This is a genomic window from Sphingobacterium mizutaii (assembly GCF_900187125.1).
GTDB classification, from domain to species: Bacteria; Bacteroidota; Bacteroidia; order Sphingobacteriales; family Sphingobacteriaceae; genus Sphingobacterium; species Sphingobacterium mizutaii.
The window spans coordinates 1,153,429-1,614,801 of the sequence record NZ_LT906468.1 but is presented as its reverse complement, the minus strand read 5'-3'; the positions used below and the strand labels follow the sequence as shown (position 1 = coordinate 1,614,801).

Below are 461,373 nucleotides of genomic sequence, written 5' to 3'. Positions count from 1 at the left end.
CATTGACATTGATCCCAAAAGGTGAAAGCTCCAAGACCAAATGCTTAGCTAATAGTTCAACCGCAGCTTTGGTCATTCCATAGGCTGCAAGTTCCTTATGCGCTTGGTGCCCTGTCACTGAAGAGGTGAACAGAATAGAACCTCTCTTCTTTTGTTCTATAAAATATTTTCCTGCCGCTTGCGCCAAAAAGAAAGTGCCACCAATATTTACCTGTAGCACTTTATATAAATCTTCTGCTTTATATTCCAGGAAACTCCCGAATAAAGTGATTCCCGCATTGGCCATCACTATATCTAAGGTTCCCGTCTTTGAAACGGCAAAGTCAACGATTTCCTGATTAAAACTGGCTGTTGATACATCGCCGGCAAAGGAATAACAGTTTCCAATCTCTTTTAATTGAGCTGTGGCCTCATCACATAATCCCGGATCCACATCATTTAAGACAACTGTTGCTCCTTCCAAAACCAAACTCTTGGCAATCTCAAACCCTATCCCTTTCCCAGCACCCGTCACTATGGCCGTTTTATTTACAAATCTTTTTTGTTCCATACTTTATCTTTTAATAACTGTTAATGCGAATCACGAAGCACCTCGCTTCCGGAACCTCCCTTAAGAAAATCAAGGTCTGCTCCTAAATGCGCCTGTTCCACATGGTCCACATATAACTTACAATACCCGCGGGTATATGGATTTCCTTCAACTTTTAAATTTTGCCTTCTACTCTCCAACTCCGCATCGTCAAGCAATAGATTCAATTTCCGCGCTTCCACATCCAATTCGATCAGGTCACCATTTTGGACTAATGCTAAGGTCCCGCCTACAGCTGACTCTGGCGACACATGCAATACCACCGTTCCAAAACCAGTTCCACTCATCCGCCCATCTGAAATCCTGACCATATCCGTTACGCCCATATCCAGCAATTTCTTAGGGATACCCATATTGCCGACCTCAGGCATACCCGGATAGCCTTTAGGCCCAACATTTTTTAAGACCAAAACCGAATTGGCATCAACATCCAGATCATCCGAATCTATCCTGTTTTTATAATCTTCAATATTCTCAAATACGACCGCCTTCCCTGTATGCTTCATCAATTCTGGCGTAGCCGCCGAAGGTTTCAGTACTGCCCCATTCTCACAGAGATTCCCCTTGAGCACCACAATCCCTGATATAGGGTTGAATGGATTATCCTTGGTTGAGATCACATCATCGTTCAGACTCTCTTGATCTTGTATATTCTCGGCAACGGTCTTGCCACTTACTGTCAAAATATCGGCATTCAGGGATCCTTTGATACTGTTCATCACGGCCGGTATGCCACCTGCATAGTACAGGTCTTCCATGAAATACTGCCCCGAAGGTTGCAGATTGGCTACTAAAGGTATATCCTTTGAATAATGATCGAAATCTTCTAGGTTAAGATCCACACCAATCCTACCTGCAATGGCCATCAAGTGAATTGCAAAATTGGTTGAACCTCCGATAGCGGCATTCACCTTAATGGCGTTCTCAAAAGCTTCGCGTTTCAATACATCGGATAATTTCAGGTTTTCCTTGATCATCTCCACGATCCTGCGACCTGACATCCTTGCCAATACCTTTCTTCTGGAATCAGCCGCAGGAATAGCTGCATTGCCAGGTAAGGTAATCCCTAAGGACTCCACCATACCTGCCATGGTCGATGCTGTTCCCATTACCGCACAATGTCCAATGCTACGACACATCCCTGCTTCAGCCATATTCATCTCCTCTTCAGAAATAAGTCCTTTTTTGGAATCATCCGCAAATCGCCAAACATCACTGGTACCAATATCCTTCCCTCTAAATTTACCTGTTAACATGGCGCCCCCTGAAACTACGATACTTGGAAGATCCACACTACAAGCACCCATTACCAAAGATGGTGTGGTCTTATCACAACCCACCAATAACACGACTCCATCCATGGGGTTCGCCCGGATGGACTCTTCAACGTCCATGCTCGCGAGGTTCCTAAACAACATTGCTGTTGGCTTCATTAGGGTTTCCCCTAAGGACATTACTGGAAACTCCAATGGAAAACCACCTGCTTCCAATACGCCTTTTTTTACAGCCTCCGCTAGATCACGAAGATGGGCGTTACATGGTGTCAATTCTGACCATGTATTACAGATGCCTATCACCGGCTTTCCTTCAAACATATCTGCTGGAATTCCCTGGTTCTTCATCCATGCGCGATAGATGAAGCCATCCTTGCCTTTTCTAGCAAACCATTCTTTGCTTCTTAGTTTCATATGTCGTAGCTTATTTTTATCAAAAGGTTTATTTGGCTTTTTGCCTGATATAATTTACGGATTCTTTTACTTCCTCAAAATTATTATCCCAATTATGCTCGCATTCTATAAAGATATCACCTGAGAAATGCTGACGCTTCAATTCAGCAAATACCTTGTCATAATCAATCACTCCTGCTCCAATCGCAACATCTTTTGCTTCCATATTTCCACTCGCATCCAGATCCTAGACATGTAAGCTCAGCAATTTGCCTTCTACTTTTTGTAAACATTCCACCGGATCCAGACCACTTCTTACCCAATGTCCAATATCAGCACATACCTTCAGATGATCCCGCCCTTCTACAGCTGCCATGGCGCTGTCAGGATGCCAATAACGACTCAATCCTTTTGCATGCTCATGGATGGCTAATGGAAGTTTATACTGTCCGGCCAATTCATTGATTTTATCCAGCAACTGCGGATCAGGTTCGCCGACCAAAAAATGTAAGCCTAGTTTTTGACCTTGGTTAAAGAGCTGCTCCCATTCTTCTATCGTTTTTCCATCAGCGTACATGGAAACCATCTGAACTTGGTTGCTATCCAATATTCCCTTCATTTTCGCAATCTCTTCATCCGTCAATGAAGCAATTACCTTCCCTCCGAACCGCTCTCCTAAATTATGAAAGGAGAAGCCTTCCACTTTTTGGGAATTGGCAGCTTTTGCCATTTCCACCGATTTATCGAAAGGAAAACGATTGAATGAATACAGTCCTACTCCAACCTCCATATTTTCAACTTCCAGGGTTTGGTCCTTTGCGGGTTTAGTCTGACCCGTACAAGAAAAAAATAGCATGGAAAGAACTACCATAACGGCGAGCATTTCGGTTCTCCGGAAAAATGTTTTCATAAAGCTATGATTTAGGTTTATTCAAGCATTTATTTGTCAATCAGCAAATGCCTTGGAATTAAGTTACTCTAAATTTAACGAATAAAAAACACCTCCAAGATATTTGGAGGTGTTTTTTCTGAAATAATTATGTTACTTCTTTTACTGTTCTTTAATATAATCTTAAGAAGTTGTATCTGCCGTATTTTTTATCTTATCAATAGAGTCAAATGCGCCACTTTTCTTCAGCAACCACATCCCCAATTTTTCCTCGGCTACCCCCTCTTTGATCTTATAGGTAAAAATTGGTAAGCCTTCGGGATCGCTCTCAATGTTCATTTTAAAGAATCCGACGGAAGGAATATGTTCTAGTTCCTTAGAAAGTTCGGTTATATGGGATGAAACGATCACATACGGTCCATCAACTTCGGCTAAATTCTGTAATACCTTTAATATGGCATTGGAAGCATCACTATGATTGGTCCCCTTAAATAATTCATCCAAGATAATCACCGCATTGGAATCCTTAGGCAATTGGTCCACGATCGTTTTCAATCGCATGGCCTCCACATAAAAATGGCTATAGCCCATTTCTAGGTTATCCTGCAGGTTGATACTGGTAAATACACCATTGATCAAATCGGTCTTGATAGAATCTGCTGGAACTGGAAAGCCGATATGGGTCAGATAAAGTGCTGATGAAATCGTCTTGATGATCGAAGACTTCCCAGCCATATTGGCCCCTGTCAAAAACCAGATCTTTTTGTCCCTCGCCATCCTGACATCGTTCTTTACAGGATTCTTATGGAAGATATGGTAAACCCCTTTCATCTCGATCACTCCGGTCTGATTTTTCGGATAGACCTCCGGATAGCAAAAACCATGCGCTTTGGAGACCTTTGCCACCGACAAGAAAGCATCGATCTCATAAAAGAAAGTAATGATCTTTTTGATCTTTGGCGCCAAGGTATAGCGTACCATTTTATCAAAATTCTCGATATTAAAGATATTGATGCGCAGCTTATCCGCATCATATTTCTTCTTTTTGAAAATCATAGATAGGCAATCCTCGATTAATTGAAGGATTTCTTCCACGTCGGGATATTTCACATCCTTGTTGATCTGCAAATAATAATCGCGGCATTTGATCATAAAGTCACAGGCCTCTTGAATGGACCTTTTCTTATAATAATAAACCGGACTCCGAACCCCAATAAAATCCATCAAGGTTAATGACGCTGCACGACCGGAATGCGAGGATTTGACATATTTCTCCAAATCCTTCACAATCACCCTATAGAATAAAAAATCTTGATCGGCGACAGGCTCTAGACGGCGGATCTTGGTCTGCCGATCCTTAATAACATCCACATCCAAGACTGGATTATAGAACACATCCATTAAATAGTACATTCCCCCATCGGTAATGGTATGGTCAAAGAATTCTAAAATAGTACGGTTATGCCTATCCCTAAGTTGGATATCTTGTAAGGTCTGTTCATCAATTAAGAATTTTTCACTCATAACGATTGGATTAGATCGAATGTTGGTTATTTAAATTGCTTTACACGCCAAGGATACTCTACTAAAAATACAATTTTCAAACCACTTACATAGCTAAAAATCATATATATTTCGAGATGGAAACAATCCCTTGTACTGTTTTCCTTTTAAATAGGATGCTTTCGGCAGTATAATTCCATATTCTTTTTCAATAAATCTTTCATTTTTTCAGTAAACAATTTAAAATGAAATGGTTTCAGAAATCCGAGAATGCTTCGACCCTTGTTTTACCCATATTCGGGACAGCTTGCGAAAATTCGGAATGAGTCTCGAATAAGGTCAATAAGAAGCAGGAATAATTAGGTAATATTTTATAAAAAGAAGGATTACTTCCCAAATTTCTTGATGAAATCTCCAGGGGTACAGTTATGGAAGGCTTTAAACTGTTTTACAAAGTAACTCAATGAACTGAAGCCGGTTTTATAGGCTACTTCAGAAACATTGGAATCTGCCTGTAATAGCAGGTTCCTAGCATTGAGCATCCTTTCCTGTAAGATATAGGCACCAGGAGTCTTTCCACAGTACGCTTCAAACATACGATGCAAAGTACTCTTGCTACAGTTACCGATCTTCATCAGGAGTTCTGTATTTAGGGTTTGTCCAAGGTTTTCGCGGATATAGTTTTTGATGACGTGCAATTGGCTCTTTGCAGTCAGGCTATTTTGTTCTTTCGCATGTTCCTTTTGCGACTCTTTGATCCTGATCAACAAAGATTTCAGTAAGAGGTCGCTCAATGGAATGTTCGGATCGGTTTGCGTGGCCACCTGTAGCAGCTCATTGAATGCGCGAACCAAGCCAGGATTATTATTAAAGTGGAAATTGGAGAAATCCAGATTCCATTGCTCCTTTTCAGGGTAGTTTTGATTCAGGAACTTGAATTGATTTTCCAAGGAATCCCTAGAAATAAGAATGGTTGCGCATTGTACAGGGTTCTTCAAGTCCGCTTCGGGAAAGTCCGCATAGATGGTCTCACCTTCTGGAAGAATCAAGGAAGTTCCGGGAAGGAATTTAAAGCTCTCCCCTTTTTTAGTATAGACTGTTTTATAACCACGGATCATACTGGAAATGGAAAGCCCCTCATAGGTAATCTTCACTTTAGTGGAAGACTGAAAAGTCTCAAAAATATTGACTTCAAACTCGCCACAATCAAATCGCGTCTGATGTTCCTGTCCACTTCGCAAATGTTCAGGCGTCTGTAAAGACAATAAATCAATGGTATTGTTCATTCGGATTTGAGGTTTTTATAGCCTAAAGTTAAATTTATTTTTTGGAACTATCGTAATACTTAATGAAACTATACTTACACCAATCCAAGGCATTATGGAATAACTTTATGTTTATAAACTTAAAAAAACATAAGCTATGAGTAACATCACATTAGAACAAGCACGAAAAGTTGTAGATGCAGCCCTTAAAAAATCTGAGGAATTAGGAGTAAAAATGAATATTGCCGTTGTGGATGCAGGGACAAATCTAGTTGCTTTCAACAAGATGGACGATGCCTGGTTAGGATCTATTGATATATCACAGAAGAAAGCGAGAACTGCTCGATACTTTAATATGGACACTGGAGAAATCGGCAAGTTATCACAACCAGGAGGATCTCTTTACAACATTGAACATTCCAATAATGGCTTGATTACGTTCCCAGGTGGAGTAGTGATCAAAGACGGTAGTGGCAAGATCATCGGTGCAGTTGGCGTGAGTGGCAGTACGGTGGAAGATGACCATGCGGTTGCAGCAGCTGGAGCATCGGCAGTATAGTCCAGAATTATTAAATCTCAATGTTTAATTAAAGCTATTTATTATGTGTCAAAATCACGGTGTTGTATATATGGGCCCCGGTGAGGTTCAGGTACAAGAAATAGATTACCCAAAACTGGCTTTAGGAGATCGCAAATGTGAGCATGGGGTTATCCTAAAGATCGTTTCAACTAATATTTGTGGATCAGATCAACACATGGTTCGAGGTCGGACAACGGCTTCGGCAGGTTTGGTCTTAGGCCATGAAATCACAGGACAGGTAGTCGAAAAAGGAAGGGACGTAGAATTCATCGATGTAGGTGATATCGTATCTGTTCCATTTAACATTGCCTGTGGAAGGTGCAGAAACTGTAAAGAAGGAAAGACGGGCATCTGTCTGAATGTAAATCCGTCTCGACCCGGAGCTGCCTATGGTTATGTAGACATGGGCGGTTGGGTTGGTGGCCAAGCTGAATATGTCATGGTGCCTTATGCAGATTTCAACCTCTTGAAATTTCCAGACAATGAACAGGCCATGGAATATATCCGCGACCTGACGATGTTGTCAGACATCTTCCCTACGGGCTTTCATGGTGCTGTATCGGCGGGTGTAGGTCCGGGATCGGTAGTGTATGTAGCGGGTGCGGGTCCGGTAGGATTGGCCTGTGCAGCAAGCTGCCATCTTTTGGGCGCAGCAGTGGTAATCGTAGGTGACTTAAATGAAGAACGATTGGCCCAGGCCAAGAGTTTTGGCTGTGAAACGGTCAACTTAAATACAGGTGAGGAACTTTCCGAACAGATTGCTGCCATCGTTGGTGTTCCCGAGGTGGACTGCTTTGTGGACTGTGTAGGATTTGAAGCAAGGGCCCATTCACATGGGGGCAGTTCGGAGGAACAACCAGCGGTGGTATTAAATCAAGCGATGGAAATCACCCGTGCTGGTGGCGCAATTGGTATTCCGGGGCTATACGTTACGGAAGATCCCGGGGCGGTAGATGGAGCTGCAAAACAAGGAAACCTGAAGATCAGGTTTGGATTGGGTTGGGCAAAATCACATTGCTTCCACACCGGACAGTGTCCGGTCATGAAGTACCATCGCCAGTTGATGAACGCTATTTTGTATGATAAAATCAAAATTGCCGATGCTGTAAATGTTCAGGTTATCAGCTTGAATGAAGCACCGCAAGGCTATGCAGATTTCGACAAAGGAGCCGCCAGAAAATATGTGATCGATCCGCATGGTATGATCCCAGCTTAAATTTCACACAGTATATTAATAAAACCCATTTGATATTTATTAGAAAAAATTAAGTTCACATCTATCTATCAAATGAAAGTAGAGCCTCAACAAAAGTTGGGGCTTTCGTTTTTAAGCTAAATTATTTATTCCAAATCGCTAAATAATGTTAAATCCTAGCTATGGGAATTATTAGTCAAAAAAAATAAACTAATTTAGGACAACTAACCATTATTAACCCATATGCAGAAAATCTACCTCATCACTTTTCTTGTATTGACCTTCAGTTTTGCGCACGCTCAAAATAATGCTGGTATTAAAGGAAAAGTCTTTGATTCCGAACTTAACCCACTCGAAAAAGCAACCGTATCCCTCGTTTCCGAACAAGACTCTTTGGTTGTTACCTATGCCTTGACCAATGAAAAGGGCGAGTTTGAATTGGTCAGAATTCCAACCAATAAAGAATTGACCTTCTATATTTCCCATGTCAACAGTTCGGCTTTTCAAAAGAAAATCAACTTAAAGCCCAATGAAAAGCTAAAAATGGACAGCATAATCTTGAAAGGGAATGCCATCGAAGCGATTGAGATTACGGCTGTGCCACCGATCCGATTGAATGGAGATACCTTAGAATATAAAGCCAGCTATTTCAAGACTAGACCTAATGCTAATGTGGAGGAATTGATCAGTTTATTACCAGGCTTACAGGTTAACTCGGATGGAACAATCTACTATCAAGGTCGGCAGGTACAAAGTGTCCGGGTGAACAACAAAGATTTTTTTGCACAGGATCTGAAAATAGCAACCCGAAATTTAGATGCTTCTTTAATTGATGTGGTCCAGGTCATCAAGGACAAAGGTGAATCTAAAAGGGAGATTTTAGACGATAGCCAATTACCGATTGTCCTAAACCTAAAGATGAAGAAAGAGTTTTTAAAAGCCAATTTCGGCAAGCTTTATGGAGGGGCGGCCACGCGAGACCGATATGAAGCTGGGGCTTTGATCAATACCTTTAGGGATACCCTACAGGTCAGTTTTATTGGTTTCGCCAATAATATTAACCGACAAGGATTTGACTATTCTGAACTCAATGAACATGGAGGGATGAATAGATCGGAAAATCGAAGCTTTACCAACTATGGGACAAGTGGCTTAATGAACCAAATCTCTGCAGGTGTAAACATCAACTATGACATTGAGAAAAAACTGAAGGTCAATCTGATGTACAACTATGGCCAACACGATTTTTATTATGATTCCCGAAGCGAATCCAATTCCTTTTATAATGAGATCGCAGAACAGAACAGTAACAATAATACGTCCAATGACTCGAGGTATACGCACGAGTTAAGAGGCTTCATGAGGTATCGACTCGACACGACCTCCCAAGTGACCTTCTCCCCTTCTCTTTCAGGCAATCGAGGGAAATCAACGGCTAGCGGTTATGGTGAAAGATGGCGAGAAAATTTGCAAAAGGTTACTCAAGGCGAATTTCAGAATGATGATTCCAATAAGGGCTTAAATTATGGTCATAACCTGTATGCTGAAAAGAAATTTAAGAACAAATGGTTGCTTTCCCTAAATCAGGGGATTTCGAACCAAAATGGATCCTCTACAGATAATAATACCTCTAATACTCAATTTTTCCTATTGGATGACAGCGCTTTTCATCAGATTAACCGACAAAGAACAAATACTAGCACATTCAATCTTAGCCATCAACTCAATTTACAGATTCCATTGGGTAAGAAGGTAAATTTTGATGTTTTTGGACATCAGAACCTAAATGAGCAGACCTCCACAGAAGATATTCTAAACAGCATAAATTCCGATATCCTTCAGAACCGAAATGATGTTGCCAATGACAAGGGCTTGCTGAATAAAAATTTTATTATTGGAACGAAATGGAATGTTCAATTCATAAAAAACCTACCCATTTCCCTTGGTCTCAAATGGGGTTCATTTTCCAATCATTTTGACTATTACCAAAAATTGGAAAACAGAAAAATAGAGGAATCCCATTGGCTCCCGGACATGAACATCTCTTATAAGGGATTAAACTTCAATTATCATAAAGACCTAGAAGCTCCGGGCTATTATTCCATAGTAACGGTAAAATCAGATTTGTCACCCAATTATCTTCGAATTGCAAGTCCATTTTTCGAAAACAACCTGAAAGAAAATTATAGGATTTCTTACAATAAATTCTTTTCAAAATCTAAAATCAATCTCAATGTATCTGCTGGATGGACCAAGAACTCCAATAGCATTGCCCATTCCAGGACCTATGATGTACAGACTAGCTTTAGCACGGGGCAATATTACCAGGCCGGACCTACTGAGGTAAAAAACTACTATTTATCCTTTTCAAAAACTATAATCCAAAACAAAGTCTGGAATTTGAATTATAACGGATATGGCTACGGAGTACTTCAGGATACCTACAGTAAGGTCAATGGAGAGGAAAACATTGGATCTGTTTTTTTCAGTAATTTCAATAATACATTGACCCTGACCTATAAAAATGTGTTCACCTTTACGCCCATGTTTGAATTCAATACCAATAACACTAAGTTTAAGTTCGACTCTGAAAACTTCAGGGACATGAACAACAATACAAAGCGGTATGGCGCTACTTTATTATTGAATAATATCAAAAAATTCAGATTGGAAAGCTCTTATAACATTAAGAACCAAGTGGTCGGCATCAATAACCAACGACAAAACCTACATATCGTCAATGCATCTGTCTATTATCCCATATTGGGCAAAGGCGAGTTGAAATTGTCCGCATTCGATATTTTAAACCAAAACGTATCCAATTATTTTGGATCTTCTTCCAATAGCACCTATTTCAATTCGACTACGACCTTGAGGCAGTATTTTCTACTTGGAATGGTCTACAAATTTTTAAAAACGGGAGATAAATAAAAAAATAGAACAAAATTAAACTTAATAAAACCTCGAAATACTAAAATAATATTTTGTCAAAAAAATTTGACTCCATATCATATTTCAAAAACCGATTGGAATTATTATTTTTGCGCTGTAATAAATTAATTCAATTATAAAATATTGGTTGCAGCTTTATTTTCGAGGTTATTATCATTTTTAAAGACGGAATCAAGTCTAGATGCACTTCGAAACATCCTGGTCGTTTTAGTTCCCAGTTTTTTCATCTTTTTCTTTATTGATGGTGCCATTGCGGTCGCTTTTGCCGTCGGTGCCCTCCTAGCGGCATTGACCGATGTACCTGGAAACAAAACCGACAAATTAAGTACTGCGGCCTATTGTCTACCCATTTTCTTTATTACAGCACTTAGCATTTCCACTGCCCTTTCCCATCAGTCCTGGATTATCGTCCCGCTATTGGGACTCTTCGGCTTTATCTATACGATCATCGCCTTATTAGGTTTCAGGGTAAATGTGGTCGGAAACTTGGGGTTAATCGTTGCCAGTTTCACCATTGGATTGAGACCTGCGGACCCTATTAGTTTTAGTCTTTCCGTTACCGCAGGAGCAATGTTCTTTTTTGTGGTCTGTATCATCCAGGTCTACCTACATCCTCATCGTTCCTTGCGATATGCTGTTGATGGCGGTTTGAAGACCATGGCCCAACTGATCCGCTTAAAAATAGCTTGCTACGATGAACTGGCTTCACTTCCTAAAGCTTACAAGGAATTGAGTGCTTTGCACACAAAATTAAGTGATCAATTGGAGGCTATCCGCTCCATTCTCCTTCGCGATAAAAAACTGCATTCGGAAGCTGACCAAGAGAGCAAAATATGGCTTGCCAAGCTTTATCAATTAGTCGACCTCTATGAATTGTTGATGGCCATTGACAATGACTATGAACATATCCGAGAAACCTTAAAAGGTGGAAACACGCTGAAATTGATCCGTCAATCCTTATCCCTATTATCTAAGGAAACCAAAAGGTTGACTATTTCCAATAAAAAGATCCGGCTAAACAAATTCACCAAAAGATATAAATTGGAGGAACTTCTTTTGCAATTGGAAACTGAGGAGGCTGATGCTTCTCCAGAAAAATGGGCCTTGATTTGTTCCATTAGCACCCAGTTAAGGCATGTTGCCGATATCTTGCAAAAGATTCAAGCCAAAGAGATCTATCAAGACATTACCTTGGTGGAAAGCAAGAATTACGCTGATTTCGTGGCTCCTAAAAGCAATATCAAAACGATCTTGCAGAACTTAAGCTTTAAGTCGCCTATATTCTCTTATGCGGTTAGAATGTCGGCGCTTTTAATGGCTGGAGGACTGATAGGTAATTTCCTTCCCGAATATCGCTATGCTTCCTGGATCCTGCTAACCATTATCTTGGTTGCAAGACCTAGTTATACCAATACCCAAAAAAGAAATTACGAACGTATTGTAGGTTCGGTTATCGGCATTGCAATCAGTTTATTATTGTTGGTTTATATTAAAAATGCTTGGGTACTGATTGCCATAGCTGCGTTTTGCCTATATCTATTCCTGCTCTTCAATAAACCTAATTATTTGGTCTGTGTGATTTTTATCACCATTACCATTTTGTTAGGTCAGCATATCCATGAAGGCAATATCCAAGACCTATTAGGCAGTCGTTTTGCTTTCACCTTATTGGGATCGATTTTCGCAGTTCTAGGTTGTTTAGCAATTCCTATCAACCATTATCGCAGCGTCGAACAAAGTACCAATGCCATGCTCCAACATTTCAAATCTTATCTGCATAAAATTGAAGAGAGCTACCAAACCGGCAATTTGAATTATTATGATTTGAGGCTCCTTAGGAAGTCTACCCAGGCTTCATTAGCGCAATCCTATGATTCCCTTGATCAATTTGCAAAAGAACCCCTAAAAGGAAAATACCTTAAAGCGGATATAGCACATTTCCAGACCCTGGCTTACCGCATCAATGCCCTATTGGTTGGTTTGTCCGTAAATATGACAAAATTAGGTTTCACTTTGGAACCCGAGGTCATGGAAGAGAAAGTGCATTATATCAATAACATTATTTCAGAGGCTGAGGATCTTTCCAAGAAACTGGCAAAAGGCAAGAAGGAGAAAAACGGTAAAACAATTCAGCTGGAGGCTAGTAAGTAGGAGGTTGTTACTTTTGGAGCCCAAAAGTAAACAAAAAGCTTTTTATTCGCTGTGTCACCCTGATGGGTTTCCCGAAGGGTCTCGGAATCATCCCGCCTTTTTTTGAAAAATGGTTTTCTTTTATGATTACTTATCTCCACATATTAATAAACCCCTAGCGGGGGTGGAATCTTTATAGAAGGCTGAGTCGTCAACCGAATAACCCCTAGCGGGGGTGAAATCTTTTTCTACGAATCCCCATTACGAGTATAAAACAATAAAAAATGGTTCTCTCATCTTACGATTCGAGATGACAACGATTCCTTAAAAAAATAAAAACAATAGATTCTTCGCTGTGCTCTGAATCCCTCCCAGGAAACTTCCAATTCTGAACGATGAGTGAAGAATCTGTACGGTTTTCATTCAACAGTTCCTGTCATTCTGTACCGCAGGTACAGGACCTGTACGCCAATACAATAATGCTTTGCATAGTTCCGAGATCCTTCCTGCGTCAGGATGACCCCAACGTGGTTGAAGGCTGTACGCCAATAGAATAATAGTTTGTATAGATCCGAGATCCTTCCTGCGTCAGGATGACGATGAAAATATAGCTTTTTTATGTCCTATTGCCCTAGAAGGGCAGAATTATTATTGCACCTTTTTCATCCCTTCCTTTTCGGCATAGGAGCCTTATTTTTTTCTAGGGTAGCCTTGAGCTCAGCCTTTAATTCTTCAGCGATCTTAGTCATTCTGGTTTGCTGGATAATATTATGCTGTTCGCCTAAGTCCTGCTCAAGGTCAAACAATTCATAGGTATCATTCCTTAGAGACCAAACCAACTTATACTTCCCCTTACTGATTGCGGAGCGATAATTGAAACCATCGCCGTCTGATTTCGCCCATTTATTGGGAATATGAAAGATCAGGGCACGATCTGCTCTGCTTGTTTGTGGATTTTTAAGAAGGGCTAAATTACTGACACCATCGACTTGCTGAACGGTCTGTACTTTCTTGAGCTGAGCCATATCTAAAACGGTTGAAAAGATATCCTCTACTATTACAGGAACTCCAGAACGCTTATTTTTTACATCTTTATTTATGCCCTTTATGATTAAAGGAACTCGTATTCCGCCTTCGTAAATAGATCCCTTACCCGAGCGTAATGGCTTATTATGGGTATGTGCAATTCCATCGCGAGGAGGTACGGTACTTAATCCGCCATTGTCTGAGATAAAGATAATATAGGTATTCTCCTTGATTTTATGTTGCTCTAAGAAGTCCATGACATCGCCAAGGCTTTTGTCCATGCTCTCAATCATGGAAGCGTATTTGGCTTCGTTCTGGGATAAGCCTTGATCTAAGTATTTCTGGAAAAAACGACGGTCTTCCATTAAGGGGTCATGCAGGGCATAATGACAGAGGTTGAGAAAAAAGGGCGTTTTATGTTGGATTGGATAATCCAAACTCTTCAGGGCCTCACGGGTTAAGGCTTCAGTCAGGTTGATATCTTCACCAAAATACTCTTGCAAGTTCTCGATTCCATGGTAATCCTTGCCGGTGCGACCAAAATTTTCTTCACCCCAATAACTTGCAGGTCTACCGGTGGAAGTTCCTGCGATATTCACTGTAAAACCTAAGGAATATGGGTTAGAACCAGGCGTTCCAGCAGATCCCCAATGGGCCTTTCCCGCTTGGATAGTGAAATAACCGTTGTCTTTTAAGATCTGTGGCAATGCATCCGCATAGATCGTGTGGGCAATATTTGGAATGGGGCTCATTCCATTATGGTTCCATTCAGGCTCTTCCATTTGTTCATCTTGGTTTCCTGTAGGATTGTCCTTAAAAGGAGCCGTCCAATTGGTCACATGATGTCGACTGGCATTCATTCCGGTAATCAGGCTAACACGAGTTGGTGTGCAGACTGGTGTACTGTAAGCATCAGTGAATGACATTCCTTCTTGGGCTAGCCTTTCCATATTTGGCGTATGGTACTTCTTGTTAAAATCTGTTGCCTGATCGGCAAAGGGATATGATGTATCCTGCCAACCCATATCATCAACCATAAAGATGATAATATTAGGTTTTTTCTGTGCATGTGCTGAGCCAAAAGCAATTAATAAAAATAGAATGGTCAGTGTCTTTTTACTAAACATGTTTTCGGTAGATCGATTATTTATTTGTTATTCAAGTTAGATTATGGAGAAGATAAGGATTATTAAAAGATTTTGCCCAAAATATTATGCAATTGACCTCCGTTATGCATCATTTATATATGAAAGCAATAACCTTTATTATCTTAAATTTCCTGACCTGTGTATGCTTTTCGCAAAGCCGATCTTTTATGGAAAATCTGGAGCATGAATTGAATCCAATTGTCCATCAAGTTCTTGAAAAAGATAGGAAGCTTAAGCTGATTTTTAGGCTGGACAGTTTAAATGAAGTTCAATTCTACCAAAATAATGATAGAAATAAAGTAGACAGCCAACAGGTAAAATTGATTATGCAATCCAAAAAAGATTCATTAGCCAAAAACAAATTATATGAATTTTATTTCTTTAGGGATTCTATCAGTGATACAACATTTTCAAATTCTGAGATCAGTGCGGTAGGTACTTTTGAACTCTATGGTGTTCCAGCCAGCTATCCAAGAGGCATCAACGCCTTACTAAATGTTTTGCATACAGAAATATCGGCTAATATGGACAAGGATCGAATTGATTATTACGATTGGGGTAAAGCTATTTCTTTCATGGTTGACAAAAATGGCAAGTTGAAATTTATCAAGGACAATAATCTCATTAGCCTAGTAGATAGCACTAAAGTCAAGAAATGGCAACCTGCTATTAAATACGGGCGTCCTGTACCGCAATATTATACAACTGAGCCGATAAATAAAGAGAAGTTTCTTTTTGAGAATCAATATAGAATTGAGCTATATAGTAGTTATGATCTTTTGTCTCCTTCCTTTAAAGGTTATCCCATAATAATAAGTGATGATTTGATAGCAGAAGGAAATTTTCAAACCATTGTTTCCTTTGTAAATGCAAAGGGATTATTTGAACCTCACTTAATTAAAGGAACTACAAAAAATGCTACCGAACTAATAGATTTCATAAAATCTAATGGGATGGAACTTTCCAGTATTTTCTCCCACTTTCCTGGTCGCGTTTATGTTTATTACAAATAATATTGCTTTATGAGGATACAAATTTTAATGATTGTCTTTATGCTTGGCATGAGCCAGGTTTTTTCGCAGGATCAGCAAGCAGCTGAAAGATTACAAGCAAAGTTCGAAAAATTAATATCAAAAGGCATAAAACCTGACAGTACGGCTTCTATTGTAATTCTAACGGATTCCAATAAATCATATGAAGTCTCCGTTTCTTCAAATATTCACAGCTATCAGCTGGGGATTATTACAGGTATTGATTCTATAAAATCTGACCTTGAAAAAAACTATTTATACTCCTATCATTTACTCAAGGATTCAATAAGAAATAAGGTTTATGTCAAATATGGTACTGAACAATTATATGTGTTTGGAGAATATAACGCTCTAGCCAGTTATCCAGGTGGAATTAATGAATTTAAAAAAATAATTTTTGCTATGATGGAGGAAAACATGGATAGCAGCAAATTAGACCAGTACGACTGGGGGCAAAAAATCCAGTTCAAGATAAAATCATCGGGAGAAATGATTTTTATGAACAAGAATAATCTTGCCGATTTGATAGACCTTAAAAAATTAAGAAAATGGCATCCCTCTATAGAATTGGGTTATCTTGTAACTGAATATTTTGAAACCGATACATTATTTAAAGAAGATTTCTTAAAAACAAAAGCCTTTGATTTTGAGGTTAACAGAATCGATTATTTTTCCATTGACTCCCAAAATCAAGAGGTCAAGGCTAGCAAGGAAAAACCTGATTTGTCTGAACAGAAAATTGTTCTTTCCTACATTTTCTTATACGATGAATTTTTGGATCCCATCATACTAAAAGGAGAACCCAAGGCAAGCCAAGAATTAATAGATTTTTTGGCGCTGAAAGATTATAATTTTGATAATAAGCTTTATAGTGAATATCCGGTTACAGTTTATATTTATCAAGAATAAAGAGTTTATTGAGTCTGAGAGACTAATAGCAGCCTAGCTAAAGATTGTTATTATTCTTTTTGCTATGCCCCTTTATTTCAGCTTAGGGCGCAGGACTTTTCCTGTTATCTGCATCACCGGTAACTTATCCTTACTAAAATCAACTGTTGCGATGTACATCGCTCGTGGATGAATCTTTTCTTTGGAATGATGGGCATGGAACACAATCCGTAATTTCCCTTCTTTATCCCGAAACATCGCACTATGCCCTACCCCTACTAAGTCTTCAGGCATCTGGAAGATGGGATTTTTATCATACTTTGTCCATGGTCCTTCGACAGATTTGGAAGTTGCAAAACCGATACCGTAATGTTGACTTTCATAACTATTGGCAGAATAAGTCATGTAATAAAGTCCTTTATGTTGAATTACAAATGAGCCTTCATTTACCCTTGGCCAAACGGTCTCCCAGTCTTGGGAAACATGGATACAGGGTTTCATGCTATTGGTATCAATGGTAATCAGATCATCTTGGAGCTTGGCCACCCAAATGTTCAGGCCATCATTGAAGCGATCGAAATATAAATAGGGTTTGCCATCGGAATCGATAAAAAGGGAATTGTCAATTGCTTTTTCATTGGGCAGCATGGGAGCCTTTTTTTCTTGGACAAAGGGTCCCAAAGGGGAATCGGAACTTGCGACGCAGATATGCTCATTGGCAGAATAATACATAAAGAATTGCTTCTTTTCCTTGATGTAATATACCTCTGGTGCCCAAAACCATTTACCGCCCCAGGAATCCTCTGATTTGAGGGCGAGATTAGACTCTTGGGACCATTCCTTGAGATCATTTGAGGTATAGACTTGAATGCCATTCGCAGCATTGGTGCCGTAGGCATAATAAGTCCCTTGATAAAGCATAATGAATGGGTCTCCCAAAGGCACTAACTTTTCTTGGGCTTGGGAACCAATAGCCATAAGAAGAATAAAAACTAGGAGGTAAATTCTTTTCATATTGGTAGGTATAGGTGTTTTTGCAAGTTTAAGTTACAAAATAAAATCTAATACAATCTAACAGGCCATATAATCATAATTTAATCGAAAATCAACAATAGAAAGAAAAACCGGTATCCATAATCGGTAATAAATGTAAAATTGATATGTATTTACGGGAAACCGTAATGTAAAATTCAATTTAATATCTACATTCGCCCTATCACACTAACATCATGGAAACCACAGACTTTAACGTTTGGCTAAACCAAAATGTTAAACTATCTAACATTAACCAGGTTTGGACCTTGTATCATGCTGTAAGAACTGAAAGCAATGAGTTTTATTCCTTCTCTATAATGCGGGATGAGGAAAGATTATTAGTTAAATGCTCGAAGAGCCAAAATACGCTGATAATTGAAAATGACGAATTGAAACACAGGTTCTTGCATACGCTAGAGTATCCTTTTTTGTATCAAGGGGGAATCGATACAGCTAAGGAACTGAGCAGAGATTTAGCCTAATTATTAGGCTAACAGGGTATTATTTATATAAAAAGGCAGTCGTAATGTCTAAGCAAAACGACTGCCTTAAAGATCTTTTTTTTCCAATCAACCCTTAATCAAAGTCAAAAAAATCAGATAAGAAGGATTTCTTCTTCCGCGGATATTTCTGGTTTTGGCCACGATAATCCCGATGGTCTCGATGGTCTCTGTCATATCTATCGTCACGGTATTCTTCGCGCTGGTCCTGCTGATAGGAATTTTGACGATCATAGTCTCTCGGATCCCTTGCTTGCGTTTGGTTGGAGGCATATTCCATTAGCTTATCCAACTCGCCTTTATCCAACCACACGCCCCGACAATTAGGACAATAATCTATCTCCACTTGATGGCGTTCTGTCATCAATAATATTTCATTACAATTTGGACATTTCATAGTTTTTATTTTCGATGTTCTCATAAAATAGAAAATAATGGTGGTTTTTAAGGGCAAAGGACCGGTTTTTTGACATTTTTTAACAGGAAATGAATTCGTGCTAAGGAAATGGATAAACAGATGACCAGAATCAATAAAAAACCCATCTCAATGGAATGAGATGGGCCGAACTTATATTTAACTTTAACTAATAACCAGGATTTTGCTTAAGATTTGGGTTCTTGGTAATCTCTGCATTTGGAATTGGGAAAAGGGTTCTTGACTGTGCATTCGTATGTGGTTTATGGTTAAACCATGATTTAGACTGAAACACCCCGAAGCGGATAATATCTTGTCTCCTTCTTGCCTCAGCAGCGAATTCCCAGCCCAGCTCATCTAGAAATCTTCCATACTTTACATCTGCTCCCCCATTTGCTCCAGAAACCGTATTGTTCTTTTCTTGCCAGCCATAATTGTAATTACTGCCCAATAACAATTGGGCACCGGTAACTTGGGCTTTAGCAGGATTATCCTTAAAGGATCTGGCTCGAACTTGGCTCACTAAAACTGCGGCTTCGTTAGCTTTATTGGTCCTAAGCAAAGCTTCTGCCTTCATCATCAAGACATCGGCATAGCGAAACATCGGATAATCATTATCCAAATTATTGGTAGCACCCTGTTTAATCGCATATTTCCCGATCCTAAACCCTGCATTTGAAGCCGCCACAGTTCCATCTCCTCCAATTCCAGGTACTTGTTTCACATAGTTGATTACTTCAGCTCCGGTGCTGGCATTCAATTGAGGTCCTTGGATCCAAGTGTCATATAAACGAGTATCATCCTTGTCATAAGAATCGATAAACTGTGGCACAGCACAGTTACCGCCCCATGGCCCTGCAGCCATGCCATAAACTAGCCTGCTCAATGGATCTAAGGTTTTCATGTGGATTTGATTCCCGAATCCATAGACTTCATCATAAGGCACAGAAAAGATTATTTCAGGTGAGTTTTGGTTAGTATGGGAGAATACATTCTTGTAATCATCGTCCAGCCTATATTCATTGCTCGCGATAATATCATTGGTTTCCTTGATGACTTTATCCCATTGCGCTACACCAATGTAAACCTCTGCATTCAGATAGACTTTGGCCAACAAGGTTTTTGCAGCCCAAATATTGATCCGTCCATACATTGAGCTGACCTCTTCAGAAAGCATAGGGATGACTTCTTCCAGTTCCTTGATCACGAAATCATACAATTCCTTTCTGGTCTTTTGTTGGGGCAAGCTATCATCTCGGTAGTCGGTCACAATAGGAACATTGCCATGGTTGTCCAGCAAAAGGTAATAAGCAAGCGCACGAGTGGCTCGCAATTCTGCAATAGCATCTTTTCCGGTCTCTTCAGGCAAGGCTAATAGGCCATCTTCAATCTGCATGATTACCATATTGACCTTGGTAATGGTTGCGTAGGCTTGATTCCAAGTATTATATGGTTGCCATTGTTCGGTGGTCCACATGTGCTGGTGCATCCTTCTATAGGTCCCGCCATCATCCCAGCCGTTTGGACGGACTGGCGTGATGATATGGTCGGCACTTTCTTCTTGCAGGTCAAAATAGCCCTGCCAACCAAACATCAACGACCTGAACGAGCTATAGGTTGGAGCCACGATAAAGGGAAGATCCCTTTCTTTAGGGTCCACGGTGCTGCCTAAAACTTCTGAATATACTTCCTCATTTAAATCGGTACAAGCATTGAATGTCATGATCGAACCGAATAAACCACTGAGGAGTAATATGTTTTTTAATTTTAAATTCTTCATTTTGATTTAGTTTAATTGATACAAACTCTGAATGTGATTCATGGTAATCTTAGAATTTAACATTCAATCCGATGGTATAGGTCCGAGTAGTTGGATATCGGTCCCTGTGCTCAATTCCTGGTGCAAACTGAAATTCTCCTTCATAACTTGTTGCCTCAGGATCTAAACCCTTGTATTTAGTAAAAGTGACTAAGTTCAAGCCAGAAACATATATCCGAAGGTTACTGATTCCCTTGATCAACTGAGGGTTGAAGGTATAGCCCAAGGTTAAATTATCAAGTTTGAAATAATCTGCATCTTCGATGTAATGCGAAACATATACTAAATCATTGTTCAATAATTTGCCATCGATTGGGTCGTATGCGGTTTTCAGGACATTGTATGCTTTGTTGACAGGGTTTTCATAATACATCCTTGGCATATTAAGGATTTGGTGTCCGAAGGCGCCTCTCCAGTTGATGGTCAGATCAATATTTTTGTATTGGAAATTGTTGTTCCATCCTAAATTGAAGTCAGGTATCCCGTTGCCATAATATTGCCTATCCTCTACACTGGCATCCTGGATTGGAATAATCTCTCCATTTTGAGATTCCACCAACCATTTTCCATCTTCATCCAAACCCACAGTTTTCCATACATAGAAATCACCGATGCTGCGGCCAACCTCCACACGATGGGTAAAGGTTTGGATAGGCTCACCAGTATAACCGGCATCAAAAAACTCTTGCGTTACACCAAATCTATCGTTGGATAGGTTGATCAATTTATTTTTATTGGTAGAGAAAACAACTCCCGTTTTCCATTGCACTCCGCCTGCTTTGTTCAACACATCTGCATTAACCAAGGCTTCGAAACCGCTATTGCTCATTTCGCCGGCATTGATAAACATGGTCGAGGTCAAATACGGAGGTACAGGTACTTCGAACCAGTACAATAGGTCTTTTACCCTTCTGTTGTAATAATCCAAGGAACCGTAGATTCGGTTGTTCGCCAAACTATAATCGACTCCGACATTAAATTCATTCTTTCTTTCCCATCTTAGGTCTGGATTGAAGTTTCTGGCAGGAACGAATCCTGGCACCCATTTGCCATTGATATAAGCCCCTTGATCGAAGGTATAATTATAGCTGATTTGCGAGTTGTATGGAGAACCAGCAATGGTACCTGTTACCCCATAACCTGCTCTCAGTTTAAGTTGGTTAATAGCCGTTTGATCCATTAAGAAATCTTCTTTGGCCATATCCCAACCTACGGAAACCGCTGGGAAATTACCCCATTTGTTATTTTCTCCGAAGGTACTGGACCCTTCTCTTCTCAAGCTCAACATGGCCATGTATTTCTCTTTATAGTTATAGGTCAATCTCCCGAAAAAGCCCACTAAAGTAGATTCTTGTTTATAACTATCCATGGTTGCCAGACCTTCTTTTAATGCCATACCAGATTCCAATGAGTTATAGCTGTATTGGTCGGTGGGGAAATTGAAATTGTAGGCACTGAAGTTTTCGAAAGTATTGCGTTGCCAGCTATATCCACCTAGAACTGCGAAATTATGGTCTCCAAAAGATTTATTGAAGTTTCCAGTCAGTTCCATAAGATTTTCGACCCCCGCTTGGGTAAATCGGCTAGCTGTCCCATTTAGGTTGTTTTTGGTTGTATTGACATGATTGAAAGAGGTCGATGTACCTGTTAGGTCATTATCCTGCACCCTCGAAAACATGGCCTTGAAACTCAAGGACTCGATGGGTCTATAGTCTAAGGAACCGTTCATTCTGGTTTCTCTAAATATCCTATCATTCACAGTTTCATTGATCATCCCCAAGGGATTATCATACATATAAGCATTGTTTTCTTGCCATTTTCCTTCATCATTATAGATCCTATCCGTAGGATTTCTGATCAAGGCTTGCCTCCACATATAATTAGAGCTTCCCCCTTGCAATGCCTTGATGCTATTGCTGATAATCTGGATCCTGCTTCTCAGTTTTCCATCAAACATTTCATGGTTTAAATCGGCTCTGGCATTTAATCGCTGTTGACCACTTTTTAATAAGACTCCATTCCAATCACGGAAATTAACTGTTCCAGTGAAGTTGGTTCTGGCATTGCCACCGAACAAGGAAAGATTATGGTTATGTGAGAATGGATTTTGTGTCACTTCATCTACCCAATTGGTGCTATGGCCTAAATCGGTATAATTTTGACCTTCAGCGATCAACCTTCTATAATCCTCTGCATTCATCAATTCAGGCACCCTAAATAAGGTCTGAAGCGATGCGTAATTGTTATACTCTATCGTTGTCCTTCCATCAGTAGAACGGTTCTGTTTGGTAGTGATAAAAATAACCCCTCCCGTAGCACGCGTACCGTAAATCGCGGCTGCAGATCCATCTTTCATGACATCGACCGATTCGATATCTTCTGGAGCAACCGAATTAAAGTCACCGGGTACACCATCAATAATAACAAGTGGATTTACCGCACCTTGAATGGAGTTCAGCCCTCTTAAATTGATTTGCGTAGAACCATTTGGATCACCGCTCGGCGTCGTGATTCGCAAGCCAGCTACTTTCCCTTGGATTAATTGACCGGCATCCTTTACAGCTCCTTGGTTAAAGCTTTCGGATTTGACACTAGCCACCGATCCGGTAGTTTCGCCTTTTCTTTGCGTACCATAACCTACCACTACAATCTGTTCAAGATTTTCTTCCGATTCAATCAATACGACCTTCAAAGAAGTTTGATTCGTCAAGGTGATTTGCTGGGTTGCAAACCCTAAGGAATTAATAGTCAAATTAGTTCCTGGAACATATTCGAATGAAAATGAGCCATTTTCATCGGTCATATATTTTTGGTTAGAGTTGCTTAGAGAAATTGTCACTCCCGATAATTTCTCTCCTGTCGTATTTACTACTTCCCCGTTTAATTGGATTTTATTTTGGGCAAATAAAACCTGAATACAAGAAAATAGGATGACGAGCATAATATTTGGTTTCTTCATAATGGTTAAATGTATTTTAGACAATTAATCCGAAGATAGTAAGGAAAGGTCTTCCACATGAGGCATATTTTACCTAGTGTTTATCAATTTTTAACCGTAATACCAATAATTCTGAATATTAGAATAAGTGGAATAGATTTTTCACATTATTCTACCAATCAATTAATTAGAGAATAAGCTTATAATATAAAAATGAAAGTTTTCATTTGAAAAGAAAAAATGGAGAGATCTGGGCAATATTATTAAGTTAAGCAACTCAATTAGATTCAACGTTACTTTTGGAGCCCAAAAGTAACCAAAAACCTTCGGCCCATTTAAGGTGGCTTTTCGCACTGCTCTTCGCACATGAAAAGAATGCCTTGTTGTCGGGAATATCTTTCAAAAGATCATCCCTTTTGATGGGATGACCTTTTGAAAGCATTCCAAGGCCAATCCCATCGCACAGGCATCGGCATTCTTTCCATTTTTCCGCCACTGGAAATGTGCCTCGGGCTAAAGAACTTCCTACGGAAGGATTGATGTTTGTTGAGCTAACCCCTACAAGATTGTGGCCTCGACCTAGAAAAATGAATTGATTAAGGAGAAAACCTCAACATAAAAAACTCTAACTTATTGGAATTGGGTTCTAGGTATAATGAAGAAACAAAAAGGTCGCTAATAAAATAGCGACCCTTTCAGCTTAATTTATTTTAACTTTTATGTGTATTTTCTATTCAGCAACAGCTTCATAAACCATTAATGCGGCAGCTAAATCTTCGATTGCTAATCCGGCTGATTTAAACAAGGTAATTTCCTCCTCGTTCTTCCTTGCCAATTTATTTGCTTTGCACAGTTCTACAAGATCGGCTTGGACGTCTTTAGGATCCAATAAGCCCGAAGCAATTGGGATGGCAAGTTCACCGGTTTCATGAAGGGCCCCTTCCCTAGAATCTGCATAGATGGTACTTCTGCGGATCACTTCATCATCTGCTTCTCTAGTTTTTGGTGTATGTGATCCAATTAAATCTAGATGGACGCCTGGTTTTAACCATTCACCTTTGATGATAGGCTCCTTAGAAAGCGTTGCGCTGGAGATTACATCTGCTTTTTGGATGGCTTCCTGTAGATCATTTGCTAAAGATACATTGGTAAATCCTTGTTCCTTTAAACTTTCCAGCAATGCCTGTGCTTTATCGCTATTTCTTGCCCAAACTTCTATATGCTTATAGTTCCTGACCGACGAATGCGCTTGCGCTAAATGATAGGCTACACTCCCACTTCCGATTACCAGTAGATTCTCTGCATTTTCTCTTGCTAGATACTTAGCTGCCAAAGCTGAGGCACAGGCCGTCCTCACAGAAGTTAGCTTAGTAGCATCCATCTGCGCCAATGGCACACCTGTTTCAGCATTGAACAAGGTATATAAGGCATGAATGGCTGGCAGATGTTGCTCAGCGTTTTTCGGTGCCACAATCACTTGCTTGCAGCCTAAATATTTGTCAGTCCATGCAGGCATCAGGATTAATGCGTTTTCTGCAGAATCAGGGGTATTATAAAAATGATGATGTCGAACCGGCATAGTAAATTTGGAAATAAAGATCTTATATAATGCCTCCAACATCTTATCATAATTCAATACTTGATCTATTGTTTCATTGTCAATCGTTCTCATCATTTCTTTCTGTTTTTATAAATTATTTGAGATTAAATATTATCAATATAAGTTCCAAGCAGGGGGTTCCACTCCGAGTAGATTCTTCACGAAGAAGTCTCTCCTTTTCTTTTCGCCATAATCACCACCCGAAGAATGCCCCATTCCCGGTACCATGATCAATTCATGTTCCTTGCCATTTTTGATCAACTGGTTGACCAACTGATAGGTGGAAGCAGGATCTACATTGTCATCGAGTTCTCCAACAATCAACATCAACTTGCCTTCAAGGCGATGTGCATTTTCGATATTCGAACATTCGGCATATTGTGGTCCAATAGGCCAGCCCATCCATTGTTCATTCCACCAAATCTTGTCCATTCGATTATCATGACAGCCGCAAGAGGAAACCGCAACCTTATAAAATTCAGGATGGAACAACACTGCGCCAGTTGAGGACTGCCCTCCCGCTGAGGTACCATAGATACCCACCTTATCGATATCCATGTATGGATATTTCTGGGCAGCAGCTTTCATCCAAGCAATCCGATCTGGAAAACCAGCGTCTTTCAGATTCTTCCAAGCTACGTCATGAAATGCTTTGGAGCGGTTAGAAGTTCCCATTCCGTCGATCTGCACGACAATAAAGCCTAATTCTGCCAGTTCATACATGCCAGATAAGCCTGATGTGAAAGATTTCGGAACAAATGAGCTATGTGGACCTGCATAGATGTATTCTACAATAGGGTATTTTTTATTGGGGTCAAAATTATTCGGCCTGATAATGACACCCCAGATATCGGTCTTACCATCTCTACCTGCTGTTGAAAACACTTCAGGTGCTTTCCAGCCGCTAGCATTCAAGTCGGATAGATCAGCGGATTCTAGGTCAAGTTCAACCTTGCCTGTTTTTGCATCTCGCAATACTGCTTTGGGAGCTTGATCTACCAAGGAATAGACATCAATGAACTTAGAGAAATCTTTGTTAAAATATCCTTGATGATTAGCGACCTCAGGACTCAACTCTTTTAATCCATTACCATCCAAACCAATTGAATAGTATCTAACTAAATAAGGATCTTCATTCTTATTTCTACCACTGCCCTCAAATATGATCTTGCGGTCAGTTTCATTGACATTGATCACTTTCCGAACGACCCAATTCCCTTTGGTAATCTGGTTCTTCACTTTGCCAGTTTTGGCATCAATTAAATATAGATGGTTCCATCCATCCCGCTCGGAAGTCCAAACGATTTCATTGCTCTTTTCGAGATCCTTTCTGTATTTCTTGCCACTATAATCAATAAAAGTTTTGCTTGTTTCTGAAATTATTGGCTTGGTTTGACCAGTTACAGCATCCAATTCCAAGACATCATAGCGTTGGTGACCGCGTTGGTTGTATTCAAAAGTGATAGCGTTATTATCTGGTCTCCAGCGTATATTATACAGCGAAAACTGGTTTTCAACTTGCTTAGGATCAACTTCCACAACTTGACCAGATTCTACATTTACGATGACTGGATAATATTGCGAAAGTGCATCACCAGGTTTTGCATAATCTCTGTATTGCAATTTTGGTTGCAATTGATCAGTTGGTGATGATTCTAGCAAGGTTAATTGACGAACCTCAGCCTTTCTGACTTTGCTGCTGCTCAGTTTTTTGGAATCAGCAGACCAATCAAGTCTAGCAGAATAATACAAGCCAGGGCTCCCATCAAAGGTCATTTGCTTTTCACTTTTCAGATCAGCTTTCTTTCTGACATAGATATTGTTATTTTTGATATAAGCTAGATAGACCTTGTCCGGCGACTCAATAGGCTCCCCTTTGCTATCGTCCCATTTTTGTCCCCAATATCCAGATCCTCTTTCATTATCATTCAATTCCTTTTGGATTGAAAGTTTATTCTCTGATACATTCCAGCGCCAAACTTTCTTCTTCTCCGTAAACTCGATTTCATTGTTGTTGATCGGTTTTAAACCCACAAACCAACTGTTGTTTAAGGGTACAGTTTCAGAAAGGAGCTTAGACATCTGTTCAGACATGGCCTCAAGATCAATGATCTTTTTGCTCTTTGTTTGCGCATCAACTAAAACCAGGATGCTCTTGTTGTCCTTCTGTTTCAGTTTGTAGACGAAAGACCCACCATCCTCAGCCCAAGTGATCTGCTGAGGGATATTATAGATCTTTCCAAAATTGTTTCGAACCTCCTTTGCTCGTTTATAATCATCCAAGGTTCCTTGTGCATAGCTGGAAACTTGAAGAATAAACAGCAAAAAAGCAGTAATTCTCAATTTCATAGTGACGATTTTTTAGACTTTACAATAAAATAAATCGGTATGCCCAATAATGTAATAATTATTCCCGGCCAAGTAAACTGTGGTTTGTAAAAGACAAGTAACAATATAAAGGATATTCCCAGCAGGATATAAATTGCCGGAATAATAGGATATCCCAAGGCTTTATAGGGCCTTGGTAAATCCGGTCTGTTTTTTCTTAAAATAAATATCCCAATAATGCAGAGCACGTAGAAAATCACGACGACACAGGTTATCATATCCAAAAGGTCGCCATACTTCCCAGTTAGACACCAGACACAAGCTATAATTCCCTGAAGCCATAGCGCGTAACTCGGTACTGCATGTTTGTTTAGCTCTTTGGTTTTTTTGAAGAACAGGCCATCTTTTGCCATGGAATAATAGATTCTAGCACCTGCCATGATCAGTCCATTGTTGCAACCGAATGTACTCACCATGATCATAATGGCAAGAACAGTGATTCCGATTGGTCCAAATATTTCCTGCGCGGCAACCATCGCTACCCTATCCTTAGGGGCGCTAGCCATTTCCTCCATTTGGAGGACTCCGGTATACATTAAATTGGTCAGCAGGTAGATTACCGTTACGATGATGGTCCCTAATGCCAAACTTAAGCCGATATTGCGTTGAGGATTTTTGATCTCACCAGCCACAGCAGATGAGGAATGCCAAGAGTCACTGCTGAACAATGCACCCACCAAACCAGCTGAAATAGCCCCTAAACCAGCTAAAAAGGTATAGTCGCTTTTGCCTCCATCCACAGCCAAACGGCTGAGGTTCCAAGTATCGGCGCTGTTCCAATTGTGATTCCAAACTTCAAGGTCGAAGGCTGCAAAGCCAAACAATACTGCCAATACCAAACTCAATATCTTGATCAGGGTCAATGTTGTCTGCACTACTTTCCCATTCTGTACCCCTAAGGTATTGATAAAGGTAAGCAGCAAAATAACGGCAATTGCCAGCACCTGTGCCGATGATATATGATAGGTCCCAATGGTCAGCAAATAGACATCCTCGTCCAAACTTGGAAACAAATAGGCGGTAAACTTTGCAAATGCCACGCCTACAGCAGCAATGGTAGCCGTTTGGATAACAGCGAAAAAAGTCCATCCAAAGGTAAAGCTGACCACAGGTCCATAAGCTTCTTTTAGATAAACATATTGACCGCCGGCTTTCGGAAACATCGAGCTTAACTCCCCATAGCTCAATGCTGCTGCTAAAGTCATAAATCCGGATATCGCCCAGACGATCATCAACCATCCCGCTGAACCCGTATTTCTAGCGATGTCTGAGGAAACAATGAAAATACCGGATCCAATCATACTGCCAGCCACCAACATGGTCGCATCCAACAGGCCCAATGACTTCTTAAATTCTTGTTTATTTTCTTCCATAATTTAGGCTGCTGGATTAAAATTTATAGAATTTCCAAGAAGACTGATGATCAGGGTTGAGGTTTTGATTGGTCAAAATCGCCCTCAGCATCTCCATTGGCATATAGTTCTCCTTGATCACTCGGTCATGGAATTCCTTATAGGTCATTTTACCAGACCCTACCATTTCATCGCTGATGCTCAACAACTGTAATCCACCGATCATATAGGCCAATTGGTACAGAGGATCATAAGAACCTTCAAAGGATCTTTTAACTTCCCCATGTGCATTCGCAGGTTCATGCCCAACCTGGTCCACCAAATAATCTATACATTGCTGTGGAGTCCATTCACCGATATGGAATTTGATGCTGAAGGTAATCCTTGCACAACGGTGCATTCTCCAAAATAGCATCCCAATCCTTTCTTCCGGCGTTTTTGGGAATCCCATTCTATACAATAACAGCTCCCAATATAAGGTCCAGCCTTCCGTCCAAAATGGTGTATTGAAATTCTGTTCTCTATAGGGTTTATGGCGTCGATTCATAAAGTACTGCAAATGATGGCCAGGAATCAACTCATGCTGAACCGTTCCTAATGAGAAATGAGGGTTATTTCCGCGCATGCTCATCATTTTCTGGTCGTAAGTCATGGTATTGGTCGGATAAGAAATACTGATTTCACGACCACCGGTGAAGAATGGATTGACCAATTGACGTTCTGGCGTCATCATGATCATACCCCAAGTTTCATCCGCCAATGGCGGAATATCGATCAATTGCTTTTCATTGATAAAGTTCATCGCCTTATCGTATAGCTCATTGATCAATTCGGGTTGCTTTCCTTCAGGGACATAAGAATTTTTTACCTTTTCCTGTGCTTTCTTCCAATCTTCGCCAAAGCCCATTTCTTTCGACGCCTTTAAAAGCTCGGCAACACACCATTGCCATTCCTTATCAGCAATTTTCAAGAGCTCATCCGCATTGTAGGAAATCATTTCATCCTTCAGCATTTTATTCAATACATCTTTTCCTACGCGTTTGCCAGCGATATTGCTGCCATCATCAAATGGCTTCAAATCTGTTTTTGCAGCAATCAGTTCCTTGTACTCTTTCAGCTTTTCTTGCAATCTATCATGCGATTTAGGAACCCACCAGGTAAACATAGGTTCATAGCCATTGTAGAAATCAAAAGAGCTTTCCAATCTTAATTTTAAAGAGGCTATGATGTTCTCTAGGTACTCCACATCGGCAGAAGGAATGGATTTGACCCCTTCCAGTTTTTTAATCTCTTGATCTACTTGAGCCGATGCCTTTTCAAAAGTTGTTGCCACTTCTTTGGCATCCACAGCTCCACCGCGTCGCCTCTTTTTCTCAAATTCAAGGATACTGTCTGCAAAGGGCAGATAGTTCTTCACACGGTTATAAGCGGATTGATTGGATTTTAGGTCCTCAATATTCTTTTTGATTTTTCTGTTCAGTAAGATATAATCAACCTGACCATTGGTATTGAGTTTTTTATAGTCAAATTGTTTCATTTTCTTTTCATACTCCTGATCAAGGAGAAGCAATCGGTCCATTTGTTCCGGAGAGGCTGCTGCATACTGAAATCCCCAACCCTTTGGCATCGGACCATAAAAATAGTTGATGGCCTGCAGGTCATTTCGGTATTGTATGATATAAGGTTCGATGGGTGTGGTATGATCGTATAAGCCACTTTCTTGAGCATTTGATGTCGCACTGGTCATAGCGATAATTCCAATTCCAATAAATGATTTAAGGTTAATTTTTTTCTGGTTTTTCATAATCATAATTTAGGTAGGATTAATTCCTAGTGGAATCGATCTGGGTTAAAACCCGATATGTTCGACGCTGTCTTTTCATTGGACAGGATCTTTGCAATGCTTTGTCCAAAGGCTGGCCCTAAACTCAAGCCCATCATGCCCCCTCCTCCGGCTACACTGACATTGCTATATTTTTTGGTTCTTCCTAAATAAGGGAGCCCATCTGGCGAACATGGTCTATAGCCAAACCAAATATCTTGAGGATAGTCAATTTGGATATCTGGATAATATTTTGGGATAGATTCCACAATTCCTTTGACCCTGTTTGCATAGATCTTATCATTGGCCGGCCCTAATTCCATCGTGCCACTAAATCGTATCTGATTGTTCATCGGAGTCACCGCAACGCGAGCCTCCAATAAAAGCGAAGCATGATTCATGGAGGTTCCTTCCTCAGGGTTATACATAAAGGAATACCCTTTCCCTGGCATCAACGGTAATTTCAGGTTTAGTTTCGAGCCAATCTTTCCTAATGCTGCACCTCCTGTAACGACAAACTCATCGCCTTGAAAATTACCCTTGTTGGTTACCGCTGATTTGATCTTATTTCCTGTCGTTTCAAAACCATTTACTTCCGTATCATAATGGAATTCTACTCCATTATTCAGCAGGAAAGTAGTCAATTCCTGCATTAATTTAGGCGGATACATAATGCCATCGCATTTGTACAACACAGCTCCCAAGGTATCAATCTTCAGGTTGGGTTCTAATTCCTGCACAGCATTTCGATCTAATACTTGAGTATCCAATCCTAGGCGATTGGCCTTTTCCGATAATTCTATTTCCTCATGTTCAACCTCTTTCGACTTGTACAGCATTAAAATACCGTTCTGCCTCAATTCGAAATCAAAACCTTCTTCTGCAGCCAGCTGATCATAAAGCTTGCTACTCGCCAAGTTCAGATCTCGGATAGCTTCTGCATTCCTTTCCACATGCTTTTCGTTGGCATGTTTAAGGAACTTCAGTCCCCAATCGATCAAACCGAGGTTCAAGGATGGCCTAACATAAAAAGGGCTTTTACTGTTCAGCATCCATTTTACTCCTTGGGCGACTATTCCTGGCGCTGCCAGAGGTGTAAAATGACTGGGAACAATCATGCCCGCATTTCCATAGGAACAATTGTTCTTTCCATTGTCCTTCTCCAGGACAGTGATCTGCCAACCATCTTTTAATAAATAATATGCTGAGGATAGACCTGCAATCCCAGCTCCAATAATAATTACATTTCCTTTATGGTTTTTTGACACCTTATTCTATTGTTATTGTGAACTACATAACTTGAAATCCTTCTTTATACGGGTCAATATCATCTATGATGATTTGACTATATCCCGTAATGATTGCCCATCCTTCTACCGATGGAACGATTGCCGCCTGTCCTGCCAATTGGGTTTCTTCCTCAATGCGGCCAATAAACTGCGAGCCTATATAACTTTCATGCACAAACTCATCACCCTGCTTTAATTTGCCTTTTGCATACCATTGCGCCATCCGAGCAGAGGTACCTGTTCCGCAAGGCGAGCGGTCAAGGGCATTCTCGCCTACCAATACGGCATTTCTTCCCGTAGAATTCTCTTTGGTCGGCTTGCCTGTCCACTGAATATGGCTCAAGCCATAGATATTTTCATTCTCTGGGTGGATAAATTCATATTTTTCGTTCAATAGGGAACGAATCAACTTTCCGTAATGGATCAATTGGCTTGCAGAGAAATCACTGATATCCCTGAAGTTCTTCTGTGGATCTACAATAGCATAGAAATTACCTCCATAGGCAACATCCGCGACGATTTCACCCAAATCAGGGCAGTCTACGGTCAACTCTGATTTATATAAAAAGGATTTCACATTGGTCAACTTTACGGTCTTGACCTTCGGTCCTTCCTGAACATAATCGATCAAAATCAAACCTGCTGGTGTTTCTAGCCTAAGTTTTCCCGGCACTTTAGGAATTACCAATCCTTCTTCGATGGCAATAGTCACCGTTCCGATGGTACCATGTCCACACATTGGCAAACAACCACTGGTTTCAATATAGAGAACCCCAGTGTCATTATTAGGATCAATAGGCGGATACAGAATGCTGCCACTCATCATATCATGGCCTCGAGGTTCAAACATCAACCCTTTTCTGATCCAATCATATTCCTCCATAAAGTGGAGTCTGCGTTCCATCATGGAATTCCCCCTTAAATACGGACCACCTCCAGCGACCAATCGCACCGGGCATCCGCAGGTATGGGAATCAATACAAAAAAATGTTTTCTTCATCTATTTATTGGTTTGGATTAATGGAATCCTTAGTACTCGTTCCGTCTACCAGTCGACTGATCGCAAGGGGATTGCCGTTTTTCAATTCAGCTGGCAGAAACTGATCTGGCCAATTCTGAAATGCCAATGGACGTAAAAACCGCTTGATGGAATCAGGTCCAACGGATGTAAACCTCGGATCGGTACTTGAAGGGAAAGGTCCGCCATGCTGCATCGCATAAACCACCTCAACCCCAGTAGGCATACCATTGAACAAGAGCCTTCCGGCCTTATCTTTTATGATATTAAATATCGTCTTATTTTCTTCTGCATCTTTCTCCGTTCCTGCAAAAGTGATTGTCAATTGTCCTTTTAGGTTCTGGGCAATCTTCTCTACCTCAGCTATAGAATCTGCTTCAATCAAAAGTCCAAAAGGTCCAAAGACCTCCTCAGCCAAAACCTCATTTGTAAGGAAATTTGCAGCTGAAGTCAAAGCTACCCTCGGTCTCCCTTGGCCAGACTCTGCAATAGATTTAGACTCTGAAAGCACGGCAACATCAGATTGGTTGCTCAACAGGTCCTTATTTTTCTCATAATGTGAATAGATTCCTTGATTCAACATATTGGCCGAGTTGATCTCAGCAATCGCCTCCTGTAAGCTAACTTTAAATCGTTCTAAAGCTTCTCCCTTCACCGCAATGAATAAACCTGGATTGGTACAAAACTGACCTACTCCCAAGGTTAAAGAAGATGCATATTCCTTTGCCAATGCTTCAGCTTTTTCTTCCAAAATATGCCCAAAAGCAAATACCGGATTGATGCTTCCCATTTCAGCAAAAACAGGAATAGGTTCTTCCCTTTGATTTGCGATATCGAAAAGGGCTTTCCCTCCCCAATATGAACCAGTAAAACCTACAGCTTTTATACCCGATTGAGCCACTAAATAAGCACCAATCTTTTCCTTAGTCCCTTCTACCTCACTACCCAGCACATGATTGAATACACCCTCTGGCCAACCAAATTCCTGAACTACTTCGCTGATTGCCTTTGCCATCAGGGTTGAGGTTTGCTCATGACCCGAATGACCTTTTACAATCACCGGACAACCCGCAGCGATGGCACTCGCTGTATCACCGCCTGCAGTGGAAAAAGCAAAAGGAAAGTTGCTAGCCCCAAATACAACCACCGGCCCAATGCCTAAATTGTATTTGCGAATATCATTCTTTCCTTTCTCTGGATTGGCTAGATCGATCCTAGCCTCACTGTAAAGACCATTGGAAATCGCATTGCCATAACTCCGCCATTGCCAGATTGTCCTTGCCTTCTCGCCCTCCAAACGAGGAAAAGGCAATGAGGTCTCCCGATTGGCCGTCTCAATCAATTCCGCCCCTATGCCTTCAATCCGATCAGCAACAGCATGCATGAACTTAGCCCGATCGCGAACTGTCGTCGTTTTTAAAAATTGATATGCCTCAGCAGCCTGTTCAACACATTTATCTAAGTATTCTTTTTTTTGGTTCATATTCAATTGGATTTTCAATTAAAGGAACATAAAGTCGGCCTATCCGACTTTATGTTCCAAAGACTTTGCTTCTTCCAGTTTTAATTTAAAACCGGTCGACTTGCAATTCCATCAGCAATTATTTTGTTTACTCTTGTCGCTTCTTCTCCTACCAAAGGCAATCTTGGCGCACGCACATGCGGCGTACATATCCCTTCGGCAGTCGCAGCTAATTTTATGTATTGGATTAGCTTTGGATGAATATCCAGTTCCAACAATGGCATAAACCATCTATAGATCTCAATCGCTTTTTCCACTTCACCGTTCAATGCATAATTGTACATTGCCATCGTTTCTCTTGGAAAAGCATCAACTAATCCAGCAACCAATCCATCTGCACCTAATAAAACCGTTTCCAAAGAAATGGTATCTACACCGCCCAATACCTTGAAACGATCACCAAACTTATTCTTCATTCGGGTAATATTGGATAGGTCTCGGGTTGATTCTTTCACTGCTTGGATGGTTGGATAGTCCTTAAGCTCATCAAACATACTCAATGAAACATAAGTAGCGTAATCTACAGGATTGTTATAGATTAAGATCGGAAGATCAGTGGCAACTGCTACAGCCTTAAAGTATTCTACAACCTCACGGTCATCGGCTTTATAGCGCATTGGAGGTAATAACATCAGTCCATCAGCGCCTAGTTCCTTTGCTTTTTTAGCAAACTCGACAGCATTTTTGGTGGTGTTTTCTGCAATGTTCAGAATCAAAGGGATTCTTCCAGCAACAATCTTTTTTGCATAAGACAGCAATTCGAATTTCTCGTCATTATCCAATACAGCAGCATCTCCCAGAGTTCCCGCAATAATGATCCCATGTACACCCGCTGAAATCTGTGCCTCAGTGTTTTTGGCAAACATTTCAAAATCAATTTCTCCATTCTCTTTAAATGGAGTCAAAACCGCAGGATAAATTCCCTTCCAATTTAATTGAGCCATAGTAAGTTTTCTTGTTTTAAATTATAATTGTATAACCAAAACTAGCCACTTAAAAGCTCCTCGCCTAACCGCCTTTTAATATTTGTTTACTGAATTTTAACCTTTTCTGTCTACTGGTATAAAAAGTTCTTATAATTTAACGCATACTCCTTTGGTGAAGTACCGATTACACTCCGGAACACCCGATTGAAATTCGTGATGCTGTTAAAACCACTGCTATAGGCGATAATTGAAACACAATCATACTTATCATTCCCCAATAAACGACAAGCTTCTCGTACACGAACTTCATTTAAATAAGATACAAAAGTCTTTCCTGTACATTTTTTGAAATATCTGCAAAATGCCTGTGGCGTTAAATTCGCTTTCTCGGCAACATCGCATAGTGAAATGTTCTCTTTAAAATTCTCTTCTATATACCTGCATAAGGTATTGATCTTAAAACCTCCAAATGCATCAGACTCATAATGGGAAACGCCTGAAAGTGGTGTCAAATCTGAAGAAACCATATTCAATGACTTCAATAGGTAGAAAAAGTTAACCAATTGGTCCATCCTATCCGATCGCTTCAAAACCTCAATCCTTCTTCGAATCGGAGCTAAATGTTGTTTTGGAACTTGAAATCCTCTGCAGTTATTACTGATGAATTCCATTAATACACTCAGCTCTGGCAAATTCAACAAATTAAGCAATGCGCCTTCTAGATTGAAAAACACCGATACGGATCTGATGCCCTCCGAGTTTTGATCATTCTTGAAAACATGTGCTTGATTGGAACCAACTAAAAAGATATCGCCCTGTTGGAAATTATGGAGATTGTCATCAACCAGAAGTTGACCGCTACCAGCTACAATCATAATAATCTGATACTCCACATGACGATGCATATAAGGATAAAACTTATCTAATATGTCTTCCTGCACAAATACCGTCCTATCCTTAGGAACTGGTACATTATATTGTATTGGTTTCATAATTTAAAAAGTTTATTAAATGTCAGTTTAACACTAAATGTACTTATAAAGTGGTTACTAAGCAAAAAAATTACTACGAATGGCTAATAAATGGCCATAGAAAGCTAAAATCCGGCAACCTTTAAAGAATTTTTAAAACCATATTTGTAACAAACAAACAGGAAAAAACTTAATAGTCAGTAATTAAGTAGACTTTGGATCAATGCTTATAATCTCGGTTATATAGAGTAAATGGAAAGCAGCCCATTCAATCCCTTCAAAACTGAGATTTCTCTACCACTAATCTAATAGTTTTTCTTAATACAATTATATTTTTCCTTCCATTCATTTTAACAAATTAGAATAGCAGTCATTTTATTAAGAATTTAAGACCTGAGCAGAAATGAAGAAACTTAAAAATATTTGTTATCTCCTTTTAATTGTCTTGCCAACAAGTCTGTCCTTACCGGCACTTGCCCAGCAAGATGAACACCCCGTTTGGAAAAGAGTGGCCACTGAAACGCCAACCCTCGGAATAGACCAGGGAAATAAATCCTTTCCATTGAAAGAACTCAACCTTCAGCTGTTAAATTCCTCACAAACGGCATCTTCGATCAAGCTGTTAAATGGCGATAGCAATTTTGACTATACAGTCACCGAACTCTTAAACAAAAGAGATCGGAACGGCTTCTTTCATATCGGCGATATCAATCTCAAAATCCGGAATGTCGGCACGAATGATTGGCAGTCTTTTTCTTCGGCAAAAGACCGCAAGAATGTAACTGAATTAAAGCCTGAGGGCATTGCTTTGGCTGTGGCCGATTTAAGTCCAACCCTGCAAAACATACCGCTGAAGGTAATCAGGAAGTGGGAAAATAACAATGGCAACCTGCAACTGACCTTTGAGATCATCAATAACTCGAATAATGCCATCGAAATTGGCGGACTGGGCATCCCGCTTCCATTTAACAACAACATGGATTGGAAAAGCCTAGATGAAGCCCATGCTAAAAATGTATTCTTCGATCCTTATATTGGTAAGGATGCTGGTTATATGCAGGTAAACCGACTACATGGTAATGGCCCAAGTCTATTGGTTTTACCAAGTGAAAATGCAGGATTTGAAGCATACAACCCATTAAATACAGATCCCACCCCTAGAAGCATCACTTTCGAAGGTTTTCACGAGTGGTTGATCCATAGTAAAGCTTATGCCGAAATGGAATGGAAAAACGTAAATCCTTGGAATACGCCCAGCTCATCGACCTTAAAGCCTGGTGAATCCAAAAACTTTTCCTTGAAGTTTGTCCTGGCTCCGAGCATTAAAGAGATTGAAAACACTTTACTGGCGAATAACAGACCTGTAGCCACTGCAGCTCCTGGCTATGTAGTCCCAATGGACAACCCCAGCAAATTATTCCTGAAGCACAATAAGAAAATCAAGAATATAGCAGTCTTCCCAAAAGATGCGCTTACAGTAAAGACCTTGAAAAAAACCAAAGACAACTGGAATCAATTCGAAATTTCCGGTAACACATGGGGAAGGGCTAGACTGCAAATCACTTACCAAGACGGTATTGAACAAACTATTCAATATAAAGTCATCAAACCTGAACAACAAGTTGTCAATGATTTAGGAAATTTCCTGACCAATGAACAATGGTTTGAAGAACCAAATGACCCTTTCAAAAGGTCTCCTTCGGTTATCACCTACGATATCGAAGAAAGAAAACCTGTAACCCAAGAACAAAGAGCTTGGTATGCAGGTCTGAGTGATGAGGCTGGTGCTGCTAGCTGGCTAGCGGCGATGATGAAACAGGTTTTAGTCCCTAATAAAGTGGAAATCGAAAAACTGAAGCGTTTTGTCAATGAAACCATGTATGGACGCATCCAACACAAGGATGGCAAAAATAAATATGGCGTAGTCAAAAGTCTATTCTATTATGAACCAGACTCCCTGCCAAAAGGTACCTACAGCGAAGATATCAACTGGAAAACCTGGTCAGCGTGGCCTAAGAAAGAAGCTGATAATTTGGGCCGTTCCTACAATTACCCTCATGTTGCTGCAGCTCATTGGGTAATGTATCGTCTAGCCCGAAATTACAATAATCTGGTCTCCGAAGAGCCATGGGAAGAATATTTAGATCGCGCTTTCCATACGGCAATTGCCATGGTGGAAAAAGCACCTCATTATGCTCAATTCGGACAGATGGAAGGCAGCATATTCCTATTGATTCTAAACGACTTAAGAAGAGAAGGCTTAATGGATTCTGCAAATAAATTGGAGGCCGAAATGAGGAAGCGTGCAGAGCATTGGAAAACCTTAAATTACCCCTTTGGCAGCGAAATGCCTTGGGACTCTACAGGACAAGAAGAGGTCTACTTATGGTCTAAGTTCTTTGGCTTTGACGAAAAAGCACAGGTAACCCTGAACGCCATATTAGCTTATATGCCGACCGTTCCACACTGGGGCTACAATGGTAGTGCCCGTCGCTATTGGGACTTTGTATACGGCGGAAAACTATCCAGAATCGAAAGACAATTGCACCATTATGGCTCTGCACTCAACTCTATTCCGGTATTAACAGAATATAGGGACCATCCCGAAGATTTCTACTTATTGCGCGTAGGTCATGCTGGAATGATGGGAGCACTGGCCAATGTGACCCAAGAAGGTTTCGGTCCAGGGGCTTTTCACTCTTACCCTTCAACCCTGGAAATCGATGGTATCACCGGAGATTATGGTTCAGGTTTCTATGGCTACGCGGTCAATTCCGGAACCTATATCATCAAACATCCCGAATTTGATTGGCTAGCTTTCTCGGGAAACCTGAGCAAAAAGAAAGACAACATCGAGGTTGAAGTCAAAACAGCGGCAAGAAACAGGATCTTCCTGGCTCCAGAGAAACTCTGGATCCAACTCGATGCCGGTGAAGTCGAACAACTTGCTTACAATGAGAAAAACAAGGAAATCACCTTGACCCTTGTTCCTAATGCTGAAATTCTATCCAATAATCTGATCCGGTTCAATACGGATAGCGGTTATAGCTTAAAAGGATTTGAAAAGGATGCATTGGGTAGATACCTCATCCCAAATAATGTTACAAAAATTACGCTTAGCAAAGATTAACAAGCTAGTTAGATCGGTAACAACTTATTCCTATAAAAACTGTGGTTCCGAAAGGCGGTTCCACAGTTTTTGTTTAATTTCGTAATAAAATTTAAGAACCATGTTTTCGTCAAGCACCTATCAGAATAGAAGAACCCAATTAAAGCATGAGATTACCCATGGAGTTATCGTTTTATTGGGAAATATTGAAAATCCAATCAATTTCGAGCATAACACATACCCTTTCCGCCAAGACAGTAGTTTTTTATACTATTTCGGGATCCAGGCACCCTATATTGCCGGGCTCATCGACATCGATGAAAACCGTGAAATTATTTTTGGCGATGAATTGGACATGGACGCGCTGGTATGGACCGGTCGACAAGAAACCTTAAAAGATAAAAGTCTAAAAGCAGGTGTTTCAGAAACCTTGCCTTTTAAAGAATTGGAGAACTATCTGCAAAAAGCAAAATTCAATAACCGTCCGATCCATTTTCTCCCTCCATATCAATCTTACAACAAGATTCTTTTGAGCAGACTATTGGACAGACATTTAGATGAATTGCTACCATCTGAAAAACTGATCAAAGCCGTTGTTAAACAAAGGTCCATCAAAGAACCACAGGAAATTGAACAGATCGAAGAAGCCCTTCGAGTTTCTACTGAAATGCATCTCTTAGCCATGAAAATTGCTAAACCGGGCATGAAGGAATACGAATTGGTCAATGCAATCCAAAAATATGCTGCCGACCAAAATTTCACCTTTGCCTATCCTCCTATCGTGACGGTACATGGCGAAATCTTGCACAACCAATTCCGCGAAAACAGCTTTAAAAACGGTGACTTGGTATTGAATGACTCTGGAGCTGAAACGCCAATGGGCTATGCAGGGGATTTGACCAGAACATTTCCTGTATCCGCAACTTTTACAGATAGACAGAAAGACCTTTACAATGTGGTCTTAAAATCATTCACAGATGCTAGGGACATGATGAAATCGGGCGTAAACTTCAAAGATATCCATCTTAAAGCCGCTAAAACGCTGGTAGAAGGCTTGACGGCAGTGGGATTGATGAAAGGGAATGCAGAAGATGCTGTGGCCAACCATGCACATACCATGTTCTTCCAATGTGGACTGGGGCATATGATGGGCTTGGATGTTCATGACATGGAAGATTTAGGTGAACAATATGTTGGATATACTGAAGCTGAACCAAAGGACAAAAACACCTTTGGCCTAAAATCATTGCGATTAGGCAAAGAATTGGAAGCCGGCTTTGTATTGACCGTAGAACCTGGTATATACATTATTCCTGATTTGATCGATATGTGGAAAGCAGAGAAAAAAAACCAAGAATTCATCAATTATGACCTCTTGGAAGATTACCGCAATTTTTCTGGAATCCGGATCGAAGATAATTTCTTGATCGAAGAAAATGGCTTTAGATTATTAGGACCAGAATTGGTAAAGACGGTAGATGAAATCGAAGAAATCAGGAAGCAGAGTTTGAGTTAATGGCTTGTAAAAATTAGAGTTTTTTAACTTAAGTAAAATAATCTTTTGCCAATTTAATTGTAAGTTTGCACAAATAAAACATGGTTGTCGAACTAGTGCGACAAATTGTTTCGGGTAATAATAATATGAAATCAACCATAAAGTTTAACAACTTAAACAGCTTATTCTCAAAGTCCTTAAAAAACAATATCAACGAATATTTTAATAATACCATCCAAAAAAAGACCGGAAACAGCAAGCTGTACACGAAGGCAATTATTTTGATGGCCTCCTTTGTTTTAATATACAGCATATTAGTCTTTGTACAACCGCACTGGGCTATTAGCATCATATTGTGTCTTATTTTTGGGGTTAACCTTGCAGCCATTGGATTTAATATCATGCATGATGCGGGGCACAATTCTTTTTCGGAAAATAAGCATGTCAATAATATCCTTTCCTATTCCCTAAACTTATTGGGTGGAAACATATTCTTCTGGAAACAAAAACACAATATTGCGCACCATACTTACACGAATATCGATGGCGAGGATCCAGATATCGAGGTAAAATTCATGCGCATCCACCAAGACCAGCAGCTAAAGAAACATCATCGTTTCCAACCCATATATTTTATTTTTCTATATGGCATTTCCTATTTTGCTTGGATTTTTTACCAAGACTATGAGAAATATTTCAAACAAAAGATGATTGGTTCTGAAAGGACATTTCAATTCCCAGTAAAGGAAAAAGTGATCTTTTGGATTAGTAAACTAGTCCATGCATTGATTTTTATTGTAATCCCAGTCATTTTCGTAGGCTGGCTACAAACCCTTATCGGGCTACTGATCGCTGGGGCAGTCTGTGGAATTTGCCTAGCGACCGTATTTCAATTGGCGCATGTGGTTTCAGAAACTGAATTTAAATCTGGCGATCAACCTAAAATTGAAGAAGAATGGATGATCCACCAGATTCAGTCCACTGCAAACTTCTCCACGAAAAACAGGATGCTAACTTGGTTATTGGGCGGTTTGAACTTTCAGGTCGAACATCATCTATTCCCTAAGATCAGCCATATCCATTATCCAGCGTTAAACAAAATTGTCAGACAGGCATGTAAGGAGTATGAAATCAAATACAACGAGTATAACTCCTTTTGGTCCGCATTCAAATCGCACGTCAAAGTCATCAAACACATGTCCGTTTAGGCCCATTTAAACAGCCCATTAATAAAAAAGAAAAATATTATCGAAATATTTTAGTAATTTTGAAATAATATTGGAATTTATTCTATAATATCATTGACTTTGTAAACCCTCCTTAATAAACTTTGTCACTGCTTCTTCAGACTTCATTTTAATATTAATAGGCATATTTTATGTAAGAAAGCAGTTTGTTCAGGCGAAAAGCAATTCGTACAACAAATTTTTAGTAGACAAATTTTAAAAACATCAATGAATTTTAACAATATGGAGTTAATCGCTCCAATCATAAAAGCACTCGACAGTCTTGGCTACAAGAGCCCTACGGATATACAATCACAAGCAATACCATTTATTTTAAAGGGAAAAGACATCATCGGATGTGCACAGACAGGAACAGGAAAAACTGCAGCTTTTAGCATTCCTATCCTACAAAAATGTGCGGGCCAAAGATCTAATTCCAAAGCTCCAAAAGCCTTGATCTTAGCGCCTACTCGCGAATTAGCGATCCAGATTGAAAAAACCTTTAGCGATTTAAACAAATATCTTGGACTAAGGCCTTTGGTCGTATTCGGCGGTGTCCCTATCAACAGAAATATTAAAGCACTGCAACATCCAGTGGATATTTTGATTGCAACGCCCGGTAGGTTATTGGACTTAATCAATCAAAAGTATATTTCCTTAAGCAACATTAGTACCCTTGTATTAGACGAGGCAGATACCATGTTGGATATGGGTTTTATCCATGACATTAAGAGGATCCTGAAATTTGTTCCGGAGAAAAGACAGACATTGTTCTTTTCAGCAACCATGCCTACTGAAATCAGGAAGTTTGCCAATACGATCCTAAATAACCCAGCAGAAATAAACATCAACCCTGTTGTGAAAGCTTCGGAAAATGTCAACCAATCCGTATTCTTTATCGAAAAGAAACAGAAGACAGATTTATTGGTTGATCTATTGAACCGTGACAAGAATCTACAAACCTTGGTCTTTATCCGTACCAAGCATGCTGCGGATAGATTGGCAAAGCAATTGAATAAAAGAGGCTTCAAGGCAGATGCCATCCATGGGAATAAATCCCAGAATGCAAGACAAAATGCATTGGAATCTTTTAAGACTGGAAAATCCAAGATCTTGATCGCAACGGATATTGCTGCTCGTGGCATTGATATCCATAAATTACCGCAGGTCATCAATTATGATCTCCCCTCTGAGTCTGAAACCTATGTGCATAGGATCGGTAGAACAGGAAGGGCAGGAAATGCGGGACATGCTTATTCTTTCTGTAGTGAAGATGAGAAAAAAGCATTAAACGGAATCCAAAAACTGATTGGCTTCCAACTAGCAACGAATTAAATAATTAAGTAAGTAAATAATAACACAATGCAAGAAGGAAAAGTAAAATTCTTTAACGTAACTAAAGGATTCGGTTTTATCACTCCAAACGAAGGAGGAAAAGATGTATTCGTACATTCAACAGGTTTAGTACACGAAATCAGAGAAAATGACAATGTTACTTTCGATACTGAAAGTGGTCCTAAAGGAATTAACGCAATTAATGTACGTGTAGTTAGATAATCTAACTATACCCGCATTTTTGCACAAAAAAAAAGCAGCCAATGGCTGCTTTTTTTTTGTGCAAAACTAATTTCATTTCATTAGTTTCTTCTATATCTTTCTATACGGATTGATTATACCAATTCCACTTCTGAAATCTGGTTTCCTTGTCTAGTCCTAGTATATTTATACCTCACATTTTGGTGCAAAGAAAGAATCTTGCCTGCAAGGGTATCATTGAAATAAACAGTTTCTCTAGTCTCATTATCACGGATAAACCCGTAATGACCTGTTTCATTGTAATAAGACACACGACCCAATAGGAATTCATCTTCAGGATCTTTCGGTCTCTCTAAATCTTCAGGTTTAAACTTATAGGTTTCAGTTGGAGGTGTATCAACGATGTTTCCAAATTCATCAACATAAGCATACATCTCTTCCAATGACTTCCCTTTGTTGTTCTGAGCTTTGTTCTGTTCTCTACGCTCTTGCTTTTCTTGAAGTTTTTGCTGTTTTCTTTTTGCTAGTTCTTTTTTCTTGAATGTGAGTTGGTTTCTTGACATTAAAAATAATTAAGTTAAAAAATGAAAGGGGTATCTCTTTAAATAACCTGGATTGGCTGAGGATTAAGATAGGGGCCTTTTTGAATGTACACAAAGGTACAAAAAATTAGCGAGAATAGCTAATCTTTGGATAGACCTCAATCTAACCCATTAGACCTCGCCCCTTCTACTTTCAACTTTATAGGTGAAGCTCTCAGCCCGATAATAGCCTAAGTTGTATTCAATCGGTTTGCCCGATTGATCATATACAAATCGCTTCCTCGAAAGGATTGGCTCACCAATAGCTATTTCCAACTTCTCCGAAATAAACTTATTAGCCGCCTTTGCATCAATCTCTTCTTGGGAAAGGTCCGCAATAATATTACATTGCTGTTGCAATATATCATATAACGGCAATTTGAAATCTTCTTCACCAGTCAAACCAACCCTCGGATGAAAATAGGATATGAAATAGACAAATGGATCACCTGGCTTGCCCCGCAACCTTTCTAACTTCAATACCTTTTGATCTTCTGGGATTTCGAAAAACTTAGCAACTGCAGGCTCAGGTACAACCCAACGCACATGGAGCTCAAAATTCTTCACTTCCAATCCCCTATTTTTCATCTCCTGCGAAAAACTCAACCAATTCTTTGACTTTGAACTGAATTTCTGCTGGGTAACCTTCGTACCAACTCCTTTTTTCCTAACCAATAATTCCTCATAGACCAACTTATTGATCACCAAACGCAAGGTAGACCTTGAAATCGATAATTTCTTCGCTAGATCGATCTCATTGGGTAGATACTTCCCGTCCTGATATTCAGGCTGTTTGATCAAATCTCGAAGCAAAGCTTCCACCTGTACATGCAATGGAATGGGGCTATTATGGTCTATCTTCAGATTCATACTTTTTTTATTGTAACTTAAAGTAAGATAATTCTTTTTTAAATAGCAAATTATGTATGTTTGTATATACATATCAACTCTTCGAAATTCCCTAGGATTTCGGTGTTAAAACCAATGTAAACAATGAAAAGTTATCTATTTTATCTCGCAATTGGCCTGTCTCTAACGGCTTGCAATAACCATACAAGCAACAGTAACAATCAAAATTCTTTCAGTCCTGATTCGACCGTTACTGATAGCTCTTATGCCCTTGTCCAAGAAATGGCAAAGAATGTAGTAAAGTCTGGATTCAATGCTGGCGATGGTTACCAAGAAGTATGGATCCGTGATTATAATACCTTCATTCGATTGGCATACGAAGTACAACCCACCGATCAGATCAAGAAAAACTTACTGGCATTCTTCGGACTTCAAGTTCAGGACGGAAATATTCCAGATGGATTTGTAACAAAGGAAAGCCTGAAAGGAAAACCCAGTGATTACTATACCATAACCTCGGATTTAGAACCTTTATTGGCGGCCCACAAAAATACCGTGGAGACCGACCAAGAAGCTTCGCTCATTCAAGCGGTATATAAATACATCCAAGTTTCCAACGACCGTGATTTCCTAAAGACCATGGTTGGCAAATCCAGCGTAGAACAACGAATGGAGCAAGCGCTACAGTTTTTAATGGAAAAGCGATTTGATAAAGAGCATGGCTTATTATGGGGAGCCACAACTTCGGATTGGGGGGATGTCCAACCGGAACATGATTGGGGAGTACATTTGGATGAAAACTCACATCTCGCCATTGACATCTATGACAATGCGATGTTCCTGATCGCAATCGACAATTTCATGGAATTAGCGCCAGATAGCAAGTCAAAATGGGAACCCATCAGAAAAGATATCGCAAGCAATACCATGAAACATCTTTGGGATGAAAAGAATCAAAAATTCATTCCGCATATCTATCTCAAAGGATCTCCATTTCCTCCAGATTTCGATGAGAATAAAATCTATTATCACGGCGGAACCGCCATTGCCATTGAAGCAAACTTGCTGAATAAAGAGCAGATCAAAACCTCATTGGATAAAATGATAGCAAATGTCAAAGAATCGGGTGCTGCTACCATTGGGCTTACCGTTTATCCAACCTATCCAGAGGGATTCTTCAAAAATAAAGGAATGTATCCTTATGGCTATCAAAATGGTGGGGACTGGACCTGGTTTGGAGGTAGGATGATCCAACAATTAATTAGAAATGGATTTATTGATGAAGCAAAGGAACAGATGAAACCTATGCTAGACCGAGTAATCAAAAATAAGGGTTTTTATGAATGGTATACCAAGGATAATAAACCCGAAGGATCGGGAACCTTCAGAGGGGAAGCCGGTGTATTATACGATGCTATTCAAATGCTAGAAAAATCAGGGTCATAAACCCTGATTTTTTTATGTCTTATGTTTTAATACTTATCCCTTGGACTTTGATCTGTTTTCAATTCCAGCAGACCACCTGCCGTTATCGCTTTTAAGGGAATAAATGGTTCATGGACAGACTTTCCATTCAATTTAATCTGTTCGATATAAATTCCTCCATTTGCAGGATTTACCTTTTTGATCACAAAGTCCTTCCCACTGTAATATTTGGGATTCAATTGAATCTTGATCTCATCAAAGAGCGGAGTTGAAAGACCCATCTTGGCGTCAGCATCGGTCAGTCCAGCTACATCAAATAATCCCATGGCTGCCATCACATACCAAGCGCCCAATTGGCCTTGATCCTCATCTTGACCATATCCGTATCCATGTATGCCCTCATTGCCGTAAAACTTATTACAGATCTCCTGCACCCATTTCTGCGTCAGCGAAGGCTTGCCCGAGAAGTTAAACAACCAAGAAACATGAAGATTCGGTTGATTCCCTTGATTGTACAGTCCTTCCAATCCAGAGAATGCATCGATATTCTTGCCTCCGGAAAAGCCTAATTCCTCCGATTGAATAAAAATACTGTCCAATCTATTATTAAATGCGGTTTTCCCTATCGCTTTAATCAGGCCTTTAGGATCATGCGGCACATAAAAAGTATATTGATAGGCATTCCCTTCTTGAAACCCCCGCCAGGCTTGGCTAGGTTTGAAATCCTCAATAAAATCGCCGTTGGCAAGTTTTGGTCGTATCAACTTCAATTTGGGGTCAAAGAGATGCTTCCATCCTTGCGACAAGCTATTTAACTGTGCATAATCTTTTTGCTTGCCTAATGCTTTGGCAAATTGGGCTACCGCATAAGAACTGAAAGAATACTCCAAAGTATGGGATGCTGAAAACATCCAAGATTCATGGATTTCATTATCCGATTTATCAATATGCGGTACATAACCCTGTGCTACAAATTGATCTACATCCAATTTTCCAGCTCCCCTGGGTCTATCTTTGCCATCTATTTCGTTCTTTAAAGCCGCCTCATAGCCCAATTCAACATTAAAATCCCGAATCCCTTGGATATAAGCACTCGCAATAACCAGACTCACGAAATTGGTCCCAACCCCAGAAACATATCTACTGTTGGCGATTCCATCAGCCAACCATCCTGAGTCCTTATAGACCAATAATTGGGAATTCACAAAGTCAGATAAATATTCGGGATAAGCTATGGTCCACAGTTGGGTCAAGTTCCAAAAGGCACCCCAAACCGCATCGGTATTATAATGCTGGTATTTTGGTTTTCCAGCTGAATCTTTTTCAATATAGCCCACCGAACCATCATTTTTTGGATAGGCTCCTGAAACATCACTAGCCAATCCCCTCCCCAATAAGGCATGGTACAATCCAGTATAAAATTTCTTACGATCATTATCTTTACCGCCCTTCACTTGAATCCTCCCCAACATAGCATTCCACTTCGCTTGGTTCTGTTCTTTCGCAGCATCGAAATCCAAATTTCTGGCCTCCGCCAGAAAATTTGCTTTTGCCTCTTCAATTGAGGTATAGGATAGGCCTAGTTTGACCTCTATTCCCTCTTGATTTGCTGTAGCATAGGTAAAATAAGCTCCAGTGGAAATTCCTGAAATCTTATCCAATCCCTCGAACTGCTTTTCGCCTTGGAAAACCCCGTGTTTCGTCGCTTTCTTATTGCTTTCCGCATAGAAATACATTCTGATATCTGAACCTGCCTGATATTTCTCTACGTAGAATGGCGCCGTAATGGCATAGCCTTCAACAGAGCCATCCGGATTTATTCTCACTTCTGCTCCTTTCACTTTTCCACTCTCCCCCATTACATTGCCGATATCAAAAAGGATATGTGACTCTTGGCTTTTAGGAAAGGTATACCGATGGAAAGCCACCCTTTCTGTCGCTGTCAATTCAGCTGTAATGCCATAATCTTTCAGCAATACCTTATAATATCCCGGTTCTGCCAATTCATCCTTCCTGTCAAAACTAGAGCGATAGCCTGATTGGGGATCTTCCAATTTTCCAGGAATGGTCTTCAATTCGCCTTTGCTCGCCATTAAAGAAATCCCACCGATCTGGAACTCATGGAAATTGGGAAAGCTTTCGATGCTATGGTCTCGAAAATCATAGCCGGTCGCTTCCCATCCACTCTTATTGCCCAAGCTTCCATTGGTCGATGGACCTGGCTTAGCCATTCCAAAAGGCATTGCCCCTGGGGCAAAATGGAACCATCGGGCATGGGCAGTCCCAATAAAAAGATCTACCGATTGAATGGGTTGTTGGGCCAAAGCCATTTGACCAAGGCTTATGAATACTAAGGACAATAAGCTGAACAATCTTTTCATCTTAATTTTGATTTAATAGTTGTTGGATTTCTTCACTGCTCTTTCCTTTAGTTTCAGGAAGATATTTAAGGACAAATACAAATCCTATCAGGCAAACCAATCCCAAGAGGATAAATGTCCCTGCCACGCCAATATCGTCCAATAGGAATGGCGTGATCTGTCCCATCAGAAAATCGGATACCCACATCGCCAGAATACTTAAACCCATAGCCTTGGCGCGTATATGCGCTGGAAAGATCTCGGATGCCACCACAAATTTCAATGGACCGATGGAGAATGCAAAGAATGCCAAGAAGCAGATAACAGAAATTACCAATAGCCAACTGTCTGCTAGATCTAAATAGAACAACACACTGGTCAGAAATAGGGATATTGCTCCACCCATGGTCCCGATCAGGTACAAAGGTCTTCTCCCCAAACTATCCACCTTCCAAATGGCAATCAGCGTAAACAACATATTGGCTACCCCAATGATAATCTGCCCATAAAGGGAATTATCCAAGCTGAAACCTAAGGTCTTCAGTATGGTAGGACCATAATAGATAATTACATTGATTCCGCAGAACTGCGAAAAAATGGGCAAAAACAAACCAATGATCAGGGCTTTTCTATAGATCGGTTTCCAAACTTCGGAATATCCTGAATTGGCCATCCCATCCATATTTTTCGACCAGCTCGGACTTTCTGGCACAAACATCAAACCGATAAAAAAAGCCAAGGATGGAATCAAGGACATTCCGATCATTGCTCGCCATTCCTCTTCTACAAACACATATTGGAAGAAGGAGTGATTGGAGAATTGCGCCAATACATCCTGATCCTTGATGATCAGAGCATTGGATACATAAGCCAGCACGATACCAAAGGTCAATGCCAATTGGTAAAAGGTAACCAACTTTCCACGATCTTTGATCGGAGCTATTTCCGAAAGGTAAAGAGGCACCACATTGGAAGCAATACCGATCCCAATGCCGGTAAAGATCCTGGTCAAAATAATCAAGGAAAAGGATTCTAAAAAAATACAGGCAAATGTGGCAATGACAAAGATGATTGCGGCAAATTGCATACTGCTTTTACGGCCATATTTATCCGAAAGATGACCGGATATCATAACACCGATGATACAGCCTAAAAGTGCTGATGACACAAACCAGCCTTCCAAAAAACTGTCTAAGCTAAACTGCATTTTTACCAAGGGCAACACCCCAGATACCACAGCCATATCAAATCCGAAAATAAAACCTCCTAATGAGGCTATTATGGCCACAAAGGCCAATTGCTTGCTGGAAATATTCACATGTCGGAGTTTAGTTTATAATTGTTATTTCGATACTCCCCAATTTTTATTCGGTTCTGCTCCCATTTCTAAAATCAATTCGCCTCCCTTCAACAACTCCTCAGCATTGAAATAAAAGGTTTCTAATTTTTTTCCGTTTAGGGTAGCATTTTGAATGTATACATTCTTTTTACTGTTGTTTTTAGCCTTGATTACAAATCGTTTGCCCCTGCCAAACTGTTCGGCAAGGTCTATCTGCACCTCCTCAAACATCGGGCTTCCAATTTCATAGACCGGTTGGCTTCTGGTCCCTCCATCCATCTGGAACAATCCTATGGCTGTCATCACATACCATGCACTCATTTGCCCTTGGTCTTCATCACCCAAATAAGCATTCGATATTCCACGTCCATAATATCGTTCCGCTATCGAACGGCTCCATTTCTGCGTCAACCAAGGTTTGTCCAAATAATTGAATAAATATGCAAAATGCATCGATTGCTGATTTCCTTGAACAACGGGGTAATCCCAATATTGATCATTAGGTCCATTATATCGCCATTTTACGCTTTCATCAAATCCCCATTCCAAACGTTTTGAAAACACATCCGACCCAATCCAATGGGCTAGTCCCGGGATATCCTGCGGAACAAAAAATGTCAATTGCCAAGCATTCCCTTCTACATAATGATGGTTTGCTCCCGACTTGAATGGGTCGAAATCCTTTAGCCATTCCCCTTTTGAATCTTTCATCCGGGCATAGCCACTTTCCACATCAATGGCATTTTTCCACCAATTCCCACGATCATTGAAATAATTATAATCCTTTTCTTGGCCTAATGATTTGGCAAACTGACCAACGGTCCAATCATCAAAACTATATTCCAAGGTATTAGAGAACCTTCCCAAATCTGAAGGCACATATTTATATTTTAGATAAACCTCAAGGTCTCTGTTTCCAGCAAATCCACCTGCAAATTTCGAAGGTAGCGTAGTCTGCATTTTCTTGACCGCTTCAAATGCTTTATCTACATCATAATCGCGGATCCCCATTTGATAAGCTGAAACAATTAATGGAATCTCATGCTCAGCAACCATCACGGGTATATATTCCATACCTGCCGGTCCTTTAGCCAACCAACCATCAGCATCATACATAGCCAGTTGCGATTTAACCCATTTGTTGCTCCATTCTGGCGTTACCAGATTCCAAAACTGATTCAGATTCCAGAAGGTATTCCAAAAAGCATCACATCCCAAAGCCAAATCCTGCGGATCGCTGAATTGACGTACCCGTTCCTGAGAATCGCGCCATTCTCCATTGATATCACTAAAGGTATTTCGGCTTAAGGATCTATACATATTGCTATAGAACTTTTCCTTTTCAAAGTAATCATCCGATTTCACCTTGAGCCTCTCCAGTAAAGTATTCCAGGTTTTTAATTGATTTTCCCTAACCTGTTCAAAAGACCATCCAAAGGGTGCTGAGATTTCCTTATCCAGATTTTCTTGGGCATTTTCAATACTCACATAAGATATCCCAGTCCTTACTTGCACCGTCTTTTCTTGGCGGACATCAAACTCTACATACATCCCAGCTTCTTGGACCTCTTTTCCAGCGGCATTCTGCCCTTTTTGGATGCGATCGGATTCCCAAGTTCCAAAATCCACAATGGGCTGATCAAACTCGATGACAAAATGGACCTTATAATCCTGTTTCGCATCCGTAGACCAGACATTCTCAGACAATTGATCCGAATAGCCTATAATTTTATAGTCTGAAACCTTCTTTAATTGATAATCCTTAATGGTATAAGGATATTCTCCATTGACCTTCAAGTCAATCATGACTCGCCCTTTATCCGTTTGGTTAAAGGTATATCGTTGGAAGCTGGCTCTGGTTGTCTGCGTAAGATCTACGTCGATATTGTGGTCTGTCAATTTCACATGATAAGATCCCAAGGGAGCTTTTTCCTTTGTTTTATCAATCCTTGATCGATAACCTGAATCAGGGTTATATTGATCCCCAACCTGGATCTGTAATGGTCCGGCGGTCGGAAAGGTACCTAAGCCTGCCATGGTCCATTCATGGATATGGCTGAACATCCCTATCGATTCAACGGAAGGTTCATAACCTGCCTGCCAACCTACATTCTGGTTATCAGGACTTAATTTCACCATACTGAAAGGCATCCAAGGACCCGGTGCAATCATCCATCGGGAATGGGAGGCACCAATCATGGTATTGACATAATTTGAAACCGAACCTAATGGTTTCGGACTCCTTACGATCTTTTCCTTGCTGAGCAGTTTATCGTTGACAAATACTTCAACACTACTCGCCTTATCTTTTTTTACTGCCGCCAATGGGATTTCCAACTTGGACAATCCTTGGTCCATGGACTTCTGATAGGCAGTTTTGCCATCAACCACAACCTTAACTGTTTGATTGTCCTTTAACCGTAGAACCTCTACCAATAAGTTTTGGACCCTCTCTTTCTTATTTTCAAATTCAAAATCAGAGACTTGGATATCTTTGATTACGGTACTGTAATCAGACAGCAGTTTGGTCTTCGAAGGCCCTAATAACCTAAAAGAATCAAATTCAACCCAACCGCCCTTTAAACTGGTTATGCTCACTTGGTTGAAGCCATTTTTCAAGATCTCAGGCTTTATATCGATCCTGATTTTTTCGGCTCCCAATTGTCCAGCAACAGGATTGCTTTCTCCAGTTCCATTCTTGAGTTCATAATTGAATAGAACCCCGTTAACAGCCACTTGCACAGTGGGTTTTGCTTTGCTTTCTGAATTAACGAAATCCAATTCCAAGACATACTTTTCCTGCAAATCAATGGCATTCAATTGATAAAAGATGTTCAAAAAATGGGTCCGGATTCCGGAAGTCCCTCCTGTTCCACCCCATCCATTAGCTGGACCTGGCAAGACATAAGGGAAATCTTGGTTGAGCACACTTTGTCCAACCACGAAAAAATTATCTTCATAGCCAAAATCATGCCCTAAAAAGTCCTTGAATCCTTGCGGACTTAAAGCAAATTCCTGACTCGATTGATCTGCTTTTCCTAATTCCCAAATCGCTGCCTCTTGGGCTAACAAACCCGTTGCTGAGGCTAGTAACAGAGCAGTAGAAAAAAACATCTTTCGATAAAATTGCATATCCATGATTTTGGTATTGGTTATTGATTTGACTATTTCAGGAAAGATAGAATCACCTTTGCTTCTTCATTTCCTAAATTCTTGATCTTATAGCTTTCTGCGGAGGCCGGTACAATGAAGGTTTCAGCATAATGGAAAATTTGCTTATTTCCCTGTCTATCTTCCAGCTCGATGGAACTTCCTTCAACCAGCATCAATACATGCACCTTATTTTCCGTCTTTACTTGGATTTGATCCTGAAAATCTAATCTTTGGATCTCATAATAGTGCACAGGATGCGTAGGATATTGAATGATCTTTGCGCCATCTCTTTCCTCCGAAACATAAGGTTTGGAGATATGATCCTGCTCCACCTTTTCGCCTTGCCTTGAAAAATCAAGGTTTTTGAAGCCATGTTCTATATTGATAGGCCTAGGTTTACCTTCTTTATCGCGTTGGAGCCAATCATACATCTTAAAGGTATAGATATAGGGTGTAGCTGATATTTCAAGAACCAGATTGTTCTTACCAGCGCTATGCACGGTTTGATTTGGAATAAGATATAGCTTATGTTTCTCTGAATCAAACTCTTGAACATATTGCGGGACGTCCAACTCCTTTTCTTCGGCTACACTTTGCTCCAAGGCTTTCCGAAAACTATTGGGCTCAATCCCTTCTTGAAATCCTAAGTACACCTTTGCATTATCTTTGCAATCCATGATATAATAGGTCTCATCTTGGGTAAACTGCTCGCCAAAATTTTCTTGTATATAATCCAATGCGGGATGGCATTGAACAGAAAGGTTACCGCCATCAAAAGTATCCAGAAAGTCAAAGCGGATCGGGAAATAATCGCCAAATTGCTGATGACCCGATCCTAATATATTCTTGGACTCTTGGAACATGAGGGTATCGAAACTGATTTCCAACAACTTGCCCGAACTTTCCAGTACCAAACCATTTTCAGGAGCAATAATCTCAAATGACCATGCATAATTTACCTCATCTTGTGCCAATTCATGAAAACGTTCTTTCATCCATTGTCCACCCCAAACACCAGGATCAAACCATGGTCTTGGTCTAAATACCGTTTTGCTCATAGCTGTTAAGGAATTTCTCAAATCCTCAGCTTTGATCCAATTTAAGGTATCCAACCACTGGGTATCCGCAAAAAGATCAATCCTGGGCAGGATTTCTTTTTTATAAGCATTCAGCACGATCCAATCTACAAAGTACAGACGCTTGTAGGTATTTTTCATATTGAACCTCGTGTTTGAGCCGATATTAAAGGCAGACTTGCCCCTTACTCGAAACAGAAGTTCATTCTTTGGAATATCAAAATATGCGATGGAATCAAAGGAAGAAACAAAACTGGCACCTATGCCCCAAACAATATTGAGATCAAATTCCGTATTGGCTTCTAGGTTTTTTAGATCACCCAACAAAAAGAAATCTCCTAGACTAAGGTCACAGACCTTTCCCCACACCGAGTCATCGGTTCCCATAAACGGTTCGACCATTTTATCAAGCTCAGCTTCAGGCTTCAAGAAATCCTTCGTATAGATCCAATTGACACGAATGGATCGCTCGGCAAATTCCTTTTCTAGGGAAGCCTTGATGCCATCCCAATCCACCGCCACATAACCATCTACACAAACTGTCTTTATAGATACCATCCAATCTGCTAATGATGAATAACCAGAAGAAATCAATCCCTCTGCAATGGAAAAAGAAGGATAAATGCTATATCCAGCCTTTAAATCACCTGAAAGAATTGCAGGCATCTCAGGTTGTTTGGTCCCACGTATTATTTTAGTGCTTTCCATGGTTGACAAATCTTCCAACATATTTTATTGCGATCTAAAAATTTTTTATTTTCAATTGGTTTACAACACAATATTAATACATTGTACCTACATATCAAAGAAAAATATCAATATGTTTATACATATTAAGGAATTTACAATTCGTTAACAGTAAAAACATAAGTTTAAACCTGTCCCTGTCCTAGATCATTTTTCAGTATTAGTGGAGATTTGCTTTGATCTTATTCGAGACACATTCCGAATTTTCCGAATATGTCTCTAATAAGGTCAAAGTGAAACCCGAATAAAACTTCCAGAAAAATCTATCTCAGGATTTCGGAAATAATAGTCTTTGAAGCTTCTTGTATTATTCCTACATCAACAGAATATGAAATATAATCTATGCCCAATTCCCTCCATCTTCTGGCATCGGCCAGATTATCCGTGAAGATTCCAGTTTTCTTGGAGTTAGCTTTGCAAAGATTGACGATATATTCAATTTTTTCAATCACAGCAGGATGGTTGATTTGACCGGGTACACCTAAGGCTTGAGAAAGGTCATAAGGACCAAGGAAAATGATATTGACATGCGCCACTGCAATGATCGCCTCTATGTTATTGATGGCCTCCTCTCCTTCCAGCTGCAAAATCAAGTAATTCTGATTGGCTTCAGCAAAATATTCAAACCTATCCTTATTGGAAAACTCAGCTGCACGGACAAATCGGCACACCCCACGCATCCCTATAGGGCCAAACTTGGCGTATTCAACAGCTAGCTTGGCCTGTTCTGCATTACTGATCTGAGGCACCTGAACACCCAAAGCTCCAATATCCAATGCTTTGCCTATAGCCGAAGCTGAATTTTCCGGAACACGGATGATGGGAAAGGTCCCGGTGATCTGTGCTGCCCTTACCAAGTTTTGGGCATTCAATATGCTATTAGGACCATGCTCCAGATCGATGATGATAAAGTCAAAGCCGGCATATCCCATGGCTTCAATCATGGAGGGATCCGAAGTCTTTGAAAATGGACCCACCACCGTCTGTCCTGCTTCCAGTTTCTCTAAAAATCTCATGTAGGTTTAAATTAAACCTAAAAATAACTTATATTGCTGATAATGACCAAGGAATCAAAACAGAAAATTAAAGAATTCCATGATTTTGAGCCTTTAACCCAAACCTATACGCATGGCACTAAAGAGAATTTATAAAGAAGGATTAAAGCTCGGTGAAGGCCCTCTTTGGGATTACCGAACCCAACAACTTTTCTTTGTAGATATACTGGATAAAAAACTGTACATCTATGATTACCAGGATCAAAGTTTTGAGCAACATATTTTCAACGAGTATATCAGCTGCGTTGCATTGACTGCTGATCTGGATAAAATCTTGATTTCCCTTGAGAGTGGCCTGTATGAATTTGAATTGAGCACAGCGAGCAAAACGTTGATCTGCCAACCGGAGCATAGGAATAATTACAGATACAATGATGGGGCAGTCAGTCCTTGGGGAACATGGTTAATCGGAAGCATGAATAACCTCAACAATGGGGATAATGGTCCTTTATTACCTGATGCTTCTTTATATGAACTCAAAGATGGGGATGCAAAGACCTTATTGGATGGGGTCATCATTTCAAATGGGATCGCCTTTGAAGGTACTTTAATCTATTTCATCGATTCGGAATTAAATTCTGTAAGGCAATTCGAATATCGCGATGGAAAATTGGAAGATGAAACCTTAATCTTTCAGTTTGAAGGAATTGGGTCCTTAGATGGAATGTGCCTATCAAAAAGCAGGAAACTGTATATTGCAAATTGGGGCGGAAATCAAATCATCATATTTGATCTAAACCGCAAAGAGATTATCGATTATATCAATTTACCTTCCAAAAACCCAACTTCTTGTACTTTTGGCGGGCCGGAAATGAATGAATTATTCATTAGCAGCTCGGCGCATCAGGATGACCTGGAAGGTGCTGCTGGGCTATATTGCTTAAAAATAGATGACGAAGGAAGCGAAGAATTTATATGGAACGCCTAAAGAGTAATGTCATTAAGGTAATAAAAAAACAAAATTTAGACTCTTCGTTACATTTGGAGCCCAAAAGTAACCAAAACCGACGAAGGAGCTCACGGATACCAAAAACAACTCGAATCCGTAACGGCTTCGGCCCATTTAAGGTGGCTTTTCGCACGGCCTCCCACACATGGATAGAATGCCTTTTTGTCGGGAATATCTTTCCATAGATCATCCCCTTTAATGGAATAATCTATTGAAAGCATTCCAAGGCCAATCCCATCGCACAGGCATCGGCATTCTATCCATTTTTCCGCCACTGGAAATGAGCCGGGTGCTAACGGGCTTCCTTCGGAAGGATGGTTGTTTGTATAAATTGGGAACCCCTGGAAGGGGTGAAATCTTTGTAGAAAATCGGATCGTTAATCGGATAACCCACAGTGTGGGTGAAATGTTTTTCTGAAAATCCCTACTGAATTCATTTCCAATTCTGAACGATTAGTGAAGAATCTGTACGTTTTCCCACCCTGATCGTGTCATTCTCTATCGAAGATAGAGGACCTGTACGCCAATACCTATCTCCATTGTTTAGTTCTGAGAAACTTCGTGCCTACCAATGAACAAGTTTGTTAAATCTGTGTTTCTAGGTATTTAGAGCCATATTCATTTTCCATAAAAATTTCTTTTTTGCGACATACTGCCCTGGAAGGGCAGAATTATTTTAGCAATGGTATTGAACAATATAGGGTTAATGCAAAAACGCTGTTCGATTGATCGAACAGCGTTTTTGCGCGACCGCCAGGCCAACGTGCCATAATAGCTAAAATAATGGAACCCCAAAAGGGGTTCTATAATTAAAAAATAAAAGAGCTAATTTATTTTCATTGTCAATATGCTGTCATCAGCTTCAGATAAATTTTATCCCAATTTTTTATTCTCAGTATGATCCAAAAAACCTTAACCTAATGACAATGGCCTAATGGAGCATTAATAATCGTCCTGGTAAGGATCTTGTTCCTGATCATAGAAATCGGTCAGTTGTCGGATTAAGAAAAACATGATATCTTTATCGGATCCTAATCTTTTGGTCATTTTACCCCAAGCTGTTGGGTTGAACTCCATCCTATTTTTTTGGGAATCCTCATACACCCATTGGTTTCTAAAGTCCTTGCCCAAGCTGGCGGAAAAGTTATTTCGAGTATATTCCAGTACACCACGCAAATTCCGTTTGATGCTAACCGTACCATATTTCCCTGTTTCCTCATAATATTCATGGCCAAAAGTATCCGTTCCCGACTCAGAAGAATAGCCACGGTTATCCTCGATCTCCTCCCCGCCAAATACATTAATCCTATGGGATAGTTTGTAATTGCTCTCTTGGGAATATTTGCGCACTAAATCTCGCAGGAAACTTGTTTTCCATTCATTATCGCTCAATATCCCTGGAAAATGCTTGGCTAGATATTTTTGATCATAGGACACTTTATTTTTTGAATTATCATAAAATTCAAGTCCATTGAAAACATTTTTTTCAAGGGTAGCTTTATATCGTCCATCGAGAGAATTGAATTCGAGATGTCCAAAAAAATTATTGCTGATCTTGCCTCTTTGCGCCCATGCGCCAAGGCTACTGAAAATAATAAGGAGAAGGATAGTTAGATTTTTCATGATGCTACTTTACCGTTGGAATCAATTTTTGTAAAAAAGATTAAACTGTTACGAAAATAAATATTACCTCGTGGTTAGGCAAAAATGTGTTAAGTTTTTTATTATTTCAAAATAAAAAACAACCTTTTGAAGGCTCCCTCAACTAACAATCGTATTTTATTGATTACCAACAAATTAACTTCAATAAATATTTGGTAAAAAAATAATTAAATAGGTACTTCAACGATTTTTCAAAAAAATTATTGAAAATCAAACCAAAGATTTCAAAAATTAATTTTAGTGTTTAAACATTGTTCACTATTTTAGGATAAGCGATAATTAATTTCCAAACCATTTATTAATTATTATGATTAGCCTTGACACCCAATTATTTGAAATCTCACATGGTCTTCATCTGGGGAAATTTACCATATCTGACTTAGGCGATATCTTACCGGCAAGTCTCATGATCCATGACTTGAACGGAAATTCACCTAATGGATGCAGTTATATGAACCATTGGGGAACCAGTTATTTGGGTGTTTATCCTGAAGAAATCCCTACAATGGGGATGAATTACTATGACCATTTCTTTGTAAAGGAGGAAATCTTCAGCTTTTTTGTTGGTTTACAGCAGTATATCATCAATGGAGAGTCTGATAAAACCTACAATTTCTTCCAAAGGGTAAGAAGGTATTCTGATCAGCAGTATCAATGGTGTTTTACCAACTGTAAGCTAGCTGAAATTCAATCCGAGTCTAAGTTGATCTTGATTTCTGCCCCTATTGATGGTTTGGACCATATCATTCAACGGGTCAATAAGACCTTGGACCAAAACGAATATGTGCATGCCCATTATAAAAAGTATGCACAACTGACCAAAAGGGAAAAGGAGATTATTCGCATGTTGGCAAATGGTTTCACTACGTCAGAAATCTCGGACCAGCTCTTTTTGTCTTCCCATACCGTATCAACACATAGAAAAAACATCTGTAAAAAACTGGATAATAAATCCTTTGCTGAATTATTGAAGTTTGCCGTAAATTTTGACTTGACCTAGCAATGGCAAAATCAATCAAAGGCAAATAATTTGGACTTGCTACAATTCACATAAATAAAAAACCTGAGCCGGGGAAGCTCAGGTTTTTTTTACTAACCAATTATTAACCTAAATTATGAAATTATTTACTCTTTTACTTTTTTACTCTGTTTGCTATTATTAACGCAAAGCCAATGCCTAACTGTATAAAACCAGCATTGGATTAACATTTTTTAACAAGAAACAGCAATAAATGCCTAAAAAAGAATGGCCTCTACATCCGTAGAAGCCATTAATATTTATTTTGGTTAATAAGGGTTGGTCAAATCAATACACAAAGATACTTTCCTTGCATGGGAATCCCATACGGTTTCCCGTAAAGCATTAATTAAATTTATATTAATCCTTTGTCCTTACAGTATAATACCAATTGTTCATTCTTGGTGAAGCCCAATACTTCTTTCATCAGGTTCAATCTTTTTTCAATACTACTCAAGCCAGAAGGTTTGATGTTCTTTTCCTGCAGGATTTGCGGAATGTTTTTTTGGAGGACACCTTGCGATAGCGAAGAAATGATCTGAATGTCCATATTGGTAAATTCATGTGAATTCTTTGATCTCAGGGCTAAGCGGATATCAGGTGATTGATAGATCTTGTTGCTTGCCACGGCCTTCATTGCTTCCCTGAAATATTGACCATCGTGCCTTGCTTTTCTGACATAGGCATCGATCTGGTAATTTCTAAAGAGGTCTTCGATCAGACTGATCCGATCAATGGAAGAAAAGACGATAACCTTGAGGTCTGGTTGCAGTTCCTTGGCTGCCTTGATCAAATCCTTCCCATGAGAGATCTTCTGTGGAACGATATCATCTTCGAAAACTAAATCAGTAATCAGCAGGTCATAGGGCTCTCCCTCAGATACAGCTTTTCTGATCCGATTGAGTGCATCATCGCAGTAATAGACATATTTGGCATCAGTGACTCCCATCTCCTGCACCGTTTTATGGACAGAAAGGTTTGCCACCTCATGATCTTCAGCAATCAATACTTTTTTAAACATAACAACCTATTTTTGAATAGGGATGGAAATGTGAATTCCTAAACCGCTATTATTATTTTTCTCAAAAGTAAGGGTCCCCTTCAATAGATTTATACGGTTTTCCGTATTCATAAAACCATTACCATATTTTGGAGATTCTGATAGTCCTATACCATCATCTTTATAATATATATGAAGGATATTTCCTTCATAATCAAACCTGACTATGACTTCCTGGGCTTTACTATGCTTCTGCATATTGACCATCAATTCCTGTAGGACCTGTTCAAGGTTGTCTTTTTGGACAGCATTCAACCTATCCCAAGTAGCTTCTTCGTTCCCCGCGATGAGGACTGTACGATCTTCATTCGCAAAGGATTTCAACAATTCGGAAATGGCCAGATGGAATGGAATATCGCCCATCCCGAGGTCCTCCACCTCGTAAGAAATATCCCTAGATTTATCATAGAGGATTTCTAATCGATCTAAAAGTTCTTCCCGATTGACATCATCTCGATTTTCCAATTCCGCCATGACCCTGTATATGCCGTTTGCCACTACATCGTGCACTTTTCTGGAAGTTTTCAGTTGGCTTTCCTTAACTCGATTTTCTGCCTCCAGTTCCATCCTTTGTTTCCTTCTTTTATGCCAATTCAGGAAATAGAAGGAAGAAAGTGCCGCCACGATGATCAAGCCAACCAATAGCACACGCATCAGGTTCAATCTATACTGCTTTTCAGCGATTTCATTGCTGAGCTTGAGGTTATTGGTTTTACTCTTCTCCACCTCATATCGGATTAACGCGAACTGATTTTTTGCTGTTAACCGTGCAATTTCAACACTATCTTGAATCTGATGGTATTTTTCCAGAAAAGGGCGGTTCTCCTCCAATACGGATAGCTCCAATACCCTTTGCAAAGCATCCATTTGCGCATCTGGATTTTTAATGGTCTTTGCGATGTCAAATTGCTGCATGGAATAGAAAAGCGCCGAATCCTTGTTCCTTTCTTTATAGTAATTCGCAATATGGGAATAGCTAGAATTGAGTCCCCAAGGGTCTTTGTTCTTTCTACGGATCTGCATGGCCTTTTTTAATACCGGCAATAGCTTATATGCGGTATCGAGATGACTCTTTGCTCTAGCATAATTGGTCAAGAAGCGTGCATAATCAATAGAATTTGAATCTGCATGGCTAACCAGTTCTTTTAAGATTTCGCTCGCTTTCTCATATTCTTGATTAGCGATATAGGTAGAGGCTAGGTTATTTTCATAAACCTTTCTATTGGTTGGACTGCTGGTATATTGGATAGCCAATTGATTGGATTCAATTGCCTTTTCGGTATCTTTTAAAGAGGTATATACATTGCTCAGGTTATTGTAGACCATTCCAAGCAGGGCATGTTGGCTGCTATCGTTGAGGTTCAGATACTCAATTGCCTGAGTGGAGGTTTCTTGGGATCCATAATAATCTCCAAAATCGGCTTGGGTGATCGCCATATTGATGAGACTTTCGGCCACACCGACACTATCATTCCTTTCTAAGAACAAAGACTTTGCTTTCTCGAAATAAACAAATGCACTATCAAACTCATTTTTGTCCAAGAACTCGTATGCCTGTTCGTAATACGGATTCTTTTCTGGTTCTTGAGTGGATTTAATTCGGTTTTCGCAGGATACTAAAAAGAGTATCCCAATTAAGAGTAATAATGGTTTCACAGGTAAAAATAATAATGATCAAAAGTAGCCAATAAAACAATTACTTTTCAGAAGAATAGACTAATAATCACAAGAATGAAAGAATATATTCTTGAGCGAAACCCATGTTTAGACAAATAAACTTGTAACAATTTACACGAAAAAGCAATAACAAATTGTTACACAACTATTTAACAACTAGAAATTTGTAAAAATTTTACAAATACTTTAGTTGGGTGATCAATTAAGATGTTTAGGAATTTAAGCAAATATGTAGTTAAGCGACTTTTTGAAATGCATATTAAAATAAAACATCATTTTAATTGAGGGATAATTAATAATAAGCGATTTGAGCAGAGAAGTATTTTCCCCTACAAACAGTAGATATTACACTACGAAAATTGAATTTCCTTTACCAATAGACCATACTGATTATGGAATTCACCTTGCCTTTGCTAACTTAAAACATCAAAATAAACTAACTCAGTAAAGACATACAATATGGGATTTTTAAATAGGTTATTTGGAAAACCTGCACCTAAAAAAGAAAATGAAATTAAAGAACAACCGACCGTCAATGAATCCCCAATCATTGAACCGATAAAAACAGAAAAAGAATTATTTGAAAGTTACGCAGCTTATGGTTTTGAAAAGCAGCTAGACTTTACAGAATTGATAGAAGATAAGAGTTGGGATGCAGATTTAACCCGTGGGACGATTTCTTTTGGCGAAGGATTTGAATTTCCTTTGCAGATAATCGGCAGCTTTTCTTATTCGGTTAATACTTGGCTATGGTCTTGGGCCAATAGTCAATCCAATTTGCCAGAAAGCCTTCTTGAAGATGCGAAAATATTAAAAGAGTATGGAGTAAAGAATAAGATAGATCAGCTGAGAACGCCTGAATTCCCAATAAAACAGGATGAATTGCACCGATTAGGTTTGATCGCAGTGGGCATGTTTGATGCTGATGCCTATTACCTAGCAGACTATGGTAGTGGAATCATGCTGATGACCGTCAAATCTGATACAATCCAAAATAACAGAAAGGATAATCATCATCGGATATTCACCACCTTCCCTCAAGTTATCTCTAACTTCGAGGTGGACCATAAGAATACCTTGACCCATTATCTAAAAAGCAAAGGATACGAAATTGATGAGAGCGAAAATCAAATTGTTGGCACGAAAGGGAATGATAAATGCAGGGCGACCTTGGATTCGCTAAATCGCATAGTCCATCTGGGCGGATAAAAAGAGGACAATTAATGCCCTCTGATTTCTTTGATGAGTTGGTCTTTGTTCATGCTGTGTCGGTTTTTTATCCCGATTTCTTTAGCTTCTGCTAGCAAATCTGCTTTAGACCTGTCTTCTAGTTTTTTAGAGTTTTGATCGATGGTTCCAGCGGCTTGCGCATTGGAAATCCGAGCAGCTTTTTCTTTACTCATCCCCTTGTCTACCAAAGCGTCGTAAGTTTTTGGCTTTTTTATCTGTGGTGTTTTTGTTCTGGGCATAATATTGAAAATTTGTTTATACCCATTGAACATATCATGGCACGATTGGTTGGATTTTTTTAATTATAGTTCGAGATTTTCCTTTTTCCGAGAAAAAACGGTGGTTCCAATACTTGCCAGCACCACGCACAAGACCGAGATCCATTGATTGATACTAAGGTATTCTTGCAGGAATATCAACCCTGAAAGTGCCCCAAAAGCTGGCTGAAGACTGGTGAGGATGCTGAAGGTCTTGGCTGGCAACCTTCCCAAGGCCATCATGTCTAGTGAAAACGGTAATGCCGAGGACAATATGGCTACGAGAAGTCCTATAGAAAACTGACCCATATTGATATGCAATATCGCGCCATCCATCAAGGCAAATGGCAGGATAAAAACCGTTGCGATCATCATGCCGGTGGTAACGGCCTGTTTGCCTTCCATCACTTTGGAAAGTTTGGCTCCCATCAGGATATATACCGCCCAAAATACGCCGGCTAATAAGGCTAAGCCTAATCCTAATGGATCTATTCCATTGCTTTTCCAAGGAACGATCAATAAAATCCCAGTCAATGCCAGTAAGGCCCAAATGACATCGGTCCATTTTTTAGATAAAGCGAAGGCAAGGAACAATGGCCCTACGAATTCAATGGTAACCCCTAAACCCAAAGGAATCCTTTGGATGGCCATATAGAAAATGAGGTTCATGACCGCGATCCCTACTCCGTATAAGCCACAGTAAAACCATTGTTGTTTATTGAAGGTATGTAGTTTTGGCCTATTGATGGCATAAAGGAGGATGGCAGATAAACCTATCCTCAAGGTCGTAGTAGCGATTGGACCAATGGCTGGAAACAACTGTTTTGCAAATGATGCTCCTCCTTGCACACAAATCATGGAAAATATCGCTGCAGCAACAGCAACATTGGTATTTCGAATTTTGGCTGACATGGTCAATCGATACTTTTAAATTGACTCCAAAAATAGCCTTTCATTTTATAAAAAGCAGGCGATTGTTGACAATTAATTAGCTAAAGAGTTTCCATATTTAATAATCTTAATCAAAATGTTAAATATAGTTATCGCTACGACACAAAGCTTTTAGATTTAGTAAATTAGACTGGATGATTTATTTTCATCTAAAGAAAATGAACGCTTAATTACAAAGCAATGGCATTAAAACCGATTATTATCTCCTTTCTTTTGTTTCTATATAGTTTGGTCGCCTTTTCGCAAGCCCAAAAGAGATATACCGGAACTATCTATTCGAGCGACAGTACTTTGCTGATCAAGAATGTGGATGTCATGAATCAAAGAACCAAACAGATGCTACGATCGGATTTTGATGGTTCTTTTGGAATTGATGCTCGCCCTTCTGATAGCATTACCTTTGTACATCCTCACTGGAACCGGTTCAGCATCTTGGCGGAAGAGCTTGTAGAAAATGTTTTTCTGCAGAAAAAAGCTATTGTGATTGATGAAGTCGTGGTTATGGGGAACACAAAGGCAGCAAAGCTGAAAGAGCTGCAAAGCATGAAAAATGATCTCAATGTAAAAGGTGGTTTATACTATTCAGGGAACCCTCCTTGGCAGCTGCTCTTGCCATTTGGTATGCCTACCATTACTTATTTCTATGAAAAATTCAGCAAAGCAGGCCGGAATGCCAGAAGATTTGAGGAGTTTATGCAGCAGGAGATCCATAATATGGAGGTTGACCAGATCTTCAATAAAGCAACCATCAGCGATATCATTCCCATGGAAGATGAAGAGCTAGAGCTCTTTATGGTCGCATACCGTCCCGATTTTGAGGTCGCCCAATATTGGACCACGTATGACCTGCATGTGTATGTCAAAAAATATTACAAAGAATTTAAGGAAAAGAATGATGCTGAAAGATTGATTCTAAAGTAGTTTAGGGCTTTAGACGGAGTTTCTTTTCGGTAAAGATTCAAATACATATTTATATAAAAATCACAAATAATTTCTTTTAGTTAACTCGTTTAGCTAACTTGCCAATGCTTTAGGGGTGTCTGCGTTAAATGCAGGCTGAGATTTTACCCTTACAACCTGATCTAGATCATACTAGCGTAGGGAAAAGTAAAATATCATTCATGGGTGCGTCCTGCACTTAGAGTAGATATTCCTAAAGCATTAATGCTTAAATAATAATTCAGGAATGCTACTTATTATCAATAATCAGACGAAACAGTACAAGAAGTCTCCTTTGAGCTTGGAGGAATTAATGGAATTGGAGCTGAAAGGCAAGACCAAAGGTGTTGCCATTGCGCTAAACTACCAAGTCATCCCAAGGAACAATTGGGCTGATACCTTATTGACTGATAACGATTCTATCCTAATCATAACCGCAACTCAAGGCGGATAACCCTTAAATTTTTGAAGACATGACAGAGCAAAAGATTACGACCCATCCTTTTCCTAATTCCAAAAAGGTATTTATTCCAGGAAACCTTCATCCCATCCAAGTTGCGATGCGGGAGATTTCCCTAAGCCCAACCAAATTGAGCAATAGTGGTTTGGAAATAAATCCAGCAGTTACGATCTATGATACTTCGGGTCCTTATACGGATGTGAACTGTGAAATCGATATCCGAAAAGGATTGGAAAGGATCAGGGATCAGTGGATTCTAGATAGAAATGATGTCGAAATTTTAGAGGGCATCAGTTCAGCGTATGGACAGAAAAGATTACATGACTCGAGTTTAGATGAATTGCGATTCGCTTACAACCATAGACCCAAAAGGGCTGCTGAAGGACAAAATGTAACCCAGTTACACTATGCAAAAAAAGGGATCATAACAGCTGAAATGGAATATGTTGCCATTCGCGAGAATCAAAGAATAGAACAATTGCAGGCCGCTACAAAAGGAATGGCTGATCAACATAAAGGCGAAAGTTTTGGTGCCAATACGCCGAAATTAATTACGCCAGAGTTTGTACGGGATGAAATAGCCGCAGGAAGGGCCATTATCCCCAATAACATCAACCATCCTGAAAGTGAGCCAATGATCATTGGGCGAAACTTCTTAGTGAAGATCAATGCTAACATCGGCAATAGTGCTGTCAGTTCAAGTATTGAGGAGGAGGTTGAAAAAGCTGTATGGGCTTGCAGATGGGGTGCTGACACCATCATGGACCTTTCGACTGGTAAGAACATACATGAAACCCGCGAGTGGATAATTAGAAATTCCCCAGTTCCAATCGGAACGGTGCCAATATACCAGGCTTTGGAAAAGGTAAAGGGAGTTCCTGAGGATTTGACTTGGGAGATTTTTAAAGACACCTTGATTGAACAGGCTGAACAAGGGGTATCTTACTTTACCATCCATGCAGGTGTTTTGTTGAGATATATCCATTTAACGGCAAAAAGGGTGACAGGGATAGTTTCTAGAGGTGGTTCTATCATGGCAAAATGGTGTTTGTACCATCATAAGGAAAACTTCTTGTATACGCATTTTGAGGAAATCTGCGAAATCATGAAACAATACGATGTTGCCTTTTCCTTAGGTGATGGGCTAAGACCGGGTTCTATTGCGGACGCCAATGATGAGGCTCAATTTGCAGAGCTGGAAACCCTTGGCGAACTCACCAAAATAGCTTGGAAGCATGATGTCCAGGTCATGATCGAAGGGCCAGGACACGTTCCTATGCACATGATCAAAGAGAACATGGAAAAGCAATTGGAAGAGTGTGATGAGGCCCCATTCTATACTTTAGGACCTCTCACAACAGATATTGCACCAGGATATGACCATATCACTTCTGCCATCGGCGCTGCTATGATAGGATGGTACGGCTGCGCAATGCTGTGCTATGTGACTCCGAAAGAGCATTTAGGACTGCCTAACAAAAAAGACGTTAAGGATGGTGTAATCACCTATAAACTTGCTGCCCACGCTGCTGACTTAGCGAAAGGACATCCGGGTGCACAATACAGGGATAATGCGTTGAGCAAAGCAAGGTTTGAATTCAGATGGGAAGATCAATTTAATCTTTCCTTGGACCCTGATACTGCTAGGGAGTTTCATGATGAGACTTTACCTGCTGATGCTGCAAAGGTGGCTCATTTCTGTTCGATGTGTGGTCCTAAATTCTGTTCAATGAAAATTACCCAAGAGATCAGGGAAGCGACCGAGGAAGGGATGTTGGAAAAATCGAAGGAATTTATTGAAAGCGGAAAAGAAATATACTTATGATCATAGTAGTCTCTCCAAACATCAATTATCCGAATGAGCCTCTTCATGTCAACAATATGTTGGACAATGGTCTAGAGCTCTTCCATTTTCGTAAATACGGATCTTCGGATGAACTTGCATTGGAGTATTTGGACAATATTGATGTTTGTCAACGAAGAAAAATTGTGCTCCACTCCCATCATCATCTTGCCAGCGAGTTTACTGATATTGAACGCTTGCACTTCAATAGTTATGACCGCATGCGGGAAAAGCAAATGGAGTTTAATGGAAATTTCAGGCTTTCAACTTCTACGCATTCCATCCAAGAGTTCAATGAGTTGAAAAAGACCTGGTCTTATGCATTTTTAAGTCCCATATTCCAGAGTATCTCAAAGCCTGGACATGGTGTGGAGAATAGTGTATTTGAGGATATTGAACTTAAGGACAATGCGAACGTAGACTTAATTGGCTTGGGTGGCATTGAGTATCAAAATATGGAACGTGTATTAGCAAAAGGATCTAATGGAATTGCCTTGCTCGGTTCTATTTGGAATCAGATCGATCCGACTGATTATTTGATCACTTGTAATAAAAAACTAGCATTATGGAGGGCGGAACAGCAATGAAAGTAAACTTAAGTCGAATACAATACATTTCTGATGGGATGACTTTCTCCGAACAGGAGCGAAACATCAGTAATGCCTTGGACTCAGGCATAAATTGGATACAGCTCAGGTGGAAACATGGTTCTGAGAAGGAGCTATATCAGCTAGCTGAATCAACTCGAAAACGCAGTGAAAGCTATGATACAACCTTTATCATCAATGATCATTTGCAACTGGCAAAAGACCTCGATGCAGATGGAATACACCTTGGTCTGGACGATGAGTCCATTCAAACAGCTCGCGCAATGCTAGGTAATGAAAAGATCATTGGTGGGACGGCTAACACTTTTCAGGATGTCCTGCAAAGGATCCAAGAAGGAGGTGATTACATCGGGCTAGGGCCATTAAGATTTACTTCTACAAAACAGAAGCTCAGTCCGGTCTTAGGTTTCTCAGGGTATAGTGAAATCATCAATAGACTAAATGGTGAAAATAACCCTTACCCTCCAATCTATGCTATTGGAGGAATAATAGAGCAAGATTTACAGGAATTACTGATTGCAGGAGTTTATGGCGTGGCTGTATCCAGCCTCATTCAGAACGATCCTTCTGCAGCCTCAAGAATGAATCAATTTTATATTCAAGATTATGTTGAAAATAGCAGATAAAACATTTCAATCCAGACTTTTCTTAGGGTCTGGAAAGTTTGGTGACCTCTCTCAAATGGAGGAAGCTATTTTAGTTTCACAAACTGAATTGGTGACCTTGGCTTTAAAAAGGGTGGATCACCAATCCGAAGAGGACACTTTACTGAACTCTTTGTCATTACCACAAGTTGATCTGCTCCCAAATACCTCAGGAGCAAGAAATGCAAAAGAAGCGATCTTTGCAGCCCAACTAGCGAGAGAGGCATTTGAAACCAATTGGATCAAGTTGGAAATCCATCCTGACCCACGATATCTGATGCCGGATCCGATAGAAACGTTGATAGCCACGGAAGCATTGGCAAAGCAAGGCTTTATCATCATGCCTTATATACATGCGGACCCTGTTTTATGTAAAAAACTGGAAGATGCCGGCAGCTCTGTGGTCATGCCTTTGGGCTCTCCTATTGGCAGCAACAAGGGATTAAAAACCATTGACTTTTTAGAGATCATCATCGAGCAGAGCCGAGTACCTGTTGTCGTTGATGCTGGAATAGGCACACCATCTGATGCCGCACAGGCTATGGAAATCGGTGCAGATGCCGTATTGGTGAATACGGCTATTGCTACAGCTTCTAATCCTATTAAGATGGCAGAAGCGTTTAGATTGGCTGTTATTGCGGGTAGAATGGCTTATGAGTCCGGATTGGCGAGTAAAAGCTACAATGCGAATCCATCTTCTCCACTAACTAGCTTCTTAATGGATAAATAACAAAATGGACATCAAAGAAACCTTAAACCAATACGATTGGAAAGAGATCAAAAAGCTACTTGAAAACTGCAAAACCTCGGATGTTGAAGCATCACTAAATAGACCTAAAAGGTCGGTCATGGACTTTCTCAATTTGATTTCACCTGCTGCAGAACCTTTCTTGGAACAGATGGCACAGCTGAGCAATCAGCTCACGCAGCAGCGATTTGGCAAGACCATCCAACTCTATGCACCACTATACCTCAGCAATGAATGCCAGAATATTTGTACTTACTGTGGATTCAGTATGGATAACAAAATAAAGCGAAGGACCTTAAGCAATTCTGAAATTATCTTAGAAGCAATGGCTTTAAAGGATATGGGCATAAACCATGTCTTATTAGTATCTGGAGAAGCAAATAAGACCGTGGAAATCCAATATTTCTTGAATGCCATCAGCTTATTGAAACCATTCTTTTCTAATATTTCCATTGAGGTCCAACCCTTATCCGAAGAAGAGTACCTGATGCTCCATCAAGCAGGCGTGCATTCCGTGTTGGTTTATCAAGAAACTTATCATAAAGAGGTTTATAAAGTATATCATCCAAAAGGTAAAAAGTCCAATTTCAACTTCCGGTTAGAAACACCGGACCGCATTGGTTCAGCGGGAATCCATAAAATCGGATTAGGGGTTTTATTAGGTTTGGAAGACTGGAGAATAGACAGCTTCTTCAATGCAGTTCATTTGGATTACCTACAGCAACGCTATTGGAAAACGAAATACTCCGTTTCATTTCCTCGCTTGCGACCAGCTGAAGGCATCATTGAACCTAACTTTGTTATGGAGGATCGCCATTTATTACAATTGATCTGCGCCTATCGAATCTGGAATCCAGACCTAGAGATATCAATCTCTACTCGCGAAAGCGAAAACTTCAGGGACCATGTCATCGCTCTGGGAGCAACAACCATGAGTGCTGCTTCAAAGACTAATCCAGGTGGATATGCTGTTGATCCACAATCACTGGAACAATTTGAGATTTCTGATGAGCGAAGTATGGAAGAAATTAAAAACAGGATAAAAGCCAAAGGATATGACCCAGTCATGAAAGATTGGGATTCTTGTTTTTCTGAGAATTTCAGTCCTTCAAATGTCAGCCATGGATAAAGAATTCAGCCGCTATAGTAGACAAATATTTATGGAGGAAGTTTCCATTGAAGGCCAACGTAAAATCGGAAATTCAAGGGTTCTCGTCATTGGTGCAGGTGGATTGGGCTCGCCAGTTCTTCAATACTTGGCGGCTGCAGGTGTAGGAAATTTGGCAGTAATTGACTTTGATTTACTTGAAATCCATAATTTAAACCGACAAATCATCCACCAAGAGGCTTTCATAGGGCAACCAAAGGTCGAAAGTGCAGCCTCTTTTGTCCAACAACTCAATTCGGGAATTTCTTTCACCCCAATAAACGAAAAACTCACAACCGATAACATCGAAAACATCCTTTCTGAATATGACATCATCGTGGATGGTTCAGACAATTTCGAAACTCGGTATTTAGTAAATGACCACTGTATCAAAATGGGTAAAACCCTCGTATATGGAAGCATATTCTCCTTCGAAGGACAGGTAGCTGTTTTCAATTATGAGGGCAGCAAAAACTTAAGGGATATATTCCCAAGTCCTCCCAATCCGGAGGATGTGCAGAACTGCGACCAATTTGGAGTATTGGGTGCATTAGCTGGTATCATGGGGACCATGATGGCGATGCTAACTCTGAAAGTTATTTTAGGGATCAATGTACCTATCAATCAACTGACCATTATCGATAGCAAAAATTGGAACTTTAACCAACTCAGATATTAAAGACAGTAATTAGTGTGACAATTAATTAAGAACAGGTAGGCAGGTAAAACCCTGCCTAACCTTGTCCTAAACTAATATAACCTAACTTAAACTCAACTACTTCTTTAAAACCACGGTCTGCCCCAAGGAAAATACATTCCTCGAATAATTGGGATCTTGCAACTTGGTTTGTCCATTTAATCGTACCACAACATGGTATTCGCCTGCTTCCTCTGGAATATCAAAAACAAAAGATGTGGCTTCTTCCTCAATCGTATGGTTGAAAACCGTGATGTGCTTGGTAGGTCCGATCACCTTATTCACTTCCAAAGCCACTTTAAGGGGCCTTTCAATTTCAGCAGGAATCTGTTGCGGAATTTGCCATGTCAATCGGACCTGATTGGTTCCTGCCGCTTCAGACTTTAAATTCTGTACCGTCGGGAGGCTTGGACCTTCCTTCAATTCATAATCATTTTTTCGGCATGCGCAGATGCTCAATACGAGCAGGATGCCTAAGATGTATCTTTTCATAACGTAATTCTTAATAACCAGGATTCTGTTTATAGGAACCTTTGGACCAGTTCATCTGCTGTTGCGGAATCGGCAAATACTCATCCCTTCCAGCAACAAAACGACCTTGATTGTACCAATCAAATCTTCCCTTCTCCTTATTGATAAAAGTATTCATGGTTTCAGAAAGTAAACCCCAACGGAGCAAATCAAAAAACCTCCTTCCCTCATTGGCTAGCTCTAACCTGTTTTCCCAAATAATAGCCTTTTTCAGGTTCTCCTTGTTTAGGGTAAAGTTTACCCCAGGTTTATACTCCTCAATTTTATAGTCCATCCATAAGGTTCCATCAGCTTTTTTTAGTCGATTGAGACTTGTGGCAGCCCTAGCCCTAATCCTGTTCACCAGGTTCAAGGATTCCTGCAGCTGTCCCTGCTCCATCAGTATTTCGGCCTTCCAGAGCAAAACCTCAGCATACCTGATCTCTTTTTTGTTCATCGAATTATAGATATAGAATGGCTTGAACAGACAGTTACAATTTGGATCGACCTGCTCTTTCATCGAATTGAAAAAGCCATATTGAAATGGTGCTCTAGAGCCTGATTCTTGATATAGAATCGCATTGTTATACTTCCAAGGGTAGCCAGGTATTGCTGCCGTATGACCTAAGCGTGGATCAAAAGAATGCTGTTTAAAGTAATCCTTGTACTTATCCCCTTTGAATTCCGTCTGATTGTAATTATCAAAATCAGGAACCCCAGTTTTATCTGTCTTAAAGGCATTGATCATGGTATAAGAAACCTTATGGAAATCACAGCAACTGAAATATGGCGACCACCAAGGCGCATTCAACTCATCCCCTCTGTTCACACGACCATCTGTAGTCCCATCATCAATGGAATATTGGATTTCCCATAGCGATTCCTTGGTGGCATTATCAAACTCCGGCAAGAAATTATTGGCAAAATCAGGCTCTAGATCAAACTGACTTTTATCCTTAGTCATAATCGTATTGATATGATCAATAGAACGCTGAAGGGTCTGTTTATTGATATTGACAACCTTATGCTGATCATTCTGCTCATAGGCTCTAAATAGCAAAGCTTTAGCTGCAAAGGCATGCGCCGCATAACGGGTAGGTCTTCCTTTATCAGTTTGGGTTTCTGGAAGCACTTTCGCCGCATCCTCAAAATCCTTTATGATCCTATCCCATAAACCCAGGTCATTCTTCATCGAATCAGGTCGGTTAGAGATACCTTCAACGACCACCGCATCATTAGGCACCGTTTCGTCAATAAAAGGGATATATTTCCAGCGCAACTTCATCCCCAAATAGATCCAACTCCTTAAAAATTTCATCTCCGCAATCCTGGAATCCCTTTGCTCATAAGCTGCAGGATCGATTTCATTCAAGAGACGAATTGCTGTATTACACCGGCTGATGCCCACATAACCCAAGTACCAAGGACCATCATTATTCCCGATATTGGAAGTTACTGCCGTAAAAATTTCCATTTCGTACCATGGAGCTTGGTCACCCAATCCTCCTCCACCTTTGTAAGCATCATCAGAACGAACACTTTGGATCCATGGGGCATGCGTCGTCCCATATCCCAAGCCCGGCATGGAAGCATAGGCTGCTACCACAAAATTATCGATAAGCTCAGGTTTTGAAACCTGCTCTTCAGATAAGACCCCTTTAGGCTTCACTTCCAAAAAATCTGAACAGGAAGAAAACAAAAAGAGCGTCATTAAAACAGATATTATAGATTTTATTTTTTTCATGACAAGAAGTTTAGAATGAAACATTTAATCCGAAATACAAAGAGAGTGGCATAGGATAACCCGTTCCTGGGTTTTCAGGATCCATACCCGTGAATTTATCCTCACCCCATGTTTTCTTGATGGCAAATAAGTTCTGCGCAGTGACATAGAACCTCAGGTTACTCAATTTGATTTTCTCCACTACCGAGGTCGGAATCGTATAGCCAATGTTCAGATTTCTCAGCTTGACATAGGAACCATCCTCAACAAAATAACTCGAGAAGCGCCTTTCCCCATTGGCATCCCGCCTTGACAAGGCTGGAATATCTGAATCCGGATTAGTCGGCGACCAAGCATCCAAAATCCTACTTGGGTGATTGCGGTCATTTTGGACACCAATATTCCAGAAATCGCTCAGCTCCTTCCAGGAATTCCGAACCGAATTCCCAAATACCCCCTGCAAGAAAAAGCTAAAGTCAAAATTCTTATAAGCAGCTTCAAAGTTCAATCCTGCCGCCAATTTCGGATCACTCACCCCAATCCAGGTCCTGTCAAAAACCTCATTGATCACCCCATCACCATCCAAATCCTTATAACGGATCCTTCCCACACCTTTACCCGGCTGAATCGGCCCATTATCCACTTCCTCCTGCGTTTTATAGATGCCATCTGCCACCAATCCATACATCGAATTCAAAGGCCTCCCCACAATATTATCCAGCAATCCATTTCCACCAAAGGCATACTTCACATTCTCCGGCAAGGAATTCACCTGATGTTTATAGGTCGACACATTTCCAGATACCGCATACCTGAAATCGTCCTTGCTCACCGCCCAAGTCAATTGGGCTTCAATTCCTTTATTGGTCATGTTTGCGGAATTGATCCAGCGATATCCACCTTCTCCTAATGCCGCTATATATGGCGGTTCAAACAGCATCCCCGTGGTTTTCTTGTTGAACCAATCCAAAGAGCCATACAACCTATTCTGTAAAAAAGTGAAATCTACTCCGACATTGGTTTGTGTCGTAGTCTCCCATTTCAAGTCAGGATTACCGAGGCTAGCCCTACGGAATCCAGAAGGGATATTACCGGTCTCATTTCCGCCAATGGCATAGGAAGTACCGTTGATGTCGGTCACATAAATATTCACCAGCTTGCCCGAGTTCAAGGGTTCCGAGTTACCATTTTGACCCCAACTCGCTCTAAACTTCAAATCGTCTATCCAAGCCACATCTTTCATGAATTCCTCGTTCTTCATCCTCCAACCGACTGAAAAGGAAGGGAAATTACCGAAGCGATAATTCTTACCAAAGACCGAAGAACCATCCCGACGGAAAGTAACCGAAGCCAGATATTTATCTGCAAAAACATAGTTAGCTTTTGAAAAATAAGAAAGCATGGTCCTTTCATTTCCACCCCCATTAAATGTCCTTTGCTCGCCAGTGGCCGTAGATAAATAGGCATAATCGCGGTCCTCCAAAAGCAGTCCGGAACGATATCCACTGATACTTTCATTCAAGAATTTAAAGGCCTCAATACCCACCAACACATCCAAGTGATGCTCTCCAGTAGCGATATTGTACAACAAGGTATTGGTCCAGGTCTGCCCCAAGTCATGCCAGTTATTCTGGCTTACCCCATTGATAGTGCCAGCTTTACCCCCTGCCTCTTGCCATTTCTTGTCAATTTTCCGATCATACCACATGCTATAATCCACTCCAAACTGAGACCTAAAGGTCAGGTTATGGATAATTTCTGCCGATAGGTAGGCAGACCCTAGCACTTTCAGAAAATTACCGGTATTATCCTTGTTCAACTCCATATCCCTTATAGGGTTGGCAAAATCATCCATTCCCAAAGGCATTGCTACACCGCCCCAAGCGCCATCATTCGCATAAACAGGGATATTTGGCGGCATGACCAAAAGACCATAGGTACTGTTGACATCCCGCATCCTCAGATTGGTCAGCGTGAGGTTCTCACCTATTTTCACTCTTCCATCAAAAAGTTCATATTCATTGTTCATCCGTGCAGCCAATCTCCTGAAGAAGGATGTGATCTGCGTACCTTCATTATTGTAATAGTTCACCGAGAAAAAACTAGTGGAGTTCTCGGTCCCCGAAGTAATGGATACCTGATGATTCTGTTGGAAACCGGTCCGCATCCCTTCGTTGAACCAATTGGTATTTGCCGAAGGCATCGTCTTGGCATCATTCAGCCACTCAATTGGTTTTACGGAATTCAATACCGGAATCCCTTGCGCATTTACGGTCCAATCATAATTGTAATACCTGACAGCCGCCGTTGGATCATCGCCATCATTGACGGTTGCTTGCCACAGCGCCCTGCCATATTCTTCTGCATTCAACATCTGCGGAACATTCCCAGGGTTATTCACCGCAGCATAAGCTTCGTAAGTAACCTTGGCTTTGCCCTTGATCCCTTTTCGGGTCGTTACCAAAATAACACCACCAGCAGCTCTAGAACCATAAATGGAAGCTGAAGAGGCATCTTTCAAAAATTGTATGCTTTCAATATCATTTGGATTGATGTCTCTTAGGTTGATGGATACCGGTTGCCCATCCAAAACGATCAATGGAGGTGAAGAATTAAAGGAGGTAATCCCTCTAAACTGGATCCCTACATTTTCTGCTGGGTTACCATCAGTAGTCACCCTTACCCCTGGTACCTTGCCTTGCAAAGAGCGCATCACATTGGCACTGGGGTTGTTGACAAAATCTTCCCGCTTCACGACCGATACCGCACCGGTCAAATCAGCCTTCCGTTGGGTCATATAACCCGTTACTAATACTTCCTCTACCCCTAATTCATCTTTCTCTAAAATAATTTTACCCGCCTGAGAGATGGGTACATCTTGGCGTTTAAAACCAATAGCAGTGACCCTGATCTGGGTACTGCTCCCGATTTCTAGCGAAAACTCCCCGTTCTCTCCAGTCGCTGTTTTCTTCCCTGTAGGAAGTGCCGCCACTGTCGCCGCAACGATAGGCACGCCTTCCTTGTCGATTACTTGGCCAGTTAGCATTCCTGCCTGAGCATGTACTTCTCCCATGCTCAACAGTTGGAACCAAAAATAGAGGACAAAGAGCCCCGATATTCGGTGTTTTTTCCATGAAAAATAAGTCATAACAATAAGTTTAATCGATTAAGCAACTAAGCAACAACAAGACTATTGGCACTTAGTAAAAAAAATATTAATTAGAAATTCAGTTTATAATGAATACAAGTTTAGTGCTTAACCGATTAAGTTCCAAATTAATTTAAAATATTTTAGTTCTTAATTAATTTGGAACACTCTTCCGTAACAAAATCTCAGAAAATATCGAACTAATCCTCTCGGGACCCATCGTCCGCCATTCGGACGACCTTCGGATGGAATGAAGCAACAACATCAACCAATTCTTTTTGGGCATCCATGACCTCATGGATGTTCTTATAAGCCATTGGCGCTTCATCCAAATCAGCTCCAATCAAGCTGATCCCTAAATCCTCCAATCGCTTGTTCAAATCCTTTCGGGACAAGGTCTTTATCGCTTGGGTACGGCTCATCAATCGTCCAGCCCCATGTGAAGCCGAATTGATAGCCTCTTCCTCCCCTCTACCGCGGACCAAGAATCCAGGTGCAGCCATCGATCCCGGGATAATCCCCATCACACCCTTTGCCGCTGGTGTAGCACCTTTTCGGTGGACGATCAGCTCCTCGCCTTTCCACATCTCCTTCCATGCAAAGTTATGGTGGTTTTCCACCTTCGTCAATCGTACGGCGCCCAATTCCGAAAGCACCTTTTCATGGATCACTCCATGACAGGCCGATGCATAATCTCCCGCTAAGTTCATGGCCAACCAATACTCTTGCCCTTCAGCAGAATCCAAGTCGAAATACGCCAAATGCTTCGCCTCATGAGGAAGTTTACAGACCTGCATCGCCAATTTGGTATAGTGATTGGCAATCATTGCTCCCAAACCTCGAGAACCAGAATGCGTCAACAAAGCCAGATATTCCCCTTTTGGAATCCCCAATTCCTGATCCGTCTCCTTAAACTCCATGATCCCAAATTCCACAAAGTGATTTCCACCACCAGAAGATCCCAACTGAGTCCAAGCCTTGTCCTTTAATTGCTTCACAAAAGGGTTGTCCTCAAACTGCTCGTTTTCAAAGACCTCATGATCTAGGCGCTCATGTTTCAAAAAACCGTTACCAGCACCAAATCGAGTGGTTTTCAGCAAGATCTTTTTCAGCTCATCACGATGGGTATCCACATAGCTAGCCGGAAGATCAAAAATAGAAAGGGCCATACGGCAACCGATATCCACACCGACACCATAAGGAATGACCGCATTTTTCGTTCCCATAACGCCACCAATAGGCAATCCATAGCCTTGGTGAGCATCAGGCATCAGCGCACCAGCAACTGTTACAGGCAATTTCATCGCCGTTTTCATTTGTTTCATAGCGCCATCCTCAATATGCTCCGCGCCATATACTTCATACGGCAGCTCTTCCGTTTTCAAGGGAACATTGAATTTCTCCAATTCTTCTATATTCAACAGGGCAAAGGATAGCGGTGAAAATATGGCGTCTTCAGCAAAAGCCTTTGGATCATCCAATACGGCTTTGAACTTCTCCAACATTTCCTCCTTGCTAAAACCCAATCGCTTCTTATTGATCTTCAGCGCCACGCCAATGGCTAAATTCTCTTTATATCCTAAGGCAACTAAATCATTACCATTTATTCTTTTATTTTCCATCTTTCTTTAATTTAACAAATAATGAGCATTTAATAAATCTGCAGGGCATTGTTGCCCTGCAGGGCTTCCTATTTATTCAAGAACAATTGTTTCAATTGATCCACGATCTGACCGTTTCCAGAAACAGAGATCGTATTGATCTTGTCCGCAATCTTCTCCACATACTCCATTTCCTTCAATCGGAACAACATCGCATTCTCTTCCAAAAGCTTCGCGGTATTCAACAAGCTCCTTGTCGAGGCCGTTTCTTCCCTTCTGGTAATGATGTTCGCTTGAGCTTTCTTCTCAGCAACCAACACTTGGTTCATAATATCCTTGATTTCACCCGGAAGGATAATATCCTTGATACCCATGGAAATCAATTCAATTCCCAATCGCTGAACCGACCTCTTCGCTTCCTCCAAGATCACCTTAGCGATCGCATCCTTATTCTCCAACAATCCATCAAATGTTTGGTCAGATACATAAGTTCTCACGATCATCTGCATCAAAACATATAAATGACTTTCAAAAGATTGGTTTTCCAACAAGGCCATCTTGATATCTTTAACTTGATATTGGAAACCGATATTCAATCGGATCTGCACCTTGTCCTTAGTCAAGATCTCTTGACCTGGAATCTCCATATACAAGGCTCTTTTATCCACGATGGAAACCTGAACCACATCCGAATTTTTCCAGAAGAAGTATTCGCCAGCCATCAATTCTCGCTCAAACTTACCATTCACAAAAAGCAAAGCTCCTTGAAACTCTTCAATCTGATATCTGCTCACATAAGCTTTGAACAAGTCTTTCCTTAAATAAACTTTGTTGATGCTCGCTGGCACCTCCAAGGTTTCCATATTCTCGATTTGGAATTCCAAATCGTCCAATCCTTTCCAGAACACATGCCTTCCAGCATTCAATAAGCCTACGAAGTTCTTGTTCTTGAACATCAAAGCGATCTCATTGTCTAAAACCTCAACGATTTCCACCAATTCTTCAAATCCAGGCATAGTCAACAAAACATCTAGATGATGAGCAACCTTGAATGGATCCGCCATATCATAGCGCTCTAGGGACTCCCCAAAGCCTAACCAGTATTTCCCTTCAGTCACAACCCTTTTCACAGCATTGTTTTTGATGATCAATCCTACTTCGTTTCTGTTAATTAATACCTTTTTCATTTTTTTATTTATTTAATTTCTACACTCATTCATTTAATCCTAAAAAGCTATCGCCAATCGTTCATTGGTCCAGACCGGAACTTTAGGGTAGTCCTAGGCCATCCAGCGATCTTGTCTTTCCGCCCAAGAAGAACAGGTCTTCCAGACTTTCAAGTACAATTCTCTTTTGGTCTAGGTCTAGCAAAAAGTTGCAAAGATCTTTTCCAACTGTTTTTGGCATTATATGCCTCCAACCGAACCATTGGCAATAAGCTTTTGATCTTTTTAGAGAAGACCTAAACTCGTCCAGCGTGTTTTACCACGGAATGCATCGTGTGAGGATGTTATTGGTCCTATTTCAACCAGTGGTTTGTTATTCTAGCCATTTGAATTATCCTGGAAACCAGGAGCAGGATTCGAACCTGCACTGCAAACAATTAACCCATAGACCCATCTCATAATCAGTATACTCCATCCTACCGGATAAGCACTAGCCTGCCATACAGAAACAGGACACCAGGATTACGATTTGATCTCTACAGATTATATATCCTTTCGGACATATATCGTATAAAAAGCTTATCGCTTGTTTAATCAAAGAACATTTGTCATACCCGACAATACAAAGGTGCGCATGGTACTACGCAGTCGTTATGCGCAATAAAAAATAATTACATATTTTTAAATATTACATATATAACAACCTGATTTACAAATCAATAATTTTACATTTTTAAAATAATATTTTTACGGATTCGTATTACTACGCAAATACTTTGCGCAGTTAACTTTTATTAACTATCTTTATTTTAACCAAAAGGGAAAGGAAATCCATGTCTACAAACAAACTTGCACTCATTCGATACAAAATCATTGACCAATGCCTTCAACAAACCCATCGGAAATGGACGTTGGAAGACTTGATAGAAAAGGTTTCAGAAGCACTTTATGAGTTGGAAGGAATCAATAGTGGGGTCAGCAAAAGGACCATACAGGGTGACATCCAATTGATGCGGAGCAATAAACTAGGTTATAACGCTCCCATCGTGGTCAAAGACCGTCGATATTATAGCTATGAAGATCCGAACTACAGCATCAGCAATTCCCCTATTTCTTCCATGGACATGGAAAAAATGAAAGAAGCCGTCGATGTCTTGAAACATTTGAATGGCTTTACCTTTTTCGAAGAAATGAGCGATATGATCGTCCGTTTGGAGAGCCATTTATATGCCTCTAAGGGTGAAGGGAAATCCATCGTACAACTGGAAGCCAACCCCTTATTAAAAGGATTGAAATGGATCACCCCACTTTATCAAGCCATAAAGGATGAAAACCCCGTGTTGATCAAGTACAAATCATTCAAGTCCAAACAGCCCACTGTGGAGGTATACAGTCCCTATCTTTTAAAGGAATATAGAAACCGCTGGTTCCTTATTTGTTGCAAAAAGAACCAATCCAGCCTGATCACTTTGGCGCTAGACCGGATTGCAGAAATTGATATGATGGCCAAAAATGGTTTCCAACCTTATGAAGGGGTCGACTTCGAACGATACTTTGCCGACACTATTGGGGTCACCAAATCTGCAAAAGACCGTGGACAGAAGGTTATTCTACTGATAAATGCTGCCAATGCGCCTTATGTCGAGACCAAACCATTACACAGTTCACAACAGATCCTAAAAAAACATGAGGATGGTTCCATCACTATCCTGATTGATGTGACACTGAATCTTGAATTAGAACGCGAGATATTGGGCTTCGGTGAATGCATCAAGGTATTGACACCAAAAAGCTTAGAAAAACGGATACTTTACCGACACTATAAGGCGTTAAATCAATACGCCAAGGTCCAGATCATAAGAGAAGATAAGGAACAGCAGAAACAGGATGATAAATAATGATATAACTCACTTTATTCTCCATGCTGTGAATAATGCTTAAATTTAGCCTACTATTTTAGACAGATATGAAAAAAGCTCCGAATACTGAGCAAAAGTCCAGAAAGGTCACTTCTGGACCCCTACGCGAAAAGGCAAGAACGATGAATAAAATCGTCAATGCCGTCGGAAAAGTATTAAAAAAACATGGCTATCCTGGATTGACCATTGCAAATATTGCTGCAGAAGCAAAAGTAGACCGTAAATTGATCTACACCTATTTCGATAATCTGGACAACTTGGTGGAGCTGTATATCGAGAAAAGGGATTATTGGAAAACCAAGGCCAAATCCACTATTTCCAAATTGTTGGGCCAGGAAATCATTCAGGATGACGAGATGTTCGCCCTCTTGCAAGGACAATTTAATGCTGTTCTTAACGACGAAATCCTACAGCGCATCCTACAATGGGAACTTTCTGAAAACAAGGAGATCCTCCGTAAATTGGCAGATAGCCGCGAGGAAATTGGAGCCGAGCTCATCCGTAAATACGAAAAGAGCCGTCCCAATAACAAAGTCGATACCTGTGCCATCCTTGCACTACAGACAGCAGGTTTATATTACCTTGCCCTTCATGCAAAAACGAACGGAAGTACCTTCTGCGGTCTTGACCTCAATACCGAGCAAGACCAAGAACGTGTTTCAGCAGCACTTAGAGAAATACTGACAAAGACGCAAACATGAAAAGAATCATCGAAATAGATCAAAATTTAAGCCTGAAAGCGATCGTAGAGAGTGATGCCATCCGGATGTTCAATATCATCAACAGCCAAAGGGAATATCTTGGCGAATGGCTCCCTTTCGTACAGTTCACCAACAAAGTGGAAGACAGCAAAGGTTTTGTTGAAATGGCGATGCTCAGCCGAAAGCTTAAAAAAGATTATGTCTATAAGATCTGTTTCGATGACCGTATGATTGGCTTGATCGGCACCAAGGAGACCGATCTACTGAACAAAAACACAGAAATTGGCTATTGGCTCTCCCAAGAATTCCAAAACCAGGGTATCATGACCCGCTCGGTGGAAGCCCTGATCCAAGAGCTTTTTGAAGAACTCAAATTAGAACGCATCCAGATCTGTTGTGCAATCGGCAACGAAAAAAGCATCAATATCCCCAAAAGACTGGGCTTTAAACTCGAAGGGACAAAGAGAAATGGCGAATGGATGGGCAACTTCCAGTTTAGGGACCTCTTGGTCTTCAGCAGGCTGAAGTCAGATAAACCATAAGTTTAGGAAAACTAAAAGCTATTCCTGCACCTCCAAAAATATTTCGGGTCAATTCTTCATGCAGGACGAGCGCTTACCCAAGCTTTACCCTTGTTCGAGGCATATTCGGAAAATTCAAAATGTGTCTCGAATAAAACCCAATTAAAATCAACATTTTTTTACCAAAAAAAGGTCGTATAAAAAAACAAGGGCAGCTCAATAATTGAGCTGCCCTTTTAAATTTTGGTTTAGTATTACCTATCTATTGTTTTGCTTTTTCGCTTCCTTCATCGGGTTGCTCTCTGCCGATTGACCACGAGCTGTGCGCCCATTCTGTTGGTACAATTCAAACCTTGATGGTTGCGATGTTCTTGGCCATGCATTATTGGACTCATCTATATCCGCAGTTTCACGGTATGGGTCCAATTGGATAGAAGCAACTTGCTTGCTCTTGGCAAAGACTTTCGTGGCTTCATTTTCGTCCATTCTCCAGATATAAGCAGGAACCTGATCGATTTCCTTGCTTCCATCGGTGAAAGTCCATTCTATGATCAATGGCATAACCAATCCACCATTGTTCTTGAAGTTCAACTCATAAAAAGTTGTCTTACCATTAAAGATGTCTTTTTCCTTATCGTTCAGCTTATTATAGAATTCTTGGTAGCTTGCCTCATCCGCTGGCTTAACTGCAAAACGGTCCCATTTATTATAGAAATCCAAAAGAGAGGTATCCTTATCCACCAAGAAAGCCATATTATCTTCCATGTTTCTTTGGCGTGTAATGCTGTTTAGGTCTTTTTCAAAAGCATCTTTTTTCTCTTGTTGCGTTTTCTTAGGGTCAGCTCCACTCATTCTATATTGAGTCACATTATCCAATGAAATTTCAACCGGGTCCGTTCCAAAGAACCAACCTCTCCAGAACCAGTCAAGGTCTACCGCTGAAGCATCTTCCATGGTGCGGAAAAAGTCTGCTGGAGTAGGATGTTTAAATTCCCATCTCCTTGCATATTCCTTAAAGGCATAGTCAAAGAGCTCACGGCCCATCACGGTCTCTCTCAAGATGTTCAATGCAGTTGCTGGTTTAGCATAAGCGTTTGGTCCAAATTGGACAATGTTTTCAGAGTTGGTCATGATAGGCTCCAATTGGTCTTTTGGCAGCTTCATGTAATCCACGATCTTATAGGCAGGACCACGACGGGAAGGAAAATCCTTATCCCATTCCTGTTCTGTCAAATACTGAAGGAAGGTATTCAAGCCTTCATCCATCCAAGTCCATTGGCGCTCGTCTGAATTGACGATCATCGGGAAGAAGTTATGGCCTACTTCGTGGATAATCACACCGATCATGCCGTATTTCACGGCCTCTGTATAAGTACCGTCTTCATCTGCACGACCATAGTTGAAACAGATCATCGGATATTCCATACCATTTGCAGCTTCTACAGAGATAGCTACCGGATAAGGATAAGGGATAGAGAATTTAGAATAAGTTTTTAAGGTATGTGCGACCACCTTAGTAGAATATTTACGGTATAGCGGATAGGCTTCAGGACCATAATAAGACATGGCCATAGGCTGGTTTCCTGGAATACCTTCATTGACACGCAAAGCATCCCAAATCAAGCGACGAGAAGTTACAAAGGCAAAATCACGTACGTTCTTAGCTTCATATACCCAAGTTTTCTTTGCAGTCGATTTCTGTTGGATCGCTTTGTTTGCTTCCTCTAGGGTCACGATCTCAACCGGTTCTTTCGATTGCTGTGCCTGTTTCCACCTGCCTAATTGAGCAGGGCTCAATACCTGTGCATAGTTTTGGCATTCACCGGTAGCACCGACCACATGGTCTGCCGGAACGGTGATATTCACTTTATAATCGCCGAAAACTAGAGCAAATTCCCCTCTTCCAGTAAACTGTTTGTTTTGCCAGCCTTGGAAATCGGAATAGACTGCCATTCTTGGAAACCACTGGGCTATGGTGTACAGGTTATTGTCATCTTTTGCAAAATGCTCAAATCCACCACGTCCACCTTCTACCATACGATCAGAGATCTTATAATCCCAATCAATTTTCAGGACGAATTTTGCTCCCGGTTTCAATGCTGTAGGAAGATCTATACGCATCATGGTATAATTGATGGTATATTTCAAAGCCTTGTTGGCACCATCGGTAACCTTATGGATATTGACCCCAAATCCTTTTTTCTCTGGAACCAATGACTTCAGCTCACCGATAGACATTTTCTCCCTTAAGCTGCTTTGGTCGAAACGTTTATTTTCAGCATTATCTGCATGCTCATTCTCATCCAACTGAATCCATAAATAGGTCAATGGATCAGGAGAATTGTTGGTATAGGTGATGGTTTCAGATCCTTTCAATACCCGATTGACATCATCCACCTCCACATCAATCACATAATCTGCCTTCTGTTGCCAATACATGGAACCTGGCGCACCAGATGCCGTTCGGAAGATATTTGGATCCGTCAAAAGGTTTCCCAATTGCTCGAACTTATTCCCATGGTTGGACCCTGGGTTATGCTGCATCTGCGCATGGGCAGAATATATGCTTGCCGAGCCTAACAGGGCAAGGCAAATGGTTTTGATTAATTTTGAATATAATTTCATAATGGAATACGTTCAAGTGCCATAATAAAGGAGATCCCAATCACTGCGGATGAAAGGAAGAAGCTCCAATCTCGGTTGCTAACCGCAAAAATCTTCAGCATCAGTTCCGACAACAGAATAACAAAAAATACGATGATCAGTTGTCCAAACTCCAGACCTATATTAAAGGACAACAATGGAAGGACAATATTCGCTTCCTGGCCCAGTAAAGATTGTAAGTAATTTGAAAATCCAAGACCATGGATCAACCCAAAGAACAAGGTCATGGCATAGAGGACATAAGGACTGCGCTGTTTTCTTCTTTTTGGGAGATTATAGAATGCAGTAGCCAGTATTGTCACTGGAATCAAGAATTCTACCCAAGCGGTATCCACCCTTACTATTTTGAAAGCGGCCAAGGTCAAGGTAATAGAGTGGCCAACGGTAAAAGCAGTTACCAGCCAAAGGATTTTCTTCCAATCTTTAAGCGTATAACTACAACATAAAACGAGAACAAACAAGATGTGGTCGTAACCGGTCAAGTCTAAGATATGCTGCCAACCAAGTTGAAAATAGATAGAAAAATCGCTCATTAATTAGGTCTTGTAATAATAACATAGCAAAATTAATATTATTTTAACATAGACAAACGGATTTACTAATTTTAAACAATTTTGCACATAATTGTTGCAAAAAGTCTAGAGCATGGATTGGAAGAAATTAAAATTAGGATTGTTGTTCATTGGGGTTTTTAGTGCTTTAATTGCCTTTGCACATCCTTTTTATGTCAGCATTACCTCTGTCGACTACAACCCGACCAAAAAACGGGTAGAGGTTTCCTGTCGATTGTTTTATGATGACCTGGAAGTAGCCTTGAAAAACCAATTGGGTCAACACATTGATGTGATCCACCCAAAAAACAAGGCAGCGGCAGATTCTGCTATATCGAAATATATCCGTCAAAACTTCAAGATCAATATCAACAATCAACCGCGTAACCTCCGTTATGTTGGCTATGAAATCGAGGAGGATGTAGCTTGGTGTTATTTGGAAGTCAGCGATGTTCCTGCCATCAATAAGTTGGACATCGTAAACCAGCTGCTGTTTAAGGACTTCAAGAACCAATCGAACATCATGCACATCAAAGTCAACAACACTAAAAAAAGCACCAAACTCGACAATCCTAAACGGACAGCCAGTTTCACATTCTAATCGTACTTGGTTTTTGGGATTTAGGGTCAGGAGAATACGAACCCTCTAGAAACACAAAATGCTTTTTTCTCAAAAAGCACGTCTAATTTAATTTGTTTTGGTTTTGTAGAAGGGTTAACTTTTCTTGTTAACACTTCTAGTTTGTGGGCTTGGTTGGTTTCCGATAAACCCTACATTCGTCACATAGAATGAAAATGGGTTCTGGATCATTTTTTCTTTTTTACTTCTTTCTTTTTTAATCATATTATAACCTTTCTTTTATTGTTTGCTAGTAATATAACAAATTTTGAACCAAATTCCAAATTTTTGGAGACATAAGACAAGAGACCTGCGTGGAGGATTGTTTTTAGACAGGAAAGGAAATTGTATTTCTATTTTTTTGGACCGTCGGCATTTGAACCAGGAATGGAAGGGATTGGAGGATAGACCAAGATTTGGGCATGAACCAGGATGGGGTTCGACTCCGCTCACCCAACGAGGATTGGAGGATGGACCAAGATTATGGTCAATTTGTCGCTGGAAAGACCCCAATACTGTAGGGGCGTATCGCATACGCCCGCAGCATGCATACCTAAATTATTATCATCTTCTGATTAATGAAATTCATAGATTTTCAAATTCTTGGTCGAACAATTTCTACAAACCAATCCCATCGCACGGGGCATCGACCTTCTATCCATTTTTCTGCCAAGGAAATGAGCCGGAGGCTAAAGGGCTTCCTGAGGAAGATTTGATGTTTGTAGTAAACCCACAGAGTGGGTGAAATCTTTTTCTGAAAAACCTTTTAAAAACAGTGCGTTCGCGGTGCCCACGATGACAGACATCTCAAAAAAACAAAAAAAATAGATTCTTCGCTTCGCTCAGAATCCCTCTCAGGAGGCTTCCAATTCTGAACGATTAGTGAAGAATCTGTACGTAAATGCCCCAACATGTGCTTGTCATCCTTGATCGAAGATCAAGGACCTGTTCGCCAATGCAACCTTTGTTTGCATACTACCGAGATGCTTCGTTTCTACCAATGACAAATTTATTCGATTGTTTTTCTAGGTATTTAGACCTATTTCTATTTTCCAGAAGAATATTTTTATGCGTCATATATCCCCAGAGGGGATGAATTATTTTAGCATGGATGGTAAACAATATAGGGTTAATGCAAAAACGACGTTCGATTAATCGAACATCGTTTTTGCGCGACTTCCAGGCTAACGTGCCATGCCTGCTAAAATAATGGAACCTCGATAGGGTTCAACTGAATAGTTGAACAATTGCGCATTTCCAATTCTGAACGATGAGTGAAGAATCTGTACGGTTCTCTACTAATAATGCGTGTCATGCTGTAACGAAGGTACAGGACCTGTACGCCAATACAATCTTTTTTCGCAATACTCCGAGATGCTTCGTTCCTCAGCATGACAAAAAAAATAACACTTTCAGAAAGTTCTATTGTCTTATGTCTATTGTCTTATGTCTTCCCCTAATTCGCCATATTCACTGCATGCCTATGGATAAACTCAGACGGTGAACTATGCAAGATATGTTTGAATACCCGATTAAAATGGACAACGGTATTGAAGCCACATTGGTAGGCGACTTCGGAAATGTTTTCGGTGGATTTGTTGATGAGCAATTGGCAGGCTTTTTCGATTCGGATTTCATTTAAAAAGGTCACGTAGGTTTTCATGGTGTGCTTTTTAAAATACTTACAGAATGCAGATGGCGTCATGTGGATGAGTTTGGCGACTGCGTCGATACTGATTTCCCGGTTGTAGTTTTCTAGGGAATAGCGAAGGACCTCATTGATCCTTACTCCGACCTTATCGTTGAAGTTTGACTCTGGCAGACCGGAATACAAGGAGATCATCTCCTTTTCGTTGGCGATCAGGTAATCAAAAATCTCCAAGACGCGCATGAGTTTAGGGAGCCCTTCTTCCCGCAATAGGGATTGGAAGATGGTCCTAACTGGGAGGCTGTATCGCTGGATGAGCTTTTTACTGGAATCTAAGGAATTAAAGATATCTCGGATCCGATGCAACTCCTGCATATTGAAGAATGACTGCATTTTGTCAAAGGCTACGAAAATATGGACCACATGGATTTGGTCCTCCTCCGCTCCTTCTTTAATAAAGATATGGGGATCATTGGCCTTAAGGATATAGATTTCATTTTCAAAAAATGGCTGTATCAAGTTTCCGATTACGACCGAACCCCTACCTTTTAGGATATAGGAAACCTGGATTTCCTTGTGCCTATGGTAATGAGTATAGAATTCTTCCCTCAGGTCTTCTTGAATATAAAACGAACCGGCTCCGAAAGCAGGCACAGTAAATTCAATTGGATACCTTGCTTCCATTGTCTTTAAAGCTTCCATACATTCCTAATTTTTGTCCCAATTCAACTGGTTAATGTTGTTTGGGTATAATGATATTCATAATTTAGTTATAACAAAAATATCAATTTTTTACAATCTCAGGGTATTATTTGAAAATATATAAGAATATTTCCGTAATAAATTTCTGACATAAATCATATTTCATTCATTCTCATCCATTTCGAGTATTTTTATTGAATTACAATCCATTCGCAACTTCTACAGGAATTCGTTAAATTCGAAAAAAATAAATCACTGAAAATTTATTATTCATGATCAAAGAGGCATTCATTATAGGTGCAGGTGGAGCTGTGGGAAGCGTGTTAAGGTATTACAGTGGACAATTTATCAGTAAAAACTATCCTAGCCAGATTCCACTGGGCACTTTGATCGTCAATCTTTTAGGCTGCCTGCTGATCGGAATATTACTAGGCTATTTCGCCAAGAACCAAGGATTGAGCAATGAATGGAAACTTCTGCTTGTAACAGGCTTTTGCGGTGGTTACACCACTTTTTCCACCTTTGCAGCCGAGAATATCACTCTTATCCAAAATCAACAGGTTTCCCAAGCTATTTTATATATAGGCCTTAGCGTCCTATTGGGATTGGCAGCGGTATACTTTGGTATAATGATTTCAAGATTGTTCCAGTAATAGACTATGCCCTAGTCTTGGCAATCAATTCTGAACGCAACACCTTTTTCTGTATGGTATGGTCTTTCATCTGTTGGGTCAAAGCAACCACGCTATCCTTTGCCAACTGTTCAATAGGTTGTTTTACGTGGATAATAGGATGGTAAAAGAAATCATAGACCTCACTAAAGTCAAAACACATCACATTCAAGTCTTTCGGGATCTGAACGCCTTTTTGAGTCAGGTATTTTAAACCGGCAACGGACAGTGTATTGGTGGCAAATACAATGGCATCAGCCTTTTGGGTCTCCAGGATTTCATCCAGCACCTTATTCAGTTCCTGCTGTTGCTTGTTGAAATTGATTTTATAGACCTTGGATTGAATCGTTGCACTGGCATCCAAAAATCCCTGTTCACGATCTTTCATATGCTGAAGGCTGCTTTTATAAGCTACAAATGCCAAGTTCTTGTAGCCCATTTCCAGCAGATGGCTGACGGCAGTCTGCATGGATTCCTTATTGTCCGTAATGACATAACTGGAATTGACATGGTTAAAATGTCTATCGATCAAACAGATGGGAATTCCGAGGGAGATTATGTATTCAATGGTTTCTTCTGAATTATCCGGTGGAGAGATAATAAAGCCATCGACCTGTCTTTTAATAAAGACATCGACCAAGTTTTTTAGCTTTTCAGTACTTTCATCCGAACTACCAATAATGGTGGTCAATCCAAAATGTCCAGATTCATCTTCTACACCTCGCGCAATAGAGGCAAAAAAAGGATTTGAAATATCTGCCACGATCAGGCCAATCGTATTGGTCTTTCCCGTTTTTAAGCTTTTCGCAATATGGTTGGGCTGATAATTCAGTTCTTTGGCGGCTTGCCTGATTTTCTCAGCAGTTTCTTTCCCTACTCTACCCTTCTCCTCATTTCCACTTAACACATAAGAAACTAAGGCTGTAGAAACACCGATTTTCTGAGCAATATCCTTTAATGATACCTTTTTTACCATGTTGTAAATATATTATTATTAATTCATAATTAACCTTTCGTTACCATTTAGAGAGCACATTTTCTCCCCAATGGTCGATTATTCTATTTACGGCTTCGGATGCGGCACCGTTCCCCCAATCATAGATGGTAAACTCACCGATTCCAATCCCATTGGAATCCGTATGGCCATCATGCCCATAGTTTTCCATCATAAAGCCATAATCTTGTTTTCCAAGAAAAGGCCAGCGTTTTTGCCACTGCTCTTTGGTTTCTTGGTTTTCTGGCGCATACATCATCACAAAGGATGCTTTGAGGGCAGCAATGCCACGCTGCATATAGTCTTTTCGATCTAATTCCTTCCCGTATTGCATGATCAGCTCTGCAAATAAGCTTTGCCTACAATCATTCCATTCAGCATCAGCGTTCATCACGCCAAAACCTCCAAGTGCATGGATATAGATGAAGGATGGCTGCCAAACAGCCTGCCACATCAACAATTCATCCAGCACTCGTTTTCCTTTTAGTAAATATGCCTTGTCACCGGTTACCTTATAGGCTTCCATCGCCGCTTGAGCGGTATAGTACATGCTCAAGGTATTCTGCTTGTACATATCATTTCTTGCAATTTTCTTGGCAACTAGGCTGTCATGTCCAAAGCGGCTACAGGACCAATAGGTTTCAAAATCCTCCCATCTCCCGATTGGCACAATTTCCTTTTCAATGACATCTAAGGACTTTAAGGCAGATTCTTTATATTTTTCCAGCTTGCTGATTTGATATAGTTTCAGCAAAAAACTTACGGACATGGCAGATTCCGGCGATTTGCTCAAGATATCCATATCATTTTGGCCCTGTAGGTCCAGCCATGCCGGAAAATAACCATCTGGCCGCTGTATATTGATCAAAGCATCAGCATAACGAACCGCATAGTCCAATAGACGTGGGTCTTTTTCCAACTCCTGATACCAATCCAGCATTAATAATGCTGTATAACTCATGTCCAGGACATGATAAGGCGATTCCTTTGCATTCCAGGTAAAGGGATTACGGTTAGAGTTACCGAAATAATAAGTATCCCAACCTGCAGAACGCCAATATTTTTTTCCGGCTATTTCCACTTCCTTCATCTCGGTAGCAATCAAGCCCGGAAAGAAACCGTTCTTTTGGGGAAAGGAAAGGGCCAATTCTTTGGTCATATTGGCATAACGTTTCAACGAATCGATGTTTTTTCGTTTCGCATAGCGAAATAAACCAGACGCAGACCGGAAAGAGTTGAACCATGCTTGGTTCCAAATCGACCTAAACTCCCTTTCATTGACTTCGCCGGGATAATTTGGGCTTTGGGTAACATTGACGATAAAGGTTGCGGCTCCTACCCTTTTTCCATTCAAATCAAACTCTTGCCAGACCGCATCCCGCCAATATTTGAAAGCCCATTGATAGGTATAATCCACGTAGGGATCTAGATTGTTATCTGGTAAAGGTTCCCCTTTTTGATACAGTTTTTCACCCCATTGATTCCACATAAACTGATTGATACTGGCAAATGGATTTTGAATATTGTCGGGATCAGAAGAGTATTTGACAAAAAATTCCAAACGATAGGAACCTGCCGGGAACTTGGTTTTTTCCTCCTTTTCATAGAGAATATGGTCGGTAATTTTCGAATTAGCTTGTCCCAAGGTCAATAAATTTGCTGTGGCATTGAGGTCCAAATACCAAGGAACAGCAGGTTTGGTCTCCAACAAGGACACATCTGGAATGATAGCCAAGGATTTTTGGGCATCATGCACGATCATGGCAGCAGAACGAAACACATGCTGTGCTACGATATGGTTATCCGTAGGTGTTAGATGCGGAGCCCAATGAAAGCTTGGTTTAAAGGCAGGCTTAACAGCCACATAGAGCCTTTCTAGACTGGTATCGGACAATATTTTCCAATTTACCTCGACCCTATAGGTCTGTTTATCGACTTTTTTGAATTTGATTTCAGGGCTTTGGTTTCCAATTTTGGAATACTCAAGATTGGAAATATAAGACTTTAAGGATTTTGGGATTCCTTGGCCAAAGGCTAATGAAGAGAGCATAGCATTCAAGCAGGTAACCAAAACAACAACTATGTAAATCAAATAAATTCTCATTTCAATTTATTCTACAGTATTAATCATGGAACCAAAAGCCAGGTACTTTGCATAGCGTTTGTCAAACAACTCCTTCTTTTCTGGATTGGGCAAATATTCCTTTTCGAAGCCTGAACCCATCTTATCCATGGCTTCGGACAGTGAAGTATAAATCCCTGCGGCAGTGGCAGCCAGCATGCATGCGCCCATAGCACAGGTTTCATCAGAGCGATGGACCATAATGGGCCTTTGCAGGACATCAGCCAAGGTTTGCATTACATAATCTGATTTCTTGGCAATCCCCCCTATTCCGATGACCCCTTGGATGGCCACACCTTGGTTTTCCACATGCTCCACAATGGCACGGGAGCCAAAACAGGTGGCCTCCACCAAGGCCTGAAAGATATTGACTGGATTGCTACCCAAGTCCAGGTTGAACAATGCTGCGGTCAAGGAAGGGTTTACGTCAGGCGTTCGCCGACCATTGAACCAATCCAATGCCAGTTCGGAATCTTCTTGGATAGGCTGTTGTTTGGCCAATTCGGAAAGCTCTGAAAGTAAATTTCGCTCAAGTTCATCCCTTAAATCTGAAATGGCTTGACTACCCAGTGATGCAGATCTTTTCAGACTATTCTTTATTGGCCACAACAGCAAGTTCTTCAACCAATTATATACATCACCAAACGCGGATTGACCAGCTTCTAAACCAATATATTGTGGCACGATTGAGCCTTGGACCTGTCCACAGATCCCTTGTACCAATCGATCTTGTAATTCTTCTCTATCAATTACCATCATATCACAGGTCGAAGTTCCCATGACCTTGCACATATACCCTGGTTGGATTTGTGCTCCAATGGCGCCAACATGGGCATCAATGGCCCCAACACAGATCAAAACATCTGTTTTTAAGCCCAATTTATCGGCCCATTCTTTGGATAGATTCCCGACAAGCTCATCTGCTGTAAAAACCTCCTTATTAATGGAATGGTATATCTTTTCCAGTTTAGGGTCTAAATGGGTAAAGAATTCCAGCGGAGGATACCCTCCTAATTCCTGTGCCCATAAAGCCTTGTGCCCTGCGGCACAGACATTCCGCTTGAGGAGCTGTGCATCTTGATTGCCCGTCAAAAGATAGGGTAACCAATCACTCTGTTCAAGCCAGGAATGGGTCGCATTATAGACTTCTTCGTCTGTCCTTGCCATGTGGAGCAATTTGGACCAAAACCATTCGGAAGAATAGGCACCCCCACAATAACTCAGGTAATTAACTTCTAAACCCTGGGCTTTTTGGTTGATCTCCTCCACTTCCTTGATGGAACTATGATCTTTCCACAGGAAAAACATGGCATTCGGATTTTCAGAAAATTCCGCTGACAATGCCAAAGGTTGACCATGCCTATCAATGGCTACCGGGGTCGAGCCCGTAGCATCAATGGAAATGGCGAGGACATTGGCCTTGATTTCATCATTGGCATTTGCCAAACATCCCTTCAGACAGGCTTCCAGGCTTTCTATATAATCCAATGGATGCTGACGAAATTGACTTTGTTTTGGGTCGCAATACAGTCCTTCCTTCCATCTTTTAAAGCTAGATGTAGCCGATCCAAGGACTTCTCCATTAGCAGAATCGACCAGTAGAGCCCTCGCTGAATCGGTTCCAAAATCAACGCCAATTACATATGATTGTTTCATTTAAACTCCTATTAATGTGATGGATTTGACATATCCAATTTACCTTCTACTTTACCTACTCCCCAAATCGCAAAGACCGCAATCACCACATAACAAAGCACTGGAATAATGAATCCAGTGGCCATAGAACTATGGTCTGCGATCAAGCCCATCAATGGTGGACAGAATGCCCCACCTGCTACTGCCATAACCAAGAAGGAAGATCCTTTTTTAGTTAGGGTACCTAGGTTATTGATGCCTAAGGCAAAAATGGTCGGGAACATAATGGACATGAAAAAGTAGGTTAAGAACAACGCAAACACAGATACCCAACCCAGGTTCATGAACACCAAGATGTTCAAGATCACATTCATGACCGCATAAAAGCCTAGAAGGCGATGTGGTGCAATAAACTTCATCAGATAAGATCCTGTCAATCGACCAATCCAGAAAGCTCCCATCCCACCGATGGCAAGGATAAGGGAAGCCGCCTGTTCATCATTTTTCGGCATAAAGAATTCGCCGAAAGAACCCAGATTGCCCATGATATTGGAAATCGGAGTTTTCAGGTCATGAATCGCATCGATCACGTAGTTGATGAAAAATGAATTGGTACCAGTTTGGGCCGCTACATAGAGAAATTGCGCCACTACAGCGAAAATAAAGACTGGATGCTTCAGCAAATTCCGCATCGGTGGGTTTTCCTCGTATTCCCCAGATTCCTTTTTCTCTTTGATTTCGGGTAATTTAATAATCAAAAACACGATAGCAACCAAAACCACCACACATCCTATCCCAATATAGGGTTGAACCAAGGAATCGAATTTATCATGCTCGCCTTCAGCTTCCGTTCCAAAGATCATCAATCCGCCGATCAAAGGCCCTAAGATCCAGCCCAAGCCATTGAATGACTGGGAAATATTGATCCTTCTTGCTGCCCCTTCCTTTGATCCTAAAACAATGGAATAAGGGTTTGCGGCCGTTTCTAGGAAGGCCAAGCCACAGGCTATCACAAACAATGCGGTCAAGAATGGGATAAATGCTGCGAGTTTGGCGGCCGGATAGAACATAAATGCACCAATAGCAAACAGAACCAAGCCGAAGATAATACCTTTCTGATAACCGAATTTCTTGATAAAAAGCCCTGCAGGGATGGCCATGGCCAAATAACCGATGTACAATGAGAATTGTACAAAACCCGATTGCGCCTTGGAAACATGCAATAGATCCTGGAAATGCTTATCAAGCACATCCAAAAAGCCATGGGCAAAGCCCCATAAAAGGAATAAACTACAGATGAACAGAAATGGAACCAACAAATAGTTCCCTTCATCATCCCGAAACAATGATTTCTTATGGTTGCTCATGTTGTTATTTATAAAGTGGTCCAAATACTTCACATGCTCGATAATCCGCACCTTCTTGGTTCATACCGAAGGCTGCCCAAGTAGCGGGTCTAAACAAGCGGTTTGCAGGAACATTATGCATACAGACAGGGATACGTAGCATAGCTGCCATGGTGATCAGGTCATGCCCGATATGGCCATAACTGATGGCACCATGGTTGGAACCCCAATTTGCCATGACGGAATATACATCGGTAAAGGCTCCTTCACCGGTCAGTTCAGGCACAAACCAGGTGGTCGGCCAAGTTTTGTCGGTACGTTCATCCAAGACCTTATGCACTTTTTCCGGAATATCAACGGTATAACCTTCAGCAATTTGTATGGTTGGCCCTAAACCTTTTATTAAATTAATCCGGCACATGGTCACTGGCATACCGCCCTTGCTCAGGAAGTTGGAAGAATAACCTCCTCCCCTGAAATAATCACGGTTTGCGGGATACCAAGTCGTGGCCTTTAAACAGGCTTTTGCCTCTTTATCGGAGATCTCCCAGAATGGTTTCATGACGGGTTTCCCATTGGCCGATTGCTGTCCGGTACCATCCAAGGTTGCCGAACCCGAATTGATCAAATGGATAAAGCCATCTTTAGCGGCACCTGAAGGTTTCCATCCGCTCACTCTTTTTACTGCCTCTGGGGACCAATAGGTCCTGACATCTGCGAATATCTGTGCAGTATTGGTCAAAAGATAGTTGAAAGCCATAGAAACCCCATTTAGGGAGTCGTTTTCTGTTGCGACCATAAAAGGGTTGCGGATTCCATTCCAATCGAATGAAGAGTTCAAGATAGCTTCTGAGAAGTCGCCATTCGGTAGGAAGTCCGTCCATTGTCTTTGGCCTTGGAATCCTGAAATGAAGGCATTGTGACCCATTGCTTCTTCAGCATGGCCCATTTCCTTCAATTTTGGATTGCCGATCATCAGGTCGCGGATAATGAGGGTCATTTTTACTACAAATTCCCAATCCTCATCTTTTTCTTTCCTGTTTTTTACTTTATGCTTCTGGTTGAAATCGGCACCTTCCTTACAATGCTTTTTGGTCCATTCTAAGGCTTTCTTGAATTCGTCTTCATCATAGATTCCTAACTGAATGCGTCTCAGTACTTCTGAGGAGTCGACATACTCGTTTCGCATGCCTAAATATTCTTGGAAGAATTCAGCATTTACGATGGAGCCAACAATCCCCATGGAAACCGAACCGATAGCCAAATAGCTTTTACCGCGTAACATCGCAACTGCAAGGCCGGATTTGGCAAAGGAGAGCAGTTTATCTCTCACATCATTCGGAACCTTGCTATCCCCCATATCTTGCACATCATGTCCATAAATGCTAAATACGGGCAGTCCTTTTTGATTATGGGCAGCTACCGTTGCCGCAAGATAAACGGCACCAGGTCTTTCGGTTCCATTGAAGCCCCAAATGGCCTTTGGTCGGATGGGATCCATATCCATGGTTTCAGATCCATAACACCAACAAGGGGTTACGGATAGGGAAACACCGACTTGCTCCAGGTCAAACTTTTCCTGGCAATCTGCCGCTTCCTTGACCCCACCGATACAGCTATCCGCAATGACACACTGTACTGGACTTCCGTCTGGATATTTCAATTCTGATTCATATAGTTTTTTCACAGCCTTGGCCATGTTCATGGTGGTATCTTCTAAGGATTCCCGGATGCCACCCCAGCGGCCATCAATGATGGGTCTGATCCCGATTTTTGGATATTTGTTCATTATTAAGCGGTTTAGAATGCAGTTTGAATATCTTCAACAGTTATATTAAATAACTTCTTTAATAGACTAGCTATTTGAGTTTTATCCCCAACGAAATGATACACGTTATGGGTATGCTCCAATTTTTCTGAAGGTTTTAGGAATGCTGCCGGAGAAACACTTTCGATCTCATAGAACGGTCCCATTTGGCTTCCATCTTCTAATGGCCCATCGTTATAGGCATTGACAGCATCTCCCACAAAAGGGTCTTTTTTGGTTGTCCATTCCTGGTTCAAATAAACCTTGCTGGAATCGATCGAAAACTTGGTTACCGTCAAGATTCCATTCGCTAGGTCATAACTTCCGGCAATGGTTTTAGCTCTTGAAGGCGACAATCCTAGCTTGCCCCTTGACTTACCATCAGCCTTAAAGTAAAGGACACCATTTTTGTAACTGATTCTATCTTTATCGATTTCTCCGAAATAATCAGTCGTGGCCACCTTTCCTTTAGCGGTTTCTTCATAAGGGACCAGAATAACCGTGCTGTCGGTAGGCATGAACATATCTAAGCTCCAAAGACACGGTGCCCCAGTTTCTTTTGTCCAAGCTTCTTTACCGGTATTGCTGATGCTGTTGATCGTGCTAAAGCCTACGGATTTTATCTGATCGGATAGTTGAATACCTAAATCGGCTTCAATCTGGGAATTACTCAACATTTTGATGTCACGGTTAAGTTTCATGCTGAGCACGGTACCTGCATAATTTTTCAATTCTGCTGTTTTTTCCATGCTTGCTGAATTTCCAGTCGCAGAAAGTAAGGTCCAGGCCTCGGTATCAATTGCTGCAGGTGTTTTCCAATGATCATAGACCATTTCACTCCCCTTTTCGAAGTACAGGGAAAATGGACCGCCTTCAGGACCTAGCCATAGACGGTCTTCACCACCATAAGCATTCATGTGTGGATCGACCGGCGCCGTAAAAGCCTTGTAATTCACCCAGCCGAAACTTTTACCATCGGGTCCTTCAGCCGTAGAGGTAAAGACCTTGCCTTGATATTTTGGAGACACCAAGATTTGCCCTAGACCACTCTCATTGCTCAAAATCAAAATGCTATCGTGCTTCTGCAAGAATTGCAGATCATAGCCAAATTGGCCTTCGTTATAATTTGTACTCACGGTATCCTGGGTTGAAGATTCATTTTTCTTGCTTTCTTGGCAGGAGCTAGCCAGCAACAGTGCCGAAGCCCCCATTAATGCATGTAGCCATGTGTTTTTCATAGAAATTTAGTTTACTTCTAGATCGTTCTTGGATGGAAGATTTGGAAACTTGTTATGTGGTTCAGATTGATACCAATACGCAACAGAGATCATATCTGACTTCTGCGGCAGGTATCGTCCTTCTGAACGCCAGCCTAAATCCTGGATCGTCACTTTTAGGTCACCATCGAATCGCACCGGATCCATGATATGCCAACGGTACATGCCAAAACGCGCCTGGGACTCATATACGCCATCAGGACGGATTACTTGGTGCAGGCCAGCGAATGCTGTGGAATATTCTTGATATTGCCTTGTAGCCTTGTTTTCGAAGTTGTAGGAACCACAGAAATAATCCTCTAACCCAGTTCCTACGATGGTAGCAAAATCCTTATCACCATCCATGAAGAACTTAATCTCTCCCTCTCCCCACCAACCAATGTTGTTGACTCCTACGCCTAGATAAGTTCCTACATATTGTCCTTTCCCTTTGATGCCATCGATGATGGTATGCAATGAGCCTTGGGTTGGATTGGAACGGCGATATTGTGCATGGAAATAACCCTCATCTTCAGGAACTTCCGTTACCGCGTAATCAATCTGGTAATACAGGTTCATTGGTTCACTGGAAATATTCTCCATCGTGATCTTAGCGCTCTTCCTGAATGGCATCTTCCAATAGGAATTGAATGCGCTACCCGGGTTGACCGTCATTGCCAAGGAATTCAAAGGAGCAAAACGATGCCAAGCCATGCCAAAGAATGGTCCTACCGGAGATTCTACGGAAGGAGTTGACTCGCCATCCCAATAGATCCTGAAGATGGTATGATTCCAGTTTCCAGTTGGCGTCATCCACATGTGCTGAATCACACCGGATTCATTGATTTCAGCCATGGTAAAGGTTTCTCCTGGCGCAATGGTGATATATGGGTTAACTTTCCAACCCACTCCCAATTCACGGGAAGCATGGGAAGCATTGGCAACGTTCTTTTGACCCGCCTGTTTTGCTGGGTCTGCCATTCCGCCTTTCCCTTTTGCACCGGTAAAGTTTTCTGGGCTAATTGATCTGGTTTTGGCATTGGAAAGTTTGGATAAGTTACCCAAACTCATATCTATTCCGTTAAAAGACTGCTTTTGCTGCGCATAGGACATGCCGCAAAGAAATAAGGAAGCTAATAATAATTTAATTTTCATGATTTATTTATTAGTTGATTATTCAAATGTTCACTCGGAAATCACATTTTACTTTTGAAAAGAGCGACCAAAACTTCCGGTTAGAAAAAGAATTTGGCTATTGCTTTAATCGTTTAAGCATTTCAGGAATAAACGATGTCTGCTGGAGACGATTTCATTAAAACAATTGCGGAACTTTTCAGTTTATAATTACACAATGTTAATGCTTAATCGTTTAATATCAAAATAAATTGTAAAAATATTTTGGCTCAAATGAACAAATTAAAGTGCCATGAAATTTGATAATCCAATGAAAACAGGAGTTATTTTAATTCTAACAACATTTTTAATAAAGTTTATCGTTTTGTAACAATTCAATTTGGATACCACAAGAACTATGGCCTCCCTCGATTTCGATAGAAGAAAAAAAATGAGCTGTTTAAATAAAAACAGCTCAATTGAGTTTACTAAAGGTTGATTACAAATATATCTTGGTATACTTAGTCATTTATCAAAGACCGATCTAAGTGCACATAGCCCCCATCTACATGGATTAACTGGCCAGTGGTATGGCTAGAGCGATCTGACAATAAGAAAACAGCCATATTGGCGATTTCTTCCACCGTGGTCATCCGGTTTTCAAGTGGAATCCTACTGGTTATCTTTTTCAATGTTTCTTCAGGATTGGGAATCGTCTTGATCCAGTTTTCATATTGTGGAGTCATGCTTTCCGCAACGACAATGGCATTGACCCGGATGGAATAAGGTAGCAGTTCAACTGCCCACTCTCTGGTCAATGCATTCCTTCCTCCATTGGAGGCAGCATAGCCAGAAGTACCTCCCTGCCCTGTTTCTGCAGTTTTAGAGCTGATGTTTAAAATATTCCCTTTGCTTTTCTTCAGCTCCGGCAGACAGTAATGGGCCATCAGGAAATAATGAACCAAGCTATTGTGCAAGGACTTGACAAATGAGTCGTAATCGCCATTCTCTAGGCTTACCCCATCGTTTAACCCCGCATTGTTCACTAATCCATCGATTCGACCACATTTAGCAACCACAGCTTCAATTGCCTTTTTGCAATCCTCTGGATTAGTTAATTCAGCTTGGACAGCAAATGATTTAAAGCCTTTGGCAGCTAACTCCTCCTCTACGGCAAGATTGTCTTTTTCCTTTCTTCCTATAATAACGGGTATCGCTCCTTCTGCTGCTAAAAGCTCCACAATTCCTTTCCCGATCCCTTTGGCTCCCCCGGTAACCAAAACAACTTTATCTTTTAAATTTAAGTTCATATAAACTATTTTAATCCGTAGAATTTCACCGCATTATCTCCCCAGAACCCTTTCAACTCCTGTTCATTAAAATCTCCTAAGCGATCCTCCACAATCTTAAGGGCATCTTCGTAGCTCCCTGCCAACAAACATACCGGCCAATCAGATCCGAACATCAACCTTTCCTTGCCAAAGCATTTGATAACATGGTCTAGGTATTCCGTAAAATGGTCTAATTTCCAATGCTTCCAATCTGCCTCAGTCCCTAAGCCCGAAATCTTACAATGGACATTCGGATAATTGGCCAACTGTTCAATATAGCTGGCCCATTCTGTAAATACCTGGGATTTGATTGGAGGTTTGGCAATATGATCCAGTACAAAAGCTTGATTAGGATTGGCTTCCACACACTTCAGTGAGCTCTGGTAATGACGAGGACGCAACAGGAGATCATAAGTATAATTGAATTTCGTCAAGGCGGCAATCCCACGCAAGAATTCGTCACGATGAAGAAAATCAGGGTCATCCTCTCCTTCCACAATATGCCTGAACCCTTTGATAACCTGATGTTTTGAGAAGTTTTGAAGATATTCCTCAACCTTTTCGGACCTGAGATCTACCCATCCCACAATACCTTTGATCAGGGCATATACTTGAGAAAGCTCTACTAAAAATTCGGTCTCGCGGTGGGTTTGGTCCGCCTGTACAGCTACCACCCCATCAAATCCCAGTTGCTTTAGCGTGCCTGAAATATCATTTGGAAGGAAATTGCGCTGGATGGCGGACATTTCATCAGTAATCCATGCGTCCTTTATGGGGTCATAGAGCCAAAAATGTTGATGAGTATCTATTCTCATAATATCATTTTAACCTTTGTTGAAAGCAACCACTTCTTGGCGTTGTTCACCAAGGTAATCTGCTCCTAATTCAATAACATCTCCCGCTTTAAGGTATATTGGTGGATCAAAGCCCAAACCAACACCAGCAGGTGTTCCAGTAGAGATTACATCCCCAGGTAAAAGGGTCATGAACTGTGAAACATAGGAAACCACAAAAGGCACATTGAAGATTAAGTTAGAGGTATTACCATTCTGGTAAGTTTTACCATTCACCTTCAACCAAAGTTTTACGTTGTTGATATCTGGTATTTCATCCGCCGTCGTCATAAATGGTCCAATCGGCGCGAAGGTATCACAACCTTTACCCTTATCCCAAGTTCCACCACGTTCAAGTTGGAATTCACGTTCAGAGACATCATTGTGCAGCACATAGCCTGCAACATAATCCAATGCATCAGCCTCTTCGACATAAGAAGCTTTCTTTCCGATAACAATGCAGAATTCGACTTCCCAATCGGTCTTCACAGAATTCCTTGGGATCATCACCTGATCATTAGGCCCAACCAAGGCAGTCGTAGACTTCATAAAGATAATTGGTTCTGCTGGAATCTTTGCTCCAGTTTCCTCCGCATGGTCTTTATAGTTCAAGCCAATACATACGATCTTGGATGGTCTCGTAAATGGAGCCCCTAATCGAGAATCTGCTGGAATCTCAATCAGTTTCCTCTGATTCGCTTTCACAAACTCTTCCAATCGAGCCAATCCATTGTCTGTAAAAAATTCTTCGTTATAGTCTCCGCCAAATGCCGAAACATCATAATTCTTTCCATCGATGTTTACACCGATCTTTTCTCTTCCTGATTCTCCGTATCTGATTAATTTCATTTTCCTAAGTATTGTGATATGAGATATGAGATTTGAAAAATCAAACCCACAACATATCCTTTTTGAAGTATTATATTATTATTTCTAGAACTGAGGCAATTGAAGATTTCTATATCAAATCTCAGACCTCAATTCTCATTGCTAGTTATTCAGCTTAACAAATCCTCCGTCGATAGCATAATCATTACCAGTAATAAAGGATGCATCATCTGAACAAAGGAACAAAGCTAATTTCGCGATTTCTTCAGGTTCTGCCATCCGTCCGATAGGTTGGGTTTTAGAAAGTTTTTCAAACATTTCCGCTTCTTTACCTGGATAGTTTTTGGCGATGAATCCATCAACAAAAGGCGTATGCACTCGTGCTGGGGAGATGGAATTTGAACGGATATTATCCTTCAAATAATCCTTCGCTACAGATAGGCTCATGGCGAACATGGCGCCCTTGCTCATGGAATAGGCAAAGCGATCGGGGATCCCCACTAAGGTGGCAATTGAAGCTAAATTCAGGATTGCTCCACCACCGTTTGCCTTCATGACTGGAACAACCGCAAATAAGGCGTTATAAGCCCCTTTTATGTTCACCTGGTAAATCCGGTCCATATCTTCCTCGCTACAGCCCTCAAGGTTACCTACGTGGGCTATACCCGCATTATTCACCAATATATCCACCCTGCCGATTTGCTTTACTATATCCAACACCTCAACTTGCTTGCTCACATTGCAGGTATGGATTTCACATTTTCCGCCTTCGTCTTCGATCAACTTCTTGGTTTCTTCCCCACCAGTAGGGTTCAGATCCAGGATATGCACAACTGCTCCCTCTTTGGCAAACAAGGTTGAAATGGCTTTCCCAATTCCACTTGCGCCGCCCGTCACAATCGCTACTTTATCTTTTAGCCTAGACATAATTATTTGTATTTAAATGTTTTAATTTTCTTTATTAAAGTGAAACTCCACGTCTCCAAGGAATGAAATCATCCTGACCCAGCTTAACCGCCTTAGCAGTTTCTTCACCACTCGCAACAGCAATAACATAGTCCAATATGCGATGAGCAGCTTCCTCAATGCTTTCTTCCCCATCGATTATAGTTCCGCAATTGAGGTCGATGGCATCGTTCATTTTATTGAAGACTTTTGTATTGGATGCCACTTTGATCACGGGGGTTATCGGATTTCCAGTTGGAGTCCCCAAGCCCGTTGTGAACAGCACCACATTGGCACCTGCAGCAACTTCGGCTGTCGTACTTTCCACATCATTCCCAGGAGTACACAACAGGTTTAGCCCAGGACCATTGGCCAATTCGGGATAATCAATTACCGCCGCCACAGGGGAAGTTCCACCCTTTTTCGCTGCACCAGCAGATTTAATCGCATCCGTAATCAAACCATCGCGGATATTTCCCGGTGATGGATTCATATAAAACCCAGATCCATCTGCCTCTGCCTTTGCATTGTAAGTCCGCATCAATTGAATGAATTTCTCAGCGGTAGGTTCATCTACACAACGATCGCTCAATTCTTGCTCCACGCCGCATAACTCTGGAAATTCAGAAAGTATCACCGACCCTCCCAAGCTCACCAACATATCTGAAAGATATCCCAATGCCGGATTTGCTGAAATACCGGAGAAACCATCAGAACCACCACATTCCAAACCAATGCACAATTTATCCAATCCAGCTTCTTGGCGTTCCAATTTATTGGCTTCCACCAAGCCCGTGAAGGTGGATTTGATAGCCTTTTGCATCAATTCCTGTTCAGTTCCTTCAAACTGCTGCTCAAAAACAAAGAGCGGTTTATCAAAATGAGGATCGCGCTTAGCAATCTCCGCTTTCAAGATGGAAGCTTGAGCATGCTGACAGCCCAAACTAAGCACCGTCGCACCAGCTACATTGGGATGCGTTATGTATCCAGCCAATAAACCACATAATGCGTCAGAGTCCATTCTAGTGCCACCGCAGCCCATATCATGGTTGAGAAACTTTACACCATCCACATTGGGAAACAGCCTCTTTTTTGTTTTATTCTCTCTAGCAGCACTTAGATCTACTGACATTAAATCGTCAAGAGAAGCACCGCTTTGATACCTGGAAATCAACTCATCAACCTCATCAGAATAATCCTTTGATTCAACTTGATAACCTAGTTTTTCTTCCAATGCCGACTTCAAGGTCAGCACATTTCTGTTCTCACAGAACACCAATGGAATCACCAACCAATAGTTTGCAGTCCCAACGGCTCCGTTACTCCGGTGATACCCTCGGAACGTTTTCCCTAGGAATGCAGAAACATTTGGCTGCTGCCACTCTAATTTCCTTTCCCCTAACTTAAAATCATCAGCTGCATGACGCAGGTTGTTTACATCCAGTAGCTCGCCGCTTTCCAGATCTTCATTCACCTTTCCAACCAATACACCGTACATGTAAACCTCATCGTCCTTGCGAAAAGGACCAATAGTAAACTTATGCTTTGCAGCAATTGCCCTTTTCAGGGTAATATCTTTCCCTTCAAACTTCAGGGAATAGTCAGCTGGCAGGTCGCGAAGAGCTACCAGGACATTATCTTTTGGATGGATTTGTAAAAACTCCAATCTCTCTTTTTCCATTTGGTACTATAATTCAAATATTTGTTCCATCATTACCCATTTTTCGCCAGGTTTAGATCCTGGAATAGACTGCTGATATTTCCACATCAATTGCTCCCAAACCTGTACAGCGGGGTTCTCAGCATCCATTTTATCTTTGCGCTCAAAACTAAAGCTTTCATCCACCTCCATAATCATAAACAGTCGATTAGCAAAGCGATATATATCCATTACCGTCACGCCAGCGTCGGTAATCGACTTTTTTATTTCCGCAGAAACGCGCCTATGGTGATCTTCATATTCAGCGATCATTTTTGGATCATCCACTAAATCCAAGGCCATGGCATATCTTTTAATACTCATATTCTATTTATCAATGTCCTTGTTTAACAGTTAGCTTGTCGCTCTTGTTTTGGGTAGCAAACAAGGCCACCACCAAGAAACAAACCAACACTACAAAATAACCATACTGCATGTGTCCCGTCAAGTCAGATACATAGCCCAAGACAGGAGGCAATAATGCCCCTCCCACAATGGACATAATGATCAAACTTGAAGCAGATTTGGTATCAGCACCAGTACCTTCAACCCCTATTGCAAAGATCGTCGGAAACATGATCGACATAAAGAATGCAATGGCCACCATGCTATAAAGCGTGATAACGCCAGTCCCAAAGATACAAAGTAAGGTTAGCAAGGCCGAAATCGCCGCGTAATACAACAACAGCTTCGCAGGAGCGATATAACGCATAAAGAATGTTCCTACAAAACGTCCTAACATAAACATCAAACCTGCTACACCAGCATAATATTTCGCATCCCTTGCCTCAATCCCTGAAACTTCGACGGCATACACAATCAGAAAACTTAAAACACATACCTGCGCACCAATATAAAAGAATTGCGCTAGCACAGCCCAAGCCACATTTTTATGTCGCAAGGCTTTTAAAAAGCCTTTTCCCTCACCTTCTTCCTCTTTCACTTCAGGAAGTTTAATAAAGAAAAAGATCAAGGCCACAACCAAAATAATGATCCCTAAAATCACATATGGCCCCTTTACCACAGCAGTTTCCGTTTGGATATAAGCCAATCGCTCCGCATCTGTCAAAGCTGCCACCTGTTCCACCGTCTTTGGATCTTCAGTCAGGATAAACTTTCCGCCTACGATCGGAGCAACAAATGCAGCCAGACCATTAAAAGATTGAGCGAAATTCAACCTTTGCGTAGCTGTATTAGGATCCCCTAAAACAGTCATATATGGATTTGCAGCCGTTTCAAGAATGGTGATACCACATGCAACCACAAACAGGGCCGATAGAAAAAACACATAGCTCATGGTGTTTGCTGCCGGTACAAACAAAAAGCAACCTACCGAAAAAAGAACCAATCCAACTAAAATCCCAACCTTATACCCATACTTCTGCATGATCAGACCAGCTGGAATCCCCATGACCAAATAAGCAATAAACACTGCTGAATCCACCAAAGAGGCTTGAAGATGGGTCAAACTGAAAGCACTTCTTAGGTGAGCTATCAATATAGGGTCCAGGTTATGGATAAATCCCCAGAAAAAAAACAGGGATGTGATTAATACGATAGCTACAGCGTTACTGCGATTGTTCATGTTGTGGGATATAATTGAAAAACTAAATACGAGATATTTCAGCAGAAAGTATTGAACTATATTACCTAATTAATAAACTATTTTACCATAGTCTGCCTTTGCAATTCAATTTTTATGAATAAATTAGACCTCATGATCATCAAACAACTCGCTGTCCCTAAAACTGAAAATCAAAGTTTCCAGATGCGCAGGGATTATTTCCCTAAGTATCAATCCATCTGGCACTATCATGAGGAATGGGAATTGGTTTATGTAAAAAAAGGATCTGGAACCCTATTTATTGGTGATCGCATCAAAAGTTTCCATGCTGGAATTGCGGTGTTGATCCCTTCTCAGATCCCACATTATTGGCTATTTGATGAAATATCCAACCCCGAAAAGCCCGAAGAACCCATTGATTGTATCGTGGTGCATTTTATCCATGATTTCGGCATAGAGAAGTTATTGCAGGCACCTGAGATGGTTCAAATCAAACAGTTATTAGACCAATCGAGCCGAGGAAGGTATATTTCCATCGATCAAGATGGATTTTTTGACAGCCAGATCCAAAAATGCATCCAATCTAGCGGAATGATCAAATTTTTCCTCCTCTTGGAGTGCTTGAATGCGGTTCCTAACCTATTATCGGAGGAATTGATCAGTGAAAATTACTCTATACTGGATCAGTCTGAAGACCAGTTTAGGATGAACAGCTTAATGGGCTACATCCGCGAAAACTATAAGCACAAAATCATGCTTCAGGACTTGGCAAAGGTAGCAGGGATGACTGAAAACTCATTTTGCAGGTATTTCAAGCATAAAACCGGTAAGACACCGGTGCAATTTATCAATGAAGTAAGGATTTCCCATGCCTGTTTTCAATTGCGAAACAGCAACATCAGCCTCAAAGAAGTCTGCTATGATTCTGGATTCAACAATTTTGTGAGCTTCCACAAGTCTTTCAAAAGCATTACAGGCACCACCCCAAACCAGTTCAGGACTTAAGGGATGAGTCAATAGATCTTGGTAAAATTTCCCGAAAGCAAACCATTTTATTTTTTCAATTAATATTAAACAATATTTTTGCAGGCAGAATCACACTGCCATGAACAAACTTTATAGATTTTTAAACTTACATTTTGGGGAAGAAGCCAAAGACAAAGTTTTAGAGAATGTAACCTCCAGCATTTCCTTTCGAGGAGCCAATGTATGGATTTTAGCCTGCGCCATTGTTGTGGCCTCGGTAGGCTTGAATGTAAACTCCACGGCGGTCATAATTGGAGCTATGTTAATTTCCCCATTGATGGGACCTATTGTGGGTGCCGGCTTTGCCTTAGGCACCTATGACTTCACCTTATTAAAGAAATCGATAAAGAACCTGGCCATCGCCACGATTGTCAGCCTATTCGTCTCCTTTTTATACTTTCTTTTAAGCCCCTTTAAAGAGGCCCAATCAGAATTACTGGCTCGTACAGCCCCAAACATATACGATGTCCTCATCGCTTTCTTTGGCGGCTTAGCCGGCGTCATAGCACTAACCAGAGTAGAAAAAGGTAACCCAATCCCAGGAGTAGCCATCGCCACTGCATTGATGCCACCCCTTTGTACCGCAGGCTATGGACTAGCCATCGGAAATTTCAGTTATTTCGGCGGGGCACTGTATCTTTATACCATCAACTGTTTCTTTATCTGTATATCCACCTTCTTAATTGTCAAATTACTGAAATACCCTAAAGTAAAATTTGTTGATCAAGCCAAGGAAACACGCATCACAAGGACCATCAGCACCTTAATCTTAGTGATACTGATTCCAAGTTTCTATTTAGCCTATCTCCTGCTTCAAGAAAAGAAATACAGCCAAAACGTTGATAATTTCATCCAGAATGAGTTTGTAAACAAGGGCTATACTCTAATATATGAGAACACCTATTTCAATAGCAGACCAAAGAAGATAGAACTAGCCTTCTTGGACAAAAAATTCGACTCCTTGGAAGTCAAGGACCTCAACATGAAATTAGCTTCATACAACATTGAAAATACGGCACTTTTGATAAGACAGGATAGCACCGACCTAAAAAGGGATATTCTTGAAGAGATCAATAGGCAGTCCCGCAATGTTTCCGAGAAAGATGTAACGATCCAGAACTTAAGGAAAGAATTGTCTACTTATACTTTTGACGATCAAAACCTGATCAATGAAATAAACATCCTATTCCCGGAATTGGCTCCATACAGCATTGGAAAGCAATTGGTCGTAATTTCACCTGATAGCAGCCACTATCAAAACATCATTACCTACAATGCTCAAAAACCAATAAATCCGGATGAGCTGGACAAATTAAGGAAATGGCTAGAAAACAAACTGCAAACAGGGAATATCCAAATCGTAAGGACAAATCAATAAAAAACAAAGGGAAGCATTTCAAATTGCCTCCCTTTGTTTTTTATTTATATTCTTTCTTGGAATTTAAGGCGAGATAGCCAAATACCCCAGCTAATAATGAAGTCAACAAGATGGAAAGCTTAGCTTCGGAGACATGCTCTGGATCGTTAAAGGAAAGGATGGCGATAAAGATGGACATGGTAAAACCGATACCAGCCAGCAGCCCTACCCCAATTATATGCTTCCAATTACTTCCTTCAGGCAATGAACTCAGTTTAGCCTTCGTACATAAAAAAGAAGTTAATAAGATACCGATCGGCTTACCGACCAATAAGCCCAATGATATTCCCAGACCCAAGCCCGAGGTCAAACCGCCTAGCATTTCCTTTTCCAAGGTAATATTGGTGTTTGCAAAAGCAAAGAGCGGAATGATCAGAAAATTTACTGGCTTGGTCAATGCATGCTCAAGGCGCTCCAACGGCGATTCTATAGCCGTATCATTGGTAGGAATGGTCATCGCCACCAAAACCCCAGCAATAGTCGCGTGGATACCAGAATGGTGGATAAAGTACCAAATAAACACACCCGGGATCAAATATAGATAAGGATTAAGCACATTGAACCTATTCATCAAGATCAAAACTACCATTCCTGCAGCTGCATAGTAGAGATAAGTCAATTCGATACCCGATGAATAGAAAAAGGCAATAACCAAGATCGCTATCAAATCATCCACGATAGCCAATGCCGCTAGAAATATCTTAAGACTGGAAGGAATTCTATTTCCCAGTAAATTGATCACTGCCAATGCAAAAGCAATATCTGTTGCCATTGGAATACCCCAGCCGCTTGCCGTCTCCTGCCCTGCATTAAAAGATAAATAGATAAAGGCCGGAACAACAGCACCACCAATAGCACATAGAATCGGTAAACTCGCTTTCTTAGGCGAAGAAAGTTCACCCTCTACAATTTCACGTTTGATCTCTAAGCCTACCAATAAAAAGAAAACAGCCATCAGACCATCATTGATCCAGAGTAGAACAGAATATTTCAAGTGGATGGATTCCGTTTCAAATCCTAATGGCAAGTCCAAAAGATTTTGAAGGGATGCCGCCAAGGGACTATTTGCAATGATCATGGAAAGGATAACACATAGAAACAACATGATCCCACCCGCGTTACTTGACGCAAAGAAATCCTTAAAAACGTTCAGATTAATTAATTTAGCCATAGGTAATTATATATTTTTATTTTTCTCCCAAATCCCCACATCCGAAAACTTCGTTTCCGAATTATTAAAAACAGGGTCTTTTCCTTCTTTCCGTTGTTGGTTATAATCCTTGAAAAGTTTCAAGACCTTATTGTGCAACAAAATAATGGCGATCATGTTTAGCCAAGCCATCATTCCTACGCCAATATCGCCCAGATCCCAAGCCATCTTGGCTGTTGAGACACATCCCAAATAAACTGAACCCAGAATCATTACCCTCAGAACCCAAATCAAGGCGGTCCTACTTCTATTTTTACCGATAAAGCTCACATTACATTCTGCGATATAGTAATAAGCCATGATCGTCGTAAAAGCAAAGAACATCAATGCGATTGCTATGAATCCTGCTCCTAATGAAGGGAAATGTTGCGAAACTGCCAATTGGGTAAACTCCGGTCCAGCTTCAACCCCAGGGATATGCTGTACAATAAAGCCTCCTGCGGAATCCGCAACATTATATTGACCCGTAAACAGGATCATCAAAGCAGTAGCTGTACAAACGAATAAGGTATCCACATAAACGGAAAAACCTTGTACCAAGCCTTGTTTTACCGGATGGCTTACTTCGGCAGCGGCTGCCGCATGTGGAGCTGTACCTTGCCCCGCCTCATTGCTATAGATACCACGTTTCACACCCCAAGAAATAGCAGAACCAACTATTCCTCCAAATGTAGCCTCTAAATTCAAGGCCGATTGGAAGATCAATTTAAAAACCGCTGGAACTTGTTGGATATTCAGGACAATGATGACTACAGCCATCAAGATATAGGCACCTGCCATAAATGGAACTACATATTCAGCAACTTTAGAGATCCTTTTTACTCCGCCGATGATAATAAAACCCAAAAGCAATACTAAAAAGATCCCAATGACCATTGGCGAGAAGTCAAAAGCCGACTTCATAGCCAATGCAATGCTATTACTCTGTACACTTGGCAATAAAAAGCCCGTACTGATAATGGTCACAATGGCAAAAACCCAAGCGAATACCTTACTCTTTAATCCTTTTTGGATATAATATGCTGGACCACCACGGTATTGCCCATCCTTTTCTTCCTTATACAATTGGCCCAGTGTCGCTTCTATAATGGCCGATGAACTTCCCAAAAACGCAATAATCCACATCCAGAACACTGCTCCAGGGCCACCCATTCCGATCGCTGTGGCTACTCCCGCAATATTGCCAGTCCCAACACGGCCGGATATGGCCAATGAAAACGCCTGAAAAGAGGATATCCCCTTTTTGGAACTATTGCCTTTAAAGAGAAGGCGGACCATCTCTTTCAAATAAATTAACTGGGGAAATTTAAAGCGAATCGTAAAATATACCCCTGCCAAAAGGCATAAGTACACCAAAGCATCACTCCAAACTATACTATAAATTTTGTCTATAATTTCCTGCATAAATCCGTCCCTCAATTGGTAGGTCCGCTAAAATATAGAATACTTCCAATGCTTTACGGAATTATTGCATAGATAATCTCTATATATCATGCTAATTTTATAGAAAGAATTGACCCAATTTTTCTATAAAATACAAGCAGAAAATTTAAGGGAAGGATAATTTTAACCAATATACATAGCATAAAAAAAGCATCTTGATCCAGTTTTACCTTTCATCAAGATGCTTCTTACATTTCAGAAAATATGTTCTATTTAGATTTTTCTTCTGTAGACTTTACTGTAGTCTTATGTTTCCAGGGATCTCTAGGCCTTTTTTTACCGTATGATCCCATGATGATCTTTCCTTTTCTACTTTTTTTATCTCCTTTTCCCATAAGCTAGTTATTATGTTATTGTTAAATAAAAATATATTTTGGATTCTCAAGTTACTAAAAATGAGGCGTATTACAAAATAAGCTAAAAAGGAAAGGACTATAAAAAAAACAGGGGTATTGAAATAATAACCCTGTTCAAATACCCCATGAAGGCGAGCTTACCCTCTACTATTGTAGTTAGGTGCCTCTTTTGTGATTTGGATGTTATGAGGATGAGACTCACGCAATCCAGCTCCCGTAATACGGACAAACTTCGCTTCTTGTAATTTTTCAATGGTTGCAGCACCACAGTAACCCATAGAAGCACGCAAACCACCGATATATTGGTAAACGACTTCTGCTAGGGTACCCTTATATGGCACGCGACCTACGATTCCTTCTGGAACCAATTTCTTGATATCATCTTCCACATCTTGGAAATAACGATCCTTAGAACCTTTTTCCATAGCTTCTACAGAACCCATTCCACGATAGGACTTGAATTTTCTACCTTCTAATAAGATGGTTTCACCTGGTGCCTCTTCAACACCTGCAAATAAGGAACCTGCCATAATAGTGTTTGCACCCGCTGCAATTGCTTTTGCAATATCACCGGTCTGTTTGATACCACCATCAGCGATCAAAGGAACTCCAGTTCCTTTTAAAGCCTTAGCAACTTCGTAAACTGCATATAATTGCGGAACACCTACCCCAGCAATAATACGGGTAGTACAGATTGATCCAGGACCAATACCTACTTTCACCGCATCTGCACCAGCATCAGCGAGCATTTTTGCCGCATCTCCGGTAGCAATATTACCTACGATCACTTGAAGGTTCGGGTAAGCCGCTTTTACTTCTTTTAATTTATTGATAACACCTAGAGAATGTCCATGCGCCGTATCAATGGTCACCACATCAACACCCGCTTTTACTAAAGCTTCAACACGTTCTAAGGTGTCGGGAGTCACACCTACCGCTGCACCAACCAAAAGACGACCATGTTCATCTTTTGCTGCATTTGGATAGTGTTTGTATTTCTGAATGTCTTTAAAAGTAATCAATCCTTTCAATACACCGTTTGTATCAACTACAGGAAGTTTTTCGATTTTGTGGTTCTGAAGGATTTCCTCAGCCTTGATCAAATCGGTCCCTTCAGGAGCCACTACCAAATTGGTTTTGGTCATCAGTTCACTGATTGGGCGAGCCATATCTTTTTGGAAGCGAAGGTCACGGTTTGTAACAATCCCAACCAATTTACTTTCCAAATTAATCACTGGAATACCGCCGATTTTATGATCTTTCATGATCTGAAAAGCATCACCTACGGTAGCATTTTCCAATAAGGTGACCGGATCTTGGATCATTCCGCTTTCCGAACGCTTTACTTTGCGCACTTCAGCAGCTTGTTCTGCGATGGTCATATTCTTATGTAACATACCGATTCCGCCTGCCTGAGCAATCGCTATCGCTAAATCAGCACCTGTTACAGTGTCCATAGCGGCCGATACTAAAGGAATATTTAATTTGATTTTCTTAGTTAAGAATGTGCTTGTGTCTACGTCACGAGGTAAGATTTCTGAATATGCAGGAATTAATAATACATCGTCGTAGGTAAGGCCTTCTTGTACGAATTTTTGTGGATCTAATTGCATAGCAAATATTAAATGGGGTTTCCTATTTGCGAGGCAAATTTACGAAAATTTATAAAATAATAAAACTCTAAATAACTATTTACATAAAATCGACATTAGTCCCCCACTACCGGAAAACAGGTATTTGAGCAATTAGTTAAAGGAATGTTAAATTTTTGGCAAGCTAATTGCTAATCATGTATAAATTAAAGTTTAATTAACACAATATTTATGAAAAAGACATTACTATCATTAGCAGCTGCAGCTGCATTAGTTTTTGGTTTTAACGAAGCAAAAGCTCAGACTCCTTATAAAACAGCAATCGGTTTAGCTATTGACTTAGGTGATGGCGCTACTTTGTTCGGTCCACAGATCAAACATTCATTCGGTGGTAACAATGCGGGTAACGCTCAGGTATTATTCGGTGACAACTTCACTGCTGTTGGTGCTGACTACTCTTACAACCAACAATTCGCTGGTACTAACGGTTTAGGATGGTATGTAGGTGTTGGTCCTCAATTAGGTTTCGGTGGTGATGAGACTTGGTTTGCTGTACGTCCAGCTGCTGGTCTTGAGTACAAAATCCCTGCTGCTCCTTTAGCACTACATTTTGATTGGAAACCTTGGTGGAACCTTTCTCACGAGTCTAACTTTGAAGCTGCACGTTTTAGCTTAGGATTTAAATTCACTTTGAAATAAGCTGAATTAAAATTTATAAAAAAGGCTTTTCGCAATTAGCGAAAAGCCTTTTTTAATTTGGTCTTACCAACTTAAATCCCCTTAAACCAGTCTTGGAACATATTCCCAATAAAGGGAACTTCCTTTTCTTTCCCATTGATCGCTCCAATCAAGCCAATCACCCAAAAGATAAACAATCCTGTAAAGGCTACATAAGTAACTATCCCCCCTACTGCTGGAATATAATGCAATAGCCCAGCTACAAGCCCCAGCACAAATAAGCCCAAGTTCTGGCGGATATGAAACTTGACAAATGGATCGTTCTTTTCCCTGTTCAGGATAAAGGCCAGCAATAAACCGATCCAAGTCAAATAGGAAATTATCCCAATGCTCTTATTATCTTGATTCTTTACCTCATTCAATTTCAATTCATTTCTGTCCATATTTTTTTGATTATTAGTTTTTAGCTGTGCAATGGCCAATGTATAATTGACCTGAACTGCAAACTTATCGAAATACAACATGGCAAGGTATCCCTGAATTCAGGGCATTTTCAGGTAATTGTTCAACCATGAACCTGAAAGCCATGAAATAGATGCCTTTCCAAAGAGCAAAAAGGTTAACCCAAAAATAACACGGAAAATTAGGTTTATGACAATACAATTCTATCTGAAAATGAAGACAATATTTAATAACAACTTTTTCCGTATTAAGTTTGATATACTATTTTCATTATATAATTTTTTTATACCTTTGCGAATCTTGGTAAAATATTATTAAGCTTAAAAAAAACATAAAAAACCATAATTTATTACGATTAGACAATGAGTAAAGGGCTGATTAAATTTTTGGTGATAGTGGTTTCCTTAGCGTGCCTCTACTCCTTATCATTCACTTTTGTAACTAGAAAAGTTGAGAAAGACGCAGCGGAATACGCCAAAGGCGACATGGCTAAAGAAAAAGCCTACCTAGATTCCATTGCTGGTGAGGAAGTATATAATATAGGTATTGCTAAATTCACTTATCGCGAAGCAAAATCCAATGAAATTGCGCTAGGCTTAGACCTAAAAGGTGGTATGAACGTTACAATGGAAATTTCATTGAACGAATTGATCGCCAATTTAGCAGACAATCCTAAGGATGCAAACTTCAACAAAGCATTAGAGAATGCAGTGAAAAAAAGTAAAACAACCAACACTTCGTTGATTGAATTATTTTTGAATGAATATAAAGCTACTGGTGCTACCACGCCGATTGCTACTTTCTTTGCTACAAAAGATAACTCCGCAGTAATCACGGGTAACAGCTCTGAATCCGATGTCCGTAATTTCTTGGACAAAGAAGCAGACAACGCTATCCAAAACTCCTATAAAGTTTTGCGTACGCGTATCGACAAATTCGGTGTAGCTTCTCCAAACATCCAAATCCAACAAGGAACCAACCGTATCTTAATCGAATTACCTGGTGTAAACGATGAAGAACGCGTTCGTAAGCTATTACAAGGTTCTGCGAAATTGGAATTCTACGAAACTTATCAAAATCCACAGGTATATTCTTTATTAGAAAATGTGAACAGAACCTTGGCAACAACTTTGAAAGCTAATAAACCAGCTGCAAATGTTGCTTCTGATTCTACCGCTGCAACTACTGCGGCAGACAGCACTAAGAAAGAAGAAAACTTATTGGCAAAATTAGGGGCTAACCAAAAATCTTCTGACTCTGCATCAGCTGACTCTTCAGCACAACCAAATGCAGCAGCATTAGCTGAAAACCCGCTATTTGCCGTATTATCACCTTCTACGTTCAGCCAAAACGGCCAACAACAATTGGCTCCTGGTGCCGTAGTAGGTTATGCTAACTTAAAAGACACTGCTAAAGTAAATGCTTTGCTTGCTCGTCCAGAGGTAAAATCGATTATCCCTGGAAACTTGAAATTGTTATGGGCTGTAAAACCTGAAAACAATGCAAAGGATTTCCTTTCGCTATACGCAATCAAAACTACTGGAGCTGAAAACGGCCCAGTAATGACAGGTGAGGTGATTACCGATGCCCGTGAAGGTTTCGACCAACAAAACAGCCCAATCGTTTCTATGGAAATGAATGCTGATGGTGCTCGTCAATGGAAACGTGTAACTGCCCAAGCTGCTCAAAACAGAGATGCAATCGCTATCGTTTTGGATGGTGTTGTATATTCAGCACCTGGTGTAAACGAAGAAATCCCTAACGGTAACTCTCAAATCTCTGGTAACTTCACTATTGAAGACACGAAAGACTTAGCAAACGTATTGAAAGCTGGTAGGCTTCCTACAACAGCTAAGATCGTGGAAGAAGCTATCGTAGGTCCTTCATTAGGTCAAGTTGCTATTGATTCAGGTGTAAACTCAGCTGTTATCGGTATTATCGTGGTTATGGCGTTCATGATCGCTTATTACAATCGTGCGGGTATCGCAGCGAATATCGCGGTAATCTTCAACGTATTCTTCTTAATGGGGGTTCTTGCTTCCTTGAATGCAGTACTGACCTTACCAGGTATCGCAGGTATCGTATTGACGATGGGTACCGCGGTGGATGCAAACGTACTGATCTATGAACGTATGCGTGAGGAACAAGCGCTTGGTAAATCTCCGCGTCAGATTGTTGCCGATGGGTACAAACATGCCATGCCTTCGATCCTTGACTCGCAGATCACTACATTCTTGGTTGGTTTGATCCTATTCTTTACAGGTTCTGGTCCAATCCAAGGTTTCGCAACAACGTTAATGATCGGTATTATTACCTCTTTGTTCACAGCGATCTTCATCACTCGTTTGATTTTCGAATACATGTTGAGCAAAGACATGAAAATCACTTTGTCATTCCCTTGGTCAAACCATACCTTGAAAAATGCCAACTTCCAATTCATCAAGAAAAGAAAAGTTGCTTATGGAATTTCATTGATCGCCGTGATCCTTTCATTTGCTGCCATCATGGTCAAAGGTTTCTCTTATGGAGTTGACTTCCAAGGTGGTCGTACATATACCGTACGTTATGATCAAAACGTTGCTCCTGAAAATATTCGTGAGAACCTAGACAATGTATTTGGTACTACAACCGAGGTTAAGACTTTCGGTAGTGAAAACCAATTGCGTATCACAACTTCTTATCATATTGAAGAAACAAGCGATGAAGCTGACAAGGAAGTATTAGGAAAATTGAATGAAGGTCTTTCTAAAATTCAAGGAAACAAATACGAAATCCTATCTCAACAAAAAGTAGGACCAACCATTGCAAGTGACATCCGCGACCGTGCTATCTATGCTTCAATCCTTTCGATTATCGTGATTGCAGCTTATATCTTGGTTCGTTTCCATAAATGGCAATATTCAGCTGGTGCAGCGATTGCAACAGTACACGACGCGATCATCTTATTGGGTCTATTCTCGATCTTAGATGGTATCGTACCGTTCTCATTAGATATTGACCAACACTTCGTTGCAGCGATCCTAACCGTATTAGGTTACTCAGTGAACGATACGGTGGTTGTATTTGACCGTCTTCGTGAATACTTGAAGAAACCAAATGCACACCATGAAGATATGGGAACTACCATCAACAAAGCGATCAACTCTACATTGAGCCGTACCGTGATTACTTCATTGACTGTAATCTTCGTGTTAGCTGTATTGTTCGTCTTTGGTGGTGAAGTTATCCGTGGTTTCTCATTCGCTATCCTTGTGGGTATCGTAGTAGCTACTTACTCTTCGATCTTCTTAGCGGCTCCTGCTATTTATGACCTAAGTGCTGGTAAACACTTAGCAGATTCTGCCAAAGAAAAAGACAAAAAACAAGCAAAAGTAGTAACTCCATAACTTTTGGAATCTACCTGAAAAATAGAAGGCCCTGAAAGTTCAGGGCCTTTTTTTATGCCATCTTAAATCCTTCGGTCAGAATAGGCCATTTATTATGTCAAAATAATGTTTATTCTAGCATCGCAGCCGGCATACTCTATATTTTTTATTAGTTTTGAATCTTAAACACAAGACATGAGAAATAAATTAATCCTATCCTCTCTTTGCCTTTCTTTAGGTGTATTAGCTGTGGGATGCAATAACCAACCGCAAAAAACAGAAAATACGGAAGCGCATGATGAACATGCCGGCCATGACCATGCTGCCCATGACCACTCTGCTCACGAGCAAACAGCACAATCAAGTAGCCCTGCTCCTGCTGCACCCCAAACAACAAAGGCTGCAGCATTGAGTATCCCTGAGTTCAATTTCTATAAAGTAAAATCTGGAATCTCCTATACCAAGGCTGATCTACCTGCTGGTAAAAATACCGTATTCGTACTTTTCGATCCAGGATGTAGCCACTGTCAAAATGAGACCAAAGGTCTAGCTAAAAATTACGACAAGATCAAAGACATCAATGTGGTCTATGTATCCATGAATGACCCTGCTTTGATGGCGCAATTCTTCAGTACTTTCGGTAAGGAACTTGACGGAAAACCAAATGTTGAAATGCTTTGGGACAGAAACCAAGAGTTCGTACAGAAATTCCATATCCCGAATATGTTCCCTGCCAATTATGTTTATGGCCCTGATGGCCAATTGAAAACCTATTGGGAAGGTGAAAAAGATATCAATGAAGTAATCGCTGAATTTAATAAATAATGAGAATTGCCATCAATGGTTTTGGCCGTATCGGTCGCCATACCCTTAGAAATCTACTGAACAGAAACCTCAACCAGATCGAGGTTGTAGCCATTAATGATCTTGCAGATGCAAAAACATTGGCACATTTATTCAAATACGATTCGGTCCACGGACCATTGAATCGAACGGTAGATTTTGATGGAAACCATTTGATCATTGATGGCAAGTCCATTGTGATCTTGAACCAAAGGAATCCAGAAGACCTTCCTTGGAAAGACTTGAATATTGACCTCGTTGTAGAATCAACAGGCTTCTTTGTCAAGAAAGAATTGGCAGCAAAGCACCTGGAAGCTGGAGCCAAACAAGTAATCATCTCTGCCCCTTCCCCTGACAAAGAAATCCCAACGGTCGTACTGGGTATCAACGATAAGGATTTTGATTGGAATACCCCGATCTTCTCCAATGCTTCGTGTACCACCAACAATGTCGCTCCACTGATCAAGATCTTGGATGAAAACTGGGAGATAGTCGATGGTTACATCACGACCGTGCATTCCATGACCGGTGACCAGAACTTACACGATGCGCCACATCGTGATCTTAGGCGATCTAGGGCTGCATCAGCATCCATCATCCCAACAACCACCGGTGCTGCTAAAGCCATTACCAATGTCTTTAAGCATTTGGATGGAAAGCTTGGCGGTGCAGGAATCAGGGTACCTGTCTTAAATGGCTCTTTAACGGATTTCACCTGTAACCTTGCCCGAAAAACAACGGTGGAAGAAATCAACCAAAAGTTTAAGGAAGCAGCAGAGGGGGAATTAAAAAATGTACTTTATTACACGGAAGATCCTATCGTTTCCGTAGATATCATCAATAATCCATATTCATGCGTCTTTGATTCTGAACTTACCAGTATTGTCGGTGGTTTGGTCAAGGTAGTAGGCTGGTATGACAATGAATTTGGTTATTCCAATAGATTGGTCGATATCCTACAGAAACTAGCAAGCCGATGATCCGATTTATCAAAGTAGAGGATACTTTGCCCCTAAGGAGCGCTGTCTTGCAAAAAGGCAAGGCTTTGGAGCTTTGCATCAATCCAGAAGATTTAAAGCCAGACAGCTTCCATTTAGGCCTCTATGACGATGAAAACATCCTGCAATGTGTCCTAACGGTCCACAAGACCAATCATCCCAAGCTTCCCCATGAAGGATATCGCTTGCGCGGAATGGCAACCCAGCCAGACGCTCGACGGAAAGGTTATGCGAAAGAATTATTAGGCGCAGCCAAAGAACATATCAAAACACAATTGCATGGAGATTACCTTTGGTGTATCGCCCGTGAAATCGCCTATCCATTCTATTTAGAAATGGGATTTGAGTTCTTCTCCGATGAATTCGAATATAAGGATGCAGGAAAACATAAGGAGATGTATATTCCTTTTTATTAAACCCTTATAATTCTCCGGCGACTCCTAGTCCAAAAAGGGCAAAATCATATTTTACAGGGTCCTCTGGATCCAATAAACGTAGATTTTCTGTCAATTCTAATGCGGTTTTCCAATTCACCTTGTCCGATTGGATCAATCCAAACTTTCTACCCACCCTTTCTACATGCACATCACAAGGACAGATCAAATCTTTGGCATCGATCTTATTCCAGATCCCGAAATCCACGCCTTTATCGTCCTTCCTGACCATCCAACGCAGAAACATATTCAATCGCTTGCAGCTTGATTTCTGAAGCGGTGAACTGACATGCTTCCTGGTTCTTTCGGGAAAATCCGCCAAAGAGAAAAAATAAGATTTAAAACCATTTAAGGATTGCTCCACAGTGAACTCCTCCCCTTCTTTAATCTGTAAAAAGGCATCTTCCAAGCTCTCGAAATGCCTATAATGGTATTGGAAAAAGCTGATAAAATATAGCAGATCCGTATCATTGAAAGTCCTATGCTTGAATCCAAGCATATTTTTCAGGTCATGATCTTGATGGTTGATAATAAAATCATAGGGACTGCCATCCATCCGCTGGATAAGCTCATTACATTTATTGATAATGGTTTTACGTTGTCCCCAAGCCAAGATGCTCGCAAAGAAACCCATGATCTCGATATCCTGCTTTAACGAAAATTGATGCGGAATACTGATCGGGTCATTTGGAATAAAATTCGGTTGGTTGAATTCCTCCACTTTACGGTCCAAAAATTCCTTTAATGATAAATCCATTGTTGCGAAATTAAGGAAAAGAAAGGAGAATGGCGGGAGAGTTTGAAGCGGGAAAGGGTTTGATCCCCGAGGGGAGTCGGGGGGGGCAGTTGAACCCAGTGGATATTTGGGGTTCGACGGTTATCGAGCGAAGCCGAGATGCCGCTCGACCATCAGATATTTGAACCAGGATGGATGGGATGGGAGGATGGACCAAGATCTGGGCTTGAACCAGGATGGAATGGATAAGAGGATGGACCAAGATTATGATATGAAGCTTGCTTCCTTGACTATAATTGACCCCAATTCCGTAGGGGCTTATTGCATAAGCCCGCATCCTATTTTGAACATATAATAGGTTTTGCATTGGCGTACAGGTCCTTTTCCTTCGGTAAAGGATGACACGCATTAATAGTGGAGAACCGTACAGATTCTTCACTTTCCGTTCAGAATTGGAAATGCGCTAAAGAGCGATTCTGAGAAAGGCGAAGAATCTGTAAGGTTCTTCTCCCCAAGGATTCTGTCATTCTGTACCGAAGGTACAGGAACTGTACGCCAATCGTAGTCATAACCGAAATATAAGAAACTGAATGTCAATAATATAAATGATGTTATTAGTTTTGGAAGTTTGGATAGTTCCGAGATGTTTCGTTCCTCAACATGACAGAAAAAAATCAACATCCATCGAAATGTCAAGCATGATCTTGGTCCATCCTCGAATCCCTTGAATCCTGGTTCAAAAAAAGCCATCTTTCGATGGCTTCTATATTTTAAAATTAAGAATTAATTTCTTTCCAGATCATATCCTTGAGTTGCTGGATATTTTTTCCGGTAACGGAAGATATAAACAGGTATGGTATCCCCTTTGGTACTTGTAGGGCCATTTCCTTTTCCAACTCCTCGTCCAGCATATCCGATTTACTGATCGCCAAAAGCTTCGGCTTATCCAATAATTCGGGATTATAGGCGGTCAATTCATTCAATAAGATCTCGTATTCCTCGGCGATGGTACGATCCGTGTCTGCAGGGACCAAGAACAACAATACCGAATTTCTTTCGATATGTCTTAGGAAACGGTGTCCTAAGCCTTTACCTTCAGATGCCCCTTCGATAATTCCCGGGATATCCGCCATGACGAAAGACTTGCCATCACGATAGCTTACTATCCCTAGATTAGGTACCAGGGTGGTAAACGGATAATCTGCGATTTCAGGTTTTGCTGCAGATACCACAGAAAGTAAGGTCGATTTACCCGCATTTGGGAATCCTACCAGACCAACATCTGCCAATACCTTTAACTCCAAGATCATCCACTCTTCAATACCCGGTAAGCCCGGTTGAGCGAATCTTGGTGTTTGAACGGTAGAAGACTTGAAATGCCAGTTACCCAATCCACCTTTCCCTCCCGGAGTCAAGATCTTGGTTTCACCATCTTCCGTGATTTCAAAAAGGACCTCTCCTGTTTCGGCGTTTTTGGCAACAGTCCCCAATGGAACCTCTAGGATTTCATCCTTTCCGTTTGCGCCGGTACGCAGGGCACTTCCCCCAGATTCACCAGGTTCAGCAATAATATGTTTTCTGAATTTCAGGTGCAATAAAGTCCAGTGCTGATGCGATCCTTTCAAGATAATATGTCCACCACGACCACCATCACCACCATCAGGACCACCTTTAGCCGTGTGTTTATCACGGTGCAAATGGGCTGATCCGGCACCTCCGTGTCCCGAACGACAACATACTTTTACATAATCAACAAAATTTGACCCCTGAGCCATATCTCTCCCTATTCAGAATATTTTATTAATAATTATCGATAACGTTTGAAAGGTCAGCGAAAATCGTTTCGATTTCACCGATACCGTTCACTTTGGTCAACTTACCTTGGTTTTCGTAGTAAGGCAACACGTGAATGGTCTTTCCGAAGTATTCTTCGATACGTTTTTTCAACTTATCAGCAGCATCATCAGCACGTCCAGAAATCTCCTGACGTTTAGCGATACGCTGGGTAAGTTCATTTTCATCCACATCCAATGCAATCACCCCAGTAATGGAAGTTTGGTTAGCTTCCAAAAATTTATCCAATGCCTCTGCTTGTGCTACTGTACGTGGGAAACCATCAAAAATAAATCCTTTTGCATCAGGATTGTTTTTCAACTCTTCTTCCAACATAGAAATTGTAATCGAGTCAGGAACTAAATTACCATCAGCAATGATCTGACTCACTTCTTTACCCAGTGGAGTCTGATTTTTGATGTGTCCTCTGAACATATCTCCAGTAGAAATATGGTGCAGGGCATATTTATCGATCAATTTAGCCGATTGGGTCCCCTTACCTGCCCCTGGAGGTCCGAATAAAACTAGGTTTAGCATAATGTGTTGTTATTTTTTTAGATGTAAAAAAACAAAAGCCTAATCCCGTATAAGAATTAGGCTCTTTCCAAGTGCGCTCAAAGGGAGTCGAACCCCTAACCTTCTGATCCGTAGTCAGATGCTCTATCCAATTAAGCTATGAGCGCGGCAACCAATACTATACGACTGACGCCCTTTCTGTTTTGGTGATGCAAATATAAGGAAATAATATCCTCAGCAAAATTTTTTTTTATTTTAAAACCAATTCCTTTCAGCCTCAATGACTTATTTTTCCACTTTTCCTCTGCAGGAATTATTTTTTTAAAGGAAGATTTTCGCTGTGGGTTTAAAAAGAAAGTGCGCTCAAAGGGAGTCGAACCCCTAACCTTCTGATCCGTAGTCAGATGCTCTATCCAATTAAGCTATGAGCGCATTCTTTAAAGGACGAATTGTCCTTTGAGGTGGCGCAAATATCGGGACTTTTTTAGATTTTCCAAACCCTTTTTCCCTTTTTTAATCAATTTCAAACTATATTTTGCTTATCGTGTTGATATTTATATATTTAAAATTATGGCGGAACGTATAATTAAAAGCAACAAGATCCGGATTGGGGATATCAGTATCTCCTATTATATCAAAAAGGCCAGCGAACAACCTGAAAAAACGATCATTTTCCTACATGGTTTTCCTTTCAATAAAAAAATGTGGCGCGAACAGCTCAAAAGTTTAGAAGATAATATCACTGGAATAGCGGTCGATATTCGCGGACATGGCAATACAACAAAAGGTCATGGATTTTTTTCCATCGATGTCTTTGCTAAAGACCTAGGCGTATTCATGCGCAAACTTGAAATTGAAAAAGCTGTTTTATGTGGCGTCTCTATGGGTGGTTATATTGCCCTGAGAGCCTATCAATTGTTTCCAGATCGGATTTCTGGACTGATCCTCTCCGATACACACAGCAAAGCGGATGATAACGCTGGTAAACAGAAGCGCTTTGATGCCATCCAGGCCGTCCTGCAATACGGACGCAGACCCTATGCCATCGGTTTTATCGCTAACCTCTTCTCGAAGAAAAGTATCGATAATAACCCCGATGCCATTGAATTGATCAAAAGTAGCATCCGAAGGAATAGCATCGAGTCCATCTGTGCAACCTTACTTGCCTTAGCGGCCCGAACGGATACCACAGAAGTCCTTTCAAAAGTCAAAGTCCCTACCCTCGTGGTCCGCGGCAAGGAAGATAAAATTACCCCTGCCAATCTCATGGAAGAATTGACAAAGGAAATCAAAGGATCAAAATATATCGAAATGGAAGAATGCGGTCATCTTCCAAACTTGGAACATCCAGAGGAGTTTAATCTCCACATGAATAAATTATTGTTAGAGGTCGATTAAACGACCTCTTTTTCTTTCTCTTTTTCTTTAGGAGACTTATTTTTCTTCTTAGCCTCTTTCTTCTTGATGGGCACATCAGGGACCACCTTATCCGTAAGTTCCTTACCTTTCTCGATCATAAAAGAAGCTTTGTCATAGTCCCATATCCCAGCGATATTATGGGGGATATTGATCACATAATCGGGCTTGTACAATTCAACAGACAATTGGCTCAATCGTCTCCGCATCATAAAATAGGATTCCTGCAACATCGAAAGCGCATTCAATCCCTTGGCGCCATTGTATGGGCCATATTCAGCATCAGGTTTCCCATCCAGATTCACGGCAATGATAATGTTCCTTCTTTTCCTTCGCACATAATTGATGGGTAAAGGATTGATTACGCCTCCATCCACCAGATTCCAGTCTTCACTTTCTATACTGGTAAACACAGCTGGAATGGCTATTGAAGCACGAATAGCTTTGTAAACGCTCCCCTTATCGAACACCACTTCTTTTTCACTTACCATATCCGTAGCGATGGCCCGGAATGGAATATCCATATCTTCGATGTTCTTGTCCGGAAAGATTTCCTTCAAGGACTCAAAGACCCTCTCGCCTTTGAGCAAGCCAAACTTTGGATTCGTAAAATCCATCAGTTTAAAGACCTGCCTTCGGGTAATCGACCGCATCCAATCTTCCAGTTTCCCCATTTTCCCTTCGACATAGGCAGCGCCAATCAAAGAACCAATCGAACAACCTACCACCTCATCGATTTCATATCCTTTCTCTTCTAAACTACGGATAACCCCTATTTGAACCAGTCCACGAGCTCCGCCGCTTCCTAAGACCAATGATACTTTGCGTTTACTTTTTAAGAAGTTCATCCTTAAAGTTAAAACTTATTTCCCGAAGCTAATTGTCATTTTGATGTTTGTTTTAAGTATATGTTTGCAACATATAAATATCATTGTTACTTTTGCTAACACTGTTAACAAAATGCATAATGGGACTTACAGAAAGAAAACTCAGACAACAACAAGAACTCAAGGAACAGATCATAACCTGCTCCCGTGAAATCGTCGAAAAAGAAGGTTGGGCAGCACTTTCTATCCGAAAGATTGCCGATGCCATCGAGTATTCTGTCCCTGTGATCTACAAGCATTTTGAGAATAAAGAGGCTATTTCCGCTCATTTCGTCCAGGAAGGTTTCATTAATTTATTGGAGTCCATCAACCACGAAATTGACACGAAAGAAAGCATCAACACTAAGATCAAACAGCTTTCATTAGGCTATTGGTTATTCGCAGTGAACTTCCCGAAACATTATGAGATTATGTTTGGCCTGGGAATCCCAACTTGTGAAAAAACCAATGAATCGGAAGAAATCAAAAAGGTATCCAACCTGATGTTAGCCTTGATCGATGAAGCGATCCTAGCAAGTGGCAAGACAGACCTGGACCGATACCTGAAACTGAAGACCCTTTGGTCTATCCTGCATGGTATTGTCGCCATGGACCTGCTAGCCTTGAACAGCAAAGAGAACATCTGCCCCTCAGCCGTCCTTAAAGACGCTATTGAAGGCTATATAAAATCCATATTGGTTTAACATGAAACACTATCATAAATTTTAAGAGAATGAGCTTACTACAAGATTTACAATGGAGATACGCTACTAAAAAAATGACAGGAGCGGCTGTAGAACAAGAGAAAATAGATTATATCATCGAGGCAGCTAGACTTGCACCCACCTCTTCGGGCTTACATCCTTTCAAGGTCATCGAAATCAGCAACCAAGAGATCAAAGAACAGATTCTTCCTTTGGCTTATAACCAATCGCAAATCGTTGATTCTTCACACTTATTGGTATTCGCGGCATACGATGAATATACACAGGAACGTGTGGATTCTGTGTTCTTACAACAAGAGCAAGAACGCGGATTGGCTCCAGGGTTCGCAAATGATTATAAAAACAGCCTAATGGCCAGGTTCAACAGTCAGACGAAAGACCAACATTTTGCACATGCTGCACGTCAAGCCTATATAGGTTTTGGAATCGCTATTGCAGCAGCAGCTGAGCAACGCGTTGATGCCACGCCAATGGAAGGTTTTGATAGCCTGGCGCTAGACCAATTCCTAGGCCTGGACGAATTAGGATTACGTTCCGTAACCATCTTGGCATTAGGTCACCGCGATGAATCCAATGATTGGTTGGTCAACTTGAAGAAAGTTAGGATTACCAAAGAGAACTTTGTAATCAGCAAAAACTAAAATTTCATCCAACATATTTGAAGAGGCCTCGAGAAATTCGGGGCCTTTTTTGATCAACAATAATCTCCAATCGATCAGACGAACTACATTACCATCTATTTCAAAGCTCCCATCCATAGCTTAGAAAGAAAGTTTTTTAGCCAATCCACCCTGTTAAAGCTCAACCATATTCGAGACATATTTCGAATTTTCCGAATATGGCTCGAATCAGGGTAAAGCTTCTCTCGAAGCTTATCCTTAGCCAAAATCTTATCCATAACCAACCAAATTCAACCAGCAATGCCGCTAATTTTGCTCCGAACCAGCCATTTTTTGTATATTAAATCAGTAATCAACAAGACATAGCAGATGAATAAAAGCTCAAAAGAAAAGATGATCGCAGGCGAACCTTATATCGCTTCGGGAGATGAACTATTTAAGGAGAGGCAACATGCCAAATTGGAATTACAGAAGTTCAATTTAATGGACCCTACAAAGATCAAGGCGAGAAACCAGATCATCAAACAATTGTTTGGGAAGACCACTTCCCGATTCTTTATTGAGCCACCATTCTACTGTGATTATGGATACAATATTGAAATCGGTGATAACTTCTATTCCAACTATAACCTGACCATTTTGGATTGTGCCCAAGTAAAGATTGGAGACAATGTAATGATCGCACCTAACGTGAGCTTGTTTACGGCTGGGCATCCAGTAGATCCGGTATTGCGGGTTGAAGGTTGGGAATATGCCCTACCGATTGAAATTGGTGACAATGTCTGGATCGGAGGCAATACGGTGATCAACCCTGGTGTGAAAATCGGCAGCAATACAGTGATTGGGTCGGGATCGGTTGTGACCAAGGATATTCCAGAAAATGTGGTCGCGGCAGGAAATCCTTGCCGGGTTCTGCGAGAGATCAATATCAGGGATAAGGTGTATTACTTTAGGGATTTGAAATATAATTTTGAGGAGGAGTAAAAATGGGGGGGGATAGAACCCCATGGGGTCAATGTGATTTAGTTAAAGTTTTTAGTGTCATGCTGAGGAACGAAGCATCTCGGAGAAATGTGAACCTTCAAAAATAAATGGATCATTTACTAAACCCCTGGAAGGGGTGGAATCTTTGTAGGTCAATGAAGGATAATAACGGACAACCCCCAGCGGAGGTGAAAAATATTTCACCCCCGCTAGGGGTTATACGTCTAGCGATTTACCTTTCTACAAATATTCCGCCCCCGCTAGGGGTTTTCAAAAAATAAACAGCAGACAGTTCCAGGAACCTTCGTTTCACCCTCAGGCTGATGACACGACCGGTTAAAAACTTATCGTTTCTAGGCATCCATAAAATAAAAATACCTGAGATGGGGATCTCAGGTATTTTTCCAAACCAATTATTAACCTAAATTATGAAATTATGAATTTACTATCTAAACGGTAACTAAAACGCTTTATTATAAGGGATTGAAATTTTTTTATTTTTTTTTCGAAAGATTTAAAAACAAAAATACCCGGAGCGGAGAACTCCAGGTATTTTACCAAACCAATTATTAACCTAAATATTTTCTATTTATCTAGATAGTGTATTAACGACATATACCTTGCCATATTGTATGAAATCGTAAAAAAACAACCTCTTTTTTTGAAGAAAACTTATAATCAATTGATTTTCAGTTAAATAGTTTTATATTATTTTGAAATAACTTCGACGACTTTATCACTTAATTTAGTGATATCGGATTTTAAACCGACCATTATTGAAAGCACATGCACCGGATTGCCCTGCATTTTCCTAAAATTGTGCATGTATCCGACTTCCATCCCCAAGAAGAATCCCTTGAATTTATAATCTGAACCAATTCCCATTTTGATGGCTGGTGAAATACTATATTCATAATTAAGCTCCACCGTCCCATCACCCTTATCTTCCGAACGTGGTTCCATATTCAAGGCTCCGGATGGACCCAGGTACGCATAGGTATTCAAGCGTTCCCATTGTCTACGCATCCCTCCAGCTAAACTCAGCACATACATCGTAGAACGCGCATTTTTTAAGACACGGTTGTATTCTGTATCATCCAGCAATTGATCGTAGCCAAAGCTCAACATATATAAGGTGGGCTGCAGGTAGTATTTAGGATTTTTCAGAGAAATATCCAACCCCATGCTTCCGGTAAATAGCTTTGTGGTCAGGACATTCTTAGTCTTCCCCAAAGGGAATGAAAGTCCAGTCCCTCCAAAGTAATACACTTTACGGTAATGTAGGGTATCAGCACCCGTTTGTGAAAATGCTGAAATTGCCATAAAAAAGCAGAAGCAGATCAATACAATTTTCTTCATGAAATAGACGGTTTAAAAACAGAACGCTAAACATAAAGAAATTGTTTCAAGAAGAAAACAAAAACTGATTAGAAATAGTTTTTCGACTGCGGTCCTTGACTGAATAAAAGATCGATGATGCTCAAATCAGGTAGAAATCCATTCTTATCCTCAAATAACTGATAATATGGCTTTTGTTGCTGAAGCAATGAGGGCATTTTAGGGTGAATGGCCTTTCGATAATCTATTTCGTTTGGCGATTCCACTTCATATTTTTCGCTTAGCAATATTTCACGGTTTATCTTGAGTAATTTAAGGATCAACTTTAATTGGTCTACATGGAATTCCAGGAGATGGCTGTATTCCTTTTCGTAAAATCCGCGGAAGTCATCCTCATAGAACTCAAAATAGGCAGAACTACGATAGGCTGTCTGAAGGCTTAACCAATGCAGTCTTTGCCATGGATGGTCATAATTGATCAATACATCCTTCATGACCTGCCTTTGTTTTTTCCCGTGCTGAATAGGCACTAACAAATCCAGAACACCATTAGCCGTGGCAATTTGGGTTCTTGTACGGAAGGTCTGTTTGGGAAAGTTCTCAAACTGTTCCACGACAATGGGACCATCGTTATTTTTTATGGTTTGTAAATAACTGATATTGGGCAGGTAGAGTGCCGGTAAAAGGATTCCTGTTGACATAAACGAATATTCACTTCAAATTGTCCGCAAAAATAACTTTATTTGGGGATATTTGTAAAGTACTTTAAAATAGGCATGAAGGAAAAACTAATTTACGGGACATTGTATTTAATATCACTCCTGCCCTTTTGGTGCCTTTACCTGATCTCCGATTTTCTTTTCGTCTTGATTTACTATGTGTTCGGTTATCGCAAGAAAGTGGTTTTCGATAACCTGAGAAATGCATTTCCAGAGAAATCTGAGGAGGAAGTCAAAGACATCGCCTATAAATTTTACCGGTATTTTCCGGACTTGTTGGTTGAATCTGTAAAAATGGCGACCATCAAACCCGAAGAGGTCATCAAGCGGATTGAATTATTGAATCCGGAGGAAGTGTATCAATATACAGAGCAAGGAAAAGGGGTCATTGGGGTGACCTCCCATTATGGAAATTGGGAGCTATCGATCCATCGGCTGTCTTTGATGATGGATGTTCCGGAGCTGATTGTCTACAAACCTTTAAACAATAAAGTGTTCAATAAGATTCATAATCAGATCCGTTCGCGGTTTGGAGCTGAAATGGTCCCTATGAAGCAGATCTTACGACATATTATAAAGTTGAAAAATGTTCCACATATTAGTATGTTTGTAGCGGACCAGACACCTACCTATCAGGATTCTGATTATTTCATGGAATTTTTGAACCAAGATACCTTGGTTTATACAGGTGCCGAAAGGATTTCACGATTGACGAAATTTCCAGTGGTATTCTGTGAGGTCAGGCGGAAGGAAAAAAGAGGCTATTACAGCTGTAGGTTTACCACCTTGGTGGAAAACCCAGATGAATATCCAGAACATGAGATTACCCATATCCACAACCGGTTTACGGAGGAGATCATTCGCTCGGAACCGGCGTATTGGTTATGGTCCCATCGCAGATGGAAGCGTAAAAGAAGAAATTAAATGTCAAATTACCCGAAAGTTGCCGTTGTCATATTAAATTGGAACGGGAAGTATTTCTTAGAGAAATTCCTTCCTTCGGTATTTAATAGTACATACCCCAATATTGAGTTCATTATCGGAGACAATGGTTCGACCGATGATTCCATTACGTATGTGGAAGAGAACTTCCCGATGTTCAAGATCATTCGCAACAGCGAGAACTTAGGTTTTGCTGGTGGATATAACGAGGTGTTGAAACAGGTGGAGGCGGATTATTTCATCCTATTGAATTCCGATGTGGAAGTTTCGGAGAATTGGGTGGAACCTGTGATTGCCTACATGGAACAGGACCCCTTGATGGTGGCTTGCCAACCGAAAATCCAAGCGTACCATAGCAAAGGCGAGTTTGAACATGCAGGAGCAGCTGGCGGCTATATAGATTATTTTGGGTTTCCGTTCTGCCGAGGTCGGATCTTGGATAAAGTAGAAAAAGACCATGGCCAATACAATGATGCACGAGAGGTATTTTGGGCGACGGGCGCTGCATTGTTCATCAAATCCGAGGCTTGGAAAGAAGCTGAGGGCTTCGATGCCGATTTCTTTGCCCATTTTGAAGAAATAGACCTGTGTTGGCGATTGAAGCGCATGGGGTATAAAGTTGGCTATTGTCCAGACTCTATCGTCTATCATGTGGGGGGTGGAACGTTAAAGACCAGCAATCCGCAGAAAACCTATCTCAACTTCCGAAACAATCTGGTCATGATGCAGAAGAACCTGTCCGTAGGTGCTGCTATTTGGAAAATATCCTTGCGATTATGGTGGGATCTATTTGCCTTAATCAAATTTCTTTTTGACGGAAAAACGGCAGATGCTTGGGCTGTAAGCCGAGGTCATCAGTATTTCTTCAAGAATTTCTTTAAAACTGCAAAGAAAAGAAGGAAGTATGCGCAAAAAGAGAACAAAAAGGGTCAATATAAAAATTCTATTATTTGGGATTATTATATGAATAATATCCATAAATACAGCGAGCTTCATGACAATAATTTCCATTAATTGCTAAAGTCCTGAATTATCTTTTCCTGCATTAATTACATTGTTTTGCAACACTTTGCGCAATCAATCAATTTTTGTTTTAAATTATTTTACCCTTAATATATTTTGTATTTTCGTGGTCTATGTCAATAGATATTCAAGCGAAGATAGCAGAACTTACACGTGAGCTGAACGAATATAATTACCAATATTATGTTTTAGCACAGCCCTCTATATCCGATTACGATTTTGACCATAAATTAAAGGAACTGGAAGCATTGGAGCTGCAGCACCCTGAATTCAGAGATCCTAATTCCCCTACGCTCAAAGTTGGCGGTGATATCACACAAAGATTCCAGACGGTACGTCATAAATGGCCCATGATGTCATTAGGCAATACCTATAATGAGCAGGAATTAAAGGATTTTGACAATAGGGTCCGGAAAGTGGTTGGAGAGCAGGTTCAGTATGTTGCGGAATTGAAGTTTGATGGACTTTCCATTTCCATTTCTTATGAGCATGGGAAATTGGTCCAAGCGGTGACCCGCGGCGACGGAACACAAGGTGATGATGTGACCAGTAACGTGAAAACGATTCGCAGCATCCCACATCAATTAAGGAAAGGCGACTATCCGGAAAGCTTTGATATCCGTGGAGAGATCTTTATGCATAAATCGGCCTTTTTGAGGTTGAACAAGGAAAGGGAAGAGAATGGAGAACAAACTTATGCCAACCCAAGGAACTTTGCATCAGGAACCATCAAGTTGCAAGACTCGGCGGAAGTTGCAAAAAGGCCATTGGACTGTTTTCTTTATTTTCTATACTGCGACAACAGGAATAAACTATTCCATGATCATTGGCATAGCATAGAGGAAGTTAAATCTTGGGGATTCCCGGTTTGCGAACACAGTAAACTGTGCAATTCCATCGAGGAAGTATTGGCTTTTATCCATCATTGGGATGAGGCTAGACATCAATTATCCTATGAGATTGACGGAATTGTGATCAAAGTAAATGACTTTGCACAGCAAGAGGAATTAGGCTTTACGGCCAAGTCTCCACGTTGGGCAATTTCTTATAAATTCCAAGCTGAGCGGGTTGAAACTATTTTGAACAGCATCAGCTATCAGGTTGGAAGAACTGGGGCAGTGACTCCTGTGGCAAACCTAAAACCAGTTTTATTGGCAGGAACAACGGTGAAGAGAGCCTCTTTGCATAATGCCAACGAAATCGAGCGATTGGGACTGCATGAGCATGATACGGTCTTTGTAGAAAAAGGTGGCGAGATCATTCCGAAGATTATTTCAGCAAATGTTGAAAAACGTCCCGAAGGAGCAAAACCATTTGTATACCCTACTCACTGTCCGGAATGTAATACAGCCTTGGTCAGGGAGGAAGGCGAAGCGGTACATTATTGTCCGAATGAGGATGGCTGTAAACCGCAGATCGTTGGCAAGCTGCAGCATTTCATCGGCAGAAAGATGATGGATATACAAGGTTTAGGCGATGAAACCATCGAAACCTTTTTCCGTTTGGGATTAATCAGAAAGATTTCAGACATCTATACACTGAAGGATAGAGAGTCTGAATTGGTCGGCATAGAGCGATTTGGGCAGAAGTCCATAGACAATATGCTGAAAGGCATAGAACAATCGAAGAACAAGCCATTTGAGAAAGTATTGTTTGGCTTGGGGATCCGACATATCGGTGAAACGGTTGCGAAAAAATTAGCGCAGCATTTCAAGAACATCGATGCGATCCGTTCGGCTACGGTAGACGAGATCCTTTCCGTTCAGGATATTGGATTGCGTATCGCCGAAAGCATCAATGCTTATTTGGTCAATCCGGAGCATTGGGAAGAGATCGAAAAACTTAGAGCGATGGGCTTGCAGTTTGAAATCGAAGAGAAAGAAGTACAATTGGCAGGTGATAGCCTTTCAGGCAAGACCTTTTTGATATCCGGTGTTTTTGCGGATCATTCCCGAGAAGAATTGACGGAACTGATAGAGTCGCATGGTGGTAAAATGTTGAGCAGTATTTCCTCAAAACTGAATTATTTGGTTGCAGGAGACAAAATGGGACCATCCAAATTAGCGAAGGCTGAAAAACTTCAGGTTCCGATGATTTCGGATGTTCAGCTGCTAGCGATGATCAATAAATAAGAATAAAATAAATAAATATACATAAACGATGAACGAGCTTCAAGGTGCGGGAGTAGCATTAGTCACTCCATTTCACGCAGACGGCACAGTAGATTACGAAAGCCTCGGCAATCTGATAGATTTTCAGATTGAGGGAGGCATTGATTATTTGGTTTCATTGGGTACCACTGGCGAGACAGCTACCCTAACCCAAGATGAACGAAAGAAGCTGTGGCAATTTACTTCGAAGCACGTCAATAAGCGTATTCCATTGGTAGCTGGTATTGGCGGAAACAATACTTATGAAATCGTTGAACAGATCAAGAACTTCGAAGTCCTGGATTATGTGGCAATCCTTTCGGTTTCTCCATACTATAATAAACCTACGCAAGAAGGAATTTACCAGCATTATAAAGCGATTGCGGAGGCTTCCAAGCTTCCTATCATACTGTATAACGTACCGGGACGTACAGGCAGCAATATCAGTCCGGCGACCACAGTACGTTTGGCAAAGGATTTCAAGAATATCGTGGCAACCAAAGAGGCCTCAGGGAATTTTGCGCAATTCAGTGAGATCCTTCGTGACAAACCCAAGGAATTCCTGTTGATTTCTGGGGATGATCCTGTTACATTGCCGATGATGGCGATGGGTGCCGCTGGAATTATTTCGGTGGTTGGCAATGCCTACCCTACCAAAGTTTCTGCCTTGGCTCATTTATGCCGCGAAGGAAATTATGTGGAGGCCAGAGCCATTCACTTGGAATTATTGAAGATCATTGACCTTTGTTTCATTGAAGGAAATCCAGCTGGTGTAAAATACATCTTGGAAAAGAAAGGCATTGGCAAAGACCATGTTAGGTTGCCATTGGTTCCGGTAAGCGACAAAACCAAAGCAGCCATAGATGCAGAGATGCAGCTACTAGGTTAAAAAAAATATAAGGTTGGCAATGGAAATTCGCCAACCTTTTTTATTTTTAGGTATTCTTTTTGTTACCAAATAGAAACTGAATCAAAAAAAATGGAAACATCAAACCAACAACCTAGCACTAAGGGTTCAAAGTTCAAAAAATTCATTAGCTGGTTTTTACTCATCCTATTTCTAGCCTTTGCTGGATTTGTTTATTTCAAATATTATTTTGTATTTGGAGAAGGCGTTAAATCTGGGGTTTTGAATTATGCGGTAAAAAAGGGAAATTTATTCAAGACTTATGAAGGTAAGCTTATCCAAGAGGGCATTCGTTCGCAGAAGACCGGCACTGGGCTGTCGAGCAATGAGTTTGAATTTTCCATTGAAAACGATTCAGTTTTCCATATCTTGGAACTGAATAGCGGAAAAGCTTTCGACCTACACTACAAGGAATATCATGGTGTATTGCCTTGGCGAGGAAATACAAGATATGTAGTGGATAAAATTATACAAATGCGTGATGCGAAGACAACTACTTTTTAGTTGATCGGAAAAACATATCAGAAAAAAATTGGGGCTTCAACCGACGTTAGAGAAGGGACTAACAAAGGTTGAAGCCCTGGTCTTTATAGGGAAATTTAGTTTTGTGGGATGCCAAAGAATAAACTTTTCAGAAAAAGATTGCAAAATTAAATTTCGTGAACTATATTTGCGGAGTACTTCGATAGTGGTACGCTAATCATTACCTCTCTAAAAAGATGGTCTTGATTTATAAAGAAGTGGCGAGAGACTGGCTCAATGACCCACTGGCAACCTTCAATAAGGATTGAAAAGGTGCCAATTCCTGTCCGAGGCAATAAAGCCCAGGAGCATATAAATGAAATAGACTATGACTTCAAAATTTTCAAAATCGGAATTAGTATATCTTGTTGGAAAACCAGCAACAGATTCCAGTATTCAATTTATTTCCAGCTGTATTATTTGCATTGCCCGAATGCGATAGTCGTCCCTATGTTCAAGCACTAAGCACTAGTGCAAAAATTTAGTACCGACGACCAGAAACACAGCAAGGAGAGAATCATCCATTCAATTTACTAACATCTATAATCAACATAAAAATGGCAGACAACAAGAATCTTAAATTTGAAACACTACAAGTGCACGCAGGTCAAGACGTAGACCCTACAACTGGATCAAGAGCATTACCTATATATCAGACTACCTCATACGTTTTTGAAAATGCAGAACATGGCGCCAACCTATTTGCCTTGAAGCAATTTGGAAACATCTATACCCGGATCATGAATCCTACCACAGATGTTTTCGAAAAACGTATCGCAGCTTTAGAGGGTGGTGTTGCAGCGGTTGCTGTTTCTTCAGGACAGGCAGCCCAATTCCTAGCTTTGACCAATATCCTTGAATCCGGAGAAAACTTTGTTTCAGGATCCAATCTATATGGCGGTACTTACAATCAGTTCAAGGTTTCTTTTAAAAGATTAGGCATTGAAGCAAGATTTGCTGAGGATTCAGATCCTGATAAAATTGAAGCATTGATCGACGATAAAACAAAAGCGATCTATGTGGAAACGATTGGGAACCCTAGTTACAATATCCCAGATTTCGAGCGAATTGCATCGGTTGCTAAGAAACATGACCTACCATTGATCGTAGACAATACTTTTGGTGCCGGCGGTTATTTGTTCAAACCATTGGAGCATGGTGCTAACGTGGTGGTGGAATCGGCAACAAAATGGATCGGTGGACATGGAACTAGTATTGGAGGTGTGATTATCGATGGTGGAAACTACAACTGGGGGAATGGTAAATTCAAACAATTCTCGGAGCCTTCTGAAGGATACCATGGTTTAGTATTTTCCGATGTATTCGGAGAAGGTGGACCATTTGGAAACATTCAATTTGCTATCCGCGCTCGCGTTGAGGGATTAAGAGATTTCGGTCCTGCCCTATCTCCATTTAACTCATGGCTTTTGGTGCAAGGTCTGGAAACTTTGTCGCTACGTGTACAACGCCATGTTGACAATACCTTGGAAATTGCACAATGGTTGGAAGCACATCCTCAAGTGGAGCAAGTAAGCTACCCAGGATTGAAAAACCACCCATACCATCAGAATGCACAAAAATATTTGAAAAACGGATATGGGGCGGTATTATCATTCACCATCAAAGGTGGAGTTGATAAGGCGAATGAGTTCATCGATTCATTGGAATTGATCAGCCATTTGGCGAACGTAGGTGATGCGAAATCCTTGATTATCCATCCTGCGGCAACGACACACCAACAATTGAGTGCAGAAGCGCAGAAAGCAGCTGGAGTAGCTCCAGGTCAATTGAGACTTTCGGTGGGTATCGAGCACATCGACGATATTAAAGCAGACTTAACACAAGCATTTGACAAAATCAAGTAAGTGGGGGCTTAACTGATTTTTTAGGAGGAAGATAATTAAAGAGAATGAGTGTAAAGACTTTCGGATATAGCCAAGACTTCGAATTAGAGAGTGGAAAAAAACTGGCAAATCTACAGATAGCCTACCATAGTTATGGTCAGCTAAATGAGGACAAGTCCAATGTGATTTGGGTATGCCATGCCTTGACTGCAAATTCAGATGTTTTTGACTGGTGGCCAGGATTATTTGGCGAGAATGAATTATTTAATGATAAGGATTATTTCATTATCTGTGCCAATGTATTGGGCTCACATTATGGGACGACGAATCCCCTATCCATTGATCCTGACACCAACCTACCCTATTATTCAGACTTCCCTCAATTCACGATTAGAGATATTGTTAAAGCACATGGACTATTAGCTGATCATCTAGGGATCCAAGAGATCAACACCTTGATTGGAGGATCTCTAGGCGGTCAACAAGCTTTGGAATGGACCGTATCCAAAACCATAAAGATCCATAATCTAATAGCCATCGGCACGAATGCGTTTTTCTCGCCTTGGGGAATCGCATTCAATGAAAGCCAACGCCTAGCTATCGAAGCAGACGCAAGCTATAAAGAGAAAAGGGATGATGCAGGCTTAAACGGCTTAAAAGCGGCCCGTAGCATGGCATTATTGTCCTATAGGACCTACAATGCCTATGGAACGACCCAAGTGGAATCTGACCATGATAAAACGGATGCTTACAAGGCTTCTTCTTACCAAGCATACCAAGGCGATAAATTAGTAAGGAGATTCAATGCCTTTTCCTATTGGTATCTGACCAAGGCGATGGATAGCCATCATCTAGGCAGAGGCCGTGGTCAGGTGGAACAAGTACTAAATTCCATTGAAGGGGTAAATTCCCTGATCATTGGTATTCCATCGGACGTGCTATTCCCTCCTCAGGAACAGGAATTCATCGCGAAGCATATTCCTAATGCGGAATATTATGAGCTGCACTCCTTTTTTGGGCATGACGGCTTCTTGATCGAAACGAAAACCCTGACTCAAGTCATAGGCAACTTTCTTGAGAAACATAATACTAAAGCAGAAAATCACTTAAATTTAATTAAAGAATAATGAGTAAGAAACTTACCATCGGGATGTTTGGATTTGGTGTGGTGGGACAAGGTTTATACGATATCATAAAGACAAAGAACCTAAACTTAGAAATCAAGAAATTTGTTATCAAAAACGCGGACAAAAAAAGAACCTTGCCTGCGGAATTGTTTACCACAGATGCCAATGCTATTCTAGAAGATCCAGAAATCAATACCGTGGTGGAATTGATCGATGATGCCGAAGCTGCTTTTGAGATTACAAAAAGAGCACTGACAACAGGAAAGAATGTTGTTTCTGCCAATAAAAAAATGATTGCCACCCATCTAGAGGAATTGACCGAGATCCAAAACCAACATGGCACTTCCCTATTGTATGAAGGCGCTGTATGTGGCAGTATCCCTATTATCAGAAACCTGGAAGAATACTATGACAATGAGCTTTTGCATTCTGTAAGCGGTATCTTCAATGGTTCATCCAACTATATTCTTTCCAAGATCTTCAACGAAAACCAAAGCTATGATGAGGCTTTGAAAAAAGCGCAGGAGTTAGGTTTTGCAGAAACGGACCCCACATTGGATGTTGGCGGATATGATCCAAAATACAAATTAGCTATTGTAGCTTCCCACGCTTATGGCATTTATATCAACCCAGATGAGATCCTTAACTTAGGGATTGATACCTTAGGGAATGCGGATATCCGATATGCACGAGAGAAAAACTACAAAATCAAGTTGATCCCTTTAGCTAAAGAAATCACTAATAATCAGGTTGTGCTGTATGTGCTTCCTAAGTTTATCTCCAAAGGAAATATCTTGCAAAATGTAGAAAATGAATACAATGGCGTATTGGTAAAAGCTGCATTTGCGGATGAGCAATTTTTCTATGGAAAAGGAGCTGGCGGTCACCCGACAGGATCTGCTGTGCTATCTGATATTGCTGCATTAAGATATGATTACAAATATGAGTACAAGAAACATTTAGAGGCTCAACAGGTTGAATATTCAACTGATTATGCGCTAAAAGCTTATTTCCGCTATGAGGACGAAGATGTATTGGAAAATATTGAGTTTATCAGTATTTCAGAAAGATTCTATAGTGATGATCACAAATATGTGATTGGAACCATTAATCTCCAAGAAATCATTGCAAAGCGAGAGATTATCCATCAACAAGGAAATTTCTTGGCTGAAATCATTTAATTCCATTTTAAATTAAGATAGAAAGTGTTTTTCCTGTAAAGGATTAACACTTTTTTTATTCTTCAACGCTTTCATTTTAGGTCATAAAGCATGGAGGAGCATCCCACAAAAATGTTTTGTTTCTGAAAGTTTTTGTTTTTTAGAAAAATAAAGCCTGGAAGCGGATAATATTTGCATTCTAAAGGTAACATTATCATTACATGAACAGATTTTGGCATTTAATAGGTTAAATAATTGTTAATACATTTGCTTTGTCATGGTTTTTGCATTATATTATTCGCATATTATTATATAAACTTAAAAATCTAATTGATCATGAGAAAGTGGAATGTGTTAGTACTACTAAATGCAGTATCTATTGGTTTGTTTGCACAGGACAACACCAACGCTAGCACGAGTGAGGGATCTGCATTACCGTATTTAATAATCGGAATTATTGTTTTAACCGTTGCTATATACATGTTATATAGCCGACAAAAACGGAAATTCAACGATTAACAACGTATTAAAATATACGTATAATAAGAAAAGGCCTGATTAGATCAGGCCTTTTTCGTTGTATTGTGTTTGTATTATATTTCAAGATATTATGCTTAGTCTCTTTTCAGTCCGAATTTCTCGATCTTACTGTACAGGTGACTTCGTTGGATATCTAGGTCATCTGCTGTTTTGGAGACATTCCAATTGTTTCTTTCCAATTTGTATTTAATGAATTCGCATTCAGAGAAGTCTTTAAAGTCTTGGAAGGAGGTAAATTGTTCCATATCGAATCCATTGCTCGTATGGTTTCCTGCCAGGCTATTTGCAGTGATGGGACCTCCGGGATTAGCAAATTTCAGGACATCTTCTTCGGTGATCTTTTTATCACACAAGATGATCAAGCGTTCGATCATGTTCCTCAGTTCCCTGATATTCCCGGTCCAAGGCAACGATTGAAGCGCTTTCATAGCATCAGGCGTAAAGGCTTTGACAGGCATGCTGTACTCAGCACAAACCTCTTCGCAGAAGGCATTGGCCAAAGTCGGGATATCGTCCTTGCGTTCATTTAAAGAAGGCACATGGATCAAGATAACACTTAGACGGTGGTATAAGTCCATTCGGAAGTTACCTTCTTCGATTTCTCGCAATAGATCTTTGTTGGTAGCGGCAATTACTCGCACATTGACATCGATTTCTTTTTCACCACCTACCCTAGTGATTTTATTTTCCTGCAAGGCTCTCAATACCTTGGCTTGAGCGGAAAGGCTCATATCACCAATCTCATCCAAGAAGAGTGTACCGTTGTTTGCTTGTTCGAATTTACCGATACGTTGCTTTACCGCTGAGGTAAAAGATCCCTTTTCATGGCCGAACAATTCAGACTCGATCAATTCAGAAGGGATTGCAGCACAGTTTACTTCGACTAAGGTAGAACCTGAGCGAGATGATTTTTCGTGCAACCAACGCGCCACCAATTCTTTACCAGCACCATTAGCACCAGTGATCAAGACGCGTGCTTCAGTTGGGGCCACTTTTTCGATGGTATCTTTAATCAAGTTGATACCAGAAGAGTCACCTAGAATTTCTTTTGTTTTGGAGATTTTACGTTTAAGGACTTTTGTTTCCTTAACCAAGGAGCCTTTTTCTAGGGCATTCCTTACGGTGATCAATAACCTGTTGAGGTCAAGAGGTTTTTCCAGGAAGTCAAAGGCCCCTTTACGTGCAGCTTCAACCGCTGTTTCAATGGTACCATGTCCTGAGATCATGATGAACGGGATATCGGAAAACTCTTTTGCAGCGGTCAGTACTTCCATACCGTCCATTTTGTTCATCTTGATATCACATAATACCAAGTCGATTTTTTCCTTCTGCAAGATCTTCAGACCATCCTCACCGTTGTCGACATCGAGGACTTTATAATCTTCATATTCCAAGATATCACGTAACGAGCTACGGATTGGGCGCTCATCATCTATAATTAAAATTGTTGTCATAACTTAACACACTTGTTTATAGGCAATAGAAAATGTACAATAATTTAAAAAAAAAGAAGCAAACCTTGTAAGCCGGGTTCTGTATTCTAAAATAAGAATTTCTATCATTTATCTAGGTCTGCGTTCACACACAGACTCCATCAACCTACCCATTGCAAGTGCCCGAAGGCAGAAAACGAGCCGCTTTCTAATCTTGCAACCTATTTGGTCTTTCAACATACGAGGTTTACCGAGATGTATGTCGCCATACAAATCCGTGAGCTCTTACCTCACGTTTTCACCCTTACCCCGAGGGGCGGTATATTTTCTGTGGCACTTGCTGTCTGATAAAAAATCAGCCTTCCCGTTAGGAAGCGTATCGCCCTATGTTGCCCGGACTTTCCTCTCCATGTAACATGCAGCGATAGAACCAGTTTGCTTCAATGTGCAAAACTACAAAAAATTCAATGGAATAAGGCTAAACATACATTTTTGATAGAACTGAAAAATAATTAACAAGAAAAGTAAATATTTTTCACCCCACCTGTAGCGAGGTAAATTTTATTGTCGTTATATGATAAAACATAAGTCGACAAGATGTTCTTTTTAATTATTTATTAAACATTATTTATAACTTAACATGAAAACTACTACATTTTTAAGAACATTATTAGCTATTACAGCAGTTGCAGGTGCATTGACTACTATTTCTTGCGGCCCAAAGGATGAGGTAAAACCAGAGAAGAAAAAGACAAAAATGGTAAACGTGGTTTACAAAATTAACTCTCAAGTAAAAGACTTGAAATTAAACTCTTTAGTGGTAAGTGGATTCAAAGGTCAAGACTCAACTATTGCGGTTAAAGATACAGACAAACTTCCAAGAGAAATCAGATTGAGAAGACCGGCTCCAGCAAAGAACGCTGCATTAAAAATCAAAACTACAGTAAACAAACCAGGAAAAGTAAACTTAGAAATCTTGGTTGACAACAAATCAGTGAAAAAATTAGAAGCAAACATTACAGACATTAAAAAAGAAGGTGTTTTGGAACACAAATTTTAATTATAGGATCTAAAAAACAAGAAACTACTTTCCCCAAAATAATTACCAAGGCTGTACCCAATAGGTTGCAGCCTTTTTTTAATATCTGAAGTTTTGATTATAGATCTTGGGCGATAGCAAAGCCGGCTGCCCATGCCCATTGGAAATTGTATCCGCCCAACCAGCCTGTGATATCCACAGCTTCACCACCGAAATAAAGTCCTTCCTGTTTTTTGCTTTCCAGCGTTTTTGGGTTCAACTCGTCCGTTGCTATCCCTCCTCGCATAACTTCGGCCTTATCATAGCCCTTATCTCCGGCAGGCTTCACTTTAAATTGATGGATACTGTCTGACACCAATTTGGCATCTGCCTTACTTAGGGAGGCTATTTTTAACTGAATGGGAAGGAACTCTCCCAGTGCATCCACCATTTTTTTGGTAAAATGGTCACTTAATAATTGTCCAACGGTCCTTTTCCCTGCATTGTTCCTTTCTTCCTTGATCAGGTTATCTAATTTGAATTTCGGCAATAGATCAATGGTAAACTGCTCTCCGGGTCTCCAATAGGAAGAAATCTGCAATATTGCTGGCCCACTTAATCCCCAATGGGTAAAAAGGATATTTTCTTCAAAAGAGATCTTTTCGTTATATACTCTAGAGAACACGGAATTACCAGCAAGTGAAGCATACCAGTTTGCATCTTTACCGGTAATGGTCAATGGAACCAAGGCCGGTGCTGTTTCCACTATTCTATGGTTAAACCTACGTGCCAGCTTTATGGCAAAATCGGAAGCGCCTAGTTTGGCAACCGGCAAACCTCCGGTAGTCAGAACAACTTTTGGTGTAGAAATTTTTGCTTGTTTACCGTTTTTCTCATAGCTGATCTCAAAGCCAGCACCTGTTTTCTGTACATCAGTCACCAAGGTATCTAACCAAATATCCTGTCCTGTTTCATACATCAACTTGGTAAAAACTGCGACAATACCCTTCGCTTTATTCGAGACTGGAAATAACTGGCCTAAGGTCTTTTCTTGCCCTTGTATATTCCCGAACTGTTCAAAGAAGTTTATGGTATCTTCCACGGTCCATTGGGAAAACACAGCATTAAGGAATTTTGGGTTTTCAGAGACGAAGTTATCTATTGAAGTATAAAGGTTTGTAAAATTACATCGACCACCACCAGAGATCAGGATCTTGGCGCCAGGTTTTTCATTGCGTTCAATCAACAAAGTCCTTTTACCCAGAAATCCTGCCTGCACCGCGCACATCAGTCCGCAGGCACCAGCTCCAATGATTATCGCATCATAATCTTTCATTAGGAAATCAACTCTCCTTCCAAAGGAATAGTTCTTTGTTCTGCCCAAGATTTTTCTGCAAGTTCCAATAAACGGATGACATCGCGTGCTTGCTCCGGCTTAATGAACAGATTTTCTTCACCTTTGATAGCAGCGACAATATTCTTATAGAAATCTTGGCCTGAACCATATTCGCTTTCAATTTTCTCTTCAACATCTTTTCCATTTTCTACAATGGAAAGTGTGCCTTGAAAAGATGGATCTTCCTTACCCCAGTCTTGCATGCTGGCAGGGACAACTCCGTCACGCAATAAAGCTTCCTGAGCATCCACGCCCCATTTCACAAAACAGCCATTCATTCCATAAACAGCATATCGAGCGGTGGATATTTTAGCCAGCATCTGTCCTTTCAAGGAAACTTTGATACCGGGGTAAGACAGGATAAACTCGAAATCATCGATTGCCTTTGCTCCATCGCGTTGAACACGGAGGTCAGCAAATATCGCTTCTGGTTTTCCAAAGACTTGCAAAGCCTGATCGAGCAAGTGAGCCCCTAGATCATAATGTATACCAGATCCAGGTAAGTTCTCCTCACGCCATGCTCCGGCTCTCAAGAAGTTTCTGAAGCGGTCGTAACGTGCTTCATAATTCACCACTCTTCCTAATCTTCCAGATTCAATCACCTTTTTAACGGTTTTGAAGTCGGAATGAAAACGGGCATTGTGATGCACCGATAATAGCAGACCCTTTTCTTTTGCTAAAGCAATTAATTCATCGGCCTCAGTGCTATAATTGGTGAAAGGTTTTTCAACGACCACATGCTTACCAGCTTCCAGAGCAGCTTTCGCTAAGCTGTAATGCACATCATTGGATGTTGCGATCGCAACGATATCTACTTCAGGATCATTGATGATATCATCTGCAGACAGGACCCCAATAGCATTGGGATAGCGCTCGGCCAACATTTGCTGTTGTTCAGGTTTGCGGGCAGTGACTTTGTATAATTCTAGATCAGGATTGCCATCAATAAATGGGGCATGAAAAACATGCCCCCCTATTGAAAATCCGATTAATCCGACTTTAAGGTTTTTCATAATTACATTCTTTCCGGTACTTGGATCCCTAGCATGTTCATGCTTTCCGCAATTATCCTTGCTGCTGAGGCAGACATTTGCAGACGGAAGCCTTTGACATTTTCGTCTGCAGCTTTTAGGATCGTTTCCTCGTGATAAAATTTATTGTAGAGTTTAGCTAGATCGTATGCATAATTTGCCAATTGCGCAGGGCTGAATTCTTGCGCAGAAGCTTCAATGATAGCAGGATAATTTGCCAATGCCTGAATCAAATCGCGTTCATAAGGTGAAATGGATGCTGGTGTTTTCACATCCGCTCCTGTATATTCCGCTTTGCGAAGCACAGATTTAATCCTTGCGTGGGTATATTGAACGAATGGACCTGTATGGCCTTGGAAGTCCACCGATTCATTTGGATCAAAAAGCAGACGTTTTTTAGGGTCAACCTTTAATAGGAAATATTTAAGAGCACCCATACCGATGGTTTGATACAAGGAAGCTTTTTCTTCTTCATTAAAACCTTCAGTTTTCCCTAATTCTTCTGTTCTTTCTTTGGCAGTTTCGATCATTTCCGCCATTAAGTCATCGGCATCCACGACTGTTCCCTCTCTGGATTTCATCTTGCCAGATGGAAGGTCCACCATACCATAGGATAAATGGTAAAGACCATTTGCCCATTCCTTGCCTAATTTTTTCAAGATGGCGAACAATACCTTGAAGTGGTAATCTTGCTCATTTCCTACAACATAGATGGATTCATCCATTTTGAATTCATCGTATTTCAATTGCGCAGTACCTAGATCTTGGGTGATATATACAGATGTTCCATCACCTCTTAGCACCAGCTTTTGGTCCAGACCTTCATCAGTTAAGTCAATCCATACAGAGTTGTCTTCTTTTTTGAAGAAAACGCCTTTTTCAAGACCTTCTTGTATGATATCCTTTCCCAAAAGGTAGGTCTCCGATTCGTAATAGAATTTATCGAAATCTACACCAAGCTGTTTATAGGTTTTATCAAAACCGGCATATACCCAGCCATTCATGGTTTTCCAAAGGTTGATGACCTCAGCATCGTTTGCTTCCCATTTTTGAAGCATCACTTGCGCTTCTTTCATCAATGGGGCATTCTTTTTGGCATCATCTTCGGATTGGCCTTCTTGCTTGAGTTGGTCAATTTCCTTTTTGTATTCTTTATCAAAAACCACATAATATTTACCTACTAAATGGTCTCCTTTTAATCCTGCGGATTCAGGTGTCTCACCGTTACCGAACTTTTGCCATGCTAACATGGATTTACAGATATGTATACCACGGTCATTGACAAGGTTGGCTTTTACCACATCATAACCATAAGCTTTAAGGATTTCGGCCACGGAATAGCCCAATAAATTGTTACGAATGTGCCCTAAGTGCAGAGGTTTGTTGGTGTTGGGTGAAGAATATTCCACCATCAGTTTTTTACCGTTCTGCGGGTATTTTCCGAATGAATCAGGGAGGATGGTTGTATTCAACAGGGAGATCCAGTAATCATCAGAGAAACTCAGGTTCAAGAAACCTTTGATCACATTGAAGTCGCTGATCTCTTGGATGTTTTCTTTTAGATAAGTACCTATTTCATTTCCAGTAACTTCCGGAGATTTTTTAGAAAATCGGGTAACCGGAAATACAACTAAAGTGATTTGACCTTCAAACTCTTTTCTAGTCTCTTGTAATGCGAGTTGAGAAGCAGGGATTTCTGCTCCATACAATGCATTTACCGCTTCAACTGTCTTCTCAATAAGCAGCTCTTGGATTGATTTTGCCATGTAAATATTTCGTAATATTCGTAACTTTCTGATAATGAATTTAAAAAATAACGCATTGATTATTTAGGTATTCATCGTGAAAGCATATCTTTGCCAAAAATAATAAAAAATGCAGAGCTATCAGGAATTTCTTGACTTAAGTGTTGGTTTTCCGCAAGACGGATTCGATATCATCGATGACGAATTGTACTTCCACGATTTGAATTTGATGGAAATGATAGAAACGTACGGTACTCCCCTACGTTTTACCTATTTACCCATTATCAGCAAAAAGATACAACAAGCGAAAATCTTATTTCAAACTGCCATGTTGAAATATAACTATCGCGGATCATATAAATATTGCTATTGTACAAAATCTTCGCATTTCAAACATATCGTTGAAGAGGCCTTGAAGAATGATATCCACTTGGAAACTTCTTCGGCTTTTGATATGCCTATGATTGATGCCTTAGAGCGACAAGGTAAGGTGACTAAGGACATTACAGTGATCTGTAATGGTTTTAAAACCTACCAATACAAACAGTACATTGTTGACATGTTGCATGATGGATTCCGTAATATTATCCCAGTATTGGATAACAAAGAGGAATTCAACATGTATGATGATGAAGTTGAGCTTTCTGAACCTTGTAACCTTGGTATCCGTATTGCTGCTGAGGAGCAACCAGATTCACAATTCTATACTTCCAGATTAGGGATCAGGATGGAAGATGTGATTGATTTCTACAACAGCAAAATCGTAGATAATCCACACTTCAAGGTGAAGTTATTGCACTTCTTTATCAATTCAGGTATTTCTGACACTCCATATTACTGGAATGAGCTTGAGAAATATGTGACCTTGTACTGTAAGTTCAAAAAGATCAACCCTGACTTAGATACTTTGGACATTGGTGGTGGTATGCCATTCAAAGACTCATTGGTTCATGATTTCGATTATGAATACATGGTTAACGAGATTGTCAACCGCATCAAACAGATCTGTGCTCACCATGAGGTTGTAGAACCAGATATCATTACGGAATTCGGTAAGTACACCGTTGCTGAGGCTTCAGGTATCCTTTATAAGGTATTGGGCAGAAAACAACAGAACGACCGTGAGAAATGGTTAATGTTGGACGGTTCTTTTATCACCAACCTTCCTGACGTTTGGGCGTTGAACCAGAAGTACATCTTATTGCCGATCAATAATTGGGATTCGGAATATGAGCGTGTTAACCTTGGTGGTATCACTTGCGATGGTCAAGATTACTATAACCAAGAAGCACATATGAACTCGGTATTTATGCCAAAAACCAGAAAAGTACAATATCTTGGTTTCTTCCACACTGGAGCTTATCAAGAAGTATTGAGTGGTTACGGTGGAATTCACCATTGTTTATTACCTTCACCGAAGCATGTTTTGATCCGCAGAAATAGAGACGAGACATTTAACTATGAGGTGTTTGGCGAAGAGCAAAATTCAAAACAAGTAATGAAATTATTGGGCTACCAATAAGCCTGATTTCACAATAAAAAAAGCAAGTTAATTGATATTAACTTGCTTTTTTACTTTAGGGCTAAACCTTTTTTATGCCTAGCCATCCATAAATACTAATCCGCTGATTTCTTTTCGTAATGTTCGAGGTAATTGCATAAATACATCTGGTTTTAAATTTAGTTGGTAGTTTTTTGAGCCTGGTATTGGTAAGACGCAAAATAAATTTTGAAATCCCCCGCCTAACCACTTCCCATCATTGGCGAGGTAATCTTGATACTTCTTGTCCAAATCGTTAATTGTTTTATAAAACAATTTGATCGAAGAATCTCCAATTAAATACATGATTCACTGTTTATGTTAAAGAACTAACACAAAATTATAAATGAAAATTAACTATTCGTTAATTATTTTATTTTTTATTGGTTAATTTTTACATAATTATTGAAATCAAGAGTGAGATACTTTACCTAATTCATTTATTGCAATCAGATTACAGATAATACTGTAAATTGTGCCGCATTAACATGAAAAAAATATTTAAGATACTTATGTATATCATCCTTGCCTTAGTCCTAATTATCGCTGTGGCAGTATATTTATTAAGCCGTTCGGATCAAATGGGAGCTTTGGCTTCTGCTGATCGATTGGAGAGAATGGAGCATACCGCCACCTTTAAAGATGGGGTATTTGACAATTTAGAAAAAACACCAGCTATTAAGGAAGGTGTAAGCCAAGTTGCTGTATTCAGGTCTTTTTTCTTTGAAAAGGATAAGAGAAATGTCCCTGTAAAACCTTTACCCGTCGAGATTACTGATTTAAAGAACATTCCATTGGACCAAAATGTATATGTATGGTTTGGTCATTCCTCCTACTATATGCAGCTGAATGGAAAAAGGATCTTGGTGGACCCTGTTTTAAATGGGAATGCCTCACCCATTCCGGGCAGTGTAAAGGCATTCAAAATGACCCATAAATATAATGCGGAAGATTTTCCTGAAATCGATATCCTCATCCTTACCCATGATCATTATGACCACTTGGATTATCCTTCCATATTGCAATTGAAGAGTAAGGTAAAGGACGTGGTGACGAGCTTAGGAGTTGGAGCCCATTTCGAAAAATGGGGCTACCCTACTGAACGGATCCATGAATTGTATTGGGGTGAGAAATTGACGCTAGACAGTTTACAAATCACCGCTGCACCTGCAAGGCACTTTTCTGGCCGTTGGTTAAAGAGAAATACCAGCTTATGGTCATCCTTTGTTGTTCAAGCTGATTCGTTGAAAATATTTGTAGGCGGAGATTCTGGCTATGGCAAACATTTTAAGGAAATAGGCGATCAATATGGTCCTTTTGATGTTGCCATCCTTGAAAATGGGCAATACAATGAATTATGGAAATACATTCACCTAATGCCAGAAGAAGCTGTTACAGCAGCTCAAGAATTGCAGGCGAAAAGAATAATCCCTGTCCATAACTCTAAATTCCCTCTTGCCAATCATGCTTGGGATGACCCGATGATCCGTATTACGAAAGAGGCTAAGAATAAAAATGTCCCAATTTGGACTCCAAGAATGGGACAGCTTATTTATTTAGATAAAGATAATGACACCAAGGAATGGTGGACAGAGATTGAATAAACCCCTATGAATAAAGCTCTTAAGTTTTAAAAAACAAAGATCCTTCGTTACTTTTGAAGCGCAAAAGTAACCAAAACGCTTTGGCTCATTTAAGGTGGCTTTTCGCACCATCCAGCGCACATGAAAAGAATGCCTTGTTGTCGGGGATATCTTTCTTCAAAATTCTCCCTTTAGTTGGAGAATTTTGAAGAAAGCATCCCAAGGCCAATCCCATCGCACAGGTCAACGGCATTCTTTCCATTTTTCCGCCACTGGAAATGAGCCGGTTGCTAAAGGACTTCCTGCGGAAGGATTGAAGTCTGGTCTGAGAAACCATTAAAAGATTGTGACCTCGACATAAAATCCTTAAATTAATGATATTGCCCTATGATGTTTTTCTATAATTCCAGATCGCTAAACCATTCAACAAGATGGCAAATCCAGTGATGATCAAGAAATGATGTTGGATATCATAAAAATCACTGCCCTTTAAAACAATCATCCGGACCACTTCAATGAAATAAGTTACAGGAATCATTTTCGTGACTATGTATGCCCATTGAGGCATGCTGTCGATGGATGTAAATAATCCGCTCATCATCATAAAGATCATGATGAAAAAGAATGCGACCGACATCGCTTGTTGCTGAGTTTCCGAAATGGTCGATATCAACAAGCCTAGCCCTAAAATGGCAACCAGGTAAATCGATAAATAACCATACAACCAAAACAGATTGCCAACGGGCACTATTCCATATATAAAACGGCCAACCACAAATAATCCTACAGTAAAGACAAACATCCCAATGATCCAAAATGGAATCAGTTTGCCAAGGATAAATTGATATTTCTTGATCGGTGTCACATTGATCTGCTCAATGGTTCCGACCTCTTTTTCCTTGACGATATTCAAGGCGCACATATAGGAACAGACCATGGTCACTAAAGCGACCAAAATACCCGGCACCATAAATTTATTGTAGATCAGGTATGGATTGAACCAATTGGAAGAGGTGACATCAATAAGCGAATTGGCAGAAACTCCATTTTGGTTAACCCATTTGGTCCGGATATCTTCATTGAAGTCCCTGATTATGCGGCTGAGATAGCTTGAACCTAAACCTGCTTTCACGCCATTGATCGCATTGGCAGCTATAAACAATTCGGCTGACTTCTCTTTGATCAGATCCCTTTCGAAATTCGTTGGAATCTCCAGGATTAAATCTGCTTTTTCGTTTTCAATCTGTTTCAAAGCTTCTTTAAAGGATTGCCCATAATCTGTCAACCTAAAATATCCAGAAGCCGTCATTTTCGCAATCAATTGTTGGGAAGATGGAGAATGGTCATGGTCCACAATGGAAACATTGATGTTTTTCACCTCGTAATCCGCCGCAAACGGAAGGATTATCAATTGCATGATGGGTGCAATAAAAATCAATGGCAGCAATGCTTTATTCCTAAAGATCTGCTTGAATTCCTTTCTTAATAAAAACAACAATGATCTCATTCCAATCTTGTTTTAAAATTTTTCAAACTTAATACCAAAAGAATTACCGTCATTACGATCAGAATCAAGGTTTCTTTCCAGATTGCAGTAATCCCCAACCCTTTCAACATGATTGATTTTACGATGATATAATACCATTTCGAAGGAACTAAATTGGAAACTATCTGCAATGGCATGGGCATGTTCTCAATCGGAAACATAAAACCGGTAAACAAAAGGATTGGCAACATCATCCCCATCATCGAGATCAACATAGCTGCCTGTTGGGAATTAGTCACATTGGAAATCAATAGACCCACTGACAGGGCACAGATGATCAACAGTGCACTCTCGACAACCAACAAGATCAAACTGCCATGGATTGGCATCCCCATTAGCGTCACTGCCATGATCAAGATGACCGCCAAATTGATCAATGATAACATGAAATAAGGAAGTGCCTTTGAAACAATCACCAGAAAAGGATTAAACGGCGAAACCAATAAGATTTCCATGGTTCCCATTTCTTTTTCCTTCACTATAGAAACCGCTGTCATCAACACACAGATAAGCATTAGGACCAAGGCCATAATCCCCGGAACAAAGTTCATCGCTCCTTTTAGTTCAGGATTATAGAGCATCCTGAGTTCGGTATTGATGGAATAAGGCATCTCTTGACCCTGCATCAATTCCATTTGATAATCCATGATGATGGCATTTGCATAATTCTGCAAGGTACTGGCAGTATTAGGATCAGACCCATCCGTAATTACTTGGATTTGGGCTTTTTTCAGATGCAGTAGATCCTCATTGAAATTCGCAGGAAAAACTACCGCAAGCTTGATGTTTTCCTTTTGGAAGGAGTCCTCAATATCTTTATAGCTCATTAAGGATTTAGTAACCTGGAAATTTCGATTTGCTTCAAATTTCCTGGTTAACTCCTGCGTTGCAATATCCTGTGAATAGTCGCAGATCACGATTTTCGCATTCTTCACCTCATTGGTGAGGGCGAATCCAAAGAGTACAATCTGCACGATCGGCAGTCCAAACAACATCAACAAAGTCTTTCTATCCCTGAACACATGGTAGAATTCCTTCCTTACGAAAGACATAAACTGTTTCATTTAATCTCCCTTTCGTTTTGCGGCGCGAGCCAGTTCATAAAACACATCATCCATAGTATCTGCCTTATATTTTTGTTTCAGGTTTAGTGGGCTATCCAAGGCTTTGATCTCACCATCCACCATCATCGATATCCGGTTACAATATTCTGCTTCGTCCATATAGTGAGTAGTCACAAATATGGTTATCCCACGAGCTGCTGCAGCATAGATCAAGTCCCAAAACTGCCTACGGGTAACAGGATCCACTCCACCGGTAGGCTCATCTAAGAATACGATCTTCGGATCGTGGATGACCGCAACAGAGAATGCCAACTTTTGCTTCCAACCCAAGGGCAAAGAAGCCACCAATTTCTTGGCTTCGTTCTCCAATCCTAAGGTCTTTAATAGTTCGGTCCGTTTTTCTTTAAGTTGCTTATAATTGAGGCCATAGATGCCTCCAAAAAAATCAATATTTTCATTTACTGTTAGATCCTCGTAAAGCGAAAACTTCTGGCTCATATAACCAATGTTCTTCTTGATTTCCTCTGTTTGTTTATAGATATCAAAACCAGCAATATTCGCTTCTCCAGAACTGGGCTTTGAAAGACCACAAAGCATCTTCATGGCTGTTGTTTTACCAGCGCCATTGGCACCCAAGAACCCAAAGATCTCACCTTTATAAACCTCAAAGCTAATGGAGTTGGTCGCTATGAAATCGCCAAATTTCTTGGTCAGCTTATCCGTCTTTATTACCACTTCATCTGTCATATTAGTTCATTAGATTAATGAAACAATCTTCGATATTCGGTTGGATATCATCGATAATTAAGCCTTGATGGTTTTGATTTTCCAAGGACTTCAGCAGCATTTCCTTAGCATGGCCTTGATCTTCTTTAAAACTGATATGGTGGTATTCACCAAATGCATTACAAGTTTTGATATTCGGATTATTCCTGAGATCAACCAATAATTTGCCCATATTATTAGCCTTGATGGCATATAATGGATCTGGATACTGTTTGATGATTTCTTCAGGAGTTTCAACGCTCAGGATCTGACCATTTTGGATCAAGGCAATACGTTCGCAAAGGGTTGCCTCGTCCATATAGGGTGTTGAAACCAAGATCGTGATCCCTTGATCCTTTAATCTTGCCAGCATTTCCCAAAATTCTTTGCGAGAAACAACGTCTACACCTGTTGTAGGTTCATCCAAGAACAAGACCTCAGGTTTATGGATCAGAGCACAGCACAGCGCAAGCTTCTGTTTCATCCCGCCAGACAATTTACCAGCACGCCTATCCTTGAAAGGTTCGATCTGCACATAGATATCTTTGATCAGGTCGTAGTTCTCTTCTACGGTAGTTCCAAAAACCGATGCAAAGAAATTCAGGTTCTCCTCAATGGTCAAGTCTTGGTACAAGGAAAATTTTCCAGGCATATAGCCAACCAGCTTTCGGATCTGCTTATACTCTTTGACAACATCCAGACCTGCAACAGTTGCAGCTCCTTCTGTAGGCATCAAGAGCGTAGTCAAAATCCTGAAAATACTGGTCTTCCCGGCGCCATCTGGACCGATTAGACCAAAGAGCTCTCCCTTTTTTACAGAAAAGTCAACATGGTCCACTGCAGTGAGGGCACCTTTATTGTAAGTCTTTACCAGATCAACTACTTGCACCATATCCATATCAGATAAACTTTATTTCAGCGTACATCCCAATCTTATACCTTCCGTCGTTCTTTACCTTGACCTTGATGGCATAAACTTGATTAGCCCGCTCATCCTTGGTCTGTATGGTCTTCGGAGTGAATTCCGCCTTACTGTTTATCCATGTAATGATGCCTTCGGCAGTATGGTAACCACCGTTTCCATCATCGGTCAACACCTGAACCTTTTGGTTCAGTTTGACATTTGGAAGTTGATTGCCGGTAATATATGCCCTCAGGATCATATTGGATAGGTCCGCGATTTTATACAAGGGTTTCCCCATACCGGCAGTTTCATTTACTTCGGCATATTTTGTCAAGACTGTCCCTTGAACAGGGTTTACAATTTTAGATTTCTTTAATTGATCTTCCAATTGGTAGATCTGCACTTCCAATGGCACTACCTCTTTTCCTATGCTTTGATTTGAAATCGAAAGACTGGATTGTTGTGCATCCAATTGCCTGTTTAATAGTTTTATCTGCGCATTGATATCATCCAACTGCTTTGGAGTCGCCGCATCACCTGCAATTAAGTTCTGTGTCCTGATCTTTTCTCGTTCCAGGTGTTGTATCTGTTCCTTGATGGCAGAAAGCTGGACAGGAATATTAGGTTTTCGACTTAAACCTGCTCCTACTTGTGCTTCCAATTGGCGTTTTTTCAGATAGGTCTGCACCGTATCTATATAACCTATTTGTTGACCTACGGCTAATTGATCCCCTTCTTCAAGATTAAATTCCTTGATGGTTCCATTTGCTTCTGCAGATATGATGGTCTCTATTGCTTCAAAGCTTCCCGACGCATCAAAGGTATCTTTATCATTTTTGCAGGACCCTAAGGCCAGTATTCCAGTACCTAGGAGCAAATATATTTTTAGTCTTTTCATTATGATTAATTTTCTGCTTTTCCAGTTGTTGTTTGTAAGTTATATTGAGCCATTAATAATTGCACTTCATGTAGGGCCAAGTTCTGTTTCGCTTGTTCAACTACATTCACCGAAATGAGGTAATCGTTGCTAGTTGCTGTTCCATAATTTAATTGGTTCAAAGTAGAATTTTTCACCTGTTCGCGCAGGTCGATTATCTCTTGATCGGTTTTCAGCAGCTCCTGATACTTAGACAACTCCGTTTGTTGTTGATTCAGGTTCATTTTTGTGTTGAACAGGAAAGTTTCCTCTTGGACATCCAATATCCGTTGATTGTTTCTTATGATATTCTTCTCATTTTTCTGGGTATAGAAACTATTCAGGTTCCAAGCCAAACGCAATCCAGCAATATAAAACCCTTGAGTTTCCGGATTCAGCATATTCAATGCAGGCTGCCCAACACCACCTTGAACAAAAAGGCTAAATTGAGGCAAGGACTTATTATCAATCAATTTATTCTGAACATCTAAGGATTTTCTCTGTAGAGAAAACAAGGTCTGTTCCGGCCTATGGATTTCATTGTTCAGTTGCAATGAAGAGGGAGTCTGTAATCTGGCTTTAGGGTCTAGCTTTTGTCCGATCATCACTCCTAGAACTTCCAAATAAGCTTTTTTGTTAAATTCCAATTCTGTAATTCGTTGATCAGCTTTAAGCTTTTCAGCTTTCAAATTACTAGCCGAGCTTCTGAGCGCAACGCCATTGGCTACAGCTGTTTCCATTTTTTCAATTCCGCTCTGTAGGTCTTGGATACTCAGCTCGATCTGTTCTTTTTGCTTTTCTAAGAGCAATATGGCAAAATAGAGATTGTTGATCCGTTCTTTGAGCTTATACATTTCTACCTCAACCTTTTGGTTTTCTACCGCAGTGTTGACATTCAAGCTTTCTTTTTGGTCCTTTAGATTCACCAAACCTGTTAAGGATTGTGTCAGCTCCGCATAAACCTTATATTGACTCTTACTAATGGTAGGAATTTCCATATTAGGAAGCTTAATAGGCATCGAAGTAACATCCGATTGATGGGTTGCCTGCCCAGCTATGCTTAACTGTGGCATGACAGCCTTTTGAGCATTATCCAAAGAGAATTCATTAGTCCTCGATATGAGGTCCTGCTGCTTGATCAGGGGATAATTTGAACGAGCAAGACTATAGCACTCCTCTAAACTTAAGTTACCCGCCGTAGTTTGAGCAACCGCGAAGCTAATTCCTAGCCCCGTAAATAGAATAAAACTTAAAACTTTCGTAAAGACATTTACCTTAATCATATATTTTAATATATTGATTTAAACAATTGACCAATTAATGGTTAAAAAAATAGACTATGCTTTAAACATAGACTGTACCCAAATGGGAATCAACTTCTTACGCTCTTCCATCAAGTCAGAAAACTCTTGATTATTAAGACCAGTTCCGCTCATGATCATAGGCTGAGCAATAAAAGGAAACAGAACCATACCCAGAACATTCATTATGAATTGGATCGGACTAACCTCTTTCAGGGTTCCTTTCTTGATTTCCGCATCCAATTGCTGGACAAAGAAAGATTCAGCCAATATTTCACGGACTGGAATTTTCTCTAAAATATTATTGACATTGTTGCGGATTTCACTCACAATAAACCCAGGGATCTCGGGCTTATCCTTGATTGAATCGATATAATGCTCTGCAATGGCACTCACCTTCTCCAACAAGGTAGACTCACGGTCATTCAATACCATGACCAAGCCTTTAACAAACTCACCTAATGTTTCCAACATAATGAGTTCAAAAAGCTTTTCCTTACTTCTAAAATAATAGTTTAAAAGGGATAAGTTGATTCCTGCTTCATCAGCAATATCTCTAGTCCGGGTCGCTGCAAATCCTTTCTTATGAAATACGATGCGGGCTGCTTCCTTTATTTTTTCTTCGGTTGATGTATCTAGTTCTTTCTCTTCCTTCTTATTCGTCATTGTGCTTTTCACTTGAGATTGCACAAAGATAAGAACATTTACGTTAATTGAACAAACATTTTAATCAAATGACCAAACTTTTTAAATAAAATCAACTAACACCCCTTTAGAAGCTTATTTTTTATGTAAAATCATCCCATGATCAAACCTCAAACTATCTATATTTTTGAAAACAAACTTCGAATCAATCTCTTCAACATCGCCAAAACCTTCAATTAATCCTTCTGGAACAATGCCAAAAACTGTTTCTCTTACAGAGTTCACTCCCTCTGACATAAAACTGTATTCACCAACCAATAAAGAGTCTTTGATTACACCTCGGAACTCACCATTGTTCTTATCTTTTTCTTGGAAATTATAACTTAATGGCCCCACCAAAGAATCATTTTGGTTTTTCAAATCCAGCAATATGGTATCTCCTTTTGCTTCAAACACATATTTTCCGACCAACTCTGTCGCAGTCCAATCATTATCCACAGAATCATTTTCCTTGTTGCCTTTCGCCTCCTGTCCTGAATTATTACAAGCACTCATGCTTATCAACAGAACCGGAACAACAAATAAGGACTTCGCGATATTTCTCATGTTTTTGTTTTTTATTGTTATAACAACATAATAATACGTAATGTTTCCGTAAAATCTTGATAAATGTATATTCAGGACACATTTCCACTAGATTTATATTTGTAACTTTATATACTATGAATATTCTGACAAAGTCTTTCGAGACGAATTACAATACTGCTCCCTTTTCCCAAATCAAAAACGAAGATTACGTTCCAGCATTCCAAGAAGCAATCGCTGAAACGAAAAAGGAAATTGAACGGATCGCTTCTAATCCCCAACCTGCAACTTTTGAAAACACCATCGAAGCGCTTTCCTTTTCAGGAATGCAATTGGACAGGATCTCCAATATATTTTTCAATCTCCATTCTGCGGAAACGAATGATGAATTAGAAAAAATTGCCGTGCAAGTAGCTCCTATGTTGGCAGAATTAAGCTCGGACATCACCTTGAATTACGATCTATTCCTAAAGATCAAGGAAGTATATGACCAAAAGGAAAACTTAAACCTGAGTCCTGAACAAGACACGCTCCTGACTAAAAACTACAAGGATTTTGTTCGAAATGGCGCCCTACTTTCTGATGAAAAGAAGAAGGAACTTCGTGAAATAGACCAAGAAATGTCTGTGTTGAAATTAAATTTCGCAGAACATGTATTGGCGGATACCAATGCTTATCAATTACATATTTTGAAAAAGGAAGATCTAGATGGGCTTCCAGAATCTGTAATTGAAGCCGCTCATGAGCTTGCCAAAGAGGAAGGAAAGGAAGGTTGGATATTCACCTTGGATTATCCAAGTTATATCCCTTTTATGACCTATTCAAGCAATCGTGAATTGAGAAAGGAATTAGCAATTGCTGCCGGTAAAAAGGGTTTTCAAGATAATGCCAATAACAACGAAGAAATTATCCTAAAAATAGCAAAACTAAGACATCAACGTGCTAAGTTATTGGGTTATGATTCCCATGCACACTTCAAATTAGAAGAACGCATGGCACAAAATCCCAATACCGTTACGGCATTCTTAAATGACCTGCTTGCAAAAGGCAAACCCGCAGCATTAAAAGAATTTGCTGAACTGAGCCAATATGCCAAAGAAAAGGATGGCTTAGACCATTTAGAAAAATGGGACGGTAGCTATTATTCAGAAAAATTGAAGAAAGAACGTTTCAATTTAGATGATGAAAAACTAAGACCTTATTTCAAACTCGACAATGTATTGAACGGAGTCTTTGATATAGCTCATCGTCTTTACGGTTTGAATTTCAAGGAAATCCAAAATATAGACAAATATCACCCAGAGGTGCAGACCTATGAGGTGAGCAGCGATGATGGCAATCTTGTAGCAGTCTTCTACGCCGATTTCTTTCCTCGCAAAGGAAAGCGAAATGGAGCATGGATGACCTCTTACAAATCGCAATACATTAAAGATGGTCATAATGAAAGACCACATGTATCCATCGTCTGTAATTTTACAAGGCCTACCTCGAGTAAACCTTCTTTATTGACCTTCAACGAGGTTACAACCTTGTTCCATGAGTTTGGTCATGCCTTGCATGGCATGTTGGCCGACACGACCTATCCTACCCTTTCAGGAACTTCCGTGTATTGGGATTTCGTCGAACTCCCAAGTCAGATCATGGAAAACTGGTGCTATGAAGAAGAAGCCTTAAAGCTATTCGCAAAACATTATGAAACCGGCGAAACCATACCCATGGAGTATATCCAGAAAATCAAAGATTCCGCTTCCTTCTTAGAAGGACTGGCAACGGTCAGACAGTTGAGCTTTGGACTATTGGATATGGGCTGGCATGGACAGGATCCTAGCTCCATCAGTAAGGTAAAAGACTTCGAAACCAAACAGTTTGAGGAAACAGCCATCTACCCGGATGTCAAAGAAAATGTGATGTCCACTTCATTCTCCCATATCTTTGATGGCGGTTACTCTTCGGGCTATTATTCTTATAAATGGGCTGAGGTATTGGATGCAGATGCATTCGACTATTTCAAGCAAGAAGGTATCTTCAATCCAGAGGTCGCAAAGAAATTCAAAGACAATATTCTATCTAAAGGAGGAACCGAACACCCTATGAAACTTTATAAACAGTTCCGGGGTAAAGAACCATCCGTAGATCCATTGTTGAAACGTGCCGGATTGATCTAAACAATCCACAATAACATATAAAAAGAAAAAGGCTTAGATTAAATATCTAAGCCTTTTTGCAATTCTGCTTCAAAAACAGAATCTATCTTCCATGTGGATTTATCTTTTGAGGCCTTAACAGCCAATTGATCACAGCGTTCATTCAATGGATGTCCAGCATGCCCCTTCACCCAAACTAATTTGACCTGGTGCAATTTATACACATTCATCAACCGCATCCATAGATCTTTATTCTTCTTTCCTTGAAATCCCTTTTTTATCCAACCATACACCCACTTTTTATCGATTGCATCGATTACATATTTCGAATCTGAGAAAATGGTCACTTGCTGATTGAGGTTTTTCAAGGCCTCCAAACCAATAATTACTGCGAGTAATTCCATGCGGTTATTGGTTGTTTTCCTAAAACCGCCCGAAAATTCCTTTTCGATGAGCTTACCTTGAAATTCAGGATTTGAGCCTTGATATATTGCCCTTAGGATAGTTCCATAACCACCAGGACCTGGATTTCCGCTAGATGCGCCGTCAGTATATAATTCAATCATTGGCGTAAAAATAATGAATTAATTGTTAGTGCTGGCTTAATATTGCAACTCGCTGTTAGGCAGGCTCTGTAAACACTTTGTATTTATCTCGCAGGAATTGGATCAGGCCCGAAGAGACGATCACTATGGTCAAACCTATTATACAGCCAAGGCCAGTAGATAGAGCACGATAGATTGGAGTATATGCTATTTGGGTATGATGTGGTTCAATCATAATGATCAACAGAGCCACAATTGCCACCCTTGCCATATTCAGGATCTTGAATCCCCAACAAAGAAATATCGTCAGCACGATACCAGTCATAATAGAGTACACCGATTTGGGCAATAACCATACACAGGCCATTGCAACGACAGAACCAACAAAATTGGATTTGAAACGTTCTATGGAAAGTCGCTTGGAATCCTTTTCCTCAGGTGAAATAACTAAAATAATGGATAATAATGCCCAGAAGATCTCAAACTGTTTAAACCTTAGATACAATAAGTAACCCACGACAAAACCAATCAGACACCGGATGATATAAATTAAAAGAGGTGAGGTAATAACCCGCTTGACAAACCTCGCTGTATTACTGTTGAGATTCATTTCCGCAAAAATACTGTTTATTAAATTGTAATTAAAATTAACCTTGCAAGATGGAATACTACTGACAATTCTACCTGATTACCAAACACTAAAGATTTATTTCCCAGCTTTACAGAACATAAAAAAGGCACAATTCTGAATGAATTGTGCCTTAGCTATTATGCAATTTAGTATTAGTAATTCTCTCGATTTAATTGTTTCGCATTCTTCACTTTTTCATCAAGAAGTGCCAATTTAACAACCTCACGCATTTCAGTAACATAATGGAAATTCAAATCCTTGATATAATCTTCCTTGATTTCCAAAATATCCTTTTGGTTGGATTTACTTAAGATAATATCCTTAATATTTGCGCGCTTAGCAGCCAAGATTTTCTCTTTGATCCCTCCTACTGGCAACACCTTACCACGTAAAGTGATCTCACCGGTCATAGCCAATTTAGGTTTTACCTTATGCTGGGTAAACAAGGATGCTAAAGCAGTCAACATCGTGATACCAGCTGACGGTCCATCCTTCGGAGTAGCACCTGCAGGCACGTGTATATTCACGTCCCATTGGTCAAATACTTTAAAGTCAATACCAAACTCATCTGAATGCGATCGTAAGTAAGCCATTGCAATTGCTGCTGACTCTTTCATCACATCCCCTAAGTTACCGGTCAAACTCAATTTCCCTTTACCCGGACTCAAGCTAGACTCTATAAACAAGATATCACCGCCTACGGAAGTCCAAGCCAAGCCAGTTACAACCCCAGCAATATCATTGTTTTCATAAAGATCTTTGTCAAAGATTGGAGGACCCAAGATCTCTTCCACATCCTCGGCAGAAAGGTTATGATCATAAGGTTTCTCCATCACGATCCTTGTCGCAATCCCTCTTACGATCGAACCGATTTTCTTTTCCAAACCACGAACACCCGATTCACGCGTATATTCTTCAATGATTTTTTCGATCATCTTCGGTTTCAAAGAAATATCTTTTGCTTGGATACCATGCATTTCTCTCTGCTTAGGCAGCAAATGTTTCTTAGCGATTTCGATCTTCTCCTCAATGGTATAACCATTGACTTCAATAATCTCCATACGATCCAAGAGAGCTGGTTGCACACCGCTCAAAGAGTTGGCAGTAGCAATGAACATCACTTTGGATAGATCATATTCCATCTCTACATAATGATCATAGAAGTGGGTATTTTGTTCCGGGTCCAGTACCTCCAATAGAGCTGAGGATGGATCACCTTTAAAATCAGAACCAATTTTATCGATTTCATCCAATACAAACACAGGGTTTGAAGCTCCTGCTTTTTTCAGGGATTGAATGATACGGCCCGGCATTGCGCCGATATAGGTTTTCCTATGTCCTCGGATTTCCGCTTCATCGCGGATACCACCCAAGGCCATACGAGTATATTTTCTTCCCAATGCCTTGGCAATGGATTTTCCTAATGAAGTCTTTCCTACTCCTGGAGGCCCTACCAAACACAAGATCGGAGCTTTCATATCATTTTTCAGCTTCAATACCGCCAAATATTCAATGATACGTTGCTTCACTTTTTCCAGCCCGTAATGGTCTTTGTTCAAAACCTTTTCCGCTCTGGCCAGATCAAAATTATCCTTGGTGAATTCACCCCATGGCAAATCCAAGAGCAATTCCAGGTAGTTTAACTGAACCGAATAATCAGCAGCTGCCGGATTGATACGAGCTAATTTTTCCAATTCTTTTTGGAAATGCTTGCCCACATCATCTCTCCATTTTTTTGCCTTAGCCCTTTTCTTCAGTTCTTCGATCTCAAGGTCTGGAGTATTTCCTCCCAGTTCCTCCTGAATGGTCTTCAGTTGTTGGCTCAGGAAATAATCACGTTGCTGTTTATCTAAATCAATCCTTACTTTATTTTGGATTTGATTCTTCAGCTCCAACATCTGGATTTCAGTCGTCAAATGCTCTAACAATTGTTTAGCACGCTTCACGAAATCTTTAATTTCCAATAGGTCTTGCTTCTGCTCTAATTCCAAAGAAAGGTTAGAAGAGATAAAGTTGACCAAGAAAGTTGGGCTTTCGATATTCTTGATAGCGATCCCAGCCTCACTCGGTAGGTTTGGCGAAAGCTGAATGATCTGCAAAGCCATTTCCTTAACAGAAGAAATCAAGGCTTTGAATTCTTTACTGCTTGTTTTTGGTTTATCCTCTGGAAATTTCTCTACACGGGCAATCAGATAAGGTTCCGTTTGAACCAGCTCCTTAAGTTTCACGCGTTGCTTACCCTGGATGATCACCGTAGTGTTTCCATCAGGCATTTGCAAAATCTTGATGATATGGGCAACGGTTCCCACTTTGTTCAATTGATCAAAGTTTGGGTCCTCCACGCTCATATCTTTTTGAGATACAACAGCAATGGTGCGATCCCCTTTGTAGGCATCTTTTACCAGTTTAATAGACTTATCACGACCAACCGTAATTGGAATCACTACCCCTGGAAAAAGAACCGTGTTCCTTAAGGGTAGAATTGGAAGTTGATCGGGAATTTCTGCATTCCTCATTTCGTCCTCATCTTGCTGAGTTAATAATGGAAAGAATTCAGTTTCTTCGTTTATGATAGGTAACGTTTGATTAAAATTGAATGAATCAAATTTGTTCATATGTACATGTCCAGCTTGCCGACATCTTGTCAGACGATCAGCTATTTTTTATTTTAAAATTAATGAACTCATATAGTGCAAGCAAAGTGCCAAGTCCGAATTTTGGTACATTTTATGCTATTATTGTTTGGTATCTGTTAAATCGTCAGTAATCAGCACATTCTTTGTCACCTTTGTGTATAGATTTCTGAAATAATTAGAGGCAATATACAAAATGTGGAAATGTTTATAACTATTGATTGCGACGTTAAACTATTTAACAGATTTTTACTCTATTAGTAGGAGTGTGAAAATTTACAGGGAAAACAACATAAAAATTCAGACATGAAATTAAATAACTTGAATACACAGATGAAGACGATTAAGATTGGGTTAGCTACTGTTGCTTTGGCATTAGCTACGATGGGTGCACAAGCACAAGAAAAACAACACAGCGATCCAAATGTACGTGCTGGTGAAAAAGCATTGTTGGATGGTGATTTTAAAACAGCTGCAACTCAATTCGAAAAAGCATTACCTAATGCTGGAAACGAACCTGAAGTTGTGTATTTATTAGGTTACTCTCAATTCCAAAACGGTGATTACAAGAAAGCTATCGCTAACTTCAACAAAGTGATTTCTTTGGATGCCAAAAATACTTCTGCTTACTACTACAAAGCAAAAGCTAACAACAATATGGCAGTAAACAAAGAATTGAAATTGAGCAACCAAGAACGTGAAGCTTTATTGAAATCAGCTACTGCTGACTATACCAAAGCGATCGCTATCAATGCAAATGACGCTAAATTATATCAAAACCGCGCTATTGCATACCGTGACTTAGGTATCTTGACTGGTACTAAGGGAGCTGCTAACTACAATAAAGCAACTGCAACTGACGCTTACAACAAAGCGATTACAGACTATGAGAAAGTATTGACTTATGATGCTTCTCGTAAAGATATCCAAACTGAAGTTAAAAAAGCTACAGTTTACCGTGATAACCTTAAATAAGAATTAAACAAAACAAAAAGCTCGCAAATTGCGAGCTTTTTTTTGTTCTATACCTTTTAGGCTAAACCAACTGTTTCTTATAAACCGAAGGACTCAGACCTGTTGTCTTTTTAAACTGATTACTTAAATGCGCAATACTGCTATACTGCAGTTGAGCTGCAATCTCCGCCAATGTGGAATCATAACTCAACAACTCCTTCACTTTTTCTACTTTTAGCTTGATCAAATATTTTTCGATACTCTCCCCTTGGATTTCCGAGAAAATACTGCTGAGATAAGAATATTCTAAATTAAATCGCTCCGATAAAAAACTGGAAGTTTTAACTATCATCGATTCTCCTGCGTTCAGCATCTCTGAAAGCGCAATTTTCATCTCCTCCACCAACACTTCCTTCCGGTCCTTCAGCACCTCAAAGCCAATCATCTTCAGCTCTTGATCAAACTGAATGCTTTCGGCCTCTGTCAAGGCTCTGCTCAGGTTGATGGAACCTATATTCACATCATCAAAAGGAACATCCAATCTATTCAAGATCTGTTCAACTGCCATTACGCAGCGCGGACATACCATATTTTTAATGTGAATTTGCATTGGATAAAGATAAGGATATTTTACCGGACATAAATCAGCCCCTCCTCCAATGCTATCATCTGAATTTCATATTTACTCACTTTCATTCAGTAGATTCATAAAGGCAGAAGCCAAATGATCGATCAGATCGCTTGCTATCAAACTGGTCTCTCCTACCCAATCCTTGGCAAAATCTCCCGCAGAACCATGTATATAAACTCCCAGAACCGCTGCATCCAAAGCATTATATCCTTGTGCCAACAAACTGCTGATAATTCCTGTCAACACATCCCCCATGCCACCTGTCGCCATGCCTGGATTGCCAGTCGAATTAAAATAGACCTCACCTGCTGGATTTACAATTGCGCTATTTGCCCCTTTAATGACAAGGATTAACTGGTTCTCGTTACTAAATGCCTTTGCTTTCTCCAATTTATCTAGATCATTCTCCCATTCGCCGATCAAGCGTTTCAATTCCTTAGGATGCGGAGTAAGAATACTATTATTGGGAAGATATTTCAACAAATGTTCATTTTCAGAAATTATATTTAATGCATCCGCATCCAACACGAGTTTACTGTCTTCAGCAAGCGACTGCAACCAAATACCAAACCCGCGGACCGTTTCTTCATCTTTCCCCATCCCAACCCCTACTCCATAAGCCGTAAAATCATCTTGGATCTGAAAGTCAACCAATTTCTCCTCCGAAGAATCCAACAAGACCATGGCTTCCGGAAAACCTATCTGCAAAACATTGTACCCACACTTTGGAATATATGCAGTAACCAATCCACATCCTGACTTTAAGGCCGATTTTGTCGCCATCAAGACCGCACCCATCTTCCCCAAACTTCCACCAATGATAGCTACATGGCCAAAGGTTCCCTTATGCGAATATCTTGACCTCGAGCGTAATAAAATATCCAACATCCCTGCCTCCACATAGCGATAGGAAGTACCTTGCTTTAAGATCGAATTTTCATCCAATCCAATGTCCAAAACTTCAAATTCACCAACAAAAATGGAATTCTCCGGTAATAAAAGTGCCAACTTCGGAAACTGAAAGGTGTACACCTTGCTGGCACGGACAATATTGTCCTCAAAATTGCCTACAGCATCCAGCATCAATCCAGAAGGCATATCGACTGATATAATCCTCCCTTGAAAATCATTGATCTGCTCAATCACCCCGCGCCATTCATCTGATAGTGCAGAGCTCATCCCATAACCAAATAAACAGTCAATTAAAAACCCTTCTAAGGGCAGATCTAAATCATCTTCCAAATCAAAATATTGGATATTTTCCAACTTTGCCTGGTTCAGCTGATTGTCAGCGGTATAGCGATCAGCTTTCAACAAACGGACTTCCACATCATATCCTGAATCCATCAATTGCCTAGCAATCGCTAAACCATCCCCACCATTATTACCCTTTCCGCAGACAATGGCGATTGGAAGTTCCTTAATGATATCAAAATAGTCATCTATGATCGCCGTAGTCACGATACTTGATGCACGTTCCATAAGCTCCCAAGAATTGATCCCTTCATTTTGAATGGTTTCCTGGTCTACAATTTTCAGCTGATCTGCGTTTAGGATTTTCATAACGGAGTAAAATAAGTAAAGCTCCTAAATTTAGGAGCTCTACGAATATATAACAACAGATTAATTTAAATGTTTGTGGAAAAAGCCCATCATGGCCTTATAGAATTCTATCTGATTTTCCTCTTTTCCGAAACCATGGCCCTCATCATACTTTACCATATAAGGAACATCAACACCCTTATCACGTAAAGCTTTTACAATCTGGTCCGCTTCTGCAATTTTCACCCTCGGATCATTCGCCCCTTGAACCACAAATAATGGAGCCTTAATTTTATCTACATGAAATATTGGTGAAACCTCTTTAGCAATTTCTGCCTCTTTGGGATCATCCAGATCATACCACACTTGATAAAGCATCTCTTTGTAAGGTTTCCAATATTCAGGAATGGAACTCATCAAGGTAAAGATATTAGAGACCCCAACATAATCAACCCCCGCTTTATATAAGTCTGGAGTTTTGGTCAATCCCCTTAAAACAGCATAACCTCCATGAGAACCTCCATAGATAGCCACATTATCTTTATCTATCCAACCTTGGTCAATGACATATTTTATTCCATCTTCCACATCATCCATAGCTTTTCTACCAATCTCCTTGAAACCAGCCTTTAAAAAGTCCTTACCATAACCTCCTGACACTCGGAAGTTCACCTGCAAAGTTGCAAAGCCATGGGCTGCAAACAATTGTGCCTCGGGATTGAAACCCCAGCTATCCCGAACCCCTTGTGGTCCACCATGTGGATTGACGATCAATGGAACTTTTTTACCTTCCAAGGCTTCTTTTGGCAAGGTTATATAACCATGCATAGTCAGCCCATCCCTTGATTTAAAGGATATCGGACGCATTTCTGACATATCCGCTTCCTTCAACTGCGGCATCAAATCATAAAGCAAGGTGATCTTTTTGGTTCCCGCATCCAAGTGATAGTACTTTCCATACAGCTTATCGCTTTGGACAACAACCAAATATTGATCTTCCTTATCGGTCTTACCAACAATGGAATATTCATAATTCGGGAATTCTTTCTTAAATAAGGAATATATGCCCTTGAAAGTCTCACTCTTTGGTTCAATTTCTACTTTTTCTCCCTCATATCCCACATAGTCAAGTTCCCAATTTCTATTCCTGGAAAGACCTAAAATAGTGGCATCATAATCCGGATTGGAATAGATTTCTTTAATCAATTTCTTCTTGCCTAGATCATACAAGACTATCCTTGCCTTATCTGAATCTAGATTAGTCAAAACATAAGCCTCGTCTGGATTCTTGGACGCATAGTTAAAAGACAAAATTGAAAAAGTATCATACCAGTTTGTGGTTCCAAACAATTCAAACTCAGTTTTTCCATTTGGTTTATAAAAAAACTGGGTATTGATGCCATTTTGCATCTTGGCATATCCCCGTAAGTTTCCATCTTTATCAAACTCGTACCCTACGATGGCATTCTCCGGATCTGTATTGGTAAATAACTTCTCCATTTCACCCGTCTGCACATTGACCTTGTACGGTTCGAAAACTTGCTTATTATCCTTGTTCATCTGGATAATGATAATATCCTTCTGTTCCTTCAGCATATTCAGGATCCCTGCCTGAACACCTTCAAATGGTGTAAGATCAATATTTTTCGTACCATCAATATTGACGGCATATAAATGGTAATTTTCATTCCCGCCTTGATCCATAATATAAACCAAGCGTTCATCATTTACCCAGCCCATTCCGCGGATCAGTTCATCCTTCTCTTCGATGGCCCTAACTACTTTACCAGTAGCAACTTCCTTCACCATGACATGACGTTTATTGTTGGCATCTTTTTCACGGTAGGAGATGTATTTACCATTCGGAGACAAAGCAAAACTTGAGGATTTAGGCTTTGCAAAATAGTCCTCTACCTTATACTTGTAATTTCCATTTCCCAGTTCGATCAATTTCGCCAATTCAGCTTCCGTAGAAACCAAACTTGGATCTCCAGGTTTGCTGATCTTGGTCTTTGCCAATTTCAAAGGAAACTCCATTCCTCCTTGCTTAAATTTCCCCTCGATGGATTCCCCCTTGAGCTCACCTTCATAGGCTATGCCTGCTTGTTCCATCGCTAAGTTAAGCTTGTTGTTCTCGAACTTCACCGTAGACATAGGCAATCCCGATGCTCCTTGAGCAGGAACATCCATTGTTGCCGATAAATTTCCATCTTTATCACTGATGTGGAAGATCATCTCCATTTTGGTCCCTTGGACCTCGAGCTCCCCTTTCCAATCACCAGCAACCTGTGCTTTTGTGCTAATCATACTCAAAAGTACAAACAGCAGTGTGAATAATTTTTTCATAATCCATTTTTAATTTGTTAGTGTATAAAATTAACATATTGTTACAATATTTTCGATTAATAATCTATTCTTTTCGCAGAGCTTCTAACGGAGAACGGTTGATGACTGACAAACTGTTGATCAAACCAATCAGAACCGTCAAGCCAACGATCAAAAACATCAATAAAGCGATCATACCAATGGACGGCACAAATACACTTTCAAATACAAAAATAGCTAATAAGTAACTCGCTAGTAGCGAAATAATAATTCCAGTCAATGCAGAGAGCAAGCCTAAAAACAAATACTCGCTAATGGTAATTAAATAGATCTGCTTTCTACTCGCTCCCAAGGTCCGTAACAGGACATTCTCTCGAATCCGCTGGAACTTGCTGATCCGCACAGAAGATATCAATACAATGATCCCCGTTAGGATACTGAAGGCCCCCATAAACTGAATGATGAAAGCAATTTTATCTAAGATTTCTTGCAAGACCGTCAAAACCGCATTCATATCGATCACGGAAACATTAGGATAATTATTGACGATCTTCTGTTGAAATTTACTGGATTCCAATTCTGTTGGCACCTTGGTCATCATCAGATAAAACTGCGGGGCTTTATCAATACTTCCCTTTGCAAAAACAACCCTGAAATTAGACTGGAACCGATTCCAGTCCACCTGTCGGATACTGCTCACTTTTGCAGGAATGATCAAACCTTGAACATTAAAGGACAACCTATCTCCTACCTTTACCTTGATATTATCCGCATAATTTTGATCCAAGGAAACCAAAGCTGTATCATTACTCCCTACAGTTCCAGCCCATTTGCCCGATGTAACCCTTTCAGAAGCTGTTAGTGAGTCTCGATAAGTAGCACGGATCTCTCCACGAAAGGCCCTAGAAGAAACTTCCTGGCTGGTATCTGCAACGACATCCTTCAGCGTTACACCATTTACACTTTGCAATTGCATGGTGACAACGGGAACAGATTCTAAGATGGGATAACCCTCGGCTTTCGCCATCTCCGAAAGCGATTCGCGTTGCGAAGGTTGAATGTCAAACATCAGCATATTCGCCTGGCTCTGTTCGGAAGATATTTTCACCCGATTAATCAATAAATCTTGCACCAGGAACATGGTGGAAATCAACGCAGTTCCTAAACCGATGGAGATCATCAATATCACGGTTTGATTATTAGGTCGGTAAAGGTTGGACAAACCCTGGCGCCATAAATACGGCCAACCTTTTGGAAAGAATTTCTTGATCAAATAGGTGAACGCCTTGGCTACGCCATACAGCAGTAAAAAAGTAATGCCTACTCCAGCTACAAATACCAATGTCTGCACCCAGTCAGCCATTTGAAGCCTTGCAAATCCCGTAATAAAGACCAAGATCAAAAGATAGACCCACCAGCTCATCTTGTCCTTAAACATGCTTTCCTCTTTATCAGAGATCCGTATGGAGTTTAAAGGAGAAATATTACGAACCGCTAATAGAGGCAATAAGGCAAACAAAACTGCAATGACTATCCCCAATCCTATTCCTTCTATTATGGCAAGCCAAGAGACTCCAGTGGTTAAACTTACCGGGATCACATCTTGCATGACTACAGGAATCAGGTATTGGATCAGAGATCCCAAGATTGCTCCAATTATACCACCGATTAATCCAATGCCCGCAAATTGAACCAAAAAGATATAAAAGGCCTGTTTAGCTGTGGTACCCAAACAACGCAATACCGCAACGGACAATAACTTTTCACGAACGTAGATTTGAACAGAACTTGAAACCCCAATACAACCTAACAATAAAGCCACAAATCCCACCAACTCCATGAAACTCGCCATGTCCGCAAAGGACCTACCGGTGTTTTCTTTAGTGGTTTGTATAGTGGATGCCCTTAACTGCAATTCGGTGATCTTTTTGTCTAGTTTTTCGACCTCCCTATCGACCGCAAAGTTTTTAGGTAATTTAAAATAATAATGGTATTCAATCCGGCTACCTTTCTGTTGCAAACCAGAATTCGCTAATTGTGCTATGGGCACAAAGACAGATGGCGCCATGGCTCCCGCAATGGCAGCTTGGCCAGGTTGTGAAAGAACATTTCCTAGGATTTGATAACTATTGTTGCCAAGGTGAACGGAATCCCTAACCGCAGCATTAAATTGCAGCAAAAGGGAATTCTCTACATAGACCCCGGCTTTATTACCAAAATCCTGATAGCTGTCTGTTGGACTTGTCTCCACTTTGCCATAAAATGGATAGTTACCTTCTATGGCACGTACTTGAACCAATCGAGAACCATCAGCCTTAGGAAAACGGATCATCGACATAAACCGTTCTTCCTTCGCATAATCTTCGCTCAAACCTTTCAAAGAGTCAATAAACTTCATGGCCTCCTCTGAAGGTTCCCTTCTGCTTTCCAGCTCCAGGTCCGCCCCTATCAATTCGGCGGCCTGCGAGTCGATATCCTTCTTGAGATTCACATTAAAGGAATTCATCGCCACGAGGGCAGCAATCCCTAAAATAATGGAGGAAATAAAGAGGAATAACCTCGATCTATTTTTACGGCTATCCCGCCATGCCATCAACAATATCCAGCGCCAATTCATTGGATCTTCCCTCCCTTGATTGGAATTATCTTTTGTGTTTTGGCGGCTAAATCTAAGTCGTGGGTCACGATAACCAAGGTAGTGCCAGACTCCTTATTCAATTGGAATAACATATCTTCAATGATGGCACTGGTCTCCGCATCCAGGTTCCCCGTTGGTTCATCGGCAAATAAAATCTTTGGTTTATTGGCAAAAGCCCTTGCTAAGGATACCCGCTGCTGTTCTCCACCCGAAAGTTGTGAGGGGTAATGGTCCGCACGGGCAGAAAGCCCTACCTTTTCCAATAATTCCAAAGCCTCCTTTTGCTTATTTCTCATGCCCCGCAATTCCATTGGGACCAATACGTTTTCCAACGCAGTCAGGGTCGGCAATAATTGAAAATTCTGGAAAACAAAGCCAACATGCTCATTTCGAACTTGAGCTAATTTATCTTCGCTCAAACCCGTTAATTTTATTCCGTTCAGAATGATGTCTCCTTCCGAACTCTGATCCAGACCAGCACACAGACCTAATAAGGTTGTCTTTCCGCTGCCCGAGGGACCTACAATAGAAACGGTAGAACCTTCTTCTATTTCGAAATTGATATCATTTAAAACAGGAATTTTATGGTCTCCGATTTGATAATTCTTGAAGACATGCTGAACTTGTAGGATCATAGTAGATGACATATCTAATAAATTTATAGATTATTTTTAATTAAATTAGCTTTATGAATCACATCAAATCCTTAATATCAGCCGTTTTCGTTGTTTTTTTACTTGCATCTTGCAATAATTCCAGTCCACAGCAGAATTCCCAGGCTCCTTCAGACAGCACATCGCAGGATACTGCCAAAACAGAAAGCTCTAAACGTATCTTGTTTTTTGGTAATAGTCTGACCGCAGGACTAGGACTTGATGATCAAACAGAAGCTTTCCCCGCCTTGATCCAGGCAAAAATAGATTCCTTGGGTTTAGGCTATACTTGTATCAATGCCGGCCTGAGTGGTGAAACCTCTGCAGGAGGAAAAGATAGGATCGACTGGCTCTTAAAGGATAAGATTGATGTATTCGTACTAGAATTAGGGGCGAATGATGGCCTTCGTGGAATATCTCCAGATGCCACTTATCAAAACCTCAACGAGATTGTCAACAAAGTCAAAAAAGCCTATCCCGATTGTAAGCTTGTTCTTACCGGTATGATGGTCCCACCAAGCATGGGCGATCAATACTTTAAGGATTTTGCAGCCATATTCCCAAAATTAGCCAAAGAACAGAATATGACCTTAGTGCCCTTTCTGCTCGATAAAGTTGCCGGAATCCAAAGCCTTAACCAAGGCGATGGCGTCCATCCCACAAAAGAAGGCCAACAAATCTTAGCAGAAAACGTCTGGACACATTTAAAAACGATATTGTAGGAATGTGGGTTCGACAGTTATGCGGCGATTTGAACCAGGATTAATGGGATGCGGAGTTCGGCTCCGCTCACTCACCGGATGGACCAAGATCTGGGTTTGAAAGTGGCCTCCAAGACTATATTTGCCCACAATTCCGTAGGGGCGTATCGCATACGCCCGCCGCATATATTGAACAAATAAAAGGTTTGCATCCCACTGGTGGAGGGGCATCATAACTCCGCTCACCCGACGACCAAAATCATCCCGATGGTTTAGCGGAGTCGAAACCCGGCACAGGATTTTGGTGATTTTTATACGACCGCTGATTTGAACCAGGATTCCTTCCTCCGCTATCCTTCCACTCTCCCCCATAAAAAAAGGATTCCCATTCCGGAAATCCTTTAATTAAAAAATTTAAAAAACAACTAAAATTTGTATTGAAACAACCTTATTTAAGAAAAACTTGTTGGTGTAATTGGTTGATATCGATATCAGGGAACTGCTTATCAAAATCAATTGCCATATCCAAAGAATCCAATTGACCATCAGCATTGGAATCCCATTCCATAGAAACATAATATTTAATGGAATCGCCTTCTTGGACTTCTGGCTTGATCATGGTTTGATGATCCATCGGGATTTCAAAATCCACTGTAAAAGGCACCTGTGCAGCCTCAAATTCTACCTCATCTATCATAGTCGCTGATACATCGGCCACATTGGCTGGAACCGCAAACAACTTCACTTTTCCTTTGGTATTCTGGATTACAGAATCTTGTTGACCAACAAATTCAACGGTCAACAATTGGGGTCCTTTGACAACTTCTCCTGATCCCTTCAGGCCACAGCTACTGAAGACCAAGGCACAAAGACCACAAAAAACGATTAATTTTCTCATAACTTAATTATTTTAACGGTTAAATATAGTTTAAATTCTAATAACTCAAAGAAAGTTTTATTAGTTTAACAAAAACCTAACATAAATGTTTTTTGTTTTATTCCATAAGTCGCTGAGGAACAGAATTAAGCCCATAAAAAAGGAGAACCTTGATCTGCCGAAGCAAATCAAGGTTCTCGCAAGGATAATTTAATATATAAACGGAGCGGAAAAATATCTCATCTAACTAGCCAAATTGGCCTGTGATGTAATTGGCGGTTACCTCATTGACAGGATTACCAAAGATCTGCTTAGTCAATCCTTCCTCTTTCACTTCACCCAAATACATAAATACTGTTTTGTCGGCAATACGTTGCGCCTGTTGCATATTATGCGTTACAATGACAATCGTATATTTTTCTTTTAAGTGCATGATCAACTCTTCGATTTTCAAGGTGCTCACCGGATCCAATGCCGAACACGGTTCATCCATCAAAATTACCTCAGGACGAAGAGCTACCGCACGTGCTATACATAAACGTTGCTGTTGACCACCTGATAACCTGGTTGCAGGCATTTTCAAATCATTCTTCACCTCTTCCCATAAGAATGCTTCTCGCAAAGCCTTTTCAATAATGGCTTTATCATGCGGCAAATTATTGATCTTTAAGCCATAAGCTATATTCTCATAAATACTTTTAGGAAATGGATTCGCCTTTTGGAACACCATCCCGATTCGCTTTCTGATTTCCGTAACAGGAACTGCTCTGGAGTAAAGGTCTAGGTCCTCCAATTTTAAAGATCCTGTGATCTTGGCATCAGCCGAAAGGTCATGCATTCTATTGAAAGAACGCAATAAAGTACTCTTTCCGCATCCTGATGGCCCAATCAAAGCCGTAATTTCATTTTCAGCAAACTGCACGTTGACATTATTCAGCACATGCTTGGTACCGAAACTGATGTTTAGATTTTCTGCGGATAACTTAGTTTTCATTTTTTCTGTACTTATAACGAATATAAAATGCGGTCAGGTTCAGCAAGAACACCACAATGATTAAGACAAGGGCCGTTCCATAAGCTATTGGGCGGACTTCGTCAATGGATTGATGCTGGGTTGACAACATATATAGATGATATGGCAAAGCCATAAATTCTTGGTTGATATAGGCACTGGTACCATTGATATAGAAAGCGGCTCCAGTAAATAAAATGGGAGCTGTTTCCCCTGCAGCCCTGGACAGGGTCAATACCACACCGGTCAAGATTCCTGACATGGCAGAAGGAATGATTACGTCTTTGATGGTTTCAAATTTCGTAGCTCCTACTGCTAAAGCAGCTTCACGGGTTGAATTTGGAATACGCATCAAAGCCTCCTCTGTTGTAGTAATGATATAAGGCAAAGACAACAGACCTAAAGTTAATCCGGCAGCAATTAAAGAAGTGCCAAAATGCATGGCCTGTACAAATAATGCCAGTCCAAAAAGTCCATAAATAATCGATGGAACCCCTGAAAGGTTACGGATGGAGGCACGAATGGTCCTAGTCAACCAACTATCTTCCGCATATTCCTGAAGATAAATGGCACAGGCAACGCCAAATGGAATGGAAAATAAGGCCGTAATCAAGGTCAATAACACCGTTCCGATCACTGGCGTTAAGATCCCGCCCTTAGTCATACCATCAGATGGCACCTTCGTTACAAAATCCCATGATAATTGGCTAGCGCCTTTAGATACGATCTCCCAAATCACCACCACCAGGAAGAAACACACCAACAAGGTACTGGTCAATAAAGTACCCCATTCTATGATACTTGATAATCTAAGTGTTCTACGCTGCATGATATTTTCTGAATCGGTTAATAAAATATTCGCCTAACATATTTGCCGCAAGTGTCATAATGAATAAAACGGTTGCAATGGCATATAATGCGAAATAATGTGTCGTTTGATAAGGAACCTCTCCCATTTCAATTGCAATGGTTGCGGTCATGGTTTTCACGGAATCAAACATACTGGTTGGTAAGATGGAAGCATTACCTGTGGCCATCAATACGGTCATGGTTTCACCGATCGCCCGGCCCACGCCTAGCATCACGGCGGCAATAATACCGGGAGCAGCTGCTGGAATAACCACTTTGCAAAGGGTCTGCCATTTAGTAGCCCCTACCCCGTAGCTGGCTTCTTTATAAGTCTTCGGCACCGCATGAATAGCATCCTCCGCGACCGTAATAATGGTCGGTAAAGCCATTACTGCCAATAGTATGGCACCATTCAAGGCATTTAAACCATTGGAAAGATCAGCCAAACTCGCAATTCCTGGGCTCACGACCACGATTCCTAAGAAACCGATAACCACCGATGGAATTGCAGCCAGCATTTCAATAGCTGGTTTCAAGAAATTCTTCAACTTCGGACTTGCATATTCAGCAATAAAGGCAGCTGTACCAATCCCTAGTGGAATGGCAATCAACATTGCCCCAAAAGTTACGATCGTGGTACTAATGATTAATGGAAGCATTCCGTATTTGGGATTCTTTCCAGTAGGGTTCCATTCCATACCTGTAATAAAATCCAATGGCTTGACATCCAAGAAAAATGAAAAGGAATTGTAAATCAACATGGCTAGTATCCCGCCCAGTAAAGCCAATACCAAAAACCCTGTGGCCTTGAAAACGAATTTGAAAAAAACGTCCAAGGATAATCTTGCTCTATATTTCATTTTTTTGATTTTCTAAGATGTAATAACCATGGTCTTCAATCAATACTCTACCTGCAGGGCTGCGTTCGAAATTGATAAATGGGCGTACCTTTTCCCAAGATTTTGTCAGGATAAATTGGTACAACGGTCTCTGAAAGTAATAAGTCCCGTTATTGATGGCATCCTGGTCCAAAGGTGAAATGGAATGGGATGCTTTATCCTTTTTGATTTTTAATATTTTGATCCCTTGGGCTTCTTGAGGATCGGGAGAAACATATCCCGCTCCTACATAACCAATACCAGTCTTATCGGCTTTGACCCCTTCAATGATCTGCGCATTACCTGTCATCTCCTTTGCCGTATTGGCAAATTCAATCTTCAGTTTCTTTTTTACAAAGGAATGGGTACCGGAGCTGGACTGACGACCATAAATATTGACTGGATAATCGACTTCGGATACTTCCGACCAATTTTTTATGCTACCATCCATGATTTTTGCCAAGGTTTCAACATCTATGGAATCCATCGGCAAATCCTTATGGACTATAAATGCGGTAGCATCTTCGGCGAAAACAACGGTTTTGATATCGATGTTTTTGTCCTTGAATTGCTGCACCTCTTCTTCAGACAGTGGTCTGGAAGAATTGGCAATATCGGCCTGACCATTCATCAAAGAAGTAATGCCCAATCCTGATCCTCCCCCAGATATAGCAATACTGAAAGTTGGATCCAGCTTGGTGAATTTCTCTGCAAGATTAACCGCTAAGTTGACCTCCGTATCAGAACCCTTCATCTTGATGGAGTTGGAATTATTACTACATGAATAGAAAAATGTAGTACCTAACAAAGTTAGGATTGGGAAAATGCGAATTATACTATTTCTCATCCCCACAAAAATGAAAATTAAGAATTAACAAATTATTAAGCCAATATTAACGAATATGCATATTGATATTTTTGTGTAAAGGAATTGTAAAATTAACATTAAGATAAGCTTCTATTCTATTGTATTTGGCCAATTTTTTTTCAATTACTTTCGAAAATTTATTATACCGAAAAATTAACCATGAATTTGAGCCGCTCCCATCGGGCCTGAATTATTAAGATCTTTTATCGGAAGAATATCTTATTTTTTTAATAAAATTTAATATTTTGCATCAAAACACTAACCAAATTAATGAGCCACGGAAAACTACGTGAAGATAAAACCTGCTTAAATTGCGGTCACTTCGTCGAAGAAAGATTCTGCCCACATTGCGGACAGGAAAACACGGAAAACAGACAGCCTTTTCATTATCTATTCACCCATTTTTTTGAAGATTTCACCCATTACGATGGCCAATTCTGGAAGACCATGAAATACCTGATGTTCTATCCAGGTAAATTGACGAAAATCTTCCTCTCTGGTAAAAGACAAGGATATGTACCGCCGGAAAAACTATATATCTTCATTTCCTTTGTTACTTTCTTTATTGCTTCCTTCGTAGGTACCAACAGCCACTCTAAAAATTCAGGTAATGTGTCGCTTGATTCTTTACAGAAGGAAATCCTCAAAAAGGAAATCAATCAGGATCTTTTAGGAAATGGAAGCAATGGCGTTCTGGACTCTTCAAAATTAAATTCGCAATTGGATCGAGTCTTTAGATTGGATAGCATACAAAACGACCCAGATGCAGATTTAAGCAAAACCAAGTTGTTTGATTTTAACTCCTTAGCTGAATACGACTCAATCTCCCTCGATAATCCGTCCTTTATCCGAAAGATTTTCAGGCCTTACGTAAATAAATACTTCGAACTGAAGGATAAACAGGTTCCTTTAAATAAAATCGCTCAAAGTTTCGTTTCGATCTTTATGCATACTTTCCCGAAGGCACTGTTCTTCTATCTTCCGATATTTGCATTTATTCTCTATTTATTCCATAATAAGAAGAAATGGTGGTATTACGACCATGGCGTGTTTACGCTTCACTATTTTTCCTTCTTGCTCATGATCGCAACCTTATTCCTGATCATGAACCTGATTGAACCTAGCCTTCATGCTTATGTCTGGTTCAATCACCTCTCCACTTGGATCTATACCATAGCAATGATCTATGCAGGCATCTATTTCTTTATTGCCCATCATCGTTTTTATGCCACACGGAAAAGAAGGAGCATCTTGATAGGGATTTTGGTGTTCATTGTCAATTCCTTTGTATTCTCCATATTATTGATGATACTGGTCAGCATTTCACTATTGCTTATCCATTAATCAAAAATACAGTCATAAACAAAAACCGCCCACAGAATTTCTAGGGCGGTTTTTTAATATTACATTGTTGTTGTATGCTATTTTAGGCCGATTTCTAATCCTCAAAAAATTAACATTAGAGATCTTTTAGTTCCTACGTTTTACAGGATAAGCAAATTCTGACAATTGCATAATGCTATCATCAGTTTGTTCTTGTGAAAAAGCTACCGAAAGAAGCCATGCTCCTAATAAAGTAGATTCGATTTTCATAGTGTAACCAGCTTAAGGTATAGTTGCGAAATTAACAATGCTTTATTAAGAGAACATTAATAACATGTTGTCAATTAATTAAGAAAATTAAAGTTTTTTACATTTTTAACTTTCTCTTTTTTAAGGAATTTTTATAAAAACAAGGTCGAAGAGTTAGAGATTTTTTGTTGGAAATCGTATTGGTCTTATTCGAGGCACATTCCGAATTTTCCGAATATGCCTCGAATGAAACCAAAGCTTGGGTCGGTTGGAAACTTGAACTTGGAAAGGGTTCGACAATGCTGGTGGGTTGGAAACGTATGGTGCTTTTGAACCAGGATGGATAGGATAAGAGGATGGGCCAAGATCTGGGAGGGAACCAGGATGGGCTCCGCCTCCGCTCAGCCAACATGGATGAGAGGAAGGCCAAGATCTGGGAAGGAACCAATTACTTACAGTTCTTCAATCTTAGATTGAAGATGACAAGATCTTTGGGAGGAGAACCGAACAGATTCTTCACAATTCGTTCAGAATTGAAAGTGCTATTTTCTTTTTGAAGTGTATATCTTGGTCTATCCTCCCATCCTTTCCATCCTGGTTCAATTCATAATCTTGGTCTATCCTCCTATCCTTCCCATCCTGGTTCAATTCATAATCTTGGTCTATCCTCCTATCCTTTCCATCCTGGTTCAAAAAAAGCAACCCATTCTGGGTTGCTTTTTTTATCATTTCCTGCTATTCCTTAAGGCTTGACCACTGTCCAGCCTTCGTTGTTTAGAATGACGAGTTCTCCATTGCCGCTTGGGGTGTACCCAATAAAATCAAAAAGTTCATCTTTTTTGTACCCTCTTTCATCCAAGGAATTCAGGCATTGTACGACGCGGACCCCTTTATCGATAAGGCCTAAAAGCTGTTCTTCGTATTTATTGTCTTTACGCATTACCTCTGTACCTCCGGAGAATGTTACCAATTCCACTTCCAATTTTCCGCTTAAGCGAGGATCCTTGAGAAGGTTATTGATATTTCTAAAAGCTTTCTTGACAATATCCGGATTATCGGTATCCAATTGATACACGGCTTTGTAATGTTCTTTTTGCGTTTCTGCACCTGTATATTGTTGATTTTTAGCGATCAGCTCTTCGCGCGTTTGGCCGAAGGCATCATCTGCATGTAATCCTGCTAGTAGCACCATAATTATTATGTATTTCATTGATGTTATCTTTCGTTTTCTTTCGTTAGATCGATTAATCCCTGCTTAAGCTTTTCAGACTTAAAATCCATCATGCCGACCTGCTTACCGATGATATCTCCATTTTTGGCAAGGATTACGGTCATTGGAATAGAATTGGACATTAGTTCTTCAGGTAGTTCTGATCCAACGGTATACAATGGCAAGGTATATTTGTTCTTTGCCATAAATTTGGCTGCCTTGTCAATATCTTGATCTACTTCAATGGCCATAAAGACGATATCCTTTTCAGATTTCAATTCTTCGTGTAGTTTTTGAAGGGAAGGCATTTCTGCAATACAAGGGGGACACCAAGTTGCCCAAAAGTTCATGACAACGACTTTTCCTTTCAGGTCGCTCAAGGCAACAGTCTCGCCATTGATATTTGTAAAACTTGCTTTCAGGTCATTTTGTTTGCCGACCATTTTCGCTTCTTGGACTTCCTCTGTTTTATCAACTTGTGCAGTAGAATCTGCCGAACCTTCTTTATTGGTTGCCGAGCTACATCCAACTGCAAATAGGGCTAACATAGAGATCCCCAAAATCATTTGCTTCGTTTTCATATTTAAATTTGCTTAGATTATTTTATTATTTGAACTATTTGCCCAGAATTAATTTCTTCTGAACCTTTTTCTATGATCTGATCGGATGGATGTAGATCACCGAATACCTCCATCAGTTTATCCTGAGCCTGCCCTAGAACCACCGGAACACGTTCCACCTTGTTCCCTTCAACTAGCTTTAGGACAAATATTCCGGACTGCGAATTTACCACCGCAGATTGGGGAACAAAAACCGTTGGCCTTTTCCTTTTCAGGTTTAATTGCACATCGGTATAATCTCCACCATTCAACGCTCTACTCTTGTTCGGCACATCAAACTCCAGGGCCAATGATCTAGATACCGGATCGATGACCAAGGCATTGCGTTTCAATTGAGCGGTAAAAACCGTATCTGGCTTGCTCAATACCTTAAACTTTGCCACAGTGCTATCGGAAATTGATTGCGCATGTAATTCAGGCACAACCACTTTCAATTTGAGATTGTTGTTGTCTACCAATTTAAAGAATGGCATTCCCGTATCACCCATCAAAGCTCCAACGGAGAAATTCCTTTGGGTGATGATCCCTGAGAATGGAGCTCTCACCACTAGATATTCACGCATTTGATTTGACTTCTTGTAGGAGAAGTTACTTTCTTCCAAGGCAGCACTATCGCGCAGCATCGAACCATAAGCTTGCTCGTATTCAAGGTCAGAAACTGCTCCAGAGCTCTGGTTCTTCACTTTTTTCAAGCGATCGAAACGGCTTTTGCTCACTTCGAAATTGGCGCTTAATTGTTGGGATTTTGCGCGGTCGGCTGTAGATTGTATATCCATTTCAGGAGCTTCCAATACCGCCAAGATCTGCCCTTTGCTAACCTGATCACCAACATCTACATTGATCTTGCGTACAAAACCCTTGATCTTTGCAAAGACATCCACAGATTCATACGGATGTAATTCAGCAGGCAGCTTCAAGGTATAGGAAGGCTGCTGTTCAATGGGTTGAGTAACCTTTACTGATATGTTCGTATTGGATGGACTCTCCTTTTTAGTATCAGTGTCCTTGCTGTTTGCCTGGCAACCAGCCAATAACAAGATAAGTCCGAATATGCTAAGTTTTTTCATCGTTTATTTCTCTAAATAAAATTTGCTATTTGAATCATCCGGATCCAATGATGGTGATCCATAAGATGCTTTGTTCATGATAAGACTGAAAATCAATGGGATGATCAACAAAATGGTAAAGGTTGAGCTGATCAAGCCTCCGATTACGGCTTGTCCTAATGGCGCCACCTGTTCACCGCCATCTCCCATTCCCAATGCCATTGGAGTCATACCTGCAAGCATGGCCAATGCGGTCATCAAAATAGGTCGGAACCTAGATTTGGCCGCCAATAAAGCAGACCTCGAGGCAGACAGGTTCAGTTTCTTTCTATACCATTCTGCCTGATTAATCAGGAGGACAGCATTGGAAACTGATACACCGATGGACATGATGATACCCATATAGGATTGTAGGTTCAAGGTACTTCCAGAGATCCAGATCATAATCGAGGAACCAGCTATCACTGCAGGGACTACCGATAGGATCACCAAGCTCACTCGAACAGATTGGTAATAAGCCGACATCATAAAGAAAATCACTACAATGGCAATGGACAGTCCCGAGAGCAGTCCGGACAAGGTGTCCTCCAATAAAGTTAAGGTACCTTCTTTCCAGATCCGGGTACCGCGAGGGGCTTCACCCACCCTTTCCAAGGATTCATTAACTGCTTTGTTGGCAGCACCAAGGTCTTTTTCATGGACATCTGCAATAATGCTCACATATCTGTTAGGGCCTCTTCGGTTTACCTGTGCTGGCACTTCATTGGCTGTTATTGTCGCTATGTCTTCCAACAAAGGCGTTGAAGAACCGGCCTTAACAGGAATGGACCTTAGATCTTGCAACGTTTGGATCATGTTTTCAGGTACCTGGACCTGCACTTGGAAAACCAATCCAGATTTAGGATCTACCCACAAGTTCTTGTCTGTAAATCGGGTCGAAGAAGTGGTTGCGGCCAGGTTCCTGGAAACTTCTTGAACCGTTAGGCCAAATTCTGCCAATCTTCTACGATCAATCTTGATATCGATGGTCGGATAATGCAGCGGTTCTGCAATCTGTACATCTTTTAAGAAGGGATAGGTGGTCAATTCTTTTTTGATCTTCTCCGCAAAAGCTTCTGCGTTTTTCAATTGTGCTGAACTTACTTTCACTTCCACCGGAGTCATTGAACCCTGACCAATGATTTTCTCCATCAACTCAATAGGTTCAAAGTTGATCCTAGCTTCGGGATATTTCTCCTTGACATGACTGCGGACAAATTCTTTGAACTCGTCTGTTTTCATCCCTAGTTTTTTCTTATCCAAGGAGAACTGCATTACCGCTTCTCCAGTTGAACTGGTAAACAAGAAAATCGGGTTGATTGGATTGGCAGATGGGTGCATCCCAACAAAAGAAGAGGAAATCTTCAGGCTGTTTTCGGGAAGTTCAGCAACCAAACTCTTGGTCATTGCCTTAACAGTCTCTTCCGTTCTTTCCAATCTGGTACCATCAGGCATGCGCAACCTCAATTGAAAATCCCCACCTTCTGATTTGGGCATGATATCCGTACCTAGAATATTAACAGCTCCAAACACCAAAAACAAGGCTACGACCACATAGAGAATGGATATCAATTTTGACTTTGCAAAATAATAACGAAGCCTATATACGTACTTCACCCCTACTTTATCGACAAAGGACCGTTTATATTTCCCTGCGTGATGCTTCTTGGTCTTCATGATCCAATTGGCCATGATGGGTACGAAGGTTTGGGATGAGATAAAGGAAGCGATCATCGCAAAGGCGACCGCCATGGAAAGTGGCATAAACATATCGCGCGGAATACCTTCCATCATAAATGCAGGGGTCAGTACCGCCAAGATACTCAGCAAGATCAGCAATTTTGGAGCTGATATTTCCAACAGGGCATCCAATATGGCTCGGGCCTTTTTCTTTCCGAGTTCCATGTGCTGGTGAATATTCTCAATGGTTACCGTGGCTTCATCGACGAGAATACCTATGGAAAGCGCCAAGCCCGACAAGGTCATGATATTTATACTCTGACCAAACATATGCAAGGTAATTACCGCCGTAATAATAGCGATCGGAATGGTCAAAATTACAATGAGTGCACCTCGTGGATCCCGAAGGAAAAGGAATACCATTAAACCCGTCAACAAAGCTCCTAAGGCACCTTCAAAGATCAGATTGGACAATGACCTAGAGATATAGACCGACTGATCGAAGGCATAAGTAATCTTTACTCCTTCAGGGAGAAGGCTTTCCAGCATAGGCAGTGCTTTCTTCAGATTATCAACCGCATCTAAAGTAGATGCATCTGGCTTTTTGATAATAGGTAGATATACCGAACGTTTTCCATTAATAATGGCATAACCTACCGTTTGATCCGCCGCATCCATGACGGTTGCAACATCTCCAATGAGAATGGTCCTGCCATTCAAGGACTTAATAGGAGTCTGTAAAAATTCCTCCACCCCATTGGAAATGGAGTTAATGGGTGCCATCAGGTTTTTATCCCCGATACGCACGTTTCCGGCAGGAGAAGGCATGGAGTTTTTAGTGACAGCCAAGGTCACCTCCTCGGGACTCAAGCCATGGGCCTTCATCTTCTGGGGATCAATATTGACTACCAAACTTCGCATATTACCACCGAAAGGTGCTGGAGCAGTAATGCCTGGGATATTCACAAACATGGGTCGTACTTTCGTAACAGCCATGGTTTGAAGCTCTGTTACCGTATGTTGGTCCGAGTCGAAAACCAATTGGCCGACTGGCAGGGAACTACCATCAAAGCGGACCACCATTGGCGGTACAGCACCGGAAGGCAGGAATCCCATGGCCCTAGAAACCTGCATACTGATTTCAGCAGATGCTTGGGACATATCCGTTCCAGGATAGAAGGTTAATTTCATCAAGGACAATCCTTGTACACTCTTGAAATCCAACTCTTTGACTCCATTTACAAAGAGCAACACTTTTTGGAATTCATTGGCCATAAAACCATCCATATAAGCTGGAGAAAGCCCACCATAAGGCATGGCTATATACATGGCTGGAGATTCAATCTCCGGGAATATATCGACTTTAATCTTTTTGATAACCGGCCATGAAAAATAGGCAATCGCGAAGATGACCATGATGATGGCGATCGGTTTTCTTAAAGCAAAACGTATTAAATTCATAGTATTCTTTAAAAATGAGTAAACAACTGACTGAAATCTGCTTGTTGGTAGCTTTTATTAACCATCAGATTCCAGTAATTCAAATAAGCCGTCAGGTTCTGTCGCTCCGTTTGTAGGAGGATTTCCTGGACCTGCAACAACTCCGAAAGGTTTATCAAACCACCTTCATAGCGGGCCTTATAGAGTTGATAGGCATCTTCTGCCTGTTGTCTACTGATATTCGATTCCTTAATACCATCAGCAGCAGCTGATATCTCGGCATTCAGCTGATTTAGGTTGCTATTGATTTCATTCTGTAGCAGCTCCTGTTCAAATAGATTGTTCTGAAGTTTTAGATTATATTGTTTCTTGTCCGACTTGGATCTAAACATATCCTGTAGATTCCAGGTAACTCCTACTCCTACAAAATAGTTATTGGCAAAATCATTATAGATTTCGCCATAGTTTCCATGGACATAACCATTGGCTGTAACACCTGAACTGCGATTTGCCAAGCCTCCCAATAACATCACGCGTGGAAAAAGTTCTTTGCCTTGTTTTTTCTCCAAGAGCGTAAGAGATTCTTCTTCCTTCTTTTTCATCATCAACAAAGGATGCTCAAGGGTACTGGTCTGCTGGCTGCCAATCAATTGTAAAAAAGCTTCTGGATTATTGTTTCCAGCACTTAATACCTCTTCATTGGTAAATTCCTTTAACAAGATCTTAGCACCATTTAATTTCCCTTGAATTTGAAGCAGATTGCTTTCTACATTCTTCAAGGAGGAAGTCGCCAATAAGGTATCTGCACCAGGAACAATACCCGCACGTGCCAAGCCTTTGGTAATATCCACTATGGATTGATAGCGCTCGCTATGCTTTTGGTACCAATCATCCATTACCTGAAAAAACAGAAATTCAATATATCGCCTGGTCAATTTTTGTTGGACGTTATAAGAGAAATCTTGCTCTTTTAATTTAGTGTAGTCAATTTTTGTACTGGAAATATCTTTATCCAGTCCTTTTCTTCCGAAGTTGATCAAATCCCAGTTCATACTTCCCGAAAGAAAATGATTGAAAGTAGAAGAAGCACCATCCAATTGATTAGGACCGGAAATATTCATGATTCCGGGAAGCGGCAGAAAGGCACCAGAGGTTCCTTCAACTGAGCTAAATCCTTGTTGGAATTGGGCTTGGACTTGAGGTTTGTATTTTATCTGTTGGGCAATACTATCCTGTTTTGCCAATAGGATCTGTTGTTTCTGAACTTCAAATCCTTTGTAATAATTCCTTGTTTTATCCCAGAGATCTTGCAGGCTTTGTGCATGGCTATCCATAGCGATGAACAGTCCCAACAGGATCAATAGGCTTTTAAATTTTAAACCCATCTTAAATAGTAAAATTTGAATTGATTAAATGGCTTGGCCGAGCCATTACACAGAAAATTTAGGAATGAACAAGACAGTTCATTTCCAGGCCTACATACATTTGTCCACAGGACAAACTGCTGTCAGGATAGCAATTCTATAAGTTTAAACGACGGAATTGGAGGAATAGATCATTGGAATTGGTCTTTTGGGAATTCCAATGGTAATTTTCTACTTCTTTCCTAGGCAGGAAAGAAAAAAGGATTAAGGCAAGGCTAAACAAAGCAATTACAGCTGGCTGTACTTGAAAATCTTTAACCACGAGATCATGAGCTTTGATTTGCTCATTTGCAACGCTACAATCCACCGCTTCGTAGTCAATCCAAGAATCAGGTTTCGCTGATTTGTTGCTTCTGCTTTCAGTTTTGGTGTCCTGATACAGATTTTGCTTGATTGATGCCTTAATCGGACATGAGGTCAATACAAACAGCAATACAATCCCTAAGACCTTAGCGATAAGGGGAAATTGCTGATTGAACCCGATTGTTGTGTTAAGCATATTCGCAAAGTTATGGCTTCTGGTAGGAAATAAAAAATATTTTAAAAAAGTTACTAAGGTTTGACCCTATGTTTCGTTTTAGCTCCAACGACCATTATAAACAAAATGAAAACTTCCAGAGAAGTAGCTGCATTAATCAAAAAATACATTGAGGGGAATATCAGTTCGCTTGAAAGTATCCAATTGGACCAATGGATAAAAGAAAAGCCAGAACATGAAGAATTCTTTAAAAAGATCCTGATCGAAGATGAATTGTTTGAGGATGCTCTGACTTGGGTCAACCTGAACCAAACCGATCATACAGAATGGCTGGAAGATATCAAAAGCCACACCCTGCAAAAAATCAGGAAGGCTGAACCCAAACCTATCCGTTCTAAAAAACGAGTTTGGATTTATTATGCTGCCGCTGCTATCCTGTTGTTTGGCCTTGGATATTCATTTCTTAATTATCGTTCTCAAACAATTACGGAGGTTGATGCTGAATTATCTGCGGTACAACCAGGTTCCAATAAGGCGGAGCTTTCGCTATCCGATGGGAGAACCATCAATCTTCGAAGTGACAAGGATGGTATCGTGATTGATCAAGATTTGGCATATTCTGATGGAACGCCCCTCCTTGAAGTCAACAAAAAAGAGCTGACCAAAATTATGGCGACCATTCAGGTCCCTAAGGGCGGAAAATATCAGATTAAATTACCTGATGGTAGCAAGGTTTGGTTAAACTCCATGTCCAAATTGGAATATCCATTAGCTTTTGACCCGAACCGTAGAACCGTAAAACTGGAAGGTGAGGGTTATTTTGAAGTGGCAAAACTGAACAAGAACGACAAACGAGTACCATTTGAGGTCATCAGCAGTTCACAGACCATTGAGGTTACTGGGACCCAATTCAATGTATCGGCATATCCAGAAGATGCCCAAACCGTTTCCACTTTGGTGGAAGGTTCCATCAATGTACATTCCGCCTCCGGGAAAATAAGTCTTTCACCAAATCAACAGGCCATCAATTCAGCCAATGGACTCAGCAAGAGAGCGGTTGAGGTAGAGAGTTTTATTGCTTGGAAGAACAACAAATTCATGTTTTATGAAACCGAGTTGCGGGATGTGATGAAAGGCTTGAGCCGTTGGTATGATATACAGGTAGAATATCAAGGAAATATCCCTGCCACCTATTTCTATGGAGAAATAGGTCGGGATAAAAACTTAGCCGAGGTTATTCGGTTAATAGAGAAGAGTGGCGTGAAATTCAAATTGAAACAAAAAGGAAGTACCTATAAACTAATCATCATTTAATTAACTAAACAAATTATGAAGACAAACAATTACACCATTCCCATTTAGGGTGATCCTCATAAAAAAAAACCGAACATGGTCTCTCACACCATTGTTCGGCTATACATGAGGATCTCAAGAATACAGTAAACTGATAGTAAACCTTAATCATTTAAAATCCTAATTGTACAAAAATATGATTTTTATACAACAATTTGATTATGGCAGTAGGTCTGCCATACCTAAATTAAAACACTGGGTATTGACCATGAAATTAACCTTTTTATTGACTGTCCTAAGTGTAGTTCAAGTATATGCGAACAGCTATGCACAGCATGTCAGCATAAAAGCTAAGAACTCACCCTTGGTTCAAGTGATGCAATCCATTCAGAAGCAGAGTGGGATTCCATTTTTCTTGAATGGCAAAGACATTGCAAATACCAAGATCAATGCAGATATCAAGAATGAAAAACTTGAAACGGCCTTGACCAATCTATTTACCGGGAAGCCAATTTCCTGGGAATTGGTGGATGGTACGATCATTCTACGTCGATCCGAAAATCCAACGCTAGGAGCGCAAGTTTCTGCAGTGGAAAACAGGGCTGCGCAACAAAGACGCATCAGCGGAAAAGTGAGCGATGAGTCCGGGAATCCTATTCAAGGGGCTTCCGTAGTCGTTACAGGCACTAGCAATGGAACGTCTACTGATGCAAACGGAAACTTTTCTTTAGAGGTCAGTGGAAGCAATATCAGCTTAAGCGTAAGTTATATCGGCTTCTTGAAATCGGAAGTTAGCATTGGCAATCAACAGAACATCAACATCATCCTAAAAGAAGATTTAGGCGATCTGGATGAGATTGTGGTTGTTGGATACGGTACCCAAAAGAAGAAATTAAATACTGGTGCTACCATTGAGGTAAAAGGCGAAGATTTGGAGAAATTAAGCACGCCTAGCATATTGGAAGCCCTACAAAGTCAATCACCAGGGGTACAGATTACCCAAAGTTCGGGGATGCCGGGGGAAAGCTTCAAAGTTACGATCCGTGGTCTGGGAACCATCGGTAATTCCAGTCCTTTATATGTCATTGATGGAATCGCAGGTGGGGATATCAATATGTTGAACCCATCGGACATCGAGCGTATTGACGTATTAAAAGATGCGGCATCTGCGGCTATTTATGGAGCAAGAGCGGCAAACGGGGTTGTTTTGGTCACTACCAAGCAAGGTAAGGATGGAAAGATGTCCTTGCATATTGATAACTACCTAGGTTTCCAAAATGCCTATAAATTGCCTTCCTTATTAACGGCAAAAGAATATATGACGATTCAAGATGAACGTCGCTTCAATGAAGGTGGAGCTCCTTATGACTGGGCTAACCTCATTCCTAAACAATACCAACAAATTCAAGATGGAACTTGGAATGGCACTAACTGGATGAAGGAAATCCATAATGACGATGCCATTTTACAAAATACATCCTTGAACCTAATGGGTGGAAATGAACAGTCAAAATTCTCCATGGGTTATTCCATCACCAACCGTGAAGGGATCATTGGAAAACCTGTTCAACCTGATTTCCAAAGACATACAGTTCGTTTAAACTCTGACCATATTCTATTGAAAAATGATGAATTCAATATCATCAAAATTGGAGAGAACATTAACTATGGATACAACAACCGGTCTGGAATCGGTATTGGAAACATCTATTGGAATGACGTGCATAACATGCTAGTTGGCAACCCTTTATTGCCTGCATTTAATGAGAATGGAGATTATTATGATCAACCGAGCAAAGTAGCTGATAAATGGGCTTTGGATGGTGCTATTTCCAATCCTATGGCAGAAATGGTCTTCCGTAGAGGTCAGAATAAAGCAAAAAGCCACAGCTTATTTGCCAATGCTTATATGGAAATCCAACCCATCAAAAATTTGATATTCAAGTCGAATTTTGGATATAGAATGAGTGCATCCACCTATAGACAATATACAGATGTTTATAACTTATCAACCACCGTTCAAAATGCGGTTGATGATATCAGCCAAAACCAATCTGTAGGTTATAACTGGGTTTTAGAGAACACTTTAAGCTACCATTTCGAACCGATTACTGGTCATCAATTTGATGTTGTAGCGGGTCAATCTATGGAGAAGAGCGGTATCGGCGAAGACTTAAGCGTAACAACCTCTAACTCATCCTTTCCGGGTCAATGGGAGAAAGCATGGGTGAGCAATGGTCAAGGTTATGATGGATTTATTCCAACCGTGAACGGTGTACATTGGCCAATGGGTTCCATTGCTTCGGTTTTCGGACGTGTCAATTACAACTATAATGAGACCTATATGGCTACATTGACCTTAAGGGCTGATGGTTCATCTAATTTCGCTCCTGGAAAACGTTGGGGATATTTCCCTTCCGCATCTGTGGGTTGGGTACTGAGCAATGAAGATTTCCTACAAGGGAATGAAGGCATCAACTTCTTTAAATTGAGAGCTAGCTGGGGTCAAAATGGTAATGCGAGCATTTCGCCATTCCAATACTTGGCAACCATTGCTATCAACAATAAAAACGGTTATTATTTTGGTAATAACATGAATACGCTGCTTCGTGGAGCATATCCTGATATTTTACCGAATCCGGACGTAAGTTGGGAAACATCCGAGCAGATCAACGTAGGTTTTGATTCGAGATTTGTAGACAACAAATTATCGGTTGTCTTCGATTGGTATAAGAAATCAACGGTGGATTGGTTAGTTCAGGCGCCCGTATTAGCGATCTATGGAACCTCTGCCCCATTCATCAATGGCGGGGACATTGTTAACAAAGGTTTTGAACTGGGTTTGAACTGGTCAGATAGAAATGACAACTTCAGCTATAGCATTGGCTTGAACGGTGCTTATAACAAGAATGAAGTTGTAAGGATTGCCAATTCAGAAGGAATTATCCATGGGGAAGAAAATGTACTGAGTCAAGGAACAAAAGAAATGTACCGGGCTCAAGTAGGTTTCCCAATCGGTTATTTCTATGGATTCAAAACTGATGGAATTTTCCAAAACCAAGATCAGATTGACGCATGGCGTGCAGCAGGAAAAGGAGTTTTACCTACAGCACAACCAGGAGACGTAGCTTTTGTGGATGCCAACATGGATGGCTCTATCACTGATGCCGACAAAATGATGATCGGAAATCCGCATCCTGACTTTAGTGGTGGTATGAACATCAGCTTGGGATACAAGGGATTTGACTTGGGTATAACTGCTCATGGCTCATTTGGACATCAGATTGCAAAATCTTACCGTTCATTTGCTGACAGTCCATTACAGAACTATACTACGGAGATCTTTGAAAGATGGCATGGTGAAGGGACTTCGAACAAGTTGCCTCGATTAACCAGTGGTAGCCATACCAACAATCAATATATCTCGGACATCTATATCGAAGATGCAGATTTCGTTAAGATCCAAAACATTACTGTAGGCTATGATTTCTCCAAACTTTGGAATAAATCGCCTTTCAGTCAGATCCGTCTTTATGGTACGGTACAGAATCTGTACACGTTCACCAAATACAGCGGTATGGACCCAGAAATCGGCTATGGATATGATAAGTCATGGGTTACTGGAATTGATTTAGGATTCTATCCGCAGCCTAGAACTATAATGTTTGGTTTAAACCTTAAATTTTAATTGCAATCATGAAAAAGACGATATTATTATTGATGGCTGTAGGATTTCTTAGTTCTTGTGAAAAGTTCCTAGATTCTGAGAGTTACGATAAGAAAAATACAGCGAATTTTCCGGTGAATGTATCGGATGCTAACTCCATGCTTACAGGGATTTACTCGAGTTTAAGCGCAGCAATTTCGAATGTAGCGAATACGCATTTCTACATGGCAGAATTGGCTTCAGACGACCGTTTTGGGGGTGGAGGTGAGAACGACCGCGATATGCAAGGTTTAGATCACCTGATGAATACCCAACCCGATCGTTTCTTGACCTTCTGGACAGCAAGATACCAAGGAATCTTCAGGGCCAATACGGCATTGGAAACATTGGATCAGGTTCAAGGTTGGACCAACGAAGGACAAAAGAATCAAGTTCTTGGTGAGGTTCATTTTTTAAGGGCTTTGTATTATTTCGAGCTCTCCCAGATGTTTGGTGAGGTGCCTTTGGTAACCAGTACCCAAGTCACTAATATCCCGAAGAATCCGGCAGCAGAAACTTACGCATTGATTGCAGAGGATTTGAAGACCGCTATCAGTTTGATGCCTGCTACTCCATACAATTCAGTTCCTTCGGGTCATGCGACCAAATGGGCTGCAGAAGCATTGATGGCTAGGGTTTTCCTTTTCTATACTGGATATTATAAAAAAGCAGATCTTCCTTTAGCATCTGGCGGATCTGTGACCAAGGCGCAAGTTATCCAATGGTTAGATGACTGTATCAAAAACAGTGGTCATGACCTTGTGAGTGATTTCAGAAACCTTTGGCCGTATTCCAATGAGTTCACAAAACTGGACTATAAATACGCTCAGGACAACAACCTGAAATATGAAGGTGAAGGCCATAAGGAAACTGTTTTTGCAGTGAAATTCGGAACCTTGGTGGATTGGGGAGACCAATATAATTTGGGTTATTCCAATCAATACAACTTACACTTTGGATTGCGTTCTAACAACGGTCTAGCAGGGACTTTCCCTTTTGGACAAGGTTGGGGAGCAGGACCAGTGAATAGTAACCTATGGAATGAATGGAAACAGGCAGAACCAACCGATGTAAGACGTACAGGATCCATTATCAATATGGCGACCGATGTAGATTCCTATATCTTCGGGGCTGACAACCAAATGGAAGAAACCGGATTTTGGCAGAAGAAATACATCTCCATTACCGCCTATGATAAGGAAACTGGAGCTCTGCTCCCATCCTATGCGATCTTGGCCAATGCTGCACAATCAGAAATGCAACTTGCCCATACACAGGATTTGGCATTGATCAGATTTGCAGATGTATTGTTGATGCATGCTGAGTTGACGGAGACCGCAACGAACCTGAACAGGGTAAGAGCAAGGGCAAAATTGACACCAGTTGCTTATTCATTAGCTGCACTGAAAAGAGAACGCCGTTGGGAACTTTCTTTTGAAGGCTTACGCTATTTTGACTTGATGCGATGGAATGATGCAGGTACTGCCTTGGCTAAACAAGAAGGTGTGGATATCAAAAACAAAGGTATTGACACGAAAATGAAAGCATTTGGGGGCGGTTATAAAGCACGTTATGAGGCTACTGGAGGTTTTTGGCCAATTCCAAGTTCGCAAATTGCGCTTTCAGAAGGCGTTTTGGTTCAAAATAAAGGTTGGGGAGATTCAAGCAATGAGTTTCCAGGTTGGTAATCAATAAACTTAAACAAATGAGAAATTTAATCAATATCATCATATTTTCGATTTCATTTGCCTTGTTATTGGGTTGTGAACCTATAGAAGATCGAATGGAATTGGGATCAGCCATTGGAGCTGAGCAATTGGATATCTCTGCCACTGTTCTGACCGTAAATGGGAAAAAGAGCAACAAGGTGGTAGTCAACAATAACAGTCCGGTCCTATCCTCATGGGATTATGGAACGGGCGTAACACAAAAGAAAACAGATACTGTTCTGCTAGTTTCTACCGGTGAAAATGAAATCATCTTTACCGGGTTGAACCCTGATGGCAGTAAGATCAGCAAGTCATTGAAAGTGACTGTCGATGAGTTATCATTTCCTGTTCCATTGGAATGGGGAATGCTGACCGATGGCAAAGACAAGACTTGGGTATGGGATACGACTAAACCTTCAGTTTGGGGTAATGGAGGCTATATGGGTAGCAATGGACCAGCATGGTGGACCTTGAAAGAAGCCGATATAGATGGTCAGGCTCCTGGCGAGGGAAAAGGCGCAAAAATGATCTTTTCCCTTCGCGGAGCAAAATTGACTAAAGTGAAATCTACAGGCCAACAGGAAGTAGGCAGTTTTTCTTTTGATATGGGCAAGCAAGTGAAATTGGATGATGGAACGGTTTGGGCCAAAGGAAAATTAACGACCAAAGGCGTTACGGTTCTTTGTGGAAAGTCGCCTAATGAAGGAAATGCACCTGTTTATGAATATGATATCCTTATCATCAATGATTCGGAAATTGTATTGAGCTATCCAGAGCCGGGAGTTGGCGCTTGGGGAACAGCATGGTTCTGGAACTTTAAAGCTATTTAGAGACAGTAGACATAAGACAGAAGACAGAAGGTCTGTCTACTATTATAAAGAGAAGGTTTTGTTGGAGTCATTGTTATAATTGGGGGATCGAGGTTTGCGAAAGCAGATCTCGATTTCTTTTTGATCATTTTATAGAGTTTCAGATGCCCACTGTATTTTTTTGATTGTGCAGTACTTGAATATGGAGGTTCGAACTGAGCTTAAGAATAGTTTTAGGCTAATTTCTTTCTATTTTATTGCTTAAAAAAATGCTTTAAACTTTTTTATTCGTCAAATTAACATTAAATTTATAATGACCATTTTAATATTGCCTATCAAATCACGAGATGAACAATTTTGACAAGGAAGTCATTGGCTTACAGCAGGGTAAAGAGTCTTCTTTATGCTACTTCATGGATCAATACAGCCATGCCTTGCACTTCTATGCGTTCAAAATTATCAAGGATAGAGACATTGCCAGAGAGATCGTTTCGGAAGCATTTTGTAAGCTATGGGAGAAGAAAGAGAACTTTCATGCTGAGGAAAGTATCAAATCCTTTCTATACCTTGTTACAAGGAACGAGTGTTTGGATCATCTCAAGTTAAAGAGAAATCAACTTCGGCATGATGAGGAATGGTTGGTAAACCTAGAATCAGGGGAAGAAAATATCCTGAGCAAGATCATCTATACGGAATTGATCGAGTTGATTGTAAAGGAGATTGAGAAATTACCGAATCAGCAAGGGAAAATCATTCAGTTATCGGTATTGGAGGGCAAAGACACTGCAGAGATTTGCGAGGAATTAGGGACAACTGCTAGTAATGTTTATTTCTCAAGATCTAAAGCTCTTTCGACGTTGAAAAAGGTGTTCAAACACAAAAACATTTCCTATTATCACCTGTCCCTATTATTATTCTTATTCGAGCGTTAGTATTTATACTAAAACCCTTATTTCATTTCTTAGAAGGACGATCTTATCTTCATTTTCCAGTTTCTTAAGGATCCTGGAGACCACTACACGGGAGGTATTGAGGTCTAAAGCAATATCCTGATGGGTAACCGTCAGAATTCGGTCTTCCGTAAGTTTCACTTTTTCTTTGAGATAGTTCATGATTCGGTCCTCCATTTTGGAGAATGCGAGGTTATCGATGGCTCCAAGCATTTCGTTCATTCGGGAAGAATAGCTGTTTAAAATAAAGCTTCGCCAAGAACTATACTTCACAAGCCATTCGTTGAGGTATTGGTTTGGAATCATGGCGACTACGGTTTCCATTTCAGCTTGTGCCCTGATCTCACTTTTTTTGTTCCCTAGGCAACAAGCAATGGACATGGTACAGGTTTCACCTTTTGCTAAATAATAAAGCAACAACTCCCCTTCCTTTTCATCCTCACGCATGATCTTTATTGCTCCTGTTAATAGCAAGGGCATAGAACGGATATATTGACCGATATCAATAATTATGTCGCCAGATTGAAAGGTCTTTAAAGTAGCAACCGCCTCAATTTCTTCAATTAAGGCGGGTTCTAATATTCCGGTATAAGCGTTTTCTATTAGACTCATACTCAAATATACTATTTTGTTGTTTCTTTACCTTGATTTTTCCAGTCTATAAAACTTCCGGCATAGTTATAAACTTGGTTGAAACCATTTTTTTCTAGGTAAGAAGCCGCAATAGTAGCTCTGTCTCCAGATTGACATTGAATAATGATCTTTTTATCTTTGATATCGGTTGGTAATTTCTTTCTAAAAGAACCAACAAAGCGATGTTCAGCTCCTGGTATATGTTCAGCTTTGAATTCAGAGATTCCACGAACATCCAACAATACGGTATCTGAATTATCTTTCATTGCTTCCACAGTATCGGCACCGACAAGCTTGGTTTTTTCCAATTCAGCAGAATCCAAATCAGTCACAAAGCCTTTGATATTATCTAATCCGATACGCATTAATTTTCTTGTAATTTCTTCTTGGTTACCTTCGTCTGCTATCATGACCATGTTTTCATCATAGCCAATCATCCATCCTGCCCAGTTTGCCAGGGAATTATTGTTTTGGATATTGATAGCGTCCTTTAAGTGACCTTTAGCAAATTCAGTTTTATGACGGGTATCTATTAAGGTGATATCATCCATCTTTTCAACCTCTTCAACCGATAATGTTGGGTGCTCTGGCACTTCAACCAAAAGAGGTCTGTCTACTTTGTTCAATTTCTTCATCATGGCAAAGTACACCGGGGCTTCAGGTTGATCGCTCAACAAGTAATTTTTGAAGCCTTCGTAGTCATCGCCGAATTGGAAAGCCCAGTTTCTGATCTTTTCATATCCAACTGTACTGCTAGGTACAGCACCTAAAGCTTTACCACAGGCAGATCCAGCACCATGACCGGGCCATACCTGAACGTAATCTGGTAATGCGGCAAATTTTTTCAAGGATTCAAACATCTGCTGAGCACCAATTTCCTTAGTACCAACCAGACCCGCCGCCTCTTCTAAAAGGTCAGGTCTACCGATATCGCCTACGAAAACAAAGTCACCAGTGAAGATCATTACGGGCTCTTCGGATGCAGGATGGTCTGTCAACAGGAAGCTGATACTTTCAGGAGTATGTCCTGGAGTATGCATAACTTTTAAGCTCAGGTTACCCACATTGATGACATCTCCCTCTTTTAGGCCAACATGAGGGAATTCATATTGCCAATTCTCACCACCTTCATCAGAAAGATATAATTTAGCACCCGTTACTTCAGCCAGTTCGCGAGAACCTGCTAGGAAGTCGGCATGAATATGTGTTTCAGCAATGTGCGTAATCTTCATGTTATTTTGCTTTGCAATTTCCAAATAGGAATCAATATCCCTCTTTGCATCAATTACAATCGCTTCGTTTTTAGCTTGACAGCCAATAAAGAAACTGGCTTGAGCTAAGGTTTTATCATAAACTTGTTGAAAAAACATAGTATTTTTTTAAAATATTAAATTTATAATTCTGTTAAGTTAATGTTTCTTATTTATTGTTTTGCGCCCAAGATAAAAATCCTCCTTGTAGATCGAAAATTTCTTTTGCGCCCATGTTTTCCAATATCTTGGCCGCCATGTGCGAGCGTGCTCCAGAACGGCAATAGATATAGATTGGTTTTTGAAAGTTAATGTACTTTTTTGCTTGATCCATAAAATCAGAAGACTGTACATTAATTAAAGTAGAGCCATCAATCTTGCCTAATGCGTATTCCATTTCTGTTCTAACATCAAGTAGTTGAACGTCGTTATTTTTTATTTGAGCCTTAAACTCTGGAACTGTTAATAATTTTATCATATCAATAATTTTATACAACAAAGTTAGGCCAATCAAATACCAGTATCCGTTACTTTTGTTACACATCAATTTGTTAATGAGGCAATTTCTCTCTTACAAGACCATATATATAGGTCCCTAGAACAGCGAAAGCAGCCACGATCAACATGCTATACAAACCTGAACCGATCAACACAAAAACTGGTCCTGGACATGCACCTACCAATGCCCAACCAAGTCCAAAGATAATACCACCAATAAGGTACCTAGGAATGGATTTGGCTTTAGGTGTAATAGATACCGAATCGCCATTTACATCCTTTACTTTCTTTCGTTTCAGATATTGTACTGCAGGAAGGCCGATCAATAAGGCAGTTGCCATAAATCCATACATGTGAAAAGATTGGAAACTGAACATTTCATAGATACGAAACCATGAGGCAGCCTCGGCTTTATACATGACAACACCAAAAGCTACGCCTAATAATATAAATATTAATTTTTTCATGTCTTAAAAAATAAGGGGAAATAATAGATGAACCATGACCAGTCCACCGATAAAAAAGCCAACAACAGCAATCAAAGATGGCCATTGTAGATCACTGAGGCCCGAGATAGCATGTCCGGAAGTACAACCGCCTGCATACCTCGTTCCGAAACCGATCAATAAACCTCCAATTGCAAGGATGGCGATATTTTTCGCGTTGATGGTTTCGAAGATTTCGGTTGGGGAGTAAGCTGCTCCTGCACTTTCAATTCCTAGTTCCTTTAAATCTGTCACTGTTTGTTCGGAAATTTGAGGAATTTGGTTGTCGGAAAGAAAATGAGCAGCAAGAAAGCCACCAATCACGGAACCTAGCAGGAACAACAGGTTCCACATCTGTGTTCTCCAATCAAATTTAAAAAAGCTACAGGAATTGCCTGCCCCAAGGACAGCGCAGATGTTTCTGAAATTGGATGAAAATCCAAAAGTTCTACCTAGTAAAATTAAAGCCAGCATAATAAGGGCGACTAGTGAGCCGCCGACGTACCAGGGCCAAGGCCCCATTAATAAATCCATAGTCGTTAAATAAATTTTCTGCAAAAGTACGGTCTTAAAAAAAGTCTTTTAGTAACCAAAGTTACTCAATACCTGTGCAAAACTGCTTCATAGCTATGTAACTAATGTAACTAACTCCAAAAAAACTTTCCCGGAACTTTGTGGAAGAAAAATTTATTTATGGAGTTTTTAGGATATATAGCGTCGATTGGGATAGGTATTTCACTTGGATTGATTGGTGGTGGTGGCAGTATTTTAACCGTCCCTGTTTTAGTTTATTTATTTCAAATAGACCCATTGTTGGCTACCTCCTACTCCTTATTCATTGTTGGCTCCACCTCTGCTGTGGGTGCAGTTCCATATTTCAGGAATAATTTGGTGGACTTCCAAACAGCCCTGTATTTTGGTTTACCCTCCATTATTACGGTTTTCCTGACCCGATTATACATCATCGAGGCAATTCCTAATCACTTATTCCAGATCGGCAGCTTTGAAATAACAAAAAACATGGGGATCATGCTTCTATTCGCTATCCTGATGTTATTTGCAGCATTAAAAATGATAAAAGGGAATCAGGTTGATGAATCCAAGAAAATAAGTCAACGTAGTGTTCTACCATTAGTCTTTCAAGGAGCTGCGGTAGGATTTATCAGCGGATTAGTAGGTGCTGGAGGCGGATTCCTAATTATTCCTGCCTTGATTATCTTTAATCAAATGCCCATGAAGAAAGCAGTGGGTACTTCCCTATTGATCATAGCGGCCAATTCACTTTTTGGATTTATCGGAAAATTAGATTTCCATTTAATCAACTGGACCTTTCTATTGACCCTTTCCGGAATTGCAATTACAGGCATTTTGATCGGCTCCAAATTGAGCCAGAAGATTGATGGAAAAAAATTGAAACCTGCTTTCGGTTGGTTTGTTCTATTGATGGGGATTGTGGTCATCATCCAAGAGATCAGCAAGTAAGTATCGGTTTGGAAAATTCACCGATTATTTATTGGCAGTTACCGAAAATATATATCGATTGACCTAATCTCTTAACAGAGAACGTTGTACAAGTCTTATCTTTGATTAACAAAAATAAGTTAACAACAAATTGTATATCAAATAAAAACGAACAACTATGTCAATTAAAGAAACATTCTCAGTAACAGGGGAGAACTTATTAAAAAGGATCAAGGATTTAATCGCTGAAGGAAACGTAACGAAGATCAGCATCGCCGATAAACATGGAAAAGACATCATGAGCTTTCCAGTAACCTTAGGCGTAATCGGAGTGGTATTAGCTCCAATATTTGCAGCAGTAGGCGCTATTGCGGCTTTATTGACTGAATGCAAAATCACTGTGGAACGCAGCGATAAGCCAGAAGATAAAGACCCTACTGATGCTGCTAAAACAGAAGAAAACACACAAAGTACGGATATTGAAGTACACTAATTTCTTAGATTTTTTACTGAACGAAAGAGGCCGCTGGGGAAATCCAACGGCCTCTTTTATATTTTTATCGGAAAGATTACATCAGAATAGCATCTTTCACCTGAACCTTAGTCCAATATTTACTGAATTTATCTACAGCATCAAGGTGAATTTGGTGATGTTCGTAGGTATTGATATCGTCCATGGTATTAAAGGTCACCAACAAATAGTAGGAAAATGAGTTGTCTACGACATCCCGAGGAGTGGTAGGTGCTGGTTTTCCAAATCTCAATGCTTTTGGTCCAGGAACTTTCTTTAGTTCTTCAAAAAAATTCATAAAATCTTTCTCTTCTTCTGCAGTGATCCCCTCTTTTAGCCAAAAGAACACATTGTGGACAATAAGCCCGGCTCCAAGTTCCTCTGTTTGAGCAGCGGCCTCAGGAGCAGTTGCTGCCCCAGTAGAATCGGCAGTGCTAGTATTGCTTGCATTAGAAGACTCATTGGCACATGAGCTCAATAACGCTCCTGAACTTGCTCCGACTAGAATTGTTGTGATGAAGTTTTTTCTTTTCATGTTTAAAATTTAGATTGATGTAGGTAGATAAATATAAGAAATCTTTCCTTTTATTCGACTGTGGAGGCGCTTAAAATCAAAATATTGCACAGACATCACAAATGGAAAGAGAAACGCTACAGCAAAATCAAAATTTTACAAAAGTAACCTCCTTCGTTTTATTACAGAAGAGCTGGACAGAAATAATAGGTGTTAATTATTCAAATATTTTAAACAATAGTTGAATGTTTTTTCAATATTCATAAATGAAAATACTTAGTGTAAACAAATTGATTATTAATAGAATATACGGCACATTCCTTGCTTTAATTCACCGAAAGACAATAAAGAAATCTAGGGTATTTTCCTTTTCAAACTATATATTTGCAGGAAAATTATGCTGCAATTAAATTGATTTATTATTAAACAAATGCAGCTAATAGGTGTTAGTAAGAGATACAATATTAATTATAAAAGGATATTTTTCAGGCTTTGAATAGATTTGGTCGAATTGTATTAAAAACAGTCTTGTGGATTATAGGGTCCATAATAGCTTTAATTTTACTTCTAATTTTTCTGATCCGTCTACCTTCAGTTCAAAACTATGTGGTTGGCAAGGTTTCGAATTATTTAGAAAATAAGCTTGGAACACAGGTAGATATTGGCCATATCTATATCAACTTTCCAAAAAAACTGGAGTTGAATGATGTCTTTTTCGCAGATGAATCTAAAGATACCCTAATAGCCGGCGAGTCCCTCTTGGTGGATATCAATATGTTCAAATTATTGAAAAACACCGTTGAAATCAATGAGCTGCAGTTAAAGGGTATTACAGCTAAAATCAATAGAACGCTTCCCGACAGCAGCTTTAACTTTGATTATATCGTTGCGGCCTTTGCATCTGAAAAGGAAAGCACTCCTACTGCTGATTCTGCCTCGGCACTGACTTTTGACATCGATAAAGTCCTTTTTGAAAGGATCAAATTTGTCTATAAAGATGATGTCATTGGTACTTCTGCTGATATTTACTTAAATAAATTTGATACGCGGGTTTCAAAATTTGACCTGACCAATAACATGGCATTTGGTATGCCAAATGTTAAGATTGACGGACTTAGCGCTGATATCAAGCAATGGGCTGTCATTACCTCCCAGGATTCTTTAAAAGCATCAGACTTTGGTATCACAAACCAGAGCGTTGAACAAAGTTCTCTTCTTCCCAGTATAGATATCAAGACTGTGGATCTAAAGAATATCTTTATCCGATATGATGATAAGGCGATCAATATGCAGAGCAAGTTTGATATTAAGAACCTTGCTGGTAACATTGATCAAATTGATCTGAACAAGGAAATTGTAAAGCTGAAAGAAATCAAGCTTTCACAATCGGATTCAGAGGTTTTATTTGGAAAAACGACTCAAGAACATACTTTTGATGATACTGCTGACACCACGACCTCTTCTGTAAACTGGAAGGTTTCGGTGGATAAACTTGCCATTGAAAAGACCAATTTTTGGTTCAAAGATGATAATCAAGCCAGGACCAAAGGAATCGATTATTTTAATCTTAAGCTTACTGATATTGCTGGTGCCTTGGATGAACTATATTATTCCTCAGACTCCATCTCAGGAGATCTGAAAGGATTTACGGTTAAAGATCATTCTGGCTTTGATCTAAAAATGCTGAAGGGAGACTTTGTCTATACCAATACTGGGGCTACGATCAAGGATCTATTACTTGAAACGCCAAATACGCTGATTCAAGACGAAATCATTATTTCCTACCCTTCATTAGATGCTGTATCGAACAACCCAGCGACGATGAGCATCAATGCCAATATCAAAAAGAGCCATATCGATATGAAAGACATTAGGCTATTAGCTCCTGATCTTGAAAAAGAGGAAGTTATGAAGCCATTAATGAACAAACGTTTCTATATCGATGGAAAGGTGATGGGTAAATTGAATGACCTTCGAATTCCTCGATTTGAGTTCAAAACCTTAAACAATACCCATGTTATTGCTACTGCTCATATCAAGGGACTTCCTGATGTGGACAAAATGTATCTGGACCTGAACCTGAAAAAAATGGTGACAGGTAGAAATGATTTAAATCAATTGATCGCTCCTTCCCTATTGCCTGATAGTATACAATTGCCACGAAACATAAGCTTGACGGGTACTTTCAAAGGAGGCATGAACGGTTTTGATACCGACATGAAATTGATAACCGAGCAAGGGAATGCAACGGTTAATGGAAAGTTGAGCATGGGTAGAGATACTACCTACAATGCCTTTGTAACGGTTGATAACTTTAATTTGGGTGAGTTCCTGAAACAGGATTCGGTATTGGGTTATATATCTGCCCAGGCACAGGTTAATGGTACTGGATTGAATCCTAAGACCATGCAAGCCGATATTTTAGGAACGCTTAACCGTTTTGATGCGATGGGCTATAGCTATAAGGACATCGAATTTGACCTGACAGCTCGCTCAGGAGATATCGCTGGTAGCATCAATAGTCCGGATCCAAACATCGACCTGAATGCCAATATTCAAGCGGATATGCGCGGTGAGTTCCCGAGATTGTACGCAGAAATGATGATCGACAGCATTAATTTCAAGAATTTGAAATTAATGGATCAGGACGTCAGATATCATGGTAAAATCTTAGCTGATTTTGAAAGCTTGGATTTAGATAATCTAAATGGGTCATTATTGGTTACCAATTCTTCCATTGCCTATGAAAAAGATCGATATGGTTTGGATACCATTTCATTAACTGCTCAGTCGGACACTGGAAGAAACACATTAATATTAAACTCTGAATTTTTAAGCGCCCATTTAACGGGAAGTTATAAGTTGACTGAATTAGGGTCATCTATTTCGGATATTATTCAGACCTATTATAACCCTTCAGGTGTCCATACGAAATATGAATATTCGCCACAGCAATTTGAGTTTTCTGCTCGATTATATCGGTCAAGGATCGTGCGTGACTTCCTTCCTGATTTACAGGAACTACAGGATGTGACCCTAGATGGTACTTTCAATAGTGAGGACCGGACTTTGATGGCCAAGTTATTGGCTCCAAAGGTTACCTATGCAGGCACTGAGGTTGAAAATGTGGGTGTGGATATCATTACCGCAGATAGCACCTTATATTATAATGCCTTGATCGGCCATATCTTGGTCAATAACATTGAGCTCCGAAATACCGTAATCAGTGGTAGTGTGGTTGAGAACAACGTTGATTTTGGGCTATGGATTAAGGATAAGGAAGATAAAGAACAATATCATCTAGGTGCAACCATGTTGGTGGGCAACAATAGTTATGATCTTTCTTTGAAAGAAGATGGATTAATGTTGAACTATGAAGATTGGGATATTGAACCAAACAATGTAATCAGTTTTGGACAACGAGGAGTCCGGGCAACTGGCTTCGTTTTATCGAATGATGGCCAAGAACTACGGATCCAATCCCAGGATTCAACCTATAATGCTCCTATTGACCTTAGCTTCAATAACTTTAGAATTGAAACCATTACGGAAATGCTTCAATCAGAAACATTAAAAGTTGGTGGTGGAATTAATGGTAATGCGACAGTTTCTAGATTTGAATCGACGCCAGTATTTGTTTCAGATTTAACGATAGATAAATTCTTCTTTGGTACAGATACCATCGGTAATGTAGCTTTAAAGGTTAACAATATTAAGGAAAACACCTATTCTGCTGATGTCAGAATAACGGAAAACGGTAATGATGTTCATCTCGTAGGTGATGTTATTTCGCCTCCAGAAGGCGATATGCAGATTGATGCTACCTTGAACTTAAACCCTATGCGCATGCAAACGATTCAAGCTTTCAGTTTGGGTAATCTGAGAGATGCACAAGGGGATTTAGCTGGAACCTTAAAGATTACAGGAACCACATCAGCTCCAAGGATCAATGGTGAATTGACATTCCATGACGCCATTATCAATGCCTCCATGTTGAACTCCAATATGCGCGCTGATAATCAGAAAATCTATTTTAATGATCAGGGAATCAGCTTCCGTCAATTTAATTTGGTGGACTCTAAAAATAATGTGGCTCGGTTGAATGGTACTATCAAAACCACAACCTACACAGATTTTATCTTTAATCTGAACCTGACAACGGATGATTTTGAGGTCATGAACTCCACACGCCTTGACAATGATCTATTCTTTGGTAAGATGTACGTGACTTCAAACTTGCGGATTACTGGTGATTTAGATAAACCAAGGATTGATGGAAATGTAAAAGCTAATGACCGTACAGATTTCAACTTCATCGTTCCAAATGATGATCCAGGTATTGCACAACGCGAAGGTGTTGTCAAATTTGTTGATAAAAGTGATACGGCGAGGGCCAATGTATTTGCACAGCTAGACTCCTTGACTACGGTTTCAAGCCAATTGTCAGGCTATGATATTGCATTGAACCTAAGTACAGATCCAGACGCAAAATTCAAGGTCATCTTAGATGAAGGAACCCAGGATGCCTTAAATATCCAAGGTGTTGCCGAGATCAATACCAGCATTGATGCCAATGAAAAGATTACGATGTCTGGTACATTTACCGTGGAAAAAGGTGATTATACCTTCTCCTTCGGTCCTATTTCCAAGGATTTCAGTTTCCAAAAAGGAAGTACCATTACATGGAATGGAGATCCATTGGATGCAAGATTAGATATCACAGCGGTTTACACAGGTAAGTTTGCTACATTGGAATTGGTACAGAACCAAATTGGTTCAGAAAGCCAAAACCTATATAAACAAAGGGTGCCATTTAATGTATTGTTGAAATTGACTGGAGAACTATTCAAACCTCAGATCAATTTCGATATCGATTTGGATGAGCAGAACGCCATTGTTTCCCAAGATGTGGTGAGCAAGGTTAATATTGCCCTTTCAAATATGCGCGAGGATCCAGCCGAATTAAATAAACAGGTATTCTCCTTGATTGCCTTGGGTAGATTTATGTCGGCGAATCCATTTGAAAGTTTGTCGGGTGGTGGTACGGAAGCCATGGTGAGAAGTACCGTAAGTTCCTTCTTGACCGGTCAATTGAACAATTTAGCTTCTGACCTAATCAAAGGGGTTGAGTTAGACTTCAACTTGAATTCGGAAGAGGATTACCTGACTGGAAATGCTGAAACCAGAACAGACTTAAATGTTGGTATCTCCAAAATGCTGTTTGATGATCGCTTAAAGATCACGATTGGTTCCAACTTTGAGGTGGAAGGAAATACCCGTCCAGGCGAAAAAGCTTCTAATATTGCAGGTGATATTTCCTTGGATTATCAATTATCGAAAGATGGACGTTATTTTGCGAGAGTTTACCGCAAAAACCAATATCAAGCTACCCTACAGGGACAATTTGTTGAAACAGGTATCGGTTTTATCATCAATATGAGTTACAATAGATTTAGGGAATTGTTCATGAACTCCAAAGCATTACAGGAATATTATAATACCGATAGCCGCGGCTTCAGAAGAAGATTTGATGTGGAAAGAATGGAAACCGATTCGGTATACCGTGATTCCGTAAGAATGGTAATCCGCGATAGTTTGATGATCCATAGCCCTGAATTCAGAAAACGGATGGAAGAAAGAGAAAAAGAGAGGAAACAAGAAGAGCTGAAAACACAGCCAGATAGCACTGGACTGCCAGTAGACAGCACAAATAGAGATACTTCAACAAATACCATTGAGCCAAATAAGTCTGCCATTAAAAATGAAGAAGAGGAAGGGGGTAATAATGAAAATTAAGCAACTGTTTGCTTACTCCTTTGGATTATTGCTTATCGCAAGCTGTAATCCTACAAAATACATTGCTGAAGGGGACAAATTCTATAAAGAAGGAGATGTGGTCATCCATAATGACACCATTCCAAAGGAGCGAAAAGAAGGTTTTGAGACCTTTTTGGAGGGTTCTCTATTGCCTAAACCAAACAGTAAACTTTTAGGGGTTTATTTTAAAGTGGGTTTATGGAATATGGGTGGCGGTCCGGATACTAGCAACAACTTCATAAGGCGTTGGTTAAAGAAACAAGGTGAAGCCCCTGTCCTATTGAGTGATGTAAACAGGGAATACAATGAGAACCTGCTTAGAAATAAGATGGAAAATCTTGGATTCTTTACGGCTCACGTCACTTCTGATACGCTGATTGATGGTAAGATGGCAACCATTCAATATGATGCCTTTCCAGGGCCCATCTATCGAATCAATGAAGTCAAATTTGATGTCGATAGCAATAGTCGCTTAGGGAGATCTATTATCAATACCAAGGCTCAGACTTTATTAAAACCTGGTAATAACTACAACCTCGATGTCATCTTGAATGAGAGGGATCGGATTGACGATAAGTTAAAGGATCAAGGCTACTATTATTTTAGTCCTGACAACCTATTGGTAGAAGTAGACAGTACAATTGGAGACAATAAAGTCAACATGTACATGACTGTCAAACCGGAAACCCCTAGACAGGCGAAAGAACCTCAACATATCGGGAATGTCTATGTTTTTGCGGACTATAAGGAAACTTCTGGGTCCAATAGAAGAAGAGTTCCGAGAAGTGTTGAGAAATACGACGACAAGTTCTATATCATTGACCCACAGAACAAATACCGTAAGAAAGTATTGGCTAACCACCTGTTCTTGGAACCAGAGCAGATGTACAACCGATGGAATCACAATATGACCATCAACCACTTGGTAAACTTGAATACTTTCAAATTTGTCAAGAACGAATTTGTGGATAGTCCAGATTCTACCGATCATTTGGATGTCTATTATTACTTGACGCCAATGGAGAAAAAATCCATCCGTTTGGAGCTTGTGGGTAAGACTGCTGCCGTTTATAATGGAACGGAAGTTACGGCCAATTGGACCTTAAAGAATGCATTCAAAGGGTTTGAGAACCTAACAGTTTCTGTTTTCGGAGGTTATGAAACCCAAACTGGAGGAAATGTAAACTTAAACTCTTCTTACATTCGTTACGGTGCTGAAGTAGGAATTACTTGGCCTCGTTTGCTATCTCCTTATAAATGGACTCCCGGTAAACAGTATATCCCGAAGACATTCTTAAAAGCGGGTTATGAATTCTTGAACCGTAGGACTGCCTATACCTTGAATTCAATGACCTTAAACTATGGTTATGCATGGAAAGAAAACCAGCAAAAGGACCATAATTTAACGCTTGCAGAGATTATCTATGTGCAACCTAGAGGTATTTCTGATGAATATAGGGCGCAGATGGACACTGTCCCTACCCTACGTCATATTGTAGACCCACAGTTTTCTTTTGGTCCAAATTACGTGTACACATTCACGAATACCATGGAGAACAAGAAGCATACCTTCTATGCCAAGGCGGGATTAAATACGTCTGGTAACATCTTGGGATTGATCCAAGGGGCTAACTACAATGAAGGGAAAATCAAAGAGGTTTTCGGTACCCCGTATTCGCAATTTATTAAAGCTGAGGCAGATTTAAGACATTATTTAAAGATTACGCCTACTTCAACCCTTGCATCCAGGATTATGATCGGAACGAGTTATTCTTATGGAAACTCGCGTTCATTACCATATTTGAAGCAGTATTTTACCGGTGGCCCTAATGGATTAAGGGCTTTCAGGGCACGTGCGGTAGGTCCAGGTTCTTCCCTTCCTGAAAACTTGGGTGAGGAAAATTTCTTTGCTGACCAAACCGGTGACTATAAACTGGAACTGAATACAGAATATAGAGCTAAACTAGCAGGGATGCTGCATTGGGCAGCTTTTATCGATGCAGGTAATGTTTGGTTGCAAAACAAAGATGAAAATAAACCTGGTGGTCAGTTCAGTAAGGCTTTCTTAAGTGAATTGGCTGTTGGTGGAGGTCTAGGTCTAAGGTTAGATTTGGATTTCTTAATCATCCGTACGGACTTCGCTATACCATTCAGGGTTCCATATCGTCCTAAAGATGACCGCTGGGTATTCAAATATATCGATATCCGCGATCGGGACTGGAGAAGAGATAATTTGGTGTTTAACCTAGCGATAGGTTATCCATTCTAAGAAAAGGAGCTGTTTGATCAAACAGCTCCTTAATTTTTTTCCTTTTAGCCTAACTATTCTATTCTTCGAAATCCATAAAATTTAAGGTTAGGTTTATGGATGATACTCCCGATTTCCCCTTCGAAATTTTGCTCTGTAATTATTGATTTACATTAAATTGACGCTAATTAGCCTGCGATTGACGATTATTTTTGTTAGATTTAGTGGAAATAAACATAACCCTTAACTATATGAAAATAACCGTAGTTGGAGCAGGGGCAGTTGGAGCAACGACCGCTGATAATCTGGTAAGAAAAAATGTAGCAGAAGAGATCATCTTGTTAGACATTAAAGAAGGTTTTGCGGAGGGGAAGGCCCAAGATATGATGCAAACCTCAGCCCTTTTAGGATTTGATGCAAAAATAAAAGGAGTTACCAATGATTATTTAGCAACGGCAGGCTCAACAGTGGCGGTGATTACCTCAGGTATTCCTAGGAAACCAGGGATGACGAGAGAAGAATTAATCGGTACGAATGCCAATATCGTAAAGACCGTAGTTGAAAACCTCATCAAACATTCACCAGAGATCATCATATTAATTGTTTCCAACCCAATGGACACAATGACCTATTTAGCATTAAAATCAAGCGGACTTCCTAAAAATAGAATCATCGGAATGGGTGGAGCATTGGATTCAGCACGATTCAAATATCAAATCAGTGATAAATTAAATGCTTCTGCAAATGATTTAAATGCCATCGTAATTGGTGGACATGGTGATACGACCATGATTCCATTGATCAAACATGCAACCTGGAACAGCGTGCCAGTGGCAGACTTCCTTACAGAGGAAGAAGAACAAGAAATCGTTAAGAAAACCATGGTTGGTGGTGCTACATTGACCGCTTTAATCGGCACTTCTGCATGGTACGCACCGGGTGCAGCCGCAGCAGCAATGGTGGAAAGTATTGTGCACAACCAGAACAAATTGTTCACGGCTTCAGTTTACCTTGAAGGTGAATATGGTCAAGAAGACATCAATATCGGTGTGCCTGTGATCATCAATAATAAAGGTTGGGACAGAATCGTACCAATGAATCTATCTGCTGAGGAAGAGGAATTGTTCAAAGCAAGTGCTGATGCAGTTCGCAAAATGAATGATGTTCTTTACGCCGAAGGGGTACTAAAAAAATAGCTCAATATAATTCAGAATAATTATTTAAATGCAAAATATTCCATTTGAAGTCATCGGCCTGCAAGCCGATGGCTTTCATATTATTACAGAGATCGAGATTTTTGACAAGAAATTTAAAATGGTTATCGACACGGGCGCTTCAAAAACCGTGTTGGACAAGGAAACCCTTCTAAATTCAGGCATTAATGAAGAAGATTTCTTGAATACCGACATCCTTTCTACTGGTCTAGGCACCAACAATATGCAAAGTTTTATGATTACCATTCCCCAGATAAAAATGGCAGATTGGAGTACCAAAAACTTTACCGTAGCGGTATTGGACCTCAGCTCTATTAATTATGCGTATGGTCAGATTGGTTTAGACCCAGTTATCGGGGTTTTAGGAGGGGATATCTTGAAGTTATATGGCGCAAAAATTGATTACAAAAAGAATATTTTGACCTTAAATCAACGTAAATTGAATTTAAACAACCTGCGCTGAATATGAAGCCTTAGGTAAATATAGAAGCCTATAGCCAGTAAAATTCCACAGCCACCCATAATATAAAGAGTGTTCTTAATCCCTACTATTTCCGCTATTGCACCTGTCAAAAGACTCCCAATAGGGAATATTCCCTGGAATGCCATCACATAATAGGACATTGCCCTGGCTCTATAAGCTGGCATTGCATGGGTTTGAATGTAAGTATTGATGGACGAATTCTGCATCATCATGGAGAATGAAACCGCCCCAGTGAACAGTAATGCTGATGGCAAATAATGGGCAAATGCCAGTAATACCAGTGAAATCCCCATAAAAAAGGCTGCAAACATGATCCTATACCGGAGATTTTCACCAGTCTTTAACCTCGCCATATTGATCGCTCCGATCATGGCACCCAGTCCGGCAGCACTCTCAAACCAGGAAAAAGTACGTTCATTTCCTTGGAATAACTCCCTGGCAACAGCTGGCAAAAGGGAGGTATAAGGAATAACCAATAGGCTTGAAATGCTCAGAATAACAATTAAAGAGGCGATATGTGGGGATCGTTTGAGATAATTGAAGCCATGTACAAGCCCCTGGAAAGAGGTTTCATTAGGAATCACGATCACATGTTCCGTCACTTTCATCAATAATAGACAGATAATTACTGGGATAAAACTTAAAAAATTCAGTGTAAAACAGGCCAATTCTCCATAAGTTGACAGTAAAATCCCTCCTATTGCAGGCCCTACCATTCTAGCAGCATTGAAAATTGAACTATTTAACGCTATAGCATTGGGCAAATCCTTACGATTATCCACTAAATTGACCAGCAAAGCCTGTCTCCCCAATACGTCAAAAGCATTTACCACGCCTTGAAGAAAGCCCAAAATGGACAAATACAAGACGGATTCCATCTTTAAATAAACCAAAAGAGCCAACAAGCCAGCTTGGACCATCAACCCAATTTGGGTGATCAAAACGAGCTTATATTTTTTATGACGATCGACAAAAGCGCCGATAAATGGGGATAAAACAAGTGAAGGAAGTAAGGATATAAAGGAAACAAAACCTAGCCAAAAAACCGAGTTTGTCAATTGATAGACCAACCAGCTGATGGCTATCCGTTGCATCCAAGTACCTAAGAGGGAGATTGATTGCCCTATAACATGTAATCGATAGTTGGGGTACTTGAGAGATCTAAATATTTGCATGAAATGCGAATTGTTGTTACAGCTTTTTAAAGATAAAGGATTGAAATCCAAAAAGGAAAAAAGCTTTTGCACATGAATAAATTATTACAATTGCTTTCCATTATAACAGGAGAACGCTGGAATTTGTTCCGTTTAGGAGTAAAAATGCATTTAAACGTAATAAATATATTGGATATGAAGGCAATAACTTCAATTCTTGAAACAATATAATTACCTTTGCCTATCCAATTGGATATTCGAAAATTCTACAAAACAAATTAATTCAAATACTATCATGAAATTTTTTATTGATACCGCAAACCTGGAACAAATCAAAGAAGCTCAAGATCTTGGCGTTTTAGACGGAGTAACCACCAACCCTAGCTTAATGGCTAAAGAAGGTATTTCTGGTGAAGAAAATGTAATCAATCACTATAAAGCTATTTGCGATATCGTTGAGGGAGACGTAAGTGCTGAGGTAATTTCAACAGATTATGAAGGAATGATCAAAGAAGGTGAGGCTTTAGCAGCACTAGACAGCAAGATCGTCGTTAAAGTTCCTATGATCAAAGACGGTATTAAAGCAATCAAATATTTCAGTAAAAAAGGCATCAAAACCAACTGTACGCTAGTTTTCTCTGCTGGCCAAGCTTTATTGGCGGCTAAAGCAGGTGCTACTTACGTATCTCCATTCATCGGTCGTTTGGACGATATTTCAGTAGATGGCTTGAGTTTGATCGAAGAAATCCGTGAAATCTACGATAATTACGGCTTTGAAACACAGATTTTAGCAGCATCTGTACGTCATAGTGCACATATTTTAGGTTGTGCGAAGATCGGTGCAGACGTTATGACGGGTCCTTTATCAGCTATGTTAGCTTTATTGAAGCACCCATTAACAGATAGCGGACTAGCTCAATTCTTAGCTGACCACGCTAAAGCAGCAGGTAAATAATCGGTATTTTCCTGAGAAAATATAGAGCCCCCAATGAGAAATTGGGGGCTTTTTTTATACCCAATATAATTGCGTAAATTTAAACCATGAAAACGGATATGAGCACGGAATTGGATCCGGAAAAATTAGAAGAATTCAGCCAGGTTTTAAAGGCAAATCAACTTAAAGTTACCCAACCCAGACTACGGGTTTTGGACATTATTTCCACTAAACTTTCAGCTATTTCACAACCCGAATTAGAGAAGATCTTAGGGTCAGAAATCGACCGGGTTACCCTCTATAGGATCCTGGCAAGTTTTGAAGAAAAGGGAATTCTCCATAAGGTTTTTGACCTGAATGGAACGGCAACTTATGCCTTCTGTTCGACGAAATGTACAGCCGACCATCACCATGATCAGCACGTACATTTCATTTGTTCAGTCTGCAATTCTGTCTACTGTTTGGATGAAATCGCATTGCCAAAAATCAACCTCCCTACCGATTTTTCATTGCACTCGATCGCCATCAACGCCGTAGGAATCTGCGACATTTGCAACGAGAAATCCTCGTAATTATTCATAAAATTTTTATAAATTGCTCTTGAAATTTCAAATCCAGAAGAAATTTCAAGAGCATTTTTTTTGCCCTAAAACCTTAAGCTAAATCAATTTTTTACATCTTGCTAATTTTTAGTTATAATATTTATACTACTCTATTTTATAGATACTTATATATATTAATATACTCAATAAATTAAATAAACAAACTTTAGCAAAAGCATATCAAAAAGACCCCAAAGCTCATTTACATCTACAAAACAGGCATTTATGAAAAATACTGATAAATATTGTTTTAGCAAATATATTTTAATACGCTATTATTCAGTATTTTATTGTAGCTAAAATATATATTCAATTAACTTATAAATGAGATAAAATTATTTAAACCCATTTTCCAGCGAATGAACCAATAACCGACAGTTTTCAGTATATTAGATTCGGGTTTCAGAGGAGCGCAAAATATTCCGACTGCTTAGCCTTTAGGTTACTCCCTCTCCCCTCTCCTTCCTTCGCAAAATTCTGATGGAAGGAACAGACAAAACGACAGACTATGAAATCAAAAAAAGAGAATCCTTACAAAGAAGTTTTAACCCAACTGATCGTAGACATTTTTGAAAAATCCGGAAACACTCCCCTTAACTATAAGCAAGTAGCCGCCAAACTTAACATCACCGATAGCGACTCAAAAGTCACCATCTCCGACATCCTTTCTGACGGTTCAAGACTTGGTCTTTTCCACCAACCGGAAAGAGGAAAATTCCAACTTAAGCAACTCCATGTTTATGTCACTGGAAAGGTAGACATGACAGCCGACGGATCCGCCTATATCGTACCTGATGACGACAGCGAAAGCGATATCTATGTTGCCCCTAGAAAACTGAGACAGGCGCTGCATAATGACATCGTGAAAGTCCATGTTTACGAAAGGAAGAAAGGAAGGAAAAGAGAAGGTGAAGTGGTGGAAATCTTACAGCGAGCAAAGACCGATTTCACAGGGACTATAGACATTTCAAAATCTTATGCATTCTTCCAACCGGACGACCGGAAAATGCTGCATGATATTTTCATTCCACTGGACAACCTCAACGGCGCGAAAAACGGCGAGAAAGTTTTAGTGTCCATTTTGGAATGGCCAAAGAATGCCAAGAACCCTATCGGGATAGTAAAAAGCGTTCTTGGTAAAAAAGGTGAGAACAACACCGAGATGAACGCCATCCTAGCTGACTTTGGTTTCCCACTGGAGTTTCCTAAGGCGGTCGAGGACGCAGCCAATTCTATTTCGGACACGATCTCTGCTGAAGAGATTGCTAAGCGCCACGACTTCCGATCAACCACCACCTTCACGATCGACCCTGCAGACGCAAAAGATTTTGACGACGCCATCTCCTTCAAAAAGCTGGAGAACGGGAATTACGAGGTAGGTATCCATATTGCTGATGTTTCCCATTATGTAACTCCTGACTCCACTTTAGACAAAGAAGCTTTCGAACGCGGCACTTCGGTATACTTGGTTGACCGCGTCATCCCGATGCTCCCAGAAAGACTTTCAAACAATCTTTGCTCCTTGCGACCAAACGAGGACAAACTCTGTTTCTCAGCCGTGTTTGAATTGGACGAGAAAGCAAACGTGATGGACCAATGGTTCGGAAGAACGGTTATCCATTCCGATAGAAGATTCAGTTATGAGGAAGCCCAAGAGATTATCGAAGGAAAAGAAGATGAGCTTTCCGAAGCCATCTTAAAATTGAACGAGCTTGCCTTTATCCTTCGCGATCGCAAGTTTAAAGCTGGAGCGATCAGTTTTGAATCGGAGGAAGTGAAATTCAATCTGGATGAAAACGGAAAACCATTAGGGGTATACACCAAAGTGAGAAAAGAAGCCCATAAGTTGATCGAGGACTTTATGCTATTGGCAAACCGTAAGGTTGCTGAATTCATCGGAAGAATGGGCAAAGGAAAAAACAAGCTTCCTTTCGTCTACAGATTCCACGATGTGCCTAATCCGGAGACCTTGACCAGCTTTTCTTTGTTCGCCTCTAGGTTCGGGCACCGATTGAGCATCAAGACCGACAAAGAGACTGCAAAGTCCTTAAACGCCTTGATGACAAAAATTGAAGGCTCAAAAGAACAGAACTTACTGACCTCGCTTGCGATCCGTTCCATGGCAAAGGCAATTTACACGACGAAGAAAACTTCTCACTACGGACTGGCCTTCGATTACTACACCCACTTTACCTCCCCTATCCGCCGATATCCGGACGTGATGGTACACCGTCTGCTCCAATTCTACTTAGATGGTGGTAAAAACGTGAATGCCGAGCATTATGAAAAAATGTCGGAACACTCTTCACAGATGGAAAAGAAAGCTGCAGAAGCAGAAAGAGCTTCAATCAAGTACAAACAAGCGGAATTCTTGCAGGATCAGATCGGTGTGGAATATACCGGAATTGTTTCTGGGGTGACCGAATGGGGAATGTACGTAGAGATCGAAGAGAACAAATGTGAGGGAATGGTCCGTTTAAGAGACATTACGGATGATTTCTACACATTGGATGAAAAGAATTTTGCCATTATTGGGCAAAGAAAGAAAAAAGTCTACCAATTGGGAGATGAGGTTCAGATCAAGGTCAAGAAAGTAGATCTGGAAAAAAGACAGATTGACTTCACTTTGTTGAGCTAGAACCCAAAAACTCCGTCAGGAATAAAAACATCGGCCCTTTAGTTTTCTAGAGGGCTTTTTCATGAGGATTAGACCTGATTAAGAAGATTTAACAATTTATTTTTGGCAAATCAACATTTATTTCAAAAAACTTAGCACACAACTCTTTACAGTTTAGATTATTCTTTATATCTTTGCGGACTTAAAAACATTTTTTAACAAAAACAAAAAAGAAAAACAGGTAAATGCCTACTATTCAACAACTAGTTAGAAAAGGTAGAGTAGCTCTGGTAGACAAGAGTAAGTCACCAGCGTTGGACTCATGTCCACAGCGAAGAGGTGTGTGTACACGTGTATACACTACTACCCCTAAAAAACCAAACTCAGCAATGCGTAAAGTAGCTCGTGTCCGTTTAACAAACGGTAAAGAGGTGAATGCTTACATCCCAGGAGAAGGCCACAACTTACAAGAGCACTCGATCGTATTAATTCGTGGCGGTCGTGTTAAAGACTTACCAGGAGTTCGTTACCACATCATTCGTGGTGCATTAGATACTTCAGGTGTTGCCGGTCGTAACCAACGTCGTTCTAAATACGGAACAAAACGTCCTAAACCAGGACAAGCAGCTGCTGCACCAGCAAAAGGTAAGAAAAAATAAACGGAGGAAAAGAAAATGAGAAAAGCAAAACCAAAAAAGAGAATCATTTTACCTGATCCGAAGTTTAACGATGTTCAGGTAACTCGTTTCGTAAACAACATGATGGTAGACGGTAAGAAATCTATCGCCTATTCAATTTTTTACGATGCAGTTGAATTAGTAGAGCAAAAAACTCAAGAGAATGGTCTTGAGACTTGGAAAAAAGCTCTTAACAATGTAATGCCAGCCGTAGAGGTTAAATCTCGTCGTGTTGGTGGTGCTAACTTCCAAGTACCTATGGAAGTTCGTCCTGAGCGCAAGATCGCTTTAGGTATGAAATGGTTAATTTCTTATGCGCGCAAACGTGGTGAAAAAACTATGTTTGAAAAATTAGCAGGAGAAATCATTTCAGCTTCTAAAGGTGAAGGTGCCGCTGTTAAGAAGAAAGAAGATACGCACAAGATGGCGGAAGCTAACAAAGCGTTCTCACACTTCAGATTCTAATTTTGAACAAAAAGAATCAAATATGTTTACACCGACTTTAGATAATGGATTTTTCAATTATCAAAGTCGGTGTATTTATTTCAAAGGAAATAACAATCAGCCAATAGGCAAACTGCAATAAAAAACATGGCAAAAGATTTAAAATTAGTAAGAAATATTGGTATCGCTGCACACATCGATGCTGGTAAAACTACAACTACAGAGCGTATTTTATTCTACTCGGGTGTTAACCACAAGTTAGGAGAAACTCACGAAGGTTCTGCTACAACTGACTGGATGGCACAAGAGCAAGAGCGTGGTATCACCATTACCTCTGCTGCTGTAACAGTATTCTGGAACTACCGTAACAAAAAATACCAAGTAAACGTAATTGATACACCGGGTCACGTTGACTTTACTGTAGAAGTAAACCGTTCTCTACGTGTATTAGACGGATTAGTATTCTTATTCTCTGCTGTTGATGGTGTTGAGCCTCAATCAGAGACTAACTGGCGTTTAGCTGATGGATACAAAGTTCCTCGTATTGGTTTCGTAAATAAAATGGACCGTTCTGGTGCTGACTTCTTAAAAGTAGTTAAGCAAGTTAAAGATATGTTAGGTTCTGAAGCTGTAGCGCTTCAATTGCCTATCGGTGCTGAAGACAACTTCACTGGTGTGGTTGACTTGATCAACAACCGTGGTATCGTTTGGAATGAAGCAGATAAAGGAATGACCTTTACTGAAGTTCCTATCCCTGACGATATGCTTGAAGAGGTTGCTGAATACCGTGAAAAATTATTAGAAGCTGTTGCTGGATACGATGAGTCATTGATGGAGAAATTCTTCGATGATCCAGATTCATTAACAGAACGCGAAATCTTAGACGCTTTACGTAAAGCAGTATTGGATAACGCTATCGTTCCTATGGTTTGTGGTTCATCTTTCAAAAACAAAGGTGTTCAAACTATGCTTGACTTCGTTATGGAGTTATTGCCTTCACCATTGGATCAAGAAGCTGTTAAAGGTACTGACCCTCGTACAGGTGAAGAGATCTCTCGTAAGCCTTCTGAAGCTGAACCATTCGCTGCATTAGGTTTCAAAATCGCTACTGACCCATTCGTAGGTCGTTTGTGTTTCACTCGTGTATATTCAGGATTCTTAGATGCTGGTTCTTATGTATTGAACACTCGTTCAGGAAACAAAGAGCGTATCTCTCGTATCTTCCAAATGCACGCGAACAAACAAAACCCGATCGAAAGAATCGGTGCTGGTGATATCGGTGCTGTTGTTGGTTTCAAAGACATCAAAACTGGTGACACTCTTTGTGATGAGAAAAACCCAATCGTTCTTGAGTCAATGGTATTCCCTGAGCCAGTTATTGGTTTAGCGATCGAGCCTAAAACTCAAGCTGACGTTGATAAATTAGGTATCGGACTTAACAAATTAGCTGAGGAGGATCCAACCTTCGTAGTTAAGACGGATGAAGATACTGGTCAAACAGTTATTTCAGGTATGGGTGAGCTTCACTTAGATATCTTGATCGACCGTTTGAAACGTGAGTTCAAAGTAGAGGTTAACCAAGGTGCTCCTCAAGTAGCTTACAAAGAGTCTATCAACGGAACTACTGAACACCGTGAAGTTTACAAAAAACAATCAGGTGGTCGTGGTAAGTTCGCGGATATCAAAGTGGTTATCTCTCCTGCTGATGAGGATTGGGATGTAGTTAAAAACCCTCTTCAATTCGTTAATGAGATCGTTGGTGGTTCTATTCCTAAAGAATATATCCCTTCAGTTCAAAAAGGATTTGAAGTTTCTATGAAGAATGGTGTTTTAGCTGGTTACCAATTGTCAGGTATGAAAGTTCGTTTGATTGATGGTTCATTCCACGCAGTCGATTCAGACTCTCTATCTTTCGAATTAGCAGCTAAGATGGCTTACCGTCAAGCTCTTCCTAAATGTTCTCCAGTATTGATGGAGCCTATCATGAAAGTGGAAGTATTGACTCCAGAAGAAAACATGGGTGATGTAATGGGTGACTTGAACCGTCGTCGTGGCCAAATGCAAGGTTTGGATTCACGTAATGGTGCACAAGTAATCAAAGCATTAGTACCTCTTTCTGAAATGTTCGGATATGTAACGCAGTTACGTACTATCACTTCAGGACGTGCTACTTCTACAATGGAATTCGATCACTATTCTGATGCACCTCGTAACGTTCAAGATGACGTAATCGCGAAGTCTAAAGGAAAAGTTAAAGGTATCGAAGACTAATATTCATACGAATAAAAAACAAACCGATCCCTGGTTGTATATAGCTCTAACCAGGGGTCATCTTAAAACAAATTTATATAATGAGCCAAAGAATCAGAATCAAATTGAAATCTTACGATTACAACTTGGTTGACAAGTCAGCTGAGAAAATCGTAAAAACAGTAAAACCTACAGGTGCAGTTGTTAGTGGTCCTATTCCATTGCCTACTGAGAAAAAAATCTATACCGTTTTACGTTCTCCACACGTTAACAAAAAAGCACGTGAGCAATTCCAATTGTGTTCTTACAAGAGATTGTTAGACATCTACTCATCTAACTCTAAAACAGTTGATGCGTTAATGAAATTAGAATTACCTTCAGGTGTTGAAGTTGAAATCAAAGTGTGATAGATTTCTTTTGAAAAAAAACAAGAAAGCCCATTGAAAAATGGGCTTTTGTTTTTTTTCAAGATATGAGATGTGAGATATGAGATATGAGAAATTTGAAAGACTTTCTGGATTCCAATGAAACTGAAACATAGATTAGATTCCCAACAGTTGCTTTTTAGCACTGCTTCATCACCCTTAATAACTCACAACTCAATACTAAATATTCCTTTTAAGCATATTTGGTTGTCACACGCTTAATATCTCAAATCTCAATACTCAATACTCAATACTCAATACTCAATACTCCCTCAAGCAATGCTTTATCACCCTCAATATCTCAAATCTCATATCTCACATCTCAATACTACAAAAGCTAAAACTGAAACCCTACACCAAAGTTTATCGTTCTACTTGAGAAATCTTTTGAGTGACTAGATGCGTTTAGGTTTGTTAATCCTAAGCCATAACCAGCTTGGATCAATAGACCATTGGAAAGCTTATACCCTACTGCAAAGTTGATCCCAGCGTCCCATCGATTCATCATTTTATTATTTCCGCTGAACTCAACATCCCGTGAATTGGTTGCATTAGAATTAAGCTTGGAATTTTTCAATTTTCCACTGAGGTTATAGCCTAAATAAGGCCCCGCAGAAAGGAAAACATCACCAGTCCCTACAGGCACATAATAAACCGCATTTACTGGGATTTCGATGGACATCACATTTAAAGAAGAGGCATAGGGCTCACTATTTGTTTGATCCCAATTTGGAATGGCGTCCACAAATTTGGTCCCTTTGCTTTGCAGGGAGATCCCGGGTTGGATCGAAAATCTACCAGCTAATGGGATATCTGCGAAACCTGTCACAAAATAGGAAGGATTAAATTTTTGGGAATCATAGTTCGTGATTTTCCCAAGGTTCAATCCAGCCTTAAGGCCATAGGAAGTTTGGGCATTGGCTGCAAAGATGGATAATCCAGCGATGCCAAGTAAGGATAAAAATGTTTTCATACTTAATATTTTTAGTTTATGACCCAAAACTAAACAGCAATGAGAATTTTATTTGTTAACACTTAGTTAATTAACATAATTTCACAATCACATATTTTTCCCTAAGGAAAAATTAAATACAAGGAATAAGCATGAATCCTTAAATAGAATATCTACCTAAGAGGTAACAAAAAAAGGCAGTCCAACCGGACTGCCCAATAATTTATTCACTAAGGCTGTTAAGCCTTTTTCTATTTCGACTAGAATTGGAAACCTAATCCAAATGATAATGTACGAGTAGAGAATTTATCTCCATCCGAGTTAGGGTTAAGGTTAGTTAAACCTAAACCATATCCAGCGTTAACCAATAAACCATTGTTGAATTTGTAACCAGCCATAAAGTTAGCACCAGCATCAATTAGGTTCATGTCTTTGTTATCACCAGAGAATTTCAAATCATGTTCTCCTTCACCTCCAAGTTCACCTAAGTTTCCTTTGTTTTTAGTTTTTCCAGAAACGTTGAATCCAACATAAGGACCAGCACCTAGGAAAACATTACCTGAACCAGCAGGGATATAGTAAACTGCATTTACCGGAATCTCAACTGACATTAGATTGGTAGTTGAAGAACCATCCAATCCATCACCATCAAATTTGTATTTATTTCCTTTTCCTTGAAGGGAAACTCCTGGTTGAATGGAGAATTGAGGAGCAATAGGTAGATCAGCAAAACCAGTTACATAGAATGAAACATTATTAGTTTGGTAATCTTTTGCTAAATCAGTTTGATTAGAGAATTTACCTAAGTTCACACCAGCTTTTAAACCATAACTAGTTTGAGCTTGAGCTCCAGCTGCTAATAAAAGTGCAGCACCAAATGAAAGTAATAATTTTTTCATAGTCTTATTATTTATCTTTTTGTTATGCTCCCTCAAACACATGTTTGCGAGAGACACCCAAGTCTTGCAAAGTTTAGACCAAACTCTATTTTAGCAACTTTATTTCGTACAAATTATTAATAATCAACACATTAATTTTTAAAAATCAATGAAAACTCCCTGCATTCAAAAGCTAATTCTTCGGCATTAAATTCAAAATCAAGGCTTTAAGGGGGCTAAAAGCTCTTAGAAAAACAAAAAGCGAAAAAGGTTTTTTTATTTTAAAATTTAATCCTATTTTTGCATGCCTGTAAGGGTAAAAGGGTCGGATGGCCGAGTGGCTAGGCTGAGGTCTGCAAAACCTCCTACAGCGGTTCGAATCCGCTTCCGACCTCGTTAATAACAATTAAAAATATTTGATCACAATGGGAGTTACACGTTTAAAAAGAAAAGATAGAAGAAATAAAACTGTTGCACGCGTTGAAGTACAGTTTTTAAAACTTGGCCGTAATATTGAACCAGGTTCAAAAAGCAAAATGCCTAAGAACAGCCAAATCACTAAGAACAATGAAATCTTAGATAAACTTTCAGCAGACGCTAAATAAGTTTAGAAAAAACATATTAAAAAGCCTGTAGATTAATTCTACAGGCTTTTTATTTGTGCTATTATCTGTTCGACCTTCTCTTGCGAACTATAGATTTCATCCTCGTCCATACCCGTCACAGATTCCGATCTATATTCCATCTTTGATTTTACCACTACTTTTGCAGAAGAATGTACACTGCTTGCCTTTGTAAATTCCAATATTTCTTTCACATTGGAGGCATCGACGCCCGAACCCGGCATGATCTCAATCCGACCGGCTGCCTGTTCAATCAATTCCTTCAATAGCTCACGACCCTGCCATGCTGTATTTTGAAGGCCAGAAGTCAATATCCGATCACAACCCAATGCAATAATATCTTCCAAGGCTTGTTTTGGATCATTACAACGATCAAAAGCTCTATGGAACACCACACATAGCGGCTTAGCTTCCTTTACCAATATCTCCATCCTTTCCTTGTCTACCGAACCATCCGCTTTCAAAACGCCGATCACCACTCCATCACATCCCACTTCTTTACAATACCGGATATCTTCCACAATTTCCTGGAACTCCTCCGCTGTATAAAGGAAATCACCAGATCTTGGTCTGATGAGTACATGAACACCTATATGCAGTGATTCTCGGGTCAATTTGATCTGCCCATAAGAGGGGGTCGTCCCACCATTTTCTAGATTCTGGCACAGCTCTACCCTACTTGCTCCTCCGGCCTGCGCCTGCTTTGCCGAGTATATCGAATTGGAGCAAATCTCCAATTGAATTCCATTTATCCTGACTTCATTCATATTTTCAAATATATCCTTTTTGTGGGGCTAATTAAATCTTGATTTTTTAATTCACAATAAATCAATAAATTATTAAAACAAAATCCAAGTACACTTGTTGAAATTTTTGCGAGCATCCAAATTACATCATTATGCCACTTATTTCAAAACAACGAGAGGTACAGATACATTTATCATCTATGTATGATAATCTGCAAACCAGCATCGAGAAAATGAAAAAGGAACTCAAGACTCATCGGTCAGAATATGAGGACGCCTGTCACCTGCACATCAAGTCGGGATTTCAAATGGAGAAACTTTGGCTCAGGGCAGATCAGAACTATCAAAACAAGTTCCGCGAGTTCGAAACCCATTGTTTTTTATTGGACATCCTGACCGACTACCGGGACGAAGAAGGGAATTTTATCCATCTCGAAGAATTCATCCTAACCCTAGAAACCCTTCTTCAACAATTTGTCCGTCAGGAAGCATACGAAACCTGTGCCGTGATCAAGAAATGGCATGATCACGTCAGTAGCAATCTTTTCATAAATCGGTAACGCTTAAAATGATTAATTAGCCGGACTTACTTCATTAAAAATCTTGTGGAGGAGTTCCCAATTCCGGTTTTCTTCGCTGAGAAGGTCTCGAGCTGAGATCCCATAATTGTTCTTTAGATCGGGATCTGCTTGATATTGGAATAAAATGTAAATAATATTGACATCCACGTTGTCCATCATGGCGCGCCAAAGGGCGGTATTCCCAAAATGATCCTGCAGATCTACGTCTACCCCTTTCCGCAACATGAAGGAAACCAATTGGAACTGATTTCTTTCAACTGCAATATGCAATGCACTCAGACCTTTTTTATCCTGATGGTTTACATTGGCCTGACGACTGATTGCCCAATCCGCCAGTTCCAGCTCACCATACAGAATGGCATTCATCAACAAAGTCCGATTAAACCGATCGGGCTTGTTGATATCCAGGTTGCTATAATGATCCTTCACCATTTCAATCTCACTTTTCTTTATAGCCTCAAGCATGTTATCTATTCTTTTTATCTTCAAACTCAAAGCCTAACTCCTTTCTTTTATGCTTTGAAAAATATTATCAAACCTAGGGTTGATTTTAATTTTAGCCTAAGCCGTTTATAAATAAGTTAAGAAATATTTGACGAACATCAAAATTAAAGGCTTTGAAATACATAAGAGAGCGGCCTTAAAATAGAGCCTTTTCCGGTGTCAGCTTGAGGAACGAAGGGTCTTGGAAGCATGCGGAAAGTGGTATCAGAACCATACAGAAAATAACATCAGAACCATACAGAAAATAACATCAGAACCATACAGAAATTAACCTCATTGGCGAACAGGTCCTTGATCTTCGATCAAGGATGACAGGACCTATAATAACATTCCGTACAGATTCTTCACTAATCGTTCAGAATTAGAAATTCCAATAGAGGGATTTAGAGCACAGCGAAGAATCTATTTTTATATCTTTTTAGATGTGCGAGTCATTTCGAAATCGTAAGATGAGAAAACTATTTTAAATTAAGAGTGGAACGTTCCGAGACCCTTCGGGCAGGCCCTCAGGGTGACACGAAAAGGGAATAGAAGAATGTCCCACCCACGATGGGGCAGTTTATCTCAAAAAAACGTTTTTTTCCGGTGTCATTCTGACGAAGGAAGAATCTCGGAACCATACAGAAAATGGTATCGGAACCATACAGAAAATAACATCATTGGCGAAAAGGTCCTTGATCTTCGATCAAGGATGACAGGACCTATTATAACATTCCGTACAGATTCTTCACTAATCGTTCAGAATTAGAAATTCCCAGAGAGGGATTCAGAGCACAGCGAAGAATCTATTGTTTGTTATTTTTTTGGGATGAGTGTCATCGTTAGATGAACAAACTATTTCAAATGATGAATGTATTGTTCAGAGACCCTGAGGGCATGCCCTCAGGGTGACACGAAAAAGGTTATTGAAAACTATTTCACCCATGCTGTGGGTTATCCGTCAAGCGATCCGATTTTCTACAAAGATGTCACCCCAACTGGAGTTTTTTCCAAACCAAAAATTCTTCCTTCCGAAGGATGTCCTAGAACCTACATCCACCAAGATAAATACCTGATTTCAGGGATGTTCCGAAAAATGAAACATCCCTAAATTTGATTAATATTTAATCACACTGGTTAAAACATCACTAGAGATTCTTATTTCATTCAAAAACAAAATCAAAATAGCATGAAAAATATCGGTTCAATTTTATTTATTTATGGCCTATTAGCCATTATTATGAATTTCTTTAATGCAGTGCCCCGGATCTTGCTTTGGATCTATAATTGGGGCGAAGGAACGGCATGGTTAATTAAAATAGCATTCGTACTTGTAGGCGCTGCACTATGGTGGTTTGCCGGTAAAGATGAAGTCAAAGATGAGACTCCCACGGATCAAACTACCCAGCCCTAAGGAAGTAATCCAGCCCTAAGGAAGTAAAAAAACAAGAGTCAGCATAAAGGAGGTTGGGAGAATTTCGACCTCCTTTTTTACTCGTTGACTTGATAAGAAAATCCTAGAGATTTTACCTACATATTCATGTTGACCTTATTCGAGACACATTCCGAATTTTCGCAACATGTCCCGAACATGCCTCGAATAAGTCTCGAATAAAACCCTCCTTTTTTTGTCGAATTTTTATCAATTGTCAGGCTAAATTTATCTAAAAAAATCATCCTTATTAGGACCTCCTCCTATCCTGTTCAAAAACGAACAATTTTATGTCCGTAATCGAACATAATTCCAGCACAATTAAAGAGTTAAAACACTGTAAAACAAACAATTACATTAATGGCAATTCTTTTGAACAGCTCCATCAGATTCTATTCATAAGCTTTACCTTATGAAATCGATGGCACATTAACTTTTTTATGTTCAATAGTATGTTAAATCAAAACTTCAAAATTGCCTGGCGGGGATTAGCCAAGAATAAAGGTTATTCAATCATCAACATCATAGGGCTTGCTATTGGACTTGCATGCAGCTTCCTGATCAGCCTCTATATCCTAGATGAATTGTCTTTCGATAAATACCATAGCCAAAGAGATCAAATCCATAGAATCGTACATTCTTGGAAAGATGATATGGGCAAACAAGGTCCAGAACAAGTCTGGGGCGATTACCCCGTAGGACCAGCACTACAAGCAGAATTTCCGGAAATTGAAAAAATCGTTCAATTCTCAGGGCAGTCCTCTATTTTATTAAAATATGGAGAAAAGTCATTTCAAGAAGACCATATCTTCTTTATGGACTCTACAGCCTTTGATTTGTTTAGCTGGGAGATGATCAAAGGGAATCCTCATACTGCATTGATTGAACCCTATTCCATTGTCCTAACAGAGTCCACTGCGAAGAAATATTTTGGAGATGAAGACCCGATTGGGAAAGCCATTGAGGGCGGAGAGACAGGAGGACGTGCTAATCCAGGTGTTTATAAAGTCACTGGGGTCATGAAGGATGTACCCAAAAACTCCCATTTAAACTTTGACGCTTTGATGTCCATGAGTTCCTTCAGGAAGTCCTGGAAAGAACCCTTTGAAGAATGGGGCTATGTGGATTTCTACACCTATTTTAAACTTGCTAAAGGAAGAAGCATTGAAGAATTGAAGGCGAAGATACCTGCATTTTTGGAAAGGAATAGGGCCTTTACCGAAGGTAAGTACGCCATTAATTTCGAATCCTTGAATGATCTATACCTGCACTCCAAGGCTGAGCGACAGCCGGGAAAAACCGGAAACATGCAAAACCTCTATATTTTTGCGATCATAGGCGTTTTTATTCTCTGTATCGCCTGTGCCAACTTTATGAACCTTTCTACCTCGAGGTCCATGGAACGCGCAAAAGAAGTTGGCATTAGAAAGGTCGTAGGAGCTGGCAAAAAAAGACTCATCCTTCAATTTATGCAGGAGTCATTGATTTTAGTCATTCTAGCAGCTGTTCTAGCTTTATGCTTGATTGCGGCATTCCTGCCAATGACAGAAAGCTTTGCTGGAAAAACTTTTACTCTGTCGGCTATCCTGAACTGGAAAACGGCTGTCCTGTTTATTTTAATCATTTCGGTCACTGCACTCATTGCCAGCAGTTATCCTGCTTTTGTGCTCTCAAATTTCAATCCAATCAGTGTTTTAAAAGGTTCATATCGTGTAGCCCCAAATGGAGCTACCTTGCGTCGATTTATGGTCGTTTTTCAATTCTTTCTTTCGATTGCCTTGATTGCAGGAACGATGATCGTATTTGCGCAGTTGAAACATATGCAAGAAAAGGACCTTGGCTTTAGCAAAGAAGCCATCGTAGTTCTCGACTATAATTACGATACGAATATCGCCAACCGCACGGAAACAGTAAAAGAAATCCTATTGCAAAACCCCGATGTTATTTCGGTTTCGGCAACACGGAGTGTACCCGGTTCTTATTACCCTGATGCTGGAACTCAGATAGAAACCCAGGACGGAAAAATGACCCTAAAAATCCTTTCCTTATTCCAGGTGGATGATGACTTTTTGAAGAATATGAAAATTCAGGTTGTAGCCGGAAGAGGATTTTCGAAAGATTTCCCTATTGACTCCGCCAAATCCTTGCTGGTCAATGAGGCAGCAGCAAAAGCTTGGGGATATGCAGACCCTAAAGATATCATTGGGAAACGTTTTGAGCAATGGGGACGTGAGGGACAGGTTATCGGCGTCGTGAAGGATTTTAATTACCAATCTCTACATCAGAAAATAGAACCTTTAACTTTCAATATTGATCGTTCTAGTACGAGATACTTTAGTCTAAGGATCAAAACAGACCACCTCGCTCAAACCATTGCTAGCCTTGAGAAACAATGGACGAAGATAGCGCCTAACAGACCTTTCTCATACAGCTTTTTAGACGATAGCCTAAGCAAACAATATGAGGCAGATTTTCGTTTCCAGCGATTGTTTACTGCTTTTTCGAGCCTTGCCCTCTTTATTGCATGTCTTGGCCTATTGGGTCTTGCGACCTATACCGCACAGCAGAGAACCAAGGAAATTGGCGTTCGCAAGGTTTTAGGTGCTTCTACGATGAGCATAGTTGGATTACTAACGTCAGACTTCTTAAAATTAGTGCTCCTGGCTATTCTCATTGCTACTCCAGTGGCATGGTTTGCCATGGACAGGTGGTTAGCAGATTTTGCCTTCCATATTGATATACAATGGTGGATGTTTGCCATCTCGGGTTCAATAGCCCTGATCCTTGCACTGGTCACCGTCGGTTGGAAAGCACTATCGACAGCAAATGCTAATCCTATACATTCGTTGAGGGAGGAATAAAGGGAGGATTTTTGAGAAAAACAGGAAAAAAAGGGGTTAATTTGGGAGGGTGAAATGTTGGTTTATACAAAAAAATGCTGGCGGACAATGTCATTAAGTTAAAGTTTTTTTTGTGTTCATCTGAGGATGGAAACATCTCGAAAAAAGCAAACCTTCAAAAAGAAACATCCATGGCTGTATTGGCGAACAGTTCTTCAATCTTCGATAGAAGATGACAAAACCTTTAGGAGGAGAACCGTACAGATTCTTCACTATTCGTTCAGAATTGGAAATGAATTAAGAAGGGATTTTCAGAAAAATATTTCACCCCTTCCAGGGGTTCACAATTTATACAAACAACCATCCTTCCGAAGGAAGTCCTTTAGCCCCCGGCTCATTTCCAGTGGCGGAAAAATGGGTAGAATGCCGATGCCCTGTGCGATGGGATTGGCCTTGGAATGCTTTCAAAAGATCATCCCATCAAAAGGGATGATCTTTTGAAAGATATTCCCGACAACAAGGCATTCTATCCATGTGCGGGAGGCCGTGCGAAAAGCCACCTTAAATGGGCCGAAGCCTTTTGGTTACTTTTGGGCTCCAAAAGTAACGAAGAAATCGTAATCCTTAAATGAGCCAAAGCGTTACGGATTCGAGTTGTTTTTGGTATCCGTGAGCTCCTTCGTCGGTTTTGGTTAATTTGGGCTTCAAAAGTAACAAAGAATCTAAAGTGAAGAATCTGTACAGTTAGTAAGCACAGTTACTTTCATTCTTGATCTCGGATCAGGGACCTATCCACCAATGATGTTAATTTCTGTATGGCACCAGAGAAGAAAACCTCATCAAAATTAATAAAACCCATTAGGGTTTTATTTACCCCCCAACTCTATGGTCCGTTTCTCCTTCGCAGACTTCATAGCTGCGTCCAAGATCTCCACAGCGGTTACATTGACCTGAAGACCATATTGATCCAATGGATCTAAAACTATCGAACCATTAACCACCGCTACAAGCAATGAAAACGGGTCATTGAATGGTGCTGGCCTTGCATCTAATTTCAAGATTTCTTCGGGTTGGTTTTCTTGCAGGCGCGTTTTTAAGGTTTTTGCATCGGCTGCTATCGCATAGCCTTTATTCCCATAGACTTCCATATCCTTGCGTGAATAGGTCCAGTTCCAAGAACCTTGAATGATACATTGGGCTTCTGGATATTGTAGAATGATGGTTGCCTCATCGTCCACTTCTTTATAGATTTCTGGCTTATTCTGTTGGACTACAGCGGTCACTGACAATGGTCTTTTCCCATCCATCAACCAAGTCATCAAATTGGCACCATAACAACCAAAATCTACTAGAGCTCCTGCTCCATTTTTTGCAGGGTCCGTCAATATCTCTAAAAATTCCTTGCTCACTCCTATCTCCTTAGGTCCTTGGTGGCCATCGTTGACCATGACCTTCCTTATTTCACCTAATTTGCCGTCCTCCAACAGACCTTTAATCCTTTGGTTACTTTCATACCAAGAGGTTTCAAAATTGGTAAGCACATGGATATTGTTTTTCTTGGCTAAGGATTCAATTTCTTTGGCATCTGCCAAATTGGTAGCCAAAGGCTTCTCTACCATCACATGGACTTTTTTGGGAGCACAGGCCCTTACTACGGCAATATGCTCGGAAATAGCTCCAAATGCCGAAACCGCATCTGGTTTAACCTTGTCCAACATCTCTTCCAAATTGGAAAAGAACAAGGACCTATCTAATTGATAGCGTTTCATATATCGCTCCACCAATTCCGGATTGGTTTCATAGATTCCCACTAGCTGCATATCCTGCTTATCCTTCCGATTGAAAACCCAATCTACATGTCCGTGGCTCAAGCCAGCAACCGCCAATTTCAGTGGCTTCTGCGCAAATAATGGGGTTGTGCAAACTATGATGAAAATACTGAGCAAGAATGATTTCATGTTTATTAAGTTTAGGTGATGGTCTCTGCGACAATTTTGTCTATCTAAAATATAGAAAATCAACAACAAAAATCCTCTACCCCATCATATTTATCCTTTGATAACAAAATTGTTCCAATATGCCGAAGGATTAAGCATACCATTTCCTAGATTAATTTTTTAACTTTAACAACAGTGAACCAAATATAAATTTTATGGAACTACCTTGGGCAGAGCCCTATAAAGTAAAGATGGTTGAAGAAATCTTTATGTCTAGCCGAGAACAACGTGAAAAATGGATCGAAGAAGAAGGCAACAATCTTTTTAACCTGGCAAGCGACCGAGTTTTTATTGACTTACTAACGGATTCCGGTACGGGAGCCATGTCTGACCGACAATGGGCAGAAATTATGATGGGCGATGAAAGCTATGCTGGATCTCAATCGTATCTCAAACTCCGAGAAGTCGTGCGCCATACCCTAGGCTTCCCCTATTTCTTGCCAACCCACCAAGGAAGAGCCGCCGAGAACGTACTTTTCAGCATTCTCGTGAAAGAAAACAATGTGGTACCGGGAAACTCTCATTTCGACACGACAAAAGGCCATATCGAATTCCGCAAAGCCCATGCAATAGACTGTACCATTGATGAGGCCTTTGACATCAATAACCTTCACCCTTTCAAAGGTAATATCGACCTCCAAAAGCTTGAAGAAGTCTATAAAGCACATCCAAAAGAAAACATTCCATTCTGCATGATAACAGTTACCTGCAATTCATCTGGAGGTCAACCGGTATCTATGCAAAACATCAAGGACGTAAAGGCCCTATCCGATCGATATGGAATTCCAGTTTTCTTTGATGCGGCTAGATTTGCTGAAAATGCCTATTTCATCAAAGAGCGCGAAGATGAATACCAAGACAAGACTATCAAGGAAATCGTAAAAGAGATGTTTTCTTATGGAGACGGATTTACGATGTCTGCTAAAAAAGATGGCTTGGTGAATATTGGCGGTCTTTTAGGCATGCGAAACGAACAGCTCTACCGTGCCTGTGGCAATATGGGAATTATCTACGAAGGATTTATCACTTATGGAGGTCTTGCGGGCAGAGATCTAGCAGCATTGGCACAAGGGCTTTTGGAATCGACCGAACTACCCTATCTAAAGGCTAGGATCGACCAAGTGGAATACCTAGGCAATAAACTTATTGAATATGGAATCCCTATCCAAAAACCAATTGGAGGACATGCTGTATTCGTAGATGCCTTAAACTTCCTGACCCATGTACCTCGCGAGGAATATCCAGCCCAAACATTAGCGATTGAACTCTATAAAGAATCCGGCGTCCGCGGGGTTGAAATTGGGACCTTACTTGCAGATCGAGACCCCGAAACAAGAAAAGACCGTTTCCCGAAGTTAGAACTACTTCGATTGGCAATTCCAAGAAGGACTTACAGCTATAAACACCTGGACTATGTGGCAGCTGCCCTAAGAAACATCTTTGATAGACGAGAAGAGATCAAATCAGGTCTAGAAATCGTATGGGAATCAGAGATCTTGAGGCATTTCACCATCTTGTTGAAAAAGAAATAAAAGCATAAAAAAAAGAGTGAACATTTAGGATAAATCCGATGTTCACTCTTTTTTATTTTAAGCAAAAAGGCAATTTTTAGGTATAGATCATCCTTAGAACAAAAATAACAATACAAATAAGTGTAGGAATAAGGATTGATCTTGACCTGTACTCAAGATCTTTCGGAATAAAGTTCTTATTGAATAAGGAAATGATTGCCAAACCTATGGCAGAAACAAATACTCCAACAATAAAACCTAGGATATCAATTGATATTGAAACCTTCGTCATGAGTAAGCCAATAAAATAACCAGAAATAGAAAGTGCCCCAATTCCGATTGCCAACAATAAAAAGGCTAAACCATACTTTTTCAGGATAATATAATTTATCATGGCTAGAATAAAGCCATATAAAATTCCAAAAACAATACTGATTATGAAGATGAAAAAATTGGTATATAACGCAACAGCATTTTGATCATCTGTCAACTGCTTATCCATTGCTTTTCTCCTCGTTAGATCTTCTTGGTATTCGGTTTGGATCTGGTTTTCGATTATACTTTCAACTTCGATTTTCTCCTCTTCAGAAAACACTCGCCCTCTTTCTAGCAAGATTTCCAAGGCCATCTTTTTCGCTTCAGGAACCTTTCTCGAGCCTGGTTGGATAAATCCTTCCAGCTCTTTGTCGGAAAGCTTCTCTAGTACACTTTTTTTAACCATAAAATTTCAAAAAAATAGGCTTTTACGAATGATAACATTCAATCTGCAAAGGTATAATTCAACGGAAATAAAATTAAATCTTTATAACATTGTTAATAAATTGGTAAATATAAATCTACGGGTTTTTCCCTGTAAAGGCTAATAACTCTTTTCCTCTTCGATTTCATCCCGAATCCGTTCGTTCACATTTAGTTTAGCCCCGATAAAAGAAAAGATGCCGGTTCCATATTCCCTTGCATATTGGTTTTCAATGGAAGCCGCTAAATGGGCCTTTTCAAAATAAGGAGCAGTTTCTGCGAATTCTTTCTCAACCTCCGGAGCATTCTTAATGCGGATGATATTTTTATATGGGATATCCAGATCAAACCAATTCAGATAATCAGCATTAAAAGAAACTGCTTGGATACCTAACTTTGAATAATAATTGATGGCTCCTGCCTGACCATAATTATCGCATAATACTAGGGTATTCTGGGCTGCAGGCATTGTTCTATACACCGAGTCTACCTTTCGGGCCAATTCAGACCAGCCTAGCATATCAGCAAAATCCTGTGGTAATTGATGTTCCTTTCCGTCTTCCCATCTCAACATTCCAAACTTTCTATAATATTCAGGATGCTTTACGATGTATTCAGGTGTCTTATTGGGAAAAGCAATAAAAAACAAAGGAAGGAAGAGAACAAAACTTAATATTAAGATTACTGGTTTTAATAATTTTGCCCAAGCTTTCTTGTCTAGTAGATGTGACAAATAAACTGATCCAAACGCAAAATAAATAGGGTAAAGTCCTAAGGCATAATAATCTTTGGCTTTAAAGAACAGGAATATGGCGAAAACAAAGAAAAAGGTCCAAAAGAAAACCTTATACTTTTTAAAGGTTGAATATTTCACCAATCCATAAAGTCCAATAATAAACAGTAAATAGGTCCCTGGAAAGAACATCAATTGCGAACGGAGAAAGCCCCACCGATCCACATGGACCAGTTGGGTTTCCGACAATTCCTTCATGTGTCTCAAGACTGGGAAATCATTCCTATATTGCCAGATAATATTGGGAAGGACCAAGAATAAAGCCAAAAGGATACCGAGATACAATATTCGATTTGTAAAGATTTTCCTTTCTGGAACCAGGATAAACGCTGGCACTAATCCCATGACTAGAAAAAGGATATTGTACTTATTCAAAAAACCAACAGCAAATGCGAGACCTAGGTAAATGAGCCATTTGTTCTCATTCCTATTCAGGTATTTAAGCAAGAAAAAGAACATTGAAGTCCAGCATAGCACATCCAATGAATTTGGCTGATAAAGAGTATTTAATCGTAGATAAACTGAGAAGGTAACACATGTTGTACCCAATAGCAATGCAAAAAGGTTTCCTTTCAATTCTTCAATGGTTTTCCAGACCAGCAAAATGGTCAAAGCCCCAAATAATGCTGGAAAGAAACGGATCCAAAAGACACCATTACCCAAAAACTTAATGATTAGGGAAATCCAAGAAGTCATCGGAGGAACGGACTGAAATCCCCAAGCCAGATGATTGGCTTGGTCTAAATGTAAAAACTCGTCTCGTTGAAGGTCATAGATAGGGTGAACCAAAGAATATTGCAGAATAAACTTCAATACAATAAAGCCGATTAGGATAATAATGTTAGTCTTGGTCATAATGCTAAGACAGATTAGTAGGGCAATTTATTACAAATAAAAAGCAAAATAATCTGAATGAGTATGTTCAACTAAGTTACAAAAAATTAAGGTCAATTGAATGTAGCCGATTGATTTAAAATAAGTTGCAATTGGAAACTTTAGTTAATCCACTACTTGATAGACACCCTTGTCTGGTCCAAAACTAAGTGTTGTAGGCACAAAATAAGGAATGCCCATATAGATCAGTTCAGTGCCTTTACCAGAAAAATATTGGTCATTCTTTGCCAGCAAAGCGAAAGCTTTACGCTTTTTATCACGCCAACCAAATGGGGTATAATAAAGACTTCCAAGCAAAGTATCTGCTTTGATTTCACCTTCCACCTCCCCCGTTATGAGATAATCACCTGGACCATTGACTTTATATTTCCCAACAAATCGTTTTTCATGTAGGATTAGATCAATCGTAACAGTATCTCTGCCTTGATAGGAAACCAATTTTTTTTCAATTAAATCCTGTTGGTTCAAATCTGAACAGCTTTGAAGGAAAACAATCGAAAGAATAGAAAAGAAGATGATTAAGCTTTGTCCTGTGTTTTTCACTTCTTAAATATAGGCTATTTTTGGTTTTCTTCTGTAAAGAATATTAATAGAGAATGAATATTAAATACATTTTACCAAAAAAAGGCGGCAATTTCTTGCCGCCTTATTAGTGCTCCAAAAAATTTTACTCCTTATGCATTCTAACAATCTTCGGGATAAACTTTCCTTGGATATCAACAAGTTCTCTTTGGGAAAGCATAACCTGTTCAATATCCTTGTAAGCCAGAGGGTTCTCCTCTACTGATCCTCCGATCAGTTTGACATTTGCACTAGAAATCAGCTTTTTCATGGCAGAGTTAGTCATATTATCATTGGCTTTTTGCCGGCTCATTGCACGTCCAGAGCCATGGGAAGCAGAATTTAAGGCATTCTCAATTCCTCTGCCTGACACTAAATATGCGGCTGTTGTCATGCTACCGGGGATGATTCCTAATTCCCCTTGATGGGCTGGTGTTGCGCCTTTGCGATGGATTATGGTCTCTTTACCATCCGAAAGAACATCTTTCCAAGCAAAATTATGATGATTCTCCACCATCGCCATTGCCTTCAGTCCCAACGCACTTAATAGGTTTTTATGGATACGGTCATGGCAAGCTTTGGCATAATCACCGGCTAAATTCATGGCTAACCAATATTCCTGTCCAGCTTCTGACTCCATGTCCAGCCAGGCTAATTGCTGTGCATGGCGAGGTAACTTACAGCTTTCCATAGCGATTTGGGTATACTGTTTAGCAATGGCTGCACCCAATCCACGACTTCCAGAATGCGTGAGCAAAGCGGTATAGACCTTGGGTTCCAAACCGAGACCATTATTTTCCATTAACTCAATTTCACCAAATTCTACAAAGTGATTCCCATTGCCCGAAGTCCCTAATTGTCTGGCGGCCTTTCCTCGCAATGGTTTGAGAAAAGGCAGTTCATTGAACAGGGAATGGTCCAAGATCTCATGGTCCTGTCTGATTTCCAGGCCTCCTTCCATACCGAAATGAGTATGGTTTTTAATGGCTTGCACAATCTGGTATTCATACTTTTTGGTAAAACCTGCTGCAGCATCGAGAATAGAGAGTGCCATTCGACATCCAATATCCATTCCCACAGCGTATGGAATTATGGCTTGTTCGGTAGCCAAGACCCCTCCAATTGGCAATCCAAATCCCATGTGCGCATCTGGCATCAATGCTCCCTGAACACTTACTGGCAACATACAGGCTATTTCCATCTGCTTCTTTGCAGAAGATTCAATGCCCTTACTTCCATAAATCTTGCAGGGAATCGGTTCTTCTCTTAATTCATAAACCTTGAAATTCTGTTCTTTCACTTTTCCAATAATCTTTTCCGCTATTTTCTTGGTCTCTTCGTTTTCCAAAAATGCCTCTGGATTATTCTTAATTTCCACAAGCAAGTCAAGCAATTCTTGTTTGCTGTGATGTTTGAAATTTTTGCTGGCTATGTTAATGACCAAGCTTCTGAGCTGATCATTCTGATAACCTATTTTACTTAAATCTTTTGTTCTTAAATTGCCCATTGGCTCTAAATATCTAATTCCAGGAATCGTTCTTTGGAACTGTACCTGGGAATGTTTTTAATTCTGTTTTTATACTTTGGTTTCTCGTCAAGAAAGCGATTACCCCGATAGCCTTTACCGGATGTCAACCGGTCGATTCTAGGCCAAAGGAAATTCTTGTTGATATGATTATTGACAAATGCTAATTCCCGCTCTACTTCAATATCGAGCTTTCTAGCATGTGTTACAAAATGCGGCGCAACTTTCAATTTATAGCGCCAGGGTTCAGTAAACACATAGCTGATACTCGTCCTTTTCGCATATACATTGTAGGTTTCCACTTCCATGAAATAAGCTCGTTCCTCTTCCGTTAACTTCATTTTATTATCAATCCATTCATAAGAAGCAAACTCACGAAGGAATTGCCGCTTATATTCATAGCCTGACCGCTTTTTTTTCCGTTTCTTAAACTTAAAATCCTGATCATGATGGTATTCAACAGTATTGATCTTTTCCAATAAAGCCTCAAAGAAATCCTTTCTAGGATTATACCTTAGGTCATCATGCAATACAAAATATCGCTTCCAACCACGTTGATAAGGTTGTTCAATTTCCACGAAAGGCAAACTCCATTTGTATTTACTGAGCTTGCTATAACGCCGCCACAAGGCAATCAACCTTTTGTCTCTATCCTTTTTGACAAGTTGCTTTTTGCGTCGAGCAGATTTCATACCGCGCGACCAATCCAAATTGCTCATCGCAATTAATTACATGTTTTCGAATTTGATTTTCTGATTCTGTTCGTCCTTGATTAGGATATACCCTTTTGAAAGTGCTCAGAAAACCCAAGGAAATTAAGGCAGAAGCATTGTTGCAGAACAATACTCACTATATATTAAAATATAAGGGATTTGACTGCCTATTTAGGCAATGAGCGAAAGGGACGATATGTTGTTGTGCTCTGTCATGATTTCTTTGGATTTATGGATGAATAAATCTAAGAATTATGGGCAAAAGTATGTATTTGTTTAAAAGTCTGCAAATTAAAGATTCAAAAAGAAGCTCTATTAATCAATAAATGACCATTTTCTTTAAACTCAGCTACATTTTATCCCTTTAAAAAATAATCATTATTTTTTTTCCTTGTGTAACTACTGTAACCTAAAATCACTTCGCCATATCTGAATTTTGCATTATTAATTAAATACGATCAGGTATGTATAAAAGATTTATAGTACTAATTATTATCCTTTCTTCATTGAGCAGCTATTTAAAGGCGCAGCAGCCATTGAGCTTAGAAGAAGCGATCAGCCAAATGAAGCAGAACAATTCGCAGCTTCGGGTACAACAAAAAGAAATTGACTTCTCCAATGCAGAACTGGAAGGAACTAAATCTGGATTTCTTCCGAAAGTATCTGTGAGCCACACGGCATTTTTCACCAATGACCCTTTGAATTCATTTGGATTCAAGCTTCAGCAAAAAACGGTGACCGCAGCAGATTTCAATCCGGACCTGTTGAACAACCCTGATGATATGGCTCATTTCAATACCAAACTAGCCTTTCAACAACCCCTTTTGAACTTTGATGTCTATTCGGCAAGAAAAGCCTTGAAAGAAAAAATTGCCGCCAATCAATACCAAAAGAAATTCGCAGAAGAGATGCTGGTTGTAGAGATCGAAAAAGCCTATAGCAACCTTCAGTTCCTTTATGAAGCGAAGAAAGCTGTAGAAAAGGGACAGATTGCCTATGAAGAGGTATTGCGCAACACCAGAAATATGGAACAACAAGGATATGCCAAAGCTTCGGATGTCTATTTGGTACAGGTAGGACTCTCGGAGGTTCAGAACAAAGGTATTGAAGTCGACAACCATATCTCTAATCTTTCGGATTACCTGAACTGGTTAATGGGCAAGCCTGCCAATGAAATCTACATACCTGATACGCCTCTGGCTAGCATGAGCTTAGCTACTGATCAATTGACGTTCTCACAAGAAAGAGCTGACATCAGGGCCATGGTTTCAGGCTTAGCAGCACAAGGACAGATGATTGATATGAACAGAAAAAAATTACTGCCAAGAATCAATGCCTTTGGGGAATATAACTTCAACGACAAGAAGATTGTAGGCTTCGGTGCAAATGGCTACTTAGCTGGAATCTCGCTTTCATGGGATATTTTCAATGGGAATGAAACCCAGAATAAAATCAAACAGAGCCAAATCTCCTATGCGAAGGCTGAATCCGAAATGCTAGTCTATGTTGAAAAACATGAATTGGAATTGCAGAAAGCTAAACGCGATCTAGTTGCCAATCAAGCAAAGATCCGCTTAACGGAAACTGCACAAAAACAAGCTTCTGAATCCCTAAGGATTTTGGAAAACCGCTATAGCCAAGGTCTGGAAAAAACCTCCGACTTATTGGTTGCTCAAGCTAAGGATTTCGAGAAACAAGTGGAGTTGTTGGAAGCGATCAAAGAATACAACCTTTCCATCATACAAATTAAGTTTTTAACCCAACCATCAAATTAACTCATAAAATGAAGACAATATTAACATCTATAAGCTTTTTAGCTCTTTTGGGCTCCCTTTCTTCCTGCTCGAATCAAGCAGAACAAAAGAAGGTGGAACTACCAGCTATCTCTGCAACGATAGGACAAACTGCAGGATCAAACCAAGGAAAATATGTAACTGCCAGCGGTAAAATAGAAGCAGAGAACAGTGCGATGATCAGCACGCGATTAATGGGATTCGTGACTGATATTACCGTCAAAACCGGACAAAAGGTCTCTCAAGGTCAACTATTGGCTCGAATCAGCAGCAATGACCTGGCCGCTAAAAAAGCACAGGCAGAAGCTGGAATTGCACAAGCAAATGCAGGCTATAATAATGCAAGAAAAGATTACGAACGCTTTGAGGCCTTGTTTGCTCAAAAAAGTGCTAGCCAAAAGGAACTGGATGATATGAGCACCCGAATGGAAATGGCAAAGGCAGGATTGGAAGCTGCCAAACAAATGCGCAATGAAGTCATGGCACAATTCTCCTATTCCAATATTACCGCTCCTTTCAGTGGAGTTATTACCGGGACTTTCATGAAGAAAGGTGATATGGCGAATCCAGGTATGCCAATTATTAGCATGGAAGGTGCTTCTAAACTTCAAGCGGTAGTGATGGTATCCGAGAGTGAGATCTTGAATATAAAAAACGGCATGAAGGCTGATGTGACCATTAAGTCGACTCAAAAAACCATTAAAGGTAGAGTAGCTGAAATGAGCAGTTCTGCACAGAATACAGGCGGACAATACATCGTCAAGATCAATTTAGATGAACCTGCGCAGATCCTTTCAGGCATGTTTGTCCAAGCGGTATTCCCAATTGAACGCAGTGCATCTGCAGAATCGGCGACAAGCATGACCCTTATCCCGAAGGAAGCCATCATTGAGGAAGGGCAATTGAAAGGAATCTATGTCCTAAATGACCAAAACATTGCACTATTGAGATGGGTAAGGTTGGGTAAAACCTATGGAAATGATGTTGAGGTCCTATCCGGCTTATCAGAAAATGAAAAGTATGTGCTAAAGGCTGATGGACGATTATTCAACGGAGTTCAAATCAAGGCTAAATAAGCCTTCAGAACAGGTAAAAATCTTTAAAATTTAAATTCAGAGCAATGCAAAATGGTTTATCAGGTAAAATAGCCTCGATGTTCTTGAACTCCAAACTATCCATACTGTTGATGGTTGGGTTGATGATCATCGGTGTATATAGTTCTTCGTTGATCCCTAGAGAGGAAGAACCTCAAATCAACGTCCCAATGGCCGACATTATGGTCGGTTACCCTGGTGCAAGCCCGGAAGAAGTTGAAAGAAGGGTATTGGAACCCTTGGAAAAAATCATTTCCAATATCAAAGGTGTGGAACACCTACATAGTACTGCCATGAACGGGCAGGCCATGATCATCGTCCAATTTTATGTGGGCGAAGATATTGAACGTTCCTATGTAAAACTCTATGATGAGTTGATAAAAAACCAGCATATATTCCCTCAGGGTGTGTATCCTCCGGTTGTTAAAACAAGGTCGATAAACGATGTGCCAATGTTGGCACTGACCCTTTGGAGCGATCGATACGATGATTTCCAAATCCGTCAGATGGCGGAAGAGGTATCCTCAGAAATCAAAAAGATCAAGGATGTCTCGACCATTAAAGAAATTGGTGGCCGTAGTCGCGAATTGAAAGTGGTCTTGGATAAAGATAAGATGGCTGAGAATGGTGTTGATGCCTTGAGTATCATGCAGATGATCCAAGCCAATAATGGCAGCATGCAGTCAGGTAGCTTTGTTCAGCACGATCAAGAGTTTTTATTGACAACTGGTCAATTCTTGGCAAGCAAAGAAGATATGGAAAACTTGGTGGTTGGTGTGCACCAACAGATGCCAGTTTACCTAAAACAGGTCGCACAGATCAATGATGCTGCTGGAACAGCCAAAAGCTATGTGTCTTTTGGATACAGCAAGAACAATGAGAACTTCGAAAGCAATCCATCGGAATACCCTGCTGTCACCCTTTCCATTGCGAAAGTGCAAGGCGCGGATGCGATGCAGATTTCGGAGCAGATCTTGAAACGTGTAGAGAAATTACAGGACAACTTGATCCCTAAGGATGTAAAAGTAGAAGTAACCAGGAACTATGGGGAAACAGCTTCACATAAAGTAAATGAATTGCTGTTCCACCTTGGAGTGGCCATTGTAGCAGTTACGGCATTGGTAATGCTGGCTATGGGCTGGCGTGGTGGATTGGTTGTGTTCCTTTCTGTACCGCTGACCTTTGCTCTGACACTCTTTAGCTATTATATGCTGGGCTACACCTTGAACCGGATTACCTTATTCGCTCTGGTCTTTGTCGTAGGTATCGTGGTGGATGATAGTATTATCATTGCAGAGAATATGCACAGGCATTTCAAGATGCGCAAACTGCCATTCAAGGATGCCGCTATTTATGCGATCAATGAAGTAGGTAACCCGACCATCTTGGCAACTTTCACTGTTATTGCGGCTATTCTACCGATGGCCTTCGTTTCAGGAATGATGGGCCCTTATATGAGCCCTATGCCAATTGGTGCATCCATTGCCATGTTACTTTCCCTATTTGTTGCATTGACCATTACGCCTTACCTAGGCTACCATTTATTGAATGAAAAAGAGAAACAACATGAAAAAGAGGAACAGGGACACCAGACCAGTTGGATTTATAAGATCTATAACAAGTTTGAAAAACCCTTACTCGACAACTCCAAGAAACGTTGGTTGGTTCTAGGGCTGACTGTGGTTCTTCTATTTGGATCGGTGGGTATGTTCTTTACAAAATCGGTTGCCGTAAAGATGCTTCCGTTTGACAACAAAAATGAATTCCAGGTGGTGATCGATATGCCGGAAGGCACGACCTTAGAAAGAACATCGGCCGTAGCCAAGGAAATTTCTCAATATTTAACGACTGTGCCTGAGGTTGTAAACTATCAGAATTATATAGGAACATCGGCTCCGATTACCTTCAATGGTTTGGTTCGTCACTATGACCTGCGTGGTGGAAGTAACATGGCAGACATCCAAGTGAATCTGTTGGACAAAACGGATCGTGATGAGCAGAGCCATGCTATTGCAAAGCGTATTAGACCAGCGATTCAGGCCATTGCTCAAAAGCATCATGCCAATGTGAAGATTGTTGAAGTTCCTCCTGGCCCTCCAGTATTATCGACCATTGTTGCGGAAGTTTATGGTCCTGACTATCAGGAGCAGATCAAGGTGGCTTATCAAGTCAAGGAAATCCTGAAAAAGACCAATGATGTGGTCGATGTGGACTGGGGAGTTGAAGATGTGCAGACCGAATATAAATTGGAAGTAGACAAGGAAAAAGCCATGTTGAATGGTATTGCTCCACAACAAGTGGTTGGCAACCTGACTTATCTCTTGCGTGAATACCCTATTTCTAATCTTTACGATGAAAAGTCGGTGAATCCAGTGGGCATCGTGATGGCCTTAGACGATAAGGACAAAACGAATATTGACGATATCCAGAACCTGAAGATCAAAGGTCAGCAAGGCAACATGGTCCCTGTTCGTGATATCGTACAGGTAAAACAAGATACCCTGAGAAAATCCATCAGTAGAAAGGATCAGCAGCGCGTTGTTTATGTCCTTGCGGATATGGCTGGTGATCTGGAAAGTCCTGCTTATGCCATCTTGGGAATGGAGGAAACCCTGAAGCAAATGAAATTGCCTACAGGATATGAAATCTCCGACCTATACATGGGTCAACCTAAGGAAACCAGCAATTTCACAGTTAAGTGGGATGGGGAATGGCAAATTACCCTAGAAGTGTTCCGTGACTTAGGAATTGCCTTTATGGTCGTGATCATCATTATCTACATGCTGATCGTAGGCTGGTTCCAAGATTTCAAAACACCGATTGTCATGATGGTGGCAATCCCATTATCACTGATCGGAATTGTACTCGGCCACTGGCTGTTGGGGGCCTTCTTCACGGCTACTTCATTCATTGGGATGATTGCCCTGGCTGGAGTTATGGTGAGGAACTCCGTGTTGCTGATCGACTTTATCGAGATCAGGCTGAAGGATGGAATTCCATTGAAACAGGCCATCATTGATGCTGGTGCTGTCCGGACCACGCCTATCCTTTTGACGACTGGAGCGGTGGTTCTCGGTGCATCGGTTATTCTTTTCGACCCTATTTTCCAAGGTCTAGCCATCTCTCTGGTGGGTGGTGCCATCGTATCTACGATCTTGACCTTGTTCGTCGTGCCATTGGTATACTATATCGTGGAACGCAAAAAATGGGCAAACAATAAGGATTAATTTTTAAGATCTACTATTATGAAACTATTAATCATTACAGCTGCAAATAGCTACCAATACAGCGTCAAAAATTTGCTGGCAGAAAATAATGTGATCACCTATTCCTATAGCGCCGTAACGGGCTATAGGGATAGCACAAAGGATGCCGTGAAGGATAATTGGTTTGCTTCAGAAATGAACAAGACCGAATCCTTGCTATTCTTTGCCTTTGTGCAGGATGAACAGTCTGACCAGATTTTCACCGCAGTGGAAGAGTTAAACCGGACGATGGACCTGCACTCGAAAGTGCATATCGCCATCAGTTCTATTGAAAAATCAAATTAACCAGATAAATATCAAGTATGACTAGAGAACGCTACATTAAAATGATCGCTGGTGCGATGGTTTTAATATCCAGCTTAGGAGCCTATTTTATCAATATCAATTGGATATGGCTCGCCGTATTTGTAGGTGCAAACCTATTGCAATTTTCCATTACCCAATGGTGCCTGCTGAATATCATCTTGAAGGCATTGGGGATAAAATCGGAAATAGAATGCTGCGGAACAGAAAAATGTTGATTACCTATGAGTTTAATAAGGAAGGGCTGCCTGTAATGGGCAGCTCTTTTCATTTTATGCCTATCTATCAGTTCCTAAGCACTTACTGATGGCAGACAGTTAGATTACTTTTGCTCTCGGGTTTTAATCTCAGTTTCGAGTTGACTTAAGTAGGTGAAACTTGGCAATAGAGTAATGAAACTACCGCAGGCAACTGCAATGAGTGCGTAATTTCCACTTTTCACAGCAAGAACCACAAGTGCGAAACATACGATTAGCATGGTAATTCCAAGCACTGTTAGCATCCCTTTGCGTTTCTTTTTCTCTAAATAAAGTTCTTCTAGGCTTAGTTCCTGTAGTTTTTTATTTTTTGTCATTAGGTAGATATATGTGATAAATATTTGTACTTGAACTCTTCGAAACCTGATCCTGCTTGTTGATTTAAAGAAAAAAACTATACCTATACACAACAATCTGCATCAGATTCCATTACAAAGCACTAGTTTTCTGCTGTACTTTTGAAGAATGATTATAGATCCTAACTTTTATTGCAGCTTCCTGATTTGAAGAATTTTTTAATAATACAATTCCATTATCTCCAACATTAAATGAGTATTTGCTATTTTTTGTCATTGCAGTATCTATTGTAGCTATTGACACAATAATTGGATCGCTCGAGATGTTTTGCGCATCGATCGAAAATGATTTGTTATCCTCAGTTGAAATCTCCAAAGAGCTCTTAGCTGGAATGGTTGTATTTATGTATAAAGATCTTGGTTCTTTCTTCCCAACATAATTAGTTTGGCAAGAAATGAAAATAAATAGAATAGCTAGCAACCATGGTTTCATAATTTAAAAATAGAAAAAGCAGCTAAAATATTTTGTATTTCTTATCAGAAAAACCACATACAATTAAAACTACCCTCTTTTGGTATTTCGAACATCTTTTTAGCATTAATTCCAGGCTAACGTGTCATGCTAGCTAAAATAATTGAACCCCTCTAGGGTTCTGTTCTTGCTAGGATTCTGCATTGTTAGTGGGTCAAGGAACATTCATCCTTCCGCAGGAAGTCCTTTAGCCCCGGCTCATTTCCTTGGCGGAGAGATGGATAGAATGTCGTCGACTTGTGCGATTGGATTGCTAAAATAATGGAACCCTTCTAGGGTTCTTTTCTTGCTAGGATTCTGCATTGTTAGTGAGTCAAGGAACATTCACCCTTCCGAAGGAAGTCCTTTAGCCCCCGGCTCATTTCCTTGGCGGAAAAATGGAAAGAATGCCGTTGACCCGTGCGACGGGATTGCTAAAATAATGGAACCCTTCTAGGGTTCTTTTCTTGCTAGGATTCTGCATTGTTAGTGAGTCAAGGAACATTTCCCTTCCGCAGGAAGCCCTTTAGCCCCCGGCTCATTTCCTTGGCGGAGAGATGGATAGAATGTCGTCGACTTGTGCGATGGGATTGCTAAAATAATGGAACCCCTCTAGGGTTCTGTTCTTGCTAGGATTCTGCATTGTTAGTGGATCAAGGAACATTCATCCTTCCGCAGGAAGTCCTTTAGCCCCGGCTCATTTCCTTGGCGGACAAATGGAAAGAATGCCGTCGACTTGTGCGATGGGATTGCTAAAATAATTGAACCCCTCTAGGGTTCTTTTCTTGCTAGGATTCTGCATTGTAAGTTAGTTAAGGAACATTTCCCTTCCGCAGGAAGTCCTTTAGCCCCCGGCTCATTTCCAGTGGCGGAGAGATGGATAGAATGCCGTCGACTTGTGCGATGGGATTGGCCTTGGAATGCTTTCAAAAAATTCTCCATCTAAAGGGAGAATTTTGAAGGAAGATATTCCCGACAACAAGGCATTCTATCCATGTGTGTGGGAATGTGCGAAGAGCCACCTTAAATGAGCCAAAGGTTTTTGGTTACTTTTGGGCTCCAAAAGTAACAATGAGAATTGGTATCCCTGAGCTCCTTCGTCGGTTTAGTTACTTTTGGGCTCCAAAAGTAACGAAGACTAAACTTTCGCATTCAGCAGCAATAAATGCGAAATTTCGACAATTTCAAAGAACAACCGACAAACAGGATCGTTTACAAGGACCTAGTTCTAAATAACGATTAGAGCACCTAGATTTCTTGCATACCCCTTGCTTGAGTTGCAATTTAAAATTTTAATCCAAAAGAAAAACAAAAGCCAATGTTATGTTTTCTATAAGAAAACAGGTAATCATTAATATTCCCTTTTCTTCCTATTTCTGGCAACATCACCCGGATGTATTCCAAAAAAATCCTTATAGGCATTGGTAAAATTAGAGGGCTTTTGATAGCCAACTTGCATGGCAATTTCCTTCAACAATAAATTCTTTTGGGTAAGAAGCTCATGTGCCTTTTGCATTCTAATCCGTTGCGTATAGGCATGGATGGTACTGTTAAAGGTCTTCTTAAAATTGGTCTTGAGCTTTGTTTCGTTTAGACCAACCATCCCTGCCAGATCCTTTATGGTTGGTGGTTGGGTATATTGATCCTCCAAAATGTTTTTCGCTTCTTCTATTTTTTCAATATCCGCATCATGCATGGCCGGTCTTGCCAACTGTTCTGAATGCAAACTGGCTTGCTGTTCCAATTGCAGCATCAGCAATTCAGCAATCTTTATCTCGAGACATAGACGATGAAATGAACCCTTTCGACTACAGTTACGAACCTTCTCGATTATCTGTTTCATATCCAGGCTCAATGGCGCAAAATCTAAAGGCAAACTAATTCTCTCCCCCTCCTTGACCGCCTTAATCAGACCATCTTGATTGCTGTAGTTATGAGGGATAATGCGATGGCTGAACTCCGGAGAAAGAACGACGATAAAGGAATTGAGCATTAATGCAGGTTCATAAATTATCTTTAAATTATTGGCATTAAAAATCTCGAATTTATGCTCCCCTCTTTGTAACTTTAGACCAGAGTCATGACTGCTCCCCATATCCATGATCCTTACATCGCCCTCAAGATGAAAAACAATGAGCAACACATTATCCTTGAAAGACAAGTTTGCAGTAGCCCGCTGAGAAAGATGGGAATGGACATCTATAAGAATCAGTCCATCCGTATGGAAGAGCCTAAATAGGCCGTCTGAAAGCTCCTCATTGCCCAATAGCAGTTCTTTCAGCTCAGACCCTAGGTCATAAACATCAGGAACAACGATGCTGGCTTCTTCAGCTCCTTTCCGATTCGTCCATATCAATTCCATCTGCAATCGCGGTTACTAAATACTTCTATTTTGGGCACTATTACTTCCATTTTGGGCACTCGAAAAATCTCACTTTAGATATCTTTGTAAAGATAATTTTTATTTAGTATAAATCTAAATAACATCACTCATTCGCTTGCTTATTACAATTGAATGAAGATTATCAAGATACGAGTCGGAATATTTTATATGCTAGGAATTTTTAGGTACTGCTTTCTATTGGTAATGATGAACACAATATGTCAAATAGTTTATGGAAACATATCCATCTCTCAACAGCAATTCTTGATCGAAGGAAAAGTACTGACCAATGAAAAAGAACCCATTCCTAACGTAAGTATTTGTTTAAAAGCTGACCATAAAATCTCGACCAAAACAGATGCCAACGGATCCTTCAAACTTAGCCTGCCCGAAGGAAGCCATACCCTTGTTTTTAGCCATCAATCCTACCAATCTTTTGAAGGGATCTTTAGAATAGCTGGAAATGAAAGTAACAAGCATTCTTACGACATCTATTTGAAAGAAAAACGGATAGAGATCCAAGAGGTAGACATTAAGGGACAGAAAGTATTATCCGCTGCCCCATCTCTCAAAACCATCAAACTGGAACATAAGCAGATTGCAGGGGGAACTTCGGTGGCAGTGATGACTCCAGAGGTTCAGCGTCTGGAAACCATTAAGGATGCTTTGAAATATGAGCCAGGAGTGGTCATACAAGAGTTTTTTGGAGCAAATGACCAACCTCGCTTGAGCATACGGGGGTCGGGTATCCAAAGCAATCCCCAACGCCGGGGTGTATATCTTTTACAGGATGGCATCCCCATTAATTTCGCTGATGGCTCCTTTATCATCGGTGTAATGGATCCAGCTATTACCGAATCGATCGAGACTTTCAAAGGCGCCAATGCCCTCCGCTATGGAGCAGCAACGCTTGGTGGTGCTGTCAATTTCAATTCCCATATCGGTCGATTTACTAAAGGATTACAAGGAAAAGTCGAAGGCGGATCTTTCGGATATACGCAGGGCAATTTGATGGCAGGCAAGCATTGGGGAAAGTCAGATGCCTTCCTTTCAGTCTCTGGGAGCCATCAAGATGGTTTTCGTCAGCACAATAACAATAGAAAGATGAATGTTGCCGGCAATTTCGGCCATCGTTTTTCCAACAATATAGACAGTCGTCTTTACCTTAATTATTCATATATCAAATTCGATGTGCCGGGTCCTCTGACCATGCAAATGCTCTTGGAAGATCCTGCCCAAATCAACAAGGGAATAGCCTTGCCCTATTATATGGGCCCCAATATCGAACGCGACAAGCCGGGACGAGAAGCTGAAGTATTACGGATTGCCAACCGAACTGCCTTCCGCATTTCAGCGAATACCGATATTACTGTATCCGCATATTATCAGCTTATCAAAGATCGTTTTGTATTTCCCATCGTACTTTCCACCTAAAGATCAACGGGAACTGATGGGGGAATCAGCATTCAAGCTGAGCATAGAATGGATAAAGGCCGACTCATGGTCGGTTTCCTAGAAAGCCATGGCAATATCGACCGTAGAGGGCATATCAATGTCAATGGACTGGACTCCTACATGTTCAGCAAGGACAAGCTGAATGCAGTAAACCTCACGTTTTACACAGAATATCAACATCGTTTTAATGAACGCTTCCAGCTGATTGCTAACATTCAGGCGGTCAATAACGAACGGAACAGCGAAGATGTATTCCCAGACCCCGAATTACGCCCTTGGTATAGCCATTCATCGCACAAATATCGCTATTTCCACTCCTATAGCCAATCGCTAGACCAACAGTTCAGATCGGTCAATCCACGGATTGGCGCAATTTACAATGCTGGTCGGAACAAGGATATCCAGTTTTTTGGCAATGTCAGCACAAGCTACGAGCCTCCAACCTTCGATGAACTGGTCGGCACAAAGGTAACAGCCAACATCAATACCAGCCCGAAAGAGTTCTTTGCTATCAAATTGGACAAACAATCTTCTACCACTGTAGAAATTGGCACAAGGCATGAGAACACTCGTTACAGCTGGAATATATCCCTGTACCGTTCTTGGGTAAAGAATGAACTGCTGGAAGTGAAGGATTTTGTGCTGGGTGTGAAGCAAACCAAGAACTATCCCCAGACGATACATCAAGGGATAGAATTTGCAGCAATGGGAATTCCTTTCCAAGGAGTCCTCTATCCAAAGGATCAAATTTCGGTGAAAGGGATGTACACCTACAGTGACTTTTTCTTCTCTGCGGGAGATTATGAAGGCAAAAAACTGGCTGGCGTTCCACCTCATTACCTGACCGCCGCCATAGAATATAAAAATCCAGGCAAGTTCTTCGTTTCGCTCAATGCCGAAAGCCAACCTCTAAAAAGTCCGATAGACCATACGAATACAGTCTTCCAGAAACCGTTTACCATCCTTGGCATGCGTGCGGGGGTTGATGGCTGGAAAAACTTTTCATTCTACGTAGAAGGCAAGAACATCCTGAACAGATATTATGCTTCGAGCTACATCATCAGCGACCAGATTTTGCTCCCCCCTATCCCGTTCCCGGAATTTACGGTGAACAATGTGGCGTTTTTCATGCCGGGGCAGACTAGGGCTTTTTATGCAGGACTCACTTATAAATTTTAAGATAGAAATAAAACAAAGAGGGCAGGATTCATAATCCTAAGCTCTCCAAACTCAATACAAAAAATGTCAATAGAAGAAAAATTAAATGAAAAACAAGGACACTGGATACTTGCCAAGGTGGGTAAGAAAGTGTTGCGTCCCGGTGGTCGTGAACTTACGAAAAAACTGATGGACAATATGGACATCAACTCCGCAGACGATGTCGTGGAGTTTGCTCCAGGTCTAGGCTTTACAGCTTCGATTGCATGCGCAAAAAAACCAAACAGCTATACCGGGGTGGACAACAATCATCAGGCTGCAGAGCTGGCCCGTAAGAACGTAAAATACGATAAGGTTAAGTTCATTGTCGCAGATGCTTCTGATACGACAATTCCTTCCGGATATGCAACAAAAGTCTACGGCGAGGCAATGCTGACCATGCAACCGCTAGAACATAAGAAAGCGATCATAAAAGAAGCTTCACGCCTCTTGAAACCGGGCGGCTACTATGGCATCCATGAACTGGGCCTTCAACCAGAAAATATCAGTGAAGAAATAAAACAGAGCGTGTACAAAGACCTCAGCTCCAATATCCGTGTCCATGCGCGCCCATTGACCATCTCCGAATGGAGCCAATTGCTCGTCGACGAAGGCTTTGAAATTGTCAAAGTAGACAGCAATGCCATGGCGCTATTGGAGCCAAAGCGTGTCTTGGCAGATGAAGGCTTCTTTCGGACCATGAAAATCATCTTCAACGTATTGACACATGGCGACCTAAGAAAACGAATCCTTCAGATGCGACAAACATTCAAGAAGCATAAGAACGACATCAATGCTGTAGCTATTGTTGCTCGAAAAAAGATCTAGATATGAGGGCATTTGGTTTCATAGGGATGATGTTGATGCTGCTTTGCGGGTGTTCAGGCGACGATTATTTATCGCCTGATCTGAACGACCCTAGCTTATTGCCGGATAGATCGGATTACCTCAGCAAAGACTATGGGACGCAGGCCTTGGCAAAGGAAATCTTCGAAGCTTATACAGGCTATAAAAACGACAGCGTACTGATTAAAATGATCATGTACGACGATGCAACACGCAAGCAGCCATTGCTGACTTTTACAGAACAAAAATGGCCCATTAATATGCGTTGGCTAGCCAACGGAGCTTTAGAATTGGGTTATAGGAATTTCCAGACTGAAATGATGCCGCTTAAAATGACAGCCAACATCAATGTCCTACTGGAATTGAACAGCACAAAAGACACGATCTGGCTACGGGGTACCGATGGAAAGATCCGAACGGCAGAAGCTTCAGGCCAAGCTATCGGAACGCCTCTGCCCCAAAGTGATGACGCCGAACTACAGGGTTATTACGTCCGAAGCAGCAAGAAACTAAGTGTCCTGCTGGACCTCATGCTGCCCATTCCCATAAAAGCCCATATAACGGGCTCTAAATAAATTAGAAATCCATGTTCACAACTAGCATAATTAGAAAACTAACTTACTTCTTATTCTTTTTGCTCAGCGGGTTGATGCTCTTCTCTTGTAGCAAGGAAGATGAAGATACCGGTGGCAGTACCCTGATCAAACAATATGGTCTGACAGGTCAATACCGATTTCAAGTTATTCCGACCATGATGGGGACTATCCCCATTGCAACGGGCACCGTCGATGGCACAGTTAGCGATGAAGGCAATGGGGTTTTGAGGCTCCGTTTCAATGGCTTCCGCGCTAATCCCATGCCCTTTGAGATGAGTGTAGATGCCAGCTTTACCATTTCAGAAACTGCAAAAGGACTGCTGGTACAAAATATTGAGGGCAAAAGCTTCTTTGATGCAGACCCTCCTGCTGGCGGGGCTGATCCCGATGTTGACCCTGGATTTGAAATCCCTGAGGAAGCCCTAAAGAAAGGCTTGCACAGCAATGGCAAGTCTAAGTTGACCGGTACAATCGATAAGAACCCTAACGGATCAGGTGCGATGCAATATGACCTTAAATTGGATCCCGCGGTGTCACTACCTGTAGTGGTGATCATCAAATCTGTTCAAAAACTGAATTAAACCCATAAAACAAGCTCACATACTAGCTGATACAACATCAAAAATATTTATTTATCATTCTAAAATCCATCATTATGAGCGCAAACCAATCTACAGGAGCAAGCTCCCTAACTGGCATATTCCAAGTAAAAGTATTCTTTGACCCCATGGGGGATTTATTCACCAACCTAGCAAAAGGGCTATTAAACCCTGATGGGTACCATTATATTAAATTATCCGCTAAAACATCCGAAATAACAAAAGTAGAATTTTGTGATGCCAACGGTAATATCAGTGGTCTGAACCCCGGAAATCCACCTTCATCTTATGGCGATTTCGACTATGCCTCAACCAAGCATTATTGGAAAAACCAAATGCCCATGGCCTTAGCTTTGCAGGACGTTAGCTTTACGTTCAACCCAGCAACAGGAAATATTAGCCAGGGAAATCCCCTGAAAGCATTGGCAAGAAGAAACGGAAACCCGGGTAGCAGCATCCCTCCTTTTATCAATCCAAGTCAGGATTCTGATGGTTCTGCAGCAATTATTACCACTACTGGTAACTCTGCCCAGGCCTTTTCCATTCGGATAAAATTAGGTTTCCAAATCCCTTTTCAAATCGTATTGACAAAAATCTAATTCCATAGTAACTCCAATTCCCGATGGCTACGCGCAGCATACTAGGCTTTTTGTCGATCGCACTGCTTTTGTTGGCTTCCTGTAACAAGGAAGAATTCCCAATAAACTCTTCCTTTTTCAATAACCCAGAAAATGACAGCAAAACCCTTGTTTACGAGGGTAAAAAAGCTGGCGATTTTGAGCATGCAGCCGACCAAATGGATTGGTCCGGCATCAAGAAACTGATCCTAAAAGGACATATCAACAATAAAGATATAGGCATCATCAAGCGCTACATAGCCGAGACATTTGATGGCGAATTAAGGGAACTGGATTTTCGAGACGCCGATGTCTTTGAAGGCCAATTCATCAATTCCCCTTTCCACAAGCTGAAAAACCTAGAACATTTCGTTTATCCAAAAAAGATCAAAAGCACCGGCGATAATGTCATGTCCGAATCCTTCTGGGTTCGGGAGATCATTATTCCGCAGGATGTAGAAATCATTGGGGATAGAACCTTCGAAATCGTTAGCTTCAGGATAGATTTTCAAGGAACTGGACAGGTGTTCCCCATAGACATTCCGTACATGGCAAAGGAAAGATATCAATTACCCAAAACGGTAAAAGAAATCGGGGAATTTGCTTACAGGTACTATCCTTATCAGGAACTTTCACTACCCGAATCCGTTGAAACAATAAAGCGAGGCTGTTTTGCAAACAGCAAACTGACCAGCTTTACTTTCCCAGCGAAGGTAACAGCAGTGCCCGATGAATGCTTCTTCTTAAGCAATGATCTGGAAAGCATAAACCTGCCCGAAGGCTTGACATCCATTGGATCCGCAGCGTTTGAAGGCACTAAAATACAGGAATTGCTGATGCCTGATGGAGTAAATCAAGTTGGAGAAGGTTTCCTTTCCGGAATCAAACTAAAGAAAATCAAATGGTCCCAAAGCCTGACCGAATTAAGCGTGAGAGCCATGCGTGGAAGTCAATTGGATGAACTCCATATTCCCGACCAGATCACAAAAATCGGAGAAAGCTGCTTTTACCAAAGTACCATCAAACGAATATGGTTCCATAAAAACATTTCCAGTCTGGGTCTAGGCTTTATCAATGGGATGAGCAACCTAGAGGAAGTGCATATTACCTGGGCCATACCGCCAGCAGCAAACAGCTTATTCAACGATATCCTCATCAGTCCGTTGGGAAAACCTGAATACAACAAAAGCCCAGATTTTGAAAAGGTGAAACTTTTCGTCCCCAAAGGGACTTCCATCGCCTATAAAAATGCAGCGGGCTGGAAAAATTTCAAACAGATCATAGAGGAATAGGTATGCTCAGAAATAATCGAAATATGACCCTTCCGCTACTTGTTATAGTAGTACATCTGTTTACCAGCAACGCTCTGTATGCACAGGACGATGGTTTTAAAAGGTTTACCATAAAGCTCTTTGGCGGATTTTCCAGGACCAATGAAAGCAGTCACCTGCAAAAAGTCGGCGGAATCTATGAGTTGAATAATTCCCCCTCCGTAGGCTTTGGCATTGCCTGGTTCCTTAGCCCCTCTTGGTCTACCGAAGTCAGCGCCTCTGCTGGCCACTATCGAATGTCCATGAAAAACGGCGACTACTCCAGTATGAAGGTATTGCGAGATGAGATACCCTTAGGTAGGGTTTGGCTAGCACCGATAAGCCTTTCCATTCGCTATCATGTCAATCGATGGAATAAAATAAAACCATACCTCGCCGCAGGACGAAGCTTTTTATTATTTGACCAAGAAGATCCAGGATGGGCAGCCGATGCCGTGGAATACCATAGCCGTTCGGCCTTGCACCTCGGTCTAGGACTCGACTATCAACTCCATGAAAGTTGGTTTCTGCAACTGGACCTCAAACATTTCTTGGCAAATCGAGCAAAGGTCAATCCCGATTTCACAAAATCGGTAGGCTGGAAACTCAATGGTCAGCTAAAACCTGACCCCACACAAATGACAATCGGAATTGGATACCGCTTTTAAAAATATTATTAACAAAAATTAAATGATCATGAACAGAAGACAATTTAGCAGCCGTTTATTTGTAGGAGCCTTTGCCCTGATGACCTTGGGCATTGCCTCATGCAACAAAGATAAAGATGAAGTTACAGTAACTCCGGTGGTACCAAAAACCGATGCAGAAATCCTAGCAGAACTCAAAGAAGAACTGCGGACCAGCATGAAATATAATAGTAACTATAAACAGCTACAATATAGTTCTAATCTAAACCCTGATTTTAAAGCAGCAAAAGACTTTAGTGAATCCCTTAAATCAATTCAATGGGACCACAATGAGAATAAATACATGGCTTCAAACCTTGTAATCGATAAAAAAGCCAAGCTCTACTTTTCTGTAGGCGGAAGCTACTACTTCTTCGAAAACTTCGGCCTGAAGAAAGAAAATGACCTCTATACCATAACAGCCAAATTAGAGGATATGTTCCAGATTACACAGGAAGGCACCACAACAAAGCCAACAGGTATGGGTTTTTCAATGTCCGCAACCTATAACGTCAAAACTGGTAAAACCATCCAAATACTAGAAGCCATGGCCAATGAAACTGTCGTAATGGTCATTGCTTCCGTATGGGTACAGGATAAAAGCATAACCAAACCAACCAAGTCTCCTGTAGGCAAAGACCCTAATGATTTTATTGATTTTTAATGATAAGATCATTAAATTATATCGGGTAAGCAATAAGTGCTCTTTAAGCAACAGACAACACAGATGCTAAGCGTATAGGCATCATACAATCTATCAGCCTTTCCAACAAGAAGAATCCTTTTGTTGGAAAGGTTATTATAAAAAGAAAAACATAAAATAATATGGCAACAATAGAAACAGGTTTTGTTTTTTCACTAAAAGAAAGAATAGAATATTCAAAAAACAGTGTGGTAAGCCAACAGGTTATCAAAAGTAAGGCTGGCAATATTACCCTATTCGCATTTGACAAAGACGAACAGCTCAGCGAACATTCCGCTCCCTTTGATGCTGCACTACAGGTTCTTGACGGCGAAGCCCTGATCCATATCGCCCGTGAACCTCATGTGGTCAAGGAAGGCGAAATGATCATCCTACCAGCAAATATCCCCCACGAAGTCTATGCCACAACAGCATTCAAAATGATGCTGACCATGATCAAGGGCTAAGGATATAAGATGGGTATATTGAGTGGAAATCTAATGCTTTCTAAAACTCCTTGGGAATTGAACTAAGGAGTTTTTTGTTAAGGGAAGGGATGCAAATGTAGATGGGACGACTAAGTTTAATGATAAAGGGCTTTATAAGGACAGCTCTATTTCCTGGCTTTTAGTGATAGATGATAAAAAGATAATTATCGTCCTGTGCTTTCTGAAAACCAAAGAATGATTCAATTTGATGGTTCTTTACCAAGACATAGATCGGCGGATAATCCGCAAAGGTCAATTTATAGATATCTGGATAACGTTTCGGATTAAATCTCAAAAACTTTGCCTTATCTTCTTCCTTGAACTCTTCATATCCAATCAACTTAATATTATCGTTGAGTATGTTTTCCTTAAATGCAGCAACAAAGGATTCATGAGTTCCCTTTTGGAAATATTCCACGGAATTGACTGCATCCTCATAGTTGGAATCTACATAAACCACATACTTATCGACAATCTCATCTGACCATTTTTGACCTTCAAATATTTCCTTATAGAAAGTTTTGATGAGTTTTTTGGCTGAATTGGTTTCTTGGGAAAAGGAAGGTGCATGGAGCATGAAAACCAAGGTTAGTGCGGAGATAAGTGTTTTCATAATAATATAATAGTTTACATATATAAAGGAAAGAAAATAGATTTAATAAAAAAAGTATTAACCAGTGAAGTGGGATGGTTATCTATTTAAGACATTGAGTGTTAATTCATGGCTAACAACCTATTATCATTTTTGTACTTGTAAAAGAGATTATCGTATCTTTAGGTAAACATTCATGAAAACCAAATTTACTTTAATAATAATTTTTTCCTTTTTTGCAAATTACTTGATTGGCCAGATCGTTCTACTAGACTCTATTTCCAATGATCCAATCCCTGCTGTAAGTGTTTTTGATTCAAACGGAACATTGATAAATATCAGTGATAAAAACGGACATGTTCAGTTAAAGAAAGAAAAACTGCAATCTATAGAAAATTTAACCTTTCAACATCTTTCATATCGCTCAAAGGAAATTAGCTTAAAAAGTATTTTGTCATTTGAAAAGATAATAAAGCTAACACCATCAACTATCAGTATAGATGAAATCGAAATCAATAATAATTCAAAAGATTGGTTAGTTCTAAGAGGGTACTATCGTGTATTGGAAACCTTTGATGGCAAAAATAAATATTTTTCCGATGGCATAGTGCAATTCTTTATCCCGCTGACTGATAAAAAGGAAAAGAAAAGGCATCTATTAGAAGATTATCGAGTTTTTGGCAATGATAAGACAATTCGAGCCTTCAAAGAAGTAATGGGACCATTTTCTGAACTTCCTCGAATTGCAAACATTGATTCTAATCCTATTCATAGCAGCTTATCAAATGAGTATGAATTGAAGAAAGAATCAAAGCTGGTCAATATCTACAAGCATGGAAATAAAGTTGGCGAAATAGGTTTTAGCCCAAATGGTGAAGCACAAACTTATATTGATTTGGTACAGCCTGATTCTATGATCAAGAAAAAAATATTTCGTGTGGAAGGAATACGTACAAGTCAAGTCCGAATTGAAACATACGATGCTAACAATTTTTCTGAAATAAGCCTAGAACATCTTAAAGGCTGGTATAGCAATAATATCGGAAGTATAAAACGGAAAAGAAAATTGGGTTATTTCCCATATGAGACATTATCCGAATTCTATGTATTGGAACGTTTTTTCTTAACTTCACTAGAAGTACAAGAAAAGAAAAACCTATTTAACAAGAGCATCTATCTGGAAGAAAAAAGTGATTACTCTATGGAGTTTTGGAAAGAACTAGACCAATTTGGAATCCCTCCTCTTCCTTCCGGAATTACCAAACAATTTGGAAAACAATTAATGGAATTTTGATGTTACGCAAATTTGCATTTGAAAACAGATTATGCAGAAAATTCCATTTGACTCTTTTTAGTTTACTTTGGTTAAGCATTGGCACTTTATTAAATACTTTTTCTTCAATAATTTCTTAAGGTTCGAACCAGGGTTCAAATCTGCCACACCGGACACAATAAAAGCGAGAACAGCCATGGCCTGGAGCGGTGGGGTTTCGCAAGCCACTAATGAGCGAGGGGAAAATGAATTATTTCTTGTACAGACTTTTTTAACCTCTGTCGTGGTTATACAAATGTTGTCTGCCGAAATTACTTCTGCAATTTTTATATCGTTTATATTGTGAGTTTCAATGTTCATTTTGCTTGTCTTTCCTTTGTTGCATGGTGGTTCTCGCTAAAGGTTTACTAATTTGTGCAGAAATGGCATTGCTTGCAGAACCATTGTCGTACCGCACTAAATTAAGTAAATAACTGATGAATTAACGTAAACCACCGTCAGCCATTTTTGAGCAAATTTGCTGTTAGGCTCAGCTATTTTTTATTCTGTCAAAAATGTCTACAACAACATCTTCTGGTCGAACGGAAAGCTGGTATTTGTCATTAATTATTTCAATTTGTTTATTACTTAATTCTAAATCTTGAACAGTAAATTCGTCATCTATTTGTGTATAAGGATCTTCCTCAATAAGTTCAAAAAAGGCTATAGAAATTCCTTTATCAAAATACTCTTGAAATTTTTCAGTTGGAACATAAGGATTAAGTACTTGGTCTGAATGAGAAGGGAATAATTTATTCTTGGCTTTATATTCTTTGTAAAGTTTTTTTAGACCTTCAATAGCTTCATCTTCGGTATGACCTAAAACCTCCACATCGTCATTCAAAAATTTTGCAAAGTATTTTGGATTTTTTGGATTTATCTTATAATCAAAAATTCCCGTTACTATCTTATATTTTCCTTCTGAAAATTCCATTGATATTCTGTTCTTGTAAAGTTGCGCCTAACTTATTTATAACTCTCATGAAACCTCTCCAAATACAACCACAATAGGTCGGCTTTACACAACTTTCGTAAGTGGTTCTTTTATCATTGTTCCTAAAATACAAAAAAAAGCCCATGCAATCTCATTGACTTTCTTCGATTGCTCTATTTAGTTTCAAAGTGTTTAAAAAGTAATCTATATCCCTGAGTGTTTGTGCCAAACCGTTCTACTCCAATTCCTGTTTTTTAATTTCTCTCGACCTTTCCAATTCTTTTTTCGCGTGTTCTGCTGTTCCGTCGACTGCTTCCCATTTTCTTCGGCTTTTATAATCGCTAGCAACCTTTCTTCCTCCTGCTTCACCCATAGTTTAAGTTCTTTGGGGTTGCTGTTGTAGATGGAATCAATATCCAATGACACCGGTGGATAAAACAATCTCATCATACGGATTTTGATGTCACCGTCTTGTAGAGCCGAGTTTGATCTCCAAAGCTGAAAGTTGGCGAAAAGAGAAAAGAACGATATCAATAGCAGAACCAAGCCCGTGATGATGTAGGGCTTTGGGTTTCCGGTAATGCGATGCTCTACGCCGACCTGTATTTTTTTTGGCAGTTCACGAATCAGCGTCCGCTGCTCGCCGAAAGCGGCGACAAGGTTATCGCTCACTTTGCTGTATTTTAGAATGGCTGTTTTTAGTCCGGCAAATGTTTCCTCCTTTATATTGCTGTCCAGTTCTTGGCTGATTTCTGCCAGCGCTGCCGAATAGTCTTTGTCCTCGGGCTTCTCTTCGATAATGTTCAGCCGTCTGTCCATCAGCGTGAGTATATCCTGCTGGTCATAGGCTACTTTTTAGCTTCCCGACACCATGCACTCCCGCAGGTCCTGCATATCCTCACGGAGTTTATGCTTCACCATTTTTAACAGTTTTAAAATTTTGATTTAAACAAATCAAGGAATGCGGGTGCAGATAGATTCAAGAAATCGACCAGAAAATGAGATGCAATCACCCATCTTAAACTATCAGTTTTTTTATAGGTGATTGCCCAGACCAGCCCCATAATAAAAGTGGAAAAGATGACTTCATAGCCCCTAAATAATTCCGAGTTAATTCCAAATACGCCATGATTCACGGAAAACACGACACTGGTAAATAAGATGGCAAGGGCTCTGTTCCATGTCTTGGTCGAATCCATCAAAAGCCCTCTCCAATAGAACTCTTCAAGGAAAGGGTTGATTAGCGCTAATAAAATCCAAGGTAGCCAGATTGTCCAGTCAGCCAATAGATAATTAAATTTAAGAAAAATAGGTAACGGGATAAGTCCGACAATAATTGCAACAATATTCCATCCCCAATTTTTTTGAGGCTTTTTAAGCCAAGTAAAACACAACATCTCCTTTATTCTTCGAATCATTTCGAAGGATAAAATTTAAAGATCAAAAGAAAAAAAACCAAGAAAAGAATTAAAACTCACCAGCGATTCGTCCTAATGGTTTGAATTAGGAAAGATAGAAATACACCATACTTTAAACATCTTGACCCATAACCCAAAATATCTCATTCAGAAAAACATTACTCCAATTTGAAATCCAAATTTGTAATAATTCCCTTTTCATCAATTAAAATACTTCTTGGAATTGCCTCAATATTATACAATACATTAATTGGACTTTTCCAGCCTTGAAGGTCAGAAAGATGGATTGCCCATTCAAAGTCTAATTGTTTTATGCCATTTATCCAATTTGATTTATTATTGTCAAGTGAAATCGCTACTATGTAGTAATCCAAATTGTTCCTGGCAAAATCTTTTAATTTTGGTAAATTATCAATACATGGTCCGCACCAAGTAGCCCAGAAATCCAGAAGGACCTTTTTACCTCTAAAATCACTTAATTTTACCGTTTGGCCATTCTGATTGAACATCGAAAAGTCTGGAGCTTCTGAGCCAACTTTCAGTTTCTTCTTCGCTAGAATGACATTGAGCAACTCCAATCCTTCCTTGGATTCCCTAAGTCTGGGATTTAAGATCTTAAAAACATCCTCAAATTGGTTTATATCTTTTTTTAGAGGTACAGGAGTAAAGTATTTAAGGATAAATAAGGAAATATAATTGTCTGGATTATCCTTTATCAATGAAATTACATAAGGATCCCTTTTTTCCATATACATAAAGGCGGAATCACTTAGTTTCTGCTGTAAAGTTTCATCTTCGACTTCATTTGCCAACTTATGGAACTTTGAGGTCTCCTCTCCATATAAGTCATACAACTTATCGAATATTTGCATCAACCTAAAATTATCGTTCCCTGGAATATCAAATGAGCTGGTAAGTCCTCTTTTTTCACCTGTTATTTCATTATACTTTGGCTTAGCCAATGTCGCTTTGCTTTCGCCAGCGCTCAACATAAACCAATATTCTGATTTATCACTTTTACTGATCAATCTTGAATAAACTCCAGGAGTATTTAGCGATCCTTTAAATATAAACTTTCCCTCTTCAACTCTAGCAGAATCGTTAATTACAGGGTTCATTTTGCTATAGTCAATATACTTTAAATAAAAGGTCTCCCCTTCTAAATTTAAAGAACTATCAATTTTGCAAATAAGTGAATAATTGCCTTGGGGAAAACCAATCGAAATAAATAAAGAAAAAATAATCGTTAAGCAATAGTTAATTGGCTGCATATTAATTAATTGACAACTAACATAAAAATAACGATTCTTTTTAAAAAGAAGTTACATCTACCTCAAACAAACTGTCCAATATGGTTCTACATTTCTTCAATTTCATAATAAGCTTCTTTCTCTCAGGTTTGGTATTTCTAAAATTCAAATAGAGAACCCCGCTTTTCAACGAGGTTTTAGACTATTAATTAATGACTATAGGTACTTTCTAATTAGATAACTTATAAATCGAATTATCTATGGTATATTGATAAATTTCAATATTATCAGTTTGCCTAAAATTAGAAATATTTAAGGGACTTTTATTCCATCTTTTTGGATTAAGCTCACGGTCACTACGTTTAAACATTTGAATTTCACCATCTTCAAAAACAATTTTAATGGAGTCTATATCAAGATTATTTTTTCGGTAATTATTAGGCGCTAGAGATTCTTTTTTCTTGATTTTGTGGCGATATATATGTCTAATGTCCTTATCTATTCCATTCTTGCTTTCATACCTTGTTAATTCTAAATCAAGATCAGTGTCATTTACAAATAGGTAAGACAGCTCTAGTTTAGGTGTTTCTACTATACAGGAAGTCAATTGAGCAATTATTATTACAGAGAAAATTCTTTTCATCGTTAATAACTTAAATACATGTTAAATAGATCATTTATTTGAGCATCTGTCACTCCCATGTGCGAAATATGGATTTTCTTGACTTTCCCAACAGACAATGCCCTATTACTATTGGGATCATGCTGATCCTCCTCGGGGAGGATCTCTTGCTTAAAAGGAGTTAGGATAAACATGAGGAAATCATTTCAAATATTTTCTCTAAAATATAATTTCTATCTAATTATGATATATAATTCATATGAAGTATTGGTTAAATGTTTTCTACAAAAAACCTATCCGTTCTATTTTACGATATGATAAAGGTTTATTTTATCGGTATTTGGGCCGCAAATCTTTGAAATCCCTTTACCGGCTACGTCATTGAGGAAAGGTATTTTGCTTCATGCTGAGAAGGATAAATTTGAGCTAAATTTATTGGAAAGTGATGACAGCAAAGTGGAAGGCAATTTTTTTTAATTTTAGCGATATAACCCCTTTTGGGGTTCCATTATTTTAGCAGACATGGCCCATTAGCCTGAAAGTCGTGCAAAAGCGATGTTCAATTAATCGAACATCGTTTTTGCATTAACCCTATATTGTTCGATACCATTAATCTAAAATAATTCTGCCCTTCTAGGGCAGTATGTCGCTAAAAGAGAGATTCATCAGGGAAATAAATATGGGTCTAAATACCTAGAAACAGACTTCTACAAAATGTCATTGCTAGGAACGAAGAATCTTGGAGCCATTCAGAAAATGATATCAGAACCATAGATAAAACAACATCATTGGCGAACAGGTTCTTGATCTTCGATCAAGGATGACAAGGAAGTGTTGAGATATTTACGTACAGATTCTTCACTGATCGTTCAGAATTGGATATTCCTGAGAGGGATTCAGAGCACAGCGATGAATCTATTTTTGTTATTTTTAGGATATCCTGTCATCGAAATCGTAAGATGAGAAAACTATTTTAAATGATTGCGGATAGTCCCGAGACCCTTCGGGGGTCCCCAGGGTGACACAAAATAGTTATAGAAAAATATTTCACCCACGCTGTGGGTTATCCGATTAACAATTCGTTTTTCTACAAATATTTCACCCCTTCCAGGGGTTTTCTACAAACAAACATTTATCCTTCCGAAGGAAGTCCTTTAACCTCCGGCTCATTTCCTTGGCGGAAAAATGGATAGAATGCCGATGCCCTGTGCGATGGGATTGCTAAAATAATTGAACCCCTCTAGGGTTCTTTCATTGCTGCGATTCTGCATTGTTCGTGAGTCAAGGAACATTCATACTTCCGCAGGAAGTCCTTTAGCCCACGGCTCATTTCCTTGGCGGAAAAATGGAAAGAATGCCGATGCCCTGTGCGATGGGATTGGCCTTGGAATGCTTTCAAAAAATTCTCCATCTAAGAGGAGAATTTTGAAGGAAGATATTCCCGACAACAAGGCATTCTTTTCATGTGTGATGGGTTGTGCGAAAAGCCACCTTAAATGGGCCGAAGGTTTTACGGATTCGAGTTGTCTTTGGTATCCGTGAGCTCCTTCGTCGGTTTGGTTACTTTTGCGCTTCAAAAGTAACGAAGAATCAATCTTTTGTTTTTTTCCTTAAAAAATAACACTGTATCCGACCGGACACAAAAAAAGCTCGACCTAAGTCGAGCGTAAATCCCTTTATCCTTTTTGGAATCAGATTACAAGTAAAATAATATATATTTCAGATTAAAATATATAAGAAATACCTGTACTTATAAAAAGTGAAGGATTATTATCAGTATGCTCTTCCATTGCAAGAGCTGGTCCTCCAAGAAAGTTAACTTGAAAACCACTATCTTTAATTTGTTGACGTATTCCCCAAAAGATGGCTCCGCCAAACTGGAAATTTTTATTATTGGATTGTTCTAATTTATTCAAAGGAAAAAGGTCAGAAAAAGCGGTTGCTCCTACAAAAGATCCGCTGTTGCCAGCTGTGTTTTTACCTTTTTTCTCCCTACTTCCAATATTATAATAAAATCTGTAATCAACGGATAGCTCAGCTCCAAGCTGTGCGCCAAAATTATCTTTACAATATATTAAAGATATACCAGCAGAACCTTCCACTGTCGATCTCTTAGCTATTGGTATTTCTCGCGAATAGCTTAATCCAGTCAGAAAAACCCCTGAATTGACCCGATTCAATGGCTTTACCAGTCTTTCCTGTGCACTGCTAACGGTTATGGATAACAACAGCACAACTATTGTTATGTAATTTTTCATCAAACTATATCCTTTTTTTACTCTTCTTTTTTCCAAACACTCCTGTTTTCCATTTTCCATTATCTCCATTGTTTCTATTTTTATAAGTGGCGCAAAGGTAATATTATTTTTAATTAATTTAATTACCTAAAAGATTATTTTATCTTATCTAAACCTTAGGGTATAAACTTAAATTATGTTTTCAGGTATAGTTGATGAAATTTAGTGTGGATGGACAGATTTTTCTGTTCAAACGAGAGAGTAGATAACTTGAGAAAGCTGATAATAAATTATTATTGAACTGGTCTGTTTTTAAAAGCTTCAATTGAATTGGCAATTGGTTCCAGCATTTCTTTTGACAATTTTCCGGCATCTTTCTTTATCTGTCCTGAACAGCCAAACAAGTTTAAGATTTATCCCATTAGTCCCGTAAGTATAATTCCTCTAGTCATTGTTAGTGTCGTTTAGCTTGAGAACTAACGAGCCGCGGATTTGCGAGAGTGGCAGATAAAAAGCGCGAACTTTCAATTTGCACTAACTTGAGCAACAGCTTTTTTATATTTACCAATATAAAAAAAGGAAACATAGAAGGCTGTTACGGATAAATTTGCACAATCCTTCTATATTTCCCTTAACGCGCCATTTCGCAAACCGATGTTATGTGAATGCCTTATTATTTTCAATTTTATAGATTAATCCAATATTGGCTTCATCAAAATCAAATTCATTTACGAATTGTAAGCCTATTTTTTCTAATACTTTTATTGACGCAATATTATTTTTCATTGCTCTTCCTATAATTGTTTTTAGATTCAGTTTTTCAAATCCATATTCAACACAAGCTTTTGCACTTTCTGTAGCATAACCTTTGTTCCACTGTTCTTCAAAAAATCTAAAACCAATATCTGTTTCGTTTTTTCCCTTATCATATTTAAGACCGCACCAGCCTAAAAACTCTTCGTTTTCCTTTTCAATTACCGCCCATCTTCCAAAACCATTCAATTTATAATCTTGATAATTTAATAAGAATTGTTTTGCTTCTTCGATATTTTTAAATGCAGAATTTCCTGTATATCTTATAACGTTTGGATTTAAATTCAAGTTATAGAAAACCTCGGAATCTTGAATATTAAGTTCTCGCAAATAAAGACGATCTGTTTCTAAAATTATTTTCATTGGAGTGTGTGGAAAGGCTTTCTCATAACGGCTTACGGCTTGGCGACGGTGGGATTTTTAGCACAAAAGTTCAATAGAAATCATAAAGTTGAAACTTGTACAAATGTTCAGTTGAAGCACGTCAGTCCCGCTTTTGGCAATACCTTGTTATATGCTGGGCTTTATCTTTAAAATTATTTCAGTTTCTGATTCCCAATAATAATCCATTGAACAAATATAGCCTCTTAACCAATGAGTATTCTCTATATTTCTAATGTAAAAGCCTTTTGGAAAATCATCATCTATAATTAATGGTTTGGAAAAAATTAATATTGAATCAGGTGGATGTTGATTTTTAGTAATTATTCTAGATGCTTTTTGTGAGTGAAAATGCATTCTAATATAAGGTGCAAATTCCAAAGGGCAAAAATCAAAATTATTTGATTTCATAGCTCTTTCAACTTGTTCAAAGTTCCCACCGTTTTTAAGCCCTATATCACTTAATTTTAATTGTACTATATTAATTTGATCTTCAGAATTTGTGTATTTAAATTCGGGATGATTAAAGATTAGTTTTGCATAATCATTAATTTTAATATTTGACTCGACAAGATTTTTAAATAAAGTTTCTTTATTAAGTTTTTGATTAACAATTATTGTTTCTTTCATTCTATGTAATAAGGGGGTGTTTTGAAAAGTCTTGCAGCTAACTACCTTTCTAACGAAATACTGTTACACCAAAATCTCTATAAGCGAACTTCGTAAATCAAGTTCTTAAATATAGTATTTTTCTGTATATCAGCTCAATATCATTGTCAATTATTATGGATAGCGTAAGAATTATATCAGTTTTGCAGAACATATGCGCCTAAAACGTTAAGCTGCTAGTACAATAACATCTTACAAAGAGAACGTAAAGATATTTTTGAAAGAAATGCATGGATATAAATACTTAATACTACGCAAAAGTAGCACGGCGGAAAGGCTCTAAATACTAAGTACTTTAGAGAAGGATTTAAATAAAGGAATTATTCGGTTACTAGTGGTTCGAACTTTTCGCATTAATACCTAAAAAAAGTAAGTCGGGAATTTTCACGCCATATTTCTGGCGAATAAAATCTTCAGGATTCTTTAAACTAAGAAATTCCTCTATTTCTTCCTTTGTAAATTGAAATACTCCAAAATTCCTCAAATAGTTTCTACTCATTGATATATATCCTGATGAATAATCCTTTGTTGTCGCTCTGAAATAAGTGTAGAATATATCGGTCGACATAAGCCTCCCTAATAATGCTAATCGATACGATCATTTTTGTTACCAATTCAACTATCAACAATTCCTTAAAAAACGATGCTCAAAACGGTCTTTTTGCACTCAAACCAACAATATACATTGTACATAAAATTAGTAGCAATTATCATGACCGGTATTGGATTTCAGGTAATCGTGAAAAAGGCCTGATAATGGGAACCTCCCTGAATGGCTTAGGAAATAAATTCGCCTTAGTGGATCGTATAAACATATCTGATGTTAGGGAAATAGTACCGGAATTGATAGGCGATTCAATACTATAGTAAATATTTCATTTAGCAATTATTGATAGGCTGTATTAGTAATCCAGCCTATCCCTTTCAGCTCTGTCATCCTCTTGTTTCGCTTCTTCCGCATAACCACGAGCGCGACTTTCAAATACAGCCGCAAGTTTTGGATATTTGGCAGCTTTATCAGCCGCAAGTTTGGTGAAATATTTTACCAAATGCCATTCCCTTAATCCACCGTCAAAAGGCCCACGAGTTGATGATCCACGTTTATTGTAACAGGCAACACTAAACCCGTCGAGTATTTGTTTCGTGCCAATTCCTTCAAGGATCTTGCAAAATGGCTCTGGTGGCCAACTTGTATCAACCCCATCTTCCATTTGTGAATTTGGTTCAGGGTATTCGGCAAACACCTTACCGATCTGATCATCAGCTATACCTAATAGCTTCTTTTCCTCTGCTTTCGCCCGAACTGCGCTTACCCAAGCGGTCAGTTTTTCCTCATTAATAGTTCCATCGTCGTTAACACCCGGCACCGTTTTCCAGTGGTATAATAAACTGAAAGCCTGCTCTGCCATGCTGCGCTTTAATAAAGCCTCCGATTCATCCTCTTCGATCACTTCCACCTCCTCCTTACCTTCATCAGCATCAGGTTTGTAAAGTAAGGACAGCACTTCCATAAAAAAATCAGGGTCATCTGCCATTGCCCTGCTTAATCGAGGTGTTTTAGTGTAGCCATAAGACGAGCCCAATATTGGCATGTATATCCATTCAAGCGGTATCATAATTGAGTTATCTACTTCGCCACGCTTTTCAAGTTCTTCAAAAAGGTGGTTAACATGATAGCTATCCAAATGAACATTTGGTTCCGGTTCATTTTTGAGGTAGTTCTGTAGCACCTCAACTATTAATCCGGTGGCAATTTGTTCGACATTGTGGGTAATAGCATAAATGGCGCTTGCGTAACGTTTGTATTGGATCAGTTTTTTTATAACAAAATCCCAACTCTCTGCGGTGATGAAAAACATATTGGAATCAACTGATTTCCAATATGTATCAATTAGCACTTGGTCTTGGGTACTTTCAATAAATTCCCAAATTGCTTCCTCTACTCTAAGTTTCAAAAACATCTTCGCAAGGGTTTCTGAACTATACTCTAGTTTTTGAAGGTCGGTATAAAGCGCGAATACCCACTCTTTAGATTCACTAAAAAACTTTCGTTGTAGAAACGCCTGAAATAATATGAGGTGTTTATCGTCTGTATTTAAAAATCCAGCTAAGTGGTTTATTTCATTTGTGTCGGTGATTACATTCGCTAAGGTAAAACCTAAAATGTGAGCCTGTTGCTCAGCCACACGGCCGATCAATTCAAGTATCTTCCCAAAGCCAAATTTCTCGTAAATCGCTTTCAATGCATCATTTCGTTTATTCTGCAAGTCTTGCGCTTGCTCGGAGTGAGGAACAGCTCTTGATTTGCCTTCTAAAAAGGGGGGCCAGTTATCAGTAAAAAGCCACCATATTTTTTCAATATCGTCTTCAGGTTCTAAATTGTTGTATAGCTTTTCGTAACGCTTCAATACATCTTCAGGCAGCGACCATTCTGCGGTTGGGTAAGAACGATGATGGCCAATCAATTCTCTTAATTTATCTCTTGTTTCTGTTTCTTCAAACTTAATTTTGTCCATACGCCCCTCAAGAAAATCGAGTAATTTTTCCCGGCTGAAATATTCAAGACTTACCGATTTTTTGATCAGGCGAATAAATTGAGTTTCAGAATCATCGAATTTCTCTAACAACAATTCTAGCACCTGCTTGTAAGTACTGTACATTTCTTCGTATTCCATGCTATGCCTACGAGGCTGATCGCTTAAACGCCACCGCATTTTGTGTATGTGCCCAGCGGAACTTCTGCCGCCTTCTGGTAACATACGAGTTAGTATAGTCCAGCCAATTTCTTTGTAATTATCTTGTAACAAGCGTAGCGCATCTATACGCGCAGAAAGCGGCGCAAATGTTTGGGGATACCACGACCTAAAAACATCGTATAAACTATTTATAGGCCTGTTTTGCAATCTGCCGCCTGGGTCTTTTGCCGATAATTTCCCTAACACCAAAGTCACCCTCGATAGATATTCAGGCATCCAGGCCAAGCCTTCCAAAGCCCACAACAAACCTGTGTAATAAGTTTGATTATCGAAATAACCCGGTTCTTCGTCAAATAATTGAATTATTGGCGAAGGGTCGAGTTTAAGTAATCCTTCCACGCAAGACATAAAGGCGTTTGGAGATGCCTCGGCAATTAAGGATAGATCATGGTCGAGCGAACGCCACATATCTAATTTATCGGTGTTTAATAATTTATATATCAAACCGTCCACCCAACCAACTGCTTGTCCTGGAACATCTAACCCTAATTTTTCGCCATACAGGGACGTCAATATCAATGATTGTATCAGGCCATCCCGAAACCATTGCGAATAAACAGCTTTGATTCCGTACCACCCAGCTTTATGTCTGTCCTCCGCCGAAAGGTCAAATTTTTTATCTATGGTCGTCAATACTTCTAAAAATGCATCAGCCAATCGCTTAAAATCATCTTTAGTTAAATAGCGGGCAGCATGTGTCCAGGCATCCATTGGCGAGGTTAATCGCCAAGTACTACCGATCTTTACTACGGGAGCGTCAGGGCTAAAACACCAGGGCTGCAATCGCTTGATATAAGCCTCATAATCCTCACCGGCCAACATGGCGATCACTTTTCTATCTCCCTCGAAATCTTCATTCCACCTGCCCGCAATAATAGCTGGCAAAATAATGGCGACGTTTTCGGGTTGCGACCATTGTGGATTTAGACGTTTGAAGTCTAATTGCCGACGTACAACGATTAAGTTACGCGCCGATTTTTTTGAAAGTTCCTCAGCTTCTGCCTCGGTCATACCAGATTTCACTATCGCGGCAACAAAAGCATCTCGTTGTAATGGCGGCAGAATGATTTTGTCCGACCAACTATCAGTTCTATCCAATCCGAGCGGTACAAGAATAGTATGTCCTTTTTGTTTCGCACGGTTAATAATGCTATCATCTTCAAACCTACAGATCAAGTATAGAGGCTTTCCAATAATCATCAGTTCCCTAAAAGCGTCTACATTATCTACAATAATGCTTCTTGAAAAAAAGTCCTCGGCGCGTTGGGTGTCATTCAAAAAAGTAGCAACAATAAAAGCCAAAGCTTCTTCTCTGGAATTACCCTGCACCGCTATAATCTGGGGTGAGCTGCTTTTGTCGAGGAGCGTTTTTGATTGCTCACTACGACCACCTAACACCACTCCCGGCACAAAATTTAAGCGATTACCAGTTGACCACTCTTCCCAAAAATCATCAGCAGGCTGAATACCTTCTGATGGCAAAATACCAAAGTGCTTAACGGCAAGCCAGGCACCGACCGTTGGGGCAAGGTCGATCCATTCCTCTAAATCTTGAGCATCATAAACCCTAACTTCTTTCCAAACGCCTTCGGCATTACGGGCATCAACCCATTCCTGTTTTTTCGTCCACAATCTGGGCGTCACGAAAATATAGGTGGCGTTTTTAGGGTCAACTCCCAACGGCTTTGCAGTTCGTTTGGTGTAATCATCGTCGGCCTTACCCTTAATATCGGTATTGGCACCAAACTCCCAAACAGATAAACCAAGCGGTAAACGTTCGGTTTCTTCGTAGACTTCGAGAATGCCGTCCCAGCCACCAATCAAAACATTTTCGCCGGATGGAAAACTGATGCTCTTGATAGAATCCGATGTCGCACGAATTAATTTCCTCACCAATAGTGGTAAATGTTCCTGGCAATCGCGGCGTTGCGCCCAGTTTTTAATATGTGTTGTGTCAATCCATTTCATAGTAAAACCAATAGTAAATTAAACATAACTGTCTATTCAATTCAGCGTCAATAAAATTCGAGGGTACAAGTAATGCACTTAAAATAAAGTGCATTGGAGTTCGAGGTGCATAAACAGAAATGATGAAGGCGGTTACTAATGGTAAAGTTATAGTATTATTTGTAAGTTATCAATATTAAATAATCAACATATCGACATCCAACGCTAAACTGGCGATTAATTAATGATATCTACTATTGAAGGAAACAGGGCTAAGTTTTACACCGCCAAACTCTACAGGACATAACCCTTCTTTGGCTAAATTTGTGTTTGCTCATACCATATGTAATGGTAAACAATACGTTCATAAAGTCACCACCTAGAAATGAAAGCGATCCTTTTTCTTTTACCGTCACACTATCTACATTGAAAGACTCAAATTTCCCCCCTTTAATCCAAAACATTTGATGAATAGTTGCCTTACCAATTTTTATAGAATATTCTCCACTCAAGATCATCACGCTCCTCTCAAAGATAAAATCTTCAATTTCTATAATGCCATTGACTTTCAAGTCTGAAAATTGGATAAGATGAGCGCTGCTCATTAAACAGTCATTTAGTTCATTGGGAACGCTAGCTGCATATACTTACCATTCTCTACATGAAACATCCAATTATATATGTTTAGAAGTTAAGAATTCAACTGTGTGTCTAAACTTGGTATAAATAATGAAATTTCAATAGATTCAAATAATGAACTTGGAAACCAATAGTTATATCATTCATATGAAAAGAGCCTATTTATATATCCGTGTAAGTACGGATGAGCAAAAAAGAAAAGGATACTCCTTACCAGAACAAGAAGATCGCTTATTGAAATATTGTGAGTACAACAATATCAAAGTCAAAGGTATTTATCGTGAAGATTTCTCGGCCAAAACCTTCAACCGGCCTAAATGGAAAAAGTTGATGACAGTCATCAAAAACAAGTCATCAAAAGAAGACAGACATATACTTTTCATCAAATGGGATCGATTTAGCCGGAATATTGAATATGCTTATGAGATGCTAGGTTTACTTCGGAAATACAAGACAACAGCAATGGCCATTGATCAGCCTTTGGATCTTTCGGTACCTGAAAGTACGGTCATGCTTGCCGTATACCTATCCGTACCGGAAGCCGAAAACAGCAGAAGAGCTCTGAATACGGCAGCCGGTATTCGCAGGGCAAAATTGATGGGCAGATATCCAAACAAGGCACCTTTAGGTTATATCAATGTAACAACAATAGAAGGAAAGAAAATTATCGCCCTGAAGAAACCAGAAGCAAATATTTTAAGATGGGTCTTCCAACAACTTGCCAAGAACATCCATAAAATTGAGGAAGTTCGGAATATGGCTCATGATAAGGGATTGATATGATCAAGGTCATAATTTTTTAGGCTTATACGCAGTCCCATTTACTGTGGCCTCATTCCCATAAAACTCAATTCCGGAGAATGTGATCTTGTAAAGGGAACACATGACCCCATAATATCCGAAGCACTATTTTACGAGGTTCAGCGCATTATCACAACAAAGAGGAAAGTTAATGCCAAAGACGAATTGCTAAAAACCACATTCTTTTTGCGAGGAGTCCTGGAATGTCCCTATTGTAAAAGAAAGCTCAGCGGAAGCTTTTCCAGAGGTTCAACGAAGAGATATCCGTACTATCATTGTCATGGAAGATGCAAAACGAGGATTAATGCTACCTTACTCAATGATTGTTACCAACACGAACTTCAGCGCTTAATACTTTCAGATAAAGTATCTGATCTTTTTGGTCTCATCTTGGAAGATTGGAATACGAATACCCACAAAACGGTGCATGTACAGCACAGAAATCTTGCGGTAAGAAAACTAAACGAACAGGAATCAATTATGTCTCAAGCCCGGAAGCTGTTCGTAGTTGGAGCTCTGAAACCTGATAATTACAGTAATTTAAAAAGGGAATTTGAAGCTAATGCCAAATGCCTACGAAGGGAATTGATGGATATTAATAGAAAATTAGAAAGCATTGGCCGACAAAGCCAAATAGGATCAAAATCATTTTTAAATATTTTCCTAGGATTTTCAAGCTTGGATTTATCCGACAAAAAGCATCTTGTCAATCTGATCCCACCACTCAAGGTCGATTTCAAAACAGGCAACATGACACTGGGACTAAACAGCGTATTATCAAAAATATTATTAACATAAAAAACAGATATTAAAATAATAAAGATGAACTTTATAGACAAAAGGGTTTCTATCAAACAGGCAATTGATATATTGACACAAAATGGTATCCATGTTGACGAAAACGAAGCTACTTTAATATTAGACTTTCTCTATTTAATATCAAAGAATCACAAAGAGCCAAAGAAGGTGGAAATACCAGAACCTTAAAGAGAATATCGAACTGCTTGAAAAAAACTCTAAACAGAAGGCAGCGGCAGGTTTTCAGAAGATTTTAGGCTATAGTTCACGCAAATTTTGAATCTAAAATTCGAACTATAAATGACAGGGTTCCAAAAAAATTTTGTTTTTTTCCTTAAAAAATAACACTGTACCCGGACACAAAAAAGCTCGATCTAAGTCGAGCGTAAATCCTGTTATTGTCTTAACTAGCGCCGCGGAAAAGGTCTAAATACTAAATACTTAATACTTAATACTCCCCAAAGGGGCAGGATTGGCTCAGCCCCACAAACCCCGCACTCAAACCCTGAGCCATCCTGTGGGGGGTTGTCCATAAAAAATCGAAGCTTCACCGGAGGTGATCTTTTTTCATTCAGGGGCTTGAGCACAAATAAATTTGGCTCTGCCCCTGAATGAAAAAAGCCTCCCGCTATGCGGAAGGCTTCGATTTTTTAGTCGGGGTGGCAGGATTCGAACCTACGACCTCCACATCCCAAATGTGGCGCGATACCGGGCTACGCTACACCCCGAGAAGGTATCACATTTTTTCTTGTGTGGCACAAATATACAATCTTTCCCCACAATCTTCCAAATGATAAAAGCAACATTAAATTAACCAATTGATTATTATGCCAATAAAATTAAATTTCCTCGACACATTATTCCACATTTGAACGTTTATACTTATAAATAGGATTTAAATACGATATTTGGGGTGGAATTCATCTTCCATCACACATAATTATCAATAAAATTATGACAAAAATTTTCAGAAATTGCTTGATCTTATCCTTGTGCCTGACGGCCTGTGTTTCCAATAATAAGGAACAACAAAACGCCGACAGTAGCACGGTGGAGAACCCCGAAGAATACAACCTGACCAAAGCGGAGGCCTTGGAGGATTATATCCTGGCCCTCGACTCCACAGACATTGAAAGCGTGGGAAAAGCAACCTCTAAATTCAAGGAACTTTTTGAAAAGAAGGAAAGCCCAGAAAATGATAAAGGGGTAGCCCTGATCATGGACTATATCGACAAGGTATCCATGTATGCGCACCGCTCGGCTTTTGATGATGAAACAAACTACCGCCCATTGGTCAACATTGAATTCGATGGCGGCAAAGCGGCCGTTCCAAGTGATCTGGAACAAGCTTATGACAAGATCAACCGCAACGGTTTCCGTGTTCGCGAAACAGAAGGTATGTTCGATCTAGAAGCTAACCCGATCTATTTCCAGGAGAACTTCTACCCTTATATCACTTCTGACCTAGAAATCTTATTGCAACAGATCGGACGTGATAATATGGAAGGATATGCAGACGATGCAGCCATCGCGATCCCGTTCCAGTCATTGGTTCAGCGAACGATCTGGTATGAAGATTTCGCCAATAAGACCAAAGGCACAGTCGCAGGCGAAAAAGCACAGAAAGAATACGAGAAATACTTCACGACACTAACCATCGGGATGGACAATACCCCAGCCATCGAAAGTCAGCAGATCTCACCCTACTTCCAGGAAGCATACAGCTACCTCAAGGATTTTTCACCCAACTCTGCCACCTACAAAAAACTGGAACCCTACATAGCACTCCTTCAAGAACAAAAAATCGACGAAGCCAAAGCCATGTTACCAAGTTTAATCGGCAGATCCATCAATTAATCCTTAACTTTGCCCCATAAGAAATAAGTGATAAGAAATAAGAAATAAAACAACATTAAAAAAATTGTAGAACTATAAAATATCTCATATCTCATATCTCACATCTCATATCTAAATACTAAATACTAAATACTAAATACTCTTTAATGTCCCTACCCAAGCCACCAAAAACTGTCGACCTGCATGCCGAAGCATTCTTGGCCGATTTGGACAGCTATGAACTGGATGAACTATTGGCAGAAACGATAGATTACCTTAGGGAACAGCTAGACGCGGCGATTTATTGGGGATATCCGGAAATCAAGTTTATCCATGGAAAAGGCAAAGGAGCGCTTAAAAACGCGGTCTATGAGGAATTGAAGACCTACAAGCAATCCAATGCCATTAGTCATTTCCATCCCTCCTATTCCAATGAAGATATTGTAGTGGTGGTAATCGGGCTATAAGACCTTGACCCGGTAGACCTCATAAGGATATTGTACCAAGTCTTTCACATCATTCCATTGCGGCAACAACTGCATTTGTGCACAAGAAAAATACAGGTATCCATCCGAACCAACGCCTAAGGAATCCGGCCATATCAAACGTGGATCTTGAACCACGATTTCCAGTTTGCCCTCGGGGGTCAATCTGCGAATGGAATAATCAAGAGAGGTCGTCAAATAGATATTTCCTTCATGATCAGCAACAAGTCCATGCGTGATCCCAACTTCGCCCATGTCTTCCACCTTGGATTTTAGGGCTTCATCAGTCAGACTTGCATCTGCTAGATACTTGGTTTCAATCCTATACAAGTTCATCGCATTGATCGGTTTAAAATAAAACCACTTATTGTCCTTAGTCAGTGCAATACCATTGACATTTGATCTGAATGGATTAGCATCCTTATCCCGCATCTCCTTTCCATGATAAGTTAGTACCACATCTGCATTTGCCAAGGTATATTTGCTATTGCTCAGGATCTTTCTACTTTTCCCGGTCTTGAGATCTAGCACAATAATGGAGGCTTGGCCAGGATCGGATAGGTAAGCCAATTTCTTATCAGTATCGACACGAACATCATTCAATCCCGATTTACTCTTGTCCAAATCATCAAACGTAAATATTTGCTTTACCTGATTGCTCTTCAAATCTATCTGGACCAGCTTAAACTGACCTTCTTTCTTATCGCTTCCCCCCTCTTTTCCAAAGATGGAACCTGAAGGAGCAGGTTTGGAATCTAAAACCCACAATTGATCATCGGTATCCACATAGATATCTTGCACATTGACAAAATGCTCCTTATAGTCGCCTTCCACAGCATTCCATTCTGCATTTGGAAAGGCTTTGCGTTCGCCATTGACGATCTCGGTCAATCCAAATAGATAGGGATCCTTATGCGGAAAGGAAACAAATACTCGGTTATCAGAAGAAACGGAGACACCGATGGGTTGCGACTTCCCAAAGGAAGCTACCACCTGCAGATTAGGATCTTGGTTTTGGGCCATAGCATTGAAAATAAAGGAAACAGCTAATAGGATATATAAGGGTAAAGTTTTCATCATCATTCGAATTTGTTGCAGGATTTACCAGCACCTACCTAAACAACAAAAGATACAAAATACTGTTTGGACAAATCAATTTAGTAGAGAATAATTCTATCCAGGAAAACCGATAATTTCCAAGCATATTAATGGACTTCATTCGAGGCATCTTCGAGAATGCTTCGAGGATCATTCGAATATGACCTGAATAAAATTTTAGCCAGCATGGAATTTTCCGAATATGCCTCGAATGAGTCTCGAATAAGACCCCATAAATAATCCCAAAATCTCCCCGATTTCAAAGATTTTTCAGCCAAAATTCTATCCAAGAACCATAAAGCAAAAAAGGAGCCTGCAAATCCTAGCAAGCTCCTTCATTATTATATTTTCAGACTGTCAAAGAGACATAGGTCTAAATACTAAATACTTAATACTAAATACTATTTAACCCCTTCCGTAATCGTAATTTTCCTAAATTCAATCGGTCCATGGTCACCTTGGATATAAAGTGGTCCTGGTTCACCTTCTTTTGAATCAAGCGCACCACCAGTGATTCCAGGGATTTCTTGTTTGTCAATCACTGTTTTGCCATTGATAGCCACCGTAACCAAACGGCCTACAAGTGTGATTTCCATATTGTTCCATTCATTAGGACCATTGGTCACCATCGCGTTTGGCGTCAAGAATCCGTAGATAGCGCCGAAATAAAGGTTTCCAGGATGTCTATCTTTTGGCGAGTCTTCGATCTGAACTTCATAACGACCTCTTAGGTAAACACCAGAGTTACTTCCTTCAGGGTATTTGAACTCTAGGTTCAATTTAAAGTCCTCGAAAGATTTTTCAGTGATCAGGTTTGCACCAGCATCTTCATTGGTCAAAATGCCATCCTTAACCACCCATTTGTTCTTATCGTTTGATGGTTTCCAACCGGTCAGGTCTTTTCCATTGAACAATTCCACAGGTTTGCCCCAAGTAGGTTCAGCCGTGCGGTTCAGGTAAGGTGCTTTTGTACCAGTGAAAGTATATTTCTCACCATTATTGTTGGTGATGGTACCTTTGATTTCAGCACCTGCCAATTCGCCTTCAATCGTAATATCACCAGTGCCACCTTCCCATTGTGGTGGGATAGCAAAGGAGAACTTGCCATCTTGAAGTTTGATATGGGAGATGGGTCTGCTACTGCCGCTATCTCCTACCCAGTACCCTACCAAGGTAGTGAATCCAGATAATTTGATTTCAATCCAAGAAGGCACTTGTTTGCCATTCTTGTCTACGTTCAAGTCCCAACGACCCAATAGGTCTTTAGATTCTTCTGGGATGGTTTGAGATGCAGGGTTGTGTTCCACTTCTTCTTTTTTGTCTTGATTGTCTGCTTTATCCGAGTTACCGTTTTGGCACGAAGTCAAGCCTAATCCAAGAATACTGGTGAAAGCTAAACCGTAAGCAAGTTGTTTGATCATCTTTAATGTATTTGATTGATTATTATTTTAAACTTTATAGTATTGTTCGAAACCGGTTCTAGGTGGCGGTCCGATCAAGAGTGCATTTGCAAATTTATCATTTGTAATCTCTTTTTTGACAGGATCGAACTTAAATTTTCCGTTCAAGCGCTGTGCGATCACCCCAAGGCAGAAAACTTGGCTCAATGGACCTGCGATTTCAAACGGCGAACGTGTCTTTTCCTCGCCTTTACAAGCCTTCAGGAAGTTTGCAAAGTGATTGGAAGGTGATTCCGGAACTACTGGTAGTTTATTTGCGATATCCTTTGCCTTTTGTTCTGGAATAATCGATAAGGTACTGCCATGTGATCCTCCTTTAAAGGTAAGGTCTTTTCCGTAAATGATCTTTCCAGGGTTTAATTTGGCAGGCTCCAGGTTTCCGGTACTTGGTGGCGGAATATTCGGATCTAGACCCGATACGCCATATCCTTCTGGAATTGGAGGCAAGTTATTGATGCCATCATACCACATGATATCCAAGGCTGGCATGCCCTTGCGTTTAGGGAAGCTGAATTTTAAGGTGGATGACATCGGGAAGAAGAAGGAATTATGCCCTTCCAGCATCTCTGCTCCTACCTCTGTCGGAAGGCCCAATTTCAGGAATTCATGGGAAGTATCGAGGATATGTGCACCCCAATCGCCTAAGGCTCCCATTCCGAAATCGAACCAGCAACGCCATTGCCCATTGATAAAGTCTTTGTTGTAATTATGTCCGATGGTCTGCATTTGCCAAAGATCCCAATCAATGGTGCTTGGAATTGGCTCCGCTGGCGGGAAATTCTTGATATTGACATCCCATCCATGCCATCTGCGCGGCATATTCATGTGGCCGACGATCTGGGTGACATCCTTGATGATCCCCGCCTCGGTCCATGCCTTGTACTGGAAGTAATTGGCATCGGAGTGTCCTTGGTTACCCATCTGGGTTGCCAATTTTGGGTTCTTCCTAGCTTTTTCCATCATCAGCTCCACCTCCAAAAAGGTACGGGCCATCGGTTTTTCCACGTACACATGTTTTCCAAGGTCCAGCGCCATCATAGTGATCGGGAAATGGGAAAAATCTGGCACTCCTACCGTCACCGCATCGATCTGGTTACCCATCTTATCGAACATCTGGCGGAAGTCCTGAAAACGTGGAACATCCGGAAATTGCTTGATGGCAGCTTCTGTATGTTTAGCCCCCATGTCCACATCACATAGTGCAACAATATTACATAAACCCGTTTTATACAGATCCATCAGGATTTCTCCACCTCTATTTCCGATCCCTATTGCCGCCAAGTTGACCCGTTCATTTGGCTTGGCCATCAAGATATTTCCCAACGGACTGCTAGCCATCGTCAAGGCTCCTCCAGCGATAATGGATTTCTTTAAAAAACTTCTTCTTGAAAAATGATGATTCATCTGTAATATGTTTAGGTTTACGAATGTTACATGAATGATTAGCTTAAAATTAAAAAAAAATCCTAATTTCAGTCACCTTATTGGACATTAATCCATAAACCTGTTACAATAAAGACATATTATGATGAGAAATACCTATTTGAAATCTGTTTTTAAATCCACATTCGGCCTTCTTCTATTGAGTTCATTGACAATTTCCTGCCAGCAAGCAAATAAAAGTGCGGATGGATGGGAAAACCTGTTCAATGGCAAGGACCTGAACGGCTGGAAGCCTTTGGCTGGAAAGGCAGATTATCACGTTGAAGATGATGCGATCGTTGGAGTAATGACTAAGGGTACGCCAAATTCCTTTTTGGTAACGGATAAGGAATATGGCGATTTTATATTGGAACTGGATGTCAAACTGGAAGGCAGCACCACCAATTCGGGTGTTCAGACCCGAAGCCATTTTGATTCAACCGCCAACAACGGCGCTGGAAGGGTCTATGGTCGCCAAATGGACATCGATCCAACTGCTAGAGCTTGGACCGGGGGAATCTATGATGAAGGCCGTAGAGAATGGCTGTACCCATTGGACCTAAACCCGAATGCGAAAACAGCATATAAACCGAATGAATTCAACCACTACCGGATCGAGGCCATCGGCAATGAAACCAGGACTTGGGTGAATGGTGTACCAGCAGCTTTTGTGGTAGACAGCTTGGATGATGCTGGATTTATTGCACTACAGGTGCATGCCATTCCAGATTCACTGGATGGTAAGAAGGTATATTTTAAGAATATCCGCATTCAGACCAAAGACCTGAAGCCCCAAGAATTCCCTAAGGATGTGTATGTGGTGAATACCCGTGCCAATGACCTGTCGGAAGCTGAAAAGGCCGCTGGATATAGCTTGCTGTTCAATGGCAAGGATAGCCAAGGCTGGCATAGTGCACGTGGTGATAAGTTTCCTGAAAAGGGTTGGAAGATCGAAAATGGCCTGATTGAAGTGCAGAAATCGGATGGCGCAGAATCGACCAATGGTGGTGATATCGTGACCGATAAACAGTACAAGGCTTTTGACCTTTCCTTTGATTTTAAACTGACTCCCGGAGCTAATTCAGGCGTGAAATACTTTGTAACCCTAGACGAAAAAACAGCAGGTTCTGCCATCGGTCCGGAATATCAGATCTTGGATGATGAATTGCATCCCGATGCAAAATTGGGAAAAGATGGCAATCGTACCTTGGCTTCCTTGTATGACTTGATCACTTCGGATCGCAATCCAAGACCTAGGAAACCAATTGGGGAATGGAACCGCGGCAGAATCGTGGTTACGCCGGATAATCATGTCACCTATTACCTAAATGGCTTCAAGATGTTGGATTTTGTGAGAGGTTCGGAAGATTTCAGGAAACTGGTAGCCGGTAGTAAGTACAAAGATTGGGATAAATTTGGCGAGGCGGAACAAGGACATATCCTTTTGCAGGATCATGGTGATGCCGTTGCATTTAGGAGCATTAAGATTAAAGAATTTTAGAAAATAATATAAAAAAGGAAAAGGACCGAAATGCATTCGGTCCTTTTCCTTTTTATAACGAGCTCTAGAATTGAGCCTTAAAAGCTTGGATTTTCTTTTGGAATCCTGCGAATTCAGCGCTCTGCTGATTGATAAAACTATTGTCTTCCAATCGGCCCACCACCTCATTCATCTCTTCTTCATTTTCATAGACCATCAAGCGGAAAGGATTGATGTAATCCTTGCTTCTGGAATTATAGATTTCATCACAGATCCATTTCTTGGTTTCCAAGGCCTCATCAAAAAGATGGCTCCAGAAATCAGCGTTCCAGTCGGAAGTTTCGGTTTCGGTAACCTCTTGTAAAGAAGCCAAGCTATGCTTTAATTTATCAAGGATATAGCTATCGCTCAATCGGTGGTAATTGCTATGCATCTCATCCCAAGAATTGATTTTCTTGTCTTTCAAGTCCTGTAGGAGCTGGTCCAATTTACTTACTGGAACCAATTGGCTGCCTACATTTTCAAATTCCTCCCGCTTCAAGTCGGATTCGGTCAAGGTCTGGATGCTATCTTTGAATTCCTTTGGATCAACATGCTCCAATACCTGGCAGATCGCATAATAACGAACCAACTTCTTGAATAATTGATAAGCTTCTTTTGGCTTCAATAGAACCGCCTTGCGCTTAGAGAACTCGGCATTGTCCAAGAAGATTTCCTCGGCTGCTTTGTCTTTACTGTTCAACCATTCTAGTGGATTTTCGGTATTCAGGGATTTGCTTACAGCGTTCTCAATTTCCTTGATTCCTGTAAAGATCTCATTGACGGTATCCGGTGCCAAGATATCATACTCGAAATACTGGTTCTTGAAAGAACGCTTATCACGACTGATGAACTTATTGGTATTACGCATCAATGCATACATATTGTACATAAACCAATAGCCCGGAACGATAATCAAGCGATCATGGGTGACATCATTGCTCACCAACGAAAACGGGAATTTGATATCCAGTTCATGTAAGAAATCGCCTTTTACAATCAGGGTGTAAGACGCGAATTTGGAATTGTGCTTTAAGCTTACGCATAGTCCTGGCCAAAAACCACGACCTGCGATAATCTCTCCATCTGCACCTCTTGAGTTATGGTTGGATCCAACCGTAGCACCCGCGGCCATATTGCTCTGACCTTTGATCAAGGCCGCACATAGGAAGGAGTTATTATGGTGCTGCTCGTGCGCAGGGAAAATAAGCGAATTAAGGACCTCACAACAGGAGATGGTAGAATTGTCGCCCAAGAAAGAGTTGATCAATCTGGCGCCATATTTCAACTGCGAATAGGAAGATAAGATAAAACGGACTGCCTTCACTCCGTAGAACACCCTACAGCCATAGCCAATAATCCCGTTAACCAGCTCACAACCCTCACCGATTTGGGTATAGGCCTCCGCAGTGGAGTTGATCGTCACGTTTTTCAGTTTACTGATCCCTTTGATATAAGCATCAGAACCAATCTTAACGTTTTTGAAGGTATGGGAGTTCTTGATTACGGTACGATCGCCGATCTCACTGTAATAGCCTCTGATATCATTGAATTTCGCATTGGTGATATCAAAGAAGCGTTGTTGTAAATCTTTATCCTGTCGATTGCGAGTCCATAAATAGACGTCAGCGGCCTGCATGCCATCAAATGGAAGGACCGAACGTCCGCCATTCTCATTACATAGCTCAAGAAAGATCCGGCTTGTGTCAGGGTCACCCGCTTTCAGGATACCATTACCGAATTTAGCATTCGAGCTGGTTTCCATTTCATTTACATTGAGCAGGATCACCTCGTTACCAACGATGAAATGAGCAATATAACGGACCTGATGCAAGGCTACACAATCCCCTAGATCACATGAAATGATCTGGGAGTTGTAGATTCCGACCGGCAAGCGGATATCACGATACTCTAGGTAAACCTCTTCCATATCGCCAATACGCACCAAGCCAAAGAATTTGGACCTTTTGATCTGCTTCGGAAGAAATTTATCCGTGACGAGGACATCATTCCAATCGGTAGATTCATTATGATTGAGCTCGAGGATGCGGACCTCTTCTTCAGTCAGGTTTCTATATTTCTTGTTGGATTTGTTTTGTTGAAAACGAAGGTAGTATTCGTCTTTTCCCTTTGGTAGATAATCGGCGGGTATGAAGTCATACCCAATCCGATTTAATGGTATCTTTATTATATATCCCATGATATTATTCCACAGTTACTGATTTAGCTAAGTTCCTTGGTTTATCTACATCTAAACCACGGTACACTCCAATATAGTACGACAACAGTTGCAATGGAACCACCGTCAATAAAGGAGCTATAACTTCATCAGCCTCTGGAACAACCATGACATCATTTGAAATGGTTGGAGTCACTTCATCTCCTTCCGTCATTACGGAGATTACCATTCCTTTTCTTGCTTTAATTTCTTGTATATTACTTACGATTTTCTCATGGTAAGCATCCTTACTGGCAATGAAAACAACTGGCAATTCCTCGTCAACCAAGGCAATTGGACCATGTTTCATTTCAGCAGCTGGATAGCCTTCGGCATGGATGTAGGAAATTTCCTTCAACTTCAATGCGCCTTCCAATGCAGTTGGGAAGTTATAGCCACGACCTAAATAAAGAACATCGCGAGCATCTTTGTACTTATAAGCGATCGCTTTGATATTGTCAACCTCATTTTCCAATACCCATTGTACTTTTTCTGGAACATCGTGCAACTCTTGACAAAGCTCATCAAAGCGCTCATCGGAGATGGTTCCTCTCGCTTTTGCCAACTTCAAGGCAAATAACATCAACACGGCAAGCTGCGCTGTATAGGCTTTAGTACTCGCTACGCCAATCTCTGGACCTGCATGGGTATAACAACCTGCATGGGAAATACGTGCAATGGATGAACCTACAACATTCACTATACCGAAGATTGTTGCGCCTTGCTCTTTAGCACGTTCAAGGGCAACCAAGGTATCAGCGGTTTCACCACTTTGAGAAATCGCGATGATCACATCATCAGAACTGATTACCGGATTGCGGTATCTGAATTCCGAAGCATATTCTACCTCCACATTTACGCGGCATAATTCCTCAATAACATATTCTGCAACCAAGCCAGCATGCCAACTCGTACCACAGGCTACAATAATAATCCTGCGGGCATTCGCCAATTTATCTTGGATAGCATCTACCCCACTTAGGATAATTCTATGCTCATTCAAGATCAAACGACCTCTTAATGAATCCGCGATAGTGGTAGGTTGTTCAAAGATTTCCTTCAACATGAAATGATCATAACCACCTTTTTCAATAGCCGCTAATTCTAGATCCAGCTTTTGGACAAATGGCGTGATGATTTCATTACCTAGGTTTTTCAAGATCAATTCATCAGGCTTTACGATAGCCAACTCATAATCGTTGATATAAACCACCTCTTTGGTATAAGCCAACATCGGGGAAGCATCAGAACCTAAGAAATGTTCATTCTTGCCAATACCAATCACCAATGGACTTCCCTTACGGGCAGCGATAATGGTATCCGGCTGATCAGCAGCGATCAACAAGATTACATAGGCACCGGTAACCCTTTTTAGGGCAATACGGATCGCCTCTTCAAGACCACATTCATTTTTTTCTTGTATGTCTTCAATGAAGTTAAGTAGGACCTCGGAATCCGTATCGGATTTAAATTCGTATCCTTCTTTCGTAAGTTCGTTCTTTAGTTGGGCATAGTTCTCGATGATTCCGTTGTGGATCATGGCGAGTTTTCCTGATTTGGAATAGTGAGGGTGAGCATTTCGGTCTGAGGGCTCTCCGTGGGTTGCCCAGCGGGTGTGACCAATTCCTGTCGTGCCAGCAGTGGATTGATCACCTACAAACTCCTCTAATGCAGCGACTTTACCTGCCTTTTTGTAAACTTTCAAGGAGTCTCCTTGTTGAAGCGCTATACCAGCACTATCGTAGCCTCTGTATTCTAATTTCTTTAAGCCGTCTATCACGATGGGATAAGCTTGGCGCGTTCCGGTGTAACCGACAATTCCACACATATGTTTTTCTCGTTTTAATTTAAGTTTTAAAATTTTGAGTAAATATATAAAATATATTAGTGCAAACGATTGCGCGCTTTTAAAAACAAAAACCGAACCAATCTGGTCCGGTTTGTAATTAAAATTTCTTTATTCTAGTTCAAACTTGTAGCCAACTCCCTTGACCGTAGTTACATAGCTGTCGCCAATCTTTTCTCGGAGTTTGCGGATATGCACATCAATCGTCCTATTGGTAACAACGACGGAGTCTTCCCAGATGGCTTTCAGGATCTGTTCCCGAGTAAATACCTTGTTGGGTTTGGAGGCCAATAGATATAGCAATTCAAATTCTTTTTTAGCCAATACAAATTTCTCATCGCCACGGAATACCAAGAACGAATCCCTATCGATCACTAGATCGGAGATCTCCAGTTTATCAGTTACTTGATCATCTATAACCTCAGTGGTATTTCTTCTTAAGATCGCATTGATTCGGCTCATTAAAGCCCTAGGTTTGATAGGTTTGGCAATATAATCGTCTGCACCTACATGGAAACCAGCAATTTCGGAATACTCTTCACTTCTTGCTGTTAGGAATACCATAAAGACCTGTTTGAACTCAGGCATGGAGCGCATCAAACGACAAGCTTCAATTCCGTCCATCTCAGGCATCATGACATCAAGGATGATTAGGTCTGGAAAAACCTCTTTGGCAACTTTAATAGCTTCTTTCCCATTAGAAGCGGTATATACTTGGTAACCTTCCTTAGTTAAATTGTATGAAATGAGTTCAACAATGTCGGACTCGTCATCAACCACAAGAATCTTTTGATTATTGGCCATATAAGCTGTTTTTTTGCTAAGGTATATACTTAATTATAAAATAAAGTTACCCAAAAGTTATGAAATTGTTAAGCCTTAAAATAGACTTAACAATTGATTCTTATTTTTTTAAGGTTTTCGTTAAGAAATCTTCCAATTGCTTACCCCTCAAATTCTTAGCAATGATGACGCCCTGCTCATCCAATAGGTAGGATGCAGGTATGCCTTTTATGGAATAATCAATGATCAATGGAGAGCTCCACGCCTGAAGGTCTGAAATATTAGTCCAGGTCAAGTGATCATCTTGGATTGCACGCATCCAAGATCCTGGATTGTTGTCCAAGGACACGCCTAATACAGTAAAATTATGGTCTTTGAAGTTATTATATTGTTTCACAATGTTTGGGTTCTCTTCACGGCATGGCATACACCAAGACGCCCAGAAGTCAACCAAAACGTATTTTCCTTTATAGTCTGAAAGCTTTACGGTTTTATTGTCCGGCGTATAAGCCACGATTTCTGGCGCAGGCTGACCTACAGCCAGCTTCCTCAACTTATCAACCTCAGTCTTGAACTCATTTACATAGCGATTGTTCGGGAATTCTTCCTTGATTTGGTCGGCATAAGCGATTAGTTCCGGTTCAGCCATCTCTGGATCCAAGGTGCTCATCACATAAAAACCAGCGAGGTCATTGTTCTTTTGTGCAAATGAAACCGCCTCTGCGATATAGTTCTTAAAGAAAGGCTCAAACTTCATGAGCATCTCCGACCGTAGATTTTGGATGCCATTGGCATCTAAATTATTGGTAGCACTTGAAAAAGCCTGTTGCAAGGAGTCCCGAACGAAATCAATCCTAGAATTTTGCACCGCGAAGTCCTTTAACTTCTGGGACAGCTCCGAACCCGTCACTTCATACTGTTCTGGATTCTGCAAATTCACATTGAATTCCACTGCTTTTCCAGGTTCCAAAATAATGGGATATCTATTATTCCCGACAGCCAAGGTCAACAGCCTTTCTTGGGTAGCCGGTCTTTCGAACTTAAAACGGTTGCCATCCGCAATAAATGTTGAATCTAATTTCTGCTCACCTTCGTAGAAGCTGACAACTTTCACATTCCCTGGGTTCTCGATCACACCGCCAACCTGAATCGTATCAGAATTTGAACATGAAGACAAACCAGCGGACAACAAACCCACTAATCCAATATATACTGCAAACTTTTTCATTTTTCTTATTTAATAAACTCTCTTGATCTTGAAATCGCTCTTTCTAATCCAGCTGCATCCTTACCACCTGCCGTAGCAAAGAATGGTTGACCACCGCCACCACCTTGGATTTCTTTAGCCAAATCGCGTACGATATTACCAGCATGTAAGCCTTTTTCTTTAGCCAGTTCATCAGAAATCATAACCGTGATGCTTGGTTTTCCATCAATCACCGCCCCTAACACGGCATACAGGTTATTGATCGCTCCTTTCAAGGTATAAGCTAAAGTTTTAACCGCATCTACACTAGGAAGGTCAACGATCGTAGCGACATAATTGATATCACCAACTTTCTCCAACTTCTTCTCGATATCATTTTTCAGTCCTTGCGACTTTTCTTTGACGTAGTTCTCAATCTCCTTTTTCAAGGCGTTGTTCTCATCCAAAGTTTTCGACAAGGCTGAAACAAAATCCTTAGGATTGTTCAATAGCTCTTTTAGGTTATCTAACAACTCAAAATGTTCACGGATCACTTGCTCGGAACGAGTTCCAGTAATCGCTTCAATCCTTCTTACCCCTGCTGCAACCGCAGATTCCGAAAGAATCTTGAAGAAACCGATCTGTCCTGTTGCTGCAACGTGTGTACCACCGCACAACTCCTTGGAATAGGAATCGTCAAAAGTGATCACACGGACATGGTCGCCATACTTCTCTCCGAAAAGAGCAGTAACCCCAGAATCAATCGCTTTTTGGAAAGGAACATTACGTTCTTCCTTCAAAGGAACATCTTGGCGGATCTTTGCATTCACAATGTCCTCAATCTGTTTGATCTCCTCATAAGTCAACTTAGAGAAGTGCGAGAAGTCAAAACGCAACACATCTGGAGAAACCAATGAACCTTTTTGGTTCACATGATCGCCCAAGACTTGCTTCAATGCTGCGTGCAATAAGTGCGTCGCAGAGTGATTGGCTTCTGTATCTTTTCTTTTCTTAACATCCACAACCGCTTCAAATTCGCCACTCAGGACAGATGGAAGTTGGTTTACGAAATGTATGAAAAGTCCATTTTCTTTTTTGGTATCTAAGATGCTAACCTTTTCATTGTTCTCTAAAGAACGGATATAGCCTTTATCGCCAACCTGACCACCACCTTCTGCATAGAATGGCGTTTCAGCAAGTACCAATTGGAATTGATCTTTTCCTTTGCTAGAAACCTTTCTATATTTTAGGATTTCGGTGGTTGCTGTTAAGTTATCATAGCCCACAAATTCACTCTCCGCTTCATCATTTACAATAACCCAATCGCCAGTATCAATTGCTGTAGCAGCTCTTGATCTTTCTTTTTGCGCCAATAATGCCTGTTGGAAACCATGCATATCCACGGTCATCCCCTTCTCCCTAGCCAATAATTCGGTCAGGTCAATTGGGAACCCGAAGGTATCGAACAGTTCAAAAGCAAATTCTCCATCAATCGCGTCATGATCAGCAGAATAAGCTTCAAAACGCTGGATCCCTTGCGTCAAGGTTCTTAGGAAAGAAACCTCTTCTTCCAAGATCACCTTTTCTACAAAATCCTGTTGTTGGTACAATTCATCGAATACCCCTTTAAACTGCTCTGCCAATACTGGAACGAGCTCATGGATAAAAGGACTCTTGAAATGCAAGAAGGTATAGGCATAGCGAACGGCACGTCTCAAGATCCTACGGATCACATAACCGGCCTTATTATTTGATGGCAATTGCCCATCAGCGATAGCAAAACTTACCGCCCTGATATGGTCTGACAAGACACGCATTGCGATATCGGTCTTTTCATCGGTACCATAAGCAATACCTGATTTAGTAGCAATAAATTGAATCAAAGGTTGGAATACATCTGTATCGTAGTTGGACGACTTCCCTTGGATGGCACGAACCAAACGTTCGAACCCCATTCCGGTATCCACATGCTTTGCCGGCAAAGAGACCAAGCTTCCGTCTTTTAACCTGTTGAATTGCATAAATACCAGGTTCCAGATCTCGATCACCTGTGGATCATCCATGTTTACCAAGTCCTGACCTTTTACCTGAGCACGCTCTGCATCCGAACGCATATCATAATGGATCTCGGAACAAGGACCACATGGCCCCGTATCACCCATTTCCCAGAAATTATCCTTCTTGTTTCCTAATAGGATACGATCTTCTGGAATCAGTGCTTTCCAAAGGTTAAAGGCTTCCTCATCTTTTTGCAAGCCTTCGGTTACATCCCCCTCAAAGATCGTCACATAAAGACGGTCTTTATCTAATTTCAACACGTCAGTCAATAACTCCCAAGCCCATTCGATGGCTTCTTTCTTAAAGTAATCTCCAAAAGACCAGTTTCCAAGCATCTCAAAAAGGGTATGGTGATAGGTATCAATCCCTACCTCTTCGAGGTCATTATGTTTTCCAGAAACACGTAGACAACGCTGGGTATCAGCCACTCTTGGGAATTTGGCGACAGCTTCTCCTAAAAATAATTCTTTGAATTGGTTCATCCCCGCATTGGTAAACATCAATGTAGGGTCGTTCTTCACGACTACTGGTGCTGAAGGAACAATTTGATGTCCTTTACTTTTGAAAAAATCTAAAAAGGCTTGACGTATATCTCTACTAGTCATTTAATTCGTGTCTAATTTTAGCTGCAAACTTACTCAAATTTGATGAGTAAACTCGCCAATCAAGCCAATTTTTATTAATATGACGCATATTTTTCCTAAATTTATCTCTGTAAAAACACACAACAAAATAATTCATGAAGATGACAATTATTGTCCCTACTGATTTTTCTGAAAATGCCGGGTTTGCTGCAGATTATGCCTGCCAGCTCGCTAAGGAAAAAGAACACAACATCCACCTATTACATTGCTACACTTCTAGCTCAGTAGGAGAAAATGCTTCTGAAGAAACCAATGGCACTGGCCTCTTGGCAGATCAGAAGATACAAGAATTGCAGACACAGCTGCTCAGGAAATTCCCCACATTGCATATCAGCATTGAATGCTCCAGAGGTTTGATCATCGACAAACTGACAGAACTATCCCAATCCGGCAAATATGCCATGATCGTAATGGGCGCTTCGGGTGAAAGCCAGTTGAAGTCCATTTACTATGGAAGTACCACTGTTGCTGTCGCTTCAAAATCAGAAGTACCGGTCGTGGTCATCCCGAACCAGCCCTTCAATTTCGAGATAAACCATGTCTCTTTATTAACTAACTTTAAAGCGGCCGAATTGGATACTTTAAAGGAATTTCAGGAAATCATCGGGGTACCGCAGGATTTGACCTTGATCCACGTGTTCAAAGAAAGCCAGAAATCCGAAAACATTAAGGATGATCTGGACTCTTGGGCCTTCAATATCCGTGAGATGGGCTCCATCGAACAGGTGAACACCATCGCAGAATCCATCAATAAAGAGGATATCGAATTAGATTCAGTGCCGGAGGTGGTCAGCAAAGTTATCTCCGAGGTTAACCCGCAGATCATCTTGATCACACCCAGTAGAAAAACATTCTTCGAAAGGTTATTCAAAAGTTCTGTTTCTAAAGCCCTAGCTTTGGAACTTAATAAACCAGCTTTTTTCGACAAAATATAAATAAAACTATACAGCATGAGCAAACTACTTATACCTATTGACTTTTCAGAGAATTCTGACAACGCAATCCATTACGCTTGTCAAGTCGCTCAACAAGCTGGACAAGAAATCGACTTGATCCACGTATTCTCTTCCCATTCGAATACCTATGCCAATGTGAAAGGAGAAACTCCATTGAACGACCCTAGAGTTCCTGAAGCTGAACAAAACATGGTAGATACGATCGCAAAGTATCAACAAGAATTCCCTACTGTGAAGCTGAATAGCATATTTAAGGATGGTAATCTCTACGATGGAATCAAAGCGGTAACCAATGCAACTCCTTACGATGCCGTTGTCATGGGTACACAAGGCGCTTCTGGCTTAGATGCTGTTTTTATCGGTAGCAATACCTATGATACCATTTTAAACACCACCACTCCGGTCTTGGCCGTTCCAGAAACCTGCACTGAATATAAAAAGGACAATATCGCCTTGCTATGCAATTTTAAAGAAGCTGAGCTTACTGCTCTGCAACAGGCAGCGCCATTATTCAAAACAGATTATAGATTGGTATTGATCCATGTAAATACCAACGACAGAGCCATTAAAGATATTGATGCTGACTTTAAGGAATGGATCAATAGAATCGAAAGCGAATTGGGCATCTCCGATATCTCTTATATTATCAAACCACAAACTTTGTTCATGCGCCAGAAAGAAACTGTTGCACAAGCAATCACTTCCGTACTATTGGATGAACAGGTGGACATCTTGATTTTGACTAAGAGCAAGAAAAGTGTCTTCAGACAATTGACAGAGTCCAATGTGATCAAAAAAATGGCCTTTAACATTCAAATCCCGACATTCTTCGCAAGGGTTTTGAAAGCGTAATTATAGGATTTTCACTACAAAATCATGATATTTTAGGCTGAGTTGCCAAAACAAGTTGTTTTGGCAACAAATTTGCCATGCCATTGGCATAAAAGCATATAATATTATGAAAACACTTTACTTTAAAAAAGTTAGCGCATTAGCTGCTGCTGTTTTAATCTCTTCTGCTACTTTCGCACAAACCAACACGGCTACTGTTGAAGGCACGACTACTTTAGGTCCAACTTCACAATACAGAACTTGGTCTATCGGTATCAACGCAGGGGTCCTTAATCAATCCAACATTTTCGGCTTCAATAGAGCTGGATTCGATAAATTAAACCACAACGTAGGTTATTCGGCTTATGTAAAAAACCAAATCTCTCCTTCTTTCGGTATTAAAGCTCAATACATGGGCGGTAAAGTTAGTGGAGTGAACGAAACGGCTGGCGCAGCAATTTCTGAGTTTGAAACAAAGATGCCTTGGTCAGCTGCTGTATCTGGAGAGTTCACTATGGCGAACACCAACTGGAGATTCTTTAACAGCATCATCAAACCGTACTTCGCTGTCGGTGTAGGTGCATTGAGTTTCGAAACAACTACAAAAACAGGAGAAACTTCAACTACTGCAGAATCTTCAACAAAATTATTTGTACCAGTTGACGCAGGATTCAAATTCGCTGTAGCGAAAGGAATCAACATCGACTTGGGTTACCAATTGAACTGGGCTAACCAAAACTTTGATGGTATCCGTGGCGGTCAATACAAAAACGACCTATTCTCGTATGCTCACGCTGGTCTAGAAATCGCATTAGGAGATGGAAACAAACCTTACCTTGGCAACTCAAACCCTGTAGCGACTATGGCTGCTAGATACGATGAGTTAAAAGCTGAGCGTGATGCTTTGGTTGCTGCAAATGAAAAATTGCAATCCAACATGGACGAAATCAACGCTGGTCTAGAAGATAACGATGGCGACGGTGTTGCAAACAAATTCGATAAATGTCCAGATACACCTGCAGGAACTAAAGTTGACGGAGCAGGATGTCCACTTCCAGAAGTGAAACACGAAACTAAAGTTGTTGAGAAAATCGTAGTTACTGAAGAAGACAGAAAAGTTGTTGATGAAGCGATCAAAAACCTTGAGTTTGACTTAAGTAAAGCTACCATCCGTCCTACTTCTTACGAATCATTGAATAGAGTTGCAGCTTTATTGATCGAGAAAAACTTCAGCTTAAAACTTGCTGGTCACACCGATAACACCGGTTCATTACAATTGAACTTACGTCTATCAAAAGAACGTGCAGAATCAGTTAAAGCTTACTTAGTATCTAAAGGAGCAAATGCATCACGTATCGAAGCTACAGGTTATGGTCCAAACCAACCTATCGCTACCAACAGTACTCCAGAAGGACGTCAGTTGAACAGACGTGTTGAATTTACCTTATTCTAGGCATAAAATTGCATTAAGCTAAACAACATACAACCAAAAAGGGCCTGCATTTGCAGGTCCTTTTTATTTATCCCATTTCTTATTCAAGATACGGTAGTATTGTATCTGCTAAGAATGTGCCACCTAGACTTACTCTTCTTCTGGCTCTATCTTTTGCACATTTTTCAAAAGCGTCTTAAACCTGATTCCAGAACTCTGTTGTACCGTTATGGTCTGATGCCCTGATTTGCTTACATGCAAATCATTCACCCTACCCGATTTTCCTTTATGGGTTCCGCCCATTACTCGGCAATAATCCCCATTCTTTATGCTTTCCATCAACAAATAATTAAGTAAAATAAAAAGGGGTAGAAAGCCCAAGCCCTACCCCCATTTGTCAATAAGATTATCCTTATTCAGAAGTTCCAGAAGCCTCAGCTTCCTTTTCTTTCCTGATTTTGGAATGTTTATGTCCGTATAAGAAGTAGAATGCAACACCTATTGCCATCCAGATTCCCAAACGCTCCCAGCTCTCAATAGGAAGACCAGCCATCATCAGCACACATACCAAGATACCTAAGATTGGAATCAAAGGCACCCAAGGCGTCCTGAATGGTCTCTCTAGTTTCGGGTTAGTCTTACGCAACACCAATACACCGATACATACCAAAGTAAAGGCAAATAAGGTTCCGATACTTACCATATGTCCTAGATCCGAAACCGGAACAAAGCCTGCAAATAAACTTACAAAGACCATAAAGATCAAGTTAGTTTTCCAAGGCGTTTGACGTTTAGAAAGATCTGAGAACAATTTAGGCAGTAGACCATCCTTACTCATTGAATAGAACACACGGCTTTGACCTAGCAACATCACTAGGATTACCGAAGTATACCCAGCAATGATCGTCACGATCATCGCAGTATTCAAGAAATGATATCCAGTTTTTTCAAATGCTGTAGCTACCGGTTTTGCATCTCCACTGAACACAGTGTAAGGAGCCAAACCAGTCATTACATAAGCAAACAATACATATAATATAGTACAAACGATCAAGGAACCGATGATCCCGATAGGCATGCCTTTCTTAGGATTTTTCGCTTCTTGCGCCGCAGTACTTACCGCGTCAAAACCAATAAATGCAAAGAATACAACCCCTGCAGCTTGTAGAATCCCTGTCCAGCCATAGTGTCCCCGATAATCACTATTCCAGAACTCCCAGAATCCCATTTGACCTGACTTCACCATTTCCTCACCCTCATTGGTAGGGATCAATGGTGTATGGTTTGCAGGATCAATAAATTGCCATCCTAATACGATAAACAAAATCACAACAGCAACCTTCAAAATAACCAAGATGTTATTGACAAAGGAAGACTCCTGCGTTCCGCGCATTAGCAATAGCGAAAGCAAACAAACGATGATGATGGCTGGCAAATTGATTACCCCGCCTTCGAATGGACCCGCCAGCACCTCTTGGGAGAGATGTATCCCCATCAGCAAGAACAGCTCATTCACATATTGCGACCAGCTCACCGCTACGGTAGCAGCAGCCAAAGCATACTCAAGTACAAGGTCCCAACCGATAATCCAGGCCATAAACTCACCCATGGTTGCATAAGAATAGGTGTAGGCACTACCAGCAACAGGAATCATGGAAGCAAACTCTGCATAACAAAGCCCCGCGAATGCACAACCAACCGCAGCAATAATAAAAGATATCATTACCGCAGGCCCCGCATGGTCAGCCGCAGCAATCCCTGTCAAAGAGAATAAACCAGCTCCAATAATGGCTCCAATTCCTAAAGCGATCAGACCAGAACTCGACAAGGTCCGTTTCAGGGTTCCTTCGCCGCTCTGCTCAGCCTCAGAAATCAATTTTGTAATAGATTTTTTATACCACATAAATTTAGATGAATAATTAAAGAATCAAACCTACAAAAAAATTAAAATAGAATCCAATTCATTAACAATTCATTATCGATGACGCTAATAAATTAAAAACTACAATGATTTAACCCTTATTCCTTGCGATCATTCGTTTTCTGCCAGCATTTACAAAATAATTATTGGCAGAAACTGATCATATCAAAACAATTAAAAACAGTTCCTTTATCACTTTTTTGCTACATCGAGCAAAATCTTCAATTTTCTTTTATAAGTATTGATTTATAAACCAAAACCTAAAGAAAAAAAGCTTGTTTAATAGATAGGTAAAGAAATTGTGGGGACTGCATTAATGTGCAGGAACCGAAAATCGGGAAAACCACATTTTTTAACATACAAACTATTGAAAATTAGGATTTATCAATTATTGTATTTACCTTTGCACCGCCTTAGGCAATAGTGCCTATTGTATATTTTATTTCATGAACCCATTTTTAGAACTGGGAATCCGTCATGAGATTGTTAATGCCATCACTGAGTTAGGTTTCGAGAAACCTTCTCCCATCCAGGAAAAAGCCATTCCTGTATTACTGACTGGTAACGACGATTTTGTCGGATTAGCCCAAACAGGTACAGGGAAGACAGCGGCATTTGGTCTTCCACTTTTAGAACAACTAGACTTTTCATCAAAACAACCTCAAGCATTGGTTCTATGTCCAACGCGTGAGCTATGTTTGCAAATCGCAAGAGACCTAGAAAAATTTGCCAAGTACATCGATAACGTACATGTGGTTGCCGTTTATGGCGGTGCCAATATCGGTGATCAATTACGCCAGATTCGTCGTGGTGTACAAATCGTGGTTGCAACTCCTGGTAGGATGTTGGATATCATTGGCCGTAACGCCATTGACTTCTCCAATGTTCGCTATGTGGTGCTTGACGAAGCTGACGAGATGTTGAACATGGGATTCCAAGAGGACATTAACAATATCCTTTCTGAGACTCCTGACGACAAAAAAACTTGGTTGTTTTCCGCAACCATGCCTAAAGAAGTGCGCCGTATCGCTCAAAACTACATGAACGACCCGAAAGAGTTAACTGTAGGTACTAAGAATACGGGTAACGAGAATATCGAGCACCAATACTTCATGATCAAGGCGAAAGACAAATACGCTGCTTTTAAACGTATTGTCGATTATTACCCAGAGATCTTTGGTATCGTATTCTGCCGTACTAAGATTGAAACGCAAGAAATCGCTGAAGCATTGATCAAAGACGGCTACAACGCCGATTCCTTGCACGGTGATCTTTCGCAACAGCAACGTGATAAGGTAATGAAACGCTATCGCGAGCGCAACTTGCAACTATTGATTGCTACTGACGTTGCAGCACGTGGTATCGACGTTAATGACGTAACACACGTTATCAACTATTCTTTACCAGACGAAACTGAAAACTATACGCACCGTTCTGGTCGTACTGCTCGTGCCGGTAAAACTGGTATTTCGATCTCATTGATCAATGTGAAAGAAATGAGCAAAATCCGTCATATCGAAAAGATTATCGGAAAAGAGTTTATCCGCAAACAAGTTCCTCAGGGTACTGAAGTATGTGAAAAACAATTGTTCTCTCTTGTGGACAAAGTACACAATGTAGAAGTACATGAAGACCAAATCACAGCTTTCTTACCTCAAATCATGGAAAGTTTGCAAGATCTTTCTAAAGAGGAAGTAATCAAAAGATTTGCTTCTTTGGAATTCAACAGATTCCTGAACTATTACCAAGATGCTCCTGACTTGAACATGGAAGCACGTGATGCTAGAGGCGAGCGTGGTGAAAGAGGTGAAAGAGGAGATCGTCGCTCTGGATCTAAAGGTTATACACGTTTGTTTATCAACCTTGGTTCTGTGGATGAGTTCAGCCGTGGAGATATGCTTTCTTACATCTGTAACAAAGGTAAAATCTCAGGCAAATCAGTTGGTAAAATAGACCTAAAAGGTGTATTCACTTTCTTCGAAGTACTTGATGCTGACGTAGACAGTGTATTCCAAGGATTTAAAGATGTTGACTTCAACGGAAGAAACGTAAGAATCGAAGTTTCTGGCGACAGACCTTCATCAGACAGAGGCGGAAGACGTCGTTCTGGAGGATTCGGTGGCGACCGTAGAGATAGAGGTGATAGAGGTGGTGACAGAGGATCTCGCGGTGGTTCTGGACGTAGAGACAGAAGCGATAGAGGCGACAGAGGTGGATCTGGTGGTGGTGGTTTCCGTGATTTCTCCGGAAAACGCAGAGACAGAGAATCTAGAAACAGATACTAGAAAATAAAAAAATAAGCTCCAAATTGGAGCTTATTTTTTTATTACTTGATCCTGATCTCTTCAGCATGCCTTTTCATCTTGCTATTGCCATTTGAAAAGTTACGCATCAATTGATAGGTATTTGGAATCACCGATTTAAATCTTTCCAAGGTCATATCCGAGATATTTCCTCGGTCAAAAGGCACCACCTTCACATATTCCTGGATCTCATTTTCCGTCCTGCCATATTTATAGTCATAGGTAAACCTGGCCTCTCCCCCTTCCAACTGCACCGATTTATTATCCTGATTTGGAACAGAGATATAAAACTCCGAATTCTTCAACATATCTCCCTTGGAATTAAACAATTCCTGTTCTTCCAGTGCTTCATATAGTTCACGAGCCACAAAGACCGATGGATCAATGATATGCACCTCATTATCGATCAATGCTCGGTACTTATATTCGCCATCATTACCCTTGTATTCCTTCAACTCGCCTAAGACCTGGTTGATCTCCTTGACCAGATAAGGATAATGCGTACAACCCAACACCATTGCTTTCAATGGCTTTGCCCCTTCCGTCTTACGCATCTGCTCCAGTAAGCTCACCAAATGGTAACGGATGTAGTTTTCCGAAGAATTGATCTGCATCATGGTGCAATCCTCAGTATCCTTGCTATCGCAGAGCATCTGGTTCTTATCAAAATTAAAATTATAGATATCCAATAGCGTCCGATCTATTTTGTAGTCTTTGCTATCCAGCGATGGCCCTCGGTAGTCCGCCCTCGGCGCATTTGCACTGGTCTTAATGAAATCCGGTTCTTCATCCACTGCCTCAGCAACCCCATGCCCACCTTGATTAAAGATCTGCAAATCTCCTGTATGGCCTGTCTTGGCAATCTGCTCCCTCAATGTACGCTCATATCCTCCAGAAGCAATGGTCCCTACCGTAGCAAAAACGGCTATAGAACCCGATTCTTCCTTATCAAACAAAGCCAAAGTACCACGGGCAGCAGCATTGATCACACCGATCACTGGAATATCCAAGTTCGTTTTTTTCATAAAAGCTTCGGCATCCTTATAGCCATAGGCAGTTGCCGTATTGCAGGCAATCACGATCGCTTTTACCTTTTCCTTGTCTTTATTGAATTTTGCCGATTGATAGTTCGGGTAATACTTATTGGAAAGCAAGAATTGGAAATCCTTGATGATATGCTCGATCAATAGCTCATCCTTTTGAGCAGCATGATAGTTCCCATAAGGCATGTTCGCCTGATCCGCTAGATAGATAAAATTCTCTTGCTTAAAATCGAGTAACCCATCCTTTTCCTTTGATCTCGACTGATTGTTATGCTCATCAAAATTCACAAGGGCGTCCAACACCGTCAAACCTCCCGTACCGGAATCAAAAACACCGATCGGTAGATTGTTCAATGATTTAGGATATTTCTTGAAATCAACGTAATAAAAGTTTTTCTGGTCCTTCAAGATTGCTTCCTCAATCTTTAAAGGACTCTGTGCCTGGACATAACATGTACTCCCAAGCGAAAGCGCAAAAATGGCCAAGCCATTTAGGATAGTTAGGTGCTTCATTGGATATTCGGTAGATTGCCGTAAAGTTATCCGTTTATTCTGATATTCAAAATAAAAAACGCAGAAACGTGCAATTATCGCAAATAAAAAAGACCAATATTCAAATATTGGCCTTAAATCTTTCAAATCTTTGCTTCAACTGCTTTCGCCTAGATCGCCTTAGTCTAGAATATCGCACCGGATAATGCCGTTTCTTGGTAATATTGTTAAATATCAAGGCCACTAGCAGCAAGATCAGAGCACCCAATAAAACCGGGGCCAATACATATAAATAGCCTAACTCCGTGATTTTAGCACCTCCACTGACAGCAATCAGTGCGGTCGCACCACCTGGAGGATGCAGGGTCCTGCTGAATTGCATCGCCACGATGGAAGTGGCTACGGCTAATGGTGCTGTCAACCAGATCACATCCGGTAATAGCTTGGCAATGGTCACCCCTACGATGGCCGACACCACATGTCCACCCACCAAGTTCCGAGGCTGTGCCAATGGACTTTGGATAGCACCATACACTAAAACAGCAGAGGCTCCAAAGGAGCCAATTAAAAATACATTTTCTAAAGGAGGAAAATGGAGCGACTGTATAAAGGCTATCAGCCCAATACCGACAAATGCACCCAGGAAAGACCAGAAATGCTCCCTGAAATCCACCAAGGTCTCTCGGTACATCACGTACCGATAAACCCTAAAATGCCTGGTTACTGATTTTTTAAGTCTATCAACCAAGGTTAGGAGATATTGCGCTGTCTAACCGCTTCATAAATAACCACTGCCGCTGAAACCGAAACATTCAGGGATTCAATCTCGCCGAACATTGGGATCTTAGCCAATTTATCCGCAATACGGATCAAATCGTCTGATACACCAACATCCTCTGCTCCCATGATGATACAGCTAGGGGTAGTATAATCCACATCGTAGATCGATTCCTTGGTTTTTTCGGTACTCACCACCAATTGCACTCCTGAATCAATCAAGAATTTGGCAACACGGCCTAAAGAGTCCTGTCTACAAACTGGAATCTTATAAAGCGCTCCAGCCGAAGTCTTGATTGCATCCGGATTGATCTCCGCCGAACCTTTCTTAGGAACAATGATCGCGTGCACGCCAGCACATTCCGCTGTACGGGCTATCGCTCCCATATTCCTGACATCCGTAACCCCATCCAACATCAACAACAAAGGAGTCTCCCCTTTTTCATAGATCGTCGGCAATAGATCTTCAATGTCCTGATAAGTGATAGGAGAGATTACCGCGATGACCCCTTGATGGTTCTTGCGGGTAATTCTATTTAATTTTTCAATAGGCACCTGTTGGAATGCTAGATTCTGCTCCTTGACTAAAGCTTTGAATTCTGCAAACAAAGGTCCCGACAGACCACGTTGAACAAATAAGGATTCTATTTCTTTTCCGCTATCGATGGCTTCCATGACAGCACGGATCCCAAATACCATCTGATTTGTCTCACGCTTTTCGGACCTGTCCCTACGTTGAAAATTTTGCATGTGTTATTGTTATGGATAAAGGCCTTAACAGCCTGAAAATAATTCGTACAAAGGTAGAAAAGAAAAATGATTAGCTTAAACCCAAATCAAATGTTTTTCTCAACTCATCAAGCATAGGATTTTTGGCAACCATGGCTTGATATTTCTCTTGTGATGTATAAGGTTTGCGCTCTTTGGTCTTCTCCACCATCAGCCCGTCAATATCCAAGGAGAAGTTGCGCAATTGCACCCTCAGGTAATTCAGCATATCGATCTTGCCCAATTTCAGCTCTTCCATCTGCACCATGTTCTCTACCTCTACCTTGATCGTTGTCCCTTCTAGCACTGGGGCATTCGAAGTCATGATGGTATACAGCGTAATCTTGCTTTCACTACGCAGGATTTCAGCAAACTCATTCCACTTGCTCAGAAAACTATTCTGGGTAACCTCATAGAATTCATTTCCTTCTACCAACTCATTCTCTTCGTCAGCATCTGACTTTTTATCGTCAAAAATCGTGTTCAGATTAGGAACAGAAATAGAAGTTTTGATATTACCCCAACCTTTAGTGGCTGGTTTAGGAGTATCTGTCGCTGGTGCTGGATTTGAGCCAACTACAGCCGGTTTAGCAACAGGTGCACTTGGCATCGGTTTTGGCATTGCTGCCGGTTGCGAAGCGGGTTGAGCCACCGGAGAAGCAATTTTCCCCGTTGCAGCTGGCGCAGAGCCATTTGCAGCACTAGGGCTTATACCTGGGTTAGGGAGTTTTTTTTTTAATTCAGCTAATGCTGGTAGACCTTCTGCTCCTAGTTGAATGGCACTCGCTATATGGCACATTTTCAATAAGGACAGTTCTACCTGCAATCTTTGGTTTTTACTACTGCGATAATTGACCTCACATTGGTTGGCAATATTCAGGGCAGACAGCAATAAACCGCTGGAAAGCGATTGTGACTGTTCCAGATATCTTTTCTTCACGTTTTCACTCACCTCCAACAGCTTCAAGGTACTTGGTTCCTTGCTCACCAATAGGTTACGGATATGCGATGATAAACCTGCAATAAAATGTCCGCCATCAAAACCATTGTTCAACACCTTATCAAAAATCAACAAGGTATTGGCGGCATCCTGTCTGGCGATTGCATCCATCAATTGGAAGTAATAATCATAATCCAGGATATTCAGATTGTTGATTACTGCTTGGTAAGTCAGGTTCTTGTTTGAGAAACTGACGATCTGATCAAACATCGAAAGCGCATCCCGAAGACCGCCATCCGCTTTTTGAGCAATGACATGCAGACCATCCATTTCATAGGTCACCCCTTCTTTTTCTGCAATAGCAGAGAGATGGCTCGCCATATCATCCACTTTGATTCTATTGAAATCAAAGATCTGACAACGGGAAAGGATAGTAGGAAGAATTTTATGTTTTTCAGTGGTCGCTAAGATAAAGATCGCATAGGAAGGTGGCTCCTCTAAGGTTTTCAAAAACGCATTGAAAGCCTGTTGCGAAAGCATGTGAACCTCATCGATGATATAGATCTTGTATTTTCCCGTTTGAGGCGGGATCCTCACTTGATCAATCAATGAACGGATATCATCCACGGAGTTATTGGAAGCTGCATCCAGCTCATGTATGCTGAAAGAATTTCCATTCTGGAAGGACTTACAGCTATCACATTGCCCACAAGCCTCATTCGATTCCGTGATGTGTTCACAGTTTATTGTCTTGGCCAAGATACGGGCACAAGTAGTTTTACCAACACCACGAGGACCACAGAACAGAAATGCCTGAGCTAACTGATTGTTATGTATTGCATTCTTAAGTGTTCCGGTAATGTGTTGCTGCCCTACTACCGAGTCAAAAGTGACCGGCCTATATTTGCGCGCAGAGACAATGAAATTATCCATGCACGAAGATAATCATTTTCAAAGTTTGGCACAAACAAAAACGGTTTTCAGAAAATTTCTCTTGACAAGGGAATGATGAGCGATTAGGGACAAATTTGCGGCGGGCGAAAAATCCTAATAATGCTGTGCCGGGTCTCGATATATATAGCGCAGCCGAGATACAGCTCGACCATCTGAATAGTTCTTGGTCCATCCTCACATCCCTTTCATCCTGGTTCATTCCATGATCTTGGTCCATCCTCACATCCCTTCCATCCTGGTTCAAAAAAAGAGTCGCCTTTTCAGGCAACTCTCTCCATTTAAATTAATCAAAATAATATTTTCAATTACGCGGTTTTTGGTTCGTTCTGTACCAATCTCCAAAGGACAGCACCGATTACGGCACCAACAAATGGAGCAACCAAGAACAACCAAACTTGAGAAATTGCATTTCCACCTGCAAAAATCGCAGGGCCAAGGCTTCTAGCAGGATTTACTGAAGTCCCTGTGATAGGAATAGCAACCATGTGGATCAACACTAAGGAAAAACCGATCGCTAAACCCGCCATCGTTCCATTTCCAAGTTTTGATGTGGTCCCCAAAATAACGAACAAGAACAGCGCTGTCAATACCGTTTCGGTAATAAACGCCGCCATCATGCCGTATTCATTTTGATAACCTGCGCCCCAGCCATTCGAGCCATAAGCCCATTCGCCAGCACTGAAACCTGCTAACTGACCGGACAAAATAGTCTTCAACACAAAGGCACCTAAAATACCACCCAATACTTGGGCAGCAATATAAACTATAGCATCCTTTCCTGACATTCTGCCCGAGACTAGGACACCCAAGGTAACCGCCGGATTGATGTGACAACCCGATACACCGCCAATCGCATAGGCGAAAACTACCACGGATAAACCAAATGCCAAGGAAATCCCCAATAACCCTAGGCCTGATGTATGTGCAAGCGTGTCACCTCCGGCAACCGCTGCAGCACCACAGCCAAACAATACCAAACCAAATGTTCCAATCAGTTCAGCAATGAATTTTGATAATGTTTTTGTTTCCATAATTTATTATTTGGATACAAATTAACAATTAATATCAATAATTACCTCATAAAATAACGGTAGAATTATCTCCACAAAAACGGAGATTCTCATTTATTTTCAGAAGGGAAGGGAGCATCATTTTAGTTTTCAGGAGATTAATCGAAAATCAATAAATAAAAAAAAGGACCGATATCACATCGACCCTTTTTCTTAATTGTTTTACCTAATAACCTTTAAATCACCAAACAATTTATTGAAACAAATTACTTGACTCAAAAGTAGGGCTATTGGTTAAAGTTACTGTTAAGAGAAAATTAAATAATAAATTTCCTTTTATCTCGCCTTTGCCGTAGCCAGCATCCTTACCACTTCATCGATCGTGGTACGGCCTGCTTCCACCATTTTATCTGGTCCCGGATAGTCCGGATCAAAGGTTACAGTCTTCGTTTTTTCTTTATATGCGAAGGTCAGCTTATACCTTGGCTTACGCTCGCCAGCTGCCCTCTTGCTTAAATCAACCGTCATATCATCTGGTAAATTCCAGAAGCCCAACTCCTGCGCTTTCCTGTGTAGATACAACAGGTCATTGTCACGAAGTTTCAAGCTATCCTCTACCAGCTTATTGTCTTTAGTAAGGTAATCGTACTCCTGTGTCTTGGAATTGAAGTGATTCAACATCGAATCCGGAAATCCATAGGTAATTTCGATATGGTCGAAATCCGAATACCGGTATGGTGCATTTTTCACCATCGCCGAATAGTAATACACACAGTAAATTAAAAATGGAACTACTACACATAGCCCTAAGAAAATCTTTTTAGTTTTTTCTGACATGATACGCTATAAAATGTGCACAAAAATAGGGATTTGTACAGATTATAACAGGCTTATTTGAGAATAAAGCCGAATATCGGACATAATACTGTCATAAAACAACAGCCACTATCCCTTTGGCGTACCGCTCCGCTTGAAATACTTATAATACCAACTATCGTTCAGATTGGAAATGATCACGCCCTTACGCGTAGATACATGTACAAACTTACCATTGTGCAGGTAGATGCCCACATGATCGATATTACGCCCGCCAAATGAAAAGAACACCAGGTCCCCTTCTTTCAATTGCTTCTCATACTTGCGCTTCACATTGTCGGCCATGTCCCTGGATGTCCTCGGCAGCTCTTTTCCATAGATCCTATCGTACATCAAGGTCACAAAACCCGAACAGTCCACCCCTCTTTTATCCATTCCACCCATTCGGTGTGGAGTGCCCATCCATTCGTCGATCATCAGGTACAGACTCTTATTATCCAGATCTTTGGTCTTCACGCCCAATAATTCCGCATAATTATCCAACTTATTACCCGAATACTCCATCCCACGCGCATCACTGGCATCCGAAATCGGTGCTCCTTTCTTAGGCTTTACACTTCCATAAGAAGCTCCGCCCGCAGTTTTTCGTTTCGCTCCACAGGAACTCAACACAATTGCCGCCAAAAGAAAAAGTAATAAGCTGTAATTAATCTTCATCCAAAACCTCCAAATCAAAAATATCAAGCTGTACAATCAAATGCCACCTGTTTTTTTCCACAAATGTGATTTAATTATTTGCCTAAGCCACACAATATAGGTTAATAATCCTTAAAAACCGGTTTTTGGAGCAAAATATTTGTCGTGACAACCAATTTTATCCGCGCTAATTTTTACCGGAACGATTTGAATTGTCTTTTCTATGTCATCAACTGTTTTTACCATTAGCGCATAGTCTTTATTTCATTTACTTTTGCGCCATGAATAAAACAAAAGGCGCAATAGCCGTATTCATTGGAGCCGCGAGCTTCGGAATTCTATCCACCTTTGTTAAAAAAGCCTATGCCCAAGGTTACAACCTAGGCGAAGTGACCGGAATCCAAGCCCTCTTAGGGGTCATCTTCCTCTGGCTAACTTGGCTACTCATTAAAAACTCCCAGAAACAGAAATCCCAAGTACCACTAAGTCCGAAATGGAAAATCTACCTCAGTGGTATTAGTACGGGAATGGTCAGCATATTATATTATAAATGTGTAGAACTGGTGCCTGCATCGCTAGCCATCGTCTTGCTGATGCAGTACATCTGGATCGGGCAGATTATCGAACTGATTTTCTTTAAGGTAAAACCGCAGCTAAGCCAAATCATCGTTATCCTCGCCATCCTTGCCGGTACCGTCTTCGCTACTGGAATGATCGAGGAACCCCTTGAATCCTTCTCTTTATTAGGGATTGGTTACGGTATGCTGGCTGCAACGGCTTATTCCATCTTTATGATCGTCAATGGTCGCGTGGGCAATGATTACCATCCAATCCATAAAAGCGCCATGATGATCAGCGGAGCCTTGTTCCTGATCCTGATCAGCCTACAACCCTTCAGCTTGTTCAGCCCCGAAACTTTCATCGGCATCCTGCCTTATGGCTTGTTGCTTTCCATTTTTGGAACCGTTATCCCACCCTTGCTCTTTGCTTATGGAATGCCTAAAGTGGGCTATTCCCTTGGGGCCGTCTTGAGTGCCGTAGAATTGCCAGTGGCAGTCTGCATGTCCTACTTGGTGCTGCAAGAATCGGTTAGCTGGGTTAAATGGGTCGGTGTTATTTTTATTCTTCTGACGATATTCTGGAAGAATAATTTGAAAACAAATAGCTAAATTTTAAGGTTTTTACGCTATACTTGCAGTTTTAGAAATTATATTTCAGTTTTAGTCTGATCACCCATAACAATCTAGATTGAAAACAAATACATTATGGAGAACTACCTTTATCTCGTACTCATCACGCTTGCTGTCTTAGCAATTATAGACCTGATGGTCGGTGTTAGTAACGATGCTGTAAACTTCCTGAATTCAGCCATTGGATCGAAAGCAATCCCTTTCAAAAGCATTATGATCATTGCCAGTTTGGGTATCCTTTTCGGATCGGTCTTTTCGAGCGGAATGATGGAAATCGCCAGGAGTGGGATCTATGTCCCCAGTAAATTCTCCTTCGATGATGTAATAACAATATTTCTCGCCGTGATGATTACGGACATCATCTTATTAGATGTCTTCAACTATTTCGGCCTCCCAACTTCGACCACCGTATCCATTGTATTCGAGCTCTTAGGTGCTGCCATCTGTTTGGCCATCTACAATATTGCCATTAAGGACGGTGATTGGTCTACCCTTTCTTCCTATATCAATACGGATAAAGCCTCCGAAATTGTCTATAGTATCCTATTGTCCGTCGTCATTTCCTTTACCGTTGGTATGGCCGTACAGTATATTTCTAGGGTATTGTTCACTTTCCAATTTGAAAAAAAATTAAAGACCATTGGCGTATTCTTTGGCGGTATCGCTATGGCATCTATCTCCTATTTCATCCTGATCAAAGGGATGAAAGGCGTATCCTTCATTGGTTCTGATGTTAAAGATTGGGTTGCGACCCATGAATTGCTACTTCTAGGTGGATCTTTCGTGGTCTTCACCATCTTGAGCTATATCATCAACCTATTGGGTTATAATATTTTAAAGGTAATTATCGGCATCGGTACTTTCGCGTTAGCGCTTTCATTCGCTGGAAACGACTTGGTCAACTTTATCGGTGTACCCGTTGCGGCGGCTCAATCGGTAGAGATCTTCCAGTCCATTCCAGGAGCCAATTCCGAAACTTATATGATGGATGCTTTGGCGTCCAGCGAAATCGTCGCTCCTACCTGGATCCTATTGTGTGCAGGTATCATTATGGTAATCACCTTATGGACTTCTAAAAAGGCTAAGACAGTTATCGAAACTGAAATGAGCCTTTCTAATCAAGGGGATGGCACGGAGAAATTCAAGTCCAATATGCTATCGCGTAGCATCGTTAGGGGATTTATCAGGATTGGCTCAGGTCTGAGCTATTTGATGCCAAGAACCTTGCAAGCTAGCTTGGACAAGAAATTTGAAAATCCATTATTGACAGCTCATAGAAAGAAAAAGAAGTCAAAAGATGAACCTATGTTTGATATGATCCGGGCTTCGGTCAACCTCATGGTTGCCTCCAGTCTGATCGCTTTAGGTACCTCGATGAAACTTCCACTTTCTACCACCTATGTTACCTTTATGGTGGCCATGGGTTCTGCATTTGCAGATCGCGCTTGGGGCCGTGAAAGTGCAGTTTACCGTGTATCGGGAGTGTTCCATGTCATCGGCGGTTGGTTCGTGACTGCGGGCTGTGCATTCGCTGGGGCGGTTATCTTTGCTTTCTTCCTGAAGATTGGTGGTATAGTCACCTTTGTGATCTCCCTAATCGTCCTTGCCCTATTGCTCTATAGAAATGCCAAGAGCCATGACCGCAAGATCAAAGCCAAGGCATTGCAAGAACTGAACCTGGAAAAAGGTGATATCATCGGCCTGCAACAGGTTATTGAAACCTCTGCGCAACAGATCAGTGAAACCTTTTCCAAGACCAACCTTTTCTTTAAGGAAGCAATAGACTCCTTGATCAAGGAAGACCTGGATGCTCTGACAAGCAACAAAAAGCTGATCAAGAAATTGCAGAACGACCTGAATTCGACCAACAATGCGATGTATGATTATATCCGCAGCTTGGATGATAACTCCGTTAAGGGAAGCCGTTATTACATCATTTCCCTAGGTTACCAACAGGATATGGTGGAAAACGTGGCAGTCATCAACTCCAATGCCATGTCGCATGTTGACAACAACCATAAACCACTGAAGATCAGCCAAGCAAAAGACTTGAAATATGTGGTGGAAAGAATCGCTGAATGGTTCTCAAAAATCAACATGACCTATAAGCGATTGGATTTCAGCAAAATAGATGAGATCATCAAAGAAAGAGAAGATATCCAAGAATACATCAACAACCTGTTGGACAAACAGATAGACCGGATCAGGACTTCTGAAAACAGTCCAAAAAACAGCAGGCTGTACTTCTCCATCCTTCTTGAAACCAATGAGCTGATCAGTTCAACCTTCAAGTTGATGCGTCTGCACAAAGAGTTTGACAGCTTCAGAAGAAGAAATGCTTAGCAGCTCAAATTCAACTCATCAAAGAAATCAATCCCCATTACAAAGGGCACAAAAATAGCATAAGGAAAGGCAGGATTTAGACCAAAAGGAATGGTCTAAATCTTGACCTTATTCGAGATTGCTTCGAGACATGTTCGGGAAATGGTTAGAAATAATTCTATCCAATTCGAACGTTTCCGAATATGCCTCGAATGAGACTCGAACCAAGTCCCGAACCAAGTCAGAATAAAACCAAAAAAAATCTGGGATCTTCTATCCGATTAATGCGCTAATACCTCAGGCAATTCCTCGATATCCACATCCCCATTTTCAGAAATGGAAATGAACTTAACGGGAACCACCTCGTTTACCAACAAAGGATCATAAGGTGTACGCACTTTCACATAGTTCTTGGAGAAACCATGCATATAACCATCTTTGATATCACCTTCAAATAGCACCTCATCGATAGCACCTAACTGCGATTCGTAGAAGGCTCTACGTTTCTTTTCAGAAAGGATATGCAACATCTTGCTTCTATCGCTACGTTGGGCACCCGGTACGGCACCTTCCATTTGAGCGGCAATGGTATTTTCACGTTCGGAATAAGTGAATACATGTAGGTAAGAGGTATCCATCTCATTCAAGAAGTTGTAAGTATCTATAAAATCTTCACGGGTCTCGCCAGGGAATCCTACGATTACATCCACTCCAATACAGCAGTTTGGCATCAAGGATTTGATCTTCGCTACACGTTCGCTATACAATTCGCGTTTGTAACGGCGTCTCATTTGGGCAAGCACCTTATTGTTTCCCGACTGTAGGGGCATGTGGAAATGCGGCACAAATCTTTTGGACTGGGCTACAAATTCAATGATCTCATTGGTCAACAGATTGGGTTCGATGCTGGAAATACGGATTCTATCGATTCCTTCCACTTCATCCAATGCTTTTACCAGATCCACAAAACGATCTTGTCGTTTTCCTTCACGGATGCCGTAGTCACCGATATTGACTCCGGTCAAAACGATTTCCTTGACACCTGAAGCGGCAATCTCTTCGGCTTGGCGAACGATATCCTCAATCTTGCCTGAACGGCTGGCACCACGTGCCAAAGGAATCGTACAGAAGGTACAAGAATAATCGCAGCCATCCTGAACTTTCAAGAAGGTTCTGGTACGGTCGCCAATGGAGAATGCAGAAACGAATTGATTGGTTTCATCGATAGGGGCATTGTGCACCACTGCTTTTTCGTTCTTGGTCAGGTCATCGATATGTTCGATGATATTGAATTTTTCTGCAGCACCAAGGACCATGTCCACGCCTGGTATTTCAGAGATTTCCTTGGGTTTCAATTGCGCATAACAGCCAACAATGGTGATATAGGCATTTGGGGAATGCTTCAGGGCTTCCTTCACGACCTTTCGGCACTTGCGGTCAGCATGGTCGGTAACCGAACATGTATTGATCACATAAACATCTGCCGCACTATTGAAAGGCGTAGTTTCATAACCCGCATCCTTAAAGATACGACCTATAGAGGAGGTTTCTGAAAAATTCAGCTTACATCCCAACGTATAGAAAGCAACTTTTTTTCCCATAATATTTTGCAAAAATACATAAAATGATGCAAAATGTTCAGTATTGATGAATTGTGATATTTTAATGATTTAACCCATGAGTGTAAAAAAACCGGAAAGTTCCGCAAAGGCCTCAAAAAGCAAAATACATTTTCAAAAAAAAGGGTATCTTCGTAGGAGAAAAAAATCAAGGGAAATCAATGAAACAGTATTTAGACTTACTTGAACACGTATACAGGACTGGTGTTGAGAAAACGGACCGAACTGGAACAGGAACTAAAAGTGTATTTGGGTATCAGATGCGTTTCAACTTGAAAGATGGTTTTCCACTTGTAACGACCAAAAAGTTACATTTACGTTCCATTATCCATGAGTTGATCTGGTTCCTGAAAGGCGAGACCAACATCCAATACCTCAAGGAAAATGGCGTGAGCATTTGGGATGAATGGGCAGATGAAAACGGCAACTTAGGTCCTGTATATGGATCGCAATGGCGTTCATGGCCTACTCCTGATGGCCGTCATATTGACCAGATTACCCAAGTGATCAATCAATTGAAGAACACCCCGGACTCCCGTAGGATCATTGTTTCGGCATGGAATGTGGCTGAAATCGAAAACATGGCTTTGCCGCCTTGTCACGCTTTCTTCCAATTTTATGTAGCTCCAGCACAGCCGGAGAAAGGGATAATGAAACCGCAGCTCTCTTGCCAATTATACCAACGCAGTGCAGATATTTTCTTAGGGGTACCCTTCAATATTGCGTCCTATGCCCTATTGACGATGATGGTGGCACAAGTATGTGATATGGAAGCCGCTGAATTTGTCCATACCCTTGGGGATGCGCACATCTACAGCAACCATTTTGAGCAGACCGAACTGCAATTGTCTCGTGATCCAAAACCTCTTCCGCAAATGAAGATCAATCCTGAGGTTAAGGATATCTTTGATTTCAAATTTGAAGATTTTGAATTGGTCAATTACGAACATCACCCGCATATCAAAGCTCCAGTAGCTGTATAAAAAACTAAAATATTTAAATGAGTTATCCTAAAGTTACATTTATTGTGGCGGCAGCCGAGAATAATGCAATTGGAATAGATAACCAAATGCCTTGGCATTTACCCAATGATTTCAAATACTTTAAAGCCAAGACCATGGACCATTCCATTGTCATGGGCAGGAAGACCTTTGAATCCATTGGCAAAGCCCTGCCGGGCAGAAGGAATATCGTGATCAGCAGACAGCCTCAATTTAAAGCCGAGGAAGTTGATGTGGCGAATAGTATAGATGCAGTAATGAACTACTGCAGAGATGAAAAGGAAATATTCATCATTGGGGGAGCTGAGATCTTCAAACAGTCTTTGCACTTGGCCGATGAAGTCCTTTTTACCAGGGTGCATACAGACATTCCTAATGCAGATTCCTTCTTCCCCGAATTGCCGGAGCAAGAATGGGAATTGGTCAGTCAAGACCCCCATCATAAGGATGAAAAGCACAAGTTCGACTATACTTTTGAAGTTTATAAAAGAAAATAAGGGATACCAAACAAGGTTTCCCTTTTTACGTTAAAGAATTATGAGTAATAGCAGTATACAGTTCCAATTATCTTTTATTGAACCCCAAGCACATTATGTGGAGGTTCGAATGATTCTAGAAGGATTTGGTCAAGATTACCTTGACCTCAAGATGCCGGTCTGGACCCCTGGCTCCTACTTAATCCGTGAGTTTGCGAAAAATGTGGAGCAGATGCAAGTAGAAGACGCAAAAGGAACAGCACTTGAATTTGATAAAATCAACAAGAATACCTGGAGAGTTCATTCAAAAGGTTCGCAGGTAAAGGTTTCCTATCGGGTTTATAGCTTTGAAAGATCGGTACGCACCAATTTTGTGGATGATCAACATGCCTTTATCAGTCCTGCTGGTACTTTCTTGTATCTTGATGGCTATCTAGACCATTCATCGACCGTACAGGTCGAGCTTCCAAGTTTTTGGTCCAAGATTTCCACCGGTTTGGATTTGGTGGAAGGAAAACTGAACCTATTCTTTGCGGAAAATTTCGATATCCTGTTTGATTCTCCATTAGAGATCGGTAACCAAGATAGCTGGACCTTCAATGCTGCCGGTATTCCGCATGAATTTGCCATGGTGGGAACGGCGAACTACGACAGGGACCGCTTGTCCGAAGATATTACCAAAATTGTAGAGGTAGAAACGGCGATCTGGGGATCGAATCCGAATGATCGATATGTTTTTATCACCCATAACTACCAAAGCTCTCATGGTGGTTTGGAACACCTGAATTCGACTGTTTTGGCAGCTTCGAGATCAGCTTATTCCAATAACATCACTTATAATAATTTCTTGAGCTTGGTAGCCCATGAATATTTCCACCTCTGGAATGTCAAGCGTTTGAGACCAGCCAATTTGGGTCCTTTCAACTATGATGAGGAGAATTACACAGCTTTGTTATGGATCTTTGAAGGCTTCACCGCTTATTACGACAACCTGATAACCCGAAGATGTGGTTTTAGGAATGAACAGGAGTATCTGAACGAATTGGTTTCAGAATTCAACTTGGTGTTGAACCGCCCTGGTCATAAGGTTCAATCGGTAGGTCTTTCCAGTTTTGATACCTGGATCAAACAATATCGTCCGGATGAGAACTCATCCAACGTCAGCATTTCCTATTACAATAAGGGGGCGATGTTGGCTACCATGATCGATATCAGTATTATTGCAAAAACAAAGGGCAGCAAACGCTTGGACAATGTCCTAAAAGCCGCCTATGATAAATATTACCTTATCGAGAATAGAGGGATTACCGAGCAGGAATTCCAGGAATTAGCAGAGGAAGTTTCAGGAGTATCCCTACAAGAGATTTTTGATGCAGTCTATACCACCGAAGAAATAGACTATAATGCCTATTTCAATGCGGTAGGTTATCAATTTATCGACATCAACAAAGCAACGGAAACGGCTAGCATAGGGATCAAAGTATCCCATCAGGATGGACGTACCATCATCAAGAATGTGGACCGCAATTCCGCAGCATGGGTGGATGGATTGAATGTGGATGATGAAATCGTGGCAGTGAATGGCAATCGTTTGGATCCGATGGGAAGAGAATTGGATCAAGCTGTTCTCAACAGCCAAATTGGCGATGCCTTGCAGATCTTGGTTGCTAGAGATGGCCTAATGCGTGAAATCACTATCCATTTAAAAGCTAGTGAAAAGGTTTCCTATGTCATTGAAAGAAAAGAAGACAGCACCGAAGAGCAGAGAAGATTAGGTGATATCTGGCTTTCTCTTTAAACCTTAAAAACATAAGAATACCCTGCAATGGAACCCCTTTCGTTGCAGGGTATTTTGTTTTCGCTCATCAAAACCAATTAGTCACTCATTATCAATAATTTATTTCAAATTTTTCATTATTTTTAATGGCACACAATTAACAGAATCGAACCTAAAACCAATTATAGGTTCCGTACCGTTTAACCAATTACGGCCATGCAAATAAAACCCATACAAAACCACAACCTCTATGCTTATCGGCGGCTCCGTAGAGCAATAGGCTATCTAGGTATTTTCCTACCCACAATTTTAGTATTGCTCTCCCTCATCAAATTCTTTACGACCAAAATACAGCCTTCCATCAGCCACTATTACTATACAAACCTTCGAGAGATCTTTACAGGTACCTTATGTGCAGTAGGCTTATTTTTGATCTGCTATAAGGGGAATGGGAATAAATCGATCCTCAAAAACGATAATGTACTGACGAATGTGGCCGGAATCATGGCATTCGGGGTAGCTTTCATTCCAACGGACCCCATTTCAGATTCCTGTTTGAAATGCACCTTGATCAACTTCAGCTTAACTTGGCTCCACTATGCCTTTGCTGGCGTTCTCTTTTCCATCTTTGCCCTATTGTCCATTAATGTCTTTACGATCGGGCAACAAAAAAACACGGATATCCCCGTCAGCATGTTCAATGAGAACCGTATCTACAGATTCTGTGGCTATGGGATTATTGTATGCGTGGTCATGGTACCCCTAAAATTATTCCCCTACTCGACCCTTGTATTTGAAGCCTTAGCCCTTTGGATGTTCGGGATCTCCTGGCTTATCAAAGGAAGAGCCCTAGGCGACGAAGGTGTCATAGGCGAAAAAGTCTATCGGGAGCATAATGCGGTGGATACGGAGAAGGCGGTGGAGTAGATATGAGATGTGAGTATTGAGTATTGAGATAGTAAATTTGAATAGATGTGAGATTTGAGTATTGAGATATGAGATAGTAAATTTGAATAGATATGAGATGTGAGTATTGAGATATGAGATAGTAAATTGGATAGATGTGAAATGTCAGTATTGAGATATGATATAGTAATTTGGATAGATATGAGATTTGAGATATGAGTATTGAGATAGTAAATTGGATAGATATGAGATGTGAGTATTGAGATATGAGTATTGAGATTTGCGATAGTAAATTTGAATAGAAGTGAGTTACCTGTATTGAGATATGAGACAGTATATTTTCCAGACTTTCTATCTCAAATCTCATATCTCACATCTCAATACTTTTAACAACCAAAACGCCTTGCTTTCAAAAAGCAAGGCGTTTTTGGTTGTTAAAACGTATATCTTATCGAGAATCCAACGCCGTCCCAGATCCTGAATCCACTTTCTTGTAGGAAATCGAAATAGGGTTTGATATCTAGTGACAATGCTAGTGGAGCTTCCGGAATTTTGTATTCCACTCCGACGATACCATCGACACTAAGTGCCATTTCAGAATGTTTGTCGAAACGCTGTCCTTCTTTGTTGGTGAATGCTTTACTGGTATATGAACCGATGGAACCACCAAAACCCCAGAACCAAGAGAAATCATTGTACAATGGCATGTGGTTTTCATAGAGACCTACCAAGCGGAATCTGCTGTATTCCGAGTTGCCCTGAATGCTTAGGATACCTTCCAAAGCTTTGTTAGGATTCATTGTATAACGATATGTCAATCCTGTTGCCGAACCAAATCGGGCACCAATTGCATGTTGGGATGGTAACTGCGCGCTGGCAAGGTTAGTTGAAGCGATAAAAGCGATAAAAACTAATGTTAGTTGTAAGATTTTTTTCATTTAAAACAAATTTCTATTCATCAAAAGTACTATTAATTTTTTAAACGCCTAAAACCGATTTTCGGTATAATTAAAGTCAAAAATTATTATGAACGCATAGTTTTTCTTCAAAAAATTATATATTAGTCATTACCTAGATATGTATAACCAATTTTGTATTTTTAAGGGGAGATAAACATTATGAGCAATAATAAAAGATTATTCGATTTAATCAGTAACTATCAGAAGGACTTTGCCAAGGACATCATGGTTGCTGGTCGCTCTAAGGATGGTTGGAAGACCTATTCCAGCAATGAATTTGTTGAAATCGTCGATTATATCAGTAAGGGTTTATTGGCAAAAGGAATTCAGAAAGGCGATCGGATTGCCTTGATGTCGGGAAACAGACCGGAATGGAATTTCATTGATTTTGCCTGTAACCAATTGGGGGTGGCTACTGTGCCATTATACCCTACCCTTTCTAATCAGGACCTGATCTATATCCTGAACGATGCCGGAGCAAAGCTATTGTTTGTTAGCAATGAAGAGTTGGCCAAAAAGGCTGACTTGGCATTGAAAGAAAACAACCAAGAATTAGAGGTATTCACTTTTGATGATATCCAAGACCGCAAGAACTATCTTGAAGTATTAGGGCTTGGTAAACAGAACGATCAAGATCTGCAACCGTTCAGAGATGCGGTGCAACCTGATGACCTATTGACCTTGATCTATACCTCGGGAACCACGGGCAAACCAAAAGGAGTTTACCTATCCCATAACAATATCATTTCCAATGTTGAGGCATGTAATCATTTGGTAACGGATGAATACAAGAAAGCATTGAGTTTCTTGCCTTTATGCCACATCTTTGAACGTATGGTGGTGTACCTATACCTTTCAAAAGGGGTTCAGATCTATTATGCGGAAAACCTGGATAATATCGTGGTTGACATCAATGATGTGAAACCTGACCTATTTACAACGGTTCCCCGTGTATTGGAAAAAGTGTATGACAAGGTCGTTGAAAAAGGTAAGAACCTAACAGGGATCAAGAAATCATTGTTCTTCTGGGCATTGAACTTGGGCCTTCGTTATCAAGAACCTAAAAAGAACTCCGGATTTTATAACTTCCAACTGGGTATTGCGAGGAAATTGATCTTTTCGAAATGGAAAGATGCATTAGGTGGAAACATCAAATTGATTATTTCTGGTGGTGCTGCCTTGCAGGAGCGCTTAGCGAGAGTGTTCTGGGCTGCTGGCATCAAGGTATTGGAAGGTTATGGATTGACTGAGACTTCTCCGGTAATCGCTGTAAACTCATGGAAAGAAGAAGACGTGAAATTTGGTACTGTCGGTAGGGTGTTGGACAACTTGGATGTCAAGATCGCTCAGGATGGAGAGATTTTGGTTAAAGGACCTAGTGTGACCAGTGGCTATTACCATAACGATGAGGCAACGAAAGAAGCCTTTACCGAGGATGGCTATTTGCACACAGGTGATATTGGTGAACTGACTCCGGACGGTTTCTTGAGAATTACAGACCGTAAGAAAGAGATGTTCAAAACCGCTGGCGGTAAGTATGTAGCTCCGCAAGTTTTGGAAAATAAATTGATGGAATCTACTTTGATTGCGCAGGTGATGGTGATTGGTGAGAACCAGAGATTCCCAGCTGCATTGATCGTCCCAGCTTATGAGGAGCTTGAAAAATATGCTAATCACAAGGGTATCAGCTACAGCTCTAAAGAGGATTTGATCAAGAACAGCGACATTTTAACCAAATACGAACAGATTATATCACAATCAATGGCTAACTTTGGGCATTGGGAGCAGGTGAAGAAGTTTAAGTTGTTGCCGAAAGAGTGGACCATCGACGCTGGTGAGTTAACTCCGAAGTTAAGCCTTAAACGGAAAGTTATCCTGCAAAAGAATGAAGAGGTAATAAAATCAATCTATTCTGAACAGGGATAATCTATGCTAAAAACAATTTGGACCAAGATAAAAGAATTCTGGCAACTCCTACTGAATGCGGGCAATGCATTTGCTGATGACAACTGCATGAAGCTAGCCGCTTCCCTCGCGTATTATACGGTATTCTCAATTGGTCCATTGCTGTTGATCTTAACATGGACACTTGGATTTTTCTATGGCAGTGCCCTAGATGGTAGCGAAGGTGCACGTGAGCAGGTAATTGATGAGTTGAATCAATTGTTTGGAAAGGAAATCGCCACCTTGCTGGAATCCACGGTTCATAATCTCTCACTTTCCAGTCGTTCGAATATTGGCATCATCGTCGGTGCAGGCACCTTGATGTTCACTTCTACCACTATTTTCGTAGACATCCAAAATTCAATCAATTCCATCTGGAAAGTAAAGCCTAAGCCTAAAAAAGGCTGGTTGAAATTGATCATCAATAGATTGATCTCATTCTCCATGATCCTAGGTTTAGTATTCTTGTTGTTGGCTTCTTTGATTATATCCAGTTTGATCGGTGTCATGACCAGCTATTTCAATCAGTTTATGGAAAACTGGGACATTAGCTTGATCGATTGGGTGAACACCGCCATTACCTTTCTGGTGATCTCTTCCTTATTTGGGATTATCTATGCCTTTCTTCCAGATGCAAAGGTTCGGTTTAAAGATATTTTAGGGGGAGCATTGTTCACGGCCTTGTTATTTATGTTCGGCAAATTCTTGATTTCCCTATACCTATCACAGAACATCACGGCGAGCTCTTATGGAGCCGCAGGATCCATTATTATCCTATTGGCATGGGTTTATTACTCTGCTGCCATTTTGTACTTTGGTGCGGAGTTTACGAAAGAATACGCCATCAAATATGGCAAGGGGATTCAACCTGCCTCCTTTGCTGTTTTGGTTAAACAGACCGAATTGGAAATCGACCCTGAAACGGGAATTAGGGAAGTAGTAAAAAAACATAGCGACCCTGTACAATAGTGGAAGATCAAAAAAGCATCCAATACATGTTATTGGCGGGCTTTTTCTTTGCCCTGATGAATATTAGCGTCAAATTGGTTTCGCACCTTCCGACCATGGAAGTGGTGCTATTCCGATCGGTCTTCAGTTTGGTTGCCTCCTATGCAATCTTGAAGAAACAAAATATTCCAGTTTTTGGAAATAACAAGAAATTACTGATCGCAAGGGGAATCGCCGGCTGTTTAGGGCTGGTTGGTTCATTCTATACCTTGCAGAATATTCCATTGGCATCGGCCGTCACCATTAATTATACCGCTCCCCTATTCACTACGATCTTAGGGATATTCATGGTCAAGCAATATGTCAGGCCTATCCAGTTTCTCTTCTTCGGAATGGCGATCGCTGGGGTCTTGATGATGAAAGGTTTTGATTCCAGAATATCCAATTTTGATTTGGCGGTAGGTTTGATGTCCGCATTATTTGCCGCAATTGCCTATAATATCATTGCCAAGATTAAAACCAGCGAGCATCCCTTGGTGATTATATTTTATTTTCCATTGATCACAATTCCTTTTGTGGGGATTTACAGTATTTTCGACTGGAAGACTCCGGAAGGCATGGATTGGCTTTATCTTTTATTCGTGGGTATACTGACGCAATTGGCGCAATACTATATGACCTTATCTTATCAAACAGCAAATCTTTCTAAAGTATCTAGCTTAACGTATTTAGGGGTAGTCTACGCATTGGGGTTTGGCTTCTTCTATTTCGAAGAATCTTACAATATGTATTCCCTTCTGGGGATAGGCTTGATTATCCTAGCTATTTTATTCAATCTGCGGGTGAAGACCGGCAAGTAAAGGTTCCAATAAAAAGAGCGGGCAGCAATATATATTGCTGCCCGCTCTTTTTATATGGAAATCCTTTTATTTCACATTGTAATAGTAGATCTGTCTACCGACATTGCCTTGCAGGTCATTACCTTCCACAACTACCTTATATTTACCAGTTCCATCTGCATTGAAGAATTCAAGGTTGACTTCACCTTTTGAATCTACACGAATATCTGGGTTCCAATAAACCGTCGTTCTATAATCGTTGGTATTCTTGGACTCTGGAGTAGTATACTTCGGCTCGTAGAACTTACGTTCCTTAACATAACCCAAAGGATAGAAATCAATCACATTTGATTTAGGAAGCATCGCTTCGATCTGTGACATGGTCATACGAGGTTGTTTTTTCTCTTTCTTGGTAATGATGGAAACCACACCATCGTTGTTGTACAGGTTTCTTACGGTACCCAGGTCATCACGCATAAAGATCTCGATAGCCTCGATATCTGCCACCTGAATGGAGTTGATAGAAGGCTCATCGATTGGCATACCATTCAAGAAGAATTGTACTGGCACGCGGCTTCCTTGATTGAAATTCCTGGTGATATAATATTTCTGTGTATTGACATCATAGGTAATCCCAGTCAACATGGTATTTAAACACATGCTCAAGACATTACAGCCATTGAATCGACTACCATCAATGCGATGTTCAGGCATGGAAAGACCAGTCAATGCTGAGAAGTCCTTACTGGTTTGTTTCTTCTCTTGCGTTGCTGTCACAACTACCTCTTCGATTAGGTTATGCGTTCTGAATTCCTTTTTGCTATTGTCTAAATAAGCTTTTAGGTTTTCATCGATATTTTGGATGTTTGCCCCTTTATTAGGGTTCCCTTGATCAATTTCAGGGAACAAGGTTGGATCCATGGTGATCACCAAGCTTCTAAAGTTGTCATTACCCCTTGCATTCAACGTAGCTTTCAAGGAGTCTGCGAATACTAAGTTTTCAAAAGTATAACGACCTGAATTATCTGTATACGCATCTTTCTTGATCGCTGCACCAGGAATGCTCAACAATAAGCCTCCATTAGGCTGAACGCGACCTGTATTTTGGCGAAGAATCCCCGTGATCGTAATTCCTTGTTCAGGCATGAACTTCACTTGAGGAAGCCTTCCGCTCACTAGGTCTTTATATTCGAATCTTCTAAATCCTTGAGTCAACATCAAAGCATCCAAAGCTTCTAATCTATTTTCGTTTTTCGGATTGAAGTAATAGTTTGGCTTTTCTATATAACCTTTTAAATCTGATGCAACAAGCATATTGCTGACAATACCCTTGTCGTTGTCATCATTGTAAGGGACTTTAGTTTCATCGATTACAGCTACGGAGAAGTTACCTGGTAAGCTATCCACCTTGGTATCCAGATTCAGTTTCATTTTCACCAAATCTTTTCTTGCATAATCAGTTTTATCTGTAGTCACTTGGATGCCGATCAATTCCTGAGGTTGGATAAATACCAAACGTTCTGATACTGGCTGACCATCTGGGGTCATCAAAGTAACCTGTACAACGCCATTAGGAAGTTCCTTTAAAGGGATCCTAACAGATACTGCTGGACTTTTGATAGAAGCCTGAGCAGCATAGATCAAATGTCCGTTCAATTGACCGAATACATAGTAAGGTTTGTTTTGGATGGTATTGAAATACTGATCGTTGGTTACTAAACCTAGATTAATGAATTCCTTATCCTGAGAAACAGCAACTACGTTGATTTTATCATCGACCACCGCTGGTAGATCAACGGTCTTTTCTATACCATTACCTAAGGTCACTACTGCTTTATAGGTTTCTCCGGAAATCGGAATCATGGTAAATGATCCCATACCCATGCCGTAGTCTTCAAAAGTGGCAATCTCTTTCTTTTTGCTATCGATGATCTTTCCTTTAACAGGGACGGATGAACCTCCTGATTCCATAGCTTTGAATGCTACCTTTTTGGAAACACCTGAGATGAGGTCCCCTCCTTCTGGGAAGAATTGAATATCTACCTCTTGGTAGGCATTGGCTAAGGAGTACTGTCCAGTTTGGCCTTCATCCAATTGCACAACCAGTCGACCGCTCTTGAATTTATCTTTTTCTTTATGGGATAGGTTGATGGTAATACGACCGAGGTCGTCAGTTTCTGCCTTACCTTTATCAAAAGCATCCCACCCATCATTGGCTTCCCAATTCAACTTCTTACGACCTAAGGCCTGTCCATCTGGACCTCTAAATTGAATAGTGGCTTTGGTTCGGTTTCCTTCTTGTTGGTAAGTGATATTGGCGCCCATCTTTTTATTTATGGCATCGCCGATAGGCACTACTTTATTGAAAAAGTAGTCCATATCAAAGTTCATCATCCACTTACTGTATGCTCTGAATCTATAGTTATCCTGTGACCAGAACTGGGGATCAAGAACCAATTGACCTTTACCGGCACCCTCTTGCATTGGAATCCTTAAGGTTTGCATCAAAGAGTCCCTGCTGTTGATGATATCGACATAGACGATCTTGCTGGGGTCGTAATTAAAAAGGTTGGTATTTAGATAGGTTTTGAACCATAATGTATCTCCTACGGCGTAATAGGGCTTGTCAAAGTGTAAATGCACTTTTTCCACTGGGTAAACCGAGAAATATTTTTGAACATTTTCTACTGCAGTATTGATTGGAATTGCAGGTTTTTCTTGGCTTTTAGCAGTGCTGAATAATGAGGTTAAAATTACAAGGGCTAAAAGGAATCGATTAGTTAAATTCATCAATATTCAATTTTGAAAAAGCTAAATATATTGATTTTTTAGGGAACAAGGGAAGCCTTAAGGAAATTTAACAGATACCTACAGCAATGGCGCAAGCAATCGACAAAGGGAATCGACGCCTCTTTTCCAAGCTTTTCTTTTTTTCCAATCTTTGATGGTGATCATCACACAGTTCTCTCGATCGATATCAAATTGCTTTTCCATATCTCTACAGAAATCACGATTGGAAATGACTGCAGCAACTTCATAGTTGATATAAAAGCTCCTGAAATCGAGGTTGACAGTACCAACGTATGCGATCTTTTCATCGATAATCGAAGTTTTGGCATGTAGGAAACCTTTTTCATAAAGGTATACCTTCACTCCTCTTTCCAATAGTGGCTTGAGATAGGAATAGGTGGCATGTTGCACAAACCATGAATCACCCGCTGCTGGTATCATCAATTCGACATCGACGCCAGCAGCAGCGGCAGTCTTCAATGCAGTCGATAATTCCTCCGAAGGAATAAAATACGGGGTACATAATTTAATGCTCTCGCTAGCCTCCCCAATACTGATCAGCAAGGCTTCCATATTGAAAGGCCCAATAGACCCAGGGTCGCTTGAAGATAATGCAACCGCACTCAGTTGATCGGTAACCACAGGGGTTTCACGAAGGTAGCCCTCATCTAATTTAAAAGGTTTGCCGTCGGTTTGATTCCATTGGTTCCAGAAACTGATCTGGAACATGGCGCCAACATTTCCGACGATCTTGACCGAAGTATCTCGCCAATATAAGCCAAAGTCATTCGGGTTTGCATAGCGGTCGGAAATATTGATTCCGCCTGTAAAGCAGACAAAGCCATCGATTACGGCAATCTTTCTGTGATTTCGATAGTTAGAGTTTGCCAAAGAGGTAAATGTCACGGGCAAGAAAGCCTGGAATTCTATTTTACTATCTTTCTTTTTGCGCATGTAACGCACTACTTTTGGAGAACCAAAGCTATCCACTATCAAACGGACAATGATTCCTTCATTGGCTTTCTTTTCCAATAAATCCAATACTTGGGTGCCGATATTATCTAGATCGAAGATATAGAACTCCATGTGGATGGAGTGTTTGGCAGCAGCCAAGGATTCCAACAATGCCGGAAACATCTGCTCCCCATTGACCAGAAGGGTGACTTCGTTATTTAGCGTTGGGGTAGAGAGTTTTTCGTTCTTGAGATAGGAATACACCCGAGAAAGGTCACCGATCTTGCTCTGTATATTCCGTATGGACCATTGCATTAAAGGTTCCAATCGCTGAAATTCCTTTTTCAAGCGGAGTGTCTGTTCCTGATTGATCCGTTTTAATTTCTTGACTTTAGAGAACTTCTGACCAAAAAGATAATAGAGAATTAGGCCCACGAAGGGAATAAAGACAATAACCAGTACCCAAGAAATAGTTTTGGTAGGATTTCGATTTTCAATTAAGATAGTTATGATAACTCCAACATACATAATCGTTAATGGGATCCAGCCCCATATTTCCAGAAAATGTATTACGGTCTTTAAGTGTTCCTGCATAGATAGAAATTATCTCTAATAACCAACTTAGCCCCTATTTGTTTTAAAACAAACCCTAGGCTAGCATACAAGATAGGAAAGAAAATCAATTATGCACAATTCATTGCACCATCCATGTGCAACAAAGGACTCAGATAAGGGATATCCAAGTTAGCTCCTCGCAGTATAAACCATGCTCCCATAATCAGGAACAAAATCGGCAATACTGTAGAAAAACTGGTTTTGAATATGCGTTTCGGGTAGTTACCTGCAAAAGAAAAAACCAGTAATAATGGCAAGGTTCCTAATCCAAACAGCAACATGAATAGAAAGCTGTTGCTCAGGGAATCTGCATTCACGGCAGAGGCTAATGCCATATACACCATACCACATGGGAGGACGCCATTGAGTACACCGGCCACAAAACTTCCGCCGGGTCTATACAACCATTTGCTCATGAACTTTGCAAAGGGTTGGATGGCTTTCGTCTGTATAGCAGCCAATTTGGAGGAACTCTTTCCGAAAATATAAAACAGGCCGATAGCAAACAGGATAATGCCGGTAACCAAGCTAAAGCCTTGTTGCCAGCCTTGAATCGTAGCTGCATTGCCTAATACCCCCAACAGGAGGCCTAATAGACCATAGGTCAGGATACGTCCGGATTGATAAAGTAATTTATTGAAAGTCGTTTTCCAGGAGATCTTCTGTCCTGCCTGAACGGCAAGCAGTAGCGGACCGCACATTACCGCGCAGTGGATACTGCCCAAAAGGCCCATAAAAAACGCTAAATAATGATAAGTCATTTTATTGAATAAACACGGCGTGATCGGAAATGTAAGATTTATCCGAATGCACCCAGTCGATTTCTAATTTCCAATTCCCTTTCTTGAAACTGCCAACCGGTAATTTAAACTGATTGTTCGTTGTGTTGAAAGGCAATACTTGATCGAGGTTTTTATCATCCAAGCGGGTAAACTTCAGGTTCCCTTTGTTTCCTGCTGCTGAAAATTCGATCAACAAGCTGTCCTTGAGCAATTGAAGTTTTGGTTTAGCATGATCGGCAAGCAGGTTTTCCTTCTTATGGAAGGTTTCATCGTAATTCAATCCTTTTTCATAGTAATCAGACTCGACCAAGGTATCAGAATCATGACTGACCATATAGATCCCTGCACCCACAATAAATAGCATAAATGCCCCTAAACCAAATACTATCTTATATCCCCAGTTCATTTTATTTTTTTGCTGGAGGCGCAATAAATGTCGTCTCCATGGTTTCTAAAACTTTATCACCAACCTTGATATCCACCTTCACGTCAGTTTTATATTGTTTGATGGATTGCTGATCAGCTATCAAAAATAAGCTTAATTTCGCACTTCCTTCTCGGTTCAAATGAGAAATAGGATTCACAACTTGGATTTTGACACCCTCTGTCGCACTAACCAAGTCAAAGTCTAGGTCCTTGCTCGTTTTATTGATCACTTCCAAAGTATACAGATTGGTTACCGTTCCATCATCACGTTTTTGATAGGTACTGCCTTTTGCACGCAATAGACGACCATCCACATCAGAACGACTGAAGATCATAAAACCGAAGATCCCCATCAATACTATCAATATACCCGTATAAATTACAGCTCTGGTATTTTTCTTCTTACCGGCATCCTCCGTTTCTGTACCTTCTGCCTCTGCCAGTGTATAGAATCCGATCAAACGTCTTGGCTTGTCGATCTTATCCATAACGGCATCACAAGCATCAATACAAGCGGTACAAGAAACACATTCCAATTGAGGGCCTTTACGGATATCGATCCCTGTAGGACAAACATTCACGCACAGGTTACAATCGATACAATCACCTTTCTCTTCAGAAGAATCTTTTCTGATCTTTCCTCTAGGCTCTCCCCTTTTTACATTGTAAGCAACTGTAACCGAGTTATCGTCCAATAGCACCCCTTGCAATCTACCATACGGACAGATACGGGTACAAACGATCTCTCTGACAAATGCGAATACAAAATAGAATACCAAAGTGAAAACGATAATAGACAGGAAACCCACAATATGGTTTTCAACGGGATCTGTTACGATCTTGTAAAGCGCATCCACCCCTATAATATAGGCTAGGAACAGATTGGAAATGATAAAGGATATCAGTAGGAAAATAGTATGCTTTAGGAATTTCTTCCAAGCCTTGACGTCGGTATCAGGACCTTCATTCAGTTTTTTCTGTTGGGTCCAGTCTCCTTCAATCAGGTATTCGATCCTACGGAATATGAGTTCCATAAATATGGTCTGCGGACAGGTCCAACCACACCATACACGCCCATATACTGCAGTAAACAACACGATACAGACCAATACGATCAGCATTCCGAAGAGGAAGATATGGAAGTCTTGCGGGTAAAAGATGTTGCCAAAGATGGAGAACTTCCTTTCGATGATGTTGAACATCAAGAAAGGGTTTCCGTTTATTTTTAGGATGGGACCTAAAAAGAAGAACAGTAGTAATCCGTAGCCAACAACCTGTCGATAGTTAAAGAATTGCCCGCTAGGTTTCTTAGCGTATATCCATTTTCTTTTCGATTTATCTATTTGGTTCTGTTGATTGGATTCATTTACTACTGTTCCCATGATTTTTTAATATTTTTTAATTTGTTGCTGTACTATCTGCTGAAGCTTCGCTTTCAGCAGCTGGAGCAGCACCTCCTTCACTTTCGTATGCAGTGACTTCAACGCCTTCTGCACCTTTTGGATTTGCAGGTTTAGTATCTCTCAAAGTGAGGATAAAGTTACTTACCTCTGCAATTTGCGCTGGTGTCAATGTTTGTTCCCAAGGCACCATTCCTTTTTCAGGAACACCATATTTTACGGTTTTAAAGATGTCCTTGATTTCACCGCCGTGCAACCAGAATCTATCTGTCAGGTTAGGACCGATGGTACCTTCCCCATTAGCACCGTGACAGGCAGCACAGTTCGTTGTGAACAATGCTTTACCATTTGCTGCCAATGTTCCAGTTTCATCAACCTCGATGGTGTTTTCATCAAATGAGTTCGCAGACTGTGCCAAGAACTCTTGTTTTGCGACCTCAGCCTTTGCCATCTCGCGTTCATATTCTTGGTCCTGGTTTAATCCCCAACCGAATACTTGGTAAATCAATAGGTAAACTACCGCGAATACAATAGATGAATAGAACAAGGCGTTGAACCATACCGGAATAGGGTTGTTCAATTCCTCGATTCCATCGTATTCATGGTTTTTGATCACCATGTCTTTTTCTTGCTCTAGAGGTTTCAAGCCCATGATATAGTTCCATGTGCTCTTCCAATAGTTCTTTCTAGATAATTTCTTCTCAGCTTTTAGGCGCTCTTCTTCTTTGACAACCTCTGGCATGGTCACTTTCAACATAGACCTCAAGGCCTTGTTGATGGTGATGGCAGCTGCCAATACGGCGATCAATACAAAGAATACAGCTAGATAGAAAATATCGTTGTATAAGTTGCCTGTACCAATTGCAATCAGCGTTCCTGATACACTGCTCATTACTAATATTAAATTCATATACGTTCAGATTCAGGTAAGTTATCATTCTGTTTGTCGGATTCATCAAATGGTAATCCTTTCATGTAATCCACAAAGCTTTTCTTCATGGTAAACAGCATAATGGCTACCAGGATAAAAAAAGTCAAGAAGATTAACAGCGAGATGATCAAGTAAATTTCATCTCCATGTAGGTTTGTGATTTGTCTCCACATAGCTCTTTCTTTTTTTGTGTTACATTAATTGTTTTCTGCTACTTTATTCGCGTCATCTGCTTTCTTAGGCTCAGCCTTGATATCTGTTCCCAAGCGTTGTAGATAGGCGATCATCGCAACAATCTCTTTATTAGGTTCAACCTGAACATCGTTAGCAGCTAAATCTTTTACGATGGTTTGTGCTTGCGCTTCGGCATGTTCAACTGCGTTGTTGATTTCATCATCCGAATATGGAACCCCTAGTTTCTTCATCACCTTCATCTTACCGGTTAGGTATTTGTAGTTGATATCTTGTTCGATCAACCAAGGATATGGAGGCATGATACTTCCTGGAGAAGTGATGGTAGGATCCAACATGTGGTCAAAGTGCCATTTGTGTGGATATTTACCACCGATACGGTGAAGGTCTGGTCCAGTACGCTTAGATCCCCATAAGAATGGATGGTCATAAACGAACTCACCTGCCTTACTGTACTCGCCATAACGTGCAGTCTCTGAACGGAATGGACGAATAGTTTGCGAGTGACAGTTCACACAGCCCTCACGGATATAGAGGTCACGACCGGTCAATTCCAGTGCGGTATAAGGTTTCACCGAAGCAATTTTCGGAACGTTGTTCGCCACAGTAAAGGTTGGGATCATCTCGACGATACCCCCGATCAGGATAGCGATCAATGACAACACCATAAACAAGATAGGCTTACGCTCTAAACGACGGTGAGCAGATTTTTCTGTTTTTTGGATTGGCTCTAATGCTGGTGCTTCAGCAGGCTCATTGGCAACCAAAGATCCAGATTTGATGGTCTTAACCAAGTTGTAGGTCATCATGATTACCCCTGTCAGGTAAAGTGTACCACCTACGGCACGCATCATGTGCATCGGAAGGATCTCTAGAGTTGTAGCCAAGAAGTTAGGGTATTTCAATACACCTTCTGGAGTAAAGTCTTTCCACATCAAACCTTGAACTACTGCTGCCCAATATAAAGGAATAGCATAGAACAAAATACCTAATGTACCGATCCAGAAGTGTGCATTTGCCAATTTCTTAGAGTACAATTGGGTTTTATAGATCCTAGGGATCAACCAATATAAGATAGCGAAGGTCATGAAACCATTCCATCCTAGCGCACCGATATGCACGTGTGCAACGATCCAGTCAGTAAAGTGGGCAATAGCGTTAACTTGTTTCAAGGATAACATAGGTCCTTCAAAGGTTGCCATACCATAACAGGTCAATGCAACCACCATGAATTTCAAGATAGGTTCTGTCCTAACTTTATCCCATGCACCACGCAAAGTCAATAGACCGTTGATCATACCACCCCAACTTGGAGCGATCAACATAATGGAGAATACAACACCTAATGATTGTACCCAGCTTGGTAAAGAGGTATACAATAAGTGGTGAGGTCCAGCCCAGATATAGATAAAGATCAAGGACCAGAAGTGTAGAATACTTAATTTATAGGAATATACAGGACGGTTAGCCATTTTAGGCAAGAAGTAGTACATCAATCCTAAGAACGGAGTCGTAAGGAAGAATGCAACCGCATTGTGCCCGTACCACCATTGTACTAATGCATCTTGAACACCTGAATAAACATAATAACTTTTCCACATACCCACTGGCATCTGAATGGAGTTCACGATGTGAAGAACGGCAACTGTAACGAAAGTCGCAATGTAGAACCATACGGCTACATACATATGTCTTTCTCTACGTCTGATGATCGTTCCGAACATGTTGATACCAAACACAACCCAGATAATGGTAATGGCAAGGTCAATTGGCCATTCCATTTCAGCATATTCATGTGAACTGGTCAAGCCTAACGGAAGGGTAATTGCTGAGGCTACAATGATCAATTGCCAACCCCAAAAGTGGATCTTACTAAGTAAATCGCTAAACATCCTGGCCTTTAAAACCCGCTGCATGGAATAATAAGCCCCCATAAAAATGGCATTTCCTACAAAGGCAAAGATTACTGCGTTGGTGTGTAAAGGTCGAATACGTCCGAATGTGGAATACTGAAGTCCAAAGTTTACCTCTGGCCATACTAACTGCAAGGCTGCGATTAGCCCGACAGTCATCCCGACGATCCCCCAGATTACAGTTGCGATTCCAAAATCTCTGACAATCTTGTTGTCATAATTAAATTGCTCTACCTGCATTATTCTTATATATTAAGTTAACGATTCAAAATTACCAGTCTGTCCATGACATTCTAATGATAATGAGAAGCAAGAAAATGTGATTTCAATCACTTTTTTATTTAGGAAAGTGGCAATCGCAAAAACGGATAACTAAAAAAGAAGATTTAACAGGTACTTTAGGTTTCATAATCTTATAGAGGACCAGGGATATTTCCTGATCTTTTCGAAAATTTGGGATACGGCAAATAACTTCTCTTCAGTTTTCCTCCAATCCACTCAATACGCTTTTCATTAGGTCAACAAAAAATCCCTGTAAGGGATTTCATTATTTTAAATTTAGGTAAATTCCACTAAACATAGAATGTTTACCTATATTAATTTTCAGGTATTTGTTTAGTGATTATATACCTATTATATAAGGCACAAAAAAAGGAAACCTCTGGGTTTCCTGATTTGGTATTGTTCATAAAATTAGGCTTTCGCGCTTTATGTCATTTCCAAGATAGCTTTCATGGAAATGATCTTATAGACGTAGGCTGCAGTTTCAGAATTCAATTTCAAGTCATAATAATTGTCTTTCTTTTGTCTTCTTAGGGAAGCTCTTAAACTTCCGCCACCAACGTTATATGCTGCTGCTGCCAATGTCCAATCACCGAACTCTTTGTGCAATGATTTCAGATATTTTGCCGCTGCATGTGTAGACTTTATCAAGTCCAAGCGCTCATCCACACTTCCATTCACTTTCAATCCGTACAATCTCGCGGTTGCCGGCATAAATTGCCAGTAGCCACCAGCTCCTTTATGAGAAGTTGTTTTCGGGTTCAGGCTACTTTCAACTACAGCAATGTACTTGAAGTCTTCAGGAACACCATAACTTTTCAGGATTTTTGCAATGCGGGGAAGTAATTGATCCGCCTTTTTGTGAATGTGATGTGAGGGCTTTTTTAGATAAGCAAACCTACTCAGGTACTTGTCTAGTTTTTTCTGTACAGTAACTTCTTCCAAAGGAATGTCAGTTTCTGCAAAAGAGAGCTGACTATAAGGGTCGTTTTCTGCCTCTTTCTTAGCCAATGTTTCAGATATATTGGCTTTCATCGAGTGGTCCAACGCCTTTCTAAAAGGATCGGCCATCTCTGGTTGGGGTTTCGAGTACAAGTTTGACATTAACATTAACATCAAAAGCGCACTACTACATAATACTCTTTTTTTAACCATTCATTCCCTTACTGCCACCCTATCCACGGAACTTGTTAAAACCGATCAAAAAGTAGCTTGGTGAAAAATCAAGCTCCAAAAGTACAGCTTATTACTTTAACGCACAAACAATAGTATTAATAAAGAAAGTTAATTAAAGTTAAAACCAAGTAAAATCTACGTTAAAAGCAATTTAAAGTAACTTTTCTCAAACTCTCCATTTTGTAACATTTTTGAACGAATATTTATGATTTATGAATCATGGTAAACCTATTTTGTACTAAAAACAATGATTCCAATATAAAATAGAGCAATTACAATAGCATGTTATTTCGAATTTTTAGAACTTTCAAACAAAACCTATAAAACATTATAAATTAGATTATTAGCCCTTAATTGAGGTTCAAGGGAGTTTTAGCCCATACTATTGTTGAAGCATTCTAATATTTAACAAAGTATTGTGTTTAAATGATGAATGAGTGAAAAAATTGCCTATCTTTGTGGCTCATTTTTTCGAATTATGCCATTCAATAGCAAAAGGAACAGTCGAGACGACAACTCCAGAAAATCAAGAAGCAGTTCAGACGGCTTCAGAAACAACAAAAAGGATGATAAATCATCCTTCGACTCATCGAGAAGTTACAAATCCGACAAATTTAATCGCGACTCCAATTCTGACAAGAGCAGATTTGACAAAGACTCCAAGTTTGGAAGAGATTCCAAATTCAACAAGGATTCTAAATTCGCCAGAGATTCCAAATTCAATAAAGACGGAAGACCTGATAGAGACGCGAAGTTCGGTAGAGACGCTAAATTCAACAGAGATTCTAGACCCGACAGAGATTCTAAATTCAATAGAGAAGGAAGACCTGATCGTGATTCCAAGTTCGGAAGAGATTCTAAATTCGGAAGAGATTCAAGACCAGATAGAGATTCAAATTTCAATAGAGAGGACAGACCAGAAAGAAAATCAAGGTATGGCGATGAAGCTACACCTAAAAGAGGTTCTAAATTCGGAAAAGACTCTAAATTCAATAGAGACGGTAAGTTTGAAAAACCTTTCAACTCCGACCGTCCATATAAAAAGTTTGATGGAAAAGGAAAAGACTTTGGCAACAAACGCTATTCCCGTGACAATGATGAAAGATCAGATCGCGACTTCCGTAAAGACAATTCCAGAAGACCTAAGCAAGAGAAAAACTTCAATGCAGAAGATGATGGTTTGATCCGTTTGAACCGTTATATCTCAAATTCTGGTATCTGTTCACGTAGAAAGGCTGATGAACTAATCGAAGCTGGTGTCATCTCCGTAAACGGTGTTGTGGTTACTGAATTGGGAACCAAGGTTGACCCTGCTAAAGATGAAATCAGATATAACGACGAACGTTTGAAACGTGAGAAAATGGTTTATGTTCTTTTGAACAAACCAAAAGATTATATCACCACTACAGATGATCCACAAGAGCGCAAAACCGTGATGCAACTTGTTGCTAAAGCGACCAAAGAGCGTATCTACCCTGTTGGACGTTTGGATAGAAATACAACAGGATTACTTCTTCTTACCAACGATGGAAACCTTGCAGAGAAATTATCTCACCCGAGAAATAACATCAGCAAAATCTACAATGTTGAGTTGAGCAGGAGCCTTAGTCAAGGAGATTTCAACAAAATCGAATTCGGTATTGAACTAGAGGATGGCTTTATCAAACCAGACGACCTTAGCTTCGTTGTAGGCGGTTCGAAAAAAGAAGTTGGCATTCAGATCCATAGTGGTAAAAACAGGGTCGTAAGACGCATCTTTGAATCCCTAGGATACGAGGTTGAAAAGCTGGACCGTGTGGTTTATGCCAACCTGACCAAAAAAGATCTTCCTCGCGGACGTTGGAGATACCTTGAAGAGAAGGAAATCATCCAATTAAAGCATTTAATGAAATAGCATACAAGGCGCAATTGGATTGCGCCTTTTTTATTTGAGCCCACTTTCGTATTTTTAACAAAATTAGAATTGATATGACAGACCCTAAATGTTTAACGTCGGTGGCTGAATTCCATAAAACATTTCAGCACCCGATTTTAGATCAACCTACAATCCCATCTGAAACTCGTTGCAAACTGAGAGTATCCTTGATCGCTGAGGAACTGAAAGAACTTGAAGAGGCTATACAGGACAAAGATTTAGTAGAAATCGCTGATGCTCTTTGTGATATCCAATATGTACTCTCAGGAGCGATCTTAGAATTTGGATTAAAGGATAAATTCAATGACCTATTCAATGAGGTACAGCGCTCTAACATGAGCAAAGCTTGCAAAACAGAACAAGAAGCTATCGAAACCCAACAACATTACCTTGCTAAGGGAGTGGAATCTTACTATAAGGAAATCGATGGTAAATACTTGGTCTTCAGAAAAGGAGATGACAAGACCTTAAAATCAATCTATTATTCGCCAGCCGATCTGAAGACGATCGTGGAGAAATAAGAAATTAGAACCACATAAAAAAGGATGCCAATCGGCATCCTTTTCTTTTTATATCGTCAGATCAGCTTCTCTATAGGCTGAGCCCTGCTTCACTCCTCTCTCTTCCAATCCTTTGTCGATCCGAGTCTGTATACCCGATTTAGGGAATCCCCAATTCGGTGCAATCAGCAATTCCTTGTCTGCGATACCAAATATCCTCTGGATAATGATATCCGGTCTCAATAATGGAATAAACTTCGCCAAGAAATCGGTATACTCCTCGATGCTGAACAAATGGAAAGGTTCGCGTTTATATTTAACACCCATGATAGAACCTTCTACAATATGAAGGTGGTGCAATTTCACAAACTTGATCTTGGGATGCTTATTAATTTCATCGGCATACTTCAACATCATTTCCTCAGTCTCCCATGGGAATCCAAAGATGGTATGTACACAGAGTTCCAAGGAAGTGTTTTCCAACATCTTCATCGTTGAAATAAATTCATCATGCGAACAGCCCCTATTGATACGTTCCAAGGTGTCATTATAGATCGATTCCATCCCCATTTCCAGATCCACATCATAGCGTTCGGTATAACTTTCCAATAATGCTATCTTCTCAAAGTCCAAGCAGTCTGGACGGGTACCAACGGATAGACCCAAGGTATGTTCCGGACAGATACTCAAGGCCTCGTCATACATCATCTTCAACAGATGCGTAGGCGCATAGGTATTGGTATTGGGTTGGAAATAGATAATGAACTTTTCAGCTCCATAGCTATTCCTTGCGCGTTCAATACCATTTTCCACCTGTTCACGGATGGAAGGGATCTTGCGTGCCGTATCAGGCGTAAAAGAATCTACATTACAGTAGGTACAGCCCCCATAACCCTTGCTACCATCACGATTCGGACAGGTAAAATTACCATCTACGATAACCTTAAAGACCCTTTGTCCGTCGTATTTCTCTTTCAGATAAGCCCCATAGTGGTTATAAGGCTTGATCCCATTATCTAATTGTGTACCCATTGAAATGCAAAGATAAGGAATTTTGAAAGAAATAAATGAATTGAGTTTAAGGGAGTTGAAGGGATGGTTGAACCAGGATGGATGGGATGGGAGGATGGGCCAAGATCTGGGAAGGGACCAGGATCCACTTGATGGGAGGATGGACCAGGACCACCGTTCCGCCTGAAAGTCCCCCATTCCGTAGGGGCGGATCGCATCCGCCCGCTGCCGTGCACCTGACCTGCCCGCTCCCTTACCGCTTTCCCAAAGTCCATAAAAACAGAAAGCCCGCTGTCTGTTGACAGCGGGCTCCCGTATAAAATTAGGCACCGACCTACTCTCCCACCTGTTACGGCAATACCATCGGCTCTGGCGGGCTTAACTTCTCTGTTCGGAATGGGAAGAGGTGGACACCGCCGATATAGGCACCTGAATACCTTTTTGTACATGGCCCCTTGGGGACCGTTGCACATTGACATGTTATTGGAAGAAAAGATCAGAAAAAGAGAGAGGACAACAGGTCTATCCGCATTGGAAAGCTTCGGGCTATTAGTACCACTCGGCTTTGGTCTCTCAACCTTTACACCTGTGGCCTATCGACGTCGTAATCTCCGACGACCCTTATGAGGAAGTCTCATCTCGTGGCTAGTTTCGCACTTAGATGCTTTCAGCGCTTATCTATCCCGGACGTAGCTACCCTGCCGTACACCTGGCGGCATAACAGGTTCACCAGCGGTCCGTCCAACCCGGTCCTCTCGTACTAAGGTCAGATCCACTCAAACTTCCAGCGCCCACAACAGATAGGGACCGAACTGTCTCGCGACGTTCTGAACCCAGCTCGCGTGCCACTTTAATGGGCGAACAGCCCAACCCTTGGGACCTTCTCCAGCCCCAGGATGTGACGAGCCGACATCGAGGTGCCAAACCTCCCCGTCGATATGAGCTCTTGGGGGAGATCAGCCTGTTATCCCCAGAGTACCTTTTATCCTTTGAGCGATGGCCCTTCCATACAGAACCACCGGATCACTATGTCCGTCTTTCGACCCTGGTCGACTTGTAGGTCTCACAGTCAAGCAAGCTTATGCCATTGCACTCCACGTACGGTTACCAAGCGTACTGAGCTTACCTTTGAAAGCCTCCGTTACCTTTTTGGAGGCGACCACCCCAGTCAAACTACCCACCAAACAATGTCTCCCGTATAACGGGATTAGAAACCGGATACAGAAAGGGCGGTATTTCAAGGTCGTATCCGCGATTCCTGGCGAAACCGCTTCAATTACTCCCGCCTATCCTACACATCCTGTACCCAATTCCAATGTTAAGCTATAGTGAAGGTTCATGGGGTCTTTCCGTCCCGTTGCGGGTAACCGGCGTCTTCACCGATACCACAATTTCACCGAGCTCATGGCTGAGACAGCGCCCAGATCGTTACACCATTCGTGCAGGTCGGAACTTACCCGACAAGGAATTTCGCTACCTTAGGACCGTTATAGTTACGGCCGCCGTTTACTGGGGCTTCGATTCAATGCTTCTCCTTGCGGATGACATCCCCTCTTAACCTTCCAGCACCGGGCAGGTGTCAGGCCTTATACCTCATCTTTCGATTTCGCAAAGCCATATGTTTTTGCTAAACAGTCGCCTGGGCCTTTTCACTGCGGCTTCTCCATCGCTGGAGGAAGCGCCCCTTCTCCCGAAGTTACAGGGCCATTTTGCCGAGTTCCTTAGCCATGATTCACTCGAGCACCTTAGGATCCTCTCCTCGACCACCTGTGTCGGTTTGCGGTACGGGTCTTGATGGCCTGGAGCTTAGCGGGTTTTCTTGGAAGTCTGCTTACCTGCGCTATCAGCGCCCCCGAGGGTTTGCTGTACTATCGGGCTTCGGCTGTACCGGCGGATTTGCCTACCGGTCCAATACCTTTGCCCTTCAACGAACTATTCCGTCAGTTCGCGGCAGTGTCACTACTCCGTCACCACATCGCAGCCATCAACAGTACGGGAATATTAACCCGTTGGCCATCGGCTGCCTCCCTTCGGATGCGCCTTAGGTCCCGACTGACCCTGATCCGATTAGCGTTGATCAGGAAACCTTGGTCTTTCGGTGGGCGGGTTTCTCACCCGCCTTATCGTTACTTATGCCTACATTTGCTTTTCCATCAGGTCCACCACGGGTCGCCCCGCGGATTCGCCCCCGATGGAATGCTCCCCTACCAGTGCAATAAATTGCAATCCATAGCTTCGGTACCGTTCTTGATGCCCGTTTATTATCCACGCCCGGCCGCTCGACTAGTGAGCTGTTACGCACTCTTTAAATGAATGGCTGCTTCCAAGCCAACATCCTAGCTGTCTGGGCAACCGGACCTCGTTAGTTCAACTTAGAACGGATTTGGGGACCTTAGCTGATGGTCTGGGTTCTTTCCCTCTCGGCCTTGGACCTTAGCACCCAAAGCCTCACTGCCGGCCATATCTAGCAGCATTCGGAGTTCGTCTGGATTTGGTAGGATTTGACTCCCCCGCACCCAATCGGTAGCTCTACCTCTGCTAGACTCCATGCCGACGCTGTTCCTAAAAACATTTCGGGGAGTACGAGCTATTTCCCAGTTTGATTGGCCTTTCACCCCTACCCTCAGGTCATCCGGAAACTTTTCAACGTTTATCGGTTCGGTCCTCCAGTACGTGTTACCGCACCTTCAACCTGCCCAAGGGTAGATCACAAGGTTTCGCGTCTACCTCGTCCGACTGTGCGCCCTGTTCAGACTCGCTTTCGCTTCGGCTCCTGGCCTTAAGCCATTAACCTTGCCGGACAAGAGTAACTCGTAGGCTCATTATGCAAAAGGCACGCCGTCACGGAATCGCTCCGCTCCGACCGCTTGTAAGCACACGGTTTCAGGTTCTTTTCACTCCCCTGTTCGGGGTTCTTTTCACCTTTCCCTCACGGTACTGGTCCACTATCGGTCTCTCAGGAGTATTTAGCCTTGCCAGATGGTGCTGGCGGATTCCCACAGGATTTCTCCGGTCCCGCGGTACTCAGGATACCACTATGCCTGTATTCTTTGCCTGTACGGGGCTCTCACCCTTATCGCGCAGTTTCCCACCTGCTTCCAGTTCATAGCACAGTACAATATCGTGGTCCTACAACCCCGCCCATGCCTTGACATGGACGGTTTGGGCTCTTTCCCGTTCGCTCGCCACTACTTGGGAAATCATTGTTATTTTCTCCTCCTACGCCTACTTAGATGTTTCAGTTCAGCGCGTTCGCTTCATTTGATGGCATGTCTTCAACATGCCGGGTTGCCCCATTCGGAAATCCACGGATCGAGTCGCATTTGCCGATCCCCGTGGCTTATCGCAGCTTATCACGTCCTTCATCGCCTCTGAGAGCCTAGGCATCCCCCGTGTGCCCTTGTTTACTTTCTTCACGCTACCACCCCTTTTGCAAAGTGGTAGGTTGCTTTTGGTCCCATACATAAAGTATGGAGCCTCTGTTGTCTTCTCTTGTTAATCTCTTTTCTTCCAATATGTCAAAGAACTCTCTGTTCAGATGTGAGTATCGAGATGTGGGATATGAGATATAAAATCCCTTAACCTACATAGCTCCGTGTGACCCCCTGGCATGGACCGGCATTGCACCGTCCCATATCTCAGATCTCACTTCTCATATCTAACCTGTGGAGAATAACGGATTCGAACCGTTGACCCCCTGCGTGCAAGGCAGGTGCTCTAGCCAGCTGAGCTAATCCCCCGTGTTTTGTGGTAGTCCCGAGCAGATTTGAACTGCTGACCCCTACATTATCAGTGTAGTGCTCTAACCAACTGAGCTACGGGACTAGCTTATCTCTCTCATCTCTCGGTGTCACCGGTTGTTGGGCAGTACGGTGTCTAGATACTAAATACTAGATACTCGGTACTGTCCCACAGGGTGGGCACTTTCTTCTGAATGTCTTTTTTTTCTGTATAGATCATGTATGTGGCGCAGCTCCCCCGGAGCGGGCTCTAGAAAGGAGGTATTCCAGCCGCACCTTCCGGTACGGCTACCTTGTTACGACTTAGCCCCAATTACCGGTTTTACCCTAACACGCTCCTTGCGGTTACATGCTTTAGGTACCCCCAGCTTTCATGGCTTGACGGGCGGTGTGTACAAGGCCCGGGAACGTATTCACCGCGTCATTGCTGATACGCGATTACTAGCGAATCCAACTTCACGGGGTCGAGTTGCAGACCCCGATCCGAACTGTGAATGGCTTTTCGAGATTGGCACCACATTGCTGTGTAGCTGCCCGCTGTACCATCCATTGTAGCACGTGTGTAGCCCCGGACGTAAGGGCCATGATGACTTGACGTCGTCCCCGCCTTCCTCTCTGCTTGCGCAGGCAGTCTGTTTAGAGTCCCCACCTTGACGTGCTGGCAACTAAACATAGGGGTTGCGCTCGTTGCGGGACTTAACCCAACACCTCACGGCACGAGCTGACGACAGCCATGCAGCACCTAGTTTCCTGTCCCGAAGGACGGGCGCGTCTCTGCGCCCTTCAGTAACTTTCAAGCCCGGGTAAGGTTCCTCGCGTATCATCGAATTAAACCACATGCTCCTCCGCTTGTGCGGGCCCCCGTCAATTCCTTTGAGTTTCACCCTTGCGGGCGTACTCCCCAGGTGGATGACTTAACGCTTTCGCTTGGACGCTTACGGTATATCGCAAACATCGAGTCATCATCGTTTAGGGCGTGGACTACCAGGGTATCTAATCCTGTTCGATCCCCACGCTTTCGTGCATCAGCGTCAATAACGGCTTAGACAGCTGCCTTCGCAATCGGTGTTCTGAGACATATCTATGCATTTCACCGCTACTTGTCTCATTCCGCCGTCTTCAACCGCATTCAAGCACTTCAGTATCAAGGGCACTGCGACAGTTGAGCTGCCGTCTTTCACCCCTGACTTAAAGTGCCGCCTACGCACCCTTTAAACCCAATAAATCCGGATAACGCTCGGATCCTCCGTATTACCGCGGCTGCTGGCACGGAGTTAGCCGATCCTTATTCTTTAGGTACATTCAGCCCGCTACACGTAGCGGGGTTTATTCCCTAACAAAAGCAGTTTACAACCCATAGGGCAGTCGTCCTGCACGCGGCATGGCTGGTTCAGGGTTGCCCCCATTGACCAATATTCCTTACTGCTGCCTCCCGTAGGAGTCTGGTCCGTGTCTCAGTACCAGTGTGGGGGATTCTCCTCTCAGAGCCCCTAGACATCGTCGCCTTGGTGGGCCGTTACCCCACCAACTAGCTAATGTCACGCGAGCCCATCCATATCCTATGAATATTTGACCGCCTCCCGATGCCGGAAAGCAGTGTCATGCGGTGTTAATCCGGATTTCTCCGGGCTATCCCCCTGATATGGGCAGGTTGCTCACGCGTTACGCACCCGTGCGCCACTCTCACCACCGGTAGCAAGCTACCGATGGATCCCGTCCGACTTGCATGTATTAGGCCTGCCGCTAGCGTTCATCCTGAGCCAGGATCAAACTCTCCATTGTAAAATGAAGTGTAAGACCAAGACTATTTATAATAAATAGAATCGTTGTCTTAATAAAATGTTTTCCTCCCGCTCCGGGATACCTGAATTGATTTTGTAAATCTTGTTCAGCTACCGTACTCTCGTACGGGTCGCTGCGCTACATGATCATTTAAAGAACTTATCGCGCCTGGGCATCTCGCTTCGGCTTTTTTATGTTGTGTCCCCTCCGTAAAGGAAGGTCGCAATCTGTCATTTTTTTCCGCTCCGGACATCGCGTCCGTCGCTGTTTCCCTTGGTTGGGACTGCAAAGGTAGGAACCTTTTTCGAAACCGCAAAATCTTTTTTAAAATATTTTTTGAGGCCCTTTTTCGGTGGCGTCCGTTCCGCGATTTCCCGCTTCCCTTGGCCGTTTTCCTATCTTTATGTCAGTGGCCCTGCGGCCGTCCCTCCCTTGCGGAGTGGTGCAAAGATAGGGACAAAATACCTTCACTTCCAAGGGGGCAGGCAAAGTATTTTTCGGCGAAGGGCATAACTCGCTGTAGCATTGCCAGATAAATTTTACTGGGGACAGCGAAAAAGGGGCAACAGGGATACAATAGGGGCGGAAACGGTACACCACGGTCCTGGGATATCCTCCCATCCGGGGGATCCTGGTCCCTACCCAGATCTTGGCCCATCCTCGGATCCCTTCCATCCTGGTTCAAATGCGTGTGGCGGGCGAATTCGATTCGCCCCTACCGTGGATCGGAACCCTGGTCCAAAAATCCCCCCTCCCTTTCCACCTGACCCCATTCGACCCACATTCGGAAATCTCGCAACGCAAACCATGCCATCCCCCTCCCGATCCCGCAAAATCAACGTCCCACCCTCGGGTACGCTGCGGCCGATCCAGCTCCCTCCACCGAAGCTTTCCCGAACATGCCCCGAATGAGTCCCGAACCAGACTCCCAGAAAAACACCTCAAAACCTTTCCAAAAAAAATGGGTGGACCGAAGTCCACCCACACTATCTATTTTACTTTACCCATTTATTGCCATCCACCACCTAAGGCTTTATAGAGAACGACCTGATTCAGCATCTTCTCTTTGTTGATGTCCACGTCGGCAACTTGCGCTTCGATCAAGCCTTTTTGTGCAGTGATAATATCCAGGTAGGTAACCCGGCCTGCTATAAACAGTTCTTCCGCAGCTCCGATGGAAGATTCCAAAGCAGCCACTTGGTCCTTCACATGCGTTGCACGAGTAACGATGGCATCTTGTGTGTTCAAGGCCAAGGATACTTCATTGACAGCATTCAGGACTGTTTTTTCATATTCCAGAAAGCTGATTCCATAGGAAGCTTTCATTTTTTCGTATTCTGATTTCAATTCCCGTTGTCTAAAGATTGGCATGGTGATACCACCGAATAGACCGTAGGTAACGGATTTGTCCAAACTGAAAAGCTTATCAAAGCTGAAAGACTGCAATCCCAGATAAGGCGAGATCGCTACGGTCGGCAAGAATGCCAAGCGTGTCGATTCTAACTCGTGGAAATCAGCTTTCAAGTCCATTCCTGCTTTACGGATATCGAGACGGTTATTTAACAACTCGTCAAGATTACCGACGGTCAGATCCTGGAACAGTAGGCTGCTACCAATTCCATTGCCATTTCTAGGGATGGGTTGATATACCCTTCCCAAAAGCGAATTGATCTGATGTTCATAGGCAAGGATCTCCTGGACCGCATGTGCACGATTCGCTTTGGACTGTGACAAAAGCGATTTGAACTGTTGTACGGCCAACTCATCGGCACGGCCTGCTTCCTTCTGCGCTTCGATAATTTCCAGGGCGCGTTCATGGAGCTTGATATTCTCTTCGTAGACCTGGATCTTTTCGTCAAGGCTCATCAGCTCATAATAAGCAGAAGCGATTGAAGTAATCAATTCCGTTTCGATCAAACGTTTCAATTCACTTTCCGACATCAGGTTCAAGAAAGCAGCTTCTCTCCTATTCCGAAGTTTGCCCCATAGATCCAATTCCCAAGAAGAACGTACGCCGACAAAATAATCTGGAATAAAGGGTTCCGGGATTTTCTCGTCATCTGTAAGGTTGTCTGAAAAATTGGAGTCATAATTACCAATACCTGATTCCGTATAGTGACCGTATTTCCTCAATCCACCTTCCACCGCAGCATCCAAGCTTGGATAAAGGGCAGATTTACGGAACTTGAAATTGGCCTGCGCCATTTCAATCCTATGGACCGCCTGACGGACATCCAGGTTATTTAGCAGAGCCGAATCAATCAAGGAGATCAATTGGGCATCGGTAAAAACGTTGCGCCAAGCTAAGCTCCCGACCGAGCTGGAATCTTTCATGACCTGATCAGCCTGTCCGGTCAAGGTCGGTGAGATATCTTGTTGGACACTCGCTTTAGGTACCGAACAAGAAGTGATGAAAAGCAATACCGCTACTGCCACTGCAGCTTGCTTGATTTTCTTTTTCTTTTCGCGTTTTGAGAAAAGAACCACCAAACCCGGAATTACGATAACTCCGATAATGGTACCGATAACCATACCTCCTACTGCTGCGGAACCAATCGTTCTGTTACCGATAGCACCAGCACCATTGGCTAGCATCAACGGAATCAAACCTGCAGCAAATGCAAAGGATGTCATTAAGATTGGGCGTAAACGTGCAACCGCACCTTCAATAGATGCCGTCAAAACATCCATGCCTTGCTTGCGTTTCAGGTTGGCATATTCTACGATCAAGATCGCATTCTTACCCAATAGACCAATCAACATGACGAGCGATACCTGTGCATAGATATTGTTTTCCAGACCGAATACTTTCAGGAACAAGAAGGCTCCGAATAATCCGGCAGGTAAACATAATAACACCGGTAAAGGCAACAAGAAGCTTTCATACTGTGCAGCTAATAATAGATACACGAACACCAAACATAATAAGAAGATGTAGGCAGCTTGGTTACCCGAGATTTTCTGCTCACGTGTCATCCCCGACCATTCGATCGCATAACCTTGAGGCAATTCAGCCGAAATGCGCTCTACGGCTTCGATGGCTTGTCCCGAACTGAAGCCGGGAGCGGCTTGACCGGTAATCATGGCCGATGTAAACATATTATAACGTGTGATCTGCTCAGGACCATAAACCCTTTCCATCGTCATAAAAGAAGAGTAAGGAACCATTTCGCCTTCTTCCGTTTTAACATAAAGGTTCAGTACATCCTCTGGTCGCTGTCTTGCAAAAGCATCCGATTGTACCATGACTTTGTACATCTGTCCGTATCGGATAAAGTTTGTCGCATATAAACTACCTAATAAGGTCTGTAGGGTATTCATCGAATTCTCTACAGAGATTCCCTTTTTGGCTGCCTGATCATAATCGATTTTGAGCATATATTGAGGGAAGTTAACATCAAAGGTGGTTGAAGCACTTTCAATGACTTCGTCCTGTTCCAATTTACTGATGAATTCATTCACCACTTCATTGGTCTGAGCCAAGTCTTCATTACCAGACCTATCCAATAACCTCAACTCGAAACCCGAGGAGTTACCGAAACCAGGTACGGTAGGTGGCGGGAAGAATTCGATTTCTGCATCAGCAATATGTGCCGTTTTCTCCCGAAGGATCTTCATGACATCATCTACCGATTCATTTCTTTCATCCCAAGCCTTTAAGTTGATCATCCCCATACCATAGGAAGCACCGGAAACTTCAGTTACGATACTATAACCTGCCAGGATGGAAACCGTTTCTACCATTTCCAATTCTCTAGAGATCTTATCGACTTCATTGAGTACCGCTTCGGTACGGTCAACCGTTGCTCCTGGCGGTGTAGTTACCGCCACATAGATCATACCTTGATCTTCGGTAGGAATAAATCCGGAAGGCAGGATTGCTGCGGAACCCCAAGTTGCGATGAACATAATAACTAACCCTAATAAAGTGATTATGCGACGACCTGCAATCTTGGAAAGCAACCCTTTGTACCCTCCGGAAATTCTGTTATATACATTGTTGAATCCTCTAAAGAAACGATCCAACCAGTTATTGCTTGGTTTTTTATCATGCGGGGAACGCAGGATAATGGCACAGAGTGCCGGAGTAAGTGTCAAGGCGTTGATACCTGAGATGACAATCGCTGCTGCCAAGGTCAGTGAGAACTGCCTATAGAAGATCCCCACAGGACCGGACAGGAAGGCGACCGGAACGAATACCGCTGACATCACTAAAGTAATGGCGATAACCGCCGAACCAACTTCGTCCATTGCCGCCAATGTTGCTTCCATTGGAGAGAGGTGTTCCTCTTCCATCTTGGCATAGACGGCCTCGACGACGACAATTCCGTTGTCGACGACGATACCAATGGCGAGCACGAGTGCGAACAAGGTCAATAAGTTGATGGAGAATCCCATCATCTGCATAAAGAACAAGGACCCGATCAAACAGACAGGTACTGCCAAAATTGGGATAATGGTAGCCCGGAAATCTTGAAGGAATATAAACACCACCAAGAAAACGAGAATAAAGGCCTCTACCAAGGTAATCAGTACACTGGAAATCGAGGCATTCAAGAAACGGGATACATCATAACCCATGGTATAGGTCATTCCCGGAGGGAAAGTTGCATCCTTCAATTCCGCCATACGATCCTTAACCCGTTGGATTACCTCTTGAGCATTCGAACCCGGCAACTGCTTGATCATGATCGATGCAGAAGGTCTACCATCGGTTTTGGAAACCATTTCATAATCCAGGGAACCAAATTCAACATCGGCGATATCCTTGATACGGATAATCGATCCGTCTACATTGGCACGGATCGGTATATTTTCATATTCACTGATTTCAGTAAACTTACCGGGATAGCGCAATACATACTGCTGCATATTGACGGTTTTATCCGAACTGATCCCGGTTTGTCCCGGTGCAGCTTCGATATTCTGTCTACGCAAGGCAGCCACCAGTTCTTCAGTAGAAATGGAATAGGCCGAAAGACGGTCCGGTTTTACCCAGATACGCATCGCGTAATCCTTCATACCCATGATCTGGGCGAAGCCTACCCCTTCAATACGTTTCAATTCCTTTAGGATATTGATATCGGTAAAGTTGTAGATAAAGCGTTCATCAGCTGTTTCATCATCTGTATACAAGTTCAGATACATCAACATACTGTTTACTTCCTTTTCCGTGGTTACCCCGGCTTTGATTACCTCTTCTGGCAATTCATCAAGGACGGTGGTCACCCTGTTCTGCACGTTTACCGCAGCAATATCTGGGTCAGTCCCCACTTCAAAGAAAACTTGGATCAGTGTATTACCGTTATTTGTGGAAACGGAGGACATATAGGTCATTCCGGCTACCCCATTGATCGCCTTTTCCAGTGGAATTGCCACGGCATTGGTACTTACTTCGGCATTTGCACCGGTATAGTTAGCCGTTACAACCACCGAGGGAGGAACGATATCGGGGAACTGGGTAATGGGCAAGGTAAACAATGCCAACAGACCCAAAAGGGTAATAAAGATCGAGATGACCAGCGATAGCACTGGCCTCTTAATAAATTTTTCAAACATTAAATCCCGCTCCCTTCTTAGTTTTTAACCATTTTTGGTTGAATAACCATTCCATCACGAAGGGATTGCACACCTTCATAAACTACTTTAGCATCAGCCGGCAGACCATTTTCCACAACGTAGTAATGTCCAACACGACGTCCGTTCTGGAAAGGGGTCATCTTAACGGTATCACCTTTTAAGGTATACACGTAAGCTTTGTCCTGGATTTCGAAAACAGATTTCTGATGAACCAAAAGCAGGTCGCCAGTTTGCACAGGCACCCCGATCCTTCCAGTTGCACCATGCTTCAATAGTCCATCGGGATTTTTGAATTTAGCACGAAGAGAAATTGATCCAGTACTGGCCTCGAATTCACTTTCCACGATTTCAGCGGTTCCTGTATTCGGATAAGCTGCACCATTGGCCAGGATCAATTGCACTTCTTTCTTAAAATTATTTCTGTTAAAGGAGGAGTCTGATGCAATACCTAGATATTCTTGTTCAGAGATATCAAAGTAAACATTCATGTTTGCCATATCAGATATGGTTGTCAAAAGTGATCCTTCTTCCAATAAAGAACCCTCTTTCAATTGGATCCTGTCAATTCTGCCATCAAATGGGGCACGGATCTGGGTATTTGACAGTCTTGTTCTAGCTTGGTTCAATATTGCTTCTGCTTCGCCAACTTTGGCATTGGCAGCGCGTAATTGAACTTTCAATAGATCATATTCGGTTGAGCTGACGATATTTTTCTGAACCAGTTTTTGGGTCCTTTCCATTTCCAACTCTACTTTTTTCACTTCGGCTTCAGCACTGCTGACCGCTGCTTGGGCTTGTGCCAAGTCAGCCTTGTATTCATCCGCAACTAAAGAGAACAGGACCTGACCTTTTTTTACGAATGCACCCTCGTCTACAAAGATCCTATCCAGGAAACCTACCAAACGAGAGCGTAATTCAACATTACGTTGAGATTGGATATCTGCGATATACTCTTTGTATACGACAGTATCCAGTTGAACTAATTGGGATACGGGTACGACTTTAGGTGCATTAGCAGTTGTCTTTTCGTTACTGGTAGCAGTACAGGACGCAACTAATAATGCACAACCTACTACTGGAAGTAGCACGTGTTGTTTTTTCATAGCAATTATAAAATATGGGTATTAAAAATAAAATAGAATACAATAGATGTTGGTTGCTATGCAGATGGCATAACAATCCCTATACTTCCAAGACTGAAAGCACAAAAAATGGAATTTAGAAAGGACGGTATCTATACAAGAACTGGTAATAGCCAGGGAGGCATAGTGTCTTGGACAGATAAAACGGATGTTTAATGGTTGATTTGACCCTGTAAAGTCTGGATATTAACCAGTTAAAGAAGAAAACTAATGGGATCAATCCTAGAAACAGGGAAAGGATTCGGTAATCATCGAAGATGATTTCAGGAAGAACCTCGGAATTTACAGGATGAGTAAGGTTAAGAACCTCTTCCAATACGACTTCGACTAGGGTTTCATTGGCTAGCACATTAGCGGAACCAAAAAGGTCGATAGACTTTACCTCCAAACATAGGACATTGAGGTAACCGAATAGCGCCAAGAAATGTAACAGTCGAAACATACGCCACAAAGATAAGCAAGGCGTTAAGCAAAAAGGTATTAGGAATGTAAAAAAACTGTGATTTTAATTTTTTGGGGCTACTTTTTCAGCTTCGGGTTCCGGATTGCTGGGCTCATCGTCAAACAAGATTCTTACCGAAGGAGTATAGGTATCCTCATGCTGACCGTTTTTGCTCGCCCAAAAGAACGCTCCTAAAAAGAACAGTGCAATCAATACACTACAGCCGATTAAGAAAAATATGATGTTCATAGTACAAAGTTAAATTAATTTTCTCCGTTTTGCATATCCCCTAGTCATCAAACTGGTGAAGGAAATAATAGTGACGGTACTGATAGGCATGAGGATAGCCGCGAACAAGGGCGACATGGTTCCCTGGACTGCGAAACTGATACCGATTACATTATATAATAGGGAAATGATGAAGGACATTTTGATGACCTTGACCGCATCCTTACTGAAATCAAAGAATTTTGGCAATTTATGGAATGCTTCGCCATCTAAGATAGCATCACAGCCGGGCGAGAAATTATTGATATCATCAGAAACAGCAATGCCCAGATCTGCTTTCCTCAATGCGCCAGCATCGTTCAGCCCATCACCCAACATACAGACTTTTTTGCCTTCCTGTTGCCATTCTGTGATTTTATCCAATTTGGCAGCTGGAGTTTGGTTGAACAGGAGTTTAGCCTTTGAAGGGAATATCATGCGTAAGGCATCAGCACGACGCTCATTATCACCCGATATTAAATGTAGGCCATATTGCTCCACTTTTAATTCATTGATGACCTCGGATAATCCTGTACGCCAAGATTGTTCAAGGGTAAAATATCCTTTTAAGGTACCATTGATCTTGACATATACCACAGAGCCTTCTAAATCGACTTTGGCAGTATTCACATAACTGGCACTTCCGATCTGAATGCTGAAATCTTGGTATTTTCCAGATTGTCCCCTACCCACGACCTCTTCATAATCCTCAATATTCAGCATCTGCACATCGCCCAACCATTTGATGATCTCTCTACTCAAAGGGTGGTTTGAGTTTCTACACAAGGAAGCTAAGAGGTTTCGTTCGATGGGATTTAAATTTCCTTCGAAATACATGCTGGATGCGTTAGGAGAAGAAATAGTACCAGTCTTATCAAACACGACGGTATCAATAGCGGCCATTTGTTCAATAGCGGCGGTATTCTTGATGTACAATTTATTTTTATCGAAGATGCTCAAGGCAGCTGAAAGGGTAAACGGCGAACTCAAGGCCAAGGCACAAGGGCAGGCAATAATCAATACCGCTGTGAATGCACCCCAAGCTTTATCGGCATTTCCTCCTAAAATCCAATACAAGGATGCTGCAAAGGCAATCATCAATAGACCGATGGTGAAATACTTACTGATAAAACCAACGAAGGTTTCAAATTTCTTTTCATACTGCTTCAGGCTGTCATTGTTCCAGAGCTTGGTCAAATAACTTTGGGATACTGCTTTGACTACTTCCAGCTCAATGGCCTCTCCCATCTGCCTTCCACCAGCGTATACGACTTCGCCCAATACTTTTTCAACGGGTTTACTCTCTCCAGTCACAAAGCTGAAATCTACCGATGCATTGCCATTCAATAATATGGCATCGGCAGGAATGATTTCATTATTGCGGACCAAGATCCGATCTCCTACCTGTAGGTCTGCGATCTGGGTAGGCTTTGCAATTCCTTCATCCAATACGGTGACTGCCACTGGAAAGTATGAACGGTAATCGCGTTCGAAAGAAATATGATAATAAGTTCTTTGTTGTACGTATTTACCAATCAAGATAAAGAACACCAGACTACATAAGGTATCCATAAATCCTGCTCCCGTCTGTGAAATGATTTCAAATGCCGAACGGAAGAAAAGCACGAAGATACCTAGTGCCAATGGCACATCGAGGTTCAAACGTTTCTGCTTTAGGCTTAACCAGGCAGATTTGAAATAATCAGATGCACTATATAATAGGACTGGAAGACCGAATGCCAAATTCATATAGTTGAAGAAATTGGAATACTGTCTTTCAAATTCTCCCATACCAAAATATTCTGGGAAGGAAATCATCATGGAGTTCCCGAAACAGAATCCTGCCACGGTGATTTTTGCAATCAGTCCATTTTGGTTGATTTTCTTTCCTTCTTTTACGACATCCTGTAGGGTAATCTTCGGATCGTATCCAATCTTGTGCAAGAGGTCTACCAGTTCACGAAGGGATAATTCCTCTTTTTTGAAAGTGATACTGGCTTGTTTTTTCATGAAGTCTACTTGCGAAGCCTTCACGCCAGGGTTCAATTTGTATAAATGTTCAAGCAGCCAAATGCAAGAGCTACAGTGGATGGCAGGCACATAGAAAGTAATGATGGCTTGCTCATTGTCTTGATAGTCCACCAATTTGGCAATGATATTGGGCTCATCTAGGTAAGAAAGGTCTTCTTTCTGTGCTTTTTGGGATTTTCCTGGATGGGTATTGTATTTATAATAAGATGCCATGTTGTTATCATTCAAGATCTGATAAACTGTTTGGCAGCCTAAACAACAAAAGCGATGGTCTTCTAAGATATAGGCAGCATCTTCCACCGGATCACCGCAGTGATAGCAAATTGTGTTTAATTGCAATTCCCCTTTTGTTGACATAGTATAAATATAAGGTTAAATAGCTTGACTGAATAGATTGTCTCTTTCTTTTGTTTTTTGCAAGCGTTCATCAAATGCCATACAGACATTGCGAAGGAAAGATTTTCCCAATTCGCTGATCTGAACGATATTTTGCTCAACGCTTACCAATTCATCAGCGATCAGTGGTTGAAGGCGTTCGATGATTCTTTCATTTAGTTCAAAGCCTTCTTTCAACTGAACTTTTCCACGGCACATCATATCCAGGATGTATTCACGGATGACAAGATCCTCATCATTTAGGATATGGCCTTTCACTACTGGCAATGTACCTTCGCCGATAAGCTTATGGTATTCTTCGACGGTTTTGACGTTTTGGGCAAAAGCTGTCCAAGCATCACTGATGGAAGAAACGCCTAGACCGATCAATAATGGCGTATAGCGATCTGCATATCCCATAAAGTTACGGTGCAGGGTACCATCCAAGGATGCAATATATAAGGCATCGTCTGTTTTGGCAAAATGATCCATACCTACGTCTTTGTAACCGCTTTCTTGGATCATCTGTTTGCCTAGTTTATATAGGTTCAATTTTTCCTCGCCTACAGGTAGGTCATGTTCAGTAAATCTGCGTTGACCTGGTTTGATCCAAGGCACATGGGCATAGCTATAGAAAGATATCCGATCTGGATTTAATTTCATAGAATGCTCGATTGTCATCCGCACCGATTCAGCAGTTTGCAGCGGAAGTCCATAAATCAAATCGAAGTTGATAGATTCATAGCCAAGGCCCCGTGCATCTTGCATGACGCGAGCGACATCTTCTACAGTTTGATGTCTATTGATGATAAATTGGACTTTCTCGTCGAAATCTTGGATCCCTAAGCTCAGTCTCTTAAAACCTAGATCGTAAAGGGTCTTTAAGTGTTCGTAAGTTGTATTGGCAGGATGGGCCTCGAAAGAAAATGAGGCATCTGCTGTTTTTTCGTTTCCTTCCAACAGGCCGGCTATCAAACGGTGCAGGTTTTCTGCGGTGAAGAATGTTGGGGTACCTCCACCTAAGTGGATTTCCGCAATCTTGAGTTTATCTTCATTCAAGATATCTTTATACATCTGCCATTCTTTCAGCAAGGATGTAATATATGGATCTTCGACTTGGTGGTTTTTGGTGATACGGGTATTGCAACCACAATAGGTACATAGACTCTCGCAGAATGGCAGGTGCACATAAATGCTGATTCCCTGATCTTTGGACTTGTTAAAGTTCAAAGCCACTCTTTGTCGCCAGTCGGCTTCGTTAAAACGTTCGTTTTCCCAGAAAGGTACTGTTGGATAACTGGTATAGCGAGGTGCCGCTACATTATATTTGTTGATCAGTTTGTTTAGAATCTCCGTTTCCATATCGTCTATATTTTACCTTTTTATTGCATTCCATCCTACATTGACAAGCATCCCCCGTACAGCCTCCTACCATCCATTGGGTTAGGTTCATGATGGTCTGTTTGGCAATTCCTTCAAGGGTATTATCGAATGGGACATTTGCAACGTGTATTTTCAATTCTCCGGCATAATCTAGGTCAATATGGTCGGTGGATCTCGATCGGGTGATAATATTTCTAATTCCGATTTTATAGAGTTCAAATAACATTACTCTATCCAACACATCGCGGTCGGAAATGATGACAGCCTCTTTACCGATGGCATAGTGCATGGTACTAAAATTCAACTCGTTTGATATCAAAGTCAAATCATGTACCTTACCATTTGCCTTGGCGAGGTGCTCCTTCTCAGGCCCCAAAATGTTATATGCAATCACTCTCATCCCTTAAGTAAAGTAGTTATTGTTCCAAAATTAGCGTTTAAGCAACCACAAACGAATGAACTGCATCATAAGAGAAAGTGATATAAATCATGTTTGTGGAGTGAAAAGCAACCGGGATTTAGTGTTTGCTGGGTATGAAAAGTTAGGAATTAGGGATCCTATTTTGAATAAATTGACAACAAACAGTATTGATCCAGAAGTAATTCGCATAAAAAAAGCGACCTGAAATTGCTTTCAGGCCGCCGTATTGGATATTTCTTCTATTAATCTTTTTTCTTGTTGTTCTTGACATCAGAAGCTAGTGAAGAGTCATCGTCCTTTTCGTTCTTCGAAGAAGAAACAACGATGTCTTTCTTTTCATCATCATAGTCCACCAAGATAGTATCACCGGTTTTAAGCTCTCCTTTTAAGATTTCTTCAGCGATTGGATCTTCCAGGTATTTTTGGATAGCACGTTTCAAAGGTCTTGCGCCAAAGTTGCTGTCATATCCTTTTTCAGCAATGTAGTTTTTGGCAGCTTCAGTCAAGTTAATTTTATGACCTAAGCCTTCGATACGGGCAAATAATGATCTAAGTTCGATATCAATGATTTTGAAGATATGCTCTTTTGTCAATGAGTTAAACACGATCACATCATCGATACGGTTCAAGAATTCAGGCGCGAATGCACGTTTTAATGCAGTTTCGATTACCCCTCTTGAATGCGAGTCAGCTTGGTTTTCTTTGGCCGCTGTAGTAAATCCTACACCTTGACCGAACTCTTTCAACTGACGAGCACCGATATTCGAAGTCATGATGATGATGGTGTTTCTAAAGTCAACCTTGCGACCAAGGCTATCTGTCAATTGACCTTCATCCAAGACTTGCAACAACAAGTTGAATACATCAGGGTGAGCTTTTTCAATCTCATCCAATAACACGACAGCGTATGGCTTACGGCGAACCTTCTCGGTCAACTGACCACCTTCTTCGTATCCTACGTATCCCGGAGGCGCACCGACTAAGCGAGACACAGCGAATTTCTCCATGTATTCACTCATATCGATTTGGATCAAGGCGTCTTCAGAATCAAACATAAAGCGCGCAAGCTCTTTTGCCAATTCAGTTTTACCAACACCTGTAGGACCTAAGAAGATAAAGGAACCGATAGGTTTCTTAGGATCTTTCAATCCTGCACGCGTACGTTGGATGGCTTTCACCAATTTCTGAACCGCATCGTCCTGACCAATGATCCTACCTTTCATGGACTCACCCATGTTGAGTAGTTTTTGACTATCGGATTGGCTGACACGTTGCACTGGGATACCAGTCATCATGGAAACCACTTCAGCTACATTATCCTCCGTAACGGTATAGCGTTTTGTTTTGGTTTCTGCTTCCCAAGCGGCTTTTTCTTTCTCCAATTCCTCGATCAATTTCTTTTCCGTATCACGAAGTTTGGCAGCTTCTTCATATTTCTGACTGCGGACAACCTTGTTTTTCTCCACCTTAACTTCCTCGATTTTCTCTTCGATATCGATGATGGATTGAGGAACATGGATATTGTTCAAGTGTACACGTGATCCTGATTCATCTAAAGCATCGATAGCTTTATCTGGCAAGAATCTATCCGTGATATATCTTGTGGTCAATGACACACAGGCATCAATAGCTTCTGGCGTATAAGTAACATTGTGGTGTTCCTCATATTTATCTTTGATACGGTTCAAGATTTCGATTGTATCATCGATAGAAGTAGGTTCTACAGTCACTTTTTGGAAACGACGGTCTAAAGCACCATCTTTCTCAATATACTGACGGTATTCATCTAGAGTAGTAGCACCGATACATTGGATCTCTCCACGTGCCAAGGCAGGTTTGAACATATTCGAAGCGTCTAATGAACCAGAGGCACCACCTGCACCGACGATGGTGTGGATCTCGTCGATAAACAAGATTACGTCAGGGGATTTTTCCAACTCATTCATTACGGCTTTCATACGTTCTTCAAACTGACCTCTATACTTGGTACCAGCCACTAGCGATGCTAGGTCTAAGGTAACCACACGTTTGTTGAAGAGTACTCTAGATACTTTCCTTTGGATGATACGCAGTGCTAGGCCTTCAGCGATAGCTGATTTACCGACACCGGGCTCACCGATCAGGATAGGGTTGTTTTTCTTTCTACGGGAAAGAATCTGTGAAACCCTTTCAATTTCTTTCTCACGACCTACGATAGGATCCAATTTACCTTCTTCGGCGGCTTTGGTCAGGTCGCGTCCGAAGTTATCTAGAACCGGGGTTTTAGACTTGATATCAGATACTTTTTTAGGTGAAGAGAATTGTGAATCTTCATCAGCGTATTCTTCGTCACCTCCTGGAGGCGTACTAGAAGCTTCATCAGTGATGCCAGTGGCATTCTGTTCGACTTCGGTTTTGAATACGTTATATGAAACATTGAATTGCTGTAAGATTTGTGATGCGATGTTTTCTTCATCACGTAATATAGCTAACAGGAGATGTTCAGTCCCAATGATATCACTTTTAAAAATTTTAGCTTCCAAATAAGTAATCTTCAAGACCTTTTCGGCTTGTTTAGTTAGCGGCATATTACTAATTGGAGAACGTGAAACGGAAGAACCTTTCACAGCATCCTCCACTGATTGGCGGACTGCGCCCATGTCAACTCCGATATTCTTCAATATCTTAATTGCCACTCCATCGCCCTCACGTATTAATCCTAGCAATAGATGTTCGGTACCGATATAATCGTGACGTAAGCGAAGAGCCTCCTCACGACTATATGATATAACATCTTTAACTCGGGGTGAAAATTTTGCTTCCATTAAATTCCTTTCTCAATTAAATTCGGGTGATCAACAGTATAAATGTACTAAAAATACAAATCACACCCATTTGTTATATATATTTTTTATCAACAATTGCGCCACCAAGCGAAAACTATCAATTTGTCAGTAATTCCATTATCTTTGTGTAAAAACATAAAAGAAAATTTCAAAGCACCTATGTCTGACGAAAAAATTATCTTCTCAATGGCTGGGGTAAACAAAATTTATCCCCCATCCAAACAAGTACTTAAGAACATTTACCTTTCTTTCTTCTATGGAGCGAAAATCGGTGTTATAGGTTTAAATGGCTCCGGTAAATCTTCATTATTGAAGATCATCGCTGGACTCGATAAATCCTACCAAGGTGAGGTTGTTTTCTCACCGGGCTATTCTGTGGGTTATTTGGCTCAGGAGCCTGAATTGGACCCTACAAAGACCGTTAAAGAGATTGTAGAAGAAGGAGTTGCCGAGACTGCTTCGATCTTGAAAGAATACGAAGAAATCAATGAGAAATTTGGTCTTCCGGAGGTTTATGAAAATCCAGATGAGATGGATAAACTTTTGGCTAGACAAGGTGAATTACAAGATATTATAGACGCCACAAATGCATGGGAATTGGACAGCAAATTGGAGCGCGCAATGGACGCCTTAAGATGCCCAGAGCCTGACGCTTTAATTGCCAATTTGTCAGGAGGAGAACGCAGACGGGTAGCAATGTGTCGACTATTATTACAAGAACCTGACGTTTTATTATTAGATGAGCCGACCAACCACTTGGACGCGGAGTCTATTGACTGGTTGGAACAACACTTGCAACAGTATAAAGGGACAGTAATCGCCGTGACTCACGATCGTTATTTCTTGGATAATGTGGCGGGTTGGATCTTGGAACTTGACCGTGGAGAAGGTATTCCATGGAAAGGAAACTATTCTTCTTGGTTGGATCAAAAAGCTAAACGTTTAGCCCAAGAGGAGAAAACCGAAAGTAAACGCCAGAAAACACTAGAACGTGAGTTGGAATGGGTAAGGATGGCACCGAAAGCGAGACATGCCAAATCTAAAGCTCGTTTGCATAACTATGAGAAATTAGCTTCAGAGGAAACCAAAGAACGCGAAGAAAAATTAGAACTATTTATCCCACCAGGTCCTCGTTTAGGAAATGTGGTGATCGAGGCTGATAACATCAGCAAGGCTTACGGAGATAGAATTTTATTCGAGAACCTGAGCTTCTCCCTCCCTCCTGCTGGGATTGTTGGTATAATTGGTCCAAACGGCGCAGGTAAGACAACTTTATTCCGTTTGATCACAGGTCAAGAACAAGCTGATACGGGAACATTTAAAGTTGGAGAAACCGTAGCCTTAGGATATGTTGACCAGATGCACGATGATCTTGACCCGAACAAAACGGTATGGGAAAATGTCACCGGCGGCAATGAGAACATTATGTTGGGCAATAAGTCTATGAACTCTAGAGCTTATGTTTCAAAATTCAACTTCAATGGAGGTGACCAGCAGAAAAAGGTAGGCGTTTTATCTGGTGGAGAGCGTAATCGCGTGCACTTAGCCATTACCTTGAAGAAAGGTTCGAACGTATTGTTACTGGATGAGCCTACCAACGATATCGACGTAAATACATTACGTGCCTTGGAAGAAGGTCTTGAGAACTTCGGTGGATGTGCGGTAATTATTTCCCACGACCGTTGGTTCTTGAACAGGATCTGTACCCATATCTTGGCTTTTGAAGGAGATTCGCAAGTTTATTTCTTTGAGGGTAACTATACAGAATACGAGGAGAATCGTAAAAAACGTTTAGGGGATATTGGTCCGAAACGAATCAAATACAAAAAATTAGTAAAATAAAAACGTGTTGGAATCAGCTAGGCTATTAGAAGCGATCATCGAAAATGCCATTGATGGCATCATTACGATCGATAATCACGGAATTGTAGAGAGCATCAACCCTGCAGCCTTGGAACTCTTCGGCTACAGAGCTGAAGAAGTAGTGGGCAGAAATATTTCAGTATTGATGCCCGAACCTGACCGTTCTAACCATGACCGTTACATTGCCAATTATGAAGAAACTGGCAAGAAGCGAATCATCGGAATTGGGCGCGAAGTAAGAGGCTTGAAAAAAGATGGCTCTACCTTCCCTTTTCGCCTAGCTGTCAGCGAAGTTTTTTACAAAGACCGGAAGATCTTTACGGGCTTTGTACACGACCTGACCAAAGAGAAACAAGCTGAAAGCGAGCTTAAAAAGCATACCCAGGAACTGGAACTCAAAGTAAGGGAAAGGACCAAGGATCTGATCAAGCTCGTTTCCGAATTGGAGAGGGCAAAAGCTGATGTCAGTGTTTCCTTGGAAAAGGAAAAGGAATTGAGCCAATTAAAATCTAGGTTTGTTTCTATGGCATCGCATGAATTCAGGACTCCTCTGAGTTCTGTTCAGCTATCTGCATCATTGATCGATCGCTATGTTGACAAACAGGAATACGGCCCGATCGAGAAACATACCAGCCGTATTAAAGGTTCTGTACAGTTATTGAACACGATCTTGAATGACTTCCTAAACCTTGAGAAACTTGAGGCAGGGGTTGTCATCGTAAATAAATCGAATACCAACATTGTGCACCTTGGCGAGGAGATCGCCGAGGAAATGCAGTTGATCTGCAAGAAAAACCAACATATCCTGTACCAACATACCGGTGAAGAATCTGATTTTATCATAGATCCAAATCTATTGAAAAACAGTATCATCAATCTGATTTCCAATGCCATCAAATATTCTGGTGAAGACACCTTTATTGAATTCAATACCCAGATCGGCAGAAACCAGCTTTTGGTTACAGTAAAAGACAACGGAATCGGTATCCCATTGGAAGAACAGAAGAGCCTATTTGAGCCCTTCTTCCGTGCTAATAATACGGGGAGTATTCCGGGGACTGGTTTAGGGTTGAATATTGTGAAACGATATGTCGAATTGATGGGAGGACGTTTGGAATATTGGTCAGAAGTAAATCAAGGAGCAATTTTTAAGATGTTTTTTATCCAAGAATAATGGAAAAGAGGAAAATATTAATAATCGAAGACAACAGTGACATTCGCGAGAGCACAGCGGAAATATTGGAATTAACCGGGGAATATTCTGTATTGGTAGCTGAAGAAGGTAAAACTGGAGTAGATATGGCCATTAAACATAAGCCAGATCTGATTCTTTGTGATATCATGATGCCTGAACTGGATGGCTACGGCGTACTTTATATGTTGAGCAAACATGAAAATACCCAACAGATCCCCTTTATTTTCCTTACCGCCAAAACCGAGAAAGCAGACTTGCGCAAAGCCATGGAAATGGGAGCAGATGATTACCTGACCAAGCCTTTCGACGACATGGAATTACTGAACGCCATAGAAAGCCGTTTCAAAAAGCGTGCGCAGTTACAAACCAAGGCTGTTCCTAATATCGATAGCTTAAGGCTCGACGAACAAGAGCAAGCTTATCTATTGCAAGATCTGGCAGATCATGGCCGGATCAAGAACATCAAAAAGAAACAAACTATTTACGAAGCTGGTGATACACCAGTGTATGTATATTATATTAAGAAAGGGAAAGTCCGCAGCTTCTTGAACTATAAGGACGGTCGAGAACTTTCCACCAACATCTATGTAGAAAACCAATTCTTCGGCTTAGAATCTGTCTTATTGAATGATAAGTATGGGGACAATTCTGCGACGCTTGAAGATGCGGAAATCGCTTTGATCCATAAGGATAATTTCTTTGAACTACTGTACAAAAAGCCAGGAATTGCCTCTAAGTTAATTAAGGTCCTTTCTCAAAACATTCGTGAAAAAGAAGAGCAGATGTTGGGCTTTGCCTACGATTCTGTCCGCAAGCGAGTGGCCAATGCTTTGGTGAATGTTGCCGAGAAATCAGACATTGAATCCGATGAAGTCACCATCAAGATTTCCCGAGATGATCTTGCGGCCTTAGCAGGTACAGCAAATGAGACAATCAGTAGGATGCTGGCCGATTTTAAGGACGAAAAGTTATTGACTAAGGAAGGAAATGCCATCAAAATATTTTCGGTTAACCGCCTGAAAAACATCAAACAATAAGGCTTGAAGTCTTCCTTTATATAAAAGTTTCAAAAAGTGGTCATGTTTTTGCTTCATTCTTTAAACTTTCTTACAGTTTATCTGTCTGAATAAGAAAGAAGAATGAAATTATTTACAAAATAACTTTTACCACTCATGAAAAAACTTTTATTAGCACTCGCAATTGGTACAGCTTCTTTAGTAAGCTTTAGCTCTTGTACAAAGGAATATGTGACAAATTATTTACCAGGGGTAAGTTATTATCACCCATTGGCACCAGGTGACTGGGATAGGGTTTCAACTGGTGTTTTTGAAGCTGTTATTTCAGTACCAGATCTTGATGATGTTTATTATGAAGATGGACACGTTAGTGTGGCCATTCAGTTTGAAGACCAAACTGGAACATTCCACAACATCCCTTCAGAAAAATTATTTGGCTTTGGTTATAATGCCGCTTATTCTGTAGGAAAGGTTTTTCTAACCGCAGAGAATTTGTCAGGCAATACTCCTCCAAAAGCTATGCGCGTTAAGATTGTATTAACCGATGCAGACGTTGGTAACTAAGATATAGAAAAGGGGCATGATTGATCGTGCCCCTTTTTCTTTATTTCAACATTTCTTTGGCATGTTGTATTGCCGTATCTTCCGGATTGGCACCGCTCAACATTTGTGCTATCTCCAAGACCCTCTCCTCTTCATTCATCAACACAATATTAGATTTCGTTTTATTGCCCTTATCCTCCTTATATACTTTAAAGTGACTATTCCCTTGTGAAGCAATCTGCGGTAAGTGAGTAATACTGATCACTTGCATATTCTCGGCTAGTTCTTCCATCAATTCCCCTACCCTTAAGGCTACTTCTCCAGATATTCCTGTATCGATTTCATCAAAGATAATAGTCGGCAAAGCTGATGTTTTAGCGACCAAGGATTTAATGGCCAGCATCACCCTAGAAAGTTCACCGCCAGAGGCTACCCGATGGATAGGCTGCAAAGCTTGCCCTTTGTTGGCAGAAAACAGAAAGGAAACCTCATCTTGACCAGTTGATTTGAAATCCGATAGTTTATTGAGTTCAACATTCAATTGGGCATGTGGCATTCCAACTCTGGACAGAACCTCTTGAACTTCCTTCTCTACGATCTTGGTTGCCTTGCTCCTGTTTTTGGTCAATTGATCGGCCAACTTGGCTATTTCCTGATGCAGTTTTTCAATTTTAACCTTTAACACTTCAATCTGCTCACCTTGAGAATCCGTAGCTTGTAATTTGTTTTCCAAGTCTTGTTTTAATTCCAAGAGCTCTTTTACAGTAGTAACGCGATGCTTCTTTTGCAGATCATATAAAATGGAGAGCCTTTCATTCACGATGCTCAAGCGCTCTTCATCCATGCTGATCCCCTCTGCTACCTGTTCTACTTCAGCACTTAGATCCTTCAATTCGATCAAACTACTCTGCAATCTGTCGACAAGGGATTCTGAAGATGGTAGATAACGGGCACCATTCTGCAAGGAACTCAATGCTTGCTTTAAGCTATCCAACACATTGATTTCACCAATCTGAAGCTCAGAACTTGCCGCATGGAAATGGCGTTTTATCTCTTCGGCATTTTCCAGTTGAGACTGTTCAGCTTCTAACCCTTCTTGTTCTTGATCTTGAAGATTGGCTTGTTCCAATTCGTTGAAAACAAATTGCTGATAATCGGATTCCGAACGAGCCTTTGCCAAATCTTCTTCCAATTGCTTGAGTTCAGCGACTGTACGTTTATATTCTTGGTATTTCTTTTTATAGTCAGCAAGTACAGATTGGTTTTGTGCAACCGTATCCAATACCAATAACTGGAAAGATTCTGTATTGATTTGCAAAGTAGCATGCTGGGAGTGAATATCGATCAACTTCTCCCCTAGGACCTTAAGCGTTTGCAAGGTTACAGGGGTATCATTGACAAAAGCTCTTGATTTGCCATCGGCATGGAGTTCTCTTCGGATCAGACTGGTATCCTCATAGTCCAGGTCCAAAGAATTGAAAAGATCTTGAAGGTTATAGTCTTTGATATAGAAGTGACCTTCGATGATACATTTCCTTGATTCATCGAAGAAATGCTTACTCTCGGCCCTATTGCCCAAGATTAAACCTAGAGCACCCATAATAATGGATTTACCCGCTCCAGTTTCACCTGTTATGATATTGAGTTTGTCGTCGAAATTAATGTCCAATGCATCAATCAATGCATAGTTTTTTATCTGTAGTTTGCTTAACATTCGCTCCTTTGTGCTTTAGCAACATGTTGAAATAGTCCATTTAATCCCTAACATGCTGTTCCTCATCAAATATAAATAATTCTCATCCCAAGCTAAAATTAAGGCATTAATATTCTGAAATCTCTAAAAAACTGATATGTTTGTATTTCATGCCTGATTTTAGCAAACAGTTAAGTAAGTATATCCCGTCTACCGCAGCCCCTATCATTTCAGAATGGATCAATGATACTGCCTGTAGGTTTAAGGTGACTCGTTCCAGAGCATCCAAACTGGGAGATTACCGTTCGCCTTTCAAAAACGAACCCCATCAGATCACTATCAACCACGATCTGAATCCCTATTCTTTTTTGATTACGACCGTACATGAGTTTGCTCATCTCAAAACTTGGCAACAGCATAAGAACAAGGTAAAACCCCATGGAAAGGAATGGAAAAACAACTTCAAGAGTTTAATGGATGCATTCCTTAAATTGAATCTGTTTCCCGAAGACATCACTTTGGCATTGGTCAAATACATGGACAATCCGGCAGCTTCTAGTTGTACGGACTTGACCTTATATAAGGTCCTTAAATCTTATGATAAGTCAGAATTTGAAACCGTAACGATTGATACCATTGAATTCAATAGTTATTTCAGCATTAAAAACGGCAGGGTTTTCCAGAAATTGGAGCGATTGCGGAAAAGATATAAGTGTTTGGAAGTAAAAACACAGCGAATTTATCTATTTCACCCGATCGCTGAGGTAAAACCGATCGAAATGGAATCAAATTCTTAAATTGCGATAACCATATAATCTAAAATTGATAATCAACAATCATGATGAACAACAAACTATTTATTAGTGCAGCCTTATTACTCGGACTTGCATCTTGTAAATCAGGGAGCGATAGTTCTTCCTATGACAAAAACAGTTTAGACTCGACAGCGATTGCTGCGATCACTGAAGATAGCTACAAAGCTTATGTCGCTAAACTTTCTTCCGATGAATTCATGGGTCGCCTACCTTTCAGCAAGGGTGACACCATTACCGTAAATTACATTCAAGAACAATATAAAGCCCTTGGCTTAGATCCAGGAAATGGCGACTCCTATTTCCAAGAGGTCCCGATGGTGGAAATAAGTTCTAAACCTGTAAATCCAACATTGACCTTTAAAGGTAAAAACGGCGATTTATCAGCAAAATACCTAGACGATTATGTAATAGGCACACCGCAAATGGCAGAAAACATCGATGTTGAAAATACCGAATTGGTGTTTGCTGGATTTGGAATCGTAGCACCTGAATATAAATGGAATGACTATGAAGGCCTTGACGTAAAAGGAAAAACCGTTGTCGTAATGGTTTCTGACCCCGGACGTTATGATAAAACTTTATTCAAAGCCGATACCATGACCTATTACGGTCGTTGGATCTATAAATTCGAAGAAGCATCCCGCCAAGGAGCAGCAGGTATCTTGTTGATCCATGAAACAGAAGCGGCTAGTTATGGCTGGAATGTGGTAAGAAGTGGTTGGACAGGACCAAGATTATCCTTGGTACCAGAAAACAAAGGTGCCAACCTAAGCAAGTTCCAAGGATGGGTTAGCAATGAAACTGCAAAGAAACTTTTCCAATTGGGCGGATTGAATGCAGACTTGATGGAACAAGCTAAAAAACCAGGATTTAAGGCCGTTCCATTGAATGTGACTACCAGTGTAAAATTAGCAAACAGCTTCAGGGAGTCTAAATCAAATAACGTCCTAGGGATGATCAAAGGCTCCAAAAGGCCTGATGAAACTATTATCTATACCGCTCACTGGGATCACTTAGGAATTGGTGAAGCTAGCAATGGCGACTCTATTTTCAATGGAGCGATGGACAATGCCACTGGCGTTGCGGCATTGTTTGAAATAGCAAAAGCTTTTAAAGCAGCAAAGGTTCAACCAGAGCGTTCTGTAGTTTTCTTGGCGGTTACCGCTGAAGAGCAAGGACTATTAGGCTCTCAATATTATGCTGAAAACCCTGTATTCCCATTGAACAAAACTGTTGCCAATATTAATATGGACTCCTTCAATCCAGTAGGTGCTATGAACGGTTTCCGTGTTACCGGAACAGGTCAGACAGAATTGGAAGACTATGCCATCCTATCGGCAGCTAAATTTAACCGCAAGATGGTACCAGAAGGAAGTGCTACAGGTGGTGGTTTCTACCGTTCTGACCATTTCAACTTTGTAAAAGTAGGTGTACCAGGCCTATATATGGGCAGTGGTGGGGATTACTTAGAATCGGACACAACCGTAATCAAGAACCGTCAGAAGGCATTAGCAGGCCGTTATCATGCCGTGACAGATGAACTAGATGACAACTGGAACTTCGATGGAATCATCGCCGACATCCAGTTATTCTTTGATATTGGCTACACTTTAAGTATGGATACAATTTTCCCTAACTTTAAAGCAAAATCAGAGTTTAAAGAAATAGGCGACAAACGCCTTTCAAAATAGTATATTTGTGATATTATATAATTGAAACTATGCTTACAGGAATGAAACATCTACACTCAACTTTAGCTATTGTATTGTTAATAGCGTTGGTAATTGCAATCATTATTACACTTGTTAATTACTCAGGAAACAAACCTTACAACCGTAAAATCGCTTTAATCGGGTTAATCAGTGGACACCTTCAATTAGTGATTGGATTGGTATTATACTTCACTTCTCCACTGGGATTAAGTAGCTTTTCAGGAGAAAACATGAAAAATAGCGGAGCTAGATTATACTTTTTGGAGCATCCAATTATGATGATCTTAGGTATTGTATTGATTACAATGGGATACTCAAAGGCTAAGAAATTAGCAGACCAGAAAGCCGCTAACAAAACAGTCCTAATTTACTATATCCTAGGATTAGTATTGATCCTTTCAAGAATACCTTGGTCTACTTGGTCGATTTTTAACTAGTATCTAGTTTAGTATTTAGTATAAAGTATTTAGTATTTAGACACTAAGCGTATTAATAAAGGGGCAATTTTCATTGCCCCTTTATCTTTTCCTACTGATAGTTCCTACTGTTAGCCTTAGGTCTAAATACTAAATACTTACTACTAAATACTACAAAAAGAGAGGGCTAAACATCTGTTTAGCCCTCTCTTTTTGTATGATATCTTTGCAATTACTTTTTGCTGAATCCTAAGATTGCAAAAACAACTTTGAATGCTAAGAAAGAAGCAACGATAAGTGCAATGTTAGCGATCCATGAGAATACGGATCCTAATTGATCCAACGCAGGGATTACATCCGGTACAAAACGAATAAACACGCCTACTAAGCCGATAACGATGGCAATAGTTAATGATACATAATATTCAGTACGGTTTGCATTATTGTCCGTATGTTTTGCTGGTCTTTCTACAGTTGTATTTTCCATAATTGATAATCTCCTATTAAAGCTGCACAAATGTACAAAAGTCTGTGTGCAAATAAAATAATAATTACAATAAATTAACGCGATAAGGCTTGTTCTAAATCAGCGATCAAGTCTTCGGCATCTTCTACCCCTACCGAAAGGCGCAAAAGATTATCGACTACCCCTACTTTTTCTCTGGTTTCTTTTGGAATTGAGCCATGGGTCATTGTTGCTGGGTGATTGATCAAGGATTCAACACCACCCAATGATTCAGCCAAAGTAAATACCTTGAAGCCAGATGCTACGCGGAACGTTTCTGCCAAATCAGCACCTTTGATCACGATAGACACCATGCCACCAAAATCTCTCATTTGTTTCTTGGCAACATCATGTCCCGGATGGTCTTCAAATCCTGGCCAATAGATTTTCTCTACTTTAGGATGGTTCTTTAAATATTCTGCTACTTTTCTACCGTTCTCACAATGAGCCTTCATACGAAGGTGCAAGGTTTTGATACCACGTAGCACTAAGAATGCATCTTGAGGGCCTGGAGTTCCACCACATGCATTATAATAAAACCATAATTGTTTGTATAAGTCTTCATCGTTCATGACCAAAGCCCCCATCACTACATCAGAGTGACCACCAAGATATTTGGTTACCGAGTGCATCACGATATCAGCGCCTAGGTCCAATGGGTTCTGAAGATATGGAGAGGCAAATGTATTGTCGACAGCGTAAAGGATATTTTTCGCTTTTGCGACCTTTCCAATAGCTTCGATGTCTGCTAACTTCAATGTCGGATTTGTTGGAGTTTCTACCCAGATCAACTTGGTTTTGTCTGTAATAGCTTCTTCTACTGCTTTTACATCGGAAGTATTGACAAACTTAAATTTAATCCCAAGAGGTTCATAAACTTTCGTGAAAATACGGTAGGATCCACCGTACAGGTCATCACCGGTAACAACTTCATCTCCTGCTTTCAACAAACGCAAAACACAGTCTGTTGCCGCCATCCCTGAAGAGAATGCTAAACCAAACTTACCATTTTCCAATGCCGCAATACAATCCTCTAGCGCTTTACGCGTAGGGTTTGTACCACGTGAGTACTCATAACCTTTATGGTCTCCCGGTGCTTTCTGTTGGTAAGTAGAGGTTTGGTATATCGGCGTCATCACTGCGCCCGTTGTAGGATCTGCCTCCTGTCCGGCATGAATTGCCTTGGTTGCAAATTTGTAATTCATATTATTTTGTATTAGTCGGACTAAGTTATTAAAAATCTAATGGAGAAGGGTATTTAAACTCGTAATTCAACAAATTGATGATCTTATCCGAATTTACCACTTTTTGGAAACTGTCCTTCGGTTCAAAAGCACTTGGATAACTGTACATATATTTCTGCGCACTTTTCAAGATCACCTCCTTTTTCGAGGGATGTTCTGGAGCAACAAGATTATAATATCCGATTGGCAGATTGATATCTAGGCTCTGTTCAATTATCCCTACAACATCATCTAGATGAATAAAATTTGCGGGTTGATCACCGATTGTCACGACCTTATCCTGAAAGTACTTCCCAAAGATCCGTTCTTTCCCAAAAAGACCACCAAGCCTAAAAGTAGAAGAATAAGGAAGGCTCATCATTTTCTTTTCAGCCAATCGGAGTTTAGCCGACATCAATCCTTCATCACCAAAACTCTCATCGAAGTTGCCATCCCGATCAGGATAGACACCAACTGAACTCAAAAAGATATGCTTTTTGTAATTTAAAGAACATAGGATATTGAACACATGTGAAAAACGGTGTTCAATCTCAGCTTCGGTATTTCTCTGCGTGGCTGGAATCGAATTGACAATCGCATCAAAACTGACATCAACGGGTAAATCTAGGTTAAGGTCCCTATCGAAGTCATGGATAAATGCAAAAATACCATCGCTTTGCAAGCGATGGTATTTTTCTTCTGTACGGGTGGTGACCCACAGATTCCAACCTTTCTTTTTGAGCTGACGAGCAAGTTCCTCACCTACCCAGCCACAACCCAATATCAAAAGGTTCTTCATTTCATTATATTAATATGCTTTCGCAAATAAAACTCGTTGTTTCGAAGGCTTACCAGTAAAGATACATACACCTTCCTCTTCTTTAGCATCCAAAGGAATACAACGGATAGTTGCTTTAGTCTCTTCTTTCACACGTTTCTCCGTCTCTACTGTTCCATCCCAGTGCGCAGAAATAAATCCACCTTTTTCTTCTAAAACTTGTTTGAATTCATCATAAGAATTCACCTCAGTGATATGTTCATCACGGTAAGTCAATGCCTTATTATAGATGTTATCTTGGATTTCTCCCAATAAAGCAGCAATACGGTCTGGCAAACCAGCTTGTTGAACCGTCTCTTTGGTTTGCGTATCGCGACGAGCGAGCTCAACAGTACCATTCTGCATATCACGAGAACCTAAAGCCACGCGCAAAGGCACACCCTTCAATTCCCATTCTGCGAATTTAAATCCTGGTCTCTGTGTATCACGATCATCATATTTCACACGGATATCCAATTGCTTCAAGGCAGCAGTTAATTGATCTACATAAGCATCAAGGTTTGCTTTCTCCTCATCCGTCTTATAGATAGGGACGATGACTACCTGAGTCGGTGCCAATTTCGGAGGCAATACCAATCCTTGATCATCTGAATGCGCCATAATCAAAGCTCCCATCAAACGAGTTGAAACTCCCCATGAAGTAGCCCAAACATAATCCAATTTACCTTCTTTGGAAGTAAACTTCACATCAAATGCCTTAGCAAAGTTCTGTCCCAAGAAGTGGGAAGTCCCTGCTTGCAAAGCTTTACCATCTTGCATCAAGGCTTCGATACATAAGGTATCGATCGCTCCGGCAAAACGCTCGTTTTCAGTTTTTCTACCACGAACCACTGGAACGGCCAAGGTACCTTCAGCAAACTCCGCATAAACCTCCAACATTTGTTCTGCTTCTGCAATAGCTTCTTCACTGGTTGCATGGGCAGTATGCCCCTCTTGCCATAAGAATTCCGCTGTACGAAGGAATAAACGCGTACGCATTTCCCAACGAACCACGTTTGCCCATTGGTTCACCAGGATTGGAAGGTCACGATAAGATTCGATCCATCCACGGTAAGTATTCCAAATAATGGTTTCTGAAGTAGGACGAACGATCAATTCCTCCTCTAATTTAGCATCTTCATCAACGATGATGTTTCCATTACCATCATTTTTCAACCTGTAGTGTGTAACAACGGCACATTCAGTCGCAAAGCCTTCTACGTGCGAAGCTTCCTTAGAAAAGAAAGATTTGGGGATAAATAAGGGGAAATAGGCATTGGAGTGGCCAGTTTCTTTAAATCTTTTGTCCAGAGTGGCTTGCATTCTCTCCCAGATTGCATATCCGTATGGTTTGATTACCATACAACCTCTTACTGCAGAATATTCTGCTAGATCGGCTTTAATCACCAAATCGTTGTACCATTGCGAATAATCTTCGCTACGGCTCGTTATCCCTTTACTCATTCGAAAATTTAAATAGTATTTTAACCAAAAACATGGGTTTGCGTGTACTTTAACACATAAATAACCAAAGCAAAAAAATAATTTGTAATTTTGATTGGTAGATTAAACCCTGACGATAAAATCGGGTCTAAGATAATAATTAATGACTGTAATATCGAATTTTAACTGTTTTAGAATCATGAAAAACAACAAGATATTTTTGGGAGGGTTAGCCTTAGCTTTTGCAGCTCTGATTAGCTCCTGTTCGACGACAAGCCGGACAGTATACCGTGACGATGTCTATAATAACAGGGACAATGGTACGGTTTATCAAAGCCCAGACTACTACTATACTGATGGCACGGACGAAGAATCCATTGCACAATCAGATTATTATGCAGATGAATATTCCGATGAGGATTACGTAGAAGGTGGTATTGAGGATTTAGAATATGCAAATCGCATCAACCGATTCTATTACAATTCTCCAGGAATGATGTACTACGACCCTTGGTTTGATCCTTGGTATGGCTATTCTGGTTTCGGCCTTGGCTGGAACTCCGGATTCGGCTGGTCCTTAGGCTTTGGATGGGGATCACCTTATCTTGGCATGGGCTGGGGTTGGGGAAGTCCTTACTACGGCTACGGCTGGGGAAGACCTTACTATGGATACGGATGGGGTAACTATTGGGGCCCTAACTCCTACTATAACTATTGGGGACACCCTTATTACGGCGGTGGTTACTACGGGAATGGATACTATGGCGGAAACTACTACGGAAACAGACGCGTTGCATCTGGTAGAAGTTACTCTTCAGGATATGCTCCTCGTTCTAACAATGGCCGCGTAACAAGAGATGCAAGCGGTAGATTTGTGAATAGCAGATCTGGCGTATCTTCAGGACGCAGTGGCTCAAGATCAAATGGTACCACAGTAGGCAGAACCCCTTCTTCTAGATCAGGTTCTAGCAGATCAGATGGTACGATCAATAGAACTCCTTCTTCTAGATCAGGCTCTAGTAGATCACAAGGTACGATCAACAGAACCCCTTCTTCTAGATCAGGCTCTAGCAGATCTCAAGGAACTATCAACAGAACTCCTTCTTCAAGATCAGGCTCTAGCAGATCTCAAGGTACGATCAATAGGACTCCTTCTTCAAGATCAGGTTCTAGCAGACCTCAAGGAACCATCAACAGGACTCCTTCTAGATCTTCGGCTCCAAGCACAAGATCATCGACTCCTCGTTCAAGCGGAAGCTTTGACCGCGGTAGCTCAGGAAGTTCTGGTGGATTCAGCAGAGGTAGCTCAAGCGGCAGTAGCAGCAGAAGCTCTGGCGGTGGTGCTTCCTCCTCTGGAAGAAGCGGAAGTAGACGCTAATTACAACAGATATATGGTATAGCCAATATAAATTTATATTGGCTATACTTTTTTCCGGACAAATGTTTTAAATAACCTCTATCAATCTTAGGCCGCTTTTCCTGCAGAACCTAAGATGAAACAAAAGAACACTATTACAATATGAAAAAAATCTTACTCTCCCTCACTTGTTTTGCCCTCGCTTACAATTATTCCAACTTACAAGCCCAATCATTAGTCGACAATTCATTGTTGATCTCCAGAGATATTACTAATGGAACTGCGCGCTTTAAGGCTATGGGAGGTGTAAATACAGCTTTGGGTGGTGATATCAGTTCTGTATCAGGAAACCCTGCCGGACTTGGTTTCTTTGGTCAGTCTGATGTCTCTCTTTCCGTAAACTATTTGAACAATAACAATAAATCAAATTTCTTCGGTCAATCAACCTCACAAGGGCAAGGTAAATTTGGATTGGAAAACCTAGGTATTGTTATCCACTACCCTACCCACAATGATCCCGATTATGGTTGGCAGAACTTCAATGTGGGTCTGAGTATAGACAAACAGAATAATTTCAACGACCACCTCAAGTATTCAGGTACCAACAACCAAAACTCCCTGGTGCATTCTTATACAGATATCATGGAAGATGATGATATCTTCGCTAAAGATTTTTGGAATTCCTATTTGGTGGATGAAGGAAACACTGGTCGATATTTCCCTACTGTTTTGGAAGCAGATCCTAAAAACCAACAGATGGATTTACTCACCACTGGTTATAAGTATAACACCAATGTTTCATTCGGTGCAAACTATGGCAATAAATTATATATCGGTGCTAGATTTGGTTTTATATCCTATAAATATGATTCCAAGGCTACTTTCCTAGAAAAAGGATGGACCAAGACAGCTGGCGAGATCAAAGCCGATAATCCAACAACGGATTTTGCTAATCCGAATGACCCTGCTTATAAATATACCGACATTAGTTATGACCTAACCGATATCAATGACCTGACCTTAAAAGGAACTGGTGTCAACTTTGGTTTAGGAGCTATTTTCAAGCCTACTTGGGATTGGAATATCGGTATCAATATTTCGACTCCGACTTGGACAGAAGTTCAAGAGGATAGCAATATTGAAACTTTGGTTGATTACTATAAGGACGAAAATACAACCACTTCATTACACCCAGGCTACGGATCTAAAAACTATGGCCAATCCTATGATTATGCCATCATCTCCCCTTGGAAGACTTCCTTTGGTTTAACCAAATTCTTTGGAAGGGGTTTATTGTCTACGGAAATAGAATACTTAAACTATTCTTCCATCAAATATCGTGAGATCGTAACTGAGCCTGATTATGCCTTCGAAAGTGAAGTAAACGGCAATATCAATAATACCTTCAAAGGAAACTTCAACTTTAAGATTGGTGGCGAACTCTTGATTACAGATCAATTGGCTGCACGTGCTGGTTTTAACTTGATCGGTTCTCCATACAAAGGCGACACACAACCCGATTATATTGCCAGCTTAGGTTTAGGTTATGTCCTGACCAAGTCTCTATATGTAGATTTAGCGGCTATGCAATACAAGCAATTCAACTATAATCATAGCCCCTATTCATTCTCATCTTGGAACAGTCCAATTCCAACAGCAGAAGTAAAGAATACCCGTACAAATGTGGTATTGACCCTAGGAGCTAAATTTTAAAAAATAAAAGCCCGGAATTAAATTCCGGGCTTTTATTTTTTAAAGTATTTAGTAGAAAGTATTTAGTATTTAGACCATTTACCTTCAACAGGACATATCTCAAATCTCAATACTCAATAATCATATCTCTCTTAGAGCCTTTCTATCTCATATCTCAATACTCATATCTCAATACTCAATACTCATATCTCTCTTAGAGCCTTTCTATCTCATATCTCAATACTCATATCTCAATACTCTCCTACGCTTTGCGCTCCGACAATTTCCTCACAAAGAGGTTATAGTTTTCATGTTTCTCGACATAGATCTCTTCGCCTACATCGATAAAACTATCTAGGGAAACCGCATCGTACCATACATTGTCGATTTCTATTTTTCCACTTGGGCGCAGGACCGTTTTGGTCACCCCAACCTTATTGATCAGATTAGGTTTAGCAACTGAGGAGGTATAACCTTCATCCGCTTTTTGTTCATCTTGCAAGACCAGTCGTTTGAAAGTTGGAGATTGCAATACATTTTTGCCAAAAATAACCATCAAGACAATGGTCAAGATCATGGCGCCTATTACTATTATAAAGGAATTCATTAATAATCCTGGTTGGGTAAGTTTAAAATCAAAATAATCATTGGCTACCATAGAGAATGCCAATCCGCATAAAACTAAGATAATTCCAGCAATACCGGCGACTCCAAAGCCAGGAATTACAAATATTTCCAAGACCAGGAGTATCACCCCTAACACAAAAATCGCGATCTCCCAGTTATCCGCTAAACCTTGCAGGTACAATGGTGCAAAGAATAAAGCTCCACAGATCAAGGCCACTACCAAAGCAAACCCTATCCCTGGCGCCTGTAACTCGAAATAGATCCCACCAATAATACCCATGATCAACAAGCCGCTAACCAAAGGGTTGATCAATAAAGCGATCAAGGAATCCACCCAAGTGATCTGATGTTCCTGTACATCCGGTTTTGCAATATTGAGATCGGAAAAGATATCAACCTGACTTTTGACTTCTTTTTTAGCCAATCCGATCTTTACAGCCTCGGAGGCCGTCAAAGTCAATAATTTTCCATCTTCTTTAAGTTCCGGTACTGAAATAGCTGGGTCTACAAAAGCCTCAGCGACTTTCGGATCACGGCCTTTGGCTTCAGCAGTAGCTCGCATCAAGCCACGCATATAAGATTGGTATTTCTCAGGAAGGACTTCCCCCTGCTGATTCACCACCGATGCCGCACCTAGGCTAGCACCTGAGTGCATGTAAATATAATCCGCTGCTAATGAGATCAATGCTCCCGCAGATGCAGCATTATTATTAACGTATACAATAGTTTTGAACTGATTGTCGTTTAATAGGCTAGAACGAATAGAATCGGCAAAATTTAAAGCGCCACCAAACGTATTAAGATCGATCAATAAATACTCTGATTTACTCAATTTGGCTTGCTTTATCGCATTTTTCATGGTACGCCATGCATTGGGGCCAATATCTTCCTTGATCTGCACAGAATAAACCGTCTGTGCCTTAGCTTGAAAGAAACTCACAAAGCAAATGGCGAGAATACCTAAAATGTATTTTGTAAATTTGTTCATAATAGTGTTTTTTACCGAATTTGCTTGTCATCGGATGACTAAATATACGATAAATAAAATTTTCGAGAAAGCATTCCCAACGAATATCTGGAAAATAGAGATCGACTCCGTTAAGCCCTATGTAGCTGTAGAAACTAGGGATGTGGAGACTACTCTAGCCTCCTTTTTTGTGTTCGATTTTGAGGGCAACTGTCTGATGTCACCTTGTCAAGCGGATGGAAAGGAATGGACACTTGACTCCATCCAAAATGGTTATATGATCCTGAAAAGAATTGGCGAACAAACTCCAGTACAAGAAGGGATCCAGATCATCCAGATTACCAATAATGAAATTATCTTCAGCAGCTATGAATTTGTCCTTTTAGATGTATTCAAAGATTACATCCATGCCAGACACCGTAGCATCTCCTCGGGAGAAAGCATTGCCATCGAAATCCGAACTGGAGAATACAGCTCCGCAAATGACATCCTATTTGACATGGCATGCAACAAAATCCAGTACCCTGTCACGTATCAACAAACCCCACGATTTTTAAAAAATGAGCACAACATTGGGCCCTTATGGTTGAGTAAATGTGGACACCACTTCCTCTGGTGTTACCATAAACAGAAAAATGACCATTTCGACCTCTGTTTGGCAACAAGTAATTTAAACCAGATACTAGATCAACAAGTCATACTTCATGACATGGAGAAAATGATCCCCCAACCTTATTTCCAATTAGGTAGTCAAGTCTTCTTTATGTCCTTTAACAAGAGAGAAATTGTTTCATATTTAGTATAATTGCACTCAATGATGAAAGAACGATTATTCAAAAAGTCTTACAGAAAGACTATTATTATATTTTCTGCTGCTTTTTTATTCGCCGGAATCTCTCTGGCACAAGCCCAATCAAGCAACCCAAGTCAAAAGAAAACAGTAGTAAACGGAAAAACTTTTATTGAACATAGCGTCACAGCAAAGGACACTTACTACCAGCTGAGCAGGATCTATGGTATCCCTGTGAAGGATATCATGAATGCCAACAACAAAAAGAACCTGCGCGTTGGTGATGCTGTTTATATCCCATTCAAAGAAGAAGAAAAGAAACCGGAAAATAAACCAGAAGTTGTTCAGAACGAACCCAATAATAGGGATTCAAAACCCCTTGGAGATCCAAATACACAAACCATCCAAGCTAAGATCCTTACGGAATACAAAGTGGGTTCCAATGAAACCTTATATTCTATTGCAAAGCGTTTCTCGACCACGGTAGACAATATTAAAAAACTGAACAGCTTAGATTCAGATACTGTTCGTGAGGGACAGACTTTGAAGATCCCCGATGGCAATGTGGTCGTGGTACAGAAAGAAACTGCTCCGGCAGCCATCAATCTCCCCATCCCTGAAAATATCAGCAAAGAAGAGATCGAATTCGAAACCAACCGCTATGGGATCCGTGAGAAAAAAGAAAAAGGTATTGGTATCTGGATGGAAAACCTCGAGTCCGGTGGCCGCAGCAACCTAGCTTTGCACCGTACAGCTCCGGTAGGTACTATTCTAAAAATTACAAACCCATTGACAAAAAGTGTTACCTTTGCCAAAGTTGTAGGAAAATTCTCCGATACTGCAGAAAGCAGAGATGCCATTGTTATTCTTTCCAAATCCGCAGCATCTTATATTGGAGCTCTCGATAAACGATTCCTTATTGAAATTGCCTACGGCGCACCAGTAAATTAGTGCAAGTTAAAAAATGGACAAACCCTATGTAATTGGAATCGCAGGAAGCAGCGGTTCAGGAAAAACTTTCTTTTTAAAAAGCTTTTTAGATCATTTTTCACAGAAAGAAGTCACCTTGATCTCTCAAGATGATTACTATATACCTGCTAATACCAAAACAAAAGAAGAAAATAGGCTCTATAATTTCGACTTACCAACTTCTATCAATCGTGATGCTTTCTATCATCACATCAAGGAACTATTTGACGGCAACACTGTATTCCAAAAGGAATATACTTTTAACAATCCCGATATTGCTCCCAAAATGCTGGAAATCAATCCAGCTCCCATTTTAGTAGTCGAAGGCTTGTTTATTTTCCATTATGAGGAAATCAATGAACTATTGGACTATAGGATTTTCTTGGATGCTGATGAACCGATTGCCCTGCAGAGAAGGTTGAGAAGGGATTTGGTCGAGCGCGGTTATGACCATGACGATGTAATGTACAAATGGATCAACCATGTCGTACCATCTTATAATGAATATCTTCTCCCTCACCGTGAAGAATGCGACCTGATTATCCACAACAATGTGGATGACCCATTAGTTATCCAAACATTCACCAACGATATTGCCATCGAACTCCGAAAAAGAATAGGATATTTATTTTTAATTAATCTAAATTAGCTATCTTTGCATCATGTACGAGTCCATGATCAAGCTGCATATTTTAGAAAACAACCCTTTTGAGGACCAGAAGGGTCATTCTCCCTTTAATCCGAACGGAGAACAAGCATTCAAAAAATGTTGTAAGAAATACAAAAAGGGCAAAAGATGTAAAAAATGCCCTGGTAGGACGGAATAATTTCCCTCTAGCTACCACTCCTATTCTTCCACATAATCTAGATCTTTGTCAAAGCTCTCTTTTAATTGAGTCAGAGCAAAAATAGCGATCAAGGATAGCAACACGATCATGATCATGGCCGCTCCAATAATACCTACCCAATTTACCAATACCCCATACATCAAAGTCGAAGGAATCAGCGCCCCCCTAACAAAGTTTGGTGCCGTCGTCGTTACGGTCGACCGTATATTGGTTCCAAATTGTTCTGCAGCAATGGTAATAAAGGTTGCCCAATAGCCCACACCTAGCCCCATCAAAAAGGCTAACCACATAAACTCATTCTCTGAAATACCTTGTCTTGTCAGGTAGATACATGAAAAAAGAAGGATCAAGATTTGATAGATAAAAACTACCTTACGTCTCGATTTAAAGACCTGAGCCAACCAACCTGCAAGAAAATCACCCAGCGAAATCCCTATATAAGTAAACATTACGCCCTTCCCCGCGCTCAAGGTAGTCTGCGCATGCAAAGCTTGCCCGATTTCAGGTGCTTGGGTCACCAAAACCCCAACGACAAACCATATTGGCAATCCTATGCACAAGCAGTACAGGTACCTTCTGAATCGATCGCCATTGTTAAATAGCATGGAAATTTTTCCCTTTTGGACGGACTTGTTCTCCAAGGAAGAAAACATACCGGATTCAAAGACCCCAACACGCATAAACAACAATAGGATTCCCATTCCACCGCCAACAAAATACGCCGTTCTCCAGCTGAACCATTCTGATATGAAATAGGCCAAGATGGCCCCCAGTACCCCTACTCCAGCAACGATCATGGTTCCATAGCCTCTTTTTTTTCGGTGCATGCTTTCGGACACTAAGGTTATCCCAGCGCCCAATTCACCCGCCAGACCGATCCCTGCTATAAACCTGATGATGCCATAGGACGTGACATCATGCACAAAACCATTGGCAATATTCGCAATCGAATAGAGCAAAATCGAACCAAACAAGACCTTCAACCGGCCATATTTATCACCCAGCACGCCCCAGATCACCCCACCGATAAGCAGACCGCCCATTTGCATGTTCAATACAAATTCGCCTTTGCTGCGCATCTGATCTGCCGGAACACCGATATCACTAAAGGATTGAATGCGTACAATAGAAAAAATGATGAGGTCATAGATATCAACAAAATAGCCGAGGGCGGCTACAAAAATCAATATCCAAACATTCTTGTTAGGTTTTTGAGAGTCCATAATTCAGGAATATTTATTGAATATAAGGGAGAGTTTCTTTTATTACAATAGAAGGATGTTTTTTCTTAGAAATTAACTGTATTTTTATCCGCATGAAAGTATCTCCAAGTACTTTAAAATGGGGTCTTCGCTTGTACCCTCCATTCTTTTTCCAACGCATCTGGGTGCGCCGGATCCTGAACAGTTTCTTAGGGGCTGATGTCAAGATCAACAGAAGCATTCTCAACATCAATTCCAATAGAACGATATTTGGGGGCACTATCTTTTCTGCAATCGATCCATTCTATCCCATCCTACTGGATCAATATTTCAAACATCAAGGGATTACTCGCACCGTGGCTTGGTTAAAGACCGCCCATATCGACTACATCAAACCCGGCAGGTTTGATCTGGAGGTCCGCATCCGCCTTGATCAGGAAATCTTGGACGAAACCTTGCAGACCATAAAAAAAGAAGGAAAAGTAGTCAGAACCTTTCAAACCCAAGTCTTCGATAAACACGGAACCTTATGCGCCATAGCACATAATGAAATCTACATCCGTGATCTTGACTTTAACTTCGAATCTTTAAATCCTGCTCCTACTCAAATTGAGAACTCGAGTATTGAACTATAATTTAATTAATCATGAAAAAATTAATCTTATTAAGTGCAGCATTTTCTATTGCTTTTGTTTCTTGCCAGAACAAACAGGTTGAAAACAAAGACCAAAAGCTTTCTGAACAAGCTATTGCCATCCATGACGAAATCATGCCGCAAATATCGCAGTTTGATAAATCGACCATCAAGATCGATTCTATCATAAGCAACTTGGCAGCGATCAAAGGTGAGAAAGCTGACTTAGATACCGCAAAAACACGTGTTGACCTGACGAACCTGAAGGATAGCATCGAAGATGCAACCGATCACATGATGACCTGGATGAAGGATTACGATGCAACAAACGAAGATGAAGCCTACCAACAGAAAGAGGTTGACAAAATCAGCGCCATGAAAAAACAGTTCGATCGCGTAGCTGAACAAATCAAAACATCATTAGCAGCATTCAATTAATAAAAATAAAATGAAAAAGTACTTAGGCGGAGCGTTTGCCGCATGTATGGCCAGTATCCTATTGTTCTCTTGTGGACCCACGGAAAGAAAACTGCCCATCTATGGTGAACGTAGTCCAGTTGAAAAAGAAGTCGATGGCAAAACAGTCGTGGACACCATTTATCATACCATCCCTAATTTCTCTTTCCTAAATCAGGATAGCACGAACTTGACACAAGATTTCTTCAAAGACAAAATCTATGTGGCCAATTTCTTCTTTACCCACTGTCCTAGTATCTGCCCGACCATGCAACGTAATTTGCTCAAGGCATACGAAAAATACAAGGGCAATGCCAAGATCGCTTTTCTATCCCACAGCATTGATTTCAAATATGATCAACCTTCTGTCTTGAAAGACTATGCAACCAAATTGGGGGTCGATAATGATCAATGGCAGTTTGTGACCGGAAGCAAAGCTGATATTTACGGCATTTCCGAAAAATACATGGTCTTCACCAAAGAAGATCCCAACGCACCGGGAGGCTATGACCACCAAGGTTATTTAGTGATCATCGATCCTGAAAAAAGAATCCGTGGCGCCTATGATGGCACCAACGATGAACAGGTAAAACAACTCTTGGAAGATCTAGATGTCATTTTAGCAGAATACAAATAATGATAACTCGATATTTTATAGGGTCTATTGCGCTCGTTTCCATGCTTTATTTTCTGTTTTCGTGCAACACAGACCTGAGCGTGGAAACGATGCAATATGCCACCAACGGCCAGAAAATTTATGTCAAGCATTGCCAAAACTGCCATGGCGCCAATGGAGAAGGGTTAGGAAAGCTATACCCGCCCCTTACCGACGCAAACTTCCTGAACGAGAACAGGAGCAAACTGGCCTGCATCGTCAAAAACGGAATGTCCGGCGAAATCAAAGTCAACAACACCCTATTCAATCAACAGATGCCCGGAGTACCCGAACTCTCTTCAGTCGATATCGCCTATGTCCTGACCTATGTCACCACCTATTTCGGTGATAGCAAAACCCATTTCAAAAAAGAAGAAATCGAAGGTTTTTTGAAGAATTGTAAATAAGAGACATAAGACCTAAGACAACAGACCTTTCTGAAGGAATGGCATTTTGGGAAAGTGACATTTGGCTTAACTTTCAGATTTCAATAAAACCTGAGATGATATGGTTTATTAACTAACGCAGGTTGGGCGTGAATCATTTTAATATCCTAGGATACTTCCAATTCTGAACGACGAGTGAAGAATCTGTACGGTTCCTCACCTTCATGTCCTGTCATCCGGTACCGAAGGTACAGGAACTGTTCGCCAATGCAAACCTTTTATTTATTCAAAATATGCGGCGGGCGTATGCGATACGCCCCTACAGTATTTGGGATTTTCCAGCGCCATATTGTCAAGATGGTTTTGGTCCATCCTCCAATCCCGTACCCTGAGCGGAACCCTGGTTCAACCCACCTTAACCCTTCATCCTCAACACTTTACCCAAATCCTTATAAAAAGAAAAAGGTTTTCAAACGGGGAGAATGAAAACCTTTAATAACCAATTATAAACCTAAATTATGATACCACAAAGGTAAGTGTAAAAAATACACACGTCAAGAGGAATTTGAATATTTAACAATTTCTTAACATTGGAATGATTTAATCGCATTTATAACGAATACGTGACACAATCGCCTTAAAAAAAAGCCTACATTTGCAACCGAATGAACATTCAATTGACAGAAAAAAAAGAGCAAATCTTCTTTAGCACGCTGAAGTTGATCAACACTTATGGATTCCATGGGTCTCCAATGAGCAAAATCGCTAAAGATGCCGATGTAGCAGTAGGCTCGATCTATCATTATTTCCCGTCTAAGGAGGATTTAATCGTAGAATTATACTGGTATTGTAAAGAAAAATTGAACCATCAGGTTTTTTCAGCCATAGACCCTACCTTGGGCTACGAAAAAAAATTCAAGCAAATCTGGAGAAACTTGGTGTGGTACTATCTGGACAACCTAGACCATTTCGGGTTTTTGGAACAATTCTACGGATCTCCCTTCTATGAAGGAATCCGAACAAACATCTTCCAACAAAAGTCCGAAAGAAATGTTTTGCTCCATTTTTTAGATGAAGGTGTACACTTAAAACATTTAAAAGATTTAAATGTTCGACTATTAATATCTGCCTACCTGGGCGTAGCTATCTCCCTGGTTAGAGGCTGCTTATATGAAAAATCAAAACCTACTGATCAAGAAATTGAAACCATGGTAGACATCATTTGGAACGGGGTTAAAAAATAATATATATGAATTTTAGAATTAAGGACTTAGTAGTTTATCTTTCCTTTACTGCGATCTCTGTAGGATCAGTATTTGCCCAAACGACAAATAACCTGAACAGTAATGCCACCTTGGATGAATTGATCCAGTATGCATTGGAAAACAAAATCGAAATCAGACAAGCTCAGATTGACCAAGAAATCGGCGAACGTGAAATCGCTTCTGCCCTTTCCGGTTGGTTCCCGCAAATCAATGCAAATGGTAGCTTAACCCATTTTATGCAATTGCCAACAGCCAATATCAATGGCCAGAACATTGCCATGGGACAGCGCAATACCTCTGCATTAACCTTTCAAGCCGATCAAGCAATCATTAACCCTGGCTTGTTCCAAGCTTCTAAGGCTGCCAAATACATCAGGCAACAAAATGATCTAAGTGTAGAAGACACCAAAATCAATACCGTGGTGGATGTCAGCAAAGCTTATTACGATATCCTTACCAGCGAAGAACAAATCAATATCATCCAGGAAAACATCTCCCGCCTGAACCGTCAGTATACCGAAGCAAATGCGCGTTATGAAACTGGTTTGGTTGATAAAACGGATTATAAGAGAGCACAGATTTCTTTGAACAATGCTAAAGCCGAGTTAAAAACAGCTCTAGAGTTTAGAAAATATAAATATGATTACTTAAAAACCTTATTGGGTATGAACCCAACCAATGGTTTGACGTTATCTTTCGAAAATCAAAACATGGAATCCAATGTATTGATGGATACTACGGATGTTCTGAATTACAACAACCGAGTTGAATTGAGACAATTGCAGACCATGAAGGATATCCAAAAATTGAATACCCAGTATCAAAAATGGCAATTCCTTCCTAGGCTAGGTGCTTTTGCAAACTACGGTCTAAATTATAGGAACAATTCTTTTTCTGACCTATATGGCGATAACTTTCCACAGTCCAGCTTTGGTCTGAGCCTTACCTTTCCTATTTTCCAAGGTGGAAAACGCGTTCAGGAAATCAAGAGATCAGAATTGTTGGAATCCAGGATCGATATGGATATTGAAAACCTAGAGAACCAAATCGGTGCTCAATATTCTGCTGCTATGGCTAACTACCGTGCAAACATCAACGAATGGAGAAATGCAAAAGAAAACGTTGAACTTTCAGAAGAGGTTTATAACACGATCAAATTACAATACGATGCTGGAGTAAAGACTTACCTCGAATTGATGACGGCGGAAACAGACTTGAAAACAAGCCAATTGAATTACTTGAATTCACTCTATGCCGTTCTTTCAAGTAAGCTGGATATCCAAAAAGCATTGGGAACCGTAAATTTTGCTAATTAATACAACAACCACCATACATATCACAATAGAAACTACGAAAACATGAATACAACTCGTTTATTTTCAACAATACTTTTAGGCTCTGGACTGTTCTTTACAGCTTGTGGCAACAAAGAAGGCGCAAAACAACAAGGTCCGGGGCAGATGCAAGCACAGGCGATGCCTGTTACCATGGCTGTTGTACAACATGAAATCGTTTCAGGACAGCATAGCTATCCAGCGAATGTTGTTCCATTACAAGAAACTGAAATTAGAGCAGAAGTCTCCGGTTACATCACAAACATCAGTGTAGCTGATGGTGCACATGTAAGTAAAGGACAGAAGCTATATGATATCGACCGCGTACGCTATGCTGCTGCAGTGGACCAAGCTAAAGCCAATCTTGAAATCGCAAGAGCAAACCTTGCTCGTGTGGAAAAAGATTTGCAACGCTATCAGACCCTAGCAGACAAGGATGCGATCGCAAAACAGACTTTGGATTATGCATTTACAGATGTCAATAATCAAAAAGCACAGGTTCAAGCTGCTGAGGCTGCTTTAACTACAGCAAGGGTAAACTTGCAACGTTCTAGTATTGTGGCTCCATTCTCTGGAACTGTTGGTATCTCTCAAGTTCGTAACGGAGCTTTGGTATCCGCTGGAACCACTTTATTGAACACCATCAGTTCTACCAATCCTATTGCGGTGGAATTTCAGATCAATGAAAAAGAGATCATGGAATTCAGCAACCTGCAATCAGGTAAGTCAAGCACACAGATCAATTTGACGCTTCCAGATGCGAGCACCTATGGTTCACATGGCAGAATCTCTACGATCGACCGTGCTGTTGATCCTCAAACAGGTACTTTAAAGGTTAGAGCGACTTTCGACAACCCTAACAATACCCTACGTGCAGGAATGAACTTAAACTTGAATGTAGTAAGTACTTCCAAAGAAGAGGCAGTGGTAATTCCTTACCGTGCAATTTTCGAGCAATTAGGTTCCTTCTCCGTATATACCGTGACTGATAGTAACACTGTAGACTTGAAACAAGTAACCTTAGGTCAAAAATTAGGTGACCGTGTGGTGATTGCAAAGGGCATCAATCCCGGAGAGAAAGTCGTAGTAGACGGTGTAACCTCCTTGAAACCAGGCGCAAAAGTTGTGGATAAAGCGACAATGGCTCCGCAACAACCTCAAGCTCAACCGAAAAAATAAGTGCTGTTCCATAAAATATATTTAACGAATGATCTCAGAAGTATTTATTAAAAGGCCGGTAACGGCGATGGTGGTATCCATATTGATTTCGATCATAGGGGTTATCGCGATCACCACCTTACCAATCAGTCAATATCCAAATATTGCTCCCCCTACGGTATCGGTTTCAGCGACCTATACAGGTGCGGATGCACAAACAGTAGAAAAAACAGTAACGACTCCTATCGAGAGTCAGATCAATGGTACCCCCGGAATGATCTATATGAGTTCCAACTCCACTTCGGATGGTGGTTCTCGTATCACAGTGACTTTTGAAGTAGGTACCGATATCGATATTGCAACACTTGACGTTCAGAACCGTGTGAGTATCGCAGAACCGGTATTGCCAGAGGCGGTACGCCGTTTAGGTGTAACCACGCGTAAGGTAAATACCGATATCTTGATGATGGTTTCATTGGTGTCTCCTGATGGCAGCCGCGATATCAACTTCCTTTCCAACTACATTAACTTATACTTGAAAGACGCTTTATTACGTGTACCAGGTGTGGGTGATGTGCAAGCATTTGGACAACCATTCGCCATGCGTGTATGGTTAGATGCCAACAAACTTGCCAACATTGGAATGTCTCCAGCGGATGTCAATACTGCTATCCAAGAACAGAACTCCCGTATGCCGGGTGGTTCAGTGGGTGCGCGTCCACAAGAGAACATGCAAGTATTCGAATACCCGATCGTAATGGACTCCGATTTGGAAGAAGTTGATCAATTTGAAAATATCGTAGTCAAAACAAATGCTGATGGATCCATCGTGCTATTGAAAGATATTGCCAGAGTAGAACTTGGACAATTTAACTATGGTATTACCAACAAGGTAAATGGAAATACAGCATCGGGTATGATGATTTCCCAAACACCAGGTGGTAATGCGGTGGAAACTGCCGATGGTATCTATAAAACTTTGGAGGAATTGAAGAAATCATTCCCTTCAGGTGTAGATTATGTGGTAGGTTATGAAACTGTATCAGTGGTTAATGCTTCCATCAGCTCGGTAATCCATACCTTAATCGAAGCCTTGATCTTGGTAACCTTGGTGGTATTCTTCTTCCTACAAAGTTGGAGAGCAACCTTGATCCCATTATTGGCGATTCCGGTTTCCATCGTCGGAACCTTTATCTTCTTTACCTTATTTGGGTTCTCGATCAACAACTTAACGATGTTGGCTTTCGTGCTCGCCATCGGTATTGTGGTGGATGATGCCATCGTTGTGGTGGAGGCCGTCCAGCATTACATCGACCATTATAAGATGGATGCCAAGGAAGCGACCATGCGTGCCATGAAAGATATTACCGCACCGGTTATTGCCATCGCCTTGATCTTGGCGGCAGTATTCGTTCCGGTAGGATTTATCCCTGGAATGGTGGGTAAACTGTACCAACAGTTCGCGATTACCATTGCGGTATCCGTAATGTTATCGGCATTTATCGCACTTTCCTTAACACCTGCTCTATGTTCGATCATGTTGAAACCTTCGGCAACGACAAAGGATTCAAAAGGCTTGAACAAATTCTTCTATAAATTCAACGTTTGGTTTGATAAAGTAACTTATCGCTATTCAAAAGGTGTGAAGAAAGCGATTAAATCCGCTCCACTGGTATTGATTATCTTGGTTTGTATTTTCGTAGGAACCGGATGGATGTTTACCGCTAAGAAAGCCGGATTTATCCCTAACGAAGATGGTGGTATCTTCTTTATGGGGGTCAGCTTACCAGAAGGTGCATCCAGTGCACGTACTGAAGAGGTATTGACCGAATTGACAAATGATTTACGCAAAGAATTCCCTGAGATCAATTATGTGACGTCCATCAACGGTATGAACTTATTGAACCGTTCTGCTAAACCAAACGGTGCATCACTTTTCGTATCCTTGAAACCATGGGATGAAAGACAGAAAACAGTTTCTGATATCACAGGTGCTATCATGGGTAAATACCGTGGCTATTCTAAGGCAACCGTTATTGCAGCAACGCCGCCGCCAATTCCTGGTTTGGGTACCGCTGGTGGTTTTACCATGGAGATCCAAGATAGACAAACTGTAGATATCAAAGATTTCGAAGCGATGGTTGGCCGATTCTTGGCTGCTGCAAACCAACGCCCTGAAATCGGAATGGCCTATACCCTATTCAACAGTAATTCACCGAACTATAAGTTACAAGTAGATCGTGAAATGGCGAAACGTATGGGTGTGCCGGTTTCCAATATCTATAGCACCATATCTTCTTACCTAGGTAGTAGTTATGTCAATGACTTTACCAAATACGGACGTAACTTCCGTGTGGTAACACAGGCAGATACCAGTTACCGTATGCACATTGAAGACATCAATAAATTATATGTGAAGAACGTACAAGGTCAGCCAGTACCTATTTCAAACTTAGTGAGATATGAACTGACCACGAACCCTTCGATCGTGAACCACTTTAACATCTTCCGTTCAATCCAGATTTCTGGTGAGGCTGGTCCTGGTTATTCATCAGGTGATGCCATCCGTGCATTGGAAGAAGTAGCTGCACAGACTTTGTCTGACGGTTATTCGTATGAGTTCTCCGGCCTGTCCTTACAAGAGAAACAATCGGGTAGCAAGACCATCCAGATCTTTGCGCTCTGTATCCTGTTCGTGTTCTTGTTATTGGCATCGCTATACGAGAGTTGGTCGGTACCATTCTCCATCCTATTATCAGTACCTCTAGGTATTTTCGGAGCGATCTTGGCATTGACCTTATTGCCAAACTTGGACAATAATATCTATGCGCAGATCGGTTTGGTTACCATTATCGGTTTGGCAGCTAAGAACGCGATCTTGATCGTGGAATTTGCCAAAGAGCGGGTGGATATTGGTATGAACCTAGTTGAAGCAACACTAGACGCTGTCAAGCTTCGTCTCCGTCCAATTATCATGACATCATTGGCTTTTATCTTAGGTATTATTCCATTGATGTTGTCCACTGGTGCAGGTGCTGTATCCAGGCAGACCATTGGTTGGACCGTATTCGGGGGTATGACCGCAGCGACTTTCCTTGCCATCTTTATCGTACCGGTGCTATTCGTGGTGATTACACGATTGGCTTATGGTAAAAAGAAATTAGCGGAATTGGAAGCTAGTTTCGATGAGGAGAAAAAGAAAAGCTTAAGTGCGCACTAATTTAGTTTAACTCCATAATTTTAAAGGCTCGTCCAGCAATGGACGAGCCTTTTTTTTAGAGAGGAAGGTTTAGAACAGATTCCCCTCCGGATTAGGTTGCTTATCCAGACCATCCTGAAATCCCATGGATGCATGGGTTCCATCACAAAATGGCTTGTTCGACGACTGGCCACATCGGCATAAAGTCTGTCGATTTCGTACCTCATAATATTTTCCATTGGAACTTTTTACAGGGATTGCTCCCCATAGCGCCAATGGTCCTGCACAGTTATTAGGCATATCTTCAATCAACCCAATCCTAGGTTTTATATCTTTATCTTCAATAGGCTTGCCGCCATCCCACACAATGAGCCTGCCTGCCGGACAATGATGGGCCATGCCCACCGTCAATTCCACCGACTCGTGCTTCGATTCCTGCACCTCATTCCAGATCCTTTGCCCATTATCGCAGAAGCGAGCAAAGGCACACAGCTTCTCATCATCAGAAAGGGAAACAACAGGACCCTTAATAATTTCTGCAGTAGCAAACTCAGGATTGAAAGTAGCGGTTTCAGTGAGATCCACCCCATTTTCCGCCGCCTTCAGGTGGGAATTATCACAATAAGGCTTATACTTGGACAAACCGCATCGGCACAGGTAAATATCTGAATCTTCAGTTTTGAACTCCTTCCCTTCTTGGTACGCCACGGAAATCCCTGCCGAATTGGCCACAATAAATTGTTGGACAATCGGAGCTTTACCATGCAATACATAGGGGCCATCTTTGGTCACTTCCATAAAAATTGATTCCTTGTTAAGGATAGTTCCTAATTGTATATCAAGTTTGTCCTTCTCTAACTTCATCGATCATAGGTTTATCATGGAGAATATCCCCAATACTATGGATAATATGGAATCTACAAAAATTGTTTTTCAGGAATGGAGGAAGGCCTAAAAATTAAAAATATTAAGGAAGTGTTCAGCAAGAAGCTTCGGGATTTGTTTTACCCTCATTCGAGCCATATTCGGAAAATTCAAAATGATTCTCGAATAAGGTCAAGTTGAAGTCCTAAAGATCATGCAAATTTTTAATTTTTAAATTTGATAAGAATTTCTTAGTGGTGAAGAGCCGAATTTGGTGAGGCGGATTCGATGTTATTTGAACCAGGATTCAAAGGATTTGGGGGTTCGACTCCGCTCACCCACCGGATGGACCAAGATTATGGCCAATGTTTCGCTGGAAAGTCCATCATACTGTAGGGGCATATCGAATATGCCCGTTGGTATTTGAACCAGGATAGAAAGGATTTGGGGTTCGACTTCGCTCACCCACCGGATGGATCAAGATTATTTTGCTTACTTCCAATTCTGAACGATCAGTGAAGAATCTGTACGGTTCCCCTCCCTAGGGTGTCATCCTGTACCTTTGGTACAGGAACTGTACGTTAATACCAACTATCGAAGATATAAAAACTGTACGTCTATACTATTTATTTTGTATTTGATTTTAAAGGTTTGCATTGCTCCGAGATACTTCTGATGGACGTATCAATGAAAAGTTTATTAGAGCTGGGTTTCTAGGTATTTAGACCCATACTTATTTCCCAGAAAAATCTCTTTTTTGGGACATACTGCCCTGGAAGGGCAGAATTATTTTAGCATTGGTATCGAACAATATAGGGTTAATGCAAAAACGATGTTCGATTAATCGAACATCGTTTTTGCGCTACCTCCAGGCTAACGTGCCATGCTAGTTAAAATAATGGAACCCCTATGGGGTTATTCGGTTTACAATCCGATTTTCTACAAAGATGTCACCACCAATGGGGGTTCGGAAAATTAACAAACATTTATCCTTCCGAAGGAAGTCCTTTAGCAACCGGCTCATTTCCAGTGGCGGAAAAATGGATAGAATGCCGATGCCCTGTGCGATGGGATTGGCCTTGGAATGCTTTCATACGATCATCCCATCAAAAGGGATGATCGTATGAAAGATATTCCCGACATCAAGGCATTCTATCCATGTATGCTGGACTGTGCGAAAAGCCACCTTAAATGGGCCGAAGGTTTTTGGTTACTTTTGGGCTCCAAAAGTAACAATGAGATTGGTATCCGTGAGCTCCTTCGTCGGTTTGGTACTTTTGGGCTTCAAAAGTAACGAAGAATCTAAATTTTGTTTTTTTGCATTGCACTTTCCTATCATCACCTTCCGATAAATTTTATCCAAATTTTTCTTTTCAATATGACACAAAAAAATCCTACTTCAACATTATCCCCACCGAAACATTCAAATGTTGATGGTCGAAATTGCTGGTATAAAAACTACCATGCAATTGTTGGTAGGCATAGGTTGCAGAAACCGTGAATTTGGTTTTGCTTAGGGAGTCATAAAGATAGAACAGCCCTGCTTTACCCATAAAACCCTTGTCATAGACTGGACCAATACTGGCGGAATAACCAGCATTTGCCACAATACCGACCCTAGAAGCTTGTCCGAAATCCTTTACTGGCAATCGGCCATCGATAAATATGGGGAACAGGTTCCGGTCATACTTGGATTTTCTCACTTCCGTATTCCCAGCCTCTCCTGATTTGGTATAGTCCCCCTTTAAGGTTTCATTTCCAATCCCTAAACCTAAATAGGCTTTATCGTCAAAGTTTTTCCCAAAAATAAAATGCAGGGAATATCCATTGAAGGTGCCTTCGTAACCAGGATTGCGGACACCTAAATTTCCACCGCCTTGGATTAGTGTATAAAAAGAGCTTTGGGCAAAACCCAAGCTACTGATCAGCATCAGAATAAAAAATGAAAAAAGCTTTTGCATGTTCTTAGTTTAATATTTTATAGATCAACTCGGTCAATAGATCACCGGATTCAGTCAGGTGTCCTACATTCATACCCTTAGATTTCAAATCGAATTCCTTGATCAGATGAATGATCTCAAAGGTTTTCCTTCTATTGAAGTTCCTAGCGGCATATTCGTATTCCCTGACGAAAAATGGATGTACTCCGAGTTGCTTGGCAGCCACTGCGGAAGATTTATCTGGAAGGTAATGGTATTTCAGGATTTTGGTAAAATAGGTGCCCAAAGAACCGATCACAACTGGCATAGGATTACTCTTGGGGTTGGCGGCAAAATAATCCACGATCTGGAATGCCTTTAGGGCATTTCGCTTGGACAATGCCGTATTGAGTTCAAAAACATTGAAGTCCTTACTGATACCAATATTTTGCTCCACATCCACCGCAGTGATTTCCTTCTCGGCGGGGATATTCAACTGCAGTTTCTCTATTTCATTGGCAATCTTGGAAAGGTCGGTTCCTAAATATTCAGCCATTAGGGCTGCAGCTTGCGGATGCACCTTTCTTCCTGAAGCATTCAACTGTTCATTGATCCAGCCGGCAACCTTATCCTCATAAAGCTTATTTGATTCCAGCACGATACCGGCCTTTTCCATGGATTTGTAGGATTTCTTGCGCTTATCAAATTTGCTGTACTTATGGGCAAAGACCAAGACGGTCGATGGGGTCGGTTGTTCTAGGTATTTCAGCAGGAACTCATCATCTTTCCATTTCAGGTTTTGTGCTTCCTTGACGATGATAACTTGGTGGTTGCTCATCATGGGATAGCGTTTGGCCATACTGATGATGTTGGAGAAATCCGCATCCTTACCATACACGACGGACTGGTCGAAGCCCTTTTGGGAATCGTCGAGGACCGTTTGTTCGATGGCGTCAGAAATCAGGTCAATAAAGTAAGGTTCTTCACCATGCAGCAGGTAAACTGGGGCGAGCTTTTTTTTCTTTATATCGGATAAAATGGATTGGACATTCATGCTGTACGAAAGTACGAAAATACATAGACTTTTGCTTGTTGGAAAAGGTTGGAAAATTTCGTAATTTTGTAAATGTTTAGACCGGTTCCTTTGAACTTACCGCCGTTTCCGGCAAAAATCAGCAAAAAACAGGATCAGTATTTTATTTTCGACGAACTGCGGAAAAAGCATCTTTTGTTGACACCGGAGGAGTGGGTACGGCAACATTGGGTCAGTCATCTGAACAAACATTATCAATATCCGATGGCCTTGATGAAGATCGAGGGCGGTCTATCGCTGAACAGCTTGCAAAAAAGGAGTGATCTAGTGGTTTATGACCGGGAAGGATCGCGCGTACTTTTGGCAGAATTCAAGGCTCCATCTGTCAAAATTACCGAAAAAACCTTCGAACAGATCGCAAATTATAACAGTATTTACAAAATCCCCCTTCTTTTGGTCAGTAATGGAATTGAGCATTATTATTGCAGGATAGATTTCGAGGAGGAGAAATTTACATTTATAACGGAACTGCCATCTTTTGGGCAGGAAAATTTCGGATATTAAAATAAATATTATATTAGTAGCACAAAGACAGAAAGAATCACATGAATATAGATAAAAACGAATTTAGAAAGTATGCTATTAAGCATCATAGAATTGGAAGCCAACACGTAGATGGTTACATTTCTAGATTACAACAACAAATTCCAAGCAACCTAACGCCATACATCATTGAAGAGAGACAATTGAACGTCGCTCAGATGGACGTATTTTCACGTTTGATGATGGACCGTATCATCTTTTTAGGAGATGGCATCAACGATCAGGTTGCTAATATCGTTCAAGCGCAGTTATTGTTCTTGCAATCGACCGATGCGCAACGTGACATCCAGATTTACATCAACTCACCAGGTGGTAGTGTTTATGCAGGTCTAGGGATCTATGACACCATGCAGTACATTTCACCAGATGTGGCAACGATCTGTACCGGTATGGCAGCATCGATGGGTGCGGTATTATTAGTGGCAGGTGCTAAAGGTAAACGTGCAGCATTGCGTCACTCGCGCGTGATGATCCACCAACCATCAGGCGGTGCACAAGGTGTAGCTGCGGATATGGAGATCAACTTGCGTGAAATGTTGAAGTTAAAAGAAGAATTATACACGATCATCGCTGATCACTCTGGCCAGACTTATGACTGGGTTGAGAAGTCATCAGACCGTGATTATTGGATGCGTGCCGCTGAAGCCAAAGAATTTGGTATGATAGATGAGGTATTGCTACCTAAGAAGAAAGAAACAAAATAATAACAATGAGTAAATCGAACAATAGAGATATCCATTGCTCATTTTGCGGAATCAGTAAAAATGAAGCGCAAATGCTTATTGCGGGTGATGGTGCGCATATCTGCGACAGATGTGTGCAACAAGCTGGGGAGATATTGGCGGAAGAGCTTAAGCAACGCAAGAATAAATCTATTCAAACTGCTCTTAAATTAATCCGTCCAAAGGAAATCAAGGAGCATTTGGATCAATACGTGATTGGACAAGATGATGCGAAGAAAGTCATTTCTGTAGCGGTTTACAACCATTACAAGCGTTTAAACCAACGTGTAGAGTCGGATGAGACCGAGATTGAAAAATCCAACTTGATTATCGTAGGAGAAACAGGTACCGGTAAGACCTTATTGGCCAAAACAGTGGCCAAGATCCTGAACGTACCTTTCTGTATCGTGGATGCGACAGTATTGACCGAAGCAGGATATGTAGGTGAGGATGTGGAAAGTATCTTGACCAGATTATTGCAAGCTGCAGATTATGATGTGGCTGCTGCAGAACGTGGAATCATCTATATAGATGAGATTGACAAAATCGCCAGAAAAAGCGACAACCCATCGATCACCCGTGATGTATCTGGAGAAGGTGTACAACAGGCATTATTGAAAATCTTGGAAGGAACAAATGTAAATGTTCCGCCTCAAGGTGGCCGTAAGCACCCTGACCAGAAAATGATCTCGGTAAATACCAGCAACATCCTATTTATCTGTGGTGGTGCATTTGATGGTATCCAAAAGAAAATCGCAAACAGATTGAGAACTCAAACTGTTGGCTATAAAATGAAAGATGAGGATCAGGAGATTGACCTGAACAACTTATATAAATATATCACGCCGCAAGATCTTAAGAACTTCGGTTTGATCCCTGAGTTGATCGGTCGTTTGCCAGTTCTTACGCATCTGAACCCATTGGATAAGGAAACTCTATTGAGTATCCTGACCAAGCCCAAGAATGCCTTGGTCAAACAATACATTAAATTGTTTGAATATGAGGGCATCAAGTTGTCATTCGAGCCTGAAGTCTATGACTTCATCGTTGACAAAGCTTGGGAGTTCAAATTAGGCGCCCGTGGGTTACGGAGCATTTGTGAGGCTATCATGCTGGATGCCATGTTCGAAACACCGAGCAATAAGGAAAATTCAGAAGACAAGACCTTGCAGATCAGTCTGGATTATGCAAAGAACAAATTTGCAAAGACGGACTTTAAGAAACTGCAAGTCGCATAAAAAATCTAAACCCTCGCCTATCACGCGAGGGTTTTTTGTATTAGTAAATTATTAAGAAAGGATGAAATTATGACTAAGAAGAAAGACGAAAAACAAGAAAATATCGAAGAGGTGAACTCTCCTATTACGGCTGGATTAAAGACAAAAGAAGATATTGTAAACAATTGGTTGCCTCGTTATACCGGTAGACCTTTGGAAGAATTTGGGGAATATATTTTGTTGACCAATTTCAGCAATTATGTGAAATTGTTCTCCCAGATGCATGGCGATGCGCCCATCTTAGGTGAGGATAAACCCATGCAGACCTGTTCTGCAGACGGCATTACCATTATCAACTTTGGTATGGGATCGCCAGTTGCTGCAACGGTGATGGATCTATTGACTGCCATCCACCCTAAAGCAGTGCTTTTCCTAGGAAAGACGGGCGTATTGAAAAAGAAGATCGATGTTGGTGAACTGATCCTCCCTATCGCTGCAATCCGTGGAGAAGGGACTTCCAATGATTACTTACCTCCTGAAGTACCATCACTACCGGCCTTCGCCTTGCAGAAAGCAATTTCAACCACCATCCGTGACCACTCAAGAGATTATTGGACCGGAACGGTCTATACCACTAACCGTCGTGTGTGGGAGCATGACAAGCAATTTAAGAAGTACTTGAAGAGCATCCGCGCCATGGCAGTGGATATGGAGACCGCTACGATCTTCTCAGTCGGTTTTGCCAACAAGATCCCTACTGGTGCCCTATTATTGGTTTCTGACCAACCGATGGTACCAGAAGGAGTGAAAACCGACAAGTCGGATGTAACCGTGACCAAGTCTTATGTGGAAACCCATGTGAAAATCGGAATTGACGCATTGAAGCAATTAATCAACAATGGCTTAACAGTAAAACACCTGAAGTTCTAAAAAATATCTACTTTTGTGGTAGACAACTAACAGACACAAAACTTCACCTATGTGGTATAATAACATTTTAGAAACCATTGGAAATACGCCATTGGTCAAACTAAATAAGATAACTGAAAATTTAAAGGGTACTATTTTAGCCAAGATCGAAACCTCTAACCCCGGCAATTCCATCAAGGACCGTATGGCCTTGAAGATGATCGAAGATGCAGAGGAAGCCGGATTATTGAAACCAGGGGGTACCATCATCGAGGGTACTTCGGGCAATACCGGAATGGGATTAGCCATGGCGGCAGTAGTGAAAGGTTATCGCTGTATTTTTACCACGACGGATAAGCAATCGAAAGAAAAGATCGATGCGCTACGTGCCTTTGGTGCGGAAGTGATCGTTTGTCCGACCAACGTAGATCCCGAGGATCCTCGCTCCTATTATTCGGTTTCAAGCCGATTGGAGAAAGAGGTTCCTAATGCTTGGAAGGCGAATCAATATGATAACCTTTCTAATTCCAAAGCCCACTATGAGCAGACAGGACCTGAAATCTGGGAACAGACGGAAGGAAAGATCACCCATTTGGTTGTAGGTGTAGGAACTGGAGGAACTATCTCTGGTACTGCAAAATATTTAAGGGAGCAGAATCCTAACATCAAGGTTTGGGGAATTGATACCTACGGCTCTGTATTCAAGAAATATAAAGAAACCGGCATTTTTGACAAAAATGAAATCTATCCCTATATCACCGAAGGTATAGGTGAGGATTTCTTGCCTAAGAATGTTGATTTTTCAGTGATTGACCTTTTTGAAAAGGTAACCGATAAGGATGCTGCCTTGATGACCAGGGACCTGGCACGCAAGGAAGGTATCTTTGCCGGGAATTCTGCTGGAGCGGCATTGGCCGGTTTGTTACAATTAGGGAAAGACCTGAAAGAAGATGATGTGGTAGTCGTGATATTCCATGACCATGGATCTCGATATATGGGAAAAATGTATAATGAGGATTGGTTGCGTGAGCGCGGATTCCTGAAAGATGAAAAACTGACTGCAAAATCAATCCTTAAAAAACGTGGTGAACAAGCTATCGTCACCGCAGACGCCAACCAGACCGTTGTTGAAACCTTCAACATTATGAAATCCCTGAACATCTCCCAAATACCTGTCACCCAACAGGGTATGGTCATCGGGAAAGTGACGGAATCGGACATCCTGTCGGCATTGCTTGAAAATCCTTCATTAAAATCATCGGCAGTGGAGGAGATTACCTCTAAACCATTCCCATTTGTGGACCTGAATACTTCGATTGATAAGATTTCAGGCTTGATCAACAAAGATACCCAAGCGGTATTGGTGGAAGATGATTTTGGAAGGATCAATATCATCACCCAATACGATATTATTAACGCCATTTCAGAAGTTTAGGATATTTCCATTTTTTGGGTATATTTAAATTAATCTACCCCAAGGAATGGAAAGAAACGATAAACTTAAAAGATTAGAATATTGGATTAAAGCGCGTATAGGAAAGATTGCTTTTATTGACGTAGAAGAAAAACGTGCCAAGGAATGGTACGGTAACGGATACGGAGGGTTTTATGTGGATCCCAGCCTAGTTACAGTGAATGCCATCGTGTATTCTTTTGGTATCGGTGAGGATATCTCTTTTGATAAAGCCATCATAGCGAAACATGGAGCCAAGGTCTTTGGCTTCGACCCTACCCCGAAATCCATTAATTACGTCCGTAATAACGAAACGCCTGAGCAGTTTTATTTCCATCCATTTGGATTAGGTGAAAAAACCGAAATGGTTACCTTTCACCTCCCTAAAAACAAAGAACATGTGTCCGGAAGTGTTTATGACCATAGCTTGGTTGATGAACACGATTCGGTAGACGTGCTTTTAAAGGAGTTTAAAGAGATAGTACATGATTTGGGGCACCAATCCATTGATGTGCTGAAGATGGACATAGAGGGCTCGGAATACGCTGTAATGGAAGGGATACTGAACTCTGGCATTCCGATCAAGCAAATCCTTGTGGAAACCCATGAGAGATTCTTTGCCAACGGCAAAGAAAAAGGCAAGGAATTCTTTAAGCTATTGCATGATCATGGTTATAGGATCTTTGCAATCTCGGATACCTACCAAGAAATATCATTAGTAAAAGGGTAAAAAGGCTTTTCTAAAACCCTAGTGGGATTCCAATATTATAGCAATTACGGCATATTGGCCTGAAAATACCGCAAAAAAGATGTTCGATTAATCGAGCATCGTTTTTGCATTATATGATGATTTTTAGGCTATTATTGGCGGGCTTATGCAATAAGCCCCTACGAAAATTGGACACCTTTCAAGCGTTAAAATAATCTTGGCCCATTCTCTTATCCTCGTTTGGCGAGCTGAACCCTGAGAAGTCAAAGGGGAGTCGAGCCACATCCTGGTTCAAATCACATTTCCCCCTTCAGATCGTTCATCATACAAACATTTACTTTCCGAAGGAAGTCCTTTAGCATACGGCTCATTTCCAGTGGCGGAAAAATGGATAGAATGCCGTTGACCTGTGCAATGGGATTGGCCTTGGAATGCTTTTAATAGATCATCCCATTAAAAGGGATGATCTATTAAAAGATATTCCCGACAACAAGGCATTCTATCCATGTGTGGGAGCCCGCACGAAAAGCCACCTTAAATGGGCGGAAGCGTTACGGATTTGAGTTGTTTTTGGTATCCGTGAGCTCCTTCGTCGGTTTGGTTACTTTTGGGCTCCAAAAGTAACAGAGAAGATCCCCCTTTCCTCCAAAAAAAAAAGAGGCTGTCTTTTCAGACAACCTCTTTAAAATTATGATCAGAAAAACGAATTAATCGTTTTGTTTGATTTCTGGGTTTGCGTTCAATTCCAATAATGGGAATAAGAACTGCCAATCTTTAGCACCAGCAGCAACCTTTACCATTCCATTTACACTTCCAGGAGCATAGTTAGGAACAACAGTTCTGTCTAATGGTTGGTTCAAACGTTTCAAATCGTAGAATCTGAAACCTTCGCCCCAAAGTTCTGTTCTTCTGTTAGTCCAGATCTCTTCCAATAAAGCAGCACCAGTGTTGGTAGATTTTGTCGCTTCAAGGTCACGAACTTTCACAAAGTTGAACAATGCCTCTTGTGCATTCGCAGTTTGGTTTGAGCTAGCATAAGCTTCTGCCAAGATCAAGTGCATTTCTGCTGATCTCATCAAAGGAACATCTCCTAAAGCACCTCCTGGTGATTTGATTGCGAACTTTCTAGACATATACTCTTGACGAGCGAAAGATGCCAATGGCAATGGGAAGTTAGCCGCAGTTGGTTTTGGTTCCCAAAGTTTCTTTCTGATGTCTGTGTCAGAGATTTTTTCGTACAATGCAGAGTTGATTCTCTTAGGGTTTGCACGCATAAAAGAAGTATTCGCATTGTAAGCGATCTGTGCAAAGTATGATCCGAAAGCATCCATCTGATCTTGCGTCGGCATAGAAGCCCACATAAATTCAGACATTGAAGGAGCATCGTTGAAACCTTTCATGTATGTATCTTGGTTCATCAATGGGAAGCTTCCTGACTCGATAACCAGATTAGCAAATTTGATCGCATTCGGGTAATCTTGCATAGTCAATGCAACTCTAGCACGGATACCGTAAGTCACATATACGTTGATATGAGACTTGTTCACTCTAGTTTGAACGTTCAATGCAACCGCATCATCTAAATCTTTGATGATTGAAGCATATACGTCTTTCACGGTAGATCTTGGTAATGCACCATCTGAAGATTTCAATACCAAAGGAACACCTAATTGATCGTTTGCTGTGCTTGCATCATATCTTTTAGCATAAAGCTGAACAAGATTAGAGTAAGCATAAGCTCTAAGTGTCAAGGCTTGAGCTTTCAAGTTGTTTTTCTCTTCATCAGTACCTGGAAGACCGTCTACATTATCCAAGATGAAGTTTGAGTCACCAATGATCTTGTAGAAAGTTCTGTAATAGTATTCTGTCAATTTATGGTTGTCATTACGACCACCTTGCCAGTTACCTTCACCAGTAGAACCGAACCAGTTTGCATCACTGATACCTAAGTCTTCACCCATAAAGTCAAGGCCTAACATGATACCACCTACACCTGGTTTGTTTTGAACATTCCAATCCACTACGGTGGTACGCTCAAACATAAATCTATAGATACCGTTCAATGCTGTATTAGCATTGGCAATCGAACTGAAGATCTCATCTTGAGATACTTTGTCAGTTGGAGCGGTTTCCAAATAGTCCTTTTTACATCCGCTTAGGGCTAGAAGTAAAACGGAAGCATATATCGTTAAATTTCTTTTTTTCATAATAATTCAGCTGCTAATTAAAATCCAACATTTACACCGATGCTGAAAATACGAGTCGGCAAATAAGTAGATGATACTGATCCATCAAAGCTCTCTGTTGGATTCATACCTTTGCGTTTCGAGAATAAAGCTAAGTTCTCACCAGTGAAGAATACACGTGCAGTAGACAAGTCGATTTTGTTCAACAAGCTGCTTGGTAATCTATATTGGAAGTTTACGTTTTGGATGCTAAAGTAAGAAGCACTAGTTAACCATCTTGTAGAAGCAGCATTGATGTTGTTGCTGTTTGCTTGGTCTAATCTAGGGATATCACTTGTTGTATTCGTAGTGGTCCATGCTTTCATTGCATCAACATGGTATGATTTACCATATGAGTTGGTGCTCATTAAACCAACATAGTTACCATCATAGATTTTACCACCGATTTGGTAGTTCAACAAGAATGATAAAGTGAATGCTTTATAGTCGAAAGTATTGATGATGGATCCCATTACATCAGGAATAGAAGTACCTGAATAATCGAATTTAGCATAGTTTTGGTTGGTTACATATTCCTTACCATCAACCACACGGATGTTTTCTTGTGCAGTACCATCTGCAGGGATGTAAAGAGCAGAACCATCTGCATGGTCAACACCAGCATATTGTCTCAACCAGAAAGCGTAGTAATCTCTACCCACTTCTCTTCTCTTGTTACCTGCTGTGATCACTGGAGTTTCAACTGGCATCTTCGTGATCTCGTTCTTGAAAGTCGTGAAGTTCTTGGTCAAGGTCCAAGTGAAGTTATCGTTTCTTACGATATCACCTGTTAATGACAATTCAAAACCTGTATTGTACATGGAACCAACGTTTCTGAATTCTGTACTAACTGCAGAAGAAAGAGGACGTGGTACGGATAACAATAACTCGTCAGAACCTCTCTTGTAGTATTCCGCCTCACCTCTTAATCTGTTGTTGAATAAAGAGAAGTTCACACCTACGTTGAAAGTATTTGAAGATTCCCAAGTCAAGTTAGGGTTTGCTAATGAACTAAGAACAGTTCCTGGCAATCCACCGTTTGACCATCCAAGGTTGTAAAGAGCTTGGTATCCGTAATAGATTCTATTTCCGTTTACATCCAATAGGTGGTTGTTACCAACTTGGCCGTATGAAGCTTTTAATCTCAAATCGTTAACCCAAGTAGCACTAGACATAAAGTCTTCTTTGTTGATTGCCCATGCAGCACCAACTGAGAAGAAGTTACCCCATCTTTTGCTATCGTCAAAGATTGAAGAACCATCCGTTCTGAAAGATGCATCAGCATAGTACTTCTCATCGTAGTTATAAGATGCTCTTGCGAAGTAAGATTCAAGACGGTTCACGTTTTTGTAACCTCCTGCAGAAAGTGGAGTTACGTAGTTATCTAATTCAGTGATACCAGAAGTAATCTGTCCAGTTTTAGTAGCATTTCTGCTGCTGAATTGATAATCATAGTTTTCGTGACCAGCTATTGCTGAAACGTTATGCAAATCAAATGATTTTCTGTATTGCAATACTTGGTTGAAAGTATATGATTTAGTGATGTAGTTTTCAGCAGAACCTAAACCATTGTAAGAAACACCATCACCTACTTTGTTGTTCCAAGAGTAATCGAAGTTTCTGTTTGAAAGGTCGATAGTTACTGTAGGAGTGAATGTGAAATCTTTTAGGAATTTGATTTCCATAAATGCTCTACCACCTAACATCGTACGTTTGTTCAAACGAGTGTTCAAGATGGTCTCGTAGATCACATGTCTACCTGGACTTGCGCCAGAAGGTCTGTTAATAGCTCCTGGGTGCATTCCGTAGTCATAATATTGTTCGCCAGTAACTGGATCAACCACTGGTGCTCCTGTTGTAGCGTCAAATGCATGCACTGGGTAGATAGAACCTAAACCTCTGATGAAAGAGAATGGGTTGACATAAGAGTTAGCATTTCCTGTTGAAGCATCAGAAGCTAATGAGCCTTCTGACATAGCTCCAGAAATGTTAACACCTGCTTTTAACCAATCTTTGATCTGAGAGTTTACATTGATCCTACCGTTGAAACGTTGGAAGTCTGAGTTAAGGATATAACCTTGATCGTTCAAATAACCTAATGAAACGTAGTAGTCAGTTTTTTCATTGCTACCACCAATGTTAATATTGGCATCAGTTCTTTTTCCTACACGCTGAATAGCATCAAACCAGTTGAAATCATCATATTTCAAACCTGCATTGGGATTCATCGTACCATCTAAAGAAACGATTTCATTGTCAGCAACGTTAAAAGGGTTGTAAGCTAAGAATCTCTTGATATTGTCGAATGCATATTTATTTGCATCTGCTTCTGAAGCACCTTGGCTACCGTTTGCAGGGAACATTCTTGAGTTTTTGATAGCTTGGAATGCTACTGGGTAGTAATCATTGATTCCTACTGTTTCGTATTCTTGGATACCTCTTTGCGTAATACCTTGAGTTAAGCCAACATTTAATTTAGTAGCACCGCGACCTTTTTTCGTTGTGATCATGATCACACCGTTACCAGCTCTAGATCCGTACAATGCCGCAGAAGTTGCATCCTTTAAGATGGAGATGCTTTCGATATCATCTGCATTTAGGTCACCGATGTTACCATCAAATACAGCACCATCTACCACATACAATGGAGAACTTGAAGCACTCATAGATCCAATACCTCTTAAACGCACACTAGCACCTGATCCTGGCTGACCATTTCCTGAAGAAACAGAGATACCTGGAGCCATACCAGCCAACGCATTCGACACGTTGGATACAGTACGTTTATCCAAATCTTCTGCACTCATGGTAGCCATGGAACCTGTTACTTCAGATTTCTTAGCTGTACCATAGGCAACGACAACAACCTCATCAAGTTCTTCGCCTGATAAGCTTAATTGAACATTAATGATGTTATTGTTGCTAACAGTTACGGTCTGCGAAGCATAACCGATAAATGAGAATGTGATGCTACTTCCAGAAGCCACATTGGTCAATGTGTACTTACCGTTAGCATCTGTTTGAGTCGCGTTAGTTGAACCAGACACACGAACTGATACACCAGGCAATGCTTGCCCATCGTTCGCCGAGGTAACTGTACCACTCAAATTTTGATTTTGCGCAAACGTTTGCCCAATTAGGCATGTAAACACAAAAAGAAGACAGAGTAATTTTTGTTTCATAAAAAATTGATCTTTTAATTGTAATTGTTAATAAAAATTAGACTTACGGCTAAATAAATAGTTATTAATGCCGTAAAAATATTAAAAAAGTCAATATTTTATCATTATTAAACGTTTTAAGTAAAATTATTTATTGAATAGAATTTGTTAGGGTAATATTTCAACTTAGTTGTCTCTATTCATTAATAATCTAACTATAGTTTATCTAATTTTCTTATGATTCAGAATTAACAACACACTCTTTCCGCAAATACGAAATTTTATTTTCAATTTTTAGCAAAACAAACCACCTGTTTAAACGGAATTAAAACATATTTAGGGCGTTTTTAGAAATTTTGATAATTTTTTGATTAAAATATAACTACTATGGCAATTCCAAGAAGAATTGCAATTATTCATTATAAGAATAATTCTTTCTCTTTTTATCCAATTTGGTTGTCAATTGTTTAATTTGATTTCATTTGGTTAGCTAAATCGAAAAAACAGCCTGTGGACCTACTTCAGTGCAGATTCTATCCTACGAATTTATCAGAATTAAGGAAACAGGAATAAGAAAAGAGGCAGGTTAGGCGAGTAGATTAAATGACAATAATATGATAATCGCAGAGCGATATCACTGTATTAAATTTAAAACAAGTTGTAGATTGTAACTAATTAGACCCTGGAGCGTCTATTTCGGTGATGATATAGACATCTTCTTGGTCTTTTTTCATCTTGTATTTCTCGCGAGCAATGCGTTGGATCTCACTTTGGTTGTATTGTACATCCTTAATGGATTGGGATATACTTTCAATTTCATTGGTATAGTATTCTTTCTCCTGTTCCAATTTGGTTTTCTCAGTCTGAAAGTTGTATTGGGTAGCAATGTCGTAACGATCGAAAAAACACATCCAAACTAAGAATGCAACTCCTGCGATAAGATATTGATTACGGATAGTATTGATGAAACGTTCCATAGGCTAGACCAAAGCAATTAAAATTCGGTTAAAGATAACTATTTTAAGATGAACTATACAAGGGGAGAAACAGTAATTAAATTAACCATTGTGGAAAACTAAATCTTTTTAAAATTTAGAGGCGCTGCAAAGTACCTAAACTCAATTTGTGAAAACGAAAAGCATAAAAAAAGGGAACCAAGCGGCTCCCTTTTCTGACCTTAAGGTCAATTATTTCTTCGGAGCGTATTTAAAATCTTTTCCGATGAATTTTGCATTCTCGCCTAATTCTTCTTCGATACGCAACAATTGATTGTATTTAGCAATCCGGTCTGAACGAGAGATTGAACCCGTTTTGATTTGACCACAGTTTAATGCTACCGCTAAGTCAGCAATGGTAGTATCTTCTGTTTCACCAGAACGGTGAGACATTACTGAAGTATAACCATTGGTCTGAGCCAAATGAACAGCATTGATAGTCTCAGTCAATGAACCGATTTGGTTAACTTTTACTAAGATTGAGTTACCAATACCTTTGTCTATACCTTCTTGAAGACGTTTAGTGTTTGTAACAAATAAATCGTCACCAACTAATTGTACACGGTCACCGATCTTCTCAGTTAACAATTTCCAACCTTTCCAATCATCTTCTGCCATACCGTCCTCAATTGAGATAATGGGGTATTTAGCAGTCAATTCAGCTAGGTAATCTACTTGTTCTTCGATAGTACGAACCGCAGCACCCTTACCTTCGAATTTTGCGTAATCGTATTTACCTTTTTCGAAGAACTCAGTAGAAGCACAGTCTAATGCAAGACAGATTTCCTTTCCTGGTTTGTAACCCGCTTTTTTAATAGCTTCCAAGATAGTTTCGATAGCATCTTCAGTACCTTCAAAAGTTGGAGCAAAACCACCTTCATCACCTACTGCTGTAGACAAGTTACGGTCGTGAAGGATTTTCTTAAGGCTATGAAAAACCTCAGCACCCCAACGTAAAGCTTCTGAGAAATACTCAGCGCCCACAGGCATGATCATGAACTCTTGGAAAGCGATAGGTGCATCAGAGTGAGCACCACCGTTTACAATGTTCATCATTGGTAGAGGAAGCGTATTTGCATTTACACCACCGATATAACGATATAGAGGCTGACGGCTTTCTTGGGCTGCAGCTTTAGCAACCGCTAAAGAAACACCTAAGATCGCGTTAGCACCTAATTTACCTTTGTTTTCAGAACCATCTAAATCGATCATCAATTTGTCGATTGCGTTTTGTTCAAATACGTCAACACCTTCTAAAGCTTTTGCAATCTTAGTATTTACGTTTTCAACAGCTTTCAAAACACCTTTACCTAAGTATTTCTTTTTATCACCGTCGCGTAATTCTACCGCTTCGTGTGCACCTGTAGAAGCTCCTGAAGGAACTGCTGCACGGCCAACAAAACCGTTTTGCGTTGTTACATCAACTTCTATCGTAGGATTTCCGCGCGAATCTAAAATCTGGCGCGCATGTACGTCAATTATCAAGCTCATTTTATGTGTGGTTTATTTAAATATCTTCCTTCGTTAAATACTTTACTTAGTGTATTTAAGACACTAATATAACAATAATTCTTGCTTTATCAAAAATATGAAAAATCTAAGTGATTCGCCCTAATGCATAGAAAAATTAAATCATGCCTGCATTGATTATTATGAAAATCGCAAACCCAACAGATATACCAATACATATACTCTCCGCACAAGACCATCACCTATTGATTAGCCTTATTCCCTCCTCCTAAAATAGATGACAAAAAAAAGGTCACATCTTCACGATGCGACCTCCCTAAAATATTTTTTTTGAAACTATCCTTTTACCATTGCGATAAAATCATCGAATAGATATCTTGAATCGTGTGGACCTGGAGATGATTCTGGGTGATATTGTACCGAGAAAGCATTCTTGCCTTTCACGCGGATTCCTTCAATAGAATTGTCATTTAAGTTTACGTGAGTGATCTCAACTTTATCCGACTTCTCAATATCTTCCGCTACTACACCAAAACCATGGTTTTGAGAAGTAATCTCACATCTATTAGCGATAATATTCTTTACAGGGTGGTTAATACCTCTGTGACCATTGTGCATTTTTTGCGTTCTGATATCATTTGCAAGTGCCAAGATTTGGTGACCAAGACAAATCCCGAACATCGGTTTATCAGCAGCTAAGATATCTTTTACAGTTTGGATAGCGTAATCCATTGCAGCAGGGTCACCAGGACCATTTGAAATGAAGAAACCGTCTGGATTCCATTCTTGCATTTCTGCGAAGGTAGTTTTAGCAGGGAAAACCTTAGCATATACCTGACGAGAATCAAAGTTTCTCAAGATGTTCTTTTTGATCCCTAAATCCAATACAGCAATACGAGTCGGAGCGCCCTCTTCACCATAGTAGTATGGCTCGGTCGTAGAAACCTGAGAAGAAAGCTCTAATCCAGCCATTGAAGGCACCTTAGCCAATTCAGCTTTCAAAGAATCTACATCTAGGTTCTCTGAAGAAATGATAGCATTCATCGCACCTTTACTACGGATATGACGAACCAATGAACGCGTATCGATATCCGAGATACCCACCAAATTCTCCTCTTCGAAATAATTCTGGATAGATTGGTCAGCCATTTTACGACTGTAGTTGATGTTATAGTTCTTACAAACTAAACCTGCAATCTGAATCTTTCTAGACTCTTCATCCTCATCATCGATACCATAGTTTCCGATATGCGCATTGGTCGTAACCATGATCTGTGCATAATAGGAAGGATCTGTAAAGATCTCTTGGTAGCCAGTCGTACCAGTGTTGAAACAAATCTCACCTGTGGTAGTACCGATCTTTCCTGCGGCTTTACCATGAAAAACTGTTCCATCCTCTAGGACTAAAATTGCTGGCAATTTGCTGTAGTTGGTCATTCTTATTTCTAGTTAAAACGTATCACTAAATTACTGATAGATTTCCTTAACTCCTAAACATAAAAAAAGCCCAAACGGGCTAACAGATCAATTAAAATATTGACGAGAAGTAGAAACTACTTTTTGAAATGCTATTGGGTAGAAGGTCTCTTTCATTTTTATCGGGAGACAAAGGTACAAATTATTTTAATTCAGAAACAATAGTTTTTTATTTTATTCTTAAGCCAACATGCACAAAAAAAGCCCTGAGATCTCAATACCTCAGGGCCCTTAAATTCTTTATCTTGGATTACTTCGTCAGCTTAAAAATATCATTTCCAAACACAAATATCATCAAGGCAATAATGATGAAAAACCCAACGATCTGTGCTTTCTCCAAGAATTTATCACTCAATGGCTTCCCTTGGATCATCTCAATCAACAAGAAGATCACGTGGCCACCATCCAATGCTGGAATTGGCAGGATATTCATAAATGCCAATGCCATAGAAAGCATACCCACCAAGCTCCAGAACCTCAACCAATCCACCTCAGTACCAAACATGGTCGCAATCCCAACTGGACCTGAAAGCGCTTTATCCGCACGAACCTCACCTTTGAAGATCTTTCCAAAACCTTTGATGTTATCTGTGATTACCGAGAAAGCTTTGCTAGCTCCCAACGGCAATGATTCCATAAAACCATATTTATGCTGCACAACAGGAAGGTTCAAGAAACCTAAAGTAGAAGAGCTATCTGCTGCCGCTTTTAAGGCCATCGGACTTCCCTTACGTACAATATCCAAATTAACTTCCTTATTCTTATTCGCTGCCAATTCAGATTTGAACTGATCCAATTGCTGCACCTGAACACCATTAATAGACACGATGCTATCCCCTACTTGCAGTCCCATCTTCTCGGCCCGGCTATTCTTTTCGACCATGGTTACCGGAAGCATCTTGAACATAGGCTGAACCAACTCGTTCTTCTTATGCTCAGAAATATCATTCAGGATATCACTAGGCAACTTGATCTCCATTTGCTGACCAGCACGTTCAACGGTCAATACCGCATCGCCCATCAATACCTCAGAAGTCAATAGATCTTGGTAGAATAGGTTTGCTTTTTTACCATTCACGGCAAGGATCTTATCCCCTTCTTTCAAGCCTACCTTCTCACCGATAATGCCCGGTTTCACACCATAAAGCTGCGTATTGTTAAAGTCAGTAGTACCATATTTAAAGGTCAACATCCAAAAAACAACAATACCCACGATTACATTGACAATAATACCGCCTAGCATGACGATCAAACGTTGCCAAGCTGGTTTAGAACGGAATTCCCATGGTTGTGGCTCCCCTTTCATCTGTTCGGTATCCATCGATTCATCGATCATACCCGCAATCTTCACATAGCCACCCAATGGCAACCAGCCCACACCATACTCACAACCTTTATAATTGAATTTGAACAATTTCACACCCCAGGCATCAAAGAAAAGATAAAACTTCTCCACCTTGATTCCGAATGCTCGTGCAGCTAGAAAGTGCCCAAGCTCATGCAAGATGATTAATAATGACAAGCCTAAAAGTACCTGCCCAATCATGATTACAATTCCCATCGATTATATTTTTATTATTTTATTTACTATTTAATTATTTAAATACGTTCTATTAAACTTCGTGCCACAGTCCGGCTTTCCAAATCGAACTGCAAATAATCCTCTAAACTTAACGTTTTTTGTGATTTCACCTGACACAATGTCTCTTCAATGATTTCACTCATCTGTAAAAATCCTACTCGATCATTCAAAAAAGCTTCCACTACGATTTCGTTGGCACCATTCAGCACACAGGCCGCATTACCACCCGCCTCAAGAGCCTGAAAAGCCAACTTCAGATTACGGAAAACCTCCATATCTGGCTGTTCAAAAGTCAAATTCGGGTAGTCCAAGAAATTAAAACGCTTGAAATTATTCTCAAATCGCTTCGGATAAGTCAATGCATATTGAATAGGAAGTTTCATATCAGGCAAGCCCATCTGAGCTTTCAATGAACCATCTTCAAATTGCACCAAAGAGTGTATAATAGATTGCGGATGGATGATCACATCAATTTGGTCATATTCCAAACCAAACAACCATTTGGCCTCAATCACCTCAAGTCCTTTATTCATCAAGGAAGCCGAGTCAATCGTTATTTTAGCGCCCATGGTCCAATTCGGGTGCTTCAAAGCTTGCGCTTTCGTAACAGACTTTAGATCTTCAATTGATTTTCCTCGGAAAGGACCTCCCGAGGCAGTAAGGATAATCTTCTCAATAGGGTTGGCTTCTTCACCAGCCAAGCATTGAAATATAGCGGAATGCTCTGAATCTACCGGCAACAATTTAACCTGATGTTTTTCAACCAAGCCTGTTATCAATTCCCCAGCTACTACCAAAGTCTCTTTATTTGCCAGGGCGATATCCTTACCCGACTCAATGGCTGCCACCGTTGGCCTAAGTCCTACTGCTCCTACTACCGCCGTCAAGACGATGTCAATATCATCCCTTTGCACCGTTTCCACGAGTGCATCTTCACCAAACAGCACCTCTATCCCCTTGCCCTGCAAAGTATCTCTCACCTTCTCAAAGGCAGCCTTTTCACAAACGACTACAGCAGCTGGTTTGAACTTAAGAGCCTGTTGGATCAATAAATCGGCGTTTCTTCCGGCAGAGAGTACAGTAATCGAAAAATGATCAGGATATTGTTCTACTACTTCTAAGGTCTGTGTCCCAATACTGCCCGTAGAACCTAATATGGCTAATTTCCTTTTACTCAAAACTTAAATGATTTTATATAATGTTATCCATAAGGGAAGGATCAGAACTGCCCTTATAGGCTTTTATCATGTCAATATACACAATTGACATAACAACGCTAACCACTGGGATAATTACAAAGGAATTGATCAGACTCAAGATCTTTGAAACCAAAGAGTATCCCATGTATTCTGTACCTAATTGTAGTAGATGAGTGAATGCAACGATAAATATAATGGCCAACAGCCTCAAAACATTACCTTTTGTCATCGCTAGGCTGAACCTGTACGATTTGAAGGTATTGAAACCATTCTCCACGATGAAGAACGGAAAGAAAGTGGTCCTGATCAACACAAACAGCATGATTACCCCCGTCAAGAAGGGGTGAATCTCGGTCTGAACCGTATTCATGTTGACTCCTAAATACAGCAATGGAAATAATGCCACATACATAATGATGTAAATCACGAATGCGATCAGACTGTACAGTAACAGTCCCAAAATATAATAGCAAAACTGCGACATGCTCGGCAGATAATCCATCAAGCCATGGCTCTTTTCATCCTTTGCTAAGAATATAGCCTTCTTCAACAGCACTAATTGCAAGCCAAAATAAACGGCCACGAACAACAGCAACAAAAGCACCTTAACGATCAGATTCGAAGAATCTAAATACATAGCTAGAAAAGAAGAAAGGTTGGATGTTACAAAAATTAAAAAACATAGACCAGCAATAGAAATGTAATTCCTCATGAGGATATCTATCGCTCTTAAAACAACGTCGTTAGCTTTAAATGTAATGTCTTTGAGAAAATCTAGCATGGCATAAATAATATTGCAAATATGATAATTTTTTCGGTGGAATCAATTTTTTTAAAGCCCTATATGCTATAAAAAAAGGCTAAGATTTTATATTCTTAGCCTTTTATCGACAATTATTACTTTAAATTTTCTGGAACAGGTTTATCCAATAGGTATTGGTAATAGAACCTGGTTCTTTCCTTGAAATCATAAGGACTTTTTGACCTGTTGAATCCATGTCTGCTCCCCGGATAGATCATCAATTCAAATGGCACTGCTCTATCGGTCAAGGCATCCACCAACTGAATGGTATTCTGCATATGAACGTTATCATCCATGTCTCCGTGCATGATGCGTAACCTACCTTTGTATTGATTTACATAAGGCAAAATAGAACCGTTCTTATATCCTTCCGGATTAGACTGCGGCGTGTCCATCCAACGCTCGGTATAATGCGTATCATATAGCTCCCAGCTTGTTACCGGCGCACCCGCAATACCATAATCAAAATAATCAGCTCCTTTGGTCAATGCCAGGCAAGTCATATAACCACCATAACTATGTCCAGTGATCAACAATTTGTCCTTAGCCACAAATGGCTTGGCTTTCAACCATTTTGCTACGGTGATATAATCCACCAATTCCCAGTTTCCTAGGTTTCTGTGCATCCAAGCAACTCCTTGTTTACCAAAATGTCCAGAAGCTCTATGGTCAGCCTCAATCTGAATAATTCCTTCTTGAGACCAATATTCACCATTCACCCCTTTCCATGTATTTCTTACGGTACCCGCATCCGGGCCACCATAGATACTCATGATCACAGGATACTGTTTTGTTTCATCAAAATCAGTTGGATAGGTGATGATAAGCGGAAGATTAAATTTACCATCTTCAGAAGGGATGGTCAGGTACTCACGTTTTGCAACTTTATAGTTCGCAAAATCATCAGCCTTGCTATCTGCCAATTCCTTCAAAACTTTGCCCTTATTGTCCACAAGAGCAACCTTATTAGGCGTGAAGATATTGGAATAGTTTGTGATGAAATATTTACCATCAGGCGACACCAATACATTATGTGTATAATCACCAAAGGTCAATCTCTGCATTTTTTTTCCATCAAAGCCAATTCTGTAAAGATCCTTCGTTGCAGAATTTTCCTTCCTAGCAGAGAAATAAAGCACTTTACCTTTCTCATCGATACGCTCGATGGAAGTCACCTGCCAGTCACCTTGCGTGATAGGGTTCACCAATTTACCATCCAACGTATATAGGTAGTAATGTGCCCAGCCGGTTTTATCCGATTTTAAGATATAATGTTTGTTATCTTCCAAATAAGTGATACGCTCATCATGGTCCAAATTGATCCATGTAGGCTGCTCCTCATTGTAGATCTCTGTTTTTTGACCATTTTCAGGATTCACAGCGTAAAACTTCAAGGTATTCTGCTCCCTATTCATCCACTGAACCATGATCGATTGGCTATCAAAGCTCCAGTAAGGTTGTCCAAAGTATTGATCATCTTTCTCATTGAAATCAGCCCAAACAACTGGAGAACCTTCCACTTTCACAAAACCAACTTTAACCTCTGGGTTAGGGTCACCAGCTTTTGGGTATCGCGTTTCCTCTAGGTAGCCATGCTGTCCTTTGGAAACATAGATCGGGAACATAGGAACTTTCGTGTCATCAAAGCGCATAAAAGCAATCTCCTTACTGTCTGGTGCCCACCAGAAAGCCCTATAATTTGTTGGACGGCCTAAAATTTCCTCATAGTAAACCCAAGAAGACCAACCATTGTAGATCACATCGGTTCCATCATTGGTGTAGCGAACTTCCTTTCCAGATGCCACTTCCAGACCATACAAGTCACTTTTCCTTGTAAAAGCGACGTATTTACCATCGGGAGATAGCGTTGGGTTCTGTTCTTCTACTTCCGGAGAATTGGTCAATTTCTTAGCCTCCCCTTCCGGATATTGGATGAATACATCTTTATCCTTCACAAAAACCTGCGTCGAAGTATTCACAGGATAGCTGTAGCTCTCCTTTTTACCGGTTTTTACATTGACTTTGAAAAGCTGGTTGTTTGCTCTTTCTATATAATGATTGGCATCGGCCCATCCTTCAAATCGACTGATCGTCTTGGTCAATGAAGGCGCTTGGTTCCATGCCTGCTCATAGGTTAATTTTTTCGTTTGCGCGTCTGCCCCTACTGTCGACAAGATAAACAGCGTGAGACAAGCCGCTGAAAACAACTTGTTCATATGATTTCGTAATTAGTAATTTGTTTCAATAAATCTTCGAAAATAGGAAATTCTAACCGATCTAGTAAAATAATACCTGTAACATATTTAACGAAATCGATAGCATAAAATTCAAAGGAATCAAATGGTTCTTCTTAGGGTTTATTTTTTGGGCTTTCCCTTTGGCCCATTCATTTTATTGCTTTAGGCTTCCCAAAGCCGCTTGCAATAAAAAAAAGCCACTAAATTATAGTGGCCCATTAATTATGTATTCAAAACTAAATTAAAAAGAGTAATTGTCTTTTTGTACTAGTTCGCCATTGTTCTCAAAACCGTTTTCGTCTTGATTTGGCTCATATCTTTTTTCAACAACTTCTTGGTTAGCTTTAATGTATTCAACTACATCTTGAAGGCCTTCAGCAAACTTTTCGAAGTCTTCTTTATAAAGGAAGATCTTGTGTTTAATGAATTGTCCGTCTTCGAAGCGCTTTTTGCTTTCTGTAATTGTCACATAATAATCGTTCGAGCGAGTGGCTTTCACATCAAAAAAATAAGTACGTTTGCCCGCTCTCACCTTTTTTGAAAATACCTCTTCACGCTCTTTATTGTCAAAATCTCCCATTAGATTAATATAAAATTTAAGTTTAACCCTCTATTTTCAGTCATAAATATATAATAATTAAATTCAATCATCCAAATTTTATTTAAAAATTATTATTATAATAATTAAAATATTGCATCAGATTTGAAGAGTTGGCAAAATGATTTCGAATTTTCACCGATTAAATGCAGTAATTCACCGAAAAAAATACCCAAGAGACCTATTTGCTCTGTGGCTATGCTTATATTCGCTATACTTTTGAGTAAACTAATTCAAAAGGAAACAATATCATGAATAATCAAACAACGAAAACAGATTACGAAAAGCCACCTAAAAACAACAAATCTTCCAACTTAGTCGGATTTATCATTGTTTTTCTAGGAGTAGCTATCCTTTTCAAAAACTTGAACATGGGCACGATCATCCCACATTGGATGTTCGGATGGGAAACGATCTTGATCGTCATCGGTCTAGTCATTGGGGTGAATTCAAAATTCGAAAAGAAATCCTCCATTGTCCTAATCATCATCGGTTCAGTATTCTTACTTAAGAATGAATTGGATATTCACTTAGGTAGGTTCTTGATCCCTGCTGCAGCCATTGCTTTGGGCTTCTACCTGATCAATCGTAACAAAAGCACGCCGCAATTGCCACCAACCACGCCTCCTCGAAACGATGAGTACGACTGGGACAAACGCGTAAACCAAGATTACCAAGGGAATACCGAAGGCCAAACCAACCCTGGCACGCAAAACCCTAACGATTCCTATGCTCAGGCCACCGGTACTGAGCATAGGCCATACGGAAGAAATTTCCTACCCGATTTTGAAAACTACCTGAAGGTCGACAACTTTTTCAGCGATACAAAAAAAGTGATCCTGAGCAAGAACTTCCTAGGTGGTAATATTACATCTGTTTTTGGCAGTACACAGTTAAACTTCCTTCAGGCAGATTTAAAACAACCTGTTGTCATCGACACCTTCCAATTATTCGGAAGCACCAAGATCATTGTGCCGACAAATTGGAAAGTGTATTCAAATGTATCTTCTATTTTTGGCGAGGTAGATGACAGAAGACCTATGATCGAAGTCGTGACTGACGAGAACAAAAAGATTTATATCACAGGTACATCTTTATTTGGAGGATTAACCATTAAGAACAGTTAGTTTTAGGCATGCAAAAACCCATAAGTGAACAATCCAAACGCTATGTAATCCATGCCTCCTCGTGGATTATTTGTGTTTTATATTTCCTCATTGTCTATGGACTTTTGCTTTGGTCTAATATTGCCAAGGTTACTGCAGCTTACGACGCCGTTATCGGTGCCCTGACCATGACAGGTATTTCCTATCTAATCTACAGTACCCTCCAATTTTATCTTCCAAACAACAAAAACTATTGGAAGCTCTTTTCCATGGCGGCCATCTTTTCAGCCATCAGCGTTCTCATCATCCGCATCTTGATTATTCAGCTTTCCCCCGATGAAAACCTGGTCTATTTAGATTTCAGCCTGCCATTTCGCTTTGTGATCAATTTCTTGATCATCACCTGCGTCATGACCATCAATATCTTCTGGAATATCCAAGAAGAACTTGTATTCAACAAACGTAGAAAAGACGAAAGCGAACGCATGGTGCGTGATGCTGAACTTTATAATCTAAGGCAGCAATTACAGCCCCACTTTCTTTTCAACAGCTTAAATTCCATTATCGCTTTAATCGGCAGCAAACCGACCGAAGCCAGGAACATGGTCTTCCAACTTTCCGACTTCCTTCGCGGAACCATGAGAAAGGATGAAAAACAGTTTACAACCGTTGAAGAAGAAATAAATCATTTAAGCCTATATTTGGATATTGAAAAAGTAAGGTTCGGGCATCGATTGAGCACCGAATTTGATTATGATGAATCCGTTTTCAACGCCAAAATACCTGTGATGATCTTGCAGCCCTTGGTAGAAAACGCCATAAAATTCGGACTTTACAATGTGACTGACCAAGTAACTATTAAAACCAGCATCCACTTAGATAACAATATGTTGACCATCCAAATCAGCAATCCATTTGAACAGGACCAACCTGAGCAGAAAAAAGGAACTGGCTTTGGCTTGACCAGCATCCAAAGAAGACTGTACCTCCTATTTGGCAGAACTGACCTCTTGGAAACAGCGGTCGATGGCAGTACATTTATATCCACATTAAGAATCCCTCAACTATGATAAAGACAATCCTTATAGACGATGAACCATTGGCGCGTAGCATGGTCCTGGAATATTTAAAAGAGCATCCGGATTTTGAAGTATTAGCCGAATGCAACGATGGATTTGAAGGCGTAAAAGCCATCCAGCAATTCCAACCTGACTTGGTCTTCCTGGATATACAAATGCCTAAATTGACCGGATTCGAAATGCTGGAGCTGCTGGATACCCAACCGCATATCATCTTTACAACGGCTTTCGATGAGTATGCCCTAAAAGCATTTGAGAAAAATGCCGTGGATTACCTTTTGAAACCCATCAGACCCGATCGTTTCCTAAAAGCCATTGACAAATTCAAAGCCTCTTTCAATAGCCAACAGGCTCCTAAAATAGATTCTGCCAAATTGCAAGAATCCATGGAAGAAGATACTTCCCTAGAACGAATCGTAGTAAAAACTGGAAATCAAATTAAAATTATCCCAGTGCAGCAGATCAATTTCCTAGAAGCCTACGATGATTATGTCAAGATCCACACCCCTGATGGTATGTTCTTAAAAAACAAGACCATGAGCTCCTTTGAAAAACAATTGGACGGAAAACAGTATGTTAGAGTCCACCGCTCTTTCATCGTAAAAGTGGATCAACTCCAAAAGATCGAGCCTATGGAAAAAGACAGCTATATCGCTACCCTGCTGACTGGCGAGAAGGTCAATATCAGCAAGTCCGGCTATGCCAGATTAAAGCAAGTTATAGGTTTATAATTTGTTTTGTATTTTTGGGCATGAGAATTAAAGCGATCAACCTCCTCATTATCCTAGTTTTAGCTTGTTTGGGTACTGTAAAAGCCCAAACGGTTGACGAGAATAACAATAGGGCCGTATTCAATAGAATAGAATTTTTCTTCAACTCCCAGCAAGTAGACTCCATCTACAATCTTGCCAATGATAATTTTAAACAAAACATCAGCAAGGAAAAGATGGCAGAATTACTGAATAACCTTTTTGCCTTAGGGAGAATAGAAAATGTAACCAAGACTGGTTTTAGCAGGGGATTGGCAACCTATAAAGTGGAATTGCAAGAGGAAACGCTGACCATGCAACTTGCAATTGACTCCAACATGAGGTACAATACCTTTTTGGTAAAACCTTATTCACCGGACGAAGCCCCGAAAAAAGAGGACATCATTTCCAATGTAGAAGCCAAAAGCCCATTGGATGTATATATAGACTCTGTGGCGCGTAGTTATGCAAAAAATGGGAATGCACATTCCTTAGCTGTTGCCGTGATTCACCAAAACAAAATCAATACTTTTTTCTATGGTGAAACTACGCCCGGAAACAGCACCTTACCAGATGCCAACACCTTATATGAAATAGGCTCGGTGACTAAAACCTTTACCGCGACCCTTTTAGCCGAGATGGTCAACCAAGGAACCATTTCCTTAGAAGACAGTATCGCAAAATTCCTTCCCGATTCCGTAGCCCAAAATCCTGATATACAAAAAATTACTTTCAAGATGTTGGCTAACCATACTTCGGGTTTACCGAGGCTTGCAGACAATTGGAACAAGGTCCCGAAATTCTCCAATAGTGATCCTTATGCAGCATACGACAAGAAGGCCTTGTACGCTTTCTTAAAAGGCTATACAGCAAAAACAGAAGCAGGAACGGAATATGCATATAGCAATCTAGGTTATGGTTTATTAGGAGACCTTCTATCGACCATATCGAAAAAGCCTTACATGACCATGGTCAAGGAAATGATCTTGACTCCCCTGGAAATGACCAATACGATTGATAAATTGAACCCCAAGGAAAAGAACATCGCACCTCCATTTGATGGAGAAGGCCAGCAAGTTCCTTTCTGGAATTTTCAAGCAATAACTGCAGCAGGCTCTCTAAAATCAAGTGTAAATGATCTTTTGCGTTATACCATCGCGCAATTGACCTATCCGGAAACAAATGTGCAGAAAGCGATGAACCTCACTAAACAGTTCACTTTCTTCGTCCCTCCTAACAGCGATATCGGATTGGCTTGGCACATGAACATGTTAGATGGAGTCATTTACTACCATCACACTGGTGCTACTGCCGGTTCTAATGCATTTGTAGGCTTTGTTCCGGATGAAAAATCAGTAGTTATCATGCTTTCCAATTCGAGCAATGATTTGGGCAAAGTAGGTACAGCCCTATTGGAAAAAGTACTTTCCACGAAATAATGTTTTCAAGCTTCATCTCCAAGGCAAAAATTCACAAAATAAACAGCAAGAATTAACAGGCAATAGAAAAAATAAAAAAAAGGGGAGATTTCCATTGGAAACCTCCCTTTTTTCATTGTTTAGTTGTCTTTAAAATTTATCTTTCAATTTCCAGATCCATCGCTGACAGAAATTTAAATTGGAGATAAACCTAAGAAAGAAACCAATCGCTTTTTCATCCTAAACTTTATTTTTAACATCCACAGCGAGAAATTACACTAGATTTTCTTCCGGGATAATAATAAACTCAATTTTCGAATGAAAAGGAATATACGGGTTTAATAAATGTGTGCAGGACTATACTTCTGCTATCAAGTCTACCTCTAGCATATATCCATGACGTAATTCAGCTACCGGAACGACCGTTCGGGCGGGCTTATGTTTACCAATGAAATCGGCAAATAAAGCGTTGAATTGGGGACAAAATTTAACGTCACTGACATAAGCTGTAACCTTGACGATCTTCGACATACTACTCGAAGAGGCTAGTAGAATATTCTCAATATTCTGAAACACAACGGTAAATTGACTTTCAAAATCATCTTCTTCATGGTGCTTTCCATCTGCCGATATGGGCAATTGACCCGATACAAATAGAAAATGATTTGAAACTATGGCTGTGCTATAATGGCCGTTTGGCTTTGGCAGTCGATTCCCCTGTAGTATTTTCATGTTAAACAATTGATTTTATTCGCTTGCTACAAAATAAACCTATGCTTAAATTTTAAAATAGAACGATATTAGCGTCAGGCCTTCTGTAACTCCTTAGGCAAGAATCCAATCATTTGACGAAAGTACCTCGTAAAATGGCTTTGATCTGAAAAACCACATAAAAAAGCTATCTCTGTTAGCGAATAACCGCTAAAATGCATCAGTTCCACGGCTCGAATAATCCTAATTTTCCGCTGGTAAAGCAATACTGTACTCCCTGCATATTTTTCGAAATATTTCGATATTGTTACTTTATGAACTGCACATAAATTTGACAACTCTTCTAGCGTGATCTGCTTATTCCAATGTTCTTTGATGTAATCCTTGGCAATATTTACCCAGGAAGGGAACTGGCTCATCACCAATTTCTTCTGAGGTCCTAAATCAAGAGACATTATCAAAGTTTCTACCGCCATAAAAGATTCGTTATCGCGGTAACTTAATTCCTTATAAATGTTAATCATAAATAAATGTATACATCAACCCCAATTGTAATTTCTTGGCCCTTACAATATTTTATTATAGACTGGCTGATATTCGCAAAGACTAAAGAATTTTGAAAATGTTTAATGTAGCTTGAAAATATATTTTCATAAATACGGACGTCCGGTTAAATTACCCCCAAGGAAATAAATATCACATCATTTCCAGCAATTTAAAGCTTCGTATTAATCCAATAATTTCAATTGTTTGTTCAAAAATGTTTACTAAAATTTGATTTAAGCTTTCCTTTCGGTATTTACATTCGCACAAATCACGGCCAGCATCTATTTAATCTTCAAAACCAAGATCCTTTTTGTTAGAATTCACTATCACTACCAATCAAGAACAGTTTTTTCCTTTAAAACTTTCAATATGTAAATATATGAAAACTATTAAATAAGTAATATCACTTTATTTTATTAGGAAAATTTTGGAAATAAAAAGTAAAATGTACGAAATACAAGGTTTTTAATGTCCTAATCACGTTTTTGAAGGTACGGAAGGAGCGTTTCTACCCTGTTTTCACCGTCGAATTGTTTGATAATTTGTAGAGATTTAGCCTCATAGATATAGGTTGAAGGAAAATTCTTAGGATTAAAACTTAAAATAAATTCGCCTTCTGGGTCATAAAGAAATTTTACACGCTTATCATTTCTCAAACCTTTAGCAAACATATTGATGTATCCATCTACCAGAGGTTTCTCCTGCATAGAAATAAAATAGAAATCCACATCCTGCCGGATCTTATCCAATGACTTGGAAATGCCCTGACCCAGCTCTTGGCAATGCCCACAGCCTGGATCAAAAAGGATAAATACCTGCGTATGCTTACTGTTCAAAGAGTCTGAAGTAAACTTAGCACCAGTGTTCATATCACTAAACTTGGAGAATGCAGGCATTTTCTCTGGCACTTGTCCAATGGACAATCCAACAGTTGTGAAAACAAAGATGAGGACTAAGATAATATTCTTCATAACCTGATAATTTGAGCTTAATGTCCTTAAATCTAACAAAAATTACCCCATAATGAGCTCAAATTCCCCTTTATTGGAAAAATTCAGCTATATTTGTGAAAAATTAAAGTTAAAATTTTCAAACGATAACACACTGTGAAAAAGCGTATTGCTATTTTTGCTTCTGGTTCTGGATCGAATGCTCAAAAAATCATGGAGCATTTTAAATACGCCGACAGCGCCGAAGTTGCCTTAGTTCTAAGTAACAACCCAGATGCATATGTTTTACAACGTGCAGATAATTTTGAAATCCCAACTCATGTTTTTGATAAGCACGATTTCTACCAAACCGATGAAATCGTAGAACTATTGAAAAGACTTGAAATTGATTTAGTGGTTTTAGCTGGTTTCTTATGGTTAGTACCTGAAAACCTATTGAAGAGCTTTCCAAACAAAATTATCAACATACACCCTGCCCTATTACCCAAATTTGGTGGCAAAGGAATGTATGGCGACAAGGTACATAAAGCAGTCTTGGAAGCGGGCGAAGAGGAACACGGTATTACCATCCACTTTGTTAATGAAAATTTTGATGAAGGTGAAATCATTCACCAAGCCCGCTTTCGTGTAGAAGCCGGCGATACCTTGGAAATTTTAAAGTTCAATGGTCAGCAGCTTGAGCATGCGCACTACCCGAAAGTAATCGAGAACTTATTGAAAAAATACAATTAAACTTACTTTAGTTTAATTCAATAAACATAACAAAGGAGCTACCCCATGGACAGCTCCTTTTTCATTATCTTCGAACCTTTTTTGAGGATTCTTACACATCCAAAATTTCCTGGAATATTTCTTGACCTCATTCGAGACACATTCGGAATTTTCCGAATGTGTCTCGAATGAAACTAAACTGAAACCAAGAGATTCCCGTTCAAAAAACACCTATCTTATTTCGGATACTTTTGCTCTTTACCTAATCAAAATCTCGGAAGAGGAATGTACTGAATTCAACTAAATAATCCCTCCAATTTGACCAGGTATGGCCACCTTTAGATTCATGATATATATAATCTAATTTTATCCCATCCAGCTTCTTCCTAAATTCAGCTCCTGTGTCATAAAGAAAGTCATCTTCACCCATTCCAATCCAATATATTTCGTAATCATTCTCCTTTTGCTTCAGCAAGTTTTCTTCAAACTTATCATATACTTCGCGCTTGATCTTATCATTGATCCTATAAGCAGCCGAGAACAAACCCACATAGCCAAAGGTATTTGGATAGAAGCTTGAAATAAACATAGCATGCGAACCACCCATGGACAAGCCAGCTATAGCACGGCTCTTCTTGTCTTTAATGACCCTATAATTCGATTCCACGAAATTAATCACTTCATCAAAATTGGATTCCATGTCACCTGAACCTACATCCGGCGTAAAAAACTCGATCTTATATTCTCCCTTTTCTGAAAAACCAGGAGCTGCAGAGTTGCTGGTATGGCCATTAGGCATCACCACGATCATCGGTTCTACTTTGCCTTCTTCAATCAGGTTGTCCATGATCTGTGCCACCCGCCCCAGTGTTGGCCAAGCATCCTCATCCCCTCCCATTCCATGTAGCAAATATAGAACTGGAAACTTTTCCTTCGAAGACTCATAACCTGGTGGTGTGTAAACCGTCATTCTTCTTTCAGACTTATTGATCTTGGATGGATACCATTGCTTGATCATGGTACCATGCGGCACGGACATCGTCTTATAATAGTCCGCATTCCCTTCATTGGTAATGAAGTAATTGAAGACATTGCCCACATCCCTTACCTGATATACATTCAATGGATCATTGATTCGAACACCATCAACAATAAAATTATATAGAAATAGATCTGACCCTAAACTATCTTGTTTTACTGACCATAGCCCTGAGGCATCTTTTTTCATCGCTACCTTAGGCAGCTCTTGAGGCTTCTGGACCATCCAATTTCCCGTTAAATAAACTGACCTAGCTTCTGGAGCAACCAAGTTAAAAGTTACCGAATTGTCTGCAGCAACCACCAGAGAGTTGACTTTGATTTCTTTCGCACCAATATTTTCTTGTGCTTTTCCAGGCAATCCGAGGAGCCCTAAGGCCAAGGTCATTGATAAAATAAGAAGATTTTTCATGGTTAAGTTTGTGTTTTAGAATCGAATAAACCAATATACTAATAATTTAAAACTGTTTGAGCCCGAGCATTTTAATTAAGTAATAAAATTCAAGAAAATTATATTTTAAATAATTATCTTTGCGGCTCCAAACAAAACGCAATGAATCATCCTGTTAAGATTAAAAATGCATTGGTTTCAGTTTATTATAAAGATAACCTTGCACCTCTAATTCAACTACTAAACAAATTCGGAGTTACTTTTTATTCCACTGGCGGTACGGAGTCTTTTATCCGTGATTTAGATATCCCAGTAGAACGTGTTGAAGATTTAACTGGTTACCCTTCTATTTTAGGTGGCCGTGTAAAAACGCTTCACCCGAAAGTATTCGGAGGGATTTTGTCTCGCCGTCCATTGGCAGATGACAAAAAACAATTAGAGGAATACGAAATCCCAGAGATCGATTTAGTGATCGTAGACCTGTACCCATTCGAAGAAACGGTAGCTTCGGGAGCATCTGAGCAAGATATTATCGAAAAGATTGACATCGGTGGTATCTCTTTGATCCGTGCTGCTGCGAAAAACTTCAATGATGTAGTCATTATCTCTTCGAAAAACGACTATACTGAATTGGAAGAAATCTTAGCTGCCCAAGAAGGTGCTACTTCCCTTGAACAACGTAAATCATTCGCTAAACGCGCATTTAATACTTCATCGCATTACGATACAGCGATCTTCAATTACTTCAATCAAGAAGAGCCTCTAGACGTATTCAAACAATCTGAACAAAATGCACAAGTTCTTCGTTACGGCGAGAACCCACACCAAAAAGGGGTTTTCTATGGTAACCTTGACGCTATGTTCGACAAATTGAACGGTAAAGAGCTTTCTTACAACAACTTGGTTGACGTAGATGCTGCTGTAGCCATTATCGATGAGTTTAGCGAACCTACTTTCGCTATCCTGAAGCATACCAATGCTTGTGGAGTGGCTTCAAGACCAACTATCCAGGCGGCTTGGGAAGCTGCATTAGCTTGTGACCCAGTCTCAGCTTTCGGAGGTGTATTGATTACCAATGGCGAAGTAGACAAAGCAACTGCAGAAGAAATCAACAACCTTTTCTTTGAAGTATTGATCGCTCCCTCTTACACTGAAGAAGCTTTACAGATCTTGACTGCAAAGAAAAACCGTATTATCCTTCGTCGTAAGGAAGTTAAATTGCCAACACAGCAATTCAAGACCTTATTGAACGGAGTAATCCAACAAGATAAAGACAATACCGTTGAAGGTCCGGAGCAAATGACAGCAGTAACTGAGGTAAAACCTACCGAAGAGCAATTGAAAGACCTTTATTTTGCGAACAAAATCGTAAAACACACCAAGTCTAACACGATTGTATTTGCTAAAGATGGTACTTTGATCGCATCAGGAGTTGGTCAGACATCTCGTGTAGATGCTTTGAAACAAGCTATTGAAAAAGCACAATCTTTCGGATTTGAAATCCAAGGTAGCGTGATGGCATCGGATGCCTTCTTCCCATTCCCTGACTGTGTGGAAATTGCTGGAGACGCTGGTGTTAAAGCTGTTTTACAACCGGGAGGTTCCATTAAGGATCAATTATCCATTGATATGGCCAACGAAAAAGCTGTTGCTATGGTAACAACTGGTGTTCGCCACTTCAAACATTAATATCAAAAAATTAAGCTTTAGCTGAATAAAAGCCCTTTGTAAATATTACAGAGGGCTTTTTTATTGCTGGCAATCCTTGGAATTATTTTTGCACTTCTGATGGCAGACTATTTAAAAATCACATGAAACAACTAGCAATATGTTCCTTAGCAGCTACCCTTGCACTAACGGCTTGCCAAGGAAATAAAAATCAAGGCAATACAAGTGCGGATAGTACTTTGGTAGCTGATTCTGGAGCAATGGAAAGTCCAGTGGCAGGCAGTATAGATTCGACCTTGCTTGTCCGAGAAAACTTTCAAAGAATCAATGCCATTAAAGACTGGGATAAAATTGATTCGGCGCAAATCCATGAATCCACAGAAGGTGGAGTGGCCACTTATTATTTCAAGAATAACAAACTCGAACTCATTAAGGCCAGGAACTATGGCGAAGGTGGATATTCCCTGCAAGACATGTACCTCAAGGATGATAAGCTTTCCTTTGTATTCGAACAGCAGTACAACTATAACACGCATATCATCGACCCCAAATTTGATATGGACAAAACCAAAAAGGCTGGAGAAGTCAGGTATTACTTTATGAACGATAAATTGTTCAACCTCATAGCGACCGATAAGGAAAATGAAAAATTCCTGAAGGAAGACCCTAGGACAGACACCCTCATGCTGCATTTGTTCAATCAGTTAATCAAGGTAAAAAACAATGGCTTTGACCCGAAAGGGATCTCAGAATAAGCTTTTTAAGGATAATGCAGGTCATAAGATGACCTAGTCGCTCAATAAAATTGGACAGAAACACAATGCTGTCCACTTGCAAACCTCCCTAAACGAAAATTTTTCGCTATAATCGGGAGGTTTGTTTATTTTTGCAACAAGATGTCAGATTTAAAATATAACCAACGAGGTGTATCCGCAGGGAAAGAGGATGTACACAACGCGATCAAAAACATTGACAAGGGTTTATTCCCTAAAGCTTTCTGTAAGATTGTACCCGATATTCTAGCTGCTGATGAGCAATATTGCAACATTATGCACGCAGATGGTGCCGGAACAAAATCTTCTTTGGCCTATGTTTATTGGAAAGAAACCGGAGATGCATCCGTATGGCGTGGCATTGCGCAAGATGCCATTATCATGAACTTGGACGATCTATTATGCGTTGGGGCTATTGACAATATTATTCTTTCATCGACCATCGGTAGAAACAAGAACCTGATTCCGGGGGAAGTGATTGCCGAAATCATTAATGGTACTGAAGAAATCCTAGCTGAATTAAGAGAATTGGGCATCGGGATCTATTCTACAGGTGGAGAAACTGCTGATGTTGGCGATTTAGTGAGAACTATCATCGTAGATAGCACAGTTACTTGCCGCATGAAGCGTGAAGATGTAATTTCGAACCACAAGATCAAAGGCGGCAACGTAATTGTCGGTCTTGCATCTTATGGCAAAGCAACATACGAAAAGGAATATAATGGCGGTATGGGATCTAACGGTCTGACATCAGCCCGTCATGATGTTTTCAGCAAGTACATTGCAGAGAAATATCCGGAAAGCTTTGACCCTGCTGTTCCTTATGACTTGGTATTTGCAGGAGGAAAGGCATTGACAGACCGCATCAAAACGGAAACTGGAGAGGAAGTGACTGCAGGAAAATTAGTGTTGTCGCCTACGCGTACCTATGCGCCTGTGATCAAACAAATCTTGGACAAATACCGCAGCCAGATTGATGGCATGGTACACTGTTCAGGTGGTGCACAGACCAAGGTGCTACATTTTGTAGACGATGTGCATGTCATCAAGGATAACCTCTTCCCTATTCCACCGCTATTTGAATTGATTCAGAAAGAATCAAACACGGATTGGCAAGAAATGTATAAAGTATTCAATATGGGTCACCGTATGGAACTCTATGTTCCTGAGGAAATCGCTGCCGATATCATCCAGATTTCGGAATCATTTGGTATCCCCGCTCAGATCATCGGTCGTGTGGAAGCTGCAGCGCAGAAAAAAGTGACCATTCGTTCACCTTTTGGAGAATTTGTATACGAATAGACTAGGCAGTGAGAGGTAAAAAGACCATTGGCAGAACAGAAACCATTGACCTACCGGAATTAGGTCTATACAATATCCACGCGAAGACGGATACGGGCGCTGAGACCTCTGTTCTACATTGCGAAGAAATGGAGGTGGTAAAAAAAGCTGGCCACCTGTACATTACCGCTTATATCAGGCCAAACGAAGACAGTGAAAAGACCCTGAAACTGACTTTCCCCGTACACCGGGAAAGAACAGTAAAAAGTTCTTTTGGACAATCGGAGATACGCTATATCTTTTTGACCAAGATTCGTATGTTTAACGAGCTATATGATATCAAATTGTCCTTTCGAAATCGATCAGCCATGTCCTACCCCATGCTATTGGGACGTAATTTTATTACAGGGAAATTCTTGGTCGATGTCTCTAAAAAAAACATAGCAACAAACATCATATAAAACTCATAACATCGTTATCTGTTTAACAAATAAAGTATTGTGAAAATAGCCGTATTATCGACGAATAGGTCATTATATTCTACCCGTAGACTGGTAGAATCCGCCATAAATAGAGGTCACGAATGCGAAGTGATCGACCATAGCAAATGCTATGTGGGCATACAACAAGCAAAACCATCTATCCATTATAAAGGTCAAGATATTGCCGAGGTTGACGCGATCATCCCTAGAATTGGTTCTTCTGTAACCTTCTATGGATCAGCTATCGTTCGCCAATTTGAGGTCATGGGTGTTATCTCAGCGAATCCATCCCAAGCGATCACTCGCTCTAGGGATAAACTGAGATGCATGCAGATCCTTTCAGGTGCCGGTCTTGGATTGCCCATCACTGGCTTTGCCAGGACAGCATCGAATGTAGACGACCTGATCTCCATGGTCGGGGGTGCACCTCTAGTCATCAAATTATTGGAAGGTACGCAAGGAATCGGTGTTGTATTAGCTGAGACAAAGAAAGCTGCTTCATCGGTCATTGAGGCCTTCTATGGCCTTGGAAACAATATCTTGATCCAAGAATACATCAAAGAAGCCAAAGGTACTGACATCCGTGCTTTTGTGGTAGACGGTAAGGTCGTTGGCGCCATGAAAAGAACCGCAAAAGAAGGTGAATTCCGTTCGAATTTACATCGTGGTGGAACAGCAGAGGTGGTTAAATTAACCCGTACGGAAAGAGAAACTGCGATTGCGGCTGCCCGTGCCATGGGATTGACTGTCGCTGGTGTGGATATGCTCCCTTCCGCTCGTGGACCATTGATCTTGGAGGTAAACTCTTCACCTGGCCTCGAAGGAATCGAACAAGCAACCGGAAAGGACATCGCCGGAGAAATCATTAAATACCTGGAAAGACAATACGAAGCTAAACAATTGGCTAAGCCGATTACGACCAGAAGGAAAATCAAGAAGGAAAGTAATCTGTAGGGGTTAGATATGAGATGTGAGATATGAGATTTGAGACCTGTCCATCTGATACTTTGAACCAGGATTAAAGGGATTGGAGGATGGGCCAAGATCGAGGCATGAACCAGGATTAATGGGATAAGAGGATAGACCAAGATCAAGGGAGTATTGTACAATAAATGCATTATCCTTCTTGGGGAATTAGCGCATACGTCCGCAACATATTCCCAATATATCGTTTCTTTAAAACCCGATAAAGGTAGCCACCTTTTGTAGGGGCGTAGCGCATACGCCCGCATCATAAACCAAAAAGTACGAACCATTATAACGCTTATTAAGCTTCTCTATTCTAATTATTCAAAGGATGGGGGCCATAGTTTTCCGGGGATGGGTTTTCTGATTCAGATGATGGATCCGAATCGGATATTTCATTTTCACCTAAGTAGTAATATCTATCTTTTTGATAAGGTACCGTAAAGGTTCGTTTGACTCTTTTTGAAACCACCAGATAAATAGACCAAGCCATAACAATGAGAATTGTCCAGAGGTCTCCTGGACTCATAAAACCCCAGACCAAGCCATCTGGATAAATAAGGGAAAATGAGAAATTTGATAAGATCATGATGACCAAACCTCCAATATTCACGATAAAATAGGTCTGCGGAAAGATATCCCTTCGTTGAAAAAACAATACACAGGAATAGATATTAGAAGCTAAATAAACTGCATAAAAAGCCAGGTAAAACATTAAATAGAGCAGTAAATAAGCATAGGCATTCCCTGCATTTTCAAGCAAAGCCCATAGCGCATTACTGATTGGAGAAAAATTGACAAAGAACAACCCTAACAAGACAAAGTTCGCAACAACGAGCTTGATTGCCAAAATGATTAACCAACCGCCAATTTCTCTATGTTCATACTCATGATATAGATTGATTAATCCAGTTGGTTTTGTTTTCACCAATTTCTTCAACAAAAAGTAAATTGTACCAGCAAGGATGACAATAAACATCAAAAGTGCCACAAAATTTATTTTGGCAAATTGAATGGGACCAGTTGAACCAATCAAAAGCTGACCATCATTATCCACAAAATAGGAATAACTCAATCCATCATTCATGACCTTGAAATCATCCACGTATTGCTGAACCTCGTCCATGGGAACAAAGGAATCGTTACTGCGAAAGGTAATTGAAACCTTGAGGGTATCCTTATCGGAAGACTGGGATCTTGAATACCAATAAGCTTGCCTATCAAACACCTTTTCATCAGGTTGGAAAAAGCCTAAGGGTTTATTATTCTTGTTGACAATCTTGATTTCATGATTCACATTCAAGGGAAAGTTCAAGGCAATTGGCTCCAATGTGCCATCTTCTACGTGAGGCAAACGATCATAAATGTATTTTGAATATACCGGCGCTGCATTTTGTGAATCCTCTTGCAGAAAATAATCTTCCAAGAGGTATTCTTCTTTAATAGTCAAGATATTGTTGGCTAGATCATCATTTATGTCCAATGGACTGATATTTTTAGCCTTTCTATAAATTTTCTGGAAATAATCCTCATATTCTCGTTGCAATTGGTTCTTTGCGGAGCTTTTCAGTAATGTGCGCATACGCTCTGCCTCATGATCATAATAGGTGGTTTTGACCTTAAGATTGGCTTTGCCATCATCCAAGATCTGAATGACATCAACAATTTTCACAAAATAGGCATTGTTAGGTATCGGTTTTCTTACTTCGGAAAGCTTAGTTCCATTTTCAAGGAATAGGACTTTACCGTAATATGGAAAATATCGATTCAGAATGTATCCTCCTTGATCACTGATCGTTGGATCAACGGCAATCATTTTACCGTCCAGCACTGCTGCCAATACCATGTGGTTAAACGCAAATGGGTTCGGCTGTACTTTATCCAATTCCTTGTCCTGATAGGTATTCGCTAAGATCAAAGAAGACCCTATCCCCTTGCTCTTGAGCATGGATGCCAATAACAGCGATTTATCCTTACAATCCCCATATCGTTGGTTATAGACCACTTCAGGAAGATGAGCGCGGTGGGAATGTTCGCCCAATTCAATGCCCATATAACGGATGGAGTTCTGAACGAAGTCCAGACTTTTCTCAAAATATTTCAGACTATCTCCTCCAGCTTCCTGCCATAGTTTTTGTACTTCTTTATCCAAGGCTGAGCCGGCTTTAATATTAGGGATCGGATTAATCCTTTTCGCCCAGTCTGCAACTTGCCTCCATGTAGAGAATTCAGAAACCTCAACACGAGGGGTGGGATCAAACCAGCCCGGTGTATACAATCCCGTTCCTTCATTCGCATTCATAGGCTGTTCCCAATAATAATAGGTCAAATTACCCTTGACTTGCTTTTTCTCAACTGCTGCACCTTTTTGTTTGCGGATGTTCAATATACGACCCTCAGGAACGATATAAACCAGGTGTAACAGCCCATTTGGTTCGGAACCTTCTAAATAATAGGTATTCGCGAATTTTCCTTCAAATACCGGATTAAAACCGACTAAGGAATAAGAAAACACAATCTTATCGTCTTTCCTCACATCATCTAATACGGCGATCGCAGAATACTCACCATTGTAAATCAACCTGGATAATTCAGTTTCAACAGCTACTGTCTTGAATTTGGAGAGATCAAGACGATTGATAACTTGTCCAGCTCGAATAATATTGAGTTCATGGATGAGTAGTTTTTGGTAGTTAGGATCAAAGTTGACGCTGATCTGGCCGGCATTTTCCGCTCCGGCAGATTCACTAACGACTTTGATGGTTCTATTGAAATGGGTCTGGTTCTGGAGATTATATTGGCTTTCGATCAATTCAAAATAATAGCCCATACTGATATCATCCAAGTTAATGGATTGGGGCTTCATTGTATATGGTTTCAACCAAGAAGGCAGATCCGCTTTACTTAATTTAACTGAGGATTGTGCCCATAATACGGTGCTGCACACCAGTAGTAGGAGAACGGTAAATAAAAGTGGTTTTCTCATGTGTTAATAATCAGTAAACGAAGATACTGATTATTCAAGCCGCTTCATCCGGTAAAGAAAAATTATTAACGGCTGAAAAACAACCACTTAAATGATTACAATTATCAATAAGCTCTATAATTATATATAGAATAAAAAAGGAAACCATTGCTGGTTTCCTTCCTCTATAAACTTAAATTAACCTTAGATTATTTTATTGCATTGCCGACCTCAATCGGTAAATCCGATTCCAGTACCGTCGCTCCATCTGCAAAAACCGCTCTATACTTTTCGGCACGTTCCGCTACAGTGGGCAACTTATCATAAGTTGGAGCTGTTGAAATCATACATAACACGCCTTTTCCCTTAAAGAAATTGTACATGGCTTGATTCGAAGGCTTGATTTCAGGACCGATATAAACGATCATACGGTCATAAGGTAGGCCTGAAGCCTTAAAAGCCTCTAAATCCTTTTCAGTTTTGATGTGCATGGATAAATATTGCTTAGGGTTCTTATCCAAATAGAACTTGGCCTGCTCCACATTATGCACCGTGACCCAGACCCAAGCGTAGGCATTGTGCTTACGGATGATTTCTGCCGTCATTTCCATAGGGAGATCCTTTTTGTCCAGATTCAGGATGGTCTTACCCTTAGCCCATTTGATCATCTCCTCCAAGGTATTGATCTTGTACTTGGTCGGGTTGCCTTGATGGTCTTTTAATTTTAACCCCTGAAGCTCTTTCCAAGTGAAATCAGCCACTTTCCCCTTGCCGGTGGTCGTACGGTCCAAAGTCGCATCATGCACCATGACAGGCACACCATCTTTACTAAGACGAGGATCGACCTCAAAGATCGCTGGAGTATGCTTTAAAACTGCTTCCATGGCAGGGATGGAGTTTTCTGGCATCTGATTCTCTATAGTACCACGGTGTCCGGAAATGATCTTTTTACCGGGTTGATACTTAAAGTAATCATACATCTCCTCGACAGTCTTAAAATTGAGCTTATGTAATTTTTGGGAGAATACAGGGCTTGCCTGCATAAAAGCGATCAAAGTGAAAAGTGCTAAATAGGATTTCTTCATAGGGTTTTTGTTGAAGCATTAAAATTAAGCATTCAATTTTAACAAATTGAAACCTTTGTGTTTATCCAAAGTTATCAAAGTCAAGGCAGAGTTCTCTTGGACGATCTTTCTGTAGTTCTTTAATGGCATGCCCAATTGCTGCGCCATAAAAAGCCTATTGACTCCATTATGTCCAACCACCAAAATGGTTTGTCCATCATATTTATCCATCAATTCAGCGTAGAAACTTTCTAGACGGCTAATAACTTGGGCAGCATTTTCTCCTGTCCTGCCCGCTTCAAAGCTTGCCGGATCTGATAACCAATTATACCATGAGTTTGGATCGTCAGCAATAAAGTCTTCGGATCGCTTGCCTTCCCATTGTCCAAAATCGACTTCGATCAAGCGCTCATCGACTTGAACAGCTTCGGGTCTTCCAGAAGCAATCTCTGCAGTGTTTTTCGCACGCTGCAAGGGCGAACAGAATATCTGATCAAAATGATAATCTTTAAGCAGCTCATTCATTCGCTTGGCCTGGGAAAGCCCTTTTTCTGTTAAAGGAATATCCGTCCTTCCGCAATATTTATTTCCATCTGCATTATAGGCAGTTTCTCCGTGTCTCAATAGACAGATTGTAATCATCTATATATAGTTTAAATCTTTCAATTTATTTTTAAAGTCCTGGTACTGCGATTGGTAAGAAGCATGCAATTGCGGATCAGGCTGAACCACTTTCTCAATTGCTGTCATCTGTTCAGAAGCTTCAATCAAGGAATGGTAATGGGTATTGGATGCGGCCATGATCGCAGCTCCAAAGGCACCACTAGCTTCTTTACATTTATATATCGGAGCATTTAATACACTGGCCCTGATCTTTAGCCATACATCACTGTTACTGCCTCCGCCTGCGGAATAAACCGCATCGACCTGCTCTCCGGATAGCTCTTCGATAATATCATAAGCTAACTTTTCTATAAAAGCAACACCTTCTAGATTTGCTGCAAATAGCTTTTCACGGCCTATGTTTTCAGGAGCAAATCCTTTTGCGTGGGGAGCCATAATGGGATAGCGTTCGCCTTCTTGGAGCAGAGGCCATGCCAACTCTTGGGTCGGAATCAAATGCTCTGCTGCTTGGTTCAACGCATCCAATCCTTCTGCAAACTGCAATGAAATCCAATCTGCACCGGTATTGCTGGCTCCTCCGGGCATCCAATAGCCTTCGGGATGTCTATGGCTGTATAATCTTCCTAATGGATCAACCACATTGTTTTTCGTAACGCCTTTGATCACTAAGGTCGTTCCTATCGTGGTGTTCCAAGTACCCGGTTTGACAGCTCCTGAAGCCATTTGCGTAGCACAGCCATCGGTCATGCCTACTACAACTTGAATTGCTGGAATTCCCCATTCTTCGGCAAGAGATGGTAATAATGTTCCTACCACAGTTCCAGAAGGCACCACCTCTTGCAACCATTCTCTTTTTATCCCGATCTCCTCTGTTACATAAGCTGGCCATTCCAGTTTCTCCAGATCGTAAGCCGATTTTAATACATTGGTATAGTCGGTTACCTGATAATTTCCGGACAACCTCCCAACGAGATAATCTGAGGCATGGATCCAGAGTGCTATTTCCTGGACCTTTTCGGGATAGGTTTCAAGGTACCATAGCATTTTGCTGATTCCACTGGAAGCATTGAATCCCGTATAACCATGGGGCACATGTTTTTCAGCTATCGCTTTGATCCGCTTTCCTTGCTCAGCAGACCGGGGATCGCTGTACATGATGGCAGAATGCAAGGGTTGGTTATTTATATCCAAAGGAATGACAGTACCGGAGGTCGATGTAACGGAGATAGCAAGGATATCCTCCCTGTTCAGGCTGTCGGGAAGATTCTTGATTAGATTGGAAAGCATTTCCTGACAATCATCCCACCATAGCTGTGGAGATTGCTCTTCACGGAATGAATCATCCAATTGGAATTTTCGGGAATCAGATGCTATCAATTCTCCTTTATCATCCACCAAGACCACTCTTGCCCCTTGGGTTCCGACATCTAATCCAAAAAAATATTTACTCATTTATGAAACTACCTCTTTAAAAGTTTTACGAGCGTTTTTCCACTCTTGATATAGTTTTTCAAACTCTTCATGGTCCTGTGGATGGATCTCTTCCAATAGCTCAGGACTAACATTCTTTACGCCTAAGGCATCATTGCAAAGGAACACGCCACCAAGGACAGACGCCTGACGGAAGGTATCCCTGATCTTGATGCTCTTGCCAAACAGATTGGCAATAAACTGACGCAGTTTGCGGCTCTCCACGCCACCACCACATGCCCAGATGTAGGACTCCTGATGTGGAGAGACCACACTCAAGAACTTATAGTTCTCGTAGATACTGCAAGCAATATCCCATAGAATCGCGAAAACAAAGCTTCCGCGGGTTAATTGATGGGATACTGGTGCATTGAAGATAAAACCTCCCTTGGTCAAGGGTTCTTCCTCATCTGCAATCAATGAACCTAACGAAGCCACACACTGCGAATAGGTTGCATCTTCTAATTCTTTTTCGATGACGTCATAACCTTCATTCGGATAAAAGATCTCTTTCAAGCGTTGATAATTCAATCCGGTCACACCGGCATTCGCTTCTAAAATGAAATTATCAGCGTCGATATGTCGGCTTGTCCAAGTCCTCTGTTCAGCATCTTTTTCATAGCTGTCAACTATTTTAATAATGGGTGTAGTCGTACCCGAAACAATGACAACGTCATTTGCCGAAGGTTCCATACTACGGATGGCCAATTGGGTATCTCCGCCTCCAACGACGATCACGGCTTCTGGATTGATATCAAAGGCGGAAGCCACGTCAGGCTTGATCTTACCTAAGATCGACCCTGAATCTTTCAGGCTTGGCAATATGGTCGCGGATAGGTTAAATTGATCTATCAACTTTGGAGACCATGATTTCTTTTCTACATCATATAGCAAGGTTTCAGAAGCTTGAGAATGCTCGTATCCAGCTACTCCGGAAAACTGAAATTGAATCCAGTCACTGATGCTCATCACACAGGCGATCTGTTGGAATAGTTCTGGATACACCTCCCTTACACCAACCAATTTGAAAGCTGAAAACAGGGAAGTCGGATAACGGCCAGAAAGCTCATAGACCAAATCCTTTTCCAATAGATCTACTTCCCATTTTCTCCCTCGGTGGTCAATGTTGGGCATACCTAACAAGGACTTCCCTGCTTGGTCTACCACGACAATACCTTCTCGTTGGCTAGTCGCTGTGATGGCATTGATCTTCACCTCTCCAGATTCGGCCAAGGCTTCTTTGGAAAGTTTCAGGATCTGCGACCAGAGTTCTTCAGGATTGAAGAAAATTGAATCTTCATATTGAGCGACCGTTTCGTATTGGACGTTTTCTCTTTTGATACTTAATATTTCTCCATCTATTCCACAGACTGCAACGCGTGCATTACCTGTGCCGATGTCGACGATTAGATAAGCTTCTTTTAGGGCCATGTTTAGCTAATTGATGTGTTCTCTAAAACAGCCTTGTTGACTAGCTGCTTGATAGATTTATTTCCCTTATGGAAAAATTCCCTAAGGTTGTTGTTCATGATAAATGCGTGATGGTCTTCCACCTCATGGGTAGCACCAGCGATATGCGGAGTTGCAATGACGTTCTTGTTCAAGATCATTTTGTAATCGACCTCATCGGGTGGCTCATTGTAGAAAACATCTAAAACGGCACCGCGGATTTGGCCTCCTTCGATCACTTCCAATAAGTCTTCACGATTGACAACAGTCGCACGCGCTGTATTCACAAAAATCGCATCTTTATTCAACAATGAAAGATATTTCTTGTCAATCATACCAGTTGTTTCTGGCGTAACTGGCAAATGGATACCAACCACATCACAGGTAGAGAACAATTCTTCTAATTCCACATTTTTGAAATCGGTATTCGGATCTGTAAAGTAAGGATCGAAATAATAGATCTCACAAGGAAAGCTAACCAACATCCTTGCAATATGCTGCCCTACGGCACCAAAACCTACCATACCAACCTTTTTGCCGGCAAGCTCATTTCCCTTGAATTGAAGGTAGGAAGTATGCGCACCTTCACCCCAATTCTTACCTTCTAACCAATCTATAGCCGGAACGGTATTCCGCATCAAAGTGATCACGTTGGCAATAAACATCTCTGCAACTGCTTGGGCATTCCTTGCAGGCGTATTGAACACGGGAATCCCTAATTCAGTAGCAACCTTCAAATCAATATTCGATGGTGTACCACGGCAGATGCCTACAAATTTCAAGGTCGGGTTCTCGCGTAATACCTCTTCGGTGATTTCATCATGTTCCGAAATCAAGGCATCCGCTCCTGTTTCCTTCAATAAAGCACTTAATTCTGTAGGGTTATATGCACGCCCATGAGGTTTCCATGAACGATAAACGACTTCATCAAAAAGACCTTTCAATTCATTCAAAGCTTTTTCATTCTCATAAGGCGCAGTTAGCAATACTTTCATAGGTTGTTTATTCAATTTTTAATCTAAATTCTTTAATTATACTGTATTCAATTCTTTCTCCGACTCCTTGATATCTTCTGGAATCGTGATAAATTTTGTAAGTACTGCGCTGATCAGATACAATGCAGCCAATACCCATATCACCCCCTCACTTCCAATGGTACCGATCAACAATCCAACAATTGCAGGGCCCACAAAGACTGGCAGACCTGCACCAAGGTTCAGGATAGCCATTGCTGCTCCTTTATCCTCCTTCACCAAGGATGGCACCAATGCGGATAAAGGAACATAGCCGGCCAATAGCCCTCCCCAAGCTATACCTGCCGCCATTACCGCCCAATACGCTCCTCCGAACCATACGGGCGAATAATAGAAAAGGACCGTTGTGATCGCGCAACCAACGCCACCAAACCACATGATGGTGCGCTGCCAGCCTAATCGATCTCCAACAAATCCAAATATTAAGTTAAATGCGATGTTACTCGTGAAAATAGTTCCCCAGATCTGCAACCATTCTTTGGTATTGAATCCATGCTCAGCCATATACATCGGCAAGAACACTGGAAATGCAAACTGTGCAGTGGTATTGATAACACGCACAATACCTCCGATCAATACCTTTGGTTCTTTGTTGACAATGGTCAATCCATTCATCAATTCCTGGGCTTTTGAACCTTTTGAAGCTTTCGTTTCAAACTTGTCCCTATTCAGGACAAGAGCGAAGAATGCGCCTATCAAAACCCATAAGATTGATGACCAAAGCGTATTTTCATAGCCCATTCTATCCAAAGCCCAGCTAGAGTAATAAGCGCCAAGCACATTAAGTCCGCCTGTAAACACAAACCAGAACCAGCCAACCGCTCTCCCTAACATCTGTTTCGGACTCCGGTAATTGATCCAAACCATAAAGGAATAAGCAAACAAAGGGTAGCCAAAGCCACGAATGGCATAGAACAGCAACATGGCATTGTAGTCCAATTTGGCCATACCCATAGACACAAAACCTACCGTTCCAATCAGATACAACAGCAAACCCATAAACATAGACTTACGCGGTCCATAACTCTCAGCCAATACTCCAGAAAACCAGGAAGAGATCGCAATGGTAATCCCATAAACAGTGAAAAGCGCTGCAGACTGCTCCATACTCATGCCATGACTGACAAGATAAGGACTTAGCCAGCCCTGCTCTACCCCATCACCCATCATGAAAATAAGGATCCCGAGGTAACCCCATTTTAAATTACTAGGTATACCTAGCTTATCCATTGTACTTTGCTGTGCCATTAAATTTAGTTAAGGTTTAAATTGAATTAGTGTTTAAGTAAAATAAAAATAAACAAAATTTAACATAATTAAACCCATTAAGTCTAAAAAAAGAACAGTACCATAAACTGTTCTTTTTAAATGTTATTTGAATCTTTTCCTTATTGATACTCCAACACCGCGCTCACAAAATAATGATCGCTTGGCAATACCCCTTTGAAACTATCCTTGATGATACTCGTATCGATCGCCTTCAAAGGTCCGTTCAGGAAGATAAAATCAATCTTCTTGGATTTCTTTCTATTCGGATCATTTCCTTTAAAACCGTGAGTAGTTCCCTCTGGAGTCTCATTGCCTTTGACTTGTACATAAGAGTCTTTCCAACCCGCAGCGATTACATCCTGATAAACCTTGGAATCCATGCCGACATTAAAGTCACCGGTCAAGATTTGCGGAAAATCCGATTGATATTGCGCCGCTTCCTCCAACACTACTTTAATCTGACCTTCCTTTGCTTCATTACTGACGTGGTCTAAGTGCAGATTAGTCAAGCGGATTTCCTTATTAGTTTTTTTATCTAATAACCTTACAAAAACCGCATTCCTGGCTCTTGCTGATCCCCAAGAAAGACTTCCAGCTTTCAGAGGAGTTTCAGACAGCCAATATGCACTGGCTGCCAACAACTCAAATCGCTTTTTTGAAAACAATATCGGATTCTTGGCAATGCCATGATAACCTTCCTTAAACGCGTCCATCTCTGGGCCATCAAATCCAAAAGCAAAGTAATCCTTCAAGTTTTCCTTGAGATCTAAAAACTGACCCTTCAAAACTTCCTGAAAACCGATCAAGTCAGCTTTCTGTTTTTTAATTACCGCCAAACATGCTTCCCGGCGATCTTTCCAACCTAAGCCCTTTGCGGCATCTTCTTCTAGATCAACCCGAATATTGCAGGTCAGCACCTTGATTTGATTGCCTTTTGCAGGCAATTGTTCAGCTTGTAAATCCAACTTAGCCAACAAGGGCATCGCTGTCAACAAGCCAACTTTCTTAAAAAACTCCCTGCGATTGGAGGTTTCGGAACGCTTCATAGTATTATTTTTAAACAGTCGCTGTTAGGTCTTCACCTAAATAAGCGCCTGAATTGATCAATTCTGCTCTCAACTCTTCCACATTGACATCCGCTGGACTTACGCCATGGCGGACAGCTAATTTTGCAGCACGGCCTGCCGCTTCTCCCATCGCCATACAAGGCGCCATCACACGGATTGCCGACATAGCCTCATGAGTAGTTGAGATCGAACGACCAGCTACCAATAAATTCTTTACTTTCTTAGGTACCAATGAGCGGTATGGAATATCATAACTATCTCCACACCAAGTCAAGGTACAACCACCACCTTCAGGATGGTGAATATCCAATGGATAACTCGCTACTGCCACGGCATCTTCAAAACGACGGCAAGTTAGGATATCATCCGCAGTCATCACATAATCACCCACGATACGACGCGTTTCGCGGATACCTAGAAACGGAGCCATTTTGGTAAAATGTGCCTCTTCAAAACCCGGCACAAACTCCACTAAATAACGTTGGATTTCCTCAACCTGCTTGCGACCTTCTATTTCTCCAAAAGTCAAACTTTCCGGATTCGTACCGTCTACCCCATTGACCCTGGACATATTGACCCACACCTCGCCTTCACGAAGACCGGTAATCAAGATCGTACGCTCCACCGGCAGATGATAACCTGCCTGACGAGCCTTTTCCATTACGCTTCTCAATCCTACTACGATAAACTGGTGATTCTGTCCAAAGTATTCTGCTGGAATAAAGTCTGTCAAGTAGGTCCTAGGCTCTTCAGCAATGGACATACGCAACTTGTCGGTATCCACACCCGCCATACAGAACATCAAGGTCGGAGGTTGTGCACCACCATCATCATTACCTTGCTCACATTCCACACCAGCCTTGTAGGCAACATCGGCATCTCCGGTACAGTCGACCACGGTTTTTGCCAATATCACTTCCCTTCCCGATTTACTCTCGATGATCACCCCTTTCATTTCATCGCCTTCCATCACTACCCCAGCAGAGAAAACATAAAGCAACACTTTAACGCCTGCCTCTTCCAAAACCTTCAACCCTACATTCTTTACTGCTTCTGGTTCCACCAAGGTCAAGCTCATATGCAAAGGACATGGACGATGCTCTGATGCAGCATCCACTTCTTTCAGACGGTCGATAAATTTCTGAGGAAGCCCTTTGATAATCTGATTGCCCTTCTGACCTAAGAAACCTAAAATCGGCAAGCCGATGGTCATATTCCCGCCAACAAAGCTACGGTTGTCGATCAAAGCAACCTTTAACCCGTCTGAAGCGGCTGCTTGTGCAGCAATAATCCCTGCAGGACCGCCTCCAACAACCAAAACATCTACTTCCAGACGAACAGGAGTCTCTCTTGCAGGCTCCAAAATAGTCTTAACTTCTGCCATAACAATAATACTTTGTAATATTTTTATATTAATTTTTCTCTACTAAAACTGCCTCTTTAGGCTTTTCTTTTTTCACCATCGTCCACAGGATCAGAACCGCAATAGGATGCATAAAGGCCATGGCTATAAAAATGGTACCAGCCCCTAAGGAACCCATCATCTGCCCAACAAAATAGTTGAACAAAACCGCCCCCAATGCACCAAATCCACCGGCAATCCCTAAAACAGAAGCCACATTCTTTACTGGGAAAGCCTCTGCGATTACTACGGAAATGGTAAACAACCAGCTCAAACAAGCCACAGCGACCAACGAAAAGATCAGGATGGTCAAATAAGGATTAGACACATAGGCAGTCAAACAACATAATGGTGCCAAGACTGCAATGCTGCTCAACATAATCTTTCTGGCCAACAAAGGCTCTTTGCCCTTACGAACCATTTTATCAGACCATGCTGAGGTACCTATTGCCCCCAAATCGGCGACTAAAAATGGAATCCACCCAAACATTCCGATCTGCGCCAAGGTCAAGCCGCTTTCTTCCTGCAAATAACCTGGCAACCAGAAAAGACAGAAATACCAAACAGGATCACTCACAAAACGAATCAACAGAATCCCCCACAAGGTTTTCGTTTTCCATAGCTGTCCCCACGTAAATCCGTACCCGGAGGCTTGGGATTCACTCTCGCCAATTGCCTCCTTACGTATTTCCGCAGGTGGTTCGGTGTAGATCAAAAACCAAAGCAGGGCAATGATCAATCCGACAACCCCGGCCACGATAAATACCGTATGGAAATTATAGCGCATCGCTAACCATGCAACTAAAGGAGGCGCAATGATGGCTCCGATCGAACTACCAGCCACACATAGACTGTTTGCCGTCGCGCGCAATTTCCCGGAAAACCAAACTGTAATCACCTTCAGCTGCGCAGGAAAGTTTGTCGGTTCTGCGGCTCCCAACATCCCGCGGAAGAACAGAAACGACCCAAAGGTCCTTGAAAAACCACCGCCTAAACAAGCAACTGACCAACCTAATATACCCACCAACATCACTTTCCTTTCGCCAAACTTATCCACCAGCCAACCGGATACCGGATACATTAGGGCATAGAATACCGTGAACACATTGATCACCAAGGCATAACCATCATCACCCAAATCAAACTCATCCTTCAGCATCGGCTTCAAGATCGAAACGATCTGCCTATCGTAATAGTTGAACACAATGGCTAAAAAAATGACAATTATGATATACCATCTCCTTTTAGTGGCTGGAATCGGCAACGTAAATTTTGACATAAAGTAGATTCGGTTATTAAAATTATACCAGTTACGATTTCAAATGTAGAAATAAATGAATATAAAAAAAACATTTTTAAATAAAAAAAAACAATAGGCAAGTACAGAAATGCTGACTATATTTGCTATTATATTAACTTATTTTAATGAATTATGATGAATATCACAGACAGACACGAATTCATTCTAAAAAGCTTAAAGGAAAAAGGGAAAATTACGATAGACTGGCTCTGCGAAACCATGAAGGTTTCCAGCGTAACGATCCGAAAGGACCTTAAAGTGCTAGAAGACAAAAACCTGTTATTCAGGATCAAAGGAGGCGCTTCCAACAGCAATCCTTACGCTATCGACCGCCCGATCATGGTTAAAGAATCCATCAACAGCGAGGAGAAACAACGTATAGCACAGGCTGCAATAAAACTGATCAAGGACAATGACTCCATCATGATCGGATCAGGAACAACGGTGTTCACTTTGGCCAAAAACATCGAATCCACGCACATGCTGACCGTCATCACCCCAGCCCTAAAAGTTGGCCTAGAACTCAGCGGAAAGCCTAATATCGAGGTTTTACAGCTTGGAGGACTGATCCGGACCAACTCCTCTTCGGTAGCTGGACAATACGCGATCCGCATCCTGGATGAAATCAGCTGCGGGATCCTGTTCCTTGGCGCCGACGGCATCGACCTGGAATTCGGAATCTCCATCAGCAACCTACCTGAAGCAACATTGAACCAAAAAATGATCGAAACCTCCCAAAAGATCGCTATCCTGGCAGATAGCAGCAAATTTGGAAAAAGAGGCCTCGGCAAAATCTGCGAATTGATCGACGTAGACTACATCATTACCGACAACAAGGTGTCCCCAAACATCGTCAAGTCAATAGAAGACCTAGGCATTAAAATCATCCTCGCCTAAACTACCTTCACATCACATTTTCAGAAAAAAGATTTTTAAATTTTTGGTTTAAAAATCTTTTTTTTATTTTCGAAACGCTTTATTAGCTAGTAACCTATTGTTATTTTTGAATAAAATCTAATATGATATCGGCATTTATGCCTTGTTTTAACACAACGAAAACATAGACTTAATAATGATTTAACATTATTAATCTAATTTCGAAACAATTTTAAACATATTGTAAGGACATTAAAACACTACTCTAAGACATCTTTAAAAAGAACCTATTTATTATTAATACGCATCTAAATGAAAAAACAACTACAACTCATTTTTTTGCTGTGCTTTCTACCCATAGGAATCCTATGGGCACAGCAAAAGAATATCTCGGGGAAAGTGACCAACGAAGATGGAAACCCGCTGGAAGGCGTGACCATCAGCATCAAAGGTCATCTCAATGCCTTGTCCCAAACTTCATCTACTGGCGAGTACCAAGTTGAAGCCAATACTGGTGACGTTCTGGTCTTCGCCAGCATGGGTTATGCCAATGCCGAAAGGACCATTACTGAACAAGGCACAATCAATGTTATCCTAACAGCCGATCTGACCAATCTGGACGAAGTGGTTGTGGTGGGTTATGGTACACAGAAAAAGGTAAACCTAACAGGAGCTGTATCCACTATCAATAGCGAACAGCTTGAAAGAAGACCAATTGTATCGACCTCCTCTGCCCTGCAGGGCCTTGCACCGGGCGTAACAGTTACATCCCAATCGGGTGCACCAGGTGGCGATAAAGGCCAGATCCGGATCCGTGGAGTAAACTCATTCGGCGGTTCGGATTCCGAACCACTTGTCATTATTGACGGGGTAGCCGGGTCATTGGACAATGTAGATGCGAACCTGATCGAAAACATCTCCATCCTAAAAGATGCCGCTTCAGCAGCTATTTATGGTTCCCGTGCAGCAAATGGCGTTATCTTGATCACTACCAAACGCGGTAAAGATCAATTCGCCCTCAACTATAGAGGATACACAGGTTGGCAAGACCCGACTTTCATCCCTAAAGTGACTGATGGTGCTACTTTCATGAAAGTATTTAACGACGCGAACATGAACGATAATGGTTCAGTGATCTACAGCGAAAAAGATTTTGAAGAATTCAATAAACTATATGCAGAGAATCCAGACAATTTCGACTGGCAAAAAGCCATCCTAAGTGGTTCGGGATTCACGCACAACCATTTTGTTTCCTTAAATGCAGGCGCAGGAAAGATCCGTGTCGCTCCTTCCCTTGGCTATGTTTCCCAAGACGGCTTGATTGACAACACTGGGTTCCAAAGATATACCTTCAGAAACAACATGGACATCAATCCAAATGAAAAGCTGAACATCCGCTTTGACCTTTCGGCGGTAAACACAAACCGTCTTCAGATCGCGAATGAAGGCACTATCTGGAATTACATCGGCCGTATGCCCACCAATATTCCTATCCGCGTGGCTAACGGTCTTTGGTCAGAAGGCTGGGTAAAAAACAATCCCGTAGCTTTCATCGAAGAAGGCGGTAATAAAAAAGTAAACAACCTGGAATTATTGGGTAATCTGTCCATCAACTACAAACCATTCGACTGGTTGAGTATTTCAGGAATGGCAGCGCCTAGATACCGCACGCGCAATATCCACGAGTTCGCAAAGGCAGTAATGACCCATTACGAGGATGGTAGCGAAGCGGGCACCGCATTGCCATCTACCGAACTGACTGAATCTGCTTACCGTTATTTCAACGGCAGCTACTCCTTCCAAACAACTGCACAGAAATCATTCAACGACCATAACTTCAGCTTGATGCTAGGAGCTTCAAGAGAGACCTATGACGAGAAATACCTGATGGGTTACCGTCGTGATTTCACCTACGACACCTATGAAGTCTTGAATGTCGGTGCGGATACAGAAACCAAAAACAATGCTGGAAACCAATTCCAATGGTTATTGGTCTCAACATTCGGTAGGTTCAATTACGATTACAAAGGCCGCTATCTCCTAGAAGCCAACCTTCGTTATGATGGAAGTTCAAGGTTTGCCAAATCAAACCGTTGGGCAGCTTTCCCATCATTCTCAGCAGGCTGGAGAATCTCTGAGGAACCATTTATGGCCGACCTTAAGAGTTCCATCAACCAATTGAAACTTCGTGGTTCTTGGGGTATCTTGGGTAACCAAAATATCGGTACCACCTACCAACCATACATCGAAACCTTGAATCTAGGAAGTATCTCCGTGGGCGGGGCAGTCGATCAAATGATTGCACTTAACACCATGGCTAACTCAGGTCTATTATGGGAAGAAACCACCATGGCCGGTGTAGGACTAGATGCATCCCTGTTCAACAATTTCAGCGTTACATTCGATTGGTATACCAAACAAACCGATGGGATCCTGATGAAACTTTATGTTTCTGAGCTTTACGGCAAGAATGCGCCATTCCAGAATGCTGCCAAAGTACAGAACCAAGGCTGGGAAGCATCCGTTCGATATGACAACCAATTCGGTGATTTCAAATTAGGTATCGGGGCCAATATTTCCGATGTGAAAAACAAGATCCTGGATATGAAAGGACAAGTTTCTGGAACTCTATTGAGACAACAAGAAGGATACTCCATCAATTCCATCTATGGTTACCAGTCAGACGGTCTTTACCAATCTCAAGAAGAAATCGATAATGGACCTAAGCAAATCGGTACATTAAAACCTGGGGACATCAGATACAAAGACATCGCTGGTGATTTTGATGCCAATGGCAATGCCATCCCTGATGGCAAGATCACAGATGCTGACAAAGTAATCATCGGCAGTACCCTGCCTCGCTATACTTACGGATTCAACCTAGACCTAGGATACAAAGGCGTTCGATTCAGTGCCTTCTTACAGGGTGTAGCGAAAGCAAACGGCTACTTGGACTCCCACTATGTGATCCCAGCCGTGAATTCTTCAGCGATCAAACCTTGGCAGTTGGACTATTGGTCAGAAGACAACCGAGGAGCTTCCCTACCACGTGTATCGGTAACCTCAACAAACAATACACAGAACTCTGATTTCTGGATGAGAAGCGCGTCTTATCTCCGATTAAAAAATGTACAGTTAGGCTATGAAATCCTGAAAAGCTGGTTAGCGAACAGCAAGATCGGCGGGATCTTCATCTATGCTAACGGACAGAACTTATTTACCAAAACCAACTTCTACGAAGGCTACGACCCTGAAATCAATTACAATGCAGGAGCACAAGACGGAGTAACCTTAGGTTCAGGAAACTTCTACCCTCAGGTTAAGGTGTACACATTTGGTTTAGACTTTAAATTTTAAGAACATGATCAAGAAGACAAAATCTATCATAGGAATCAGTTTATTATGTGCAGCGCTAATGAGCTCTTGCGACCTAGACCGATTGCCATTGGACGGCCCATCGTCCAAAACCTTCCCTGCCAGCCAAAAAGAAGCTGAAATGGGACTTTTAGGAGCCTACAAAGGTTTGACGTTATTGGATGCCTCCAGTACCCCGATTTGGCACGTGATGGATAACATCACAGATATTGGCTATGCGAGACCTGGAAATAACTATACCTCGCCCATCACCAGTTCCATTACGACAGACAATGCTTTGGCAACCAAACCTTGGGCTGCCCACTATAAGACGATCGGAAGAGTGCACGATGTATTGGATAAATTGGGAGACATCAAAACCAGTATGGCAGAAGCGGATTACAAAAAAATCGATGCCGAATTGAGATTTATCCGCGCTTATTGCTATTCACAATTGATTGAATTGTACGGCGATGTACCCCTATTGAAGAATGCATTAAAATTGGGCGATGAATTACCCGGCCGCACTAAAAAAGCAGAAGTAGAAAAATTCATCTTGGATGAACTGACTGCTATTGCCGACAACCTTCCTCAATCACAAGCTGGAAACAAGTTTTCCAGAGCTTCCAGCATTGCTGCCTATACCTTAAAAGCGAGAGTGGCCCTTTATGCTAAACAGTACAAGGTAGCCAGCGAAGCTGCCAAAACGGCGATTAGCCTTTCCAATGGAATCCATGCCTTATCGGAATTCGACAATTCGATTGACTTTGCCAATAAGACCCACAAAGAAGGTGAACCAGAGGTGGCCAACATCTTTGGACATAAAGGTTTTGAAAACAGCAAAGAATGGATATGGGTCGTGGAATACAATCGCAATATCAGCGACAATGTCCATAATCAAGGTTATTACCTGGCTTCCAGACTTGGAAAAGGAGTATGTTATTGGGGACCAACCCAAAACTTCATCGACTCTTTCCAAGATTTGGACGGGAAGTACATCACAGAATCGACCAGCTACAATCCGGCGAAACCATTCGAGAACAGAGACCCACGTTTAGACCTCTATACGGTTCGTCCGAACGCAAGATTTATGGGATTCCAATTTGAACCAAACGCTTCCTTCTCGAAAGTGAACAACTATTGGCCTGTGATCAATGGCACATCCGACAAACCAAGCTCTCAGACCAATGCCGATGCGACCAATGCCTACCGCTCATTCAGTGGGTACCTATGGCGCAAGCATACCGATCTTGTAGACTTCCCAACTACTTCGGTTTCCGGCTTCTCAGACTTAAATGTCGGGGTGTTCAGATATGCAGAACTCTTATTGATCTATGCTGAGGCAAAGATTGAGGATAACAGCATCGACGGGACAGTTTATGATGCCATCAACCAGATCCGTAAGCGTGCGCACATGCCAAACCTTCCAACCGGACTTTCACAGGCTCAACTGCGCCAAGCATTACGCTATGAAAGAAAAGTTGAACTGGCAAATGATGGCTTACGTTGGTACGATTTACGTCGTTGGGGCATTGCCAATCAAGTCATGAACGGTCATATCTATTTGAACCGTTTGGCAAATCCTTGGGACAAGAATGTATTGACCCGAATCGATGAAAATGCAAACCCTGTTTATAACCATGCAGTGGCAAGCAAAGTCTTCGGAACCCAAGCCGTTGTTTTCAAGGAAAACAAAGACGAGTACTGGCCTATCTCCGCACAAGAGATGGATGCCAATAAAAACCTGACCCAGAACCCAGGTTATTAATAAGTTTACAATTCATACAAATACTTTTATTTCTCAAACGTGACCCGCTCAGGTCACGTTTGCTTTTCATAGTTAATCCCAAAAAAACATGAACCCTATCAAGAAAATCATAAGCCTCTGCTTACTATCTGTAACATTTTTGACCTGCTCCATAGCACAAGAAAAGAAGACTTTTGAACAGCCACAGCTTTCCGACTCCAGTTCCTGGACCATGGTTATCCTACCTGATATCCAGAACTACGTCAAGTTCCAGAGGAACCAACCCATTTTGGATGTCATGATGAACTGGATCGTTGAAAATGAAGACAAGCTCAATATTCAGATGGTCATGTGCACCGGCGACCTAGTCGAGCACGATGACATTATCAATCCAGACCCTAAGAAAATGGACCAAACCGGCAAACAGCAATGGGAAGCAGCCGCAAAAGCCTTTGCAAAACTAGATGGAAAGATTCCTTACATCACCGCAACAGGAAACCATGATTACAATATCTTCAGTTATACCCATAAACCAAAGACTACCCACTTCCCAAATTATTTTTATCCAGATAAAAACAGCGAAAACCAAAAAATCCTAAGGGAGGTTACCGAGAATATCTATGGCAACCCAAGTCTAGAAAATGCCGCATATCAATGGAAATCACCACATGGAAAACCATTTTTATACCTTTCCCTCGAGTTTGCCCCAAGAGATACGGTATTGAACTGGGCCAATAAAATAGTCCAACAGAAAAAATACCAAGACCATACCGTCATATTATTGACTCATGCCTACCTCAATTATCAAAACGAACATATCAAGACCGCCAAATACGATCTGCAGGACGCCAATTACGGGACCGCTGTATTCGAAAAATTAGTAAAGCCATCCAAGAACATAGAAATGGTGTTTTCAGGGCATATAGGCTCCCCTAATGACCCCAGAAAACATGTAGGCTTCCGTATCGACAAGAACTCCGCAGGTAAAGATGTAAGCCAAATGACCTTTAATGCCCAAGCCTTAGGCGGTGGAACCTATGGCAGTGGTGGCGACGGCTGGATCCGGATTTTGGAGTTTATGCCAGATGGTAAAACCGTTAAAGTAAAAACCTTTTCCCCATGGTTCGCATTGTCCAGCAGCACCCAAGATATGGCTTGGAGAAAAGCAGATTATGATGAGTTTGAGATCGTTTTGGGAGATAAATAATTTGAACCAGGATGGATGGGATCCGAGGATGGACCAAGATCTATTCCGAAGGTCGAGCCGGATAGGCCGAAATAATGTTATGAAAGCTATTTCCTGGCTATTATTGACCCCATTTCCGTAGGGGCGAATCGCATTCGCCCGCTTTATATTTTGAACATATAATTGGTTTATATAGCGTACAGTTCCATTATCTTCGATAATGGATGACAGGATCTAAAATATTATTAGCGTACAGATTCTTCACTATTCGTTCAGAATTTAAAATGCGCTAAAAAGGGATGCCAGTCATTCCGAAATCATAAGATGAGGAAACCATTTTTTATTGGTTGGAGGAAGGAAGTTTGACGTCAAATAGAAAGCATAAAGAACTCCATCATTTGTAAATGCATGTGACGGGCGTATGCGATACGCCCCTACGAAAATTGGAAAAAAATGCCTCTAAATATGTTTCAACACATCTAATAAAAAAATATTTTGACCCCAGCGAGGGATTCAGAGCAAAGCGAAGATTCTATTTTTTTTTGTTTTTTTTAGGGATGCCAGTCATTCCGAAATCGTAAGATGAGGAAACCATTTTTTATTGGTTGGAGGAAGGAATTTTGAGGTCAAATAGAAAGCATAAAGACCTCCATAATTTGTAAATGCATGCGACGGGCGTATGCGATACGCCCCTACGAAAATTGGAAAAAAAATGCCTCTAAATATTTTTCAACACATCTAATCAAAAAATATATTGACCCCAGCGAGGGATGCCAGTCATTCCGAAATCGTAAGATGAGGAAACCATTTTTTATTGGTTGGAGGAAGGAATTTTGACGTCAAATAGAAAGCATAAAGACCTCCTTAATTTGTAAATGCATGCGACGGGCGTATGCGATACGCCCCTACGAAAATTGAAAAAAAATGCCTCTAAATATGTTTCAACACATCTAATCAAAAAATATATTGACCCCTGCGAGGGATTCAGAGCACAGCGAAGAATCTATTTTTTGTTTTTTTTAGGGATGCCAGTCATTCCGAAATCATAAGATGAGGAAACCATTTTTTATTGGTTGGAGGAAGGAATTTTGACGTCAAATAGAAAGCATAAAGACCTCCATAATTTGTAAATGCATGCGACGGGCGTATGCGATACGCCCCTACGAAAATTGGAAAAAAAATGTCTCTAAATATGTTTCAACACATCTAATCAAAAAATATATTGACCCCAGCGAGGGATGCCAGTCATTCCGAAATCGTAAGATGAGGAAACCATTTTTTATTGGTTGGAGGAAGGAATTTTGACGTAAAATAGGAAGAATAAAGATCACCATCATTTATACCTGCATGCGACGGGCGTATGCGATACGCCCCAACGAAATTTTGGCATTTCCCAAAACCAAAAAAAAAGCCATCCCTTTCGGAATGGCTTTATTTATATCTAACAAAAAGATGCGGTTTAAACTTATTTTACTGCGTCTACAACTGCTTTGAAAGCATCTGGATTGTTTAAAGCTAAGTCAGCTAATACCTTACGGTTCAAGCCGATGTTTTTAGCGTTTAATTTACCGATCAACTGAGAATAAGAAATTCCGTGTTGACGTGCTCCAGCATTGATACGTTGAATCCATAAAGCTCTAAACTCGCGTTTTTTGGTTTTACGGTCGCGGTAAGCGTACTGTAAACCTTTTTCTACTGTATTTTTAGCAATAGTATATACTTTGCTACGAGATCCATAATAGCCTTTAGCTAATTTAAGGATTCTTTTTCTTCTTCTTCTAGAAGCAACTGCGTTAACCGAACGTGGCATAATTTTTAAAATTTAATTTGGTAAAAGGCGTTGCGTTTTCCAGCAATCTTACGACCCTATACCCGGTTAAAAAAATATTGTTATAAAATGTTTTCTAAACTTATTTACCGATAGCTAGCATACGTTTTACGTTGCCTGTATCAGCATCACTCACATAACTAGTAGTAGTTAAGTTGCGTTTTTGTTTAGTAGTTTTCTTAGTCAAGATGTGGCTTTTGTAAGCGTTCTTTCTTGCTATTTTACCGGTTCCAGTCAATTTGAAACGTTTTTTCGCGCTGGAATTGGTTTTAACTTTTGGCATAATACTTATATAATTTTTATCAATCTGTTAGATACGTCTTATTTCTTTGGGCTGGTTTTGGGCGCCAATGTCAAGAACATGCGCTTTCCTTCCAACTTAGGCAATAATTCCACCTTACCATAGTCTTCTAAGGCTTGTGCAAAACGCAACAACAAGATTTCACCTTGTTCTTTGAACACAATTGCACGGCCTTTGAAATGTACGTAAGCACGAACTTTCTCGCCACTTTCCAGGAATCGCATCGCGTGCTTCAACTTAAATTCGAAGTCATGCTCGCTGGTGTTCGGTCCGAAACGGATTTCCTTAATCACCGTCTGCTTCGCATTCGCTTTGATTTCCTTTTGCTTTTTTTTCTGTTCGTAAACGAATTTACTGTAATCAATAATTTTGCAAACAGGCGGCGTAGCGTTTGGAGAGATTTCAACTAAATCCAATTCTAACTCATCAGCTAATGCTAACGCTTGACGTGTCGGAAATACCCCTTGCTCTACATTGTCACCAACCAAACGTACTTCTGGAACACGGATGTGCTCATTGATACGATGTTCTGGTTCTTTTTTTCTTATCGGGCCTCTCGGGCCGAAATTGTTACTTTTTGCCAAATGTTCCTTTAATTAAACAGTTATTTCTTTTATTAATAAATCTTTAAATTCCTCTGCTGTGATCGAACCTAAGTCCACCCCACCATGTTTACGAACTGAGATTGTTCCGCTTTCCATCTCCTTCTCCCCTACAATCAACATGTAAGGCATCTTTTTCACTTCGGCATCACGGATCTTACGCCCAACTTTCTCGTCACGCAAGTCAATCAGACCGCGAATATCGGAATTATTTAGGGATTCCAAAAGTTTTTGCGCATATTCTTCATATTTTTCTGACACTGGCAGGATGATAAACTGCTCAGGCGCAAGCCATAACGGAAATTGTCCCCCACAGTGCTCGATCAAAACTGCAACAAAACGTTCCAAGGATCCAAACGGTGCACGGTGGATCATAACCGGACGGTGTTTCATGTTGTCACTACCAGTATACTCCAACTCAAAACGCTCTGGAAGGTTGTAGTCAACCTGGATAGTACCCAACTGCCATTTCCTGCCCAAAGCATCCTTCACCATGAAGTCCAATTTTGGACCATAGAAAGCCGCCTCGCCATATTCAACCACAGTAGGCAAACCTTTTTCAGTCGCCGATTCGATGATCGCTGCTTCCGCTAATGCCCAGTTCTCATCCGAACCGATATATTTAGTCTTGTTCTCTGGATCACGCAGTGAAATCTGAGCGGTAAACTCGTTGAAACCTAATGCTCCAAATACATAAAGCACCAAATCAATCACTTTCTTGAACTCCTCTTTCACCTGGTCTGGACGACAGAACAAGTGCGCATCATCTTGAGTAAACCCTCTAACGCGAGTCAAGCCATGCAATTCACCAGACTGCTCATAACGATATACAGTTCCGAATTCTGCAAAACGAACCGGAAGTTCCTTGTAGGAACGAGGTTTTGTTTTGTAGATCTCACAGTGGTGCGGACAGTTCATTGGTTTGAGCAAGAACTCTTCGCCATCCACAGGTGTATTGATCGGCTGGAATGAATCCGCACCGTACTTCTCGTAGTGACCAGAAGTGATATAAAGTTGTTTATGACCGATATGCGGAGTAATCACAGGCTCATAACCAGCCTTAATCTGTGCTTTTTGCAAAAAGTCCTGAAGTTTTTGTCTCAATGCAGTTCCTTTCGGCAACCACAATGGCAAACCCATCCCTACTTTCTCCGAGAAAGCAAACAGCTCCAATTCCTTACCTAACTTACGGTGGTCACGTTTCTTGGCTTCTTCGATAAACTTCAAATATTCGGTCAATTCCGAAGCCTTAGGGAAAGTCACCCCATAAATACGGGTCAACTGCTTACGAGACTCATCACCTCGCCAATAAGCACCTGCCACATTCGTCAATTTTATCGCTTTGATAAATCCTGTATTCGGGATATGTGGTCCACGACACAGGTCAGTGAAATTTCCTTGAGTATAAAAAGTGATCTTACCATCTTCCAGGTCCTTGATCAAATCCAACTTGTACTCATCACCTTTTTCCTCGAAATAAGCCAAGGCATCCGCTTTTGATACAGCTTTACGCTCAAAAACCTCTTTTTGCTTAGCCAATTCCAACATCTTGTCCTCGATCTGTTTGAAGTCATCAGAAGAAAACTCGCGGTCACCGAAATCCACATCGTAATAGAAACCGGTTTCGATGTTCGGACCGATACCAAATTTAATCCCTGGATATAGGGCTTCTAGTGCTTCTGCCAATAAGTGAGCGGATGAATGCCAAAAGGTAGACTTACCTTTATCGTCATTCCAGGTCAATAATTTTACCGAAGCGTCTCCTTCAATAGGTCTTGAAGAATCCCAAACCTCACCATTTACTTCTGCAGCTAAAACATTTCTAGCTAATCCTTCGGAAATCGATTGGGCCACCTGCATAGCAGTTGTACCCTTTTCATACTGACGTACTGAACCGTCAGGTAGTGTAATGTTAATCATTTACAACTATGATTTATTGTTTGTCTAAAATTGCAACCCTTCCAATATGTACAATTACATTGGTTTATAAAGGCTGCTTGAATTAATGCAATGCAAAAATACGAAAATTTTTAGTCTTTTCGAAATGTACTTCTACCTAAAAAAGTTTATTTTCAGTCATTTCAGAAAAGTTTTTGCTAGAATTTCCACTGAATAGCCAAGCCTTATAAGCCCTGTTACAAATCCAATCCTCTGGAACAAGAAATCTCCACAAATTATTTTGACCAAAATTGCCAGACCTCATTCCACCCTTATTCGAGGCAGGTTTTGAATTTTCCGAATATGCCTCGAATAAGGGTAAAGCCAGTCCCGAAGCCTCTTTTCAATTTCAAGAAATTATAAGACATTTTTTTGACCTTCAAACGACAAGGAAGCAAGTCCATCAGCGGATGGAAATTCCATTTATCTTGATTTTTTTCCTACTTTTGCAGCTCAAATTCAGTAACATGTCAAATCAAGTTCCAGAGGACGGCACATTTCTTCCCTTGATGGAAGAATTCTACACGATACAGGGGGAAGGATACCACACCGGAAAAGCAGCATATTTCATTCGTTTAGGAGGTTGTGATGTGGGTTGCCATTGGTGTGATGTAAAGGAGAGCTGGGATGCTGAAATGCACCCTTTGACTTCCGCCGACACCATCGTTGAGCATGCTTTGCAACATCCGGCAAAAACAGTGGTCATTACTGGTGGCGAACCTTTATTGTACAACTTGACCTACCTGACGCAAAAACTTAAGGAAGCAGGCATCAAGATTTTCTTGGAAACCTCAGGAGCCTATCCTTTGACGGGATATTGGGATTGGATCTGCTTATCCCCTAAAAAATTCAAAGGTCCTAGGGAAGATGTTTTGAGTGCCGCTGGCGAACTGAAAGTGATCGTTTTCAACAAAAGTGATTTCCAATGGGCAGAAGAACATGCCAAGTTCGTAAGCTCCAACTGTAAGCTCTACTTACAACCGGAATGGTCCAAAGCTGCGGAGATGACCCCTTTGATCATCGATTACGTAAAGGACAATCCGAGATGGGAAATCTCCTTGCAAACCCACAAATACCTGAACATCCCTTAATAGCGAAAGCATTTCGTCCCTAAGATATAAAAAGCGAAGGGCTACCAATCAAGATTGGCAGCCCTTCGCTTTTTATATTGATCATTCCTTGTTATTGAAAAGGAAAGATTGCACTTTCTGTCCTGGCTTCAGCCATAATTTTCTTGGCCTTTTCCAGCAATTCAGGATGTTTTGATGCAATATTGTTTTGCTCAGCGACATCTGTTGGCAAATGGTAGATCGCTATTTCAGCATCCGGATTTCCTTTAGCATTCAAGCGGATTGCTTTGTAGTCCCCGATTCTTAGGCCTTGTTTCCCACCTTGCTCATGGAATTCCCAATAGAGATAATCATGTTCTTTTTGGCCTTTTTTGCCTAATAAGGTAGGCAAGAAACTGATACCATCGGTTTGTTTCAATGGCTTAGCTTGGGCAACCTCCAATAAAGTGGGTGCCACATCCCAAAAAGCACCAATATGATCAGACTTTTTGTTTCCTTTGATTTTGGCAGGCCAATGTACGATGAAGGGCGTCCTTACCCCTCCTTCATAAACATCGCGTTTATTCCCACGGAATGGACCAGAACTTTTAAAGAAATCAGGATCTGCTCCTCCCTCTCTATGCGAACCGTTGTCGCTCGTAATGATGATAATGGTATTCTCGAGCATGCCTTCTTCTTCCAATGCGGAAACCACCTCGCCTACCTGCCGGTCCATACGGGTAACCATGGCAGCAAAGGTAGCTCTAGGTTTAGCTTGGCTAGTGTAGCCTGAACCTGCATTTGGTCCGTAAGGGCTGCCCTTGAAAGGTTTTTCCTCAAACTTGCCATCAAACTCTTTAAAGATCTCATCTTCAGGGACGATTAATTCAGCATGAGGCAATACGGTTGGGATAAACAGAAATATAGGCCCATCCTTGTAATTATGGATAAAAGTCAATGATTTCTGATGGATCAGGTCTGGAGCATAAGTCGTGGTCTTCATGAGGTTTTCATTACCTTTCAGATCTACACGCGCTTCATTGTCCCAAAGATGTGTTGGATAATAGCGGTGTGATTGTCTTTGGCAATTATAGCCATAGAACTCATCAAAACCTTTTTCCAAAGGGTCACCTGTGGTTCCGACCATTCCCAAGCCCCATTTCCCGAATGCACCGGTTTTATAACCAGCGTTTTTCAGGGCCATGGCAAAGGTTTCAATATCCTGCGCCAAAGGTTCTTGACCTTCCGGCTCGATTTCCTTGTTTCCACGGATATAAGTATGTCCAGTATGCTGACCGGTCATCAATGCCGATCGCGAAGGAGCACAGACAGGAGCACCGGCATAGAAATCTGTGAACAGCATGCCTTTTTTAGCAAGGGCATCGATATTTGGAGTGCTGAATTTTTCTTGTCCATAGATACTTAAGTCCCCATAGCCAAGGTCATCAGCAAGAATCAATACAATATTAGGTTTCTTGGTTTGGGCTAATAGCATCAGGTTGAGAAACAGCAACCCGATCAAAAGAGAGTATTTGCGCATTTTAAAGTTTTACAATTTCACCAGTCTTTACAGATTCATCACATGCAATAGCAATTTGAAGGCTATTGATGGCGTCCTGCATCGATTTTTCCAAATTCAAGTTTTCTTTGATGGCCTTCAAGAAGAATCGTTGTTCTCTATTGCAGAGCTCCTGATGGTCAGGTTCATCGGTTAGGTCTAGCCATTCATCCTGTTTCAAGAATTCATTCTGCGCATTGATATCCGCATAATGAACCTTTAAGGATTCTGTTTTGGTATGGGATTCCACCGAATCTGAATTACCGGCTTTAGCAGCTTCTTTTGCCACAATGGAAACACAGCCTTTCGGCCCGATAACGTCCTTGATAAAAAAAGCCGTATCGCTGATCATAGGCCCCCAACCGGCTTCATACCAACCCACACTGCCATCGTCAAAGCGGATCTGTAACTGTCCGTAATTGTAATTGTCCTTTGGAATATCATCAGTAAGCCTTGCACCAATAGCCGATACAGAAACTGGATTGGCATTAGTCATCTGGCACATCACATCGATGTAGTGCACGCCACAATCCACAATGGGACTGAGACTTTTCATCAGGTTGCGATGCACATCCCACATATAACCCTGGCTTTGCTGATTCAAGTTCATGCGCATCACCAATGGATAACCCATGGTCTTACCAATCTCGATAAACTTGATCCAGGAAGGATGATGCCTTAATATATATCCGACGACCAGTTTTTTATCCGCTGCATTGGCAGCATCAATCACTTTCTGTGCACCTAGGACGGTATCAGCCAGCGGTTTTTCGATAAACACATGCGCGTTGGCCTGAAAAGCCTTGATTGCATATTCCTCATGGGTGTCTGGATAGGTGGATATACAGACCGCATCTGGAGTTGTTTGTTCTAGGGCTTGCTCATAGCTGTCAAACAGGGGGTATTGCGCAGCTAATTTCTCATTCAATTTCTGTTTACTGTCTCCACGAGAGACCAGTCCAACAATTTCAAAATCCTCCATCTCATGGTAAGCCTGTGCATGGGATGCACCCATATTCCCACAGCCTACCACTAAAATCTTAATCTTTTCCAACATTTCTCTTTCACAAATATTATGTAGCCAATCCCGGTCTTGGGATTCGAGCCGTATCTATTTCCATTTCCCAATTATATCCATCCGAGCTCGGACCATAGGTCTTGGTCGAATTTAAGATTTCATCCAAAGAGATAATGCTACCTGTATAGGCGGCTTCACGCGCCCAGATAGCCATCAAGGTAGAATCTGCCATGAAATCGCCATCATTGATCACTTGTTTATTTTTAATGGCAGCAAAAAGCTCATCATGTTGGGTCTGATACATATTGTTCATCTTTCCAGCGAATTTCCATGGGTTAGTACCATTGATGGCATAAGAACTTAACAGACTGACATTGAAATTACCTTTAGTACCGATAGCCTCAACTGAGTTTCTTGGCTGCGTACCGTTCTGTTGTCTCCCGAAGTGGAAACCTTTCAGTCCATCACCATAATCAAATTCAACCGCAAAGTGATCGAAGACATTGCCATATTTGTCCCAAGGACGGCTCTGACGACCTCCGGTACCTGAAACTGTTTTTGGTAAACCTCTATTTAGGATCCAGTTCATGAAATCGATACTGTGCACTGTTTGTTCTACAATGATATCACCCGAATAACGCTGGTAATAAAACCAGTTGTACAATTGATATTTTAGGTCCGTCCAATCTGCTTGTTTTGGTTTTTCGGTCAGTTCACCGCCCAACCTGAAAGTACTGATCGAATAGATATCACCGATGCTACCATCGTGGATTAATTTTGCCAATTCCCGGTTCGGGGTAGAGTACCTAAAGCAATATCCAGATACCAGGTTTAGTTTTTTCTCCTTCGCTACTTTTACTGCTTCACGCACCTTATGTACTCCAGGCACATCCACTGCCATCGGTTTTTCACAGAAGATATGTTTACCATGTTTAACCGCTTCGGTCAAGTGATCCGGTCTGAAGCTCGGCGGGGTTGCCAACAATACAACATCCACATCCGAAGCGATCAAGTTTTTATAGGCATCAAATCCTACATACTTTCTTTTTTCGGAAACTTTGACGCGATCTTGGTGGGCTTCTTTCAGAGAAGCTAAGGCCGTTTCCAATTGTTCTGGAAAAATATCAGCCAATGCAACAATTTCGACATCTGGATCAGCAGCCAGCGCCTGGAAAGCAGCACCCGTTCCGCGACCACCACAGCCGACTAACCCTACTTTTATTTTTTTCTTGAAATCAAGGTTGGTTTTTGAAAAGTCTAATGAAGTGGCACCAAGGATAATACCACCGTTTTTAATAAAATTTCTTCGGTCCATTCGGTCTATTTTTGAATGATTCAGATTGATTTAATGTTTTTGATATGTTGATTATTTCAATAAATAATTGAAAAATTATCTATTTTCACAGCAAAATAACAATTATTACAATTTTATGCAAATAACCGATACAGAAGCCGGACCATTGATAGAGAACACTACGGTGGTCTTTGGATTATTGATGACGATCTTAGGATTGGTTTTTTACACCTCCAGTCTTTCCAATAAATACATCAAAGGATTTTACAATGTCATCCCTCCTTTGTTGCTCTGTTATTTCCTACCGGGACTATTGAATTCCTTCAACATTATCGATGGGGAGAATTCACCATTGACCAGCATCGGTAGCCGCTATTTTCTGCCGGCATGTTTGATTTTATTTGTGATCAACCTGGACCTTAAGGAAATGTGGGCTTTGCGCAAGCGAGCAGGCTTGATGTTTATAACAGGAACGATTGGTATCCTTTTAGGAGGCCCTTTAGCGGTCTACCTGACTTCATTAGTTGCACCCGATGTTGTAGGCGGCACAGGACCAGATGAGGTTTGGCGTGGACTAGGAGCTTTGGCGGGTTCATGGATTGGTGGATCAGCAAATCAGGTTGCCTTGAAGGAGATTTTACAGCCTTCTCCTAATCTATTCTCTTCTATTATTGCAGTCGATGTCTTTGTGGCCTATATCTGGATGGCGATCCTATTGTATGGCGCAAGTAAATATAAAGCAGTCGATAAATTCTTCAAAGCGGACTCGCAAGATGTGGAGCACTTGAAGGCGAAAATGGATGAACGCGTAAAGGAGAACAGCCGGATCCCCGAAACCAAGGATTTCATGATCATGATCGCCTTGGCCTTTGGAGGAACAGGTTTAGCCACCCTATTGGCAGATCCAGTTGCTAATTTTATGGCGACCCATTATCCAGAAACCGAAAAATTCTCCCTGACCAACAGCTTCTTCTGGTTGATTTTCTTTGCTACCGCTATAGGTATATCCTTATCCTTTACACCAGCTAAAAAACTGGAGTTTGCTGGCGCCTCTAAGATCGGAACCGTGTTGTTATATGTATTGATTACTACCATTGGGATGCAGATGAACATTATGGCCATTTTGGGAAATCCAGGTTTGTTTGTCGTTGGGTTTATCTGGATCAGCTTCCACGCCATTCTATTGATCATCGTGGGCAAGATATTCAAGGTGCCATTCTTTTACTTTTCAGTTGGGAGCATGGCGAATGTCGGCGGTGTAGCTTCTGCTTCGGTGATGTCTGCAGCCTTCCACCCTTCTTTAATTTCTGTAGGGGTTATTCTATCCGTTTTCTCTTATGCAATCGGGACCTATGCCGGTTGGTTGACCGCCTTGCTCATGAAAATCGCATCCGGCGTATAAAAAAATACATAATACTGAGGAACAGCGCTATACCATATAGCGCTGTTTTTTTGTTTGCTGTCATTTAGATTAATACAAAATCTGTTTTCTGGCTAAAATTTAACTTGAAAGTCATAAATGATACACTAAATTTTATCTTAATATTAATATTTTTACATATTTTTGTTATTATTAGTTAATTAAGAGCTGATTAATTAAAATTCGATAAAAATCGAAAAAGAGCTATTCTCCATTAAGAACCAAAAAAATCATGAAAAGCCCACAGAAAAAGAACTGTCCGGGTCTTCAACAGTTGAATGCCCCAGAGAGGAAAAAAGACAAACTCCCCTATTTGTGCCCAGAAATAACCCTGCATATAATCCAATTGGATTTTAAAATCATGGTAGGCTCTACTTTTATCAGAACCGGAGGTCCTGGCAATGTTCCCAGAGCTGAAGATTGGGAGGATGAGGGTGAAAGCATAAAGGATTTTGACTTCTAGCGAAACCAAAAAACATAAAAATGATGACAAATAAAGCCACACTATTCCTATTGAGCAGTTTGATTTGCATCTTAATTTTAAATTGTTGCAAACCACGGGACATAGAGCTAGCATCTGATAAGGGCATCACCTTTCGAGTATCCGGAATCGAGGAAGGGGGCAGTACAGAATTAATGGGCTCTACAAAGGGTAGGAACACAGAAAATCCGGATAGACTATCAATCCATCGAGAAATACGCAATGTTCAAGGTTTGGATATCGACCTGATGATCGAAGAAACTGCTGTAAACAATTTAGCTTTAGCAAAAACAGCAATCACCAGTCCAATTTCAGACAATACTGTTTACTTCATTATGCTATTTGAAGCAGATGGAAAAGGCAATGCAGTTAAATTCAAATATAGCGTCAAGAGCACCGGTAATGGGCCAACCATCCCATTTCCCGCAAACCGCAACACACAATACAGATGGTTTGCTTATTCTTTCAATAGCGATGAAAACTTCCCCCAACCAATAGTTGAATCTCCTATTTTAGACATCAACTCCTCCTCGGTGGGAGATGGCAGCGACTTTCTTTACGCCACGGGTGCAATTACGACAAGTAATGACCCAAATGCGGCCAACCAAGTCCCTATAACTTTCAAACGAATGGTCAGCGCGATTCGCTTTGAAATCGATGCCAGAGGGGTGTTTTCTTCTATAAAAGATCTGCAATTTGATTTTCCGGCATCCGAAAATGGATTTCGAAATGGAAAATTTTCGTTTCGAAATGGGGTGTTTACGGAAACTAGCAACGCGGAACAATTTAGTAGATCCGCATGGCTTGATCATATAGCCGATACCATTCCAACCGGATGGGTCAAATACCAACAATTATTGACGGTCCCGAATGGAGAACCCATGAATTTTCAGGCTCTCTTAAAAAGCTTGACCATTACGAGCCAAACCATCACTCCTGGAAACCCAACAGCCATTACCTTTGCGGATCGAAACTATGGGGTCCCAACAGCAGGCATACTTTTCGATTTTCCCGATTTCACGCCGGTTGCAGGCAAGCGGTATACCATAAAATTAAGGCTTAGGGAAAATCCCATCTCAGCAGGAGGAAGCCAATGGGCCAGGGGAAATTTGACCTATGTTGCTAATTCACCTGAAAACAAATACCGATTTTGGTATGACAACAACTTTATTAAAAACGTGAATGGGGGAATGAACAATTTTATAGAACGTGATTATTTTGATACGCGACCTCCAAGAGGAGAGCCTCAGGCCCCACCCAGCAATTGGGATCCATGCGCCTTGGTATACCCTGAAAAAACATGGCGACTACCAACAGAAGCCGAATTTTTGAGATTAGGAGCGGATGCAGAATCATATGACAGACACCGAGTGGACCAAGAAAACAACCAAGGGTGGTATGGGTCTTGGGGAAACAGATCGAGCATTGGGCCACCTAGGTATAAAAACAACGATTTAAATTTCGTGGCTGCTGGCTATAGAGATAGAAAGACAAGAGCGTTACAGAAATTTAATTACAGAGGTTTTGGTACCTTTTCTGCAGATGAAGGATTCTTTAAGACCTCAGATACTTCAAAATTTTTCCACATCGATTATGGCGGTTCAATCATAGGCTTTGATTTAGGAATCAGGATCACAACAGCTACTGACGGTAGAGGCGTCAATGTCCGATGCGTGAGAAGATAATCAACAAATCCAACCTGGATGGGATAATTAATTCCAATTTTTTCGAAAAAAGAACCATTTAAATTCTATAAGTACACGATATACAAGGAAATAAAATAATAGGCTAAAATATTCATAAACATGATGTGTTTTTCGTATAGGCGTAATGATTTTTCATTACGCCTATTTAATTTAATTTATTCTCCTTTCAGGCACTTAAAAAACAAACAACGAAAGAAAATTCTAAAAATATATCGTTAAGTAACATTTTTATAGTACAAATAAATTTTATACGGAATATTGTTCTGAAAAATATAATTTTGAAACAAACAATTGAAAACCAAACACAAAATTAAAGACACAAATAACGGTAAGATTAATATTAAGCCAATTGAAATATTCATAAACTTTAACGCAGGAATTTATGCCGATAAAAAAAACAAGAAATTAAATCTCCTTTAAATACTTATGAAAAGTCCAAGAAAACCTACGCAGCGCCAATATTTGAAATAAATTTTATCGTAACTGAATTTGATTTAGCTATCACCTCATCAAGAATAATAATAGGTGGAGAAAAAGAACACAGTCCCCAAGTTGATGAGTGGGACGATTCAGAAGGCAAAACCATTAATGTTGACTTTTAATAACCATGTAACTTAATTGAAAAACAATGAAGAACAGACCTGACCTAATTGTCTTCATCACATTTATAACTTTAATTCTCTTTTGCCAATGCAAAAGACCGGACGAAATCATTGGCAGTAAAAATGGATTAACCTTTCATGTACAAGGTATTAACGAGATCACGGACACAAAGGAAATCCTTGCAAATAACAACAAGACGAACAAACAGGGTTCTGCAGAGCCATTGATCTTCAAAAAAGAAATAAGTACAGTGGGCGGAGTTGACTACGATTATTTACTAGCGGAATCAAAAAGCTTTGACCCAAAAGCCCCATCTCTTGCCGTAACCAAACCCCTGCCCCTCAACACGAAATACCTAATCGTTTTATACGAAACCAATGCAGCCGGGGAAGCAACAACTTATTTTGACCAAGCACAGGCAACGGCAACCTCTGAAATCGTAATCGATGCTTATAGGAATAAAAAATACCGCTGGTTTGCATATTCCTTTAACAATGGCGATGACATTAGCCCATTTAATCCGGCAAATCCTAATCTGACCATCAACCCGACAACCTTAGAACAAGGACAGGAGTTTCTATATGCTACGGGATTGGTCCAGACTTCGGATGATCCAGAAGCTGAAAATCGAATTCAGATCACGTTTCAACGGAAAATGAGCGCTTTAAGGATTGAACTGGATGCTAGGGGAATATTTTCCAAGATCAAGAGCACCAGTTTAGAGTTCCCTAAGACCAGTAACAATACAGGACTAAACAATGGGGTATTCTCCATTCTAAATGGAACCTATAGCAGCATAAGCCCAGTAGCTTTCAATGCCCTACAATGGTCGGATGCCATTGCAGATTCCATCCCATTAGGGTGGGTGAAGTACATGGAATTCTTGACCGTCCCCAGCAGTGGCAACATAAGTCTTTCCGGTAATATCAAAAACACCATTATAAACAGCCAATCTGTAAATTCAGAAGCTCCAAATGTGGACTTTTTTGTCGACCGAACCTTTGATCTGGTCCCCTTTAACATTCCGGCATTCACTCCTGAAATGGGCAAGCGGTATATCCTTAAAATTAGATTGATTGAATCGGCAATTAATCTTGTTGGAGCAAATTGGGCACGTGGGAATCTGACATTCTTCGCACAAGACACAAAAAATCAATATAGATTTTGGTATAACAACAATTTTGTAAACAATAAAGCTGGGGGAATGATGAATTTTATTGAGCGGGATTATTTTGATACGCGACCTCCAAGACCAATGCCCCAACAGGCTCCAAGGATCTGGGACCCTTGTAAACTGGTCTACCCAGAAGGGACATGGCGCCTACCGACTCCAACTGAATTTGACAAGCTGATAAGTACAACGAACAATAGAGTCCGGTACAACCAACCGGGTGATAAAGGCTGGTACGCCGCATGGATAAACAATAATGTCGCAGGACCACCGAGGTATCCGAATAAAAACCTAAGTTTTGTTGCCGCAGGCTATAGGGCGATGAACAGAACATTGAAGGAATTCAATTATGAAGCGGGGAATATGGTGCCCCTTTTCCCAAAATATGGCGATAAAGGGTATTATAGAACCTCTGACACATCGAGATACATGGCCATGTACTACAGGGAGAGTGTAATCTTTACCACCATGGCTTTTGATATTATCCAATCCAAGGACGGTAGAGGTGCAAACGTGAGGTGTGTCAGAAAATAACAGAGCAAGTTTTTAGGTAAATTAAGTATAGGTCGTTAGTTAGTGTTAGAAAAGGCCGCGATAATATCGCGGCCTATCTGTTGTTCAACCAATTGTTGTATGTTATTTCTTCGCATCAATCTGATCTTGGAATTGTTGCCAATCATAATAATGGAATACCATTCCATTACTCATGGCCACCAACATACCTTTAGGGAATTTTGTTCCTATCGGCATGGATAGTGCATCAGCTCCATCACACTCTACAGCAGAAACTGGAACCTCTGCAAGTCTAGTATATTGATGAGGATTTCCAGCATCACCTTCTCTAGGATAGATATTGAAAGAGTTGTTCTGTTGGTTAGAAGCTACGATATACCCTGTACTGTCCGTGCTCTTGTAGATAGCAATGCCTTCATGGTCATCTTTGAAATCCTTCTGTCCAAAAACTGAAAGGACCTCATTACCTTTGGCAGGATCAGCATAATATTTATGGATACCGAAACCTTCATCAGAATAATAGACATAGCCCAACTCATTGTCCACGGCTATTGCCTCAATTTCCTTACCACCTTGGAAAGCTCCGAATTCACGGACTTTATTTCCTACAACCACTCCATCCTTATCTTGTAGTTCATACTGGAATAGATATCTACCGGTCGGACCGATCTTTCTACCCACAATGGCATAGATCTTATTTCCTGCAGTATCCTTTTGGGTATAAAGTGCGATTCCCATTGGTGACTTTTCGGTTTCACCTTCAAATACTGGAATACCTCCATTATCTAGTGGCTTCAAATCGGGTAAACTGAATACCCTGATTTTATCGGTACCACGCTCT

General features: G+C 40.7%; 376 protein-coding genes, 6 tRNA genes, 3 rRNA genes, 1 other RNA gene, 1 pseudogene and 2 riboswitches (2 of these 389 cut by a window edge). Of the genes and pseudogenes, 167 read left to right on the top strand and 220 right to left on the bottom strand.

The annotated features are described in order from the left end of the window. The 6 genes from CKW03_RS06875 to CKW03_RS06855 form a co-directional block, all read right to left on the bottom strand. Nucleotides 1–550, bottom strand: the 5' portion of a protein-coding gene (locus tag CKW03_RS06875; protein ID WP_093095272.1) for an SDR family NAD(P)-dependent oxidoreductase. It extends 215 nt beyond the left edge of the window; 550 of the gene's 765 nt are visible here — the first part of the coding sequence; it begins with the start codon at nucleotides 548–550; the stop codon falls past the left edge of the window. A 20-nt stretch (nucleotides 551–570) separates the two neighbouring features. After that, nucleotides 571–2,277, bottom strand: a complete 1,707-nt coding sequence (locus tag CKW03_RS06870) for an IlvD/Edd family dehydratase (protein ID WP_093095271.1) — start codon at nucleotides 2,275–2,277, stop codon at nucleotides 571–573. 28 nt (nucleotides 2,278–2,305) lie between these two features. Further along, nucleotides 2,306–2,482 carry a hypothetical protein gene (locus CKW03_RS20325; RefSeq protein ID WP_157739417.1) on the bottom strand — a complete coding sequence of 59 codons (177 nt, stop codon included), beginning with the start codon at nucleotides 2,480–2,482 and terminating at the stop codon, nucleotides 2,306–2,308. Nucleotides 2,483–2,503: 21 nt separating this feature from the next. Continuing rightward, nucleotides 2,504–3,166 carry a sugar phosphate isomerase/epimerase family protein gene (locus CKW03_RS06865; protein ID WP_139185405.1) on the bottom strand — a complete coding sequence of 221 codons (663 nt, stop codon included), beginning with the start codon at nucleotides 3,164–3,166 and terminating at the stop codon, nucleotides 2,504–2,506. Between the two features lie 162 nt (nucleotides 3,167–3,328). Further along, nucleotides 3,329–4,669 (bottom strand): MutS-related protein, encoded by a 1,341-nt coding sequence (locus tag CKW03_RS06860; RefSeq protein ID WP_093095268.1) that lies wholly within the window; start codon nucleotides 4,667–4,669, stop codon nucleotides 3,329–3,331. A 365-nt stretch (nucleotides 4,670–5,034) separates the two neighbouring features. After that, on the bottom strand, nucleotides 5,035–5,934 hold the full coding sequence (locus CKW03_RS06855; protein WP_093095266.1) for a helix-turn-helix domain-containing protein: 900 nt from the start codon (nucleotides 5,932–5,934) through the stop codon (nucleotides 5,035–5,037). A 136-nt stretch (nucleotides 5,935–6,070) separates the two neighbouring features. Between CKW03_RS06855 and CKW03_RS06850 the strand changes: the two genes are divergently transcribed. The 5 genes from CKW03_RS06850 (at nucleotide 6,071) to CKW03_RS20320 (ending at nucleotide 13,327) form a co-directional block, all read left to right on the top strand. Next, a complete protein-coding gene (locus tag CKW03_RS06850; protein WP_093095265.1) occupies nucleotides 6,071–6,472 on the top strand; it encodes a GlcG/HbpS family heme-binding protein in 402 nt (133 codons plus the stop codon). Nucleotides 6,473–6,515: 43 nt separating this feature from the next. Next, entirely contained in the window at nucleotides 6,516–7,709 is a 1,194-nt protein-coding gene (gene fdhA / locus CKW03_RS06845; RefSeq protein ID WP_093095263.1) for a formaldehyde dehydrogenase, glutathione-independent, read from the top strand. Nucleotides 7,710–7,931: 222 nt separating this feature from the next. Then, the gene (locus CKW03_RS06840) at nucleotides 7,932–10,619 is read left to right on the top strand and encodes an outer membrane beta-barrel protein (protein WP_093095261.1); all 2,688 of its coding nucleotides are present in this window, start codon (nucleotides 7,932–7,934) and stop codon (nucleotides 10,617–10,619) included. 144 nt (nucleotides 10,620–10,763) lie between these two features. Continuing rightward, entirely contained in the window at nucleotides 10,764–12,791 is a 2,028-nt protein-coding gene (locus CKW03_RS06835) for an FUSC family protein (protein ID WP_093095260.1), read from the top strand. Between the two features lie 374 nt (nucleotides 12,792–13,165). After that, nucleotides 13,166–13,327: a hypothetical protein gene (locus CKW03_RS20320; protein WP_157739415.1), complete on the top strand. Its 162-nt coding sequence runs from the start codon at nucleotides 13,166–13,168 to the stop codon at nucleotides 13,325–13,327. A gap of 105 nt (nucleotides 13,328–13,432) precedes the next feature. Here the strand turns inward: CKW03_RS20320 and CKW03_RS06830 are convergent, their stop codons facing one another. Next, nucleotides 13,433–14,923: a sulfatase gene (locus CKW03_RS06830; protein ID WP_093095258.1), complete on the bottom strand. Its 1,491-nt coding sequence runs from the start codon at nucleotides 14,921–14,923 to the stop codon at nucleotides 13,433–13,435. A 209-nt stretch (nucleotides 14,924–15,132) separates the two neighbouring features. Between CKW03_RS06830 and CKW03_RS06825 the strand changes: the two genes are divergently transcribed. Next, nucleotides 15,133–15,957 carry a hypothetical protein gene (locus CKW03_RS06825; RefSeq protein ID WP_139185404.1) on the top strand — a complete coding sequence of 275 codons (825 nt, stop codon included), beginning with the start codon at nucleotides 15,133–15,135 and terminating at the stop codon, nucleotides 15,955–15,957. A 9-nt stretch (nucleotides 15,958–15,966) separates the two neighbouring features. Then, nucleotides 15,967–16,884: a hypothetical protein gene (locus CKW03_RS06820; protein ID WP_139185403.1), complete on the top strand. Its 918-nt coding sequence runs from the start codon at nucleotides 15,967–15,969 to the stop codon at nucleotides 16,882–16,884. A gap of 72 nt (nucleotides 16,885–16,956) precedes the next feature. Here the strand turns inward: CKW03_RS06820 and CKW03_RS06815 are convergent, their stop codons facing one another. The 13 genes from CKW03_RS06815 to CKW03_RS06750 form a co-directional block, all read right to left on the bottom strand. After that, nucleotides 16,957–17,877 carry a glycoside hydrolase family 43 protein gene (locus CKW03_RS06815; RefSeq protein WP_093095253.1) on the bottom strand — a complete coding sequence of 307 codons (921 nt, stop codon included), beginning with the start codon at nucleotides 17,875–17,877 and terminating at the stop codon, nucleotides 16,957–16,959. A 597-nt stretch (nucleotides 17,878–18,474) separates the two neighbouring features. Then, complete coding sequence (locus tag CKW03_RS06805; protein ID WP_093095250.1) at nucleotides 18,475–18,795, bottom strand: TFIIB-type zinc ribbon-containing protein; 321 nt, start codon at nucleotides 18,793–18,795, stop codon at nucleotides 18,475–18,477. 187 nt (nucleotides 18,796–18,982) lie between these two features. Next, on the bottom strand, nucleotides 18,983–20,593 hold the full coding sequence (locus CKW03_RS06800; protein ID WP_093095248.1) for a RagB/SusD family nutrient uptake outer membrane protein: 1,611 nt from the start codon (nucleotides 20,591–20,593) through the stop codon (nucleotides 18,983–18,985). A 49-nt stretch (nucleotides 20,594–20,642) separates the two neighbouring features. Then, nucleotides 20,643–23,591, bottom strand: coding sequence for a SusC/RagA family TonB-linked outer membrane protein (locus CKW03_RS06795; RefSeq protein WP_093095247.1), 2,949 nt, complete (start codon nucleotides 23,589–23,591; stop codon nucleotides 20,643–20,645). 709 nt (nucleotides 23,592–24,300) lie between these two features. Continuing rightward, a complete protein-coding gene (lhpI, locus tag CKW03_RS06790; protein WP_197700985.1) occupies nucleotides 24,301–25,245 on the bottom strand; it encodes a bifunctional Delta(1)-pyrroline-2-carboxylate/Delta(1)-piperideine-2-carboxylate reductase in 945 nt (314 codons plus the stop codon). Nucleotides 25,246–25,284: 39 nt separating this feature from the next. Further along, entirely contained in the window at nucleotides 25,285–27,519 is a 2,235-nt protein-coding gene (locus tag CKW03_RS06785; RefSeq protein WP_093095242.1) for a S9 family peptidase, read from the bottom strand. Beyond that, complete coding sequence (locus CKW03_RS06780) at nucleotides 27,516–28,931, bottom strand: APC family permease (RefSeq protein ID WP_093095241.1); 1,416 nt, start codon at nucleotides 28,929–28,931, stop codon at nucleotides 27,516–27,518. Before CKW03_RS06780 ends, CKW03_RS06785 begins: the two co-directional genes overlap by 4 nt. A 16-nt stretch (nucleotides 28,932–28,947) precedes the next feature. After that, nucleotides 28,948–30,714, bottom strand: a complete 1,767-nt coding sequence (locus tag CKW03_RS06775) for a DUF885 family protein (protein WP_197700984.1) — start codon at nucleotides 30,712–30,714, stop codon at nucleotides 28,948–28,950. 26 nt (nucleotides 30,715–30,740) lie between these two features. After that, nucleotides 30,741–32,000 (bottom strand): NAD(P)/FAD-dependent oxidoreductase, encoded by a 1,260-nt coding sequence (locus tag CKW03_RS06770; RefSeq protein WP_093095239.1) that lies wholly within the window; start codon nucleotides 31,998–32,000, stop codon nucleotides 30,741–30,743. Nucleotides 32,001–32,022: 22 nt separating this feature from the next. Continuing rightward, nucleotides 32,023–33,021 carry a 4-hydroxyproline epimerase gene (locus CKW03_RS06765; protein ID WP_093095238.1) on the bottom strand — a complete coding sequence of 333 codons (999 nt, stop codon included), beginning with the start codon at nucleotides 33,019–33,021 and terminating at the stop codon, nucleotides 32,023–32,025. A 4-nt stretch (nucleotides 33,022–33,025) separates the two neighbouring features. Beyond that, a complete protein-coding gene (locus CKW03_RS06760) occupies nucleotides 33,026–34,522 on the bottom strand; it encodes an aldehyde dehydrogenase (NADP(+)) (protein ID WP_093095237.1) in 1,497 nt (498 codons plus the stop codon). 80 nt (nucleotides 34,523–34,602) lie between these two features. Beyond that, nucleotides 34,603–35,505 (bottom strand): dihydrodipicolinate synthase family protein, encoded by a 903-nt coding sequence (locus CKW03_RS06755; protein ID WP_093095235.1) that lies wholly within the window; start codon nucleotides 35,503–35,505, stop codon nucleotides 34,603–34,605. Between the two features lie 110 nt (nucleotides 35,506–35,615). Further along, nucleotides 35,616–36,479 carry an AraC family transcriptional regulator gene (locus CKW03_RS06750; RefSeq protein WP_093095234.1) on the bottom strand — a complete coding sequence of 288 codons (864 nt, stop codon included), beginning with the start codon at nucleotides 36,477–36,479 and terminating at the stop codon, nucleotides 35,616–35,618. A 382-nt stretch (nucleotides 36,480–36,861) separates the two neighbouring features. On the opposite strand from CKW03_RS06750, the gene CKW03_RS06745 reads away from it, so the two are divergent. The 5 genes from CKW03_RS06745 (at nucleotide 36,862) to CKW03_RS06725 (ending at nucleotide 43,845) form a co-directional block, all read left to right on the top strand. Beyond that, on the top strand, nucleotides 36,862–39,588 hold the full coding sequence (locus tag CKW03_RS06745) for a DUF5695 domain-containing protein (RefSeq protein WP_093095233.1): 2,727 nt from the start codon (nucleotides 36,862–36,864) through the stop codon (nucleotides 39,586–39,588). Nucleotides 39,589–39,688: 100 nt separating this feature from the next. Next, a complete protein-coding gene (locus CKW03_RS06740; RefSeq protein ID WP_093095231.1) occupies nucleotides 39,689–41,083 on the top strand; it encodes an aminopeptidase P family protein in 1,395 nt (464 codons plus the stop codon). A gap of 125 nt (nucleotides 41,084–41,208) precedes the next feature. Continuing rightward, a complete protein-coding gene (locus tag CKW03_RS06735) occupies nucleotides 41,209–42,270 on the top strand; it encodes a fatty acid desaturase family protein (RefSeq protein ID WP_093097702.1) in 1,062 nt (353 codons plus the stop codon). Between the two features lie 246 nt (nucleotides 42,271–42,516). Then, on the top strand, nucleotides 42,517–43,623 hold the full coding sequence (locus tag CKW03_RS06730) for a DEAD/DEAH box helicase (RefSeq protein WP_093095229.1): 1,107 nt from the start codon (nucleotides 42,517–42,519) through the stop codon (nucleotides 43,621–43,623). Nucleotides 43,624–43,650: 27 nt separating this feature from the next. Continuing rightward, complete coding sequence (locus CKW03_RS06725; protein WP_093095228.1) at nucleotides 43,651–43,845, top strand: cold-shock protein; 195 nt, start codon at nucleotides 43,651–43,653, stop codon at nucleotides 43,843–43,845. Between the two features lie 113 nt (nucleotides 43,846–43,958). Here the strand turns inward: CKW03_RS06725 and CKW03_RS06720 are convergent, their stop codons facing one another. Continuing rightward, nucleotides 43,959–44,387, bottom strand: coding sequence for a cold-shock protein (locus CKW03_RS06720; protein ID WP_236736434.1), 429 nt, complete (start codon nucleotides 44,385–44,387; stop codon nucleotides 43,959–43,961). 150 nt (nucleotides 44,388–44,537) lie between these two features. After that, nucleotides 44,538–45,275, bottom strand: coding sequence for a GntR family transcriptional regulator (locus CKW03_RS06715; protein ID WP_093095226.1), 738 nt, complete (start codon nucleotides 45,273–45,275; stop codon nucleotides 44,538–44,540). 123 nt (nucleotides 45,276–45,398) lie between these two features. Here CKW03_RS06715 and CKW03_RS06710 point away from each other — a divergent pair, with 123 nt between their 5' ends. After that, the gene (locus CKW03_RS06710) at nucleotides 45,399–46,700 is read left to right on the top strand and encodes a glucosidase family protein (protein ID WP_093095224.1); all 1,302 of its coding nucleotides are present in this window, start codon (nucleotides 45,399–45,401) and stop codon (nucleotides 46,698–46,700) included. Between the two features lie 26 nt (nucleotides 46,701–46,726). Here CKW03_RS06710 and CKW03_RS06705 read toward each other — a convergent pair whose 3' ends face one another. From CKW03_RS06705 to CKW03_RS06685, 5 genes are all read right to left on the bottom strand, one after another. Then, on the bottom strand, nucleotides 46,727–49,060 hold the full coding sequence (locus CKW03_RS06705; RefSeq protein WP_093095222.1) for a GH92 family glycosyl hydrolase: 2,334 nt from the start codon (nucleotides 49,058–49,060) through the stop codon (nucleotides 46,727–46,729). A gap of 1 nt (nucleotide 49,061) precedes the next feature. After that, nucleotides 49,062–50,357 carry an MFS transporter gene (locus CKW03_RS06700; protein ID WP_236736433.1) on the bottom strand — a complete coding sequence of 432 codons (1,296 nt, stop codon included), beginning with the start codon at nucleotides 50,355–50,357 and terminating at the stop codon, nucleotides 49,062–49,064. Between the two features lie 24 nt (nucleotides 50,358–50,381). Continuing rightward, nucleotides 50,382–53,510, bottom strand: a complete 3,129-nt coding sequence (locus tag CKW03_RS06695; protein WP_236736432.1) for a GH92 family glycosyl hydrolase — start codon at nucleotides 53,508–53,510, stop codon at nucleotides 50,382–50,384. A 32-nt stretch (nucleotides 53,511–53,542) separates the two neighbouring features. Then, nucleotides 53,543–55,336: a class I mannose-6-phosphate isomerase gene (locus tag CKW03_RS06690; protein WP_236736431.1), complete on the bottom strand. Its 1,794-nt coding sequence runs from the start codon at nucleotides 55,334–55,336 to the stop codon at nucleotides 53,543–53,545. A 281-nt stretch (nucleotides 55,337–55,617) separates the two neighbouring features. After that, nucleotides 55,618–56,370: an HpcH/HpaI aldolase family protein gene (locus CKW03_RS06685; protein WP_093095219.1), complete on the bottom strand. Its 753-nt coding sequence runs from the start codon at nucleotides 56,368–56,370 to the stop codon at nucleotides 55,618–55,620. A gap of 112 nt (nucleotides 56,371–56,482) precedes the next feature. Between CKW03_RS06685 and CKW03_RS06680 the strand changes: the two genes are divergently transcribed. Next, nucleotides 56,483–57,337 carry an SMP-30/gluconolactonase/LRE family protein gene (locus CKW03_RS06680; protein ID WP_093095218.1) on the top strand — a complete coding sequence of 285 codons (855 nt, stop codon included), beginning with the start codon at nucleotides 56,483–56,485 and terminating at the stop codon, nucleotides 57,335–57,337. An 89-nt stretch (nucleotides 57,338–57,426) separates the two neighbouring features. On the opposite strand, the gene CKW03_RS20715 is transcribed toward CKW03_RS06680, so the two are convergent. Beyond that, complete coding sequence (locus CKW03_RS20715; RefSeq protein ID WP_157739411.1) at nucleotides 57,427–57,579, bottom strand: hypothetical protein; 153 nt, start codon at nucleotides 57,577–57,579, stop codon at nucleotides 57,427–57,429. Nucleotides 57,580–58,300: 721 nt separating this feature from the next. Beyond that, on the bottom strand, nucleotides 58,301–58,981 hold the full coding sequence (locus CKW03_RS06675; RefSeq protein WP_093095217.1) for a hypothetical protein: 681 nt from the start codon (nucleotides 58,979–58,981) through the stop codon (nucleotides 58,301–58,303). Nucleotides 58,982–59,327: 346 nt separating this feature from the next. Here CKW03_RS06675 and CKW03_RS06670 point away from each other — a divergent pair, with 346 nt between their 5' ends. Continuing rightward, nucleotides 59,328–60,020 (top strand): helix-turn-helix domain-containing protein, encoded by a 693-nt coding sequence (locus tag CKW03_RS06670; protein ID WP_093095215.1) that lies wholly within the window; start codon nucleotides 59,328–59,330, stop codon nucleotides 60,018–60,020. A 373-nt stretch (nucleotides 60,021–60,393) separates the two neighbouring features. Here the strand turns inward: CKW03_RS06670 and CKW03_RS06665 are convergent, their stop codons facing one another. Further along, nucleotides 60,394–61,059 (bottom strand): DNA-binding transcriptional response regulator, encoded by a 666-nt coding sequence (locus CKW03_RS06665; RefSeq protein WP_093095214.1) that lies wholly within the window; start codon nucleotides 61,057–61,059, stop codon nucleotides 60,394–60,396. A 6-nt stretch (nucleotides 61,060–61,065) separates the two neighbouring features. Beyond that, entirely contained in the window at nucleotides 61,066–62,754 is a 1,689-nt protein-coding gene (locus CKW03_RS06660) for an ATP-binding protein (protein WP_139185402.1), read from the bottom strand. Nucleotides 62,755–63,234: 480 nt separating this feature from the next. On the opposite strand from CKW03_RS06660, the gene CKW03_RS06655 reads away from it, so the two are divergent. After that, on the top strand, nucleotides 63,235–63,984 hold the full coding sequence (locus CKW03_RS06655) for a DUF6882 domain-containing protein (protein ID WP_093095211.1): 750 nt from the start codon (nucleotides 63,235–63,237) through the stop codon (nucleotides 63,982–63,984). A gap of 11 nt (nucleotides 63,985–63,995) precedes the next feature. Here CKW03_RS06655 and CKW03_RS06650 read toward each other — a convergent pair whose 3' ends face one another. After that, nucleotides 63,996–64,244, bottom strand: a complete 249-nt coding sequence (locus CKW03_RS06650; RefSeq protein ID WP_093097694.1) for a DUF7218 family protein — start codon at nucleotides 64,242–64,244, stop codon at nucleotides 63,996–63,998. Between the two features lie 63 nt (nucleotides 64,245–64,307). Then, nucleotides 64,308–65,174, bottom strand: coding sequence for an EamA family transporter (locus CKW03_RS06645; protein ID WP_093095210.1), 867 nt, complete (start codon nucleotides 65,172–65,174; stop codon nucleotides 64,308–64,310). Nucleotides 65,175–65,393: 219 nt separating this feature from the next. Here CKW03_RS06645 and CKW03_RS06640 point away from each other — a divergent pair, with 219 nt between their 5' ends. The 8 genes from CKW03_RS06640 (at nucleotide 65,394) to CKW03_RS06605 (ending at nucleotide 72,281) form a co-directional block, all read left to right on the top strand. Continuing rightward, complete coding sequence (locus tag CKW03_RS06640) at nucleotides 65,394–66,134, top strand: hypothetical protein (protein ID WP_093095209.1); 741 nt, start codon at nucleotides 65,394–65,396, stop codon at nucleotides 66,132–66,134. 101 nt (nucleotides 66,135–66,235) lie between these two features. Beyond that, nucleotides 66,236–66,334: riboswitch (TPP riboswitch) on the top strand. A 65-nt stretch (nucleotides 66,335–66,399) separates the two neighbouring features. Beyond that, nucleotides 66,400–66,606: a sulfur carrier protein ThiS gene (thiS, locus tag CKW03_RS06635; RefSeq protein WP_093095208.1), complete on the top strand. Its 207-nt coding sequence runs from the start codon at nucleotides 66,400–66,402 to the stop codon at nucleotides 66,604–66,606. Between the two features lie 19 nt (nucleotides 66,607–66,625). After that, nucleotides 66,626–68,437, top strand: a complete 1,812-nt coding sequence (gene thiC, locus CKW03_RS06630; protein WP_093095206.1) for a phosphomethylpyrimidine synthase ThiC — start codon at nucleotides 66,626–66,628, stop codon at nucleotides 68,435–68,437. After that, nucleotides 68,434–69,042 (top strand): thiamine phosphate synthase, encoded by a 609-nt coding sequence (locus CKW03_RS06625; protein WP_093095205.1) that lies wholly within the window; start codon nucleotides 68,434–68,436, stop codon nucleotides 69,040–69,042. Before thiC ends, CKW03_RS06625 begins: the two co-directional genes overlap by 4 nt. Further along, nucleotides 69,021–69,689: a thiamine phosphate synthase gene (gene thiE / locus CKW03_RS06620; protein WP_236736430.1), complete on the top strand. Its 669-nt coding sequence runs from the start codon at nucleotides 69,021–69,023 to the stop codon at nucleotides 69,687–69,689. The genes CKW03_RS06625 and thiE overlap by 22 nt, the downstream gene beginning before the upstream one ends. Beyond that, the gene (locus CKW03_RS06615; RefSeq protein ID WP_093095203.1) at nucleotides 69,670–70,437 is read left to right on the top strand and encodes a thiazole synthase; all 768 of its coding nucleotides are present in this window, start codon (nucleotides 69,670–69,672) and stop codon (nucleotides 70,435–70,437) included. The genes thiE and CKW03_RS06615 overlap by 20 nt, the downstream gene beginning before the upstream one ends. Before the next feature lie 4 nt (nucleotides 70,438–70,441). Beyond that, complete coding sequence (gene thiH / locus CKW03_RS06610) at nucleotides 70,442–71,584, top strand: 2-iminoacetate synthase ThiH (protein WP_093095201.1); 1,143 nt, start codon at nucleotides 70,442–70,444, stop codon at nucleotides 71,582–71,584. Further along, nucleotides 71,577–72,281: a HesA/MoeB/ThiF family protein gene (locus CKW03_RS06605; protein ID WP_093095199.1), complete on the top strand. Its 705-nt coding sequence runs from the start codon at nucleotides 71,577–71,579 to the stop codon at nucleotides 72,279–72,281. Before thiH ends, CKW03_RS06605 begins: the two co-directional genes overlap by 8 nt. 96 nt (nucleotides 72,282–72,377) lie before the next feature. Here CKW03_RS06605 and CKW03_RS06600 read toward each other — a convergent pair whose 3' ends face one another. From CKW03_RS06600 to CKW03_RS06580, 5 genes are all read right to left on the bottom strand, one after another. Continuing rightward, complete coding sequence (locus CKW03_RS06600; RefSeq protein ID WP_093095198.1) at nucleotides 72,378–72,791, bottom strand: DUF4945 domain-containing protein; 414 nt, start codon at nucleotides 72,789–72,791, stop codon at nucleotides 72,378–72,380. 10 nt (nucleotides 72,792–72,801) lie between these two features. Continuing rightward, complete coding sequence (locus CKW03_RS06595) at nucleotides 72,802–74,553, bottom strand: RagB/SusD family nutrient uptake outer membrane protein (protein WP_093097691.1); 1,752 nt, start codon at nucleotides 74,551–74,553, stop codon at nucleotides 72,802–72,804. A gap of 10 nt (nucleotides 74,554–74,563) precedes the next feature. Continuing rightward, nucleotides 74,564–77,680 (bottom strand): SusC/RagA family TonB-linked outer membrane protein, encoded by a 3,117-nt coding sequence (locus tag CKW03_RS06590; RefSeq protein ID WP_093095197.1) that lies wholly within the window; start codon nucleotides 77,678–77,680, stop codon nucleotides 74,564–74,566. 200 nt (nucleotides 77,681–77,880) lie between these two features. Next, nucleotides 77,881–79,302: an RtcB family protein gene (locus CKW03_RS06585; protein WP_093095195.1), complete on the bottom strand. Its 1,422-nt coding sequence runs from the start codon at nucleotides 79,300–79,302 to the stop codon at nucleotides 77,881–77,883. Nucleotides 79,303–79,370: 68 nt separating this feature from the next. Next, complete coding sequence (locus tag CKW03_RS06580; RefSeq protein ID WP_093095193.1) at nucleotides 79,371–80,468, bottom strand: slipin family protein; 1,098 nt, start codon at nucleotides 80,466–80,468, stop codon at nucleotides 79,371–79,373. An 812-nt stretch (nucleotides 80,469–81,280) separates the two neighbouring features. On the opposite strand from CKW03_RS06580, the gene CKW03_RS06575 reads away from it, so the two are divergent. The 3 genes from CKW03_RS06575 to CKW03_RS06565 all read left to right on the top strand — a co-directional run bounded on the left by CKW03_RS06575 (nucleotide 81,281) and on the right by CKW03_RS06565 (nucleotide 83,609). Further along, nucleotides 81,281–82,345, top strand: coding sequence for a helix-turn-helix transcriptional regulator (locus tag CKW03_RS06575; RefSeq protein ID WP_093095191.1), 1,065 nt, complete (start codon nucleotides 81,281–81,283; stop codon nucleotides 82,343–82,345). Between the two features lie 68 nt (nucleotides 82,346–82,413). Beyond that, entirely contained in the window at nucleotides 82,414–83,067 is a 654-nt protein-coding gene (locus CKW03_RS06570; protein ID WP_093095189.1) for a TetR/AcrR family transcriptional regulator, read from the top strand. Next, nucleotides 83,064–83,609, top strand: coding sequence for a GNAT family N-acetyltransferase (locus CKW03_RS06565; RefSeq protein ID WP_093095187.1), 546 nt, complete (start codon nucleotides 83,064–83,066; stop codon nucleotides 83,607–83,609). Before CKW03_RS06570 ends, CKW03_RS06565 begins: the two co-directional genes overlap by 4 nt. A gap of 237 nt (nucleotides 83,610–83,846) precedes the next feature. On the opposite strand, the gene CKW03_RS06560 is transcribed toward CKW03_RS06565, so the two are convergent. Beyond that, nucleotides 83,847–86,213, bottom strand: coding sequence for a M1 family metallopeptidase (locus CKW03_RS06560; RefSeq protein ID WP_169918982.1), 2,367 nt, complete (start codon nucleotides 86,211–86,213; stop codon nucleotides 83,847–83,849). Next, complete coding sequence (locus CKW03_RS06555) at nucleotides 86,210–86,785, bottom strand: HupE/UreJ family protein (protein ID WP_093095186.1); 576 nt, start codon at nucleotides 86,783–86,785, stop codon at nucleotides 86,210–86,212. The genes CKW03_RS06560 and CKW03_RS06555 overlap by 4 nt, the downstream gene beginning before the upstream one ends. A 112-nt stretch (nucleotides 86,786–86,897) precedes the next feature. Between CKW03_RS06555 and CKW03_RS06550 the strand changes: the two genes are divergently transcribed. Continuing rightward, nucleotides 86,898–87,404, top strand: coding sequence for a DUF6702 family protein (locus tag CKW03_RS06550; RefSeq protein ID WP_093095184.1), 507 nt, complete (start codon nucleotides 86,898–86,900; stop codon nucleotides 87,402–87,404). Nucleotides 87,405–88,878: 1,474 nt separating this feature from the next. Here the strand turns inward: CKW03_RS06550 and CKW03_RS06540 are convergent. Further along, nucleotides 88,879–89,772 carry an AraC family transcriptional regulator gene (locus CKW03_RS06540; protein ID WP_093095182.1) on the bottom strand — a complete coding sequence of 298 codons (894 nt, stop codon included), beginning with the start codon at nucleotides 89,770–89,772 and terminating at the stop codon, nucleotides 88,879–88,881. Between the two features lie 272 nt (nucleotides 89,773–90,044). Here CKW03_RS06540 and crcB point away from each other — a divergent pair, with 272 nt between their 5' ends. Next, nucleotides 90,045–90,425 (top strand): fluoride efflux transporter CrcB, encoded by a 381-nt coding sequence (crcB, locus tag CKW03_RS06535; protein ID WP_093095180.1) that lies wholly within the window; start codon nucleotides 90,045–90,047, stop codon nucleotides 90,423–90,425. 4 nt (nucleotides 90,426–90,429) lie between these two features. Here the strand turns inward: crcB and CKW03_RS06530 are convergent, their stop codons facing one another. The 14 genes from CKW03_RS06530 to fucP (CKW03_RS06465) form a co-directional block, all read right to left on the bottom strand. Continuing rightward, entirely contained in the window at nucleotides 90,430–91,419 is a 990-nt protein-coding gene (locus tag CKW03_RS06530) for a LacI family DNA-binding transcriptional regulator (protein ID WP_093095179.1), read from the bottom strand. 40 nt (nucleotides 91,420–91,459) lie between these two features. Continuing rightward, the gene (locus CKW03_RS06525; protein ID WP_093095177.1) at nucleotides 91,460–93,541 is read right to left on the bottom strand and encodes a hypothetical protein; all 2,082 of its coding nucleotides are present in this window, start codon (nucleotides 93,539–93,541) and stop codon (nucleotides 91,460–91,462) included. A gap of 6 nt (nucleotides 93,542–93,547) precedes the next feature. Beyond that, nucleotides 93,548–95,215 (bottom strand): ribulokinase, encoded by a 1,668-nt coding sequence (locus CKW03_RS06520; RefSeq protein WP_093095176.1) that lies wholly within the window; start codon nucleotides 95,213–95,215, stop codon nucleotides 93,548–93,550. An 11-nt stretch (nucleotides 95,216–95,226) separates the two neighbouring features. Then, nucleotides 95,227–96,561: an L-fucose:H+ symporter permease gene (gene fucP / locus CKW03_RS06515; RefSeq protein ID WP_093095174.1), complete on the bottom strand. Its 1,335-nt coding sequence runs from the start codon at nucleotides 96,559–96,561 to the stop codon at nucleotides 95,227–95,229. A gap of 4 nt (nucleotides 96,562–96,565) precedes the next feature. Then, complete coding sequence (locus CKW03_RS06510; protein WP_093095173.1) at nucleotides 96,566–98,329, bottom strand: L-fucose isomerase; 1,764 nt, start codon at nucleotides 98,327–98,329, stop codon at nucleotides 96,566–96,568. A gap of 11 nt (nucleotides 98,330–98,340) precedes the next feature. Further along, nucleotides 98,341–99,585 (bottom strand): DUF6786 family protein, encoded by a 1,245-nt coding sequence (locus tag CKW03_RS06505; RefSeq protein WP_093095171.1) that lies wholly within the window; start codon nucleotides 99,583–99,585, stop codon nucleotides 98,341–98,343. A gap of 6 nt (nucleotides 99,586–99,591) precedes the next feature. After that, complete coding sequence (locus CKW03_RS06500; RefSeq protein WP_093095170.1) at nucleotides 99,592–100,758, bottom strand: glycoside hydrolase family 172 protein; 1,167 nt, start codon at nucleotides 100,756–100,758, stop codon at nucleotides 99,592–99,594. A 479-nt stretch (nucleotides 100,759–101,237) separates the two neighbouring features. Next, nucleotides 101,238–102,026, bottom strand: a complete 789-nt coding sequence (locus CKW03_RS06495; RefSeq protein WP_093095168.1) for an L-fucose dehydrogenase — start codon at nucleotides 102,024–102,026, stop codon at nucleotides 101,238–101,240. A gap of 5 nt (nucleotides 102,027–102,031) precedes the next feature. After that, entirely contained in the window at nucleotides 102,032–102,862 is an 831-nt protein-coding gene (locus CKW03_RS06490; protein ID WP_093095166.1) for an amidohydrolase family protein, read from the bottom strand. 9 nt (nucleotides 102,863–102,871) lie between these two features. Beyond that, nucleotides 102,872–103,729 carry a fumarylacetoacetate hydrolase family protein gene (locus CKW03_RS06485; RefSeq protein ID WP_093095165.1) on the bottom strand — a complete coding sequence of 286 codons (858 nt, stop codon included), beginning with the start codon at nucleotides 103,727–103,729 and terminating at the stop codon, nucleotides 102,872–102,874. A gap of 141 nt (nucleotides 103,730–103,870) precedes the next feature. Beyond that, nucleotides 103,871–104,635, bottom strand: a complete 765-nt coding sequence (locus CKW03_RS06480) for an SDR family NAD(P)-dependent oxidoreductase (RefSeq protein ID WP_093095163.1) — start codon at nucleotides 104,633–104,635, stop codon at nucleotides 103,871–103,873. A gap of 34 nt (nucleotides 104,636–104,669) precedes the next feature. Next, entirely contained in the window at nucleotides 104,670–106,334 is a 1,665-nt protein-coding gene (locus CKW03_RS06475; RefSeq protein ID WP_093095162.1) for a UxaA family hydrolase, read from the bottom strand. A 6-nt stretch (nucleotides 106,335–106,340) separates the two neighbouring features. Beyond that, nucleotides 106,341–106,670, bottom strand: coding sequence for an L-rhamnose mutarotase (locus CKW03_RS06470; protein ID WP_093097687.1), 330 nt, complete (start codon nucleotides 106,668–106,670; stop codon nucleotides 106,341–106,343). A gap of 16 nt (nucleotides 106,671–106,686) precedes the next feature. Further along, nucleotides 106,687–107,937, bottom strand: coding sequence for an L-fucose:H+ symporter permease (gene fucP, locus CKW03_RS06465; protein ID WP_093095161.1), 1,251 nt, complete (start codon nucleotides 107,935–107,937; stop codon nucleotides 106,687–106,689). Between the two features lie 114 nt (nucleotides 107,938–108,051). Here fucP (CKW03_RS06465) and CKW03_RS06460 point away from each other — a divergent pair, with 114 nt between their 5' ends. After that, complete coding sequence (locus CKW03_RS06460; protein ID WP_093095159.1) at nucleotides 108,052–108,921, top strand: helix-turn-helix domain-containing protein; 870 nt, start codon at nucleotides 108,052–108,054, stop codon at nucleotides 108,919–108,921. Between the two features lie 100 nt (nucleotides 108,922–109,021). Next, nucleotides 109,022–110,320, top strand: coding sequence for a DUF389 domain-containing protein (locus CKW03_RS06455; protein ID WP_093095157.1), 1,299 nt, complete (start codon nucleotides 109,022–109,024; stop codon nucleotides 110,318–110,320). A 40-nt stretch (nucleotides 110,321–110,360) separates the two neighbouring features. Here CKW03_RS06455 and nhaA read toward each other — a convergent pair whose 3' ends face one another. The 4 genes from nhaA to guaB all read right to left on the bottom strand — a co-directional run bounded on the left by nhaA (nucleotide 110,361) and on the right by guaB (nucleotide 114,981). Then, on the bottom strand, nucleotides 110,361–111,530 hold the full coding sequence (gene nhaA / locus CKW03_RS06450) for a Na+/H+ antiporter NhaA (RefSeq protein WP_093095153.1): 1,170 nt from the start codon (nucleotides 111,528–111,530) through the stop codon (nucleotides 110,361–110,363). Between the two features lie 6 nt (nucleotides 111,531–111,536). Next, nucleotides 111,537–112,973 carry an alanine/glycine:cation symporter family protein gene (locus CKW03_RS06445; protein WP_093095151.1) on the bottom strand — a complete coding sequence of 479 codons (1,437 nt, stop codon included), beginning with the start codon at nucleotides 112,971–112,973 and terminating at the stop codon, nucleotides 111,537–111,539. Between the two features lie 248 nt (nucleotides 112,974–113,221). Further along, nucleotides 113,222–113,347, bottom strand: a complete 126-nt coding sequence (locus CKW03_RS06440) for a 30S ribosomal protein THX (RefSeq protein WP_093095150.1) — start codon at nucleotides 113,345–113,347, stop codon at nucleotides 113,222–113,224. Between the two features lie 158 nt (nucleotides 113,348–113,505). Beyond that, complete coding sequence (gene guaB / locus CKW03_RS06435; RefSeq protein ID WP_093095148.1) at nucleotides 113,506–114,981, bottom strand: IMP dehydrogenase; 1,476 nt, start codon at nucleotides 114,979–114,981, stop codon at nucleotides 113,506–113,508. Nucleotides 114,982–115,191: 210 nt separating this feature from the next. On the opposite strand from guaB, the gene CKW03_RS06430 reads away from it, so the two are divergent. Then, complete coding sequence (locus CKW03_RS06430) at nucleotides 115,192–115,659, top strand: hypothetical protein (protein ID WP_093095147.1); 468 nt, start codon at nucleotides 115,192–115,194, stop codon at nucleotides 115,657–115,659. Between the two features lie 71 nt (nucleotides 115,660–115,730). On the opposite strand, the gene CKW03_RS06425 is transcribed toward CKW03_RS06430, so the two are convergent. Further along, the gene (locus CKW03_RS06425) at nucleotides 115,731–116,081 is read right to left on the bottom strand and encodes a DUF4870 domain-containing protein (protein WP_139185401.1); all 351 of its coding nucleotides are present in this window, start codon (nucleotides 116,079–116,081) and stop codon (nucleotides 115,731–115,733) included. Between the two features lie 381 nt (nucleotides 116,082–116,462). Here CKW03_RS06425 and secDF point away from each other — a divergent pair, with 381 nt between their 5' ends. The 4 genes from secDF (at nucleotide 116,463) to CKW03_RS06405 (ending at nucleotide 121,722) form a co-directional block, all read left to right on the top strand. Then, nucleotides 116,463–119,486, top strand: a complete 3,024-nt coding sequence (secDF, locus tag CKW03_RS06420) for a protein translocase subunit SecDF (RefSeq protein WP_093095143.1) — start codon at nucleotides 116,463–116,465, stop codon at nucleotides 119,484–119,486. Between the two features lie 174 nt (nucleotides 119,487–119,660). After that, complete coding sequence (locus tag CKW03_RS06415) at nucleotides 119,661–120,290, top strand: peroxiredoxin family protein (protein ID WP_093095141.1); 630 nt, start codon at nucleotides 119,661–119,663, stop codon at nucleotides 120,288–120,290. Next, nucleotides 120,290–121,288, top strand: coding sequence for a type I glyceraldehyde-3-phosphate dehydrogenase (gap, locus tag CKW03_RS06410; RefSeq protein ID WP_175486271.1), 999 nt, complete (start codon nucleotides 120,290–120,292; stop codon nucleotides 121,286–121,288). Before CKW03_RS06415 ends, gap begins: the two co-directional genes overlap by 1 nt. After that, nucleotides 121,285–121,722, top strand: a complete 438-nt coding sequence (locus tag CKW03_RS06405; RefSeq protein WP_093095137.1) for a GNAT family N-acetyltransferase — start codon at nucleotides 121,285–121,287, stop codon at nucleotides 121,720–121,722. Before gap ends, CKW03_RS06405 begins: the two co-directional genes overlap by 4 nt. 4 nt (nucleotides 121,723–121,726) lie before the next feature. Here CKW03_RS06405 and CKW03_RS06400 read toward each other — a convergent pair whose 3' ends face one another. Continuing rightward, on the bottom strand, nucleotides 121,727–122,497 hold the full coding sequence (locus tag CKW03_RS06400) for a TIGR02757 family protein (protein ID WP_093095136.1): 771 nt from the start codon (nucleotides 122,495–122,497) through the stop codon (nucleotides 121,727–121,729). A 160-nt stretch (nucleotides 122,498–122,657) separates the two neighbouring features. Between CKW03_RS06400 and CKW03_RS20300 the strand changes: the two genes are divergently transcribed. Continuing rightward, nucleotides 122,658–122,831, top strand: coding sequence for a hypothetical protein (locus CKW03_RS20300; protein WP_169918981.1), 174 nt, complete (start codon nucleotides 122,658–122,660; stop codon nucleotides 122,829–122,831). A 421-nt stretch (nucleotides 122,832–123,252) separates the two neighbouring features. Here CKW03_RS20300 and obgE read toward each other — a convergent pair whose 3' ends face one another. The 4 genes from obgE to CKW03_RS06375 all read right to left on the bottom strand — a co-directional run bounded on the left by obgE (nucleotide 123,253) and on the right by CKW03_RS06375 (nucleotide 125,257). After that, entirely contained in the window at nucleotides 123,253–124,251 is a 999-nt protein-coding gene (gene obgE, locus CKW03_RS06390; RefSeq protein WP_093095132.1) for a GTPase ObgE, read from the bottom strand. A 25-nt stretch (nucleotides 124,252–124,276) separates the two neighbouring features. Further along, a complete protein-coding gene (locus CKW03_RS06385) occupies nucleotides 124,277–124,846 on the bottom strand; it encodes an adenylate kinase (RefSeq protein ID WP_093095129.1) in 570 nt (189 codons plus the stop codon). A gap of 72 nt (nucleotides 124,847–124,918) precedes the next feature. Then, nucleotides 124,919–124,992: transfer RNA gene (locus CKW03_RS06380), tRNA-Arg, on the bottom strand. 191 nt (nucleotides 124,993–125,183) lie between these two features. Then, nucleotides 125,184–125,257 (bottom strand) — tRNA-Arg (locus CKW03_RS06375). 138 nt (nucleotides 125,258–125,395) lie between these two features. On the opposite strand from CKW03_RS06375, the gene CKW03_RS06370 reads away from it, so the two are divergent. After that, nucleotides 125,396–126,223 carry an alpha/beta fold hydrolase gene (locus CKW03_RS06370; protein WP_093095127.1) on the top strand — a complete coding sequence of 276 codons (828 nt, stop codon included), beginning with the start codon at nucleotides 125,396–125,398 and terminating at the stop codon, nucleotides 126,221–126,223. Here CKW03_RS06370 and CKW03_RS06365 read toward each other — a convergent pair. After that, a complete protein-coding gene (locus CKW03_RS06365; protein WP_093095125.1) occupies nucleotides 126,220–127,089 on the bottom strand; it encodes a patatin-like phospholipase family protein in 870 nt (289 codons plus the stop codon). The two genes, CKW03_RS06370 and CKW03_RS06365, sit on opposite strands and share 4 nt — an antisense overlap. Before the next feature lie 119 nt (nucleotides 127,090–127,208). On the opposite strand from CKW03_RS06365, the gene CKW03_RS06360 reads away from it, so the two are divergent. The 3 genes from CKW03_RS06360 to CKW03_RS06350 all read left to right on the top strand — a co-directional run bounded on the left by CKW03_RS06360 (nucleotide 127,209) and on the right by CKW03_RS06350 (nucleotide 129,436). Next, nucleotides 127,209–127,811 carry a TetR/AcrR family transcriptional regulator gene (locus CKW03_RS06360; protein WP_093095123.1) on the top strand — a complete coding sequence of 201 codons (603 nt, stop codon included), beginning with the start codon at nucleotides 127,209–127,211 and terminating at the stop codon, nucleotides 127,809–127,811. Nucleotides 127,812–127,840: 29 nt separating this feature from the next. Then, entirely contained in the window at nucleotides 127,841–128,473 is a 633-nt protein-coding gene (locus tag CKW03_RS06355; RefSeq protein ID WP_093095121.1) for a nitroreductase family protein, read from the top strand. A gap of 348 nt (nucleotides 128,474–128,821) precedes the next feature. After that, nucleotides 128,822–129,436, top strand: a complete 615-nt coding sequence (locus CKW03_RS06350) for a sugar O-acetyltransferase (protein WP_093095120.1) — start codon at nucleotides 128,822–128,824, stop codon at nucleotides 129,434–129,436. Between the two features lie 708 nt (nucleotides 129,437–130,144). Here CKW03_RS06350 and CKW03_RS06345 read toward each other — a convergent pair. Together CKW03_RS06345 and CKW03_RS06340 are read right to left on the bottom strand one after the other, a co-directional pair. Then, the gene (locus CKW03_RS06345) at nucleotides 130,145–130,795 is read right to left on the bottom strand and encodes a hypothetical protein (protein ID WP_093095116.1); all 651 of its coding nucleotides are present in this window, start codon (nucleotides 130,793–130,795) and stop codon (nucleotides 130,145–130,147) included. Between the two features lie 68 nt (nucleotides 130,796–130,863). Beyond that, nucleotides 130,864–131,475 carry a WbqC family protein gene (locus CKW03_RS06340; protein WP_093095114.1) on the bottom strand — a complete coding sequence of 204 codons (612 nt, stop codon included), beginning with the start codon at nucleotides 131,473–131,475 and terminating at the stop codon, nucleotides 130,864–130,866. A gap of 75 nt (nucleotides 131,476–131,550) precedes the next feature. Between CKW03_RS06340 and CKW03_RS06335 the strand changes: the two genes are divergently transcribed. From CKW03_RS06335 to CKW03_RS06300, 8 genes are all read left to right on the top strand, one after another. Continuing rightward, nucleotides 131,551–132,417, top strand: coding sequence for a lysophospholipid acyltransferase family protein (locus CKW03_RS06335; protein ID WP_093095113.1), 867 nt, complete (start codon nucleotides 131,551–131,553; stop codon nucleotides 132,415–132,417). Continuing rightward, complete coding sequence (locus CKW03_RS06330) at nucleotides 132,418–133,449, top strand: glycosyltransferase family 2 protein (RefSeq protein ID WP_093095111.1); 1,032 nt, start codon at nucleotides 132,418–132,420, stop codon at nucleotides 133,447–133,449. A gap of 122 nt (nucleotides 133,450–133,571) precedes the next feature. Then, nucleotides 133,572–135,590: an NAD-dependent DNA ligase LigA gene (gene ligA / locus CKW03_RS06325; protein ID WP_093095110.1), complete on the top strand. Its 2,019-nt coding sequence runs from the start codon at nucleotides 133,572–133,574 to the stop codon at nucleotides 135,588–135,590. A gap of 28 nt (nucleotides 135,591–135,618) precedes the next feature. Beyond that, on the top strand, nucleotides 135,619–136,497 hold the full coding sequence (gene dapA / locus CKW03_RS06320) for a 4-hydroxy-tetrahydrodipicolinate synthase (protein ID WP_093095108.1): 879 nt from the start codon (nucleotides 135,619–135,621) through the stop codon (nucleotides 136,495–136,497). 90 nt (nucleotides 136,498–136,587) lie between these two features. Further along, the gene (locus CKW03_RS06315; protein ID WP_175486268.1) at nucleotides 136,588–137,019 is read left to right on the top strand and encodes a hypothetical protein; all 432 of its coding nucleotides are present in this window, start codon (nucleotides 136,588–136,590) and stop codon (nucleotides 137,017–137,019) included. A gap of 223 nt (nucleotides 137,020–137,242) precedes the next feature. Continuing rightward, nucleotides 137,243–137,356, top strand: a riboswitch (SAM riboswitch). Between the two features lie 238 nt (nucleotides 137,357–137,594). Further along, nucleotides 137,595–138,902 (top strand): O-acetylhomoserine aminocarboxypropyltransferase/cysteine synthase family protein, encoded by a 1,308-nt coding sequence (locus CKW03_RS06310; protein ID WP_093095106.1) that lies wholly within the window; start codon nucleotides 137,595–137,597, stop codon nucleotides 138,900–138,902. Between the two features lie 44 nt (nucleotides 138,903–138,946). Further along, nucleotides 138,947–140,008 (top strand): homoserine O-acetyltransferase family protein, encoded by a 1,062-nt coding sequence (locus tag CKW03_RS06305; protein WP_093095104.1) that lies wholly within the window; start codon nucleotides 138,947–138,949, stop codon nucleotides 140,006–140,008. After that, the gene (locus tag CKW03_RS06300; RefSeq protein ID WP_093095102.1) at nucleotides 140,008–141,189 is read left to right on the top strand and encodes a homoserine dehydrogenase; all 1,182 of its coding nucleotides are present in this window, start codon (nucleotides 140,008–140,010) and stop codon (nucleotides 141,187–141,189) included. Before CKW03_RS06305 ends, CKW03_RS06300 begins: the two co-directional genes overlap by 1 nt. A 593-nt stretch (nucleotides 141,190–141,782) precedes the next feature. On the opposite strand, the gene CKW03_RS06295 is transcribed toward CKW03_RS06300, so the two are convergent. Further along, the gene (locus tag CKW03_RS06295; RefSeq protein WP_093095101.1) at nucleotides 141,783–143,162 is read right to left on the bottom strand and encodes a sigma-54-dependent transcriptional regulator; all 1,380 of its coding nucleotides are present in this window, start codon (nucleotides 143,160–143,162) and stop codon (nucleotides 141,783–141,785) included. Nucleotides 143,163–143,214: 52 nt separating this feature from the next. Next, nucleotides 143,215–143,582: RNase P RNA component class A (rnpB, locus tag CKW03_RS06290), an RNA gene on the bottom strand. Between the two features lie 199 nt (nucleotides 143,583–143,781). Here rnpB and CKW03_RS06285 point away from each other — a divergent pair. Next, nucleotides 143,782–144,201 (top strand): hypothetical protein, encoded by a 420-nt coding sequence (locus tag CKW03_RS06285; protein ID WP_093095099.1) that lies wholly within the window; start codon nucleotides 143,782–143,784, stop codon nucleotides 144,199–144,201. Between the two features lie 97 nt (nucleotides 144,202–144,298). Here the strand turns inward: CKW03_RS06285 and CKW03_RS06280 are convergent, their stop codons facing one another. The 3 genes from CKW03_RS06280 to argS are packed head-to-tail and all read right to left on the bottom strand — an operon-like array spanning nucleotide 144,299 to nucleotide 148,352. After that, the gene (locus tag CKW03_RS06280) at nucleotides 144,299–145,495 is read right to left on the bottom strand and encodes a BaiN/RdsA family NAD(P)/FAD-dependent oxidoreductase (RefSeq protein WP_093095098.1); all 1,197 of its coding nucleotides are present in this window, start codon (nucleotides 145,493–145,495) and stop codon (nucleotides 144,299–144,301) included. After that, nucleotides 145,495–146,568, bottom strand: a complete 1,074-nt coding sequence (locus CKW03_RS06275; protein ID WP_093095096.1) for a Gfo/Idh/MocA family oxidoreductase — start codon at nucleotides 146,566–146,568, stop codon at nucleotides 145,495–145,497. The genes CKW03_RS06280 and CKW03_RS06275 overlap by 1 nt, the downstream gene beginning before the upstream one ends. Nucleotides 146,569–146,570: 2 nt before the next feature. Next, nucleotides 146,571–148,352 (bottom strand): arginine--tRNA ligase, encoded by a 1,782-nt coding sequence (argS, locus tag CKW03_RS06270; protein WP_093095094.1) that lies wholly within the window; start codon nucleotides 148,350–148,352, stop codon nucleotides 146,571–146,573. A gap of 109 nt (nucleotides 148,353–148,461) precedes the next feature. Here argS and CKW03_RS06265 point away from each other — a divergent pair, with 109 nt between their 5' ends. Beyond that, complete coding sequence (locus CKW03_RS06265; protein WP_093095091.1) at nucleotides 148,462–149,853, top strand: arginine decarboxylase; 1,392 nt, start codon at nucleotides 148,462–148,464, stop codon at nucleotides 149,851–149,853. A 78-nt stretch (nucleotides 149,854–149,931) separates the two neighbouring features. Here CKW03_RS06265 and CKW03_RS06260 read toward each other — a convergent pair whose 3' ends face one another. After that, a complete protein-coding gene (locus CKW03_RS06260; RefSeq protein ID WP_093095089.1) occupies nucleotides 149,932–150,177 on the bottom strand; it encodes a hypothetical protein in 246 nt (81 codons plus the stop codon). Between the two features lie 182 nt (nucleotides 150,178–150,359). Between CKW03_RS06260 and CKW03_RS06255 the strand changes: the two genes are divergently transcribed. Beyond that, on the top strand, nucleotides 150,360–151,475 hold the full coding sequence (locus CKW03_RS06255; RefSeq protein WP_236736429.1) for an MBL fold metallo-hydrolase: 1,116 nt from the start codon (nucleotides 150,360–150,362) through the stop codon (nucleotides 151,473–151,475). A gap of 364 nt (nucleotides 151,476–151,839) precedes the next feature. Here CKW03_RS06255 and CKW03_RS06245 read toward each other — a convergent pair whose 3' ends face one another. From CKW03_RS06245 to CKW03_RS06210, 8 genes are all read right to left on the bottom strand, one after another. After that, complete coding sequence (locus CKW03_RS06245; protein ID WP_093095085.1) at nucleotides 151,840–152,961, bottom strand: ABC transporter permease; 1,122 nt, start codon at nucleotides 152,959–152,961, stop codon at nucleotides 151,840–151,842. After that, complete coding sequence (locus CKW03_RS06240; protein WP_093095084.1) at nucleotides 152,958–154,064, bottom strand: ABC transporter permease; 1,107 nt, start codon at nucleotides 154,062–154,064, stop codon at nucleotides 152,958–152,960. The genes CKW03_RS06245 and CKW03_RS06240 overlap by 4 nt, the downstream gene beginning before the upstream one ends. Further along, nucleotides 154,065–154,811 (bottom strand): ABC transporter ATP-binding protein, encoded by a 747-nt coding sequence (locus CKW03_RS06235; protein WP_093095082.1) that lies wholly within the window; start codon nucleotides 154,809–154,811, stop codon nucleotides 154,065–154,067. Nucleotide 154,812: 1 nt separating this feature from the next. Beyond that, nucleotides 154,813–155,721, bottom strand: a complete 909-nt coding sequence (locus CKW03_RS06230) for an ABC transporter ATP-binding protein (RefSeq protein WP_093097683.1) — start codon at nucleotides 155,719–155,721, stop codon at nucleotides 154,813–154,815. Between the two features lie 7 nt (nucleotides 155,722–155,728). Continuing rightward, nucleotides 155,729–156,631 (bottom strand): HlyD family secretion protein, encoded by a 903-nt coding sequence (locus CKW03_RS06225; protein WP_093095080.1) that lies wholly within the window; start codon nucleotides 156,629–156,631, stop codon nucleotides 155,729–155,731. Between the two features lie 5 nt (nucleotides 156,632–156,636). Next, entirely contained in the window at nucleotides 156,637–157,932 is a 1,296-nt protein-coding gene (locus tag CKW03_RS06220; RefSeq protein WP_093095078.1) for a TolC family protein, read from the bottom strand. A gap of 54 nt (nucleotides 157,933–157,986) precedes the next feature. Beyond that, nucleotides 157,987–158,616: a TetR/AcrR family transcriptional regulator gene (locus CKW03_RS06215; protein ID WP_093095077.1), complete on the bottom strand. Its 630-nt coding sequence runs from the start codon at nucleotides 158,614–158,616 to the stop codon at nucleotides 157,987–157,989. A gap of 114 nt (nucleotides 158,617–158,730) precedes the next feature. Continuing rightward, the gene (locus tag CKW03_RS06210; RefSeq protein ID WP_139185400.1) at nucleotides 158,731–159,201 is read right to left on the bottom strand and encodes a hypothetical protein; all 471 of its coding nucleotides are present in this window, start codon (nucleotides 159,199–159,201) and stop codon (nucleotides 158,731–158,733) included. 116 nt (nucleotides 159,202–159,317) lie between these two features. Here CKW03_RS06210 and CKW03_RS06205 point away from each other — a divergent pair, with 116 nt between their 5' ends. Beyond that, nucleotides 159,318–161,345 carry a M3 family metallopeptidase gene (locus tag CKW03_RS06205; RefSeq protein ID WP_093095074.1) on the top strand — a complete coding sequence of 676 codons (2,028 nt, stop codon included), beginning with the start codon at nucleotides 159,318–159,320 and terminating at the stop codon, nucleotides 161,343–161,345. A gap of 38 nt (nucleotides 161,346–161,383) precedes the next feature. On the opposite strand, the gene rnhA is transcribed toward CKW03_RS06205, so the two are convergent. The 3 genes from rnhA to lon form a co-directional block, all read right to left on the bottom strand. Continuing rightward, the gene (rnhA, locus tag CKW03_RS06200) at nucleotides 161,384–161,890 is read right to left on the bottom strand and encodes a ribonuclease HI (RefSeq protein WP_093095071.1); all 507 of its coding nucleotides are present in this window, start codon (nucleotides 161,888–161,890) and stop codon (nucleotides 161,384–161,386) included. A 55-nt stretch (nucleotides 161,891–161,945) separates the two neighbouring features. Further along, nucleotides 161,946–162,479: an FUSC family protein gene (locus tag CKW03_RS06195; protein WP_093095069.1), complete on the bottom strand. Its 534-nt coding sequence runs from the start codon at nucleotides 162,477–162,479 to the stop codon at nucleotides 161,946–161,948. A 173-nt stretch (nucleotides 162,480–162,652) separates the two neighbouring features. Next, a complete protein-coding gene (gene lon / locus CKW03_RS06190; protein WP_093095067.1) occupies nucleotides 162,653–165,115 on the bottom strand; it encodes an endopeptidase La in 2,463 nt (820 codons plus the stop codon). A 324-nt stretch (nucleotides 165,116–165,439) separates the two neighbouring features. Here lon and CKW03_RS06185 point away from each other — a divergent pair, with 324 nt between their 5' ends. After that, nucleotides 165,440–166,108, top strand: a complete 669-nt coding sequence (locus CKW03_RS06185) for a tetratricopeptide repeat protein (RefSeq protein WP_093095065.1) — start codon at nucleotides 165,440–165,442, stop codon at nucleotides 166,106–166,108. A 61-nt stretch (nucleotides 166,109–166,169) separates the two neighbouring features. On the opposite strand, the gene CKW03_RS06180 is transcribed toward CKW03_RS06185, so the two are convergent. From CKW03_RS06180 to CKW03_RS06160, 5 genes are all read right to left on the bottom strand, one after another. Further along, the gene (locus CKW03_RS06180; RefSeq protein ID WP_093095063.1) at nucleotides 166,170–166,697 is read right to left on the bottom strand and encodes a helix-turn-helix domain-containing protein; all 528 of its coding nucleotides are present in this window, start codon (nucleotides 166,695–166,697) and stop codon (nucleotides 166,170–166,172) included. A gap of 72 nt (nucleotides 166,698–166,769) precedes the next feature. Further along, nucleotides 166,770–168,281, bottom strand: a complete 1,512-nt coding sequence (locus CKW03_RS06175; RefSeq protein WP_093095062.1) for an NAD(P)H-hydrate dehydratase — start codon at nucleotides 168,279–168,281, stop codon at nucleotides 166,770–166,772. A 60-nt stretch (nucleotides 168,282–168,341) separates the two neighbouring features. Continuing rightward, on the bottom strand, nucleotides 168,342–170,606 hold the full coding sequence (locus CKW03_RS06170) for an alpha/beta hydrolase family protein (RefSeq protein WP_093095061.1): 2,265 nt from the start codon (nucleotides 170,604–170,606) through the stop codon (nucleotides 168,342–168,344). Nucleotides 170,607–170,670: 64 nt separating this feature from the next. Beyond that, nucleotides 170,671–173,202: an ABC transporter permease gene (locus CKW03_RS06165; RefSeq protein WP_093095059.1), complete on the bottom strand. Its 2,532-nt coding sequence runs from the start codon at nucleotides 173,200–173,202 to the stop codon at nucleotides 170,671–170,673. Next, nucleotides 173,199–173,870: an ABC transporter ATP-binding protein gene (locus CKW03_RS06160; RefSeq protein WP_093095058.1), complete on the bottom strand. Its 672-nt coding sequence runs from the start codon at nucleotides 173,868–173,870 to the stop codon at nucleotides 173,199–173,201. The genes CKW03_RS06165 and CKW03_RS06160 overlap by 4 nt, the downstream gene beginning before the upstream one ends. Nucleotides 173,871–173,911: 41 nt before the next feature. Between CKW03_RS06160 and CKW03_RS06155 the strand changes: the two genes are divergently transcribed. After that, complete coding sequence (locus tag CKW03_RS06155; RefSeq protein WP_093095057.1) at nucleotides 173,912–174,598, top strand: arylesterase; 687 nt, start codon at nucleotides 173,912–173,914, stop codon at nucleotides 174,596–174,598. A gap of 427 nt (nucleotides 174,599–175,025) precedes the next feature. On the opposite strand, the gene CKW03_RS06145 is transcribed toward CKW03_RS06155, so the two are convergent. From CKW03_RS06145 to CKW03_RS06125, 5 genes are all read right to left on the bottom strand, one after another. Beyond that, a complete protein-coding gene (locus CKW03_RS06145) occupies nucleotides 175,026–175,475 on the bottom strand; it encodes a hypothetical protein (RefSeq protein WP_093095054.1) in 450 nt (149 codons plus the stop codon). A 226-nt stretch (nucleotides 175,476–175,701) separates the two neighbouring features. Next, nucleotides 175,702–176,448, bottom strand: a complete 747-nt coding sequence (gene pstB, locus CKW03_RS06140; RefSeq protein ID WP_093095052.1) for a phosphate ABC transporter ATP-binding protein PstB — start codon at nucleotides 176,446–176,448, stop codon at nucleotides 175,702–175,704. Beyond that, a complete protein-coding gene (gene pstA / locus CKW03_RS06135) occupies nucleotides 176,438–177,295 on the bottom strand; it encodes a phosphate ABC transporter permease PstA (protein ID WP_093095049.1) in 858 nt (285 codons plus the stop codon). The genes pstB and pstA overlap by 11 nt, the downstream gene beginning before the upstream one ends. Continuing rightward, nucleotides 177,285–178,175 (bottom strand): phosphate ABC transporter permease subunit PstC, encoded by an 891-nt coding sequence (gene pstC, locus CKW03_RS06130; protein ID WP_093095048.1) that lies wholly within the window; start codon nucleotides 178,173–178,175, stop codon nucleotides 177,285–177,287. Before pstC ends, pstA begins: the two co-directional genes overlap by 11 nt. Beyond that, the gene (locus tag CKW03_RS06125; protein ID WP_093095046.1) at nucleotides 178,165–179,040 is read right to left on the bottom strand and encodes a substrate-binding domain-containing protein; all 876 of its coding nucleotides are present in this window, start codon (nucleotides 179,038–179,040) and stop codon (nucleotides 178,165–178,167) included. Before CKW03_RS06125 ends, pstC begins: the two co-directional genes overlap by 11 nt. A 291-nt stretch (nucleotides 179,041–179,331) precedes the next feature. Between CKW03_RS06125 and CKW03_RS06120 the strand changes: the two genes are divergently transcribed. Further along, on the top strand, nucleotides 179,332–180,405 hold the full coding sequence (locus CKW03_RS06120; RefSeq protein ID WP_093095044.1) for a DUF3667 domain-containing protein: 1,074 nt from the start codon (nucleotides 179,332–179,334) through the stop codon (nucleotides 180,403–180,405). A gap of 126 nt (nucleotides 180,406–180,531) precedes the next feature. Here CKW03_RS06120 and CKW03_RS20710 read toward each other — a convergent pair whose 3' ends face one another. The 8 genes from CKW03_RS20710 to CKW03_RS06080 form a co-directional block, all read right to left on the bottom strand. Then, nucleotides 180,532–180,654: a hypothetical protein gene (locus CKW03_RS20710; protein ID WP_261772023.1), complete on the bottom strand. Its 123-nt coding sequence runs from the start codon at nucleotides 180,652–180,654 to the stop codon at nucleotides 180,532–180,534. Between the two features lie 495 nt (nucleotides 180,655–181,149). Next, nucleotides 181,150–181,362 (bottom strand): hypothetical protein, encoded by a 213-nt coding sequence (locus CKW03_RS20295; RefSeq protein ID WP_139185399.1) that lies wholly within the window; start codon nucleotides 181,360–181,362, stop codon nucleotides 181,150–181,152. A gap of 13 nt (nucleotides 181,363–181,375) precedes the next feature. Continuing rightward, on the bottom strand, nucleotides 181,376–181,843 hold the full coding sequence (locus CKW03_RS06105) for a DsrE family protein (RefSeq protein ID WP_093095040.1): 468 nt from the start codon (nucleotides 181,841–181,843) through the stop codon (nucleotides 181,376–181,378). Nucleotides 181,844–181,848: 5 nt separating this feature from the next. Further along, nucleotides 181,849–182,424 (bottom strand): TlpA family protein disulfide reductase, encoded by a 576-nt coding sequence (locus CKW03_RS06100; protein ID WP_093095038.1) that lies wholly within the window; start codon nucleotides 182,422–182,424, stop codon nucleotides 181,849–181,851. A 17-nt stretch (nucleotides 182,425–182,441) separates the two neighbouring features. After that, nucleotides 182,442–183,530: an efflux RND transporter periplasmic adaptor subunit gene (locus tag CKW03_RS06095; protein ID WP_093095036.1), complete on the bottom strand. Its 1,089-nt coding sequence runs from the start codon at nucleotides 183,528–183,530 to the stop codon at nucleotides 182,442–182,444. 3 nt (nucleotides 183,531–183,533) lie between these two features. Further along, on the bottom strand, nucleotides 183,534–186,689 hold the full coding sequence (locus tag CKW03_RS06090; protein ID WP_093095034.1) for an efflux RND transporter permease subunit: 3,156 nt from the start codon (nucleotides 186,687–186,689) through the stop codon (nucleotides 183,534–183,536). Nucleotides 186,690–186,697: 8 nt separating this feature from the next. Next, the gene (locus CKW03_RS06085; RefSeq protein WP_093095032.1) at nucleotides 186,698–188,053 is read right to left on the bottom strand and encodes a TolC family protein; all 1,356 of its coding nucleotides are present in this window, start codon (nucleotides 188,051–188,053) and stop codon (nucleotides 186,698–186,700) included. A gap of 136 nt (nucleotides 188,054–188,189) precedes the next feature. Beyond that, nucleotides 188,190–188,591 (bottom strand): hypothetical protein, encoded by a 402-nt coding sequence (locus tag CKW03_RS06080; protein ID WP_093095030.1) that lies wholly within the window; start codon nucleotides 188,589–188,591, stop codon nucleotides 188,190–188,192. A gap of 105 nt (nucleotides 188,592–188,696) precedes the next feature. On the opposite strand from CKW03_RS06080, the gene CKW03_RS06075 reads away from it, so the two are divergent. The 5 genes from CKW03_RS06075 to CKW03_RS06055 all read left to right on the top strand — a co-directional run bounded on the left by CKW03_RS06075 (nucleotide 188,697) and on the right by CKW03_RS06055 (nucleotide 197,019). Next, a complete protein-coding gene (locus CKW03_RS06075; protein ID WP_093095028.1) occupies nucleotides 188,697–189,884 on the top strand; it encodes a FecR family protein in 1,188 nt (395 codons plus the stop codon). Between the two features lie 175 nt (nucleotides 189,885–190,059). Beyond that, nucleotides 190,060–193,551, top strand: a complete 3,492-nt coding sequence (locus CKW03_RS06070; RefSeq protein WP_236736428.1) for a TonB-dependent receptor — start codon at nucleotides 190,060–190,062, stop codon at nucleotides 193,549–193,551. 8 nt (nucleotides 193,552–193,559) lie between these two features. Beyond that, entirely contained in the window at nucleotides 193,560–195,257 is a 1,698-nt protein-coding gene (locus CKW03_RS06065) for a RagB/SusD family nutrient uptake outer membrane protein (RefSeq protein ID WP_093095027.1), read from the top strand. Nucleotides 195,258–195,274: 17 nt separating this feature from the next. Beyond that, a complete protein-coding gene (locus CKW03_RS06060; protein WP_093095025.1) occupies nucleotides 195,275–196,108 on the top strand; it encodes a hypothetical protein in 834 nt (277 codons plus the stop codon). 326 nt (nucleotides 196,109–196,434) lie between these two features. After that, the gene (locus tag CKW03_RS06055) at nucleotides 196,435–197,019 is read left to right on the top strand and encodes an RNA polymerase sigma factor (protein ID WP_093095024.1); all 585 of its coding nucleotides are present in this window, start codon (nucleotides 196,435–196,437) and stop codon (nucleotides 197,017–197,019) included. Nucleotides 197,020–197,022: 3 nt separating this feature from the next. Here the strand turns inward: CKW03_RS06055 and CKW03_RS06050 are convergent, their stop codons facing one another. The 5 genes from CKW03_RS06050 to CKW03_RS06030 all read right to left on the bottom strand — a co-directional run bounded on the left by CKW03_RS06050 (nucleotide 197,023) and on the right by CKW03_RS06030 (nucleotide 200,437). After that, nucleotides 197,023–197,649 (bottom strand): Crp/Fnr family transcriptional regulator, encoded by a 627-nt coding sequence (locus CKW03_RS06050; RefSeq protein WP_175486266.1) that lies wholly within the window; start codon nucleotides 197,647–197,649, stop codon nucleotides 197,023–197,025. Nucleotides 197,650–197,660: 11 nt separating this feature from the next. Beyond that, the gene (locus CKW03_RS06045) at nucleotides 197,661–199,040 is read right to left on the bottom strand and encodes an MBL fold metallo-hydrolase (RefSeq protein ID WP_093095022.1); all 1,380 of its coding nucleotides are present in this window, start codon (nucleotides 199,038–199,040) and stop codon (nucleotides 197,661–197,663) included. Between the two features lie 49 nt (nucleotides 199,041–199,089). Beyond that, a complete protein-coding gene (locus CKW03_RS06040; RefSeq protein ID WP_197700983.1) occupies nucleotides 199,090–199,398 on the bottom strand; it encodes a rhodanese-like domain-containing protein in 309 nt (102 codons plus the stop codon). Between the two features lie 73 nt (nucleotides 199,399–199,471). Next, complete coding sequence (locus CKW03_RS06035) at nucleotides 199,472–199,885, bottom strand: DUF6691 family protein (RefSeq protein ID WP_093095019.1); 414 nt, start codon at nucleotides 199,883–199,885, stop codon at nucleotides 199,472–199,474. A gap of 3 nt (nucleotides 199,886–199,888) precedes the next feature. Continuing rightward, nucleotides 199,889–200,437 carry a YeeE/YedE family protein gene (locus CKW03_RS06030; RefSeq protein WP_093095017.1) on the bottom strand — a complete coding sequence of 183 codons (549 nt, stop codon included), beginning with the start codon at nucleotides 200,435–200,437 and terminating at the stop codon, nucleotides 199,889–199,891. A 159-nt stretch (nucleotides 200,438–200,596) separates the two neighbouring features. Between CKW03_RS06030 and CKW03_RS06025 the strand changes: the two genes are divergently transcribed. Both CKW03_RS06025 and CKW03_RS06020 read left to right on the top strand, forming a co-directional pair. After that, nucleotides 200,597–201,385: a sulfite exporter TauE/SafE family protein gene (locus CKW03_RS06025; protein WP_093095014.1), complete on the top strand. Its 789-nt coding sequence runs from the start codon at nucleotides 200,597–200,599 to the stop codon at nucleotides 201,383–201,385. A 157-nt stretch (nucleotides 201,386–201,542) separates the two neighbouring features. Next, nucleotides 201,543–201,857 carry a DUF4342 domain-containing protein gene (locus CKW03_RS06020; protein WP_093095013.1) on the top strand — a complete coding sequence of 105 codons (315 nt, stop codon included), beginning with the start codon at nucleotides 201,543–201,545 and terminating at the stop codon, nucleotides 201,855–201,857. Between the two features lie 76 nt (nucleotides 201,858–201,933). On the opposite strand, the gene CKW03_RS06015 is transcribed toward CKW03_RS06020, so the two are convergent. Continuing rightward, on the bottom strand, nucleotides 201,934–202,410 hold the full coding sequence (locus CKW03_RS06015) for a Dabb family protein (RefSeq protein WP_093095011.1): 477 nt from the start codon (nucleotides 202,408–202,410) through the stop codon (nucleotides 201,934–201,936). 585 nt (nucleotides 202,411–202,995) lie between these two features. On the opposite strand from CKW03_RS06015, the gene CKW03_RS06010 reads away from it, so the two are divergent. From CKW03_RS06010 to CKW03_RS05995, 4 genes are all read left to right on the top strand, one after another. After that, nucleotides 202,996–208,185 (top strand): translocation/assembly module TamB domain-containing protein, encoded by a 5,190-nt coding sequence (locus CKW03_RS06010; protein ID WP_236736427.1) that lies wholly within the window; start codon nucleotides 202,996–202,998, stop codon nucleotides 208,183–208,185. Continuing rightward, nucleotides 208,175–210,475: a translocation and assembly module lipoprotein TamL gene (gene tamL / locus CKW03_RS06005; RefSeq protein ID WP_236736426.1), complete on the top strand. Its 2,301-nt coding sequence runs from the start codon at nucleotides 208,175–208,177 to the stop codon at nucleotides 210,473–210,475. The genes CKW03_RS06010 and tamL overlap by 11 nt, the downstream gene beginning before the upstream one ends. A 230-nt stretch (nucleotides 210,476–210,705) precedes the next feature. Further along, a complete protein-coding gene (locus CKW03_RS06000) occupies nucleotides 210,706–211,650 on the top strand; it encodes a malate dehydrogenase (RefSeq protein ID WP_093095007.1) in 945 nt (314 codons plus the stop codon). A 28-nt stretch (nucleotides 211,651–211,678) separates the two neighbouring features. Further along, the gene (locus tag CKW03_RS05995; RefSeq protein WP_093095005.1) at nucleotides 211,679–212,131 is read left to right on the top strand and encodes a retropepsin-like aspartic protease; all 453 of its coding nucleotides are present in this window, start codon (nucleotides 211,679–211,681) and stop codon (nucleotides 212,129–212,131) included. Here the strand turns inward: CKW03_RS05995 and CKW03_RS05990 are convergent. Further along, nucleotides 212,098–213,327 carry an MFS transporter gene (locus CKW03_RS05990; RefSeq protein ID WP_093097679.1) on the bottom strand — a complete coding sequence of 410 codons (1,230 nt, stop codon included), beginning with the start codon at nucleotides 213,325–213,327 and terminating at the stop codon, nucleotides 212,098–212,100. The genes CKW03_RS05995 and CKW03_RS05990 overlap by 34 nt on opposite strands. A gap of 274 nt (nucleotides 213,328–213,601) precedes the next feature. Here CKW03_RS05990 and fsa point away from each other — a divergent pair, with 274 nt between their 5' ends. From fsa to rpsJ, 7 genes are all read left to right on the top strand, one after another. Then, nucleotides 213,602–214,261, top strand: coding sequence for a fructose-6-phosphate aldolase (gene fsa / locus CKW03_RS05985; RefSeq protein WP_093097677.1), 660 nt, complete (start codon nucleotides 213,602–213,604; stop codon nucleotides 214,259–214,261). A gap of 86 nt (nucleotides 214,262–214,347) precedes the next feature. After that, nucleotides 214,348–214,812 carry a Fur family transcriptional regulator gene (locus CKW03_RS05980; RefSeq protein ID WP_093095004.1) on the top strand — a complete coding sequence of 155 codons (465 nt, stop codon included), beginning with the start codon at nucleotides 214,348–214,350 and terminating at the stop codon, nucleotides 214,810–214,812. A 538-nt stretch (nucleotides 214,813–215,350) separates the two neighbouring features. After that, entirely contained in the window at nucleotides 215,351–217,480 is a 2,130-nt protein-coding gene (gene rnr / locus CKW03_RS05975) for a ribonuclease R (protein ID WP_093095003.1), read from the top strand. Nucleotides 217,481–217,704: 224 nt separating this feature from the next. Further along, nucleotides 217,705–218,118 (top strand): 30S ribosomal protein S12, encoded by a 414-nt coding sequence (gene rpsL, locus CKW03_RS05970; RefSeq protein WP_002993550.1) that lies wholly within the window; start codon nucleotides 217,705–217,707, stop codon nucleotides 218,116–218,118. Between the two features lie 15 nt (nucleotides 218,119–218,133). Further along, nucleotides 218,134–218,601 (top strand): 30S ribosomal protein S7, encoded by a 468-nt coding sequence (gene rpsG, locus CKW03_RS05965; protein WP_093095001.1) that lies wholly within the window; start codon nucleotides 218,134–218,136, stop codon nucleotides 218,599–218,601. A gap of 126 nt (nucleotides 218,602–218,727) precedes the next feature. Next, nucleotides 218,728–220,851, top strand: coding sequence for an elongation factor G (fusA, locus tag CKW03_RS05960; protein WP_093094999.1), 2,124 nt, complete (start codon nucleotides 218,728–218,730; stop codon nucleotides 220,849–220,851). An 80-nt stretch (nucleotides 220,852–220,931) separates the two neighbouring features. After that, nucleotides 220,932–221,237 (top strand): 30S ribosomal protein S10, encoded by a 306-nt coding sequence (rpsJ, locus tag CKW03_RS05955; protein WP_013667229.1) that lies wholly within the window; start codon nucleotides 220,932–220,934, stop codon nucleotides 221,235–221,237. A gap of 355 nt (nucleotides 221,238–221,592) precedes the next feature. Here rpsJ and CKW03_RS05950 read toward each other — a convergent pair whose 3' ends face one another. Together CKW03_RS05950 and CKW03_RS05945 are read right to left on the bottom strand one after the other, a co-directional pair. After that, entirely contained in the window at nucleotides 221,593–222,228 is a 636-nt protein-coding gene (locus CKW03_RS05950) for a porin family protein (RefSeq protein WP_093094997.1), read from the bottom strand. Nucleotides 222,229–222,467: 239 nt separating this feature from the next. After that, on the bottom strand, nucleotides 222,468–223,106 hold the full coding sequence (locus CKW03_RS05945) for a porin family protein (RefSeq protein WP_093097675.1): 639 nt from the start codon (nucleotides 223,104–223,106) through the stop codon (nucleotides 222,468–222,470). A 302-nt stretch (nucleotides 223,107–223,408) separates the two neighbouring features. On the opposite strand from CKW03_RS05945, the gene CKW03_RS05940 reads away from it, so the two are divergent. Then, nucleotides 223,409–223,479: transfer RNA gene (locus CKW03_RS05940), tRNA-Cys, on the top strand. Nucleotides 223,480–223,510: 31 nt separating this feature from the next. Next, on the top strand, nucleotides 223,511–223,690 hold the full coding sequence (locus CKW03_RS05935) for a spore protein (RefSeq protein WP_093094996.1): 180 nt from the start codon (nucleotides 223,511–223,513) through the stop codon (nucleotides 223,688–223,690). Between the two features lie 38 nt (nucleotides 223,691–223,728). Here the strand turns inward: CKW03_RS05935 and CKW03_RS05930 are convergent, their stop codons facing one another. Beyond that, complete coding sequence (locus CKW03_RS05930) at nucleotides 223,729–224,475, bottom strand: copper homeostasis protein CutC (protein WP_093094995.1); 747 nt, start codon at nucleotides 224,473–224,475, stop codon at nucleotides 223,729–223,731. A gap of 131 nt (nucleotides 224,476–224,606) precedes the next feature. On the opposite strand from CKW03_RS05930, the gene CKW03_RS05925 reads away from it, so the two are divergent. Beyond that, complete coding sequence (locus CKW03_RS05925; RefSeq protein WP_139185398.1) at nucleotides 224,607–225,014, top strand: hypothetical protein; 408 nt, start codon at nucleotides 224,607–224,609, stop codon at nucleotides 225,012–225,014. Nucleotides 225,015–225,026: 12 nt separating this feature from the next. On the opposite strand, the gene CKW03_RS05920 is transcribed toward CKW03_RS05925, so the two are convergent. Then, nucleotides 225,027–225,500: an ankyrin repeat domain-containing protein gene (locus CKW03_RS05920; RefSeq protein ID WP_093094991.1), complete on the bottom strand. Its 474-nt coding sequence runs from the start codon at nucleotides 225,498–225,500 to the stop codon at nucleotides 225,027–225,029. 889 nt (nucleotides 225,501–226,389) lie between these two features. On the opposite strand from CKW03_RS05920, the gene CKW03_RS05915 reads away from it, so the two are divergent. From CKW03_RS05915 to CKW03_RS20290, 4 genes are all read left to right on the top strand, one after another. Continuing rightward, a complete protein-coding gene (locus CKW03_RS05915) occupies nucleotides 226,390–226,629 on the top strand; it encodes a hypothetical protein (RefSeq protein ID WP_093094989.1) in 240 nt (79 codons plus the stop codon). Nucleotides 226,630–226,707: 78 nt separating this feature from the next. Then, nucleotides 226,708–226,932: a hypothetical protein gene (locus CKW03_RS05910; RefSeq protein WP_093094987.1), complete on the top strand. Its 225-nt coding sequence runs from the start codon at nucleotides 226,708–226,710 to the stop codon at nucleotides 226,930–226,932. 470 nt (nucleotides 226,933–227,402) lie between these two features. Continuing rightward, nucleotides 227,403–229,811: an ABC transporter permease gene (locus CKW03_RS05905; RefSeq protein WP_093097673.1), complete on the top strand. Its 2,409-nt coding sequence runs from the start codon at nucleotides 227,403–227,405 to the stop codon at nucleotides 229,809–229,811. Between the two features lie 437 nt (nucleotides 229,812–230,248). Continuing rightward, nucleotides 230,249–230,422 carry a hypothetical protein gene (locus CKW03_RS20290; protein WP_157739405.1) on the top strand — a complete coding sequence of 58 codons (174 nt, stop codon included), beginning with the start codon at nucleotides 230,249–230,251 and terminating at the stop codon, nucleotides 230,420–230,422. Nucleotides 230,423–230,656: 234 nt separating this feature from the next. On the opposite strand, the gene CKW03_RS05900 is transcribed toward CKW03_RS20290, so the two are convergent. Further along, complete coding sequence (locus CKW03_RS05900) at nucleotides 230,657–231,748, bottom strand: Gfo/Idh/MocA family protein (protein WP_093094985.1); 1,092 nt, start codon at nucleotides 231,746–231,748, stop codon at nucleotides 230,657–230,659. A 194-nt stretch (nucleotides 231,749–231,942) separates the two neighbouring features. Here CKW03_RS05900 and CKW03_RS05895 point away from each other — a divergent pair, with 194 nt between their 5' ends. Next, a complete protein-coding gene (locus CKW03_RS05895; RefSeq protein ID WP_093094983.1) occupies nucleotides 231,943–233,319 on the top strand; it encodes a tryptophanase TnaA in 1,377 nt (458 codons plus the stop codon). A 76-nt stretch (nucleotides 233,320–233,395) separates the two neighbouring features. Here the strand turns inward: CKW03_RS05895 and CKW03_RS05890 are convergent, their stop codons facing one another. The 5 genes from CKW03_RS05890 to CKW03_RS05870 form a co-directional block, all read right to left on the bottom strand. Next, nucleotides 233,396–234,019 carry a hypothetical protein gene (locus CKW03_RS05890; protein WP_093094982.1) on the bottom strand — a complete coding sequence of 208 codons (624 nt, stop codon included), beginning with the start codon at nucleotides 234,017–234,019 and terminating at the stop codon, nucleotides 233,396–233,398. A gap of 138 nt (nucleotides 234,020–234,157) precedes the next feature. After that, on the bottom strand, nucleotides 234,158–235,684 hold the full coding sequence (locus CKW03_RS05885; RefSeq protein WP_093094980.1) for a glycosyltransferase family 39 protein: 1,527 nt from the start codon (nucleotides 235,682–235,684) through the stop codon (nucleotides 234,158–234,160). A 144-nt stretch (nucleotides 235,685–235,828) separates the two neighbouring features. Further along, a complete protein-coding gene (locus tag CKW03_RS05880; protein ID WP_093094978.1) occupies nucleotides 235,829–236,266 on the bottom strand; it encodes a hypothetical protein in 438 nt (145 codons plus the stop codon). A 124-nt stretch (nucleotides 236,267–236,390) separates the two neighbouring features. Further along, nucleotides 236,391–237,791, bottom strand: a complete 1,401-nt coding sequence (locus tag CKW03_RS05875; protein WP_093094976.1) for an RtcB family protein — start codon at nucleotides 237,789–237,791, stop codon at nucleotides 236,391–236,393. Between the two features lie 5 nt (nucleotides 237,792–237,796). Beyond that, nucleotides 237,797–238,528 carry a hypothetical protein gene (locus tag CKW03_RS05870; protein WP_093094975.1) on the bottom strand — a complete coding sequence of 244 codons (732 nt, stop codon included), beginning with the start codon at nucleotides 238,526–238,528 and terminating at the stop codon, nucleotides 237,797–237,799. A gap of 458 nt (nucleotides 238,529–238,986) precedes the next feature. On the opposite strand from CKW03_RS05870, the gene CKW03_RS05865 reads away from it, so the two are divergent. Genes CKW03_RS05865 through CKW03_RS05845 form a run of 5 tightly spaced genes read left to right on the top strand, consistent with a single transcriptional unit; the run spans nucleotide 238,987 to nucleotide 245,196 of the window. Continuing rightward, a complete protein-coding gene (locus CKW03_RS05865; RefSeq protein ID WP_093094973.1) occupies nucleotides 238,987–240,297 on the top strand; it encodes a TolC family protein in 1,311 nt (436 codons plus the stop codon). A gap of 8 nt (nucleotides 240,298–240,305) precedes the next feature. Beyond that, nucleotides 240,306–241,391 (top strand): efflux RND transporter periplasmic adaptor subunit, encoded by a 1,086-nt coding sequence (locus CKW03_RS05860; protein WP_093094972.1) that lies wholly within the window; start codon nucleotides 240,306–240,308, stop codon nucleotides 241,389–241,391. 44 nt (nucleotides 241,392–241,435) lie between these two features. Beyond that, nucleotides 241,436–244,636 (top strand): efflux RND transporter permease subunit, encoded by a 3,201-nt coding sequence (locus tag CKW03_RS05855; protein WP_093094971.1) that lies wholly within the window; start codon nucleotides 241,436–241,438, stop codon nucleotides 244,634–244,636. Between the two features lie 18 nt (nucleotides 244,637–244,654). Continuing rightward, complete coding sequence (locus tag CKW03_RS05850; protein ID WP_093094969.1) at nucleotides 244,655–244,960, top strand: hypothetical protein; 306 nt, start codon at nucleotides 244,655–244,657, stop codon at nucleotides 244,958–244,960. A gap of 17 nt (nucleotides 244,961–244,977) precedes the next feature. Beyond that, complete coding sequence (locus CKW03_RS05845) at nucleotides 244,978–245,196, top strand: YgaP family membrane protein (RefSeq protein ID WP_093094967.1); 219 nt, start codon at nucleotides 244,978–244,980, stop codon at nucleotides 245,194–245,196. A 104-nt stretch (nucleotides 245,197–245,300) separates the two neighbouring features. On the opposite strand, the gene CKW03_RS05840 is transcribed toward CKW03_RS05845, so the two are convergent. The 3 genes from CKW03_RS05840 to CKW03_RS05830 all read right to left on the bottom strand — a co-directional run bounded on the left by CKW03_RS05840 (nucleotide 245,301) and on the right by CKW03_RS05830 (nucleotide 248,404). Continuing rightward, nucleotides 245,301–245,552: a hypothetical protein gene (locus tag CKW03_RS05840; RefSeq protein WP_093094966.1), complete on the bottom strand. Its 252-nt coding sequence runs from the start codon at nucleotides 245,550–245,552 to the stop codon at nucleotides 245,301–245,303. A 112-nt stretch (nucleotides 245,553–245,664) separates the two neighbouring features. Continuing rightward, nucleotides 245,665–246,024 carry a hypothetical protein gene (locus CKW03_RS05835; RefSeq protein ID WP_093094965.1) on the bottom strand — a complete coding sequence of 120 codons (360 nt, stop codon included), beginning with the start codon at nucleotides 246,022–246,024 and terminating at the stop codon, nucleotides 245,665–245,667. A 1,369-nt stretch (nucleotides 246,025–247,393) separates the two neighbouring features. Then, the gene (locus CKW03_RS05830; protein ID WP_093094963.1) at nucleotides 247,394–248,404 is read right to left on the bottom strand and encodes a helix-turn-helix domain-containing protein; all 1,011 of its coding nucleotides are present in this window, start codon (nucleotides 248,402–248,404) and stop codon (nucleotides 247,394–247,396) included. 225 nt (nucleotides 248,405–248,629) lie between these two features. Between CKW03_RS05830 and CKW03_RS05825 the strand changes: the two genes are divergently transcribed. From CKW03_RS05825 to CKW03_RS05780, 10 genes are all read left to right on the top strand, one after another. After that, the gene (locus CKW03_RS05825; RefSeq protein WP_169918980.1) at nucleotides 248,630–249,859 is read left to right on the top strand and encodes a TonB-dependent receptor; all 1,230 of its coding nucleotides are present in this window, start codon (nucleotides 248,630–248,632) and stop codon (nucleotides 249,857–249,859) included. A gap of 48 nt (nucleotides 249,860–249,907) precedes the next feature. Beyond that, entirely contained in the window at nucleotides 249,908–251,059 is a 1,152-nt protein-coding gene (locus CKW03_RS05820) for a TonB-dependent receptor domain-containing protein (RefSeq protein ID WP_093094961.1), read from the top strand. Nucleotides 251,060–251,122: 63 nt separating this feature from the next. Then, complete coding sequence (locus CKW03_RS05815; protein WP_093094959.1) at nucleotides 251,123–251,905, top strand: class I SAM-dependent methyltransferase; 783 nt, start codon at nucleotides 251,123–251,125, stop codon at nucleotides 251,903–251,905. A 2-nt stretch (nucleotides 251,906–251,907) separates the two neighbouring features. After that, the gene (locus tag CKW03_RS05810) at nucleotides 251,908–252,498 is read left to right on the top strand and encodes a hypothetical protein (protein WP_093094958.1); all 591 of its coding nucleotides are present in this window, start codon (nucleotides 251,908–251,910) and stop codon (nucleotides 252,496–252,498) included. A gap of 11 nt (nucleotides 252,499–252,509) precedes the next feature. Then, entirely contained in the window at nucleotides 252,510–253,100 is a 591-nt protein-coding gene (locus CKW03_RS05805) for a hypothetical protein (RefSeq protein ID WP_139185397.1), read from the top strand. Between the two features lie 74 nt (nucleotides 253,101–253,174). After that, complete coding sequence (locus CKW03_RS05800; RefSeq protein WP_139185396.1) at nucleotides 253,175–253,717, top strand: hypothetical protein; 543 nt, start codon at nucleotides 253,175–253,177, stop codon at nucleotides 253,715–253,717. Between the two features lie 23 nt (nucleotides 253,718–253,740). Then, the gene (locus tag CKW03_RS05795; protein WP_093094953.1) at nucleotides 253,741–255,027 is read left to right on the top strand and encodes a leucine-rich repeat domain-containing protein; all 1,287 of its coding nucleotides are present in this window, start codon (nucleotides 253,741–253,743) and stop codon (nucleotides 255,025–255,027) included. A 2-nt stretch (nucleotides 255,028–255,029) separates the two neighbouring features. After that, nucleotides 255,030–255,713 carry an OmpW/AlkL family protein gene (locus CKW03_RS05790; protein WP_093094951.1) on the top strand — a complete coding sequence of 228 codons (684 nt, stop codon included), beginning with the start codon at nucleotides 255,030–255,032 and terminating at the stop codon, nucleotides 255,711–255,713. A 28-nt stretch (nucleotides 255,714–255,741) separates the two neighbouring features. After that, nucleotides 255,742–256,395 carry a hypothetical protein gene (locus CKW03_RS05785; protein ID WP_139185395.1) on the top strand — a complete coding sequence of 218 codons (654 nt, stop codon included), beginning with the start codon at nucleotides 255,742–255,744 and terminating at the stop codon, nucleotides 256,393–256,395. Between the two features lie 161 nt (nucleotides 256,396–256,556). Beyond that, nucleotides 256,557–256,880, top strand: coding sequence for a cupin domain-containing protein (locus CKW03_RS05780; protein WP_093094949.1), 324 nt, complete (start codon nucleotides 256,557–256,559; stop codon nucleotides 256,878–256,880). Between the two features lie 160 nt (nucleotides 256,881–257,040). Here CKW03_RS05780 and CKW03_RS05775 read toward each other — a convergent pair whose 3' ends face one another. Next, complete coding sequence (locus CKW03_RS05775) at nucleotides 257,041–257,514, bottom strand: hypothetical protein (protein WP_093094947.1); 474 nt, start codon at nucleotides 257,512–257,514, stop codon at nucleotides 257,041–257,043. A gap of 175 nt (nucleotides 257,515–257,689) precedes the next feature. On the opposite strand from CKW03_RS05775, the gene CKW03_RS05770 reads away from it, so the two are divergent. Beyond that, nucleotides 257,690–258,787 (top strand): peptidase associated/transthyretin-like domain-containing protein, encoded by a 1,098-nt coding sequence (locus CKW03_RS05770; RefSeq protein WP_093094945.1) that lies wholly within the window; start codon nucleotides 257,690–257,692, stop codon nucleotides 258,785–258,787. 508 nt (nucleotides 258,788–259,295) lie between these two features. Here CKW03_RS05770 and CKW03_RS05760 read toward each other — a convergent pair. The 11 genes from CKW03_RS05760 to CKW03_RS05705 form a co-directional block, all read right to left on the bottom strand. Continuing rightward, on the bottom strand, nucleotides 259,296–259,739 hold the full coding sequence (locus tag CKW03_RS05760) for a hypothetical protein (RefSeq protein WP_093094943.1): 444 nt from the start codon (nucleotides 259,737–259,739) through the stop codon (nucleotides 259,296–259,298). 204 nt (nucleotides 259,740–259,943) lie between these two features. Continuing rightward, entirely contained in the window at nucleotides 259,944–260,558 is a 615-nt protein-coding gene (locus CKW03_RS05755; protein ID WP_093094941.1) for a hypothetical protein, read from the bottom strand. A gap of 113 nt (nucleotides 260,559–260,671) precedes the next feature. Then, nucleotides 260,672–261,025 (bottom strand): CPBP family intramembrane glutamic endopeptidase, encoded by a 354-nt coding sequence (locus CKW03_RS05750; RefSeq protein ID WP_157739403.1) that lies wholly within the window; start codon nucleotides 261,023–261,025, stop codon nucleotides 260,672–260,674. A 290-nt stretch (nucleotides 261,026–261,315) separates the two neighbouring features. Next, the gene (locus tag CKW03_RS05745) at nucleotides 261,316–262,428 is read right to left on the bottom strand and encodes a TlpA disulfide reductase family protein (RefSeq protein WP_093094939.1); all 1,113 of its coding nucleotides are present in this window, start codon (nucleotides 262,426–262,428) and stop codon (nucleotides 261,316–261,318) included. A gap of 208 nt (nucleotides 262,429–262,636) precedes the next feature. Then, nucleotides 262,637–263,050 (bottom strand): hypothetical protein, encoded by a 414-nt coding sequence (locus tag CKW03_RS05740; protein ID WP_093094938.1) that lies wholly within the window; start codon nucleotides 263,048–263,050, stop codon nucleotides 262,637–262,639. Nucleotides 263,051–263,052: 2 nt separating this feature from the next. Beyond that, a complete protein-coding gene (locus CKW03_RS20280) occupies nucleotides 263,053–263,223 on the bottom strand; it encodes a hypothetical protein (protein WP_157739401.1) in 171 nt (56 codons plus the stop codon). 1,530 nt (nucleotides 263,224–264,753) lie between these two features. After that, a complete protein-coding gene (locus tag CKW03_RS05730; RefSeq protein ID WP_139185393.1) occupies nucleotides 264,754–265,347 on the bottom strand; it encodes a hypothetical protein in 594 nt (197 codons plus the stop codon). A 576-nt stretch (nucleotides 265,348–265,923) separates the two neighbouring features. Then, nucleotides 265,924–266,442, bottom strand: a complete 519-nt coding sequence (locus CKW03_RS05725; protein WP_093094934.1) for a GNAT family N-acetyltransferase — start codon at nucleotides 266,440–266,442, stop codon at nucleotides 265,924–265,926. Between the two features lie 147 nt (nucleotides 266,443–266,589). After that, entirely contained in the window at nucleotides 266,590–267,090 is a 501-nt protein-coding gene (locus CKW03_RS05720; protein ID WP_093094932.1) for a hypothetical protein, read from the bottom strand. 941 nt (nucleotides 267,091–268,031) lie between these two features. Beyond that, nucleotides 268,032–271,853 (bottom strand): hypothetical protein, encoded by a 3,822-nt coding sequence (locus CKW03_RS05710; protein ID WP_093094925.1) that lies wholly within the window; start codon nucleotides 271,851–271,853, stop codon nucleotides 268,032–268,034. 251 nt (nucleotides 271,854–272,104) lie between these two features. Further along, complete coding sequence (locus CKW03_RS05705; RefSeq protein ID WP_095067855.1) at nucleotides 272,105–272,437, bottom strand: hypothetical protein; 333 nt, start codon at nucleotides 272,435–272,437, stop codon at nucleotides 272,105–272,107. A gap of 181 nt (nucleotides 272,438–272,618) precedes the next feature. On the opposite strand from CKW03_RS05705, the gene CKW03_RS20630 reads away from it, so the two are divergent. From CKW03_RS20630 to CKW03_RS05695, 4 genes and pseudogenes are all read left to right on the top strand, one after another. Beyond that, nucleotides 272,619–273,254 (top strand): recombinase family protein, encoded by a 636-nt coding sequence (locus CKW03_RS20630; protein ID WP_197700982.1) that lies wholly within the window; start codon nucleotides 272,619–272,621, stop codon nucleotides 273,252–273,254. 24 nt (nucleotides 273,255–273,278) lie between these two features. Beyond that, a pseudogene (locus CKW03_RS20890) lies at nucleotides 273,279–273,398 on the top strand (recombinase family protein); the annotation flags it as partial. A gap of 264 nt (nucleotides 273,399–273,662) precedes the next feature. Beyond that, nucleotides 273,663–274,070 carry a hypothetical protein gene (locus tag CKW03_RS20625; RefSeq protein ID WP_197700981.1) on the top strand — a complete coding sequence of 136 codons (408 nt, stop codon included), beginning with the start codon at nucleotides 273,663–273,665 and terminating at the stop codon, nucleotides 274,068–274,070. A gap of 24 nt (nucleotides 274,071–274,094) precedes the next feature. After that, nucleotides 274,095–274,259, top strand: coding sequence for a PTS sugar transporter subunit IIBC (locus CKW03_RS05695; RefSeq protein WP_093094922.1), 165 nt, complete (start codon nucleotides 274,095–274,097; stop codon nucleotides 274,257–274,259). 465 nt (nucleotides 274,260–274,724) lie between these two features. On the opposite strand, the gene CKW03_RS05690 is transcribed toward CKW03_RS05695, so the two are convergent. Next, nucleotides 274,725–274,798, bottom strand: a tRNA-Pro gene (locus CKW03_RS05690). 226 nt (nucleotides 274,799–275,024) lie between these two features. On the opposite strand from CKW03_RS05690, the gene CKW03_RS05685 reads away from it, so the two are divergent. Both CKW03_RS05685 and CKW03_RS05680 read left to right on the top strand, forming a co-directional pair. Beyond that, nucleotides 275,025–275,927, top strand: a complete 903-nt coding sequence (locus tag CKW03_RS05685; RefSeq protein WP_093094921.1) for a hypothetical protein — start codon at nucleotides 275,025–275,027, stop codon at nucleotides 275,925–275,927. Between the two features lie 146 nt (nucleotides 275,928–276,073). Then, nucleotides 276,074–276,373 carry a Smr/MutS family protein gene (locus tag CKW03_RS05680; protein WP_093094919.1) on the top strand — a complete coding sequence of 100 codons (300 nt, stop codon included), beginning with the start codon at nucleotides 276,074–276,076 and terminating at the stop codon, nucleotides 276,371–276,373. On the opposite strand, the gene CKW03_RS05675 is transcribed toward CKW03_RS05680, so the two are convergent. From CKW03_RS05675 to CKW03_RS05660, 3 genes are all read right to left on the bottom strand, one after another. Continuing rightward, nucleotides 276,368–277,474: an SMP-30/gluconolactonase/LRE family protein gene (locus tag CKW03_RS05675; protein ID WP_236736424.1), complete on the bottom strand. Its 1,107-nt coding sequence runs from the start codon at nucleotides 277,472–277,474 to the stop codon at nucleotides 276,368–276,370. The two genes, CKW03_RS05680 and CKW03_RS05675, sit on opposite strands and share 6 nt — an antisense overlap. A 416-nt stretch (nucleotides 277,475–277,890) precedes the next feature. After that, entirely contained in the window at nucleotides 277,891–278,910 is a 1,020-nt protein-coding gene (locus tag CKW03_RS05665) for a 3-keto-disaccharide hydrolase (RefSeq protein ID WP_093094915.1), read from the bottom strand. Nucleotides 278,911–278,937: 27 nt separating this feature from the next. Next, complete coding sequence (locus CKW03_RS05660; protein WP_093094914.1) at nucleotides 278,938–280,353, bottom strand: Gfo/Idh/MocA family oxidoreductase; 1,416 nt, start codon at nucleotides 280,351–280,353, stop codon at nucleotides 278,938–278,940. A 124-nt stretch (nucleotides 280,354–280,477) separates the two neighbouring features. Here CKW03_RS05660 and CKW03_RS05655 point away from each other — a divergent pair, with 124 nt between their 5' ends. Continuing rightward, complete coding sequence (locus tag CKW03_RS05655) at nucleotides 280,478–281,872, top strand: 3-keto-disaccharide hydrolase (protein ID WP_093097669.1); 1,395 nt, start codon at nucleotides 280,478–280,480, stop codon at nucleotides 281,870–281,872. Nucleotides 281,873–281,936: 64 nt separating this feature from the next. Here the strand turns inward: CKW03_RS05655 and CKW03_RS05650 are convergent, their stop codons facing one another. From CKW03_RS05650 to alaS, 5 genes are all read right to left on the bottom strand, one after another. Continuing rightward, nucleotides 281,937–284,090: a DUF4954 family protein gene (locus CKW03_RS05650; protein ID WP_093094913.1), complete on the bottom strand. Its 2,154-nt coding sequence runs from the start codon at nucleotides 284,088–284,090 to the stop codon at nucleotides 281,937–281,939. A gap of 4 nt (nucleotides 284,091–284,094) precedes the next feature. Beyond that, the gene (glmS, locus tag CKW03_RS05645; protein ID WP_093094911.1) at nucleotides 284,095–285,936 is read right to left on the bottom strand and encodes a glutamine--fructose-6-phosphate transaminase (isomerizing); all 1,842 of its coding nucleotides are present in this window, start codon (nucleotides 285,934–285,936) and stop codon (nucleotides 284,095–284,097) included. A 129-nt stretch (nucleotides 285,937–286,065) separates the two neighbouring features. Beyond that, nucleotides 286,066–286,758 carry a response regulator transcription factor gene (locus CKW03_RS05640; protein ID WP_093094910.1) on the bottom strand — a complete coding sequence of 231 codons (693 nt, stop codon included), beginning with the start codon at nucleotides 286,756–286,758 and terminating at the stop codon, nucleotides 286,066–286,068. A gap of 100 nt (nucleotides 286,759–286,858) precedes the next feature. After that, entirely contained in the window at nucleotides 286,859–287,965 is a 1,107-nt protein-coding gene (locus CKW03_RS05635; RefSeq protein ID WP_093094908.1) for a TlpA disulfide reductase family protein, read from the bottom strand. Between the two features lie 5 nt (nucleotides 287,966–287,970). Then, nucleotides 287,971–290,586, bottom strand: a complete 2,616-nt coding sequence (alaS, locus tag CKW03_RS05630) for an alanine--tRNA ligase (protein ID WP_093094906.1) — start codon at nucleotides 290,584–290,586, stop codon at nucleotides 287,971–287,973. Nucleotides 290,587–290,720: 134 nt separating this feature from the next. Here alaS and CKW03_RS05625 point away from each other — a divergent pair, with 134 nt between their 5' ends. From CKW03_RS05625 to CKW03_RS05615, 3 genes are all read left to right on the top strand, one after another. After that, nucleotides 290,721–291,560 carry a universal stress protein gene (locus tag CKW03_RS05625; RefSeq protein WP_093094904.1) on the top strand — a complete coding sequence of 280 codons (840 nt, stop codon included), beginning with the start codon at nucleotides 290,721–290,723 and terminating at the stop codon, nucleotides 291,558–291,560. Nucleotides 291,561–291,575: 15 nt separating this feature from the next. Next, complete coding sequence (locus CKW03_RS05620; RefSeq protein ID WP_093094902.1) at nucleotides 291,576–292,433, top strand: universal stress protein; 858 nt, start codon at nucleotides 291,576–291,578, stop codon at nucleotides 292,431–292,433. Between the two features lie 106 nt (nucleotides 292,434–292,539). After that, nucleotides 292,540–293,865: an OmpA family protein gene (locus tag CKW03_RS05615; RefSeq protein WP_093094900.1), complete on the top strand. Its 1,326-nt coding sequence runs from the start codon at nucleotides 292,540–292,542 to the stop codon at nucleotides 293,863–293,865. Between the two features lie 129 nt (nucleotides 293,866–293,994). On the opposite strand, the gene CKW03_RS05610 is transcribed toward CKW03_RS05615, so the two are convergent. Both CKW03_RS05610 and CKW03_RS05605 read right to left on the bottom strand, forming a co-directional pair. Further along, nucleotides 293,995–294,183, bottom strand: a complete 189-nt coding sequence (locus CKW03_RS05610) for a KOW motif-containing protein (RefSeq protein ID WP_093094899.1) — start codon at nucleotides 294,181–294,183, stop codon at nucleotides 293,995–293,997. A 73-nt stretch (nucleotides 294,184–294,256) separates the two neighbouring features. Continuing rightward, nucleotides 294,257–295,747, bottom strand: coding sequence for an amino acid permease (locus CKW03_RS05605; RefSeq protein WP_093094897.1), 1,491 nt, complete (start codon nucleotides 295,745–295,747; stop codon nucleotides 294,257–294,259). A gap of 464 nt (nucleotides 295,748–296,211) precedes the next feature. Between CKW03_RS05605 and CKW03_RS05600 the strand changes: the two genes are divergently transcribed. Then, nucleotides 296,212–298,050 (top strand): DEAD/DEAH box helicase, encoded by a 1,839-nt coding sequence (locus CKW03_RS05600; RefSeq protein ID WP_093094896.1) that lies wholly within the window; start codon nucleotides 296,212–296,214, stop codon nucleotides 298,048–298,050. Nucleotides 298,051–298,091: 41 nt separating this feature from the next. On the opposite strand, the gene CKW03_RS05595 is transcribed toward CKW03_RS05600, so the two are convergent. From CKW03_RS05595 to CKW03_RS05560, 7 genes are all read right to left on the bottom strand, one after another. Then, the gene (locus CKW03_RS05595) at nucleotides 298,092–299,624 is read right to left on the bottom strand and encodes a glutamate racemase (RefSeq protein ID WP_093094894.1); all 1,533 of its coding nucleotides are present in this window, start codon (nucleotides 299,622–299,624) and stop codon (nucleotides 298,092–298,094) included. A 100-nt stretch (nucleotides 299,625–299,724) separates the two neighbouring features. Next, nucleotides 299,725–300,294: an HPP family protein gene (locus CKW03_RS05590; protein WP_093094893.1), complete on the bottom strand. Its 570-nt coding sequence runs from the start codon at nucleotides 300,292–300,294 to the stop codon at nucleotides 299,725–299,727. Between the two features lie 59 nt (nucleotides 300,295–300,353). Further along, a complete protein-coding gene (gene rlmB, locus CKW03_RS05585) occupies nucleotides 300,354–301,130 on the bottom strand; it encodes a 23S rRNA (guanosine(2251)-2'-O)-methyltransferase RlmB (protein WP_093094891.1) in 777 nt (258 codons plus the stop codon). Nucleotides 301,131–301,200: 70 nt separating this feature from the next. Then, nucleotides 301,201–303,021 carry a DNA polymerase III subunit gamma/tau gene (locus CKW03_RS05580; RefSeq protein ID WP_093094890.1) on the bottom strand — a complete coding sequence of 607 codons (1,821 nt, stop codon included), beginning with the start codon at nucleotides 303,019–303,021 and terminating at the stop codon, nucleotides 301,201–301,203. A gap of 326 nt (nucleotides 303,022–303,347) precedes the next feature. Then, a complete protein-coding gene (aqpZ, locus tag CKW03_RS05570) occupies nucleotides 303,348–304,073 on the bottom strand; it encodes an aquaporin Z (RefSeq protein WP_093094887.1) in 726 nt (241 codons plus the stop codon). 315 nt (nucleotides 304,074–304,388) lie between these two features. Further along, nucleotides 304,389–304,889: a hypothetical protein gene (locus tag CKW03_RS05565; protein WP_236736423.1), complete on the bottom strand. Its 501-nt coding sequence runs from the start codon at nucleotides 304,887–304,889 to the stop codon at nucleotides 304,389–304,391. Nucleotides 304,890–304,997: 108 nt separating this feature from the next. Beyond that, nucleotides 304,998–305,585, bottom strand: a complete 588-nt coding sequence (locus tag CKW03_RS05560; RefSeq protein WP_093094884.1) for a C40 family peptidase — start codon at nucleotides 305,583–305,585, stop codon at nucleotides 304,998–305,000. Nucleotides 305,586–305,845: 260 nt separating this feature from the next. Between CKW03_RS05560 and CKW03_RS05555 the strand changes: the two genes are divergently transcribed. Further along, nucleotides 305,846–306,733 (top strand): EamA family transporter, encoded by an 888-nt coding sequence (locus CKW03_RS05555; RefSeq protein WP_093094882.1) that lies wholly within the window; start codon nucleotides 305,846–305,848, stop codon nucleotides 306,731–306,733. A gap of 96 nt (nucleotides 306,734–306,829) precedes the next feature. Continuing rightward, nucleotides 306,830–309,097 (top strand): inorganic phosphate transporter, encoded by a 2,268-nt coding sequence (locus CKW03_RS05550; RefSeq protein WP_093094881.1) that lies wholly within the window; start codon nucleotides 306,830–306,832, stop codon nucleotides 309,095–309,097. Nucleotides 309,098–309,357: 260 nt separating this feature from the next. Here the strand turns inward: CKW03_RS05550 and mtaB are convergent, their stop codons facing one another. Then, nucleotides 309,358–310,677 (bottom strand): tRNA (N(6)-L-threonylcarbamoyladenosine(37)-C(2))-methylthiotransferase MtaB, encoded by a 1,320-nt coding sequence (gene mtaB, locus CKW03_RS05545; RefSeq protein WP_093094880.1) that lies wholly within the window; start codon nucleotides 310,675–310,677, stop codon nucleotides 309,358–309,360. A 179-nt stretch (nucleotides 310,678–310,856) separates the two neighbouring features. On the opposite strand from mtaB, the gene CKW03_RS05540 reads away from it, so the two are divergent. The 4 genes from CKW03_RS05540 to CKW03_RS05525 all read left to right on the top strand — a co-directional run bounded on the left by CKW03_RS05540 (nucleotide 310,857) and on the right by CKW03_RS05525 (nucleotide 314,876). After that, nucleotides 310,857–311,678 (top strand): thymidylate synthase, encoded by an 822-nt coding sequence (locus CKW03_RS05540; protein ID WP_093094879.1) that lies wholly within the window; start codon nucleotides 310,857–310,859, stop codon nucleotides 311,676–311,678. A 17-nt stretch (nucleotides 311,679–311,695) separates the two neighbouring features. Next, the gene (locus CKW03_RS05535; RefSeq protein ID WP_093094877.1) at nucleotides 311,696–312,193 is read left to right on the top strand and encodes a dihydrofolate reductase; all 498 of its coding nucleotides are present in this window, start codon (nucleotides 311,696–311,698) and stop codon (nucleotides 312,191–312,193) included. A gap of 40 nt (nucleotides 312,194–312,233) precedes the next feature. Further along, complete coding sequence (locus CKW03_RS05530; RefSeq protein WP_093094876.1) at nucleotides 312,234–313,970, top strand: M61 family metallopeptidase; 1,737 nt, start codon at nucleotides 312,234–312,236, stop codon at nucleotides 313,968–313,970. 195 nt (nucleotides 313,971–314,165) lie between these two features. Beyond that, complete coding sequence (locus tag CKW03_RS05525; protein ID WP_139185392.1) at nucleotides 314,166–314,876, top strand: hypothetical protein; 711 nt, start codon at nucleotides 314,166–314,168, stop codon at nucleotides 314,874–314,876. A 413-nt stretch (nucleotides 314,877–315,289) separates the two neighbouring features. On the opposite strand, the gene CKW03_RS05520 is transcribed toward CKW03_RS05525, so the two are convergent. Beyond that, nucleotides 315,290–315,793: a hypothetical protein gene (locus CKW03_RS05520; RefSeq protein WP_093094873.1), complete on the bottom strand. Its 504-nt coding sequence runs from the start codon at nucleotides 315,791–315,793 to the stop codon at nucleotides 315,290–315,292. A gap of 180 nt (nucleotides 315,794–315,973) precedes the next feature. Here CKW03_RS05520 and CKW03_RS05515 point away from each other — a divergent pair, with 180 nt between their 5' ends. Genes CKW03_RS05515 through CKW03_RS05505 form a run of 3 tightly spaced genes read left to right on the top strand, consistent with a single transcriptional unit; the run spans nucleotide 315,974 to nucleotide 319,566 of the window. Further along, on the top strand, nucleotides 315,974–317,740 hold the full coding sequence (locus tag CKW03_RS05515; protein ID WP_093094872.1) for an AMP-dependent synthetase/ligase: 1,767 nt from the start codon (nucleotides 315,974–315,976) through the stop codon (nucleotides 317,738–317,740). Between the two features lie 3 nt (nucleotides 317,741–317,743). Beyond that, a complete protein-coding gene (locus tag CKW03_RS05510; protein ID WP_093094871.1) occupies nucleotides 317,744–318,727 on the top strand; it encodes a YihY/virulence factor BrkB family protein in 984 nt (327 codons plus the stop codon). Next, complete coding sequence (locus tag CKW03_RS05505) at nucleotides 318,727–319,566, top strand: DMT family transporter (RefSeq protein WP_197700980.1); 840 nt, start codon at nucleotides 318,727–318,729, stop codon at nucleotides 319,564–319,566. The genes CKW03_RS05510 and CKW03_RS05505 overlap by 1 nt, the downstream gene beginning before the upstream one ends. A gap of 66 nt (nucleotides 319,567–319,632) precedes the next feature. Here CKW03_RS05505 and CKW03_RS05500 read toward each other — a convergent pair whose 3' ends face one another. The 9 genes from CKW03_RS05500 to CKW03_RS05460 form a co-directional block, all read right to left on the bottom strand. Further along, nucleotides 319,633–322,335, bottom strand: coding sequence for a hypothetical protein (locus tag CKW03_RS05500; protein WP_093094869.1), 2,703 nt, complete (start codon nucleotides 322,333–322,335; stop codon nucleotides 319,633–319,635). A 78-nt stretch (nucleotides 322,336–322,413) separates the two neighbouring features. Further along, nucleotides 322,414–323,883: a cardiolipin synthase gene (cls, locus tag CKW03_RS05495; protein WP_093094867.1), complete on the bottom strand. Its 1,470-nt coding sequence runs from the start codon at nucleotides 323,881–323,883 to the stop codon at nucleotides 322,414–322,416. A gap of 89 nt (nucleotides 323,884–323,972) precedes the next feature. Then, nucleotides 323,973–324,665, bottom strand: a complete 693-nt coding sequence (locus CKW03_RS05490) for a sulfite exporter TauE/SafE family protein (protein ID WP_093094865.1) — start codon at nucleotides 324,663–324,665, stop codon at nucleotides 323,973–323,975. 1 nt (nucleotide 324,666) lies between these two features. Then, a complete protein-coding gene (locus tag CKW03_RS05485) occupies nucleotides 324,667–325,092 on the bottom strand; it encodes a FixH family protein (RefSeq protein WP_093094864.1) in 426 nt (141 codons plus the stop codon). Nucleotide 325,093: 1 nt separating this feature from the next. Next, nucleotides 325,094–326,494, bottom strand: coding sequence for a cytochrome c oxidase accessory protein CcoG (gene ccoG, locus CKW03_RS05480; protein WP_093094863.1), 1,401 nt, complete (start codon nucleotides 326,492–326,494; stop codon nucleotides 325,094–325,096). Nucleotides 326,495–326,510: 16 nt separating this feature from the next. Beyond that, nucleotides 326,511–327,422, bottom strand: a complete 912-nt coding sequence (locus CKW03_RS05475; protein WP_093094860.1) for a cbb3-type cytochrome c oxidase N-terminal domain-containing protein — start codon at nucleotides 327,420–327,422, stop codon at nucleotides 326,511–326,513. Next, nucleotides 327,419–327,616, bottom strand: coding sequence for a hypothetical protein (locus tag CKW03_RS05470; protein ID WP_093094859.1), 198 nt, complete (start codon nucleotides 327,614–327,616; stop codon nucleotides 327,419–327,421). The genes CKW03_RS05475 and CKW03_RS05470 overlap by 4 nt, the downstream gene beginning before the upstream one ends. Nucleotides 327,617–327,640: 24 nt before the next feature. Next, nucleotides 327,641–329,788 (bottom strand): cytochrome-c oxidase, cbb3-type subunit I, encoded by a 2,148-nt coding sequence (gene ccoN / locus CKW03_RS05465; protein ID WP_093094857.1) that lies wholly within the window; start codon nucleotides 329,786–329,788, stop codon nucleotides 327,641–327,643. 468 nt (nucleotides 329,789–330,256) lie between these two features. Beyond that, nucleotides 330,257–330,934, bottom strand: a complete 678-nt coding sequence (locus CKW03_RS05460) for a lytic transglycosylase domain-containing protein (protein WP_157739397.1) — start codon at nucleotides 330,932–330,934, stop codon at nucleotides 330,257–330,259. 505 nt (nucleotides 330,935–331,439) lie between these two features. Here CKW03_RS05460 and CKW03_RS05455 point away from each other — a divergent pair. Further along, nucleotides 331,440–332,900, top strand: a complete 1,461-nt coding sequence (locus CKW03_RS05455) for a pseudouridine synthase (protein ID WP_373865683.1) — start codon at nucleotides 331,440–331,442, stop codon at nucleotides 332,898–332,900. 74 nt (nucleotides 332,901–332,974) lie between these two features. Further along, nucleotides 332,975–333,442 (top strand): pyrophosphohydrolase domain-containing protein, encoded by a 468-nt coding sequence (locus tag CKW03_RS05450; protein WP_093094853.1) that lies wholly within the window; start codon nucleotides 332,975–332,977, stop codon nucleotides 333,440–333,442. Nucleotides 333,443–333,490: 48 nt separating this feature from the next. Here the strand turns inward: CKW03_RS05450 and mnmL are convergent, their stop codons facing one another. Next, complete coding sequence (gene mnmL / locus CKW03_RS05445) at nucleotides 333,491–334,453, bottom strand: tRNA modification radical SAM protein MnmL/YtqA (protein WP_093094852.1); 963 nt, start codon at nucleotides 334,451–334,453, stop codon at nucleotides 333,491–333,493. Nucleotides 334,454–334,475: 22 nt separating this feature from the next. Between mnmL and CKW03_RS20270 the strand changes: the two genes are divergently transcribed. Next, nucleotides 334,476–334,619 (top strand): hypothetical protein, encoded by a 144-nt coding sequence (locus CKW03_RS20270; protein WP_157739395.1) that lies wholly within the window; start codon nucleotides 334,476–334,478, stop codon nucleotides 334,617–334,619. Nucleotides 334,620–334,753: 134 nt separating this feature from the next. Here the strand turns inward: CKW03_RS20270 and rrf are convergent. The 13 genes from rrf to CKW03_RS05375 all read right to left on the bottom strand — a co-directional run bounded on the left by rrf (nucleotide 334,754) and on the right by CKW03_RS05375 (nucleotide 354,399). Next, a 5S ribosomal RNA gene (rrf, locus tag CKW03_RS05440) occupies nucleotides 334,754–334,865 on the bottom strand. A gap of 97 nt (nucleotides 334,866–334,962) precedes the next feature. Continuing rightward, nucleotides 334,963–337,846, bottom strand: a 23S ribosomal RNA gene (locus CKW03_RS05435). A gap of 252 nt (nucleotides 337,847–338,098) precedes the next feature. Further along, a tRNA-Ala gene (locus tag CKW03_RS05430) sits at nucleotides 338,099–338,172 on the bottom strand. 8 nt (nucleotides 338,173–338,180) lie between these two features. After that, nucleotides 338,181–338,257 (bottom strand) — tRNA-Ile (locus CKW03_RS05425). 169 nt (nucleotides 338,258–338,426) lie between these two features. Continuing rightward, nucleotides 338,427–339,954 (bottom strand): 16S ribosomal RNA (locus CKW03_RS05420). Together the 16S, 23S and 5S rRNA genes with 2 tRNA genes alongside form the textbook arrangement of a ribosomal RNA operon. A gap of 1,008 nt (nucleotides 339,955–340,962) precedes the next feature. Continuing rightward, nucleotides 340,963–345,513, bottom strand: coding sequence for an efflux RND transporter permease subunit (locus tag CKW03_RS05410; protein ID WP_093099047.1), 4,551 nt, complete (start codon nucleotides 345,511–345,513; stop codon nucleotides 340,963–340,965). A 17-nt stretch (nucleotides 345,514–345,530) separates the two neighbouring features. After that, nucleotides 345,531–346,637 carry an efflux RND transporter periplasmic adaptor subunit gene (locus tag CKW03_RS05405; RefSeq protein ID WP_093099045.1) on the bottom strand — a complete coding sequence of 369 codons (1,107 nt, stop codon included), beginning with the start codon at nucleotides 346,635–346,637 and terminating at the stop codon, nucleotides 345,531–345,533. Between the two features lie 115 nt (nucleotides 346,638–346,752). Further along, entirely contained in the window at nucleotides 346,753–347,118 is a 366-nt protein-coding gene (locus CKW03_RS05400) for a hypothetical protein (protein WP_093099043.1), read from the bottom strand. A 63-nt stretch (nucleotides 347,119–347,181) separates the two neighbouring features. Further along, entirely contained in the window at nucleotides 347,182–347,367 is a 186-nt protein-coding gene (ccoS, locus tag CKW03_RS05395) for a cbb3-type cytochrome oxidase assembly protein CcoS (protein WP_093099041.1), read from the bottom strand. A 9-nt stretch (nucleotides 347,368–347,376) separates the two neighbouring features. Next, nucleotides 347,377–349,773 (bottom strand): heavy metal translocating P-type ATPase, encoded by a 2,397-nt coding sequence (locus CKW03_RS05390; protein WP_093099039.1) that lies wholly within the window; start codon nucleotides 349,771–349,773, stop codon nucleotides 347,377–347,379. A gap of 15 nt (nucleotides 349,774–349,788) precedes the next feature. After that, complete coding sequence (hemN, locus tag CKW03_RS05385) at nucleotides 349,789–351,153, bottom strand: oxygen-independent coproporphyrinogen III oxidase (RefSeq protein ID WP_093099037.1); 1,365 nt, start codon at nucleotides 351,151–351,153, stop codon at nucleotides 349,789–349,791. Beyond that, a complete protein-coding gene (locus tag CKW03_RS05380) occupies nucleotides 351,113–351,574 on the bottom strand; it encodes a Rossmann-fold NAD(P)-binding domain-containing protein (protein WP_093099035.1) in 462 nt (153 codons plus the stop codon). The genes hemN and CKW03_RS05380 overlap by 41 nt, the downstream gene beginning before the upstream one ends. Before the next feature lie 263 nt (nucleotides 351,575–351,837). Next, nucleotides 351,838–354,399, bottom strand: a complete 2,562-nt coding sequence (locus CKW03_RS05375) for an ATP-dependent Clp protease ATP-binding subunit (protein WP_093099033.1) — start codon at nucleotides 354,397–354,399, stop codon at nucleotides 351,838–351,840. Nucleotides 354,400–354,579: 180 nt separating this feature from the next. On the opposite strand from CKW03_RS05375, the gene ettA reads away from it, so the two are divergent. The 4 genes from ettA (at nucleotide 354,580) to CKW03_RS05355 (ending at nucleotide 359,058) form a co-directional block, all read left to right on the top strand. Continuing rightward, nucleotides 354,580–356,262 (top strand): energy-dependent translational throttle protein EttA, encoded by a 1,683-nt coding sequence (gene ettA, locus CKW03_RS05370; protein WP_093099032.1) that lies wholly within the window; start codon nucleotides 354,580–354,582, stop codon nucleotides 356,260–356,262. Nucleotides 356,263–356,269: 7 nt separating this feature from the next. Next, the gene (locus tag CKW03_RS05365) at nucleotides 356,270–357,457 is read left to right on the top strand and encodes a PAS domain-containing sensor histidine kinase (RefSeq protein ID WP_093099092.1); all 1,188 of its coding nucleotides are present in this window, start codon (nucleotides 356,270–356,272) and stop codon (nucleotides 357,455–357,457) included. Then, complete coding sequence (locus CKW03_RS05360; protein ID WP_093099030.1) at nucleotides 357,457–358,515, top strand: response regulator; 1,059 nt, start codon at nucleotides 357,457–357,459, stop codon at nucleotides 358,513–358,515. The genes CKW03_RS05365 and CKW03_RS05360 overlap by 1 nt, the downstream gene beginning before the upstream one ends. 135 nt (nucleotides 358,516–358,650) lie before the next feature. After that, nucleotides 358,651–359,058 (top strand): hypothetical protein, encoded by a 408-nt coding sequence (locus tag CKW03_RS05355; RefSeq protein ID WP_093099029.1) that lies wholly within the window; start codon nucleotides 358,651–358,653, stop codon nucleotides 359,056–359,058. 40 nt (nucleotides 359,059–359,098) lie between these two features. Here CKW03_RS05355 and recN read toward each other — a convergent pair whose 3' ends face one another. Further along, the gene (gene recN / locus CKW03_RS05350; RefSeq protein WP_093099027.1) at nucleotides 359,099–360,751 is read right to left on the bottom strand and encodes a DNA repair protein RecN; all 1,653 of its coding nucleotides are present in this window, start codon (nucleotides 360,749–360,751) and stop codon (nucleotides 359,099–359,101) included. A gap of 149 nt (nucleotides 360,752–360,900) precedes the next feature. Here recN and CKW03_RS05345 point away from each other — a divergent pair, with 149 nt between their 5' ends. From CKW03_RS05345 to CKW03_RS05335, 3 genes are read left to right on the top strand one after another with little or no spacing between them, the layout of a single operon-like run. Continuing rightward, complete coding sequence (locus CKW03_RS05345; protein WP_093099026.1) at nucleotides 360,901–361,527, top strand: SprT-like domain-containing protein; 627 nt, start codon at nucleotides 360,901–360,903, stop codon at nucleotides 361,525–361,527. Between the two features lie 41 nt (nucleotides 361,528–361,568). After that, on the top strand, nucleotides 361,569–363,236 hold the full coding sequence (locus CKW03_RS05340; protein ID WP_236736525.1) for a M28 family metallopeptidase: 1,668 nt from the start codon (nucleotides 361,569–361,571) through the stop codon (nucleotides 363,234–363,236). A 41-nt stretch (nucleotides 363,237–363,277) separates the two neighbouring features. Continuing rightward, nucleotides 363,278–363,694, top strand: coding sequence for a hypothetical protein (locus CKW03_RS05335; RefSeq protein ID WP_093099089.1), 417 nt, complete (start codon nucleotides 363,278–363,280; stop codon nucleotides 363,692–363,694). A gap of 211 nt (nucleotides 363,695–363,905) precedes the next feature. On the opposite strand, the gene CKW03_RS05330 is transcribed toward CKW03_RS05335, so the two are convergent. The 4 genes from CKW03_RS05330 to proS form a co-directional block, all read right to left on the bottom strand. Further along, nucleotides 363,906–364,160, bottom strand: coding sequence for a hypothetical protein (locus CKW03_RS05330; protein ID WP_093099024.1), 255 nt, complete (start codon nucleotides 364,158–364,160; stop codon nucleotides 363,906–363,908). Nucleotides 364,161–364,234: 74 nt separating this feature from the next. Then, the gene (locus CKW03_RS05325) at nucleotides 364,235–365,383 is read right to left on the bottom strand and encodes a cystathionine gamma-synthase (RefSeq protein WP_093099022.1); all 1,149 of its coding nucleotides are present in this window, start codon (nucleotides 365,381–365,383) and stop codon (nucleotides 364,235–364,237) included. A gap of 28 nt (nucleotides 365,384–365,411) precedes the next feature. Beyond that, the gene (locus CKW03_RS05320) at nucleotides 365,412–366,200 is read right to left on the bottom strand and encodes an NAD-dependent epimerase/dehydratase family protein (RefSeq protein WP_093099021.1); all 789 of its coding nucleotides are present in this window, start codon (nucleotides 366,198–366,200) and stop codon (nucleotides 365,412–365,414) included. Nucleotides 366,201–366,209: 9 nt separating this feature from the next. After that, nucleotides 366,210–367,682, bottom strand: a complete 1,473-nt coding sequence (gene proS / locus CKW03_RS05315; RefSeq protein WP_093099020.1) for a proline--tRNA ligase — start codon at nucleotides 367,680–367,682, stop codon at nucleotides 366,210–366,212. A gap of 178 nt (nucleotides 367,683–367,860) precedes the next feature. Here proS and CKW03_RS05310 point away from each other — a divergent pair, with 178 nt between their 5' ends. Together CKW03_RS05310 and CKW03_RS05305 are read left to right on the top strand one after the other, a co-directional pair. Continuing rightward, nucleotides 367,861–369,039: a hypothetical protein gene (locus CKW03_RS05310; protein WP_236736524.1), complete on the top strand. Its 1,179-nt coding sequence runs from the start codon at nucleotides 367,861–367,863 to the stop codon at nucleotides 369,037–369,039. Nucleotides 369,040–369,180: 141 nt separating this feature from the next. After that, nucleotides 369,181–370,731 (top strand): OmpP1/FadL family transporter, encoded by a 1,551-nt coding sequence (locus tag CKW03_RS05305; protein ID WP_093099018.1) that lies wholly within the window; start codon nucleotides 369,181–369,183, stop codon nucleotides 370,729–370,731. Nucleotides 370,732–370,972: 241 nt separating this feature from the next. On the opposite strand, the gene CKW03_RS05300 is transcribed toward CKW03_RS05305, so the two are convergent. Continuing rightward, the gene (locus CKW03_RS05300; protein WP_093099016.1) at nucleotides 370,973–372,325 is read right to left on the bottom strand and encodes an NfeD family protein; all 1,353 of its coding nucleotides are present in this window, start codon (nucleotides 372,323–372,325) and stop codon (nucleotides 370,973–370,975) included. A gap of 34 nt (nucleotides 372,326–372,359) precedes the next feature. Between CKW03_RS05300 and CKW03_RS05295 the strand changes: the two genes are divergently transcribed. From CKW03_RS05295 to CKW03_RS05285, 3 genes are read left to right on the top strand one after another with little or no spacing between them, the layout of a single operon-like run. Further along, nucleotides 372,360–373,109, top strand: coding sequence for a hypothetical protein (locus CKW03_RS05295; protein ID WP_093099015.1), 750 nt, complete (start codon nucleotides 372,360–372,362; stop codon nucleotides 373,107–373,109). Between the two features lie 9 nt (nucleotides 373,110–373,118). After that, the gene (locus CKW03_RS05290) at nucleotides 373,119–374,045 is read left to right on the top strand and encodes a DPBB and LysM peptidoglycan-binding domain-containing protein (RefSeq protein ID WP_236736523.1); all 927 of its coding nucleotides are present in this window, start codon (nucleotides 373,119–373,121) and stop codon (nucleotides 374,043–374,045) included. Between the two features lie 13 nt (nucleotides 374,046–374,058). Next, nucleotides 374,059–374,712: a uridine kinase family protein gene (locus CKW03_RS05285; RefSeq protein WP_093099013.1), complete on the top strand. Its 654-nt coding sequence runs from the start codon at nucleotides 374,059–374,061 to the stop codon at nucleotides 374,710–374,712. A gap of 198 nt (nucleotides 374,713–374,910) precedes the next feature. Here CKW03_RS05285 and CKW03_RS05280 read toward each other — a convergent pair whose 3' ends face one another. Beyond that, nucleotides 374,911–376,134, bottom strand: coding sequence for an MFS transporter (locus CKW03_RS05280; protein ID WP_093099012.1), 1,224 nt, complete (start codon nucleotides 376,132–376,134; stop codon nucleotides 374,911–374,913). Nucleotides 376,135–376,226: 92 nt separating this feature from the next. Here CKW03_RS05280 and CKW03_RS05275 point away from each other — a divergent pair, with 92 nt between their 5' ends. The 8 genes from CKW03_RS05275 (at nucleotide 376,227) to CKW03_RS05240 (ending at nucleotide 385,221) form a co-directional block, all read left to right on the top strand. Continuing rightward, entirely contained in the window at nucleotides 376,227–376,748 is a 522-nt protein-coding gene (locus CKW03_RS05275) for a hotdog fold domain-containing protein (protein WP_093099010.1), read from the top strand. Nucleotides 376,749–376,759: 11 nt separating this feature from the next. After that, on the top strand, nucleotides 376,760–377,185 hold the full coding sequence (locus tag CKW03_RS05270; RefSeq protein WP_093099009.1) for a hypothetical protein: 426 nt from the start codon (nucleotides 376,760–376,762) through the stop codon (nucleotides 377,183–377,185). A gap of 10 nt (nucleotides 377,186–377,195) precedes the next feature. Then, nucleotides 377,196–377,840 carry an SCO family protein gene (locus tag CKW03_RS05265; RefSeq protein ID WP_093099007.1) on the top strand — a complete coding sequence of 215 codons (645 nt, stop codon included), beginning with the start codon at nucleotides 377,196–377,198 and terminating at the stop codon, nucleotides 377,838–377,840. After that, nucleotides 377,840–378,265 (top strand): c-type cytochrome, encoded by a 426-nt coding sequence (locus CKW03_RS05260; protein ID WP_093099006.1) that lies wholly within the window; start codon nucleotides 377,840–377,842, stop codon nucleotides 378,263–378,265. The genes CKW03_RS05265 and CKW03_RS05260 overlap by 1 nt, the downstream gene beginning before the upstream one ends. Before the next feature lie 644 nt (nucleotides 378,266–378,909). Next, entirely contained in the window at nucleotides 378,910–379,488 is a 579-nt protein-coding gene (locus CKW03_RS05255) for a TetR/AcrR family transcriptional regulator (RefSeq protein WP_093099004.1), read from the top strand. Nucleotides 379,489–379,493: 5 nt separating this feature from the next. Then, nucleotides 379,494–380,825 carry a TolC family protein gene (locus CKW03_RS05250; RefSeq protein WP_093099003.1) on the top strand — a complete coding sequence of 444 codons (1,332 nt, stop codon included), beginning with the start codon at nucleotides 379,494–379,496 and terminating at the stop codon, nucleotides 380,823–380,825. Nucleotides 380,826–380,867: 42 nt separating this feature from the next. Next, nucleotides 380,868–382,022, top strand: a complete 1,155-nt coding sequence (locus tag CKW03_RS05245; RefSeq protein WP_093099001.1) for an efflux RND transporter periplasmic adaptor subunit — start codon at nucleotides 380,868–380,870, stop codon at nucleotides 382,020–382,022. 28 nt (nucleotides 382,023–382,050) lie between these two features. Next, complete coding sequence (locus tag CKW03_RS05240; RefSeq protein WP_093099000.1) at nucleotides 382,051–385,221, top strand: efflux RND transporter permease subunit; 3,171 nt, start codon at nucleotides 382,051–382,053, stop codon at nucleotides 385,219–385,221. Nucleotides 385,222–385,290: 69 nt separating this feature from the next. On the opposite strand, the gene CKW03_RS05235 is transcribed toward CKW03_RS05240, so the two are convergent. Further along, complete coding sequence (locus tag CKW03_RS05235; protein ID WP_093098998.1) at nucleotides 385,291–386,064, bottom strand: CDGSH iron-sulfur domain-containing protein; 774 nt, start codon at nucleotides 386,062–386,064, stop codon at nucleotides 385,291–385,293. 1,084 nt (nucleotides 386,065–387,148) lie between these two features. Here CKW03_RS05235 and CKW03_RS05230 point away from each other — a divergent pair. Further along, entirely contained in the window at nucleotides 387,149–387,358 is a 210-nt protein-coding gene (locus CKW03_RS05230; protein ID WP_093098997.1) for a hypothetical protein, read from the top strand. A gap of 100 nt (nucleotides 387,359–387,458) precedes the next feature. On the opposite strand, the gene CKW03_RS05225 is transcribed toward CKW03_RS05230, so the two are convergent. Both CKW03_RS05225 and holA read right to left on the bottom strand, forming a co-directional pair. Beyond that, the gene (locus CKW03_RS05225) at nucleotides 387,459–388,025 is read right to left on the bottom strand and encodes a hypothetical protein (protein WP_093098995.1); all 567 of its coding nucleotides are present in this window, start codon (nucleotides 388,023–388,025) and stop codon (nucleotides 387,459–387,461) included. A 4-nt stretch (nucleotides 388,026–388,029) separates the two neighbouring features. Continuing rightward, on the bottom strand, nucleotides 388,030–389,037 hold the full coding sequence (gene holA, locus CKW03_RS05220; protein ID WP_093098994.1) for a DNA polymerase III subunit delta: 1,008 nt from the start codon (nucleotides 389,035–389,037) through the stop codon (nucleotides 388,030–388,032). A gap of 72 nt (nucleotides 389,038–389,109) precedes the next feature. On the opposite strand from holA, the gene CKW03_RS05215 reads away from it, so the two are divergent. From CKW03_RS05215 to CKW03_RS05190, 6 genes are all read left to right on the top strand, one after another. Further along, nucleotides 389,110–389,580, top strand: coding sequence for a type I restriction enzyme HsdR N-terminal domain-containing protein (locus CKW03_RS05215; protein WP_093098993.1), 471 nt, complete (start codon nucleotides 389,110–389,112; stop codon nucleotides 389,578–389,580). 41 nt (nucleotides 389,581–389,621) lie between these two features. Continuing rightward, nucleotides 389,622–390,323: an ATP-dependent Clp endopeptidase proteolytic subunit ClpP gene (clpP, locus tag CKW03_RS05210; protein WP_093098991.1), complete on the top strand. Its 702-nt coding sequence runs from the start codon at nucleotides 389,622–389,624 to the stop codon at nucleotides 390,321–390,323. A gap of 5 nt (nucleotides 390,324–390,328) precedes the next feature. Then, nucleotides 390,329–391,579 carry an ATP-dependent Clp protease ATP-binding subunit ClpX gene (gene clpX / locus CKW03_RS05205; RefSeq protein ID WP_093098990.1) on the top strand — a complete coding sequence of 417 codons (1,251 nt, stop codon included), beginning with the start codon at nucleotides 390,329–390,331 and terminating at the stop codon, nucleotides 391,577–391,579. 69 nt (nucleotides 391,580–391,648) lie between these two features. Next, nucleotides 391,649–392,488 carry an AMP nucleosidase gene (locus CKW03_RS05200; RefSeq protein ID WP_093098988.1) on the top strand — a complete coding sequence of 280 codons (840 nt, stop codon included), beginning with the start codon at nucleotides 391,649–391,651 and terminating at the stop codon, nucleotides 392,486–392,488. A gap of 49 nt (nucleotides 392,489–392,537) precedes the next feature. Then, complete coding sequence (locus CKW03_RS05195; RefSeq protein ID WP_093098987.1) at nucleotides 392,538–393,902, top strand: pyridoxal-phosphate dependent enzyme; 1,365 nt, start codon at nucleotides 392,538–392,540, stop codon at nucleotides 393,900–393,902. Between the two features lie 46 nt (nucleotides 393,903–393,948). After that, nucleotides 393,949–394,650 carry an FkbM family methyltransferase gene (locus CKW03_RS05190; protein WP_093098985.1) on the top strand — a complete coding sequence of 234 codons (702 nt, stop codon included), beginning with the start codon at nucleotides 393,949–393,951 and terminating at the stop codon, nucleotides 394,648–394,650. 686 nt (nucleotides 394,651–395,336) lie between these two features. On the opposite strand, the gene CKW03_RS05185 is transcribed toward CKW03_RS05190, so the two are convergent. From CKW03_RS05185 to CKW03_RS05140, 10 genes are all read right to left on the bottom strand, one after another. Beyond that, nucleotides 395,337–396,836, bottom strand: a complete 1,500-nt coding sequence (locus CKW03_RS05185) for a RagB/SusD family nutrient uptake outer membrane protein (RefSeq protein WP_093098984.1) — start codon at nucleotides 396,834–396,836, stop codon at nucleotides 395,337–395,339. Between the two features lie 17 nt (nucleotides 396,837–396,853). Then, nucleotides 396,854–399,961 carry a SusC/RagA family TonB-linked outer membrane protein gene (locus CKW03_RS05180; protein WP_157739393.1) on the bottom strand — a complete coding sequence of 1,036 codons (3,108 nt, stop codon included), beginning with the start codon at nucleotides 399,959–399,961 and terminating at the stop codon, nucleotides 396,854–396,856. Nucleotides 399,962–400,686: 725 nt separating this feature from the next. Beyond that, nucleotides 400,687–400,992, bottom strand: coding sequence for an FtsB family cell division protein (locus tag CKW03_RS05175; RefSeq protein ID WP_093098980.1), 306 nt, complete (start codon nucleotides 400,990–400,992; stop codon nucleotides 400,687–400,689). Between the two features lie 210 nt (nucleotides 400,993–401,202). After that, nucleotides 401,203–402,501, bottom strand: a complete 1,299-nt coding sequence (eno, locus tag CKW03_RS05170) for a phosphopyruvate hydratase (RefSeq protein WP_093098979.1) — start codon at nucleotides 402,499–402,501, stop codon at nucleotides 401,203–401,205. 315 nt (nucleotides 402,502–402,816) lie between these two features. After that, nucleotides 402,817–403,917 carry a glutamine-hydrolyzing carbamoyl-phosphate synthase small subunit gene (gene carA / locus CKW03_RS05165; protein ID WP_093098977.1) on the bottom strand — a complete coding sequence of 367 codons (1,101 nt, stop codon included), beginning with the start codon at nucleotides 403,915–403,917 and terminating at the stop codon, nucleotides 402,817–402,819. Nucleotides 403,918–404,206: 289 nt separating this feature from the next. Continuing rightward, nucleotides 404,207–405,517, bottom strand: a complete 1,311-nt coding sequence (gene rseP / locus CKW03_RS05160) for an RIP metalloprotease RseP (RefSeq protein WP_093098976.1) — start codon at nucleotides 405,515–405,517, stop codon at nucleotides 404,207–404,209. A 38-nt stretch (nucleotides 405,518–405,555) separates the two neighbouring features. Beyond that, entirely contained in the window at nucleotides 405,556–406,716 is a 1,161-nt protein-coding gene (locus tag CKW03_RS05155) for a 1-deoxy-D-xylulose-5-phosphate reductoisomerase (RefSeq protein WP_093098974.1), read from the bottom strand. Nucleotides 406,717–406,729: 13 nt separating this feature from the next. Next, complete coding sequence (locus CKW03_RS05150; RefSeq protein WP_095067853.1) at nucleotides 406,730–407,374, bottom strand: hypothetical protein; 645 nt, start codon at nucleotides 407,372–407,374, stop codon at nucleotides 406,730–406,732. Between the two features lie 260 nt (nucleotides 407,375–407,634). Beyond that, nucleotides 407,635–409,755 (bottom strand): S9 family peptidase, encoded by a 2,121-nt coding sequence (locus tag CKW03_RS05145; RefSeq protein ID WP_093098971.1) that lies wholly within the window; start codon nucleotides 409,753–409,755, stop codon nucleotides 407,635–407,637. 262 nt (nucleotides 409,756–410,017) lie between these two features. After that, entirely contained in the window at nucleotides 410,018–410,356 is a 339-nt protein-coding gene (locus CKW03_RS05140; RefSeq protein WP_093098970.1) for a DUF3276 family protein, read from the bottom strand. A gap of 269 nt (nucleotides 410,357–410,625) precedes the next feature. Here CKW03_RS05140 and CKW03_RS05135 point away from each other — a divergent pair, with 269 nt between their 5' ends. The 4 genes from CKW03_RS05135 to CKW03_RS05120 are packed head-to-tail and all read left to right on the top strand — an operon-like array spanning nucleotide 410,626 to nucleotide 414,747. Further along, entirely contained in the window at nucleotides 410,626–411,501 is an 876-nt protein-coding gene (locus tag CKW03_RS05135; RefSeq protein WP_093098968.1) for a LiaF transmembrane domain-containing protein, read from the top strand. An 8-nt stretch (nucleotides 411,502–411,509) separates the two neighbouring features. Next, nucleotides 411,510–412,550: a sensor histidine kinase gene (locus CKW03_RS05130; protein ID WP_093098967.1), complete on the top strand. Its 1,041-nt coding sequence runs from the start codon at nucleotides 411,510–411,512 to the stop codon at nucleotides 412,548–412,550. After that, nucleotides 412,547–413,290: a LytR/AlgR family response regulator transcription factor gene (locus CKW03_RS05125; protein WP_093098965.1), complete on the top strand. Its 744-nt coding sequence runs from the start codon at nucleotides 412,547–412,549 to the stop codon at nucleotides 413,288–413,290. Before CKW03_RS05130 ends, CKW03_RS05125 begins: the two co-directional genes overlap by 4 nt. 20 nt (nucleotides 413,291–413,310) lie before the next feature. Then, nucleotides 413,311–414,747 carry a serine hydrolase gene (locus CKW03_RS05120; RefSeq protein ID WP_093098964.1) on the top strand — a complete coding sequence of 479 codons (1,437 nt, stop codon included), beginning with the start codon at nucleotides 413,311–413,313 and terminating at the stop codon, nucleotides 414,745–414,747. Between the two features lie 336 nt (nucleotides 414,748–415,083). On the opposite strand, the gene CKW03_RS05115 is transcribed toward CKW03_RS05120, so the two are convergent. The 3 genes from CKW03_RS05115 to CKW03_RS05105 form a co-directional block, all read right to left on the bottom strand. Continuing rightward, nucleotides 415,084–415,458, bottom strand: a complete 375-nt coding sequence (locus tag CKW03_RS05115) for a RidA family protein (RefSeq protein ID WP_093098962.1) — start codon at nucleotides 415,456–415,458, stop codon at nucleotides 415,084–415,086. Nucleotides 415,459–415,532: 74 nt separating this feature from the next. Beyond that, on the bottom strand, nucleotides 415,533–415,961 hold the full coding sequence (locus CKW03_RS05110; RefSeq protein WP_093098961.1) for a helix-turn-helix domain-containing protein: 429 nt from the start codon (nucleotides 415,959–415,961) through the stop codon (nucleotides 415,533–415,535). Nucleotides 415,962–416,456: 495 nt separating this feature from the next. After that, nucleotides 416,457–416,954, bottom strand: coding sequence for a TlpA family protein disulfide reductase (locus CKW03_RS05105; protein WP_093098959.1), 498 nt, complete (start codon nucleotides 416,952–416,954; stop codon nucleotides 416,457–416,459). Nucleotides 416,955–417,089: 135 nt separating this feature from the next. Between CKW03_RS05105 and purN the strand changes: the two genes are divergently transcribed. Further along, a complete protein-coding gene (gene purN, locus CKW03_RS05100; protein ID WP_093098958.1) occupies nucleotides 417,090–417,665 on the top strand; it encodes a phosphoribosylglycinamide formyltransferase in 576 nt (191 codons plus the stop codon). Nucleotides 417,666–417,906: 241 nt separating this feature from the next. On the opposite strand, the gene CKW03_RS05090 is transcribed toward purN, so the two are convergent. Continuing rightward, nucleotides 417,907–419,094, bottom strand: a complete 1,188-nt coding sequence (locus tag CKW03_RS05090; RefSeq protein ID WP_093098956.1) for an esterase — start codon at nucleotides 419,092–419,094, stop codon at nucleotides 417,907–417,909. Between the two features lie 141 nt (nucleotides 419,095–419,235). Between CKW03_RS05090 and purH the strand changes: the two genes are divergently transcribed. The 5 genes from purH to rimK all read left to right on the top strand — a co-directional run bounded on the left by purH (nucleotide 419,236) and on the right by rimK (nucleotide 424,231). Further along, nucleotides 419,236–420,762 (top strand): bifunctional phosphoribosylaminoimidazolecarboxamide formyltransferase/IMP cyclohydrolase, encoded by a 1,527-nt coding sequence (gene purH / locus CKW03_RS05085; RefSeq protein WP_093098955.1) that lies wholly within the window; start codon nucleotides 419,236–419,238, stop codon nucleotides 420,760–420,762. Between the two features lie 122 nt (nucleotides 420,763–420,884). Then, nucleotides 420,885–421,496, top strand: a complete 612-nt coding sequence (locus CKW03_RS05080; RefSeq protein WP_093098953.1) for a hypothetical protein — start codon at nucleotides 420,885–420,887, stop codon at nucleotides 421,494–421,496. 141 nt (nucleotides 421,497–421,637) lie between these two features. Further along, nucleotides 421,638–422,816, top strand: a complete 1,179-nt coding sequence (locus tag CKW03_RS05075) for an AIR synthase related protein (RefSeq protein ID WP_093098952.1) — start codon at nucleotides 421,638–421,640, stop codon at nucleotides 422,814–422,816. 8 nt (nucleotides 422,817–422,824) lie between these two features. Beyond that, a complete protein-coding gene (locus CKW03_RS05070) occupies nucleotides 422,825–423,256 on the top strand; it encodes an ATP-dependent zinc protease family protein (RefSeq protein ID WP_093098950.1) in 432 nt (143 codons plus the stop codon). A 39-nt stretch (nucleotides 423,257–423,295) separates the two neighbouring features. Continuing rightward, nucleotides 423,296–424,231, top strand: coding sequence for a 30S ribosomal protein S6--L-glutamate ligase (rimK, locus tag CKW03_RS05065; RefSeq protein ID WP_093098949.1), 936 nt, complete (start codon nucleotides 423,296–423,298; stop codon nucleotides 424,229–424,231). Nucleotides 424,232–424,559: 328 nt separating this feature from the next. Here rimK and CKW03_RS05060 read toward each other — a convergent pair whose 3' ends face one another. The 10 genes from CKW03_RS05060 to CKW03_RS05015 all read right to left on the bottom strand — a co-directional run bounded on the left by CKW03_RS05060 (nucleotide 424,560) and on the right by CKW03_RS05015 (nucleotide 437,866). Beyond that, complete coding sequence (locus tag CKW03_RS05060) at nucleotides 424,560–427,229, bottom strand: DUF3857 domain-containing protein (protein ID WP_093098947.1); 2,670 nt, start codon at nucleotides 427,227–427,229, stop codon at nucleotides 424,560–424,562. 188 nt (nucleotides 427,230–427,417) lie between these two features. After that, on the bottom strand, nucleotides 427,418–428,293 hold the full coding sequence (locus tag CKW03_RS05055; RefSeq protein ID WP_093098946.1) for a glycerophosphodiester phosphodiesterase family protein: 876 nt from the start codon (nucleotides 428,291–428,293) through the stop codon (nucleotides 427,418–427,420). A 24-nt stretch (nucleotides 428,294–428,317) separates the two neighbouring features. Next, the gene (locus CKW03_RS05050; protein ID WP_093098944.1) at nucleotides 428,318–428,914 is read right to left on the bottom strand and encodes a histidine phosphatase family protein; all 597 of its coding nucleotides are present in this window, start codon (nucleotides 428,912–428,914) and stop codon (nucleotides 428,318–428,320) included. Beyond that, nucleotides 428,915–430,348, bottom strand: coding sequence for an FGGY-family carbohydrate kinase (locus tag CKW03_RS05045; protein WP_093098943.1), 1,434 nt, complete (start codon nucleotides 430,346–430,348; stop codon nucleotides 428,915–428,917). Next, nucleotides 430,349–431,797, bottom strand: coding sequence for an FGGY-family carbohydrate kinase (locus tag CKW03_RS05040; RefSeq protein WP_093098941.1), 1,449 nt, complete (start codon nucleotides 431,795–431,797; stop codon nucleotides 430,349–430,351). A 2-nt stretch (nucleotides 431,798–431,799) separates the two neighbouring features. After that, nucleotides 431,800–432,810, bottom strand: coding sequence for an NAD(P)-dependent oxidoreductase (locus CKW03_RS05035; protein WP_093098940.1), 1,011 nt, complete (start codon nucleotides 432,808–432,810; stop codon nucleotides 431,800–431,802). A gap of 36 nt (nucleotides 432,811–432,846) precedes the next feature. Next, entirely contained in the window at nucleotides 432,847–434,097 is a 1,251-nt protein-coding gene (locus CKW03_RS05030; RefSeq protein ID WP_093098938.1) for an MFS transporter, read from the bottom strand. Nucleotides 434,098–434,237: 140 nt separating this feature from the next. Then, complete coding sequence (locus CKW03_RS05025; protein ID WP_093098937.1) at nucleotides 434,238–435,164, bottom strand: endonuclease/exonuclease/phosphatase family protein; 927 nt, start codon at nucleotides 435,162–435,164, stop codon at nucleotides 434,238–434,240. A 10-nt stretch (nucleotides 435,165–435,174) separates the two neighbouring features. Further along, nucleotides 435,175–436,569: an FAD-dependent oxidoreductase gene (locus CKW03_RS05020; protein ID WP_093098935.1), complete on the bottom strand. Its 1,395-nt coding sequence runs from the start codon at nucleotides 436,567–436,569 to the stop codon at nucleotides 435,175–435,177. A 28-nt stretch (nucleotides 436,570–436,597) separates the two neighbouring features. After that, entirely contained in the window at nucleotides 436,598–437,866 is a 1,269-nt protein-coding gene (locus tag CKW03_RS05015) for an MFS transporter (RefSeq protein WP_093098934.1), read from the bottom strand. 153 nt (nucleotides 437,867–438,019) lie between these two features. On the opposite strand from CKW03_RS05015, the gene CKW03_RS05010 reads away from it, so the two are divergent. From CKW03_RS05010 to CKW03_RS04995, 4 genes are all read left to right on the top strand, one after another. Then, nucleotides 438,020–438,784 (top strand): DeoR/GlpR family DNA-binding transcription regulator, encoded by a 765-nt coding sequence (locus tag CKW03_RS05010; protein WP_175486313.1) that lies wholly within the window; start codon nucleotides 438,020–438,022, stop codon nucleotides 438,782–438,784. A gap of 291 nt (nucleotides 438,785–439,075) precedes the next feature. Continuing rightward, a complete protein-coding gene (locus CKW03_RS05005; protein WP_093098932.1) occupies nucleotides 439,076–442,120 on the top strand; it encodes a SusC/RagA family TonB-linked outer membrane protein in 3,045 nt (1,014 codons plus the stop codon). Between the two features lie 4 nt (nucleotides 442,121–442,124). Continuing rightward, nucleotides 442,125–443,885: a RagB/SusD family nutrient uptake outer membrane protein gene (locus tag CKW03_RS05000; RefSeq protein ID WP_093098930.1), complete on the top strand. Its 1,761-nt coding sequence runs from the start codon at nucleotides 442,125–442,127 to the stop codon at nucleotides 443,883–443,885. Nucleotides 443,886–443,973: 88 nt separating this feature from the next. Beyond that, the gene (locus CKW03_RS04995; protein WP_197700979.1) at nucleotides 443,974–445,071 is read left to right on the top strand and encodes a metallophosphoesterase; all 1,098 of its coding nucleotides are present in this window, start codon (nucleotides 443,974–443,976) and stop codon (nucleotides 445,069–445,071) included. Nucleotides 445,072–446,515: 1,444 nt separating this feature from the next. On the opposite strand, the gene rplT is transcribed toward CKW03_RS04995, so the two are convergent. The 4 genes from rplT to thrS form a co-directional block, all read right to left on the bottom strand. After that, nucleotides 446,516–446,860 (bottom strand): 50S ribosomal protein L20, encoded by a 345-nt coding sequence (rplT, locus tag CKW03_RS04990; RefSeq protein WP_093098929.1) that lies wholly within the window; start codon nucleotides 446,858–446,860, stop codon nucleotides 446,516–446,518. A 100-nt stretch (nucleotides 446,861–446,960) separates the two neighbouring features. Beyond that, a complete protein-coding gene (gene rpmI / locus CKW03_RS04985) occupies nucleotides 446,961–447,161 on the bottom strand; it encodes a 50S ribosomal protein L35 (protein ID WP_093098927.1) in 201 nt (66 codons plus the stop codon). Nucleotides 447,162–447,199: 38 nt separating this feature from the next. Next, complete coding sequence (gene infC / locus CKW03_RS04980) at nucleotides 447,200–447,763, bottom strand: translation initiation factor IF-3 (protein WP_214648496.1); 564 nt, start codon at nucleotides 447,761–447,763, stop codon at nucleotides 447,200–447,202. Between the two features lie 12 nt (nucleotides 447,764–447,775). After that, entirely contained in the window at nucleotides 447,776–449,701 is a 1,926-nt protein-coding gene (gene thrS / locus CKW03_RS04975) for a threonine--tRNA ligase (RefSeq protein ID WP_093098926.1), read from the bottom strand. A gap of 485 nt (nucleotides 449,702–450,186) precedes the next feature. Here thrS and CKW03_RS04970 point away from each other — a divergent pair, with 485 nt between their 5' ends. Then, on the top strand, nucleotides 450,187–450,810 hold the full coding sequence (locus CKW03_RS04970) for a 7-carboxy-7-deazaguanine synthase QueE (protein ID WP_093099082.1): 624 nt from the start codon (nucleotides 450,187–450,189) through the stop codon (nucleotides 450,808–450,810). 91 nt (nucleotides 450,811–450,901) lie between these two features. Here CKW03_RS04970 and CKW03_RS04965 read toward each other — a convergent pair whose 3' ends face one another. From CKW03_RS04965 to CKW03_RS04955, 3 genes are read right to left on the bottom strand one after another with little or no spacing between them, the layout of a single operon-like run. Then, nucleotides 450,902–452,308, bottom strand: coding sequence for an arylsulfatase (locus tag CKW03_RS04965; protein ID WP_093098924.1), 1,407 nt, complete (start codon nucleotides 452,306–452,308; stop codon nucleotides 450,902–450,904). A gap of 1 nt (nucleotide 452,309) precedes the next feature. Beyond that, entirely contained in the window at nucleotides 452,310–453,383 is a 1,074-nt protein-coding gene (locus CKW03_RS04960) for a Gfo/Idh/MocA family protein (RefSeq protein ID WP_169918979.1), read from the bottom strand. 16 nt (nucleotides 453,384–453,399) lie between these two features. After that, nucleotides 453,400–454,659, bottom strand: coding sequence for a Gfo/Idh/MocA family protein (locus tag CKW03_RS04955; RefSeq protein WP_093098923.1), 1,260 nt, complete (start codon nucleotides 454,657–454,659; stop codon nucleotides 453,400–453,402). 115 nt (nucleotides 454,660–454,774) lie between these two features. Between CKW03_RS04955 and CKW03_RS04950 the strand changes: the two genes are divergently transcribed. From CKW03_RS04950 to CKW03_RS04935, 4 genes are all read left to right on the top strand, one after another. After that, a complete protein-coding gene (locus tag CKW03_RS04950) occupies nucleotides 454,775–456,040 on the top strand; it encodes a DUF819 family protein (RefSeq protein ID WP_093098921.1) in 1,266 nt (421 codons plus the stop codon). A 250-nt stretch (nucleotides 456,041–456,290) separates the two neighbouring features. After that, entirely contained in the window at nucleotides 456,291–456,521 is a 231-nt protein-coding gene (locus CKW03_RS04945) for a hypothetical protein (RefSeq protein WP_093098920.1), read from the top strand. Nucleotides 456,522–456,541: 20 nt separating this feature from the next. Next, nucleotides 456,542–458,224: a fimbrillin family protein gene (locus CKW03_RS04940; protein ID WP_093098918.1), complete on the top strand. Its 1,683-nt coding sequence runs from the start codon at nucleotides 456,542–456,544 to the stop codon at nucleotides 458,222–458,224. Between the two features lie 649 nt (nucleotides 458,225–458,873). Then, complete coding sequence (locus CKW03_RS04935) at nucleotides 458,874–460,553, top strand: fimbrillin family protein (protein ID WP_093098917.1); 1,680 nt, start codon at nucleotides 458,874–458,876, stop codon at nucleotides 460,551–460,553. A gap of 102 nt (nucleotides 460,554–460,655) precedes the next feature. Here the strand turns inward: CKW03_RS04935 and CKW03_RS04930 are convergent, their stop codons facing one another. Continuing rightward, nucleotides 460,656–461,373: the 3' portion of a phytase gene (locus tag CKW03_RS04930; protein WP_093098915.1), read on the bottom strand. The gene runs 338 nt beyond the window's last position; only the last 718 of its 1,056 coding nucleotides appear in the window; the start codon falls outside the window, past its right edge — the gene reads right to left on this strand; it ends in the stop codon at nucleotides 460,656–460,658.

What these genes read in the sequence shown, in the direction of transcription:
- CKW03_RS06870 (WP_093095271.1), bottom strand. Translation starts at nt 2,277, where the DNA reads ATGAAACTAAGAAGCAAAGAATGGTTTGCTAGAAAAGGCAAGGATGGC.
- CKW03_RS20325 (WP_157739417.1), bottom strand. Translation starts at nt 2,482, where the DNA reads ATGGAAGCAAAAGATGTTGCGATTGGAGCAGGAGTGATTGATTATGAC.
- CKW03_RS06865 (WP_139185405.1), bottom strand. Translation starts at nt 3,166, where the DNA reads ATGAAAACATTTTTCCGGAGAACCGAAATGCTCGCCGTTATGGTAGTT.
- CKW03_RS06860 (WP_093095268.1), bottom strand. Translation starts at nt 4,669, where the DNA reads ATGAGTGAAAAATTCTTAATTGATGAACAGACCTTACAAGATATCCAA.
- CKW03_RS06855 (WP_093095266.1), bottom strand. Translation starts at nt 5,934, where the DNA reads ATGAACAATACCATTGATTTATTGTCTTTACAGACGCCTGAACATTTG.
- CKW03_RS06850 (WP_093095265.1), top strand. Translation starts at nt 6,071, where the DNA reads ATGAGTAACATCACATTAGAACAAGCACGAAAAGTTGTAGATGCAGCC.
- fdhA (WP_093095263.1), top strand. Translation starts at nt 6,516, where the DNA reads ATGTGTCAAAATCACGGTGTTGTATATATGGGCCCCGGTGAGGTTCAG.
- CKW03_RS06840 (WP_093095261.1), top strand. Translation starts at nt 7,932, where the DNA reads ATGCAGAAAATCTACCTCATCACTTTTCTTGTATTGACCTTCAGTTTT.
- CKW03_RS20320 (WP_157739415.1), top strand. Translation starts at nt 13,166, where the DNA reads ATGAGTGAAGAATCTGTACGGTTTTCATTCAACAGTTCCTGTCATTCT.
- CKW03_RS06830 (WP_093095258.1), bottom strand. Translation starts at nt 14,923, where the DNA reads ATGTTTAGTAAAAAGACACTGACCATTCTATTTTTATTAATTGCTTTT.
- CKW03_RS06820 (WP_139185403.1), top strand. Translation starts at nt 15,967, where the DNA reads ATGAGGATACAAATTTTAATGATTGTCTTTATGCTTGGCATGAGCCAG.
- CKW03_RS06815 (WP_093095253.1), bottom strand. Translation starts at nt 17,877, where the DNA reads ATGAAAAGAATTTACCTCCTAGTTTTTATTCTTCTTATGGCTATTGGT.
- CKW03_RS06805 (WP_093095250.1), bottom strand. Translation starts at nt 18,795, where the DNA reads ATGAAATGTCCAAATTGTAATGAAATATTATTGATGACAGAACGCCAT.
- CKW03_RS06800 (WP_093095248.1), bottom strand. Translation starts at nt 20,593, where the DNA reads ATGAAGAATTTAAAATTAAAAAACATATTACTCCTCAGTGGTTTATTC.
- CKW03_RS06795 (WP_093095247.1), bottom strand. Translation starts at nt 23,591, where the DNA reads ATGAAGAAACCAAATATTATGCTCGTCATCCTATTTTCTTGTATTCAG.
- lhpI (WP_197700985.1), bottom strand. Translation starts at nt 25,245, where the DNA reads ATGATGAGAACGATTGACAATGAAACAATAGATCAAGTATTGAATTAT.
- CKW03_RS06785 (WP_093095242.1), bottom strand. Translation starts at nt 27,519, where the DNA reads ATGAAATTGAGAATTACTGCTTTTTTGCTGTTTATTCTTCAAGTTTCC.
- CKW03_RS06780 (WP_093095241.1), bottom strand. Translation starts at nt 28,931, where the DNA reads ATGGAAGAAAATAAACAAGAATTTAAGAAGTCATTGGGCCTGTTGGAT.
- CKW03_RS06775 (WP_197700984.1), bottom strand. Translation starts at nt 30,714, where the DNA reads ATGAAAAACCAGAAAAAAATTAACCTTAAATCATTTATTGGAATTGGA.
- CKW03_RS06765 (WP_093095238.1), bottom strand. Translation starts at nt 33,021, where the DNA reads ATGAAGAAAACATTTTTTTGTATTGATTCCCATACCTGCGGATGCCCG.
- CKW03_RS06760 (WP_093095237.1), bottom strand. Translation starts at nt 34,522, where the DNA reads ATGAACCAAAAAAAAGAATACTTAGATAAATGTGTTGAACAGGCTGCT.
- CKW03_RS06755 (WP_093095235.1), bottom strand. Translation starts at nt 35,505, where the DNA reads ATGGCTCAATTAAATTGGAAGGGAATTTATCCTGCGGTTTTGACTCCA.
- CKW03_RS06750 (WP_093095234.1), bottom strand. Translation starts at nt 36,479, where the DNA reads ATGAAACCAATACAATATAATGTACCAGTTCCTAAGGATAGGACGGTA.
- CKW03_RS06745 (WP_093095233.1), top strand. Translation starts at nt 36,862, where the DNA reads ATGAAGAAACTTAAAAATATTTGTTATCTCCTTTTAATTGTCTTGCCA.
- CKW03_RS06740 (WP_093095231.1), top strand. Translation starts at nt 39,689, where the DNA reads ATGTTTTCGTCAAGCACCTATCAGAATAGAAGAACCCAATTAAAGCAT.
- CKW03_RS06735 (WP_093097702.1), top strand. Translation starts at nt 41,209, where the DNA reads ATGAAATCAACCATAAAGTTTAACAACTTAAACAGCTTATTCTCAAAG.
- CKW03_RS06730 (WP_093095229.1), top strand. Translation starts at nt 42,517, where the DNA reads ATGAATTTTAACAATATGGAGTTAATCGCTCCAATCATAAAAGCACTC.
- CKW03_RS06725 (WP_093095228.1), top strand. Translation starts at nt 43,651, where the DNA reads ATGCAAGAAGGAAAAGTAAAATTCTTTAACGTAACTAAAGGATTCGGT.
- CKW03_RS06720 (WP_236736434.1), bottom strand. Translation starts at nt 44,387, where the DNA reads ATGTCAAGAAACCAACTCACATTCAAGAAAAAAGAACTAGCAAAAAGA.
- CKW03_RS06715 (WP_093095226.1), bottom strand. Translation starts at nt 45,275, where the DNA reads ATGAATCTGAAGATAGACCATAATAGCCCCATTCCATTGCATGTACAG.
- CKW03_RS06710 (WP_093095224.1), top strand. Translation starts at nt 45,399, where the DNA reads ATGAAAAGTTATCTATTTTATCTCGCAATTGGCCTGTCTCTAACGGCT.
- CKW03_RS06705 (WP_093095222.1), bottom strand. Translation starts at nt 49,060, where the DNA reads ATGAAAAGATTGTTCAGCTTATTGTCCTTAGTATTCATAAGCCTTGGT.
- CKW03_RS06695 (WP_236736432.1), bottom strand. Translation starts at nt 53,510, where the DNA reads ATGCAATTTTATCGAAAGATGTTTTTTTCTACTGCTCTGTTACTAGCC.
- CKW03_RS06690 (WP_236736431.1), bottom strand. Translation starts at nt 55,336, where the DNA reads ATGTTGGAAGATTTGTCAACCATGGAAAGCACTAAAATAATACGTGGG.
- CKW03_RS06685 (WP_093095219.1), bottom strand. Translation starts at nt 56,370, where the DNA reads ATGAGATTTTTAGAGAAACTGGAAGCAGGACAGACGGTGGTGGGTCCA.
- CKW03_RS06680 (WP_093095218.1), top strand. Translation starts at nt 56,483, where the DNA reads ATGGCACTAAAGAGAATTTATAAAGAAGGATTAAAGCTCGGTGAAGGC.
- CKW03_RS20715 (WP_157739411.1), bottom strand. Translation starts at nt 57,579, where the DNA reads ATGCTTTCAATAGATTATTCCATTAAAGGGGATGATCTATGGAAAGAT.
- CKW03_RS06675 (WP_093095217.1), bottom strand. Translation starts at nt 58,981, where the DNA reads ATGAAAAATCTAACTATCCTTCTCCTTATTATTTTCAGTAGCCTTGGC.
- CKW03_RS06670 (WP_093095215.1), top strand. Translation starts at nt 59,328, where the DNA reads ATGATTAGCCTTGACACCCAATTATTTGAAATCTCACATGGTCTTCAT.
- CKW03_RS06665 (WP_093095214.1), bottom strand. Translation starts at nt 61,059, where the DNA reads ATGTTTAAAAAAGTATTGATTGCTGAAGATCATGAGGTGGCAAACCTT.
- CKW03_RS06655 (WP_093095211.1), top strand. Translation starts at nt 63,235, where the DNA reads ATGGGATTTTTAAATAGGTTATTTGGAAAACCTGCACCTAAAAAAGAA.
- CKW03_RS06650 (WP_093097694.1), bottom strand. Translation starts at nt 64,244, where the DNA reads ATGCCCAGAACAAAAACACCACAGATAAAAAAGCCAAAAACTTACGAC.
- CKW03_RS06645 (WP_093095210.1), bottom strand. Translation starts at nt 65,174, where the DNA reads ATGTCAGCCAAAATTCGAAATACCAATGTTGCTGTTGCTGCAGCGATA.
- CKW03_RS06640 (WP_093095209.1), top strand. Translation starts at nt 65,394, where the DNA reads ATGGCATTAAAACCGATTATTATCTCCTTTCTTTTGTTTCTATATAGT.
- thiS (WP_093095208.1), top strand. Translation starts at nt 66,400, where the DNA reads ATGCTACTTATTATCAATAATCAGACGAAACAGTACAAGAAGTCTCCT.
- thiC (WP_093095206.1), top strand. Translation starts at nt 66,626, where the DNA reads ATGACAGAGCAAAAGATTACGACCCATCCTTTTCCTAATTCCAAAAAG.
- CKW03_RS06625 (WP_093095205.1), top strand. Translation starts at nt 68,434, where the DNA reads ATGATCATAGTAGTCTCTCCAAACATCAATTATCCGAATGAGCCTCTT.
- thiE (WP_236736430.1), top strand. Translation starts at nt 69,021, where the DNA reads ATGGAGGGCGGAACAGCAATGAAAGTAAACTTAAGTCGAATACAATAC.
- CKW03_RS06615 (WP_093095203.1), top strand. Translation starts at nt 69,670, where the DNA reads ATGTTGAAAATAGCAGATAAAACATTTCAATCCAGACTTTTCTTAGGG.
- thiH (WP_093095201.1), top strand. Translation starts at nt 70,442, where the DNA reads ATGGACATCAAAGAAACCTTAAACCAATACGATTGGAAAGAGATCAAA.
- CKW03_RS06605 (WP_093095199.1), top strand. Translation starts at nt 71,577, where the DNA reads ATGGATAAAGAATTCAGCCGCTATAGTAGACAAATATTTATGGAGGAA.
- CKW03_RS06600 (WP_093095198.1), bottom strand. Translation starts at nt 72,791, where the DNA reads ATGAAAAGATACATCTTAGGCATCCTGCTCGTATTGAGCATCTGCGCA.
- CKW03_RS06595 (WP_093097691.1), bottom strand. Translation starts at nt 74,553, where the DNA reads ATGAAAAAAATAAAATCTATAATATCTGTTTTAATGACGCTCTTTTTG.
- CKW03_RS06590 (WP_093095197.1), bottom strand. Translation starts at nt 77,680, where the DNA reads ATGACTTATTTTTCATGGAAAAAACACCGAATATCGGGGCTCTTTGTC.
- CKW03_RS06585 (WP_093095195.1), bottom strand. Translation starts at nt 79,302, where the DNA reads ATGGAAAATAAAAGAATAAATGGTAATGATTTAGTTGCCTTAGGATAT.
- CKW03_RS06580 (WP_093095193.1), bottom strand. Translation starts at nt 80,468, where the DNA reads ATGAAAAAGGTATTAATTAACAGAAACGAAGTAGGATTGATCATCAAA.
- CKW03_RS06575 (WP_093095191.1), top strand. Translation starts at nt 81,281, where the DNA reads ATGTCTACAAACAAACTTGCACTCATTCGATACAAAATCATTGACCAA.
- CKW03_RS06570 (WP_093095189.1), top strand. Translation starts at nt 82,414, where the DNA reads ATGAAAAAAGCTCCGAATACTGAGCAAAAGTCCAGAAAGGTCACTTCT.
- CKW03_RS06565 (WP_093095187.1), top strand. Translation starts at nt 83,064, where the DNA reads ATGAAAAGAATCATCGAAATAGATCAAAATTTAAGCCTGAAAGCGATC.
- CKW03_RS06560 (WP_169918982.1), bottom strand. Translation starts at nt 86,213, where the DNA reads ATGAAATTATATTCAAAATTAATCAAAACCATTTGCCTTGCCCTGTTA.
- CKW03_RS06555 (WP_093095186.1), bottom strand. Translation starts at nt 86,785, where the DNA reads ATGAGCGATTTTTCTATCTATTTTCAACTTGGTTGGCAGCATATCTTA.
- CKW03_RS06550 (WP_093095184.1), top strand. Translation starts at nt 86,898, where the DNA reads ATGGATTGGAAGAAATTAAAATTAGGATTGTTGTTCATTGGGGTTTTT.
- CKW03_RS06540 (WP_093095182.1), bottom strand. Translation starts at nt 89,772, where the DNA reads ATGGAAGCTTTAAAGACAATGGAAGCAAGGTATCCAATTGAATTTACT.
- crcB (WP_093095180.1), top strand. Translation starts at nt 90,045, where the DNA reads ATGATCAAAGAGGCATTCATTATAGGTGCAGGTGGAGCTGTGGGAAGC.
- CKW03_RS06530 (WP_093095179.1), bottom strand. Translation starts at nt 91,419, where the DNA reads ATGGTAAAAAAGGTATCATTAAAGGATATTGCTCAGAAAATCGGTGTT.
- CKW03_RS06525 (WP_093095177.1), bottom strand. Translation starts at nt 93,541, where the DNA reads ATGAGAATTTATTTGATTTACATAGTTGTTGTTTTGGTTACCTGCTTG.
- CKW03_RS06520 (WP_093095176.1), bottom strand. Translation starts at nt 95,215, where the DNA reads ATGAAACAATCATATGTAATTGGCGTTGATTTTGGAACCGATTCAGCG.
- fucP (WP_093095174.1), bottom strand. Translation starts at nt 96,561, where the DNA reads ATGAGCAACCATAAGAAATCATTGTTTCGGGATGATGAAGGGAACTAT.
- CKW03_RS06510 (WP_093095173.1), bottom strand. Translation starts at nt 98,329, where the DNA reads ATGAACAAATATCCAAAAATCGGGATCAGACCCATCATTGATGGCCGC.
- CKW03_RS06505 (WP_093095171.1), bottom strand. Translation starts at nt 99,585, where the DNA reads ATGAAAAACACATGGCTACATGCATTAATGGGGGCTTCGGCACTGTTG.
- CKW03_RS06500 (WP_093095170.1), bottom strand. Translation starts at nt 100,758, where the DNA reads ATGAAAATTAAATTATTATTAGCTTCCTTATTTCTTTGCGGCATGTCC.
- CKW03_RS06495 (WP_093095168.1), bottom strand. Translation starts at nt 102,026, where the DNA reads ATGAACTTAAATTTAAAAGATAAAGTTGTTTTGGTTACCGGGGGAGCC.
- CKW03_RS06490 (WP_093095166.1), bottom strand. Translation starts at nt 102,862, where the DNA reads ATGAGAATAGATACTCATCAACATTTTTGGCTCTATGACCCCATAAAG.
- CKW03_RS06485 (WP_093095165.1), bottom strand. Translation starts at nt 103,729, where the DNA reads ATGAAATTAATCAGATACGGAGAATCAGGAAGAGAAAAGATCGGTGTA.
- CKW03_RS06480 (WP_093095163.1), bottom strand. Translation starts at nt 104,635, where the DNA reads ATGTCTAGGCTAAAAGATAAAGTAGCGATTGTGACGGGCGGCGCAAGT.
- CKW03_RS06475 (WP_093095162.1), bottom strand. Translation starts at nt 106,334, where the DNA reads ATGGAAAAAGAGAGATTGGAGTTTTTACAAATCCATCCAAAAGATAAT.
- fucP (WP_093095161.1), bottom strand. Translation starts at nt 107,937, where the DNA reads ATGAACAATCGCAGTAACGCTGTAGCTATCGTATTAATCACATCCCTG.
- CKW03_RS06460 (WP_093095159.1), top strand. Translation starts at nt 108,052, where the DNA reads ATGAATAAATTAGACCTCATGATCATCAAACAACTCGCTGTCCCTAAA.
- CKW03_RS06455 (WP_093095157.1), top strand. Translation starts at nt 109,022, where the DNA reads ATGAACAAACTTTATAGATTTTTAAACTTACATTTTGGGGAAGAAGCC.
- nhaA (WP_093095153.1), bottom strand. Translation starts at nt 111,530, where the DNA reads ATGGCTAAATTAATTAATCTGAACGTTTTTAAGGATTTCTTTGCGTCA.
- CKW03_RS06445 (WP_093095151.1), bottom strand. Translation starts at nt 112,973, where the DNA reads ATGCAGGAAATTATAGACAAAATTTATAGTATAGTTTGGAGTGATGCT.
- CKW03_RS06440 (WP_093095150.1), bottom strand. Translation starts at nt 113,347, where the DNA reads ATGGGAAAAGGAGATAAAAAAAGTAGAAAAGGAAAGATCATCATGGGA.
- guaB (WP_093095148.1), bottom strand. Translation starts at nt 114,981, where the DNA reads ATGCAATTAGATCCACAAAAATTCGTACAAGAAGGCCTTACCTACGAC.
- CKW03_RS06430 (WP_093095147.1), top strand. Translation starts at nt 115,192, where the DNA reads ATGAAAAAGACATTACTATCATTAGCAGCTGCAGCTGCATTAGTTTTT.
- CKW03_RS06425 (WP_139185401.1), bottom strand. Translation starts at nt 116,081, where the DNA reads ATGGACAGAAATGAATTGAAATTGAATGAGGTAAAGAATCAAGATAAT.
- secDF (WP_093095143.1), top strand. Translation starts at nt 116,463, where the DNA reads ATGAGTAAAGGGCTGATTAAATTTTTGGTGATAGTGGTTTCCTTAGCG.
- CKW03_RS06415 (WP_093095141.1), top strand. Translation starts at nt 119,661, where the DNA reads ATGAGAAATAAATTAATCCTATCCTCTCTTTGCCTTTCTTTAGGTGTA.
- gap (WP_175486271.1), top strand. Translation starts at nt 120,290, where the DNA reads ATGAGAATTGCCATCAATGGTTTTGGCCGTATCGGTCGCCATACCCTT.
- CKW03_RS06405 (WP_093095137.1), top strand. Translation starts at nt 121,285, where the DNA reads ATGATCCGATTTATCAAAGTAGAGGATACTTTGCCCCTAAGGAGCGCT.
- CKW03_RS06400 (WP_093095136.1), bottom strand. Translation starts at nt 122,497, where the DNA reads ATGGATTTATCATTAAAGGAATTTTTGGACCGTAAAGTGGAGGAATTC.
- obgE (WP_093095132.1), bottom strand. Translation starts at nt 124,251, where the DNA reads ATGGCTCAGGGGTCAAATTTTGTTGATTATGTAAAAGTATGTTGTCGT.
- CKW03_RS06385 (WP_093095129.1), bottom strand. Translation starts at nt 124,846, where the DNA reads ATGCTAAACCTAGTTTTATTCGGACCTCCAGGGGCAGGTAAGGGGACC.
- CKW03_RS06370 (WP_093095127.1), top strand. Translation starts at nt 125,396, where the DNA reads ATGGCGGAACGTATAATTAAAAGCAACAAGATCCGGATTGGGGATATC.
- CKW03_RS06365 (WP_093095125.1), bottom strand. Translation starts at nt 127,089, where the DNA reads ATGAACTTCTTAAAAAGTAAACGCAAAGTATCATTGGTCTTAGGAAGC.
- CKW03_RS06360 (WP_093095123.1), top strand. Translation starts at nt 127,209, where the DNA reads ATGGGACTTACAGAAAGAAAACTCAGACAACAACAAGAACTCAAGGAA.
- CKW03_RS06355 (WP_093095121.1), top strand. Translation starts at nt 127,841, where the DNA reads ATGAGCTTACTACAAGATTTACAATGGAGATACGCTACTAAAAAAATG.
- CKW03_RS06350 (WP_093095120.1), top strand. Translation starts at nt 128,822, where the DNA reads ATGAATAAAAGCTCAAAAGAAAAGATGATCGCAGGCGAACCTTATATC.
- CKW03_RS06345 (WP_093095116.1), bottom strand. Translation starts at nt 130,795, where the DNA reads ATGAAGAAAATTGTATTGATCTGCTTCTGCTTTTTTATGGCAATTTCA.
- CKW03_RS06340 (WP_093095114.1), bottom strand. Translation starts at nt 131,475, where the DNA reads ATGTCAACAGGAATCCTTTTACCGGCACTCTACCTGCCCAATATCAGT.
- CKW03_RS06335 (WP_093095113.1), top strand. Translation starts at nt 131,551, where the DNA reads ATGAAGGAAAAACTAATTTACGGGACATTGTATTTAATATCACTCCTG.
- CKW03_RS06330 (WP_093095111.1), top strand. Translation starts at nt 132,418, where the DNA reads ATGTCAAATTACCCGAAAGTTGCCGTTGTCATATTAAATTGGAACGGG.
- ligA (WP_093095110.1), top strand. Translation starts at nt 133,572, where the DNA reads ATGTCAATAGATATTCAAGCGAAGATAGCAGAACTTACACGTGAGCTG.
- dapA (WP_093095108.1), top strand. Translation starts at nt 135,619, where the DNA reads ATGAACGAGCTTCAAGGTGCGGGAGTAGCATTAGTCACTCCATTTCAC.
- CKW03_RS06315 (WP_175486268.1), top strand. Translation starts at nt 136,588, where the DNA reads ATGGAAACATCAAACCAACAACCTAGCACTAAGGGTTCAAAGTTCAAA.
- CKW03_RS06310 (WP_093095106.1), top strand. Translation starts at nt 137,595, where the DNA reads ATGGCAGACAACAAGAATCTTAAATTTGAAACACTACAAGTGCACGCA.
- CKW03_RS06305 (WP_093095104.1), top strand. Translation starts at nt 138,947, where the DNA reads ATGAGTGTAAAGACTTTCGGATATAGCCAAGACTTCGAATTAGAGAGT.
- CKW03_RS06300 (WP_093095102.1), top strand. Translation starts at nt 140,008, where the DNA reads ATGAGTAAGAAACTTACCATCGGGATGTTTGGATTTGGTGTGGTGGGA.
- CKW03_RS06295 (WP_093095101.1), bottom strand. Translation starts at nt 143,162, where the DNA reads ATGACAACAATTTTAATTATAGATGATGAGCGCCCAATCCGTAGCTCG.
- CKW03_RS06285 (WP_093095099.1), top strand. Translation starts at nt 143,782, where the DNA reads ATGAAAACTACTACATTTTTAAGAACATTATTAGCTATTACAGCAGTT.
- CKW03_RS06280 (WP_093095098.1), bottom strand. Translation starts at nt 145,495, where the DNA reads ATGAAAGATTATGATGCGATAATCATTGGAGCTGGTGCCTGCGGACTG.
- CKW03_RS06275 (WP_093095096.1), bottom strand. Translation starts at nt 146,568, where the DNA reads ATGAAAAACCTTAAAGTCGGATTAATCGGATTTTCAATAGGGGGGCAT.
- argS (WP_093095094.1), bottom strand. Translation starts at nt 148,352, where the DNA reads ATGGCAAAATCAATCCAAGAGCTGCTTATTGAGAAGACAGTTGAAGCG.
- CKW03_RS06265 (WP_093095091.1), top strand. Translation starts at nt 148,462, where the DNA reads ATGCAGAGCTATCAGGAATTTCTTGACTTAAGTGTTGGTTTTCCGCAA.
- CKW03_RS06260 (WP_093095089.1), bottom strand. Translation starts at nt 150,177, where the DNA reads ATGTATTTAATTGGAGATTCTTCGATCAAATTGTTTTATAAAACAATT.
- CKW03_RS06255 (WP_236736429.1), top strand. Translation starts at nt 150,360, where the DNA reads ATGAAAAAAATATTTAAGATACTTATGTATATCATCCTTGCCTTAGTC.
- CKW03_RS06245 (WP_093095085.1), bottom strand. Translation starts at nt 152,961, where the DNA reads ATGAGATCATTGTTGTTTTTATTAAGAAAGGAATTCAAGCAGATCTTT.
- CKW03_RS06240 (WP_093095084.1), bottom strand. Translation starts at nt 154,064, where the DNA reads ATGAAACAGTTTATGTCTTTCGTAAGGAAGGAATTCTACCATGTGTTC.
- CKW03_RS06235 (WP_093095082.1), bottom strand. Translation starts at nt 154,811, where the DNA reads ATGACAGATGAAGTGGTAATAAAGACGGATAAGCTGACCAAGAAATTT.
- CKW03_RS06230 (WP_093097683.1), bottom strand. Translation starts at nt 155,721, where the DNA reads ATGGTGCAAGTAGTTGATCTGGTAAAGACTTACAATAAAGGTGCCCTC.
- CKW03_RS06225 (WP_093095080.1), bottom strand. Translation starts at nt 156,631, where the DNA reads ATGAAAAGACTAAAAATATATTTGCTCCTAGGTACTGGAATACTGGCC.
- CKW03_RS06220 (WP_093095078.1), bottom strand. Translation starts at nt 157,932, where the DNA reads ATGATTAAGGTAAATGTCTTTACGAAAGTTTTAAGTTTTATTCTATTT.
- CKW03_RS06215 (WP_093095077.1), bottom strand. Translation starts at nt 158,616, where the DNA reads ATGACGAATAAGAAGGAAGAGAAAGAACTAGATACATCAACCGAAGAA.
- CKW03_RS06210 (WP_139185400.1), bottom strand. Translation starts at nt 159,201, where the DNA reads ATGAGAAATATCGCGAAGTCCTTATTTGTTGTTCCGGTTCTGTTGATA.
- CKW03_RS06205 (WP_093095074.1), top strand. Translation starts at nt 159,318, where the DNA reads ATGAATATTCTGACAAAGTCTTTCGAGACGAATTACAATACTGCTCCC.
- rnhA (WP_093095071.1), bottom strand. Translation starts at nt 161,890, where the DNA reads ATGATTGAATTATATACTGACGGCGCATCTAGCGGAAATCCAGGTCCT.
- CKW03_RS06195 (WP_093095069.1), bottom strand. Translation starts at nt 162,479, where the DNA reads ATGAATCTCAACAGTAATACAGCGAGGTTTGTCAAGCGGGTTATTACC.
- lon (WP_093095067.1), bottom strand. Translation starts at nt 165,115, where the DNA reads ATGAACAAATTTGATTCATTCAATTTTAATCAAACGTTACCTATCATA.
- CKW03_RS06185 (WP_093095065.1), top strand. Translation starts at nt 165,440, where the DNA reads ATGAAATTAAATAACTTGAATACACAGATGAAGACGATTAAGATTGGG.
- CKW03_RS06180 (WP_093095063.1), bottom strand. Translation starts at nt 166,697, where the DNA reads ATGCAAATTCACATTAAAAATATGGTATGTCCGCGCTGCGTAATGGCA.
- CKW03_RS06175 (WP_093095062.1), bottom strand. Translation starts at nt 168,281, where the DNA reads ATGAAAATCCTAAACGCAGATCAGCTGAAAATTGTAGACCAGGAAACC.
- CKW03_RS06170 (WP_093095061.1), bottom strand. Translation starts at nt 170,606, where the DNA reads ATGAAAAAATTATTCACACTGCTGTTTGTACTTTTGAGTATGATTAGC.
- CKW03_RS06165 (WP_093095059.1), bottom strand. Translation starts at nt 173,202, where the DNA reads ATGAATTGGCGCTGGATATTGTTGATGGCATGGCGGGATAGCCGTAAA.
- CKW03_RS06160 (WP_093095058.1), bottom strand. Translation starts at nt 173,870, where the DNA reads ATGTCATCTACTATGATCCTACAAGTTCAGCATGTCTTCAAGAATTAT.
- CKW03_RS06155 (WP_093095057.1), top strand. Translation starts at nt 173,912, where the DNA reads ATGAATCACATCAAATCCTTAATATCAGCCGTTTTCGTTGTTTTTTTA.
- CKW03_RS06145 (WP_093095054.1), bottom strand. Translation starts at nt 175,475, where the DNA reads ATGAGAAAATTAATCGTTTTTTGTGGTCTTTGTGCCTTGGTCTTCAGT.
- pstB (WP_093095052.1), bottom strand. Translation starts at nt 176,448, where the DNA reads ATGAAAACTAAGTTATCCGCAGAAAATCTAAACATCAGTTTCGGTACC.
- pstA (WP_093095049.1), bottom strand. Translation starts at nt 177,295, where the DNA reads ATGCAGCGTAGAACACTTAGATTATCAAGTATCATAGAATGGGGTACT.
- pstC (WP_093095048.1), bottom strand. Translation starts at nt 178,175, where the DNA reads ATGAAATATAGAGCAAGATTATCCTTGGACGTTTTTTTCAAATTCGTT.
- CKW03_RS06125 (WP_093095046.1), bottom strand. Translation starts at nt 179,040, where the DNA reads ATGAGAAATAGTATAATTCGCATTTTCCCAATCCTAACTTTGTTAGGT.
- CKW03_RS06120 (WP_093095044.1), top strand. Translation starts at nt 179,332, where the DNA reads ATGAGCCACGGAAAACTACGTGAAGATAAAACCTGCTTAAATTGCGGT.
- CKW03_RS20710 (WP_261772023.1), bottom strand. Translation starts at nt 180,654, where the DNA reads ATGAAAATCGAATCTACTTTATTAGGAGCATGGCTTCTTTCGGTAGCT.
- CKW03_RS20295 (WP_139185399.1), bottom strand. Translation starts at nt 181,362, where the DNA reads ATGATAAAAAAAGCAACCCAGAATGGGTTGCTTTTTTTGAACCAGGAT.
- CKW03_RS06105 (WP_093095040.1), bottom strand. Translation starts at nt 181,843, where the DNA reads ATGAAATACATAATAATTATGGTGCTACTAGCAGGATTACATGCAGAT.
- CKW03_RS06100 (WP_093095038.1), bottom strand. Translation starts at nt 182,424, where the DNA reads ATGAAAACGAAGCAAATGATTTTGGGGATCTCTATGTTAGCCCTATTT.
- CKW03_RS06095 (WP_093095036.1), bottom strand. Translation starts at nt 183,530, where the DNA reads ATGAAAAAACTTAGCATATTCGGACTTATCTTGTTATTGGCTGGTTGC.
- CKW03_RS06090 (WP_093095034.1), bottom strand. Translation starts at nt 186,689, where the DNA reads ATGAATTTAATACGTTTTGCTTTAAGAAAACCGATCGCCATCATCATG.
- CKW03_RS06085 (WP_093095032.1), bottom strand. Translation starts at nt 188,053, where the DNA reads ATGGGTTTAAAATTTAAAAGCCTATTGATCCTGTTGGGACTGTTCATC.
- CKW03_RS06080 (WP_093095030.1), bottom strand. Translation starts at nt 188,591, where the DNA reads ATGCTTAACACAACAATCGGGTTCAATCAGCAATTTCCCCTTATCGCT.
- CKW03_RS06075 (WP_093095028.1), top strand. Translation starts at nt 188,697, where the DNA reads ATGAAAACTTCCAGAGAAGTAGCTGCATTAATCAAAAAATACATTGAG.
- CKW03_RS06070 (WP_236736428.1), top strand. Translation starts at nt 190,060, where the DNA reads ATGATTTTTATACAACAATTTGATTATGGCAGTAGGTCTGCCATACCT.
- CKW03_RS06065 (WP_093095027.1), top strand. Translation starts at nt 193,560, where the DNA reads ATGAAAAAGACGATATTATTATTGATGGCTGTAGGATTTCTTAGTTCT.
- CKW03_RS06060 (WP_093095025.1), top strand. Translation starts at nt 195,275, where the DNA reads ATGAGAAATTTAATCAATATCATCATATTTTCGATTTCATTTGCCTTG.
- CKW03_RS06055 (WP_093095024.1), top strand. Translation starts at nt 196,435, where the DNA reads ATGAACAATTTTGACAAGGAAGTCATTGGCTTACAGCAGGGTAAAGAG.
- CKW03_RS06050 (WP_175486266.1), bottom strand. Translation starts at nt 197,649, where the DNA reads ATGAGTCTAATAGAAAACGCTTATACCGGAATATTAGAACCCGCCTTA.
- CKW03_RS06045 (WP_093095022.1), bottom strand. Translation starts at nt 199,040, where the DNA reads ATGTTTTTTCAACAAGTTTATGATAAAACCTTAGCTCAAGCCAGTTTC.
- CKW03_RS06040 (WP_197700983.1), bottom strand. Translation starts at nt 199,398, where the DNA reads ATGATAAAATTATTAACAGTTCCAGAGTTTAAGGCTCAAATAAAAAAT.
- CKW03_RS06035 (WP_093095019.1), bottom strand. Translation starts at nt 199,885, where the DNA reads ATGAAAAAATTAATATTTATATTATTAGGCGTAGCTTTTGGTGTTGTC.
- CKW03_RS06030 (WP_093095017.1), bottom strand. Translation starts at nt 200,437, where the DNA reads ATGGATTTATTAATGGGGCCTTGGCCCTGGTACGTCGGCGGCTCACTA.
- CKW03_RS06025 (WP_093095014.1), top strand. Translation starts at nt 200,597, where the DNA reads ATGGAGTTTTTAGGATATATAGCGTCGATTGGGATAGGTATTTCACTT.
- CKW03_RS06020 (WP_093095013.1), top strand. Translation starts at nt 201,543, where the DNA reads ATGTCAATTAAAGAAACATTCTCAGTAACAGGGGAGAACTTATTAAAA.
- CKW03_RS06015 (WP_093095011.1), bottom strand. Translation starts at nt 202,410, where the DNA reads ATGAAAAGAAAAAACTTCATCACAACAATTCTAGTCGGAGCAAGTTCA.
- tamL (WP_236736426.1), top strand. Translation starts at nt 208,175, where the DNA reads ATGAAAATTAAGCAACTGTTTGCTTACTCCTTTGGATTATTGCTTATC.
- CKW03_RS06000 (WP_093095007.1), top strand. Translation starts at nt 210,706, where the DNA reads ATGAAAATAACCGTAGTTGGAGCAGGGGCAGTTGGAGCAACGACCGCT.
- CKW03_RS05995 (WP_093095005.1), top strand. Translation starts at nt 211,679, where the DNA reads ATGCAAAATATTCCATTTGAAGTCATCGGCCTGCAAGCCGATGGCTTT.
- CKW03_RS05990 (WP_093097679.1), bottom strand. Translation starts at nt 213,327, where the DNA reads ATGCAAATATTTAGATCTCTCAAGTACCCCAACTATCGATTACATGTT.
- fsa (WP_093097677.1), top strand. Translation starts at nt 213,602, where the DNA reads ATGAAATTTTTTATTGATACCGCAAACCTGGAACAAATCAAAGAAGCT.
- CKW03_RS05980 (WP_093095004.1), top strand. Translation starts at nt 214,348, where the DNA reads ATGAAAACGGATATGAGCACGGAATTGGATCCGGAAAAATTAGAAGAA.
- rnr (WP_093095003.1), top strand. Translation starts at nt 215,351, where the DNA reads ATGAAATCAAAAAAAGAGAATCCTTACAAAGAAGTTTTAACCCAACTG.
- rpsL (WP_002993550.1), top strand. Translation starts at nt 217,705, where the DNA reads ATGCCTACTATTCAACAACTAGTTAGAAAAGGTAGAGTAGCTCTGGTA.
- rpsG (WP_093095001.1), top strand. Translation starts at nt 218,134, where the DNA reads ATGAGAAAAGCAAAACCAAAAAAGAGAATCATTTTACCTGATCCGAAG.
- fusA (WP_093094999.1), top strand. Translation starts at nt 218,728, where the DNA reads ATGGCAAAAGATTTAAAATTAGTAAGAAATATTGGTATCGCTGCACAC.
- rpsJ (WP_013667229.1), top strand. Translation starts at nt 220,932, where the DNA reads ATGAGCCAAAGAATCAGAATCAAATTGAAATCTTACGATTACAACTTG.
- CKW03_RS05950 (WP_093094997.1), bottom strand. Translation starts at nt 222,228, where the DNA reads ATGAAAACATTTTTATCCTTACTTGGCATCGCTGGATTATCCATCTTT.
- CKW03_RS05945 (WP_093097675.1), bottom strand. Translation starts at nt 223,106, where the DNA reads ATGAAAAAATTATTACTTTCATTTGGTGCTGCACTTTTATTAGCAGCT.
- CKW03_RS05935 (WP_093094996.1), top strand. Translation starts at nt 223,511, where the DNA reads ATGGGAGTTACACGTTTAAAAAGAAAAGATAGAAGAAATAAAACTGTT.
- CKW03_RS05930 (WP_093094995.1), bottom strand. Translation starts at nt 224,475, where the DNA reads ATGAATGAAGTCAGGATAAATGGAATTCAATTGGAGATTTGCTCCAAT.
- CKW03_RS05925 (WP_139185398.1), top strand. Translation starts at nt 224,607, where the DNA reads ATGCCACTTATTTCAAAACAACGAGAGGTACAGATACATTTATCATCT.
- CKW03_RS05920 (WP_093094991.1), bottom strand. Translation starts at nt 225,500, where the DNA reads ATGCTTGAGGCTATAAAGAAAAGTGAGATTGAAATGGTGAAGGATCAT.
- CKW03_RS05915 (WP_093094989.1), top strand. Translation starts at nt 226,390, where the DNA reads ATGTATTGTTCAGAGACCCTGAGGGCATGCCCTCAGGGTGACACGAAA.
- CKW03_RS05910 (WP_093094987.1), top strand. Translation starts at nt 226,708, where the DNA reads ATGAAAAATATCGGTTCAATTTTATTTATTTATGGCCTATTAGCCATT.
- CKW03_RS05905 (WP_093097673.1), top strand. Translation starts at nt 227,403, where the DNA reads ATGTTAAATCAAAACTTCAAAATTGCCTGGCGGGGATTAGCCAAGAAT.
- CKW03_RS20290 (WP_157739405.1), top strand. Translation starts at nt 230,249, where the DNA reads ATGCTTTCAAAAGATCATCCCATCAAAAGGGATGATCTTTTGAAAGAT.
- CKW03_RS05900 (WP_093094985.1), bottom strand. Translation starts at nt 231,748, where the DNA reads ATGAAATCATTCTTGCTCAGTATTTTCATCATAGTTTGCACAACCCCA.
- CKW03_RS05895 (WP_093094983.1), top strand. Translation starts at nt 231,943, where the DNA reads ATGGAACTACCTTGGGCAGAGCCCTATAAAGTAAAGATGGTTGAAGAA.
- CKW03_RS05890 (WP_093094982.1), bottom strand. Translation starts at nt 234,019, where the DNA reads ATGGTTAAAAAAAGTGTACTAGAGAAGCTTTCCGACAAAGAGCTGGAA.
- CKW03_RS05885 (WP_093094980.1), bottom strand. Translation starts at nt 235,684, where the DNA reads ATGACCAAGACTAACATTATTATCCTAATCGGCTTTATTGTATTGAAG.
- CKW03_RS05875 (WP_093094976.1), bottom strand. Translation starts at nt 237,791, where the DNA reads ATGGGCAATTTAAGAACAAAAGATTTAAGTAAAATAGGTTATCAGAAT.
- CKW03_RS05870 (WP_093094975.1), bottom strand. Translation starts at nt 238,528, where the DNA reads ATGAGCAATTTGGATTGGTCGCGCGGTATGAAATCTGCTCGACGCAAA.
- CKW03_RS05865 (WP_093094973.1), top strand. Translation starts at nt 238,987, where the DNA reads ATGTATAAAAGATTTATAGTACTAATTATTATCCTTTCTTCATTGAGC.
- CKW03_RS05860 (WP_093094972.1), top strand. Translation starts at nt 240,306, where the DNA reads ATGAAGACAATATTAACATCTATAAGCTTTTTAGCTCTTTTGGGCTCC.
- CKW03_RS05855 (WP_093094971.1), top strand. Translation starts at nt 241,436, where the DNA reads ATGCAAAATGGTTTATCAGGTAAAATAGCCTCGATGTTCTTGAACTCC.
- CKW03_RS05850 (WP_093094969.1), top strand. Translation starts at nt 244,655, where the DNA reads ATGAAACTATTAATCATTACAGCTGCAAATAGCTACCAATACAGCGTC.
- CKW03_RS05845 (WP_093094967.1), top strand. Translation starts at nt 244,978, where the DNA reads ATGACTAGAGAACGCTACATTAAAATGATCGCTGGTGCGATGGTTTTA.
- CKW03_RS05840 (WP_093094966.1), bottom strand. Translation starts at nt 245,552, where the DNA reads ATGACAAAAAATAAAAAACTACAGGAACTAAGCCTAGAAGAACTTTAT.
- CKW03_RS05835 (WP_093094965.1), bottom strand. Translation starts at nt 246,024, where the DNA reads ATGAAACCATGGTTGCTAGCTATTCTATTTATTTTCATTTCTTGCCAA.
- CKW03_RS05830 (WP_093094963.1), bottom strand. Translation starts at nt 248,404, where the DNA reads ATGGAATTGATATGGACGAATCGGAAAGGAGCTGAAGAAGCCAGCATC.
- CKW03_RS05825 (WP_169918980.1), top strand. Translation starts at nt 248,630, where the DNA reads ATGATGAACACAATATGTCAAATAGTTTATGGAAACATATCCATCTCT.
- CKW03_RS05820 (WP_093094961.1), top strand. Translation starts at nt 249,908, where the DNA reads ATGGATAAAGGCCGACTCATGGTCGGTTTCCTAGAAAGCCATGGCAAT.
- CKW03_RS05815 (WP_093094959.1), top strand. Translation starts at nt 251,123, where the DNA reads ATGTCAATAGAAGAAAAATTAAATGAAAAACAAGGACACTGGATACTT.
- CKW03_RS05810 (WP_093094958.1), top strand. Translation starts at nt 251,908, where the DNA reads ATGAGGGCATTTGGTTTCATAGGGATGATGTTGATGCTGCTTTGCGGG.
- CKW03_RS05805 (WP_139185397.1), top strand. Translation starts at nt 252,510, where the DNA reads ATGTTCACAACTAGCATAATTAGAAAACTAACTTACTTCTTATTCTTT.
- CKW03_RS05800 (WP_139185396.1), top strand. Translation starts at nt 253,175, where the DNA reads ATGAGCGCAAACCAATCTACAGGAGCAAGCTCCCTAACTGGCATATTC.
- CKW03_RS05795 (WP_093094953.1), top strand. Translation starts at nt 253,741, where the DNA reads ATGGCTACGCGCAGCATACTAGGCTTTTTGTCGATCGCACTGCTTTTG.
- CKW03_RS05790 (WP_093094951.1), top strand. Translation starts at nt 255,030, where the DNA reads ATGCTCAGAAATAATCGAAATATGACCCTTCCGCTACTTGTTATAGTA.
- CKW03_RS05785 (WP_139185395.1), top strand. Translation starts at nt 255,742, where the DNA reads ATGAACAGAAGACAATTTAGCAGCCGTTTATTTGTAGGAGCCTTTGCC.
- CKW03_RS05780 (WP_093094949.1), top strand. Translation starts at nt 256,557, where the DNA reads ATGGCAACAATAGAAACAGGTTTTGTTTTTTCACTAAAAGAAAGAATA.
- CKW03_RS05775 (WP_093094947.1), bottom strand. Translation starts at nt 257,514, where the DNA reads ATGAAAACACTTATCTCCGCACTAACCTTGGTTTTCATGCTCCATGCA.
- CKW03_RS05770 (WP_093094945.1), top strand. Translation starts at nt 257,690, where the DNA reads ATGAAAACCAAATTTACTTTAATAATAATTTTTTCCTTTTTTGCAAAT.
- CKW03_RS05760 (WP_093094943.1), bottom strand. Translation starts at nt 259,739, where the DNA reads ATGGAATTTTCAGAAGGAAAATATAAGATAGTAACGGGAATTTTTGAT.
- CKW03_RS05755 (WP_093094941.1), bottom strand. Translation starts at nt 260,558, where the DNA reads ATGGACAGACGGCTGAACATTATCGAAGAGAAGCCCGAGGACAAAGAC.
- CKW03_RS05745 (WP_093094939.1), bottom strand. Translation starts at nt 262,428, where the DNA reads ATGCAGCCAATTAACTATTGCTTAACGATTATTTTTTCTTTATTTATT.
- CKW03_RS05740 (WP_093094938.1), bottom strand. Translation starts at nt 263,050, where the DNA reads ATGAAAAGAATTTTCTCTGTAATAATAATTGCTCAATTGACTTCCTGT.
- CKW03_RS20280 (WP_157739401.1), bottom strand. Translation starts at nt 263,223, where the DNA reads ATGTTTATCCTAACTCCTTTTAAGCAAGAGATCCTCCCCGAGGAGGAT.
- CKW03_RS05730 (WP_139185393.1), bottom strand. Translation starts at nt 265,347, where the DNA reads ATGGAAAATGGAAAACAGGAGTGTTTGGAAAAAAGAAGAGTAAAAAAA.
- CKW03_RS05725 (WP_093094934.1), bottom strand. Translation starts at nt 266,442, where the DNA reads ATGAAAATAATTTTAGAAACAGATCGTCTTTATTTGCGAGAACTTAAT.
- CKW03_RS05720 (WP_093094932.1), bottom strand. Translation starts at nt 267,090, where the DNA reads ATGAAAGAAACAATAATTGTTAATCAAAAACTTAATAAAGAAACTTTA.
- CKW03_RS05710 (WP_093094925.1), bottom strand. Translation starts at nt 271,853, where the DNA reads ATGAAATGGATTGACACAACACATATTAAAAACTGGGCGCAACGCCGC.
- CKW03_RS05705 (WP_095067855.1), bottom strand. Translation starts at nt 272,437, where the DNA reads ATGAGCAGCGCTCATCTTATCCAATTTTCAGACTTGAAAGTCAATGGC.
- CKW03_RS20630 (WP_197700982.1), top strand. Translation starts at nt 272,619, where the DNA reads ATGAAAAGAGCCTATTTATATATCCGTGTAAGTACGGATGAGCAAAAA.
- CKW03_RS05695 (WP_093094922.1), top strand. Translation starts at nt 274,095, where the DNA reads ATGAACTTTATAGACAAAAGGGTTTCTATCAAACAGGCAATTGATATA.
- CKW03_RS05685 (WP_093094921.1), top strand. Translation starts at nt 275,025, where the DNA reads ATGACAAAAATTTTCAGAAATTGCTTGATCTTATCCTTGTGCCTGACG.
- CKW03_RS05680 (WP_093094919.1), top strand. Translation starts at nt 276,074, where the DNA reads ATGTCCCTACCCAAGCCACCAAAAACTGTCGACCTGCATGCCGAAGCA.
- CKW03_RS05675 (WP_236736424.1), bottom strand. Translation starts at nt 277,474, where the DNA reads ATGATGATGAAAACTTTACCCTTATATATCCTATTAGCTGTTTCCTTT.
- CKW03_RS05665 (WP_093094915.1), bottom strand. Translation starts at nt 278,910, where the DNA reads ATGATCAAACAACTTGCTTACGGTTTAGCTTTCACCAGTATTCTTGGA.
- CKW03_RS05660 (WP_093094914.1), bottom strand. Translation starts at nt 280,353, where the DNA reads ATGAATCATCATTTTTCAAGAAGAAGTTTTTTAAAGAAATCCATTATC.
- CKW03_RS05655 (WP_093097669.1), top strand. Translation starts at nt 280,478, where the DNA reads ATGAGAAATACCTATTTGAAATCTGTTTTTAAATCCACATTCGGCCTT.
- CKW03_RS05650 (WP_093094913.1), bottom strand. Translation starts at nt 284,090, where the DNA reads ATGGGATATATAATAAAGATACCATTAAATCGGATTGGGTATGACTTC.
- glmS (WP_093094911.1), bottom strand. Translation starts at nt 285,936, where the DNA reads ATGTGTGGAATTGTCGGTTACACCGGAACGCGCCAAGCTTATCCCATC.
- CKW03_RS05640 (WP_093094910.1), bottom strand. Translation starts at nt 286,758, where the DNA reads ATGGCCAATAATCAAAAGATTCTTGTGGTTGATGACGAGTCCGACATT.
- CKW03_RS05635 (WP_093094908.1), bottom strand. Translation starts at nt 287,965, where the DNA reads ATGAAAAAGTTTGCAGTATATATTGGATTAGTGGGTTTGTTGTCCGCT.
- alaS (WP_093094906.1), bottom strand. Translation starts at nt 290,586, where the DNA reads ATGACTAGTAGAGATATACGTCAAGCCTTTTTAGATTTTTTCAAAAGT.
- CKW03_RS05625 (WP_093094904.1), top strand. Translation starts at nt 290,721, where the DNA reads ATGAAGATGACAATTATTGTCCCTACTGATTTTTCTGAAAATGCCGGG.
- CKW03_RS05620 (WP_093094902.1), top strand. Translation starts at nt 291,576, where the DNA reads ATGAGCAAACTACTTATACCTATTGACTTTTCAGAGAATTCTGACAAC.
- CKW03_RS05615 (WP_093094900.1), top strand. Translation starts at nt 292,540, where the DNA reads ATGAAAACACTTTACTTTAAAAAAGTTAGCGCATTAGCTGCTGCTGTT.
- CKW03_RS05610 (WP_093094899.1), bottom strand. Translation starts at nt 294,183, where the DNA reads ATGGAAAGCATAAAGAATGGGGATTATTGCCGAGTAATGGGCGGAACC.
- CKW03_RS05605 (WP_093094897.1), bottom strand. Translation starts at nt 295,747, where the DNA reads ATGTGGTATAAAAAATCTATTACAAAATTGATTTCTGAGGCTGAGCAG.
- CKW03_RS05600 (WP_093094896.1), top strand. Translation starts at nt 296,212, where the DNA reads ATGAACCCATTTTTAGAACTGGGAATCCGTCATGAGATTGTTAATGCC.
- CKW03_RS05595 (WP_093094894.1), bottom strand. Translation starts at nt 299,624, where the DNA reads ATGAAGCACCTAACTATCCTAAATGGCTTGGCCATTTTTGCGCTTTCG.
- CKW03_RS05590 (WP_093094893.1), bottom strand. Translation starts at nt 300,294, where the DNA reads ATGTACCGAGAGACCTTGGTGGATTTCAGGGAGCATTTCTGGTCTTTC.
- rlmB (WP_093094891.1), bottom strand. Translation starts at nt 301,130, where the DNA reads ATGCAAAATTTTCAACGTAGGGACAGGTCCGAAAAGCGTGAGACAAAT.
- CKW03_RS05580 (WP_093094890.1), bottom strand. Translation starts at nt 303,021, where the DNA reads ATGGATAATTTCATTGTCTCTGCGCGCAAATATAGGCCGGTCACTTTT.
- aqpZ (WP_093094887.1), bottom strand. Translation starts at nt 304,073, where the DNA reads ATGGAAACAAAAACATTATCAAAATTCATTGCTGAACTGATTGGAACA.
- CKW03_RS05565 (WP_236736423.1), bottom strand. Translation starts at nt 304,889, where the DNA reads ATGTCAGAAAAAACTAAAAAGATTTTCTTAGGGCTATGTGTAGTAGTT.
- CKW03_RS05560 (WP_093094884.1), bottom strand. Translation starts at nt 305,585, where the DNA reads ATGAAGATTAATTACAGCTTATTACTTTTTCTTTTGGCGGCAATTGTG.
- CKW03_RS05555 (WP_093094882.1), top strand. Translation starts at nt 305,846, where the DNA reads ATGAATAAAACAAAAGGCGCAATAGCCGTATTCATTGGAGCCGCGAGC.
- CKW03_RS05550 (WP_093094881.1), top strand. Translation starts at nt 306,830, where the DNA reads ATGGAGAACTACCTTTATCTCGTACTCATCACGCTTGCTGTCTTAGCA.
- mtaB (WP_093094880.1), bottom strand. Translation starts at nt 310,677, where the DNA reads ATGGGAAAAAAAGTTGCTTTCTATACGTTGGGATGTAAGCTGAATTTT.
- CKW03_RS05540 (WP_093094879.1), top strand. Translation starts at nt 310,857, where the DNA reads ATGAAACAGTATTTAGACTTACTTGAACACGTATACAGGACTGGTGTT.
- CKW03_RS05535 (WP_093094877.1), top strand. Translation starts at nt 311,696, where the DNA reads ATGAGTTATCCTAAAGTTACATTTATTGTGGCGGCAGCCGAGAATAAT.
- CKW03_RS05530 (WP_093094876.1), top strand. Translation starts at nt 312,234, where the DNA reads ATGAGTAATAGCAGTATACAGTTCCAATTATCTTTTATTGAACCCCAA.
- CKW03_RS05525 (WP_139185392.1), top strand. Translation starts at nt 314,166, where the DNA reads ATGCAAATAAAACCCATACAAAACCACAACCTCTATGCTTATCGGCGG.
- CKW03_RS05520 (WP_093094873.1), bottom strand. Translation starts at nt 315,793, where the DNA reads ATGAAAAAAATCTTACAACTAACATTAGTTTTTATCGCTTTTATCGCT.
- CKW03_RS05515 (WP_093094872.1), top strand. Translation starts at nt 315,974, where the DNA reads ATGAGCAATAATAAAAGATTATTCGATTTAATCAGTAACTATCAGAAG.
- CKW03_RS05510 (WP_093094871.1), top strand. Translation starts at nt 317,744, where the DNA reads ATGCTAAAAACAATTTGGACCAAGATAAAAGAATTCTGGCAACTCCTA.
- CKW03_RS05500 (WP_093094869.1), bottom strand. Translation starts at nt 322,335, where the DNA reads ATGAATTTAACTAATCGATTCCTTTTAGCCCTTGTAATTTTAACCTCA.
- cls (WP_093094867.1), bottom strand. Translation starts at nt 323,883, where the DNA reads ATGCAGGAACACTTAAAGACCGTAATACATTTTCTGGAAATATGGGGC.
- CKW03_RS05490 (WP_093094865.1), bottom strand. Translation starts at nt 324,665, where the DNA reads ATGACTTATCATTATTTAGCGTTTTTTATGGGCCTTTTGGGCAGTATC.
- CKW03_RS05485 (WP_093094864.1), bottom strand. Translation starts at nt 325,092, where the DNA reads ATGAACTGGGGATATAAGATAGTATTTGGTTTAGGGGCATTTATGCTA.
- ccoG (WP_093094863.1), bottom strand. Translation starts at nt 326,494, where the DNA reads ATGGGAACAGTAGTAAATGAATCCAATCAACAGAACCAAATAGATAAA.
- CKW03_RS05475 (WP_093094860.1), bottom strand. Translation starts at nt 327,422, where the DNA reads ATGAATTTAATATTAGTAATGAGCAGTGTATCAGGAACGCTGATTGCA.
- CKW03_RS05470 (WP_093094859.1), bottom strand. Translation starts at nt 327,616, where the DNA reads ATGTGGAGACAAATCACAAACCTACATGGAGATGAAATTTACTTGATC.
- ccoN (WP_093094857.1), bottom strand. Translation starts at nt 329,788, where the DNA reads ATGCAGGTAGAGCAATTTAATTATGACAACAAGATTGTCAGAGATTTT.
- CKW03_RS05460 (WP_157739397.1), bottom strand. Translation starts at nt 330,934, where the DNA reads ATGTCAAACTTGTACTCGAAACCCCAACCAGAGATGGCCGATCCTTTT.
- CKW03_RS05455 (WP_373865683.1), top strand. Translation starts at nt 331,440, where the DNA reads ATGAGTGAAAAAATTGCCTATCTTTGTGGCTCATTTTTTCGAATTATG.
- CKW03_RS05450 (WP_093094853.1), top strand. Translation starts at nt 332,975, where the DNA reads ATGACAGACCCTAAATGTTTAACGTCGGTGGCTGAATTCCATAAAACA.
- mnmL (WP_093094852.1), bottom strand. Translation starts at nt 334,453, where the DNA reads ATGGGTACACAATTAGATAATGGGATCAAGCCTTATAACCACTATGGG.
- CKW03_RS05410 (WP_093099047.1), bottom strand. Translation starts at nt 345,513, where the DNA reads ATGTTTGAAAAATTTATTAAGAGGCCAGTGCTATCGCTGGTCATCTCG.
- CKW03_RS05405 (WP_093099045.1), bottom strand. Translation starts at nt 346,637, where the DNA reads ATGAAAAAACAACACGTGCTACTTCCAGTAGTAGGTTGTGCATTATTA.
- CKW03_RS05400 (WP_093099043.1), bottom strand. Translation starts at nt 347,118, where the DNA reads ATGTTTCGACTGTTACATTTCTTGGCGCTATTCGGTTACCTCAATGTC.
- ccoS (WP_093099041.1), bottom strand. Translation starts at nt 347,367, where the DNA reads ATGAACATCATATTTTTCTTAATCGGCTGTAGTGTATTGATTGCACTG.
- CKW03_RS05390 (WP_093099039.1), bottom strand. Translation starts at nt 349,773, where the DNA reads ATGTCAACAAAAGGGGAATTGCAATTAAACACAATTTGCTATCACTGC.
- hemN (WP_093099037.1), bottom strand. Translation starts at nt 351,153, where the DNA reads ATGGAAACGGAGATTCTAAACAAACTGATCAACAAATATAATGTAGCG.
- CKW03_RS05380 (WP_093099035.1), bottom strand. Translation starts at nt 351,574, where the DNA reads ATGAGAGTGATTGCATATAACATTTTGGGGCCTGAGAAGGAGCACCTC.
- CKW03_RS05375 (WP_093099033.1), bottom strand. Translation starts at nt 354,399, where the DNA reads ATGGAAGCAAAATTTTCACCCCGAGTTAAAGATGTTATATCATATAGT.
- ettA (WP_093099032.1), top strand. Translation starts at nt 354,580, where the DNA reads ATGTCTGACGAAAAAATTATCTTCTCAATGGCTGGGGTAAACAAAATT.
- CKW03_RS05360 (WP_093099030.1), top strand. Translation starts at nt 357,457, where the DNA reads ATGGAAAAGAGGAAAATATTAATAATCGAAGACAACAGTGACATTCGC.
- CKW03_RS05355 (WP_093099029.1), top strand. Translation starts at nt 358,651, where the DNA reads ATGAAAAAACTTTTATTAGCACTCGCAATTGGTACAGCTTCTTTAGTA.
- recN (WP_093099027.1), bottom strand. Translation starts at nt 360,751, where the DNA reads ATGTTAAGCAAACTACAGATAAAAAACTATGCATTGATTGATGCATTG.
- CKW03_RS05345 (WP_093099026.1), top strand. Translation starts at nt 360,901, where the DNA reads ATGCCTGATTTTAGCAAACAGTTAAGTAAGTATATCCCGTCTACCGCA.
- CKW03_RS05340 (WP_236736525.1), top strand. Translation starts at nt 361,569, where the DNA reads ATGATGAACAACAAACTATTTATTAGTGCAGCCTTATTACTCGGACTT.
- CKW03_RS05335 (WP_093099089.1), top strand. Translation starts at nt 363,278, where the DNA reads ATGAAACATCTACACTCAACTTTAGCTATTGTATTGTTAATAGCGTTG.
- CKW03_RS05330 (WP_093099024.1), bottom strand. Translation starts at nt 364,160, where the DNA reads ATGGAAAATACAACTGTAGAAAGACCAGCAAAACATACGGACAATAAT.
- CKW03_RS05325 (WP_093099022.1), bottom strand. Translation starts at nt 365,383, where the DNA reads ATGAATTACAAATTTGCAACCAAGGCAATTCATGCCGGACAGGAGGCA.
- CKW03_RS05320 (WP_093099021.1), bottom strand. Translation starts at nt 366,200, where the DNA reads ATGAAGAACCTTTTGATATTGGGTTGTGGCTGGGTAGGTGAGGAACTT.
- proS (WP_093099020.1), bottom strand. Translation starts at nt 367,682, where the DNA reads ATGAGTAAAGGGATAACGAGCCGTAGCGAAGATTATTCGCAATGGTAC.
- CKW03_RS05310 (WP_236736524.1), top strand. Translation starts at nt 367,861, where the DNA reads ATGAAAAACAACAAGATATTTTTGGGAGGGTTAGCCTTAGCTTTTGCA.
- CKW03_RS05305 (WP_093099018.1), top strand. Translation starts at nt 369,181, where the DNA reads ATGAAAAAAATCTTACTCTCCCTCACTTGTTTTGCCCTCGCTTACAAT.
- CKW03_RS05300 (WP_093099016.1), bottom strand. Translation starts at nt 372,325, where the DNA reads ATGAACAAATTTACAAAATACATTTTAGGTATTCTCGCCATTTGCTTT.
- CKW03_RS05295 (WP_093099015.1), top strand. Translation starts at nt 372,360, where the DNA reads ATGACTAAATATACGATAAATAAAATTTTCGAGAAAGCATTCCCAACG.
- CKW03_RS05290 (WP_236736523.1), top strand. Translation starts at nt 373,119, where the DNA reads ATGATGAAAGAACGATTATTCAAAAAGTCTTACAGAAAGACTATTATT.
- CKW03_RS05285 (WP_093099013.1), top strand. Translation starts at nt 374,059, where the DNA reads ATGGACAAACCCTATGTAATTGGAATCGCAGGAAGCAGCGGTTCAGGA.
- CKW03_RS05280 (WP_093099012.1), bottom strand. Translation starts at nt 376,134, where the DNA reads ATGGACTCTCAAAAACCTAACAAGAATGTTTGGATATTGATTTTTGTA.
- CKW03_RS05275 (WP_093099010.1), top strand. Translation starts at nt 376,227, where the DNA reads ATGAAAGTATCTCCAAGTACTTTAAAATGGGGTCTTCGCTTGTACCCT.
- CKW03_RS05270 (WP_093099009.1), top strand. Translation starts at nt 376,760, where the DNA reads ATGAAAAAATTAATCTTATTAAGTGCAGCATTTTCTATTGCTTTTGTT.
- CKW03_RS05265 (WP_093099007.1), top strand. Translation starts at nt 377,196, where the DNA reads ATGAAAAAGTACTTAGGCGGAGCGTTTGCCGCATGTATGGCCAGTATC.
- CKW03_RS05260 (WP_093099006.1), top strand. Translation starts at nt 377,840, where the DNA reads ATGATAACTCGATATTTTATAGGGTCTATTGCGCTCGTTTCCATGCTT.
- CKW03_RS05255 (WP_093099004.1), top strand. Translation starts at nt 378,910, where the DNA reads ATGAACATTCAATTGACAGAAAAAAAAGAGCAAATCTTCTTTAGCACG.
- CKW03_RS05250 (WP_093099003.1), top strand. Translation starts at nt 379,494, where the DNA reads ATGAATTTTAGAATTAAGGACTTAGTAGTTTATCTTTCCTTTACTGCG.
- CKW03_RS05245 (WP_093099001.1), top strand. Translation starts at nt 380,868, where the DNA reads ATGAATACAACTCGTTTATTTTCAACAATACTTTTAGGCTCTGGACTG.
- CKW03_RS05240 (WP_093099000.1), top strand. Translation starts at nt 382,051, where the DNA reads ATGATCTCAGAAGTATTTATTAAAAGGCCGGTAACGGCGATGGTGGTA.
- CKW03_RS05235 (WP_093098998.1), bottom strand. Translation starts at nt 386,064, where the DNA reads ATGAAGTTAGAGAAGGACAAACTTGATATACAATTAGGAACTATCCTT.
- CKW03_RS05230 (WP_093098997.1), top strand. Translation starts at nt 387,149, where the DNA reads ATGCTTTCATACGATCATCCCATCAAAAGGGATGATCGTATGAAAGAT.
- CKW03_RS05225 (WP_093098995.1), bottom strand. Translation starts at nt 388,025, where the DNA reads ATGCAAAAGCTTTTTTCATTTTTTATTCTGATGCTGATCAGTAGCTTG.
- holA (WP_093098994.1), bottom strand. Translation starts at nt 389,037, where the DNA reads ATGAATGTCCAATCCATTTTATCCGATATAAAGAAAAAAAAGCTCGCC.
- CKW03_RS05215 (WP_093098993.1), top strand. Translation starts at nt 389,110, where the DNA reads ATGTTTAGACCGGTTCCTTTGAACTTACCGCCGTTTCCGGCAAAAATC.
- clpP (WP_093098991.1), top strand. Translation starts at nt 389,622, where the DNA reads ATGAATATAGATAAAAACGAATTTAGAAAGTATGCTATTAAGCATCAT.
- clpX (WP_093098990.1), top strand. Translation starts at nt 390,329, where the DNA reads ATGAGTAAATCGAACAATAGAGATATCCATTGCTCATTTTGCGGAATC.
- CKW03_RS05200 (WP_093098988.1), top strand. Translation starts at nt 391,649, where the DNA reads ATGACTAAGAAGAAAGACGAAAAACAAGAAAATATCGAAGAGGTGAAC.
- CKW03_RS05195 (WP_093098987.1), top strand. Translation starts at nt 392,538, where the DNA reads ATGTGGTATAATAACATTTTAGAAACCATTGGAAATACGCCATTGGTC.
- CKW03_RS05190 (WP_093098985.1), top strand. Translation starts at nt 393,949, where the DNA reads ATGGAAAGAAACGATAAACTTAAAAGATTAGAATATTGGATTAAAGCG.
- CKW03_RS05185 (WP_093098984.1), bottom strand. Translation starts at nt 396,836, where the DNA reads ATGAAAAAAAGAAATTTAACGATATATGCTTCCGTTTTACTTCTAGCC.
- CKW03_RS05175 (WP_093098980.1), bottom strand. Translation starts at nt 400,992, where the DNA reads ATGGAACGTTTCATCAATACTATCCGTAATCAATATCTTATCGCAGGA.
- eno (WP_093098979.1), bottom strand. Translation starts at nt 402,501, where the DNA reads ATGAGCTTGATAATTGACGTACATGCGCGCCAGATTTTAGATTCGCGC.
- carA (WP_093098977.1), bottom strand. Translation starts at nt 403,917, where the DNA reads ATGACCAACTACAGCAAATTGCCAGCAATTTTAGTCCTAGAGGATGGA.
- rseP (WP_093098976.1), bottom strand. Translation starts at nt 405,517, where the DNA reads ATGGGAATTGTAATCATGATTGGGCAGGTACTTTTAGGCTTGTCATTA.
- CKW03_RS05150 (WP_095067853.1), bottom strand. Translation starts at nt 407,374, where the DNA reads ATGTATTTAGATTCTTCGAATCTGATCGTTAAGGTGCTTTTGTTGCTG.
- CKW03_RS05145 (WP_093098971.1), bottom strand. Translation starts at nt 409,755, where the DNA reads ATGAACAAGTTGTTTTCAGCGGCTTGTCTCACGCTGTTTATCTTGTCG.
- CKW03_RS05140 (WP_093098970.1), bottom strand. Translation starts at nt 410,356, where the DNA reads ATGGGAGATTTTGACAATAAAGAGCGTGAAGAGGTATTTTCAAAAAAG.
- CKW03_RS05135 (WP_093098968.1), top strand. Translation starts at nt 410,626, where the DNA reads ATGAATAATCAAACAACGAAAACAGATTACGAAAAGCCACCTAAAAAC.
- CKW03_RS05130 (WP_093098967.1), top strand. Translation starts at nt 411,510, where the DNA reads ATGCAAAAACCCATAAGTGAACAATCCAAACGCTATGTAATCCATGCC.
- CKW03_RS05125 (WP_093098965.1), top strand. Translation starts at nt 412,547, where the DNA reads ATGATAAAGACAATCCTTATAGACGATGAACCATTGGCGCGTAGCATG.
- CKW03_RS05120 (WP_093098964.1), top strand. Translation starts at nt 413,311, where the DNA reads ATGAGAATTAAAGCGATCAACCTCCTCATTATCCTAGTTTTAGCTTGT.
- CKW03_RS05115 (WP_093098962.1), bottom strand. Translation starts at nt 415,458, where the DNA reads ATGAAAATACTACAGGGGAATCGACTGCCAAAGCCAAACGGCCATTAT.
- CKW03_RS05110 (WP_093098961.1), bottom strand. Translation starts at nt 415,961, where the DNA reads ATGATTAACATTTATAAGGAATTAAGTTACCGCGATAACGAATCTTTT.
- CKW03_RS05105 (WP_093098959.1), bottom strand. Translation starts at nt 416,954, where the DNA reads ATGAAGAATATTATCTTAGTCCTCATCTTTGTTTTCACAACTGTTGGA.
- CKW03_RS05090 (WP_093098956.1), bottom strand. Translation starts at nt 419,094, where the DNA reads ATGAAAAATCTTCTTATTTTATCAATGACCTTGGCCTTAGGGCTCCTC.
- purH (WP_093098955.1), top strand. Translation starts at nt 419,236, where the DNA reads ATGAATCATCCTGTTAAGATTAAAAATGCATTGGTTTCAGTTTATTAT.
- CKW03_RS05080 (WP_093098953.1), top strand. Translation starts at nt 420,885, where the DNA reads ATGAAACAACTAGCAATATGTTCCTTAGCAGCTACCCTTGCACTAACG.
- CKW03_RS05075 (WP_093098952.1), top strand. Translation starts at nt 421,638, where the DNA reads ATGTCAGATTTAAAATATAACCAACGAGGTGTATCCGCAGGGAAAGAG.
- CKW03_RS05060 (WP_093098947.1), bottom strand. Translation starts at nt 427,229, where the DNA reads ATGAGAAAACCACTTTTATTTACCGTTCTCCTACTACTGGTGTGCAGC.
- CKW03_RS05055 (WP_093098946.1), bottom strand. Translation starts at nt 428,293, where the DNA reads ATGAAGAAATCCTATTTAGCACTTTTCACTTTGATCGCTTTTATGCAG.
- CKW03_RS05050 (WP_093098944.1), bottom strand. Translation starts at nt 428,914, where the DNA reads ATGATTACAATCTGTCTATTGAGACACGGAGAAACTGCCTATAATGCA.
- CKW03_RS05045 (WP_093098943.1), bottom strand. Translation starts at nt 430,348, where the DNA reads ATGAGTAAATATTTTTTTGGATTAGATGTCGGAACCCAAGGGGCAAGA.
- CKW03_RS05040 (WP_093098941.1), bottom strand. Translation starts at nt 431,797, where the DNA reads ATGGCCCTAAAAGAAGCTTATCTAATCGTCGACATCGGCACAGGTAAT.
- CKW03_RS05035 (WP_093098940.1), bottom strand. Translation starts at nt 432,810, where the DNA reads ATGAAAGTATTGCTAACTGCGCCTTATGAGAATGAAAAAGCTTTGAAT.
- CKW03_RS05030 (WP_093098938.1), bottom strand. Translation starts at nt 434,097, where the DNA reads ATGGCACAGCAAAGTACAATGGATAAGCTAGGTATACCTAGTAATTTA.
- CKW03_RS05025 (WP_093098937.1), bottom strand. Translation starts at nt 435,164, where the DNA reads ATGAAGCGTTCCGAAACCTCCAATCGCAGGGAGTTTTTTAAGAAAGTT.
- CKW03_RS05020 (WP_093098935.1), bottom strand. Translation starts at nt 436,569, where the DNA reads ATGGCAGAAGTTAAGACTATTTTGGAGCCTGCAAGAGAGACTCCTGTT.
- CKW03_RS05015 (WP_093098934.1), bottom strand. Translation starts at nt 437,866, where the DNA reads ATGTCAAAATTTACGTTGCCGATTCCAGCCACTAAAAGGAGATGGTAT.
- CKW03_RS05010 (WP_175486313.1), top strand. Translation starts at nt 438,020, where the DNA reads ATGATGAATATCACAGACAGACACGAATTCATTCTAAAAAGCTTAAAG.
- CKW03_RS05005 (WP_093098932.1), top strand. Translation starts at nt 439,076, where the DNA reads ATGAAAAAACAACTACAACTCATTTTTTTGCTGTGCTTTCTACCCATA.
- CKW03_RS05000 (WP_093098930.1), top strand. Translation starts at nt 442,125, where the DNA reads ATGATCAAGAAGACAAAATCTATCATAGGAATCAGTTTATTATGTGCA.
- CKW03_RS04995 (WP_197700979.1), top strand. Translation starts at nt 443,974, where the DNA reads ATGAACCCTATCAAGAAAATCATAAGCCTCTGCTTACTATCTGTAACA.
- rplT (WP_093098929.1), bottom strand. Translation starts at nt 446,860, where the DNA reads ATGCCACGTTCGGTTAACGCAGTTGCTTCTAGAAGAAGAAGAAAAAGA.
- rpmI (WP_093098927.1), bottom strand. Translation starts at nt 447,161, where the DNA reads ATGCCAAAAGTTAAAACCAATTCCAGCGCGAAAAAACGTTTCAAATTG.
- thrS (WP_093098926.1), bottom strand. Translation starts at nt 449,701, where the DNA reads ATGATTAACATTACACTACCTGACGGTTCAGTACGTCAGTATGAAAAG.
- CKW03_RS04970 (WP_093099082.1), top strand. Translation starts at nt 450,187, where the DNA reads ATGTCAAATCAAGTTCCAGAGGACGGCACATTTCTTCCCTTGATGGAA.
- CKW03_RS04965 (WP_093098924.1), bottom strand. Translation starts at nt 452,308, where the DNA reads ATGCGCAAATACTCTCTTTTGATCGGGTTGCTGTTTCTCAACCTGATG.
- CKW03_RS04960 (WP_169918979.1), bottom strand. Translation starts at nt 453,383, where the DNA reads ATGTTGGAAAAGATTAAGATTTTAGTGGTAGGCTGTGGGAATATGGGT.
- CKW03_RS04955 (WP_093098923.1), bottom strand. Translation starts at nt 454,659, where the DNA reads ATGGACCGAAGAAATTTTATTAAAAACGGTGGTATTATCCTTGGTGCC.
- CKW03_RS04950 (WP_093098921.1), top strand. Translation starts at nt 454,775, where the DNA reads ATGCAAATAACCGATACAGAAGCCGGACCATTGATAGAGAACACTACG.
- CKW03_RS04945 (WP_093098920.1), top strand. Translation starts at nt 456,291, where the DNA reads ATGAAAAGCCCACAGAAAAAGAACTGTCCGGGTCTTCAACAGTTGAAT.
- CKW03_RS04940 (WP_093098918.1), top strand. Translation starts at nt 456,542, where the DNA reads ATGATGACAAATAAAGCCACACTATTCCTATTGAGCAGTTTGATTTGC.
- CKW03_RS04935 (WP_093098917.1), top strand. Translation starts at nt 458,874, where the DNA reads ATGAAGAACAGACCTGACCTAATTGTCTTCATCACATTTATAACTTTA.